Genomic DNA, 447,780 nt, shown 5'->3' with positions numbered 1-447,780 from the left:
GGCGACCTCGTGGACGGCATCCGGATCCGCCCCTCCCGCGGCACCCACCTCGTCCTGCGCTCCGAGCACCTCGGCCCGCTCCCGGCCGGACTGCACGTTCCGATCCCCGGCGAGACCAACCGCTTCGTCCTCGTCCTGCCCCAGGGTGACGGCCGCGTCTACGTCGGTCTGACCGACGAGCCGGTGGACGGGGACGTCCCGGACGTGCCGGAGGTGCCCGAGACCGACGTCGGCTTCCTGCTCGACGTGCTCGGCTCGGTGCTGGACGTGCCGGTCCACCGCGAGGACGTGGTGGGCGCCTTCGCGGGCCTGCGCCCCCTGCTCGACACCAGCCCGTCGGGCCGGTCCGGCGCCGGGCCCCGCACGGCGGACGTCTCGCGCCGGCACGCCGTACTCACGTCGTCCGAGGGCGTGATCACCGTGGTCGGCGGCAAGCTCACCACGTACCGGCGCATGGCCGAGGACGCCGTGGACGCCGCAGTCGCCGCCCGTGGTCTGGCCGCGGGCCCGTCGCCGACCGCCGCGCTGCCCCTGGTCGGCGCCGCGGCCCCGGGCACGCTGGCCGAGGTCAGGGCGCCGCGCCGTCTGGTGGGGCTCTACGGCACCGAGGCCCCGGTGGTCCGGGCCCTCGCGGCCCGGGATCCCCGCCTAGCCGAGCGTGTCCTGCCGGACCACCCCGTCACCGGGGCCGAACTGGTGTGGGCCCTGCGCCACGAGGGCGCCCTGGACGAGGCCGACCTGCTCGACCGGCGCACCCGCATCGGTCTGGTCCCCGGGGACCGGTCGGCGGCCCTGGCGGCCGTACGCGACCTCGTCGGCGAGGTCGCGGCGGCCCGGGGCTGAGGGGCGACCGCCCGCGGTCGGGGCCGGGGCGGGCACGCCGTCCCGGCCCCGGTGAAGTCGGTCCGGTCAGGTGCTCCGGTCGTCCTCCTGGACGGCCTTGCGGAGCTTCGCCTCGATCTTGTGCCGGGACTGGCCTCCCTCCTTGACGTACTCCGACATCGCGGTCCGCGCGTCCCGGTCCAGGTCGCGCCAGGCCCGTACGGCCGTCTCGTAGGTGTCCGACTGCCGAGGGGTCCACTGATGCTGCGTAGGTGGCCCGTACGAGTCGCGCAGTTCCTCGACCCGGTGCTGTGCCAGGTCCGCCGCGCGACGCTTGTGCACGAGCTCCTCGAATGTGTGTGCCACCACACCTCGACCGTAGTCAGAGGAACGGCGTCGCGCGCGTCGAGCCCGGACCGGCCCGCCCCGCCGATTGCCTCCGGTCCGTTCAAGTGGGCCACGCCGACCGCCGGGGGCCTTAACATCGAGCCACCGACGACGGCCGGGTACCTGCGGCCCACCCGAGAAGTGAGGGCAGCGTGGCGCACATCGAGGGAGCGGCGGTACCGGAGCGGCTGCTGATCACCCGCACCACCACCGGCGGCGGTGTCGGCGTCGTGGTCCTCGCCGGGGAGGTCGATCTCGACGGCAGCGGACGGCTCCGCGACGCCCTGTTGTCCTCGGTGGAGTCGGCGCCGGGCACGGTGGTCGACTTCGGCGAGGTGGGTTTCCTGGACTCCAGCGGCATCAACGTGCTCATCTCGGCCCACCGGGCGGCCGAGTCCCTCGGCGTCTGGTTCCGGATCGCCGCACCGCGTGACGCCGTCGACCGCGTGCTGCGGCTGGTGGGCGTCGACGCGCTCATCCCCTGCTACCCGAGCGTGGAGGAGGCTCTGGCCGCCTGAGGCGAGGGCTCAGAGCAGCGGCAGGCGCGCGGACACCGTCTTCCCGCTCGCGTGCGGTCTGGTGACGACCTCGCCGCACAGCCGCGTCACGATCTCCAGACCGTGCCGGCCGATCCGCAGCGGGTCGCGGGGCAGGAAGGTCGGGAAGCCGTCCCCGGTGTCCCGCACCGCGATCTCCACATGACCGTCCGCCAGTGTCAGTACCAGCCGGCAGGGTCCGGGCGCGTGCCGCAGCGCGTTCGTCACCAGCTCGCTCACGACCAGGCGGGCGGCGTCCGCGAAGGTGTCCGCCGGCTCCACGCCCCGCTCGGCCAGTCGCGCGACGAAGCCGTGCACGACGTCCCGGGAGGCGGGGATCATCGCCGTTCCGCCCCGGAACTCCACCACCGCGGACACACCGGAGGCGTCCGCGGTGCCGGATCCGTGCGCCGGGGTCATAGCGAGCCTCACCGTCGGGTCCGGGGCCGGGTGGAGGGGAGGTGAAGGTCCCCGCCCCTCACGATACGCACCGGGGCGCCGCACACGGCCCCTTCGCCCCGACTTCCGCCGGACACGCCGTTTTCGCACCGGACCGGCTCCGAGTGCGACCGAAACGGCGCCGTCCCTGTCGGTGCGGGACGGCGCCGGACGGGTCAGGAGGCGGTGCAGGTGTTGACCGAGGGCGCGGCGTCGCCGCCGTTCCCGGTCGCGGTGAACCCGAAACCGGTCGACGCGCCGGCCGCCAGGGCGCCGTTCCCACTCGCCCGCACCGTCATGACGTTGCCGCTCCAGGTGGGCGTGCCGTTCCACAGGGCCGAGACGGACTGCTGGGCGGGCAGGGTGACCGTCGTGGTCCAGGAGCTGATCGGTTCGCTGCCCGCGGTGCTGGTGACCCGGCCGTTGCAGCCGCTGCCCCAGTCCGCGGTCCCGGTGCAGGTGGCCGTGCGGCTCGCGGTGCCGTCGCCGGGGCCGCCGGGCTCACCGGGGTCGGGCGGGCCCGCGCGGCGCGTGCGGGGCACCCGCCGCCGCTGGTGCGCCACCCGGACGGACGCACCCGGTCACTCGACCTGCCCGGCGGGGTGGCGCTCGGGGTCGGCCCCCGCGTCCCCTGCCCGCCTACCGGGTTCCGGATCGAGCCCGGTGCCGTCCTCGCCCGCTGCGCGGACCGTCCCGTGGAGCGGCCCGGCACCGACGACGGCATCGCCTCCCCGCGCCTCGCGCCCGCCAGGGCCGGTGCGCCCGCCGCCGGGCCGGGGAGCCGCTCACCGGCGGGCGTCGGGGACCGTGGCGTGGCGACCGCCCGCCACGCCACGGACCGTCCCGACGGCATCGCCCTGCCGCTCGCCGCCCGTCGTGCCCGCCCCGCACGCCCCACGCGCCCCCGGTGGGACACCCGCGGCCCCGGTCCGGCGGGCCGCTCCGGCACAGGGGGTGCCCCTCGCCTCCTGGGGCCCGGCAGTGTAGACATGGTCACATGGTCCGACTGATGGGTCGATCGGGAGCACGGTCACCCCGTCGTCCCGGCGGTCCGCACGTCCGACACCGGCAGGACGCGGACCGGTCACGGCGGGGACCGGACGCGGGGCACGCCTCGGCGCTGCGCTCGGCGCTGTCCGGACGCAGCGTGGCCGGCCAGGTCTTCGTGATGAACGTGGTCATCGTGCTGCTGCTCGTGGTGGCCGCGGCGGTCGCGCTGGTGCTCCAGGTACGGCACGACAGCACGGTCGAGGCCCGCAACCGGTCCCTCTCCGTGGCCGCCTCGTTCGCCCACTCGCCCGGCATCCGCGAGGCGCTGCGCGCCCCCGATCCCACGGCGGTCCTCCAGCCCCGGGCCGAGGCGGTGCGCAAGGCCACGGACGTGGACTTCGTGGTCGTCACCAACACCGCCGGCATCCGCTACACCCACCCCAAGTCGAATCGCATCGGCAAGGAGTTCGTCGGCAACATCGGCCCCGCGCTGGCCGGGAAGACGGTCACGGAGGAGATCGACGGGACCCTCGGACGGCTGGTCCAGGCCATCGTGCCCGTCAAGGCACCCGACGGCACGGTCGTGGGCACCGTCTCGGCCGGCATCACCACGGAGAACGTGGGCGGAGTCGCCGACCGCCAGCTGCCGCTGGTGCTGGGAGCGGCGGCCGTCGGGCTGGCCCTGGCGACGGGCGGCACGGCCCTGGTGAGCCGTCGGCTGCTGCGGCAGACGCACGGCCTGGGACCGCACGAGATGACCCGGATGTACGAGCACCACGACGCCGTCCTGCACAGCGTCCGCGAGGGTGTGCTCATCGTCGGCGGGGAGGGCAGGCTGCTGCTCTCCAACGACGAGGCGCGGCGTCTGCTCGACCTGCCCGCCGACGCCGAGGGCCGGCCCGTCGGCGCGCTGGGGCTGCCGTCCGACCTGGCGGAGCTGCTGGCGTCCGGGCAGGCGGCCACCGACGAGGTGCACCTGGTCAAGGACCGGCTGCTGGCCATCAACCAGCGGCCCACGGACGTACGGGGCGGTCCGGCCGGCAGCGTCGCCACGTTCCGCGACTCCACGGAGCTGCGCGCACTGTCCGGCCGGGCGGAGACCGCCCGGGAGCGCCTGGACATCCTGTACGCCGCCGGTGTCGGCATCGGGACCAGCCTGGACGTCACCCGCACCGCCGAGGAGCTGGGCGAACTGGCCGTTCCGCGCTTCGCGGACTACGTCACCGTGGACCTGTTCGACACCGTGCTGGCCGGCGGTCAGCCGGACGGGCTCACACCGCTGCGCCGCGCCGCGCTCAGCGGCGTCCGCGAGGACGTCCCGCTCTACCCGGTGGGCCGGCGGATCCGCTACGTCGCCTCCTCCCCGCAGGGCCGCACCCTGCAGACGGCCCGGCCCGTCCTCGAGCCCCGCCTCGGCGAGGCCCCGGGCTGGCAGGCACAGGACTACGAGCGCTCCGCGCAGGTGGTGGAGTACGGCGTCCACTCGCTGATCACCGTCCCGCTGCGGGCGGGCACGCTGGTGCTCGGGGTGGTGAGCCTGTGGCGTTCGGTCAAGCCCGAGCCCTTCGACGAGGACGAACTGGCGCTCGCCGAGGAGCTGGTCGCACGGGCGGCCGTCTCCATCGACAACGCGCGCCGCTACACCCGCGAGCACAGCATGGCGGTGACCCTCCAGCGCAGTCTGCTGCCCCGCAGGCTGCCCGACCAGAACGCCCTGGACGTCGCCTACCGCTACCTGCCCGCGCAGGCGGGGGTCGGCGGGGACTGGTTCGACGTGCTGCCGCTGTCCGGGGCGCGGGTCGCGCTCGTGGTCGGCGACGTCGTCGGGCACGGCCTGCACGCGGCGGCCACCATGGGGCGGCTGCGGACCGCGGTGCACAACTTCACCGCCCTCGACCTGCCGCCCGACGAACTGCTCGGGCTGCTGGACGAGCTGGTCGGCCGCATCGACCAGGACGAGGCGGCCGACGACACCGCCGCTCCGGTGACCGGAGCGACCTGCCTCTACGCGATCTACGACCCGGTCGACGGCACCTGTGTGCTGGCCCGCGCGGGGCATCCGCCGCCCGCCCTGATCCGGCCCGACGGCACGGTGGAGTTCCCCGAGGTGCCCGCCGGTCCCCCGCTGGGCCTCGGCGGTCTCCCGTTCGAGACGACGGAACTGCGGCTGGATGAGGGCAGCCGCCTCGTGCTGTACACCGACGGGCTCGTCGAGGACCGCGAGCACGACATCGACGTCGGTCTGGAGCAGCTGCGCCGGGCGCTGGAGACGGCCGGCGAGACACCCGAGGAGACCTGCCGGACCGTCCTGGACGCCCGGCTCCCGGACCGGCCGGGCGACGACATCGCCCTGCTGGTCGCCCGTACCCGCACGCTCGGTCCGGACCAGGTCGCCGAGTGGGACGTCCCGAACGATCCGGCGGCGGTCGCCGAGGTGCGTTCGCGGGTCACCCGGCGGCTGACCGAGTGGGGGCTGGACGAGTCGGCCTTCACCACGGAGCTGATCCTGAGCGAGCTGGTCACCAACGCGATCCGCTACGGCGGCGAGACCGTCCACGTCCGGGTGCTGCGCGACCGCAGCCTGATCTGCGAGGTGTTCGACAGCAGCAGCACCTCGCCCCATCTGCGCTACGCGGCGATGACGGACGAGGGCGGGCGCGGGCTGTTCCTCGTCGCGCAGCTCGCCGAGCGCTGGGGCACCCGCTACACGCCGACCGGCAAGGTCATCTGGGCGGAGCAGCCGATTCCCTGACGGATACGGGGCGGCCGCCGCCCCCGGTCCGTAGCGATTTCGTGCGGGACGGGTGCCCAGTCCGCCCGTTTTCTGGTAGGAAACTTTCCTGTCAGTGCCCGGCACTCCCTGTCCCCCCACCCCACCTGGAGATTCCGTGAGGCACCCTTCCCCCGACCCGGCGCACCCCGCCGGCACCTCGCGCCGTACCGTGCTCGCCATGGCATCCGCGTTCCTGGCGACAGTCCCCCTGACCACCCCCGCTCGGGCCGCGGCACCCGCGCCCGCGGCGGGGCTCGACGACGCGGCGAAGAAGGAGATCGCCATGCAACTGGTGTCGAGCGCGGAGAACTCCTCGCTCGACTGGAAGGCGCAGTACCGGTACATCGAGGACATCGGTGACGGCCGCGGCTACACCGCGGGCATCATCGGCTTCTGCTCCGGCACCGGCGACATGCTCGACCTGGTGGAGTTGTACGCCGCCCGCAGCCCCGGCAACGTCCTCGCGCCCTATCTGCCGGCGCTGCGCCGGGTGGACGGCTCCGACTCGCACGAGGGCCTGGATCCCGGTTTCCCGGACGACTGGCGCCGGGCCGCCGGCGACCCGGAGTTCCGCCGGGCGCAGGACGACGAGCGCGACCGCGTCTACTTCGACCCGGCCGTGCGGCGCGGCAGGGAGGACGGGCTGCGGACGCTGGGGCAGTTCGCGTACTACGACGCGATCGTCATGCACGGCGACGGCGGCGACCGGCTGAGCTTCGGCAGTATCAGGGAGCGTGCCCTGGGCCGGGCCCGGCCTCCCGCGCAGGGCGGCGACGAGGTCGCCTACCTGCACGCCTTCCTCGATGAACGGGTGTGGGCCATGCGGCAGGAGGAGGCGCACAGCGACACCAGCCGGGTCGACACGGCGCAGCGCGTCTTCCTGGACGCGGGCAACCTCGGCCTCGAACCGCCGCTGGACTGGCACGTGTACGGGGACGCCTACCACATCGGCTGACCCCGGGCACGCCACGGGCCGCGGAGCCCGGCCGTGTGCCGGGTTCCGCGGCCCGTGTGCCGCCGGATCCGCGTCCCGGGTCAGTGCCGGAACGCGTCCTTGCCCTTCTCCTTGGCCTGTCGGGCGTCGCCCTTGGACTGTTCGGCGCGGCCCTCGGCCGTCATCCTCTCGTTGCCGACGGCCCGGCCGACCGCTTCCTTGGCCTTTCCCTTGGCCTGCTCCGTCTTGGCCCTGGACTTCTGATTGCCGGCCACAGTGGCTCACCTCTCGGCGTTCGCTTGCGATGTCCTGCCCCTGCGGGTCGCCCGGCGCGGCGGGTTCAAACAGGCGGACGTCCGGCAGGGGTGTCGCGGGGGCGGCGGGGGTACGAGCACGGGCAAGGCAGGTCAGTCGTCGACTCGGAGGAACGTCATGGCCGGAGTACTGGACCGGATCAAGCGGTTCGCGCGCAGCCCGCAGGGCCGCCGGGCGGCCGAGCAGGTGCGCCGGGCCGCGTCGGACCCGCGCCGCCGGGCGCAGGCCCAGCAGATGCTGCGCAGGTTCGGCAGGCGCCGCTGAGCGCGTCCGTGGCACCGGCCGTCGGGAGCCGGTCAGTTCTGCCCGGCGTGGGTGTGGCTGTGGGACGCCTCCGGCTGGCAGCGCCGGTCGCCGCCGGGCCGGTCGCGGTGCCAGTCGCGGACCGCGACGGCCAGTGCGCAGAGCATGGCGGCGACTCCGGTGCCCACGGACAGGGCCACGGCCTCGTGATAGTCGTCGTGGGTGCTGTTCAGCGTCAGGTAGAACAGTCCCGGCAGCGCGGCGGTGCCCACGGCGCCGCCCAGCCGCTGCCCGGTCTGCAGGGCGCCTCCGGCGGCGCCCGCCATGCGCACCGGGACGTCGCGGAGGGTCATCGTGATGTTCGGGGAGATCACGCAGCCGCTGCCGAGCCCGCCGAGCAGCAGGGCCGGGGCGGCGAGCCAGGGGGCGCGCTCGGAGGGCGCGAGCCAGAGCAGCAGCGCGGTCGTGCCGAGGCCGGTCATCACGGCGACCAGACCCCAGACCGTGAGCAGGCGGCCCAGCCGTTCGACCAGTCGGCCCGCGACGGCGGCGGCGACGGCCGACCCGGCGGCGAAGGGCGTCACCGCCAGCCCGGACATGAGGGGTGAGAAGCCCAGCCCGTTCTGGAAGAAGAGCGCGAAGACCAGCCACACTCCGCTGAAGCCGACGAAGTACAGGGCGCCGAGGCCCGCGCCGGTGGCGTAGCCGCGGGTCTCGGTGAGCAGCCCGGGTTCCAGGAGCGGCCGGCCACCCCGGCGGGCCACCCTGCGTTCCCACCGTGCGAAGGCGGCCAGGACGAGCGCTCCCGCCGGGAAGAGCCACCACATCGTGGTGAGGCCGCCGCCCTCGGCCAGGACCAGGGGCAGCATCAGGGCCAGGATCCCCGCGCCCAGCAGCGTCACCCCCACGGGGTCGAGGTGTCCTCGGCCGCCGGGCGCCACCCGGGGCAGCAGGCGGAAGCCGAGCAGGAGTGCGAGCACGCCGACCGGCACGTTCACGTAGAAGATCCACCGCCAGCCCTCGGGGCCGGCGAGGGCCAGGATCAGGCCGCCGACGACCGGTCCCACAGCGCTGGAGACCCCGACGGTGGCTCCGAAGAGCCCGAAGGCACGGCCGCGTTCGGCGCCCCGGAACAGCTGTTGGATCAGTGCGGAGTTCTGCGGTGCGATGCTGCCCGCGGCGGCGCCCTGGGCGAGCCGGGCGGCGATCAGCAGTTCGATGCCGGGTGCGGCTCCCGCGGCGGCGCTGAAGAGGACGAAGGCGGCCAGGGCGAGGAGGAAGACGCGGCGCCTGCCGAACGTGTCGCCGATCCGGCCCGCGGTCACCAGGCTCAGGGCGAACGCGAGCGCGTAGCCGGAGACGACCCACTGCACGGCCGCGGGCGAGGCGTGCAGCCCCTTCTGCATGGAGGGCAGGGCCACGGCGACGATCGTCACGTCCAGCAGGGTCATGAAACCGGCGACCAGGGTCACCCACAGGGCCCGCCACCGGTGGGGATCCTGTCCGTCGTCCTGATGCTGCACGCGGACTCCCCTCGTGAGGCGGCACGGGACGCACCACCGCGCCCCACGCCTGCGTCACCCGTGACCGGGGCTTCAAACCCCTGCCGGGGCCCACCCCGAGCCTGGCCCCAAACCCGAACCATGGGATGCCATAAGATGTGCTTATGACCTCATAGACCGGACCCGCGTACCGACTTAGGCTTGCCTTAGCTTAGGCTTCCCCGAGAGTCGATCTGTCACCGCTCGAAGGGAACCTGAACATGCCCCGCCCTCTGCGGGTAGCCATCGTCGGATCCGGCCCGGCCGGGATCTACGCCGCTGACGCCCTGCTCAAGTCCGAAGTGGCCGCCGACCCCGGTGTTTCCATCGACATCTTCGAGCGCATGCCCGCCCCGTTCGGACTCATCCGCTACGGTGTCGCGCCCGACCACCCTCGGATCAAGGGCATCATCACGGCCCTGCACCAGGTGCTCGACAAGCCGCAGATCCGTCTCTTCGGCAATGTGAACTACCCGAGCGACATCAGCCTGGACGACCTGCGCGCCTTCTACGACGGTGTGATCTTCGCCACCGGCGCCACGGCGGACCGTGCCATGTCGGTCCCCGGCATCGATCTCGACGGCTCGTACGGCGCCGCCGACTTCGTCGCCTGGTACGACGGGCACCCCGACTTCCCGCGCACCTGGCCGCTGGAGGCGGAGAAGGTCGCCGTCCTCGGTGTCGGCAACGTCGCCCTGGACATCGCCCGCGTCCTCGCCAAGACCGCGGACGAGCTGCTGCCCACCGAGATCCCGCCGAACGTGTACGAGGGCCTGAAGGCCAACAAGGCGCTGGAGGTCCACGTCTTCGGCCGTCGCGGCCCGGCGCAGGCGAAGTTCAGCCCGATGGAGCTGCGGGAGCTGGACCACTCCCCCAACATCGAGGTGATCGTCGACCCCGAGGACATCGACTACGACGAGGGTTCGATCGCCACCCGGCGCGGCAACAAGCAGGCCGACATGGTCGCCAAGACCCTGGAGAACTGGGCGATCCGCGACGTCGGCGACCGTCCGCACAAGCTGTTCCTGCACTTCTTCGAGTCGCCCTCGGAGATCCTCGGCGAGGACGGCAGGGTGGTCGGCCTGCGCACCGAGCGCACGGAGCTGGACGGCACGGGCAACGTCAAGGGCACCGGCACGTTCAAGGACTGGGACGTCCAGGCGGTCTACCGGGCCGTCGGCTACCTGTCCGACCAGCTGCCCAAGCTGCCCTGGGACATCGACTCGGGCACGGTCCCGGACGCGGGCGGCCGGGTCGTCCAGGAGTCCGGCGAGCACCTGCGGTCGACGTACGTGACGGGCTGGATCCGGCGCGGTCCGGTCGGCCTGATCGGCCACACCAAGGGCGACGCCAACGAGACGGTGTCCAACCTGCTGGACGACTACGCGAACGACCGTCTCCAGACGCCCGCCTCGCCCGCCCCGGAGGCGGTGGACGCCTTCCTCGCCGAGCGGAACGTCCGCTTCACCACCTGGGACGGCTGGTACAAGCTCGACGCCGCGGAGAAGGCGCAGGGCGAGCCGCACGGGCGTGAGCGCGTGAAGTACGTCGAGCGCGAGGACATGCTCCGGGAGAGCGGCGCCTGAGCCGCGGCGACCGGCACCGGCGGCCTCGTCGAGGGCGCCGGTGCCGGTCGGCCCCGTCGCTGGCGGGGCTCAGCCGAGTTCGTACTCGAACCAGATCCGGTGCGTGCCGTCGGAGTCGACCGCGAGGCCGCCGGAGCCGGTGATGCCGGCCAGGGCGCCGGTGCCGCTGGCCGGTACCAGGGTGAAGAACTCGGCCGTGCGGTCGGCGCCGGTCGTCGTCGCCGAGTGCACGAAGTTGAACGCGCCTTCGCGGCCGTCCAGGGCCCCTTCGAAGGACTCCATGGCCAGGTAGGTGCCGACGCCGGTCTCCTGGTCGTAGGCGGCGGTGAACACGGTCGCCGAGCGGCCCGCGACCGCCCCCTCGAACCGCTTCTCCATCGTCGCCACGCCCACCGGGAGTCCGGTGGTCACGACGGTGCCCGGCGCCACGTCCGCCGGGGTGAAGTCCTTCACTGTGAACGTTCCAGTCGCATGCATACGGCGACCGTACCGCCCGCCACCGACAGTCGCGTCGGGCGGCGACCGGGGCCCGGCGGGAGGACGTCCCACCGGGCCCGCGACGGGTGGGCGCGGCCGGGGTCAGACCTCCAGTTCGTTCTCGACCCGGCGCAACTGGTGGCGGGCCATCGCCAGGTTGGCGCGGTTGGCGTCGAGCACCAGGTAGAGGAAGAGCCCGTTGCCGCCGCGGCCCTTGAGCAGACGGATCATGTGGTACTGGGTGCTCAGGGTGATCAGGATGTCCTCGATCTCGTCCTTCAGACCGAGGTGCTCCATCGTGCGCAGTTTGGACCGCACGACGTCGGTGTTGCCTGCCGCGGCGATCTCCAGGTTGAAGTCCTTGCCGCCGCCCAGGGTGCCGAGCGACATCCCGCTGGTGTAGTCGACCAGCGCGACGGCGGTCGCTCCGTCGATGGAGCTGAGGCATTCCTTGAGCGAGGTCTCCAGGTTGGCCATGGTGGGTTCCTTTCCGGACGTGATCAGTACGCGATCGGTTGTCAGATCGGCCGTTTGTCAGATCGGCCGGTGGTGGCCGCCGGCCTGGGGGGCGGGTTGGTGTGCGGGCCGCTGCGGAGTGCGCACCGGCAGGGTTCCGATGGCGCGGGCCGTGTCCGCGGGGTGCGTCGCGGGCTGGTCGGCGGCCGGGACGGGCCCGCGTTCCGGCCCCAGTTGGGCCGCGACCAGTTCGCCGATCCGCGCGCCGCTGCGCCGGCCCTCCAGGTGCAGCCGGCCCACGTTGACCCGCCCGTCGGCGAGCAGGGTGAGCACGGCGGCCGGGCCGGCGGCGTACGTGGCGACGTAGCCGTCGGTCCCGCGCAGCAGCAGTTCGCGGAATCCGCCGCGCGCGGTGGCCTCCGCCATGCGGTGCGCGACGCCGAGGGCGGCCGCGGTGAGCGCGGCGAGGCCCTCGGGTTCGGTGCCCGGCGCGTCGTGGGCCAGCACGAGCCCGTCCACGGTGGCCGCGAGCGACCCGGTCAGCTGGGGCACGCGGTTGCGCATGCGGTGCAGTTCGTCCAGGACGTCGCTCTCGACGGCCATCAGCAGTCTCCTTTCGTCACGCCGGCGGCGCGCGCGGATCACAGGGCCTCCAAGGCGTCTCGAAGCCGTCGCAGCAGGGCCGTGTCGGGGTCGTCCCACACGACCGCGCGCGCGTCCGGGCCCGATGGGAGGGACGGGGCGGCGGGCGGCGCGGCACGGACGAGGCCGTGGGCGGCGAGGCGGCGCAGTTCCACGAGGGTGTGGTAGGTGCGGCAGGCGAGAGCCGAGGCGATCTCCGCGGCGGTGCGGACTCCGTCGACCTGCGTCAGGGTGCGGCCGCGCCGCGCGGGCAGGTCGGCGGTGTCGGTGCCCGGCACCCGGGCCAGGGGGGCGGTGTCGATGGCGGGGTCGGGCCAGATGCGGTCCAGCAGGGCGCGTCGGCGTCCGGACTCGCGTACGACGGTGTCCACCGGCACGGACCGGACCGCGCCGAGCCAGTGCACCGCGCCGGGCCGGAAGCGCTGCGCGCGCGTGTCGTGGGCGAGGACGAAGTAGGCGGCGTCGAACAGGGCGCCCAGGTGGCAGACCTCCAGCGCGCCGGCGGCGAGCCGTCCGCTGTCCACGAGCCGGTGGCCGACCCGGTGCTGTGTCCCTGCCCGGTCGACCGCGTCCCACCAGCCGTCCGGGGGGACGGCACCGCTGCGGGTGAGCAGCGCGCCGAGGTCGGGGGTGAAGGCCGACTCCACGTGCACGACACGGCCCGCCGACAGGTAGACGATGCCCCGCTCACCCGAGAGTGCGCCGGTCGCTCCTTCGGCGGCGAGCGCGCCGAGGGCGTCGGACGTCGTCTCGTGCGTGGTCCAGGTGGTCGTCACCCGGGTCATCCGAGCACCAGGCGATCGGCCATCTCGGCCAGCCGGATCCGGGCCAGGGCGAGGTTCCCCTCGTTGCGGTCCAGCCACAGGTGCAGGAAGACGGTGCTGTCGAAGGGGGTGCTGACGAACCTGAGCAGGTGGTAGGCGTCGCCGGTGGTGGCGATCAGGTCCTCCACCGGGGGTTCCTTCCCGGGTTCGGCGGTGGGGCCCGCGGTGCCCTCCGCGGCGAGGGAGCCGCTCTCCGCGACGTGCCGGCCGAGCTCCGCCGTCTCGGCGGCCGTCGCCTCCCAGTCGCCGCCCGGCGCCTCGCCGACGGCGCCCAGTGCGAGCCCGCTGATCCAGTCGACCAGCGAAGCGCCCCGAGCACCGGGCAGTCGCATGGCTTCCAGCAGACTCTCGTCGATTCCGGGCACGCCGGATCCCCTCCCCTGCACGGCTGTACCGCGAACGTGACGACGACACTACGGAAGGTGCACGCGTCCGGTGAGCGCTTTGGCATTTTCCAGAGGAACGTGCCCCCGCTGCGGCATACTGCGGCGTTTCACCGTCGGCGACCGTCGGCGCGGGATTCGGCGGGCGTGCCTACGCCGGGACGGGCAACCCGCAGGGGCATGGCCCGACCCCACCTTCCCCGTCGCGGGAAGCACACGAAGGACGAACCGGCCGACGAGAGGGCGAAGGAGGCTGCGGACGCGGACTACGGCCCGGACGCCGCCACCGAGGACGCCGCGCCCGGCTCCCCCACCGAGTTGCCGAAGCGCTCGTGGTCCGCGCTGCTGCGGCGGGTGGTCGCCGAGTTCAAGGACGACGAGCTGACCGACCGCGCCGCCGCCCTGACCTACTACGGCATCCTGTCGCTGTTCCCGGCCATGCTGGTGCTGGTCTCGCTGCTCGGCATCGCCGGGGACTCCGCCACGCAGGAGGTCCTGGACAACGTGCGCAAGCTCGCGCCGGGATCCGCGCGCGACGTCCTCACCAACGCGGTGGAGCAACTGCGGGCCAAGGCGGGTCTGGGCTCCGTGCTGGCGGTGGCCGGTCTGGTGGGCGCCGTCTGGTCGGCGTCCGGGTACGTGGCCGCGTTCATCCGCGCCGCCAACGCGGTCTACGACGTGCCCGAGGGCCGCCCGGTGTGGAAGGTGCTGCCGCTGCGCGTGGCGCTGACCGTGGTGCTGCTCGTGCTCGCGGTGGTCAGCGCGCTCATCGTGGTGTTCACCGGGAGCCTGGCCCGGCAGGCGGGCACCGCGCTCGGCATGGGGGACACCGCGCTCACGGTGTGGTCGATCGCCAAGTGGCCGGTCCTGGTCCTGCTGGTCGTCCTCATGATCGCGATCCTGTACTGGGCCACCCCGAACGCCCGGGTCAAGGGCTTCAAGTGGGTCTCGCCCGGCAGCGTGGTCGCGCTGCTGATCTGGCTGGCCGCCTCCGCCGGTTTCGCCTTCTACGTGGCCAACTTCGGCTCGTACAACAAGACGTACGGCACCCTGGCGGGCGTCATCGTCTTCCTGGTGTGGCTGTGGGTCACGAACCTGGCGATCCTGCTCGGTCTGGAGTTCGACGCCGAGCTGGCCCGGCAGCGGGTCATCGACGGCGGCCACCCGCCCGACGACGAGCCGTACGTGGAGCCGCGCGACACCCGGGCCTGGAACGAGACGGACCGGCGGCGCGCGGAGGAGGACGGGTGAGACCCGGCGGGCCGCGGGACCCGAGGGCGCTCCACGGACGCTCGACGGGCGGTCTACGGCAGGATCGAGTCCACGTAGCCGCCGTCCACGCGCACCGCCGCTCCGGTGGTGGCGGACGCGAGGGGGGAGCCGAGGTACACCACCAGGTTGGCGATCTCCTCCGGTTCGATCAGCCGCTGGAGCAGGGACTGCGGGCGGTGCTCGCGCATGAAGACACGCTGCGCCTCGTCCCAGGGCAGGTCGCGGTCGACCAGCTGGTACACGAAGTCCTCGACGCCCTCGGTGCGGGTGGGGCCCGCGATGACGCAGTTCACCGTGACCCCGCTGCCCGCCGCCTCCTTCGCGAAGCCGCGGCCGACTCCGAGCAGCGCCGTCTTGGACACCCCGTAGTGGATCATCTCGGCGGGGATGACGACGGCCGAGTCACTCGCGATGTACAGCACCCGGCCCCAGCCGCGTTCCCTCATCCGGGGGAGATAGGCGCGCGTCAGCCTGACGCCCGCCAGGACGTTGATCTCGAAGTAGCGGCGCCACTCGTCGTCGCTGATCTCCAGCGCGGGCGCGGCGCCGAAGACGCCCAGGTTGTTCACGAGGATGTCGACGTCGGGCAGCGCGTCCACGGCGGCCCGGGCGCCCTCCTCGGTGCCGAGGTCCGCCGCGACCGGCACGAACACGCCGTCCGGCACCTCGGCCCGCAGTTTCGCGACGCTCTGCGCGAGGCGGCCGGCGTCGCGTCCGTTGACGCCGACGGTGGCACCGGCCCGGGCCAGTCCGGCGGCGATCGCCGCGCCGATCCCCTGCGAGGAGCCCGTCACCAGTGCGGTACGTCCACCGAGGTCGAGGTTCATCAGGTCGCTCCTTGTCGTGCCGTACGGTCGGTCCGGGCGCTCCTTCCCACCCTCGCCCACGACTCGTCCGCGGCCCGGCCTGCCGCACCGTCGCCCCGCCGCGGCACGCCCGGTCGGCGGACCCCGGGTGCTCTCGACTGACCTGCGGCGACGATACTTGCCTACGTCCGTGCCCCTGCTGCCCGATGGACCCATGCCGACCTCTCCCACCGCTCGCCCCACGCATCCGCCCACGCTGTGGGCCGCCCGCGGCCGCCATGTCGGCTCTGCGGCCGAGGACACCGTCCGGCACACGCTGGAGCGGCTCAAGGACGGCCACGTCCTGGACGACTTCCTGGAGCCGCCCGAGGAGCCGGCGGCCGAGTCCGCGTCCGCCGGGGGCCCCGGCCCGCGGGTCTTCGAGGCACGCTGGAAGGCTCCCGGGGCCGTGACGGTGCGCGCCAGGCTGATCCTGGAGCCGGCGTCGGCGGGCGGGCAGGAGTGGACGCTGCTCGCGGAGGCCGAGGAGGCCTGGGACCCTGCCTGGCCCTCCCCCGCCACCATGTTCTGGCCCGACGACCCGGACGTCACCTGGGACCGGGACGCCGCCACCGGACTGCGGCTGCGGGGCATCAACACCCTGCCGGACGACGACAAGGCCGTGCGCCGGCTGCTCAAGGAGGCCGGGCGCAGTCCGTGGAACATCCACGTGGTGGTGCACGAGGCGATGACCCCGGACCACCGCGGCCGGGAGCCGCTGGCGCGGCGGTTGCCGCCCGGTCTGCGGCACCGGGTCGTCGAGCACCGCGCCGCGCCGCAGCAGTTGCGGGTGGTGAACTGGGCCCTGGAGGACTTCGGGGTCCAGGTGCCGCGCGGCGGCGCCGTGGTGCTGCCGGGCACACCGGCCCCGGCCGACTACGCCGACGGGGACTTCTCCGTCCGCACCGTCTTCCTGGACGGCTCCGAGCCCACCGCTCTGATCGGCGCGGTGACGTCCTTCGACGCACTGCCCAGGCCGCTGCCGGACGACGCGGTGGAGGCCCTGCGCTCGCTGCGGGAGGACTGGCGGCTGCTGACGCTGCGGGAGGAGTTGGAGCGCGAGCGCAAGCTGGTGGCGATGTACGCCGAGGCGCTCGAGGCCATGACCCAGTCCCGGGACCTGTACCGGGAGGCGGCGGAACGCGCGGCCGAGGCCCTCTCCGTCTACCGGGAGTCCGCCGGGGCGGACCAGCCCCGCCCCACGTCGTCCGAGGCGCCGACGACGTCCCCCCTGCGGGGCCTGACCCGCACCCTGGAGCGCTTCCGGGGCTCCGCCCGCGCACCCCGTCCGGACCCCACCGACCGCGGCACCGCCGGGCCCCCGACCCAGCCGGGCGACTGACCCCGGCCGCGCCACCGGACCACCGCCGGACTTCGGCACCCCCCACCGGACCTCATCGATACGGGGAGGGGGCACAACGCGTCCGGCCGCCCCGCGCCCCTCCCCGGCCGCAGCCCGGCACAGCGGAACGGCGGTCGAGCCCCCACCACCGCGTCCCGGCACCCCTGCGGACAGCCGACAGTGGTCGGCGGGGGCGTCGGGCGGCGCGCGGGACGGTCGTGGGTGCCGGGGGACGCCGCCCGCTGAGGGCAGCCTCACGTGTCATCCGGCCGGAGGTGGATACGCGGACGGGCACAGGAGCACGGCCCGTCCCGGAAGGTCAGCGACGCCATGGACAGCCAGTACGAGAGCGCCCCCGCTTCCCGCCCACCGGAGTCCTCCCGTTCGGAGACCACGCTCCGTGTCAACGGCAAACCGCACACCCTCACCGTCGACCACCGCCGTGTCCTGCTGGACCTCCTGCGGGAGGACCTCGGGCTCGCGGGTGCCAAGAAGGGCTGCGACCACGGGCAGTGCGGCGCCTGCACGGTCCTGGTGGACGGCAGGCGCGTGAACAGCTGCCTGCTGTTCGCGGTCGCCCTGGACGGCTGCGAGATCACCACCGTCGAGGGGCTCGCCGGGGACGGCGAGGAGCTGCACCCGATGCAGCGGGCCTTCCTGGACCGCGACGCCTTCCAGTGCGGGTACTGCACCCCGGGCCAGATCTGCTCCGCGGTCGGCGCGATCGCCGAGGCCGCGGCCGGACACCCGTCCCACGTCACCGACCCGGCGGCACCGTCCGGCGAGCCGGTCGCGCTGGACCGGGAGGAGATCCGGGAGCGGCTGAGCGGCAACCTGTGCCGGTGCGGGGCGTATCCGCACATCGCCGACGCGGTCGAGGACGTGATCCCGTGAAGCCCTTCGCCTACGTGCGCGCCGACAGCGTCGAGGAGGCCACCGACGCCTTCGCGGCCCACCCCGGCGCCCGCTACCTCGGCGGCGGCACCAACCTCGTCGACCTGATGAAGCTCGGCGTGGAGACCCCGGCCACCCTCGTCGACGTGACCCGGCTGCCGCTGGACGGGGTGGAGGAGCTGCCCGACGGCTCGCTGCGGGTCGGCGCGACGGTCCGCAACAGCGACCTCGCGGCCCACCGCGCCGTCCGCGACCGCTACCCGGCCCTGTCCCAGGCACTGCTGGCCGGAGCTTCCGGGCAGTTGCGCAACGCCGCCACCACCGGCGGCAACCTGTTGCAGCGCACCCGCTGCCCGTACTTCCAGGACGTGTCGAAGCCCTGCAACAAGCGTGAGCCCGGCACCGGCTGCGGCGCGCTGGAGGGCGTGCACCGGGACCACGCGGTGCTCGGCCACTCCGACCAGTGCATCGCCACCCACCCCTCGGACATGGCGGTGGCGCTGGCCGCCCTCGACGCGCGCGTCGAGCTGCACGGCCCCGAGGGCACCCGGAGCGTGCCCGCCGCCGACTTCCACCGGCTGCCGGGGCTGCACCCCGAGCGGGACACGGAGATCCACCCCGGCGAGCTGATCACCGGCGTGGTCCTGCCCGCGGCCACGGCCGGGCTCCCCTCGGCGTACCGCAAGGCCCGCGACCGGGCGTCTTACGCCTTCGCGCTGGCCTCCGTCGCCGTCGTGCTGCACCTGGCAGACGGTGTGGTGGAGCGGGCGGGGATCGCGTTCGGGGCGCTGGCGCACCGGCCCTGGCGGGCGCGGCGGGCCGAGGACGCGCTGCGGGGCGCGGCGCCCACGACGGCGGCCTTCGAGCACGCGATCGACCTGGAGCTGGCCGCGGCCGAACCGCTGCGGGACAACGCCTACAAGGTGCCGCTGGCCCGCCGGCTGGCCCTGGACGTACTGGGTCGGCTCGCCCCGCCCGCCACCACCTGAACCACGGCGTCCACGAGGAGGACTCCATGACCGCCACCGATGCCGTCCTGGGCGCTCCGGCAGAGCGCAGGGAAGGGCGGGAGAAGGTGACCGGGACCGCCCGGTACGCCGCCGAGTTCGACGCGCCGGGCCGCGCCCAGGCCTGGCCGGTGCCGGCGACGGTCGCGCGCGGCCGGGTGACCGGCGTCGACCCCGCGCCCGCGCTCGCGCTGCCCGGCGTGCTCGCGGTGCTCACGCACGAGAACGCGCCCCGCCTCGGCGAACCCGACGACCCGACCCTGGCCGTGCTGCAGGGGCCGCACGTCCCGCACCGGGGCTGGTTCGTGGGCCTGGTGGTGGCCGAGACCCTGGAGGCGGCCCGCGCCGGCGCCGCCGCCGTCCGGATCACCTACGAGGCCGAACCCCACGACGTGGCGCTCACCGCCTCGCACTCCGGGGCGTACGTCCCGGAATCGGCCAACGGAGGCTTCCCGGCCGTCACCGAGCACGGCGACCCGGACGGTGCCTTCGCCGCCTCGGCGGCCCGGGTCGACGTCGAGTACACGGTGCCGCCGCTGCACAACCACCCCATGGAGCCGCACTCCAGTACGGCGCACTGGGACGGCGAGCGGCTGACCGTGCACTCCTCCAGCCAGGGGACGACGGCGGTGCGCAAGGAGCTGGCCCGCCTGTTCGCCCTGCCCGAGGACCGGATCACGGTGCGCGCGGAGCACGTGGGCGGCGGCTTCGGTTCGAAGGGCACGCCGCGGCCGGAGGTGGTGCTGGCCGCGATGGCCGCGCGGGAGACCGGGCGGCAGGTGACCGTGGCCCTGCCGCGGCGCTACCTGCCCGCCGTCGTCGGGCACCGCGCGCCGACCCTGCACCGGCTGCGCCTGGGCGCGGACACCGACGGCCGCCTCGGCTCCCTGGTGCACGAGGTGACGACGCACACCTCCCGGGTGAAGGAGTTCGTGGAGCAGGCCGCGGTCCCCGCCCGCGTCATGTACGGCACGCCCGCCCTGCGCACGGTCCACCGCGTGGCGGCGCTGGACGTGCCCACACCGTCCTGGATGCGCGCCCCCGGTGAATGCCCGGGTATGTACGCCCTCGAGTCCGCCATGGACGAGCTGGCCGCCGAACTCGGCGTCGACCCGGTGGAGCTGAGGGTCCGCAACGAACCGGAGGCGGAGCCCGACAGCGGCAAGCCCTTCAGCAGCAGGCATCTGGTGGAGTGTCTGCGCGAGGGCGCCCGGCGCTTCGGGTGGGAGGACCGCGACCCCCGTCCGCGGACCCGTGAGGCGGGGCCCCTGCTGATCGGCAGCGGGGTGGCCGCCGCCACCTACCCCGTCCTGGTCTCCCCGTGCGTCGCCTCGGCGCGGGCCCTGCCCGACGGCGGCTTCCTGGTGCGGGTCAACGCCACCGACATCGGTACGGGGGCGCGGACCGTGCTCGCGCAGGTCGCGGCCGACGCCCTCGGCGCCCCGCTGGACCGGGTCCGGATCGAGGTCGGCGACAGCGACATCGGGTTCGCCCCCATGGCGGGCGGCTCCTCCGGTACCGCGTCCTGGGGCTGGGCCGTGCACGCGGCGTGCGACCGGCTGGCGGGGCGGCTCGCCGAGCACGCCGGGCCGCTGCCCGACGAGGGTGTCACGGCCGACGCCGACACCTCCGGCACGGCCGACGCCGAGAGCCCCTACGCGCGGCACGCGTTCGGCGCGCACTTCGCCGAGGTCACCGTCGACACGGTCTCCGGCGAGGTGCGGGCGACCAGGCTGCTGGGCGTCTTCGCGGCGGGGCGCATCCTCAACGCCCGTACGGCGCGCTCCCAGTTCATCGGGGGCATGACGATGGGCCTCGGCATGGCGCTCACCGAGGACAGCACGATGGACCCGGTGTTCGGCGACTTCGTCGAGCGCGATCTGGCCTCGTACCACGTGCCCGCGCACGCGGACGTCGCGCGGGTCGAGGCGCACTGGGTGGACGAGGAGGACGACCGTCTCAATCCCATGGGCAGCAAGGGGATCGGCGAGATCGGGATCGTGGGTTCGGCGGCGGCCGTCGGCAACGCCGTCCACCACGCCACCGGCATCCGCTTCCGCGAACTGCCGCTCACCCCGGACCGGGTGCTCACCGCTCTGCTGGAGCACGGGCACCCGGCGGGCATGCTCGGCACGTGAGAACGGACGTGTGGTCCGCGGCGGGTGTTCTCCCGGCGCGGACCACACGGTGTGCGTGCTGGGCGGGTCGGGCGGTGCTCAGTCCGCGGCGGTGCGGCCCGCGACCGCCACCCGGCGGGCGGGCCGGCGCCGGGCGGAGTCGTGCGAGGCCACCCGCACGCACAGGGCCGTCAGCGCGACGAGCGAGGCGGCCACGGCCACGGCGACCGCGATCGAGGTGGGGGCGAGGGTGAGGTCGGTGACGGGAGACACCCGCGCCGTCGGGGTGGCGCCGCCGTAGAGCTTGGCGGCGGCCAGGGCCGCCGGTCCCACGACCGCCGCGGCGAGCAGCGGCACGGCGGGCCGTACGGTCAACAGCAGTGCCAGCACCAGGCAGAGCGCCGACAGGCCGAGCGCCACTCCGTACGCCGGTGCGGAGGCGTCGGCGCGGTGCAGCGGGAAGTAGGCCACGCCGCATCCCGCCAGGACGGCGACGGTGAGCCAGGCCGGCCAGGCCGGGCCCCGGTCGGCCCTGCGTGCCGCACGGTCGCGGTCGCGTGTCGCACGGTTCCTGGCGCGGTCGCGGTCGGCACGGGCCCCGTCGGTCTCCCGCGCAGCGCGGTCCTTGCCGCGGTCGCGCTCCCGGCGGGACGGGCGGCGGCGTTCGCGGCCGCGGCGGGCGCCCCCGGTGAACGCGCCGGCGAACCCCGGCGACCGGGCGGGGGGTTCGTGTCCGTCGTCCTCACCGGTCGCCTCCTGGGCCGCCCGCAGGTGCCGGGCGTCGGGCCGGTCGGGGCGGACGTGTCCGTCCTCGGCGAGCCGGCCGATCAGCTGGACCAGCTCCTCGACGGGCCGGCCGGTGGCGGCGGCGCGTACGGCCTCCTGCCCGCAGTGCGGCTCCAGTGGCGTGCGGTGCAGCAGCGACATCAGCCGGGTCACGTCCTCCACGGAGCGGCACTCCGCCGCGGCCCGGATCGCCTCGTCCGCGCTGTCCGAGTGGCGCGGCGGGCGGGTCAGCAGGGCGACGAGCCGGGTCACGTCCTCCACGGACCGGTTCACGCCGACCGCGCGCAGCGCGTCGATCGTGGCCTGCGCGTACTGCGGTGACTGCTCGAGCGTCGTGATCAGGTCGACGACCTCTTCCAGCGGCCGGTCGGCCACGGCGGAGCGCACCAGGTCGCCGACGGGGTCGCCGTACGTCTGCGCCGCTCCGTCCTCGAAGGCGGCCTCGTGGGGGCCGGGCTCACCGGGGGCGGGCTCGGACAGGCCCGGTCCGGGCAGGCCGCCGGGTTCGGGACGGGCGGGTTCCCGGAGGTCCGGGTCGGCGAGGTCGGGGTCGTCCAGGTCGACTTCCCAGACGTCCGTCTCCCGGTCGTCGGCCTCCCGGTCGTCGGCCTCCCGGTCGTAGAGGGGATGCTGCGGGGCGGACCGGCCCCGGTCGGGGGCGGGCGGCCGGTTCGCGGAGGTTCGGGCGTCGGGATCCGCGCCGGGCGGTCGCGCCGTTCCGGTGGTGGTGGTCGTCTCCCCGGTGGGCAGGTCCAGGGCGGATATGGCGTACTCGGGCGAGCGGGGTGAGGAAGAGCCGGTGGTCATGATCTCTCCGTGTGGTGGGGGTTGCGGCCGCCCTGCGTCCCCGACATGCGACACGCCTGTGTGCTGCCCATTACTAGGCACGTCCACCGCGCCGTGCCACTCGAGTGGGCCGCAGGGATGAGAGACCCCGCCCGCCGGTCTTGCCACCGCCGTGAACGGGCATCCGGACAGGGAGGCGCGTGCCGCGCGCCGCAAGGGAGGGGACCGTGGATACGACCACAGTGATCGTCGTGGCGGTGCTGCTCGCGGCAGTCGTCCTCGCGGCGGCGGTCGCCGTCCTGGTGCGGCTGGTCCGCACCCGACGGGACCTCAGGCGGGCCGGGCTCCCCACGGGCCCGCGCTGGGTCTTCTGGGGCGCCGTCCTCTACCTGGTGCTCCCGGCGGACCTGTTGCCCGACCCTGTCTACCTGGACGACATCGGTGTGCTGCTCCTCGCGCTGCGCTCCACGCGCGGCTCGCTCGGCGGCCGGCGCTCGGCCGCGGACGGGCGGCGGTCCGGCGGCCCGCCCGGCGATTACGCTGCGTGAGGAAACCATTCACCCGTTCGATTCGTATAAGTCTCTGGAAGCCGAAGGAAGTCGGCGGACCAGGTGGCGGCGCAAAGGGGGCCGTCACCTGATCGGCGCAGCACCGACTAGGGAGAGACGATGCAACCGTTCGCGCTCAACTACGCACGGCCCGCAGTGGAGTTGGAAGCCATCACTCCGTACGTCTACGACTCCGGGCTGCAGTTGAACGTGCTCCTCGACGGGCGGGTGGCCGCAGGTGACCACGCGCTTCTGAGAGAACTGGGGACGACGACCTCCACCGCGGGGTCGAAGACTCACTTCGACGACTGAACACGGGTCGTCGACAATGACCGTGTTGATCCTGACCAGTGAAGAGGACGTCACCGCGGACATGGTGGTGGTGCACCTGAACGCGTCGGGGGTACCGGTGGTGCGCCTGGATCCGGCCGATCTCACCGACTCCGTCGCGCTCTCCGGCGAGTTCGCGCACGGATCGTTCCGGGGTCATCTGTCGTCGGGGGGACGTCTGGTGAGCATCGGCGGGCTGCGGTCCGTCTGGGTGCGCAGGCCGGGCGGCGCGGCCGCGCGGGCCGCCGAACCGTCCGCGTGGCTCACCGAGGAGTCCGGGCAGGCCCTCTACGGCATGCTCCGCGGCTCGGGGGCGCGTTGGATGAACCAGCCCGACGCCGCGCACCGGGCCCGGTACAAGCCCTGGCAGTTGCGTCTCGCCCAGCAGTGCGGGCTGCCCGTGCCGGCGACGCTGATCACGACGTTTCCACGGGCGGCACGCGAGTTCGCCGAGCGCTACCCGGATCTGGTGGTCAAGCCCGTCTCGGGCGCGCACCCGCAGGATCCTCCCCTGGCGGTGCCGACCAGCCGGGTGCCGCCCGAGGCCGACTTCTCCGCCGTCGCGCACGGCCCGACGCTGCTGCAACGCCGGGTCGCCAAGCGGGCAGACATCCGACTGACCGTCGTCGGCGACGCGTTGCTGGCCGCCCGGAAGACGGCGTCGGCGGGCCCGGACCCCGACGAGGTGGACGTCCGGTTCACGGCGCCCGGTGATCCGTGGCGGCCGGCCGAGGTGCCGCCGCGCGTCGCCTCGGGGGTCCTTGCCTACCTGCGGGCGGCCGGGCTGGCCTACGGCGCCCTCGACTTCGCGGAGGACGCCGACGGCACCTGGTGGTTCCTCGAGTGCAACCAGTCGGGCCAGTTCGGCTTCGTCGAGGTGGACACGGGCCAGCCGATCGCCCGCACCATCGCCGAGTGGCTGGCCCGGCCCGGCCCGGCGGATCCGCTGGACGCGGAGGGCCTGGGCGGCGCGGCCGTCGGGTGAGCCGCGGGCAGCCCTTCCCGGAACCGCCCGCCGCCGTGGCGTCCGTCAGTGCGGCCGCGGGCCGGGCAGCAGGGCGGTGCGCTGCCAGCCGGAGCCCGGGGACGGCTGGCGTTCGGGGCCCGGCAGGTGCCCGGGGGCACGCAGCGGGCGCATGACAACCTCAAGCTCCCTGCTCACCCGCTCGGCATCCCGCCGCACCTGCTCGGGGACGTCACCGCGTTCGGCGACGAGTCGGTCGTAGATGGGGGAATCCTGGAACACCCGTCAACGTGCCTTTCGTGTCGTCCGCCCCCGCTCGGAGGCGCGACTGAGCAGTCTAGGCGTCCGTTCACCCGGTGGTGCTCATTCCGCCAGGATGTGAACGGCCGCTCAGGCGCCGGTCGTGGATCCGGGGCGGACGATCATGAGGATCGTCACCGTGGCCCACAGCAGGTTGAACAGGCCCGTGAACATGGCGAGGCGGGCCGTCGCGGCACGCTCGACGGGCTGCCGGCCGGTCAGTTGCTCGAGGAGTTCCTCCTGGCGGGGCAGGACGAAGGCGGCCAGGAGCCCGGCGGCGACGGCGGTCAGGGTGATCGAGGCGATGAGCCACGCGTCCCCGAGGACGCCCATCGCGGCCGCGGTGGCGAACCCGAGGACCGGCACCGCGATGCCGAGACCGGCGTAGACGCGGCAGATGCGGTGCAGCACCCGCACGGTGCTCACACCCGCGTCCCCGGTCCCCGCCTGCGCACCGGCCACCGCCGGGGCGCCGACGGGCAGGGCCACCGTCACCTTCCGCGCGGCCGCCGGAAACATGCTGGCCGCGACGGTGACGGGTCCCACGGCGAGGATGGCCGCCAGGACGTGGAGGGACAGCAGGATCTTGGTCATCGGTCGGGCTCCGGAGGGCGGGATCGGGCGAAACGGTGATCGAGATCCACGGTAGGGAGGCGCCGAGTGATCGCACAGGGGCCGGAACGACACCTTCCGACGGGATCCCGCCAGGCTCTCCAGTGACGGTCTGTCCGACCGGTGGTGCGTGCGCGGGCCCCGCGCCGTGGATCGGCTCGACGTGACCGGTCCGGTTCGGTCCCGTTGGATCCGCGACGCGGGGCCCGGGGTGCGGCGATGTCACACGGCCAGGGACAGGCCGTTCTCCCCGTCGGCGTCCACCGGGCGGGTCTCCCGCGTCGTGCGGCCCTTGGCGAGCAGCAGGCTGTCCGCCTTGGCCACCGCGTCGTGGACGCTGGTCGTCGCCGTCATCACGCACAGTGTGTAGCTGACGTCCGCCAGTTCCCGCGCCGTCGCGGGCAGCTCCCTCTCCGCCTGAGCGATCCGCAGTTCCGCGTAGCGTGTCAGCAACTCCCTGACGACCTTCGGGTCCGGTTCGAGCACGAAGCGCCCCTCTCTCGATTTTCGCTGCGTATGCCCGAACCCGGCGGAACCAATCGCACCATGCCCGTTCCTGCAAGCTTTTGACCGGAATCCTTCGCTTCCGACGGGGCTCCACGGGAGATGCCATCGACTTGGCCGAAATCGGGCGGCTCGATCCGGCGCGACCGACCGCGTCCCCTCCCGCCGGTCAGGCGACCTGGCCGCTGTGCAGTGCCGTGTACGCCCCTTTCCTGGCCAGGAGTTCGTCATGGGTGCCGGTCTCCAGGACGCGGCCCTCCCCCATCACCACGATCCGGTCCGCGCCGCGCACGGTGGACAGCCGGTGGGCCACGACGAACGTGGTGCGCCCGCGCAGCAGCCGGGCCAGCGCCTGCTGGACGAGCGCCTCGGAGCGGGTGTCCAGCGCCGAGGTGGCCTCGTCGAGGATCAGCACCCGGGGGTCCCGGATCAGGGCGCGGGCGATGGCCAGGCGCTGGCGCTGCCCGCCGGACAGCCGGGCGCCGTGCTCCCCGACGAGGGTGTCCAGGCCCCGCGGCAGCCGGTCGACGAACTCCAGCGCGTTGGCGTCGCGCAGGGCGCGGCGCACGGTCTCCTCGTCGGCGTCGTCCATGCCGTAGGCGACGTTCTCCCGTATGGTGCCGTCGAACAGGATGGACTCCTGCGGCACCACCGACACGAAGCGCCGGTAGGTGCGCAGGTCGAGGCTGTTCATGTCGGTGCCGTCGAGCAGCAGCCGGCCCGACGTCGGACGCAGGAAGCCGATCACCAGGTTGAGCACGGTGGACTTGCCGGCGCCGGACGCGCCCACCAGGGCGATGGTCTCACCGGGTTCGACGGAGAGGGTGAAGTCGCTGACCGCGGGCCGCCCGTCGGTGTCGTAGAGGTGGCCGACGCCCTCGAAATCGACGGCTCCGCGCAGCGAGGCCAGCTCCTGCTTGCCCTCGTTGTCCTCCAGTTCGGGCGCCTGGAGCACCTCGCCGACCGAACGGACGGACTCCAGGCCCTTGGTGATGACCGGGGCGAGGCCCGCCAGGGTCGTCGTGGAGTTGGTGAGGGTGGTCAGGAAGGCGCTGAGCATCACCACGTCGCCCGCGGTCACTCCCCAGACGTCGTAGTACGAGACCAGTGCGGCGCCCGCGAGTACCAGGACGCCGACCACGTTGAGCACGACCCAGGACAGGGAGCCGAAGCGGCCGTTGACCAGGTCCAGGCGCATCCCGGAGGTGAGCAGCCGGTCCAGGGTGCCGTCCATGCGGCGCAGCGCCTTGCCCTCCAGGCCGTGGGCGCGGGTGACCGGGATGAGCCGGGTCATCTCCGTGACCCGTGAGGACAGGGTCTCCACCTCGTGGCGGAAGTGCTCGTTGTGGGTGCGCAGCCGCGCGCGGAGCCGGGCCACGAGGAGGGAGGCGGCGGGGACGACGACGAGGAAGACGGGCAGGAACTCCGGGGTGCGCACGGCGATGATGACGAGCCCGCCGGTGAGCACGGTGAACGCGCCGAGCCCGGTCTCGGCCGTCTGCTGCACCATCTGCTCCACCGTCTCCACGTCCCGGACGACCTTGGCCTGTAGGACGCCGGCGCTGACGCGGGAGTGGTAGCCGATGGAGAGTTGCTGCATGCGCGTGCACAGCGCGGAGCGCAGGGCGGTGCCCATGCGGCGCACGCTGCCGTACAGGAGGCGGACGTACAGCAGGTGCAGCGGGTAGTTGACGACCAGGATGAACATGATGATCCCGGTGCTGGTCCACAGGTCGTCGACCGGTCCGTGCTGGACGACGGTGTCGATGATGGAGGCGGTGATCAGCGGCAGCAGCCATACGGGGCTGTGCTTGACGGTGAAGACGGCGACCGCGCCGGCCAGTCGGCGGCGATCGGCGCGGAACAGGTAGACGAGCGTGCGTATCGGGTGTTCGCCCCGGTAGCGGTGATCGAGCGGTTTTTCCATCGACGACGCCATCGGCGTGGTCCTCCTGGTGACCGAGTGGGGCAAGCGCTTACTTCCCGCGCTTTCCTACCCCGTCGGCCGGGAGTACGCCACATCGTTCCGCGCCTCGGAAGGGGACCCGCGCCTTCTCCCCCGTGGAGGGCGCGGGTCCCGGTCTCCGGGCGTGCGGATCCCTCGGCGCCCCGAAGGCGCGGGTCTCATTCCCCGAGGGTGCGGGCGAGTTCGGTGGTGGCGCGCGTGATCTCGCTGTCGTCCTCGGCCAGCAGCCGCTCGAGCCCGTCACGGCGGGCGCGGACGGCCTGCCGTGCCGCGCGCTCCCAGGCCACCGGGTTCTCACGGTGGTTGAGCAGCTTGGGGTAGACGGTGGCGGTGGTCTCCCACTGCCGGGCGTCGGCGATGTTCTTCAGCAGCTGGATGATCTGCGCCCGGCAGCTCACCTGAGGGCGCTGCGCCAGTTCCCAGAGGAAGGGGACGGTGGCGGCGGTCGCCTGTTCGACGACGAAGCCGTACTGGCAGATGCGCTTGCGCAGGTCGTCGAGGGCGGCACGGGCGGTCTCGGCGTCGCCCCGGGCGACCTTGCGCAGCAGCCGGGGAATGGCCGCGGCCGAGCCGCTGGAGTCCTGGATGTCGCTCCAGGGCACGCCGTCGAGGCCCGCGAGGAGGACGGGGCCGCGGGGCGGGCCGGGCGGCTGCGTCTGACGGTCGGTGCGCTGGATGCTCGGCTCGGGTGTCGGAGCGCTGCGCATGGTGTGGGGCCCTTCCGCGGCAGTCGGGTCAGGTGAGGGGGCGGGTCGGCAAGGTGGCCCAGACCGTCTTGCCCGCCGGGAAGCGGGGCGTCCAGCCCCACTCCTCGGCGAGGGCGTCGACGATGCGCAGGCCGCGTCCGTGCTCCTGGAGTGCGGAGCCGTCGGACGGGTCGAACACGGGCTCGTTGTCCCCGGGGTCGGAGACGGTCAGCGTCAGGTGGGCGGAGTGCAGGACGAGTCCCAGCCTGACCTCCGGAGCACCGGCCGCCGCCGACGGCACCGCGTGCTTGACGGCGTTGGAGACGAGTTCGGTGATCACGAGGACCGCGTCGTCCCCGCGGTCGGCGAGGGACCACCCGCGCAGGGTGTCCCGCGCGAAGACCCGGGCCCGGGCGAATCCCTCCCGGCTGCACGCCACGCTCAGTACGACGGAGGCCGGCCGGTCGCCCGGCACGGGGCCTGTCGCGTACGGGCCGGGGAACGGACGGCCGGTGATCTCTCGCACGGTGCGCGGGAGCCCTCCGGACCGGCTCGCCGCGCCTGTCTCCGACACGGGTTCGCCGGGCGACCGGAGCGATGAATGTGCAGGTGACGACACAGCATCTCCCTGATGCGACGTCAGATACAGGCATCGACCCGGGGGTTGACGCCACGGCTATTATCCACGCTGAGAGCGCTCGCGTGCAATTGCACGAGAAATTGCGCGAAAAAAATCGGATGGGGGCGCTCGGGGACCGGCACGGACCGGTCCGCTCCCCCCGAACGGCAAGGAGACCGCGGTGCCACCAGTGCGCAACGGAGTGCAGGCCAGCCTGTTGGACGCCTGCTGGAAGAAGAGCCGGCACAGCAATGCCGAGGGCAACTGCGTCGAGGTCGCCCTCGTGGACGGAGGCATAGCGATGCGCAACTCCCGTGACCCGGACGGCCCCGCGCTCGTCTACACCTCCGCCGAGGTGGCCGCGTTCCTGGCCGGCGCCAAGGAGGGCGAGTTCGACCACCTGGTGTAGGAGCGGGGCCGCGCGACGGCCGCCGGACACACGCGACGACGCGACGGGGCGATGGCTCCCAAGCGGAGCCCAACTACCCGATTTCTACAGGCGGATGCGGCAGGCGACGGTGGGATGAGATAGTCTTCGCCTCAAGTCTGCCGGTCTGCTGGGAGCCAGGATGTCCGCCGCGTCGCATCGCATCTCCCGTCTCGAACCCTATCTGGACCGGTCCGAGCCGGCCCCGACCCTGCTGAAGATGCTCGTCGGCGTACAGCTGGCGGGATTTCGCGAGGACGCCGGCCTCTCCCAGGAACAGGCCGCCCGCGAGATCGGCTTCAGCCCGGCGAAGCTCTCGCGCATCGAGTCGGGCAAGGGCCGCAGGCCTCCGACGGAGAAGGACGTCCGGGCACTCCTCACGCGGTACGGGACGGACCCGTACGAGGCATCGGTGCTGCTCAAGCTGTTGCGGCGGGCCGGTGAACCGGGCTGGTGGCAGCGGTACGACAAGCGCCTGATGCCGGAGTGGTTCGACCGCCTGGTCGGCCTGCAGGAGGCCGCGGCGACCATCCGCACCTTCGAGATCCAGTATGTTCCGGGACTGCTCCAGACCGCCGCCTACACCCGGGCCGTGGTCGAGCGCGGCCTGCCGAACGTTCCGGAGGCCGAGGTGTTCCGCCGCGTCGAACTGCGCAAGCGCCGGACGGAGTTGCTGCACCGCGGCGACCCTCCCCAGCTGTGGGCGATCATCGACGAGTCCGTGCTGTGGCGTGTGCTCGGCAGCCGTGACGTCATGCGCGAGCAGCTCGCGCACCTGGTCACGATGGCCCAGCGGTCCCATGTGACGCTGCAGATCGTGCCGCTGGACGTGACGAACGCGTCGGCGCCCGCCATCCCGGTCACCTATCTCCGCTTCGGCGGCGTCGATCTGCCCGACGTGGTCTATCTGGAGCACATCAGGAGCGCCAACTTCCTCGAGGACCAGGACGAGACCGAGGAGTACCGGGTCGCACTGGACCGGCTGGCCGACGAGGCCCTGACCCCGCGCGAGTCGCTGGACCGGCTGCGCACGACGATGGCGACGCGCTACACCGACGACGAGTAGCGGGAACGGCGCGAGGGGCCACGCGCGGCGCGCGGGACCCCTCATGTACGTACGGGTGGTCCGTCGGTTGTCCCTGCGGCCGGTCCGTCGGTCAGCGCAGGCGGCCCAGGCCGCCGAACTCGATCCACTCGTCGGTGAGCTGGCGGGGCGCGACCTCGGTGTCCGGTCGCCAGGTGGAGACCTCCACCAGACCCGGATCGAGGATGTCCATGTCGCCGAAGAGCGCCTCGACGTCCTTCGGCTCACGGACCCGGCCCCAGTGCCCCTGGGTCGCCTGGTCCATGAAGTCCGTGACGAACTTCCGCACCTCGGCGTCCTCGCTCACCAACTGGCACATCACCGCGTAGCTCCCGGGCGCGAGGCGCTCGGTGACACGGCGGACGACCGCCTGCGGACCGTCGGTGTCGCTGTCCGGGATGCAGTGGAAGACCGAGTTGAACAGGACGGCGACCGGCTGCGTGAGGTCGAGCAGTCGCCGGGTGTCCGGGTGGGAGAAGATCTCCTCCGTGGCGCGCATGTCGGCGTGTATGACCGCGGTCCGGTCGTTCTGGTCGAGCAGCGCCCGGCCGTGGACGAGCACCATGGGGTCGTTGTCGACGTAGACGACGCGGGACTCGGGGTCGATGCGCTGGGCGACCTGGTGCACGTTGTCCTGGGTGGGCAGGCCGGAGCCGTGGTCGAGGAACTGGCGGATGCCGTAGTCCTCGGAGAGCGTGCGCACGACCCGCTGCAGGAAGCGCCGGTTGTTCAGCGCCAGCCGGCGCGTGCTGGGGACGACCTTGTCGAGTTCTCCGACCGCCGCGCGGTCGGCCGCGTAGTTGTCCTTGCCGCCGAGGTAGTAGTCGTACATCCGCGCGGCCGTGGGCACGTTGGCGTCGATCTCCGTGGACACCTGCTTGTCGACCTGCATCGTTCCCCCAGCTCCGTACCGCGCCAACTGCACTGGCATGACCGAGAGTACATCCTAGGGACCATGGCTTCGGGGAAACCACCCCCTGGACGACGCGGCCGCCAAGTCCGCTGCCGAGCAGGTGAATTGGCGGCCGCCGAGCCGGTTCAGCCGCGCGCTGCCAGGTAGGCGTCCACTCCGGGCGCCTTACGGGCCTCCTCCACGCCCACCAGCCCGCCGACCGCCTTGGCGTCGGGCTTCAGCACGTACGTGGACCGGCTCGCCGGCGCGGTCACGTAGGTGAAGTTCTGCGGGGTGCCGAGGCCGGTGTCGGCGTTCTTCTGCGAGCGGTGCGCCTTGACCACGTCCTGGCGGGTGAGGCTGCCGCCCTCGCACGCCTTCTTCAGGTCGGCGCCGATCAGTTGGGCGGCGTTGTACCCGGACAGCACACCCGAGTCGACGGGCTCGCCGGGGTACTCCTTGTTGTAGGAGGCGACCATCTTCTTGACGCCCGGGAGGTCGGAGCTGACCGCCGGTGCCGCGCTGACCACGTGCACCATGGCCTCCAGCGCCGGCGCCGCGGGCGTCTTCAGCAACTGCGGGGAGTAGCCGGGGGCGCTGCTGACGATCGGCACCTCGAGCCCGCGGGCGGCGGCCACCCCGGCGAGGGAGGCGGTCTGGGCGGGGCCCGCGCTGATCAGGATCGCCTTGACCCCGGCCTTGTCCAACGCGGACACCTGTGCGGTCAGGTCGGTGTCCGTGGCCTTGATCTTCTGCCCGGCCACCTCGATCCCCACCTGCTCGGCGGCCCACTTCGAGCCCTCCAGCGCGTTGGCGCCGTAGTCGCCCTCGAAGTAGACGTGACCGATCGTGTCGCCCTTGGCCACCTTCTTGGTGCGGGTCAGGAAGTCGACGGCGGCGATCATGTCGATGTCGTAGGTGGTGCCGAGGACCTGGACGGAGTCCCGGCCGAGCAGTGAGGCCGCCCAGGCCTGCGGGAAGGTCAGCATGTGGTCCCGCTCGATGTCGTCCAGCAGGGCGGCGACCACCGGGGAGCCGATGACCTGGGGCAGGGCGACGACGTCCGGTGCGATGTCGGCGTAGGCGGTGACCGCCTTCTGCACGTCGTAGCCGTGGTCCTTGACGACGATCTCGACCTGGCGTCCGCAGATGCCGCCTGCGGCGTTGGTCTCGTCGGCCCACATCTGCTGGGCCTGCACGATGCTCTTGCCGAGGGTGGCGTAGGGGCCGGTGAGGTCGGTCAGCGCGCCGAGTCTGATGGTCTTCTCGCTGATTCCGGGTCCGGTCTTGACGCCGTCGGCGGCGTCGTCGGTGCTGCCGCCGTCCGCCTTGGAGCTGCAGGCGGTGCCCGCGAGGAGCACGGCGGCCAGTGCCGCGGCCGTGGTGGCGGTCCGGACCGCGGTGCGGGCGGTGCGGGGCCTGGGGTGCGTGACGTTCACGGGGTGTGCTCCTTGGCTCGTGCGATGGTGGCGTCTGGGGCGGCGGCGGCCGGGGTGGTCCCGGTGCCGGGAGGACCGGTGACGGACGGCCGGCGGCGCAGGCGGGCCCGGGCGCGGCGGGCCAGGCCGTGCAGGCCGTCGGGGGCGTAGAGGAGGATCACGACGATCGCCGCGCCGTAGAGGTAGCGGGACGCCTCGGTCGGGCCGATCGAGCCGCCCCCGGAACCCGGCGCCGCCACCAGCGGCAACTGGTCGGCGTAGCGGGTCATCAGCAGGGGCAGCGCGGTGACGAAGACGGCGCCGGCGGTGGCTCCGGCCACCGAGCCGAGGCCGCCGATGACGATCATGGCGAGGTAGTCGACGGAGAGGGCGAGGGAGAAGTAGTCGGGCACCACGCGGCGGAAGGAGAGGGCGAGCAGGACGCCGGCGAGGCCCGCGTACATCGAGGAGACGACGAACGCGGCCGAGCGGTACCGGGCCACGTGCACGCCCATCACGGACGCCGCGGTCTCGCTGTCGCGCAGGGCCACCAGGGCGCGTCCGGGGCGTCCGCGCAGCAGTCCGCGCGCGGTGAACCAGGTGACGGCGAACAGGGCGAGGCCCAGGTACCACAGCCGTTCCTCGGCGCCGAACGGCACGCCCAGGACGGTGAGGCCGGGACCGGACTCGGCGAAGGCGAAGCCGCCCAGCTCCAGGGGTGGCACCGAGCGCCCGTTGAAGCCGCCGGTGACGGAGTCCGCGGTGAGCAGGACGTGGTGGCCGAGGAAGACCAGGGCGAGGGTGGCCACGCCGAGGTAGATGCCCTTCACCCGCCCGGCGACGGGACTGAACAGGCCTCCCGCCGCACCGGCCAGGAGCACGGCGAGGACGAGGGCGAGGGCAGGGGGCAGCCCGGGGCCCGGCTCGCCCGCGAGCCAGACGTAGCCGTAGGCGCCGACGGCGAGGAAGAAGGCGTGCCCGAGGGAGAGTTGCCCGGCGGTGCCGCTGAGCAGCCCGAGTCCGACGGCGCCGATGGCGGCGGCCATGGAGAACAGGCCGATGCGCAGCCAGAAGGCGTCCAGGTAGAAGGGCAGGGCGCACAGGAGCAGGGCGGTCAGCAGGAGCGGGCCCCGCTTGAGGGCGAGGGATCGCGGGTCAGACACGGGCCGCCCCCTTCGCCGCGAAGAGTCCGGCGGGGCGCACCAGCAGGACGAGCACCATCACCGCGTAGGGGGCGACGTCCCCGAAGCCCTCGCCGAGGACGTGCAGGTCGGACTGGTAGCCGGCGACGAACGCCTCGGTGAGGCCGATCAGCATGCTGCCGACCAGGGCGCCGACCGGGGAGGTCATGCCGCCGAGGATGGCGGCCGGGAACGCCTTCAGGGCGATCTGCCCGGTGGTGCGCTCCAGGCCGGGCGCCGGGAAGGCGACCAGGAAGACCGCGGCGAGCGCGGCGAGGCCGCCGGCCAGGCACCAGGCGAGGGTGCGTACGCGGGTGAGCCGTACGCCCATGAGGGCGGCGGCCTCGCGGTCCTCCGCCGCCGCGCGCAGCGACAGGCCCCAGGGGGTGAACCGGAAGAGGGCGAAGGCGCCGCCGATGGCGACGGCGGACACCAGGATCGCGGCGATGCGGCTGTCCGCCATCGTCACCGGGCCGAGGTCGGTCACGGCGGAGCCCCAGGGGTCGCCGAGCGGCAGCAGGTCGCCGCCGATGCGCCGGGCGAGGTCGGTGACCAGGACGATGTCGATGCCGATGGTGACGATGGTCTGGACGTGGGCGGCGCCGGGGTCGCTCCCCCCGACGCGTTGCAGCACCACCCGGTCCAGCACCCCGGCCGCGGCCGCCGTCACGAGGACCGCGACGGCGAGCGCCCCGGCGAAGCCGAGGTCGTCGTGGAGGACGGCGACGAGGTACCCGCCGAGCAGCAGCAGCGAGCCGTGGGTGAAGCTGAGGACGCCGGAGGCCTTGAAGATGGTGACGAAGCCGAGGGCGATCAGCGCGTAGACGGAGCCGAGGGCGAGGCCGCCCACGAGGCTGTCGAGGAAGCCCGTCATGCCGCGTCCTCCCCCGTGCCGCCGGTGCCGAGGTAGGCGCGGAGCACCTCGGGGTCGCGCCGGACCTCGTCGGGGGTGCCGTGGGCGATGGCCCGGCCGAAGTCGAGGACGGTGACGTCGTCGGCGAGGCGCATGACCAGGCCCATGTCGTGCTCGACCAGGACGACGGACAGGCCGAGTTCGGCGCGGATCTCCTTGACCACCCCGGTCATGCGGGCGCGTTCGGCGGCGTTCATGCCGGCCACGGGTTCGTCGAGCAGCAGGACACGGGGCTCCAGACACAGGGCGCGGGCGAGTTCGACGCGTTTGCGGTCGCCGTAGGACAGCAGCGCGACGGGTGAGTCGAAGTGGGCGCCGAGGCCGGTGAGTTCGGCGATCTCTCGGGCCTTGGCGAGGTGTTCGCGCTGTTCGCGCAGGGCGCGCGGCAGGCGCAGGGCGCTGGCGGCGAAACCGGCGCGGGACAGGGCGTGGCGGCCGAGCATCAGGTTGTCGGCGACGGTGCCCTGGGTGGTGACGATGTTCTGGAAGGTGCGGGCGACACCGAGGGCGGCGATCCGGTGCGGGGCGAGCCGGGTCAGTTCGGCGGCGCCGAGCCGTACGGTGCCGGCGGTGGGGCGGTACAGGCCGGACAGGACGTTGAAGCAGGTGGACTTGCCGGCGCCGTTGGGTCCGATGACGGCGTGCACGGTGGCGGGGGCGACGGTGAAGGAGACGTCGTCGAGGGCGAGGAGTCCGGCGAAGCGCACGCTCACTGCGCGTACGCGGAGCGCGGGCGGGGCCGTGGCGGGGGTGGTCACGCGGCCCCCTTGCCGTCGGCGCCGTCGGTGGTCTCGCCCAGGTAGAGGCGGCGTACGGCGTCCGTGCGGGCGAGTTCGGCGGCGTCGCCGGACAGCCCGATCTCGCCGACCTCCAGGACGTACGCGTGCTCGGCTAGCGACAGGGCCATGCCGGCGTTCTGTTCGACGAGGAGGACGGCGGTGCCCTGGGCGTTGATCTCGCGGACGACCTCGGCGATGCGGTCGACCATCATCGGGGCGAGTCCGAGCGAGGGTTCGTCGAGGAGGAGCAGGCGGGGGGCGGCCATCAGGGCGCGGCCGATCGCGAGCATCTGCTGCTCGCCGCCGGACAGCAGGCCGGCGGCCTGGCGGGTGCGTTCGGCGAGCCTGGGGAAGAGGGTGAGGACCCGCTCCCGGGCCTCGCGGACCTGTGCCGGGGCACGCCGGTTGAGGCCGAGTCCGCCGGCCCGCAGGTTCTCGTCGACGGTGAGTCCGGCGAACACCCGCCTGCCCTCGGGCACCTGGACGACTCCGGCGCGTACGGCGGCGACGGGGTCCCGGCCGTCGAGGACCGTGTCGCCGTAGCGGACGCGACCGGCCGTGATCGCGCCGCGGTGCAGGCGCAGGGTGCCCGAGACGGCCCGCAGCAGCGTCGTCTTGCCGGCGCCGTTGGCACCGAGGAGCGCGACGACGGCGCCGCGCGGGACGGTCAGGGACACGGAGCGGAGGGCGGACAGCGCGCGCCCGTACGTCACGTCGAGGCTCTCGACGTGCAGCGCGGGCGTGCCGTCCGGTGGTGCTGCGGGCATCGCGGCTCCTTGGGACCGCGCCGGGAGGGCACGGTGACGGGTGAAGGGGGAGCTCACGACAACACGGGCACGGGTGTCCGTACAGGGGGCTCGGGCAGGGTCGCTGCGGCGTCCCAGTCCGGGGGCGGTGAGTCTGTGCGGATGCCCAGGAGGGCGGTGGCCCGGCGGCGTCCGTCGTGCGCGCCGACGGTGCGGGACGGGGCGTCCGGGAGGCCCTCGGCCGGTGGCGGGCGGGCGCGCAAGGGCGGGGGTGCGGCTGGAGGGTGAGGGGACGCGGCCGTTCCGGGCGGCACACCGGCTGCGCGGCGTACCGCCCGGGGCGGACGGCTTCGGCGGGGCGCGGGCGTCGCCCCGCCGCGTGCGTCAGTCGGGCAGGAGGCGCCGGGCCGTCAGGGCGAGGCTGAACTCGACGACGTCGGCCGGGCGGGCCAGGGAGCGGCCGGTCAGCTGTTCGCAGCGGCGCAGGCGGTTGAGGACGGTGTTGCGGTGGCAGTAGAGGCGTTCCCCGGCGCGCTGGGCCGAGCCGTCGCAGTCGAGCCACGTGGTGAGGGTGTCCAGGAGCACCTCGCGGTCGGCGGGCTCCAGGCGGAGCAGCGGGCCGAGCACCTTCTCGGCCAGCGCCCGGCCCAGTTCGGGGCTGGAGACGACCAGGGCTGCGGGGAGGTGGTCGGCCAGTCGCACCGTGCCGCCGGCCGCGGGGCAGATGTCCAGGGCCGTGTCCGCGAGCCTGCGGGCGTCGCCGACGGCGGCGAGTCCGTCGACCGGGCTGCCGACGCCGGTGCGGAGACCGGGGACGACGGCCGGGGCGTGCGGCCCGGTCCCCGGCTCGTGCGGGTGCGGCAGGTCCTCGCGGGGACCGACGAGGACGATGCCGTAGTCGACCTCCGGCCCGGCGTGCCAGTGGACGCGGGCCCCGGGCGGTACGGCGGCGGCGCGGGCCGCGTCGGAGCGGGCCGGGGGCCCGCCGGTGACGGCGACGACGACGTACCGGCCCTGTTCCGGCAGGTCCAGGGCGCGGGCGGCCTCGGGCAGGTCGGCGATGCGGCCGGTGCCGTCGAGCAGCCCGGCCGCCAGCAGCCGGGCCCGGTTCTCGCGGCGCCGGCCGATCTGCCACTCGGTCTGCCGGTAGGCGTCCGCGACCAGGGTGCAGTGCTCGTCGACGAAGTTCCACACGTCGGCGGCCACGTGCACCAGGAGCCGCACGTCCTCGGGGGCGGCCCTGGACGTCTCCTCGACCAGCCGCTGCCACACCAGCGAGCCGCCCAGGCGGAAGGCGTGGAGCAGGGCGTCCAGCGGGAGTCCCTGTTCGGCGCGGGCGGCGCCGATCCGCCAGGAGCAGCGGCGGGCCGCGTCCCGGGCGCCGCGCGGGTCGAGGAGCGAGGCCACGCTGTGCCGCAGGGAGCGGTGGGCCTCCTGCCAGGTGGCGGTGGGGTCGTGGGCGAGGGCCGCCCGGTACGCGGGCTCCTGCTCCCCCAGCAGGGCCGTCAGCCGGTCGGTCAGGTCGGGCAGGTCGTCGAGCAGGGCGCGGGCGGCCCGGTGCAGGACACGCAGGGCGTCGGCGTCGATCAACGACGTGACGCCGGGTGTCCGCGGGCGTGGAACGGGCGTCAGCCCGGTGCGGATCGCTGCTCGTGACCGTACGGCGTGCTGCATCGCGGTCCTCCCCGGGGCAGGGCTTGCGGAGGCGCCGCTCCGCGACGGGCCGTCCCGCCGCGCCGGGCCTGCCCCCTGACTCGTCCTGCCCCGAAGGATGGCATACCGTCCGGTCGGTCCCTAGGGTTGTGCACCGGTCATTTCCTGCGGTCCGGGCTCCCGGGCCCATCGCGCCGACCGGCCCCGGGGGTCTGTTCCGCCTGCCCGACCACGCGGGCCAGCTCCAGGCGGGACCGTACGCCGAGCGCGGCGAAGACGTTGCGGAGGTGGTAGTCGACGGTGCGGGTGCTCACCGCGAGGGTCAGCGCGACCTCGCGGTTGGTGGCGCCCTCGGCGACGTGCCGGGCGATGCGCAGTTGCTGCGGGGTCAGGCGGGTGAGGCGGGTCGGCGTGCCGTCCCGGGTGTGGTGCGGGGTCGCGCCGAGGGCGCGCAGTTCGTCGCGTGCCTGCGCGGCCCAGACGCCGGCGCCGCACCGCTCGAAGCCGGCCAGGGCGGTGCCGAGGCGGCCGCGGGCCTCGCGCGGTCTGCGGCGCCGGCGCAGCCACTTGCCGTACAGCAGTGCCGTGCGGGCCCGTTCGAAGTCGCCGCCCGCCTCGTCGTGCCGGGCGAGCGCGCGCCGGTAGAGGTCGTCGGCGGCGTCCGGCGGGGCGAGGAGGGCGTGGCAGCGGGCCAGTTGGGCGGCGGCCTGCGGGTCGGCGCCGAACGCCGCCCAGCCGGCGAAGTCCGTGAGGACCCCGGAGGCGTCGTCGTGGCGTCCGGCAAGGACCGCGGCCTCCACGAAGCAGGGCACGGCCAGCCGCCACACCGCGAAGTGGCCCCGCCCGGGGCCGGGGAGGACGAGCAGCCCGAGCCGGTCGGCGGCGTCGTACGGGCGCCCCCTGCCGAGGTCGGCGCGGGCCGCCGCCCACTGGGCGAGAGTGGCCGCCTGGGCCAGCCCGTGCCGTCGGGCCGTGTCCAGCGCCGCCGTGACGTGCCGGGCGACGACCTCCGGTTCCTCCTCGACCGACGCCGCGAGTGCCAGCACCGCCCGGTGGTGGGCCGCCGTGTTGCGCTGCCCGGCCCGCAGTGCGGTGTTCAGCCCCTCCTCCGCGTGGGTGCGGGCCTGCGGGTGCCGGCCGGCGCGCAGTTCGGCGTAGGCGAGGTACTCCAGGGCCCGCGGCACCAGCGTGTCCGCGCCGAGCTGCCGGGCGGCCGCCAGCGCCCGGGCCCCGGCGCCGCGGGCGGCGTCCACGTCGCCGAGCAGCAGCGCGGCCGCCGCGGACCGCAGCAGCTCCTCGGGCCGGTCTCCGGTCCTGCCCCGTGCCACCACCTGCCCGAGCGGTGCGCCGGCCCGGTCGAGCCGCCCCTGGAGCAGTGCCCGCATGCCGACGCGGTGGTCCCGTACGGCGGAGGCCGCGGGTGGCTCGGAGCACCGGTGGGCCGCGCGCCCGTGGGCCGCGGGGTCGGCCCGGCGCGGTGGTTCGGGGGCGAGCGTGGCCAGGCAGGCCGGCAGGTCGCCCGCCGCCCAGGCCGCGTCGGCGGCGGCCAGCGCGGCGGTCGCGGCGTCGGCGGGGGCGTCCTTCGCGAGCAGGGACGCGGCCAGCAGCAGGGACTGGTGGGCGTCGCCGACCGGGCCGTCCCCGAGTTCGGTCAGGCCGCGCACCAGTTCGGCCCGGCCCCGTACGGCGGCGGGGGCGGCGTGGCCGCGCGCCGCCACGAGCAGCGGGCGGGCCCGTTCGGGGCGCCCGGCCAGCAGTTCCTGCTCGGCGGCGGCGGTGTACCGCTCCGCGCGTGTCGCTCCGTCGGCCGTCAGCTCGGCGGCGCGGGCGTACGCCGTCGCGCGCAGCCGGTGGGAGGCGGGTGCGGTGCCGTCGGCCGCCACCGCGGCGAGCCGGTCCGCGGGTGACGGCGCGGGTGCCGGGCCGCCCAGGGCCCAGGAGCGGTGCAGCAGCTCCGGGAGCCGTCGGCCGCCGCTCTCCAGTGCGTCGGCCAGCGCGCGGTGCGCGGCGCGGCGGCGGTCCGGCGCGGCGGTGGCGTGCACCGTGCGGCACACCAGCGGGCTGTGGAAGCGGAGCCGGTCGCCTGCCAGGAGGAGCTGCGCGGGCAGCGGTTCCGGGCCGGGACCCGGCGCCGGTCCCAGGCGCCGTACCGCTTCCCGGGCCAGTCCTGCGTCGACGTCCGGCCCGTCCGAGGCCTGTACGGCCGCCGCCACCGTCAGCAGCAGGTCCCGCGCGTGGGGCGAGCCCCCGTCGGGGTGCCGCCCGCGGCCTCGGCCAGGGTCGCGGCGTCGGCCAGGGGGCGGGCAGGGGCCGGTGGCCGCGCAGCTCGGCGGGTGACAGGCGGCGCACGAGGGCGACGAGGAGGGCCGGGTTGCCGTCCGCCTCGGCCAGGAGCTGCTCGCGGACGGCCGGGGTGGCGGCGCCGTCGGTCGCGTCGTCGAGCAGGGCGGCGGCGCGCGGCGGTGACAGTGGATCGAGGCGGACCACGGGCAGCCGGTCGAACTCGGGGGCGACGGCACGGTCCGTGGCGACGGAGAGGAGGAGGCCGACCCGGCCCGCGGGGTGCAGGCGCTCCGCCGCGCGGCCGAGCGCGGTGCGTGACGGCGCGTCCCACAGATGGGCGTCGTCCACGCACACGAGTGCGGGTGCCTCGTCGGCCGCCGCCCGCAGGGTGGCGAGCAGGTGCCGGGCGTCGACGGGTGCGCCGGGGTCCGGACCGGCGCCGGGGCCGAGGCGCAGTACGGGACCGGCGCGGAAGGAGCGGGCGGCCCACCGGAGCAGCGTGGTCCGGCCGAGTCCGGGTTCGCCGGTCAGGAGGAGCCGGCCGCCGTGGGTGGGCAGTCCGTCCAACAACTCGCGCAGCGCCTTGCGTTGCGTGCTCCGGCCGTGGATCCGCACGGCCGTGCGTACGGTCGTCTCTGCGGTCATTCCCGGGAGGTTACGCGCGCGTAACCCGAGGCGGAAGGCATCGGTCCGCCCGCGTCGGCCGGGGCTTCGCCGCTGCCACCTGCGGTGCTGTGTCCCGCGGGCGGCCCGGTCGCTGTGCCGGCGCCCAACCGGCCTCGGGCGGGGGCGTGCGCCGGCACAGCGCGACGGCGGCGGCCGCGACGTACCCGCGACCGCCGCCGGGCGGGGTGCCCCTGCGAGCGGGGCGTCAGGAACCGTGCGGGCAGTTGCCCCGGTACTCCTCGATGGTCAGGCTCGGCCGGGGCAGCGGGCACAGGAACTGCTCGTAGCGGGTGTCGTTGTCGACGAACCGCTTGAGCCAGGAGATGCTGTACTTCGCGATCGTCGTGTTCGACGTGTTGGGCGAGAAGTGCGTCGCGTTGTTCAGCTCCAGGTAGGCCCGGTCGGTCGCGGACGGCAGGCCGCCGTAGAACGGCTCGGCGTGGGAGGCCACCGGGGCGATCGTGTCGCCGTCGGCCCCCACGATCAGCGTCGGGGTGCTGACCTCCGGCCAGGTCTTGTCCAGGTTCCAGGGGGTGAGGGGGATGGCCGCCTGGAGCGACGGCCGGGACTTGGCGGCCTCCAGGGTGCCGCCGCCGCCCATGGAGTGGCCCATGACGCCGAGCCGGCTGCTGTCGATCCGGCCGCGGACGGAGCTGCGCCCGGTGAGGTAGTCGAGGGCTGCCAGCAGTTGGCGGCCCCGCGAGTCGGGCTGGTCCAGCGTGGTGTTGGTGTCGATGGTGAACACGACGAAGCCCTGGGAGGCCAGACGCGGGCCGAGCCAGGCGATGGAGGACTGGTACGCGGTGAACCCGGGCGCGATCACGACGGCGCCGAACGTGCCGTCGCTGGTGCTGGTCGGGTAGTAGATGGTGCCGCCGCCGAACCCGGTGACGGTGAGCGAGGAGACATTGGTGTCCGCGACGGAGTAGGGGCCGCGCAGCGCCTCGATGCTGGACTCGGTGGGAGCCGGGCCGCGCTCGTACGGGTTGTCGGCGGCCTGGGCGCCCGGGCCGGTGAGGGTGCTCAGCGCGACGACCGCGGCCACGGCCGCCGTCAGCCCGGCGAACCGGCGCCGTACGGTGCGGTGTGCCGGACGCGCGGCGTGGGTGTGGGGGTTGTGCTGCACGAGGGGGGTCCTCTCTGTCGTGGCGGGCGGCCCGGCCGGTGGTCGCACACGGCCCGGAACACGTGGGGTCGCGTTCCGGGGCCTTCTCCGGGCGGGCCTCGCCGATGAGTCGGCGATGCCACTGTCGAGGGGCGGGGCGGCCGGGGGGACCGGCAGAATCACCGGTCTCGTACGGCGCCGGGGTACGGCCCTGCCGGGCGGGGGCACCGCGCCTTCGCCGCCCTGCCCCCGCGCTCCGGCCTCGCGCTCCGGCCCCGCCCTCGCTCCCGCCCCCGACCGCTGCCTCCACCGTCGGCCGCTGCCTCCACCGTCGGCCGCTGCCCCCGCCGTCGGCCCTGTCCGGACCCCCGGCCGGTGTGGCAGGCTCGGTGCGGACCGGGGCGTGTCGTGCGCCGGTCGTCGTGGAGGAACGTCGGTCGGGCCAGGCCCGGACCCGGCACCGTGGAGAGGCGACGGGATGCGCATCGGACTGCTCGGCACCGGACCCTGGGCGGACCTGGCGCACGCCCCCGCCCTCGCCGGGCACGACGCCCTGGACTTCGTGGGGGTGTGGGGCCGCCGCCCCGACGCCGCCGAGGAGTTGGCGGCGCGGCACGGCACCCGGGCCTACGACGACGTCGACGCCCTGCTGGCCGACACGGAGGCGGTCGCCGTGGCGCTGCCCCCGGCCGTACAGGCCGACCTGGCGGTGCGCGCGGCACGGGCCGGGTGCCATCTGCTGCTCGACAAGCCGCTCGCGGCGACGGTGACGCAGGGGCGCGCGGTGGTGGAGGCGACGCGCTCGGCGGGCGTCGCCTCGGTGGTCTTCTTCACCGCCCGGTTTCAGCCCGAGACCGAGGCGTGGATCACCGAACAGGCCGCCGTGGACGGTTGGTTCACCGCACGGGCGCAGTGGCTGGGTGCCGTGTTCGGCGGGGACGACAGCCCGTTCGCCGACTCCCCGTGGCGGCGGGAGAAGGGCGCCCTGTGGGACGTGGGGCCGCACGCCCTGTCCGTGCTGCTGCCGGTCCTCGGTGACGTGGGGCGCGTGGCGGCGGCCGCTCCCGGCCCCGGGGACACGGTCCACCTGGTACTCGACCACACCGGCGGGGCGTCCAGCACGCTCACGCTCAGCCTGACGGCGCCGCCCGCCGCGGCGGGGGCCGCGGTGGAACTGCGCGGCCGGGCCGGGGTCGCGCTGCTTCCGCAGGCCGCGGAGGGGCCGGTGCCCGCCCTGCGGCGGGCCGCGGACGCGCTGCTCGCCGCCGCGGGCGGCGCCCGCCCGCATGCGTGCGACGCCGCGTTCGGACTGCGGGTCACCGAGGTCCTCGCCGCGGCCGAGGGCATGCTGACCGGGCGCGGGTGAGCGCCCTCAGCCCTCGGGGCGCGCGGGCCCGGAGGATTCGTCGCTCCACCGGAACCACGCCCGGTCGCCCCTGATGTGCAGCAGGAACGCGGCGACCGGGCCGTCGGGGGACACCAGCCGCACCCGCCGTTCGATCTCCGCGTAGGCCGCCTCCCACCACTTCCCGCGCTCGGCGTCGTCCCCCTCCGCGAGGGCGAGTTCGCGGGCGAACAGGTCGTGGAGGGCTCCGTAGGCGGGGCCGGCGCGGAACCGGCCCGACAGCCAGGGGAAGTCGGCGTCGTCGATCAGGATCTCCCCGATCTCCTCCGGTTGTGCGCCGCTCTCCCCCGTGTCCCGCGCCCGGCGCACGTGCCAGACCTCGCCCTCGAACGCCATGCCGCCTCCACCGCACCCCGCGCCGCCGATCGCCGTGGGTGGTGCCAGCCTGCCATCCGGCACCGGCATCCGGCTGTCACCGCTCCGCACCCCGGGCCGCGGATTAAGCACGCCTCAAAGACCGGTCAAGCGTTCCGGGTGCGTCGCCACGCACCCCAAGTACCAGCAGGGACGACGGTTTTGGGCCGGGCCGGGACGGTTGGCCGGGACGGGCCGGGCCGTCGCCGCTGCGCTTTCGCCTTCGACGACGTGGCCGACTTCGCCTCCTGCATCCAGGCCACGGCGCCGGCCGGCTTGCGGCTGACGCTCGGCGCCTTCTGGAGCGCCCGTCCGGCCGCGCCGCTCCGCCCGCCCGGCTCTCCGCGTGCGGGCGGGGCGGAGCCGTAGGAGCGTGGTGGTGTGCGAAAGGTGTCCGTCCGGCCACCGCGCCGGGGCGAGGAACGGCGGAGCTGGCTGAGCGGGGCACCGCCGCCCCGCTGGGTGCGGGTGCTGCCGCTGGGGCTCGGACTCGCCGACGCGGGGGCCATCGAGGCGCGCACGGTGTCGCTGCGCCCCGGCGACCGGCTCTTCCTCGCCTCCGACGGCGTGGTCGAGGCGAGGGACTCCGACGGCGCCTTCTATCCGCTGGCGGAGCGGCTGAGCGCCCTCGCGGACGAGAATTCCGCCGCGCTCCCGGGCCTGGTCTGGGCGGACCTCGTGCGCTTCTGCCCGGACGCGCAGGACGACGTCACGATGCTCGTCCTCACTCCCGCGCCGCCGGCCCTCGGGATGCGCGGGACGATTCCGCATTGAATGGTGTTATCGGGATATTCGGGACCGACAACAGCACGGCACCGAAGCAGCTATCCGGATGCGAGGAGCACTGATCATGTCGACGTCACAGCCCGACGCCTCCCGGCCCTCCGAAGCCCGCGCGGGGGACGACCGCGCCACTCCGGACGACCTGCTCCGCGCCCGCACCGGCACGGAGGTGTCCCCGGAGGACCTCGTCCTGGCCGCCGGCCGGGACGTCAACGAGCGGAATCTGGAGTGGGCCAGGCGGAAGCTGGCCGAGGAGGGGCCCGCGGCCCTCGACAAGCTGCTGCCCTGACCGCCGGGAGCCCCTGCCGAACGAAGCTCGTCCGGCCGGGGCTCCCGGCGCCGTCCCGGCGACTCCCGCGGCCGCGCCTCAGGGCTCCGGCAGTTCCGTCTCGTCCTCCACCACGTGCACCGCGGCCTCCTCGGCGCCCGCGGCTCCGCCGTCGATGCCGACGTCCTCGGCCACCGTCTCCTTGGTCGTGTCGGTGCGGACGCCCTCGTCGGGGGCGACCAGGCGCCCCGAACGTTCGGTGCCCGCCTCGGGATCCACGGGTTCGCCCTCGCCGCCGGGCTCGTCGCCCACGCCGTCCCCGTCGGGGGCCTCGACGTCGGGCACCTCCTCGGCCAGCCGCTCGTCGAGGGTCTCGCCCTCGTGCTGCTCGGCGGCCGTGGTGCCGTGCTTGGTCACACCGAGGGGCTTCTCCGGCGGGGAGTAGCCCTCGTCGAGGGTGTCGTCGTAGGTCCGTTCGTCGACGGCGTCCTGGAGGTCGAGGGGCGCGGCGTCCTCCTGCTCCTCGTTGGTACCGGTGGGCTGGTAGGCGTCGTCGGCCATCGGGTCCGTACCCATCGCTGCCTCCCTCTCGCGCTCGCGTCGGCTCGGTCGTCTCGCTGTCCGGTTCGCGTTTCCCGATACGCGATCTCTAACCCGGTGGCGCGACGCGGATCTCCAGGTCGGTGACGCGGTGCGGGGCCCAGTCGCGGGCGTAGTCGGGCGGGGTGCCGCCGGGACCGGTGAGGACCGCGACCGGGATCCGCCGGGCGGTGTCCAGGATCTCGGCGGCGGTGGTGTTCTCGTTGTTGCCGCCGGTGTTGCCGGAGGAGCAGCCGGTGTAGTAGCCGATCGGGATGGACTCGTGCTCGGCGACCAGGCAGGGCGGGCGGACCCCGAGCCGGTGCAGTTCGGCCGCGACGCGGGTCCAGTCCTCGCGGCTGTCGACGTTGCGGTTCACGGTGCCCACGAGGACCGAGACCTGGACCGCCAGATGTCCGACCAGGGCGAGCGCGACGAGTGTCGCGGCCACCGGACGCCACCGGTCGCGCCCTGTCCTGGCCAGGTGCCAGAGCGCGTCGGCGACCGGGAGGGCGAGCAGGGCGTAGGCGGGCTGCAGGAAGCGCGGCGCCGCATAGCCGATCATGAACAGGTAGGGCGCCGCGGCCGTCACGGCGCAGACGAGCGGGACCAGCGTCGCGGCGGCTCGCCGGGCCCGGACCGCGACGACGGCGCCGCAGACGGCGACGACGGGGAGCAGCAGCCACCACAGGGTGACGACGGGGTGCGGCATCGCTCCGGTGCACGGGCGGCACAGACCTCGTCCGCCCAGGCTGCGCATCTGGTCGTCGACCGCGATGTTCCAGCCGAGGCCGCCCTGGATCTCGGAGGCCCGGGCCAGCCGCTCCCCGAGGCCGCCGTACCAGGCGTACGCCTCGATCGCCCACTCCCCTCCCCCGGCCGCCAGGCCACCGGCCAGGGCGAGCAGCAGCGGCCAGTGGCGGCGCGCGAGGACGAGGACCAGCAGGGGGACGGACACCCAGACCGCGTCGGTGGGCCGCATCAGCGCCATCAGCGCGGCGCCGGCCGCCACGCCCCACAGCACGCCCCGGCCGGGGTGCCCGCGCAGGGCCCGCAGGAAGCAGCCGACCGTGATCAGGGCGCCGACGGCGACCCAGTAGTTGGGCATGGCCTGGGGGCCGTAGAAGAGGGTCACCCACAGGGTGGCGAAGAAGGCGCCGGCCGTGGCGAGGACCCGGACGGGGAACAGGTCCTTCCAGGCGCGCAGGGCAAGGTACAGGCCCAGACCCGAGACGGCGGCGAGGTAGACGCGCAGCAGTTCGGTGGAGGACGACCAGGAGGCGACGGGCGCCACCAGCAGGGAGACGCCCCGGGAGCGGGGCGCGCTGAAGAACGCGGCGGGGTGGTGGGCGGTGACCTGGCTGATGTAGACGATCTCGTCCCAGCCGAGCCCCAACGTGGGGTGCACGAGGACCAGTTGGAGCAGGACGAAGACGGCGGCCACCGCGGCGATCGGCGCGTCACCACGCAGTCCGCGGGGGGCGCCGGACGCGCGCGTCGCCTCGCCGCCCCGTCGGCCGCCGACGAGGATGGTGTTCGCGCCGTCGGCCATCGTGCACCCCTCACCCCCGCCCGTCGCGGAGCCGCTCGTTCCTCACCTCCTGCCGCCCGTGGCGGGAGCCCGGAAACCCGGAAACCAAGGTCAAACTAACGCGGTTGCCACCGGTACGCAGGACGGATCTCGGCCAGTCGGGTCGTCTCATCCGCCGTCCGTACCGCCGCCCGCCCGGTCCGCGGCGCCCGGACGGCGGTGCGGCGGCTGTTCGGGGGTGGGCCGCCGCTTGGGCGGGGAGATGGCGAGGGTGACGGGCCCGTCGCCGTTCACGTGCGCCTCGGTCCCGTGGTGGTGGATGGTCAGGGGGTCGCCGGCCAGCAGCGAGTACGTCGCCTTGTCGGGGCCGATCTCCACCCGCAGGCACCGGCCCCGGAACTGCAGCCGGAAGGCGAGGCGGCTGAACTTCTCGGGCAGGCGGGGCGTGAAGCGCAGGCTGTCGCCGTCCCGCCGGGTGCCGCCGAAGCCGGCGACCAGCGCCATCCACGTACCGGCGAGCGAGGCGATGTGCAGCCCGTCGCGGGTGTTGTGCTCCAGGTCCGCGAGGTCCATCAGGGCGGCCTCGGTGGCGTAGTCGTATGCGAGGCGCAGGTGGCCGGTCTGCGCGGCGACGACCGCCTGGCAGCAGGCGGACAGGGAGGAGTCCCGCACGGTGAGCGGCTCGTAGTAGGCGAAGTTCGCGGCCATCTGGTCGTCGTCGCAGTGGGCGTCGAACCAGCTGCCGCAGGTGTACATGGCCAGCACGAGGTCGGACTGCTTGACGACCTGCTTGCGGTAGATGTCGAAGTAGGGGAAGTGCAGCATCAGCGGGTACTGGTCGGCGCCCGTGTTCGCGAAGTCCCAGCGCTGGTGGCGGGTGAAGCCGGCGTGCTGCTCGTGGACGCCGATCTCCTCGTTGTACGGGATGTGCACGGCCTCGGCCGCGTCCCGCCAGGCGGCGCTCTCCTCCTCGTCCACGCCGAGCCCGGCGGCCTCCTCCGGGTGGCGTTCGCACGCGTCGGCGGCGGCGAGGAGGTTGGAGCGGGCCATGAGGTTGGTGTACGTGTTGTCGTCGACGACGGCGCTGTACTCGTCGGGTCCGGTGATGCCGTCGATGTGGAAGACGCCGTGGTGGTCGTGGTGGCCCAGCGAGCGCCACAGCCGGGCCGTCTCCACCAGGAGTTCCAGGGCGGTCTCGCGTTCGAAGGCGGTGTCGCCGGTCGCCGCCGTGTAGCGCACCGCGGCGTGCGCGATGTCGGCGGCCACGTGGAAGGCGGCGGTGCCTGCGGGCCAGTACGCGGAGCCCTCCGAGCCGTCGATGGTCCGCCAGGGGAACGCGGCGCCGCGCAGCCCGAGTTGGGCGGCGCGGTCCCGGGCGGCGGGCAGGGTGGCCTGCCGCCAGCGCAGTGCCTCGGCGACGGCCGCCGGAGCGGTGTAGGTCAGCAGGGGCAGCACGAACATCTCGGTGTCCCAGAAGGCGTGTCCGTCATATCCGGAACCGGTCAGTCCCTTGGCCGGAATGGCGCGCTGCTCGGCGCGGGCGCCGGCCTGCAGCACATGGAAGAGGGCGAAGCGGACGGCCTGCTGGATCTCCTCGTCGCCGTGCACCTCGACGTCCGCGCGGGCCCAGAAGTCGTCGAGGTAGGCCCGCTGTTCGGCCACCATTCCGTCCCAGCCGCCGTGTGCGGCGGCGGCCAGCGCGGCCTCGACCTGGTCGCTCATCGCGGGCCGGGAGCGGGCGCCCGACCAGCCGTGGGCGACGGTCTTCTGCACCCGCAGCCGCTGGCCCGGGTCGAGGACGGAGGTGATGGTCAGGCGGGAGACGTCCGTGTTGCTCTCGCTGCTGGTGGTGATCTCCCCGGGGGCCTCGACGACGTGGTCGGCGGCCACGGCGACCCGCAGGCCGCTGCGCCGGGTGCGGTGGACCAGGCGCAGCCGCGACCCCATGGCCAGGTCCTCCTCCGGCTCCAGGGGGGACTGCAGCGCCTTGGCGGTCCTCGGGTCGCCGTCGGCGGAGGGCAGGCTCTCGTTGGCGACCAGCTCCGACTGGATGACCACCCGGGTGCGGCTGTCGACGGGCTCGACCTCGTACTCCACGGCGGCGATGGCGCGCTGGGTGAGGGAGACGAGGCGGGTGGAGCGCACCCGTACGGTCGTGCCGGCCGGGGAGGTCCACTCGCAGCTGCGCTCCAGCACGCCGCGCCGGAAGTCCAGGGTGCGTTCGTGCTTGCGCAGGCGCCCGTAGCGCAGGTCGAAGGGCTCGTCGTCGACCAGCAGCCGCAGCAGCTTGCCGTTGGTGACGTTGATGACGGTCTGGCCCGACTCGGGGTAGCCGTAGCCCGCTTCGGCGTAGGGCAGCGGGTGGAGTTCGTAGACGCCGTTGAGGTAGCTGCCGGGCAGGCCGTGCGGTTCGCCCTCGTCGAGGTTGCCGCGCCAGCCGACGTGCCCGTTGGACAGGGCGAAGACGGACTCGCTCTGCGCCAGGAGGTCGAGGTTGAGTGCCGTCTCGCGCACCCGCCAGGGCTCCACGGTGTACGTCCTGTTGGTGATCACGCGTGGCCTCCCAGCTCGGCGAGGTCCTTGACGACGCGGTCGGCGCCGTGGGCGTAGAGGGCGTCGGTCTGGCCGACGCGGTCGACGCCGACGACGTAGCCGAAGTGTCCGGAGCGGCCCGCGTCCATGCCGGCCAGGGCGTCCTCGAAGACGGCGGCGCGGGACGGCTCGACACCGAGGTCGCGGGCGGCGGCGAGGAAGGTGTCGGGATGTGGTTTGCCCGGCAGTTTCCGTTCCCTGGCCACCACGCCGTCGATCCGTACGTCGAACAGCCGCTCGGCGTCGATGGAGTGCAGTACGTCGCGGGTGTTGGCGCTGGAGGAGACGATCGCGGTGGCGAGTCCGGCGCCGCGGACCGCGTCGATGTAGCGCAGCGTGCCCTCGTAGGGTTCCACGCCGTCGGTGCGGATCTTCTCCAGGAGGAGTTCGTTCTTGCGGTTGCCGACGCCGTTGACGCTTCGCGTGTCCGGCGGGTCGTCGGGGGTGCCCTCGGGCAGTTCGATGCCGCGGGAGGCGAGGAAGGAGCGGACGCCGTCGGCGCGGGGGCGGCCGTCGACGTACTGGTCGTAGTCGGAGTCGGTGAAGGGACGGAAGTCCGCGCCGTCCCGCTCGCGCAGGAAGGCGTCGAAGGTCGCCTTCCAGGCGGCGGCGTGCACCACCGCCGTCCTGGTGACGACCCCGTCGAGGTCGAAGAGGCAGGCCTGGATGTCGTCGGGAAGTCCGAGCTGCGTCGTCATACCCCCACAGTTCCCCGCCGGGGCGGGTCCGATCAGGTGACACACTGTGGGGTGTGCCGCTGACGTTCGAGGACCTGCTCGCCCGTGCCCGCCGCCTGCCCCAGAGCGGGAGGCGCGCGATCCTGGGCATCGCGGGCGGTCCGGGGGCCGGGAAGTCGACGCTCGCCGAGGAGCTGGTGCGGGGGCTGAACGGCACGGGCGAGCCGTGGGTGGCGCACGTGCCGATGGACGGCTTCCACCTCGCCGACGCCGAACTGGACCGGCTCGGCCGCCGGGACCGCAAGGGGGCGCCGGACACCTTCGACGCGGCCGGGTACGCGGCGCTGCTGGACCGGCTGCGCGCGGAGCCGGACGGCGAGACCGTGTACGCGCCGGGCTTCGAGCGGGTGCTGGAGCAGCCGGTCGCCGGGGCCGTACCGGTGCCGCCCACCGCACGGCTGGTGGTGACGGAGGGCAACTACCTGCTGCTGGAGACCGGGGCCTGGGCGCGGGTGCGATCACGGCTCGACGAGGTGTGGTTCTGCGGGCCGCCGGAACCGGAGCGGATCCGGCGCCTGGTGGCGCGGCACGAGTGCTTCGGCAAGTCCCCCGCGGACGCGGCCGCCTGGGCGCTGGGCCCCGACCAGCTCAACGCCGACCTGGTCGCCGCGACCCGGCACCGGGCCGACCTGGTGGTGCCGGAGGGGGCGGTGCGCGCCCGGCCCCCGGCGTCGCGGGGTCCCGCGCCCTCGGCTCCTTCGTGACGCGGTCGCTCCCCGCCGGTCACTCCTCGTCGTAGTCGTCGGGGCGGACGTGCGCCTCCTCGAGGGCCTCGCGCAGGGTCCGGCCGGTGCCGCCGGGCGGGCGGGGCGGGTTCTCCTCGCCTCGGCTCCGGCGCTGGTCGAGCACGTCGTCGGTGGTGTCGGTCTTCGGCCGGTTCTCTTCCGGGACGGTCATGACGGCTGCTCCTGCTCCGTGTCGGCGGGCTCTTCCGTGCCCGTGGGTTCTTCCGTGGCGGCGGGTTCCCGCCCGGCGCGGTGCTATCCCCGCCCGACGCGTGCTGTCCCCGCCCGACGCGGCGCGATCTCCCCTCCGGCAGGGTGCGATCTCCCTCCGGCACAGCGTGGTCGCCGTCCGGCGCGGTGCCGTCCCGGCGCGGCACGGTCCCGGCGCGGCGCATGCCGTCCCCGCCCGGCACGATGCGATCTCCCTCCGGCACGACGTGGTCGCCGTCCGGCGCGGTCCCGGCGCGGCGCGGTCCCCTTTCCGTGCGTCCGTGACCCGCCCTGTGGGCCCCTGGGGGTGAGCTATGTTGACCTCCGTGGGAGACAGAGGAGGCGCACCCGTGCCATCGCCGCAGCAGGCACGTGCACAGGCGTCGGCGATCACCTCGGGGCGGGCGGCCCCGGAGTCGGAGGTCTCCCCCACGTCGCGGCTCAGGACGCTGTTCGACCGGCCCCGCCTCTCACCGGGGCAGCGCCGCATCGCGCAGTACCTCATCGAGCACCTCACCGAGGCGGCGTTCCTGTCGATCACCGACCTCGCCGAGCGGGTGGGCGTGAGCCAGCCCTCGGTGACGCGGTTCGCCTCGGCGGTCGGCTTCAGCGGTTACCCGGCGTTGCGGGAGCGGCTCCAGGCGATCGCGCTGGGCGGCCGGGGCGGGGCGGGGGCCGAGGAGTACCGGGGCAACGAACTCCAGGCGGCCGTGGACGCCGAGATCGAGAACCTGGAGAACCTGCGGCGCGACTTCGCGGACGCGGACCGGGTCATCCACGTCGGCCGCGAGCTGGCCGCCTCGGCGCCGCTGACGGTCCTCGGGCTGCGCATCTCCGTCTCGCTCGCCGAGTACTTCGCCTACGCGGCACGCCGGGTCCATCCCGACGTACGCCTGGTGACCCGGGGCGGCACCGTCGCCTACGACGCGCTGCTCCAGTCCCGGGAGGCGGGCGGCACCTGGGTGCTGGCCTTCTCGATGCCCCGGCACGCCCACGAGACCCTGGGCGCCGTGCGGGTGGCTCGCGGTGCCGGACTGAAGGTCGCGCTGATCACCGACCTGGCGCTCGGCCCCGTCGTGGACGAGGCCGACGTCACGTTCGCCACCGGGACGGGATCGCGGCTGGTGTTCGACTCCTACGCGGCGCCGGGCGTGATGTGCGCGGCGCTGCTCCAGGCCATGACCGACGCCGACCCGGAACGCACGCAGGCACGGCTGGAGGAGTACGAGCAGGTCGCGGACCGGCACCAGTTCTTCCTGCGCGACTGACCCGGCCCGTTGAAGCAGACATGAATGTTTTCATACGTCTTGCCAAGCGGATGGCATATATAAATACTGCTCACGTGTCGCGACCCGGCCGCCGCGGAGGGCGCCCCACCTGCCGCGAACGCCCCTGGACCGGGGCCGCCCCACCCGTCGCCCGCCCCGTCGACGCCGCACACCCGGAAGCGATGATCATGCCCCTGACGACCACGCGACTCAGCGCGGACTGGCCCTGCCAGGTCAAGACGCCCGGCAGCTACGACTGGGAGCGCTCGGCCACGAGGTGGCTGCGGGAACTGGTCCCGGCCCGCTACGCCGGCTACCCGGCCCTGATCCGCCACCCGGTGCTCCTCGCCCGCCATGCGCAGCTCCAGGTCCAGCAGGAGATCCGGGTGGCCCGCACCGCGCTGCAGACGGCCCGGGCGGACCTGCCGCGGCTCGGACTGCACGAGACGGTCATCGAGCACACCATCAAGCTGTACGCGGCGGAGGTCCTCCAGTTGCAGCACATCGCGCGCAGCGTACGGGCGGTCACCGAGGCGTTGGCCGAGCGGGGCGCCGCCGGGCGCTGACCTCGGGGCAGGCGCTCAGTCCACCGGATGACCCGGGCGGATGGCGCGGGCCCCGTCGAGCCGCAGCAGCGGTCCGGCGGCCTTCTCCCGCCCGCCCCACTCCACCGGTTCGAGGACGAAGCCGACGTGGTCTCCCCCCGCGATCCGCTCCACGACCCGTCCGACGAACCACGCCTCGGCGTCCTCCAGTACGACGGCCCCGCCGTACGCCTCCCGCACGCGGATCCGCCGGAACTTGTCGACGTCGTCACCGCTGTGCCCGCCGAAGAGTTCGGCGGTCTCGCGCTGGTCGCGGGCGAGCAGGTGGACCGCCAGCACGTCGGCGGAGCGCGCGACGCGGAAGGTGCGGTTGACGTCGGAGATCCAGACGGCGTACCGCACGGGCCGGATGGAGCACTGCGAGGAGAAGCCGACCAGGCAGCCGGCCCGCTCCCCGTCCGCGGCGGCCGTGACGACGCACATGTCCGGGTCGAGCCGGTCCAGGAACACGTCCATGCGGCCATGCTAGAGGGTCGGCTCAGGTGGCGAGCAGGCGTCGCAGGGCCGTGCGCAGGGCGGTGACGAAGGCGTCGCGGGCCGGCTCGTCGAGGGCGTCCAGGGACAGGTAGGGGTTGAGGTCCTCCAGCTCCACCAGCAGCAGTTCACCGTCGGGGGCGCGGCAGGCGTCGACGCGCTGGATGCCGTGGTCGACGCCGTTCCACTCGATGAACCGCCGTGCGAAGTCGAGGTCGGCCACGGTGGCTTCGTACGGCTCCAGCCGCCAGCGGCGGTCGGGACGCGGCGCGTGCAGGGCGTACTGGTAGTCGTGGTCGACGAAGTAGAAGGACACCTCGTAGGCGAAGTCGACACGTGGCTGGACGAGCAGGTCCCGGGCCCCGCCCACGGCCTGCGGCACGCGGTCCGCGGGGACGGTCCGCAGGCCCGCCGAGTCCGCGCCGAGCCTGGGCTTGACGACGTAACGGTCCGCGACGGGCAGCAGGTGCAGGTCCTCGGCGCGGTCGACGGTGGGGATGACCGGGAATCCCGCTGCGGTCAGGTCGAGCAGGTACTGCTTGCCGAGCATGTCCGCCCTGCCGGTGAGCTGGTTGTAGACACGCGTTCCGCGTTCCGCCGCACGCTCGCGGAAGGCGTCGTACGCGGCCTTGTACCCCTGCACGGGGCCGCTGTTGCGCACGACGACGGCGTCGAAGGCGTCGAGCAGCGCGGCGGCGTCCCGGGGGTGGCACAGGGCCAGGTCGAACTCCTCGCGCAGCCGGGAGGCGAGGAAGATGTCCTCGTCGCAGTAGCGCCGCCCGCGCGCTTCGTAGGCCAGGTCGGTGACGTACAGGATGCGGGGGCGGGCGAACGGCATACGGGACTCCTCCGGGGCTGACCGGAAACGATCGTATGTGACCGGAGCGGCGAGGGGGCCGGTGCACTCGGTTCCCTCCATCTGCTGCACTGAGTGCCATGGATACCCGGGGCTGCTACGTTCCCCTCCATGAGCACCAGCAGTGCGGCGCCCCGCCGCGGCGACGGGACGGACGCGGCCCCGGTCCGGCCGCCGATGCGGGAGGCACTGGTCGAGGCGGCGTTCCGGCTGTTCCTGGAGCGCGGGTACGAACAGACCACCGTGGACGACATCGTCGCCCTCGCCGGTGTCGGGCGGCGGTCCTTCTTCCGGTACTTCCCGTCCAAGGAGGACGTGGTCTTCCCCGACCACGAACGCTGCCTGACCGACATGAAGGCGTTCCTTGCCCACTCGCCCGAGGACGCCGACCCGGTGGGACGGGTCTGCGACGCGGCCCGGCTCGTCCTGCGCATGTACGCGGAGAACCCGGCGTTCTCGGTGCAGCGCTACCACCTCACCAGGAAGGTCCCCGGGCTGCGCGCCTACGAGTTGTCGGTGGTGTGGCGCTACGAGCGTGCCCTCGCCGCGTACCTGCGCGGACGCCTGGGCGGCCGGCCGGACGGGACCCTGCGCGCCGACGTCGTCGCGGCCGCCGTGGTCGCGGCGCACAACAACGCCCTGCGGTCCTGGCTGCGTTCCGACGGGCGCGACGACGCGGGGGCCGCCGTGGACCACGCGCTGGGGTACGCGCAGTCCGCGTTCGGCGACGTGCCCGTGCCGCCCCGCGGCGAGTCGCCCGACGACGTGGTGGTCGTGGCAGCACGTCGCGGGACGCCTCTGTGGCAGGTGCTGCGGGAGATCGAGACCGCGTTCGCACGCGACTGACCGGCGGGTCCCAGCCCTCACCCGCACCGGAATCCAGGGTACCGAGTGCCTTTACGAGTGACACTGAGTGCCATACCCTGTGGGGCGTGCACGGAGGCACGGCGAGCCGCGCACACGCGTGCCGGGCGACCGCGCATGCGGCATTCCGGCCCGAGCGCAGGGAGTTGACCAGCGTGTACCACTCAGGAAACGTCGCTCGGCAGGCGGTCGGCCCCTCGACGGGAGTGCTCGACCCGAAGACCGAGGACCGGCGCCCGGACACCGAGGCCGTGTTCTACCAGTGCTGCACCTGGTGCGGCACCGCGATGTACCACCGGGTGCTGTGCCCGGTCTGCCGCGGCAGCGAGCTGCGGACGGAACGCAGCGAGGGCACGGGGACGGTACGCCACGCCACGGTGGTGCACCGCAACACCCCGGCCGCGCGCAACGTCTCCCTCATAGAGATGGCCGAGGGCTTCGTGCTGCGCGGCCGGGTCATGGGTCCGCTGATCGGCATCCACAGCGGCGACCGGGTGCGGCTGTCCACGGCCAAGGACCCGGTGCGGGGCGAGCCGGTCTTCCAGCTGGTCGACGAGCCGTACCGGGCCTGGACCTGAGGGCGGGTCAGCTGCCGGCCGGCGGTCCGGGCGTGAGCGTGACGCGGATCCCCACGGTCCCGTCGAGCTTCCGGCGCAGCCGGCTGCCGAGGAGGGTGAGCCGGCCGACGACGCCGTACTTGCGGGCGAGCAGCCGCCGGTAGCGGGCCGTGGTGGCCGGGTCGCAGATCTCCGCCGTGCCCGGCACCTGGTCGCCGGTCGGCCTGCCGCGGACGTCGCAGGGGCCGACCAGGACGTCGGCGCGGTTGCGGACGCGCTTGACCTTCCAGGAGTCGGCGACCGTCCAGACGCCGAGCGCGTCACCGTCCCGGACGACCCACACCGGGGTGGCGACCGGGGTGCCGTTCTTCCGGTACGTGGTGACCAGCAGGTACTTGCCGGCGCCGAGCCGGTCGAGTGACGCGTCGTCGTCCATGCTCCGGAAGTCTAGGCGCCCCGCGTCCGTGCACGGCGCCGCCCCCGCCTCAGTCCAGGGCCGCCGCCATCCTCCGTACCGCCTCCGTGAGGATCTCGGGCGGGGTCGCGAGGTTGAGCCGGACGTGTCCCCTCCCGCCGCGGCCGAAGGGGACGCCGGAGCTGAGGGCCACCCGGCCCCGGGTGAGGAAGACGTCCGCCGGGTCGTCGCCGAGGCCGAGGGCGCGGCAGTCGAGCCAGGCGAGGCAGGTCGCCTCCCCGGGGCGGTGGACGACCCCGGGGAGCCGCTCGGCGAGCAGGGGTGAGCGCCCGCAAGGGGTTCGGCTCACCGGGCTGGTCCCGCGGGATGCCGGTCATGGGCTCAGGACAGGGCGCCGCGGCGGAGCGGGGAACGAGGCGGCGACGCGGTGAACACCGCGGTGGCGGCCACCGTATGTGAGGAGGGCTCTCGACGTCCGGGCCCCCGCGGCGGCGACGTCGCGCGGTCGGGTTCGGGAGCGCAGGCATGAGGCACGCACGACGACGCATCGTCCGGCGAGCGGCACGGCTGGCGGCCGTCGGCGGACTCGTGCTCGGGGGGACGATGGTCACCCGGGCGGTGGCGAGCGAACCCCCCGGCCCGCCCGCCGCGCCGCACACGCTCGCGCGGACCGCGTCCGGCACCGGCGCCGGCCTCGTGGCCCGGCTGGGTGCCGACCGCACGGCGGGCCACTGGACCGGCTCCGACGGGCGGCCGGTCGTGGCGGTCGTCGACGACGGCGCGGCGCGGGAGGTCCGGAGGGCGGGTGCCGAGGCGAAGGCCGTGCGGCACAGCATGTCCGAGTTGAGGTCGGCGGCCTCGGCACTGCGTTCGGCGCCCCGTGTGGCCGGTACGGCGTGGGCGCTCGACTACCGGTCGAACGAGGTGGTGGTGCGCGGTGACCGCACGGTCTCCGGTGCCGACTGGTCGCGGCTGACGGGCGTCGCGGAGGGCATCGGCGGCTTCGTCCGCATGGAACGCACCGAGGGCGCGTTCACCACCCGGCTGAACGGGGCGGAGCCCATCCTGTCCACGGCGGGGCGCTGCTCGGCGGGGTTCAACGTGACGGACGGCACCCGCGACTTCATCCTGACCGCCGGTCACTGCGGGCCGACCGGCTCCGTCTGGTTCGGTGCGGACCGGGGAGACCGGCAGGTCGGCAGGACGGTCGCCGGGAGCTTCCCGGGCGACGACTTCTCCCTGGTGGAGTACGCCGACGGTGAGGCGGGCGACGGCGCCGACGTGGTGGCGGTCGGTGGCGGCAAGGGGGTCCGGATCACGGGGTCGGGTGAACCGGTGGTAGGGCAGCGGGTGTTCCGCAGCGGGAGCACCAGCGGGCTGCGTGACGGCCGGGTGACGGCGCTGGACGCGACGGTCAACTATCCGGAGGGCACGGTCACCGGCCTGATCGAGACCGACGTGTGCGCCGAACCGGGGGACAGCGGCGGGCCGATGTTCTCGGAGGGCGTCGCGCTCGGTGTGACGTCGGGCGGCAGCGGTGACTGCGACAAGGACGGTACGACGTTCTTCCAGCCACTGCCGGAGGCCATGGAGTCGCTCGGGGTCCGGCTCATCGCCTCCGGGCGGCAGGGCGCCGGGCAGCAGGGCGCTGCCGGGACCGCCGCACCGGGCGCCGCCGCACCGGGGGCGTCGGCGCCCGCGACGGGGTCCGGGGGTGCGACCCTGCTCGCCCGGCTCACGGACCGCCGGAACGTCGGCCCGGGGCTGCTGGTCGTGGCGGGAAGCCTGGTGGCGCTGGTCGCCACGCGGTGGATGAGGGCCGAGCAGGACCGCGAGGCGTACCGGCGGCACTACTCGACGACGTGGGGCTGAGCCGGGGCCGGGACGAGGGCCGGTCCGTGGACGCCGGCGGGCCTGGGCACCGAGGAGACTCGGGCGCCGGTCAGGCGGCCTTCACGGACTCCGGGGCCGCGTTGGCCCACTCCATGACGAGCCGCTGGTACTCCGCACGCTGCTCGACGCTCAGTGTCCCGCCCGACCGGAGCCACAGGGCCCGGATCTCCTCGTTGACCTCGTCAGCCGATCGCTCGGAGGAGGGTTCAACAGTGGTGGACATGCTGTGAAGCATACGGCGGCCGGCGTGAAGACGATGTGAGTAATCGCGAGCCAAAGGGACATATCGGACCGTGTTGCTGATCACGTCGATCTTCCCATCTGTCAAGGCCTGCGGGCGAGTTCGTTCCCACCCGATGTGTCCTGCCCCACACGGCACGCCTCTTCACACCTGAGCGGCTCCCGGCCCGGCGCCGGGGTCCGTCAGGTGCCCGGCTTGCGGCCGTACACGTAGACGTCGTCGCCCTTCCTCAGCAGCGACCAGTACTTCTTGGCGTCGGTCTTCGTCATGTTCACGCAGCCATGCGAGCCCGGCGGGTTCCACATGCTGACGCCGACGGAGTGGAAGGCCTGGCCGCCGTCGAAGAACTGGCTGTAGGGCATCGGCACGTGGTAGATCGTCGAGACGTGGTCGATGTTGCGCCAGTAGACCTTCTTCAGGCCGGTGCGGGTCTCGTAGCCGTTGCGCCCGGTACGTACGGGCACCGGCCCGTACACCAGCTTCCTGCCGTCCTGGATCCAGCTCAGCTGGAGGGTGAGGTCGACGCAGGCGATGCGGCCCTTGTTGGTCGGGCACTTGCCGGACTTGTTCGGGCTCTTCCCGACGGCCTTCTGCTTCGTCATGAGATCCATCACGCCCCAGGTGACGGGCCCCGCGTAGCCGGCGTCGGGTGTGATGCCGTGCTTGGTCTGGAAGGCACGGATCGCCTTGCAGTCGGCGGTGGACTGCTTGCCGTCGGCCTTGCGGCCGAGGAACTTCTCCACCTTCTTCTGGTACGGGCCCGCCTTCGCGGTGCAGCTCGCGGCCTGGGCCGGTGCGGCCGTGAGCGCGAGTGTGAGCGGTGCCACCAGTACGGTGATTCCGAGTGCGACGGCTCCCCGTCGGCGTGTGTCCCCCATGGCCGGTCATGCCTTTCGCGTCGAGGCGGTGCGCTGGGCGGAAGGTCGCCTTTGGTGCGATCCCCGCCTGCTAGACCGCCGCCCGACGGCTTTGGTTGCGCGCCGCCCGCCGCCGCGACGAAACAGTGACAAACGCCACCGGGCGGGCCGTACCCGTCAGTCCGTGCGGTCCGCCTCCCGCACGGCCCGCCGGAAGCCGGTGTTGACCGCGGTCAGGCCGCCGTCGACCGCGAGGGTGGTGCCGGTGATCCAGGAGGCGTCGCGCGAGGCCAGGAAGGCGACGGCCGCCGCGATGTCCTCGGGCTCGCCGACCCGTCCCAGCGGGTACAGCCCCTGTACCGCCGCCAGGTCCTCGTCCCGGCCCTCCCAGGCGGTGGTGCGCACCGTGCCCGGCGTCACGAGGTTGACCCGGACGCCGCGCGGGGCCGCGTGTCCGGCGAGGGTGCGGGTCAGGGAGGCGAGCCCCGCCTTGGCCGCGCTGTAGGCGTGGTTGCCGAAGTCCTGGACGCCGTTGACCGAGCCGATACCGACGATCGCGCCGCGCCCGGAGGCGGCGAGGTGGGGCAGCGCGGCCCGGCAGCAGCGGTAGGCGCCGGTCAGGGTGATGTCGAGGTCGCGGGCCCACACCTCGTCCGGCTCGTCCTCGAAGAGCGGGGCGTCGGGCGCGCAGGCGTAGGCGTTGTTGACCAGTACGTCCAGGGCGCCGAAGGTGTCCACGGCGTGGGCGACGGCCGCCTCGACGGACGCCCGGTCGCCCACGTCGCAGGTGAACGCCTCGGCCGTGAGCCCCTGTTCCGCCAGTCGCGCCGCGGTGTCCCGCGCCGCGTCGAGGTCCACGTCGGTCAGCAGCACCCGGGCCCCCTCCGCGGCCAGCCGTCGTGCGGTGGCGGCGCCGATGCCCCGGGCGGCGCCCGTCACGAGTGCCGCGTGGTCCGTGAATCGCCTGGTGTCCGTCATGGGCCCGACGGTACTGCCGCGACGATCGCACCGGCAGACGCCGTGCGTCCGGTCAGCGGTAGCCGGTGACGTCGGCGGGCTTGTCCGGGTCCTGGACCTCGACCAGATAGCGCCAGGCGTCCGGGCGGCTGCCGTCGAGGTCGGTGAAGCCGTACTCCTGGGCGAGGCCGCCGCTGGAGAGCGACTGCCCGTTGAAGCGGGCCGCGTTCGGGTCGGCGGCAAGGGCGGTGACCGCGCGGCCGACGTAGCGGGGCGTCTCGGAGATGGCGAAGTGCGGGACGCGGTCGAGGGCGTCGCGCCAGTTCTCCTCCCGTACGCCGAAGTGGTCGAGCATGATCTCCGAGCGCAGCCAGCCGGGGGTCAGGGCGAGCGCCGTGGCACCGCGCGGGCCCACCTCGTGACCGAGGGAGAAGGCCATGCGCAGGACGGACGCCTTGGCGAGGTCGTAGAAGAAGGAGTTGCGGTAGTGGGCGCGGTTGTACGCGTCGGTGCCGTCGGTGACCTCGACGACCAGTCCGCCGGGGCGGCGCAGCAGCAGCGGCAGGGCGTGGTGGCTGGTGACGACGTGGGTCTCGACGGCGAGCCGCAGCAGCCGGAGGCCGTTGTCCAGGTCGTGCTCCCAGACGGGGCGGTCCCACTCGAAGAGGTTCTCGCCGCCCCAGATGTCGTTGACCAGGATGTCCAGGCGGGCGTGTTCGCTGGCGATGCGGTCGACGAGGGTGGCCACCTGCGCCGGGTCGAGGTGGTCGGTGGGTACGGCGACGCCGTGACCCCCGGCCTCGGTGACCAGGTCGGCGGTGTCCTCGATAGTCTCGGGTCTGTCGTACTCCGAGCGCCGGGCGCGGGTGCTGCGGCCGGTGACGTAGACGGTGGCGCCGGCCGCGCCCAGTTCGACGGCGATGCCCCGTCCGGCGCCGCGGGTGGCCCCGGCGACCAGTGCGACCCTGCCTGCCAGCGGTCCTTTGGGTGACCCTGTCATGTCCGGCTCCCGTTCCTCTCCCTCACGTGTCTCACGTCCCGCACGGTTCGTGTGCCGTACGGGAGATGTCGTGTTCGAGGGTGCACGGGAAGCCGGACATCTTCTGTCACCTTTGGCGCGTGTCCGGGGCGGTCTTGAACGCGACCGCTCCGGTCAGTGCCCGCGTTTGACCCACTCCTCCAGGTGCGGGGCCTCGGCGCCGATGGTCGTGGGGTCGCCGTGGCCGGTGCGGACCTCCGTCTCGGGCGGGAGGACGAGCAGCTTGTCGCGGATCGAGTCGATGATGGTCGGGAAGTGGGAGTAGGAGCGGCCGGTCGCGCCGGGGCCGCCCTGGAAGAGGGTGTCGCCGGTGAAGACGGTGCCGAGGCCCGGGTCGTAGAGGCAGACCGCGCCGGGGGCGTGGCCGGGGGTGTGCAGGACGGTCAGGTCGGCGCCGGCGGCCTCGATGACAAGGTCGTCGGTCAGCCAGGCGTCGGGGTCGCGGTCGGGGTGGGTCTGCCGCCACAGGGGCAGGTCGTCGCGGTGCAGCCAGATGGTGGCACCGGTGCGGTCGGCGAGGGCGGGCGTGGCGTTGACGTGGTCGTTGTGACCGTGGGTGCACACGATGGCGGTCAGCCGGCGGTCGCCGACGGCCTCGGCGATCGCGTCGACGTCGTGGGCGGCGTCGATGACGACGACCTCGTGGTCGTCGCCGACGAGCCACACGTTGTTGTCGACGTCCCAGGTGCCGCCGTCGAGGCTGAACTGCCCGGAGGTGACGAGGCGTTCGATGCGGGGGGCCATCAGAGCACCACCACCGAGCGCAGCACGTCACCGGCGTGCATCCGGTCGAAGGCCTGCTCGACCTCGTCGAGGCGGATGGTCTCGGTGACGAACTTGCCGAGGTCCAGGCGGCCCTGGAGGTGGAGGTCGATGAGCATCGGGAAGTCCCGGGAGGGCAGGCAGTCGCCGTACCAGGACGACTTGAGGGAGCCGCCGCGGCCGAACACGTCGAGGAGGGGCAGCTCCAGCCTCATCTCGGGCGTGGGGACTCCGACGAGGACGACGGTGCCGGCCAGGTCCCTGGCGTAGAAGGCCTGCCGGTAGGTCTCGGGGCGGCCGACGGCCTCGATGACGACGTCGGCGCCGAAGCCGCCGGTCAGTTCGCGGATCGCCTCGACGGGGTCGGTCTCGCGGGAGTTGACGGTGTGGGTGGCGCCCATGGAGCGGGCGGTCTCCAGCTTGCGGTCGTCGATGTCCACGGCGATGACCTTCGACGCGCCCGCCAGGAAGGACCCCGCGATCGCCGCGTCGCCGACTCCGCCGCAGCCGATGACGGCGACGGAGTCGCCGCGGCCGACGTTGCCGGTGTTGATGGCGGCGCCGATGCCGGCCATCACCCCGCAGCCCAGCAGGCCGGCCACCTCGGCGGAGACGCCCGGGTCGACCTTGGTGCACTGTCCGGCGGCGACCAGGGTCTTCTCGGCGAAGGCGCCGATGCCGAGGGCCGGGGACAGCTCCTGACCGGTCGATGCGAGGGTCATCTTCTGCTCGGCGTTGTGGGTGTCGAAGCAGTACCAGGGCCGTCCGCGCAGACAGGCCCGGCACTTGCCGCACACGGCACGCCAGTTGAGGATGACGAAGTCGCCGGGGGCGACGTCGGTGACGCCGGCGCCGACCGACTCCACGACACCCGCGGCCTCGTGTCCGAGCAGGAAGGGGAAGTCGTCACTGATGCCGCCCTGCTTGTAGTGCAGGTCGGTGTGGCACACCCCGCATGCCTGGATCTTGACCACGGCCTCGCCCGGGCCGGGGTCCGGCACGACGATCGTCTCGATCCGCACCGGTTCGTCCTTGCCCGGTGCGATCACGCCGCGTACTTCCTGCGCCATGGTCCTGACCCCTTCCTCGGCCGTTCAGCGTTCCCCCAGACCCTACGCGCAAGTGATCGGGAAGGAGCAGGTGACAGGGCGGTTCGCGGGGTGCGGGTGGTCGCGGGCGCACCGCCGGGCGGTGCCGCCGGACGCCGTCGTAGCCTGAGTGCCCCGTCCGCGTGCCGAAGGAGCGACGTGAGTACCGCACAGCCGGAGACCGACCCGCCCGCCTGGCGGCTGCTCCTGTCGTACGTACGGCCGCACCGCACGGCGCTGTTCGCGGGTGCCCTGCTGTCCCTGGTGACGGGTGCCACGGGACTGCTGCTGCCGCTGGTGGCGCGGGAGCTGATCGACGACCTGGCGCACGACCGGACCATCACGGGGGCGCTGCTGGCCATGTCGGGGCTGGTGGTCGCCAACACGGCGCTCGGCGCGCTGGGTTCGTACGTGCTGCGGCGCACCGCGGAGTCGGTGGTGCTGGGGGCGCGGCGGACCCTGTCGTCGTATCTGCTGCGGCTGCGGATCGCGGCGGTGGACCGCACCGAGCCCGGTGACCTGATGGCCCGGATCACCTCCGACACGACCCTGCTGCGCGAGGTGACCACCGACTCCCTCATCGGCCTCGGCACCGGCGGGCTGACGCTGGTGGCGACGCTGGTGATGATGGGCGTGGTCGACGCGGTGCTCCTCGGGGTGACGCTCGCGGTGGTGGTGGGCGCGGGCACGGTGCTGGGGCTGATCGTGCCGCGCATCAACCGGGCGAGCCGGCGGGCGCAGGACGCGGTGGGCGTGATGGGCGCCGCGCTGGAGCGGATCCTGGGTGCGCTGCGCACGGTGAAGGCGTCGGGCGCCGAGCCCCGGGAGGAGCGGGCGCTGCACGAGGCGGCGGAGGAGTCCTGGCGGCAGAGCGTGCGCGCGGCCAAGTGGTCGGCCGCCGCGGGCAACACGGCCGGCCTCGCGATGCAGATCGCGTTCATCACGGTGCTCGCGGTGGGCGGTGCGCGGGTGGCGACGGGGGCGATCGACGTGGGGACGCTGGTCGCGTTCCTGCTGTTCGTGTTCTATCTGATGTCCCCGATACAGCAGGTCGTCGGCGCGATCACGCAGTACCAGACGGGCCGGGCGGCGCTGGGCCGGATCCAGGACGCGCTGCGCCTGCCCGCGGAGCCGCGGTCCCGGCCGGTCCCGCTGCCGTCGCCCGGCGCGCGGCCGGCGTCCGTCGCCTTCCACGACGTCCGCTTCCGCTACGCCGACGACGCGCCGTACATCCACCACGGGGTGAGCTTCGAGGTGCCGGCGCGGGGGATGACGGCCTTCGTCGGCCCGTCCGGCGCGGGCAAGACCACCGTCTTCTCGCTGATCGAGCGCTTCTACGACCCGGGCTCCGGGGAAATCACACTGGACGGCCGGAGCCTCGCGGAGTGGGACCTGGCCTCGCTGCGGGCCGCGATCGGCTATGTGGAGCAGGATGCCCCGGTGCTGTCGGGTTCGCTGCGGGACAACCTGCTGCTGGGCCATCCGGAGGCGGACGAGGGCTCCCTCGTCGCCGCGCTGAAGACGACCCGTCTCGACGGTCTGGTCGATCGGCTGCCGAAGGGCCTGGACACGCTGGTCGGGCATCGCGGCACCAAGCTGTCGGGCGGTGAGCGTCAGCGGGTGGCGATCGCCCGCGCGCTGCTGCGCCGGCCACGTCTGCTGCTGCTCGACGAGGCCACCTCGCAGCTGGACGCGGTGAACGAGGCGGCGCTGCGCGACACCGTGGCGGACGTGGCCCGGACGACGACGGTGCTGGTCGTCGCGCACCGGCTGTCCACGGTGACGACGGCCGACCGGATCGTGGTGATGGACGCGGGGCGCGTGCGCGCGGTCGGCACGCACCGGGAGCTGGTGACCGCCGATCCGCTGTACGCGGAGCTGGCGGCCACCCAGTTCCTGGCGACCGGCGGCTGACGCGGAGGTCAGCCCAGGGCGGGGACCACGCCGAAGACGGGCGAGACCAGGCCGGTGACCTGCTGGAGCTGCTGGAGGTCGTGCAGCCGGTTCAGCTGCTGGGACGGGAGCGGCATCCGCGCCCGGTCCTCGGCGGGCATGTCGTCGACCGCGAGCGAGTCGAGGGTGTTGGTCACGCTGAGCTTCTCGGAGCCCAGGGCGCCCCCGCCGGCCGCGCTCGCCATCGGGGCCGCGAGGCCGGTGACACCGGCGGCGAGCCCGACGACGGCGGCGATACGTCGTGTTGAGATCATGTGCTGAGCAACGCGGGCGGGCCGGGGCGGACACGGGCGGGCGGCGCCGCTCACCCGTGAGGACCAGTGCCGGGGCGGGCGTTGCCGCGGGCGCCGGGACGGAGGAAGCTCGAAGGAGAGGGCCGGGCGGCCCGTTCCCGCTCCGGGCCGCGGCCCTCGACGTGCGAAGGAGGTCGTCATGAGCACCACGGCAGACCCCGGCTTCGACACCGAAGCACTGCGCCGGGGCATCGAGGGGAAGACGGCGGCACCCCTGCTGTCGCTGTACGCGCGGGACGCGCGGGTCCGCGTCGTCGACCGGTACGACCAGCCGAGCCGTCCGAAGGTGCTGCACGGCCGGGACGAGATCGCCGAGATGCTCGACGACGTCTACAGCCGCGACATGACCCACCGGATGGAACGCTGCGTGGTCCAGGGCGACCAGGTCGCGTTCACCGAGGAGTGCACCTGTCCGGACGGGGTGCGGGTCCTCGCCGAGTCGATGCTGTCGCTGCGGGACGGCGAGATCGTCGAGCAGACCATGATCCAGGCCTGGGACGAGTAGTCCGGGTGTTCGGTCGGGTCCGGGGCGGCCGGACTGCTCCGCACCGCTGCGCGTTCACCCCGTCGGCAGCCGGTGCAGTTCGACGGCCCCGAGCCGGCCGTCGGTGACCGTGGCCGTCATGTAGGTGCGGTACGGCTGACGGCGGCGGTCCGTGGGCGATCCCGGGTTGAGCAGCCGCAGGCCGGTGGCGGCCGTGGTGTCCCAGGGGATGTGGCTGTGCCCGAAGACGAGGACGTCGAGGCCGGGGAACCGGGCGGCGCACCGTGCCTCTCGCCCCTGTGCGGCGCCGGTCTCGTGGACCACGCCGAAACGCAGGCCGCCGAGATCCGCGTACGCCACCTCGGGCAGTCTGGCGCGCAGCGCGGGTCCGTCGTTGTTGCCGTGGACGCCGACGAGTCTGCGGCTGCGGCTCTCCAGCAGGTCGAGGGTGGCCGTGTCGACCCAGTCCCCCGCGTGCAGGACGACGTCCGCGCGCGGGATCTCCGCCACCAGCGGCGCCGGCAGTTCCTTCGCCCGCTTGGGCAGGTGGGTGTCGGACATGATCAGCAGACGCACGGGGCCAGCCTAGCGCCGGAGGGCCGGCGGCGCCCCCGTAATCAGCAGGTAAAACTGTTCAGTTTAGCTGGACAGTCTTGGCTGTGGAATTTACGGTGAGGTCATGAGCGTCACCACCCTCGACCCCCGCACCGCCCTCGTCGTCATCGACCTCCAGGCCGGTATCGTCGCCGCGCCCACCGAGCCGTACACCGGCCCCGAGGTCGTCGCCCGGAGTGCCGAACTGGCCGAAGCCTTCCGGGCCCGGGACCTGCCCGTGGTACTGGTCCGGGTCTCCTTCGCCGCCGACGGGGCGGACGCCGTGCCCGGCCGTACGGAGGCGGGAGGGGCCGGTGGTCCGCGGCCCGAGGGCTGGGACGTCGTGGTCGGTGAACTGGCCGGGCACCCCGGCGACATCACCGTCACCAAGCGCAACTGGGGCGCCTTCCACGGCACCGGTCTCGACGTGCAGCTGCGTCGCCGCGGCGTCACCCAGATCGTGCTCTGCGGCATCGCCACCAGCATCGGCGTGGAGTCCACCGCCCGAGCCGCCCACGAGCACGGCTACCACGTCACGCTCGCCACCGACGCCATGAGCGACATGAGCGCACAGGCGCACCGGGGCAGCGTCGAGCGGATCTTCCCGCGCCTGGGCGAGACGGGCACGACGCGGGAGGTCCTGGAGCTGCTGGCCAAGACGCACTGCTGACCGGGCGGGACGCCTCTCACGCCACGTCGGTGCGCCGCTTGAGCGGCTCCCACCAGGCGCGGTTGTCCCGGTACCAGGCGACGGTCTCGGCCAGTCCGGCCGGGAAGTCGTGCCGGGGGCGGTAGCCCAGCTCCTCGCGGGCCTTGCTCCAGTCCACCGAGTAGCGCAGGTCGTGGCCCTTGCGGTCCGCGACGTGCACGATCCGGTCCGGGCCCGCGTCGCAGGCGTCGAGGAGCAGGCCGGTGAGGTCGAGGTTGCTCAACTCCGTGCCGCCTCCGATGTTGTAGACCTCGCCGGCCCGGCCCCGGGTCCGCACGAGGTCGACGCCCCGGCAGTGGTCGTCGACGTGCAGCCAGTCGCGGACGTTGCGTCCGTCGCCGTAGAGGGGGACCCTGCGGCCGTCCAGGAGGTGGGTGACGAACAGCGGCACGAGCTTCTCGGGGAACTGGTGCGGGCCGTAGTTGTTGGAGCACCGGGTCACCCGGACGTCGAGGCCGTGGGTGCGGTGGTACGAGAGGGCCAGCAGGTCGCCCGACGCCTTCGAGGCGGAGTACGGCGAGCTGGGCCGCAGCGGGTGTTCCTCGGTCGCCGAGCCCGTCTCGACGGAGCCGTAGACCTCGTCGGTGGAGACGTGCACGAAGGTGCCCACGCCGTGGCGCAGGGCGGCGTCCAGCAGGTTCTGGGTGCCGACGACGTTGGTGAGGACGAAGTCGGCCGCGGCGTGGATCGAGCGGTCCACGTGGGACTCCGCGGCGAAGTGCACCACCTGGTCGGCCTCGGCCGCCAGCTTGTCGACGAGCGCCGTGTCGCGGATGTCGCCGTGCACGAACTCCAGCCGTGGGTGGTCGAGTTGGAGGTTGGCGGTGGTCCCGGCGTAGGTGAGGGCGTCGAGCACCGTGATCCGCGGCTCGTCGGGCGCGTCGCGCGCGAGGAGCGTGCGGACGTACCGGGATCCGATGAATCCGGCGGCGCCGGTGACCAGGATGTTCATGAACGGTTCAGTGCCTTGCTGCGGTCGGGGCGGGCGGTGCGGGACGCCCGTGACGCTACCGGCGTGTCCTTCGCCGTCCGGGACCGGCCTCGTGACCTGCCCGGAACGCGCACCGCGCCGGCGACGGGGCCGGCGCGCCGGGCGGTGTCCGCCCTCGGGGCTGCTTCAGTCCTCGCCCCGGACGATGTTCGACTCCTGGCCCAGGTGCGGTGCGCGGGCGGTTCCGCGGTCCTCGACGGCGGGTACGCAGGTACGCATCACTCCCCTGCTCCGCAGGCGACGGGCCTTCGACCAGCCTGTCTCCAGCCTGCGGACAGCGGGTTTCCGGGTGGTGTCCGTGGTCACGAGCATCATCTTCCTTCTGGTTGCGCCGGTCGCGCGTTGCCGCGCTCGGCCCTCCGGGTCCCCCGGCGGGGCCGCCCTGAAACGCCGGGCGCGCGGCCTACGGGTCGGACCGGCCACGCTGCGTGCCACCGCGCGGGGCACTGCGGTGCGGGGCGTCACCTCCCGCCCGCCAGCCCGTCGGCCCGTCGGCCCGTCGGCCCGGAGCCGTCCTCGTGACCTGCGCCCGTGCCGTCCGCCACGCCCGTGTCACCGGCGCCTGTGTCGCCGTCGCCGAGGGTGGCGCCCACGGCGTCCAGCGCGGTGGTGACCGGCTGGAAGAAGGTCTCGCCGCCGACCGTGCAGTCACCGCTGCCGCCCGAGGTCAGACCGATCGCGAGGCCGTCCCCGGTGAACAGGGAGCCCCCGCTGTCGCCCGGCTCGGCGCAGACGTCGGTCTGTACGAGGCCGGTGACCGTGCCCTCGGGGTAGTTGACGGTGGCGTCGAGGCCGAGGACCTGGCCGTCGGCCAGTCCGGTGGTGCTGCCCATGCGGAAGACCTCCTGCCCGACCGTCGCCTCCGCGGCCCGGCTGATCGGGAGGGCCCGGTCGCCGAGGTTCACCTCGCTGGGGGCGTCGGTCGCCGGGTCGTCGTACGTGACGAGTGCGAAGTCGCCCGCCCCGGGGAAGACGGCCCGGTCGACGGTGGCTGTCGGCTGCCCGCCCTGCGCGTCGGACCACCGGTCGGCCGCGACCCCGCAGTGACCGGCCGTCAGGAAGGCGGGCGAGCCGTCGCCGGCGGTGACGTTGAAGCCGAGCGAGCAGCGCGCTCCGCCGCCGAAGACGGCGTCGCCGCCGGACGCGAACGTTCTGAAGGTACCGGCCGACTTCCTGACGGTCGCCATGCCGGAGCCGAGGCGCTCGACGGTGGACTCCAGCCGGTCCCACCGGTCGCCGGTGACGGTGCTGTCGGCGGTCACCAGGATCCTGTTGGTGCGCGGGTCGATCGCCCACGAGGTGCCGGGGATGCTCGCCTCGGACTTCAGGGTCCGGGCGCCGCCGCGCAGTTCGCCCATGCTGTGGTCGACCTCGCGGACGTCCGCGCCCGCCTTCTCGGCGTCCGCGACGACGGGGTTGTCGTCCCCGCCGGCGACGTTGACGACGAGCCGTTGCGCGCCGGAGTCGTAGTAGGAGCCCGCGAAGGTGTCGCCGAGCAGTCCGGCGAGGCGCGAGGCGAGCTGCGACGCGTCCGCCGCCTTGAGGGTCCGGGGCGCCGACGCGGCGTCGTCCGGGGAGCCGCCGCCCTGCGAGGCGTTGGCGGTGGGCAGCAGGATCGCGGCCGCGCCGAGCGCCACCACACCGCCTGCCGCCATCGCGGCCCTGCGCTTCGGAATTCGCTGGTGACTCAACCTGCTCGACCTCCTGGGACCGGGGCCCGTGCCCGCCGGTCCGGCAGCTGTGGGGACGCCTGGACGGCTGTTGGTACGCACGGACCGGGCGGGGTGTTCAGACGGGTCGTCATGTCCCGTCGACCGCCCACGCTCCGCACTCGTTCGCTGACGCACTGTTGAGACCGCGGAACGGATCGTGTGCTTCAGCGAATCTGCACATCGATTGCCCAACCCGGTCACCCTCGCTGGAGGATCTGCACAACCCGGCGGGGCCCGGTACGCGTTTGGGGCGGGAGTGCCCCAATCACTTCCGCGTGGGCAAGGGGTCGCACGGGCCGATGTCGCGCACCGTGTGAAGAAGTCGACCCGACGGCGTGCGCGGTCCTGCACCGTTGGGCGCCCGGTCGTCGCAAGTGCGCTGGTGGGAGGGGTGATTGATTGGAAGCACGGACCGGCCGCGTGCTTTGATCCATCGCACCGCGGGGGCCGCGGAGGGCTCTGGAAACGGGCGCCCGGCGCCCGCGGTCGCGGCCGTCATCTGTCCCCAGAGGGGGCCGCTCCCCCCTTGTGAAATGGCTATACGAAGGGAAGTTCCATCATGAACTCCACCCCCCGGGTCGAGACCGTCGAGATCTCCGACGCCGACCTCGACAACGTCTCCGGCGGCCTGAACGTGAACGCCGCCGGCACCGTCACCGGTCTGGTGGACGGCATCGCCCCGGTCTCCGGCCTGCTCAACACGGCCGTCGGCACCGTCGAGGGTGTCACCGGCCTGAACACGGCCCCGGTCACGGGCCTGGTCGCCGGTCTCTGATCGCGCCCTTGCGTCGCTGAGTCCCGGAGCCGGCCAGGCTCCGGGACTTTTCGGCCGTTGTCCTTCTTCGGCCGTTCTCATCGAGCCCGGGGTACGTCAGTCGTGCAGTTCCGCCAACAGGCCCTCACCAAACTCCAGTCACCGGAGGGGCTCGACCTCCCGGTGCGTTTCGCCCGCCCGCAGGGCTGGCTGGCGCTGTCCGTGACCGTGGTCGCGATGGCCGCCGCGTCCGTGTGGGCGGTGGGCGGCTCGGTGACCTCCACGGTCGCCGCCCCCGCCGTCCTCACCCACGGGCAGGGCAGTTACCTGCTGCAGAGTCCCGTCGCGGGGCAGGTCACCGCGGTCCTCGCGCGCCCCGGTCAGCGGCTGGCCGCCGACGCCCCGGTGCTGAAGGTCCGCACCTCCGAGGGCGAGACCGTGGTCCGCTCGGTCGACGCCGGCCGGGTCAGCGGCCTCGCCGCCACCGTCGGGCAGATCATCGCCACCGGCGCGAACGTCGCCTCGGTGGAGAAGGTCGCCCACGCCGACGATCCGCTCCGCGCCACCGTCTACGTGCCCGCCGAGAGCGCGGCCGCCATCCCCGCGCACGCCTCCGTCGACCTGACCGTGCAGTCGGTGCCGACGCAGCGGTACGGCGTCCTGCACGGCGAGGTGAAGTCCGTGGACCGCTCGGCCCAGTCGGCTCAGACGATCGGTGCGTTCCTCGGGGACGGCGCGCTCGGCGAGCAGTTCACCAAGGACGGCAGGCCGGTCGCCGTGACGGTGGAACTGGCGGAATCGACGTCCACCAGGAGCGGCTACGAGTGGTCCTCGGCCGACGGGCCGCCGTTCGAGCTGACCTCCATGACCCTGGCCGCGGGCTCCATCCGGCTGGCCGACCGGCGTCCCGTCGATTGGCTGCTGCCGTGAGCACCGCACAGGAGACCCGGGGCAGACGCCGCGCCGCCCCGCCCGGGCGCGGCGTGCCCAAGGGCCGCGCGAAGACCGTCCGTACGCCGACCGTGTTGCAGATGGAGGCCGTGGAGTGCGGCGCCGCCTCCCTGGCGATGGTGCTGGGGCACTACGGCCGGCATGTCCCGCTGGAGGAGCTGCGCATCGCCTGCGGTGTCTCCCGTGACGGGTCGCGCGCCAGCAACCTGCTGAAGGCCGCGCGGAGGTACGGGCTCACGGCCAAGGGCATGCAGATGGACCTGGCCGCGCTCGCCGAGGTGACGGCACCGGCCATCCTCTTCTGGGAGTTCAACCACTACGTCGTCTACGACGGCATGGGCCGCCGGTTCGGGCGGCGCGGGGTGTTCGTCAACGACCCGGGCAAGGGCCGCCGTTTCGTGTCCCTGGAGGAGTTCGACGGCAGCTTCACCGGGGTCGTGCTGACCATGGTGCCCGGCGACGGCTTCACCCGCGGCGGCCGCAGGCCCGGTGTGCTCGGCGCGATGCCCGCCCGGCTGCGCGGCACCGCGGGCACGCTGCCCGCGGCCGTGCTGGCGAGCCTGCTCCTGGTGGCGGTCGGCGCGGCGGTCCCCGCGCTCAGCCGTACCTACATCGACCTGTTCCTGATCGGCGGGCAGACCTCGCTGCTCGGCGTGCTCTTCGCGTCGATGGGCGCCTGTGTGCTGCTCACGGTGGTGCTGACCTGGCTGCAACAGGCCAACCTCCTGCACGGCCGCATCATCTCCTCGACCCTGTCCAGCGCCCGCTTCCTGCGGCACCTGCTGCGGCTTCCGGTCACCTTCTTCTCCCAGCGCAGCCCCGCCGACCTGGTGCAGCGCCTCCAGTCCAACGACGCGGTCGCCGAGACGCTGGCCCGCGACCTCGCCGCGGCGGGCGTGGACGCGATCGTGGTCGTCCTGTACGCCGTGCTGCTGTACACGTACGACCCGCAGCTCACCTTCGTCGGCATCGGTGTGGCGCTGCTCAACATCCTCGCGATGCGGGTGGTGATCCGGCTGCGCGCGACCCGTACGGCGAAGCTGCGGGCGGACACGGCGCGGCTGACCAACACCGCGTACACCGGCCTCCAGCTGATCGAGACGATGAAGGCGACCGGCGGCGAGGACGGCTACTTCCGCAAGTGGGCCGGGCAGCACGCCACCACGCTGGAGGAGCAGCAGCGGCTCGGGGTGCCGAGCGCCTGGCTGGGCGTGGTCGCGCCGACGCTCGCGACGCTGAACAGCGGGCTGATCCTGTGGATCGGCGGCATGCGCGCGGTGGAGGGCCACATCTCGGTCGGTCTGCTGGTCGCCTTCCAGGCCCTGGTGGTCCGCTTCACGGCCCCGCTGACCCGGCTCAACGGCGTCGCGGGCCGCATCCAGGACTTCGCGGCCGACGTGGCCCGGCTGAAGGACGTGGAGAACTTCCGGGCGGACCCGCTCTACGACCGCCCGGGCGGCGCCGACTCGACCCGCCGGCTGCGCGGCCACGTCGAGTTGCAGAACGTGTCCTTCGGCTACAACCCGCTCGACGAGCCGCTGCTGACCGGTTTCGACCTGACCGTCGGGCCGGGGCAGCAGGTGGCGCTGGTGGGCGGTTCGGGCAGCGGCAAGTCGACGGTGTCGCGGCTGATCTCGGGCCTGTACGCGCCCTGGGACGGGGTGATCCGCGTGGACGGGCAGCGGCTCGACGACATCCCGCGCGGGGCGCTGGCGTCCTCCGTCTCCTTCGTCGACCAGGACGTGTTCCTGTTCGAGGGCTCGGTGCGCGACAACGTGGCGCTGTGGGACCCGTCGATCCCCGACGACGCCGTGGTGGAGGCGCTGAGGGACGCCGCGCTGTACGACGTGGTGACGCGCAGGCCGGGCGGCGTCCACAGCCGGGTCGAGCAGGACGGCCGGAACTTCTCCGGCGGGCAGCGCCAGCGCCTGGAGATCGCGCGGGCGCTGGTGCGCCGGCCCAGCGTCCTCGTGCTGGACGAGGTGACCAGTGCGCTGGACGCGGAGACCGAGCTGGTGGTCATGGACAACCTGCGCCGGCGCGGCTGCGCCTGCGTGGTGATCGCGCACCGGCTCAGCACCGTACGGGACAGCGACGAGATCGTCGTCCTGGAGCACGGCACGGTGGTGGAGCGCGGGCGGCACGAGGAGCTGGTGGCGCGCGGTGGCGCGTACGCGGCGCTGGTCGGGGAGCGGTGAGATGACGACCGTACGGGAGGAACAGGGCGACCTCGTCCTCGGGGCGCTCGGCGCGCTGGGCACGCGCGTCGACTGCGCCGGGTCCAACCGGCTGGACCTGGAGGGGCCGCAGGTGCTGTGGCTGGTGGTGTCCGGCGCGGTGGACCTGTTCGCGGTCGACGCCGGGGAGCAGGGCCACTGGCACCACCTGGGGCGCCTGGAGGCGGGCTCGGTGCTGCTCGGGCCGGTCGCCGGTCCGCAGCACACGCTGGTGGCGCGTCCGCTGCGGGACTGCGTGGTGCACCGCATCGGACTGCGCGAGCTGTACCAGCCGGCGCACACGCAGACGTGGTCGTACGACGCGTACGGCAACCCGCGGTACGTGCCGCCGACGACCAGTCCGCTGGAGTACGCCCTCGCGCTCGGCGTGGGCCGCGGTCTGACCGTGCTGTTCCAGGCGCCGATGGCTTCCGACCGGGCCGCGGCGCCCACGGACGACGACGTGTTCTGGATGCAGGTCCCGCCGGGCAGCGTGCGGTACGGCGCGGTCTACGGCGAGGAGGCGGCCTCCGACCTGCTGATGGACCCGGCGCTGTGGCAGAGCCTGGTCGACCAGCAGTACCGGCTGCTGACCACCCTGGACCGGTGGATCGAGCAGGTGGAGCGCACCCACGAGACCCGGACGGCGGCCGGTATCAAGGCCGGTGAGGCGGTGCGCGCGCAGGCCGACCGGACGCTGCTGGCCTCCCTCGGCAAGCGTTCGGCGGGGCGCACCACGGCAGCCGACGCCGACGCCACGTACGCGGCCTGCAGGCTGGTCGCCGGCGCCGCCGGGATTCCGCTGGCCGAGCCGGGCACGGGCAACGCGGAGAGCGACCGGCTCGACCCGGTGGAGCGCATCGCGCTCGCCTCGCGCGTGCGGACCAGGCCGGTGCGGCTGGAGGACCGCTGGTGGCGCGACGACGTGGGGCCGCTGGTCGGGCACCGCACCCTGTCGGGGGCGCCGGTGGCGCTGCTGTGGCGGCGCGGCGGTTATGCGGCCGTGCATCCGGCGACCGGTCGGGAGACGCCGGTGGAGAAGGCGAACGCCGGGGAGTTCGAGCCGCGCGCGGTGATGTTCTACCGGCCGTTGCCGGATCGCCGGCTCGGTCCGCTGCGGCTGCTGCGGTTCTGCCTGGCGGGCACGCGCCGGGACCTGACGTCCCTGCTGCTCGCCGGTCTGGTGACGGTGGCGCTCGGAGCGCTGGTGCCGATCGCCACGGGCCGGGTGCTCGGCGAGTTCGTGCCGACGGCGCAGACCGGGCTGATCGCGCAGGTGTGCCTCGCGGTGATGCTGAGCAGCGTCGTCGCGGCGGCCTTCATGCTGGTGCAGAACCTCACCATCCTGCGCCTGGAGGGCCGGATCGAGGCGACGCTCCAGCCTGCCGTGTGGGACCGGCTGCTGCGGCTGCCGACGGGGTTCTTCACCGAGCGTTCCACCGGCGAGCTGGCGAGCGCGGCCATGGGCGTCAGCGCGATCCGCAGACTCCTCGCGGGGGTCGGCCCGACGGTCGTCCAGTCGGTGACGGTCGGGGTGATGAACCTGGGGCTGCTGCTCTGGTACAGCGTGCCGATGGCGCTCGCGGCGATCGGCGTGCTGGTGGTCGTCGCCGGGGTGTTCCTGGGGCTCGGACTGTGGCAGGTGCGCTGGCAGCGGCGGCTGGTCAAGCTCACCAACAAGCTGAACAACCAGGCGTTCCAGACACTGAGCGGGCTGCCCAAGCTGCGGGTGGCGGCCGCCGAGAACTACGCCTACGCGGCGTGGGCGGAGCGGTTCGCGCACAGCCGTGAACTGCAGCGGCGCGCGGGCCGGATCAAGAACCTGAACGCGGTCCTCGGCGCGGTCTACCTGCCGCTGTGCACGCTGCTGATGTTCATGCTGCTCGCCGGTCCGGCGCGGGGCTCGATGTCGGCGGCGGAGTTCCTCACCTTCAACGCCTCGGTGACGATGCTGCTGACCTCGGTCACCCAGCTGACCGGCGCGTTCGTGTCGGGGGTGGCGGCGCTGCCGCTGTTCGAGGAGATCCGGCCGGTCCTGGACGCCGCGCCCGAGGTGCGGACGGCGAGCACCCGTCCGGGACCGCTGTCGGGGGCGGTCGAGGCGCGCAGGCTGTCCTTCCGGTACACCGACGACGGTCCGCCGGTCCTGGACGACGTGTCGTTCGAGGTGCGTCCCGGCGAGTTCGTGGCGGTCGTCGGCCCCAGCGGCTGCGGCAAGTCGACCCTGCTGCGGCTGCTGATCGGCTTCGACCGGCCGCTGTCGGGCAGCGTCCTGTACGACGGACAGGACCTGGCCGCGCTGGACCGGTCGGCGGTGCGCCGGCAGTGCGGGGTGGTGCTCCAGCACGCGCAGCCGTTCACCGGCTCGATCCTGGACGTCATCTGCGGCACCGAGCCGTACACGCCCGAGGAGGCGATGGCGGCGGCCGAGATGGCGGGGCTCGCGGACGACATCAGGCGGATGCCGATGGGCCTGCACACCATCGTGTCGGGCAGCGGGGCGGTCTCCGGGGGCCAGCGGCAGCGGCTGATGATCGCGCAGGCGCTGATCCGCCGACCGCGTGTCCTCTTCTTCGACGAGGCGACCAGCGCCCTGGACAACGAGACCCAGCGCACGGTGATCGAGTCCACCAAGGCGCTCCGCGCCACCCGCGTCGTGATCGCGCACCGTCTGTCCACGGTGCTGGACGCCGACCGCGTGATCGTCATGGAGGACGGCAGGGTCGCCCAGCAGGGCCCGCCGGCCGAGCTGCTCGCCGACACCGGGGGCCGGCTGCACGAGCTGGTGCGGCGGCAACTGGCCTGACCGGCCCGCGAATGGGTACCTGTTGCCCTCATGCGGATCAGCGTGGTGGATGTGGGGTCGAACACGGTTCGGCTCATGGTGGCGGACGCCGAGGGCGGGGTCCCGCTGCCGGTGCACACCGCGAAGTGGCGGCTGCGGCTGTCGGAGCAGGTGAGGCCGGGCGGTCCGGTCCCCGAGGAGGCCGTGGAGCGGCTCGTGTCGGCGGTCGCCGACGCGGGCAGGACCGCGGACCGGTGGGGGGCCTCCGGCCCCCTGGCCTTCGCGACCGCCGTGGTGCGCGCCGCACCGAACCGCCAGGAGGTGCTGCGCACGGTCCGGGCCCGTACCGGCGTGCCGCTGTGCACCCTGCCGGGCGAGGTCGAGGCGGAGCTGACGTTCCTCGGGGCGCGGCGCTGGATGGGCTGGCGGGCGGGGCCGCTCGCCCTGCTCGACATCGGCGGCGGCTCGCTGGAGATCGCGTTCGGGCGTGGCCGGCTGCCCGGCTTCGTGGCCTCGCTGCCGCTGGGGGCGGCCCGGCTGACCCACGAGTTCCTCGCGGGCGGCCAGGACCCCGCCTCGCCCGACCAGCTCCGGGCGCTGCGCCGCAAGGTCCGCCACCAGTTGCGGGACGCGGCGGCACGGATCCGCTGGGAGGGGCCGCGCACCGCCGTGGCCACCTCGCGGACCTTCCAGCAGCTGGGGCGGCTGTGCGGAGCGCCGCCCGGCCGGCACGGGCCCTTCATGGTGCGGCGCATGCTCTGCTCCGACCTGGGGGACGCCGTCGGCCGGCTGGCCGCCCTGTCCGCCGCCGAGCGGGCCCGGCTGCCCGGCATCTCCGCGCCCCGCTCGGCGCAGAGTCTGGCGGGCGCCGTCGTCGGGCACACGGCGATGAAGCTGACGGGTCTCGACTCGGTGACGCTCTGCCCCTGGGCGATCCGCGAAGGTGTCCTGCTGCGCCACATCGAGGACGGCCCGTCCTGGTGGGCCGAGGTCGTCCGCCGCAGCGACGAGGCCGCTCCCCCGGCACCGGCGCCGCTGCGCCTGGCGTCCACGTCGAACTGACCGTCCACGTCGAGACGACCGTGGACCGCACGAGATCCACGAGCCGCGCGAACGGCGCAGACCGTACGAGGCGGACTCGAGAACCCGAGAGCGAACCCGCGAGGAGAGGAGAACCCGTTGTCCCGGAACGGCGAGCACGACCACAAGCAGCCCGAGACCGCCGTCGAGGAGGTCCTGCGCGAGATCGAGGAGGACAGGCCCCGCGACGCGGAGTCCGACGAGGGAGAGCACCGGGGCGAGGCGGGGGACGCCACCTCGCCGAACCCCGGGGTCCAGGAGGACGCCGAGGGAGACTGACGCGCCGCCGCGCACGGGCGCGGGTGCCACGGCGCTCGCCGGGTACTCGCGCCGCATGGAGTACGACCGTGAAGGACCACAGCCGCCGACGGCCCGGGGCCCGGTCTCCGGGGCCGTCGGCGCCTATCTGCTCGGCACGGGTGCGCTGCCGGCCCCTGGGGCCGTCGCCGCCGCGCCCGTGTACGGCGACGATCTCCAGCTCGCCCTGTACCAGTGCTACGAGCTGCACTACCGGGGTTTCGCGGGCGTCTGCCCCGACCTCGAGTGGGACCCCGGCCTGCTGCGCGTCCGAGCCGCTCTGGAGCGGCGCTTCCTGTCCGCCCTGCGAACCGACACCCCGGTGCACGGGAGCGTGGCGGACGCGGTCGGGGCGCTGCTCGTCGAACCCGTCCGCGGTGAGGGCGTCAGCCACTTCCTGCGGGACGAGGGCGAGTTGTGGCAGCTGCGCGAGTACGCCGCCCAGCGCTCCCTGTACCACCTGAAGGAGGCCGACCCGCACGCCTGGGTGCTGCCGCGGCTGTGGGGGCGCGCGAAGGCGGCGATGGCCGCGGTCGAGTTCGACGAGTACGGGGGCGGCCGCGCCGACCGGGTGCACGCCCGGCTGTTCGCCGACCTCATGACCGACCTGGGCCTGGACACCACGTACGGGTGCCATCTCGACGCGGCCTCGGCCGAGTGTCTGGCCACGGTGAACATGATGTCGCTGTTCGGCCTGCACCGGTCCCTGCGGGGCGCGCTGGTCGGGCACTTCGCGGCGGTGGAGATCACCTCGTCGCCCGGTTCGAGGCGGCTCGCCGAGGCGATGCGCCGCACCGGGGCCGGGCCTGCCGCCGAGCACTTCTACGACGAGCACGTCGAGGCCGACGCGGTGCACGAGCAGATCGTGCGGCACGAGGTGATCGACGGCCTGCTGGAGCAGGAACCGGGGCTCGCGGCGGACGTCGTGTTCGGCATCGACGCCACCGGGTACCTCGACGACCGCTTCGGCGCCCGGCTGCTCGCCGACTGGCGGGCGGGACACTCGTCGCTGCGCACACCGCGGCCCGCGACGCACCGTGCTCGTGGGGAAATTTCCCATATTTCGTGACGGCCGGGGTACGTGGGTTCCGTGAATTTCATGGTGCTACCGGGCGTCTACGCCCCTCAGGAGGACACCGCCCTGCTGGCCGGGGCGCTGTCCGACGAGTCGCTCCCGGCGGGCGCGGCCGTGCTCGACGTGGGCACCGGTACCGGCGCCCTCGCCCTGGCCGCGGCGTTGCGGGGCGGCCGGGTGACGGCGGTGGACGTGTCGTGGCGGGCGGTGTGCGCCGCACGGCTCAACGCCGCACGGGCCGGACTGCGGGTCCGTGTCCGGCACGGCAACCTCTTCACGCCCGTACGCGGTGAGTCGTTCGACCTGGTGCTGGCCAACCCGCCGTACGTGCCCGCGCCGGCCGGTGGCCGCCGGCCGCGTGGTGCGGCCCGGGCCTGGGACGCGGGTCACGACGGCCGCATGGTCCTGGACCGGATCTGCCGGGAGGCGCCCGGCCTGCTGCGCCCCGGTGGTGTGCTGCTGCTCGTGCAGTCGGCGCTCAGCGACCCCGCGAGGACCGAGGGGCTGCTGCGCGAGGCGGGCCTGAAGGCCGCGGTGACCCGGCGGCGGCGGATCGCGTTCGGTCCCGTGGTGCGGGGCCGGGAGCGCTGGCTGCGGCAGCGCGGGCTGCTGTCCCTGGCCGAGTACGAGGAGGAGTTGGTGGTCGTCCGTGCCGAACTCCCCGTCTGACCCGTCTCGCCCGTCCGAGACCGCTCGCCCTTCCGACGCCCCCCGCTCTTCCGACGCCCCCCGCCCGTCCGAGGCCCCCGCCCGTCCGAGGCCCCCCGCCCGTCCGAGGCCCCCCGCCCGTCCGGGGCTCCTCGCCGGATCAAGGTCCAGCGGCGGGGGCCGCTGCTGGTGGAGGGGCCGGTGGAGGTGGAGTTGGAGGACGGGACGACGGTGTCGTCCGACCGCTTCCGGGTGGCGCTGTGCACCTGCCGGCGCAGTCGCCGCTATCCCTGGTGCGACACCAGCCACCGGGCCAGGTCGTCCGGGTCCGGTGACGGGCCCGCCGGGAAGGAGTGACCGGCGGCGCCCCCGGGCCGGGAGGAGGGCGGCGGACGGCCCCACTCCGTCCGCCGCCCCCGGTGCGGGACCGCGGGACCCGTGCGGCGGCGCTCGCACTCCCCAGTAGCGAGCAGCCGGTCACGCCGCGGGGTCCTGGCGGTCCCGGCCTCAGAACGTGAAGACGCTCGCGCTGCCCGCGTTCTTCACGCACTCGTTGGCGAAGGTGCGCTCGTAGGAGAGGCGTCGGCCCTGCCAGACCCCGTCGACGGTGACGACCACGGGGGCGTACTCCCGGGTGCACATCACCTCGTCCTCGGCCGCGAGGGCGTCGAGGTCGCCGCCCGCCCCGCGCAGTTCGGCGCAGGCCGCCCCGGCGGCGGGGTGGGTCCCGGAGGCCGTCGGGGCGCAGGTCAGGGTGACCGCGCGCAGGGGTGCGGCGGCGGCAGCGCTCTCTCCGTGCCCCACGGTCAGCACCAGGGCCGAGGGGGCGTAGAGCGAGGCGGGGGCGGTGGCCGGGGAGGCGAGGGAGGCCCCGGCGAGGGGCCCGCAGACGGCGGTGGCCGTCAGGCCCAGAGTCGCTGCCCAGCGCGCGGTGTTCCGCATGGTGTGCATCCTTCCGCTCGTTTCGAGGGTGGTGCCGGTCCGGCCCGGTCGGTGCCGGAACGGCGAGCGCGAGTCTGCCGAGTCCGGCACCGAAACTCATCTCGACCCCACGGGTTTCGGTAACCTTGCGTATTGAATCAGTGGCGCGAAGTCACGAAATTAGAACGTTCCAAGTCCGGAACACGGCGGTTCTTGATCGATTTCTCAGTCCGGAACCGGCCGAATGGCGTGATCCACGCCTTCGCCGATAGGCCTGAAACACCCCTGAAACAGCCCCGTCCGCCCTGGCGGCCGACCCCGGCATACCCGCGGGTATGGTGCTGGCGGCGCGAGCCCGACGACGAGAGGCGGACGTGGGATGCCGAAGCACTGGGCGGACTTCCAGTACGAGATCTACCTGAGCGGCATGACGGGCGCGGTGCCGCGGCTGCCCACCGATCTGACCCGGCTGGAGGAGCTGACGGAGCGGCGCCTGGGACCCGGTCCCTTCGGGTACGTCGCGGGCAGCGCGGGGGACGGCAGCACCGCCCGCGCCAACCGGGCGGCGCTGGCCAGGCGCCGGATCGTCCCGCGGATGCTGCGGGACGTGCACGAGCGCGACCTGCGCGTCGAGGTCCTGGGCCGTCCACTGCCCGCTCCATTGGCGCTGGCGCCGGTCGGGGTCCTGTCGATCATGCATCCGGACGCGGAGCCCGCCGCCGCCCGGGCCGCGGCCGCGCAGGGCGTGCCCTACATCCTGTCCTCCGCCTCCAGCACCCCGATGGAGCAGGTCGCCGAGGCGATGGGCGACGCCGAGCGCTGGTTCCAGCTGTACTGGCCAAAGGACCGGGAGGTGGCGCGCAGCTTCCTGGACCGCGCCCGGACGGCCGGGTACACGGCGCTGTTCGTCACGCTGGACACGCCGCTGCTGTCCTGGCGCCCGCGCGACCTCGACCAGGCGTACCTGCCGTTCCTGCACGGGGTGGGCACCGCCAACTACTTCTCGGACCCCGCCTTCCAGGCCGGTCTGGCCAAGCCGGTGCACGAGGACCCGAACGCGGCGGTGATGCATTTCGTCGGCATGTTCTCCGACCCCGGCAAGTCCTGGCCGGACCTGGCGTTCCTGCGGGAGAACTGGGACGGTCCGATCGTCCTCAAGGGCGTCCTGCACCCGGACGACGCCCGGCTCGCCGCCGACGCCGGGATGGACGGGGTGGTCGTCTCCAACCACGGCGGCCGCCAGGTGGCCGGTTCCGTCGCGGCGGCCGACGCCCTGCCGCGCGTGGTGGAGGCGGTCGGCGACCGGCTGACCGTGCTGTTCGACAGCGGCGTCCGCACCGGCGACGACGTCTTCAAGGCCCTCGCGCTCGGCGCGCGGGCGGTGCTCCTGGGCCGCCCCTACGCCTACGGGCTCGGCCTCGACGGAGAGGCCGGCGTCGAGCACGTGATCCGCTGCCTGCTCGCCGAACTCGACCTCACCCTGGCCCTGTCCGGGCACGCGTCACCGCTCACACCGGGGCCCTCGGACCTCGTCGAGGCCCCGGTGTGAGGGGGGCCGGTGGCACCGTCTTCCGCACCGCTGACGACGTCGCGCGGGAGGCTTGCTCAGCCGCCGGACATCTCCACCGCCCGCGCGTCCGGGGCGTCGGTGCGGGCGATCGACAGGGAGCCCTCCGCCGTCGGGACCGGGTCGGTGCGCCAACGCTGCGCCACGGAGCCGTCGTGGACCTTGACGACGATGTCGGCGTCCGGGGCGGGCCTGGTGGCGGCGAGCGCCAGCAGTCTCTGGCCGCGCGGGACCAGCTCCCCCCGGCCGGTGAGGTCGTAGCGCACGTCGTCGCCCCGCTCGGTGCCCTCGTCGGCGCAGGTACCGAGGATGACGACGCCGGCGTCCGCCCGCGAGTCCAGACACAGCCCGGGATCGGCGACGCTGCGCAGCAGTCCGCCGTCCTCGCGGGTCCACTGCTGGGTCCACGCCTCGGAGCACTTCGCCAGCCGGGCGCCCGCCCCGGCCTTCGGCTCGCCCCGCACGTCGAGGCACAGGTCCGCGCCGACGTTGCGCAGCCGCGTGCGGTCGGGCGCCGTGGGCAGCCCCGCCGCGTCGGGCGGTTCGGGGCGGCTCGTCGCGGAGGTCTCGCCCTCGCCGTCGACGGCGCTGGTGGAGGCGGCCGGATCGGCGCCGCCGCCGTCGTACGACCACACGCTCACCACGAGTACGACGGCCAGCACTCCGGCCGAGGCGGCGCCGAACTGCCTGAGCACGGACCGGCCCGAGCGCGGACGGCCGGGCATCCTGCGCACGGGCACGGGAATGCGGGCCAGCAGCCCGGGGCGCCCTCCTCGGTGCCGGGCGGCGCCCTTGGCCTGCGCGCCCCGTGTCGCGCGCGGCGGACGTGAGTCGAGATAGCGCCGGGCGCCCCAGCCGAGCACGGCTTCGGCGATCAGTGTCCCCAGCTCACGTTCGAAGTGTCCGAGCTGGTCGGCCGCGTGTCGGCAGTGCCGGCAGTCCGCCAGATGCCTGCGGACGTCCGGGAGCAGGGCCCCGCCCCGGCGGATCGGGACGTCGAGCAGTCGGCTGTGGAAGCGGCAGTCCTGACTCGGCGCCAACTGCCTGTGGGCGTGCAGACAACCCTCGCGGAATTTCTCCCGCGCCTGCTCGAGAGTGGCCGACGCGGTGTCGGTATCCATGCCGAGCAGACCGGCCGGGACGCTTATGGGCTCGCCTTCGACCTCCGTGTGCCACAGCAAACAACGGGCCGGTCCGGGAAGAGACGCGAATGCCCGCGCGGCGAGGGTGCGGTTTTCCGGAGTCAGGGACTTCGCCGCCCGCATGCCCCGTCCGCCGGCGGGTTTGAGCAACTGCGGCAGAACGCCGGATATCGCGTCCTCCGCGGACCATTGACGGACGGTGTCGCGCACGGCCACCAGCAGCCGCGGACGCAGCGCGGTGGCCGGTTCGCCCTGCGCCAGGCGGGCCAGCACCCGGTGCCAGGCGGCGGCGGTGACCATGGCGGTGACCTGGTCCGAGGTGGCGAGGCAGACGGTCGCGTAGTCGTGCGCGGGCTGCCAGTGGCGGGCCATCAGCAGCGCGGCGATCCGGGCGGCGTCGCTCTCCGGGCCGTCCCGCAGGCGCGCGGCCAGCAGCTCGTCGGACTCCCCGGGGTCTCCGCCGGAGGGCGGGTGGACGGGCCGAGGAGGGTGGGGGGTGGGCACTGAGGTGTTTCCTTCCCACGCGCAGGTGACTCAGAAGTTCCGAGCGCCGAAAAGGATCCACGAATTGGTGTGTACCTCTGGGGCGCGGCACGAGGGGCGTGAATTCGCCATGGCGAAATCGGACCCGGTCCGTCAAAGCGCGTGCGAGACCCGGCCTTTACCCCCCGCACGGGTGCTTCACTCTCGCACAAACCACTCATGGTCAACAAGGCGACCGGGCAACCTCGGCCGCCTTTGAAAGAAGGTCAGAATCCACGGCACGCCACAAGGGCCGCACCGGCTTTCCGCGTTTCCCGCGGAAGCGGCGGCGCGGCCCTCGGGCGCGGGGCGCGGGCGTCAGCCGGTCATGCCTGGTCCGCCACGAAGGAGGCCATCCGGGCCAGCGCGGCGTTCCAGTTGATCGTGTGCTCGTTGGTCGACCAGGACTGGATGTCGTCGATGAAGCAGAACTGGCCTGTGCAGCCCTGGAGTTTGCTCTGCGCGTAGGGGTCCTGGATGCTCGAGTTCGGGCCGCCGGACAGGGTGCCGTCGGGCGGCGCGGGCAGGGTGGGGTCGAGCTGGTGGGCGTACCAGCGGCTGTGCTGGTGGTGCGCGTTGGCCTCGCCGTAGCCGGTGACGTACGACATGTTCAGGGCGTTGCGGCCGAGGATGTAGTCCATGCTCTGGACGGCACCGTCACGGTACGTGGAGCCGCCGGTGATGTCGTAGGCGGTGGCGAGGACGACCGCGTTGTTGAGGACCTGGTGGCTGGAGCCCCAGTCGTACACGTTGCCGTCGGGGGCGTAGGGCATCCCGTAGGGGTGGGCCTTCAGCGTGGCGAGGTAGCCGTCGGCGCCCCGGACGACGGAGCGGCGGACCTGGTCACGGCCGGGGAGCCGGCTGGGGACGGTCGCCAGGTCGAGGCGGGCGGCGGCCGCGGTGCGCGCCCAGTCGAAGCCGGTCGGGCCGAAGATGTCGGCGGTGTGGACCGGGGAGTTCAGCACGTACTCCTTGAAGTCCCGCTCCCCCGTCGTCAGGTACAGCTCGGCCGCGGCCCAGTAGAACTCGTCGGCCACCTCGTGGTCGGGGTAGGCGCCGCCGCCGATGCCGTCGTTCTCGTCGGCGAGCAGGTCCGGGTGGGCGAGTGCGGCGGTCCAGGCGGTGCGGGCCGCGTCGAGGGCCTTCGCGGCGAACTCCCGGTCGTAGGGTCGGTACAGGCGGGCGGCCTGCGCGGCCGTCGCCGCCAGGTTGAGGGTCGCCGCGGTGGTCGGCGGGTGCAGCTCGCGCTTTTGCGGGTCGGCGCTCGGCAGCAGCGGCAGCCCGGTCCACTGCTCGTCGTGGATCTTGTGGTGCGCCGTCCCGGCCAGCGGCTGCCCCTTTGGCACCTGCATCTTCAGCAGGAAGTCCAGCTCCCAGCGGGCCTCGTCGAGGATGTCCGGCACCCTGTTGCCGCTCTCGGGGATGTCGAGCGAGCCGTCGCCGAGCTTGCGGGGCTCCCCGGTGCGGGCGTGCAGCGAGCGCTCGTAGGTGCTGAGCAGCTCCCAGGTGGAGATGCCGCCGTTGACGACGTACTTGCCGTGGTCGCCGGCGTCGTACCAGCCGCCGGAGACGTCCAGGGTGTAGTCGCACACGCCGGGTTGGCAGGGCACCTCGGTGTCGCCCTGGTTGGGTGCCGTGCCCACGTGTCCGGCGGGGCGGCCGTAGCCGGGGCGGAGTTCGTCGCTGATGGCGATGCCGCTGCGCTGCGTGTAGTAGTACTTCGCCGAGTCCAGGCGCAGCCGCTCGTAGGCGGCCGTGCCGATGTCGAACGGGCGGCTGGTCTCCCCGTCGGCGACGAGCGTGTAGCCCTCGCCGCGCTTCTTGTAGCGGCCGAAGTCGATCGAGTGCACGTTCTGACCGGAGGAGGCGTCGACGCCGCGCGGCTTGCTCCAGCCGTGGGCGACGACCCGTCCGGCGTCGCTCTTGAGCTGCCACGGCAGGCGGGTGGTCGCGTCGGTGACGAGCGTGGCGTTCTTCGGTCCCGACGGCAGGTAGGCGACCTGGTTGACCCGCACCCGCGGCCCCGTGTCCGGCACGTACGGCTCGGGCGCCACCCCGCCCAGCAGGGACACGTCGTCCACGCAGAACCGCCAGGCGTCGGGCGTGCCGCCGAGCTGGAAGCCGACCTGGCCCTGGGCGGTGTCGACGGGCGAGGTGAAGGTGTACGAGTAGGTGTTGCCCGAGACGCTCAGCTGCGGGCTGACCTCGAAGTAGGTGTCGTACGGGGACACCGACAGGCCGACGATCGCCCGGACCACGTGGTCGGCGGGCGTACCGGTGGCGGTGAAGGAGAACCTGTACGACTCCCCCGCGACCAGGGCGACGTCGTTCTGGCCGAGGGCGGCGTCCCAGCGGTTGGTGGTGCCGCCGGGGGCGTCGGCGCACAGCCGGCCGTCGGTCACGGCCGCGGTGACATCGGCACTCGCCCACCAGGAGTCGGTGCCGTTGTCGAAGGTGCCGTTCCTGACCTGCTCGGTCTCCTCGGCACCGGCCGGGGCGGCGGGCAGCGCGGTGACGGCCGCCGCCAGCAGGGCCGTCAGGGAGACGAGCGCGGTTCTGCGTCTGTTCACGTCCGGGCTCCTCGGGGGGAGATGGCGCTCCCTCTGGGATGGGAGCGCTCCCAAATGCGGTCGCAGGCCATGCTTGTGGCAGACATGACATGCCGTCAACGGTCCGGACGGGACCGGTTCCCCGACCGGTCTCCGGTCGGGGAACCGTCGAGGTCCCGTCGAGGTCCCGTCGAGGTCCCGTCCGGACCTGTCGTACGGCGGCTCAGGCGGCGGGCGCCTCCAGGCGGCTGACGCGGATCGCGCCCCGTACCTCGCCGGGGTGCCGGCTGGTCAGCGTGAGGCGGACCCGGGAGCCCCGCAACCGGTCGAAGGTGACGACCGTGGGCGTGTCGGAGGCGGTGGCCCAGTCGGTCCGCGTCTCCTTCGCCGCACGCCAGGAACGGCCGTCCCAGACGGCGACCTCGACGGCCGCGGGCAGGCTGTGCCCGTCGTCCACGGTGAAGGAGACCTCCAGCCGGTCGTAGGTGCGTGTGCGTCCGTGGTCGACCGAGATCCAGTCCTCGGCCCGGGCGCCGTCGAAGGCGGGCAGCAGGGCGGTGGCGTCCTTGCGGAAGCCGTTGGACCAGCCCGTGGCCGGGTCGCCGTCGAGCACGGCGGCGGGCAGGGTGTCGGGCCGGCCGGAGTAACTCGCGTCCGCGTGCGGGTGGGCCGCGGGCGCCGGGTGCTCGGGGCGGAACTCCGGGGCCGGTGTGGTCGCCCGGTCCCCGGCCCGGCGGGCGCGCACCGTCGCCGTGTCCGTGCGCAGCCCCTCCGCGCGGGCCGTCACCCGCACCGTGCCCGGCCGGGTGCCGGACCGGACGATGGCGAGCGCCTTGCCGTGGAAGGCGGTGCGGGTACGGGACTGGTAGCGCTCGGCGCTCTCCTGGCGGCCGTTGTCGAGTCCGGCGAGGGAGCCGCCCGCCACCTCGAAGGAGATCAGGTGCTCGGCGCCGGGCACCACCACTGCGTGCCGGTCGACCACCTCGGCGGTCACGAAGACCAGGGAGCGCCCGTCCGCGTCGACGGCCTCCCGGTCCGGGGTGAGGCGCAGGGCGTACGGCGCCCGGGCGGTGCGCACGGCGTCGGTGGCGACCACCCTGCCGCCGCGCCGGGCGACGGCCTTCAGCTCGCCCGCCTCGAAGGGCACCTTCCAGGTCAGGTGGAGCTTGCCCGCGCTGCCGTTCGGGCTGGTGTAACTGCCGGGGTAGGGGCCGTCGGTGAAGGTCTTGTCGTCGCCGGTGGCCTCGGTGGTCTCCAGGTAGGCCCGGCCGTCGACGGTCTTCTTCCGGTCGAAGCGGCGGGTGCCGAGCGACTTCCCGTTCAGGTACAGCTCCACCGTGTCGACGTTGGTGTAGGCCCAGACCTCGACGGTGTCGCCCTCGCGGTGGTTCCACGTCGTCGGCAGCAGGTGGACCATCGGCTCGTCCGTCCACTGGCTGCGGAAGAGGTGGTACATGTCCTTCGGGAACCCGGCCGTGTCGACCGCGCCGAAGAAGGACGCCTTGACCGGGAAGACGTCGTACGGCGTGGGCTCTCCGATGTAGTCGATGCCGGACCACAGGAACTGCCCGGCGAACCACTTGCGGTCCCGGTCCTTCTTGTGGCCGTACTCGCCGCTCATCGTCCAGGAGGCGAGGTTGTTGTCGTAGGAGGAGGTGGCCCGCCCGCCCGGGGTGTGGTTCTCGCCGGTGTTGAGGTGCTCCGGTTCCTGGTAGGTGCCGCGCGTGGAGGTCTCGGAGGACGACTCGGACTCGAAGAGGAACAGGTGGGGGTAGGCCGCGTGCAGGTCGTCCACCGACTTGGCGGTGTTGTAGTTGAGGCCCAGTCCGTCCAGCTTGGCCAGCATCAGGTCGGCCGCGGAGCCCTTGGCGGGCATCCGGCGGTACTTGTCGGAGCCGATGATCAGCGGGCGGGTGTCGTCGGCGGCGCGGATGGCGTCGATGATCCGGTCGGCCATGGCCAGTCCGGCGGTGGCGGTGGAGTCGGGGACCTCGTTGCCGATGGACCACATGACGACGGCGGGCGAGTTGCGGGCGGCGAGCACCATCTCGGTGGCGTCGCGCTCGCACCACTCGTCGAAGAACCGGCCGTAGTCGTAGCGGTTCTTGCCGGTGCGCCAGCAGTCGAAGGCCTCCACCAGCATGATGATGCCCATCTCCTCGCAGACCTCGATCATCTCGGGCGAGGGCGGGTTGTGCGAGGTGCGGAAGGCGTTGACGCCCATCGACTTCATGAGGGACATCTGGCGGCGGATCGCGTCGACGCTCACCGCCGCGCCGAGCGCGCCGAGGTCGTGGTGCAGGTCGACGCCCTTGATCTTGGCGTGCCCGCCGTTGAGGTGGAAGCCCTCTTCGGGGTCGACGTGGAAGGTGCGGACGCCGAACGGGGTGCGGTACGTGTCGACACCGCGGCCGCCGACGCGCAGTTCGGTGTGCAGGGTGTAGCGGTGCGGGCTCGCGAAGTCCCACAGCCGCGGGCGCGTGACGGTCAGTTCGTGGGTCTCGGTCGCCGCGTCGGTGACGTCCACCGTGGAGGAGGTACGGGCCACGGTGCGTCCGTCTGCGTCCTTCACCGTCGACCGGATCTCGACCTCGCGCTCGTCGCCCGAGGCGTTCACCACCGACGTCCGGACCCGGACGACGGCGCTCTCCTCGCTCACCCGGGGTGTGGTGACGTACGTGCCCCAGCGCCGTACGTGCACCGGTTCGGTGACGACGAGGCGGGCCTCGCGGTAGATGCCGCTGCCCGAGTACCAGCGGCTGCTGGGCAGCCGGTTGCGCACCCGGACCGCGAGGACGTTCTCGGTGCGGCCGTCGGTGTGCACCAGGTCGGTGAGGTCGAGGGCGAAGCCGGTGTAGCCGTAGGGGTGGTGGCCGGCCTCCCGGCCGTTGCAGTGGACGCGGGAGTCCATGTAGACGCCGTCGAACTCGACCGAGATCCGCTTCCCGGCCAGCGCGGGCGGCAGTGTGAAGGCGAGGCGGTACCAGCCGAGGCCGCCGGGCAGGAACCCGGTGCCGCTGGTGGTGCCGTGCTCGGTGGTGGGCGTCTGCTCGATGCTCCAGTCGTGCGGGACGGCGACCTCGCGCCACGCCGAGTCGTCGTGGGCGGGGTCGGCGGCGTCCGCGGTGTCCTCGGCCGCTCCGTCGGGATCGACCAGCCGGAAGCGCCAGCCGTCGCGCAGGGCGACGGTGCTGCGGCCCGCGGCGTCGCCGGTCGCGTCCGCGGCCCACGCCGACGGGGCACCGAGCAGCGCCCCGGCCGCGGGCGTGGCGGCGGAGGCGATCAGAACCGATCTGCGCGTGACCGTCATGACGGATCTCCCTCTGTGCAACTCGTCTGGGAACTCATCGGAACCACCCGAACCATTTCGGAACGCTTCAGAACTCTTCGATACTCAGAAGCACTCACAAGCAATCGCGAACAAACAGATTCTGACGTCGAGCCACACGCGCCCGTCAAGGGCGCGGAAAGCTCTTTCTGTCTTGCGCGGTCCGGAACCGTCCGCTGACCCACCCCCCGGGCGGGGCCGCCCGCGCCCGGCGGGTTCGGGTCCGCACCGGGCCCGGACCCACTAGGCTGGGAAGCAGGTGACGCGCTGATCACTGTGGGTGTGCGCAATGGAGTGGCGACGATGAGTCCGGTCAACCCGTTCGACGATGCCGCCACGGCCCGCGTCGTCGTCGACGACTCCGGCACCTTGCGGGAGTGGAACGAGGGCGCCCGCCTGCTGCTCGGCCACCCGGCCGACGAGGTCGTGGGGCACCCCGCCGCCGACCTGCTCGCCGGCGACCGCGACGGCACGCCCCCCGGGCGCGACGACAGGCACTGGAGCGGCACCCTGGCGCTGCGGCACCGCGACGGGCACACCGTGTCGGTGTGGGTGCTCGCGCACCGCCGACCGGCCTCGGACGGCGCCCCGGACACCTGGCTCGCCGTCACCCCGCTGGAGTCCGGCCCCGAGCCGCAGGACGACCCGCTGTTCGAAGCGGCCCTCACCCAGTCCCCCTGCGCCATGATGATCTTCGACGACCGCCTCCTGCTGCGCGGGGTCAACGACGCCATGGCGCGGCTGATGGGGCTCCCCGCCGACCTCGTCCGCGGTCTGCGGGCCACCGACATCAGCGGCCGGCCGCAGAACGTGGAACTGGAACGGCAGATGCGGCGCGTCCTGTCCTCCGGCCGGCGGCACGACATGCAGACCCGTCTCAAGGCGGTGGGCGAGAGCCGCGCCCACGCGTGGAACGCCCGTATCGCCCCGCTCACGGACGCCGACGGCCGGGTGTGCGGCGTGTGCGTGAGCGCCCACGACTTCACGGAGCAGCACCGCGCCCGGGAACGGCTGCAACTCGTCAACGAGGCCAGCGTGCGCATCGGCACCACCCTCGACGTCACCCGTACGGCGCAGGAGCTGGCGGACGTGTGCGTTCCGGTGCTCGCCGACTTCGTCAGCGTCGATCTGCTGGAGCCGCGGGAGCACGGCGGTGAGCCCGCCACCGTGGTCGAACCCCCGGTCGACCTGCGCCGGACCGCCCACCGGTCGGTCACCGCGCAGTGCCCGCAGTCGGTGGCCGCGACCGGGCAGCTCGACTCCTACCCGGCCGGCTCCCCCCAGGCCGAGTGCCTGCTCTCGGGGCAGGTGATCGTGGCCTCGGTGGCCTACGGCGACCTCGAACGCTGGCTCCGCTGGGACCCCGTCCGGCTCCGGCGGGTCGAGGAGTACGGCATCCACTCCACGATGTCGGTGCCGCTCCAGGCCCGCGGCACCACCCTCGGCGTCGCCGTCTTCACCCGGTTCCGGCGTCCCGACCCGTTCACGCACGACGACGTGCTGCTGGCCGAGGAGGTCAGCGCCCGCGCCGCCGTCTGCATCGACAACGCCCGCCGCTACTCCCGCGAGCGCGAGGCCACGCTGACCCTGCAGCGCAGCCTGCTGCCCCGGTGGCTGCCGCCCACCGCCGCGGTGGAGGCTGCGTCCCGCTACCTTCCGGCGGCCCGCTCGGGCGTCGGCGGCGACTGGTTCGACGTCATCCCGCTGTCCGGGATGCGCGTGGCCATGGTCGTCGGGGACGTCGTCGGCCACGGCATCCAGGCTTCGGCCACGATGGGCCGGCTGCGCACCGCCGTGCGCACCCTCGCCGACATCGACCTGACCCCGGAGGAACTGCTCACCCACCTCGACGACCTGGTCGTCCGGCTGTCCGAGGAGTCCGGCGACGACGTGGCGGGCGAACTCGGCGCGACCTGCCTGTACGTGGTGTACGACCCGGTGTCGCGGCGCTGCTCCCTGGCCCGGGCCGGGCATCCGGCGCCCGTCCTGATCCCGCCGGACGGCCCGCCCCGGCAGGTCGAGCTGCCCTCCGGGCCACCGCTGGGGGTGGGCGGACTGCCGTTCGAGTCGGCCGAGCTGGAGCTGCCCGAGGGCAGCGTGCTGGCGCTCTACACCGACGGGCTGATCGAGAGCCGGGACCAGGACGCCGACGCCGGCCAGGAGCTGCTGCGCGACGCCCTGGCCGCCCCCGCCGACTCCCTGGACGCCGCCTGCGACCGCGTACTGCGCACCCTGCTCCCGTCCGGCAGCGCCGCCGACGACGTGGCCCTGCTGCTGGCCCGTACCCGCGGGCTGCCCGCCGGACAGGTCGCCACCTGGGACATCCCCGCCGACCCGTCGCTGGTCGCCCCCGTACGCAAGCAGGTCCTCGAACAGCTCGCCGACTGGGGCCTGCTGGAGGCGACCTTCACCGCGGAACTGGTCGTCAGCGAGCTGGTCACCAACGCCATCCGGTACGGCTCCCCGCCCATCCGGCTCCGGCTGATCCACGACACGGCCACGCTGATCTGCGAGGTCTCCGACACCAGCCACACCGCGCCGCACCTGCGCCGGGCCAGGACCTGGGACGAGGGCGGGCGCGGTCTGCTGCTGGTCGCCCAGCTCACCCAGCGCTGGGGCAGCCGGCACACGACCGAGGGCAAGACGATCTGGGCGGAGCTGGGACTGCTCGACGACGAGGTGTGAGTTCCCCGTTCGCACGGGAGTGCGCCCGCGCCCCGGTGGTGAACGCGCGCGCCCCGTCGGCTCCGGCCGGAGGGGGAATGCGCCCCTCGTTTCCCCGGCCGTACGGCGGGACACTCGAGACACAGGGCGCACGGCCGGTCGGTCCAGGGCCGTGCGCGACAACCTGACGGGAGTGTGGAGAGACGATGCCGAACACGTCCCAGCCGGTGCGCCGGACGGCGCTGCTCGCGAGCGCGGTCGCGCTGCTCGGTCTGCTGACCGCCTGCGGCGACGAGAACGCCACCTCGAGCGGCACCCCGCAGCCCGGGGAGACCACCCGCACCACCAGCGCGGAACCGGGCACGGACACCGCGACCGGCACGGCCACCACCGCGCCGGCGGTCGGCGCCACGCCCAGCGACACCGCGGGCTCGGCCTCGTCCTCCGCCCGCACCGACGGCCGCTGCCACACCTCTGAGCTGCGGGCCTCCGTCGGCCGAGTGGACCCGGGGGCCGGTCAGCGCAACTTCCCCGTCGTGCTGACCAACACCTCCGACCGCACCTGCACGGTGTACGGCTATCCGGGCGCCGCCTTCGTGGACGCGTCCGGCAGGCAGGTGGGCCCGGACCCGGAGCGCGGGCCCGGCTCCCCGGAGACGGTCACGCTGGCGCCGGGCAGGAGCGCGTGGGCCGGGCTGTCGTTCTCCAGCCCGGAGATCAGCGGCGCCCGTACGGCCACTCCGGCGGCGCTGCTCGTCACCCCGCCGGACGAACGGGAGCCCCTGAAGGTGGAGTGGACGGCCGGCGCGGTCCCGGTGGGCGGCAACGCGTCGTCGGTGTCCGTCACCGCCCTGGACGCGGGCACCGGCCCCTGAGGCCTCGGCGGTCCTCGCAGGTGCCGTCCCGGTCGCGCCGGTCCGCCGGTCAGTGGCCGGCGATCGGGTGCGGTGCGTAGGGCCGCTCCAGTTCCTCGGTCTCCTTCTCCGTCAGGGTGAGTTCGACCGCCGCCACGGCGTCCTCGAGGTGTCCCGCCCTGGAGGCGCCGACGATCGGCGCGGTCACCGTGTCCCGGTGCAGCAGCCACGCCAGGGCCACCTGGGCGCGCGGGACGCCTCGCTCGCCGGCGATGCGGGTGACGGCCTCGACCACGGCGCGGTCGCCCTCCTGGTAGAGGGTGCTGCCGAAGGTGTCGGTGGCGCTGCGCCCGGTGGCGGTGTCCCAGTCCCGGGTGAGGCGGCCGCGGGCGAGCGGGCTCCAGGGCAGCACGCCGACGCCCTGGTCCGCGCAGAGGGGCAGCATCTCGCGCTCCTCCTCGCGGTAGACGAGGTTGTAGTGGTTCTGCATGGACACGAACCTGGTCCAGCCGTGCCGCTCGGCGGCGTACTGCATCTTGGAGAACTGCCAGGCGTACATCGAACTGGCCCCGATGTAGCGGACCTTGCCCGCCTTCACCAGGTCGTGCAGGGCCTCCATCGTCTCCTCGACCGGCGTGCCCGGGTCGAAGCGGTGGATCTGGTAGAGGTCGACGTAGTCGGTGCCCAGGCGCCGCAGGCTGTGCTCGATCTCCGTCATGATCGCCTTGCGGGACAGTCCCCCGCCGTTCGGTCCGGGTCGCATCCGGCCGTGCACCTTCGTCGCGAGCACGATGTCGTCCCTGCGGGCGAAGTCGGCGAGCGCCTTGCCGACGATCTCCTCGCTGGTGCCGTCGGAGTAGACGTTGGCCGTGTCGAAGAAGGTGATCCCGGCCTCCAGCGCCTGCCGGATCAGCGGACGCGAGGCCTCCTCGCCGAGGGTCCACTCGTGCGTGCCGCGGGCGGGGTCGCCGTAGGTCATGCAGCCCAGGCAGATCCGCGACACGTCCAGGCCGGTCGAGCCGAGCTTCACGTACTGCATCGTTGCTGCTCCTGTCTTCGCCGATCATCGGGGTACCAGGGCCGAGCGTACGTCTTCGTGCGGGCTCGAACTTCCCGCGGGTCAGCGCCGTTCGAGCAGGTCCAGGGCCCGTTCCCAGCCGAACTCCGGGCGGCCGCCGTCCTCCCCCGCGTCCCCGGTGTACGGATCGCCGAAGCGCACGCCCATCCCGCGCAGCCGCTCCAGGCTCTCCCGGTAGGCGGGGTGGGAGGCCAGCGCGTCGGCCACGCAGGGCAGGACGGCGACGGGGACGCCGAGACCGCACGCCTCGCACAGGGTGGCCACGGCGAGGGTGTCGGCCAGCCCGGCCGCCCACTTGTTGACGGTGTTGAAGGTGGCGGGCGCGACCACGACGGCGTCGGGCGCCGGGAAGGGCCGCGGATCGCCGGGGGTGCGCCAGGCCGAGCGGATCGGCCGGCCGGTGCGTGCCTCGACGGCGGCCGCGTCGAAGAAGCCGCCCATGGCGACCGGTGTCGCCACGACCCCGACCTCCCAGCCGCGCCGTTGTGCCGCGTCGATCAGGGCGCCGACGCCTTCGGCCACGCCCGCGGCGCAGACGACGACGTGGAGGAAGGGTCGTCCGGTGGTACCGCCGGCAGCCTGTTCGCTCACCCGGGCACCCTACTGGGCGGGCCTCGGCCCGAGGATGCGCCGGTCCGCCTCCTCGATGGGTACGTCGTTGATGCTCGCCTCGCGCCGGGTCATCAGGCCGTGCTCGTCGAACTCCCACAGCTCGTTGCCGTAGGAGCGCCACCACTGGCCGTCGGCGTCGCGGGACTCGTAACGGAAGCGGACGGCGATGCGGTTGCCGTCGAAGGCCCACAGGTCCTTGCGCAGCGCGTACTCCCGCTCGCGCTCCCACTTGGCGGTCAGGAACTCGACGATGGCGGCGCGGCCGGTGAGGAAGGAGTCCCGGTTGCGCCAGACCGAGTCCTCGGAGTAGGCGAGGGCGACCTTGTGCGGGTCACGGGTGTTCCAGGCGTCCTCTGCGGCCCGCACCTTGCGTGCCGCGCTCTCGCGGGTGAACGGGGGCAGGGGCGGTCGGTCGGTCGTCGTCATGGCTGAACCTCCGTAAACAGCAGAGGAGAACGAGCGTTCTCCAGCTGACTGCTACCGTAGGAGAACGAACGTTCTCCGGTCAAGGAAGAGGACCCATGGACACCGAGACGGCCCGGGAGCGGGCGCTGGACGCGGCGGAGCGGCTCTTCTACGCGCGGGGGGTGCGGGCCGTCGGCATGGACGAGGTCCGCGGCGCCTCCGGGGTCTCGCTCAAGCGCCTGTACCAGCTGTTCCCCGCCAAGGAGCAGCTCGTGGTGGCCTGTCTGGACCGGCGGGACGTGCGCTGGCGGGGGCGGCTCGCGGAGCACGTCGGCCGGTTCGAGGAGCCCGGTGCGCGCGTGCTGGCCGTGTTCGACTGGCTCGGGCAGTGGTTCGCGGAGCCCGGGTTCCGCGGCTGCGCCTGGATCAACGCGTACGGCGAACTGGGGCCCGCCTCGCCGCCGGTGGCGGAGCGGGTGCGGGCGCACAAGGCGGCGTTCCGCGCGTTCCTCGACGCCCTGGTGGCCGACACGGGGCTGCCCGCCGCGACGGGCGGGCAGCTGTTCCTGCTGGCGGAGGGCGCCATGGTGACGGCGGGCGTGACGGGCGGTACGGAACCCGCCGGTCAGGCCCGGGCGGCGGCACGGGTGCTGCTGGGCGCCGCCGGGGTGGGGAGCAGTGCCGGTGCGGGTGCCGGTGCGGGTACGAGTGCGGGGGTCAGCCCACCCGCTCCGACACGGTGATCGCGCCCACGGGGCACGCCCGGGCCGCCTCCCGTACCAGGGGGCTGCCGCCGCCGTCCTCCCGGCCGGGCACGAGCGTGCTGTAGCCGTCGTCGTCCTGGGTGAACACGTCGGGGGCGGTCAGGGCGCACTGCCCCGCGCCGATGCAGGTGTCCTTGTCGATGCCGATGCGCATGTGCGGAGCCTCCTACCAGGCCACGGGGAGTTCCAGCATCCCCTGGATCGTGTCACCGGGTTTGAAGGGGATCTCGTCCGCCGGGGCGGCCAGGCGCAGCGCGGGCAGCCGGTCGAAGAGGGTGTGCAGGGCGATCTCCAGTTCGGCGCGGGCCAGGTTCTGGCCCAGGCACTGGTGGATGCCGAACCCGAAGGCGACGTGGTGACGGGCCGGGCGGTGCCAGTCGAGGGCGTCCGGGTCGGGGTAGACGCTCTCGTCGCGGTTGATGACGGAGGTCGAGAAGACCACCCCGTCTCCGGCCCGGATGGTCTGTCCGTCCACGTCGATGTCCTCGGTGGCCATCCGCAGCAGCCCCTCCGCGATCGACAGGACGCGCATCAGCTCCTCCACGGCGCCGGGCAGCAGCGCGGGATCCTCCCGCAGTTCGGCCAGCCGCCCCGGGTTGGTCAGGAGGGTGTAGGTGCCCAGCGAGATCATGTTGGCGGTCGTCTCGTGTCCCGCGACCAGCAGGATCACCGCGAACGCGATCAGTTGCCCGCGGTCGATCGCGCCCTCGGCCAGCTGCTGCCGGACCAGGTCGTCCAGCAGGCCGTCGCCGGGTGCCTGTCGCTTGCGGTCGATCAACTCCCCCAGGTACGCCTCCAGTCGGTCGCGGGCGTCGCGGGTGTCGGCCGGCAGCGGGCCGCGCAGCAGCCGACGGGACTGCTCCTCGAAGAAGTCGTGGTCGGCGTAGGGGACGCCGAGCAGCGCGCAGATCACCATCGAGGGCACGGGCAGCGCGAAGGCCGTCACCAGGTCGGCGGGCGGGCCCTGCGCGATCATCGCGTCCAGCCGCTCGTCGACGATCCGCTGGATGCTCGGGCGCAGCGCGGCGGCGCGTTTGAAGGTGAACTCCGGAAGCACCATCTTGCGCTGGGCGCGGTGTTCGGGGTCGTCGACGCCGAGCAGGGCCGGGCTGCGTCCGCGTACGGCGGCCAGCCGCGCCGAGGTGGCGGGGAAGTCGTCGCGGGTGCGGTCGGTGGACAGGCGTTGGTCGGCCAGCAGCCGGCGGGCTGCGGTGTGCCCGGTCACCAGCCAGGCGGGGCGGCCGTCGAAGAGGGTGATCCGGGCCAGCGGCCGGGTGGCGCGCAGCGGGTCGTAGCCGGGGGGCGGCTGGTACGGGCAGGTCCGGTCCTGGGGGAAGGCGACGGGCTGCGCCGGGCCCGCGTCGGTCGTCGTGCCGGTGCCGGTCGTCGTGTTCGTGTCCGTCATGGAAGACCTCGCAGACGAAGAGTGCGGCGTGCCGATCTTCATTAGATGCCTCGGGCATCTATGGGACGACGTCAAGTTCGGCCACAACGGTGGCGGGAGCAGACTGGCCGGGGAACACCGGGTCGGAGGCGACACGTCCCCTCCCCCGCGGTCCGTCGCGTCGCGCGGGTGGCCCGATCACGTCCCCCGGCGGCGCCGGGCGCCCGTCGGAACTGGCCGAGCGGCACGGTGCGGCGGCAGTCGACCGGACCTCTCCCGTCCGGATGTCCGCGCGGCCACCGGGGGTCGGCGGGCAGGATGGGGTAAGGATGGTTACGCGCCGGACGGTGGGCTCACCGGTCCGGCCGGCCTTGTGACACGACGATGGGACGGATGCGCGGATGCCTCTTGACGGCGAGTACGAACCCAGCCCGACGCAGTGGGTGCGCGAACAGGTCGAGCTGTACGAGAGCTCGGGCGGCACCGAGGGGACGACCCTGCGGGACACCGGTCTGCCCGTGATCGTGCTGACCACCCGGGGCGCGCGCAGCGGCAAGCTGCGCAAGACGCCGCTGATGCGGGTCGAGCACGAGGGCCGCTACGCCGTGGTGGCCTCCCTGGGCGGGGCTCCCCAGCACCCGGTCTGGTACTACAACGTGGGCGCCGACCCCCGGGTGGAACTCCAGGACGGCCCCCACAAGCGGGACATGACGGCCCGTGAGGTCACCGGCGCCGAGAAGGCCGAGTGGTGGGAGCGCGCGGTCGCGGCGTTCCCGCAGTACGCCGAGTACCAGGAGAAGACGGACCGGGACATCCCCGTCTTCGTCCTGGAGCCGGCCGACGGGAGCTGACCGGACGGGCTCGGGATCAGCCCGGCCCGGCGTGCATGGACCGGCTCGCGCCGGGAACACGTCGTTCAGGCCCCGCCGCGTTCCCCCGTCGCGGCGGGGCCTTCCGCTGTCGCGGCCCGGCTCTCCGGTGTCGCGGCGGGGCTCTGGGCCGCCTCCCGCGCGAGCCGGTCGGTGACGTCCAGGAAGACCTGGCTCGCCTCCGGGACGGTGTGGGTGATCGACCTCTTGATGCGCACGGCGACCTCCTCCACCCGCTCGCTGTCCAGGCCCGGCACCAGGTCGACGCGGGCGGCCACCAGCGCGGAGTCGAGGCCGGTCTTCATGGTGAACAGCGCCTCGACGCTGTCGATCTCCGGCTGGGCCCGCAGCAGCGCCCGGATCCGGCCGCTGGCCTCGGGGTCGGCGGCCTCGCCGATGAGCTGGTCGCGGGCCTCGCGGCCGAGCCGGTAGGCCACGTAGACCAGCAGCGCGCCGATGGCGAGCGAGGCACTGGCCTCCCACACCACCTGCCCGGTGACCATGTGCAGCGCCATGCCGGTCATGGCGAGGGTCACGCCGAGCACCGCCGTGCCGTCCTCGGCGACGACCGTGCGCAGCGCCGGGTCGCGCAGCCCGACGGCGATCCCGCCCTGCCCCCGCACCTGGTGCAGGGCCCGCAGCAGGGAGCCGCCCTCGGCCAGCAGGGCGACGCCGAGCACGATCAGGCCGGCCACGTAGCCGCCGAGTTCCTCGTCCGCGCCGTTGCGCAGGGCCTCGACGCCCTGGAAGAAGGAGAAGCAGCCGCCCATGACGAAGATGCCGACGGCCGCCAGGAGCGACCAGAAGAACCGTTCCTTGCCGTAGCCGAAGGGGTGCCTCCGGTCGGCGGGCCGGCGGCTGCGGCGCAGGGCGGCGAGCAGGAAGATCTCGTTCATGCTGTCCGCCACCGAGTGCGCGGCCTCCGACAGCAGGGCGGGCGAGCCCGCGAGGAATCCGCCGACCGCCTTGGCGACGGCGATCACCAGATTGGCCGCGAGGGCCACCAGCACGGTGACGCGTGTCCTGCGGTCGGCCTTCGGGCCCGATTTCTCTTCCACGGCTGTCCCACTCACGAAGGCCCGACTGCCCGGGTCCCCGCCGCTCACACCCCGACCGACATGTCCGACGGGTGTCCACCAGTGCCGACGGCCGAAAACGGGGAACGCCTCTACAAGGGCACCTGCGCACAGGAACACCAGTACGAGAGCGCACGGCGCACGGAGACGAACGGCGGGAAGGCAGGGTCATGAGCGGTGACGGCGGGACGCCCGGGAACAGCGGCTACGGAAGGAAGGCGTTCAAACGGTCCCGCAGCCACTTCGCGGACCGGATCACGGCGGACGGCCGGGACGGCTGGCCGGTGGAGGCCGGCCGCTACCGGCTGGTGGTGAGCCGCGCCTGCCCGTGGGCGAGCCGGGCCCTGGTCTCGCGGCGGCTGCTCGGTCTGGAGGACGCCCTGTCCCTGGCGGTCGCCGACCCGGTCCAGGACGACCGCAGCTGGCGGTTCACGCTGGACCCGGACGGCCGGGACCCCGTCCTCGGCATCCGCTACCTGAGCGAGGCGTACGACCGGCGGGAGAGGGGCTATCCGGGCGGGGTGAGCGTGCCCGCGGTCGTCGACGTGCCCAGCGGACGGCTCGTCACCAACGACTACCAGCAGATCACGCTCGATCTCGCGACCGAGTGGGCCTCCCTGCACCGTCCGGATGCGCCCGACCTGTATCCGCACGCCCGGCGCGACGAGATCGACGAGGTGATGGCGGGGGTGTACGAGGACGTCAACAACGGCGTGTACCGGGCGGGCTTCGCGACCGGCCAGGAGGAGTACGAGGCCGCCTGCGCGGGCGTGTTCGGGCGCCTGGAGCAGCTCGTGCCCCGGCTGGAACGGCAGCGCTACCTGGTCGGCGACACGATCACCGAGGCGGACATCCGGCTGTTCACGACGCTGGTCCGCTTCGACGCGGTGTACCACGGCCACTTCAAGTGCAACCGCTGGAAGCTGACGGAGAACCCGGTGCTGTGGGGGTACGTCCGCGACCTGTTCCAGACGCCCGGATTCGGGGACACGGTCGACTTCGACCACATCAAGCGCCACTACTACCAGGTGCACACCGGCATCAACCCGACCGCCATCGTGCCCATGGGCCCGGACCTGTCCGGCTGGCTCACCCCGCACCACCGCGAGGAGCTGGGCGGCCGTCCGTTCGGCGACGGCACCCCGCCGGGGCCGGTACGGGCCGACGAGGAGGTACCGGTGCGGGGCAGGCCCTGACCCGCACCGGTACGCGTACGACCATGCAGCGCACACGAGGCAAGGAGATCCCCATGGCGAAGACCAAGAAGAAGAAGCTCCCCCTCGCCTACAAGCCCGTCGGGTTCGCGCTCGGCTGGCTGGGCGGCACGCTGGCCGGGATGACCTTCCAGAAGACCTGGAAGATGATCCGGCACGAGGACGACGCGCCCGACGCCCTGGACCCGGACCGCGGCTGGGGCGAGATCCTGCTGGCCGCCGCGATCCAGGGCGCCATCTTCGCCGCGGTGCGCAGCGCGGTGGACCGTACGGGTGCCAAGGCCATCGAGCGCTCGACCGGAGCCTGGCCGGTCGGCGGGAAGGGCGGCCGGGACTGAACGCCCCGGCGCCCCTCCCCTCCCCTCCCCTCCGCGGCGCCCGGGCAGGGCCCTTTCCTAGCCCTGCTTGGGCGCCGTCGGTGCGAGGGCCAGGCGCAGGGTGAAGGAGTGGCCGGCCGGGTCGGAGAAGCCGCGCTCCTCGTACGGGCCGGCCGGGTCCTTCGCCTCCACCGGACGGCCGCCGAGCCCCACGATCGCCCGCTCGGCCTCGTCCAGGTCGGCGACCACGAAGTCCAGGTGGACCTGGAGGGAGTTCTCCGGGCGCGGCCAGCTCGGCGGCGTGGCGTTCACGTCCCGCCGGAAGGCCATGCGGAAACCGCGGGGGCCCTCGATCTCGATCCGGTTGGCGCTCACGTCGCTCTCCTCCGCGCCCAGCAGCCCCTTGTAGAACTCGGCGAGCCGCTCGGGTTCGGCGCAGTCGAGCACCACGACGCCCGCGTTGACCAGTGCCATGTCTCCTCCGAAGGATTCGGGGCGCGGGGCGTCGTACCCCGTGCCCTGTACCTTGCTGATATCCCGGCCCGGCCGAATCAGTCGGTGGGCGGCCGCCCCGGGTGGGTGCCGCACCCGGCGGGCCGCACGGGTGAACGCTCGCGGCCGTGTCGCCGCCGGGCAGTTGCGAAGATCACCGACGGACTCCGCGTAGATCATTTAGGGTCGGGGCAGCCTCTTACTGCTTCTCGGTTCAACTTTCGCGTCCGGGAAGCCAGTTCGAGTGTGCGCGGGCGGTCGGACGGCCGTCCGTCGGCAGGGCCGGGGGGACTCTGCGCTCCGTCTCCCGAAAGGAAACACATGTCTCAGGACGTCCGCTTCGACCTCCCCTTCGAAACCCCCGTGAGCCCGCATCTCGACCGGGCCCGTGAACAGCATCTGCGGTGGGTGCGGGAACGGGGGCTGGTGCGCAGCCGGGCCGGGTTCGACGAGTACCGGTCCTGGGACCTCGCCGGGGCCGCGGCCCGCACCTACCCCCACGCGTCGGCGGACGACATGGTCGTCCTGATGAACTGGTTCTCCCTCGCCTTCCTCTTCGACGACCAGTTCGACGCGGCCCGGCCCGACCGCGCGGAGCGCATAGCGGAGGTGGCGCGCGAACTGATCGCCACGCCGCTCCGGCCGGCGGGCACCGCGCCGCGGGTGGAGTGCCCCATCACGCTGGCCTGGGCGGAGGTCTGGGACCACCTTTCGGATGGCATGTCCCTGACTTGGACGTCGCGGTTCGCCGCCTCCTGGGGCCGGTTCCTGGTGGCGCACTGCGAGGAGGTCGACCTGGCGGCCCGCGGCCGTGCCGCCACGCTCGGGCTGGAGGAGTACGCCGTCTTCCGGCGCCGCACGGTCGGCATCCACCACAGCATCGACGCGGGCGAGCGCAGCCGCGGCTTCGAGGTGCCGGCCGCGGCGATGGCGCACCCGCTGATGGAGCGGATGCGGGACCTGGCGGCGGACACCATCGGGTTCATGAACGACATCCACTCCTTCGAGCGCGAGCGCCGCCGGGGCGACGGCCACAACCTCATCGCCGTCCTGCACCGGGAACGCGGCTGCTCGTGGCAGGAGGCCGCCGACGAGGCGTACCGCATGACGACCGCCTGCCTCGACGCGTACGTCGCCTGCGAGGCGCGGGTGCCGGAGATGTGCGCCGAGCTGGGGCTGGACGCCGACGGGCGGGCACGGGTGCGGATGGGGGTGGAGGCCATCCAGCACTGGATCAACGGCAACTACGAGTGGGCGCTGACCAGCGGCCGGTACGCGGCGGCCAAGGAGGGTCCGGTGGCCACGGCGGAACTGGCCGGGCGGGGATCGGTGGACGACCTGCTGAGCGTGTGAGACGGGAGCGCCGCCCGGCCCGGACCCCTCCGGCCGGGCGGCGCCCTCCCGTCCTCCCGCGCGGCTACGCGGCGAACTCCACCGGCAGGCTGTCCAGACGCGACTCCCAGGTGGAGGCCGTGGAGGTGAGGTCGGCCGACGGCACGGCCAGGCGCAGCCCCGGCAGCCGGTGCAGCAGGACGTCGACGGCCGTCTCGATGATGGCCTGGCCGATGCTCTGCCCCGGGCACTCGTGGGGGCCCGCGCTGAAGGCGAGGTGCGAGGCGTTGCCCTGGACGGAGACGGCGGTGTCGGGGCGGATCTCCGGGTCGTGGTTGCCGGCCGCGAGGCCCAGCACGAGCAGGTCGCCCTCCTTGACCGGGCAGCCGCCCAGTTCCAGATCGGCGGTGGCGAACCGGCCCGGCAGCACGGCGAGCGGCGGGGAGTTCCACATCACCTCCTCCACCACCGCGGACATGTTCAGCTGACCGCTCACCAGGCCGGAGAGCCGGGTGGTGTCGGTGAGGACCAGTTGGAGCGCGCGGGCCAGCAGGTTGCTGGTGGTGGTGTGCGCGGTGATCAGCACCAGGCGCAGATGGTTGACGATCTCGTCCTCGTCGAGGCCGGAGTGGTGCCCGATGAGCCCCGAGGCGAAGTCGGAGCCGGGCTCCTCCCGCTTGCGCGCGGCGAGTTCGCCGAGGATGCCCATGATGCGCCCGTTGTGCGTGAGGGCGTCCGCGCCGCCCTTGATCACCTGGTTGCTGGACTCGGCGAGGGTGCGCCCCTCCCGTTCGGCGAGCCCGAAGACACGGGTGAGGACCAGCATGGGCAGGTACTCGGCGAAGTCCCCCACCAGGTCGGCGCGGCCCGCGTCGGCGAACGCGTCGATCTGCTTGTTGGCGAAGTGGGTGACGTGGCGGCGGATGCCCCGGCCGGCGACGGCGTACAGGTTGTCGGTGACGGCTCCGCGCAGCCGGCGGTGCGGTTCGCCGTCCTGGGAGACGCAGTCGGGGCGCCAGCCCACCATCTGCATCAGCGGCGACGTCTGCTCCACCCGGCCGTCGCGGAAGTCCCGCCAGCTCCGCGAGTCGCGGCTGAACTGGAGGGGGTTGTCGAGCACCCGCCGGTTCTCGCGGTAGCCGAGCACCAGCCAGGCGGGGACGTCGCCCTCCAGCAGTACCGGTGCCACACTGCCGTGTTCCTTGCGCAGCCGCGTGTAGATGTCGTGCGGGTCGGCCGCCTCGGGTCCGTAGAGCCGGGTGACGCCCTCGCCGTGGGCGACGGGGCAGCCGCCGCCCGTGGCGGCGGGCGGGGTCTGGTCGTCGTTCATCGGGGCTCCAGGGCGGCGGCCGAGCGGTCCTTCAGATGCCGGATCAGGGTGACCAGCACATCGCGGCTGGCGGTGCGGTCGCGGGCGTCGAAGGAGACGACCGGCGTGTGCGGGGGGATGTCGAGGGCGTCGCGGATCTCCTCGGCCGGGTAGTCGCGGGAGTCGGGGAAGACGTTGAGCGCGATGACGAAGGGGACCTGCTGCCGCTCCATCTCCTCGATGGCCCGGAAGCTGGAGGCGAGCCGCCGGGTGTCCACCAGGACGACCGCGCCGAGCGCGCCCTTGAACAGGCCGTTCCACAGGAACCAGAAGCGCTCCTGGCCCGGGGTTCCGAAGAGGTACAGCATCAGCGTGTCGTTGAGGCCGATCTTGCCGAAGTCCAGGCTGACCGTGGTCTGCGTCTTGTCGGCCACGCCGATGAGGTGGTCGACGTCCACGCTGGCCTGGGTGAGGGTCTCCTCGGTGGTCAGCGGTTTGATGTCGCTGACGGAGCGGACCATGGTGGTCTTGCCGGTGCCGAAGCCCCCGGCGATCATGACCTTCACCGAGCGGGTGTCCCCGGCCGTCGGTGACCCCGGTCGGTCAAAGCCTTTGAAGTCCACTGAGTACCTCCTCAAGGAGCGCGAGGTCGGGCCCGCGACCGGCGTCGAGTGCCGGGATCGGATCACGGGCTTCGACGCGGCCCGCCTGGAGCAGGTCGGACAGCAGCACCGCGAGGATGTTGAAGGGCAGGTGAAGGTGGGCGCCGAGTTCGGCCACCGACAGCGGTTCGCGGCAGCGCCGGAGTATCTCCTCGTGCTCGTGCTGCATGCCCGGTAAGGGCACGGCACGGGAGACGACGAGGGTCGCCACGTCGAGGGTCGACGCCGAACCGCCCGGCCCGCTGCGTCCTCCGGTGAGGACGTAGTAGCGCTCGAGACCGGACGGATCGGTCGGTCGGCGGGGAGCACTCATCCAGAGTGCTCCTCCTGGCGCGGGGTGGTGCCGAGGAGTTCACCCATCCGGCGTGCCAGGTCGCGCATCTGATGGCCGAGCAGGCCCTGGTCGAGGCCCTCGCGGGCGAGGACGCCGAGATACGTCTCCAGGCCCGCGCGGACGACGAACAGGTGCCCGCCGTCCACCTCGATCATGGCGAGGCGCAACTGCCCCGCGTGCTGCGGGAACTGCTCGGCGACCGGCTGGGCCAGCGCCTGCAGTCCGGCCACCACGGCGGCGAAGCGGTCCACGTCGTCGGGGTCTTCGGCGCCGTAGGAGGTGATGGCCTTGCCGTCGCTGGAGGCCACGAGGGCGAAGCGGATCTCCTGGATGGACTCCACAAGGTCGCGGAGCGCCCAGCTCACGTCGGTTCCCTGGTGCGTCATGGGGACTAGTCGCTCTCTTCAGTGCGGTGCCCGGTGGACGGGCCACCGGTGGTCGTGTCGGGGAGGCCCGGGTCGCGGCCCGCGGTGGCGAAGGCGGCGAGACCGGCGAAGGACGCGTCCGGCGGAACGGCGGAGACCGGAGTCCGCCCGGCGGGCCCGGAGCCGGCCGGGAGCGCGGCGGGCCCGGAAGCGGCGGCCGGGGCGGAAGGCGGCCCGGCGGCCGGTTCGGCACGCCTGCTCCGGCGGCGGGGCAGGCCGCCCGGGGTGGTCTCGCCCCCGGTCCCGCCCGTGGGGTCCGGGAATGCCTCGGGACCCGGGGCCGCGCTCGCGGCGGGCACGGCCGGGGGCGCGGTGGCGGTCGCGGGGGCTCCGCGACGGCGGCGGTCGAGGAAGCGGCGGCCGCGGGTAGCGGGCTGAAGTACTTGTGGGGTACGACGACCACGACGGACGTGCCCAGCCACGGCGAGTCGGCGAAGGTGACGCGGATGCCGTAGCGGCGGGCGAGGGCGCCGACCACGCGCAGGCCGATGTTGGCGTCCTCCGAGATGCCGCCGAGTCCCGCGCCGGGTGAGGTGCCCGCCAGCGCGTGCTCGGCCTCGCGCTTCTTCTCCTCGCTCAGTCCCTTGCCGGAGTCCTGGATCTCGATGCCGACGCCGTTGGGCACCTCCTTGCCGGAGACGACCACCGGCTCGGTGGGCGGCGAGTAGCGGGCGGCGTTGTCCAGCAGGTGCGCGAAGATCAGCGTGAGGTGGTCCACCAGGCCGCCGTCGACGCCGAGTTCGGGAAGGTGGCGCAGCTGGACGCGGTGGAAGTCCTTGATCCGGCCGATCCCGCCGCGCATCACGCTCAGCAGCCGCTGCGGTTCCTGCCACTGCCGGCCGGGGCGGTCGGAGCCGCCGAGCACACCGATGCTGGCGGCGAGGCAGTCGGCCGGGCCGATGGCCTGGTCGAGTTCCATCAGGCCCCGGGCGACGGCGGGCAGCCGGCCGTGCTCGCCCTGCATCTCGTGCAGGCGGCCCCGGAGCTTGCTGGTCAGGACGTGGATGCGGTTGCCGACGCTGATGACGGCCTGCTCGGCGGAGGTCGAGCGGTCGAACTCCGCCTCGACGCCGATCAGCGCGGTTCTGAGGACCTTGCGCAGCTCGGCCTGGAGGTCGGCGCCCACCTTGGCGCACTGCTCCATGGTCGGCAGGATGTCGTCGATGGCGTCACCGGCCCGCAGTCGGCGCATCGCGTCGGGCAGCTGCTCGTCGGCGAGCCGGGAGACGGCGGCCAGCTGGTGGCCCAGCTGCTCCTGCCATGCCTCGGTCCGCTCGGCGAGCCGGCTCTCGTGGACCGCGGCCTGCTCGGCCAGCCGGTCCTCGTGGACCCGGGACTGTTCCGTCAGCTGTGCCTCGTACGTCTGTACCTGCTCGGTGAGCTGGGCGTCCAGGGCGGCGCGCTCGGCGGAGAACCGCTGCTCCAGAGCGCTCACGTGCTGCTGCCACTGCTGGGAGTGTTCGGCCCGGGCGGCGCGGTGGGCGTCCTCGGCCCGGCTCAGCTGTGCGCGGGTGCGCAGCAGGAGGCGCACGCACACGGTGCCGGCCGCGGTGGCCGCCGCGCCGGCGACGGCCACGGATATTCGCTCGGAGCTCATGAACGTGGCGGCCACCGTCCCGCCTCCCAGGCCCAGTGGCATCAGCCACCAGCTGTACCAGGCGACGGGGGCCCGCGCCGCCGGTGGCGGAGTGGCGAGTTCCATCTGCATCCTTCGAAGCAAAACGATCGAACAGGGGGGAGTGTTCGAGCGGGGGTGTCCAGGCATGGGGAGAGGAAGGGGGGACCCCACTCGTGAGGGCGCACACTGAGCCGACCCGTCGCGATCGCGTCAACTCGCAGCGCCGCTGGGGAGCTTATCGGTTGTGAAGCCTAAAAGATCAATTTCACCGTCCTGCGGAAGTGAGGATTCCGTCACGACCGGGAGGTCGTTCCGGGTTGGCGAATGTCCTTGCCCGCCAGGCAAGTTGGCGCCGACCCCCCGGGTGCCCCGCCCCGGGTGCCGGACGGCGCCGGGAATGGCACGATCTCCCCGGAGGTTGCAGACCGTGCTGCCCGCCCCTGCCCCAGTTGCGAGGTCTCGATGAACACCATGCGCGCCATCGGCCAGGACGTCCTCGGCGGTCCCGAGGTCCTGAAGGAGGTACGGCTCGAACGCCCGGAGCCACGCCCCAACGAGGTGCTGGTGCGGGTGCGCGCCGCGGGAGTGAACCCGACCGACTGGAAGCACCGGGCGAACGGCGGCTTCCTCGGCGAGCCGCCCTTCGTGCTGGGCTGGGACGTGTCGGGCGTGGTGGAGTCGGTGGGGATCGGCGTCGCCGCGTTCCGGCCCGGTGACGAGGTCTTCGGCATGCTCTCCTACCCGTTCGGCCACGGTTCCCACGCGGAGTACGTCACGGCGCCCGCGCGCACCTTCGCCCACAAGCCGGCCGGCCTCGACCACGTACAGGCGGGTGCCCTCCCCCTGGTCTCGCTGACGGCCTGGCAGGCCCTGGTGGAGCGGGCGGACGTCCGGCCCGGGCAGCGGGTGCTGATCCACGCGGCGGCGGGTGGTGTGGGCCATGCGGCGGTGCAGATCGCCAAGGCGCGGGGTGCCCGTGTGATCGGGACCGCCAGCGCGGGCAAGCACGAGTTCCTGCGCTCCCTGGGGGCGGACGAGACCGTGGACTACCGGGAGACGGACTTCGCCGAGGCGGTGAAGGACGTGGACGTCGTTCTGGACACGATCGGCGGCGACACGTCGCTGCGGTCGCTGCGCGTGCTGCGTCCGGGCGGTGTGGTGGTGTCGATCCTGCCGGTCGGGTCGGACGAGTTCTACGAGGAGGCCGATCGGCTCGGCGTACGGGCGGTGCGGATGCTGGTCGACGCCGACCGGGCCGGGATGGAGGAGATCGCCGCCCTGGTCGGGTCGGGCGAGCTGCGGGCCACGATCGCGCGGACCTTCCCGCTGGCCCAGGCCGCGCAGGCGCACGCGCTGGGCGAGACCGGTCGCACCACGGGCAAGATCGTCCTCGTGGTCGACTGATCTGCCCATCCGGCCATCCGGCCATCCATGGAACGCGGCCGTGAGATTTCGATGACATATGTCAATCGAACATGCTCAAACTCGCTCGATCGGGGTAACTTCTTGAGCGGATTGGGTAGTTGAGCCCCCAGAAGCAGGCCGGAACAGGCTGGAGGCAAGGTTCGTGCGGCAGGAATCCGCGTCGCCCACCCGGCATCTGCGGGTGCGCCGTCACCAAGGTCACACGGTGCTGGAGTTCCGGGGCGAGATCGACATCGCCTCGGCCGCGGAGATCGCCCCGCACCTGGACCGGGAGACGGGGCGTCCCGGCGCCCGGATCGTCCTGGACCTCGGCGGGATCGAGTTCTTCGACTGCTCGGGGCTGCGGCTGCTGTACCGGGCGCGCAGTCAGGCGCTGGACCGGGGCGGACAGGTGCACCTGGTGTGCACCCACCCGCTGACACTGCGCATGCTGCGGATCACCGGCCTGGCCCGGCTGCTGCCGCCCCGGCCGACCCTGGAGGAGGCCCTCGGCGTCAGCCGGCCGGCCGGGCGTCGAACAGGGCGCTGACCGACTCGCCGTTGTGGATGCGGCGCACCGCCTCGGCGAGCGCCGGGGCGATGGACAGGATCCGCAGCTTGTCCGTGTGGTCGTCCACCGGCACCGGCACGGTGTTGGTGCACACGATCTCCAGCACGTCCGGCTGCTCGCTGAGCCGCCCCAGCGCACCGGCCGCGAACAGCCCGTGCGTGCAGGCGACGCGGATGGAGCGCGGACCCGCCTCCCGCAGCCGGTCGAGCAGCTCCAGCACGGTGCTGCCCTTGGCGATCTCGTCGTCGAGCACGATGACGTCCCGTCCGGCGACGTCCCCGATCACGGAGCTGATGCTGACCCGGTCGTCCGCGTACCGCTGCTTCGCCCCGGCCGCCACCTGGGCGCCGAGCATCCGGGCGAACGCGGCGGCCTCCTTGGCGTTGCCCAGGTCCGGGGAGACGACCGTGACGCGGGAGAGGTCGTACTGCCCGAAGTGCGCGGCCAGTTCACGCAGCGCGTGCAGGTGGTCGACCGGGACCGAGAAGAAGCCGTGCACCTGGGGCGAGTGCAGGGTCATGGCGAGGACCCGGCTCGCGCCCGCCGCCACCAGCAGGTCGGCGACCAGGCGCCCGCCCAGCGAGATGCGCGGGGCGTCCTTCTTGTCGGAGCGGGCGTACGAGTAGTGCGGCATGACCACGGTGATGCGGCCGGCCGACGCCCCGCGGGCCGCGTCGCACATCAGCAGCAGCTCGACGAGGTGCTCCTGGACCGGCTTGACCAGCGGCTGGACGAGGAACACGTCCCGCTCGCGGCAGTTGGCCAGCAGCTGCACCTCCAGGCAGTCGTTGGCGAACCGACTGACCCGGGTGGGGCTGAGCGGCACGCCCAGCTGGGCGCAGACCTCCTCGGCCAGCTCGGGGTGGGCACTACCGCTGAACACGGCGATGTCTCGCACGGACCGCTCCTCGCGTGATCCTGTCCGGCCGGGGCCCTCAGCTTACGGAAATCCTGTTGCGCCGCGCCCGGGGCCCCACGCCATGATGGCGCGGTCCGTCCTCGGCGAGGACGGTCGTGTCCCCCACCCCTCCTCACGTCAGGATCCCCCGCATGCGCCGACTCCTCGGAATCCCCCAGTGCCCCTTCCGGCCCACGGCTTTCGAGGACTCCTCCACGCATGCGCACCCTGAACATCGGCATTCTGGCCCACGTCGACGCCGGTAAGACCAGCCTCACCGAACGGCTCCTGTTCGACCACGGCGCCGTCGACCGGCTCGGCAGCGTCGACGCCGGCGACACCCGCACCGACGACGGCGGCATCGAGCGCCGCCGCGGCATCACCATCCGCTCCGCCGTCGCCGCCTTCACCGTCGGCGACACGCGCGTCAACCTCATCGACACCCCGGGGCACTCCGACTTCGTCGCGGAGGTCGAACGGGCACTGGAGGTGCTCGACGGCGCGGTGCTGCTGCTGTCGGCCGTGGAGGGCGTACAGGCGCGGACCCGCGTCCTGATGCGCACGCTGCGGCGACTGCGGCTGCCCACCCTCGTGTTCGTCAACAAGATCGACCGGGCCGGGGCACGCCCCGACGGCCTGCTCGACGACGTCCGGCGCCTGCTGACCCCGCACGTCGTGCCGCTGACCGAGGTGACGGGCGCCGGGACCGCGCACGCGCGGGTCACCCGCCGTCCGCCGGACGGGCTCGCCGCACAGGCGCTCGCCGAGGTCGACCCGGACGTCCTGGCCGCGCTGGTCGACGGCCCCGAGCCGACCGCGGCGCATCTGGCCGCCGCCCTCGCCGCCCGTACCGCCGACGGCTCGTTCCACCCGCTGTACCACGGCTGCGCGCTCGGGGGTCAGGGCGTCGCGGAGCTGGTCGAGGGACTGGTCGGGCTGGTCCCGGCCGCCGATCCCGGCGCGGCGGGCACCGCGGAACCCCGGGGCACGGTCTTCGCCGTACGTCCCGGAGCCACCGGCGAGCGCACCGCGTACCTCAGGCTGTACGACGGCGAGGTGCGTCCGCGCGGGCGGCTGACGTTCCTGCGGCGCGAGGCCGACGGGCGGACCACCGAGGTCCGCGGCCGGGTGACCCGCCTCGACGTGGTCGGCGGGGACGCCACGCTCACCGCCGGAAACATCGCCGCGCTCACCGTTCCCGGGGGCCTGCGCGTGGGCGACCGGCTCGGCGAGCCCGCCGACCGCGCGCCGCAATTCGCGCCGCCGACCCTGCGGACGCTGGTCCGGGCCCGGCACCCGGAGCAGGCGGCCCCGCTGCGCTCCGCCCTGCTGGCACTGGCCGACCAGGACCCGCTGCTGCACGCCCGGCCGGCGGCGTCCGGCGCCACCGCGCTGCTCCTGTACGGCGAGGTCCAGATGGAGGTGCTCGCCGCGACGCTGGCCGAGGAGTTCGGGATCGAGGCGGAGTTCACGCCGGGCCGCGTCCGGTTCCTGGAGCGGCCGGCCGGCCCGGGCGAGGCGGAGGAGGAGATGCCGTGGCTCGACCACACCCGGTACTGGGCGACGATCGGGCTGCGTGTCGAGCCGGGCCCGCGCGGCTCGGGCGGGCACTTCGGGTACGAGACGGAACTCGGCGCGCTGCCCCGCGCCTTCCACCAGGCCGTGGAGGAAACGGTCCACGCCACGCTGCTGACCGGGCTGACCGGGGCCGCGGTCACCGACTACCGGGTGACGATGGTCCGCTCCGGATTCAGCTCGCCGCTCAGCACGGCCGCCGACTTCCGCGGGCTGACGGCGATCGTGCTGCGCCGCGCCCTCGCCCGGGCGGGCACCGTGCTCCACGAGCCGTACCAGTCCTTCGAGGCGGAGGTCCCGCCGGACGCGCTGGCGGCCGTGACGGCCCTGCTGGCCTCGCTGCGCGCGGACTTCACCGGTACGACCGGCGGCGACCCGGCCTGGATCGTCACCGGGGAGCTGGCGGCCCGGCGGGTGCGGGAGGCCGAGCTGCGGCTGCCGGGGCTCACGCGCGGCGAGGCGGTGTGGTCGTCGCGCCCGTCCGCGGACCGCCCGCTGAAGCCGGGGCGCTGAGCCGGCGTCGTACGACCCGGGTGCCCGCTCCGTCCCGCCGCGCCAACTGCTCGGTCTGGCACGGGAGATGGGGGGCATCCGGGTCAGTAGGAAGGAGGGCCGTCGCCATGACGACTCCCGTCAAGAAGCCCAAGAGTCCCGCCGAGAGGCCCGCCAGGCGCATGCCCGGCTGGGCGAAGGCGCTGACCGCGGTGGTGCTGGTGCTGGTCGTGCTGTTCGCGGGGCTCCGGCTGAGTGTCCTGCCGGGGTTGAAGGACCTGTTCGGCTCCGAGACCCGGGACCGCTCCGGTCCCGCGCTGCTGGAGTCCATCCGGGACATCAGCCGCTTCGACGCCGCCTCCGGCAACTTCCAGGTCGTCGTGGACCTGGAGAAGGACGCCAAGTTCCTGCCCGACGCGATCCGCGGCACCCGCACCCTGTACGTCGGGGCGGGCACCGTCGACGCCTTCGTCGACCTCGGGAAGGTGGGCGAGGACGACGTGACGGTCGACGGCGGCCGCACCTCTGCCACGCTGCGGCTGCCGCACGCCGGGCTCGGCGAGCCCGCCCTCGACCCCGACCGCTCCTACGCGGTGTCCAAGCAGCGCGGGCTGTTCGACCGCCTCGGCGACCTGTTCTCGGACAATCCCAACAGCGAGCAGGCCGTGCGGAAGCTGGCGGCCCGGCACATCGGTGAGGCGGCCGAGGAGAGCGAGTTGAAGGCGCGAGCCGAGGCCAACACCACGGCGATGCTCCGGGGGCTGCTGAACTCCCTGGGCTTCGAGGAGGTGCGGGTGACGTACGGGACCTGAGGGGGACGTCCGGGACCCGAGGATCCGCCCGTGGGTGTCGCCCGCTCACCCGGGCAGGACCGCCGGGAGGGCCAGCACCCCCATCACCGTGGCGCCCACCAGCAGCCACGCCACGTAGTCGCCGACGTGCCCGGACTGCAGCCGTCGCAGCACCGTCGCCCAGCCCGGCGCGACGAGCCGCCCCGGGCGGGCGACGGCGACGGCGGCCAGGACCGCGGCCAGGACGGTCGACAGCAGTCCCAAACCGACGCCCACCGGTGTCCAGTGCACGGAGGTGTGGACCAGCCCGGCGGTGGTGGCCTCGCCCATGGCGCGGGCCACCGCGTCGCCGAAGCCGGGGACGGCGCCGGCGGCGAGGGCCCCGGCGAGCAGGAGGGCGGGGACCACCGTCATGGTGTCGGGCACCCGGCCGAGCCGCCGCGTCGTCTCGGGCTGCTCCCCGGAGCCCGTCGTCTCGTCCGGGTCGGCGGCGCCCTGACCGCCGGCGTCCCGCGGGGTGGGGCCGAGGCCGAGGAACACCCGTGCCGCGACCCGCAGTACGGCCGCCGCGGTCACCGCGCTCGCCAGGACGTAGAGCACGGTGAGCGGGCCGCCCACCGCCTCCTCGGCCGCGGACTTGCCGAGCGCCGTGCCGAACGGGGGCAGTCCCGCGAGGCCCAGCGCGCCGACGACGAACATCACGGCGACGCTCCGCAGCGGGCGCGCGCGTCCGTGCAGGACGTGTTCGTCGACGCTGCCGTACCGGTCCAGGAGGATGCCCGCGCAGGCGAACAGCGCGGCCTTCACCCCGGCGTGTCCGACGACGTACAGCGCGATCCCGTCGTCGCCCCCGGGCGCGAGGGTGCCGATGCCGAGCAGGAACAGGCCGGTGTGCGCGATCGTCGAGTACGCCAGCAGCCGCTTGATGTGCCGCTGGTGCCAGCACATCACCGCCCCGATCACCGCCGTCAGCGCGCCCAGCACGCTCAGGACCCGCTCCGCGTCGGCGGCGGGCAGTCCACCGGGACCGGAGAACACGGTGTCGTAGACGCGCCAGACGCCGAAGACGCCCAGTTCGACCATGACGCCGGACAGCAGCATGCAGACCGGGGTGGGGGCGACCGCGTGCGCGTCCGGCAGCCAGAACTGGAAGGGGACGGCCGCCGCCTTGACCAGCAGACCGGTCAGGACGAGGACGAACGCGGCCAGCACCGTCGCGTCGGGCGGACCGTGGGCGTCGAGGGCGTGGCCGATCTCCGCCAGGCCGAGTTCGCCGGTGCGGGCGTAGAGCAGGGCGATGCCCATGAGCAGGGCGTAGGCGCCCAGCGAGTTGACCACGGCGAAGGTCAGCGCGCCCTGGACGGCCCTGGCCTCCTCGACCCGGTGCCCGGTCAGGGCGTACGCGGCGACGCTCATCAGCTCGAACCAGACGAAGGCGTTGAAGAGGTCCCCGGCGATCGAGAAGCCGCACATGCCGGCCTGGAAGACCAGCACGAGCGCGGGGAACGCCCCGGCGTGTCCGGGCGGCGGTTCGTCGAAGGAGCGCCAGGAGTAGGCGAGGGCGGCGAGGGTCAGTACGGACACCAGCGCGGCCATGCCGAGCCCCGGGCCGTCGCCGGTCAGGGCGATGCCGACGCTGTGGCCGTCCACCGGCTCCCAGCCGCCCGCCCACTCGGTCGGCGGCGGGGAGGAGTGCGCCAGCAGAACGACCGCGAGCGCCGCGGTGCCGGCCGCGACGGCGCAGGCGGTGCTCTCCGCGACGACGCGGGGCATGTGCCGGCCGCCGGCGGCGAGCAGGGCGGCGCCGAGGAGGGGGACGGCGACGAGAAGGGGCAGCAGGTGGGGCATCAGCCGCGCAGCTCGCTCAGTTCGTCGGGGTCGACCGTGCCGTGCCGCTTGGCGACCTGCACGACCAGGGCCAGCAGGAGGGCGGTGACGGTCGCGCCGACGACGACGTCGGTGAGGGCGAGGGCCTGGACCACGGGGTCGACCACCGGCCGGGATCCGGGCTCGAGGTCGGAGAACACCGGTGCGGTGGCATCGTCGCGGTAGCCGACGGCCAGCAGCAGGACGTAGGTGGCGGCCTGGCACACGGACAGGCAGCCGACCGCGTGGATCAGGTCGCGGCTGGTGGCCAGGCCGTAGCAGCCGGCCAGGAAGATCCAGGCGGCGACCAGGTAGGGCAGTACGTGCGTGAGGGTGGTCATGGCGCTCTCACTTCCCGCGCGCGTCGGGGTCGTCGGGGCTCCCGCCGTTCCCGCCGCTCTCGCCCTCGTCCACGATCTCGACGGCCTGGTCGAGGAAGCCGGCGAGCAGGACGACGACCGCGCAGGCGACCTCCATGCCGATCGCGGCGTTCAGCAGGGGGACGGTGCCGGCGGAGGCCAGCGTGTTGAAGGTGCCGTACGGGAGCAGGGTGTTGGCGAGGAAGGCCGAACCGCCGAGCAGCGCGGCGAGGCCGGTGACCAGGTAGGCGGAGGCGGCGAGCGCGTCGCCCGCCTCGTAGGGGGCGATGGGCCTGAGGCGTTCGAGGGCGCGGTAGTCGGCGCCGAGGTACAGCAGGTGCAGTGCGGTGGCGGCGACCACCCCGCCCTGGAAGCCGCCGCCGGGGCTGACCTGGCCGTGGGCGACGACGTAGAGGCCGGTCAGCAGGGCGACGGGCAGGACGAGCAGGGCGTAGCGGCGTACGGGCCGGGCGACGGCGGCGGGTTCGGGGCGGGCCCGGTGCTCGTCGCGGGTCTGCCGCAGCAGGATCACGCAGCCGAGCACCGCCGCGAACAGGATGCTCATCTCGCCGAGCGTGTCGAAGGCCCGCTGGTCGAAGGTGACGGACGCGACGGTGTTGGCGGTGCGCCGGCTCAGGGACGCCTCGACGGCCCGGTCGCCGTAGGGGTGCCGGTCGCCGCCGAAGCGGGGCAGCCCGAGGCAGGCGGCCACGAGGAGGGCGGCGAGTCCGGCGCCGCCCGCGGCCACCAGCCACAGCCGCACGCGCCGGCTCATGTTCCGTTCTCCTTGCCCCGGTCCTCGCTCTGTCCGCGCCGCTTCACCTTGCGGACCGTCAGCATCAGCAGCAGCGGGGTCAGGGCGGAGCCCACCGCCAGTTGCGACAGGCCGACGTCGGGCGCCTGGAGGACGGTGAACAGCACGGCGAGGACGACTCCGAGGACCGCCAGGACCAGGGACTGGCGCACGGGGTCGCGGACCGCCACCGCCGCCGTGGCGGACGCGGCGACCAGCAGCAGCGCGACGACGATCACGGCCTCAGTCATCGCATGCCGCCCGCGAGCGCCCGGGAGGCGACCAGGTTGCCGCCGACCAGCAGCGCCCCGACGACCAGGAGCTTGACCAGGGCGCGGCCCGGCCCGGTGGCCACGCCCACCGCCACCACGACCGCGGCGCCGAGGGCGGCGGCCGTCCAGGTGGGGCCCCGGGCGTGCGGCGGGTCGTCGGCCAGTTCGTCGGCGAGCAGCCGGGCGAAGACGAGTGTGCCGGCGGGCCCGAGGAGGGCGAGGACCAGGGCGAGGTCGACGTACGCGGGGCGGTCGAAGCCCTGGGCGAGCAGGAGGAGGACCGGGCAGGCCAGTGCGGTGGAGAGGTTCTGGGCGGCGGCGCGGCGGCGCAGCGGTCCGCTCGCCACGCCCCACACGGTGGCTCCGACGCCGGTGGCCAGGACGACGGCCGCGGCGAGGATCCAGCCGTTCACCGTCCGGTCACCGCCCGCCGCGCGCCCCGGGCCGCGAGCGCCGCCACGGCCGACGCAGCGGCGCCCACGGCGAGTTCGAGGGGGTCGACGGTGCTGATGAGGACCAGCCAGAGCGCGGCGAGCGGGACCCACCAGGCGGCCACCTCGGCCACGGCGAGGAGTGTCCTACGGCCCTTCACACGCCACCTCCACGGCCCTCCACGGCTGAGCCGGACGCCTGGCGCCCCGGATGCCCCTTGTGCCGCTCTTGTTGGTTTTCCTTCCGGTTCGCCGCCATCCAAGCACCGTGCGGGCGGCGGTGGACGGCGGCGCGCGGTGGCGCCCCCGGCCGGAGTGCCCCGGCCGGGGGCGGGGAAACCGCGGGTCGGAAGGCGGGCGGGGTGAGCGCGCCCGGCCCGCCCGGGTCGCCGGGCATCCTCGGCGGATCGGCGGGTAACCGCCCTAGCACGCGGGGAAGTTGACGACTGGAGGACCGACATGGTTCGCATGGCTCGTGCCGCTTCGGGACTGCGTTCGCGCTCGCGTCCCCGCGCCGCGAAGGCACCGGACACCGAGGCCCGCGAACGGCACGTGCTCGCCCTGCCGTTGCGGCTGCTGGCGACGGCGTGCGCGTTCGTCTTCATGGTGGCGTTCGCGGTGGTGCTGGCGCGGCTGACCCTGCACCCCTCCCCCGCGTCGGAGGCGCTGACGCACACCAACATGCACCCCGGCCGCTCGCTGCGGGCGTATCTCGACCAGCCCGCGCTGCGGGACGCGGTCAAGCAGGTCGGCGGGAACATCCTGCTGGGCGTGCCGTTCGGCGTGCTCGTCCCGGTCGTCGCCCCGCGCACCCGCGGGCCGCTGCGGGTGCTGCTGCTGACGGCGGTGGTGATGCTGCTGGTGGAGTTCGCGCAGGGCGCCCTGGTCACCGGGCGGGCCTTCGACATCGACGACGTCATCCTCAACACCGGTGGCGCGCTGATCGGTTACCTGCTGCTCGGCCGGCGGATGAGCCGTACGGTGCACGCACGCCGGGCGCGTACCTGACGGCGGGACATCCGGTCCGTACCAAGGTATTGACCGGCCCTTATCTCACTACTTGAATAAAGAGGCGACACACCCCCGACCCCCCACCTCGGTCGGCGCTCCCCCGCGGGGCGCCGTACGGAAGGGAGAGCCGTGGCCCGCCCACGCCTGCTCCGCAGATGCCTCCTCGCCGCCGCCCTGTCCGCCGGGCTCGCCGCGTCGCTCGTGACCGGCCCCGCCCAGGCGGAACCGGGAGCCGCCCCGACCGCCGGGGCCCCCGGCGCCGCGCCCTCGGCGGCCGCCGCCGTGACCTTCTCCGACACCTTCGACGGCCCGGCCGGTGCGGCCGTCGACTCCTCGAAGTGGCAGATCGAGACCGGTGACAACGTCAACAACCACGAACGGCAGTACTACACCTCCGGCAACAAGAACGCCGCCCTGGACGGCCAGGGCCACCTGGTCATCACGGCCCGCAAGGAGAACCCGGCCAACTACCAGTGCTGGTACGGCACCTGCCAGTACACCTCCGCCCGGCTCAACACCTCGGGGAAGTTCACGGCGCAGTACGGACACGTCGAGGCGCGGATGAAGGTGCCGCGCGGGCAGGGTATGTGGCCCGCGTTCTGGATGCTGGGCACGCCGGTGAACTGGCCGGACTCGGGCGAGATCGACATCATGGAGAACGTCGGCTTCGAGCCCTCCACCGTGCACGGCACCCTGCACGGCCCCGGCTACTCCGGCTCCGGCGGCATCGGGGCGGGCTACAGCCTGCCGGGCGGCCAGGCCCTCGCGGACGCCTTCCACACCTTCGCCGTCGACTGGGCGCCCGACTCGGTCACCTGGTCGGTGGACGGCACCGTCTACCAGCGGCGCACCCCGGCCGACCTGGGCGGCAGGCAGTGGGTGTTCAACAGGCCGTACTTCCTGATCCTCAACCTGGCGGTCGGCGGCTACTGGCCGGGCGACCCGGACGGCTCCACGGTCTTCCCGCAGGCCCTGGTCGTCGACCACGTCTCCGTGACCACGGGCGACTCACCGGCCGGCGGCGCCATCCGGGGCCTGGCCGGCAAGTGCGTGGACGTGGCCGCGGCGAACACCGCCAACGGCACGCCCGTACAGCTCTACGACTGCAACGGCACCGCGGCCCAGCGGTGGTCGGTGGGCTCCGACGGCACGATCCGGGCGCTCGGCAAGTGCCTTGACGTGAACGCCGCCGGCACGGCGGACGGCACGGTCGTCCAGCTCTGGGACTGCAACGGCACCGCCGCCCAGCAGTGGGTCGTCACCGCCGCGCGCGACATCGTCAACCCGCAGGCCGACAAGTGCCTCGACGTCAGCGGCAACGACTCGGCCAACGGCACCCGCCTGCAGATCTGGACCTGCACGGGCGGCGCCAACCAGAAGTGGACGGTCGGCTGAGTCGCCGGGCGGGGACAGGGCGCGTCCTAGTGCAGGGTCCAGGTGAACTTGTCCCCGCCCACCCAGCGGACCACGTCGGGGTCGTCCAGGTCGTGGACCGTGATGCCGAAGGCCGCGGCCGCCTCCAGTACGTCGGTGACCTCCCTGGCCTCGCCGACCACCTGGCCGTCGATCTCCACGATCCGGAACGGGGGCGTGCCCGGCTGCACCCGGAGCACGATGATCCGCGGACTGCCGATGTGCGGGCTGTCGATTTCGGTCATGCCTAGAGCGTAGGCCGCAACCGCCGCGGGCAAGGACCGGGGCGTCGCGCTTCCCGAGCACGGCGGGGGCAAACCGCCGGGCTCGTGGTGCGGCTCCCGGTGTACCGGGGAACCCTGGACGGGCCGGAGGAGGCCGGCCGGGGACCGGACGAGGAGGTGGCGGTGGATCCCGTCGAGGCACTGGAACGGATCGCGTTCCTCCTGGAGCGTGCCCAGGCGCCCACGTACCGCGTGCGCGCCTTCCGCACCGCGGCCCGAGTGCTCGGTGGGCTGCCGGCCGCCGAGCTGCGCGAGCGGGCCGGCTCGCTGGAGTCGCTCAAGGGCGTCGGACCCAAGACGGCGCAGGTGGCGCGCGAGGCGCTGGCCGGAGAGGTGCCCGGCTACCTCGGGAAGCTGGAGGAGGAGGCCAAGGCTCCACCGGCGCGCGGCGGCGAGGGGCTGCGGGAGCGGTTGCGCGGCGACTGCCACCTGCACTCGGACTGGTCCGACGGTGGCAGCCCGATCCAGGAGATGGGCCGCACGGCGGCGTCCCTCGGGCACGCGTGGGCGGCGCTGACCGACCACTCGCCGCGGCTGACCGTGGCCCGCGGCCCCTCCCCCGAGCGGCTGCGCGAGCAGCTGGACGTGGTGGCGGAACTCAACACGACCTGGGCGCCGTTCCGGCTGCTGACCGGTATCGAGTGCGACATCCTCGACGACGGCTCGCTCGACCAGGAGCCGGAGCTGCTGGAGCGGCTCGACGTCGTGGTCGTGTCCGTGCACTCCAAGCTGCGGATGGACGCCCGCTCGATGACCCGCCGGATGGTGGCCGCCGTCCGCGACCCGCACGCGGACGTGCTCGGGCACTGCACCGGCCGGCTGCTGACCGGGCGGGGGCGGCCGGAATCGGAGTTCGACGCCGACGAGGTCTTCGCCGCCTGTGCGGAGTCGGGCACGGCCGTGGAGATCAACAGCCGCCCGGAGCGGCTCGACCCGCCGCGGCGGCTGCTGCGCCGGGCGGTGGCGGCGGGCGTGCTGTTCTCGATCGACACCGACGCGCACGCGCCCGGCCAGCTGGACTGGCAGATCCACGGATGCGCGCGGGCCGAGGAGTGCGGGGTGCCCGCGGAGCGCGTGGTCACCACGTGGTCCCTGGAGGAGTTGCTGGCCTGGACGCACGAGGGCCGTACACCGTCCGGAGTGGCGCGGCGCTGACGTGGTACCCGTTCTTCGATCCACACTCCGCGGACCGGGAAGGGACAGTGCATGGAACGGGCGGCCGTGTTCGACGTCGACGGAACCCTCGTCGACACCAATCACCTGCATGTGACCACGTGGTGGGAGGCGTTCCGGCAGGCGGGGCACCGGGTGCCGATGCACGCCGTCCACCGCGCCGTGGGCCTCCCCTCCGGCGACCTCGTCGCACGGCTGCTGGGCGAGGACCGGGACAAGGACCGGGACGCGGAGCTGAGCGCCGCCCACAAGGCGCTGTACGGGCAGTACTTCGACCGGCTGCCGGCGCTGCCGGGCGCCGGGGACCTGCTGCGGCGGCTGGCCGGTGACGGCTGGCAGGTGGTCCTCGCCACCTCGGCGGGCGGCCCCGAGCTGGGCGCGCTGCGCCGGGCGATCGACGCGGACGAGGCGATCACCGCCACCGCGAGCGCCGACGACGTCGACGCGGGCAAACCGGCACCCGAACCCGTCCAGCACGCGCTGGAACTGGCCGGAGTACCGGCCGAGCGGGCCGTCTTCGTCGGCGACACCGTCTGGGACATGCGGGCGGGCAGCCGGGCCGGGGTGCGGTGCGTGGGCGTGCTCTGCGGCGGCCTGCCCCGCGCCGACCTGGAGGAGGCGGGCGCGGACACGGTCTACGCCGATCCGGCCGACCTGCTGGCCTCCCTGGACCGGGGCCCGTTCGCATGAGGCGCCGGTCCCCGCCCCGCTCGAACCGCCGGTCCGCGCCCCGCGCCGAGACGGGTCCGCCGACCCCGCGGACGCCCGGCACCGCATGACCGCTGGGGCACACACCCTCCGGGAAGCGCTCCGGGGACGGCGGCCCGCGGCCGCGGTGTGGTGGGAGGCGCGTGCCGTCGGGCGGGCCGTCCGGGCCGCCTGGCGCGGACCGGGACGGGAGCGCGACCTCGTCGTCCAGTCCCTGAAGGCCGCCGGCGCGGCCCTGATCGCCTGGGCCGTGGCGGGCGTCTGGCTGGACGATCCGATGGCGCTGATGGCGCCCTGGGTGGCGCTCGTCCTCGTACAGGCCACCGTCTACAGCTCGGTGCGTCAGGCCGGGCAGCAGTTCGCGGCGATCTGCGCCGGGGCAGTGGTGGCCTCGGCGGCGCAGGCGGTCGCCGAGGACAACACGGGGGCGCTGGCGCTGTCCCTGCCGGTGCTGATGCTGATGGCGAACTGGTCCCGCTTCGGGCGGCAGGGCATCTACACCGCCACCACGGCGGTGTTCGTCCTGGCCTCCGGCACGACGGTGTCGGCCGCCGCGGTCGGCCACCGGGTGGGACAGGCGGCGCTCGGCGCGGTCATCGGCGTGGCGGTCAACGCCCTGGTGCTGCCGCCGATCCATCTGCGGGACGTGCGGGAGAACCTCGCGGCGCTGGCCCGGGAGTCGGGCGACCTCCTGCACTCCGTGGCCGCCGACCTGCGGGAGACCGAGTGGGACGCGCAGAGCGCCGCCGCCTGGTCGAGCGACGCCGCGCGCCTCCAGCGCAGGCTGGAGGCCCTGGAGTCGGCCCGCTCCTGGAGCCGGGAGAGTCTGCGCCTGACCTCGCGCACGCTGCGCAGGCTGCACCGCCCGCCCACCGCCCTGCCGCCGGAGGACGAGGACCAGCGGTGGAGCCGGGTCACCGGGAACATCACCGCGCTGACCCGGACCCTGGCGGTGGCCGCCGACGAGAACCGGACCCCTGCCCCGCCCGAAGGGCCCGTGCTGGACCTGTACGCGCGCCTGCTGCGGCTGCTCGGCGACGCCTGCCACGCCGAGGCGAGCAGGCTGGTGGGCGTCAGGCCCGAGACGGATCCGCAGGCGGCCACCGAGGTGACGATGGAGGAGTTGCACCGCAGGTTGCAGGAGGGGCTGCGGGAGCATGCCGGGCAGGGGGCCGCGCGCACGGCGGTCCTCGGCACGCTGCTGCTGCAGGCGGAGAACCTGTGGGCGGAGATCGTGCCCGAGCCCGCCGCGTCCGCAGAGCCCGACGGGCAGTGACACACATCACCCCAAACCGCGACGAACGGTGGAACACCGGCGGGGGTTCCTCCGTTGAACACACCGTGGGTACGGATGGGACAGTGTCCCCGGGCCTCACCATTTGCCCACAGGGACGATCGTTCGGCTGAAGCCCTGTGGAGCGTTTCGCCGAGAGGCGACCGCCATCCGTATCCACCCCGAGCCGCCCCGGCCGTGATTCCCCCGTCGCGGTCGGGGCTTCCCCGTGTCCGCGCCCCTGCCCGGCGCGCGCTTCTCGCGCGTGTCCCTCCCGGGCGGCGGGTACCCGGTGCTCTCCGCACGCGCAGCGCCGCCGGAAGGAGCACAGGGTGAGCAGCACAACGGGCAGCAGGATCGTGGTCACGGGCGCCACGGGCAACGTCGGCACCAGCGTGGTGCGGCTTCTCTCCGAGGATCCGGAGGTGGGGACCGTACTGGGGCTGGCCCGGCGCATCCCCGGGTGGTCGCCCGCCAAGACCGAGTGGGCCGCGGTCGACCTGGCCTCCGAGCAGAGCGACCTGGCCGGCCACTTCGCCGGCGCCGACGCCGTGATCCATCTGGCCTGGGCGTTCCAGCCGACGCACGACCCGGCGACGACCTGGCGCACCAACGTACTCGGCTCCATCCGGGTCTTCGACGCTGTGGCCGAGGCCGGGGTGCCCGCGCTGGTGCACGCCTCGTCCGTCGGCGCCTACTCGCCGGGGCCGAAGAACCACGCCGTGGACGAGTCGTGGCCGACGCACGGCTGGCCGGACGCCGCGTACTGCCGGGAGAAGGCCTATCTGGAACGGACCCTGGACACCTTCGAACGCGACCACCCCGGCGTCCGGGTGGTGCGGATGCGTCCGGCCTTCCTCTTCAAGCGGGAGTCGGCCAGCGAGCAGCGCCGGATCTTCGGCGGCCGGTTCCTGCCGGGTCCGGCGGCGCGTCCGGAGCTGCTCCCCTTCCTGCCGGACATCCCCGGTCTGCGGGTGCAGGCCCTGCACACGGACGACGCGGCCCACGCGTACCGGCTGGCGGCGCGTTCGAAGGACGCCCGGGGCGCGTTCAACCTCGCGGCCGAGCCGCCGGTGGACGCCGCGTTGCTGGGCGAGCTGATCGGGGTGCGTCCGCGGCGGCTGCCCCGGACCGCGGCCCGCTCGGCGATCGCCGCCGCGTGGGGGCTGCGGCTGCTGCCGGCCTCCCCGCACCTGTTCGACGCGGTGCTGCGGCTGCCGCTCATGGACTGCACGCGGGCGCGCGCGGAGCTGGGCTGGCGGGCGACGCGTACGGCCACGGAGGTGCTGGAGGAGTTCCTGCGGGGCCTCCAGGAGGGCGCCGGGACCGACACGGTGCCCATGCGGGGGCGCAAGGTGGGCTGAGCGCCGTACGGCACGACGCGAGGGGCGGCGGACCCGTGCGGGCCCGCCGCCCCTCGCGCGTGTGCGCCGTTCAGCCCGGCGACTCGTCGGGCACCGGGTGCTCGGGGTGCACGGCCGCCGAGTGCGGTGCGCCCTGCCGGCCCGTGCCCGCCTCGTCGGTGTCCGGTACGTCGTCCGCGGACCCGGCGTCCGCTGCTTCGTCGTCGGTGTCGCCGCCGTCGGGTCGTTCGTTCTCCAGGCCCTGGCGGTGCTCCCGCTGCTCGCGGGTGGGCGCGGCGGCCTCCCAGGGGTCGTCGTGGTCCCCGGCCTGCTGGTCCGGCATGTCGCGCGGCACGGGGGCGGCGTTCTCACCCGCTTCGTCGTGGCGGTGGTCGGACACGGCACGCTCCTTCCCGTGGTCGTCCGGTGGTCCGAGCGTCGGCGGGTACCTCCCCGGTGACCGGCGAAACCTCAGTGCGGCGCACGCTCCTCGAGCGCCGTGCGCCAGGCGGGCACCGGGTCCTCGGGGGCCGGTTCGGGGCGGCGTCCGCCCCGTGCGAAGAAGTCGGCCAGCGGCAGGATCGCGGCGCCGACGGTGACCGCGTCGGGGCCGAGCCGCCCGAGGTCGACGGTGACCTTCCTGGCGGGGTGGCGCAGCGCGTACGACACGGCGTGGCGGCGTACGGCGGGCAGGAAGCGGGTGCCGAGCTGGAGGCCGGCCCAGCCGCCGATGAGGATGCGCTCGGGCTGGAAGAGGTTGATGAGGTCGGACAGGCCCGCGCCCAGGTACTCGGCGGTCTCCTCCAGGACGGCGAGCGCGACCGGGTCGGCCGCCTCGCCCCCCGCCGGGTGGGCGGCGGCCAGCATCGCGGTGAGGGCACCCTCCTCGTCGGTGCCCTCCGGCACCCGTCCGCCCTCCTCCCGCCAGCGGGCCAGCAGTGACTCGGCGCCCGCGTACGCCTCCAGGCAGCCGAGCGCGCCGCACCGGCAGCGGCGTCCGCGGACCCGGACCGTCAGGTGCCCCCACTCGACCGCCCGGCCCTGTTCCACGTCGGGGGTGACGAGGCTGGCGCCGACGCCGGAGCCGAAGAGGACCACGACCGCGTTGCGGGCGCCGCGCCCGGCGCCGAACCACATCTCGGCCTGGCCGAGCGTCTTGGCGCCGTTGTCGATGAGGTACGGCACGCTGTCGGGCAGCGGCGAGCCGGCGCGGAGCAGTGCCTCCAGCGGGACCGCGTCCCAGCCGATGGTCTGGCCGTGCACCACGGCGCCGCGGTCGGCGGTGTGCTCGACGATGCCGGGGACGCCGATCCCGGCGCCGAGCAGCCGCTCGGGCGGGAGACCGGTCGCGGCCAGCACCTCGGCGACGCCGTCGCGGATGTGACCGACGATGACGTCGACGTCGTAGCGCTGCTGGGCCAGGGGGCGTTCGGCGCGGGCGAGTTCGGTGAGCGTCAGGTCGAACAGTTCGACCCGCACCCGGGTCTCTCCGACGTCCACGCCGATCATGTGGCCGCTGGCGGGGGACACGCGCAGCAGGGTGCGGGGGCGGCCGCCGTCGGAGTCGACGCTGCCCGCCTCCTCCACCAGCCCGTCGGCGACCAGGTCGGCGACCACGTTGCTGACGGAGCCGGAGCTGAGGCCGGTCGCCGGGCCCAGTTCGAAGCGGCTGAGCGGTCCGTCGAAGTAGAGCCGTTGCAGCACCGCCGTGCGGTTGGCCCTCCTGAGGTCGCGCACCGTGCGCCCGCTCCGCCCCGCCATGTGGTTCCTCCCGTACGTGCCCGGTCTGCAACATACCTCTGCCGGACTGCCGCACGCGACTTCCCTTTGCCCTTAATTCATGCTATGAACTCGCGCTCCGCGGAAATCCACTGGCGGCCTCCACCGTGAGCTACTTACGCTAGGCGGAAACCTAGAGCCCCTAGGTTCACGGTCGCGTCACCGCGCGACTCCGCCATGTCGACACGCAAGGGGAGGCTCCCGTGAGAGCACTCGGCGAGCAGGACATCCGCACTTCCTTCATCAACTGCTCGAAGGGCGAGGCCAAGCGCCTGGCCCTTCCCCGCGATCTCGACGAGCGCCCCTGGGACGATCTCGACTTCCTCGGCTGGCGGGATCAGGGGGCGCCGGACCGCAGCTACCTGGTCACCGAGCACGGCGGGCGGCTCACCGGTGTGGCCCTGCGGTTCCAGCAGGCCCGCAGCGGCTACTTCCAGCGGAGCATGTGCGCGCTGTGCCTGACCACCCATCCGCGGGGCGGGGTGTCGCTGATGACCGCGCGCAGGGCGGGCGCGGCCGGCCGTGAGGGCAACTCGGTCGGCCTGTACATGTGCACCGACCTCGCCTGCTCCCTGTACCTGCGGGGCAAGAAGGTCTCGCAGAGCGGCGCCCGGTTCGAGGAGAGCCTCACCCTGGAGGAACAGGTCGCCCGGACCCTGGGCAACCTGTCCGCCTTCGTCGCCAAGGTGACCGCCTGACCCGTCCGGCGGCGCACGGCGCGTGAGAAGGGGTTGGGCGGCCCGCGTGCGGATACCGTCCTGATCGGACACGTATCGAGGCGCCTGCGGAAGGGAACAGCCCGAGGATGCGGGATGTGCGTGCGGCCGCGGCGTCGGCCCTGCGGCGGGTGAAGTGGCTTCGGGACCCCGTGGTCGTGCAGGCCCTGCGCTCCGCCGCCGCGGCCTCGATCGCCTTCGTCATCGCGGTGCGGCTGACCCCCGACAAGTCGGCGGCACCGCTCACCGCGCCGCTGACCGCCCTGCTGGTCGTCCAGGTGACCCTGTACGCGACGCTGAAGATGAGCTTCCGCCGGGTGAACGCCGTGGTGGCCGGTGTCCTGGTCGCCATCGCCTTCAGTCAGCTGGTCGGGCTGAGCTGGTGGAGCCTGGCCCTGATCATCGTGGCGGCGCTGGGGGTGGGACACCTGGTGCGCGCCGAGGAGTTCACCGCCGAGGTGGCGATCAGCGCGATGCTGGTGCTCGGCGTGACCTCGCACGGGAGCCTGGCGTGGGCCCGGGTGGTGGAGACCCTGATCGGGGCGATCGTCGGACTGGCGTTCAACCTGGTCCTCGCGCCTCCGGTGTGGGTGGAGCAGGCCGGCGAGTCCGTCGTGGGGCTGGCCCGCCAGGTGCGCCAACTGCTGCTGCGCATGGGTGAGGAGGCCGCCGGGAGCACGCCGTTCCACGAGGCGGCGGCCCGGTTGCACGAGGCACGCCGGCTCGACCACGACATCGGCGAGGTGGACGAGGACCTGCGCCAGGCCGAGGACAGCCTGCGGCTCAACCCCCGGGTGCGCGAGGGACTGCTGCACCGGGTGGTGCTGCGCACCGGCCTGGACACCCTGGAGATCTGCACCGTGGTCATGCGGGTCCTCGCGCGCAGCTTCACCGACCTGGCCAAGGAGCGGGAGCCAGAACCCCTGTTCGCGCCGGAGACGGGGGCCGCCGTCCAGCAGCTGCTGTCCGAGATCGCCGACGCCGTGGTGAGCTTCTCGGTGCTGGTCACCAGCAACGCGAGCGAGAACGCCGAGTCCGCGGAGGAGCGGCTGACCGCCGAGTTGCGCCAGGCCGCGGCCACCCGGGACAGGCTGGCCGACCTGCTGCTCGAGGAGGTCAGGCGGGACGCCGGGCAGTGGCAGCTGCGGGGCGCGGTACTGGCCGAGGTGAACCGGATCATCGACGAGATGGACACCGAGCACCGCTCCCGCCGGCTCCTGGAGGAGCTGGACCGTCACACGCGCGAGCAGCGCGAGCGCATGCCGCGCCTGACCCGGCTGCGGGACCGGGTGCGGGCCGGACTCCGCCGGCTCCGCGGACTCGGCCGGCGGAACCGCGGGACCACCGCGCGGCGTTCCTCCTGAGAGACGAGGAACAGTCGACGGGCCCACGCGTCGGTGGGCGGCGATGGAGGGGGCGTTCGGATGACCGACACCGGTGTGCGGATCGACGGGAACCGGCTGGTGCTGCCGGGCGGTGCGGCGGTGCGTTTCGTCCGCACCCTGCGGCTGCCCGAGACGGGCACGCATCCGCTGCCTCCCGGACTCGGCGAGTTCCCGGTCCGCCGGGTCGCCGACTACGCGGACACCGTGCCCGAGGCGTGGCGGGCGCGCGGTGGCGTGATGCTGCCGGTGTACCTGCGGGAGGCCATGTGGCTGAGTTTCGCCGGTACGAAGGAGCCCGCCGCGCTCCAGGTCGGGGCGGGCAAGGTGTGCGCGGTCTCGGGCAGGCCCTGGAGCGACCGGCTGTCCGGGGATCCGCAGAACTACCTGGTCCTGCCCCGCCAGCCCTGGCTGGACGGCATCAACTCCGGGACGGGCACGGTCCGCCAGTTCGTGGCGGTGCCGCTGGGCATGGGGGCGACCGTCGAGGGTCAGGTCACCGGCGAGGAGGTGTGGGGCGGCGTCCAGCTGCAGGCGTTCACCCTCAACGACACGGAGCTGGCCCGCTGGCGCGAGGAGGAGCGGCGCCGCGCCGAAGTGCGGCGCAGGGCGGCCCGTTCGGGCGGGGCCTTCGGCGCTCTCGGGGCCCCTGCGCCGGCGGCGGCCCCGGCCGCCCCGGGCGCGGCACCGGGTTACGCGGGCGCGGCCCGGCCCCGGTCCGCGCCCGCCATGGGCCTGGGCGTCGGGGGGACCATGCGCCAGGAGGTGTACCGCGACGCGCGGCCGTTGACGGACTGGGCCGAGCGGCCGTCCGGCCGGGTCTTCGTGCACCTGGTGACGCCGCCCGAGTGGCGCCGCATCACCGGCGAGGCGCCGCCGCCGTCCCCGGTGGACCGGGCCGCCTACACCCGCGCCGGTCTGCCCTGGTACGACTACTACGACCAGGACGCCCACGATCTCGCGCCCGCCGAACCGCTCCGGGACGTCAAGCCGGTCGGGGACTGGATCGGGGACGACCACGAACCGTGGCAGGCACCCGCGCCCCCGCAGATCAACCCCCTCGGGGACACCCCTGGCAAGCCCGTGCGGGACGGGGACTGGTAGGGGCGGGGACCGGGAGGGGCGGGGACCGGGAGGGGCGGGGCTCAGCCGTCGCCGTCCGTGCGCTGCCGCTGCAGGGACCGCGGGCAGGAGGCGGCGCTCGCCTGGGTGAGGAGCACGTGGACCCGCTCCGTGAGTTGCGCGACGTCGTCGGCGGGCGCGTGGAAGGGCAGGCGTACGTCGCCGTGGCCGCGGGTGCGCTCGACGCGCAGGGTCAGCCCGTGCCGGTCGACCGCGAGCGGCCGCACCCGCACCGCGCCGTGCAGGCTGTCCGGGTCGACGAGCCGCGTCAGCCGCTGTACGGCGTCGCCGTGGCAGTCGGCGAGGTGGGTCAGCAGCCGGGCCTCGGCCAGGGCCAGCGGGTCGGGCTCGGCGGCGGTGAACTCGTCGACGTCGACCACCACGGCACCGGACGGCCGCCGCAGCACCACGCGGGTGGGCCGGAAGGCCAGGTGCCCGTCCGCCACGGCGAACCAGCCCGCGATCCAGAGCCGGGCCCTGATCCGGCCCCGCACCGGGACGGGTGCCACGTCGGCGAACTCCAGCACGGCGGTCGGCTCCCCGCGGGGCGCGCAGACGGCCGCCGTGAGCAGGGCGCTGTCCTCGGGCACGTGCAGGAGCACCCGGCCGTCGTCGGCCACGGTGTGCGCGCCGACGAACTCCTCGCGACCGCCCTCCGCGGTCACCGCGCAGGACCAGGCGGCGGCGAGTACGGAGCGGGCCTGCTCCGCCGCGGCGGGTGCGGCCGTCCAGGCGTGGCTGTCTCCCATCCCGACCTCCGTTCACAGTTCATCCCATGGGGCAAAGGGTCATTAGGTAAGGCTCACCTAACCTATCGGAGATCGGGGGTCCCGCCAACCACGACGCGGGGTCCGGCGGCGCGTTCTCAGCGCGCGATGGCGCCCAGCAGCGCCCGCGCGCACAGATCGCGCACCTGCTCCCGGGCCGGTTCCGGATCACGCAGCCACTCCAGGCAGACCGCGGTGGTGAACGCCAGCCAGCCGCGCACCGCGAGCCGCACGTCCCCGCGCTCCCCGAAGGCCGGGCCGAACTCCGGGTCGGCGGCCAGGGCCGCGAGGATCTGCCGTTCCTGCGCGGCGAGCGCCCGACGGTAGATCCGCCGCACGGCCCGGTCGCCGGTCGCGTCGGCGCGCTGGAAGGCGCGGTAGCCGTGCGCGTGGGCGCGGACGTGCTCCAGATAGGCGTCGAGGCCCGTGGTGAGCTGCTCGCGGACCGGGACGCCGGGCACGGCCGCCGTCAGCCGCAGCATGCGCTCGCTCTCGCGCTCGACGACCGCGGCGAAGAAGTCCCGTTTGTTCGGGAAGTAGTGGTACAGGAGCCCGCGGGAGACCCCGGCGATCTCGGCGACCCGCTCGATGCGGACCTCGTCGTAGGGGCTCTCCGAGAACAGTCGCGCGCCCACCGACAGCAACTGCTCCCGGCGCTCCCCCGTACTGAGCCGGCGGCGGGTCCGCTCGCCCTGGTTCGCGACCATGCCCGCACCTTACTTGACGCCGGTTCAACAACGGGACGAGACTGGGCGCGCTATTGAATCCATGTACAACACGCTTGCCCCGACCCGTGCAACACACCGCTGCGCCAAGGGAGATCGCGTCATGGCCCCGACCGCGAGGGAAACGACCCGGGACGGACTGCGGAAGGGCTTTCGCAGTGCCGAGCTGGACTGGCCCGAACTGCACCGCATACCGCACCCGCCGCACCGGCTCCCGCTGGTCGGCGATGTGGTGGGGGCGAGCACACGCACCCCGATGCAGGACTCGCTGCGGTACGCGCGGCAACTGGGCCCGATCTTCCGGCGCCGGGCCTTCGGCAAGGAGTTCGTCTTCGTGTGGGGCGCCTCCCTCGCCGCCGAACTGGCGGACGAGACGCGGTTCGCCAAGCACGTGGGCCTGGGAGTGGCCAATCTGCGGCCGGTCGCCAGGGACGGGCTGTTCACCGCGTACAACCACGAGCCCAACTGGCAGCTCGCGCACGACGTGCTCGCGCCCGGTTTCAGCCGCGAGGCCATGGCCGGGTACCACGTGATGATGCTGGACGTGGCCGCCCGGCTCACCGACCACTGGGACCGGGCCGAGGCGTCGGGCCGACCGGTGGACGTGCCCGGCGACATGACCAAGCTGACGCTGGAGACCATCGCGCGCACCGGGTTCGGGCACGACTTCGGCTCCTTCGAACGCTCCCGCCCCCACCCCTTCGTCACCGCGATGGTGGGCACACTCGGCTACGCCCAGCGCCTGAACACGGTGCCCGCGCCCCTCGCCCCCTGGCTGCTGCGCGGGGCGACCCGGCGCAACGCCGCCGACATCGCGTACCTCAACCGCACCGTCGACGAACTCGTCCGCGAACGCCGGGCGGACGGCCGGACCGGCGGCGCGGGCGGCGACGGCGACCTGCTGGACCGGATGCTGGAGACGGCGCACCCGCTGACCGGTGAGCGGCTGTCCCCGGAGAACGTCCGCCGCCAGGTCATCACCTTCCTGATAGCCGGTCACGAGACCACCTCGGGCGCGCTCTCCTTCGCGCTGCACTACCTGGCCCGGCACCCCGAGATCGCCGCCCGTGCCCGTGCCGAGGTGGACGCCGTCTGGGGCGACGCCGAGGCACCCGGTTACGACCAGGTGGCCAAGCTGCGCTACGTGCGCCGGGTACTGGACGAGTCGCTGCGGCTGTGGCCGACGGCGCCCGGCTTCTCGCGGGAGGCACGCGAGGACACGGTGCTCGGCGGCAGGCATCCGATGCGGCGCGGCGCCTGGGCGCTGGTGCTCGCGGGCATGCTGCACCGCGATCCCGAGGTGTGGGGGCCGGACGCGGAGCGCTTCGACCCGGACCGCTTCGAGGCGAAGGCCGTACGGTCGCGTGCCCCGCACACCTTCAAGCCGTTCGGGACGGGCGCACGGGCGTGCATCGGGCGGCAGTTCGCGCTGCACGAGGCGACGCTGGTCCTCGGGCTGCTGCTGCGCCGCTACGAACTGCGCTCCGACCCGGCCTACCGGCTGCGGGTGACCGAGCGGCTGACGCTGATGCCGGACGGGCTGCGGCTGCGCCTGGACCGGCGGACCGTGTCCACGCCGGACCGCGCGCCCGGGCCGGAGGCGGCCGGGGAGCCCGCGTCAGAGCCCCGCTGCCCAGTGCACCGGGCGGGTGACTGAGTCCGGCAGCCCGGTGCCCTCGCCGCCCCGGGCCGCGTTGACCTGCGGCTGGGTCAGGAAGAGGGCGCCCGTCAGGTCCGCGTCCGTCAGGTCGGCGTCGCGCAGGTCCGCGCCGATCAGGTCGGCGCCCCGCAGGTCCGCGCCGGTGAGGTCGGCGGCGATGAGGAGGGCCCCGCGCAGATCGGCGCCGGCCAGGTCGGCGCCCCGCAGCCGGGCGCCCATCAGGTCGGCGTTGCGGCGGTTCTTCCTGCGGCCGCGGGCGCCGGCGCGGACCAGTTCGCTGGTGCGCAGCAGAAGCACGTTGGCCCGCTGCCGGTGGGCGGGCACGTCGAGGGCGGCCAGTTCCTCGGGCGTCCCTGCGGCGAGGCGCTCGGTGTCGGCGAGGGCGCGGCGCAGGTCGGCGTGGAGCGGACGGGCGGCGGGCAGGGTCACGGCCTCGGTCAGGTACCGGAGGAGTTCGTGGAGTTGGCGGACGACCGGGAACACGTCGAACATCCGGCGGGCCTGCTCCGGCGGGCCGGTGCGCCAGTCCTGGCCGCCGAAGGTGACCTGCGAGACCCGCTGCCCGGCGCCGAAGCAGTCGTAGACGGTGCAGCCGGTGAAGCCCCGGTCCCGGAGCGTCGCGTGGATGCCGCAGCGGTGGTCGGTGCGCAGGTTCGGGCAGGGGGTGCCGGCGTCCTTGTCGATCGCGAAGTCCGCCGAGCGGGCGAACGGCAGGGCCGCGCAGCACAGCCCGAAGCAGCTCCCGCAGTCGCCGCGCAGTTCCGCCCGGGCCGGGGGCTCCGTCCGGTCCGCCGTGTGTTCTCGCATGTCGTCGAGGATACGGGCCGCCGGAACGCGTCGGCGCAGACGTCCACGGGCGGCTCCGCGCCCCCGGTCAGGCGTCCAGCGCGGACAGGTCCAGCCGGGCCAGCCGCTCCGGGTCGGAGAGGATGTACAGGCCCGTGACGAGCCCGTCGGCGACGGTGACGCAGGTGACCGACCGCGGGCGTCCCTCGGACACGGCGACGGTGCCGACCGCCCCGTTGACCAGGACGACGCGGGCGAGCCCGGCGAGGTGGCGGAAGTGGAACGCCCCGGTGGCGACCTTCCGCGCCCCGCGTACCACCTTCGACGCGGCGATGCCCTCGGCCAGTGCACCGGCGTCGGCCCTCAGGACCACGTCCGGGTGGAGGACGGACACCAGGGCCTCGAAGTCGCCGGCGCGGCTCGCGGCCAGGAACGCCTCGACCACCCGGCGCTGCCGGCCGAGGTCCGGTTCGGTGGCGGGGGTGGCGTCGCGCACCCGGCGCCGCGCCCGGGCGGCGAGTTGCCGGGTGGCGGCCGGGCTGCGCTCGACGACCGGTGCGATGGCGTCGAAGGGCACGGCGAACATGTCGTGCAGGACGAACGCCAGCCGCTCGGCGGGCTCCAGGGTTTCGAGGACGACCAGCAGGGCGATGCCCACCGAGTCGGTGTGCAGGGCCTCCTGCTCCGGGTCGGTCGGCGGCAGCGCGCGCAGTACGGGGTCGGGCACGAAGGAGTCGAAGCCCTCGGTCATCGGCTGCTCGCGGCGTGCGGTGCGTGAGCGCAGGTGGTCCAGGCAGATCCGGCCGGTCACGGTGGTCAGCCAGGCGCCGAGGTTGTCGACGCCGTCCGCGCCGGAGCGGTCGAGCCGCAGCCAGGCCTCCTGCACGGCGTCCTCCGCCTCGGCCAGTGAGCCGAGCATGCGGTAGGCCACCGCCTGGAGCTGTCCCCGGTGCTCCTCGAACCGCTCCGCCAGCCGCTCCCGGCCCGGCACGTCCCGCTCCGCGGACGTGTGCCGCTCCCCCCGCATGCCGCTCTCCCCCCGCACGCCCCGCTCCCCCGTCACGGCGCTACCGTCCGAAGACTTCGAAGGTCACCGCGGGCTTCCCGCCGAACCGCTCCCCCGCCGCCCGGGCGAAGCCGGTGAGGAATCCGCGCACGTACGTCTCCGGGTCCTCGTCGGTCAGCACCTCGATGTACGTGCGGTGTTCGAGCAGCGAGCGCACGGCGCGCTCGAGCCCCGGGGCGGCGTCCACGGCATGGGTGGGCGAGGAGGAACCGGCGACCGCGACCCAGCGCACGCCGTCCCAGGGTTCCAGGCCCCGCTCGGTCAGCTCCGGGAAGATCCACCGGTTGCCCGCGTCGGCCGCCGCGTCGAGCGTGGCGCGGCCGACGGCGACGTGGTCCGGGGTGTTCCAGGCGACGCCGCCCCAGGTGTCCCGGTGGTTCATGGTGATGACCAGTTCGGGCCGGTGGCGGCGGATCGCGGCGGCGATGTCGCGGCGCAGCGCGGTGCCGTACTCGACGACACCGTCCCGGTGGTCGAGGAACTCCACCTCGCTCACCCCGACGACGGCGGCGCTCGCCCGCTGCTCGCGCTCGCGCAGCGGGGCGCACTCGGCGGGCGGCAGCGTGTCGATGCCGGCCTCGCCCCTGGTCGCGAGCACGTAGGCGACCTCGCGCCCCTCGTCGGTCCAGGCCGCGATCGCCGCCGAGCAGCCGTACTCCAGGTCGTCCGGGTGGGCGACGACGGCGAGGGCGCGGCGCCAGTCGCCGGGCATGGGCTCCAGTTGTGCGGGCGTCGGCTCCGTCATGCCCGCACACTAACCCGTGCCGCCCGCCGCCCACCCGGAATTCGGGCGCGGCCCGTCGGCCTTCGCCCCTACGCCTCGTCGCGGGCGAGGGCGAGCAGCCGGTCCAGGACGCGGGGGCCGCCGGCCCGTACGCCGTCGTGCTCGAACTCGTCGGTCACCCAGGTGCGCAGGCCCCGGACCGTGCGGGCGGTGGCGAGGGCGTGGGCGGTGTCGACGTACATGTCGTCGTGGTAGACGGCCGCGGCGGCGGGCACCTCGTTGGCGGCGAGGCGGGCGGGGTCGTACAGCGGCGTCCAGTCGGTGCGGGCGGCGAGCGCTTCGGCCGTTTCGCGCAGCGGGCGCAGCGCCGGGTCGGAGTCGAACATCCAGGGGTGGACGGACTCGCCGGTGAAGAGCAGCGGCTCGTCGCCCGCGAGGGCCTTGGCGGCGTCGAAGCGGGGGAACTCGGCGCGGACCCGCTCGGCGGACCAGGCGGTGGGGCGCGCGTCCTGGCCGTAGATGGCCTCGTGGACGAGGGCGTAGAGGGGGTGGCCGGCGTACGACAGCTGGCCCTGGACCTGCTCCTGGAAGGAGTCGGACAGCTCGGGTCCGCCGGGGGCGGGGACGAAGGCGTCCTCCAGGAGGAAGTGCAGGCGGTGGCTGCCCTCGCTGCCGCCCAGGAGGATGCCGAGGGACTGGAAGGCCTCCACGGTGAGCCGGTAGCCGTTCGGCAGGACCACGTCGTGGGTGAGGAGGTGGTCGGCGATGCGGCGGGCACGCTCGACGTCCTGCGGGTAGCGGGCGTAGTGCGCGGCCACCTTGCGCTCGATGCGGGGGAAGGCGGCCCGGTAGACGTCGTCTGCGTGGGCGTCGAGGGAGGGCAGGCCGCCGGTGATCAGGGCGGTGCTCAGGCCCTCGGGGGCCAGCGACAGGTAGGCGACGGTGCAGAAGCCGCCGAAGCTCTGGCCGAGGACGGCCCAGGGGGCGCCGCCGGTGACCTGGGGGCGGATGGCCTCGCAGTCGCGGACGATGGCGTCGGCACGGAAGTGGGTGAGGTAGTCGGCCTGCTCGGCGGGGCCGCCGCGCAGCGGGAGCGTCTGGCGGTTGGCCGGGGTGGAGGCGCCGGTGCCGCGCTGGTCCAGGAGCAGGACGCGGTACTCCTTCAGGGCGCGGCCGAGCCAGGCGGGACGGCCGATGAAACGGTTCGCCCCGAAGCCGGGGCCGCCCTGGAGGTAGACCAGCCACGGAAGGTCCTGGCCCGCCTTGTCGCTCGCGACGACCTCGCGGGCGAACAGCTCGATCGTCTCCCCGGCGGGGTCGGCGTGGTCGAGGGGCACGGTGAAACGGCGGTCGGTGAGGACGACGCCTGGCTGGCGGTAGCTGACGCTCAACGGGGCTCCCGGGGGCGGACGGACCTGACGGTGCGAAGGTGGCGGCGCAGATCTGGCGGACGGAGGGGACACGGCCGACGCTTTCGGCCGTGTCCCAGTTCAGCACACCGTCCCGAGGCCGCCGACCCCCGGGATCGGGCAAGCGTGCCGGATGCTCTGCTGAGTGGTCGGTCAGCGTGCGGCGAGGCTGGAGCGCCGCACCACCAGTTCCGGCTGGAGCACGACCCGACGGTGCGGGTGGGTGCGGTCGGTGCCCTCGAGTTCGGTCTCCTCCAGGAGCAGCTCGGCGGCCATGGCGCCCATGGTGACGGCGGGCTGGCGCACGGAGGTGAGCGGGACGGCCGCGGCGGCGGCGAACTCGATGTCGTCGTAGCCGACGATCGCGAGGTCGTCGGGGACGCCGACCCCGGCGGCGTACATGGCCTGGAGGACGCCGAGGGCGAGCAGGTCGTTGGCGCAGAAGACGGCGGTCGGCCGGTCGGCGAGGCCGAGGAGGCGGGCGCCGGCGTCCCGGCCGGCGGCGACGTCGAGCCGTTCGGTGGGCAGTTCACGCAGCGCTTCGGGGCCGAGTCCGGCCTCGGCGAGCGCGGCGAGGGCACCGGTGCGCCGGTCGCGGACCTGGTTGAGGCCGGGCGGTCCGCTGACGTAGGCGAGGGAGCGGTGCCCGGCGTCCACGAGGTGGCGCACGGCCAGCGCGCCGCCCGCGACGTCGTCGACGGAGACCGAGCACTCGGTGGTCCCCTCGGCGACCCGGTCGACCAGCACGAAGGGGATGTGGTGGCGCCGGAAGCCCTCGATGTTGCGGCCGGTGGCGTCGGCGGGGGTGAGCAGGACGCCGCGCACCCGCTGCTCGGCGAAGAGCGACAGGTACTCGGCCTCCTCGCCCGGGTTCTGGGCGCTGTTGCAGACCATCACGCCGAGTCCGGCCTGGCGTGCGGCGCGCTCGGCGCCGCGCGCGAGGTCGACGAAGAAGGGGTTGCCCATGTCGAGGACGAGCAGCCCCATGATCCGGCTGCGGCCCGCGCGCAGCTGGCGCGCGGACTCGCTGCGGACGTAGCCCAGCCGCTCGATCGCGGACAGCACGCGCGCGCGTGTCTCGGTGGCGACGGTGTCGGGGCGGTTGATGACGTTGGAGACCGTGCCCACGGAAACTCCGGCGGCGCGGGCGACATCCTTGATACCCACGGAATGGGCCATCGGGCAGGGACCTCCGAGGTCGGGTGGATGTGGGGGGGGGCGGCCGCAGGACCTTCACACAGTACCGGGCCGCCCCGACCGGCACCCGGTCAGGCGAGGTGGAACACCTCGGTGAGGGGCTTCATCGCCTCGTCGGGGCGGGCCCCGTCGAGGGACTCGAACAGGGGGCCCATCTCCGCCTGCCAGCGGCCGTTGACCTCGGTGGCCTCCATGCCGGCCTGGGCGGCGGCGAAGTCCTCGGTCTCCAGGTAGCCGACGAGCAGGCCGTCGTCGCGCAGGAAGAGCGAGTAGTTGTGCCAGCCGGTGGCGGAGAGCGCCTCGCACATCTCCGGCCACACGGCGGCATGGCGTTCGCGGTACTCCGCGATGCGGTCCTGGCGGACCTTGAGCAGGAAACAGACGCGCTGCATGAAGTACCGCTCCCGTACGAGAGTCCCGAGACGGGGACTAGAAGTCGAACTGGTCGATGTTGCCGGCGTTGAAGACGGTCGGCTTGCCGAGGTTGATCACGCCGTCCTTGCCGATGGTGTACTCGCCCAGCGCGCCGGCCTTGAAGGTCTCGCCCTCCTTGCCGGTGATCTGGCCGGAGGACAGGGCGACGGCGGTGCGGGCGGCCAGTTCGCCGAGCTTGGCCGGGTCCCACAGCTCGAACGCCTCGACGGTGCCGTTCTTGACGTAGTTGCGCATGTCGTTGGGCGTGCCGAGGCCGGTCAGCTTGACCTTGCCCTTGTACTTGGAGCCGGACAGGTACTGGGCGGCGGCCTTGATGCCGACGGTGGTCGGGGAGATGATCCCCTTCAGGTTCGGGTGTTCCTGGAGGAGGCCCTGGGTCTGCTGGAAGGACTTCTGGGCGTCGTCGTCGCCGTAGGCGACCTTGACCAGCTTGATGTCCTTGTACTTCGGATCCTTCAGCTCGTCCTTCATGATCTCGATCCAGGCGTTCTGGTTCGTCGCGGTCTGCGCGGCGGACAGGATCGCGATCTCGCCCTTGTTGCCGATCTGCTCGGCCATCTGCTGCACCTGGGTGCGGCCGATGTCGTCGGCGGACGCCTGGGAGATGAAGGCGTTGCGGCAGTCGGGGTTGGCGTCCGAGTCGTAGGTGACGACCTTGATGTCGTTCTTCATGGCCTGCTTGAGCGCGGTGCACAGCGCGCCCGGGTCCTGCGCGGAGACGGCGATGGCGTCGACCTGCTGCTGGGTGAGTGTGTTGACGTAGGAGACCTGGCCGGCGGTGTCGGTGCCGCTGGAGGTGCCGACCTCCTTGTAGCTGGAACCCAGCTCCTTGAGGGCCTTCTCGCCGCCCTTGTCGGCGACGGTGAAGTAGGGGTTGTTGACCTGCTTGGGCAGGAAGCCGACGGTCAGCCCCTTCTTCGTCTCGGCGTTCGGGTCGGCCTTGCCCGCCGTGGCGGCCTTGCCGCCCTCGTCCTTGACGTCCTCCTTCGTGGTGCCGCCGCAGGCGGTGGCGGCCAGGGCGAGGGAGGTGACGGCGGCGAGCGCCGCGCAGGTGCGGCGGATGGACGACTTGCGCATGGTGGGTTCCTTCTGAGGGTGGACGGAGCCGGTGACAGGGTTACGGGGTCGGCGCGGGGGCCTTGGACGGGGGCGCCGATACCGCCCTGCGTCCGGCTCTCGCGAGGGAGATCTGCCGTGCGACCCGGGGGCCGAGCACGGACAGGACGAGCAGGACGCCGGTGACGACGATCTGCGACTGCGCGGAGACGTCCTTCAGGCTCATGACGTTCTGCAGCGCGCCGAGCAGGAACACACCGGCGATCGCGCCGCCGAGGGTGCCCTTGCCGCCGTCGAAGTCGATGCCGCCCAGGAGTACGGCGGCGACGACGGAGAGTTCGAGGCCGGTGGCGTTGTCGTAGCGGGCGCTGGCGTAGTGCAGGGCCCAGAAGACGCCGGTGAGGGACGACATCAGCCCGGTCAGCGTGAACAGGACCAGCTTCTGCCGCTTGACCCGGATGCCGGCGAAGCGGGCGGCCTCCTCGCTGGCCCCGATGGCGAACAGCGACCGACCCATCGGCGTGGCGTGCAGGGCGACGACGGCGATGGCCAGCAGCACCAGGAACGGCAGGAACGCGTACGGGAGGAAGGTGTCGCCGATGCGTCCGGCCGCGAAGTCCAGGTACTGCGCGGGGAAGTCGGTCACCGCGTCGGAGCCGAGCACGATCTGCGCGATGCCCCGGTAGGCGGCCATGGTGCCGATGGTGACGGCGAGGGAGGGCAGTCCGAGCCGGGTGACCAGGAGGCCGTTGACCAGACCGCAGACCACGCCGAGCAGCAGGCAGATCGGGATGATCGCCTCGATGGTCATGCCCTGGTTCCACAGGGCGCCCATCACCGCGCCGGACAGGCCCGCGGTGGAGGCGACCGACAGGTCGATCTCGCCGGAGACGACCAGCAGCGTCATCGGCAGGGCGATGAGCGCGATCGGCAGGGTGTTGCCGATGAGGAAGGACAGGTTGAGGGCGTTGCCGAACCCGTCGACGAAGCCGAAGGAGAGCAGCAGCACGACCACGAGGAGAGCGCCGACGACCGTGTCCCAGCGGACGGCGCGCGCGAGGGAGCTGTCAGCCATGGCGGGCGTTCCTCTTCTTCAGGGCGTTGGCCACGCGCAGCGCGACGATCCGGTCGACGGCGATGGCGAGGATGAGCAGGATGCCGTTGATGGCCAGCACCCACACCGAGCTGACGCCGAGGGCGGGCAGCACGCTGTTGATGGAGGTCAGCAGCAGCGCGCCGAGCGCCGCGCCGTACACGCTGCCGGAGCCGCCGGTGAAGACGACGCCGCCGACCACCACGGCGCTGACGACGGTCAGTTCGTAGCCGTTGCCGGTGCCGGAGTCGACGTTGCCGAACCGGGCGAGGTAGAGGGCGCCGGCGAGTCCGGCGAGGGCACCGCAGAACGTGTAGGCGGCCAGGATCCGCTTGCGGACCGGGATGCCGGCCAGCCGGGCGGCCTCCGGGTTGGAGCCGAGGGCGTACAGCTCGCGTCCGCTGCCGAACTGCTTGAGGTAGTACGCCGTGGCGACGAGCACCGCGAGGGCGATCATGGCCAGCCACGGCACGGCGGAGATGCCGCCGGAGCCGAAGTCGACGAAGCCGCCGGGCAGGTCGGCCGCGGTGATCTGCCGGGAGCCGACCCAGATGGAGTCGATGCCGCGGATGATGTAGAGGGTGCCGAGGGTGACGACCAGGGCGGGCACCTGGCCGAGGCTGACCAGCGCACCGTTGAGCAGGCCGAATCCGACGCCCGTCAGCACGGCGAGCAGCACGGCCACGACCGGGTTGCCGCCGCCCTGGAGGTAGGTGCCGGCGGCGAAGGCGCTGATGCCGAGGGTGGAGCCGACGGACAGGTCGACGTTGCGGGTGATGACGACCAGGGACTGCCCGGTGGCGACCAGGACGAGGATGGTGGCGTTCAGCAGCAGGTCCTTGATGCCCTGCTCGGACAGGAACTCGCTGTTGCCGGCCTGGGTGACGGCGATCATCACCAGGAAGACGAGCAGGATGGCGAGTTCGCGCATCTTGAAGATGCGGTCCACCAGGCGGGTGGCACCGGCCTTGGGCACGTCGGCCACGGGGGCCTGGTCGGGTGCGGTGACCGTCATGCGGCGGCCCTCCCCGTGGCTGCGGCCATCACGGTCTCCTCGGTGGCGTCGGTGCGGGATATCTCGGCGGTCAGCCGGCCCTCGTGCATCACCAGGACGCGGTCGGCCATGCCGAGGACCTCGGGCAGGTCGGAGGAGATCATCAGGACGGCCACGCCGTCGGCGGCCAGCTGCGAGAGAAGCCGGTGCACCTCGGCCTTGGTGCCGACGTCGATGCCGCGGGTGGGCTCGTCGACGATCAGCACCTTGGGGCCGGTGGCCAGCCACTTGGCGAGGACGACCTTCTGCTGGTTGCCGCCGGAGAGGGTGGCGACGGTGTCGGCGATGCGGGCGTACTTGACCTGGAGCTTGACCGCCCAGTCGAGGGAGCGGCTGCGTTCGGCGCCCCGGTCCACGAGGCCGGCCCGCACGGTCGTGCGCAGGCCGGTGAGGCCGATGTTGCGCTCGATGGACATGTCCATCACCAGGCCCTGGGCGCGGCGGTCCTCCGGGACGAGGGCGAGGCCGGCGGCCATCGCGGTGGAGGGGGCGCCGTTGACGAGCGGCTTCCCGTCGACCTCGACCTCCCCGGCATCCCAGCGGTCGACGCCGAAGACGGCGCGGGCGACCTCGGTGCGTCCGGCGCCGACGAGTCCGGCGAGGGCTACGATCTCGCCGCGCCGCACCTCGAAGGAGACGTCGGTGAAGACGCCCTCGCGGGTCAGCCTGCGCACGCTGAGGGCCTTCTCGCCCGGGGTGACCTCCTGCTTGGGGTACAGCTCGTCGAGGTCGCGGCCGACCATGCGGCGCACCAGGTCGTCCTCGGCCATGCCCTCCAGAGGCTCGCTGGCGATCCAGGCACCGTCGCGCAGGGTGGTGACCCGCTCGCAGATCCGGAAGATCTCCTCCAGGCGGTGGGAGATGAACAGCACCGCGGCGCCCTGTTCGCGCAGGGTGCGCACCACGCCGAAGAGCCGGGCCACCTCGCTGCCGGTGAGGGCGGCGGTCGGCTCGTCCATGATGAGGACGCGGGCGTCGAAGGAGAGCGCCTTGGCGATCTCCACGATCTGCTGGTCCGCGATGGACAGGCCGCGCGCGGGCCGGTCGGGGTCGAGTTCGACCCCGAGGCGCAGCATCAGTTCGGCGGTGGCGGCGCGGGTCGCCCTGTGGTCGATGCGGCCGAGGGCGCGGCGCGGCTGGCGGCCCATGAAGATGTTCTCGGCGATCGAGAGGTCGGGAAAGAGGGTGGGCTCCTGGTAGATCACGGCGATGCCGGCGTCGCGGGCGTCGCCGGGGCCGTGGAACACGACCGGCGTGCCGTCGAGCAGCACCTGGCCGGCGTCCGGCCGGTGCACTCCGGCCAGCGTCTTGATGAGGGTCGACTTTCCGGCGCCGTTCTCTCCGGCGAGGGCGTGCACCTCGCCGGGGAACAGCTCCAGGGAGACGTCCCGCAGCGCACGGACCGCGCCGAAGGACTTGGAGACGTCCCTGAGCGCCAGAACCGGGGCCGTACCCGTGTCGGACGGGTGGGTCATTGGGGGCTCCTCGACGACGCCGGGCGGGACGGCCCTCACGGCGTCGTGAAAGGTTTCAACTCGGTTGCCGGGACGTTAGCGCAGTCAGGGCATGTCACGTCAATGGGTTTGGGTCGAAAACCTTTCGATATCCGAAGGTCACAGCCGAGTCACGAACACGTGGAACGGCCGGAAGGGTTGACACCCCATCGGGCGGCTCATAACTTCGCGTTCTGAATCGTTTCACACATGGTCGTGCCTCACCGCTGGTCACGACCCGATGCCACAGGAGCGCCGAAGTGACCGAGCTCGCCGCGGTGAAGGCCGCGCTCAAGACCCAGGCCGTCGAGACGCCGTCGTGGGCGTACGGCAACTCGGGCACCCGCTTCAAGGTGTTCGCCCAGGCCGGCGTGCCACGCGACCCGTTCGAGAAGCTGGACGACGCGGCGAAGGTGCACGAGTTCACCGGCGCGGCCCCGACCGTCGCCCTGCACATCCCGTGGGACAGGGTCGAGGACTACGCCGCGCTGGCCGCGCACGCCGAGAAGCGGGGCGTGCGCATCGGCGCGATCAACTCCAACACCTTCCAGGACGACGACTACAAGCTCGGCAGCATCTGCCACCCCGACGCGGCGGTGCGCAGGAAGGCCGTCGACCACCTGCTGGAGTGCGTCGACATCATGGACGCGACCGGGTCGCGCGACCTGAAACTGTGGTTCGCCGACGGCACCAACTACCCCGGGCAGGACGACATCCGCTCCCGGCAGGACCGGCTGGCCGAGGGCCTGGCCGAGGTGTACGGGCGGCTCGGCGAGAACCAGCGGATGCTCCTGGAGTACAAGCTCTTCGAGCCGGCGTTCTACACGACGGACGTGCCGGACTGGGGCACGGCGTACGCGCACTGCCTGAAGCTGGGCGAGAAGGCGCAGGTCGTGGTCGACACGGGGCACCACGCGCCGGGCACGAACATCGAGTTCATCGTGGCGACGCTGCTGCGGGAGGGGAAGCTCGGCGGGTTCGACTTCAACTCGCGGTTCTACGCGGACGACGACCTGATGGTCGGCGCGGCCGACCCCTTCCAGCTGTTCCGGATCATGTACGAGGTGGTGCGCGGCGGCGGGTTCACGTCCGACGTGGCGTTCATGCTCGACCAGTGCCACAACATCGAGGCGAAGATCCCGGCCATCATCCGGTCGGTGATGAACGTGCAGGAGGCCACGGCGAAGGCGCTGCTGGTCGACGGTCCGGCGCTGGCCGCCGCGCAGGACTCGGGGGATGTGCTGGAGGCCAACGCGGTGTTGATGGACGCGTACAACACGGACGTGCGTCCGCTTCTTCGGGAGGTGCGGGAGGAGTCGGGGTTGGACCCCGAGCCCATGAAGGCGTATCGCTCCTGCGGGTGGGCGGAGAAGGTCGTTGCCGAACGGGTGGGTGGCGAGCAGGCCGGGTGGGGGGCGTAGGCGTCTGCCGGGTTTCCGTCGTTGGCGGGCTGCGGTTGATCGTGGTTGATCGCGCAGTTCCCCGCGCCCCTGAAGGGGCGCACCTCCTCCCCTCCGTCGAAAAGGCACCGTCATGACATCTCACCCTGAAGCCGCCGCCCTCCTCGCCCGTTCCCATCGGCTCGGGGCCGATCCGCGCAACACCAACTACGCCGGCGGCAACGCGTCCGCCAAGGGCGCCGGAACCGACCCCGTCACCGGGGGTGATGTGGAACTGATGTGGGTCAAGGGGTCCGGCGGGGATCTCGGGACGCTCACCGAGGGCGGGCTCGCCGTGCTGCGGCTGGACCGCATGCGGGCGCTCAAGGACGTCTACCCGGGCGTCGGGCGCGAGGACGAGATGGTCGCCGCCTTCGACTACTGCCTGCACGGCAAGGGCGGCGCCGCGCCCTCGATCGACACGGCGATGCACGGACTCGTCGAGGCCGCCCACGTCGACCACCTCCACCCGGACTCCGGGATCGCGCTGGCCTGCGCGGCGGACGGCGAGAAGCTGACCGCCGAGTGCTTCGGCGACACCGTCGTGTGGGTGCCGTGGCGGCGGCCCGGGTTCCAGCTCGGGCTGGACATCGCGGCCGTCAAGGAGGCCAACCCGCAGGCCATCGGGTGCGTGCTCGGCGGGCACGGCATCACCGCCTGGGGCGACACCTCCGAGGAGTGCGAGCGCAACTCCCTGCACATCATCCGCACCGCCGAGGCCTTCCTCGCCGAGCGCGGGAAGGCCGAGCCGTTCGGTCCGGTGATCGAGGGGTACGCGGCGCTTCCCGAGGCCGGGCGGCGGGAGCGGGCGGCGGCGCTGGCGCCGTACGTCCGCGGTCTGGCCTCCCAGGACCGGCCGCAGGTCGGGCACTTCACCGACGCGGACGTGGTCCTCGACTTCCTCGCGCGCGCCGAGCACCCCCGGCTCGCGGCGCTCGGCACCTCCTGCCCCGACCACTTCCTGCGCACCAAGGTGCGGCCGCTGGTCCTGGACGTGGCGCCGACCGCGCCGCTGGACGAGGCGGTGGCCCGGCTCAGGGAGCTGCACGCGGCCTACCGCGAGGAGTACGCCGCCTACTACCGGCGGCACGCCGAGCCGGACTCCCCCGCCATGCGGGGCGCGGACCCGGCGATCGTGCTGGTACCGGGCGTGGGCATGTTCAGCTTCGGCAAGGACAAGCAGACCGCGCGGGTGGCCGGCGAGTTCTACGTCAACGCGATCAACGTGATGCGCGGGGCGGAGGCGGTGTCGTCGTACGCGCCGATCGAGGAGTCGGAGAAGTTCCGCATCGAGTACTGGGCGCTGGAGGAGGCCAAGCTCCGGCGGATGCCGAAGCCGAAGCCGCTGGCCACCCGCGTCGCCCTCGTCACAGGCGCGGGCAGCGGGATCGGGAGGGCGATCGCGCGGCGGCTGGTCGACGAGGGCGCGTGCGTGGTCGTCGCGGACCTGAACGCCGGGAACGCGGCCAAGGTCGCCGAGGAGCTGGGCGGGGCGGACAGGGCGGTCGCCGTGACCGTCGACGTCACCTCCGAGGAGCAGATCGCGGACGCCTTCGAGGCGGCGGTGCTGGCCTTCGGCGGGGTCGACCTGGTGGTCAACAACGCGGGGATCTCCATCTCCAAGCCGCTCCTGGAGACCACGGCGAAGGACTGGGACCTCCAGCACGACATCATGGCCCGCGGCTCCTTCCTCGTCTCGCGCGAGGCGGCCCGGGTGATGACCGCGCAGCAGCTGGGCGGCGACATCGTGTACATCGCGTCGAAGAACGCCGTGTTCGCGGGCCCGAACAACATCGCCTACTCCGCCACCAAGGCCGACCAGGCCCACCAGGTGCGTCTCCTCGCCGCCGAACTGGGCGAGCACGGCATCCGCGTCAACGGCGTCAACCCCGACGGCGTGGTGCGCGGCTCCGGGATCTTCGCGGGCGGCTGGGGCGCCAAGCGCGCCGCCGTGTACGGGGTGCCGGAGGAGAAGCTGGGCGAGTTCTACGCGCAGCGCACGCTGCTCAAGCGCGAGGTGCTGCCCGAGCACGTCGCGAACGCCGTGTTCGCGCTGACCGGCGGCGACCTCACCCACACCACCGGCCTGCACGTCCCGGTCGACGCCGGCGTCGCCGCCGCGTTCCTGCGATGAGCGACTCCGGGGACGTCGGGTCGTACGCCGCGGTCGACCTCGGCGCGTCCAGCGGGCGCGTCATGGTCGGCCGCGTCGGCCCCGACCGGCTGGAGCTGACCGAGGCGCACCGCTTCCCCAACCGTCCGGTCCGTACGCCCGACGGGCTGCGCTGGGACGTCCTCGCGCTGTACGCCGGTGTGCTGGACGGGCTGCGGTCGGCCGGGCCGGTGGACTCGGTGGGCGTGGACAGCTGGGCCGTCGACCACGGGCTGCTGGACGCGGACGGGGCGCTGCTGGGCAACCCCGTGCACTACCGGGACGCCCGCACCGAGGGCGTCGCGGAGCGGGTGTGGGCCACGCTGCCGGCCGAGGAGCTGTACGCGGCGACCGGGTTGCAGTACGCGCCGTTCAACACCCTGTACCAGCTCGCCGCCGCCCGGGGCACGGCCCAGTTCGCGGCGGCGCGACGGCTGCTGCTGATCCCCGATCTGCTGACCTACTGGCTGACCGGCGAGCAGGGCACGGAGCTGACCAACGCCTCCACCACCCAGCTGATCGACCCCCGCACGGGCGACTGGTCGCACGAGGTGGCCGGCCGGCTCGGCATCGACCTGGGCCTGTTCGCCCCGTTGCGCCGGCCCGGCGACCCGGCCGGGGTGCTGCGGCCCGAGGTGCTGGAGGAGACGGGGCTCACGGGGCCCGTGCCGGTGACGACGGTCGGTTCGCACGACACCGCCTCCGCGGTGGCCGCCGTACCGGCCGCGGACGAGCGGTTCGCGTACATCTGCACCGGCACCTGGTCACTGGCCGGGCTGGAGCTGACCGCTCCGGTGCTGACCGAGGAGAGCCGCGCCGCCAACTTCACCAACGAACTCGGTCTGGACGGCACCGTCCGGTATCTGCGCAACATCATGGGGCTGTGGCTGCTCCAGGAGTGCGTACGGGCCTGGGGCGACCCGGACCTCGGCGCGCTGCTGGCCGAGGCGGCCCGGGTGCCGGCGCTGCGGTCGGTGGTGGACGCGGGCGACCCGGCGTTCCTGGCGCCGGGCCGGATGCCGGAGCGGATCGCCGAGGCGTGCCGTGCCTCGGGGCAGCCGGTGCCCGGGACGCCCGCCGAGGTGACCCGGTGCATCCTCGACTCGCTGGCGCTGGCCCACCGCGGGGCCGTGGCGGACGCCCAGCGGCTGGCCGGGCACCCGGTCGACGTGGTCCACGTGGTCGGCGGCGGCACCCGCAACGCGCTGCTGTGCCAACTGACCGCCGACGCTTGCGGGTTGCCGGTGGTGGCCGGGCCGACCGAGGCCGCCGCGCTCGGCAACGTCCTCGTGCAGGCCCGCGCCCACGGACGGGTCGGCGACCTCGGCGGGATGCGCCGGCTGCTGGCCCGCACCCAGTCGCCGACCCGCTACGAGCCGCGCGGCGACACGGCCCGCTGGCGGGCCGCCGAGACCCGACTCGCCGACCGGTGAACCGGGTCTCCCCCGCCCTCGGTCCCGACGACTACCCTGCTCTGGGCATGCGCCCGACCATCGAACACGAGGAGCCGCGATGCGTGTCGCCCTGTTCCTGACCTGCGTCAACGACACGCTCTATCCGCAGACCGGCCGGGCCGTGGTGGAGCTGCTCACCCGACTGGGCGTCGACGTCGACTTCCCCATGGCCCAGACCTGTTGCGGGCAGGCGCACTACAACACGGGTTACCGGCACGAGGCCGAGCCGCTGGCCCGGCACTTCGCCGACGTGTTCACGGACCACGACGCGATCGTGACGCCCTCGGGATCGTGCGGCGCGATGGTGCGGGAGTTGTATCCGCGCATGGGCGAGCGGGCGCGGGCGGAGGGGCGCGGGGACGCGCTCGCGGCCACGCTGGCGCCGGTGGTGCCGAAGACGTACGAGCTGACGGAGTTCCTCGTGGACGTGCTGGGGGTGACCGACGTGGGGGCGTACTACCCGCACGCGGTGACGTACCACCCGACCTGCCACGGTCTGCGCAGCCTGGGCCTGGGCGACCGGCCCCGGCGCCTGCTGGAGGCGGTGGAGGGGCTGGAGCTGGTGGAGCTGCCGGGCGCCGAGGAGTGCTGCGGGTTCGGCGGCACCTTCGCCGTGAAGAACTCCGACGTGTCGGCGGCGATGGGCACGGACAAGGTGCGCAACGCCGAGTCCACCGGCGCGGACGTGCTGTGCGCTGCCGACAACTCCTGTCTGATGCACATCGGCGGGACGATGACGCGGCTGCGCACGGGCATGCGTCCGGTGCACATCGCGGAGATCCTGGCGAGCACGCGGGAGGCGGCCGTATGAGCGGGACGTTCGTGGGAATGCCGGCCTTTCCGGTCGCGGCCCGGGAGGCCGTGGGCAACGAGACCCTGCGCGGCAACCTGCGCCACGCCACCCACACCATCCGGGACAAGCGGGCCCGCGCGGTCGCGGAGCTGGACGACTGGGCGGCGCTGCGCGAGGCCGGGAAGCAGATCAAGGACCACACGCTGCGCCACCTCGACCGCTACCTGGTGCAGGTGGAGGAGGCGGTGACGGCGGCCGGCGGCACGGTCCACTGGGCCGCCGACGCGGACGAGGCCAACGAGATCGTCGCCCGCCTCGTCGAGGAGACCGGCGAGTCGGAGGTCGTCAAGGTCAAGTCGATGGCGACGCAGGAGATCGCCCTCAACGAGGCCCTGGAGGCGCGGGGGATCCACGCCTACGAGACCGATCTCGCCGAGTTGATCGTACAGTTGGGCAAGGACCGGCCCTCGCACATCCTGGTGCCCGCCATCCACCGCAACCGCGGCGAGATCCGGGACATCTTCCGCTCCGAGATGAGCGAGTGGGGCCGTCCCGCGCCCGAGAACCTGACGGACACGCCCGCCGAACTCGCGGAGGCGGCCCGGCTGCACCTGCGGGAGAAGTTCCTGCGGGCCAGGGTCGGCATCTCCGGCGCCAACTTCGTGGTGGCCGAGACCGGCACGCTGGTGGTCGTGGAGTCCGAGGGCAACGGGCGGATGTGCCTGACCCTGCCCGAGACGCTGATCTCGGTCGTCGGCATCGAGAAGATCGTGCCGAGGTGGCAGGACCTGGAGGTGTTCCTGCAGACCCTCCCCCGTTCCTCGACGGCCGAACGCATGAACCCGTACACGTCCATGTGGACCGGCACGACCGACGAGGACGGTCCGCGCGCCTTCCACCTGGTGCTGCTGGACAACGGGCGCACCGACACCCTCGCCGACGAGGTGGGCCGCCAGGCGCTGCGCTGCATCCGCTGCTCGGCCTGCCTGAACGTCTGCCCGGTGTACGAGCGGGCCGGCGGCCACGCCTACGGCTCGGTGTACCCGGGCCCGATCGGCGCCATCCTCAGCCCCCAACTGCGGGGCACTGGCAGCGAGATCGACGCCTCGCTGCCGTACGCGTCCTCCTTGTGCGGCGCCTGCTACGAGGTGTGCCCGGTCGCCATCGACATCCCGGAGGTGCTGGTGCACCTGCGGGAGCGGGTGGTGCAGGGCGGTCCGGCCGTCCGGAACGGCAACCGGGTGGTGCTGAGGCCCGCCAAGGGGCACGCCGCCGAGCGTGCGGCGATGCGGGCGGCGCAGTGGGCGTTCACGCACCCGGGCGCGCTGCGGACGGGGCAGCGGCTGGCCTCGCGCACCCGCCGCCTGCATCCGCGTACGCTGCCCGGTCCCGGCCGGGCGTGGAGCGGCAGCCGGGACCTCCCGGCAGTGCCCGCGGAGCCGTTCCGGGACTGGTGGCAGCGCACGCACGGCGGGAAGGGCGGAGCGAAGTGAGCAGCAGGGAACGCATCCTGGGCCGGGTCCGGCGCGCGCTGGCGGACGTGCCGGGCGACGAGGCGCCCGTCGCCCGGGACTATCTGCGCGAGCACGGGCAGCGGTCCGCCGCAAGGACGGTGGACCTGCTCGCCGAGAACCTGGCGGACTACCGGGCGCTCGTGCACCGCTGCGCGCAGGGGGAACTGCCCGAGTTGATCGCCGGTCTCCTGTCCGCGCACGGGTCCACGAGCGTGGTGGTCCCCCACGGGTTGCCGAAGGAGTGGTCGCGGGCTGTCGACGCGGACCTGGTCCAGGACCGGGCGGCGAGCACCGCGCGGGAACTCGACCGGGTCGACAGCGTGGTCACCGGCTGCGCCGTGGCCGTCGCCGAGACCGGCACCATCGTCCTGGACGGCTCCCCCGACCAGGGCCGCCGCCGCATCACCCTGGTCCCGGACCACCACATCTGCGTCGTCCGGGTGCCGGACCAGGTGGTCGCGTCGGTGCCGCTCGCGCTCGAACGCCTCGACCCGGCCCGCCCGTTGACGTGGATCTCCGGTCCGTCCGCGACCAGTGACATCGAGCTGGACCGGGTCGAGGGGGTGCACGGTCCGCGCACCCTGGAGGTGGTGCTGGTGGAGGGCTGAGGCTACTGACCGGGCCGGGTGGTCACCCGGTCCTCAGGACGACGGCGGGCAGCGTGCCGCTGACGATCGCCTCCCGGGGCAGTGACAGCTCGAAGAGGGCCTCCAGGACCTCCAGCGAGGTCCGGTGCGCCGTACGCGGGTCGAGGTCGTCGTCGGGCAGCCCGGCGGCCGCCAGGACGGCCTCCACACGAGGGGCGATCTCCGGGTCGCCGACGACGCCCCCGGGGCCCCACGAACCGTTCAGATGCAGGTTGAAGGCGCACATGTCGCGCCCGTCGTGGCGGTACGCGAACCGCGGCGGCACCGACTTGACGTTCTGCTCGTCGTACTCCAGCTGGAAGACGTGGGCGCCGCCGCGGGAGAGCGGGGGCTCCTCGCCGAACTCCGCGGGCCAGTCCCCGCACTTGACGGCGAACGACCATTCGCCGCGCTCTCCGTGCCGCAGGGCGAGACCGTCGTGGGGCCTCTCCCCGTAGAACCCCTCCAGCACGTCGTAGACCTGGGTGTGGGTGAGTTCGCCGATGGCGTGTGCCGTGCGCTTCGCTCCGCGTGCGGTCCTGGTGAGACGCGACACCAGTTCGTCGGAGGCCAGTTCGCGGGACATCACCACGCTGTAGCCGTCGCGGGAGAGGCACTGGGGTTCGGCGAGCCACCGTATTCCGTCGGTCATGGCGGTCATGGTGGCGCATGCGGGGGCGGGGTGTCACTGAGTACACCCCCGCATACGGGTTCTGTGCCCAGTGCGGCCCGGATCCGCTCTCCGTAGCGTCTTCCACGAGGCACCGCACAGGGCGTGCCGCACGGAAGGTGATGACGATGTTCCGCTCCGGCGCACGAGGCAACCACGACCCGGGCCCCGCCCCCGAGGCCCTCCGGCTCGTCAAGGTGACCCGGACCTACGGCTCGGCGGAGAACGCCGTGACCGCCCTGGACGGTGTCACGCTGAGCCTGGGGCGCGGCACGTTCACGGCGGTGATGGGGCCGTCGGGTTCGGGCAAGTCCACGCTGCTGCAGTGCGCGGCCGGTCTCGACCGGCCGGACGCCGGCATCGTGTGCGTGGACGGCAAGGAGCTGACCGGTGGCGGCGAGGCGGAGCTGACGAGGTTCCGGCGCGGCCGGGTCGGGTTCGTGTTCCAGCAGTACAACCTGCTGGAGACGCTGACCGTCGCGCAGAACACGGTGCTGCCCCTGAAGCTGGCCGGACGGCGCGTCGACCGGAGGCGGGCACGGGAGATCCTGACGTCGGTCGGTCTCGGGGACCGGCTCGGCCACCGTCCCGACCAGCTCTCCGGTGGTCAGCGGCAGCGGGTGGCGATCGCCCGGGCGCTGGTCACCGAACCCCGGGTGATCTTCGCGGACGAGCCGACGGGCGCGCTGGACACGCGCAGCGCGCGACAGGTGCTGCTGCTGCTCCAGGAGGCGGTGCGGGTGCACGGGCGGACCGTGGTGATGGTGACGCACGACCCGGTCGCCGCGTCGTACGCCGACTCGGTGGTCTTCCTCGCCGACGGCCGGCTGGCCGGGCGGATGGAGGACCCGACGCCGGACGCGGTCGCGGAGCGCCTCGCCCACCTGGGCGACGACGTGCCGGCGGGGGTGTGAGCGATGTTCGCACTGGCTCTGAGGTCGATCCGGCGCCGCCCCGGACGGTTCCTCGCGACGCTGCTGTCCGCCTTCCTGGGGGCGGCGGTCGTCATGACGTTCAACTCGATGCACGACACGGCAGCGCAGGACGGCGTCGACCCGGTCAGCTCGGAGACGCTGGGCACGGCGGCGGGGGTCGTCGGCGGGTACGGGGCCCTGCTGGTGTTCTTCGCGGTGGCCTCGACGCTGACGGTCAACGTGCGTCAGCGCACCGCCGAACTGGACCTGCTGCGCTGCTCGGGGGCGACTCCGGCGCAGATCAAGCGGATGGTCGTGGGTGAGGGGGTGGCCGTGGCGCTGGTGGGCGTGGCACTGGCGATCGGCCCGGCGTCGCTCGGTGGGCGGGCGCTGCTGGACATGTTCCAGGACAGCGGTCAGGTGGCGCGGTCCGTGGACTACTCCTTCGGGCCCGTCGCACTGCTGAGCGGCATGGGCATCACCCTGCTCGCGTCGGCGGGCGCGGCGTTCCTGGCGGTGCGGCGTCTGACGCGGGGCGGCCGGGAGCGGGCGGGGGCGAAGCGCTTCCTGGCCTGTGCGGCGCTCGGCACCGGGGCCGTGGGCGCCGGCTCCACGTTCCTGTTCTCCGCGACGGACGAGGCGCTGATGGCGCCGCCGGCCTACGGGGCGATCCTCCTCTCGGTCGGTTTCGCGCTGCTGTCGCCGCGGCTGCTGAAGGGCGTGCTGGAGCGGCTGCCGCTGAGCGGTGCGAGTGGCTGGCTGGCCGTGCGCAACCTGCGGGAACGGGCGAGTCAGCCGGCCGGGATTCTCGTGTCGTTGATCCTGTTCACAGCGGTGTCGACGGCGACGCTCACGATGCAGGCGGTGGAGAGCGACGCGGTGCGGGCCTCGGGTCTGGTGAAGTCGGTCGACGCCAAGAACCTGGAGACGCTCAACCTCACGGTGGTCGGCGTCATCGCGGTGTTCGTCTGCGTGATGCTGGTCAACTCGCTGTACGCGGCGACGACGTACCGCTCGCGTGAATTCGGTCAACAGCGGCTGGCGGGGGCGACGCCCGGGCAGGTGCTGGGCGTGGTGGCCGTCGAGGGCGTCGTCCTCACGGTGACGGGGGTGTTCTTCGGCACGGTGGCCGCGTTGGCCGGTGTGGTGCCGTTCACGGTGGTCCGTACCGACGCGGTGCTGCCGGACCAGTTCCTCGGGGTGTGGCTCGCCATGGTGTCGGTGTCCGCGGCGGTGACGCTGGGGACGAGTGTGGGCACGGCCCGGCGGGTGCTGCGGACGCCGGCGGTGGGGGCGGTGGGACTGGCCGCGTGAGGCCGAAGCGGAAGGCGGGGGAAGACGGGAAGGAAGGGGCGACCGCCGTGGCGGTCGCCCCTTCCTTCCCGCCGCCGGGCGTCCGGCTAGTCGGCCTTGGCGTACTCCTTCGCCATGCTGCCGGCGAAGTCGTACACCACGCACTGTCCGTCGCCCACGACCCAGGCGTCGTGGCCCGGTGAGCAGACGAAGACGTCGCCGGGGCCCACCTCGCTCTCGGCGCCGTCGTCCATGCGGACGTGCATGCGTCCCTCCACCACGTAGCAGTTGTGGTGGATCATGCAGCTGCCGGTGCCCGCGATCGGCGCCACGGACTCCGACCAGCGCCAGCCCGGTTCGAAGGTCGCGACGGCGAAGTCCAGCCCTTCCATGTGGACGGCCTCGATGTGTCCGCGGGGGAAATCGCGCCGCTCGTCCGGCTTGTCGAGCGTCTTTGCCTCCAGCATGACGCTCCTCCTTCCCTGGCTCCACCACTCCATCGTCCGCCTGTCAACTCGACGGCGCCATCCGGGGGAGGCGGGTGGTCAGCGCGGGGCGGCGCAGAGTGCGGCGAAGCGGGCGGCGTCCACGTTGCCGCCGGAGAGGATCACTCCGACGCGGCCCGGCAGGGCGTCGATCCTCCCGCTCAGGAGGGCCGCGAGCGGGGTGGCACCGCTCGGTTCGAGGACGGTCTTGAGCCGTTCGAAGGCGAATCGCATCGCGTCCCGGATCTCGTCGTCGCAGACCACCACGATCCCGTCGAGGAGCCGCCGGTTGAGGGAGAACGTCAGCTCGCCCGGGGTGGGCAGGGCCTGGCCGTCGGCGATGGTGCGGGGGACGGGCACCGTCACACGCCGGCCCGCCTCCAGGGAGCGCCGGGTGTCGTCACCGGCCTCCGGTTCGACGCCGACGACCCGGGTGCCGGGGTGCAGGCCCTTGACCGCGGTGGCGCTCCCGGCGATCAGTCCGCCGCCGCCGACGGGTGCGACCAGCACGTCCAGCGGTCCGGTCTCCTCGACCAGTTCGAGGGCGGCGGTGCCCTGGCCCGCGATGACGTGCGGGTGCTCGTAGGGCGGGATCAGGGTCAGGCCCCGGTCGGCGGCGAGGGCCTCGGCGAGGGCCACGCGGTCGCCGGTGTAGCGGTCGTAGGTGACGATCTCGGCGCCGTAGCCGACGGTGGCGTCCCGTTTGGAGGGCGGCGCGTCCTCGGGCATGACGATCACCGCGGTGGTGCCCAGCTCGCGTGCGGCCAGGGCGACCGCCTGGGCGTGGTTGCCCGAGGAGTAGGCGGCGATGCCCCGGGCCAGCTGCTCCGGCGCGAGGCGGGAGGCCGCGTTGTAGGCGCCGCGGAACTTGAAGGCGCCGACCCGCTGGAGGTTCTCGCACTTGAGGTGGACCTCGGCGCCGACCAGGGCGTCCAGGGTGCGCGAGCGCAGCACCGGCGTGCGGTGCGCGACGCCCTCGAGGCGGGCCGCGGCGGAGCGGACGTCGTCGAGGGTGACCGGCGTGGTGGTCGTCACGGGTGTCCTCCGGCGGAGTCGGCGGCCGGGCCGGTGACGGCGCGGGCCTGGGAGAGGTAGTGGTAGGCGGAGGCGCGGGAGATGCCGAGCCGGGCGGCGACGTGCTCGACCGAGCGGCGTACGGCGAACACGCCGCGCCCGTCGAGGTCGCGGAACAGCTCCAGTCGCCGGTCCCGGTCCAGCGCCGCCCAGCTGGTGTCCCGGCGCAGCGGGTGGTCGTCGACGATGGCGTCGACCACGGCGTCGATGTCGTCGCCGAACGTGGTCGCGGGCACTTCGGCGGGGGCGCGCGCGGTCCCGGCGAGGGCGCCGAGGAGTGCGTGGGCGCGGTCGACGGCGGTGACGTCCAGGTTGACGCACAGAGCTCCGAACACGGCGTCCGTGGAGTCGCGCAGCACGATGGTGGAGGACTTGAGGAGCGTGCCGTCGGCGGTGCGCGTGACGTAGTTCAGCTCGTCGCGCGCCTCGTCGCCGCGGGCCAGCACGCGCATGCCGATCTCGCTCATCGCCCCGCCCACCGTCCGCCCGGTCACCGATCCGGCGACGGCCACGACCGACTGCTCGGGGTGCCGGTAGTCGTGCAGTACGGCCTCGCAGACGGGCCCGAACGTCGCGGCGATGCCCTCGACGACGGGGCGCAGCGCGGCGAGGACGGCGTCGCGTTCGGAGTCCAGCGCGGATTCGTTCATCAACTCAGACTACACGTCCAGCCTCTGGACAAGGAGTCCATGACGGACGCCGTTTGACATCGGATCATGATCCGATCATGCTTCTACTAATGAATTAATGAAAGCATGGAAGGTGACGTGGTCGAGTACCGGATCGATCGGCGGAGCGGCATCCCCGCCTACGTGCAGATCGTGCGGCAGACCGAACAGGCACTCCGGATGGGTGTGCTGCGGGTCGGGGACAAGCTCCCGACGGCCAAGGAGGTCGTCGCCGCCACTGCGATCAACCCCAACACCGTGTTCCGGGCGTACCGCGACATGGAGCAGGCGGGCCTGGTCCGCTCGCGGCGCGGGCTCGGCACCTTCGTGACGCGGTCGCTGGCGCGGCCCGGCGCGGAGGACGACTCGCCCCTGCGGGCGGACCTCGCCGCGTGGGTCGCACGGGCCCTGGCGGCCGGACTGGGGCGGGACGACGTACTCGCCCTGGTCACGGCGGCCCTCGAAGAGCACGACGAGCAACAACAGGAGGACGCATGACCGGGCCTGACGAGCCCGCCGCGCTGCACGCCACGGACCTCGGGTTCCGCTACCGGGCTCGCGGCGAGTGGGCGTTGCGGGACTGCGGGTTCACACTGCCCCGCGGCCGCATCACCGCCCTGGTCGGCCGCAACGGCGCCGGCAAGAGCACCCTGCTGCACCTGGCCGGCGGACTGCTGCGCCCCGCGCACGGGGAGATACGGGTGCTGGACATCCCGCCGGACACGGCCGCGGCCCGCACCCGGGTCGCCCTGCTGACCCAGGACAAGCCGCTCTACCCCCGCTTCACCGTGGCCGACACCCTGCTCATGGGCCGCAAGCTGAACGCCTCGTGGGACGGGTCGGTCGCCGAGCGGGTGGTGCGCGAGGGCGGCATCGCCCTGACGGCCCGGGTGGGCGAGCTGTCGCCGGGCCGGCGCACTCGCGTGGCGCTCGCCCTCGCGCTCGGCAAGCGGCCGGACCTGCTCCTGCTGGACGAGCCGCTGGCCGACCTCGACCCGGTGGTGCGCGGCGAGATCATGGCGACGCTGATGGCCGAGGCGGCGGAGCGCGAGGTGAGCATCGTGCTGTCCTCGCACGTCCTGCCCGACCTGGAGCAGACCTGCGACTGGGTGATGCTGCTGCGGGCCGGACGGGTGGAGCTGAGCGAGGACACCGACACGCTGCGCGAGGGCCACGCCCTGCTCACCGGGCACGTCGACGAGGAGCCGTCGCTGCGGGGGCACACCGTGGTGCACCGCCGTACGCACGGACGGCAGCTGACCGCCCTGGTGCGGCCGCGCGGTCCGGTCGGCGGTGACTGGCACGTCGAGCGGCCGGGCCTGGAGGAGATCCTGCTCGGCCACCTCCGGGACGGCCCCGGTGCCGCGAAGGAGGCGGTGGCGTGAAGGGCACGCTGTGGCTGGCCTGGCGCCGGCAACGGACGCTGGTCGTGTGCGGCGCGGCGGTCCTGCTGACAGCCGCCGCGCTCGCCGCGTACTTCCGCGCCGGCATGCTCGACGACCTGCGCAGCGGACTGTTCGACCACTGCGACCCCGGTCCGCTGTACTGCTCCCGGCCCCAGGACGGGCTGCCGCAGTTCCTGGACGTCGAGCCGCTCAAGCTGCTCGGCGCGCTCAACCTGGCGCTGCCCGTCCTGGTCGGCATGTTCTGGGGCGCTCCGCTGCTGGGCCGGGACCGGGAGCTGGGCACCCACCGGATGATCCTGTCCCAGGGCGTCGGCCGCGCCCAGTGGTTCGCCTCCCGGTTCGCCCTCGCCGCGCTGGGCACCACGGTGCTCTCCGGGGCGCTGGCCCTGCTGTTCCGGTGGTGGTGGGAGCCCGCCGTCAACCGCAGCTACGGCGTGTTCTGGTACGAGGCCACCGCGCTCACCGGCTCCGGCCCCTCCCTGGTCGCCGCCGCGCTGTTCGGGCTGGCCGTGGGCACCCTCGCCGGTCTGCTGACGCGGCGGGTGCTCTCCGCCATGGCCTGGACGCTGCTGGTCACGGGCGCGGCGGCGGTGCTGGTGCAGTGGACGCACCGGGCCCGCCTGCTGGTGCCGCCGCACCGGTACGTCAGCGACGGCTGGCAGCCCAAGGCGCCGATGGGCGACAAGTGGTCCACCGGGCACTACGGGCTGATCACGGGTTCCGGCCGCCGGGACTCCGTGCTGGAGTGCGCCTTCCCCTCCGGTTCGGAACTGCGGGAGTGCATGACCCGGCACGGGTATGTCTCCCGCTACTACGAGGCCAACCCGGCCGGCGACTACTGGTCCTTCCAGTGGACCGACACGGCGCTGCTCGGCGGCCTCGCCCTCGTCCTCGTCCTCGTCACGGCCCTTCTCCTGCGCCGCCGGGTCTGACAGCCCCGTCCGGCCCCCTCTCACTGCCCGAACCCCTCGTACGGAGGTCGTTCCGCCATGTCCAAGGACGCCAAGTCCCCGAAGAAACTGCGCAGCAACCGCGCCGCGCTCACCCACAAGGTCGGGTACGCGCTGCGCCATCCCGAGCGTGTCGGCCCCTACGTCCGCCGGGCCGGCCGGGACGCGTGGCTGCGGGTCAGGCACCCCGACCACGTCGGCTACTACCGGGCGGTGATGGCCTCCGACACCCGGCGCGATCCCGAGGCCGCGGTGGGCAGCCGGACGCACGACCGGTGGCTGGCGCTCGGGCAGATGCAGTTCGACTACCTCGTCGAGCACGGACTGCGCCCCGACCACCGGATGCTCGACATCGGCTGCGGCAACCTGCGCGGCGGCTGGCGGTTCATCGACCACCTCGACACCGGTCACTACTACGGCGTCGACATCTCGCCGGACATCCTGATCGCCGCGAAGCGGACCCTGACCGAGCGCGGCCTCCAGGCGAAACTGCCCCACCTGACCATCACCGGGGACCTCCGGCTGGAGTTCCTGCCCGACGACCACTTCGACGTCATCCACGCGCACAGCGTCTTCTCGCACTCGCCGCTGAGCGTCATCGACGAGTGCCTCGCACACGTCGGCCGGGTCCTGACCCGCACCGGGTTCTTCGACTTCACCTTCGACCGGACGGAGGGCACCGAGCACCAGGTGCTGCGCGAGGACTTCTACTACCGCACGGACACCCTGCTCACCCTCGCCGCCCAGCACCACCTGCACGCGCGGTTCATGGAGGACTGGGAGAAGCGGCCGCACGGCCAGTCCAAGATCCGGGTGAGCCGCTCGCCGCTGCCCGTGTAGGAGGCCGATCGCGTCACTGCCGGGGCCGGACCGTGCGTCCGGCCCCTACGGGCGCGGGTCGACACGCCGCCAGATGGGCCGGGAGTCCGCGCCCCGGCGCCCGGCCGCGGCGGCGCAGCGGGGGCAGACCCGGCGGACGGCGTCGGCCGCGCCGCCGGACTCGGGCAGGACGTCGGTCCAGACGATCCCAGGGAACCGCGTGAGCCGGGAACGGTGCAGCGACAGTCCGCACACCGTCTCGTTCCTGCCCTGCTCCCACGCGTGCACCTCGCCGGCCGGCAGGCGGCGGTTGTCGTCCTCGTCCCACCAGCCGCCGGACGCCGCAACGTCGTAGCGCCGTGTCCTGGCCATGGCTCCCGGGTGCCCCGGAGGGAGCGCGCCCACACGCGCGTACCTCCTCCTGTGTGATCACTCCGCAAGCCCTGCCCGTTTAGGACGTTTTGTCTGCTTAGCATGCGGGGTCCGCGCATCGCCCCGTTGTACGAGAGGACACCAGATGGCGCCCACGGGCCGTCCCAGCGCACTGGCCGAGCACGCCTTCTCCCCGCACGACGCCGTGCTGGGCGCCGCCGCCCGGCACCTCGGCCGCCGGCGCTTCCTCACCGTGACCGCGGCCGCCGCGGCCCTCGCGTTCTCCACCAACGTGCCGGCCCGCGGCGCGGTCGCCGCTCCCGAACGCGCCGCCCGGATCAGCAAGGACCCCTTCACCCTCGGCGTCGCCTCCGGCGACCCGCTGCCGGACTCGGTGCTGCTGTGGACCAGGCTGGCGCCCGAGCCGTTCCTGGAGGACGGCGGGATGGGCACCGAGCGGGTCGCGGTCGAGTGGGAGGTGGCCCTGGACGAGTACTTCGCGGGCGTCCTGTTCCGGGGCACCGCCGACGCCCACGCCGAGTACAACCACAGCGTCCACGTCGACGTGAAGGGCCTGACGCCCGGGACGGTCTACTACTACCGCTTCCGCGCCGGTGCCTGGCTCAGCCCGGCGGGCCGCACCCGCACCGCCCCGGCGGCGGGCAGCGCCACCTCGTCGCTGAAGCTCGCGGCGGTCGCCTGCCAGGCCTACATGGACGGCTACTACACCGTGCTCCGCCATGTCGCCCAGGACGACGTCGACGTGGTGTTCCACCTCGGCGACTACCTGTACGAGTACGCGGTCGACTCGGCGGGCGGGCAGCGCCGCTACACCGACGTCACGCTGCCCGACGTGTTCAATCGCGAGACGATGACCCTCGCGGACTACCGGCTGCGCTACTCGCTGTACAAGAGCGACGAGGATCTGCGGGCCGCGCACGCCGCGCACCCGTTCGTCGTCGCCTGGGACGACCACGAGACCGAGAACAACTACGCGGGCAGCACTCCGGAGAACGACATCCCGCCCTCCGAGTTCCTGCTGCGCCGGGCCGCCGCGTACCGCGCGTACTGGGAGAACCAGCCGCTGCGCGCCGCCCAGCTGCCGCAGGGTCCCGACGCCCGCCTGTACCGGCGGCTGCACTGGGGCACGCTCGCCCAGTTCGACATCCTCGACACCCGCCAGTACCGCTCCGACCAGGCCTACGACGACCGGCCGCACGCCCCCGGCGCCGAGTCCGACGATCCGGCACGCACCATCACCGGCGCCGAGCAGGAGCAGTGGCTGCTGGACGGCTGGAAGGGCTCGACCGCGCTGTGGAACGTGATGCCCCAGCAGGTGTGCTTCTCCCAGCGCAAGTTCGACGTGACCGCGGACGCCGCGCTCTCCATGGACGCCTGGGACGGCTACCGTGCCTCGCGCGACCGGGTGGTCGCCGGGGCGAAGGCCGCGGGGGTCGACAACTGGCTGATCCTCACCGGCGACGTCCACGTGGGCTACGCCCTCGACGTCAAGGACGACTTCGACGACCCGGCGTCCGCCACCGTCGCCACCGAGGTCACCTGCACCTCGGTGGCCAGCGGCCGGGACGGCGTGGAGCAGCCCGCCAACTGGGACCTGTACATGCGGGCCAACCCGCACATGAAGTTCTACAACGGCAGACGCGGCTACGTCCGGGCCGAACTCGGCCGTCAGGCCACGCACCTCGACTTCAAGACGGTCGCCGCCATCAGCACGCCCGGCGCTCCCGTCACCACCGCCGCGTCCTTCGTCACCGAGGCGGGCGAGCCGGGCCTGAAGCCCGCCTGACCCCGCCCGCCCCGCCGAAGGGGCGGGCGCGTACTGCACATGGCACCCACGACGTCCCCCATAGCGCGAAACGGCCCCGGGTCGGGCATCGCCGCGGATCTTTGCGGCAAGGCCTGTGACTTCGTCGCGGGCACCGTGACCCACGGTCGCCCACCGGACACCGCTGTCTCGCACAGCACTCGAAGGAGGCACATCGCATGGTCGGCAGACATGCCGCGCGCAGCCGCCGCGCGGCCCTCACCGCGCTCGGCGCCCTGGTCCTGACCGCGCTCCCTCGGCCGCGTCGGCCGCACCGCCGCCCGCCCCGGGACCGCGGCCCGCCGTGGCCCGCACCCCGGCACGGGCACCGCGCCGGCGCGGATGCTGAGCGCCATGGAACGCGACCTGAAGCTGGCGCCCGGTCAGGCGGCGGCCCGGCTGGTCAACGAGGCGGAGGCGGGCACCCGCGCGGGCATGCTGCGCAACACGCTGGGCGACCGGTTCGCCGGGGCCTGGGTGAGCGGCGCTACCTCGGCCGAGCTGACCGTCGCCACCACCGACACCGCGGACACCGCGGCCATCGAGGCGCAGGGCGCCAAGGCGGCCGTCGTCGGCAGGAACCTGGCCGAACTGCGCGCGGTCAAGGAGAAGCTGGACGCGGCCGCGGTGCGTACCGCGACCCGGCAGACACCGGTCTGGTACGTCGACCTGCGGACCAACCGGGTCACGGTCCAGGCGACCAGCCGGTCCGCCGCGACCGCCTTCGTCGAGGCCGCCGGAGTGCCGGACCAGGGCGTGGGCGTCCGCGTCTCCCCCGACCAGCCGCGGGTGCTGACCGACCTGGTCGGCGGCGACGCCTACTACATCGACGGCCAGGCCCGCTGCTCCATCGGCTTCTCCGTCACCAAGGACGACCAGCAGGGCTTCGCCACGGCCGGGCACTGCGGCGACCCGGGCGCCACCACCACCGGGTACGACGAGACCGCTCAGGGCACCTTCCAGGCCTCGACGTTCCCCGGCAAGGACATGGCCTGGGTGGGCGTCAACTCCGCCTGGACCGCCACGCCGGACGTGAAGGGCGAGGGCGGCGAGAAGATCCAGGTCGCCGGGTCGGTGGAGGCGCTCGTGGGTGCCTCGGTGTGCCGTTCCGGCTCGACCACGGGGTGGCACTGCGGAACCGTCCAGCAGCACGACACGAGCGTCACCTACCCCGAGGGCACCGTCGACGGGCTGACCGAGACGACGGTGTGCGCCGAACCCGGCGACTCCGGCGGCCCGTTCGTGTCGGGCACCCAGGCGCAGGGCACCACGTCCGGCGGCTCGGGCGACTGCACGAACGGCGGGACGACCTTCTACCAGCCGGTCAATCCGCTGCTCAGCGACTTCGGGCTGACCCTGAAGACCACCTCCGCCGCGACCGGGACTCCCGCGCCGCAGGACAACGCGGCGGGGGACGCCTGGGCCGCCGGCCGGGTCTACGAGGTCGGCACCACGGTGTCCTACGACGGCGCGCGCTACCGGTGCCTGCAGAGCCACCAGGCCCAGGGCGTCGGCTCGCCGGCGAGCACGCCGGCCCTGTGGCAGCGGGTCTGACGGGCGGACTCCGACGGACGGAAGAGGCGCGGGGCCGCTCGACGGGGCCCCGCGCCTTCGCGCGTCCGGCCGCTATCCCTCCGCGAGCAGGGCGTAGGCGGTGGCGATGAACGGGTCCCGGGCGCGGAACCGCCGGGAGCACACCGCGGCCAGGGCCGTGTCCGTGTCCGGCCGGAAGCCCAGGAACGCCTGCTGGCCCAGGGTGGCGCCGCTGTGGAAGTACATCGGCCCGCCGTCGGTGGGGTGCCGGAACCACCCCACCGTGTGCACGTGCCGGTGCCCCAGCCCCCGCCTGAGCACCGGAACCCGCGCCGCCCGCAGCGCCCCGGCGGCCGGTGAGCGGGCCGGGTCCAGATGGGCTTCGAGGAAGGTGAGCAGGTCGTGCGGGGTGGACCGGACGGCACCGGCCGCCTGGAAGCCGCCCGCGTCGAAGGCGGGGACAGGGGTACGGCCGTCCTTGCGGTGGCCCACCGCGTCGGTCAGCGGGCCCTCCGCGCGCAGGGCGGTACCGCTGAGGCCGAGCGCGCGCAGCACCTGCCCGGTCATCAGGTCCTCCCAGGCGGTCCCGATGGTCGCGGACATCGCGTGGCCGAGCACGGAGACGCCGTAGTTGGAGTAGTGCCAGCGGGTGCCGGGGCGGTGGCGGGGACGGTGGCCGAGGAAGGCGCCGGTCAGCCGCTCGGCCGGGTAGCGGGCGTAGGGGTTGGTGCGCCAGGCGGGCAGGCCCCGGCGTACGAAGTCGGCCGGCAGGGCGGGCAGTCCCGCGGTGTGGGTGATCAGGTGCGCGAGCGTCACGGGGTGCGGGCCCGCCGGGCGCCCGGGTTCCAGGCAGGTGACGGCCGCCTCGCCGCCGGTGAGCACACCGCGCCTGATCAGCCGGGTCAGCAGCAGTGCGGTGAAGGTCTTGGAGGCCGACCCGATCTCGTAGCGCAGGTCCTCGCGGGGGACGTCGGGCGGCGGGGCGGTGCCGCCGCTGTGCAGGGTGCGCCGGCCGCGCCGGGAGACGGCGAGGACGACGTCGGGTGCGTCGGCGGCGTCGACGGCCTCGGCCAGCCGTTCGCGCAGCCTCTCCTCGTCAGCCGGTACGGGGGGCTCAGGCGGGGTGTGCTCGTCGGGGGCCGGTTCGCCCGGCCAGGGCGTGCGACGGCCCGTCATGACGCGGAGTGCGCCAGCTCGGCGAGGGCGCGGGAGGTGGCCAGCAGGGAGGCGAAGGCGGCGACCAGCGTCGGGTGGTACACCAGGTCGAACACGGCGTCGGGCTCCCCCTCGGGCATCGTGCGCACGGCGGGCATGGCGCCGTCGGGCTGCTGCGCGGCGGCGAAGCCCTGCCAGGCGGCCTCGTCGAGGGTGGGCCGGGGCAGGCAGGCGTCGACGACGAGGAGTTCGCCGAGCAGGTCCCAGCGTTCGAGGTCCAGCCAGTCGTCGATCCAGACCGGGAGCCAGGTGGCGAGGTAGTCGGCGACGGAGGGCGGCAGGCCGCCGGGGTTCTCGCCCCAGTCGGTGAGGTGGAAGACGGTGTGCGTGATGTCGTACGCGGTGTGGCCCTCGACCGTCCACGGTTCGGGGGTGCCGGCCAGCCAGGTGGCGGCGGCCAGGTCCGCCTCGGGCGGCCGCGCGGTCAGGCCGAAGCGGCGCTGGAAGGCGGACAGGCCCAGGCGCCTGGTCGGGGTCACCGGGAACCGCGCCCAGCTGTCCAGCCGGTGGTTGAGGACCGTGGCGCGCTCCACCTCGGGCTGGCTGTAGCCCAGTTCCTTGAACGGCAGGTACACCTCGAAGGGGACGGGCGAGAAGGGCTCGACGCGCTGGCCGCGCACCAGCATGCGTCCGCCGTCGAGGGTCTCGCGCCAGGTGTGGTCGAGCAGTTGGCGCGCGAGCTGCGCCTGCCGCGACCCGGCCACGCCCTCGCGGAAGAGCACCTTGCAGATGAGGGCGAGTTCACCGATCGGCTTGAAGCGCTCCAGGAACCCGGTCTCGGGGTCCACGTCCGGCTCCAGCCGGAACCCGTCGCGGTGGGCCCACAGCCACTCCAGGGCACCGGCTCCGACGCGGTGGATCAGGCGGGTGTCCGTCATCCCTGCGCTCCTTGTCCGGCGGGCCGCCCGGCGGGCCGCGGGCCCTCGCGCACGTCCCGCGGCCGGGCCGTGGTGAGGGACGCCGCGAACGCGGCCATCAGGGTGGAGTGGTAGCAGTCGGTGAAGGCGTAGGGGTCGGGGCCCGGGTCGGCCCCGGCGGCGTCCTGGGCCGCGCCCTCCTCGGGGACCGCGCCGGAGGTGTCCTGGGCGGCGGCGACACGCTGCCAGGCGTCGTCCAGGACGGCCGGTTCCAGGGGGCGCGGCAGGCTGGCCGCCACCGCGAGCAGTTCGCAGCTCAGGTCCCACATCCGGGCGTCCAGGCAGGTGTCGAGCCAGGGCGGTAGCCAGTGCAGCAGGTAGTCCGCCAGGTCCGCCGGCACGCCCCGGGCGGCGCGTCCCCAGTCGGTGAGGTGGAAGACGACGTGCGTGAGCGCGTAACCGGCCGCGCGTTCGAAGGTCCACGGTTCCGGCAGACCGCCCAGCCAGGTGCGGTCCAGTGCCTGCGGGACGCGCCCGTGCGGGGGGAGGCCGCTGCGCCGCTCGGCCTCGAGCACGCCGAGCCGGCGGGTGGGGTACTGCTCGGTCAGCCGCCATCCGCGGGTGCGGGCCACCACGGCGGCGGACGCCTCGTAGCCGGGGTGCCGCAGTCCGGCCGATGCGAAGGCCGCGTACACCTCCAGCGGGTAGGTCGCGAAGGGCTCCAGCGACTGCATGAGCGGGAAGAGTTCGCCCCGGTGGGTCTGCTGCCAGGCGAAGTCCAGCAGTTCGGACACGCGGGTGTGCAGGGGGTCGCCGGGCGGGGTGCTCCGGGACACGGAGGCGCACACCTGGGTCAGTTCGCCCAGGGGTTTCCAGGTCCGGTTGACCTGGCCGTCGGCCGCCAGCGCGTCGTCGCCGAGCGCGAAGCGGTCGCGGTGGGCCCACACCCAGTCGAGAGCGGCCTCCTCGACGCCCCGAACGCTCGCGCGGCGGACCCGCACGGCGCGGGCCCGCACATCGCGGACGCTCACAGGAGGACCCCGGCCGGCATCAGCCGCGCCGCCTCCAGTTGCAGCGCCACCCGGGGGTCGGAGCCGCCCATGAGGCGTACGAAGTCGAGCCCGGAGTCGAGGCCGAGGGTGTCGGGCACCCCGTCCAGGAGGGTGAGCCAGCGCCCTGCTCCGGCCGCCTGCTGCCAGTCGCGGCGGCGTACTGCCCGTACGAAGCCGCGGGCGACGTCCACGGGACGGCGGCGCGCGGCGCGGGTCACCGCGCACTCCTCGCCGGGCAGCGCGAGCGGGGCGAGCACGGCGAGTTGGTGGGTCAGGAACTGCCAGCTCGCGTCGTCGAGCCAGCGGGCGTCGGGTGCGGCCTCCGGCTCGTCGGCGAGCGGGCCGGCGAGGGGCTGCTCGGTCCGGCGCAGGGCGCGGGCCATGGCCCAGTGGCTCCACACGACGGTGGGTGGTGCGTCCTCGCGCGGCGGATGGGCCGCCACGGCGTCCTTGAACACGGCGAGTTGTCCGGGGTCGGGCGCGATGCGCAGCAGGACGCTGGGCAGCAGGGTGTCGGCGCCCAGGACGCGCACCGCCGCACGCGCGACGCCCTCGCCCGCGCCGCCTGTCGTCAGGGTGCTCCCCGCTCGCACGTGGTCTCCGCTCCGAAGAGCGGAGACCACGTCGGAAGCGAGGTCCAGCACCGTGCCCTGCAGGAGGGCCGACGTGCTCGACTGCTCCATGTCACTCTCCCGTCGGTCCGTCAGCCCTTCTTCGGGCGCGGGGTCGGCGGCGAGAGCAGGAGGCTGGTGCCTCCGGACTGCAGGGCGAGCGCGGCGCACTCGCGGCTGTCGCGGAAGACTCCGTCGGGCTCGGCGGGGTCGAGTGCCGCGTCGATGTCGATGTTCTCGGTGCGGGTGACTTCCTCGAGCACCTTGTCCTTGGAAGGCATTTCACCATCTCCCTCTGGTAGCCAAATGGCCTTCACGTCCAAGGGTGTCCGGGAAGTCTCAAAACATGCCCCTCTTCTCAAAATTCTCAGAAGATAACTTCTTCAACAAATGGGGCATATGTCGCGCGTTGTCGCGGAGGCGCCGGGAGGGCCTCACGCCCGGCGCAGGCGCCACACGTTGTCCTCGCGGAAGCCTTCGGTGCCCTCGGGCGAGACGCTGGGCCGGCGGACGGTCCGCCGGGTCTCGACGGTCCACTCGCCGTCCGGCAGGGCGAGTTCGGCGAGGACGCCGTCCAGGGTGGGGAAGACGGCGTCGAAGGGCGGCTCGGTCTGCCAGGAGGGCCAGCCCGCGTGCATGACGACCAGCAGGGTGCCGCCGGCCGCCACGGCCCGTGCTGCGGCGCCCAGCACCGCCCGCTGGTCGAGTGCGACCGGGGACTGCAGGTAGTGGGCGCTCACCAGGTCGAAGGAGCCCTCGGGGAACGAGGGCCCCAGTTCGTGGCGTTCCCAGGCGACGCGGTCGCCGACCCCGGCCTCGGCGGCGTGTCCGGCGGCGCGTTCGAGCGCGGTGGCGGAGATGTCCACGCCGGTGACCCGCCAGCCGCGGGAGGCCAGCCACACGGCGTCCGCCCCTTCGCCGCAGCCGAGGTCGAGCGCGGTGCCGGGGGCGAGGCCGTCCGCCTCGCGGACCAGCAGTTCGTTGGGGCGCCCGCTCCAGACGTGGCCGGTGTCGCGGTAGCGGGCTTCCCAGAACTCCGCGGCGGGGGCCGGCGCGGGGGTGTCGGTCATGGTGCCTCCTGGGGCGGGCGCGGTCGTCTGCTCGGCAGGGCGCGCGACGGCCGCGCGCCCCGTGTGCAGGCTGCCCCTCACACGACGAGAGACGCAAAGATCGTTGCCGGTTCGGCAAACCGGCATCGCGCGCGCGTCATGCGTCAGCGCGTCACGTCTCGCCCTCGGCGGCTCCGCCGTGCACCCATACCGGCCGCCGCGGGAAGGGGATCTCGACGCCCGCCTCGTCCAGCGCCTCCTTGACCCGGCGGCGCAGCTCGCGGGTGACGCCCCACTGCTGGAGCGGCACCGTCTTGACGGCGAGGCGCACCAGCACCCCGTCGACGTCGAGGGACTGCACGCCCCACACCGCGGGCTCCTCCAGCAGTACGTCGGCGAAGTCCGGCTCCTCGCGCAGCGTGCGGCCGGTCTCCTCCAGCACCCGGTAGACGGTGTCGAGGTCCGCGTCGTGGGACACGGCGACGTCCAGGACGGCGCGGGCCCATTCCTGGCTGTCGTTGCGGACGCGCAGGATCTCGCCGTTGCGGATGTGCCACAGGCCGCCGTTGAGGTCGCGCACATGGGTCAGGCGCAGGCCGACGTGCTCGACCTCGCCGACGGCCTCACCGAGATCGACCGAGTCGCCGACGCCGTACTGGTCCTCGACCATGATGAGCAGCCCGGACAGGTAGTCCGCGACCAGGCTCTGGGCGCCGAAACCGATGGCCAGGCCGACCACTCCGGCGCTGGCCAGCAGCGGGCCGAGGGCGATGCCGACCTGGTCGAGCACCATGGCCACGCCGACCATGAACAGCACGATGGTCACGGCGCTGCTGAGTACCGAACCGATGGTGCGGGCCCGCTGTTCGCGGCGTTGGCGGGCCCGGGACCGGTCGCGGTGCAGGACGGCGGCGCCGCGCGTCGGCCTGCGGGGGCGGCTGCGGTCGTGCTCGCCCGCCGACGGTTCCAGGACCCGCTGGACGACCCGGGTGATGGCCCGCTTGGCCACCGCGCGCAGCACGAGCAGGATCACGACGATGAGCGCGATGCGCAGCGGTATCCCGATCAGTGCCGTGGTGTGGTCGCCGATCCAGTCCGACCAGGAGGCCGCCAGGGCGGGAGGCGGGGACTGGGCGGCGGGCGGGAAGGTGTGCGACATCGGCTCGGGTGCTCCGTTCCTGGGGGACATGTCTGCCGTCGGAGCCGCCTACCCGCGCGCGACACGAACATGACCCGGCACACTCGTCCCCCTTACCGGCACTTGCCCCTTATGTCGGACAGTCGCGTCATCTTCACTCCCCGCGGGCCCATCACCGGCGCCGCCCTGGGCACCCGCAGGGAGTCGTCCACTGCGGAGGGGGACCTGCGGCGTGGTTACCGTTGCCGTCCTGCTACTGCCCGGGATGGGGCTGTTGCTGTTCACCATGACGTACCTGGAGGACCGGCTGTTCGGTGATCCGGGGCCGCCCCGGCACGCGCGCCGGCGGCATCTGCGTCTGCTCCCGGGCGGCCGGGACCGTCGCTCGCCGGGCCCGCGCACGGAACCGGCCGGGGCCCGCGCGTCCGGACGGGACGCCGCCTGACCCCGGTCCCCCGCCGCCACCCGGACCCCACCGGGCGGACGTCCGGTCCGCCGGGCGATCCTTGTCCCGGACGGGGGCACGCGACGCGGACGAGGAGTGCGGATGGACACCGGGGAACGGCACGACGCGGACGAGGAGTTCGTCCGGTTCTGGCAGGAGCGCCGGGTGTGCTTCCTGTCGACGCCGCGGGCCGACGGGACACCCCACCTGGTCCCGGTCGGGGTGACGTACGACCACGCCACCCGTACGGCACGGGTCATCACGGGCCGGGACACCGCGAAGGCGCGCAACGTGCGGCGGGCCGCGGGGGTCGTCGTCGCCGTGGGCCAGGTGGAGGGCAGGCGCTGGTCCACGCTGGAGGGCGTCGCGTCCGTGCGGGACGACGCCGGGGCGGTCCGCGACGCGGAGGCCCGGTACGCCGCCCGCTACCGGCAGCCCCGGGCCAATCCGGAGCGGGTCGTCATCGAGATCGCCGTACGGCGCTTCCTCGGCTCGGTGCGCCCGGGGGCGGGGCGTCCGGACGCCTGACGCCCGGGCCCCGGCGCCCGGACGCCCGGCGCCCCGCTGCGGGGCGGGTCACTCCTCCCGTTCCGGGGTGCGCCGGCCCAGCCGCCCCGGCCACCAGGCGACGGCGCCGATGTCGCGGGCCAGCGCCGGGACCAGCAGCGAGCGCACCACCAGCGTGTCCAGCAGGACGCCGAAGGCCACGATGAACGCGATCTGCACCAGGAAGGCCAGCGGGATCACGCCGAGCGCGGCGAAGGTGGCGGCGAGGACGACGCCGGCCGAGGTGATCACGCCGCCGGTGGCCGTGAGACCGCGCAGGATGCCCTCCCGCACCCCGTGGTGCAGGGACTCCTGCCGGACCCGGGACATGAGGAAGATGTTGTAGTCCACGCCGAGGGCGACCAGGAAGACGAACCCGTAGAGCGGGACGGAGGCGTCCGTGCCGCTGAAGCCGAAGACGTGGGTGAAGACGAGCGCGGAGATGCCGAGGGTGGCCAGGAAGTTCAGCGCCACCGTCGCCACCAGCAGCACGGGCATCAGCAGGGAGCGCAGCAGCGCGATCAGGATGACCAGGATGATGGCGAGGACCACCGGCACGATGAGCGTGCGGTCGTGCTCGGCGGTGTGCTGGGTGTCGTACTGCTGGGCGGTGTAGCCGCCGACGAGGGCGTCCGCGCCGGGCACGTCGTGGACGGCCGACCTGAGGCGGGCCACCGCGCTCTTGGCGGCGTCGCTGTCGGCCGGCGCCTCGAGTGTCGCGTCGATCCTGACCCGCCCGTCGACCACCTTGGGCTCGCCGCCGCCGGGGCGGCCGGAGGCGGTCACCGGGTCGGCGGAGGCGACGCCGCGGGTGTCCCGGGCGGCCGCGAGGACGGGGTCGAGACGGTCGGCCTCGGCGATGACGACGGCCGGGTTGCCGGAACCGCCGGGGAAGTGCCGGGCCAGGGTCTGCTGCGCGGCGACCGACGGCGTGTCGTTCACGAAGATCTCGTCCAGGGGGACGCCCTTGGAGGTCAGGGTCGGCGCGAAGGCGGCGCAGGCGACCAGTGCGGCCAGGGAGATCGCCCAGATGCGGCGCGGGGCCCGGTCCACCAGTGCGGCGACCCGGTGCCACAGACGGTGTCCGCCTGCCGCTTCCGGGTCGCCGGTCGGTGCGGGCCGCGCGGGCCAGTAGGCGGCCCGGCCGAGCAGGACCAGGACGGCGGGCAGGAAGGTGAGCGTGCTCAGGACGGCGCAGACGATGCCGATGGCGCCGACGGGTCCGAGCGCGCGGTTGTTGGTCAGGTCGCTGAGCAGCAGCGCCAGCAGGGCGAGGGCGACGGTCGCCGCGCTGGCCACGACGGCACTCCAGGACGCCCGCAGGGCGGCGCGCACGGCGGTGAAGCGGTCCGGGCGCCGGGCCAGTTCCTCGCGGAAGCGGGCGGTGAGCAGCAGGGCGTAGTCGGTGGCGGCGCCGATGACCAGGATGGAGAGGATGCCCTGGACCTGGCCGTCGACGCGGACGACGTCGCGGTCGGCGAGGGCGTAGACGATCGCGCAGGCCAGGCCGAGGGCGAACACGGCGCCGAGGATGATGACCAGGGGCAGCAGGACGCTGCGGTAGACGAGCAGCAGGATCACCAGCACGGTGATCAGCGCGACGCCGAGCAGCAGTCCGTCGATGCCCGAGAAGGCGTCGGAGAGGTCCGCCTGGGAGGCCGCGGGTCCGGCCAGCTGGGCCTGTGTGCCGGGGACCTGTCCGGCGGCGTCGCCGATCCGCTCGAGGACGTCGGGCAGGGCGTCGCCGAGGCCGGGCTCGATCTGGACGACGGCCTGGAGCGCCTCCTTGTCCTCGGAGGGCAGCGCGGGCGACGCGGGTCCGACGATGCCGGGTTCGCCTTCGAGGGCGGCGAGGGACCGGGTGGCCTGCTCCCGGTGCCCGGTGGCCGGGCCGCCGCCGTCGGCGGTCCACACGACGATCACCGGGAGGGTCTCGTTCTGCTGGAAGGCCTTCTGGGCGTCGATGACCCGGGTGGACTCCGCACTGCGGGGCAGGAAGGCGGCCTGGTCGTTGGTGGCGACCTCGCCGAGTTTCCCGGCGTAGGGGCCCAGCGCTCCGCCGATGCCGAGCCAGACCAGGAGCAGCAGGACGGGGACGAGCCAGCGGGCCCGTCGGGAGGGGATGGACATCGGTGTCGGGTCTCCAGGTCCTAGCGGCGCGGAAAGTAGCTCGATCATAAACAATCTCAATGATCGAATTACTTCGGGTCCTCGTGACACACCGCCTTGTGCCCCGGGCACTCCCCCGGATGCGGTAACCGCCGGGTGGAATCAGCGGTCGTCCGACCGCACGAGGTGCAGTTCCTCGTTGAGGGCCGTCAGGAAGCGGACCACGACCGCCAGCTCGCCGTCGTCGAAGCGCGAGCGGGTGGTGGCGGCGGCCTCGGCCAGCGGCAGGAAGTACGTCCGGGCCGCCTCCCGGGCCTCGGGCACGTAGCGCAGGTGCACGACCCGGCGGTCGGTGCTCTCCCGGACCCGGCGCACGTGCCCGGCGCGCTCCAGCCGGTCCACACACGCCGTCACCGCTCCGGAGGTGAGCCCCAGGTGCTCGCGCAGCCGCCCCGGCGTCATGGGCTCGCGCGCGTCCAGGATCGCGGCGAGCGCCTGGACGTCGGTGGCGTGCAGGGCGTGGGTGCCGGCGAAACCGTGCACGAGCCGGTTGATCTCGCCGTTCATCCGCCGCAACTGTGCGGCGAGGACGTGCAGGTCACTCGCCTCGGGACCGGAGCCGGCCCCCCGCTCGTGCGCGTGCTGCCCGCGCTGGTTCGCTGTCGCCACGCGATCAGCGTATAGAAGGGTCAACCTGCGCCGGAACGCATCCACCGCGGCCCGGCCGGGGGAAGGGGTCAGGGTGACCACTGTCCCGCGAGCGACGGAGCCCCATGAGCCAGGGAAGCGAAGGAACCGGCCGGACGAGCGGCGAGGGCGGCGGAGCGGGTCCGCGGTGCCTGGTCACCGGCGCGACGGGGTACATCGGGGGCCGTCTGGTGCCCGAGTTGCTCGACGCCGGGCACCGGGTGCGGTGCCTGGCCCGCTCCCCGCACAAGCTGCGCGACCACCCGTGGGCGGGGAGGGCCGAGGTGGTGCGGGGCGACGTGACCGACGCCGACTCGGTGGCGCGGGCCATGGTGGGCGTCGACGTGGCCTACTACCTGGTGCACGCGCTCGGCAGCGGCGACGACTTCGAGGAGACGGACCGGCGGGCGGCGCGGGTCTTCGCCGAGCGGGCCGAGGCGGCCGGGGTGCGGCGCATCGTCTACCTGGGCGGTCTGACCCCGGCCGGCGTGCCGGAACGGGACCTGTCGCCGCACCTGCGCTCCCGTGCCGAGGTCGGCCGCATCCTGCTGGCCTCCTCGGTGCCCGCGACCGTGCTGCGCGCGGCGATCGTCATCGGCTCCGGCTCGGCCTCCTTCGAGATGCTGCGCTACCTCACCGAGCGGCTGCCGGTGATGGTCACGCCCAGCTGGGTCCACACCCGCGCCCAGCCGGTCGCCGTCCGGGACGTGCTGCGCGCGCTGGTCGGCAGCGCGGCCATGCCGTCCGAGGTGTCCCGGGCCTTCGACATCGGCGGCCCGGACATCCTCACCTACCGGGACATGATGGTCCGCTACGCCGAGGTCGCCGAACTGCCCAGGCGGCTGATCCTGCCGGTGCCGATGCTCTCCCCCGGCCTGTCCAGCCACTGGGTCGGACTGGTCACGCCGGTCCCGGCGGCCATCGCGCGCCCGCTGACCGAGTCCCTGCGGCACGAGGTGGTGTGCCGCGAGAACGACATCGTCCGGTACGTGCCGCCCCCGCCGGGGTATCCGCTCGGCTTCGACGAGGCGCTGCGCCTGGCCCTGCGACGGGTGCGGGACGCCCAGGTCACCACCCGCTGGTCGTCCGCGTCCGTGCCGGGGGCGCCCAGCGACCCGCTGCCCACCGACCCCGACTGGGCCGGCGGCAGCCTCTACACCGACCACCGCGCGCTGACCGTCGACGCGCCGCCCGACGCGCTGTGGCGGGTCATCGAGGGCATCGGCGGCGACAACGGCTGGTACTCCTTCCCGCTGGCCTGGGCGGTACGGGGCTGGCTCGACCGGCTGGTGGGCGGGGTGGGCCTGCGCCGGGGGCGCCGGGACGCCGCGCGGCTGCGGGTCGGCGACTCCCTGGACTTCTGGCGGGTGGAGGAGATCGTCCCCGGCCGGCTGCTGCGGCTGCGCGCCGAGATGCGGCTGCCGGGACTCGCCTGGCTGGAGATGCACGCCGAGACCGACGACGCGGGTCGGACGCGGTACCGCCAGCGGGCGCTGTTCCACCCCCACGGGCTGGCGGGCCAGGCGTACTGGTGGAGCGTGTCGCCCTTCCACGCCGTGGTCTTCGGCGGTATGGCCCGCAACATCGCCCGCGCCGCGTCCCGGGCCCCGCGGCCGACCGTCCCGGTACCGGACGCGTCCGCGCCCTGACCCCGCGCACCGGCCCCCGCTGCGGGGCCCCGGGCCGGCCCCCGCTGCGGCGGACCGGCCCGGGGCCGCCGTCCGGCACGCGCCTCACCGAGGGGGCCTCACGCCCGTTCCGTCCCCTTTCGCACCCCCGCGCGTCCTCGATCGGGGCGTCCGCCGGTCCGGTACCGTCGCCCGACACCCTCTGCGAGGAGCGCCATGACCACGTCGGTCGTCCTGTTCACCCGCGATCTGCGGCTGCACGACCATCCGCCGCTGCGCGCGGCGCTGGACGGCTCCGACACCGTCGTACCGGTGTTCGTCCGCGACCGGGCCGTGGACGCGGCCGGTTTCGCCGCGCCCAACCGCCTCGCCCTGCTCGCCGACTGCCTGCGGGACCTGGACGCGGGGCTCCGGGAGCGGGGCGGGCGGCTGATCGTCCGCTCCGGCGACCTGGTGGAGGAGGTGTGCGCGGCGGCCGGGGAGGCCGACGCCCACGACGTGCACATGGCGGCCGACGTGAGCGGGCACGCCCACCGTCGCGAGGAACGCCTGCGGTCCGCGCTCGAGGCACGGGGCCGCCGGCTCCACGTCCACGACGCCGTGACCACCGTGCTGGCGCCGGGGTCCGTCACCCCGGCCGCCTCCGACCACTTCGCCGTCTTCACGCCGTACTTCCGGCGCTGGGGCGAGCACTCCGTGCGCGAGCCGCTGGCCGCGCCGCGCAGGGTGCGGGTCCCGGGCGGGGTCGGCTCGGAGCCGGTGCCCGACCGCGGGGACCCGGCCGCGCTGTCCCCGGGGCTGCCGGCCGGCGGGGAGCGGGAGGCCAGGAAGCGGATGGCGGCCTGGCTGCGCACCGGTGTCTTCGGCTACGCGGACCGCCACGACGACCTGTCCGGCGACGCCACCTCCCGGCTCTCCCCCGACCTGCACTTCGGCGCGCTGTCCCCGGTCGAGCTGGTCCACCGGGCGCGGCGCGCGGGCGGCGAGGGCGCCGAGGCGTTCGTGCGGCAGCTGGCCTGGCGGGACTTCCACCACCAGGTCCTCGCCGCCCGCCCGCACGCCTCGGCCGCCGACTACCGCACCCGGCACGACCGCTGGCGCACCGGTGCCGCCGCCGAGGCGGACACGGCCGCGTGGAAGGACGGGCGCACGGGCTACCCGATCGTGGACGCGGCGATGCGCCAGCTGCGGCACGAGGGCTGGATGCACAACCGGGGCCGCCTGCTGGTGGCGAGCTTCCTCACCAAGACGCTGTACGTGGACTGGCGGGTCGGCGCCCGGCACTTCCTGGAGCTGCTCGTCGACGGCGACGTGGCGAACAACCAGCTCAACTGGCAGTGGGCCGCGGGCACCGGCACCGACACCCGCCCGCACCGGGTCCTGAACCCCACGACGCAGGCACGCCGGTTCGACCCCGAGGGGACGTACGTCCGGCGGTGGGTGCCCGAGCTGGCGGGGCTGGAGGGGCGGGCCGTGCACGAGCCGTGGCGGCTGCCGAAGGCGGAGCGGTCCGCGTACGCGGCCTACCCGGACCCGATCGTCGACCTCGCCGAGGGCCTGGACCGCTTCAAGCGGGCCCGCGGACGGGACTGACCCCCGGGCAGGGCGCGGCCCTTCAGGTGAGGGGACTGTCCGGTGCGCGGCTGCCGGGGGTGTCGGGGCGGGGCGTGTGGTCCGGGTGGTCCCGGGTCCGGCGGGCCTCCTTCAGTTCGGCCTCGTAGAGGTGGTGCCGGCCGTCGGCGAGGCGGGACACCGCTTCCCGCTCCAGGTCCCCGAACGGCTGGTAGTACGTGCGGTCGTACGCCTCGACGATCTGGAACGTCCAGTGGCCCGGGATGACGTTGCGGCCCAGGATCTCGGTCCGCACCCGCTCCGCCCAGTCCGCGTGTCCGGCGGCCCGCAGCAGTTCGACCGCGCGGTCCAGCTCGAAGTCCGCCGCTCCGGTGTGCTGGTGGAAGGCGAACAGGTGGCCGCGGGCGCACTCGGTCGTCTCCAGTGCCTTGGACAGGGCCCCGAGCGCCTCGACCGTCTCGTCGCTGACGCCCTCGGGGCGCCGGTGCGGGTCGTCAGCCATGGTGCTCCAGGGGGTCGTGGCCCCAGTTCATCAGCGAGTACCGCCAGCGGGTGTCCTCGACGTCGCCCGACGGGCGCTGGGCGAGGTGCCGGCGGACGTAGCCGACGACCTTGCGCATGTGCTCGTAGTCCTCGTCCGAGAGGTCGCCCTTGTTCTTCCGCAGGATCTCCACGATGCGGCGGCCGGACGCGTGCCCGACGGACTCGCCCCCGTCCTTGTGGTGCCCGGCGTCCCGCGACTCGTCGCTGTCGAGCCACTTGTCCAGTGCGGCCGGTGTCATGTTCACCAGCTCGCGGAACTCGTCCCGGGTCTCCTTCTGCTCGTCGCCGTCCACGGCACCTCACTTCTTCTTCTTGAGCGCGGACGGCTTGTGCACGGCCGACCGGCCGGACCTGTCGCTGCGGACCTGGTACTGCGGGTCGTCGGACGAGGCGTCCACGGTGCGGCCGGCCGCCTCCGTGCGCTCGGTGATCTTCTTCTCCACCGTGCCCTCGGTGCGGGAGCCGTGGCTGCTCCAGCCGACCTTGTCGCCCTTCTTCAGGTTCTCGCCGTCCTCGTGCCTCTTCGCCATGGCCGTGCTCCTTCGCCTGCCGTTCCCCCTCCGGCTTCCTGGAACGTCTGGGTTCCCCGCCGGGGGCGCCCCACTCGGGCCGGGGGCGATCCGGCGCCGACCTATCCTGGTCGCGGCCCCGGCGCCGGCGTCCGGGGGCCGTGTCGTCGTCACCGCCGTCGTTCCAGGAGCAGCCCGTTGAACACCAGCACAGCGACCCCGGACAGCTACTACGAGCGGATCGACGAGCACCGCTACAAGCCCACCCCGCACGCGGGCGGGGCGTGGAGCTCCGACGAGCAGCACTTCAGCCCGCTCGGGGGTCTCATCGTCCACGCCGTCGAACGGCAGCTGGCGGACCGCGTCGGCGCGGCCATGTCGCCGAGCCGGATCAGCTTCGACATCCTGGGCCGCCCGGCGCTGGACGAGTGCGAGATTCGGGTGGAGACCGTCCGGCCGGGGCGCACCATCGAACTGGTCGAGGCGACCGTGCTCATAGCGGGCCGGTCGGTGGCACGCGCGAGGGTCTGGCTGCTGGCGGACGTGGACACGAGCGCCGTCGCCGGGGGCGGTGCCGACCGGCTCACCGCGCCGGACACGCTGGCACCGTGGCCGATGGACACCGAGTGGCCCGGCGGCTACATCGCCTCCCTGGACGTACGGCCGCTCGCGCCGCCCTCCCCCGGCCGCACCACCGCCTGGGTCTCCACCGGCCTCGACCTGGTCGCCGGGGAGAGCGCGAGCCCGCTGGCCTCCTACGTCGCGCTGGTGGACACGGCCAACGGCATCGCGGTGCGGCAGTCGCCGCGGGAGTGGATGTTCCCGAACGTCGATCTGACCCTGCACCTGCACCGGGCGCCGCGCGGCCGCTGGACCGGCCTGGACACCACCGTCGTCTTCGGGCCCACCGGCCAGGGCATCACCAGCACCGTGCTGCACGACGTGGACGGCCCCGTGGGCCACGCCCAGCAGATGCTGACGGTCCGTCCGCAGCCCTGAGCGGGGCCGCCCCGACGCGTCAGCCCGGGTCCCGGCCCGGGCCCGCGGGCGGATCGGCGAGGATGCCTTGCAGCAGCCCGGTGGCCTGGCCGACCTCGATGAGGTAGCCGTCCGGGTCGCGCAGGTAGCACCGCAGTTCGGCCTTGCGGTCGATCGGCGGGGTGAGGAACTCGGCGCCGAGCGCGCTCCACTCGCGGTGGCAGCGCTCGATGTCGGCCACCCGGATGTTGAGGAAGCTCGTCGCCGTCCCGGGGTCCTCCGGCGGACGCAGGGTGACGTCGGGTTTGTCGGGCGTCGGTCCGCCGCCCGGGTTCATGATGAGCCAGCTGTTCGCGAGCTTGACGATGCACGGGTTCTCCGCGAGCACGACCTCGCCGCCGAGCACCTCGGAGTAGAAGGCACGCGAGCGCGGCACGTCGGCCACGGTGAGGAAGTGGGTGAGCAGCAGTCCGGACTCCGGTGCCGGCAGGTCTTCACGGCGCATGTCTGGGCCCCCACACGCTGGTGACGGGATTGTCGGAACACGTCCATCATGGACCGCCGCCGCCCGGTCGGAAAGACGATCAAGAGGGCGTGAGGACCAGACGCCCCCGCACCTTCCCGGCCTCCAGTCTGCGGTGGGCCTCGGCCGTCCTCGACAGGGGCAGCCGGTCGGCGATGCGAGGACGCCAGGGAGTGCCGGTGAGGACGCCCGCGACGCCCCGCGCCGCCTCGGCGAGGTCGGTGGTCGTGGCGTTGCTGATGGCGAACCCCACGATGCTCGCGTCCCGGGTGTAGAGCCGGCTCACCGGCAGTGCGGCGGGCCCGGTGCCCAGGCCCACCATCGCGACCAGCCGCCCGCCCCGCGCCAGTGAGTCCACCGCGTCGGCGAGCACCCCGTGGCCGGACGTGTCCAGGTGCACGTCGTAGCCGTCGGGCGCGGCCCGGCGTACGCGCTCGCCGAGGTCGGGCGCGTGGTGGTCGAGGACCTCGGCGGCGCCCAGCTCCCGCACCGCCCGGGCGTCCTCGGCGCGCGCCGTGGCGACCACCCGGGCCCCGGCGCGGGAGGCCAGGGCCACGGCGGCGCCGCCCACGTTCCCGGCGCCGCCCCCGACGTACACGGTCTCCCCCGCTCCGAGCCGCCCGTGCCGCAACAGTGCGAGCCAGGCGGAGGCGGCCGGGTGGGCGGCTGCCACGAGGTGCTCCTCGTCGACGCCGGGCGGCACCGGGTAGAGGCGTTCGGCCGGGACGGTCGCGTACTGGGCGAAGGAGCCCTGCCGGCCGGCGTGCCCGAGGCTGTTGCACCACACCCGCTGCCCGACGGTGAAGCCGGCGGCGCCGGGCCCGGCCGCGGCGATCTCGCCCACCAGGTCACGGCCGACGACGAAGGGCAGCGGCAGCGGTGTGGCGTACGCACCGGAACGTACGAAGGTGTCCACGGGGTCGGCGGCGACGGCCGCCACCCGCACGAGGACGTCCGTGGGTCCCACGGGCGGCACCGGCAGTTCCCCGTACCGGACGGCCTCGGCCGGTCCGACGGCGTCGATGTACGCCGCCCGCATCGTGTCGGGGACTGTGCCGTTCATGGCCTCATGCTACGAGGAGGCCGCCGGCTCGGCGACGCAGGTGGCCGCGCGGAACGGCGTGACGGGAGCGGCCCGCGCTGCGAGGCACGCCGGGGCGGCCTACGCTGAGCCGCGAGACCCAGGAAGCACCGCCGGGAGTCCCCATGCGTCTGCGTCATCGTCTGCCCGTCGAACTCCGGCACGTCGCCCCGCGGCTGGCCACCGGAGCCTTCATCCTCAACTCCGGTCTGGCCAAGCGCGGGGCCGACGAACAGGCCGCCGCCATGATGCACGGGATGGCGAAGAACACCTACCCGTTCCTCGGCAGGCTGCGGCCGTCGACGTTCGTCCGGCTGCTCTCGGCCGGTGAGATCACGCTGGGTGCCGCCCTGCTCCTGCCGGTGGTGCCCACGGCCGTGGCGGGCATCGGCCTGACGGCGTTCTCGGCCGGGCTGGTCGGTCTGTACCTCCGTACGCCCGGGATGCGCGAGGAGGGCAGCCTGCGCCCGACGCAGGAGGGCACGGCCCTGGCGAAGGACACCTGGATGCTGGGCATCGGGATCGGGTTCGTCGTCGACGGAGCGACGCGCGGCACCCGCTGATCCCACCCCGGGCACCAGCGGGCGCCGGGGGCGTCGCGCGTCAGGTGCCGACGGGCGTACTCCAGTCCTGGTCGGCGCGGGCCAGCAGGGCGGCGATCGTGTCCTCGTCCGGCAGCGGGCCGTGGTCCCCGACGACCTTCAGCGCGGAGGCGGCCGTGATGTGGCCGAGGCGCAGGGCGCGGGTGAGGTCCGTGCCCCTCGACAGTCCGGCGAGGAATCCGGCGGCGAACGCGTCCCCCGCGCCGACCGGCTCCACCACCTCCGTGCGCAGGGCGGGCACCGTGCACGCGCCGCGCGCGGTGAACGCGGTGGCGCCCCGCCCGCCGTCCTTCACGACGAGGATCCGCGGGCCGCTCAGCAGGCGGCGGACGTCCGTGCCGGTCAGGTCCGCCCCCCACAGGTCCTGTGCCTCGTCCAGGCCGACGAAGGCGATGTCGGCGAGGTCGGCCAGGTCCCGGAGCACCGGGGCGGCCGTGCCCGGCGGCCACAGCGCGGGCCGGTGGTTGACGTCGAAGCTGACGGCGTGGGTCCGCCGCTCCCGCGGGGTGCGCAGGACCGCTTCCACCAGGGCCCGGCAGGACGGGGACAGGGCGGGCGTCACCCCGGTCAGATGGACGAGGGCGGCGTCGCCGAGCCGTTCGTCGTCCAGGAGGCCGGGGCCGAGGGCCGAGGCCGCCGAGCCCGTCCGGTAGTAGTGCACGCGGGTCCCCGCGGCGCCCGGGTCCTTCAGGAGCAGGCCGGTCGGCCGTGCAGGGTCGGTCCGCACACCCGAGACGTCCACGCCCGCCCGCGCGACGGTCGCCCGCACCCGTCGGCCGAGGGCGTCGTCACCGACCGCCGACAGCCAGGAGACGGACAGGCCCAGGTCGGCGAGGTACATGGCCACGTTCGACTCGGCGCCCGCGACCGACAGGCCGAGGGACTCGGTGCCGTCCAGCGAGTGGGGCGGGGCCGGGGCCACGGCCGCCATGGTCTCGCCGAGGCACACCACGGGTCCCCGCGGCGGCCGCCAGGGGCTCGCGCCGCTCGCTTCTTCTCCCACCGCGCGGATGCCGGTGCCCGAGGCGCGGGACGGCCCGGTGCCGGTGCCCGAGGCGCGGGACGGTGCGGTGCCGGTCGCCCGGGTCACGGCCGGGCCTCCCGCACCGCGGCGCGGAAGGCGCGGGCGCGGACGCGGAGGTCGTCGAGGCTGCCTCCGTCCGCGGCGTCGCCGATCAGTGGGGAACCGACCCCGACCGCCGTGGCACCCGCCGCCAGATGGGCGCGGGCCGCCGCCTCGTCGACGCCTCCGACGGGCACGAGGGGGTCGTGCGGGAAGGGGCCGCGCAGGGCCTTGACGTAGGCCGGTCCGCCCGCCTGGGCCGCCGGGAAGATCTTCAACGCGGTGGCGCCGAGGGCGCGGGCCGCGATGATGTCGGTGGGTGTCATGACCCCGGCCAGTACGGGCATGCCGCACGCGCGGGCCGTCGTGACGCCCTCCCCCAGGCCGGGGGTGACGGCGAAGTCGGCGCCCGCGCGGTGGGCGGCGAGGGCGTCGTCGGCGGTGAGGACCGTTCCGGCGCCCAGGGGCCGTCCGGGGCCGAGGGCCGCCCTGGCCCGTTCGATGACCCGAAGGGCGTCCTTGCCGGTCAGCGACACCTCTATGAGCTCCAGGCCCTCCTCGACCAGGGTCAGTACGGTGCGCAGCGCGGCGTCGGCGTCGTCTCCGCGCACGATGGCGACAAGGCGGTGGGCGGCGAGGGCCGCTCGCAGATCCACGGGTTGGTCTCCTTCTCCGGGGGGTGTGAGGTGCTGGCCGCCAGCGTAGGTCGCCACCGCACCTCACCCGCGTCCCGCCCTCCCGTACCCGGCGCGGACCGGACTTTCGCCCGCCCGCACCACCAAGCCCGATTCATGCGTTTTGCCTGATTCCTCATGGTGACCCGGATGGACGACATCCACGTGCGACGAGGTGAGAAACATGCTGGTGCTGGGTCTCCTGCTCATGGCGGGCGCCGCCGCCTTCGCAGGCCTGTTGATCGCGTACAACCTGTCCGGCGGTCCGGACTACACCGTGACCCTGCTGGGGAGCGAGCCATTCACGATCAGCACGCTCGGGGCGTTCCTCGGCGGTATCGCCCTGACACTGATCTTCGGCCTGGGCATGTGGATGCTCCTGGCCGGGACCGTGCTGGCTCGCCACCGCGGCAAGAAGCGGCGCAGGGAACGGGCAACCGCCGAGCGGGCCTCCGCCGAGCGTGACGCGCTGAACGACCGCCTCGAGGGCCGTCCCGGCAGCAGCGCGGACGAGCCGGCCGGACCCCGTCGCCCGACCGGACACCGACCGCAGTGGCTGCGGCCGCACGGCCACCACTGAGCCGTCGCGGCCCCACCGGGCCGCTCGGCCGTCGGTGAGCCGCTCGGCCGCCGCTGACCGGACTCGGCCGCCCGGACCGGCGCACCCGCGCCGGACCGGGCGGCCGACCGGTCGTTTCCGCCGCCGGGGGCGGCCGGGGCGACCCGATACCCTCTCGGGGTGACGCAGCGACCCGTGCCCGGCACCGACACCCGGCGGCCCGCGAGCGGTGGCCCGAGGGCCGCCGCCCGCAACCGGGCCGCACTGGTCGCCGCCGCCCGGGAGGTCTACGCGGAGCAGGGGCTGGACGCGCCGCTGTCGGCGATCGCACGCCGGGCCGGTGTCGGCCAGGGGGTGCTGTACCGGCACTTCCCCGACCGGGCCGCCGTGGCGAGCGCGGTGCTCGAGGAGAACGTCGGGCAGATCGAGCGGACGGCCGGTCAGGACACCGACCTGGCACGCGTCCTCGGCGTCCTGACCTGGCACCTGAAGGAGTCGGCGGCCTTCATCAGCATGCTGCACATCGACGGGGCGGGCAGCCGTGCCGCCGTCCCCGCGTACGCCCTGGAGCTGTCCCGGCGCGTGGAGACGGCCCTGCGCAGGCATCTGCCGCCAAGCCATCCGCTCGCCGCCGAACCCGACGACCTGATGATCGCCGTCGGCATGGTCTCCGGGGCCGTGACCGGCGCGGCCCGCGAGCAGCGGGAGCACCGGGCGCGCGCGGCCTGGCGGCTGCTCGGCGTCGAGGTGGGCCCGGTGCGGCCCGCCGGGGAGTGAGGACGGGCGCGGGCGTCAGCCGCCGTTGGACTGCCGTACCCCCCGCGCCAGCGCGTCGAAGGTGTAGAGGTAACCGCCGTCCGGTCCGCTGACGGTCATGTAGGCCCGGGTCCCGCCGGGCGTGATGGCCACGTTGGTCGCGGATTCCAGCCCGTCGGCGGCGCGGGCCGGGACCTCGACGGTCGCCAGGCGCTCACCGTTCTCGCTGTACACCGCCATCGCGGGGCGGCCGTGCAGTCCCTGGTAGAGGTTGCCGTCCGCGTCCACGGCGATGGAGTCGGTCTGCGCGACGCCGCCGTCGACCCGGACGGCGGTGTGGCGCGAGGAGACGGCGCCGTCGGCGTCCAGGCGGAGGTAGGAGATGCGGTTCTGCGTCAGTTCGCTGAACCACAGCCCCCGGTAGTCCGCGTCGAAGGAGATGCCGTTCGGCGCGGCGAGGCCGTCGGCCAGGACGGTGGCGTCCTTCCCCGTACGGTCGATGCGCACCACGCGGCCGTGGGCCGCGCCGTCGGCCATGCCGCGTGAGTCGCTCACGTACAGGTTGCCCTCCCGGTCGAAGGCGAGGTCGTCCGGGTTCATCGGCGCCCCGTCGACCTCGCCGGAGAAGAAGGTGCGCGGATCACCGCCGTCCGGTGCCAGGCTGACGATGTCCCCGTGCGAGAAGTCGGTCAGGTAGATCCGCCCGTCGTACGGGCTGAACTGGGCCGAGGTGTAGGTGCCGCGGTCGTCGGTGTGGAGCTGCTCCGACGTCTTCTTCCGGACATTCACCCGCAGCACCTTCGGCTCGCCGGCCGGGGCGGTGACGTCCACGACGAGGAGCCGGCCGTGCTCGTCGAGGACGGGCCCCTCCAGGAGGGTCATGCCGGTCTGCTCGTGCACCTGCGTCAGGCGCATGACCTGCTGCGCGCGGATGGTCCGGTCCGCTCCGGGGACGCCGCCCGGGTCCGCCGGGGCGCCTGCCGGCTGCGTACCGCATCCGGCGAGGGCCAGCACCCCGATCGCGGCGAGCACGGCCAGCGGGCGGGTGGGGAGTCGTCGCATGCGAATCACTCTTCCTGTCCGAAAGTATGCGGAAGCAACCGCCACACGAACCGGACAACGCTGTCCGGTTGTTGTTACCGTAGTGCATGGCTGCTCAAGTCCTGTGACGGCGCGCTCTGTTCATGGACGGGACGGCCTCCTGGCAGCGAACCGGAAGGAAGCAGGGCCCCCACATGACACGTTCACAGGAGCTGACACCGGAGGCGCTCGCCGGACTCAGGGAGCGTTACCGGGCCGAGCGGGAGCGACGCGTGCGCCCCGACGGGGTCCGGCAGTACCTCGGCGCCGACGCCCGGTTCGGCTACTACGCCGCCGACCCGTACACGGCCGGGCCCACCGAGCGCGAGCCGGTGCGGGACCGGGTGGACGTCGCGGTCGTCGGCGGCGGGTTCGGGGGCATCCTCGCGGCGGCACGGCTGCGCGGGCAGGGCGTCGCGCGTGTCCGCGTCGTCGAGAAGGGCGGTGACTTCGGCGGCACCTGGTACTGGAACCGGTATCCGGGGATCCACTGCGACATCGAGTCGCACGTGTACCTGCCGATGCTCGACGAGACCGGTTACGTGCCGGAGTGGAAGTACGCGCCCGGGGAGGAGATCCGCCGGCACGCGGTGCGCATCGCCGAGAAGTGCGACCTGTACGCGGACGCCCTGTTCTCCACCGCGGTCACGTCACTGACCTGGGACGACGCCTGCGAGGCATGGACCGTCACGACGGACCGGGGCGACGAGTTCCGGGCCACCTACGCCGTCACGGCCACCGGGACCCTCTCGGATCTGAAGCTGCCTGGCATCCCGGGCATCGAGGACTTCGAGGGCCACACCTTCCACACCTCGCGCTGGGACTACGCCTACACGGGAGGCACCCCGGACGGCGGTCTGAGCGGCCTCGCGGGCAAGCGCGTGGGCGTCGTCGGCACCGGGGCCACCGGCGTCCAGGTCGTGCCGAAGCTGGCCGAGGACGCCGGGCACCTGTACGTCTTCCAGCGCACTCCGTCCAGCGTCGACGTCCGCGCCAACCGCCGCACCACCGCCCGGGACGTCGGCGCCGACCACCACGGCTGGGCGAGCGCGCGGCGCGACAACTTCCTGCGCATCGTCTCGGGCGAGGACGCCGGGGAGGACCTCGTCGCGGACGGGTGGACCGCGTCGGCCGCACTCCTGGAGAAGCTCCTGCCGAGCTTCCGCCGGCCGCCGGGCGACCGGGCCGCGTTCGAAGCGGCCTACGAGATCGCGGACGCCGGCAGGATGAACGGGATCCGGGCGCGTGTCGAGGAGATCGTCACCGACCCGGCCACGGCGGACCGGCTCAAGCCCTGGTACCGGTACGCGTGCAAGCGCCCCACCTTCTCGGACCTGTACCTCGACGCGTTCAACCGGGACAACGTCACCCTGGTCGACACGGCCGACACCCACGGCATCGAGCGGATGACCGCGCACGGCGTCGTGGTCGGCGGCACCGAGTACGCCCTGGACTGCCTGGTCTTCGCCACCGGGTTCTCCGTCGGGGTCTCCGGCGTCCACTCGGGGCGGCTGCCCGTGACCGGCCGGGGCGGCACACTGCTGCGCGACGCGTGGGCCGCGCGGGGCCCGCGCACGCTGCACGGCTTCACGGGCAACGGCTTCCCGAACCTGATCCAGCTCGGCGGGACGCAGAGCGCCAGCAGCGTCAACTACACGCACGTACTGGACGAACACGCCGTGCACGCCGCGGCACTCGTCGCGGCCGCCGAGGCCGGGGACTGCCTCGTCGAACCGTCCCCCGAGGCCGAGGACGCCTGGATCGCCTCGCTCGCCGAGAACGCGCCGGACCACGAGTGGTTCCACGCCGAGTGCACCCCCGGCTACTACAACGCCGAGGGGCGCGGCCGGCCGAACGGCCCCACCGCCTACCCCCACGGCGCCGTCGCCTTCCACGCGCTCCTGAAGCGGTGGCGCGAGCAGTCCATGGACGAGATCCTCCGGCCCAGGACCGCCGCCCGGAGCTGAGGGGCCTGGACGGACGGGCGGACCGGGCGGACCGGGCGGACGCCAACTTGTGGAATTTTCAACCGTACGGCGTGGTTGCAGTGCACCGATGGAGGTCACCAGTGGACACGACGTACTACGACCACGGAACACCGGCGGAGCGCTGGGAGCGCGCGCGGATGTTCTTCGACGCCAAGGACTACGCCGCCGCGGCACGCGTCCTGGACGCGCTGGTCGGGGAGGTGCCCGAGCAGACCGGACCGCGGCTGCTGCTGGCGCGCTCCTACTACCACTCGGCCCAACTGCGTCGGGCCGAGGCCGAGTTGCGGGTCGTCGTCGAGCGCGATCCCGTCGAGCAGTACGCCCGGCTGATGCTGGGCCGCACCCTCGAACGGCAGGGGCGGCAGGAGGAGGCCGACACCCAGCTGCGGATCGCCTCCGCCCTCGCGGGCGACTTCGCCGGCCTCTGAGCGGCGCATGAGTGACGCCTGAACGACGCGTGAACGGCGCGGCGGTGCACGTCACCGCCGCGCCCTCGCGTGTCACCGCCGCTTCGGCGGCGCCGGTGGGTCCGGTACGCCGTGGCATCCTGGCGCGATGGGAACTCCGAGTGATCGTGCCCCGCTCGCCGAGCGGGTCGAGGAACTGCTCGCCGTCGACGGCCCGCTGCCCGTCGTCGCCGCGGGCGACCCGGTACTGCGGCGGGCGGCCGAGCCGTTCGACGGACAGTTGGAGCCCGCGCTGCTCGCGCGGTTCGTCGGGGCGCTGCGCCTGACCATGCACGCGGCTCCAGGCGTCGGCCTGGCGGCGCCGCAGGTCGGGGTGGGGCTCAGGATCGCGGTGATCGAGGATCCGGCGCCGGTGCCGGACGAGGTGCGGGTGGCGCGGGGACGGGTGCCGCAGCCCTTCCGGGTGCTGGTCAATCCGTCGTACGAGCCCCTCGGCGGCGGGCGGGCGGCGTTCTACGAGGGCTGTCTGAGCGTGCCGGGCTGGCAGGCGGTCGTCGCGCGCCACGCCCGGGTGCGGCTGTCGGCGCGGGACGAGCACGGGCGGGCGGTGGACGAGGTGTTCACGGGCTGGCCCGCCCGGATCGTGCAGCACGAGACGGACCATCTCGACGGCACGCTGTACCTGGACCGGGCAGAGTCGCGTTCGCTGGCGTCCAACGCCGCGGTGGCGCACCTGTGGTCCCAGCCGACGCCGGAGCGGGCGGCGTCGGCGCTGGGGTTCGAGCTGCCCGGCCCGGCGGTCTGAGCGGCCGCCGGGCCCGCACCGGCGCGAAGGGCCCGGTCAGTTGTCCCGGTAGGTCTCCAGGAGCCGCAGCCACACCTCGCTGATCGTCGGGTAGGAGGGGACCGCGTGCCACAGGCGGCTCACCGGCACCCGGCCGGCGACCACGACGGTCGCGGAGTGGATCAGCTCGCCGACGCCGGGGCCGACGAAGGTGACGCCGCGGACGATCTCGTCCTCCAGGTCGACGACCATGCGGGCGCGGCCCTTGTAGTCGTCGCCGTACAGGCTGGAGCCCGCCACCGCGATGGGGACGTCGACGGCGCGGACGCGGTGTCCGGCGCGTTCGGCCTCGGCCAGGGTCAGGCCGACGGAGGCGGCCTCGGGGTCGGTGAACACGACCTGGGGCACGGCGTCGTGGTCGGCGGTCGCGGCGTGCGCGCCCCACGGGTCGGACTCCAGGATCGGCACGCCGGAGGCGCGGGCGGCGATGGCGGCGCCCGCGATGCGCGCCTGGTACTTGCCCTGGTGGGTGAGGAGGGCGCGGTGGTTGACGTCGCCGACGGCGTAGAGCCAGTCGTGGCCCGGCACCCGAAGGCTGTCGTCGGCCTCCAGCCAGGAGCCCGGTTCGAGTCCGACGGTGTCCAGGCCGATGTCGCCGGTGCGGGGCGTCCGGCCGGTGGCGAAGAGGATCTCGTCGGCCTCCAGGCGGTCGCCGGTGTCGGTGACGGCGACGACGGTGCCGTTCTCGCGGGTGACGGACTCGACGGAGACGCCGGTGCGGATGTCCACGCCGGCCTCGGTGAGCGCCTCGGCGACGAGTTCCCCGGCGAACGGCTCCATGCGGGCGAGCAGGCCGTCGTCGCCGCGGACCAGCATCGTGACCCGGGAGCCGAGGGCCTGCCAGGCGGTGGCCATCTCGACGGCGACGACTCCGCCGCCGATCACGATGAGGCGGCCGGGCGCGCTCTTCGCGCTGGTGGCCTCGCGGCTGGTCCAGGGGCGCACCTCGGCGAGTCCGGGCAGCGGGGGCAGTGCGGCGCCGCTGCCGGTGCACACGGCGACCGCGTGCCGGGCGGTCAGGGTCCGGCGGGTGCCGTCGGGGGCGGCCACCTCCACGGCGCGCGGTCCGGCGAGGCGTCCCTGGCCGCGGTACAGGTCGGCGCCGATGCCCTCGACCCACTGGACCTGGCCGTCGTCCTTCCAGTGCGAGGTGAACTCGTCGCGGCGGGCGAGGACGGCCGCCGCGTCGAGCGGCTCCTGGAGCGACTGGGCGAGGCCGGGCAGGCGGCGGGCGTCCGCGCGGGCGATGACCGGGCGCAGCAGGGCCTTGCTGGGCATGCAGGCCCAGTAGGAGCATTCGCCGCCGACCAGTTCGCTCTCCACGATCGCGGTGGACAGCCCGGCCGCGCGGGTGCGGTCGGCGACGTTCTCGCCGACGGGGCCCGCGCCGATCACGACGACGTCGTACGTGAGGGAATCCGATTGCGTCATGGGGCCAGTCTGGTGGGTGGTGTGCGACGTGGCCACATGGGTACGTGCGCGGAATACCCACCAGGTCGGCAGTGTTGTGCCGACGGCTACTCCCCCGATACCAGGAAGAGGGATTACCTCATGACCAGCACCGTGGAACTCACCAAGGAGAACTTCGACCAGACGGTCACGGACAACGAGTTCGTGCTGATCGACTTCTGGGCGGAGTGGTGCGGTCCGTGCAAGCAGTTCGGGCCGGTCTACGAGAAGGCGGCCAAGGCCAATCCGGACCTGGTGTTCGGCAAGGTGGACACCGAGGCGCAGCCCGAGCTGGCGCAGGCCTTCGGCATCAGTTCGATCCCGACGCTGATGATCGTGCGGGACCAGGTGGCCGTGTTCGCGCAGCCGGGCGCGCTGCCGGAGGCGGCCCTCACCGACGTGATCGGCCAGGCCCGGAACCTGGACATGGACGAGGTCCGCAAGGCCGTCGCCGAGCAGCAGGCCCAGGCGGGCCAGGAGGGCGGCCAGTAGCGGGCGGTCCGGCCGCCGCTCAGCTCGACTCCCGGTGCACCACCGTCGCGCCCAGCACCTTGTGGCGCTCGGGCGGGGCGCCGGGGTCGTGCACGGCCCGGTCGACGAGGGCGGCCAGGTCCCGGCCGGCGGGCAGCTCCAGGTGGACGGTGCTCAGGCGGGGCCGCAGCAGCCGGCCCAGCATCAGGTCGTCGGCGCCGATGACGGCCGCGTCGCCGGGGATGTCGAGTCCCTCGTCCTGAAGGGCCCGCATCAGCAGCATCGCGTACTCGTCGTTGTAGGCGAAGACCGCGTCGAGCCCCAGAGAGCCCCAGCGGGCGGCGAGACGTGCGGCGTCCTGCTCCTCGTAGGCGAGGGGCAGGACGGTGACGGTGGCGTCGGTGCCCTCGACCGCGTGGCGGGCGCCGGCCAGGCGCGGGGCGGAGAAGACGTCCAGTCCGCTCTCCGCGGGCACGACGACGCCGATGCTGCGGCGTCCTCGGTCGTAGAGGTGTCGGGTCGCGCCGCGGCCGACGCCTTCCTGGTCCGTGAGCAGGGCGTGCGCTCCGTCGACGGGCTCGGGTCCGAGGGTGAGGACCGCCCGGGCCCCGGACCGTTTGAGGACGTCCACGCCGCGCGGGCCGAGGTCGGAGGCGGGTGCGAGGACGGCGACCGGGCGCAGTTCGGCCCAGGCGCGGGCGGCGTCCTCCTCGTGCGGGGCGGCGGTGCCGTACTGCACGACGGTGTAGTCGAGGCGGCCGAGCGCCCACTGCAGCTCGCCGAGGAAGCGGGTGTAGAGCGGGCCCGCGGGGAAGGACGGCGTCGGCATCAGGACCATGCGGCTGTGTCCGGCGCGCAGTGAGCGGGCCGCCGCGTGCGGGACGTACCCCAGTTCCCGGGCGGCCTCGTGGACGCGGCGGCGCGTGGGTTCGCTGATCCGGACGGCGCCGGTGTTGTTGAGGACGTAGGAGACGGTCGCGCGCGAGACGCCGGCCAGGCGGGCCACGTCGGCGCTCGTGGGGACGGAACGCGGGGCCGGGGAGTCGGGGGACGGCGGATTCGGTATCTGCACCATGACGTACCGCATCCTGGCAGAAGCCGGGCGCGGGGCCGCGGGCGGGTCAACGCCGTGTGCCGCGCGCGGAGTTCAGGACGGGGTGGCGGTGCGGGTCACCCTGGCGACGAGGTCGAGCCAGCCCGCCCGGACGCGTTCGGCGGGCAGCCCGCACTGCTCGGTGAGGTGGTGGATGAGGGCGGCGTCGAGGTAGGCCATCAGGGTGTGCGAGAGGAGTTCGCTGTCGGCGTCCGGCACGGCCTCCCGCAGCAGCAGCGCCACGTGCTGGCGCAGGAAGCGGCGCGGGGGGAAGGTGTGGCGGCGTTCGGGGCCGGGCTCCCCGGCCAGGAGCAGGTCGAGCTGGTCGACGGAGCGGCTCAGCAGCGCGCAGCCGAAGGCCCGCAGTCGCTCGACCGGCGGTGCGCCGGGTCCCAGGGGCGGCGGACCGCTCAGGAGCGCGGCCTGGAACTTGCGCTCGGAGTGGTCGAGCATCGCCGCGAGCAGCCCGGTGCGGTCGCCGAAGCGGCGGAAGACCGTGCCCTTGCCCACCGAGGCCGCGGTGGCCACCGCCTCCATGGTGAGGGCGGCCGCGCCGTGCTCGGCGACCAGCCGCTCGGCGGCCTCCAGGAGCCGGGCGCGGTTGCGCGCGGCGTCGGCGCGCAGGCAGGGCTCGCCCTCCTCGGTCCCGGCGCCGAGTTGCAGCAACTCGGTCGGACCGACGTTCTCCTGAGGCTGCGGGAAGGGCGGCAGGGTGGCGGGCATGTCGCCAGCGTAAAGCATCGGGAAGAAAACTGGACCGCGGTCCGTTTGGGATGTTAGAAATTAAACGGACCCCGGTCCGGATTGTTGCGGCGGTGTTTCGGCACCGCCCTGCGTCCGCCGTTTCCGCTGTTCCCGCTCCGCCACCCGTTCCTGCATTGGGAGTACTCATGTCTGTCCGCATTCTCGCGCTCGTCGGCAGCCTTCGCGCCGGTTCGCACAACCGCCAGCTCGCCGAGGCGGCCGTCAGGTTCGCACCGGAGGGCGCCGAGGTGCAGGTGTTCGAGGGGCTCGCCGACATCCCCTTCTACAACGAGGACATCGACGTCGAGGGCAGCGTCCCGGCCGCCGCCGTGAAGCTGCGCGAGGCCGCCCAGGGCGCGCAGGCCTTCCTGCTCTTCTCGCCCGAGTACAACGGCACCATCCCGGCCGTCCTCAAGAACGCCATCGACTGGCTGTCGCGGCCCTTCGGCGTCGGCGCCTTCACCGGCAAGCCGGTCGCCGTGGTCGGCACCGCCTTCGGCCAGTACGGCGGCGTGTGGGCGCAGGACGAGGCCCGCAAGGCCGTGGGCATCGCCGGCGGCAAGGTGATCGAGGACATCAAGCTGTCGATCCCCGGTTCGATGACCCGCTTCGCCGAGACCCACCCGGCGGACGACGCCGAGGTCGCCGCACAGCTCACCGAGGTCGTCGCCCGGCTGCACGGTCACGCCGACGAGGCCGTCGCCGCCTGACCGGCGTCCGCACCACGCACGACGGGACCGGAGCTCGGGCGAGCTCCGGTCCCGTCGTGCGTCCGGGCGGACGCGGTACGTCCCGCGTCCCGCGTCGGGGGCGCGCGTCAGGCCATCGCGGACGCGGCCAGCGTGCGCAGTTCCGCCAGCGCCGCCGCGACCGCCGGGCGCCGGTGACCGCCGCCGCGCGTGCAGGTGAGCAGCTTGCGGTGCGGCCGGTGCGCGCAGGGCACCCGGACGATCGGCAGCTCGGGGGCGAGCCGGGCGAGCCGGGGCACCAGCGCGACGCCGAGCCCGTGGGCGACCAGGTGGGCGGTGACGTTCCAGTCCACCGCGTGATGGACCACGTCGGGGGTGAACCCGGCGGCACCGCAGGCCGACATGACGTGCGTCCGGCAGGGGCTCTGCGGCATCGGCGCGATCCAGGCCTCGTGCGCCGCGTCGGCGAGGTCGGCGCCGTCCCGTCCGGCCAGCGGATGGTCCGCGGGGACGACCAGGTCGAACGGGTCGTCCAGCAGCGGCCGCTGGTCGAAGCGCGCGTCGGCCGACGGCGGACTGGCCGGGGTCGCCTCCACCACCGCCAGATCGCTCTCCCCCTCGAAGAGCAGGTCGAAGCTCTCCGCGACCTCGACCTCCCGGATCCGCACCGACAGCCGCGGGTGGCACTCCCGCAGCCGTGCCGCCAACGGGGCCAGCAGGACGGAGACGGCCACGGAGGAACCCGTCACCCGCAGCGGTCCCGCGAGGGCCCCCTCCCCCGCCCGCAGCTCCAGCTCCGCCTCGTCCCAGCGGGCCTCGATCGCGTCGGCGTGTCCCAGCAGGCTCTCCGCGGCCGCGGTGAGCCGCACCCCGCGCCCCTGCGGCTCCAGCAGGTCGACGCCGAGGTCCCGCGCCAGCTGCCGGATCTGCTGGGAGGCGGCCGAGGGGGTGAAGTGCAGGGCGCGGGCCGCCGCGGTGACGGTGCCGTAGTGGGAGACGGCCCGCAGCACGTGCAGCCTGCGCAGATCAATCATGAAGCGCACGCTTCACGGTGGAGTCCGTAAAGTCAACCTGGACGTGAACGGATCCGTGGCCGCACCCTGTCAGTGGCGCCCCGGTGGGCCCACGATCCGCACCAGCCTTCCGACGTACCACTCACGCACGAGGAGTCGCCATGTCCAGCACGACCGGTGTCGTCTGCCCGCACTGCGGGTGGCCCGACGGTGCCGAGCCCTTCCAGGTGGTGTCCGCGCACCCGACCGCGGCGGGCGGCACGCTGTGGACCCGGTGCGCCTGCGGTTCCCTCCAGGCCCGCGTCGTCGACGGCCACGGCACCCGCGTGGTCTCGCGCGGCAGGCCCACGCCCGCGGGCCGCTGAGGCGTCACCAGGGCAGCGGGCCCGACGCGTCGACGTATCCCCCGGTGGGCCCGTCCGGTCCCAGTCGGGCCATCCGGACGATGACCTCGGCGCCCTCGGCCACGGTCTGCGTGCCGGTGCGGCCGTTCAGGTCGGTCGCGGTGAAGCCCGGCTCGACGGCGTTGACCCGCATCGTCGGGAACGCCTTCGCGTACTGCACGGTCAGCGCGTTGACCGCGGTCTTGGACGCCGGGTAGGCGAGGCCCGGGTAGCCGTACCCGGGGCCGTCCGGCGAGGCGAGTCCGGTCAGCGAGGCCAGGCCGCTGCTCACGTTGACCACGACGGGCGCGGCGGAGCGGCCCAGCAGCGGGAGGAAGGCGTGGGTCACCCGCACCAGGCCGAAGACGTTGGTCTCGAAGACGGTGCGCAGCAGGTCGGCGGTGGTGTCCTGCGCGCCGGTCACGGAGTTGTGCGCGCCGCGCTGCTCGATGCCGGCGTTGTTGACCAGCACGTCGAGTCCGCCGTCGGCGGCCACCGTCCGCACGGCGGCGGCGACGGAGGCGTCGTCGGTGACGTCCAGGACGAGCGGCCGCGCGCCCAGTTCCCCGGCGGCGCGGCGTCCACGCTCGGGGTCGCGGGCGGCGGCGTAGACGGTGTGGCCGGCGGCGACGAGCCGGCGGGCGGTCTCGAAGCCGAGGCCCTTGTTGGCTCCGGTGATCAGTGTGGTGGTCATGGGGCCCAGCCTGCGGCGCGGTGGTGGCGGCAGCCAGGCGTCCCGTCTTCCTGGGACCAGGGGTACCAGGAAGACGGGTCGTCCGCGGTGTTCACTGGGGGCATGACGGCTACGGAGTTCGGGCGGGCGTTGCGGCTGCGCAGGGACCGGGTCTCCCCCGAGGCGGCCGGGCTGCCCGCGGGCGGGCACCGGCGGGCGGCGGGCCTGCGGCGCGAGGAGCTGGCCCTGCTGGCCGGTGTCTCCGTCGACTACGTCACCCGTCTCGAACAGGGGCGGGCGGCCAACCCGTCGGCACAGGTCGTCGAGGCCCTCGTACGGGCGCTGCGGCTGCCGGCCGAGGAGCGCGCGCACCTGTTCCGGCTGGCCGGGCTGGTGGAGCCTGGTTCCGGGGCCGTCCCCGCGTACATTCCGCCGAGCGTCCACCGGCTCCTCGACCGGCTGGCCGGCACCCCGGTGGCCGTGTACGACGCGATGTGGACGCTGCTGCTGGCCAACCCGCCCTACGCCGCGCTGATGGGCGACCCGTCCCGGTGGCACGGGCCGGAGCGCAACGGCGTGTGGCGCAACTTCGTCGGGCCGGGCAGCCGGGCCCGGTACACGCCGCGGGAGCGCCGCGCCTTCGAGGCCGCGCTCGTCTCGGACCTGCGCGCGACCGCGACCCGCTATCCCGCCGACCGGCGGCTCGCCCGGCTGGTCGCCGCACTGAGGGCCCGCAGCGAGCGGTTCGACGAGCTGTGGCGGGCGGACGCCGTCGGCCGGCACGAGGCGGCACGCAAGACCGTCGACCATCCGCGGGTGGGCCCCGTCACGCTCGACTGCGACGTCCTCGGGGTGGCCGGAAGCGATCTGCGGATCATGGTCTACACGGCGGAACCGGACACCCCCGACGCGGAGCGGCTCGCCCTGCTCACGGTCCTGGGCACCCAGGAGCTGGTGGAGTAGCCGCCGCACCGGGGGCGGACGTCACGCCCGTTCCCGTCGCCGGGTGGCCCACAGGCTCGACGCCGTGGTGACCGCGAGGACCAGCACGATGAAGCCGAGCGAGAACGGGATGCCGATCTCGGGGACGTGGACGCCGGACTCGTGCAGCGCGTGCAGCACCAGCTTGACGCCGATGAAGCCCAGGATGACCGACAGACCGTAGGAGAGGTGGACCAGCTTCCTCAGCAGGCCGCCGATGAGGAAGTACAGCTGTCTGAGGCCCATCAGGGCGAACGCGTTGGCCGTGAACACGATGTACGGGTCCTGGGTCAGCCCGTAGATGGCGGGGATGGAGTCCAGGGCGAAGAGGATGTCGGTGAACCCGATGGCGAGCATCACGACCAGCATCGGGGTCATCACCCGCCTGCCGTTCTCCTCCACCCACAGCTTGGTGCCGTGGTACCGGTCGGCGACGCCGAAGCGGCGCTCGACTGACTTCAGCAGCTTGTTCTCCTCGTACTCCTCGTGCCCGTCGGCGCTCCCGCCCCCGCGGGCGTCCTGGATCAGCTTCCAGGCGGTCCAGATCAGGAAGGCGCCGAAGAGGTAGAAGACCCAGGAGAAGGCGGAGATGATCGCCGCGCCCGCCGCGATGAAGACGGCGCGCAGCACCAGGGCGACCAGGACGCCGACCATCAGCACCCGCTGCTGGTACTGCGAGGGCACCGCGAACTTCGCCATGATCAGCACGAAGACGAACAGGTTGTCGACGCTGAGCGACTTCTCCGTGATGTATCCGGCGAAGAACTCGCCGGATGGCCCGCCGCCGCCCACCACGAGCAGTCCCACCCCGAACAGACAGGCCAGGACCACCCATACGGCCGTCCAGATCCCGGCCTCCCGGAGGGACACGTCGTGCGGCTTGCGGCCGATGAAGAAGTCGGCGGCGACGAGGACGCACAGGCCCGCGACGGTCAGCAGCCATGTGCTGAGGGAGACGTTCACCGGTGCTCCTCGTACGAACGGGGGGGGAGGTCGTTGGGGGCGGTGTGCGGGACGGGATCGCGTACGGGTTCTTGGCCAGGGTGTTTCCGGGACGCGGCGCAGGCAACCCGGCACGGTGCGCCGTCCGCGCGCCGTGACCGGCGCGCGCCGTCCGACTCCGACGTGAGGGGAGCCCCGGATGACCACCGCGCCCTCGCGTCCCCCTCCCGCCCGGCCCGGGCCGCGCATCGGTGTGCTGGGTTCCTACGGCGGCTTCAACACCGGCGACGAGGCGATCCTGACCTGCGTCCTGGCCTGTCTGCGCACCCGGCGGCCGGACGCGTGCCTCGTCGTGCTGAGTCGCGACGCGGAGCACACCCGCGCCCACCACGCGGAGGCCGACGAGGTGGTGCCCTGGGAGGGGGTCAGCCGCAACCACGTCCTGGACGTGCTGCCCGGACTGGACCTGCTGGTGCTGGGCGGCGGCGGGATCCTCTACGACGGCGAGGCACGCCGCTACCTGCGGCTGGTGCGCGCGGCCCAGACCCGCCACGTGCCCACCTTCGCCTACGCGGTCGGCGCCGGGCCGCTGAGGGACGCCGAGGACCGGGAAGCGGTGCGCGCGGTGCTGGCGGAGATGGACGACGTCGTGGTGCGGGACGAGGAGTCCCGGCTGGTCCTCGAGGAGGTCGGTCTGGAACGGGAGGTCACCGTCACCGCCGACCCGGCGCTGCTGCTGGCCCCGGAGCCGTTCACCGAGGCGATGATGCGCGACGAGGGGATACCGTCCGGCACCCGGCTGGTGGGGATGTCGGTGCGCGAGCCGGGGCGGGCCGCCGAGAAGCTCGACGAGGGCGACTACCACGCGCTGCTCGCCGACGTCGCGGACTTCCTGGTCCGGCGCCTGGACGCGCGGGTGGTGTTCCTGCCGATGGAGCGGCACGACGTGCGGCACGCGCACGCCGTGCTGTCCCACATGAGCGCCCCGGACCAGGGCCGCATCCTGCACGGCGACTACAGCCCGGGGCAGGTCCTCGGTTTCATGCGCCACCTCGACGTGGCCGTGGGCATGCGGCTGCACTTCGTGATCTTCGCCGCGCTCACCGGCGTACCGGTGCTGCCGCTGCCGTACTCGGGCAAGGTCTTCGACTTCGCGCGCCGGCTGGGTGCCCCGGCGCTGGTGGGTGTGGCGCGCGAGCAGGCCGGGCTGCTGCTGGCGGAGGTGGACCGGCTGTGGGACGAGTATCCGCGGCGCGGGGACGACCTGCGGTCCCGGATGCGGGAGCTGTCCGCCTCGGCCCGGGAGACGTGCGAGCGCTGCGGGTCCCTGCTGGAGGGGATCGCCCCCGTGGACCGGTCGGGCACAGCCGCCGCGGGCGGCGGACCGGCGCGTGAGGGGGCGGCGGGTGACGGGGCGACAGGTGGGGGCGGCCGCCTCGCACCGAGCCCCGGCCGCTGAACGCCTGACCCCGGAGGTGAGCGATGCCGCTCCTCGAAGAGCCCCGCGAGTCCCGCACCGTCGCCCTGCCGCCCCGGCCCGCCCGGCACGGGGGCCGCTGCGACGTCCTGGTGGTGGGCGGCGGTCCCGCCGGGTCCGCCGCCGCGGTCGGCGCGGCCGGGATGTGCGCGGCGCTCACCGTCCGGCACGGTCGCCGACCGCGCGGGCTGCCCTACCGGCCGGTCCAGCGCGAACGGCTGCGGCAGGGGGCGCGGTCGCGGGCGGTGCGGCCCGACTGACGCCTCACCCGGGTTCCTCGTTCCTCGTTCATCGGGTCGGGGCGCCGCGTTCGCCGCGCAGCCGGCGGATCACCACCAGCAGGTCGGCCGCCGCCAGCAGGGCCAGTGCCCCGCACACCACGGTGATGACCACGAGCATGCCGCGGCCCGGGTTGTCGCCGGATCCGGTGTCGGCGGCCCACACGCCGAAGAACACGGCGCCCGCGACGAACAGCGGCAGGAAGACGCCGGAGAGCAGCAGCCTCAGCCGCAGCGGGCTCTGCGCGCGGAGCGGTTCGGTGCCGGTGCGCGGGTGGTGCCGGCCGAACGCGCCAGAGCGTGAACGCGGGACGGGTTCCGTGGCCCGGTGCGGGCCGCGTCGGTCGCTCATGCGGTTCCTCCCCGGCGGTGGGACGGTGCGGACGGCCGGGTGTCAGTGGCCGGGTGCGGCCCGGCTGATGTCCGCGAGCGCGGAGTGCGGGTCGTCGGTTTCGGCGAGGTCGCCGAGGCTGACCACGCCGACCGGGACGCCGCCGTGTTCGACGACGGGGAGCCGGCGCACGGCGTGGCGGCGCATCAGCTCCGCGGCCCGGTCGGTGGTGTCGTCGGGTGCGAGGGTGACGACGGGCGGGGGTGTGCACACCGCGCCGACCGTGGTGGTGTCCGGGTCCCGGCCGTCGGCGACGCCGCGGAGCACGATGTCGCGGTCGGTGAGCACGCCGAACAGGTCGCAGTCGTAGGTCACCAGGACGTCCCCGACGTCCTCCTCGCGCATCAGCCGGGCCGCCCGCGTCACGGTCGTCATGGGTTCGACGGCCACCGCGGCCGGTGACATCACGTCTCGTACGCGCTGTGTCATCGCGTGCCTCCCGGGGTGTCGGTGCGGGATCGCCCGCCCCCCCCACCCGCGTAGCCCGCGCCCGGGGCGGTAAACCGCCGCGCGCCGGCCGGTTCAGCCCAGGTCGATCAGGGCGAGGCCGATGTCGGGACGGTGGGTCCTGGCCAGCTCGGCGGGGCTGTCCCGGACGACGACCTCCAGCGTCGGCCAGACCCGGCCGGACAGCAGGTGGCCGCCGCGGGTGGAGCCGTCGGACAGGCCGAGTACGGCGTGCAGGTGCGGGGTGGGTCCGTCGTCGGCGACGGCGATGTCCCCGACGAGGGACAGCACCTCGCACTGCTCCCGGACCGGGATGCGCCGGTAGTCCTTGGCCTGCCGGTCGAACCAGCCGACGACCGCCTCGGAGAAGGCGCCGACGGCGGTCACCTGGGAGGCGCCCAGCGACCGGTCACGGGCGAAGGCGGTCAGTTCGGCGACCGCGTCCTCGTCCGGGTCGAGCACCACCACGTACACCGCGGACGGACCGTCCTGCACCTGCTGCCACTTCATGGCCCGGCGGGTACCCGGCGGGGGCCGGAGCAACCCCGGTCGGTGTCCCGCCGCGTGGTAGCCGCGGGCGGGATTCCGCTGTCCCGGATCCACATGTCCTCCCTGCGGACGGGAGCGGGACGCGTACCACTACGGCTTCACCGACTGGATGTACGGCCCCACCGCGCCGGCCCCCGACGAGGAGCCCGCGATGTCCACACCGATCCCGCCGCCTTCACGCCCCGAGTGCCCGACGGATCGCGTCGAGCCATCCCGCGACCGGCCCGAAGGTGAGCAGCCCGCTGCCCGCGCCCGCGATCTCACCGGACGCGGGCAGCAGCCTGTCGTACGCCCGCCGCAGGGCCGGGCGGTCGCCGAGGGCGAGGGCGAGCGCGGCCTCGGCGCAGCACAGTGCCTCGTAGAGGAGGTCGGGCGGCGGTTCGGCCAGGGCCCGCAGGGCGTCGCGGGCGGCGGTGTGGCGGCCCTCGGCCAGTAGGGCGAACGGCTCGGCCCAGGGCCGGTACGGCCCCCAGTCCGCGTGCGGGTCCACGTCCGCGGGGCGGCCGCGGGCCAGGCGCAGTCCGAGCAGGGCGAGGGGCAGGAGTCCGCGTTCCAGGCCCGGCATCCCGGCCCCCTCGAGCCCGGCGGCGGCCGACCGGTAGGCGGCCTCGACGCTGTCGTACGGGCTGCCCAAGACGGCCGCGCGCAGGGCCAGGTACCACTGGGTGAAGACGGATACGAGCGGCCGCTCGTGCCGTTCGGCGAGGCGCTGGACGGCCGTCATGTGCGTGTCGGCGGCGGTGAGGTCGGCGAGGGCCGAGCGTGCCTGGAGCCGGACGAGGTGGCCGAGCACCGTGTGGTTGACCAGGTCGTGCCGGGTGCCGAGGGCGACGAGTTCGGCGCCGGTCGCGTCGCGGCGCGGAGCCAGTCCGGCGCGGGTGCACGACTGCATGAAGACGCCGTTGAGGGCGAACGCGAGGAGCGCGGGGTCGTCCAGGCGTCGGGCGAGCCGCTCGGCCTCGGCCGCCGCCCCCGGCCCGCGCGGGGACCGTACGCCCCGCGACTCCAGGGCGACGGTGGCCAGCAGGCGGCAGCGGGCCGCGTCGGCGGTGCGGTCCTCCGGCAGGGCGGCGAGGGTGCGCTCGGCCGCCGCGACGATCCGCCGGGCCAGTTCGGGGTCGTCGCTGCGGGTCCAGTTGGCGGGGACGTCCCAGGCGCCGATCACCCGGGCCGTCAGTTCCGCGTCGCCCGTCTCCTCCGCCGCGGTGACCGCCGTCATCCGGTGCTCGCGGGCCGCCTCCAGGCCGCCGCCACCGGTGACGGCGAGGTTCCGCAGCAGGCCGACGGTGGATTCCAGACGGGCGCGGGCACCGGCGGCGACGGTGCGGTCGTACGCCTCCGTGGCCCGGGCCCACAGCCGGGCCGCCGCTTCCGCCGGTTCGCCGGGCGGGTCCAGGTCCGGGTCCTGGGCGAGGATGCCGGCCTCCAGGCGGCGCAGCCGGGGTCCCGGGTCGATGCCCAGGTCCCGGGCCAGCAGGGCGCGGGCCCGGCGCAGCACGGCGAGGGCGTCGGCCTGCCGTCCGGTCCGGTACAGGGCGAGGGCGAGCAGGCGCCAGGACTCCTCCCGCCAGGGGTGCTCGGTGAGGTGGGCGTCGAGGTCGGGGACCGCCTCGGCGGCGCGGCCGAGGTCCACGAGCAGTTCGGCCCGGCGTTCGACGGCGCGCAGCCGCAGTTCGGTGAGCCGGGAGCGCTCGCCGCGGGCCCACTCCCGGCCGCCGAACTCGGCGTAGGCGGGGCCGCGCCACTCCCCAGCGCCGCCCGCAGCCGTTCGGGGGCCCGGGCGGCCGGCAAGCGGTCGGCCTCCGCGACCGCGGCCTCGAAGCGCCACGCGTCCACGGCGTCCGGCGCCGCGCGCAGGGCGTAACCGGGGCCCTCGGTGACCAGCAGCCGTGCCGGGGCGCGCGGCGGCCGGTCGGGTTCCAGGGCGCGGCGCAGGTCTCCGACGAAGGTGCGGACCGCTCCCACGGCCCGCGGCGGCGGCGCGTCGTCCCACAGGTCCTCGACCAGACGGGCCACCGGGACGACCCGCCGCCGGGCCAGGACCAGCCGGGCCAGCACGGCACGGTGCCGGGGGCCCTTGAGGGCGAGGACATGGCCGCCGTGTCCGGCGGTGACCGCGCCGAGCACACCGAACGTGACCGCTTCCATGTTCCGTCCGCTCCGATCCGCCACCGCGCGTGCGACCACCACGGTACGCGTGCGGGCCTCCTCCCGACGGGGCCGCGGGCCGGTTGCTGATCGGTTGCTGATCCACGCGCGGCAGGGTCGCGGTCGTCGCCCCGGCGACGCGAGCACAGACCGCGGACCGGTCGCGGAACAGAGCGCGGACCGGACCGCGGAAGGACACGGAGAGGCACAGACGAACCATGGAATCGACCATCCCCGGCATCCCCGGCATCCCCGGCTTCACCCACGACCGCGTGACGGTCACGGACGGCATCGACCTGCATGTGGCGGTCGGCGGCACCGGCACGCCGGTCGTGCTGCTGCACGGCTTCCCCCAGACCCACCTGATGTGGCGGCACGTCGCCGCCGACCTGGCCGCCGACCACACGGTCATCTGCCCCGACCTGCGCGGCTACGGCGCCAGCGACAAGCCCGCCGACCCGGACGGCACCGCGTACGCCAAGCGGGCCATGGCCGCCGACGTGGTCGCCCTGGCCCGGGAGCTGGGGCACGAGCGGTTCGCGCTCGCCGGTCACGACCGGGGTGCGCTCGTCGCGGTGCGCGCCGGGCTCGACCACCCCGACGCGGTGACGCACCTGGCCGCGCTGGACGTGCTGCCGACCCTGGACATGTGGGACGTCCTGCGCGGGACGACGGCGGCGGTGGGCTTCCACCTGTATCTGATGGCCCAGCCGCCGGGGCTGCCCGAGCAGTTGATCGGCGCCGCGCCGGACGCGTTCTTCGGTCACTTCCTCGACATCTGGACCCGGGACCCGAACGCCCTGCCCGCCGACGTCCGCGCCGCCTATCTGAAGGCGTCCCGTGAGGCGGTGCCCTCCATCGTGGCCGACTACCGAGCCTCGGCCGGCATCGACGTCGACCACGACCGGGCGGACCTGGCGAACGGCAACCGGCTGCGGATGCCGGTGACCGTCCTCCAGCAGGACTGGGGCGCCGCGCTGGGCTACGACGCCGCCGCCCTGTGGCGCGCGTGGGCGCCTGACCTGCGGCACGAGACCGTCGGCTGCGGGCACTTCATGGCGGAGGAGGCACCGGGCGAGGTCGCGGGGGCGCTGCGGAAGCTGCTGACGCGGTAGGCGTGCGGGCGGGAGGGGCCGCGGGGCGGAACGGGACCCGTACGTCACCGCTGTGGACAACGGATGGTTGTACCCGCGGGCGGGCGGTTGTTTGATCCGCGCGGCCCCGGCTCGCTTGGATGTCCGGCGTGGCGAAGACGGGTGAAGTCGGGTCGGACGTGGTGGCCGGCGGTTCGTTGGGGCGGCGGTTCGGATGGCTGTGGGGCGCGTACGCCGTCAGCACCTTCGGCACGCGGCTCGCGTTCGACGCCTTTCCGTTGATCGCGGTCATGGTGCTGGACGCCGGGCCGGGGCGGGTGGCGGCGCTCGCGGCTGCGGGGCTCGCGGTGGGCGCGGTGGTGGCGGTGCCGCTGGGGCCGTGGGTGGAGTTCCGGCGCAAGCGCCCGGTGATGATCGGCACGGACCTGCTGCGGTGCGCGGTGCTGCTGAGCGTGCCGCTGGCGTACGCCTTCGGGCGGCTCGGCTTCGCCCAGTTGCTCGTGGTGTCGGTCGTCGTCGCCGCGGCCGACATCACGTTCCGGGCCGCCGCCGGTTCCTGTCTCAAGGCTCTGGTACGTCCGCCCGACCTGCTGACCGCGAACGGCCGGCTCGAGGCGACGACGTGGACCGCGACCATGCTCGGGCCTCCCGTCGGCGGGGCCGCGATCGGGCTCTTCGGTCCGGTGGTGACGGTGGCGGTCGACGCGGTCAGCCACCTCCTCTCGGCGCTGGGGATCCGGGCGATCGGGGGCGGGGAGCCGCGCCCGCGGCGCGCGGACGTCCCCCGGTTGCGTGCCGGTGACCTGCTGGACGGCTGGCGGTACGTGCTCGACTCGCCGGTTCTGCGTCCGCTGTTCCTCAACACGGTCCTGGTCAACGCGCTGATCATGGCCACCACGCCGCTGCTCGCCGTGCTGATGCTGGGCGATCTGGGCTTCGCGCCCTGGCAGTACGGCCTCGCCTTCGCGGTGCCCTGCGTCGGCGGACTGGTCGGCTCGCGGCTGGCCCGTCCACTGGTGGCGCGCTTCGGGGAGCACCGGGTGCTGGTCACCAGTGGGGTGCTGCGCGTGTGCTGGCCCGTCGGCCTGGCCTTCGTCGGGCCGGGGACGGCGGGGCTCGTCCTGGTGATGGTGGTCGAGTTCGGGCTGATCACCTCGGTGGGCGTGTACAACCCGGTGTTCGCGACCCGCCGGCTGGAGCTGACGCCGGCGGACAGGGTGGCGCGCACCCTGTCCGCCTGGACGATCAGCGGGAAGTTGACGACCGCGGCCCTGACCGCGGTGTGGGGTCTGCTGGCGGGCTTCGTCGGAACGCGTACGGCGGTCGCGCTCGCGGGTGTCCTGATGCTGGCGACACCGCTGCTGCTGCCGCGGCGGGAACCCGCGTCCGGTCCGTCCCCGGTGGAGCCCGCCGGGGACGGGTGGGACCCCGTCAGCGAGCCCCGGGAACGTCCTGAGTGACACCGTTCAGCGGCGAGGACGGGTCACTGCCGTAGGGGCGGGTGAAGGCCTCCATGCCGTGCCCGGACGGGTCGGTGAAGTACACGCCCCGGCCGCCGTCGTTGCGGTTGATCCGGCGCGGGTGCCGGCCGGGCGGGTCGGCCTGGATGGGGACCCCGCCCTCGACGAGCCGGGCGAGGACGCCGTCGAACTCGTCCTCGGAGACGAGGAACGCGTAGTGCTGCACGACGATGTCGATGTCGACGGTGGCGAAATCGAGGGTGACGCCGTTGGCGGTCTTCACGGGCAGGAACACTCCGGCCGGATCGCCGACCTCGAGGTCCAGGATCTCGGCCAGGAAACGGGCGGACTTCTCCCGGTCGCGGGAGAGAACGATGGTGTGGTTGAACTCGACTGACACGGGTCAATGCCTCCACGGGCATCTCCGCGGCGCCTCCATGCCTCACCCGGACGGTGACCGACACGCGATGCCGCCCGAAGATCATACGCCCGGGTCCGCTCCCGCGTCCCGTCTCAGCCGGACTGGTCGCTGTCCTTCATCGCCCCCCAGCCGTGCCAGCGCTCCACCTCGATCCAGGCGCTGACCCGGGGCCGCTTCCGGTCCGGGTAGGGGTTGCCCGTGTAGTGCCGGGAGAGGCGGTCGATGCCGGAGAGGTCCTCGTCGTCGCGCATCTCGGCGACGCGGCCGATGAGGGTGACGTGGGTGTACCAGTCGTCACCGGCGAGGACGGTGAGGGTGACGCGCGGGTCGCGGCGCAGGTGGCCCAGACGGACCCGGCCCGCGTCGAGGTTGACCAGCACGCGGCCGTCGTCGTCCCACGCGTACCAGGTGGGTGTGGAGACGGGGGCGCCGTCCGAGCGGAGGGTGGCCATGACGCACGGGTTGGGGCGGCGCAGCATTTCCACGGCCTCGGGCGGCAGCGGCGGCTTGGACATGCGGACTCCTTCGGTTGTGTGCGGTTGTGGTGCGGGCCGGGTCCGGGGGCCGGGTCCGGTCTCCGGCGTTCCGTTCGTCTCGTGCACCCGGTACCCCGGGTGGGCTCAGTCGGTCGTCTTCTCCTCGAAACTGGCGAAGTAGGCCGCCGCCATGTCGTCGTCGCCGTGTCCCTGGGCGGCGGCCCGGGCGAAGCGTTCCGCGCCGGCCGCGGCGAGGTCCAGCCGGACGCCGTTGGCCTCGCCCGCCTCCACGATCAGACGGGCGTCCTTCTCGGCGGTGGTGACGGCGAACTGGGCGGGTGTCAGCGCTCCGTCGCGGATCAGAGCGGCCTTGGCCCGCAGGTAGCCCATGTCGAGCGGGCCGCCGGCGATGGCGTCGAAGAAGCCGTCGGGCTCCACGCCCAGCGCCTTGGCGAGTGCCAGGACCTCGCCGACCGCGTTGGTGGCGGCGAGGACCCAGCTGTTGGCCACCAGTTTCAGCCGGGTCGCGCTGCCGGCCGCGCCGTCCTCGCCGGTCCACACGGTGCGGGAGCCGACGGCGTCGAAGACGGGCGCCACCGTGTCCCGCGCCGCCCGGGGGCCCGCGGCCAGCACCAGCAACTGACCGGCCTCCGCGGGCTGACGGGTGCCGAGGACGGGGGCGTCGAGGAAGACGAGGCCGTGCTCGTGGGCGAAGGCGGCCAGGTCGGCGACCGCGTCGACGCCCGCGGTGGTGGACTGCGCCCACACGGTGCCGGGGCTCAGGCCGGGCGCGGCCCGCCGCATGACGTCGAGGGCGGCCGGGCCGTCGTACAGCATGGTGAGGACGACGTCGGCGCCGCGTACGGCCTCGTCCGGGCCGTCGGCGACGTGCGCGCCGTCGGCGGCCAGCGGCTCGGCCTTGTCCCGGCTGCGGTTCCAGACGCGGACGGTGTGCCCGGCGCGGACCAGGTTGCGGGCCATCGCGGCACCCATGATGCCGGTGCCCAGGACGCTCACGGTGAGCTGGTCGGTCATGACGTCGCCTTCTGCCTCGGACTGACTCGTGCGGATGCGTGCGGTCGGTGGCCCGGCCCCGACAGCACGGGGCCCGGGGGCCAGCCTGCCACCGGACGCGGGTCCCCGCGCGTCCGCGCGCGCACGTCCCGTACGGTACGGCCGTGAGCGCCTTTACCGACGACATCGACAGCAACGGCGGGACCGTCCCGGGCCGTTACGGGCCCTTCGCCACCACCGAGGCCGATCCCCGGGAAGTGGGCCGGGTACGGACCGAGTACGCCCCCGCGCACGACGGCGACCCCGATCCCGGCGAGATCGTCTGGACGTGGGTGCCCTATGAGGAGGCCGACGGCCGGGGCAAGGACCGGCCCGTGCTCGTCGTGGCCCGGGAGGCGGCGGGCACGGTGCTGGCGGTGCAGCTCTCCAGCAAGCGGCACGACGGGGACCGGGAGTGGGTGCCGATCGGCAGCGGGCCCTGGGACCGCTCGGGACGGGACTCCTGGGTCGACGTGGACCGGGTGCTGCGCCTGCACGACGCGGGGATGCGCCGCGAGGCGTGCGCCCTGGACCGGATGCGCTTCGACCTCGTACGGCAGCGGCTGCGGGAGCGCTACGGCTGGAACTGAGCGGCGGAACGGCCCGCGCCCTTGGGGAAGGCGTGCTCGAACGCCGCCCGGACGGTGCCGCCCGGGGTGCGGTCCAGGATGCCGAACGCCACTCGTTCGAAGGTCCCGTCGAACCGTCCGCCGGGCCCGAGCAGCGCCCGGAACGCGCCCGCCACCTGGGCGGGGTCGTTGCGGAACACCCCGCAGCCCCAGGCGCCCAGCACGAGGCGCCGGTACCCGTGGGCCGCGGCGGTCTCCAGCACCCGCTCGGCGCGCACCGCGAGCGCGGCGGGGAGTTCCGCGGCGCGTTCCGGGGCCGTGCGCAGCACCACGCCGGCGTTGGGCGCGGCGGAGGTGAGGAATCCGGCCTGGTACGGCTCGTCCAGCAGGCGGCCGCGGTCGTCGCGGAAGACGGGCACGGCGGGCGAGTGGATGACGCGGTCCGTGTAGAACGGGTCGCGGTGGGCGCGGTGGTGGTCGTAGAACTCGCGCGCCCGCAGCAGGCAGGTGTACAGCGCGGAGGCCCGGCACAGCGCTTCCTCCTGGGCCTGGGCGCCGTTGAGGTAGCCGCCGCCGGGATTGCGGGCGGAGGCGAAGTTCAGCACGGCGACCGTGCCGCCGAGCCGCCGGGCGGCTTCCAGGCTGCTCTCGCCGGTGACCTCGATGACCGTCCGCACGGGGGTTGAGGGGGCCGGCTCGACGGGCCCCGGTCCGTGCGTCCGCGTGCCGTCCCGGGCCGCCTCGACGGCGGCCGCGACGGACACCTCGCGGTCGTCGGACGTGCGGTAGGACCCGGCCGCGACGATCTGCTCGGTCCGCTGTGCGATGCCCCGCAGGCGCGCGCTCCCCCCGTCGTGCTCATGCGGGAATCCTGGGTGATGCTGGTGGTGCGCGCAACGGAGTTTCCCGAACGGCGAACGGCGGGGAAGGCCCCCGTGAACAGTCGGATCGCGGAGATTACCGAGCGAGAACGTCCCGATATGCACCCTTGTGCGGAGCGGCATGAAGGTCTTGGGTGGGACGAGTGTGCCGGCCCGGCCCACCACAGAGGGGCCGGCGACATGGTGGAATCTCAGGAGGATCCCGACATGTCCGATTCGGTTGGTGGCTGTATCCGGCCACGCACCGCCGTCAGTGAGGCCGAGGTCGAGGCGCTGGTCCACGGCATCTGCTTCAAGACCGGTCCGCCCGAACGCCTCGGCGTCGAGGTGGAATGGCTCGTCCACGAGCCGCGCGCGCCGCGGCTCCCCGTGTCACCCGAACGGCTGCGCGCGATGTACACCGCGCTGCGGGCCGTTCCCCTGAGGTCGGCGCTGACCGTCGAGCCCGGCGGCCAGCTGGAGCTGAGCTCCCTTCCCGCCGCCTCGCTGACGGAGTGCGTCCGCTCCGTCTCCGCCGATCTCGACGCCGTCCGTGCCGTACTGCGCGAGGACGGTCTCGCCCTGGTCGGCCTCGGCCACGATCCCTGGCACCCGCCGCGCCGCTATCTGCGCCAGCCGCGCTACGACGCCATGGAGGCCTGTCTGGACCGCGCCGGTCCCGGCGGCCGCTTCATGATGTGCGCCTCCGCCTCGGTGCAGGTGTGTGTGGACGCGGGGCACGAGGAGCCCGGGCCGCTGGGGCACGTACGCCGCTGGTGGCTGGCCCATCATCTGGGCGCGGTCCTGCTGGCCGCGTTCGCCAACTCCCCGCTGTCCGGCGGCCGGCCCACCGGCTGGCGGTCCACCCGGCAGCTGCGCTGGGCGCAGATCGGTACCGGCCGGGCGGGCGGCCCCCGGCTGAACACCGACCCGCGCGGCACCTGGGCGCGGCACGTGCTGGACGCCCCGGTGATGTGCGTCCGCCGGGACGGCGGGCCCTGGGACGTGCCGGAGGGCCTGACCCTGCGGGAGTGGACCCGCGAGCTGGTGCCCAGGCCGCCGACCCGGGAGGACCTCGACTACCACCTCACCACCCTCTTCCCGCCGGTGCGGCCGCGCGGCCACCTGGAGCTGCGCATGATCGACGCGCAGCCCGGGGACGACGGCTGGATCGTGCCGCTCGCGGTGACCGCCGCGCTCTTCGACGACCCGGAGGCCACCGAGACCGCCTACCGGGCCGTCAAACCCCTGGCCGAGCGCACGCTGGGCCTGCCCGCGCCGCACAATCCGCTGTACGAGGCCGCGGCCCGGGACGCGCTGACCGATCCCGAGCTGCGCGAGGCGGCCGCCGCCTGTTTCACCGCGGCGCTCGCCGCACTGCCCCGGCTCGGCGCGACGGCCGAGGTGACCGATGCCGTCGCCGGGTACCTGGAGCGCTACGTCCTCAGGGGCCGCTGCCCCGCCGACGATCTGCTGGACGTGCCGGGCGGCGCCGGCCGTGGCCCGCACGGGAGGGAGACCCGCTCATGACCGACCCCACCAACGAGACCGCCACCGCGACCGCCGGCGAGGGGTCCGTGGACGCCGAGGGGCTGCGGGAGCGGGCCCTGGCCACGCTCGTCACCGCCCGGGAGCGCACCACGCTGCTGACCAGTTGCGTGGAGGGCCCCGACCTGACCGCGCAGGTGTCGCCGCTCATGTCGCCCCTGGTGTGGGACCTGGCGCACATCGGCAACCAGGAGGAGCAGTGGCTGCTGCGCGCCGTCGCCGGCCAGGAGGCGATACGCCCGGAGATCGACAGCCTGTACGACGCCTTCGAGCACCCCCGCTCCGAGCGGCCGAGCCTGCCGCTGCTGTCACCCGTCGAGGCCCGCCGGTACGCGGCCGACGTGCGCGGACGGGCCCTGGACGTGCTGGAGAGCACCGCGTTCGACGGGACCCGGCTGACGGAGGCGGGCTTCGCCTTCGGGATGATCGCCCAGCACGAGCAGCAGCACGACGAGACCATGCTGATCACGCACCAGCTGCGCAGCGGCCCGCAGGCCCTGACCGCCCCGGACCCGGACCCCGTGCCGCTGTTCACCGGCCCGGCCGAGGTCCTGGTGCCGGGCGGCCCCTTCACCATGGGCACGTCGACCGAGCCGTGGGCGCTGGACAACGAACGCCCCGCGCACCGGCGCGAGGTGGCGCCGTTCCACATCGACACCACGCCCGTGACCAACGGCGCCTACCAGGCGTTCATCGCCGACGGCGGCTACGACGACCCGCGCTGGTGGACCCCCGAGGGCTGGGACCACGTCCGCCGGCACACCCTCACCGCCCCGCTGTTCTGGCGCCGGGACGGCGGGCAGTGGCTGCGGCGCCGCTTCGGCGTCACCGAGGCGGTACCGGCCGACGAACCGGTGCTGCACGTGTCCTGGTACGAGGCCGACGCGTACGCCCGCTGGGCCGGGCGCCGGCTGCCCACCGAGGCGGAGTGGGAGAAGGCCGCCCGTCACGACCCGGCCGGCGACCGCACGGCCCGCTATCCGTGGGGCGACGCGGAACCGGGCCCGGAGCACGCCAACCTCGGCCAGCGGCACCTGCGCCCGGCACCCGCGGGCAGCTACCCGGCCGGCGCGTCGCCGCTCGGCGTACGGCAGTTGATCGGCGACGTCTGGGAGTGGACGTCGAGCGACTTCGCGCCGTACCCGGGTTTCCGGGCGTTCCCGTACCGGGAGTACTCGGAGGTGTTCTTCGGCCCGGAGTACAAGGTGCTGCGCGGCGGTTCCTTCGCCGTGGACGCGGTGGCCTGCCGCGGCACGTTCCGCAACTGGGACTATCCGATCCGGCGGCAGATCTTCGCCGGGTTCCGCACCGCCCGGTCGGCGGCGGTCTCCTGATGTGCCGTCACCTCGCCTACGTGGGCCCGGCGGAGCCGCTCGGCACCCTCACCGTGGCGCCGCCGCACGGCCTGTACCGCCAGTCCTGGGCGCCCCGCCACCAGCGGTACGGCACCGTCAACGCCGACGGCTTCGGGGTCGGCTGGTACGCCGAGGGCGACCCGGTGCCCGCCCGGTACCGCCGGGCCGGGCCGATCTGGGCGGACCAGTCCTTCGCCGACCTGGCCCGGGTCGTACGGACCGGTGCCCTGCTGGCCGCCGTGCGGGACGCGACGCTCTCGGGCGCCGACGCCGAGGCGGCGGCCGCTCCCTTCGCCGCCGGGACCTGGCTGTTCAGCCACAACGGTGCCGTGTCCGGCTGGCCGGACTCGCTGGCGCAGGTGGCCGCGACGCTGCCGCCCGGGGAGTTGCTGGCGCTGGAGGCCCGCAACGACTCGGCACTCGTGTGGGCGCTGGTCCTGGCCCGGCTGCGCGCCGGCGACGACGAGGGCCGGGCGCTCGCCGAGACGGTGCTGGAGGTCGCCGCGGCGGCCCCCGCCTCCCGGCTCAACCTGCTGCTCGCCAGCGGCACCACCATCACCGCGACCACCTGGGGCGACACCCTGTGGTACCTGTCCCGTCCGGGCGGCGGCACGGTCGTCGCCTCGGAGCCCTACGACGACGACCCGCGCTGGCAGGCGGTCCCCGACCGCACCCTGCTCGCGGCGAGCCGCACGGAGGTGCGGCTCACTCCGCTCAAGGAACCGGGCCGGGCCGTCCCCGCCGCCGGGCCGACAGACGCTTTCGCCTCTCCGAAGGAGCCCCGCCCGTGAGCCAGTTCCGTCTGACCCGGACGCTGCCCGAGGACGCCACGGACGCCGCCCTGCGCGCCGACGTCCTGGCGGGCCTGACGAGCACGCCCAAGCAGCTGCCGCCGAAGTGGTTCTACGACGCGCGGGGCAGCGAGCTGTTCGAGGAGATCACCGCGCTGCCCGAGTACTACCCGACGCGGGCCGAGCGGGAGATCCTCGTGGACCGGGCCGGCGAGATCGCCGCGGCGACCGGCGCCCGGACCCTGGTGGAACTGGGCTCCGGCTCCTCGGAGAAGACGCGCGTGCTGCTCGACGCGCTGACGGAGCGGACCGGGCTGCGCGGCTACGTGCCGGTCGACGTCAGCGAGAGCGCCCTCACCCAGGCCGGGCAGGCGCTCGTCGCCGAGCGTCCCGGCCTCCGGGTGCACGCGCTGATCGCCGACTTCACCTCGGGCCTCACCCTGCCCGACACACCGGGCCCCCGGCTGGTGGCGCTCCTCGGCGGCACCATCGGCAACCTGCTGCCCGAGGAGCGCGCCGCGTTCCTGTCCGCCGTGCGCGCCCGGCTCTCCCCGGGCGACGCCCTGCTGCTGGGCACGGACCTGGTCAAGGACGAGGAGGTCCTGGTCCGGGCGTACGACGACGCGGCCGGGGTGACGGCCGAGTTCAACAAGAACGTGCTGTCCGTGATGAACCGGGAACTGGAGGCCGACTTCGCGCCCGCGGCCTTCGAGCACGTGGCGCTGTGGAACGCCGAGCGCGAGTGGATCGAGATGCGGCTGCGCTCGCGCACCGCGCAGTCGGTGAAGGTCCAGGCACTCGACCTGGCCGTGGACTTCGCGGCCGGGGAGGAGCTGCGCACCGAGGTGTCGGCGAAGTTCCGGCGGGAGGGTGTGCGGGCGGAACTGGAGGCGGCCGGACTGGAGCCGGCGCACTGGTGGACGGACCGCGAGGACCGGTTCGCGCTGTCGCTGAGCGTGGCGCCGCGTTGAGCGGGACGCGATGACCGGGGCGCGCTGAGGCCGGGCCCGCGGCGGGGCGCGTTCCGGCGCCCCGCCGCGGGCCGGTCGGTTCAGCGCGTGTTGACGTCCAGCAGTTCGGTGATCCGGTCGGAGGCCTTGCGAGCCTCCGACTTCGCGTTCGCCCCCTTGAGCACCTTCGTCATGTACTCCTTGATCGGGTTGTCCGCCTCGACCGCGCCCCAGCGGGGCGTACCGGGGGTCGCCCGGCCCTGGGCGGCACCGGCCGCCATGGCCTCGATCCCCTCCTCGCCGGAGACGTCCTTGGCCAGCGACTTCTTGTTGGGGACGTAGTTCATGGCGCGGGCCAGGTCGGTGTTCCACTTGGTGCCCACGAGGGCGTCGACCACGGCGAGGGCGCCGTCCTGCTGGTCGGTGTTCTTCGGGACGACGAGGTCCGAGCCGCCGGTGAAGACGGCGCCGGGCTTGTCGGCCTTCTTGCCGGGCACCGAGAAGAAGCCGATCTTGCCCTTGAGTGCGGGGTTCTCGCGCAGGATGGTCTGCACCTGGCCCGGCACCGCGATGATCTGCGCGACCTGTCCCTTGGCGAAGACCCCGGTCTGCGGCGGGTGTTCCTCGTCGGCGTCGGCCGGCCCGTCGCCCAGGGCCTGGAGTTCACGGTAGAAGTCCATGCCGCGCAGGGCCTCCTCGGAGTCCAGGGCGCCCGACCAGACACCGCCCTCGCCGTCCTGGACGGCCAACTCGCCGCCCTCGTCCCAGATGAAGCCGGAGAGCGTGTACCAGTCCTGGCCGGCCAGGTAGATGCCCTGGTCGCTGCCCTTGTCCAGTTTCTCGGTGGCGCTGAGCCACTCCTCGCGGGTGCGGGGCGGCTCGTTGACGCCGGCCTGCTCGAAGAGGTCCTTGCGGTAGATGACGACGCGGTTGGCGGCGTACCAGGGGATGCCGAACTGCTGGGACATCCACTGCCCGGGTTCGGAGAGGCCCGGGAGCCAGTCGCGGTTGCCCCAGTCGCGCATCGACTCGAGGGTCAGGTCCTGGAGCCGGCCGCCCTCCGCGTACTGCGGGACCTGGGTGTTGCCGACCTCGATGACGTCGGGCCCGTCCGTGCCGTCGGCCTTCAGGGCGCTCTGCACCTTGTCGCCGATCCCGGTCCACTCCTGGATGCGGATGTCCAGGTCGATGTCGGGGTGTTCGTGCTCGAAGTCCTCGGTGAAGCGCTTCAGGAAGTCCTGCGAGGCGCTGTCCTTCATCAGCCACACGGTGACGGTGCGCCGCTCGCTCCCGCCGTCCCCCGAGATCAGGCCGCAGCCGCTGAGCACGGAGGCGGACACACAGACAAGGGCGAGGAGGCGACGTCTCACGAGGGGTCCTTCTGACTGACGAACAGAGAGGGCGGGGGCAGGGGTGTCCTGCGCACGCGAAGGGAGACCCGACGTGGGGGACGAGCCCGAGGCTCGAACGGGTGTCTGGGATTTTGGTATGGACCATTACAAAGGTCAAGGGGCGGGTAGCGGAAGGTAGCGAGGGTTTACGCCCGGAAGCCCGATGCCTCGCGCTCCGTCCCGACTTGGGGCACGGTGGAGTGACGCACGGCACACCGCTGTCGCGGAAGGAGCACCCGCATGTCGAACCACACGTACCGGGTCAGCGAGGTCGTCGGCACCTCGCCCGACGGCGTCGACCAGGCCGTCCGCAACGCCGTCACCCGCGCCTCGCAGACCTTGCGCAACCTGGACTGGTTCGAGGTGACGCAGGTGCGCGGCCAGATCGAGGACGGCCGGGTCGCACACTGGCAGGTCGGTCTGAAGCTCGGATTCCGCCTGGAGGAGTCGGACTGACGCCCCGGGACCGCCCCGCGCCCCGCCCCCTCCCGGCCGGGTCCGTCAGGTACGGCCCTCGCGCTCCTGCGCCGCGCGCAGTTCGGCCGACCGGGCCGCCCAGCGTGCCCGCAGGACGGTGAAACCGGCCCGTTCGGCGTCGTCGCAGACCAGTTCGTCGTCGTCCACCAGGACCCGGACCTCGCGGGTCCGCGCGAGGCGGCGCAGGATCTCCAGCTTGGTGCGCCGGGCGGGCCTGCGGTCGGCGTTGCCGCGCATGTGCACGGTCCCCTCCGGCAGGCCGTGCGCGGCCAGCCAGTCCAGCGTGTCGCGCCGGCAGCGCTCGGGCCGTCCGGTCAGGTAGACGATCTCGCACTCCTCGGCGCTCTCCCGCACCAGAGCCGTCCCCTGCGCCAACGGCGCATCGTGCGGTGCGGCGGCGAAGAAGGCGTCCCAGTCGCGGGGCCTGCGCTCCAGGTACCGCTGCCGGTGCGCGGTGTCGGCGAGGGTGTTGTCCAGGTCGAACACGGCCACCGGGGGCCTGCTGCTGTCGCTCACCCGCCCACCCTAGAACGCACCGCCGGACGGGAGGGCGCCCCGCCGGACGGGGCGCCGGGAATCTGTGCCGGGCGCGGACGTTGAACATCGTGTGACCTCAGCACTCGCCACCGCCCGCTTCTCCGTCCTCGACCGCTCCCGCATCCGGGCCGGCCGCACCGCCGGGGAGGCGCTGCGCGACACCGTGGAACTGGCCCGGGAGGCGGAACGGCTCGGTTACCACCGGTTCTGGGTGGCGGAGCACCACGGTGTGCCGGGGGTGGCCGGGTCGGCTCCGACCGTCCTCGCGGCCGCCGTGGCCGGTGCCACGAGCCGTATCCGCGTCGGTACCGGCGGCGTGATGCTGCCCAATCACCGGCCGCTGGTCGTCGCCGAGCAGTTCGGCGTGCTGGAGTCGCTCTTCCCGGGCCGGATCGACATGGGGCTCGGCCGCTCGGTGGGCTTCACCGACGGCGTGCGCAGGGCGCTCGGCCGGGAGAAGGACGACGCGGAGGACTTCGACGCGCAACTGGACGAGCTGCTCGGCTGGTTCCGGGGCACCTCCCCCACGGGCGTGCACGCGCGCCCCGCGGAGGGGCTGACCGTACCGCCGTTCGTGCTGGCCATGGGCGAGGGCGCGGCCGTCGCCGCCCGGGCCGGCCTGCCGATGGTCATCGGGGACCTGCGCGACCGGGACCGGATGCGCCGCGGCGTCGACCGCTACCGCGCCGGGTTCCGCCCCTCCCGGTGGAGCGCGGAGCCGTACGTCGTCGTCTCCGGCTCCGTCGCGGTGGCCGCGACACCCGGGGCTGCCCGGCGGCTCCTGGTCCCGGAGGCGTGGTCCATGGCCCACGCCCGCACCCGCGGCTCCTTCCCGCCGCTGCCCCCGGCCGAGCAGGTCGAGGCCCGCGCGATGACCGCCAGGGAACGCGACCTGTACGAGGCCGGTCTCGCCGGTCATGTCGCGGGCACCGAGGAGCAGGTCGCCGACGAGCTGGAGACGCTTCTGGAGGAGACCGGCGCCCAGGAGGTCCTGGTCACCACCAGCACGTACGACCGCGCGGCGCTGCTCGACTCCTACCGGCGGCTCGCCCGTGTCACCGGCACGGCACCGGCCGACGTCCCGGCGTAGAATCGCGGAGTTTGTCCCCCCACCGTACGGAGTTCCGCGATGCACAGCCCCCACGACCCGTACGTCCGGGTGCGTGACGCCCGCGAGCACAACCTCAGGGGCGTGGACGTGGACGTCCCCCGGGACGTGGTGGCGGTGTTCACCGGCGTCTCCGGTTCGGGGAAGTCGTCGCTGGCCTTCGGGACGGTCTACGCGGAGGCGCAGCGCCGGTACTTCGAGTCGGTCGCGCCGTACGCCCGCCGGCTGATCCACCAGGTCGGTGCCCCGAAGGTGGGTGAGATCACCGGGCTGCCGCCCGCCGTGTCGTTGCAGCAGCGGCGGGCGACCCCGACGTCCCGCTCCTCGGTGGGGACGGTCACCAACCTCTCCAACTCGCTGCGGATGCTCTTCTCCCGCGCGGGCGACTACCCGCCGGGCGCCGAGCGGCTCGACTCCGACGCCTTCTCGCCGAACACCGCGGCCGGGGCCTGCCCGGAGTGCCACGGGCTCGGCCGGGTGCACCGCACCACCGAGGAACTGCTGGTCCCCGATCCGTCGCTGTCGATCCGGGACGGCGCGATCGCCGCGTGGCCGGGCGCCTGGCAGGGCAAGAACCTGCGCGACGTCCTGGACGCGCTCGGGTACGACGTGGACCGGCCCTGGCGCGCGCTGCCCGCCGAGCAGCGGGAGTGGATCCTGTTCACCGACGAGCAGCCGGTGGTCACGGTGCACCCGGTGCGGGACGCGGGTCGCATCCAGCGGCCGTACCAGGGCACGTACATGAGCGCCCGGCGGTACGTGATGAAGACGTTCGCGGACTCGAAGAGCGCCGCGCTGCGGGCGCGGGCCGAGGGGTTCCTCACCAGTGCCCCCTGCCCGGTGTGCGGCGGCGGCAGACTGCGGCGCGAGTCCCTCGCGGTGACCGTCGGGGGCCGCAGTGTCGCCGAGCTGGCCGCGCTGCCGCTCACCGAACTGGCCGGGCTGCTGCCGACGGAGGGCGAGACGGCCCGGGTGCTGACCGGGGACCTCGTCTCCCGGATCGCGCCCGTGGTCGAGCTGGGGCTCGGCTATCTGAGCCTGGACCGCCCCACCCCCACCCTGTCGGCGGGCGAGCTGCAGCGGCTACGGCTGGCGACGCAGCTGCGCTCCGGGCTGTTCGGTGTGGTGTACGTCCTCGACGAGCCGTCGGCCGGTCTCCACCCGGCGGACACCGAGGCGCTCCTGACGGTGCTGGCGCGGCTGAAGGCGGCCGGCAACTCGGTCTTCGTGGTGGAGCACCACCTGGGCGTGATGCGCGGCGCCGACTGGATCGTGGACGTCGGCCCGGGGGCGGGCGAGCACGGCGGGCGGGTGCTGTACAGCGGCCCGGTCGACGGGCTGGCCCGGGTCGGGGAGTCCGCCACCGCCCGGCACCTGTTCGACCGCTCCCCCGCGCCCGCCCGCGAGGTGCGCTCCGCGCGGGGCGCCGTGACGGTCGGCCCGGTGACCCGGCACAACCTGCGCGGCGTGACCGCGCGGTTCCCGCTCGGGGTGCTCACCGCGGTGACGGGCGTGTCCGGGTCCGGGAAGTCGACCCTGGTCGGCGAGATCACGCAGGACCTGCCGGGAGTGGACCGGCTGGTCTCCGTCGACCAGCGGCCGATCGGCCGCACCCCGCGCTCCAACCTGGCCACGTACACGGGCCTGTTCGACGTCGTACGCAAGATCTTCGCCGCCACCGACCAGGCTCGGGAGCGGGGTTACGGCGTGGGCCGGTTCTCCTTCAACGTGCCGGGGGGACGCTGCGAGACCTGCCAGGGCGAGGGTTTCGTCAGCGTCGAGCTGCTGTTCCTGCCGAGCACGTACGCGCCCTGCCCCGACTGCGGCGGGGCCCGCTACAACCCCGCGACGCTCGAAGTGGCGTACCGGGGGCGGAACATCGCCGAGGTGCTGGACCTGACGGTGGAGGGCGCGGCGGAGTTCTTCGCGGACGCCCCCGCGGCGGCGCGCGCCCTGGCCGCGCTGCTGGACGTCGGCCTCGGCTACCTGCGGCTCGGGCAGCCGGCGACGGAGCTGTCCGGCGGTGAGGCGCAGCGCATCAAGCTGGCGAGCGAGCTGCAGCGGGGCCGCCGCGGCCACACCCTGTACCTGCTGGACGAGCCGACGACCGGTCTGCACCCGGCCGACGTCGAGGTGCTGATGCGCCAGTTGCACGGTCTGGTGGACGCGGGGCACACGGTGGTCGTCGTCGAGCACGACATGTCCGTGGTGGCGGGCGCCGACCATGTCGTCGACCTGGGGCCGGGCGGCGGCGACGCCGGCGGCCGGGTCGTCGCCGAGGGGCCGCCCGCCGAGGTGGCGCGGGCCGGGGAGCGCCACGGCGCCCTACCTGGCGCGGGCCCTGGACGGCGGGAAGCGCCGGTGAAGGGGGTTCACCGGCGCTCGGTCCCGCGTGACGACGGGGGAACGGTCACGTGCCGCCCCGCCGCTTGTCGCCGCGACCGGTCTCGCCCTCGGTGAAGGACTCGGTCTCGGCCTCGATGCGCTCCTTGCGGACCTGGCCGCGCACTGTCTCGTTCTCCGTGTGCTCCTCGGTGGTCATCCGGACCCGTTCCACCGGCACCGTCTCGGTCTCGACGACGGGGCGTTCCGCGTGCAGCGTGACCTCGTGCTCGGCCTCGCTGATCTCCGGTCCGGCCAGTGCCTCGTCGCGGTTGGCCTCCGTGATGGGCTCGCGCACCACCCGCACTTCCTCGTGGGTCACCGGCACGGTCTGCTGCACTTCCTCCGTGACCACGTACTTGTGCAGCCTGGCCCGGCCCGACTCCTGGCGTTCGACGGCGACGTGCATCTGCTCCTCGGAGCGGGTCATGGCCTCGTCGCCGCGCATGGCCTCGCGGTCCATGGCGTCCTGACGGCCGGTCCTGCCGCCCGCCGTGGGGGCCGTGCCCCCGACGCCGGCCTCACCGGTCGTGCCGGCCGTCCCGGCCGCGCCCGCCGCTCCGGCTGCCCCGGCGGCTCCGGCGGCGCCCGCCGTGCCGGGTCCGGCGGCCCAGCGGCCGTCGTCGGTGCGCTCGGCCTCGGAGAGCACACTGTCCCAGTTGATGCCGTAGTAGTCGTAGAGCCGGTGCTCCTCGGTCTCCGACAGATGGCCGCCCGCGTCGACGTCGACATTGGGCGCGCCCTTGACCTGGTCCTTGGCGTAGGGAACCTCGAGATGGTCCTGTACCAGCGCGGCGTCGCGGATGGGCACGAAGGACTCGTTCGCACCGAACATGCCCGTCTTGACACTCACCCACTCGGGGCGCCCGGTCATGTCGTCGAAGAAGACGTGCTTGGCGTCGCCGATCTTGTTGCCGTCCCCGTCGTAGACCGGTTGGTCCAGGACGTTGGCGATCTCTTCACGGGTGATCATCTGCCATCACCCTCCTTTCGGGTGCCTGCCTTCCGGTTGTCCGCATCCAGCGGTATGGAAACTGCACAAAGCTCACAAAGCGCACATACTTTTCGAAGGTGCTTTCCCCTGGTGGCCGTGGGCCGTGTGCGGGCGGCCGTGGGCCGCGCGTTCGGCGGCCCCGGCGAGGGCCCGCCGGTCCCGGTGCGGGCCGGCCCGTACGACCGGGCGCACCTCCACCTCGGCGGTCAGGCCGCGCGCCGACGCCACCCGCCACAGGGAGGCGGGCAGGGTGTCCGCGCCGACGAACGCGGGGGCCGTGCTCACCGCCCGTTGCCCGGCGCGGTAGCGGATGCGGACCGGCTGGACCGGTGCCCCGGCGTCCAGGGCGGCCTGGAACACGGCACGGCGGAAGGGGCCTGCGGCGCGTCCGCACCAGGTGCTGCCCTCGGGGAAGGCGGTGACCGCGGCGCCCGCGCGCAGGATCCGGGCGATCGCGGCGACCGTGTCCGGCAGGGCCCGCAGCCGGTCCCGTTCGATGAACAGCGCACCGCCTCGGGCGGCGAGCGCCCCCGCGACCGGCCAGCGCCGGATCTCGCTCTTGGCCAGCGTCCTGGCGGGACGTACGGCGGCGAGCAGCGGGACGTCCAGCCAGGAGACGTGGTTGGCGACGAGGAGCAGCCCGCCCTCGGGCACCGCGGCGCCGGTGACCCGGACCCGGACGCCCGCGGCCCGGACGATCCAGCGGCACCAGCGACGCACCAGGGCGTCGGGGACCCTCCGGCGGCCGAGCGGCGCCAGCACGACCGCGATCCCGGCCAGGAGGAGCACGGCTACCGCCGTCAGCCGCAGCACGGCGCGCGCTGCGGCCACCGCGTCCCCGACCGGCTCCACACACCGTGCGGGGGTGCAGGGCGCGGCGGGCAGCCAGCCGCTCACCGGGCCGGGGCCAGGGAGAGGAAGTGCCGCAGGTAGCGCGGGTCGATCCGGTTCATCGGCAGCAGCACGTACAGGTCCGCGACGCCGAAGTCCACGTCGTGCGCGGGCTCCCCGCAGACCCAGGCGCCGAGCCTGAGGTAGCCGCGCAGCAGCGCGGGCAGCCCGCTGCGGGCGACGGGCGGCGCGGCGGCCGGCGCGGTGCGCGGGATCCACGGCAGCAGGGGCCGTACCCGGTACTCCTCGGGCGCCAGGTGCCGGTTTCGCACCCGGTCCCAGGTGGCGGCCGCGAGGGCCCCGCCGTCGGCGAGCGGGAGAGAGCAGCAGCCCGCCAGCCAGGCGTGGCCGCGGTCGGTCATGTAGCGGGCGATGCCGGCCCAGACGAGCCCGATGACGGCGCCGTCGCGGTGGTCGGGGTGCACGCAGGAGCGGCCGACCTCGACCAGGCCGGGCCGGATCGGGTCGAGTGCCGCGAGGTCGAACTCGCTCTCCGCGTACAGCCGCCCGGCGACCGCCGCGCGCTCGGGCGGCAGCAGCCGGTAGGTCCCGACGACCTGCCCGGTGTTCTCCTCGCGCACGAGCAGGTGGTCGCAGTACGCGTCGAAGGGGTCGATGTCGTACCCGGGTTGCGGGCTCGCCAGCAGCGCGCCCATCTCCCCGGCGAAGACCTGGTGGCGCAGCCGCTGCGCGTCCCGTACGTCGTCCTCGTCGCGGGCGAGGGTGACGGTGTAGCGGCGGGGCGCGGCGGGCTTTCGGGGGCGGTCTGCGGTCAGTACGCCGGTCATGGGTGCTCTCCTGCTCGTGAGAACGGTGGTCGCGGGTACGGCTCCCGCCACAGTTCTCCCGACGCCGGCTGTACTGCGCGTGACGAGTGCCGGGAGCGCGGATGTGCGCTTCCTGAATGCCGGGCTCCCGGCCGCCGGGGACGCCCAAGCGAAACGGGGCCGGGAGGAGCACCTCTCCCGGCCCCGTCCGTCCGCACCTTTCGGCGAACGTCCGTGGGGGCTACTTCCTCGCCACCTTGCGCGTGGCCCGCAGCCACTCCTTGTTCATGCTGGTGATGGACACCAGCGGGATGCCCTTGGGGCAGGCCGTCGCGCACTCGCCGGTGAGCGTGCAGCCGCCGAAGCCCTCGTCGTCCATCTGCGCCACCATGTCGAGGACCCGCGTCTCGCGCTCGGGCGCCCCCTGCGGCAGGACGTTCAGGTGGTTCACCTTCGCGGACGTGAACAGCATCGCCGCCCCGTTGGGGCAGGCCGCCACGCACGCGCCGCAGCCGATGCACTCCGCGTGCTCGAAGGCGAGGTCCGCGTCGGGCTTGGGCACCGCGGTGGCGTGCGCCTCGGGCGCCGCGCCGGTGGGAGCGGTGACGTAGCCGCCGGCCTGGATGATCCGGTCGAAGGCCGAGCGGTCGACGACGAGGTCCTTGACGACCGGGAAGGCGGATGCCCGCCACGGCTCGATGTCGATGGTGTCGCCGTCCCGGAAGGACCGCATGTGCAGCTGGCAGGTGGTGGTGCGCTCGGGGCCGTGGGCGTCGCCGTTGATGACCAGCGAGCAGGCGCCGCAGATGCCCTCGCGGCAGTCGTGGTCGAAGGCGACGGGGTCCTCGCCCTTGAGGATGAGCTCCTCGTTGAGGGTGTCGAGCATCTCCAGGAAGGACATGTCGCTGGAGATTCCGTCCACCTCGTACGTGGACATGGCGCCGTCGGCGCCGGCGTTCTTCTGCCGCCAGACGCGCAGGGTGAGCTTCATGCGTAGCTCCGCTGGGTGGGGTGGACGTACTCGAAGACCAGGTCTTCCTTGTGCAGGGTGGGGGCGTCGCCGGTGCCGGTGAACTCCCAGGCGGCGGCGTAGCCGAACTCGTCGTCCCGGCGGGCCGCCTCGCCGTCGGGGGTCTGGGACTCCTCGCGGAAGTGGCCGCCGCAGGACTCGGCGCGGTGCAGTGCGTCGAGGCACATCAGCTCGGCGAGTTCCAGGTAGTCGACGATGCGGTTGGCCTTCTCCAGCGACTGGTTGAACTCCTCGCCGGTGCCGGGGACCTTGATGCGCCGCCAGAACTCGTCGCGGATCTGCGGGATGCGCTCCAACGCCTTGCGCAGTCCGGAGCCGGTGCGGGCCATGCCGCAGAACTCCCACATCAGCTCGCCGAGTTCGCGGTGGAAGGAGTCGGGGGTGCGGTCGCCGTCCACGGACAGCAGCAGGTTGAGCCGGTCCTCGGTCTCGGCCAGCACCTCCTGCACCACCGGGTGGTCGTCGTCCACGTCGTCCTTGTGGGGGTTGCGGGCGAGGTAGTCGTTGATGGTGGCCGGGAGGACGAAGTAGCCGTCGGCCAGGCCCTGCATCAGCGCGGAGGCGCCGAGCCGGTTGGCGCCGTGGTCGGAGAAGTTGGCCTCTCCGACGGCGAACAGGCCGGGGACGGTGGTCTGGAGGTCGTAGTCGACCCACAGTCCGCCCATCGTGTAGTGCACGGCGGGGTAGATCCGCATCGGCACCCGGTAGGGGTCCTCGTCGGTGATCCGCTGGTACATGTCGAAGAGGTTGCCGTACTTGGCCTCGACGGCCGCCCGGCCCATCCGCTCGATGGCGTCGGCGAAGTCCAGGTAGACGCCCTGGCCGCCGGGGCCCACCCCCCTGCCCTCGTCGCAGACGTTCTTCGCGGCGCGGGAGGCGATGTCGCGGGGGACGAGGTTGCCGAAGGACGGGTAGACGCGCTCCAGGTAGTAGTCGCGCTCGTCCTCGGGGATCTCGTTCGCGGGCCGGTCGTCGCCCTTGGCCCTGGGCACCCAGATCCGGCCGTCGTTGCGCAGCGACTCGCTCATCAGGGTCAGCTTCGACTGGTGGTCGCCGGTGCGCGGGATGCAGGTCGGGTGGATCTGCGTGAAGCAGGGGTTGGCGAACCAGGCGCCGCGGCGGTGGGCCCGCCAGATCGCGGTCGCGTTGGAGTTCATGGCGTTGGTGGAGAGGTAGAAGACGTTGCCGTAGCCGCCGGAGGCGAGCACCACGGCGTCCGCGTAGTAGGTGTCGATCCGGCCCGTGATCAGGTCCCGGGCGACGATGCCGCGGGCCCGGCCGTCGACGACGATCAGGTCGAGCATCTCGGTGCGCGGGTGCATCTCGACGTTGCCGGCCGCGATCTGCCTGCTGAGCGCCTGGTAGGCGCCGAGGAGCAGCTGCTGGCCCGTCTGGCCGCGGGCGTAGAAGGTGCGGGAGACCTGGACGCCGCCGAAGGAGCGGGTGTCGAGCAGGCCGCCGTACTCGCGGGCGAAGGGCACGCCCTGGGCCACGCACTGGTCGATGATCTCGACGGAGACCTGCGCGAGCCGGTGCACGTTGGACTCGCGGGAGCGGAAGTCGCCGCCCTTGACGGTGTCGTAGAACAGGCGGTGGATCGAGTCGCCGTCGTTGCGGTAGTTCTTCGCCGCGTTGATGCCGCCCTGCGCGGCGATGGAGTGGGCACGGCGCGGGGAGTCCTGGTAGCAGAACTGGACGACGTGGTAGCCCTGTTCGGCGAGGGTGGCGCCGGCGGAGCCGCCCGCGAGTCCGGTGCCGACGACGATGACGGTCTTCCCGCGCCGGTTGGCGGGGTTGACCAGCTTCGCCTCGAAACGGCGCGTGTCCCAGCGCTCGTTGACCGGTCCGGCGGGGGCCTTGGTGTCGGCGACCGGCTCACCGGTCGTGTAGTCGGCGTAGGTTGTCATGTCAGCTCACCACTCCGGTCATGACGCCCACGGGTACGGCGACGAAGCCGGCCGTGAGCAGCAGCGCGAGGACGTTCGCGACGGTCTTCAGGGCGCGGTCGCGGGTACGGCTGCCGGCGCCGAGGGTCTGGGCGGCGCTCCAGAAGCCGTGCCGGATGTGCAGGCCGAGGGCGAGCATCGCGACGATGTAGATGGTGTTGCCGTACCAGGTGGAGAAGGTGTCCACGACGTTCTGGTAGGGCTTGCCGGTCTCGAAGCCGCCGGAGTGCACCGTGCCGGTGGTCAGGTCGAGGATGTGCCAGACGATGAACAGGCCGAGGATGGTCCCGCCCCAGCGCATGGTGCGCGTGGCGTAACTGGCCCGCTTCCTCGTGTGCACGTACTTGCTGGGCCGCGCCCTGATGTCGCGGCGGCTGAGCTGGTACGCGCAGACGGCGTGGGCGACGACGGCGACGACGAGCACGACGCGGATCAGCCAGAGCGTCCACTCGTAGTGCATGAACGGTTCGCCGACCGTGCGCAGCCAGTGGGCGTAGTGGTTGAACTCCTCGGTCCCGAAGAAGATCTTCAGGTTCCCGATCATGTGGGCGACCAGGTAGAGGAGCATGACGAGACCGCTGATCGCCATCACCGTCTTCTTGCCGACGGTCGAGTCCCACACGGTGCGCGCCATGGACGGCCGTCGGTCCGTCCGCGTTGCCAGAGCCATGTCACAGGACGTTACGGGGCCGGAGTCCGATCGGTCCAAGACATGGAACACCTGGTTTCCATAGGGATTGCCTATCGACCGCGTATGCTCGCGGTATGCAGCTGCAACAGCTCCAGTACTTCGTGGCCGTCGCCGAGACCCGGCACTTCACCCGGGCCGCCGAGGTGGTGCACGTGGCGCAGCCGTCGCTGTCGCAGCAGATCAAGGCGCTGGAGCGGGAGCTGGGCGCCGACCTGTTCCAGCGGGCGCGCGGGAACATCACCCTCACCGACGCCGGGGAGGCGCTGCTGCCGCTGGCCCGGCGCATCCTGGCGGACGCGGACACCGCGCGGCACGAGGTGCTGGAGCTGGCGCAGCTGCGGCGCGGCCGGGTCCGGCTGGGCGCCACCCCGAGCCTGTGCACCGGCCTGCTCCCCGACGTGCTGCGCGCCTTCCACGACCGCTATCCCGGCATCCGGCTGCTGATCGAGGAGGGCGGTTCGCACGACCTGGTGCGGGAGCTGGCGCGCGGCGCGCTCGACCTCGCCCTGGTCGTGCTGCCGCTGCCCACCGCGTCACCGGCGCTGACCACGGTGGAGCTGCTGCGGGAGGACCTGGTGGTGGTGTCGTCCCCGGAGTCGCCCCGGCCGGGCGGCGGGCGCCGTGCCGTGCGCATCGCGGACCTGGAGGGCGAGCGCCTGGTGATGTTCCGGCACGGCTACGACCTGCGGGAGCTGACCGTGGCGGCGTGCCGATCGGCCGGGTTCGAGCCGGACTTCGCGGTCGAGGGCGGGGAGATGGACGCGGTGCTGGGCTTCGTCCGGGCGGGTCTGGGCATGGCGGTCGTCCCCCGGATGGTGGCGGCCCGCTCCGGACGCGGACTGCGGGTGACCCCGCTGGCCCGTCCCGGCCTGCACCGCACCATCGCCCTGGCCCACCGCAGCGACGTGGCCCCGCCGCGGGCGGCACGGGAGTTGCAGCGGATGCTGCTGGAGCGGTGACGGGAGCGGCGGATCCGACGCACGCGGACCGCCCGTGCTGCCCCCGTGTCTGCCCCCTCAGCCCTTCCGCCCCTCGCGCGGGGGCGCCCATGCTGGGGGATTACCTCTGTTCGACCCCGAGGGAGACATCGATGCGAGCACACGGGACGCGAGAGGACGAGGCCGTCATGACACCAGGCACCTCGACGCCCAGACGCCGTGAGGCGCTCCCCTTCCTCGGTGGCCGGCCCCTGGCGACACCCGCGACCCTCAGCGCCGTGCAGCGCACCGCGGGCAACTCGGCGGCGCAGCAGGTGGTGGCCCGTTCGGCACACTCCGGCAGCGCACCGCCCGTGCAGCGCGCAGGGGATGAGTCCGCCACCGGGCCGGCTTCGAAGCCGAACACCAACGCCACCGCTGCCTTCCGCAAGGAATTCACCGAGTTCATTTACGGCAAGGACAGCTTGAGCTTCGACGAGGCTTATTGGGCGTTCGTTGACAACCAGGTCATCTACACAAGCGACGTGACCGGCAACGCGACTTTCCAGGAAAAGGTGAAGACCCTTGTCTGGCAGAAGGCCCAGGACAAGGTCAACGATTACAGGAAGGAGGCTCAGCCCATGAACATTCCTGACGGAGAACCGGTACGGCTCTACCGCAAGATGTCCGCAAGGGAGGCCGAGATCTTCCTCAAGGCCAAGAGCCCGAAGGCCGGCATCACCAAATCCATGGAATACGGGGACAAGCAGTACCGGAAGTATTTGACGACCTCCCTCGTCCACACCGCCAGTTTCAATAACGAGGACTCGGCGGACAGGGACAACGAGGCGGTCCTCGAATTCAGGATTCCCGCGAAGGATTACTGGGCCTTCTTCGCGAAGTACGCCAAGCCCAACCAACTGACCGGCGTCTTCAATCAGGCGGATTCCGCGGTGGTGAACCAGGAGGGCCACCGTGTCGGAGACCAGGTCAACTTCCGTAAGCAGGAACAGGTCGACGAGGTCCTCCTGAAGAAGACGCACCACAACGTCGGCATCGGCGGAGGCAACGTCGCCGAATTCGCACGTATGACCACCGCCATCGAGGAAATCGATAAGAGCCGGCTGGACCAGGCGGTCGCCGACTCCAAGGCCGCGATGACGGCGAGTCTCATCTCCGGCCTGAATAGTTCATGAGCCCGTAGGTTCGCCGACGGGCTCATGAACGATCGAGGGCCGTCAAGGGCCCGGGGGCGGGCCCTTACAGGCCCGCCGCGTCCACCAGCGCCAACTCGTGCAGCCGCTCCGGCGGGCCCGGACGGGCGTAGTACCAGCCCTGAGCGGTGTCGCAGCCCAGTATCCGCAGCTGCTCGGCCTGGGCGCCGGTCTCGACGCCCTCCACGGTGACCGCGAGGTCCAGGCTGTGGGCCAGGGCGACGATCCCCTCGACGATCTTCAGGTCGACGGGGTCCGCCGGGAACCGCTGCATGCTCTGGGTGAAGGAGCGGTCCAGCTTGAGGACGCTCACCGGCAGCCGGCGCAGGTTGGCGAGGTTGGAGTAGCCGGTGCCGAAGTCGTCCAGGGCGATGTCCACGCCCATCTCGGCCAGCCGGCGCAGCGGCTTCAGCAGGTCGTCGTCGGCGCCGATCAGCGCCGACTCCGTCACCTCCAGGCACAGCGCGTCGGGCGCGACTCCGGTCCGCTCCAGGATGTCGACGGTGTCCTGGACCAGGCGGGGATGGGTGAGCTGGCAGGGCGAGAGGTTGACGTTGATGCGCAGCGGGCCCGCGGCACCCGCCTCGCCGTACCGCTCGCGCCACAGGCGGGCCTGCCGCACGGACTGCTCCAGGACCCAGCGGCCCAGCGGCACGATCAGTCCCGTGTGTTCGGCGAGCGGGATGAACCGGTCCGGGCCAAGCACCCCGTGCTGCGGGTGCAGCCAGCGCACCAGCGCCTCGGCGCCGCGCACACTGCCGTCGCCGAGGTGGACCAGCGGCTGGTACTCGATGAAGAACTCGCCGCGTTCCAGGGCCGCGGGCAGCGCCGTGGTCAGTCCGTGCCGGGTGATGACGCGGGCGTCGGCCTCCGGGTCGGCCAGCTCGAAGCGGTTGCCGCCCGCCGACTTGGCCCGGTACATGGTGATGTCGGCGCTGCGCAGCACCTCGGCCGGGCTGCGTTCGCCCGCCGGGCCCTCGACGACGCCGATGCTGCCGCGCACCGTCAGTTCGCGGCCGTCGACGCTGACCGGGGCGAGCAGCGCGTTCATGATGCGCCCGGCCAGCTCGTCGACCTCGTGTCCGGTGTCGGGGCCGGTGGTCAGCGCCACGAACTCGTCGCCGCCGAGCCGGGCGACCATCTCGCCGGGCGCGGTGGCGCAGGCCTGGAGCCGGTCGGCGACCTCCACGAGGAGCCGGTCCCCGGCCGCGTGGCCGAGGCTGTCGTTGACGGTTTTGAAACCGTCCAGGTCGAGGTAGCACAGGCCGAAGCGCTGTCCCGGCCCCGCGTTCAGCGCCTTCTCCAGGCGTTCGAAGAAGAAGCTGCGGTTGGGCAGGCCGGTGAGCGCGTCGTGCGTCGCCTCGTAGCGCAGCCGCAGGTTGAGCAGCCGCCGCTCGGTGGTGTCCTCCATCAGCGCGAGCTGGTACTGCGGGGTGCCGTCGGCGTCGCGCAGCAGGGAGACGGTGAGGTTGGTCCACAGGACCGTGCCGTCGGGCCGGTAGAAGGCCTTCTCCACGTGGTAGTGCTCGCGCTCGCCGCGCACCAGCTCGTCGTAGAGCCGCCAGATCTGCGGCGCGTCGTCGGGATGCGTCCACTCCGTCGCCCGGCGCCCGCCGAGCGTGGGCCCGGCGATGCCGAACATGCGCATCAACGCCGCGTTGACCTGGAGGATGTTGCCGTCCAGGTCGGCGATGCCGATGCCTATGGCGGCGCCCTCGAAGACCGCGCGGAAACGGGCCTCGCTGGCGTGCAGGGCCTCGGCGACCACTCCCTGCGCCTTCAGGGCGGCCTGCGCGATGGCCTCCTGCTCGGCGAGGGTCCGGGCGCGCAGCGCCCCGGCGAACCCGGCCGCCATCGCGTGCTGGAGTCGCGCGGAGCGGGCCCGCAGGGCCTCCGGGTCGCCGTCCTCGCCGCAGTACAGCACCAGGTAGGCGTCGACGCAGTCCAGCGTCCGGGAGAGCGCCTCGGGGTCGGTGCAGTGGGCGTCGACGAGCGCGGCGCCGACCGCCCTGGCCTCCGGCGCGTCGAAGCCGCGCGCACGCAGCACCTCGCTCAGCCTTCGGGCCAGCGGCAGCAGTTGGTTCTCGAACTCGGGCCGGGTGGAGGACGTCGAGGTCACCGGGAACACCGCCCGGCTCCAGATCGTCGCGAACCGGCGCAGTCTGTCCTCCGGCCCGTCCGGCTCCGCGCTCACGCCGTACGCCCCACGCCGGCGAACCCGGAGAACGCGTACGGGTCCTCCTCCTCCGGCACGTCCTGCGGACGCCAGCGCGGCATCGGAACCAGTCCGGGTTCCACCATGTCGTACCCCTCGAAGAACCGCGCGATTTCCTCGCGCGAACGCATGATCAGCGGATTGCGAATGTCTTTGTACACGTCCACAGCTCCCCCGGCCCGTTCGGCGGGCAGCGGAATGTTCTCGTACGAGGCGTGCGTGAGGACGAGCAGGCTGCCGGGCGCGAGCGCGTCCCTCAGCTCGGCCACCGCGGCGTACGGGTCGTCCTCGTCTTCCACGAAGTGCAGTATGGCAACCAGCAGCAGGGCGACCGGTCGATTCAGGTCGATCATCCGCTCGACCTGGGGGGCGGCGAGGATCTCGTGGGGCTTGAGGAGGTCTCCCGCCACGACGTCAGCGTCGTCGTCGCCCGCCAGGACGGCCTCGCTGTGCGCGACCGCCACCGGGTCGTGGTCGACGTACACCACGCGGGAGCCGGGGCGGCTGCGTCCGGCCACCTCGTGGACGTTGCCGAAGGTCGGGATGCCGGAGCCGATGTCCAGGAACTGGTCGATGCCCTCGTCGGCCGCGAAGCGCACGGCCCGGCGCATGAACGCCCGGTTCGCCTGCATGATCTTGGGGAGCCCCGGCATGAACTCCATGGCCCGGCGGGCCGCTTCCCGGTCGACCTCGAAGTTGTGCGAACCGCCCAGGTAGAAGTCGTAGATCCGGGACACGCTGGGCACCGAGATGTCGATGCTGCGAGGGGCCCAGGCGGGACGCTCCATCTAGCTCTCCAAGGCATAGGCGATCCGGTGTTCGAGCTGAGGCTACTGATCGCCTGCCAAACGGGCGAGTCCAAACGGAAATTGACCGTCCGTTCCCGGTCACTGCCCGGGGCACGTGCCGTGGGCGAAGGCATGCCAAAACACGCGAACGGGGCCGTCCCCTCCGCCCGTTCGCGGAGGGGACGGCCCGCTGGCCGCGCGCTACTTCTTCGGTGCCCCGACCGGCTTCCCGTCGGGCTTGACGGCGTACCAGGTGCCGCCGACGCCCTGGCCGTTGGTGTCGCCGGCCTTCTTGTCGCCGGCGAAGGTGTAAACGGGCCAGCAGTCGATCGTCTGCTGGACCGTGCCGTCGGGCCGGGTGAAGCTCATCAGGCCCTTCTTCTCCACGCCCTTGGTGTCGTTCGCCTCGACGGGCGCCACGACCGGCCACTTCTCCAGGCAGGCGCCGGTGCACGCCGACACCGGTTTCGGCCAGGCCTCGTCCTTCATGAAGCGGTAGACGGTCATGCCGTTCTTGTCGACGACGATCTCGCCGAGCTTCGGGTCCTCGCGGGTGGACAGACCGGCGGCCGGCTCGGCCTGGGCCTTCTTGCCGTCGGCGGCCAGCGCGAACCACTTCTTGCCGACGCCCTGGCCCTTCGCGTCGCCCGCGGCGGTGTCCTTGGCGTAGCGGTACGCGGGCCAGCCGCCGATGGTGAGCTGCTTGCTGCCGTCGGGGCGGGTGACCTCACCGAGCAGGGCCTTGTCGATGCCCTCTCCGGCCAGGGCGTCGTCCGCGGCCACCGGCGGCCAGGTGGTGGCGCAGTCGTTCTCGCAGGTCGTCTTGGGCGGCTGGGCCGTGTCGGCGTCGAAGCGGTAGAGGGTGCGGCCGGCTCCGTCGGTCACGAGCGCGCCGATCTCGGCGTTCGGGGAGACGGACAGCTTGCCCGCGGGCTCCGGCGCGCTCGCCGACCCCTGCCCTGCGCCCGCGCCCGCGCCGGTACCGAGGCCGTCTCCGGCGCCCGTGCCGAGGTCGCCGACGTCGCCGGGCGCGGCCGTCGCGCCCACGTTCTGGCTGCCGGTGGCGCCGCCGTCCTGGCCGCACGCCGTCGTCAGCGCCAGCAGCGCCGCGGCGCCCGCCACGAGTGAGGCACTCCGCCAGGAGGTCTTCATCGTCCATCCCCGATCGCGTGTAGGTGTTGGGGCGCCCTGGTGGGCCGCCGCACGACACTGGGTACGCGCGGCGGAGCCCGTTGTGTTCAACGGGGGCGCGGGTTTCCTTCCCGTCCGCCCCCGGCACGTGACCCTCCGCACGCGTGTCCGAACCTTCTCGGGTGGGGGTCCTTCCCGGTCAAACCGCTGGTGGGTGCATGTCCCTCCTTCGGGGCAATCGGCGGTCACTCGGCCGTGGGCCGGTGCGCCAGGCCCCATGATCTGCGTCGTGCATGGACCCGAACCGACCCGATCCGCCGCTGCCGGACGGGTGTTGGCCCTGGTGACGCTGACGTTCACGCTCGTCGGCATACCGGTCGGCACGGCGCAGGCCGACGCCTGTGCCTACGCGTCGACCGGGCCGGGCGGTACCGACGCGGTGGCCGTCGCCGGGAGCGCGGCCTCCTGGCCCACCTTCCCGCCCTGTCCCAGGCCGACGCCGACCCCGACACCGACGCCCACCCCGACGCCCCCGCCCACGCCCACGCCCACGCCTCCGAAGCCCACTCCCCCGCCGCCTCCCGCGCCGAAGCCTCCGCCGCCGCCGGCCCCGAAGCCCGAGCCGCCGCCCGCACCGCCTGCGCCGCGCCCGGTACCGCCCCGGCCCACGCCCACGCCGCCGCCGCCCAGCCCCGTGCCGCCGCCCGCCCGGCCCGCGGCGCCCGCGCCCGCTCCCTCGGCCGCACCGACACCGCGCCCGTCGCTCACTCCGGTGCACTACCCGCGCCATCGCACCGCCCGGACGCCTCAGCGGTCCTCGCGCGGGGCGACGTCGCCCCTCGTCTTCGTCCTGCTCATCACGGTGCCCGCGGTGGTCGCCGTCGCCGCGCTCCGTGCGCGCTGATTCCTGGAGGCCTCTCTTGCCGGAATGGCTTGTTCTCACCCTCGCGATGCTGGCCGCCTGTGCCGTGGTGGTCGTCGTCACCCTCCTACGGCACCGCACCGCGTCCGACGACGAGGACATCACCGAGACCCCGGACGTCATCGAGTACATGACGATGTGGATCGGTGTGGTGTACGCCATCGTCCTGGGCCTGGCCATCGCCGGTGTCTGGGAGGCGCGCAGCGCCGCCGAGGACAACGTGCAGACCGAGGCGGTGGCGCTGCACGAGATCTCGGAACGCGTCCGGGTCTATCCGCCGGACGTCCGTGACCGCATCCGGGCGGATGTCAACGCCTATGTCGGACACGTCGTCACCACCGAGTGGAAGTCCATGGCCGACCACGGCGAGGTGACCGACCGCGGCACGGAGCTGCTCGACCGGGTGCGCGCGGACGTCACCGACTACGAGCCGAGGTCGGACTTCGAGGCCCAGGCCTACCAGCCCCTCCTCGACCAGGTGGCCCTCGCTGACCAGGCCCGCAACGCCCGGGCCCAGTCCACCGGGGCGACCATGCCGGGGGTGGTGTGGTTCGGGCTCATCGCCGGGGCCGTCATCACGATCGGGATGGTCTTCGCCCTGCAGATCCGCCGCACACCCCGCGAACTGATCCTCGCCGGGCTGTTCTCCGCGCTGATCGCCTTCCTGCTCTTCCTGATCTGGGACTTCGACGCGCCCTTCAGCCGCGGCGTCTCGGCGTCGACGGACGCCTTCACGAGCCTCTTCCCGGGGGCCGGGGACTGAGACGGCGCCAGGGGGCGGCCGACACGCCGTCACCGTCCCCTGACCGGCCCACGCTCTTGCCCCATTCGCGCGACTGCGATCGCGCCGACGCGCACGGCTTCCTAGCGTTTCGGACATCGAGGTGCGTTCTGGGCGCGAGCGGAACAGGTCCGCCGCCGCTCCTCGGGGACCCGGAGGATTCACCATGCGCGCGATACCCGTCGCCTCGGTCGCACTGCTGGGCGTCGCCACCCTCTCCGCCTGCGTGCCGGCCGGGGCCGTGGGCTCGGACACGTTCGGCTTCACCGTCACCCCCGCCACCGTGGCGCCGGGCGGTGAGGTCACCGTGGGGGTGGGCCGTACCGCCGCGGGCTGCCGGGGCCGGGTCACGGTCACCTCTCCGGTCTTCGACACGGTCACCATCCCCCGGCACGAGTCGTCGGCGACGGCGCGCGTCGACCGGGACGCGCGGCGCGGGGCGGTCTACCAGGTGACGTTCGCCTGCAAGGACAAGACCGGCACGGCGCACCTGACCATCGCGGGCGGCTCGCACCATCCGACGCCCGAGCCCCGCCACCCCAAGGGTGTGCACGCCGGCGAGGGCGGCAGCATCGCCGGATTCGACGTGAAGCAGATCGGGCTCGGCCTGGCGCTCGTCGTGGGCTCGGTGGGCGCGGCGTACCACCTCTCGCGCCGCCGCTCCGGCGAGGACGGCGCCTGATCCCGGGACACCCGGCCGCCCCCGGCACCCCGCGCGCAGGGCTTCGCCCCCGATCCGGCAAGGGTCCGGGGCGAAGCCCTGTCGGCGTGCGGGTGCGCTCCGGCCGTGCGGTGCCGGAGCGCGGTTCCAGGGGTCCGAAGGGGTCCGGACGGGCCCGCCCCCGGAAGGCGGGACCCGTACCGCGGGGGCGGGGACGGGTCAGATCCGCCGCTCGGCGCGGCGGCGCAGCCAGAACAGACCGCCGCCCGCGACCGCCGCGGCGACGAGCCCGCCGCCGATCGCGATGTCGGTCGAGGTCGCCCCGCTGGAGCTGCTGCCGCCGAGGCCGCCGCGGACACCGCCGATGACGGTGAAGGCCGCCGGGCGGGTCAGCCGCCGCCCCGAGCAGTTGACGGAGATGTCGTACGAGCCGGGCCGGGCGTCCTCCTTGATGGTGGCGGTGCCCCGGGAGGTCTCGTTGGCCCCCCTGACCGGGGTCAGGTGGGTGGTCCGGAAGGCGTCCGAGGTCATCGTGCCGCCCTGGGGGCAGCCGTCGACCGTGACGGTCATCTGACCGCCGCGGGCGATGACGCTGGGCAGCGCGACGATGTTGCTCGGCTGGTTGTGGTCGCCTCCGGCGGTGGCCGCGGGGGCGGCCAGTCCGAGGACAGCGACCGCGGCTCCGGCTGCCGCGAGGGCACGAGTGTTGCGCATGTGATCCTCCGCGGAAGACGCCCCGGGACCCGTCCCCGGTCGATCGGCGAGAAAGCGCCTCCCAGCAAGACCCTCAGTTGCCGTGCGCGGAGCCGCATTTCGGGAATGGTCCGTCCTGGTGAGGGCCGTGCCGGGCCGAAACCGCGCGACTGGATATCGCCGCAGGTCACGCACCGTCAGAAAATCTCCACCGGCCGCCTCCCGGATGGCTCACCGGGGGATTCCCGCACCACCCGTTCGCCGCCGCCCCGTCGCCGGTCCCCCGCACGGCGCTTAGCGTGCTCGTATGCGCGGATGAGCGGACGATCCGGCGGCGGCCGGACCGAGAGGGGATGGCGAATGTACGACTCCGAGTTGGCCGAGGAGGAGGAGCGGCGGCGCAAGCGCGCTCCCTGGGGCGTGATAGCGCTTGTCCTGCTGACCGGTCTCGCGCTCATCCGCAACGGCTCGGGAGAGTTCGACGTGGGCCCGCCGCAGCCGGCCTCGGCCGCCGCCTCGGACACCCGGGTGACGGCCGGGGACGACGCCGCCACCGGCGTCGCGCCGCTGCCGTACTCGGTGCCCGACCGGGTCTCCATCCCCGCGATCCAGGTCGACGCCCCGGTCATGGGGGTGGGGCTGGACGTGGACGGCTGGGTGGACGCGCCGCCCCCGGAGGACCCGAATCTGGCCGGCTGGTTCACCGGCGCCGTCTCCCCCGGGGAAAAGGGCACGGCGGTCGTGGTCGGTCATGTGGACAACCAGCAGGGGCCCGCCGTCTTCTACGGGCTCGGCGCGCTGAAGAAGGGGAACAAGGTGGAAGTGCGCCGCCAGGACGGGAAGACGGCGGTTTTCGAGATCTACGGCATCGAGGTGTTCGAGAAGGACGATTTCCCCGGCGACCGGGTCTACGCCTCGAAGGGCGGCCCGGAACTGCGGGTCATCACCTGCGGCGGGGGTTTCTCCAAGCAGAACGGCTACGACGGGAACGTCGTCGCCTTCGCCCGCCTGGTCGAGGCCCGCTGAGCGTGCCCCGGCCGGGCGGGCCCGGCGGCGGTCAGATCAGGCGCCGCCGGGGCACGGTGAGGTGGTAGCCGGAGTCGAGCAGTTCGGGCAGGTAGCGCCGCAGGGCGCGGACACTCTGCGAACGGTCGCCCCCGGCGTCGTGCGAGAGCACCACGACGCCGGGTGCGGCGCCGTCCTCGACCCGGCCGACGATGGTGCCGGTGCCGGGTGTCGTCCAGTCCAGGGTGTCCACGGTCCAGGCGAGCGGCTCCATGCCGAGCTCCGCGCCGAGCTGGAAGGTGGCGCGGTTCCAGGCTCCGTAGGGGGCCCGGAACCAGCGGGGCGCGTCTCCGTAGGCCTCCTCGACGACCTCGCTCGTGCGCTCCATCTCGGAGCGGATGCGGCGCCGGGTCAGTTTGGTCAGCAGCGGGTGCGACCAGGTGTGGTTGCCGACCACGTGCCCCTCGTCGGCCATCCGGGAGAGCAGGTCCCGGTTGTAGTCGGCCATCTCCCCGCACACGAAGAACGTGGCCCGCACGTCGTACTTCGCGAGGGTGTCCAGGATCTGCGGGGTGTACGTCGGGTGGGGGCCGTCGTCGAAGGTGAGCAGCATGGTCTGCCCGCGGCCCGTCATGCGCAGGATCGGTTCGCTGCGCACCGGGGGCTGCCGGGGCTCGGCCCGTGGCGCGGCGTATCCGGTCAGGGGCTGGAGGCGGTAGGCGGAGGGCTTGAACGGGCTGTGCGGCGGGGGTCCGGGGGCGGGGGCGGGCGGCCCGGCCGGTCCGTTTCCCAGCCCCGCGGCGAGGGCGCCGCCGGCACCGGCGGCCCCCAGGGCGGCGACGCCGGTGAGCAGGGTGCGGCGCGTGAGCAGTTGTTCCTTCCTCATGACTCATCAGTCGCCCGGTCACGGTGCGCCGCACCAGAGCAACACCGGGGCGGCGGCACGAAACCACCCGCCCGGCTCAAGATCACGGGAGTCTCCGATAGCCTCGCCGCGTGACGGAACAGCACTCCCATCAGTTCGAACGCGGCACGGACGGTCCCAAGGTGATCGTCGCCGGTGTGGACGGCTCCGACTCCTCGCTGCGGGCCGCGGCCTACGCCGGCGGTCTGGCCAGGCGGCAGGGCGCCCTGCTGGCGGTGGTCTACGTGCAGCCGGTGCTGGCGGGGGGTGCGACGCTGGGGGCGTCGGTGGCGGAGACGACCGACGAGATCGCCGCGGAGCTGGTGGCCCAGATCCGGGAGGCGACCGAGCGGGTCAAGGGGATATTCGACGTTCGCTGGGAGTTCCACACGTTCCGCGGCGACCCGTACAGCGGGCTGGTGCAGACGGCCGACCAGCTGAAGGCCGACGCGGTGGTGGTGGGCGCCTCCGAGCAGGCCGGCCACCGGTTCGTCGGCTCCGTCGCGGTGCGGCTGGTGAAGGCGGGACGCTGGCCGGTGACCGTGGTGCCGTAGCGCCCTGTGGCCGGTGTGTGGGTCTCGGGCCCGTTGTGCGTCGTGGCTTCCGTCGCGGACGTGTGTGCGTCATCATGATCCACCGTCAGCCGTTTGCCGTTCACGAAGAGGTGAGGCGCATGGCCCGGTTCCGTGCGGGTGAGGGTGTTCTCCGCCGCAAACCCATCGAGCACATCGAGGAGACGGAGGGCGGCGGGGGCCTGGTGCGCTCCCTGGGACTGTGGCAGCTGACCGCGATCGGTGTGGGCGGCATCATCGGGGCCGGCATCTTCACGCTGGCCGGGACGGTCGCCAACGGCACGGCGGGCCCCGCGGTCCTGATCTCCTTCCTCATCGCCGGTGTCGCGAGTGCCGCGGCCGCCCTGTCGTACGCCGAGTTCGCCGGGCTGATCCCGAAGGCCGGTTCCGCCTACACCTACGGCTACGCGGTCCTGGGCGAGCTGGTGGGCTGGTTCATCGGGTGGGACCTGCTCCTGGAGTACACGGCGATCGTGGCGGTGGTCGCGATCGGCATCTCGGGCTACTTCAGCTTCCTGGTCGGTGAGATGGGCGCCGACCTGCCGAACTGGATGCTGGGGGCGCCCGGCACCGGGGACGGTCACCGGGTCGACCTGTTCGCGGCCGTGCTGTGCCTGCTGATCGCGTACCTGCTGACGCTGGGCATCCGCAACGCGGCCCGCTTCGAGATGGTCGTGGTCGTGCTGAAGGTGCTGGTGGTGCTGCTGGTGATCGGGGTGGGCGTCTTCCACATCAACACCTCGAACTACCACCCGTTCTTCCCGTTCGGGGTGGGCGGCGCGTTCACGGGTGCGGCGACGGTGTTCTTCGCGGTCTTCGGCTACGACGCCATGTCGACGGCGGCCGAGGAGTCGAAGGACGCCCAGCGGCACATGCCGAAGGCGATCATCTACTCGCTGATCATCTCGATGGTGCTGTACGTCGCGGCGTGCCTGGTGCTGACCGGCATGCAGAACTACAAGAGCATCGACCCGGAGAGCGGCTTCTCGACGGCCTTCAAGTCGGTGGGGCTCGGCTCGCTGGCCGACGTCATCGCGGTGGGCGCCATCATCGGCATCCTGACCGTGATGTTCACGTTCATGCTGGGGGTGACCCGCGTGTGGTTCTCCATGTCGCGCGACGGGCTGCTGCCCAAGTGGTTCGCCAAGACGCACCCGACGCGGCACGTCCCGACCCGGGTCACCTGGATCGTCGGGTTCGCGTCGGCCGCGATCGCCGGGTTCCTGCCGATCGGCGAGGCGGCCGAGCTGACCAACATCGGCATTCTGCTGGCCTTCGTGGTGGTGTGCGCGGCGGTGATCGTGCTGCGCTACCGGCAGCCGGACCTGCCGCGCACCTTCCGTACGCCGTGGATGCCGTTCGTGCCCGCGCTGGGCATCGTGTTCTCGCTCTGGCTGATCACGTTCCTGCAGTGGCAGACCTGGGTGCGGTTCGCCGTGTGGTTCGTGGTCGGCCTGGTGATCTACTTCGCGTACTCGTACCGGAAGTCGGAGCTGGCGGGCCGTTAGAGGCCGCGCAGGAAGCCGGTGACGATCTCCCGGAAGACCTCGGGCCGCTCCATGTTCGGGTAGTGCCCGACGCCGTCGACGGTGGCGGAGCGGCCGTCCGGGACCGTACGGGCGAGCCGTTCCGCCTCGGCGACCAGGTCGGGCGCGTCCAGCGCGCCGTTGACGGTGAGGACCGGCACGTCGATCTTCGGGACGCGGGACCAGGTGTCGGTGAGCGGCACGTGGTGGTTCTCCTCGTCCGGGGTGTGCTTGGAGAGGGTGCCCAGCGCCATCTCGCGCACCCTGCGCAGCACGTCCGGGTCGACGTCGTCGAGGGTGCGGTGCGGCCCCGGCACGAAGCGCAGGAACGCCGTGAGCCAGCCCTCGACGTCGCCCGCGCCCAGGGCGCGTTCCTGGTCGGCCAGCACCTGGCGCACCCACGGGTCGGTGTACTCGAACTCGCTGGTGGAGGCTCCGCAGGCGACCACCGCGCGGACCAGTTCCGGGTACTCGACGACCGTGTCGGTGGCGATGGCGCCGCCCATCGACACACCGACGAGCACCGCCGGTCCGGCGTCGAGGTGGCGCAGCAGCGCGGCGAGGTCGTCCGCCCAGCGGAACGGCCGGGTCGCGTTGGCGGAGGCGCCGTGACCGCGGACGTCGGGGGCGATCACGCGGTACTCGCGGGCCAGGGCCGGGATCTGGTCGTCGAACACGCGGTGGTCGGTGAACCCCGAGTGCAGCAGGACGACCGGGTCTCCCGCGCCGGTGTCGCGGTAGGCGAGGTCACCGTCGGCGGAGGCGAAGAAGCGGAGGTCCGAAGCGGTAGTCATGACAACCAAGGTGTCATGCGAGGGCGGCTTTGGCAACTCAGGTGTCATGATGGCGGGGTGAAGGACATCGACGCACCCCTCCCCCCGGACGCGCTCGCACAGCGGCTCACCGAGGTGTACGACCTCGTCGGCCCCCTCTACCGGCGCGCGCAGCGCGGCGTCGAGCAGGGCCTGGCCGCCGACGGTCTGTCCGTGGGCGTCCGCGCCGTGCTGACGATGCTGCGGCGCGGCGGGCCGATGACCGTGCCGCAGATGGGCCGGGCCCAGGCGATCAGCCGTCAGTTCGTGCAGCGGATGGTCAACGACGCGGCGGCCCGGGAACTGGTGGAGAGCATCCCGAACCCGGCGCACCGCCGGTCCTCGCTGATCCGGCTCACCGCCCGGGGCCGGGAGACGATCGACGAGGTCCTCGACCGCGAGCACCGGCTGCTGCGCGAGGTCGGCCGGGACCTCACGGACGCCGACGTCACCACCTGCCTGCGGGTGCTCGGGGCCATGCTGACGGCCCTCGACCCCGTGGACGACGCATGACGCCCCATGGCGGGCGCGGGGAGGGGCACCCGGCCTACTTCCCCATCACCAGGCCGTCCTCGGCGGCGCCCCGGCTGAGCACCACGTCGCGGACGCGGTCGCGCACGGCGCGCACCTCGGCACCCTCGGCCAGCGCCTGGTTGAGGTTCACCACCCGGCCGGCGTCGACGTCGAAGAGCTGCGGGACGAACTCGGCCTTCGTCACCTTCCAGCGTTCGCCGGCCCGGTCGGGCGGGGCGAAGGTGAAGCGGCCGATGGTCGACTGGTTGCCGCGCGGATCGCGGGCGCCCGTGTCGTTGACCATCTCGCCCGCGATCTGGTCCCCCATGCCGTAGACCACCCAGGTGCCGTTGACCTTCTCGTAGGCCTGCGGGACGTGGGCGTGGGTGCCGAGGATCAGGTCGATGTCGGGGCGGTCGCCGGTACGCGCGGCGGTCAGGCTCCGGGCGAGGTCCAACTGGTCCCGGTCGGGCGCGTCCTGCCACTCGGTGCCCCAGTGCAGCGACACGACGACGACGTCCGCGCCGGCCTTCCGGGCGGCCCGCGCGTCCGCCACGATGCGTGCCTCGTCGATCAGGCCGACCGCCCAGGGCTGGTCCGCGGGCAGCGGGTGGCCGTTGGTGTGGAGGGTGTAGGCGAGGTGGGCGACCTGGGCCCGGCCCGCGCGCAGCACCGTCGCGGTGTCCGACTCGGCCTCGGTGCGGGCCGTGCCGGCGTGCCGTACGCCCGCCCGGTCGAGGGCGTCCAGGGTGCGGCGGACGCCGTCCGCGCCGTCGTCGACGCTGTGGTTGGAGGCGGTGGAGCAGCCGTCGTAGCCGGTCGCGGCCAGCGCCTCGGCCACCTCGGGCGGGGACTTGAAGAGGGGGTAGCCGCTGTAGTCGCCGTTCGCGCCGTAGATGGTCTCCATGTGGCACAGGGCGAGGTCGGCGCGCGAGACGACGGGCCGGGCGCCGGCGAGCATGGGGCGGAAGTCGTAGCCGGTGCCGCCGGCGTCGAAGCGGGCCCGCTCGATGATCGAGTCGTGCGGGAGCACGTCCCCGGAGGCGACCAGGGTGAAGGCGCCTTCGGCCGCGGCGGGCGGGGCCGGCGCCGGGGGTTTCGGCGGCTCGTGGTCGCGGGCCTGGCAGGCCGCACCCGCGGTGAGGAGGGCGGTCAGGACCAGGGCCACCTGCCGACTGCGTGTGATCATCCGTTCACTCCGCTGGGTCGCACACACCGATGAAAAGTCACATTTACCTACAAACAGGTAATGAGTCGTTACTCGTCACACGTGGCTCCGACACGCCCATTAGCCCGTCCGGCGTGCGCGAACACGGTCCGCGGAGCGCGCGCCGACCGTTCGTCGAACCGTTCGTCGACGCGATCGACCGTCCGCCGCACACCCGTGCGTGCGCCCTGTCCCCGCGAGGCCCCCTGCGGTGCCATACGGCCATGACGGCCGGAATCACCCTGACGGACACAGCGAACGGGACGACCGCCGAGCACGAGCTCGCCGCACTGCAACGCGAGCACGGCCGGCCGCTCTTCGCGCTGCTCCTGCGGCTCAGCGACGGCGACCGGCAACGCGCCGAGGACCTGGTGCAGGAGACCCTGGTCCGCGCCTGGCAGCACCCCGAGGCCCTGCGCGCCGACGACTTCGACTCCGTACGGCCCTGGCTCCTCACCGTGGCCCGGCGCCTCGCGATCGACGCCCGCCGCGCCCGCCAGGCGCGTCCCCGGGAGGTCGGCGACGCCGTGCTGGAGAACGCGCGCGTGTGCGCGGATCACGCCGAGCGGGCCGCCGCGGCCCTCGATGTGCGCGAGGCTGTGAAGACACTCACTCCCGAGCACCGTGAAGTCCTGGTACTGGTGTACTTCCAGGGGGCGAGTGTGGCGGAAGCCGCGACGGCCCTCGGCATCCCACCCGGTACCGTGAAGTCCCGCGCGTACTACGCGCTGCGCGCCATGCGCAGGGTGCTACCGGGATACGCCGCCGACCTGCGGTGAAACCGACCTCTTGGTCAAGCCTCCGTAAAGCGCCTTGCCCAGGACCCCTGTTGGGTAATCGGCTGTCCTCATCCGTGTTCCGGACGGGGGTCCCTGACCCGGGTCGGGCGACGCGCACGCACCGGAGGAAGGCAGGAAGGGATGCTGCACAGAGGTCAAGAGAGCACGGACGGCGCCGGTGGGGGCGAACTGAGCGTTCCCATGGCGTGGTTGTACGCCGAGTACATCGCCGACGAGCTGCTGCGGACCGGCGACCTGATGCCGCCGACGTCCTTCGAGTTCCGCGCCGGACGCGACGCGCTGGCGCTCACCGTCTTCCTGTCCGACACGGAGAACGAGCTGAGCGGCATCCGGGTCGTCACCCACCTGGAGACCTGGCTGTCCCTGACGGCCTACGACCAGCCCTGGCACGAGTGGGTGCACGGGCGGCTGGCCGAGGCCACGGCCGACGCGGTCGCCGCGGGACGCCACTCGCCGGACCTGGAGCTGGCCCGGGCGGCCTGGCGCTGGCTCCGGGACACCGAACTGCTCGCCCCGGACCTGAACGCGGTCCCCGGCGGCGCCCCGGTGACCGGGGAGGAGGAGGGACCGAAGGTCTGGACGCCGGCGTGGCAGCTGGGGCTGCCGCTCGGGCACCTCGCCATCCACCTGTTCTAGCTTCCCCGGCCGCCCGGGTCGCGATTGCGCGGCGGCTTGAGTGATTCCGCTGTCCGGTGCGTACGGGTGGGAGCAAGGAGTAACCCCACCCGCACCCAACGGTACGAGGATTCGGCATGAGGTCCCTGGAAGGGCATGGCGACGTCGGCGCCTACGCGCTCGGCGTGCTGGACGAGGCGGACGCGTTCCGCTTCGAGGACCACCTCGTGGAGTGCCCCCGGTGCGCGGCCCAGGTGACCGAGTTCGGCCCCGCCACCCGCCAGTTGATGCTCTACCGGCAGGCGACACCCCGCATCGTGCACCCCCTGACCAGGCCGGGACCGCGCCTGCTCGACCGGCTGCTGTCCGAGGTAGCCGCACGTCACCAAACCGGCCGCAGACGGATGCTGTACGCCGTCGCCGCGGCCGTCGTGTGCGCCGTGGCCGGACCCGGCGCCGTGCTGTACGCGCACCAGGGCGGCCCGGCGGCGGCGCTCTCGGCGACCGACGCCCGTTCCGGGGTGTGGGCGCGGGTCACGGCCGAGGACGAGACCTGGGGCACGGACGTGCGCGTCGAGGTCAGGGACGGGGCCGGCCCGCGCTCGTGCCGGCTCGTGGCCGTGGGCCGCGACGGTTCGGAGCAGACGATCACCAGCTGGAAGGTCCCCGGGAACGGGGCGCGGCCGCACACCGTGCGCGGGGGCGCCGCCCTGCATCCGGACCAGATCGCCCGCTACGAGGTGCGGACCGCGGCCGGAGAGCACCTGGTGACGCTGCCGACCGGATGACCCCCGCCCCCGGTCCGGGGGCACCGGGCCGGCGGCGCCGTCACTTCAGCAGCCGGGACATCCTGCGATCGGCCAGCGGTCTGCCGCCGGTCTGGCAGGTCGGGCAGTACTGGAGCGAGGAGTCGCTGAAGGACACCTCGCGGACGGTGTCGCCGCACACCGGGCAGGGCTCTCCGGTGCGGCCGTGGACCCGCAGCCCGCTCTTCTTCTCGGCCTTCAGCCGTCCGGCGGCGACACCCCGGGAGCGTTCCACGGCCTCGGTGAGCGTGACGCGCAGGGCCGCGTACAGCCGTGCGGTCTCCTCGTCGGTCAGGGAGGCGGCCAGCTTGAAGGGGGACATCCTGGCGGCGTGCAGGACCTCGTCGCTGTACGCGTTCCCCACGCCCGCGATCAGGCTCTGGTCACGCAGGGCGCCCTTGAGCTGCCGCCGTTCACCGTCCAGGAGGGCGGCGAAGCGCGCCTCGTCGAAGTCGTCGGCGAGCGGGTCGGGCCCGAGCCGGGCCACCCCCGGCACCTGCTCCGGATCGCTCACGACGTACACCGCGAGCCGCTTCTGCGTGCCCGCCTCCGTCAGGTCGAAGCCCGCGCCGGTCTCCAGGGCGACGCGCAGCGCGAGCGGCCCCTTGCCGGGCCTCGGCAGGCCGCTGGGCAGGCTGTCCTTCCAGTGCAGCCAGCCGGCCCGGGCCAGATGGGTCACCAGGTGCGGGCCGCCGGCGGTCTCGACGTCGAGGAACTTGCCGTAGCGGTGCACGCCGGCCACCCGGTGGCCCTCCAGCGCCGTGAGCGGCGGGTCGTACGTCTTCAGGACGCTGATCGCCACGGGCAGGACCCGGACGATCTCACGGCCGGTGAGGTGTTCGGTCAGGAAGTCGCGGAGCGCCTCGACCTCGGGCAGTTCTGGCATATGTCCAGAGTGCCACCGGTCGCCGGTGGTGCCAGTGGGCTCAGCCGGTGCCGTGGGCCACCACGAACTCGGACCACACGCACTTGCCGCCGCCGCGCGCCTCCACGCCCCACTCGTCGGCGAGCGTCTCGACCAGGAGCAGCCCCCGCCCGGAGACCCCGTCGTCCCCGGCCTCGCGGCGGCGCGGCAGGGCGCTGGAGGAGTCCTCGACCTCGACCCGCAGCCGCCGGTCGGTCCCGGTGAGCAGCCGCAGGGTCACGATCGCGGAGCCCTCGGTGTGCATGAGGGCGTTCGTCATCAGCTCGTCGGCGACCAGTTCGATCTCGTCGCTCTGGCCGCCGGCCCCCCAGGAACGGACCGCCGCGCGGATCATGTGCCGCGCCTCGGTGAGACCCTCCGGGTCGCCCGGGGACACGTGCTGCTGGACCCGCCCGAAGGTCCGGGGGGCGCCCAGGCCGTGGCGGCGCAGCAGGAGCAGCGCGACGTCGTCGTCGCCGCGGCGCTCCTCGGCCACGTCGATGAGCCGGTCGGCCAGGTCCCGGACGTCCTGCGGCCCGGCGCCGATCAGCGCCGTGAGGACGTCCATGCCCTCGTCGAGGTCGGCGCCGGGCTGCTCGACCAGGCCGTCGGTGCACAGCAGCAGGGTGCTGCCCGGGTCCAGTTCGAGGGTGGCGACCGGGTAGGCGAGGCGCCCGAACTCGGCGGACAGGCCGAGCGGCAGCCCGCCCTCGACACGGACGAGGCGGCAGGTGCCGTCGCCGAGCCGCACCAGGGGGTCGATGTGTCCGGCGCGCACCACCTGGACCACGCCGGTGCCCAGGTCGACCTCCGCGTACAGGCAGGTGGCGAAGCGGTCCGTGTCGAGTTCGTGCAGGAAGACGGAGGCCCGGGCCATCACCGTGGCCGGCGGGTGGCCCTCGGCGGCGTAGGCGCGCAGCACGATGCGCAGCTGGCCCATGACGGCGGCGGCGTGCGTGTCGTGTCCCTGGACGTCGCCGATCACCGCGCCGACGCGGCCGCCGGGCAGCGGGATCACGTCGTACCAGTCGCCGCCGATGTCCCGGCCGACGGAGCCCCCGATGGAGGCCGCCCGGTAGCGGACGGCGACGTCGCAGCCGGGCACGCTGGGGATGGTGCGCGGCAGCATGGCCTGCTGGAGGCCCTCGGCGAGGTCCATCTCCTGCTCGTAGAGCATGGCCCGCTGGAGGCTCTGCGCGATGCCGGAGCCGAGCGCGACGAGGACGTTGCGGTCCTCGGGGGAGAAGCCGCGCCGGTCGCTGTAGAGCAGGCCGATGGCGCCGATCGGCCGGGCCTGGGCGATCAGCGGCAGGTAGGCGGCCGAGGTGATGTCGAGGTGGGTGATGTCCTTCCACAGCCGGGGATAGCGCTCCGCGAAGTCCTCCGGCGACTCGATGAAGCGGGGGCTGAGGGTCCGTACGGCCTCGCTCATCGGGTACGGCTCGTCGATCCGGGTGATCCGGGTGCCGGGGACGAAGCTGTTGTCGGGGCCGTCGGCGACCAGCCGGATGCGCCCGGCCTCGACCAGACCCATCACCAGGCTGGTGGCGCCGAGCCGGGTGAGGCCGTGGGTGTCCCGCAGGACCTCGATGACGTCGTCGACCGTGCGGGCGTGCGCGAGGGCGGCGGTGGCGAGCTGGACGACGTTGGTGAGCCGGCGGCGGGCCTCGTCGAGTGCGGCCTGGTCGCGGTTGGCCGCGATCTCGTCGATCTCCTGCGTGGCGTCGCGGACGATGCCGATGATCCGGCGGGGGCGGCCGGTCTCGTCGCGGCGGATGTAGCCCTGGGTGTGGGTCCAGCGCAGGGTGCCGTCGCGGCGGCGCAGCCGGAAGTAGGTGCCGTAGTTCTCGCTGCCGTCCTTCATGGCCCGGGCGACGATGGTGTCCATGCGGCGGCTCTCCGCCGTGGGCACGCGCAGCGACAGCGACTCGGGGCGCCCGTCGTACTCCTCCGGGCGCAGGTCGAACACCTCGTGGGCCTGGGCGTCCATGTGGAACAGTCCGGCGTCCAGGTCCCAGTCGAAGCTGCCCATGCGGTTGAGCGCCAGGATCGGGTCCGGGTGGGCGGGCCAGTCGTCCGGGAGTGACGGGGCGCTCGCTCCCCGATCAGACATGAGGTCCACCTTGCCAGGATCCGCCGGATTCTTCGACTCCTGCTCCGCCGCCCGGGGCCATTGCGCGGGACGTCCCGCCGCCCGGGGTACACAGAGCGTGACCGGAGGGAACCCCGACAGGAGGAGCACGGCCGTGGAGTGGTTCACCGCCCCCGACTACTGGCTGGGCCGGCTGGTCTTCCAGCGGGCGCTGGCCGTGATGTACCTGGTCGCGTTCCTGACGGCGGCCCTGCAGTTCCGGGCGCTGCTCGGCGAGCGCGGTCTGACGCCCGTGCCCCGCTTCGTCGAGCGGGTGCCGTTCCGGCGGGCGCCGAGCCTGTTCCAGTGGCGCTACTCGGACCGCCTGTTCGCGGGCTGCGCCTGGGCGGGCTGCGCGGTGTCGGCGGCGCTGGCGGCGGGGGTGGACGCGCTGCTTCCGCTGTGGGGCGCGATGCTGCTGTGGCTGGTGCCGTGGGCGCTGTACCTCTCGATCGTCAACGTCGGACAGACCTGGTACGCGTTCGGCTGGGAGTCGCTGCTGCTGGAGACCGGTTTCGTCGCGGTCTTCCTCGGCAACGACGAGGTGGCGCCGCCGGTCGTGGTCCTGTTCCTGCTGCGCTGGCTGCTGTTCCGGGTGGAGTTCGGGGCGGGGCTGATCAAGATGCGGGGCGACGAGTGCTGGCGGAAGCTGACCTGCCTGGATTACCACCACGAGACCCAGCCGATGCCGGGCCCGCTGAGCTGGTTCTTCCACCACCTCCCCCGGCCCCTGCACCGCGTGGAGGTGGCCGCGAACCACGTCACCCAGTTGGTGGTGCCGTTCCTGCTGTTCGCCCCGCACCCGGTCGCGACGGCCGCCGCGGCGCTGATGATCGCGACCCAGCTGTGGCTGGTACTCTCGGGCAACTTCGCCTGGCTGAACTGGATCACCATCGTGCTGGCCCTGTCGGTGGTCCGCTTCCCTGCCGACCCGCCGTCCGTGCCGGCCGCGCCGCTCTGGTACGTGGTCGTGGTCCTGGCGGTGGCGGCGCTGCTGCTGTTCCTGAGCCACCGGCCGGTCCGCAACATGATCTCCCGCCGCCAGGTGATGAACCGCTCCTTCGACTCGCTCCACCTGGTCAACACCTACGGCGCCTTCGGCTCGGTGAGCCGGGTCCGGTACGAGGTGGTGATCGAGGGGACGTCCGACGAGGTGGCCCGGAAGGACGGCGACTGGCGGGAGTACGAGTTCAAGGGCAAGCCCGGTGATCCGCGCCGCCGGCCGCGCCAGTTCGCGCCGTACCATCTGCGCCTGGACTGGCTGATGTGGTTCGCCGCGCTGTCGCCCTCGTACGCCGGGCCGTGGTTCGCCACCTTCGTGGAACGGCTGCTGGAGAACGACCGGGCCACGCTGAGGCTGCTGCGCCGCTCCCCGTTTCCGCCCGACGCCCCGCCGCGCTTCATCCGCGCCCGGCTGTTCCGGTACCGGTACACGACCTGGCGGGAGCTGCGGGAGACGGGCGCGTGCTGGGAGCGGACGTATGTGCGGGAGTACCTGCCGCCGACCCGGCTCACCACGTCGGGGTGAGCCGGGTGCGCCGCGGCGCTACGCGCGCTTCAGCCGCAGGGTCATCAGCTGGAACGGGCGCAGGTGTACGGAGATCCGGTCGCCGTCCGCGCGGGGGGCCTCCGCGTCCGCGAGCGGGCGTTCCAGCAGGTCGGTCACCTGCACGTCGGTGGCCGTGAACCCGGTGGTGAGCGTGGCGCGCACCCGGCCGCCGTGGGCCTCGTGGAAGCGGACCACGACGTCGCCGCTGCCGTCGTCGGCGAGCTTGACGGCGGTGACGACGACCGCGTCCCGGTCGACCGTGACGAGCGGCGCGACCTTCCCGGTGCCGCCGGTGACGTGCCGCTCGGGCAGGTTGATCCGCCAGCCCTCGCGTACGGCGTCGCCGATCCCCGCGCCGGGCACCAGTGCGTGCCGGAACCGGTGGACGCCCTGGTCGGTCTCGGGGTCGGGGAAGCGCGGGGCGCGCAGCAGGGAGACCCGGACGGTGGTGGTCGTACCGGAGTCGCCGTCGGTGCGGACGGTGCGGGTGACGTCGTGGCCGTACGTCGAGTCGTTAACGAGTGCGACGCCCCAGCCCGGCTCCTCCACGTGCACGAACCGGTGGTTGCAGGCCTCGAACTTGGCGGCCTCCCAGCTGGTGTTGGTGTGGGTGGGCCGGTGGAAGTGCCCGAACTGGGTCTCCGACGCGTACCGTTCGGCGTGCACGTCGAGGGGGAAGGCGAGCTTGAGGAACTTCTCCGTCTCGTGCCAGTCGACCTCGGTGTCCACCTCCAGCCTCCGCTCCCCCGGCATCAGGGTCAGCACCTGGGTGACGCGCGAGGAGCCGAAGGAGCGGACGATCCGCACCGAGGCGCCGTCGTCGCCGGGGGCGACCTCGTCGGCGTCGGTGAGGTCGGTGACCGTGTTGCGGTAGAACGCGTCGACGTCCCAGGCGTCCCACATGTTCGGGAAGTCGGGGTGGAGCTGGAGCAGGTTGCCCGCCCCGCCCGGCGCGATCGTCTCGCGGTCGGCGGCGAGGTCGTACGCCGAGACGACCAGGCCCCGCTCGTCGATCTCGACGCGCAGCAGGCCGTTGTCCAGGACGTGGCCGCCGTCCGGGCGGGGGCCGAGGCCGGTGCGGCCCTCGGCGGCACGGGACGCGGCGGCACCCGCGGGGACTCCGGCCCGGGGATGCGGGGCGGAGTTGAAGACCAGCGGGGTGTCGCCCTCGCCGGCCAGGGCGCGCTGGGCGGCGGCGATGACCCCGTTCAGTTCGGCGGCCACCCGGTCGTAGGTGGCGCGGGCCTCGCGGTGCACCCAGGCGATGGAGGAGCCGGGCAGGATGTCGTGGAACTGGTGCAGCAGCACCGTCTTCCAGATGCGGTCCAGGTCGTCGTACGGGTAGGGGAACCCGGCGCGTACGGCCGCCGTGGCCGCCCACAGCTCGGCCTCGCGGAGCAGGTGTTCGCTGCGGCGGTTGCCCTGCTTGGTCCTGGCCTGGCTGGTGAGGGTGGCGCGGTGCAGTTCGAGGTACAGCTCGCCGACCCAGACCGGCGGGGCGGGGTTCTCGGCCTCGGCCTTCTCGAAGAAGGCGTGCGGGGTCTCCCACTCGACGGTCGCCGAGCCTTCGAGGTCGCGCAGCCGGGCGGCCTTGGCGACCATCTCGCGGGTGGTGCCGCCGCCGCCGTCGCCCCAGCCGGTGGGGGCGAGGGAGTGCCGGGCGACGCCCTTGTCCTTGAAGTTCTTCGCCGCGTGGGCGATCTCGGCGCCCTTCATGGAGCAGTTGTAGGTGTCGACGGGCGGGAAGTGGGTGAAGATCCGGGTGCCGTCGATGCCCTCCCAGCGGAAGGTGTGGTGCGGGAACCTGTTCGTCTGGGACCAGGAGATCTTCTGGGTGAGCAGGTACTTGGCGCCCGCCGCCTTGATGATCTGCGGCAGCCCGGCGGCGAAGCCGAAGGTGTCCGGCAGCCACGCCTCGTCGTTCTCTACGCCGAACTCGTCGAGGAAGAACCGCTTGCCGTGCACGAACTGCCGGGCCATCGCCTCGGAGCCGGGCATGTTGGTGTCCGACTCCACCCACATGCCGCCGGCCGGCACGAACCGTCCGTCGGCCACGGCCTTCTTGACCCGCGCCCACACCTCGGGCCGGTGGTCGCGCACCCACGCCCACTGCTGGGCCTGGGACATGGCGAAGACGAAGTCCGGCTCGTCCTCCAGGAGGGCGGTCATGTTGGAGGTGGTGCGGGCGACCTTGCGCACGGTCTCGCGCAGCGGCCACAGCCAGGCCGAGTCGATGTGGGCGTGGCCGACGGCGCTGATGCGGTGCGCGGAGGGCACGGCGGGGGCGGACAGGACGTCGGTGAGACGGGAACGCGCCGCTTCCGCCGTGCTGTTGACGTCCTGGAGGTCGATGGCGTCCAGGGCCCTGTCGACGGCGCGCAGGATCTCCCAGCGCCGGGGCGACTCCACCGGCAGCTCGGCCATCAGCTCGCCGAGGACCTCCAGGTCGAGCACCAGGTTCCACACCGTCTCGTCGAGCACGGCGAGGTCCATGCGGGCCAGGGTGTACTGCGGTTCGCTGCCCGCGGTGTCCTTGTCACCGAGCTGGGTGGGCACGAAGGGGTGGTAGTCGAGGATGACGGGGTTGGAGGCCGCCTCGACGTGCAGGCGCACCTGCTCGCCGCCCTCGGCGGGGGCGCCGATCCGCACCCACTGGTTGCGCGGGTTGAGGCCCTTCACGGGGGTGCCGTCGGGGCGGTAGACCAGCCCCTCGCACTGGAACCCGGGCATGTTCTCGTCGAAGCCGAGGTCGAGGATCGCCTCCACGGTCTTCCCGGCCCATGCCTCGGGCACGGTGCCGGTGACGCGGAACCAGCTGGTGCCCCAGGGGGCGCCCCAGCGGGCGCCGACCTCGATGGGCTCGGGTTCGGCCGCGAGTCCCTCCTCGACGGGGACGGGCTCGCCGGGCGCGTTCCAGACCGCCACGTCCAGTGGGACGGACTCGGGGTAGAGGGCGGGGCGGACGCGCTCGTCGAGGACGCGCTTGAGGCGGGCTTCGACCAGGTTGCGGTCGTCATGCATGCGGGTGCTCCGGGGTCGGGTGCGGGTGGTTGCCGGGGGTGGGTGACGAGGACGGGGGCGACGTCAGGTACAGCTCCCCCGCCGGGCGCGGTCCGAACCGTGCGGGCGGGGGTCGGCGCGTACGTCGTCGGGGGTGACGACCTCGGTGATGCCGCGGGCCGCGAGGTGTCCGGGGTCGGCGGCGCGTGTGTCGAGGACGGTGGTGGGGCGGGCGCCGTCGGCGACCAGCCGGAAGAACGCGTCGAAGACGGCACCGCCGGGGGCGCAGGCCGAGCGCACGGCCGGGTCGGCGGGGACGGCCAGCGCGGTGGTGCGCGGGGCGGGGGCGGTGCGGGCGCCCTCGCGGACCGAGCGGGCCGCGCGGGTCAGGGCGTGGGCCGTGTCCTTGGGGCGGCGGTCGTTGGTGAGCAGCCCGAGCCCGTACTCCAGCTCCGGGAAGTCGGCCAGCGTCCGGGACACGTCGTGGGAGCACCACCAGGTGACGCCCCACAGCCCGGGGCAGTCCAGGGCGTTCTCGACGGTCGCCTCGGTGAAGGCGGCGGCGTGCTCGGCGGGGACGAGCGGGGCGGGGGCGCCGACCTCCTGGAGCCAGACGGGGCGGTGCGGGTCGTCGGCCCAGGCCTTGCTCAGCTCGATCAGGTAGGCGGCGTGGTGCTCGCTGGGCACCGAGGTGCGGCCGTGGCGCTGGGCGGTGCCGTTGAAGACCCAGGAGTGCACGGCCGTGACGGCACCGCGCCGGGCGGCCTGGGCCGGGGTGAAGGGCTGGTCGTCCTGGTACCAGGTGGCGTCGTACTCGGCGTGCAGGTGCATGCGGCCCGGGGCGCCCTCCTCGCAGGCGGCCAGCATCCGCTCCAGCCAGGCGTCGATCTGGTCGCCGGTGGCGCGGTCCGGGTCGGGGTGGGGTCCGGCGGAGAACTGGTTGACCTCGTTGCCGAGGGTCATGCCGAGGAAGTTGGACCGGCCGGCCAGGGCTGCGGCGAGGGTGCGCAGGTAGGTGGCCTGGCCGTCGATGACGTCGGGGTCGGTGAACAGGTTGCGGCGGTGCCAGGTGCGGGTCCAGGCCGGCACGAAGTCGAAGCTGCTCAGGTGGCCCTGGAGGCCGTCCACGTTGACGTCGAGGCCGCGTTCGCCCGCCGCGTCGACCAGCGCCGCCAGGTCCTCTACGGCGCGCTCGCGGATCAGGGAGCGGTTGGGCTGGAAGTAGGGCCACAGCGGGAAGACCCGGATGTGGTCCACCTCGAGGGCGGCGACGGAGTCGAGGTCGGCGCGTACGGAGTCGAGGTCGAAGTCGAGCCAGTGGTGGAACCACCCGACGCTCGGGGTGTAGTTGACGCCGAAGCGCACGGCAGAAGGCATGCGGTGTCCTTGTGACGGGGGGGGGAGTGCGGGCGTGGGGCCGGGTCAGCCCTTGACGGCGCCCTCGCCGACTCCGCGGAAGAAGTACCGCTGGAGGCAGGCGAAGAGGGCGATGAGCGGCGCCACGGCGATGATGGTGCCCGCGGCGACGAGGCGTTCGTCGTTGGCGAAGGTGCCGTGCAGGTAGTTCAGGCCGATGGTCAGGGTGAACCTGGAGGGGTCGCTCAGCACGATCAGGGGCCACAGGAAGTCGTCCCAGGCGCCCATGAAGGCGAAGATCGCGACGACGGCGAGGGTGCCCTTCACCGCGGGCAGCGCGATCCGGCAGAACCGCTGCCAGACGTTGGCGCCGTCGACGAAGGCCGCCTCCTCGATCTCGTAGGGGAGGTTGAGGAAGGCGTTGCGCATGAGGAGCACGTTGAGGGCGCTGACGCAGCCGGGCAGCAGTACGCCGACGAGGGTGTTGTTGAGGCCCAGCTCCCGCATGGTGGTGAACTGGGCGATGATGATGCCCTCCACGGGCACGAGCATGGCCAGGATGAACACCAGGGTGGCGACGCGCCGGCCGCGGTAGCGCAGGCGGGCCAGGGCGTAGCCGGCGAGGGCGGCGCCGACGCAGTTGGTGACGACGTTGGCGGCGGCGACCTTCAGCGAGTTCAGGGCGTAGTCCCACACGGGGATGGTGTCGGCGACCCGCTCGTAGTTGTGCAGGGTGGGGTCGGAGGGCAGGAACTTCGGCGGGGAGCTGAAGATGTCCTCGGTCGGGCCTTTGAGCGAGGTCGACAGCTGCCACAGGAACGGGCCGATGGTCAGGGCGAGGACGCCGAGCAGGAGCAGGTAGCGCAGGGCCAGTTCCCACCCCCGGATGCGGCGGCCGTGTTCGTCGGTGATCCGGGGTTCGCGTGCCCCCTCCCGCTTCCGGCCGGCGGCCCGGGGGTTCTCTGCGGGGCGGGCCTTCTCGGCGAGGCTCACGACTCCTCCTTCCGGTCGGCCCGCAGGACGAGCAGCATCAGGACGACGGTGACGACGAAGACGACGACGGAGATCGCGGAGGCGTAGCCGACGCGGCCGGTGAGACCGGTGCCGGTGCGCTGGACCAGCATCACGAGGGTGGTGTCCTCGCCGGCCGGGCCGCCGTTGGGGCCCGCCATCAGGTACACCTCGGAGAACACCTTGAAGGCGGCGACCGAGGAGAGCGCGGCGACCAGGACCATGGTGGAGCGGACGGCGGGCACCGTGACGGTGAGGAAGCGGCGGACCGCGCCCGCGCCGTCCACTGCGGCCGCCTCGTGCAGCTCGCGCGGCACGTTGGCCAGCGCCGCCAGGTAAATGATCATGTAGTAGCCGAGGCCCTTCCAGACCGTGACGCCCATCGCGCTGAGCAGGATCAGCCACTGGTCGCTGAGGAAGCCGACGGGACTCGCGCCGAGCGTCTCCAGCAGGGAGTTGACCAGGCCGCGCTCGTCGAGGAGCCAGACCCAGATCAGCCCGACGACGACGATCGAGGCGACGACCGGGGTGTAGAAGGCCGAGCGGAAGAAGGTGATGCCGGGGATGTTCTTCTGCACCAGCAGGGCGAGCAGCAGCGGCAGCAGGACCAGTGCGGGAACGACCCCGAGGACGTACAGGGAACTGTTGCGCAGGCCGATCCAGAACATGTCGTCGTGGAGCAGCTCGCGGAAGTTGTCGAGGCCCACGAACTCGCCCGGGATCAGCGTGCGGCGGTCGGTGAAGGAGTTGACCAGCGTGGAGACGAAGGGGTACAGGATGAACGCGCCGGTGATCAGCAGGCCGGGCGCGGCGAACAGCCAGGGGCTGGCGGGCAGTTGGCGGCGTACGCGGCGGGCGCCGGGGCCCTTGCGGGTGCCCGGGGTGCCGGGGGTGAGGGTGGTGGGACTCGCCATGACGCCTCAGCCCTGCTGCTGGAGGAGCCGGTCGCACGCCTTGACAGCATTGTCGAGGGCTTCCTTCGGGCTCTGCTTGCCCTGGAGCGCCTTGGCGACCTCGTTGCGCAGCTCGGTCTTCATCTGCTCGCTGAACAGCACGGGCGTGTAGTTGACGGCCGTCTTCAGCGACTTGGCGGCGGCGACCCGGACGCGGGTCTCGTCGGTGCCGTCCTCCTTGGTGAAGTACGGGTCGTCCAGCGAACCGGCGGTGCTCGGGAAGATGGCGACCTGCTTGGCGAACGACATCTGGTGGGCCGCGTCGGTGACGTAGTGCGCGAAGGCGACCGCGGCGGGCTTGCGCTCGCTCCGCGCGTTCACCATCAGGCCCATGACGTACATGTTGACGTGGCCGGTGCTGGTGATCTGGTCGGTGATGCCGATGTTCTCGTACAGGTTCGGCGCCTGCTTCTTGAAGTTGGCGAGGTCGAGGGCGCTGCCCGGGTTCATGGCGACGGCGCCTGTGAGGAACTTCTTCCCCGAGGACTCGGGGGTGGCGGTCAGCGCCTGCGGGTCGAGGGCCTTGGCGTCGTACAGCTCCTTGTAGTGGGTGAGGAGTTCGACGCCCTTGGCGTCGTTGAACGCGAAGGCGGTGCCCTCCTCGTCCATGAGCGGGACGCCGTAGCGGCCGAAGTCCTCGATGGTGGGCACGTTGGCGAGCGTGGCGACCTCGCCGCCGGTCTTGTCGGCGATCCTCAGCGCGGCGTCGAAGACCTCGTCGTAGGTCTTCGGCGGCTGCTCGGGGTCGAGGCCGGCCTTCTCGAAGAGGGACTTGTTGTAGAAGAGCGGGCCGGTGTTGAGGTACCAGGGGAAGGCGTACGTGCCGTCCGTGCCCGGTATCCGGTGGCTGGCCCAGGCCCCCTCCAGGTACTCCTTCTCGTACTGGCCGGCCGCCTTCTCCAGGTCGAGGGCGAGGCCCGCCCCGGCGAGCGGGGCGACGAGGTCCGGGGAGACGTTGACGACGTCGGGCAGGGTGCCGCCGGCGGCGTCGGCGCTGATCTTGTCAGCGTAGCCCTCGCCGGGCTGGTCGACCCACTTGACGTGGGTGCCGGGGTACTTCTTCTCGAAGTCGGCGATCAGGCCCTCGAAGTAGTCCTTGAAGTTGGCCCGCAGGTTCCAGGTCTGGAAGGTGATGTCGCCCTCGACCTTGCCCGAGGCGTCGGTCGAGCCGCCGCCGTCGTCCCCGGAGCCGCAGGCGCTGAGCGGCAGGACGAGGGCGGCGACGGCGGCGGCGAATGTTCTGCGCGAGATGGGCACGGTGACACGTCTCCCTGGAGGACGTCGGCGGTGGGATGCCAGCGACCATGCACGGCGATTGTTCGGAAAGTCAATGGATTGCCGTCAACTAAAGTCCCACCAACAGCATTAGTGCACGTCAGAGCCGTATGGACAGCCACTTGCCACGTATCACTAATGCGCTTTAGGATCTTTCCACTCAAGCGCTTTAGCGCATGCATCGAAGTGAGGAGTGCGCATGCCGGCCAAGCGGCCCGCCGCGCGCCGGCCGACGATGAAGGACATCGCGCGCCGGGCCGGGGTCTCCGAGAGCGCGGTGTCGTTCGCGCTGAACGACCGGCCGGGGGTCTCCGAGATCACCCGGGACCGGGTGCGCCGGGTGGCCGAGCAGCTCGGCTGGCGGCCCAGCACGGCGGCGCGGGCGCTGTCCGGGGAGGGCGCGGCGACGGTCGGCTTCGTCCTGGCGCGGCCCGCGCACACGCTCGGCGTGGACTCGTTCTTCCTGCAACTGGTCTCCGGCATCCAGGAGGTGCTGGCACGGCGTCATCTGGGGCTGCTGTTCCAGGTGGCGCGGGACGTGGACGACGAGTGCGCGGTCTACCGGCGCTGGTGGGCGGAGCACCGGGTGGACGGCGTGCTGGTGGTCGATCCGCGCACCGACGATCCGCGCCCGGACCTGCTGGACGAACTCGGTCTGCCCGCCGTGGTGATCGGCGGTGCGCCGGACGAACGCCACCCGGGGCTGTCGACGGTGTGGGCGGACGACGCGGGCGCGATGGCCGCGCTGGTGGACGGGCTGCACGCGCTCGGCCACCGGCGGATCGTGCACGTCGCCGGACTGCCGGACCTCGCCCACACCGAGCGCCGCATCCGCGCCCTGCGTGCCGAGGCGGGTCGGCGCGGACTCGGCGAGGTCAAGTCGGTGACCACCGACTACTCCGACGCCCAGGGCGCGGCGGTCACCCGCCGTCTGCTGGAGGCGCCCGCGCCCCCGACCGCCCTGATCTACGACAACGACGTGATGGCCGTCGCCGGGGTCGCCGCCGCGGCCGGACTCGGGTTCGGGGTGCCGGCGGACGTGTCCGTGGTCGCCTGGGAGGACTCGGCGCTGTGCCGCATCGTCAGGCCGTGGCTGTCCGCGCTGTCACGGGACAGTGTGGAGTTCGGCCGCACGGCGGCGACGGAGCTGACCGCGCTGCTCGACGGCGGCCCGGCACGCACGGTGCGGGTGCCGGTGCCGAGACTGATCGAGCGGGACAGCACGGGGCCGGCCCGGTCCGCCTGACCCGGGGGCGGGAGGCGGGGCGGGCCGCGCTCTCGACGTGGACGCCGGGGAGGGGCAGAGTGCTGTCCTGCGTACTCGTGAGTAATCCCGATTTCCGTCCCCTCCACCCCCTGGGAGCCTTCCGTGACCGACTGGGCCGGCCGGACCGCCGTCGAGATCGCCGCCGCCGTCCGCGAGAAGCGGGTCGCTCCCCGCGAGGTGGTGGCGGAGCACCTGGCCGGGATCGGGCGTCTCGACGACCGTGTCGGCGCCTTCCGCGCGGTACGGGCCGAGGCGGCGCTCGCCGAGGCGGAGGAGGTGGGAGCCCGCGGCGATCTGGGCGAACTGCCGCTGGCCGGGGTGCCGGTGGCGGTCAAGGACAATCTCGCGGTGCGCGGGGAGTCCACCCGGGTCGGTTCGGCCGCCACGCCGCACAAGCCCGCGGGCGCCGACCATGTCACCGTGGCCCGGCTGCGGGCGGCCGGCGCGGTGGTGGTGGGGCTGACGAACGTGCCGGAGCTGTGTGTGTTCGGCACCACCGAGGGGGTGCTCGGCACGGCCCGCAACCCGTGGGACCCGGCGCGCACGGCGGGCGGTTCGTCGGGCGGCAGCGCGGCCGCGGTCGCCGCCGGGATGGTCCCGGTCGCACTCGGCAACGACGGCATGGGCTCGCTGCGCATCCCCGCGGCCAACTGCGGTCTGGTGACCCTCAAGCCGGGCCACGGCGTCGTGCCGGCCGGTATCGGCGAGGGCGACTGGTTCGGCATGTCCGAGAACGGGCCGCTGGCCACGACGGTCGCCGACGCCCGCCTGCTGCTCACCGTCCTCGCCGGCCAGGCACCGCCGGAGCACGACGATGCGGGCGCCCTGCGCGTGGCCGTCTCGCTGCGCAGCCCGCTGGCCGGGGTCACCGTCTCCCGCCCGTACGCGCACGCCGTGCGCGAGGCGGCCGGGGTGCTGATGAGGGCGGGGCACCAGGTGCGGCGGGCGGACCCGCCCTACCCGGCGTCGCTGGGCGTGACCGCCCTCACCCACTGGACGGCCGGTACGTCGGTGGACGCGCGGGGCCTGGACCGGCGGCTGCTGACCCGGCGTACCCGGGTGCACGCGGCCCTCGGGCGGCGCTTCGTCGGCAGGGTGGCGGGCGGCGAGGACCGGGAGCGGCTGCGCGGCCGCCTGGAGCCGTTCTTCGCCGAGTACGACGTCCTGCTCACCCCGGCGCTGGCCCGCCGCTCCCCCAAGGCGGGCCCCTGGCACGAACGGGGCTGGCTGCGCAACGTGGTGGCGAACTCGGTGTACTCGCCGTTCACGCCGCCGTGGAACCTGACCGGCTGGCCCGCGATGTCGGTGCCGTCCGGCACGCTGGACTCGGGCGCCCCCTGCGCCGTGCAGCTGGTGGGCCGGCCGGGTTCGGAGGCGGCGCTGCTGGAGCTGGCGGAGCGGATCGAGGCGCTGCGGCCCTGGCGGCGGACGGCTCCCTCGCGGTGAGCGGGCCTGCTGGAGCGAGCGGACCTACAGGGCGCGGTGCATGATGTGCAGCCCGACCCGGCCGTGTCGCGGGTGGTCGAAGGCGTCCGGCACCGTGCCGAGGATCGTGAAGCCGAGGGAGGTCCACAGCCGCACGGCCGGGTTGGTCTCGACGACGGCGTTGAAGACCATGCCCCGGTACCCGTCGGCCTTCGCGGCGGCCAGGACGTGTTCGGCCAGGGCCCGTCCGGTGCCGCGGCCGGCCCGGTCGGGGTCGACCATGAAGCCGGCGTTGGCGATGCCCGCGGCGGGCCCCCCGTAGTTGGGGGTGACGTAGGCGGAGCCGACGACGGCACCGGTCTCGTCCTCGGCGACGTAGACACGCTTGGCGGGGTTCGTCCACAGGGCCCGGGCGTCCTCCTCGGAGGTGTCCGGGTCCCAGGCGTAGGTCTCGCCGGCCGCGACGACGCGGTGCCAGAAGGGCCAGATGTGCGGCCAGTCCCCGGCCGTGGCTTCCCTGATCAGCATGGGCGTGAGTGTCGCACGCCCATGCCCCGGACGGTGGCGCCGTTCAGTCCACGCTGGGCAGGATGTGGGGTTCGGCGAGGTCCTCCTCGTAGCCCGCGAGGCGGATCGGGGCGGACCGCGCCCACACGTCGAGGCTGCCGATCTCCCCGGGCCTGCGTCGCGCACGCCCGGTGCGTTCTTCGGGGGGCTGTTCCGTGTTCGTCGTCTCCGGTGTCACCGCGCACTCCTTATGTGTCGGGTCACCCTCGGGGCCTGTGAGCCAGTCTCCTGTACGGCACAAGACGCCCGCTCGAGTGTGAGTAGCCGCTCGGACGCGGTGGCGTCGGTCACGCGTGCGGGAGCAGGCCGTGGTGAACCGGCTTGCCCCATGACGGGCGTTGGGTGTGGGTGGTGCCCGGTGCTGCCGCCCGTCCGCTCCAGGTTAACCAAATGAGCGGGGGTGCGCTCTATGGGGCTCAAAAGATGGGAGAACCATTGCCCTTCGCCCCGCGCGCAGTTGACCCCAGTGTGCCCCGGTTCCTTCGCTTCCGCACCGTGCACAACTCACCCGTTCGGCCTATATCGGCGACCGCACTTGCGAATCCCGGCGGTGGCGGAGGCGCAGTTCAGTTCCCGTTGGCCGCCGCGCAAGCTCGCCATGGTCTGCTGCCCGTCGGCAACGGCTGTCTCGTGGGAGGACCGAGGCATGGAACTGCGCAGCGTCGAGGAGCTGATGGACCTGCTGTACGCCTGCCGGGGCGAGCGGGCCGCGGAGACGGGCGGTGGCCCCCGGGACCCGCACGGGCACGCGCTGCGGACGGCCGCGCTGCTGCGCCGGCGCCGGCCCGCCGACAAGGAGCTCCAGGTCGCCGGCCTGGTCTCCCCGTGGGCCGGCTGCTGTGGCCGGACGGCCCGGCCGCCCGGACCGCCGACGCGGTGCGACCCCTGCTCGGCGCGCGGGTCGCCCGCCTGTTGCGCCGGCAGGACCGCCCCGAGGCCTGGGCCCACGACGACGACCTGACCAGCCTGCGGCAGGCCGACGAGGAGGCCCGCACCGCCGTCTTCGACGCCGGGGTCCTGGAGGACTGGCGCACGGTGCTGGAACTGACGGCGGCGCGGAACTCCCGGCTGGGCCTCGTGGACTGAGCGCGACTACCGGCCGGGCTCCCCGGACTGAGGTCCCGTCACCACTTGCCGGGCGCGTAGTCCTTCAGGAAGACGCCGTACAGGTCCTCGCCCGCCTCGCCGCGCACGATGGGGTCGTAGACGCGGGCGGCTCCGTCGATCAGGTCGAGCGGGGCGTGGAAGCCGGCGTCGGCCAGCCGCAGCTTGTCGTAGTGGGGGCGCTCGTCGGTGATCCAGCCGGTGTCGACGGAGGTCATCAGGATCCGGTCGGTGTCGAACATCTCCTGTCCGCTGGTCCGGGTCACCATGTTCATGGCCGCCTTGGCCGCGTTGGTGTTCGGGTGGCCCGCGCCCTTGTAGCCGCGGGCGAACACGCCCTCCATCGCCGAGACGTTGACGACGTAGGCGCGGCCCGCGGGCGCCTGGCGCGCGGCCTCGGCCATCGACGGGCGCAGCGCGCTGATGAGGATGAACGGCGACGTGTAGTTGCACAGCTGGGTCTCGAGCAGTTCCACCGGGGTGATCTGCTCGATGGTCTGCACCCACGTGTTGGAGTCGACCACGTCGGGGACCAGGCCGCCCGCGTCGATGGCGGTGCCCTCCCGGTGCCGCACCACGCTGGCGTTGCCGGCGACCAGGGCGAGGTCGGCCACCTTCTGCGCGTCGAGCCCCGAGGCGCCCAGCGGCAGCGCGGCCAGGCCGTCGACCGCGCCGGAGTTGAAGGCGCCGATGACGTGGTGGGCGGGCAGTTCCCCGGCGGGCAGCGGGGCGCTCTCGCCCTCGACCAGCGCGGCGTACGCGGAGGGCAGGCGGCGCACGGTCTGGGTGGCGTTGTTGATCAGGATGTCGAGCGGCCCCTGCTCGGTGACCTGCTCGGCGAGGGCCACGGCCTGGGCGGGGTCGCGCAGGTCGATGCCGACGACCTCCAGGCGGTGCATCCAGTCCGCGGAGTCGTCCATGGCCTTGAAGCGGCGGATGGCGTCCTTGGGGAAGCGGGTGGTGATCGTGGTGTGCGCGCCGTCGCGCAGCAGCCTCAGCGCGATGTACATGCCGATCTTGGCCCGGCCGCCGGTGAGCAGCGCGCGCTTGCCGGTGAGGTCGGCGCGGGCGTCGCGGCGGGCCCGGTTCTCGGCGGCGCAGTCCTGGCAGAGCTGGTGGTAGAAGTAGTCGACCTCGGTGTAGCGCTGCTTGCAGATGTAGCAGGAGCGGGGGCGCTGGAGTATCCCCGCGATCGTGCCCTGCTCGGTGCGGGAGGAGGGCAGCAGGCCCTCGGTCTCGTCGTCGATGCGCTCGGCGGAGCCGGTGGCGGTGGCCTCGGTGACCGCCTTGTCGTGGGCGGTCTTGGCGGCCCGGCGCTCCTGGCGGCGGCGCTGCTTGACCATGCGGTAGATGTGCGAGGTGGCGCGGCGGACCCGGATCGCGTCGGGGTGGTCGACGTCGATTCCGTCGAGTTCCTCCAGCACGTCCAGGCAGACGGCGAGCCGCTCCGGGTCGATGCCGGGCCCGTGGGCGGAGGCGGTCAGCCCGTTCGCGGGCGCCTCGTCCGTGGTCGCCGAGCCGTCCTGTGTCACCGTCATCGCCGCTGCCGTTCCCTGGTCACCGTCGCGGCGCTCCGGGAGGCGACCGCTGTCGAACAGCGGATTTTATTCAGCGCGGCGCCCGGATCCAAACCGGACGGGGTCAGGGACGGCAGGCCGTGAGCAACGTCTCCACCTCCTCGGCCAGCGCCCGGGCCAACCGGTCGAGGTCGGGCACCGCCTTCGCGTCGGCCACCAGGCCGTAGTGGACCTGTCCGCGGTACGTCGAGACGGCCACCGCCAGCGAGTGGCCGCGGGCCAGCGGCGCCAGCGGGTAGACCTCGTTGAGCGGGTGTCCGCCGAGCCGCAGGCCGAGGCTCGGCAGGGGCACGCTGGTGACGAGGACGTCGAACCAGAGCCGGGCGGCCCCGGAGACCAGCGGCCCGCCGAGCCGGTGGCCGAGCGCCGGCACGTGGTCGGCGAGCAGGGCGACCGCTCCGGCGCCGCGCCCCGGTCCGGCGTCCTTGTTGCGGTCCATGGCGCCGCGGACCGTGCCGAGCCGGGAGAGGGGGTCCGGGTCGCCGACCGGCAGCCGCAGCAGGTACCCGGAGAGCCGGTTGCCCTGCGGGTGGGCGGTGCGCCCACGGCGTTTGGCAACGGGGATCAGCGCGCGGGGTGCGACGCCCTCGCTGCCGTCGCCGCGCTCGTCCAGCCAGCGGCGCAGGCCGCCGGCGACGACCGCGATCAGTACGTCGTTGACGGTGCCGCCGGTGGTCTTGCGGACGTGGTGCACGTCGTCGAGGTCGACGGCCACGCCCGCGATCCGGCGGGTGCCGGAGGGCTCGGCGGTGAGCGCGGCGCAGGAGCGCACGTCCAGCGTGGACAGGGCCGCCGCCGCGCCGATGTCCAGGGCGCGGCCCACGTCCGACAGGGCGTCGCGGAGCCTGCCGGGCAGCGTGCGCACGTCGGGCAGGAGCCCGCGCGCGGGCTGTGCGGGGCGGGGCCGGGGCGCGGGGAGGTCCATCGGGTCGAGGATCCCGGCGGCGAGGGTCAGGGCGCGCAGTCCGTCGGCCAGGGCGTGGTGGAACTTGAACAGCACGGCGAAGGAGCCGCCGTCCGCTCCCGGCAGCACGTGCGCCTCCCACGGCGGCCGGTCGCGGTCCAGGGGCTGTTCCATGAGACGGCCGGCCCGGGCGTGGAAGTCCGTGGTCGGGGCGTGCAGCCGGACGTGGTCGAGCGGGTCGAAGCGAGGGTCGGGTTCGCGGGTCGCGCCGCCGAACGAGAGGGGCGCCCGCAGGGCCGGCGGGGGCTGCCAGACGTCCCGGATCCGCATCCGCAGTCCGGGCACCGCGGGCGCGCGGGCCGCGAGCAGGTCCGCCGCGAGGGCGCCGGCGGTGGGCGAGGCGGCCTCGAAGACGCCGAGGGCGCCGAGGTGCATGGGGTGCTCGGGGGACTCAATGTTCCAGAACGCCAGGTCGAGGGGAGCGAGCGGATCGGGAGGAGTCAAGGTGCTGCCTCGCATGGACGACGGATGGACAAGCAGTCAATCGCTCTCCGCCGATTACGGTCAAGTACGGTCACGTTACGCTCGGTCAACACGAGGTCGAAGACCCGCCCCGTCCCGCCCCCGTCGGGCGGGGACGGGACGGGGCGACTCATGGGGCGCCTGCGCTTCCACCGGCTCAGGTCAGCGGCGGCGGCACCGCCTCCGCCGAGGTTCCCCACCCGGACGGCTGCGGGCCGACCGTGAACGCGAGCGACCGCGCGGAGCGCAGGGCGTCCGTCGTCAGCCAGGTCCGGGCGTAGGCCGATCCGTCGGTGCGGGCCGACTGGATGTACCGGTCGGAGTCCGAGGTGCCGGGCGCGGTGATCGTCAGGGCGCCGCGCGGGTAGTAGCGCCGGTCGAGGGTGAGGTCGACACGGTCGAAGACCGGGGTGGACAGGCCCCAGGTGTCGTATCCGGGCTGGATCGGGAAGATCCCGATCGAGGACAGCACGTTCCAGGCGGACATGGTCCCGAGGTCGTCGTTGCCGGTCATACCGGTCGGCGTGTCCGTGAACAGGGTGAGCGCCGCGTGCACCACGTCGGTCGTCTTCCACGGCTGCCCGGTCGACAGGTAGGTGTACGGGGCGATGAGGTCGGGTTCGTTCTGCGGGTTGTACTTGTCGGCGTTGTAGTAGTCGTACGGCCCGTTCACCCACACCTCGCGGGCGGTCCTCGCCGGGTCCGCGAGCAGCTGGTCGTAGGCGAAGAAGGAGTCGAGCCGGTCGGTCGCGGCCCCGGTGCCGCCGATGAGGTCGATCATGCCGGGCAGGTCCTGCGGCACCAGCCACTGGTACTGCCAGGAGGTGCCCTCGTGGAAGCCCTCGCTCTGCGCCGGGTCGGCCGGGCCGGTGAAGGCGCCCTCTGCGTCACGGGCGCGGAAGAAGCCGGTGGAGGGGTCGAAGACGTTGCGGTAGCTCTGGGCGCGCTCCGCGTACCGCTTCGCGTCCGCGTCGTGGCCGAGGTCGCGGGCCATGCGGGAGAGCACGGCGTCGGACAGGGCGTACTCCAGGGTGGCGGAGGCGCCGTGGTCGTAGTCGGAGTCGCCGGGCTTGGCGTGCGGGCGGCCCTTGACGTAGGGCGCGAAGCCGTCGGCGAGGTACTCGCGGTTGGCCTCCCGGCCGACGGCGGGCGAGTCGGCGGGCGGGACGCCGTCGGCGTTCTTCTTCAGCGCCCGGTAGGCCCGCTCCTCCCAGCCGTGCAGCAGGCCCTGCTGGTAGGCGTTGGTGAGGAAGGGGGTCACCGGGTCGCCCGTCATGATGTTGGTCTCGACGGTGCCGTAGCCCCACTTGGGCAGCCAGCCGCTCTCCTCGTCGATCTTGATGACGGAGATCGCCATGTCCCGGGCCTCGCGGGGCGCGAGCAGGGACAGGAGCTGGGACTGGGTGCGGTAGGTGTCCCACAGCGACCAGTTCTGGTAGTACGTGAAGCCCTTGGCGCGGTGGATCTCCTGGTCCCAGCCGGTGTAGCGGCCGTCGACGTCGCTGCCGACGTTGGGGGCGAGGAAGGACCGGTACAGGGACGAGTAGAAGGTGCGGCGCAGGGTGTCGTCGCCGCCCCGGACCCGGACGTCGTCCAGCCGCTTCTCCCAGGTGCGCTGTGCGCCCCGGCGTACGGAGTCGAAGGCGTGCCCGCCCTCGGCGCGCAGGTTGAGCGCGGCGCCGCGCGCGTCCACGTAGGACAGGGCGGTGGTGGCCTCGACGGTGCGGTCCTTCGTGGTGTCGAACCGGACGTAGGCGCCGCCGGCGCCGGTCTTCGCGCCCGCGGTCACGGTGCCGTCGTCCCAGGTGCCGTAGGAGGCGAAGGGCCGGTCGAAGCGCGTGATCGTGTAGACGGTGTAGGGCTTCGTGTCCTGGCAGAAGCCGCTGCCGGTGATCGCGGTGCGCACGGTGCGGCTGTCGAGGACCTCGACCTTGGTGGAGATGTTCCTGTGCAGCGACTGGCCGGCGTTGAGCAGGACGTTGGCCTTGTCGGTGGCCGGGAAGGTGTAGCGCTGCACGCCGGTGCGCTCGGTGGCGGTCAGTTCCGCGTCGACGCCGGAGTCGAGACCGACGCGGTAGTAGCCGGGGCTCGCCTCCTCGTCGTCGTGGCTGAAGGAGGCGGCGTACTTCGCGTAGTCCGTCTCGGTGACGTCCCCGGTGGTCGGCAGGACCGGCAGGTCGCCGCCGAGGCCGCAGCCGACGCCGGAGAGGTGGACCAGGGAGAAGCCGCGGATGCGGGTGTCGGAGTGGTCGTAGCCGGTGTTGTGGCCGGTGTCCGGCGAGAACTGCACCATGCCGAAGGGCACGGCGGCGCCGGGGTAGGTGTTGCCCTCGTTCTCCGTCCCGATGAACGGGTTCACGAGGTCGGTCAGGTGCGGGGCGGTCGTCGGGGCGGCCTGCGCCGCCGGGGCGGTGAGCAGCGCGGACGCTGCCACCACCCCGGCCACGCACAGCCGCAGACGCCGGGTGCCTCTCATGTGCGGTGACCTCCGGAAGGCCTGCGGTGTCGTGCGGTCGTTCGTTGAGTGAGGGTGATCAGGCGGTGCAGCCCGCCGGGGTGGGCCGGGACGCGTCGTGGATGAGGGCCTCCTGGGCGGCCTTGACCCGTTCGACGTCCGGCTTGAGCACCTTGCGGTCGTACGTCGTCAGGCCGTTCAGCTCGCCTTCGACGTCCGAGATCTGGGTGTAGACGGCGCCGTTGCTGCCCCGGCAGACCAGGGCGCGCACCTCGTCGAGCTTGGTGAGGTAGTCGTCGGTGTACGTCTGCGGGTCGACGTCGACGTACGACTGCTGCACGGACCAGGCGTGGCCGGGCACCGCCAGGCCGAGGCCGCCGTACTCACCCGTGACCAGGGCCCGTTCGCCGTCCGGGGAGGGCGGCAGCGCGGGGCTCGGGTAGCCGTGCTCGTCCATGATGTCGCCGGCGCCGCCGTCGGCCCCGAGGTTCAGGCCGGACTGGTTGTTGACGAGCCGGGTCGGGTCCCAGGCCTTGGCCTGCGCGGCGACGCGGCCGATGTCGTACTGGCCCCAGCCCTCGTTGAAGGTGACCCACATGATGATCGACGGATGGCTGACGTGTTCGTCGATCATCTCCTTCATCTCGCGCTCGTACTCGGCGCGGGCGGCGGTGGACGGGTTCTTCCCGGCGGTCATCGCGGGCATGTCCTGCCACACCATCAGGCCCAGCCTGTCGGCCCAGTAGAACCAGCGGTCGGGCTCGACCTTGATGTGCTTGCGCACCGAGTTGAAGCCGAGCTGCTTGTGCAGCTTCAGGTCGTACGCGAGGGCTTCGTCGGTGGGCGCGGTGTGCAGTCCGTCGGGCCAGAAGCCCTGGTCGAGGGTGGCCATCAGGAAGGTCGGCTTCCCGTTGAGCATGGTGCGCGGGACGCCGTTCACCTTCTCGACGGCGATGGAGCGCATCCCGAAGTAGCTCTCGACCCGGTCGTGTCCGACGGTGACCTTCAGGTCGTACAGGAACGGGTCGTCGGGCGACCACAGGCGCGGGTCCCGGATCTTCAGGGTCAGCGGCTCGCCGGTGCGTCCGCTGACGGTGGCGACCTTGCGGTGCCCGGCGTACGCCGTGGCCTTGACGCGTACGCCGTCGCGCACGCCCTTCGGCTCGACGGTCAGGGTGCTCGCCGCGCCGTCGACGTGCGGGGTGAGCTTCAGCGAGTCCACGTGGTCCCGGGCGACCGGCTCCATCCAGACGGTCTGCCAGATGCCGGAACTGGGCGTGTACCAGATGCCGCTCGGGTCCAGGCGCTGCTTGCCGAGCGGCGGGTTCTCGCCGTTGGCCGCGTCGGTCGGGTCGTAGACGCCGACGATCAGCTCCTGGGTGCGGCCCGGCTTGAGGGCGTCGGTGACGTCGGCGCTGAACTTGTCGTAACCGCCCTTGTGGTCGGCGACCTTGACGCCGTTGACGTACACCTCGGACTGCCAGTCGACGGCGCCGAAGTTCAGCTTCAGCCGCTGGGCGGACCCGATGTGCCAGTCGCGGGGCACGGTGAAGGTGCGGCGGTACCACATGCGGTCCTCGTGCCGCTGGATGCCGGAGAGCTGGGACTCCACCGGGTACGGGACGAGGATGCGCTCCTTCAGGTTCTTGCCGACCGGCGGCTGCTCGCCGTCCTCGGCGGCGGCGAACTGCCAGCGGCCGTTGAGGTTCCGCCAGTCGTCGCGCGTCAACTGCGGGCGCGGGTACTCGGGCAGGGCGTTGTCCGGCCCGACCTCGTCGGCCCAGTCGGTGCGCAGCTCGTATGTGGACTGGTTGCCGCCGCTGCTCCAGAAGGCGTTGACAACGTTGCCCTGGGCGTCGGTGAGGCCGCCCTCGCCGTCGTAGCGGACGTCGGCGGTGCCGGGGGCGTCACCGTCCTTGTTGCCGACGACGGGCTGGTCGAGGGCGACGAGCAGGGCGCTGGGGTCGGCGGGGTCGACCCTGGTCTCGCCGAGCGGCCAGGTGGCTCCGCCGATCACCGCTTCGAGGTGGTCGGTGAGACCGGCCGGGGCCGCGGCCAGGGGGCTCGCGAAGTCCAGCTTGAGGGTGCGGCCGGTGGACTGGACGGTGGTCGCCGTCGCGCCGTTGTAGTCGAAGCCGTCGGGCAGGCGGAACGCCGACTGCGGGATCGCCTCCTTGCCGCCGCCGGGCTCGGTCCAGCGCAGGTGGAGGTTGGAGCCGCCGTAGTGCTCGAAGTACTCCAGCTTGATGTCGTAGGACTGGCCGGCCGTCAGCTCGACGGGCTGGGAGGTCTGTTCGCGGTCCCAGTCGTCGACCCAGTGGTCGATGGCGAGCTGTCCGCCGACCCAGAGGCGGAAGCCGTTGTCGCCGGTGATCGAGAAGGTGTGGGCGCCGCTCTTCTCCGGGACGAGCTTGCCGGTCCAGCGGACGTTCACGTCGTCCGACTGGCCGGTGGCGAAGGCGAGTCTCGGCTCCAGGGTGTTGAAGTCGAGCTGCGGGTCGAAGCCGGTGGCCTTGAGTTCGTGGAAGTCGAAGGCGCCGGGGGCGGACTGGGTGTAGTACTCGCCCTTCAGGCCGTGGATCTCCGCGGTGTCGTTGTCGTCGGCCGCGTTCGCCGCCGGGACGGCGGCGAGGCCCGCGACGCCGAGTGCGGCGGCTAGCAGCAGCGCGAGTCTGTCTCTGAGTCGTTTGGTGCGCACTGACCCTCTCCTCGAGAACGGGTGGTGGCTGATGGCTCAGGACATCGATGTCATACATCGATGTAACGGCGGATGTGCAGAGGCATGACAACACGGATTCCGCTTGACGTCCAGGGACATGACAACGGCCCCGGGTTGCACCCGCGCCACGCGCCGCCCCGGGGCCGTCGTCCGTCCGTCACGGCACCCGCTGCTCCTTGCCCAGCGCGATCACGCCGCCCTTGGAGACGGTGTACAACTCGCCGTCCCGCTGCGGGTTGACGCCGATCGTCGCGCCCGGCGGCACCTGAACGTTCTTGTCCAGCACCGCCCCGCGCACCACCGCGCCCCGGCCGATGTGCACGTTGTCGTGCAGCACCGAGCCCTGCACGACCGCGCCCGGGTCGACCACCACGCCCGGCGAGAGCACCGACCGGGTGACCTGCCCCCGGATCAGGCAGCCCGCGCTGACGATCGACTCGCCCGCGATGCCACCCCCGTTGAAGCGGGCGGGCGAGAGCTGGGTGGAGTGGGTGTAGACCGGCCAGTCCCGGTTGGAGAGGTTGAACGCCGGCCGCTCGGCGATCAGGTCCATGTGCGCGTCGTAGTAGGCGTCCAGCGTGCCCACGTCCCGCCAGTAGCCCTGGTCCCGGGAGGTCTCCCCCGGCACGTGGTTGGCGCTGAAGTCGTACAGCGCGGCCTCGCCCCGCTCGGTGAGCTGGGGCAGGATCGAACCGCCCATGTCGTGCACGGAGTTCTCGTCCTCGGCGTCCCGGTGCAGCGCCTCGACGAGGGCCTTGGTGGTGAAGACGTAGTTGCCCATCGAGGCGAAGACGCACCCGGGGTCGTCGGCGAGGCCGGGAGGGTCGGCGGGCTTCTCCAGGAAGCCGGTGACGGTCTGCCCGTCGGAGCCGGGGGTGATGACGCCGAAGGACGGCGACTCGGCGCGCGGGACGCGTATCCCCGCGACGGTGACGCCCGCGCCGGACTCGATGTGCTGGGCGAGCATCTGGCGCGGGTCCATCCGGTACACGTGGTCGGCGCCGAAGACGGCGACGTACTCGGGCTGTTCGTCGTACACCAGGTTCAGTGACTGCAGGATCGCGTCGGCGCTGCCGAGGAACCAGCGCGGGCCGAGGCGCTGTTGGGCGGGGACGGGGGTGACGTAGTTGCCGAGCAGGCTGGACATCCGCCAGGTGGTGGTGATGTGCCGGTCCAGGGAGTGCGACTTGTACTGGGTGAGGACGCAGATGCGCAGGATGTCGCCGTTGACCAGGTTGGACAGCACGAAGTCGACCAGCCGGTAGGTGCCGCCGAAGGTGACCGCGGGTTTGGCGCGGTCCGCGGTCAGGGGCATCAGGCGCTTGCCCTCTCCGCCCGCCAGCACGATGCCGAGCACCGAAGGACCTCCACGACGCATGGCCGCTCCCCTCACCCTCGTCCTCGGCCACCCCGGGGCGGGGCGGCTCAAGCCTGCTTGAGGATCTCCTCGTAGAGCCGGACGGTGCGGCGCGCGACCGCGTCCCAGCCGAACTCCTCCACCGCGCGCGCCCGGCCCGCCTCGCCCATCCGCCGGGCGCCCTCCGGGTCGCCGAGGACGGAGTCCAGCGCGTGCGCGAGACCGGCCTCGAAGTCCTCGTCCCCGCCGCTCCCGACGCTGTCCCTGGTCACGAGTACCCCCGTTTCGCCGTCGGCCACGACCTCGGGGATGCCGCCGACCCGGGAGGCCACGACGGGGGTGCCGCAGGCCATCGCCTCCAGGTTGACGATGCCGAGGGGTTCGTACACGGAGGGGCAGACGAAGACGGCGGCGTGGGTCAGGAGTTGGATCACCTCCGGGCGCGGCAGCATGCGCGGGATCCAGTGCACTCCCTCGCGGGCGCGGCTCAGCCCGGCGAAGAGGTCGCGGAACTCCCGGTCGATCTCGGGGGTGTCAGGGGCGCCCGCGCACAGGACGACCTGTGCGGCCGGGTCGATCTCCCGTACCGCGCGCAGCAGATGGGGCACACCCTTCTGACGGGTGATGCGGCCGACGAACAGGACGTACGGGCGGGAGCGGTCCAGGCCGATCCGGTCCAGCGCGTCCGTGCCGGGGTCGGGCCGGTAGAGGCCGGTGTCGATGCCGTTGTGCACGACGTGGACCCTGGAGGCGTCGAGGGCCGGGTAGCAGCCGAGGACGTCCTCGCGCATGGCGCCCGAGACGGCGATCACCGCGTCGGCCGCCTCGGCCGCGGTGCGCTCGGCCCAGCCGGACAGGGTGTAACCGCCGCCGAGCTGCTCGGCCTTCCAGGGGCGCAGGGGCTCCAGGGAGTGCGCGGTCATCACGTGCGGGACGCCGTACAGGAGTTTGGCGAGGTGGCCGCCGAGGTTGGCGTACCAGGTGTGGGAGTGCACCAGTTCGCGGCCTTCGAGGGCGGCGGTCATGGCGAGGTCCACGGAGAAGGTGCGCAGCGCGTCGTTGGCGCCGTCGAGCGCGGACCACGGGCGGTGGCGCAGCACACCGTCGCCGCGGCCCTCGCCCCAGCTGTGCACGTCCAGGTCGACGAGGCGGGCGAGTTCCCGGGCGAGGAACTCGACGTGGACACCGGCACCCCCGTACACGTCCGGCGGGAACTCACGCGTCAGCAGTCCCACGCGCACCCGGAACCTCCCGTCTCGGCGGCTGGTTCCCTCATGGTCACCCAGACCGGGCCCCCGGGGAAGAGCGCGGGGGCCCCGGCGGCCGCGAGAAGCAGCAGTCGCCGCAGACCCCGGCCCCGGGCACCCGGTAGTACAGGCAGCAGCTGCGGCGCCGGAAGGAGATCCCGGCGGGGGTGGCGGTGAGGTCGCCGGTCGCGGCGAGCAGGGGGTGCGCGAGCAGGCCGGCGGTCAGCGACCGGGCGTGGGCGGCGGTGTCCGTGCGGCCGTCGCGGCGGGCCCGGCGGTCCAGTTCCCGGCCGGCGCCGGCCAGGGCCGAGGCCGCGTTGCCCCACAGCAGACCGGTCGCCACGCCGTACCGGGTGTGCACGGCGGCCGTCAGGGGCGCCAGGTGGGCGGTGAGCACGACGTCCGCGACGGTGGCCGTGTCGCCCGGCAGGGGGCGCACCTCGGCGAGCCACAGGTCGTCGGGGGCGCCGGCGTCGGGGTCCCAGCGCAGCAGCTCCGGGGCGAGGTCGGGCACCCGGCCGTACAGGGCGGCGCACGCCAGCGTCACCGACCAGAGGCGTGCCGCCAGCCCCTGCTGGGCCACGGAGGCCGCGACCCGGGCCTCGGGGGCGCCGAGCGCCGCGGCGACCTTCCGTACGCGGAAGCCCAGCGGGTCCCGCTCGACCGGAACGTGAACGTCCGGCACCCCTTCCACGGATGCAGGTGTGTACACGTGTGCGAGAGGCGTGAAGGCGGCCCCTCGCCGGGGCGGCGACGGCAGCCGCGAGGTGTGCAGGACGGAGAAGCCGCCGAGCGGGCGGAGTGCGGCGAGGGCGGGGTCGAGGTCCACGGAGAGCAGTAGTATCAAGGCGGTTGAGGGGCTGAGTCGGGGGTCCCGGGTCGCGAGTCGCCCACCCTGGGGAGGACGGCGGCGCTCTCGTACTCCATCGGTAGTAGGACCCGAAGAATGCTCAGGGACGACGACGGGAAGACCCTGAGACGGCATCGTGTTGTTCATGGATGACGACCGTTCGCCGCGCCGGGCCCCGTGCCCCCGCCCCACGCAGAGGACCAGCCGATGAGCGCCCTCGCGTTGTCCGTGCTGCTGTCGCTCGTGTCCGCCGTGGCGTACGCGGGCGGAGCGATCGTGCAGGAGCAGGTCGCGGCGTCGTCACCGGGTGCCCAGTACGCTCCGCTGCGCCGGCCGGGCTGGTGGGCGGCGGTCGCGCTCAACGGCCTCGGCGGTCTGCTGCACGTGGTCGCGCTCGCCCTCGGCCCGCTGAGCCTGGTGCAGCCGCTCGGAGCGCTCACCATCGTGTTCGCGCTGCCCATGGCGGCGTTCTTCGTCGGCCGCAGGGCCGGGGCGACGGCGTGGCGGGGCGCGCTGATGGCGACGGTCGGTCTCGCCGGTCTGCTGTCCCTGGTGGGCGCGTCCGACGCGCAGTCCCTGGGCACGGCGCAGCGCGTCGGGGCGGCCCTGGTCACCGGTGGGGTGGTCCTGGCGCTGATGATCGCCGGGCGGGCCGCGCACCGGCACCCGGCGGTCCGCAGCATCCTGCTGGCCACCGCGTCCGGCATAGCTTTCGGCATGTCCTCGGTCTTCACCAAGACGGTCGCCGTCGACTGGACCGGCGGGGTCTCCGCCGCCGACCTGCCGTCGCTGGCCGTGATCGGCGTGCTCGCCACGGCCGGCATGCTGCTGTCCCAGGCCTCCTACCGGGGCGCGGGTCTCGCCGCCCCGCTGGCCACGCTGACCGTCGTCAATCCGGTGGTCGCCGCCGTCGTCGGCATCACGATGTTCGGCGAGACGTTCCGGTACGGCACGACCGGTACCGTGCTCGCCCTGGGCTGCGCCGTGGTGGCGGCGGGAGGACTGATCCTGCTGACGACGGAGCGGATCGCGCGGGAGGCCACCGAGGACTCCGTCGGGGCGGCCGAGGCCGCGATCCCGGCGGCGGTCGCGACGGCGGCCGGGGCGGAGGCTACGGCGACGGTCGGTCCGGCGTTCGCGGACGTACCGGTCGAGGAGAATCGGTTCCCGGACGGGAGCGGGAGTGAGAACGGGAGCGGGAGTGGGACCGCGGGCGAGGACCAGGGGCGACGCGGGGCCCCGGTGGTCCGGCTGTCCGACAAGGTCTTCGTGCCCTCGCCGGTGGCACCGCCTGGTTCGGACACCGCTGCCGCCGAGGTGGCGTACGACGCCCCGGAGCGGGCGGAGAGCGACGATCTGCCGCTCTCCTACGGCCCCTTCTACGGCGGACCGTTCGTCCCACCGCCCGTGTTCGGCCGCCGGCGGGTCCGGATCAGATCCTGACGCCACCGGCCCGCAGGTACGCCAGTGGGTCCACGTCCGAACCGAAGCCGGGCCCCGTCCGCACCTCGAAGTGCAGATGCGGGCCCGTCACGTTGCCCGTGGAACCGGAGCGCCCGAGACGCTGGCCGACACCCACCGACTGTCCGTCCTTGACGGAGATCGCGGAGAGGTGGGCGTACTGGGAGAAGCGGCCGTCGCCGTGCCGGACCACCACCTGGTAGCCGTACGAGCCGCCCCACCCCGCGCTGACGACCCGGCCGGCCGCGATCGACTTGACGGAGGTACCGGTGGGGACGGGGAAGTCGACGCCGGTGTGGTAGCCCTTCGACCAGGACGAGCCCGCCTTGTGGTACGGCGTGCCGGTGGCGGCGTCGACGGGGGCCACGACGGCTTGGTGGGTGGTGGCTTTGCCGGCCTTCGCCTCCTCCTTGGCCTTGGCCCCGTCCTTGGCCTTGCCGCCGTCGGCGGGGGCCGACTTCTTCGGCGCCTTCGGCTGCTTCTGCTGCGGGGCCTGTTTCCGCTGCTGGGGCTGCTCGGCCGGCTTCTGCCGCTTGGGCGCTTCCGTACGGGGCGCCGTGGTGGCGCCCTCGCCGCGCAGGGACAGGTCCTGGCCGGGCAGGATCAGATCGGGGTCCGATCCGACCGCTTGGCGGTTGGCCTCGTACAGGCGCTGCCAGCCGCCCGGGACCTGGTGGGCGTCGGCGATGCCGGAGAGGGTGTCGCCGGTGACCACGGTGTACATCCGGGCCGTGCCCGCCCGGGACTGCGGTGTCGTCTGGGGGCGGACGTCCTTGACCGGGTCGGACTTCTTCACCGGCTTCTTCGCGGACTTCTCGCGGGTCTGCCCGGTGCCCTTCGCCTGCCCCGTCCCCCCGGCCGGCCGGATGTCGGGCGTGTCGCCGCCCCGGGTCAGTCCGGCCCGCTGCGAGCACACCGGCCAGGCGCCGGGGCCCTGTCCGTCGAGTACCTTCTCGGCGACGGCGATCTGCTGGTCCTTGGTGGCCAGGTCGGCGCGCGGAGCGTACCGGGTGCCGCCGAAGGCCTCCCAGGTGGTCTGGGTGAACTGCAGCCCACCGTAGTAGCCGTTGCCGGTGTTGATGTCCCAGTCGTCGGTGGACTCGCAGGCGGCGACCTTGTCCCAGGTCTCCACGTCGGCGGCGTGGGCCGTGCCGGTGCCGATGAGTGGGAGGGCCAGGCCCGCGCTGCCCGCGGTGACGGTCAGTGAGGCGCGGTTGATCCTGTTCGGCTGATACCGGCGGTGCCGGCCGCGTACGGCCATGGAGGTCCCCCTCGACATTGCGTCAGGAGGGGCAAAAGTAAGCGCCGCGAACTGGCCATGACAAGACGGCAACCGGCCGGTTGGACACGCCGACTGGCCGGTAAGGAGCGGCCGTTGGCCGGATGGGGCGTGCGCCCGCTGAGGCACCGGGCCCCTCCCGCCCGTACTGGAGCCCCGGGAGCACAAAGTGCGACCGGCGTACCGGCACGTCAGCATGGTCGAGCGGCGAAACCGGCGATACTGGCCAGCACCGGCCACACGGACAAAGGACACCCCGGCCACCCCGGCCACCATCCCCACCACGGCCACGGCACCACGGCACCACGAATACTGGCACCACGGACGACACAGGCACCACGGACACCAAGGTCACTAGGAGCCAACCCAATGAGCACTACAGCGCAGATCGGCGTCACGGGTCTCGCGGTCATGGGCCGCAACCTCGCCCGCAACTTCGCCCGCAACGGCTACACGGTCGCGGTGCACAACAGGACCGCGTCGCGTACGCACGCACTGGTGGAGGAGTTCGGCGGCGAGGGCGACTTCGTCGCGACCGAGACCGCCAAGGAGTTCGTGGCGGCACTGGAACGGCCCCGACGCCTGGTGATCATGGTGAAGGCCGGCGACCCGACCGACGCGGTGATCCGGGAGTTCGCCCCGCTCCTGGAGCCCGGCGACATGATCATCGACGGTGGCAACGCGCACTTCGCGGACACCCGGCGCCGGGAGCGCGAACTGCGCGAGCAGGGCATCCACTTCGTGGGCACCGGCATCTCGGGCGGCGAGGAGGGCGCGCTGAACGGCCCGAGCATCATGCCCGGCGGCTCGAAGGAGTCGTACGAGTCGCTCGGCCCGATGCTGGAGAAGATCTCGGCGAAGGCGGCGGACGAGGCGCCCTGTGTGACGCACGTCGGTCCGGACGGCGCCGGACACTTCGTGAAGATGGTGCACAACGGCATCGAGTACGCCGACATGCAGCTGATCGGCGAGGCGTACCAGCTGCTGCGCGACGTCGCCGGGTACTCCCCCGCGCAGATCGCCGAGATCTTCCGCACCTGGAACACCGGCCGCCTGGACTCGTACCTGATCGAGATCACGGCCGAGGTCCTGTCGCACGTGGACGCGGCGACGGGCGAGCCGTTCGTGGACGTGGTGGTCGACCAGGCGGAGCAGAAGGGCACCGGCCGCTGGACGGTGCAGATCGCCCTGGACCTGGGCGTGCCGGTGTCGGGCATCGCGGAGGCCGTCTTCGCGCGCTCCCTGTCCGGTCACGCGGCGCTGCGTGACGCCTCGCGCGGCCTGGCGGGCCCGAAGGCGTCCCCGCTCGGCGAGTCGGAGGCGGCCGCCTTCGCCGACCGCGTCGAGCAGGCGCTGTACGCGTCGAAGATCGTGTCGTACACGCAGGGCTTCCACGAGATCGCGGCGGGCAGCGAGGAGTACGACTGGGACATCGACCTCGGCGCGGTCTCCGCGATCTGGCGCGGGGGCTGCATCATCCGCGCCGCCTTCCTGGACCGCATCCGCGCCGCGTACGACGCCCGGCCGGACCTGCCGAGCCTGCTGTCGGACGAGACCTTCGCCCAGGAGATCGCCGCCGCGCAGGACGACTGGCGCGAGGTCCTGGTCGCCGCGACCCGGCAGGGCGTACCGACGCCGGGCTTCGCCGCCGCCCTCGCCTACTACGACGCCCTGCGCGCCGAGCGGCTCCCGGCCGCACTGACGCAGGGGCAGCGGGACTTCTTCGGCGCGCACACGTACCGCAGGACGGACCGGGACGGCGCGTTCCACACGCTGTGGGGCGGGGACCGGTCGGAGGTCACGGCGTAGTACGGCGTAGTCCGGAGGCGGTGGGGCCGACGGGAGCGGTACGACCGCGAGATCGGCGGGACCGTGGGATCGGCGGCGGCGGTGGGCCGCCCGTCACTGGAGGCGCCCGCCGCACCCGTGTGCCCTACTGCTGCTGATCCGCGTCGACCGCCCCGCCCTGCGCCTCCCTTCGCACGTCCCACGCACCCCGCCGCACGTCGCCGCACCTCGCACGTCGCTCAGGTGAGGGGTGGCCCCGGCTCCGGGCTGGGCACCGGCTCGGGCCCCGGCGGGATCGGTGACGGTGCGGGTCCGGGCGGCCCCGGAGGGTCGGGCGGCGGTTGAGGACCGGGCCCCGGGGGCGGTGGGGTGGGCTGCGGACCTGGGCCGGGAGGCTGGGGGGTCGGCTGCGGCGCGGGCCCCGGGCCGGGTCCGGGAGGCGGAGGGGTGGGTTCCGGGCCGGGGACCGGCGGTGTCACCGGGTCCGGCTGCGGCTGCGGGGGTTCCGGGTCCGGCCCCGGAGCGGGTCCTGGGGTGGGCCCGGGTGGCACGGGATCCGGTTGCGGGTTCGTCATGGCGCTGTCCTCCGGCCAGTCGGTCGACGTCGGCTCTGGACTTGTCCCCCACCTACCCGACGGCCGCGTCCCCACTCACTCCCCCGCACGATCCCCGGAACCCGGGCGGGCGAGGGAACCCGAACGGCCGAGCGGGCCCGGAGGACCAAGCAGGCCCGGATGGCCGAGCAGGCCCTGATGGCCCGCGCGCGCCGCGACCGCCCCGGCGGCCAGCCCGGGCGCCGGGCTGGCCAGCACAGGGACCCGGACCTTCGTCGACTCCCGGGCCGGCGCCATGGATGCCTGCGCCAGAACGATGACGTCGGCGCCGGTCACCGCGTCGGCCGCGTCGGCCACCCGTCTCAGGTACCCCTCGACGTCACCGGCCTCGAACCGCCGCCAGGCGCCGTCCACCAGGTGTGACCGCACCTCCACGGGACGGCCCGCGCGCCGGGCCTCCTCCTCGATCAGTGCGGCCGTCGGGGCGAGGGTGCTCTCCAGCGCGGCGAGGACCACGACGCGCGGCCCGGCGGCGACCGCCCGGGCGGCCATCGGCCGGTCGACACGCAGGACCGGCACTCCGACCTCGGCGGTGGCCGCCTCGGCGACGCCGCCGATGGTCGAGCAGGTGCACAGGACGGCTCGCGCCCCCTCCGCCACCGCCCGCCGCAGCACGGCCACGACGGCGCCGGTCACCGCCGCGGGCCCGTCGCGCCGGGCCTTCTCCAGCAACTCCGCGTCGACGTGGTGCCGCAGTTCCAGCCCCGGATGCGCCTCGTCACGCAGCGCGTCGAAGACCGGAACGTGAACGGGCGAGGTGTGCAGCAGCGCCAGCACGCGCGTCGTCCCCCTGCCGCTCTCTTCGTGTCCGGCGGTCAGAACAGCCCGGGGTGCGCCACGAGCCACTCCTTCGCCGCGCGCAGCAGCTCCGGATCGGCCGCGGGCGCCTCGTCCGGGTGGCGTTCGGCCCACTTCACCACGTACGGGCACAGCGGGGCGACCGTGCGGCCCTCCCGCCGCGCGAGGCCGTACAGCTCACGGGCCAGCGATCCGGCGATGCCCCGGCCCTCGTGGGCCGGCTCGACGATCGTGTGGACGGGGACGAGGGCGGGCCCGGGCGCCTCGAGGACGAAGTACTCGACGCGCCCGACGATCTCACCGGCCGCGACCGCCTCCAGCCGTCCGGCCTCCCGGTCGTCGCGGATCTCGATGTCACTCACGGCCACACTCCTCGTCCCCGCACTGATCGGTACGTACGTCAGGCCGACACGGCCTGCGGGCTGCGCTCCTGGTCCGAACCCGGTACCGGCTCGGAGGGGTCGGCGCCCAGGGCGACGATACGGTTGTCGCCGTCCACGTGCACGACCCGCGGCCGCAGCGACCGCGCCTCGGCATCCTCGACCTGGGCGTAACTGATGAGGATCACCAGGTCACCGGGGTGGACGAGGTGAGCCGCGGCCCCGTTGATCCCGATCACCCCGGACCCCCGCTCGCCCTCGATGACGTACGTCTCCAGCCGGGCCCCGTTGGTGATGTCCACGATGTGCACCAGCTCACCGGGCAACAGATCGGCGGCGTCCAGCAGATCGGCGTCGATGGTCACCGAGCCGACGTAGTGCAGGTCGGCCTGGGTGACGGTGGCGCGGTGGATCTTGGACTTGACCATGGTGCGCAGCATGCTGGACTCCTGAAAGACGGCTCCCTGCCCGCTTTGTGCAGGTCAAGGGCGGTCTTCACTGTACACGCGCACGTTCGTGGATGTCCTTGCCGAGCGGACGGAGATCTGCCCGGATTCCGGGAGCGTCGGCGGCGTCCGCGGAGGAAGCGGCGACCAGCACTGACCGTGAACGAGCGTTGGAGGCCATAGGGGCCGCCGCGACGAGGGCGAGAAGCTCGTCGTGCCTGCCGCCGACCGGCTCGGGGCCTGTCCGAGCTGGCACGGATGGGAGACCGCGCCGTGCAGGCCCTGCGGGGCCGGACGCCTGCGGCCGGTCTCCGCCGTGAACAGATGTCCCCAGCGCCGGCACTCGTCACGCCGTTCATCCGGCCCGCGCGTACGGCGCCCTCGTGGACGGCGTCGACCTGTCCGCCACCCGGCACCGTCGCGCAACGAACGATCAAGGATCGGAGCCCGCAGTCCACTTCCGGTGCGCGGACATCACCGACCACCTGCGACATGTGGAACCGTACGACGCCTTCTCGGCCCGGCACACCGACGGCGACGCGCAAGGCCCCTCCGGCGAGGCGGAGTCGCGGCATGGAGCCGTCCGGCTGCGCGGCGAGGAGACGTGCCCCGCCCCCGCGCCCCTCGTCTCGCCCGCTCAGGGCGTGCCGGTCACTGGATCAGTTCGATGTGGGGGTGGGACGGGTCGGCGGGGCAGGCGTGGAGCTGGAGGTTGTGGTCGCCGACGATGTCGATCAAGGTGAAGTTGCCGTCCCGCGCGCCCGGCACGGGCTGGGCCGGGGTCGGGCGTTCCTCCGCGGCGATCCAGGTCACCCCGGCGCCGTCCCATTCCGAGGAGACGATGGTGAGGAGCGGGATCTCCTCGGTGCCGCACTCGGGGCAGGGGCGGTCGACGGGGTCGGTCGGGTCCCAGCGGGTCCAGCCGCCGGTCTTCCAGCCGGGGGCGTGGCAGAGGTTGGTGAGGTAGAGCTCCTGCGGGTCGTCCGCGTAGGAGCTGTACAGCGCGGGGTCGACCGTCTCCCACCGGCTCTCGTCGTCCAGCTGGTCGCTCAGTTCCTCGTCCAGCTCCAGGGGGTTGGGGAAGTCGGTCACCTGCTCCGGCGAGAACAGGCAGGGTTCCGGGAGGTAGTGCTCGGACTGGATGACCGGCGGTTCGGGCGGAGCGTCGAGGACGTCGGTCACGGTGGCGGAGGAGCCCCAGAAGAGCGCGGCTTTGGGGCTGGCGTGCTCCGCGTGGTCGAAGGGGCACCACAGGACCTGGAGGAGGTCCGCGTCGGGCGGGCACGGGAAGGGGATGTCGCGGGCGTAGAGCTGGGCGACGGGGAGGAGGGGGACCGGGCCGTCGGACCACGGGCGGCCCGCCTTGATCCGCTCCAGGACGTCCAGTTCCTCCGGGGTCCACTGGGCTGCCCCGGGGTCGAGGTGCAGGCGCTCGGCCGATGCGGCGCGGACCCGGCGCACGAGCCGGACGTCGTCCGGTGAGTGGACCACCGGCGAGGCCCTGCTGTCGTGGGGCTCGTCGCAGTACGGCCAGGGCTCGTCGGCGGGCCACCGCAGCGGCCCGCCGACGGAGCTGTCGTGCACCGTCGGCGACCCCGGTCGCGGGTGCAGCCGGGTCGCCGTACGCGCCAACGGGGCCAGTTGAGGGAAGAGCGCGGTGATGTCGAGCGGCCGCGGTGGGGTGGTGAAACGCATGCTGACTCCCGATGCGCCGGTCACGGGACCAGCTCGATGTGGAGGTGGGACGGGTCGGCCGACAGGCGTGGAGCGGGAGGGGTGCGTCTCGGTGCCGCGGTTCGGGGCGGGCCGTGGCGCGCGAGCCACCCGGCCGTCTGGGCCGGCATCGCTGGGTGGTCGAGCGCACGATGTCCTGGCTGAACGGCTGCCGCCGACTCATCCGATGAGGCCCACCTTCCCCGCGGCCCACCGCCGGGGGCGATCTACCAGTGATGCCAGACCTCTGCAGGAGTGATGTCCCATGAGCTGCCCGCGATCTCTCCCGTGTTGTAGAACGATGCCCAGCTCAGGACCGTGTCGCCAGCGCGCTGCCCACCCCGGTCGAACGCGAAGTCAGGCCAGCACAGGTCGCCCGTGAGGCAGTACGAGATGCCCAGACCACGTTCAACAGCGCACGCCTCCATCTCCGCGTCCAGCTCCGACGGCACGCGGCCGATCAGGCGGATCCCCTCGCTGGTGACCTGGGGACCACGCAGCCCGTCGACGAGCACGCAGGTCAAGCCCACGTCTTCGACGAAGTAGCACTTCACAGCAGAGCGATGCCCGTCCGACTCGGCCCTGCGGAACTCCACGCACCACTGGGCCAGTCGCGGATTCCACCGCTCGATCTCACGCTCCTCGGCAGCGAAGCCATGCCCCGCCATGATCGCCACCGCCTCATGTCGATCGTCTCCGAAGCTCAGCGGCCCAACCGTCTGGCAGGGAACGTAATCCCACTGCTCCCGCTCCGAGTCCGCGAGCACCGCCCAGTAGCCCATGTCCATCGAGGCATGATCGTCCACACGGCACCGCCGAAACAAACTGACCGAGGCCCCAGAGGAAGCGCCCAGGCCCACGACCCCGCTCGACCCCTGTCGCAGCCGATCAGGACGAGGTCTCAGTCGATGCTGGTCGTCAGCCGCGGCACGCACATCGCGGATCGGCCGCTCACCTCACGTGCTGCGCTCCCGCGCCCGGGTGAGCTGCTTGAGTTCGACGATCGTGGCGACGGCGCGCAGCCAGGTGGCCGCGGTGTCGTCGGCGGTGATTCCGCCCACGAGTTCGGTGCCGGCCAGCAGCCACTCCCGCATCAGGTCGGCGGTCCCAGGGCGGGGCAGGGGCTCGGTCAGTTCCGCGGCGTGGGCGAGTCCGCCGGCGCGCACGGTGTCGGCGAGGAAGGCGATGGAGCGGGGTTCGGTGCCGAGCCGGTCGAGGACGACGGCCGCGGCGGCGGCGCCGTCGCCGAACAGGGCGGTGCGCCGGGGGCCGGGCTCGGCGGTCAGGCCGTAACGCAGCAGGACGGTGATGTCGAGTCGGGCCAGCTCGTCGTCCGAGCGGTCCGGCAGGTGCGGACGGTCCGGGCGGTCCGGCTGGTGCGGACGGTCCGGGCGGTCCGGCTGGTGCGGGGTGTCGGCGTTCATGGTGGGACCTCGGGTGGCTCTTCTCGGGTGGCTTCTCTGGCCGGCCGGTTCGTCCGGCCGGTTCGTCGGGCCCGTTCGCTGCCGGTCAGGCGACGGTGACCGTGTAGGTGATGCGCTCGGGGGCCTGGGAGGGGGTGGTCGCACCCGGGGTGGGGCCGGCCGAGGGGCCGGTCGTCCCGGGGGGCCGTGTGGCGGTGTTGCCCTGGCAGGTGGTGAAGGTGCAGTGGAGCAGCGTGAACCGGGTGGTTCCCCTGTCCTGGGCCTCGAAGGTGAAGGTGAGCCGGCCGCCGGCCCCGGCCGCCGACTCGTCGCCGTGGTCCGAGGCGTAGTCCCGGCCGCGGCTCACCAGGACCGAGCTGTCGGGTTCGGGGGCGACCAGGTACCAGTACTCGCGGGTGGAGGCGTTCTGGTCGACGGTGAGCGTGAAGCGCTCCCCCGGTGCGGCGGTGATGCTGGTGTCGTCCACCGGCCGGCTCGCGGTGCTCGCGGTGCTCGCGGTGCTCTTGGAGCCGTCGGCGGGTTCGTCGGTGTCCGAGCCGCAGCCGGTGGTGAGGGCGAGGAGCGCGGCGGCCGCGATCGCGGCGGCGCTCCTGCTAGCGCGGAAGGTAGACGCTGTACGCGTTGGGGAGATCACTGTCGGAAGCCTTGCCCATGTGGCCGTTGATGAAGTCGTCCTCGCTGACCCAGGTGGTGGAGCCCCAGGGGTTGTACACCTGAAGCATGTCACCCTCCTGGGCGATGATGGTCATCGCGTGGGCGCCCTCCTCCCCGTTGACGTCGACCGGCACCGGATGTCCCTGCGCCACCGACTTCTCGACCTCGGTGAGGACGGCCCTGCGGTCGGCGGCGTTGTCGAGGTCCTGGCGCTGGTAGTCACTGCCGGTGGCGCTGCCGACGGCGGTGTCGTTGATCCGTTCCTGTCCTTCGGAGCCCATGCCGCCCCAGTTCTCGCCGCCGTCGCCTTCGGTGTGCAGCCGGTGCTGTTCGGCCACCAGGCGCTGCTTGAAGGCCTCGGGGTCTTCCTGCTGCCCGTCGGGGCCGCCGGTGAGGTCGAGCGCGTACAGGGGGTCGACCATGGCGCGGGACGTGACGGTGGACGAGGCCACGCAGGTGCCCTCGGAGCCGTCGCCGCCCTGGACCCACCGCTGGCCGTTGAAGGTGACGAAGTCCTTGTTGTTGTTCGAGCCGTTCGGCGCCAGGCCCTCGTCGTCCATGCTGTCCGTGGCGGTGACCACCGGAGTGAGGTGCCGGCGCAGCCAGTCGGGGTCCTTGCCGTGGATCTTGCCCTGGAACACGCTGATCTCGGCGACGCTGTGGCCGGCGGCCAGGGCCTTCATCAGGTAGGCCCGTTCCTGCGGGGTGTCCGACCTGGCGAGCATCCGCTCCATGGCCGTCTCGTCGTCCAGGCTCAGCAGGTCCATGCGCGTCGAGGCGCGCTCCAGGTCGGCGGCCGTGAGGATCTCGTTCAGCTCGGTGTCGGCGCCCGCGACGCCGGTGTCGGCGAGCATCAGCTTGTCGACGGCGGTGAGTTCGCTGGTCTCCATCTTCCCGGCCCGCGCCTCGGCGGCCCACTTGTTCAGGTCCCGGGCCGCGACGCGGCAGGCCTCCTGGGCCTCGGAGACGGCGTCGTGCATCAGGTCGACCGCGTAGGAGCCGAAGTGGGCGGCGTTCGCGCGGTCCCACTCCTCCTCGTCGTTCTCGTGCAGGTCGTCGAAGAAGCCGTCCTTGCCACCGAGCGTCTTCTTCTGCTCGAGGAGCTGTCCGCGGCCGCGCTCGTCCTTGCGCTGTGCGGCGCCGATCGCGTCGGCCAGCGTCAGCAGCGCCGTCGCGCCGCCCTGGAACGCCTCGCTCATCTGGGTCACGGCGCGTCCGGCGGCGTTCACCACGTCGGAGGCGAGGACGCCCGTGTCGCCGACCCACACTTCCGGAAGGCCCTTGCGGCCCACCCGGTCGACCTGGTCGAAGACGCCGCCCACGGGGTCGACCTGGCCGCGGTAGAGGCTTGCCAGGCCTTCCAGGACGCCCGGGTCCCCACCGGGTGCGGGTACCGAGAGGGCGTCGTCGATCAGGTCGAGGAGCTCGTTCTTGCTCCCGGCACCGAGGATCTTCTTGGACAGCCCGGCGAGCCACGCGAGGCGCAGGGACGGGGAGTCGAAGGGCGAGGAGAAGAGCGACACGGGCCCGTTCCTCAGTAGCTCGACAGGACGGAGGAGTGTCCGCCCCGCGTCGACGTGTCGGTCAGGGCGCTCGTGCCGCCGACGGTGACACCCTCCACGCGGGTCTTCACCAGGCCGTCGGTGCCGTGGTAGGTCTTCTTGGCCAACTGGACCTTGCCCCCGAGGTCGTGCAGCGCCGACGCCAGTGTCTTGGCCTCGGCCTCCCATGCCTTGACGAACGCGTTGAGCGCCGACGCGGCGTCGTGGCCGCCGGCGTCGTCGTACGAGTAGCTCGTGCGTGACTTGACGGCGGAGCCGACGCCGTCCATGTCGGTGCCGGCGTCGTCGAGTTGCCCGGCCTGGCCGGTCATTCCCGCCTTGATCCGGTAGCCGTCGAAGCCCACCGTGCCTCCCCCGTACGCACTCGATCATGTTCGATCATGGCCGCGGGCAGGCTAGCACGCGCGGTGTGTGCGGGAGTTGGCACATCGACCGCCACTCACACCTCCTCCACATCACCCACCCGTGACCCGGACGGGTGTGGACGGGTAGGGGGCGGGGAAGCATCACTGCCCCGCACATCACTGCCCGTTACTGAGAGAAGTCAGGTGATTTCCGACACGTCACGTGGCGTTGTGGCCGCGACACTGCCCGTCGTCGGTGAGCACATCGAGGAGATCGCCCGGCGGTTCTACCGGCGCCTGTTCTCCGAGCACCCCGACCTCATGGACGGTGTCTTCAACCGCGGCAACCAGGTGCACGGCCACCAGCAGCAGGCCCTGGCCGGGTCGGTCGCCGTCTTCGCGACGGCCCTCCTGGAGACGCCGGAACGCGTACCGGAACAGTTGCTGCAGCGCATCGCGCACAAGCACGCCTCGCTCGGCGTCCGCGCCGACCAGTACCAGGTCGTTCACGACCACCTGATGTGGGCGATCGGCGACGTCCTGGACGACGCGGTCACCGACGAGGTCGCCGCGGCCTGGGACGAGGTCTACTGGCTGATGGCCAACGCGCTGATCAACCAGGAGCGCGGCCTGTACAGCGCCCGGGGCGTACGGCCGGAGACGGTGTGGCGGGACTGGCGGGTGGTCCGCCGGATCAAGGAGAGCGACGAGGTGGTGACCCTCGTGGTCCGCCGTGTCGACGACCGCCTCGTGAAGGCCTCGCTGCCCGGCCAGTACGTGACGGTCAGGATGCGCATGCCGGACGGCACGCTGCAGCCCCGTCAGTACAGCCTGACGCGTGCCGACGACGGAGAGCACCGCCAGTTCTCGGTCAAGCGCGTACGCGGTGCGGGTGGCGACCCCGACGGCGAGATGTCGACGCTCCTGCACGACTCCGTGAAGGTGGGCGACGTGCTGACGCTGTCGGTGCCCTACGGCGACGTAGTGCTCGACGACTCACGCCCGGTGGTGTTCGCCTGCGCCGGCATCGGCATCGCGCCGATGGCGGGGATGCTCTCCCACCTGGTGGCGGCCGAGTCCGCGCTGTCCGTCACCGTGCTGCACGCCGATCACGACGAGGCGTCCTTCCCGCTGCGCAGGCAGGTGGTCAACGACGTGCTCGCGCTGAGGAACGCGCGGATGTACCTCTGGTACGAGAACGGCTCCCGGAGCCTGGAACCGGTCGACGGGGTCTTCGAGGGACTGATGGACCCCGGGGCCGTGGAGCCGGCGCAGGACGCCGTGTACTACCTGTGCGGCCCCTTGCCGTTCATGCAGTCCGTGCGCGGCCGGCTGCTGGACGCCGGGGTGGCCGCCCGTGACATCCGGTACGAGGTCTTCGGCCCCGACCTGTGGCAGGCCGACCTGGACTGACTACGCGAGCCCGGGGGCCGGCGCTCACTCGCCCTGCCGGCCCCCGGTCAGCATGGGCACGAGGAACCGCCGGGCGACCTCCCGCAGTTGTGCGTCGTCGTCGAGGTCGATCACATGGCTCGGGGTGACCAGGAAGGACAGGGAGACGCGGACCATCATCTCGGCGACCAGGTCCACCCGCACGTCGTCGGCGATGTTGCCCGCGCGCTGCTCCTGCCGCAGCCGTGAGGCGACGAACTGCCGCACCACGGCCAGGGTGCGGCCTCCGTCACTGGTCATGGACGGCACCACGGCGTCCGGTTCCACGGCCATGAGCCCACCGATGAGGCGGTTGCGGCGAAGGGCCCCGAGTGAGCTGACGAACCCCAGCACCACACGGTCGGCGACGGTCTCGGCCTGCTGGATGTCCACGATGAAGCGGCCGAAGTAGCGCCGGAACTCGCGCCGCACGACCTGCTCGACCAGCTGGTCCTTGGTGGCGAAGCGCCGGTAGACCGTGATCCGTGAGACGCCGGCCAGCCGCGCGACGTCCGTCATGGTGGAGCGCTTGACGCCCATCCGGCAGAACTGCTCGTACGCGGCGTCGAGCAGCCGGGCCGACACCTCGTCCTCCTGGTCCGCGCCCTCCACCGCCTCGGCGAACGTGCTCTCCAGCACCGACGGAGCACCCGTGGGCTGCATGAGTGACGACAGGACGGGTTCCACGATGTGCCTCCCCGATTCTGTGCGGCCCCTGGCGTTCACGACGCTCATGTGCTCCCCTGATGAAACAGCGAAGCAACGTGTGTTTCATCGTATCAATCCCCATGAAGGTGCCGGAGAAATCAAGGACCCGCGGAGGAGTTCGCAGCGATGGACGATCTGAGCAGACGCAGGATGCTGATCACGGGAGGGGCGCTCGGAGCGCTCGGAGCACTGGGAGCCGCCTCGCCGGCCCGGGCGAAGTCCCTGTGGACGTGGGCGCCGAGCGGTTCGGTGGCCGGCAAGGGCGCGGGCGTCGATCCGGACTGGGTCTGGGACGAGGAGGCCGACCCCGTCCTCGCCGCCGTGATCGAGCGCGGCGAAGTGGCCAAGGTCAACGAGGCGCTGCGCAAGTGGACCCGCAACGACCAGGCGTTACCGGCCGGCCTTCCGGCGGATCTGCGCGACTTCATGGAGAGGGCCCGCCGACTGCCGTCCTGGGCGGACCAGGACAAGCTCACGGCCGCGGCCAGGTTCACCACGAAGAAGGGCATCTACACCGGAGCCCTCTACGGCTTGGGCAGCGGCCTCATGAGCTGCGCCATCCCGAGGGAGGCGCGCGCCGTCTACTACTCCAAGGGCGGCGCGGACATGAAGGACCGCATCGCCAAGACCGCCCAACTCGGCTACGACGTCGGCGACCTGGACGCCTACCAGCCGTCGGGCGGGATGATCGTGACCGCCGTCAAGACCCGGCTGGTGCACGCGGCCGTACGGCACCTGCTGCCGCAGTCCCCGGGCTGGTCCGGCACCAGTGGCGGGCAGACGATCCCCATCAGCCAGGCCGACATCATGGTCACCTGGCACAGCCTGGCCACGTTTGTCATGAGCAAGCCAATCGATTGGGGGGTGCGGATCTCCCCCTCCGAGTCGGCCGGCTACCTGCACGTGTGGCAGGTCACCGCCCACATGCTCGGTGTCCTGGACGAGTACATCCCCGCCTCCTGGGACGAGGCCAACGCCCAGTCCCGGCAGGTCCTCGACCCGATCCTGGCGTCCACGCCCGAGGGCAGGGAGCTGACGGACGTCCTCCTGGACCTCGTCGCGGACCTCGACGCCGGGCTCACCCGGCCCCTGATCAACGGGTTCACCCGCTACACGCTCGGCAACCGGACCGGCGACCTGATCGGGCTGGACAAGGAACCGTTCTGGCAGCCGTTGATCAGCGCCGCCTGGCCGCTGCTGGTGGCCTTCCGCGAGGGGCTCATTCCGCTGCCCCTGATTCCGGCGGGCGCCTGGACGGTGGAGGAGGCCCTGAGGAAGTTCGTCCTGTTCTACCTGTCCGAGGGGAAGGGCCCCAGCATCGAGATCCCGGACGCCAACCGGCCGTCCTGAGCCCTGCCCGACGCCACCGGAGCGCGGGGTCCCGTCGTCACGCACCGGACCCCGCGCCACCGGCCGGGCCCCCGCCCTCCCCGACTCCCCGGCCACCGCCCGCGCCCACGTCCGGCCGCGGGTGACGGCACGCCCCCTTCCACCACGAGACCGAGACGGGACGATGACGACACCGCGCGACGAGGGAACGACACAACCGCCTCCGGCGGGGTCCGGCACGCGGCCGTGGGGCAGGCGCCGGTTCCTCGGATACGTACTGGCCGCCCCGACGCTGATCACGGCCGCCCAACTCGTCCCGCCCACCCCGGCGCGGGCGGACAGCCCCTCGCCGGGCATCCCCTCGCCGGAGATCACGGACCTGATCGATCTCAACGACGTGATGACGGCGGCGGCCCTGCCGACGTCCGGTCTGATCACGGTCCGGGTGAACCCGGACGGCACCGTGTCCTTCGCGCTGCCGCGGACCGAGGTGGGCCAGGGCATCACCACGTCCACGGCCATGCTGATCGCCGAGGAACTCGGCATCCCGCTCGAGCGGGTGCACATCACCCTGGCCGACGCGCGACCGGAACTGCTGTTCAACCAGCTCACCGGCGGCTCGAACACGACCTTCTCGACCTACACCCCCATCCGCACCGCCGCCGCCGTCGCCCGAGACCGGCTGCTGCGGACGGCGGCCGCCGAATGGGGCCTCACGACCACCGAACTGACCTGGACGGCAGGAGTCGTCACGGGACCGGGCGGGCACAGCGCCGGCATCGGGGCACTGTCCCGCAAGGCGGCGGGCGTACGGACCGAGCAGGTCTCCGTCGCCCTCAAGCCCCGCGACACGTTCACCGTCGTCGGCACCCCGCGCGGCCGCGTCGACGCCCGTGCGGCGGTCACCGGCGGCAAGCGGTTCACCATGGACCTGAACGTCCCGGACGCCCTGCCGACGATGGTGTGCCGGCCGCCGACCATCAACGGCAAGGTCGGTGCGGTGTCCAATCTCCCCGAGGTCCGTGCCATGCCCGGCGTCACCGACGTCGTCGTGATCTCCACCGGGGTGGCGGTGCGGGCGGCCACCTTCGGCCGGTGCATCGACGCGGTCCGCGCGCTGCGGGTGTCGTGGCGGGCCGGGAGCGCCGAGGGGAAGTCCGACGCGTCCGTGCTCAAGGAGTTGCGGGCCGCCGAACTGCCGCTCGGCCTGCCGCCGCTGACACCGCACGTGGAGGAGCGGTTCACCTTCCACTTCCGCGGCAACAGCGCCCTGGAGCCCAACTGCGCCATCGCCGACGTGCGCCGCGACCGCGCCGAGATCTGGTCGAGTCTGAAGGCGCCCATCGTCGCGAAGGAGGCGATCGCCGCCCGACTGGGCCTGCCGCTGAGCGCGGTGACCGTGCACGTCACCGAGGGGGGCGGCTCCTTCGGCCGCAAGCTCTTCTTCGACGCCGCGCTGGAGGCGGCCGAGGTCTCCCGGCAGATCGGCAAGCCGGTGAAGCTCATGTGGCACCGGGCGGACGACACCCGCCAGGGGCGCACCCACCCCATGGCCATCTCCCGGGTGCGCATCGACTACCTGGGCAACACCGTCCTCGGCTACCGGCAGCGGCACACCAGTGTGTCCACCGACCTCGGTCACGGCCTCGGTGAGATCTTCACCGCCCTGGCCGCGAGACTGCCGGTCGGCGACATCGGCTTCTCGGAGACCTTCTTCCAGCTCTCCCAGTCGATGCCCTACGACTTCGGCGTGAACAGCCGCCTGCTGAGCGAGACCGACAAGGGCTTCAACACCGGCAGCATGCGCAACGTCTACTCCCCCGACGTCACCTGCGCCCGGGAACTCCTCGTCGACCGGCTCGCCGCCAGGATGGACAAGGACCCCCACCGGTTCCGGCACGACTTCCTGCGGGACGACCGCGCGCGAGCCGTACTGGACCGGGCCGCGGAGGCCGGGAACTGGGGCCGGGACATGCCCGCGGGTACGGCCCAGGGCATCGCCTTCCACAACGAGTACCACTCCGCCGTCGCTGTGCTGACGGAGCTGGACTGCCGTCCCGAGACGGTCGGCCGGACCGTCCGCGACGGTGTCGCGGGGCCCCGCGTCACCAAGGCGGTCGTCGCCGTGGACGTCGGTCTGGCCGTCAACCCCCGTGGTGTGGAGGCGCAGATGATGGGCTGCCTCATGGACGGCATCGCCCTGGCGCTCACCTCCAGCCTGCACCTGCGCGACGGACACTTCCTCGAGGCCAGCTGGGACAACTACTTCTACACCCGGCAGTGGAACACGCCGCCCGAGCTGGAGATCGTCGTCATGCCGGACAGCACCGGGAGGCCGGGCGGCGCCGGGGAGCTGGGCGTCGCCGCCTCGATGGCCGCGGTGGCCTGCGCGTACGCCCGTGCCACCGGCACCCTGCCCACGGTCTTCCCCATCAACCACGGCACGCTCTCCTTCGCGCCCAAGCCCACCGTCCCGCCCGTCCCCGCATCACCCACCGACGGCCTGGACCACGTCCGTTGAAGTCCCCCGACCTCATCACCACCCACTCACGTCCGCCGGACGAACAGGGAGTTCCCGTGCCCGAGCACACGTTCCGCCTCAACGGCGAGCAGGTCACCGTCGACGTCGCGGACGACGAGCGGCTCCTGTGGGTCCTGCGCGACGTCCTCGGCGTCACCGGACCGAAGTACGGCTGCGGCATCAACGTCTGCAAGGCCTGCACGAGCCACCTCAACGGGAGGGCCGCCAACCCCTGTTCCATCCCGGTGAGGGACCTGGCGCCGTCCGACGAGGTCACCACCATCGAGGGGCTCGCGGCCACCGTGGGCAGGGAGCTGCACCCGATGCAGGAGGCCTGGATCGACCTGGACGTCGCCCAGTGCGGCTACTGCCAGCCCGGCCAGATCATGGCCGCCGTGGCCCTGGTCCGCCGCGTCGCGGAGGAGGGCCGCACCGTCACCGAGGCCGACCTGGACGGCATCCGCAACATCTGCCGGTGCGGCACCTATCCCCGCATCCGCGAGGCGATCAGGGCCGGCGCCGAGAACATGTGACCAGAACACTGAGGGGGAGGACCTCATGTCCGCTCGTCGTTCGTCCGTCGTACTCGTCACCCTGGCCGCGGTGTTGCTCGCCGCGGCGGCGGTCGTACGCTTCGTCGTCGCCCCGGGCGCGACGAAGCTGCCCGAGGACGCCGACCAGACCGTGCACTACGCGGGCAAGGCGTCGATGCTGGACAGCGCGGCCCTGCGGTCCGGAGACACCGCCGACGCACTCAAGTCCGGCATACCCGTCACCGTCGACCGGCGGGTCCGGGTCACGTCCACTCACGGCGACACGGCCGTGCTCCAGGACGTGATGACGGTCCGTGTCGGCGGGCAGACCCTGCCCAGCTCGAAGACGTACGCCGTCGACAGAGAGAGCAGGGAGGGCACGTCACCGCCGGCCTCGACGGCCGTGGAACCCTCGCGGGGCGCGCTGAGTTCGGCCTTCCCGCCCGACGCCGCGCGGGACGACTCGTACACGTACTACGACTCGACGACCCGCTCGATCGTGCCGGTCCGCTACACCGGGACCGCCGAACGGGAGGGCCGCTCGGTGAACGTCTACGAGATCAGGATCGCGGCTCCGGTCAAGGACCCGGAGGTGCTCGAACCGCTCCCGGCCGCCCTGCCGAAGCAGCTCCTCACGGCCCTGGTGCCCACCCTCGGCGCCGACGCGAAGGCCCGGCTCACCCCCGACGCGCTGTCCGCCCTGCCCGACCCGGTGCCGCTCGCCTACACGGGCCGCTCCACGCTCGTCGCCCAGGTCGACCGGCAGACCGGTATCGCCATCGACCAGTCGGTGGACAGGGAGATCGTGGCGACCACCACCGTCGCCGGCGAGCCGACCGCGCTGCTGCCGGTGTCGGCCCTCACCTTCGCGGTCACCCCCGACAGCGTGCGGGACCTCGGCGACACGGCGGCCTCGGCCGGTCTGCTCCTGACCCTCGTCACCGACGTGGCCCCGCTCGTCCTGGTCGCCGTCGCCGTCGTGCTCCTCCTGATCCGGTTCGGGCCGAGGCGGAACCGGAGGCCCGGCGCCTCGGCACCGACGGATCCGGCCGCCGCCGCCTCGGCGTGAGAGGACTCCCCCGGCGCCCCCGTCAGTCGGACGGTCCGGCGGACCGGCCCGGCCGCCGGGTGAAGCGGCGCAGACCGCGCCGGGTGGGCTTGAGCGGCTTGTCCTCGGGGGCCACCGGCTCCGGGCCGGCGGTCAGGGCGCGGCGGCCTGGGCCGGTGGCGGCACCGGCCGGTCGCCCCGGGCGAGCCGGTTGCGCACGGCCTCGGCCATCGCGTGGTGGGAGGGCTCCCGCAGCAGGTCAGCCTCGGACAACCGCTCCCACATGTGCAGCAGTTCCTGCCCCCGGGTGGCCACCTGGCCCTCGTCCCACAGCCGCTGCCACGCCGCGGTGGCGCGGGCCACGTCGGGGGCCGCCCGGTCCAGATCGGTGCGGCAGCGGATACGGGCGACGGTCAGCGCGAGGACGGTGGAGAGCATGTAGTCGCCCCGCAGGTACGCGAGGTACGCCTCGATCGCCCGCGCCTCCAGCGAGAGTTCGTCCTCCGCGCCCCGGCGCAGCGTGAGGTGTTCGCGCAACGCGCTGGCGAGGACGAACGCGGCGTGCAGTTCCTCGCGCTGGGCGTGCTGGATGATCCGCTCGACGCGGGCCAGCGGGGGGAACGCCTCCTCCTCCACGGCGGTGCGCTCGCGCCCGGGCGGCAGGTCCTCCTCGTCGGCGATGGTCCGGGCCGAGCCGTCGGGGTGGACCCGCAGCCGCGCCACCTGCTGCGCGGTGCGGTCGATGACGGTGGCGGCGACGGGGGCGCGCAGCGTGCGGGCGAACATGGCGACGGCGTCCAGGATCGCCTCGTTGGGCGGTCGCATGCCGCCCATCTCCAGCAGGTGGCCGTTGACCACCGTCGACCCGTCCTCGGCCACGTAGGCGTCGAGGCGGATCAGCGGCGTGGCGCCGAGCGCGGGCAGGTTCCCCTCGTCACGGGGGGTCAGCGAGTAGGTCATCCGCTCAGGCTCCGGGTCGTACGACGCCGAGGACGGGCATGGAGGCGGCCGGCGCGGTCGTGACGGAGCGCCCTGGCCGGGGGGCGTGGACCATCTGCCCGCCTCCGATGTACATGCCCACGTGGGTGGCGTCGTTGTAGTAGATGATCAGGTCTCCGGGGCGGGCGGAGGACAGGCTCACGCGGGTCAGGCCCGCCCACTGCGCCTGCGACGTACGGGGAATGGGGTGCCCGGCCGCCGCCCATGCCGCGGAGGTGAGTCCCGAGCAGTCGTACGACGAGGGGCCCACCGCCCCCCACACGTACGGTTTGCCGATCTGGGCCATCGCGAAGCCGACGGCCTCGGCGGCGGCTCCGGTCGCCCGTGTTCCGCCGGAGACCTTGCCCCTGCCCTTCCCGGTCCCCGTCGAACCGCCGCCGCCGCCGCTGCCGGAGTCGGAGCCCGTCCACCTGGCCTGGGCCTCCTGTGCCCGCTGCTTCTCCAGGTCGGCGAGTTCGCGGGCCTGTTCCTCCTCGAGTCCCGCCTCGATCCGCTCGGCCGAGGCGATCTTCTTCTCGATCTTCTCCTTCGCCGCGGCCTTGTCCGCGCGGCTGCTCTCCAGGTCCCGCAGTTGTTTCGTGGCGGCGTCGGTCTGCTCGCTCAGTTCCGCGCGGGCGGTCTTCTGGCTCTCGGCGACGTTGACCAGGCCACGCAGGGCCTGGCGGGCCTGGGACGCCTCGTCGAGGGCCTGCTCGGGGTGGTCGCCGAGCAGCAGTTGGATGCCCGTGGCGGCGAGGTCGCCCCCGCGGTACTGGGTGCGGGCGGCCGCGCCCGCGAGGTCGCGCAGGTTGCTCACCCGCCGCTCGGCACGGGTCAGGTTCTCGCGCAGGGACGTCAGCCGCTTCTCCTGCTCGTCCGCCTTCTCGTTGGCGGCGTTGTACGCCTCGGTGGCCACCTCGGCCTCGCGGTAGAGGCCGTCGAGTTCGACGCGGATGTCCTCGATCGACTTCTCGCCGCGCGGGTCGGGTTCGCCCGGCGCCGCGTAACCGGGGCCGGGCGACAGGAGGATCGCGCAGACGAGGGCCGCCGTGGCGCCCCGACTCCGTAACCGTCTGCCGCCGGTCGACACGTTCATGAGCTCCACTTTCAGAGGTCGCGTGCGGGCGGCTCAGACGGACGGCTGTGACCGCGGTCGCCACCGCGGTTCACACGGGGGGCCGTTCGAGCCTTGAACACAGTACCTTCCCCCGAACGGCCGGCCCCGGTCTCCCCATCCGTGTCAGCTTGCTCACACGCGACTGTTCATCCAGCGGTACTCAGTTGCGCCAGGTGTCGTTGAGAGTGATCTTCGTGGTGTTCACCGTGGCGGTGCGGTTGGCGCCGCTCTCCCAGGTCACGTTCCCTGCGGCGTCCTTGCGGAGGTACTTGTACTCGAAGGACGTGCCCGCGGCGAGGTCCACGTCCAGCTTCCACACCGGGTAGGCGGCCGGGTCGAGTTTCAGGGCGCTGCCCGGGTTCCAGTTGCCAAACTCCGGCCGGTTGCCGGTGACGTAGATGTTCTGGCCCCAGCTGGTATCGGCGTTGACGGCGAAGGACACGCCGGAGGTCACCGGGTCGGGGCCGGGGTCTCCCCCGCCCTCGCAGGTGCGGGCGCCCACGTGCAGCGCGACGGCCGTGTTGGCGCCCAGGGTCGCGGTGAACCGGCCGGACCCGTCGACCGTGACGCCGTTGCCGGACTGGACGTCGCAGTAGTCGCCCGCGGGCAGCGACGTCTGGAACGTACGGGTCAGCGAGGAGCCCTCGTGGTTGATGGCGACGTACGCCTTGGAGCCGCGGCCGAAGGCGATCCGGTCGCCGCCGTCGTCCCACCAGTCGGTCACCAACTGGCCGCGGGCGGCGTTGCGGAAGCCGACCATGGAGGAGATCTCGCGCCAGGCGTGCTGGCACTTCCAGCCGTCGCTGTAGCAGGCGTTCACCTGGCCGCCGCCGGGCGGACCGGCGTCGTGGTCGGAGAACTCGTAGCCGGAGTGGACGTCGGGGCTGCCGTACGGCCAGGCCAGCATGAACACGTGCGCCAGCGTGTAGTTGGCGCCGTCCTTGTAGGTGAGGGTCTCGCCGTTGCGTTCGGTGTCGTGGTTGGTGACGAAGACGGCGGACCTGTCCGAGGCCATGTAGCCCCAGGATGCGCCGAAGTTCTTCAGGTACGCGAGGTTCTCGCTGTTGAAGATCCGCTTGAGGTCGCGTGCGTAGCGGAACTCCTGGACGTCGCCGCTGCCGAGGTACTCGGTCGGGGAGACCGCCTCGCCCTCGCCGTAGATCGCCTCGTGCTTCCAGTACACGTCGGGGTTGCTGAGCCGTGACTTGATGTTCGCCAGGTCACCGGCGGCCATGTGCTTGGCCGCGTCGATCCGGAAGCCGTCGACGCCGAGGGACAGCAGGTCGTTGAGGTAGCCGGCGATCCTGCCCCGCACGTAGTCCTCGCCCGTGTCCAGGTCCGCGAGGCCGACCAGCTCGCACTCCTGGACGTTGAAGCGGTCGCGGTAGTCGTTGATCTCCGAGGTGCAGTTGTTGAGGTCGTTCGACGAGTAGAGGCCGGGGTAGTCGTACTTGGTGTACGAGGAGCCGCCGGTGCCCGTGCCGCTGCCGGACGACATGTGGTTGATCACCGAGTCGGCGACGACCTTCACGCCCGCCGCGTGGCAGGTGTCGACCATGCTCTTGAACTGTGCGCGGTCACCGAGGCGGCCCGCGATCTTGTAGCTCACCGGCTGGTACGAGGTCCACCACTGTCCGCCCTGGATGTGCTCCTGGGGCGGTGAGACCTGGACGAAGCCGTAACCGGCCGGTCCGAGGGTGTCGGTGCAGGCCTGGGCGACGGAGGTGAACTTCCACTCGAACATCACCGCGGTGACGTCCTTGTCGCCGGGTGGCGAGGCCTGGGCCGGCGCGGTGGTGGCGAGGAGGCCGCCGGCGACGCCGGCGGTGAGCGCGAGCGCGGTGGCGGTGACTCTCCGCGCTGTGCTGGTGCTCCCGTGCATGGAGTCTCCCATGTGAGGATGCGGGTGTCCCGGGGGTGGTGGGGGTGCCGACGGAGGTCTGGGGAGCCGGCACCCGCTTGCAATGGATTGCAGCAAGAATTCTGCAAGACGTTGCGGTCGTGACCGTAAGGGCGGCGTTCATCCACGGTCAACCCTTCGTGCACACCCGGAAGTTGAAGCGCGACCCCTTTACGGCGCCGCCTCGCACGGGTAACTTCCCACTGCCGTAAGAGGTTTCTGCAACTTTCCGTTCTCGCTTTCAAGGTCTGGGCGGTCGACCGCCCGTGGCCGCGCCGCCGCGCCCTGGTCAGGCACGCACGGAGGGCATCGCCGGCGACATGGCCTTCAAACGCCGCTGCACCGACGGCGGCACGGACAGCTTCGCCCTCGTCACCGTCTCGGGCGGCGCCACCTACGGCCGCCTCACCGTCGCCGCACCCGGCAAGGGGAACCTGCGGGTGTACGTCCTGGACGGGGCCGGGAGGATCGGGACGGAGGGGCCGTACTTGAAGTAGGCCGGCGGTGGCGGTCGGAACTCGAACGCCCGCCCCCTCGTCCTGACTGGTGAACCTGCCGGTGAGGACGAGGGAACGGAGTGCGATGACCGACTGGGCGGTCTGGACGCGCGGGCGTGGACGGGTGCTCGCCGGGGCGGCGGTGGTCACCGCGCTCCTGCTGTCGTTCCACCGGTTCGTACCGAACACCGTGGGCGGCCTAGGCAGTCTGCTGGAGTCCTTCCTGCCGTGGCTCGGTGTGGTCGTCGTGGTGCTGCTCGTGCTGGCGCTGGTGCGCCGCTCGGCGCTCGCGCTGGTGGCGCTGCTGCTGCCGGTGGCTGCTTGGACGTACCTCTTCGGCGGGCTGCTCCTGCCCGCGCCGGATCCCGGCGCCGACGACCTGGTCGTGGTGCAGCACAACGTCAGCGACGAGAACACCGACCCCGAGGGCACGGCGCGTGCCCTGGTCCGTGCCGGGCCCGACCTCGTCGCGCTGGAGGAGCTGGTGCCGCCGGCGCTGGAGGTTTATGCGAAGACCCTCGCCCCCGACTATCCGTACCGGACGGTCCGGGGCACCGTCGGGCTCTGGTCTAGGTATCCGCTCTCCGGTTCGCGTCCCCTGGACATCAAGCCGCGGGGCATCGAGGAGGAGTGGGAGCGCGGGCTGCGGACCGTGGCGCACACGCCGCGCGGTGAAGTCGCCCTCTACGTCGCGCACCTGCCGTCGGTCCGGGTGGGGGCGGGCGGTCTCGCGTCGTCCTGGCGGGACGAGAGCGCCGGCCTGCTGGGGGACGCCCTGGCCGCGGAGGAGCTGCGCAGGGTGGTGCTGCTGGGCGACCTCAACGGCACGGTCGACGACCGGGCGCTGGATCCTTTGACGACCCGGCTGAACACGGCCGAGCGGGGCCTCGCCTTCAGCTTCCCCGCCGGGGTTCCGCTGGCCCGGATCGATCAGGTGATGGCCCGTGCCGGGGCCGTGGGCGCCCTCCGCACCCTGCCCGCCACCGGCAGCGATCACCTTCCGGTCGTCGCACGGGTCACCTGGGACTGAAGCAAACCGCTTGCGGTGTTTGCGTTAGCCTTTCGCCTGTGACGCGACGACTTGCTCAGGTGGCGAAGAAGGTTGGGGTCAGCGAGGCCACGGTCAGCCGGGTGCTCAACGGCAAGCCGGGGGTTTCCGAGGCGACCCGGCAGTCCGTGCTGAGCGCGTTGGACGTCCTGGGCTACGAGCGGCCCACCCAGTTGCGGGGCGAGCGCGCGCGGCTGGTGGGTCTGGTCCTGCCGGAGCTGCAGAACCCCATCTTCCCGGCGTTCGCCGAGGTCATCGGCGGCGCACTGGCCCAGCAGGGGCTGACCCCGGTGCTGTGCACCCAGACCAAGGGCGGCGTCTCGGAGGCGGACTACGTCGAGCTGCTGTTGCAGCAGCAGGTCTCCGGTGTGGTGTTCGCGGGCGGTCTGTTCGCGCAGGCGGACGCCCCGCACGACCACTACCGGCTGCTCGCCGAGCGGAACATCCCCGTGGTGCTCATCAACGCGTCGATCGAGAATCTGGACTTCCCGTGCATCGCGTGTGACGACGCGGTCGCCGTCGAGCAGTCCTGGCGGCACCTGGCCTCCCTCGGCCACGAACGCATCGGCCTCGTCCTCGGCCCCTCCGACCACATCCCCTCCCGCCGCAAACTCGACGCCGCCCACCACACCGCCCACGCCGCCGGCATGGAACTGCCCGACACCCACGTCGAACGCGCCATGTTCTCCCTCGAAGGCGGCCAGGCCGCCGCCACCCGCCTCCTCGACCGCGGCATCACCGGCATCATCTGCGCCAGCGACCCCCTCGCCCTCGGCGCCATCCGCGCCGCCCGCCGCCGCGGACACCACGTACCCCACCACGTCTCCGTCATCGGCTACGACGACAGCGCCTTCATGACCTGCACCGAACCACCCCTCACCACCGTCCGCCAACCCATCGAAGCCATGGGACGCGCCGCCGTCGACCTCCTCTGCGCACAAATCCAAGGCACCGAAGTCCCCCACGGCGAGCTGCTCTTCGAACCGGAACTCGTGGTCCGGGGCTCCACGGCGCAGCCGGCCGCCCGCTGACGGCTTCCCGTTCTCCTTCTTGACCGCAAGTTCCTTGCGGGAAATGGCAGTGGCTTGCGGCCACCCGACGTAGCTCGTGAAAGCCGCTGATCCGGGCATGCCCCGACGCCTCTCCGGCGCTCACCGATACCAACGGGCCCTGCCGCACGGCCACTTCACGCTGCCCATCCTGTAGACGACTCAACATATCTCTGCAACTCTGCGAGCGCTCCGCGTAAATGTCAGAGAACATTGAGTGTCTACCTGATGTGGGGACAGATGAGGAACCGGAACTGGAGATCACGTGTTCTGTGCACCGTGGTCGCGACCAGTCTCCTGGCGTTGGGAGGACCGCTGCTGTCGGCCACGGCAGCCGGTGGTCCCAACATCGCCGTGGGGGACGCCACGGCGGCGAGCAGCTCGCACGGCGAGTACGGCGCCGCCAACATCACCGACGGGGACCAGGATTCGTACTGGCAGAGCGGCGGCGGCAGCCTGCCCCAGTGGGTGCAGACCGACCTCGGCTCCACCGAGCGGATCGACGAGGTCGTCCTGAGACTGCCGGCCGGCTGGGAGAGCCGCGAGCAGACGCTCTCCGTCCAGGGCAGCGCCGACGGCACGAGCTTCGGCACGCTCAAGACCTCCGCCGCCTACGCCTTCGACCCGGGTTCGGGCAACACGGTCACCGTGTCCTTCCCGGCCACGCGAACACGGTTCGTGCGGGTGGACATCACGGCGAACACCGGCTGGCAGGCGGCCCAGCTCGCCGAACTGGAGGTGCACGCGGCCGGGGAGTCGTCCGTGAACCTCGCCGCGGGCCGACGTCTGACGGCGAGCGGTTCCACGGGTGCGTACCCGCCCGGCAACGGCAACGACGGCAACAGGGCCACCTACTGGGAGAGCGCCAACAACGCCCTGCCGCAGTGGCTCCAGGCCGACCTCGGCTCCACCCGCCGGATCGACCGCGTCGTGCTGCGGCTGCCGGACGGCTGGCCGGCCCGGAGCCAGACCCTCAAGATCCAGGCCAGTGACAACGGCTCGGACTTCACGGATCTGACCGCGTCCAAGGCGTACACCTTCGACGCGGCGGGCGGTCAGTCGGCCACGATCACCTTCGACGCGACCACCACGCGCCACGTGCGGGTCCTGGTGACGGCCAACACCGGTCAGCCCGCCGCCCAGGTCTCCGAGCTGGAGGTCTACGGACCGGCGACGGGTGACACCCAGGCTCCCACGGCCCCGGCGAACCTGGCGTTCACCGAGCCGACCACCGGGCAGATCAGGCTGACCTGGAACGCGTCCTTGGACGACACGGCCGTCACGGGGTACGACGTCTACGCCGACGGCGAGCTGCTGACCTCGGTCGCGGGCGACGTCACCACGTACACGGACACCCGGCCCACCGGCGCGACGGTCACCTACCACGTGCGGGCCAAGGACGCGGCCGGCAACCAGTCGGGCGACAGCAACTCGGTCACCCGCCGCGCCGGCACCGGCGACACGCAGGCGCCCACGGCGCCCTCGAACCTCGCCCTCACCGAACCGGCCGCCGGGCAGGTCAAGCTGACCTGGACCGCGTCCACCGACGACAAGGGAGTCGCCGGGTACGACGTCTACGCCGACAACAGGCTCCGCAAGAGCGTCGCCGGTGACGTCACCACGTACACCGACACCCAGCCGGTGTCGGCGAACGTGACCTACTTCGTACGGGCGAAGGACGCGGCCGGCAACGAGTCGGGCGACAGCAACTCCGTGACCCGCACCGGCAGCGGCGGCGACGGATCGAACCTGGCCGTCGGCAAGCCGATCAGCGCCTCGTCCTTCATCCACACCTACGCCGCCGAGAACGCCAACGACAACAGCACCTCGACCTACTGGGAGGGTGCGGCGGGCAGCTACCCGAACACGCTGACCCTGAAGCTGGGCGCGAACGCGGACGTCGACCGCGTCGTCCTCAAGCTCAACCCCGACAGCAACTGGTCGAAGCGCACCCAGAACATCCAGGTGCTCGGCCGCGCCCAGGACGCCTCCGGCTTCACCTCGCTGGTGGCGGCGAAGGACTACGTCTTCGATCCGGCGGGTGGCGGCAACAGCGTGAGGATACCCGTCGGCGAGCGGGCCGCGGACGTCCAGCTGAGGTTCACCTCCAACACCGGGGCGACGGCCGGGCAGGTCGCCGAGTTCCAGGTCGTCGGCACCCCGGCACCCAACCCCGACCTCGAGGTGACGAAGCTGACCGCCTCCCCCGACTCCCCCGTCGAGTCGGACGAGATCACGGTGTCCGCGACGGTCCGCAACAGCGGTGCGGCCGACGCACCGGCCGGCAAGGCCGCGATCCGGCTGGGCGGCACCAAGGTCGCCACCGCCGAGGTTCCCGCCCTGAAGGCGGGTGCGCAGAGCACGGTCAGCGCGTCCGTCGGGGCCCGCGAGGCCGGGTCGTACGAGCTGAGCGCGGTCGCCGACGAGGCGAACGAGATCATCGAGCAGAACGAGACCAACAACACCTACACGCGTCCCGACCCGCTGGTCGTCAGGCCCGTGCAGAGCTCCGACCTGGTCGCCGCCGCCGTCACCACCTCGCCGTCCGGTCCGGCCGCCGGTGACGACGTGACCTTCAAGGTCGCGCTGAAGAACCAGGGCACCCAGGACTCCGCGAGCGGCAGCCACCCGGTGACACTCACCCTGGTCGACTCCAAGGGCGGCACCGTCAAGACCCTCTCCGGCGCGCACTCCGGTGTCATCGCCGCGGGCACGACGGCCCCGGCCGTGAGCCTCGGCACCTGGAAGGCGGTCAACGGCTCCTACTCCCTGAAGGTCACCGTCGGCGACGACGCCAACGAACTGCCGGTCAAGCGGGAGAACAACGCCTCCACGCAGCCGCTGTTCGTCGGGCGCGGCGCCAACATGCCGTACGACATGTACGAGGCGGAGGACGGGACGGTCGGCGGCGGTGCCACGGTGGTCGGCCCCAACCGGACCATCGGCGACATCGCGGGCGAGGCGTCCGGGCGCAAGGCCGTCCACCTCGACAGGACCGGTGAGTACGTCGAGTTCACCACGAAGGCGGACATCAACACCCTGGTGACCCGCTTCTCCATCCCGGACGCGCCGGGCGGCGGCGGCATCGACGCCACGCTGAACGTGTACGTCGACGGCGTCATGAAGAAGGCGCTGCCGCTGACGTCGAAGTACGCCTGGCTGTACGGCGCCGAGGCGTCGCCTGGCAACTCCCCCGGTGCGGGCGCCCCGCGGCACATCTACGACGAGGCGCACCTCATGCTGGGCGAGACCGTCCCGGCGGGCAGCACGATCCGGCTGCAGAAGGACGCGGGGAACACCTCCGACTACGCGATCGACTTCGTCAACCTGGAGCAGGTCTCCGCGGTGGCGAACCCCGACCCGGCGGCGTACGCGGTACCGGCCGGGTTCACGCACCAGGACGTGCAGAACGCGCTCGACCAGGTCCGCATGGACACCTCCGGCACGCTGGTCGGCGTGTACCTGCCGCCCGGCGACTACCAGACGTCGAGCAAGTTCCAGGTGTACGGCAAGGCGGTCAAGGTGATCGGGGCCGGTCCCTGGTTCACGAGGTTCCACGCGCCCACCACGCAGGACAACACCGACATCGGCTTCCGCGCCGAGGCGAGCGCGAAGGGCTCGACGTTCGCGAACTTCGCCTACTTCGGCAACTACACGACCCGCATCGACGGGCCGGGCAAGGTGTTCGACTTCTCCAACACCTCGGACATCGTGATCGACAACATCTGGAACGAGCACATGGTGTGCCTGTACTGGGGCGCCAACACCGACCGGATGACGATCAGGAACTCCCGGATCCGGAACATGTTCGCCGACGGCATCAACATGACCAACGGCTCGACCGACAACCTGGTGTCCAACAACGACGCCCGGGCGACCGGTGACGACAGCTTCGCGCTCTTCTCGGCGATCGACGCGGGCGGCGCGGACATGAAGAACAACCTGTACGAGAACCTGACGACGACGCTGACCTGGCGTGCCGCGGGTCTCGCCGTCTACGGCGGCTACAACAACACGTTCCGGAACATCCACATCGCGGACACCCTGGTCTACTCGGGCATCACCATCAGCTCGCTGGACTTCGGCTACCCGATGAACGGGTTCGGGACCGAGCCGACGACCTTCGAGAACGTCTCGATCGTCCGGGCCGGCGGGCACTTCTGGGGCGGGCAGACCTTCCCCGGCATCTGGGTGTTCTCGGCGTCCAAGGTGTTCCAGGGGATCAGGGTCGACAACGTCGACATCGTCGATCCGACCTACAGCGGCATCATGTTCCAGACGAACTACGTGGGAGGTCAGCCGCAGTTCCCGATCAAGGACACCGTCTTCACCGACGTCTCGGTCACGGGCGCGCACAAGAGCGGTGACGCGTTCGACGCCAAGTCCGGCTTCGGCCTGTGGGCCAACGAGATGCCCGAGGCGGGGCAGGGTCCGGCGGTCGGTGAGGTCACCTTCAACGGGCTGAAGCTCAGCGACAACGCCGTGGACGTCCGCAACACGACGTCCACCTTCAAGATCGTTCGCAATCCGTAGTCCCGTAAGGCGCTGACTGGCGCAAGTCTCTTGCGGAGACTTGCGCTAGTCTTGCGTCTGTGACGCGACGACTTGCTCAGGTGGCGAAGAAGGTTGGGGTCAGCGAGGCCACGGTCAGCCGGGTGCTCAACGGCAAACCGGGAGTGTCGGAGACGACCCGGCAGTCCGTGCTGAGCGCGCTGGACGTCCTGGGCTACGAGCGGCCCACCCAGCTGCGGGGCGAGCGCGCCCGCCTGGTGGGCCTGGTCCTGCCGGAGCTGCAGAACCCCATCTTCCCGGCGTTCGCCGAGGTCATCGGCGGCGCACTGGCCCAGCAGGGGCTGACCCCGGTGCTGTGCACCCAGACCAAGGGCGGCGTCTCCGAGGCCGACTACGTCGAGCTGCTCCTCCAGCAGCAGGTCTCGGGGGTCGTCTTCGCCGGCGGCGGACTGTTCGCCCAGGCGGACGCCCCGCACGACCACTACCGGCTGCTCGCCGAGCGCAACATCCCCGTGGTGCTCGTCAACGCCTCGATACCCGATCTCGGCTTCCCCTGCGTCGCCTGCGACGACGCCGTGGCAGTAGGACAGTCCTGGCGGCACCTGACGTCACTGGGGCACGAGCGGATCGGTCTCGTCCTCGGCCCCTCCGACCACATCCCGTCCCGGCGGAAGCTGACGGCCGCCCGCGAGGCCGCACAGGCAGCGAACGGCACCCTGCCCGACACCCACGTCGAACGCGCCATGTTCTCCCTCGAAGGCGGCCAGGCCGCCGCCACCCGCCTCCTCGACCGCGGCATCACCGGCATCATCTGCGCCAGCGACCCCCTCGCCCTCGGCGCCATCCGCGCCGCCCGCCGCCGCGGACACCACGTACCCCACCACGTCTCCGTCATCGGCTACGACGACAGCGCCTTCATGACCTGCACCGAACCACCCCTCACCACCGTCCGCCAACCCATCGAAGCCATGGGACGCGCCGCCGTCGACCTCCTCTGCGCACAGATCCAAGGCACCGAAGTCCCCCACAGGGAACTGCTCTTCGAACCGGAACTGGTCGTCCGCGGCTCCACCGCACAGGCAGCCGTCCGGTAGCTCGGCACGCGACTTCTTCGGCTGACTGTCAAGCAATTACGAAATCGGCGCGAGATATTGCGTTCACTTGTTCGCGGTGGTTGAGTGAGCGGCGCCCCACAACGCATCGGCGGTGGGGCGCCTTCCACGTTCATGCCCGAAGGGGACCACCCATGAGAAGTGCTCGGTTCCGCCGTACCCGCCGTGCCGGCGCCATCACGCTCGTCTCCGCTCTCACCCTGACCGCTCTGGCCGCCTGCGGCACGAGCAGCAGTGACGACGGCGGTTCCGAAGGCGGCAGCGGGTCCTCCGACCCGGCTGCCCCGCTGGATCCGAAGACCAAGGTGACGATCACCATCGACTGCATGCCGCCCACGGCGAAGGCGGCCGAGCTGAAGGAGTGGAAGGAGGACGTCGAGGAGTTCAACAAGACCTACCCCAACGTCACCATCGAGGGCCGCTCCACCCCGGGCCAGTGTCTGGAGCCGCCGCGCTTCACCGCGATGCTGAAGGCGAAGTCGCAGCCCGACGTCTTCTACACCTACTTCACCGATCTGCCGCAGGTGCTGGACAACGACGGCGCCGAGGACATCACCGCGTACGTCAACGACAAGACCGTCCCGCTGCTGAAGGACATCGACCCCGGCGTCCTCGGCTCGCTCAAGCACGAGGACAAGCTCTACGGCCTGCCCACCAGCAATTACACGATGGGCCTGCTGATCAACCGCAAGCTCTTCGAGAAGGCCGGACTCGACCCGGACACCCCGCCGCGCACCTGGGAGGAGGTCCGCACCGCCGCCAAGAAGATCGCCGGCCTGGGGGACGGGATCGCCGGGTTCGGCGAGTACAGCGCGGGCAACACCGGCGGCTGGCATTTCACCGCCCAGATGTTCAGCATCGGCGGCGAGATGGTGGACGAGAGCGGCAAGAAGGCGGCGTTCAACGACGCGTTGGGCAAGCAGGTCGCCGAGAACCTCCACGCCATGCGCTGGGAGGACGAGAGCATGGGCAAGACCCAGCTGCTCCAGTGGGGGGACCTGCAGAAGCAGATCGCCACCGACAAGCTCGGCATGTTCCTCGCCGCACCCGACGACATCACCTACATGGTCCAGCAACTCGGCGCGGACTACGAGAACTTCGGCATGGGGCCGATACCGGGTGCGAAGAACACGCTCGCCGGCGGCAACAGCTACATGATCAAGAAGGGGATCTCCGCCGACAAGGTCAAGGCGGCCGTGGCGTGGCTGAACTTCGAGAACCTGACCGTGGGCAAGGGGCAGTTCGACTGGGCCCGCAAGAAGTCCGACAAGCTGCCGGTCGGTCTTCCGCAGCCCAACTTCTGGCTGAACGAGTCGAAGAAGACGGACGACGCGGCCCGGGTCGAGCACGCCACCATGCCGGTCGAGAACTTCAAGGCGTTCATGGACAACCCGGTCCCGGGCATGGCCGAGCCGCCGAAGGCCCAGGAGGTCTACAAGGTCCTGGACAACGTGATGTCCGGCCTCCTCACCAACGAGGACGCCGACGTCGACAAGCTGCTCTCCACCGCCGAGCAGCAGGTCAACCAGGTTCTGGCCACGCAGTGACCGGCTCCCTCGGGGGGCGGGCCGCACCGCTCCCCGGGGCCCATGAGACCAGCCCCAAGGAGCGACGATGTCGGCCCCCAGCCTGACCCCGAGCAAGGCGGCGAGAGTCCGCCACGCCCAGCCGCCGGTGGGCGGCCCGCCCCGGCGCGGCGGGTCGTTCGGCAGGAGCCTGAAGCGCAACCTCACCGCGCACGGCTTCCTGATCGGAGCGGTTCTCTGCTTCGCCTTCTTCTCCTGGTACCCGATGGTCCGGGAGTTCTTCCTCGCCTTCCAGAAGACGGACCAGGGCGAGGTCTCCTGGGTCGGCCTGGAGAACCTGCAGACGGTCTACAACGACCCGGCCTTCTGGCAGGCCTGGCGCAACACGGCGCTGTTCACCGTGCTGGCCCTGGTGTTCGGCTTCGCCGTGCCGTTCGTCGTCGCGATCGTCATCAACGAACTGCGGCACGGCAAGGGGTACCTGCGGCTGCTCGTCTACCTGCCGGTGATGCTGCCGCCCGTCGCCTCCGTGCTGCTCTTCAAGTACCTGTACGACCCCGGCTACGGCCTGCTCAACGAGGTGTTCGGCTTCTTCGGACTGCCCGAGCAGCAGTGGCTGCAGGATCCCGACCTCTCCATGCTCTCCGTGGTCATCGCGTCGACGTGGATGAACATGGGCGGCGCGGCGCTCATCTACCTGGCCGCCCTCCAGGGCATCCCCGGCGAGCTGTACGAGGCGGCGGAGCTGGACGGCGCGGGGCTGCTGCGCAAGATCTGGCACGTGACGATCCCGCAGACCCGGCTCATCCTCTCGCTGATGCTGCTGATGCAGGTCATCGCCACCATGCAGGTCTTCGTGGAGCCCTTCCTGCTCACCGGCGGCGCCGGCCCCGAGGGCTCGACGACCACGGTCGTCTACCTCATCTACCAGTACGCCTTCAACTTCAACGACTACGGCGCCGCGGCGGCCCTCGGCCTGCTGCTCCTCGTACTGCTGGCCGGTGTCTCGGCGGCGTACGTGAAGCTCAGCCGCGCCGAGGACGAGTAGAGCCGGGGGAAACCACAGATGTCCACACGCACGCTCATCTCACCGGCCCAGCTCGCCCGGCCCCGCGGAAAGCGGCTGTACTGGATGGTCTTCGGCCTCGTCGTCGCCCTGTTCACCGTGGTCTTCCTCGGCCCGATGTACTGGATGGTCTCCAGCGGCTTCAAGAACACCCAGGAAGCCGTGCAAACCCCGCCGACGCTGGTCCCCGAATCCTTCCAGCCCGACAACTACACGCAGGCGTGGACCGTCATGGACCTGGCCGGCCTGCTGGGGAACACACTGTTCTACGCGTTCGGGGCGCTCGCCTTCCAGTTGGTGTTCGACGTGGCGGCGGCCTACTCCCTGTCCAAGCTCCGGCCGATCTTCGGCAAGGCCGTCCTCGGCCTGATGCTGGCGACCCTGATGATCCCGGCGACCGTGCTGGTCGTGCCGCAGTACCTGACGGTGCTCGACGTGCCGATCTTCGAACGCAACCTGCTGAACACGCCGTGGGCCATCTGGCTGCCCTCGGTGACCAACGCCTTCAACATCTTCCTGCTGAAGCGGTTCTTCGACTCGATTCCCCGGGAACTGCTCGACGCCGCCTCCATGGACGGCGCCTCCCCGATGCGTACCCTCTGGTCGATCGTCCTGCCGATCTCGCGGCCGATCCTCGGCGTGGTGTCCATCTTCGCCATCGTGGGCGTCTGGAAGGACTTCCTCTGGCCCATGCTGACCCTGCCCGACCCGGCCAAGCAGACCCTGAACGTCGGGATCTACTCCCTGTCCAACGGGGTGCCCGTGAACGTGCTGATCGCGGCGCTCACCATGGCCTCGCTGCCGACCGTCATCATCTTCCTGATCTTCCAGCGCAACATCATGAGCGGACTCACCGCCGGAGGGCTCAAGGGCTGAGGGCCCCAGGGCCGAGGCGCTCGCCGCCCGCCCGCCTCCCGGCTCGTCCCGTCAGCCTTCGCCGCCGGCCCGTCCGACGCCCCGCTCCGTCCGGGCCGGCGGCGAAGATCCACCCTGCCCGAAAGGACCGTCACGTGGCAGCCCCCAACTCGCACCGCTCCGAAGACTGGTGGCGCGACGCCGTCATCTACCAGGTGTACCCCCGCAGTTTCGCCGACGGCGACGGCGACGGCACCGGTGACCTCGCGGGCGTGAGGGCGAGACTGCCCCATCTCGCCGAACTCGGCGTGGACGCCGTCTGGTTCACCCCCTGGTACGTGTCGCCGCTCGTCGACGGCGGTTACGACGTCGCCGACTACCGCACGATCGACCCCGCCTTCGGCAGCCTGGGCGAGGCCGAGAAGCTGATCGCCGAGGCGCGGGAGCTGGGCATCCGCACCATCGTCGACATCGTCCCCAACCACGTCTCCGACCAGCACGCCTGGTTCCGGGCCGCGCTGGAGGCCGGGCCGGGCAGCGCGGAGCGGGAGCGCTTCCACTTCCGCCCGGGTCGCGGCGCACACGGTGAACTGCCGCCCAACAACTGGCCGTCCCAGTTCTCCGGCCGCACCTGGACCCGGGTCCCGGACGGCGAGTGGTATCTCCACCTGTTCACCCCGGAGCAGCCCGACCTCAACTGGGCGCACCCCGAGGTGCGCCGGGAGCACGAGGAGGTGCTGCGCTTCTGGTTCGAGCGCGGGGTGGCCGGCGTACGCATCGACTCGGCCGCCCTGCTCGCGAAGGACCCCGCGCTCGCGGACTTCGAGGAGGGCGTCGACCCGCATCCGTACATCGACCAGGACGAGCTGCACGACATCTACCGCTCCTGGCGCGAGGTCGCCGACGCCTACGGGGGCGTGTTCGTCGGTGAGGTGTGGCTGCCCGACGCCGAGCGCTTCGCCCGTTATCTGCGCCCCGACGAACTGCACACCGCCTTCAACTTCAACTTCCTGTCCTGCCCGTGGGAGGCGGGCCGGCTGCGCCGCACCATCGACGACACCCTGGCCGAGCACGCCCCCGTCGGCGCCCCGGCCACCTGGGTGCTCTGCAACCACGACGTGACCCGCACGGTGACCCGGTACGGCCGCGAGGACACCGGGTTCGACTTCGCGAAGAAGACCTTCGGCACGCCGACCGACCTGGCCCTGGGCACCCGGCGCGCGAGGGCCGCCGCGCTCCTGACGCTGGCGCTGCCCGGGTCCGTCTACCTGTACCAGGGGGAGGAACTCGGCCTGCCCGAGGCCGACATCCCGCGCGACCGCATCCAGGACCCCATGCACTTCCGCTCCGGGGGCGTCGATCCGGGCCGGGACGGCTGCCGCGTACCGCTGCCCTGGACCGCCGACGCGCCGTACTGCGGGTTCGGCTCCGAGACCGCGCCCTGGCTGCCGCAGCCGGAGGGCTGGTCGGCGTACGCGGCGGACCTCCAGAGCGCGGACCCGGCGTCGATGCTGTCCCTGTATCGCGAGGCGCTGGCCTTGCGGCGCTCCACCGCGGGGTTCGGCGACGGCCCGCTGGACTGGCTGCCCGCACCGGACGGTGTGCTCGCGTTCCGGCGCGGGGAGGGCCCGATGTGTGTCGTCAATCTGTCCGGCGCCCCCGTCGAGCTGCCCGCGCACCGCGCCGTCCTCCTCGTCAGCGGGCCGCTGGACGGCGACGGCAGGCTGCCGGGCGACACGGCGGTGTGGCTGCGCGCCTGACGCGGTGGGGGCCCGCCGTCGCCGGTCGTCCCGAGGCGAGGCAGAATCGGGGCAGGAAGCCGTGGGAGGAGGCGACGCGTGCGGGAACGACCGTGGCTGGGCGGGCTGCGCCGCCCCTCGAATCCCCTCGTGAGCGGGCACCGGGCGGCGCGGGGCGCCCTGCGGTCGATGACGGAGGCGCTGGGCGCGCGACGCCGCCTGGCGTGGTTGAACGCGGCGGACCTGAGCATCGGCACGACGCTCGACGTGCGGCGCACGGCGGAGGAGCTGGCCGACTTCACCGTGCCGGAACTGGCGGACGGCACCGCGGTGGACCTCCTGGACTCGGTGCTGCGGTTCCAGGAGGGCGACCGGGTCACCGGCGGGGACGCGCCGCGGCTGCGGGCGATGGCGGTGTCGGAGGTCGAGGGCCTGAATCTCGCGCCCGATCCCGTGGGCGAGCTGTCGGTGCACACCGCCGACCGGTTGGGGCAACGGTGCCTCACCACGCGCCGACCGGTGCTGGTGACCCGGATGACGCGGGCGGACTTCGCCGTGATCGCGCCCTCGCGCGAGTCGTCGGACATCATGCGCCGGGCGGGTGTCCACTCTTACCTGGCGGTGCAGCTGATCGCCCGCGGGGTGCTGCTGGGGCTCGCCGACTTCGTCCGGGCCGGCCACCGGGCGCCGTTCAGCCGTACCGACGTGGCGCTGGCCATGGAGCTGGCGTCCAAGGCCGCCGTGTGCATCGACAACGCCCGGCTCTACGGGCGCGAGCGCGAGCACGTGGTCACCCTGCAGCGGGCGCTGCTGCCCCGGTCCAGCCCGAGCACTCCGGGCCTGGACGTGTCCTCGTGCTACGACCCGGCAGCCGATCCGGCCGCCGTGGGCGGCGACTGGTTCGACGTGGTCGCGCTGCCCAGCGGCCGTACCGCGCTGATGGTGGGCGACGTGATGGGGCGCGGCCTGGCCGCCGCCGCGACCATGGGGCGGCTGCGCACGGTGGCCCGGACCCTGATGGCGCTGGACATCGCGCCCGAGCGCCTGCTGGCCCGCCTCGACCTGGCCGCGCGCGACCTGGAGGAGGACCAGGCCGCCACCTGTCTGTGCGCGGTCTACGACCCCTGCGGCGGCACCTTCCGGATCGCCAGCGCCGGTCATCCGCCGCCGCTGCTGACCGGTCCCGACGGTGCCGTCTCCTTCGTCGAGGTGCCCGTGGGGGCGCCGCTGGGGGCGGGGGTGATCCCGTACGACCCGGTCGAGCTGGTGGTGGCCGAGCGCAGCCGGCTGACGCTGTACACGGACGGGCTGGTCAGGTCGCGGACGTCCGACCTGGGCACCCAGCTGGAGCGGCTGCGCGAGGCGGTGGGCGACGGCCTGCCGGACGACGGCACCGAGTGCCGGGCGCTCGCCGGGCGGGTCGGCGGCGACCGGTCGGACGACGCGATCGTCCTGGCCGCGTTCGCCCGGCCGCTCGGCCCCCAGTGCGACGTGTACGTGCGGGCGCTGCCGCCGGACGGCAAGGCGGCCGGGCAGGCCCGTACGGCGGTGCGCGAGCAGCTGGTGCGGTGGGGCCTTCAGGAGCTGGTCGACACGACGGAGCTGGTGGTCAGCGAGCTGGTCGGCAACGCGCTGCGGTACGGCAACGCCCCCGGGGAGCTGCGGCTGCTGCGGCACGAGCGGCTGTCCGTGGAGGTCTCGGACTCCGGTCCCGACCTGCCGCAGATCCAGCACGCGGACGTGAGTGACGAGAGCGGCCGCGGCCTTCAGCTGATCAACATCATGTGCCGGCGCTGGGGCTCGTGCCGCACTCCCGGGGGGAAGGTCGTCTGGGCCGAGCAGGACCTCCCGGTGCGGGCCGGGGTGCCCCGCCCGCAGTAGCCCGCCGTCCGGCTACGCGGCCTTGTCCAGGGTCGGCCGGCCGAACTGGGTGCGGTGCAGTTGGGCGTAGCGGCCGTCGGCGGCGAGGAGTTCGTCGTGGGTGCCGCGTTCCACGATGCGGCCGGCCTCGACGACCAGGATCTGGTCGGCCGCCCGGACCGTGGAGAGCCGGTGCGCGATCACCACGGCGGTCCTGCCCTCCAGGGCCTCGGCGAGGGCCTCCTGGACGGCCGCCTCGGAGGTGTTGTCGAGGTGGGCGGTGGCCTCGTCGAGGATGACGACGCGCTGGCGGGCGAGGAGCAGCCTGGCGATGGTCATCCGCTGGCGTTCGCCGCCGGAGAGCCGGTAGCCGCGCTCGCCGACCACGGTGTCGAGCCCGTCCGGCAGGGACCGTACGAGGTCGGCCAGGCGGGCGCGGTGCAGCGCCTCCCACAGGTCTTCCTCGGTGGCGTCCGGCCGGGCGAGGAGCAGGTTGGCGCGGACCGTGTCGTGGAAGAGGTGGCCGTCCTGGGTGACCATGCCGACGGTGTCGCGCAGCGACCGCGCGCTCAGTTCGCGCACGTCGACGCCGCCGACGCGGACGGTGCCGCCGTCGGTGTCGTACAGGCGCGGCAGGAGTTGGGCGATGGTGGACTTGCCGGCGCCCGAGGTGCCGACGAGGGCGACGGTCTGGCCCGGTTCGGCGCGGAAGGAGAGTCCGTGCAGGACCTCTTCGCCACCGCGGGTGTCGAGGGAGGCGACCTCTTCGAGGGAGGCCAGGGAGACCTTGTCGGCGGACGGGTAGCCGAAGCGGACGTCGTCGAACTCGACGGCGACCGGACCGTCGGGGACGGGGCGGGCGCCGGGCTTCTCGTCGATGAGCGGGGTGAGGTCCAGCACCTCGAAGACCCGCTCGAAGCTGACGAGGGCGCTCATGACCTCCACGCGGGCTCCGGCGAGCGCGGTGAGCGGGGCGTAGAGGCGGGTGAGGAGCAGGGCGAGGGCGACGACGGCGCCCGGGTCCAGGGTGCCGCGCAGGGCGAACCATCCGCCGAGGCCGTAGACGAGGGCCAGCGCGAGTGCGGAGACCGCGGTGAGCGCGGTGATGAAGGCCGCCTGGGCGGTGGCGGTGCGCACGCCGATGTCGGCGACGCGGCGGGCGCGTGCGGCGAACTCGGCGGACTCCTCGTCCGGGCGGCCGAACAGCTTGATCAGGGTGGCGCCGGGGGCGGAGAACCGCTCGGTCATGCGGGTGCCCATGGCGGCGTTGAGGGTGGCGGCCTCGCGCTGCATGCCGGCCATGCGGCGGCCCATGCGGCGGGCGGGGAGCACGAACACGGGGAGCAGCACCATGGCGAGCAGGGTGATCTGCCACGACAGGGTGAGCATGACGGCGAGGGTGAGCAGCAGGGTGACCACGTTGCTGACCACGCCGGACAGGGTGTTGCTGAAGGCGCGTTGGGCGCCGATGACGTCGTTGTTGAGTCGGGAGACGAGCGCTCCCGTACGGGTACGTGTGAAGAACGCGACCGGCATGCGCTGCACATGATCGAACACGGCCGTCCGCAGATCGAGGATGAGTCCCTCCCCGAGCGCCGCCGAGAGTCTGCGGGAGAGGATGCCGAGCACCGCCTCGACGAGGGCGATGAGCGCGATGAGCAGGGCGAGGCGTACGACGGTGGCCTCGTCGCCGTCCGACACGATCGCGTCGACGACCCGTCCGGCGAGGACCGGGGTGGCGACGGCGAGCAGTGCGGTCACCATGCCGAGCAGCACGAAGCGGGCGATGCGGCGGCGGTGCGGCCGGGCGAAGGCGCCGACGCGGCGCAGCGTCGCGCGGGCGAGGGGGCGGCGCTCCCTCTCGGCGTTCATGACGCTGTGCAGCTGGGTCCAGGCTGTGGTCTCCATACTCATGCCGGTGACGGTAGGACCTCGACCGGCCTTGAGGTCAAGGCGGCGCCGCCCGCGGTCCGTAAGCCGGTGTCCGCGCGTCGGTCATCTGTAGGTGGCGCGTCTGGGGGAATGTCTTGTGGTGTGACGACAGCGGTTCGACTCCCCGAGAAGCCACTCCGGCGCCGTGTCCCGGTCCGCCGGGTCCTGTGTGTGCTTCCGCTGCTGCTGGTGACCGTGGTCGCGGTGCGGCACCGGTCCGTGCTGGCCGAGGGCTTCGGCCATCTCGCCACGGCCCGCTGGCCCTGGCTGCTGGCCGCGGCCGGCGCGACCTGTCTGACGTGGGTGGCCGCCGCGTGCACCCGGCAGGGCGCGGTGGTGGAGCGGCTGCCCCGGCGGCGGCTGCTGGCCGCGCAGTTCGCGGCGGGCGCGGCCAACCACCTGCTGCCGACCGGGCTGGGCGCGAGCGCGGTGAACCTGCGGTTCATGACGGTGTGCGGGCTGCCGCTGGCCCGTTCCTCGGCGGCGCTGGCCCTGTACCTGTTGGCGGAGAGCGTCGGCCGCCTGGCTCTGCTGGGCGCCCTGCTGCTCGCGTTCCCCGACGCGCTGCGGCTCGGCGCGCTGCTGCCCGAGGGGGCCGTGGGGCCGCTGCTGGTCGTCGCGGGCGCGGTCCCGGTGGTGGTGGCGGTCGTGCTGGTGTGGCTGCCGCGGCTGCGTGGGGCGGTGGTCTCCTTCCTGCGGACGGCGCTGGGCGAGGCCCGGTCGGTGCACGCCCGTCCGGCGCGTGCGCTGGCGCTGTGGGGCGGCGCGCTGGCGTTCCCCGCGTTGCAGGCCTCGGCGCTGGTCCTGGTGGGGCGGTCGCTGGGGCTCGCGGTGCCGGCCGGGCACCTGGCGGTGGCGTATCTCGCGGCGACGGTGGCGGTGGCGCTGGTGCCCACGCCGGGCGGCGTCGGGTCGGTGGAGGCGGCGCTGGTGGTGGCGCTGGTGGCGGCGGGCGGGCCGGCGGCCGTGGCCACGGCGGTGGTGCTGGCGTTCCGGCTCCTGACGGTGTGGCTGCCGCTGCTGCCGGGGGCGCTGACGTTGGCGGTGCTGGTGCGGATGCGGGTGATCTGAGGGACCGCCGTCCGAAAACGACTCGGCAGGGTACGGACCACGGTCCGGGATACGGCAGGATGAGCCCTCGCGCCGGTCGAACTCGCTTGCGGGCGGGCCGGGTCGCGCATCCCCGACATCCCGCAGGTATCGAGCAGGTGACGACGTGACGAGCATTCGGATCCAGCCGTCGGCGAAGGGCTTCGCCGCGGCGGGGCTTGCTGGCGGTGGCCGGTGACCGACGCACTGACCATGGACCACCTGGTGCCCGCGGGCATCGCGCTGGGGGCGGGTCTGCTGGGGGCGTTCCTGCTGCGGATGCTGCTGCGGTGGCTGGCGGGCCATGCCGGGCGCACCCGCTGGAGCGGCGACGACGTGATCGTGGCCGCGCTGCGCACGGTGGCGCCGTGGGCGGCGGTCGCGGGCGGGGTCGCCGGTGCGGCGGCGGCGCTGCCCCTGACGCGGGCGGTGCAGCACAGCGTCAACCAGGTGCTGACGGTGCTGCTGATCTTCGTGGCGACGGTGACGGCGGCCCGGGTGATCGCGGGTCTGGTGCGGACGGTGACGACGTCCCGCTCCGGGGTCGCCGGGTCGGCCACGATCTTCGTCAACATCACCCGGATCCTGGTGCTGGCCATCGGCTTCCTGGTGATGCTGCAGACGCTGGGCGTCTCCATCGCGCCGATGCTCACCGCCCTGGGCGTCGGCGGTCTGGCGGTGGCGCTGGCCCTCCAGGACACGCTGGCCAACCTCTTCGCGGGCATCCACATCCTGGCCTCGAAGACGGTGCAGCCGGGTGACTACATCCAGCTCAGCAGCGGCGAGGAGGGTTACGTCGAGGACATCAACTGGCGCCAGACCACCGTCCGCGAGCTGTCCAACAACCTGGTCGTGATCCCGAACGGGCAGCTCGCGAAGTCGAACATGACCAACTTCATGCGGCCGGAGCAGCGGCTCACGGTCCTGGTCCAGGTGGGCGTCTCCTACGACAGTGACCTGGAGCACGTGGAGCGGGTGACGTCCGAGGTGGTGGCCGAGGTGATGACGGAGGTGGGCGGCGCGGTGCCGGAGCACGAGCCGGCGATCCGCTTCCACACCTTCGGCGACTCGCGGATCGGCTTCACGGTGATCCTGGGCGTGGGCGAGTTCAGCGACCAGTACCGGATCAAGCACGAGTTCATCAAACGGCTGCACAAGCGCTACCGGGCCGAGGGCATCCGGATCCCGTCGCCCGCCCGGACGGTCGCGCTCCAGCAGGGGGCCGTGGTCCTCCCGCAGCAGCGGGCGGGCGAGGACGCCGCGCCGCTCGTCTGACCCGGGGGTGGGCCCGGGGGTGGCCGGAATCTCCCGGCCACCCCTGTCGAGTCGCGGTCGATCACGAGATATCTTGATGTCGAGCAATGTTGCAGACGTGGAGCGGAGCACCCGGTGACTGACTCGACCATCATCTATACACACACTGACGAGGCCCCGGCCCTGGCGACGTATTCGTTCCTGCCGGTGGTCCGGGCGTACGCCTCGCAGGCGGGTGTCGCGGTCGAGACCCGCGACATCTCGCTGGCCGGCCGCATCATCGCCCTGTTCCCGGAGTACCTGACCGAGGACCAGCGCATCCCGGACGCCCTCGCGGAGCTCGGCGAGCTGGCCAAGACGCCCGCCGCCAACATCATCAAGCTGCCGAACATCTCGGCGTCCATCCCGCAGCTCAAGGCCGCCGTCGCCGAGCTGCAGGGCCAGGGCTACGCGCTCCCGGCCTACCCGGACGACCCGAAGACCGACGAGGAGCGCGACGTCCGCGCCCGCTACGACAAGGTCAAGGGCTCCGCGGTCAACCCGGTCCTGCGCGAGGGCAACTCCGACCGCCGTGCCCCGGCGTCGGTGAAGAACTACGCCAAGACCCACCCGCACCGCATGGGTGCCTGGACCGGCGAGTCCAGGACCAATGTGGCGACCATGGGCGAGAACGACTTCCGGTCCACCGAGAAGTCCGCGGTGATCGCCGAGGACGGCGCCCTGCGGATCGAGCTGGTCGGCGACGACGGCACCACCACGGTGCTGCGCGAGTCGGTGCCGGTGAAGAAGGACGAGGTCGTCGACGCCTCCGTGCTGCGCGTCGCCGCGCTGCGCGAGTTCCTCACCGCGCAGGTCGCCCGCGCCAAGGCCGAGGGCATCCTGTACTCGGTGCACCTGAAGGCCACGATGATGAAGGTCTCCGACCCGATCATCTTCGGCCACGTGGTCCGTGCCTTCTTCCCGAAGACCTTCGCCCAGTACGGCGACGTGCTCGCCAAGGCCGGCCTCACCCCGAACGACGGTCTCGGCGGCATCTACAAGGGCCTGGAGTCCCTGCCCGAGGGTGCCGAGATCAAGGCGTCCTTCGACGCCGAGCTGGCCGAGGGCCCGGAGCTGGCCATGGTCGACTCCGACAAGGGCATCACCAACCTGCACGTGCCCTCGGACGTCATCATCGACGCGTCCATGCCGGCCATGATCCGCACCTCCGGTCACATGTGGGGCGCGGACGGCGGCGAGCACGACGCCCTCGCCGTGATCCCGGACTCCTCCTACGCCGGTGTGTACCAGGCCGTCATCGAGGACTGCCGCGCCCACGGCGCCTACGACCCGTCCACGATGGGCTCGGTGCCGAACGTCGGTCTCATGGCGCAGAAGGCCGAGGAGTACGGCAGCCACGACAAGACCTTCGAGATCCCCACCACGGGCACGGTCCGGCTGGTCGACGCCGCGGGCAACGCGGTGCTGGAGCAGACGGTCTCCGCCGGCGACATCTTCCGCGCCTGCCAGACCAAGGACGCCCCGATCCGCGACTGGGTCAAGCTGGCCGTCACCCGCGCCCGCGCCACCGGCGACCCGGCCGTGTTCTGGCTGGACGAGGGCCGCGCCCACGACGCCAACCTGATCGCCAAGGTGAAGACCTACCTGTCGGAGCACGACACCGAGGGCCTGGACATCCGGATCCTCGACCCGGTCGAGGCGACCAAGCTGTCGGTGGAGCGCATCCGCCGCGGCGAGAACACCATCTCGGTGACCGGCAACGTCCTGCGCGACTACCTGACCGACCTGTTCCCGATCCTGGAGTTGGGCACCAGCGCCAAGATGCTGTCGGTCGTCCCGCTGATGGCGGGCGGCGGCCTGTTCGAGACCGGCGCCGGCGGCTCCGCGCCCAAGCACGTGCAGCAGCTGGTCAAGGAGGACTACCTGCGCTGGGACTCCCTCGGTGAGTTCTTCGCCCTGGTGCCGTCCCTGGAGCAGTACGCCGAGGCCACCGGCAACACCCGCGCCAAGGTCCTCGCCGACACGCTCGACCGCGCCACGGCGACCTTCCTCAACGAGGACAAGTCCCCGACCCGCCGGGTCGGCGGCATCGACAACCGCGGCAGCCACTTCTTCCTGTCCCTGTACTGGGCGCAGGAGCTGGCCAAGCAGACCGACGACGCGGACCTGGCCAAGGCCTTCGCCCCGCTCGCCGAGAAGCTGACCGCCGACGAGCAGAAGATCGTCGGCGAGCTGAACGCCGTCCAGGGCAAGCCGGCCGAGATCGGCGGCTACTACCAGCCCGACCCGGCCAAGGCCGCCAAGATCATGCGCCCGTCGGCCACCTGGAACGAGGCGCTGGCGACCTTCGCCTGATCCTCGCCGGCCCTCGCGCGTCCCACGGGCACCCCGTCTCCGCTCGGCGGAGACGGGGTGCCCGTCTGTCCTCCCCCATACCTCCGGAGCACCTCTGATGACCGACGCCCCCGCTTCCTTCGCACTCCTCCCGGGCGCCGCCGCGTCCCCGGTGATCCTGCACGTGCCGCACTCCTCCCGCGAGATCCCCGCCGACGTCCGCCCGGGCATCGTGCTCTCGGACGCGGAGCTGGAGCGGGAGCTGGACCACATGACCGACTCGCACACGGCCGAGATCGCCGAGCGGGCCTGCGAACTGGCCGGTCTCACGCCCTGGCGGTTCGTGAACGGGGCGTCGCGGCTGGTCGTCGACCCGGAGCGGTTCCCCGACGAGCGGGAGGAGATGACGGCCGTCGGGATGGGCGCCGTGTACACGCGCACCTCGCACCGCGAGGTGCTGCGCGCGGACGGCACGGACCCCGAGCCGCTGATCGAGCGGTACTTCCGGCCGTACGCGCGGGCGATGGCGGAGGCGGTCGCCGACCGGCTCGCGGCCACCGGCCGGGCCGTGATCGTCGACGTGCACTCCTACCCGACCGAGCCGCTCCCCTACGAGCTGCACGGCGAGGGCCCGCGTCCACCCGTCTGCCTGGGCACCGACGGCTTCCACACGCCGCCCGCCCTGCTCGCCGCGGCCCGGGAGGCGTTCGCCCCGTGCGGGGAGACCGGGTTGGACAGCCCGTTCGGCGGGACGTACGTGCCGCTGGACTTCTACGGGACGCGGGCCGAGGTCGGCGCGCTGATGGTGGAGATCCGCCGGGACACCTACATGTCGGAGCCGGGCGGTCCGGCCGGGCCCGGGCTGTCGCGCCTGGCGGCCTCGCTGGCGACGCTCGTCGACGCCGTGTCGGGCTGAGGGCCGTCGGCCGGTCCGGCCACCACCGGCTGGAGCACTCCCGCGCGACAGCCCGGCGGGTGCGCGGCGAGGGTGGGGGGATGACGCAGGAGACCACCACGCTCACCGGCCAGTCACCGCCCCCCGTGCGGGACTGGCCCGCCCTGGACCTGGACGGCCCGGAGTTCGACCCGGTCCTCGCCGACCTGATGCGCGAGGGGCCGTTGACCCGCGTCCGGCTGCCGCACGGCGAGGGCTGGGCCTGGCTGGCCACGCGGTACGACGACGTGAAGGCGATCACCAACGATCCGCGCTTCGGGCGTTCCGAGGTGACGCGGCGCCGGATCACGCGCCTGGCGCCGCACTTCAAGCCGCGCCCCGGCTCGCTCGCCTTCGCCGACCAGCCCGACCACAACCGGCTGCGGCGCGCGGTCGCGGGCGCGTTCACCGTGGGCACGGCGAAGGGGCTGCGGCCGCGGGCCCAGGAGATCCTCGACGGCCTGGTCGACGCGATCCTGCTGGAGAACCCGCCGGCGGACCTGGTCGAGCGGGTCCTGGAGCCCTTCCCGATCGCCGTCGTCAGCGAGGTGATGGGCGTACCGGCCGCCGACCGGGAGCGCGTGCACTCCTGGACCCGGCAGATCATCTCCACGTCCGGCGGCGCCGAGGCCGCCGAGCGGGCCAAGCAGGGCCTGTACGGGTGGATCACCGAGACCGTCCGCGCCCGGGCCGGCGGCGGTGGCGACGACGTGTACTCGATGCTCGGCGCGGCCGTCGCCCGCGGCGAGGTCGGCGAGACGGAGGCCGTCGGACTCGCGGGGCCGCTGCAGATCGGCGGCGAGGCCGTCACGCACAACGTCGGACAGATGCTGTTCCTGCTGCTCACCCGGCCCGAGCTGATGGCGCGGATGCGGGAGCGCCCCGAGGCCCGGGGCACGGCCCTGGACGAGTTGCTGCGCTGGATCTCGCACCGCACCTCGGTGGGCCTGGCCCGCATCGCCCTGGAGGACGTCGAGGTCCACGGGGTCCGCGTCGCCGCGGGCGACCCGGTGTACGTCTCCTACCTGGCCGCCAACCGCGATCCGGACGTCTTCCCCGACCCGGACCGCATCGACCTCGACCGGGCTCCCAACCCACACGTGGCCTTCGGCAACGGGCACCACTTCTGCACGGGTGCCGTGCTGGCCCGGATGCAGACCGAACTCCTCGTCGACACCCTGCTGGAACGGCTGCCGGGGCTGCGGCTCGCGGTCCCCGCGGACCAGGTGGCCTGGCGCCGCAAGACCATGATCCGGGGTCCCCGCACCCTGCCCTGCGCCTGGTAGACGGCGGGCTCAGGCCCGCAGCCACTCCGTGACGACCACTTCCCCGCCGGTCCGCAGCCTGAGCGCGAACGGCCCGGCGGGCGGGGCCTCGCCGCTGAACCGGCCCAGGTCGTCCGCCGTCAGCCGCGCGTGGGCCCGCGGGCCGCTCAGCACCTCGATGCCGGCCGGTCCCGGCGGCAGCAGCTGGCCGATCAGGCCGTCCGCGGTCACCTCGACGTCGACGGTCACCGCTTCGGTGCGGAAGGTCAGCATCCGCGGCGGGGCGCTCGCTCCTCTGACCGGGATGGCGTCGACCAGCGAGTCGAAGGCCAGCTCGGCGACGCGGGCCTCCAGGTCGTGCAGGGCGAAGGCGTCGACGGCGACCTGCCGCAGCCCGGCCGGGACCGGGTCCAGGATCGCCGCGGCCTGCCGCAGTTCCTCCTCCAGGAGGTCGGCGCCCGCCTCTCCGTCCGGGAACGCCCCGTCGTGCCGCCCGCCCTCGCGGGAGTCAGCCGAGTCGCCGCGGTCGCCGCGGTCGTCATCGTCGTCGTAGTCGTCGTAGTCGTCGTTCAGGTCGCTCATTTCGTCCCCCGTGCCTCGAGCCGGGCCCGCAGCCGGCGCAGACAGCGCTGGCGCATCGGCCCGATGCTGCCCACCGCGATACCCAGCGCGGCGGACACCTCCTGATAACTGGGCGGCGGCGAGGCGATCAGCACCCGCAGCAACTGGCGGCAGCGCTCGCCCAGTTCTTCGAACTCCTGCCACAGCAGCCGCACGCGCTCGGTCTGCGCCGCGGCCTCCTCGGAGTCGAGCACCGACTCCTCCGGCGTACGGTCCTCGCTCGGCCGGTCGAGCAGCTGCGGATCGTCGGTCGGCGTCCACCGCTTCGAGGCCTTGAGCAGCTTCAGGCACTCGTGCCGTGCCGTACTGGCCAGCCAGGAGCCGGTCTTCTCCGGTTCCCTGATGCGTCCCAGGTGCTGGGCGAACCGGAACCAGGCGGTCTGGTACACCTCGTGCGCGTCGGCGTCGGAGAGCCCGTGCGCCCGCACGACGGACCACACCAGCGGGCCGAGCCCGTCCACCAGTGACTTCCAGGCCGCCGCGTCCCCGTCGGCGGCCGACTGGACGAGCGCCCCGACATCTGCACGGTCCACGGTCCCACCCCTCGTGTACGACACGTCATCGTACGCCGTGGAGCGGGTGGTTCCGACCGGCAGCAGACCGTTCACGACCCGCCTGCCGACGGGTCGACGGCGACCGGGCGCCAGGTGGGTGGGAGCAGCGCGGGCACGTGCGCCCCGCGCACCTCCGCGTACTCGGTGGTGGCCGCGAGCAGTCGTCTGCCGGCCACGCGCGGGTCGGTCTCCTGGTGCGCCGTCATGCGCGAGGCGACCAGGCCGGCGACCACGGGGGTGGCGAAGGAGGTGCCGCTCCACTGGGCGTGCCCCTCGAACATCACCTGGTCCGGCTTGGCGGGCGCGTCGCCCGGCTCGCTCAGCACCCCGTTGTGCGGGGGGTACTGGCAGGTGCAGGGGTAGGTGAACCCGAACCGGCAGTCGTCGTACGTGGAGTGCTGGTAGACGTAGGGCACGGGTGTCCCGAAGCCGGTCAGCGCGCTGGTGAGCCGCTCGCCGGGGGCGTAGGCCCGGACCCAGGCGCCGTGGTTGCTGAAACAGGCGCCGTGCTCGCCGTCGCAGCGCAGCGCGCCGATCGACAGTACCGAGTCCTCCCAGCCGGGCAGGGTGGCGTAGGCGGCGGGCCAGAAGGGCGTGGCGCTGGCGTTGTTGCCCGCGGCGGCCACCAGGAGGGTGCGCCGGCCGCGGAGTTCCTCCATGAAGGCGTGGACGCCGAGCAGGCCGTCGGTGCGGCCGTTGGAGGTGCCCGCGGAGAGGCTGAGGACCTCGGGCCAGCCGTCGCGGTCGACGGCCTCGAAGAGCTTCTCGCCCAGCTCGGACTCGAGGATCGCGCCCGCGTCGTTGAGCGTGTTGCGGACCGTCACCTCGGTGTTGGGGGCGACGGCGGCGACGAGCCCGGCGATGAAGGTCCCGTGGCCGACGTACTGGCACAGGACGCCGTCGTCGTCGCACTCCTTGATCTGTGCGTCGCCGTCGGTGTGGGCGAGCAGGGGGTAGGACCGGTAGTCGTGCATGAGACCGGTGTCGATGACGAGGACGCCGACGGCCGTCCCGGCGTCGTACGGCGTCCCGTCGGCGGCCGGGTTCGGCGGCTCGCTCAGGGGGACGGGCACGGGCTCGTCGCCGGGGCAGGCGTTGACGGCGATGGAGACGACGTGGTTGCGGCTGATCAGCCGGCGGCCGGCGCGGCCCTCCATCGTTCTCAGGGAGCGCAGGGCGTGGGCGACGGTGGGGTCGCCGCCGCCGTCGCCCTCGCCGGGGTCGGCGACCTGGATGCGGGTGATGCCGGTGCGGTTGGTCTCGGGGCTCGTCCGGCGCACGTGGTCCGGTGTCAGGCCGGCCATGGTGGTGAAGTGGTCGCGCACGGTGTCCTCGACGAGGCGGGCCTCCTCGCCGTCGCGGGCGAGGACGACGCCCTTCTCGTAGAAGAACTCGGCGGAGTCGTCCGGGCCCATCACCAGCGGGACGTCCGGCATCGAGCGCTGGATCTGGTCGAACTGCTCGCGGAATCGCTGTGGTGCCATGGCTTGTCCTCCACTGAGGCGGCGGCGGTGACGACGGTCGCGGCTTCGGTCGTGGGCCGCGGTCGGGACCGCGGCCCTGACCACGGCCGGGACCGCGGTCGTCAATCAGAGTCCGGGGGCGGCTGATTGATACAGACTCGCACCTGTGTGACGTGGTTCCGGAGCACTACCATCCGTGGGGTGACGGCGCGAAACGACTCGGTTCTCGAACTGCTGCCGATGGTGTTCGCCGCCCCGGGCGAAGCGCTGACGCGGGCGGAGGAGTTGCTGGGCGCCGATCCCCCGCCGCTGCACGCCTCGGTCGCCCATCAGGTGATCGGTATCTGGCAGCGGGACTTCGGCGACACCCGCCGGGCCCTGGCCCATCTGCGCCGCGCCCGTGACCTCGCCGCCCGTGCCGACTCCGCCGAACGGGAGGCGGACGTCCTGGCCACGCTCGGGGTGGCGCTGGTGCACGCGGGGCGTACGCGGGCGGGGCTGGCCGCGTTCGAGCGCGGCGTGGCGCGCGGGAGCGGGCACACGCGGGCGCGGGTGCTGTACCGGCGTGCGTACGTGTGGTGGGTGCTGGGCCGGCACGGCGAGGCGCTGGAGGACGTGCGGCGGGCGATCCCGGTGCTGCGGCAGGCCGAGGACGTGATCTGGACGGCGCGGGCGCTGACCCTGCGGGCGACCGTGCATCTGGCGCTCGGCTCGGTGGAGCGGGCGGACGCCGACTTCACCGCCGCGGAGGCGCTGTGGGACACCACGGGCCAGGAGCACGACAAGGCCGACGCGGTGGAGAGCCGGGGGCTGGCGGCGTTCCGTGCCGGTGACGTGCCGGCGGCGCTGCGGCTCCTCGACGAGGCGGAGGAGCGGTACGCGAAGCTGGGCACGCCGACGTTCATGCTCACCATCCGGCGCTGCGAGGTGCTGATGGCGGCGGGTCTCGCCACGGAGGCGCTGACCGAGGCGGACGCGGCGGTCGCCGCGCTGGACGGGATCGGCGGGCAGTCCACCCGCAAGGCGGAGCTGCTGCTGGTGGCGGCGCGGGCGGCCCGGCTGGCGGGCGAGCCGCAGACCGCGCTCGCGCGCGCGGCCGTCGCGGTACGGCTGTTCGCCGGGCAGCGGCGCACCTGGTACGAGACGCACGCCCGGCTGGTGCTGATCGAGGCGCGGGTCGCCACGGGCCGCGGGTCGGGCCGGCTGGTCGCGGACGCGGCCGCGGTGGCGGAGCGGCTGGTGGCCTTCGGGGCGCCGGCCGCGCCGGAGGCGTCGCTGCTGGCGGGCCGGATCGCGCTGGACCTCGGCTGGACGGCGGACGCGGAGCGGCACCTTGCGGTGGCCGCGCGCAGCCGGCACAGCGGGCCGCCGCTGGCCCGGATGACGGGCTGGGCGGCGCAGGCCCTGCGGGCGCGGGCGGCCGGGTCGGCGCGGGGCGTGCTGGAGGCCTGCCGGCGCGGCCTGGACGTCCTCGACGACCACCGGATGACGCTGGGCGCCTCGGAGTTGCGGGCCCGGGCCACCGCGCAGGGCGCGGAGCTGGCGGCGTTGGCGCAGCGCGCGTCGCTGGTGTCGGGCGGACCGCGGCGGTTGCTCGGGTGGAGCGAGCGCTGGCGGGCTACGGTGCTGTCGGCGCCGCCGACCCGGCCGCCCGCCGACCCGGTGCTGCTGAGCACCATGACGGCGTTCCGGGAGCTGGCCTCCCGCGCGGACGAGGCCCGCTCGGAGGGCGGCCGGCCCGCTCCCGCCCTGGAGCGCGAACAGCGGCGCCTGGAACGGGAGATCCGCTCCCGCACCCTGCACATGCGGGGCGAGGCGCCCGGCGACGGCGACCGGTTCGACGTGGCGCGGCTGCTGCGGCGGCTGGGCGACGACGTACGGCTGGTGGAGCTGGCGGTGCTCGACGGGCGGGTGCACGTACTGCTGTGCGGGCAGGGGCGGGTACGACGGTTCGAGGCCGGGCTGCTGGCCGAGGCGGAGGGCGAGGCCGAGCACGTACAGGCCGGTCTGCGGCGGCTGGCCCATCCGGGGGCGGAGGCACGCCTGCCGTTGGTGGAGGCGGCGGGCGCGCGTCTTCAGGAGTTGCTGCTCGGACCCGCCGCGGCGCACCTCGGTTCCGGCCCGGTCGTCGTGGTCCCGCCGGGCCGGCTGCACCGGGTGCCGTGGGCCCTGCTGCCCGCGCTGCGCGAACGGGTCCTTAGCGTGTCGCCGTCGGCGAGCAGTTGGCTGCGGGCGAGGGACACGGCTCCCCCGCCCGGCGGCCGCCAGCTCCTGGTCCGCGGCCCGGGACTGGCGAGCGGCGGTGCCGAGGTGCCGGAACTCTCCGCCCGGTACGCCGGGACGCGGCCGCGGGGAGGGAGCGCGGCGGAGCCGCGACCGCCGGGAGCCCCGGCAGGAACGCGGGAGCCGCTGCCGCGGGGGGACCGCCGGAGCCACGGGGAGCACCTGGACCAGAGGGAGCAAGGGGAGCAAGGGATCCGTGGGGAGCGGTCCCGGACACATGCGGTGCCGCCGGACGGCGGCACGCCGCGGGACCCCCGGCCCGTCGACGGCGGCGCGGGGGACGCTCGGTCCGCTCGGTCCGCTCTCCGGGAAGACGGTGGTTCGGAACGTGGGCGTCCCGGCGGTGGCGGGCGCGGGCTGCCGGACGTACCCGGGGACGGCGCCGCCCCCCGAGGCGGGACCGTCGTGCTGGAGGGCGACGACGCGCGGGTGCCCCGGGTGCTGCGGGAGCTGGACGGGGCCGCGTTGGCACACATCGCGGCGCACGGCACGTTCCGTGCGGACAGTCCCCTGTTCTCCTCGCTGCGGATGGCGGACGGGCCGCTCATCGTGCACGACTTCGAACGGCTGGACCGCAGCCCGTACCGGATCATCCTGCCGTGCTGCGACACCGCACGCTTCGCGTCCGTCGGCGCCGACGAGCTGCTCGGCCTGGTCACCGCGCTGCTGCCGCTGGGCACGGCCGGGGTGGTGGCGTGCACGGCGCCGGTCAACGACGCCGCGGTGGTGCCGCTGATGCTCGCGCTGCACAAGGGGCTGGACGCCGGCCTGTCCCTGGCGGAGGCGCTGCGCGACGCCCGGGCCGCGCTGCCGGGCGACGCGGTGCACCAGGCGACGGGCTGGGCCTTCTCGGCCTTCGGGGCGGCCTGAGAACCGGTCCGCGTGGCCACTCGGTCGCCGGTGCGCGTGGCCGCTCGGTCATCGGTGCGCGTGGCCGCTCGGGAGCCGGTGCGCCAGTCGGCTTGCGAGCCGGTCCGGAAGCCGACGGCTGGGTCAGGCCGCCGGGTCAGCCACCGAGCCAGGTCACCGGGCCAGGTCACCGGGCCAGGCCGCAGGGTCGGACCGCAGGGACAGCCCACTCGACCGAGCGGCAGAATCAAGCCGCCGGATCAGATCATCCGAGCGGGCCGTAGGGGTCAAGCCCCCGGAACGGGCCGCAGGGACAGGCCCACCGGACCAGACCACTGGACCGGGCCGCCGAATCACGCCGCCGGACCGGCCACCCGACCGCGCCGCAGGGGCAGGTCGCCGGGCCGGGCCGCGGGCTCAAGCCGCCGGGACAGGCCACCCACCAAGCCACCCGACCGCGCCCCCGGATCACGTCACCGGGCCGGGCCGCCCGATCAGGCCGGTTGGGGCTCGGGGAGTTCCATCAGCCAGGGCAGGGCACCGCGGTCGCCGGCGCCCAGGCGGGTGTAGGCGCCGTAGAGGTGGTTGCCGACGGTGCGGACGGACAGGGTGAGTCTCTCCGCGATCTGCCGGTTGCTCAGGCCCGCGGCGGCGAGCGTGACGATCTGGCGCTGCCGTGCGGTGAGTTCGCCGAGCACCAGGCCGGACAGGGCGGGGGTGCGGGCGTCCTGGCAGCGCCGGGCGAGGGCGACGGCGCGGGTCCGGGCGGTGCGGGCGGCCCGCGGGTCGCGGTGGGCGCGTACCGCCTGGGCGTGGGCCTCGGCCGCGAACAGCAGGAAGCCGCGCCGCTCCAGTTCCTCGGCCGCCCGGTCGAGCGCCGGTCCGTCCTCGCGGGCGAGGGCGTCGGCGTGGGCGGCGAAGACGCCGGTCAGCAGGCCGGCCGCCCGCTCGGGCGCCCCGAGCCGGACGGCGTCGTACGGGTCGCCCCCGGCGGCGGCCGTCCGGACCGCCTCGTCGAGGTCGCCGCGCGCGGCGGCGGTCCAGGCGGTGCCAAGGCCGCGGGTGCCGGCCGCGCCGTCGCTCACCGTCGGGGCGTCGCCCGACTGTGCTGCGGCCAGGGCGAGCTCGTCCAGGCAGGACGGATCGTCCGGGCTGGTCCGCAGTCCTTCGCGGGCCCAGGCGGCCGCGTCGCGCAGCCGCCCGCGCAACCGTGCGAACCGGGCCCGCAGCGCCGCGTACGGGGCGGGCAGCGGCGCCCCTCGGCGACCAGCCACTCCCCCACGGGCGTCCGTGTCGCCCGTACGTCGGCCCGCTCGATGCCCAGGGCGAGCGCGGCCCGCTCCGCCTCCAGGGCGGGGCCGCACCGGCCCGGGGCGTGGGCCAGGCGCCGGGCCCGCAGCCGCCCGCGGCGGCGCGCAGCACCGGGCCGTGCAGGGGGTGCGCGAGGCGGGTGGCGCCGTGGTCGTCGACGGTGACCAGACCCTCGGCCTCCAGGCGTTCCAGCGTTCCCAGGTCGAGGGCGTCCAGGTCCAGGGGCAGGGGTTCGGCGAAGGCGAGGCGTTCGAGCGTCTCCCGCTCCTCGGTGCGGGGGCGGTCGAGGACGTGGGCGGTGCGCTCGCGCACCGTCGCGGTGATCGGCACCGGTCCCCGCCACGCGCGCCGTCCCGTGTCCGGCACCGGCACGAGCAGCCCTTCCTCGCGCACCGCGGTCGACAGCTCGCGCAGCAGCCGCAGGTCTCCCCGGCACAGGCGGTGCAGCCGGTCCACGGTGAGCGGCTCCAGGTCAGTCTGAGCCCCCGCCGTGAGGAGTTCGGCGGTCTCCTCGCGGGGCAGGGGCTCCAGGGCGAGGCGCGGCAGCAGCTCCCCGGACCACAGCCGGGACACCGCGCCCGGCACGGGGGCGCCGTCGGTGACGACGACCAGGAGGCGGGTGCGGCCGTGCACGGCGAGCTGGTGCACGAGGGCGGCGGAGGCGCCGTCGAGCAGGTGGGCGTCGTCGACCAGTAGCAGCCGTACGCCGGACAGGAGTTGTACCGCCCGGTGCAGGGTGACGGTCTCCGGCAGCAGGTGTGCGAACGCGGCGAAGGGGATGTCCCGGGTCTCGGGCGTCCCGGCGGCTCGGGCGCAGTCCGTGCCGCGCACGGCCTCCGTCACGAGCCGTGTCTTGCCGGAGCCCGCCGCTCCGGTCACCACGAGGCCGCTCCGTCCGGCCGCCACGGACCGGCGCACCAGCTCCAGTTCGTCCGTCCGCCCGGTGAACGGCCAGGGCGTCCGGAGGGTCTTCGCGTTCCGCAGAGAAATCGTCACGGGAACATGAGTCGGCATACTCATCCCTGATACAGGGTGACTTGAGTAGCCCCCGACTCAGGCGCCGGGCGGGCGCGGGCGGCACGCTGGTGGCCATGACCGCACGCTACTGCTCGCTCGCGCAGCAGCCTGCCCCCGTGCCCGCACCGGGGTTGGCCGCAGAGCGCGCCGCCGCGCTCGTCGGCGGGCAGCGCATGTGGGTCAACGGCACCGTGCTGCACTACTGCTTCCTCGGTGGCGACACGGACACGTCGGTGGTTCCGATGCCGGGCACCGGACGGCCGCGGCGGGGTTCGTGGGTGGGGACCGACGAGCAGCGGGACGTGGTGCGCGACTGCTTCCGGGAGTGGCGGGACCTCGGCATCGGGCTCGATCTCGAAGAGGTCCGCGACCGGTCGGAGGCGGAGCTGCGCATCGGCTTCCAGCCCGGCGACGGTTCCTGGTCGGCGGTGGGCAAGGACGCGCTCCGGGTGGGCCTGAACGACCGTACGATGAACTTCGGCTGGGACCTGACCGCGCCGGGTGAGCGCGCGACGGCCCTGCACCAGATCGGGCACGCGCTCGGGATGCTGCACGAGCACCAGAGTCCGTTCGCCGGCATCCTGTGGGACGACGAGGCGGTCTACGCCGAACTGGCGGGTCCGCCGAACCACTGGAGCCGGGAGCGGACGTTCCACAACATCCTGCGCAAGCTCGACGGCGACGAGGCCAACGGCCCGGTCTGGGACCCGCAGTCGATCATGGAGTACCCCTTCCCTTCGGGGCTGATACTGGAGCCCGAGCACTACCGCTCGGGCCTGCACCCGCCCGGCACCCTCTCCGCCGCCGACAAGGAGTTCGCCCTGCGCTGGTACCCGCCCACCGGCCGGCCGGGTCCGCTGGTGCCGTTCCGCTCGGTGCCGCTGGGTCTCGGACCCGGCGAGCAGGCCGACTTCCGGGTGGAGCCGCCGGAGACCCGCGAGTACACGGTGGGCACCTTCGGCGACAGCGACGCCGTCGTCGTCATCTTCGAGGAGCGGGACGGCGTGCCGCGCTACCTCGTCGGACAGGACGACGGGGGAACCTCCCGCAACGCCACGATCAGGGCCCGTTTCGTCAAGGGCCGCCGCTATGTCGTCCGGGTGCGCCTGTACTCCAGTTGGGGCGCGGGCGAGACCGCGGTCATGTGCTGGTGACCGTGCGGCTCACAGTCACCCGGGTGCCGTGGCCACAGTCCGGCGCCGGGGGCCGGCCGCGGAACGTCTCCTTCGGGGGAGGGCGGACGTTCCGCGGCCCATGCCGTGTCCGCCGCTGGGGGGCGGCGGACACGGCCTTTCGTCCGTGGTGATCAGGCGGGACCGGCCGTGAGGTGGCGGCCGAAGGCCGGATGGGCGGTCAGTCGGCGTACGTGGGCCCACAGGGCGGGGTGGGCGGTCGCGCGCCGCGGGGTGTCGCGGTGGACGAGGGCCGCCCACACCTCGACGTCGGCCGCGGTGAGCCGGTCGCCCAGGACGTGGGAGTGCGCGGTCAGGCGCCGCTCCAGGTGGTCCAGTACGCCGGGCAGGGCCGCGGGGTCGGCGGTCCGCGCGCACAGTTCCTCGACAGCTTCCATCTCCGCCTCGGTGCCGCGCGGGTAGAGCGCCGGGCCGGCGGCGGAGGTGAAGCTCCGGGCGAGGTCGCGCATGATGTCGCGGGCGTGCGTGCTCACGATCCGGCCCGACCAGCCGTCGCTGAGCACCGGCGCGACGGCCGGTCCCCGGTAGTGGTGCGCGCTCGCCTCGTACAGGGGGCGCAGTGCGGAGTGTCCGCCGTCGGGGCGGTCGGGCAGCGGGTCCAGAAGGGTCACGGGACAGATCTCGTCCAGGCCGAGGAGGCCGTGCACGACGGCGATGCCCAGACAGTCGTCGTGGCCGGGTGACAGGTGGAGGCGGTAGCGGCGCGGTACGGCGTAGTGGCCGCTGCGCGGGTCGCGGCCGATCCGTCCCCGGAAGGCGGGGGCAGGGGTGAGCGGTGTGACGGTCATGGTTCTCCCCGGGTGCGGGCGCGGAGGCGCCCCACGATTCCCTACCAATTCACTAGGATTACTGGGGAAGTGTCGAACGGCGCCAGGAGGGCGTCAAGAGGGTGTCCACCCACCAAGAGGAACCGCGGGAAGCCATACGAAAAGGGCCCCCGCGAGCTTCCGCCCGCGAAGACCCTTCGCAACCGTCGGGACGACAGGATTTGAACCTGCGACCCCTTGACCCCCAGTCAAGTGCGCTACCAAGCTGCGCCACGTCCCGGTGCGTGATCCGCTTCCGCCGTGATCGCGCTGGTCAAGCCTACCCCATCGGCGGGGCGGGTCGGGGTCGCCGGTACTCCGTCCGCGCCGCGTTCCACGGGGTGGATCACATCGCGAGACGGCCTTGCGTCACGCCGCCCACCAGGCGTTGTCTCGCACGGTGCGTACCGAAAGAACCGAAGGAACAGAACGACCCGGTCGACCCGACCGGGCAGATCGACCCGCGGACCTCGGCGGCGACGGCTCGGGCGACCGCTCCGCGCGGCGTGCCGTGACCGTCTTCCCGGTCCTCGTCCTCCTGGCCGGCGCCCTCGGCCTGCTGCTCCCCGGCAGTTTCACCGGGTGGGGCGAGTCGGTGCCCTACCTGCTGGGCGTCGTGATGTTCTGCATGGGCATCACCATGACCCCGGAGGACTTCCGCGGTGTCGCGAAGCGCCCCTGGGCGGTGGCGCTCGGACTGGTCGCGCACTACGTCATCATGCCGGGGCTCGGCTGGGCCGTCGCCCACCTGCTCGACCTTCCGCCGCAGCTCGCGGCGGGCGTGATCCTGGTGGGCTGCGCGCCCAGCGGTACGGCGTCCAACGTGGTGACCTACCTGGCGCGCGGCGACGTCGCCCTGTCGGTCTCCGTCGCCACCGTCTCCACGCTGGTCGCGCCGCTGGTCACCCCGCCGCTGACGCTGCTGCTGGCCGGCGAGTACCTTCCGGTGGACGCGGGGTCCATGGTCACGGACATCCTCAAGACGGTGCTGCTGCCGGTCCTCGCGGGCGTCGTCGTACGGCTGCTCGCCGGACGGTACGTGCAGCGGGCGCTGCCGGCGCTGCCCTGGCTGTCCGCGCTGACGATCGCCGTGATCGTGGCGGTGGTCGTGGCGGGCAGCGCGGACGCCATCAAGTCGGCCGCGGGGCTGGTGTTCGTCGCCGTCGTGCTGCACAACGGGCTCGGTCTCGCGCTCGGTTACGGTGCGGGGCGCCTCGGCCGACTGGGCGAGCCCGGCAGCCGTGCCATGGCCTTCGAGGTCGGCATGCAGAACTCCGGCCTCGCCGCGTCGCTGGCCACGGCGCACTTCAGCCCGCTGGCGGCGTTGCCGGCCGCGGTGTTCTCCGTCTGGCACAACGTGTCCGGTGCGGTGGTCGCCGCGTGGTTGTCCCGCCGGGGGCGGTGACCTGCGGCCGGCCGAACGGAGTGCGCCGTCTCGCCGGGGACCGCGGTTCGGCCGCGGGTGCGTGGCGACTGGTCGCGCTCACGCGGCGGAGGCGTACGACGTCACTGCCCCGCGCCCTTTCGGGGCGCGGCGGTGGCGTGCGCGGGGCCGCTGAGGAAGGCGGCGCCCGCGTCCGGGTCGGGCGGGAACAGCTCGGCGTGGCCGACACGGGCGCTGTCACCGAGGCGCGGAGCCGTGGCGGCCTCCAGGGCGTTGTGCGGGCCGCGGTGCCGTCGCGGCCGGCCGGGGGAAGACGGCGCCGTCGAAGAGCTTGCGCGCGGTGCGTACGACGGCGGTACGCCGGACCACGAGCGGGCCGGGGTCGAGGTCGACGGCGACCTCCAGGAAGCCGGTGGGGTGTTCCACGCGGACCGGGTCGCCGGACTCGGGGAGCAGGGCGATGCCCTCTCCCGCGCCGCCGGGGACGCGCAGCCCTGCCGCCACGCTCGCGGCGCCCAGGACGCCGATGGAGGTGTGGCAGCGCACGGGGATGAAGGTGCGGGTGGTGACCGCGCCCCCGTCCCGGGGCGGGGCGAGGAGGGTCAGCTTGGGCACGGTGGCGCCCTCGACGTCGCCGAGGCCCATCGCGTGCCCGGCGGCCAGCCGGATCTCGCGGAGCCGGTCGGCGAGGGCGGTGTCCCGCTCCAGTTCCGCGGGCGTCTCGTACCCGGTGACCTCCAGCGCGGCGGCGGGGATCAGGACGACCGGCATGCCGTTGTCGACGCAGGTCACCTCGGTGCCGGCGACGGTGTCGCGGACGTTGCCCGTGGGCAGCAGCGGGCCGGCGCCCCGCGGGAACTCGATGACGACCGCGGCGGCGGTGCCGGGCACGCCGGATATCGCGGTGTCCCCCGTGTAGTCGACGCGGCCGCCCGGGGTCGGGAAGGTCACGACGGCCAGTTCGCCGGTGTTGCGCATGCGGATGCGTACGGACGTCTCGGCGTCCCCGGCCGGCACGAGCCCGCGCTCCACGGCGAACGGGCCCACCCCGGCGAGGAGGTTGCCGCAGTTCTGCCGGTCGGTGACCTCGGGCGCGTCCACGGCGACCTGGAGGAACAGGTAGTCGACGTCCGCGTCCGGGTCGGCCGATCCGGAGACCACGGCGACCTTGCTGGTCAGCGGGTGCGCGCCGCCCAGGCCGTCGATCTGGCGCGGGTCGGGGCTGCCCATGGTCCGCAGGAGCAGGTCGTCCCGGGCGCCGGGGTCGGCGGGCAGGTCGGCGGCGAGGAAGTAGGCGCCCTTGGAGGTGCCGCCGCGCATCAGTGTGCAGCGCACCTCCTCGATTCCCGTGTCGGTGTCGGTGCCGGTCACGACCGCTCCCCGGCGGTGTACTCGTCGTACGACTGGTAGGTGACGCCGAGTTGCCGCAGCTTGTCGCGCAGTCCGTAGCGGTCGAGGCCGAGTTGGCCGTCGACGAAGGCGGCGCGGGTGGCGGCCTCCTTCCTCTCGCGGGCCTCGGACGCCTCGGCGACCTGCCGGGCGCGCTCCCGGGGGACGACCACCACGCCGTCGTCGTCGGCGACGATCACGTCTCCGGGGCGGATCACCCGGCCGTCCACGGCGACCGGCACGTTGACCGAGCCGCCGGTGGCCTTGACGGTTCCCTGCGCGGACACGGCGCGGGACCAGGCGGCGAAGCCCATCTCCCGCAGCTCCTGGGTGTCACGCAGGCCCGCGCCCGTGACCAGGCCCCGCACCCCGCGCCGTTGGAGGGCGGTGGCGAACAGCTCGCCGAACATGCCGTCGGTGGACGGGGAGGTGGTGGTGACGACCAGGATGTCGCCCTCGCCGCACTGCTCCACGGCGGCATGGATCATCAGGTTGTCGCCGGGCCAGCTGAGCACGGTGACGGCGGTGCCCGCGACCCGCACGTCCTGCTGGACGGGGCGGATCTCCGGTCCGAGCAGGCCGGTGCGGCCCATGGCCTCGCTCACGGTGGCCACGCCGTACCCGGCGAGCGCCTCGACGTCCTCGGCGGCGGCCTTGGGCGGGTTGGTGACGACGACGCCGCTCATGCCGACTCCTTCGCGATCTGCGGGTACGGGCGCGGGTACGCCTCGGCCATGGCCCGGTGCGCGAGCCCCTGGTCGGGGCCCGCGTCGTGCTTGGTCTCCGCCGGCTTCCTCCCCTCGCGCCGGGCCCTGGCGGACTCGCCGCGCTCGGCGTAGGTCGGGCAGGCGACGGTGCCCCTCTCCCCGCGCGAGGCGGCCGGCGCGATGGCGGCGGGCGCGTTGCCGTACGTCATGGATGGAATCTCCTCGGTGGACAGGTGGCGCCCGCCCCGGTGTGTGCCTCGGTCGCGCGTGTCAGTCGCGCAGCGCCTCGATCACACTGGTGAGGTGGGCCCGGACGGCCGCCTCGGCGGCCTGTGGGTCCCTGGCCCCGATCGCCTCGATCATGGCCAGGTGCTCCTTCAGGGACTGCTGCGGGCGCCCCGGACGCAACGCCAACTGGAAGCGGTGCCGAACCAGTTGGGCGTTGAGCCGCTCCAGCAGCTCAACGGCCGTCAGCTGGCCGGAGAACTCCCGGATACGGGCGTGGAGTTCGTGGTTGAGATCCGAGTAGGCGAGCGGTTCGCCGCCGGCCACGGCCCTGCGCATCGCCGAGCCGAGGTCCTTCAGCCGGGCGATCTGCCCGTCGTCGACGGCGGCGGCGGCCTTGGCCGCGCAGAGCCCTTCGAGGACCAGCCGGCACTCGGTGATGGCGACCGCCTCCTCCACCGTCACCACCCGCACCCGCGACCCGCGGTTGCGGATGCGTTCGACGAGCCCCTGGGACTCCAGGTCGATCAGCGCGGCCCGGATGCTGGCCCGGGTCACGCCGAACTGCTCGGCGAGTTCGTTCTCCACCAGCCGCTGCGCGGGTGCCATGTCGCCGCGCAGGATCGCCTGCCGCAGCTGCCCGAGCGCAAGCTGCTTGGCCTGTTCCCCGGTGCCCGGACGGGCTTGGTTCGGCATGGCCGCCCTCCCTGAGTGAGTGCCTGTCGAACGTAAATCCAGCCAGACAGGATTGTCAACAATTTCGTTCGCATTGCGCAGGGGCTCGGCTCATCTTTGTCCTGTCAAACGGTTGACATGATGCCTGCGCCCGCACAGGGTGGCCTGAACAGATCACGGACAGGTCCGAAGAGGGGCGCTCTCATGGTCGAGGCACTCGGTGTCGCCGTCGTCGGTTTCGGCTGGATGGGCCGGGTGCACACCCAGGCGTACGCCCGCGTCCGGCACCACTACCCGCACCTCGCGCTGCGCCCGGAGCTCGTGACGGTCGCCGAGGAGGTGCCGGGACGGGCCGAGGAGGCCGCCGCGCAGTTCGGGTTCGCCTCGACGACCCGCGACTGGCGGGAGGTGGCCGCGGACCCGCGGATCCGGGCGGTCAGCATCACGGCCCCCAACTTCCTGCACCGCGAGATCGCCGTCGCGATGGCCGAGGCGGGCAAGCACGTCTGGATCGAGAAGCCGGTCGGACTGACCGCCGGGGACGCCCGCGCGGTGGCGGACGCGGTGGCCAAGGCCGGTGTGCAGGGGACGGTCGGCTTCAACTACCGCAACGCGCCCGCCGTGGAGGCGGCCCGCGACCTGATCGCCGCCGGGGAGATCGGCTCCGTCACCCACGCCCGTATCCGGCTCTTCAGTGACTACGCGGCGCATCCCGAGGGCGCGCTGACGTGGCGGTTCGAGCGCGAGCGCGGCGGCAGCGGTGTGCTGGGGGACCTGGCCTCGCACGGCGCGGACCTGGCCCGTTTCCTGCTCGGCGAGATCACGTCGCTGACCGCCGACACCGCGGTCTTCCTGCCCGAGCGCGCACGCCCCACCGCCGCCACGGCGGGCCACTCACGGGCCGCGGGCGGCGAGCCGGGACCGGTCGAGAACGAGGACTACGTCAGCTGCCTGCTGCGCTTCGCCTCCGGCGCCCGCGGCGTCCTGGAGGCCTGCCGGGTGTCGGTGGGCGAGCAGAACAACTACGGCTTCGAGGTGCACGGCACCCGGGGCGCCGTGTTCTGGGACTTCCGCCGCATGAACGAACTGGGCGTCAGCCGCGGCACGGAGTACCAGGACCAGTCCGTCAGCACCGTGTACGTCGGCCCCGGGCACGGCGAGTTCGCCGCCTTCCAGCCGGGCGCCGCCAACGCCATGGGCTACGACGACCTGAAGGTGGTGGAGGCCCACCGCTTCCTGCGGTCGATCGCGGAGGGCACCCCGTACGGCGCCACCCTGCCGGACGCCGTCCACAGCGCGACCGTGCTGGAGGCCATGACGCGGTCGGCGAGGGACGGCAGTTGGGCCCGGGTCCGACAGGACGGGTGACGGCCGCCCGCTGGTCGACCACTGGTCGCCCGCTGGTTGTTCACCGTGTTTGTCAGGACAAGAATGACCGCACCGTGTGGCCCTGTCACCGAAAGGACGACGATGTCCTCCACCCCGGCTCCCTCCCACCGCGCCCGGCTGTCCGAACGGGACTGCGACCTCGACACGTTCCGCGCGCTCGTGGAGCGGCCCACCGACCCCGCCGCGTACCCGGGGGCCTCGGCCGTGGAGCGGAACGTCCCGGTCTACGAGGCCGGCCGGCTGCGCGACGACGGGGAGACGGCGGCCGAACTCGTCCACGCCCTCGCCGACGGCCCCGGCATCGTGGTGCTCAGGGGCGCGTTCCCGGATCCGGCGGTCGTCGACCGGACGACGGCCGTCTTCGACGCCCTGATCGAGCGCCAGCGCGCCTCCGGCATCACCTCCGGCGACCACTTCGCCGCGCCGGGCGCCAACGACCGGGTGTGGAACGCGTTGGAGAAGGCGGCCCTGCACGACCCCGAGGCGTTCGCCGACTACTACGCCAACGACGCGCTCGCGCTGGTCGCCCGCGCCTGGCTCGGCCCCGGCTACCAGGTCACCTCCCAGATCAACGTGGTCAACCCGGGCGGCGCCGCCCAGACCGTGCACCGCGACTACCACCTGGGCTTCCTCTCCGGCGAGGCCGCCGCCGCGTACCCGGCGCACGTGCACCGCCTCTCCCCCGTGCTCACCCTCCAGGGCGCGGTCGCGCACCGTGACATGCCCGTGGAGTCCGGGCCCACGATGTACCTGCCGCACTCCCAGAAGTACGAGCCGGGCTATCTGGCCTGGCGGCTGCCCGAGTTCCGGGCCTACTTCGAGGCGCACCACGTCCAGTTGCCGCTGGCCAAGGGCGACGCGGTGTTCTTCAGCCCCGCGCTGTTCCACGCGGCCGGCACCAACCGTTCCGCGGACGTCCGCCGCATGGCCAACCTGCTGCAGATCTCCTCGGCGTTCGGCCGCGCCATGGAGGCCGTGGACCGGGAGGCGGTGGTGAACGCCGTCTACCCGGTGCTGCTGAAGCGCCGGTCCGAGGGCGTGGCCGACCGGTGGCACGAGCAGGTGATCGCCGCGAGCGCGGAGGGGTACCCCTTCCCCACCAACCTGGACAGGGACCCGCCGGTCGACGGACTGGCCCCGCCCTCCCAGGCGGACCTCGTACGGCGGGCGCTGCGCGAGGAGTGGACACCGTCGGCCCTGCGCGAGGAACTGCGGGCCGGCCACCGACGACGGGAGAGCCGGTGAGCACGAGGGCGACGGGACTGCTGGACGGCAGGGTCGTCCTGGTCAACGGCGGCACCCAGGGCGTCGGCGCCGCCGTCGCGCGGGCCGCCGTCCGCGAGGGGGCGCACGTGGCCGTCACCGGGCGGCGCCCCGAGCCGGGCGAGGCCCTCGTCGCCGAGTTGACGGCGGCGGGCGGCAGGGCGCTGTTCGTACCGGCCGACCTCGCGGACGCCGGGCAGGCGAAGGCGTCGGTGGCGCGGGTCGTGGAGGCGTACGGCCGGGTCGACTGCCTGGTGAACGCGGCGGGGCTGACCGACCGGGGCACGCTCCTCGACACGACCCCCGAACTGTTCGACCGGCACATCGCGGTCAACCTCAGGGCACCCTTCTTCGCGATGCAGGCGGCGGTCGCGGACATGGTGGGCCGGGGCGCGTCCGGCACCGTGGTCAACGTCATCACGTCGTCGGCACACGGCGGGCAGCCGTTCCTGGCGCCGTACGTCGCCGCGAAGGCGGGCCTCGTCGGCCTCACCCGGAACGCCGCCCACGCGCACCGCTTCGACCGGGTGCGGATCAACGGCCTGAACATCGGCTGGACGGCCACCGAGGGCGAGGACGCCACCCAGCGCGCCTTCCACGGCGCCGGGGACGACTGGCGCGAGCAGGCCGCCGCGCGGCTGCCGATGGGCAGGCTCGGTCAGCCGGACGAGATCGCCGACTTCGTGGTCCTGCTCCTGTCGGACCGGTCCGGGGTGGTCACCGGCTCGGTGATCGACTGGGACCAGAACGTCCTCGGCGGCCTGGACTGACCCGCGCCCCGGACCCATCCCCGAGCCACCTGTACAGCACACGGCACCGCACCGCACCGCACCGTCAGCAAGGAGCAAGACCCTCATGCGTATCGGAATCCTCGGCATCGGCCGTATCGGCGCCTTCCACGCCGAGACCCTCTCCGGACTCGACGCCGTCGACTCGCTGGTCGTCGCCGACCCGTTCGCGGACGCCGCGCGGGCCGCCGCCGAGCGGTTCGGCGCCGAGGTCGCCGACTCGCCCGAGGCGGTGCTGGCCGCCGGGGTGGACGGCGTGGTGGTCGCCGCGGCCACCGACGCCCACCCGGAGCTGATCCTCGCCGCCGTCGAGGCCGGCGTACCGGTCTTCTGCGAGAAGCCCGTCGCGCGCACCATGGCCGAGGGCGTCGAGGTGCTCAAGGCGGTCGCGGGCCGTGACGTGCCGGTGCAGATCGGCTACAACCGCCGCTTCGACGCCGGGTTCGTCGCCGCGCGGGCGGCCGTGAGCGGTGGGGAGCTGGGCAGGCTGCACACCGTGCGGTCGACCACGCTGGACCCGGCGCCGCCGCCCGCCGCCTACATCGCCGCCTCGGGAGGCATCTTCCGGGACTGCTCGGTGCACGACTTCGACATCATCCGCTGGGTGACCGGCCGGGAGGTGAGCGAGGTGTACGCGGTCGGCGGCAACCGCGGCGCCGACTTCATCCGGGAGGCGGGCGACGCGGACACCACGGGTGCGATCCTCACCCTGGACGACGGCACCATCGCCGTGGTCTCCAACAGCCGCCACAACGCCCGTGGTTACGACGTCCGCATGGAGATCCACGGCTTCGACGACTCGATCGCCGTCGGTCTGGAGGACAAGTTGCCGCTGCGCTCGGTGGAGCCCGGCACGACCTTCCCCGCGGGCACCCCGCACGACTTCTTCATGGACCGCTTCACGGCCGCCTACCGCGCCGAACTGACCGCGTTCACCGAGGTGGTCGCCGGTTCCCGCACCTCGCCCTGCACGATCGAGGACGCGCTGGAGGCGGGCTGGATCGCCGAGGCGTGCACCCTGTCGCTGCACGAGCACCGTCCCGTGACGGTCGCGGAGGTGCGGCGGGGCTGAGCGGGACGCGCGACCGGCGGGGCACCCGGTCGTCCCGCCGGACTGCGCGCCGGCGGGACGCCCCGCCCGCCGGCGCGGACTGCCTCAGGCGCCGCAGGAGCGCAGGAACCTGCGGGTGCGCACCGCGATGGGCAGCGGCCTGTCCGGCTCGCAGGGGTACATGTCCTGCTCGACGATGGCGAAGAGGTCCACGCCCAGTTCCTGCGCCGCCGTCAGCACCGGGCCCAACTCGGGCACGCCGCCCGGCGGTTCGCACATCACGCCGCGCTGCACGGCCGGCCCGAACGGCACGCCGCCCTCCCGCACCCCGGCGAGGATCCCCGGGTCGACCTGCTTGAGGTGCAGGTAGCCGATGCGCTCGCCGTAGGTCTCGATCAGCTTGACGCTGTCGCCCCCGCAGTAGGCGTAGTGGCCGGTGTCCAGGCAGAGGTTCACGAGGTCGGAGTCGGTGGCGTCGAGGAAGCGCTCGACGTGCTCCTCGGTGTCGATGTGGGTGTCGGCGTGCGGGTGGACGACGATGTCCAGGCCGTAGGTCTCCCGCACCTCGCGGCCCAGGCGTTCCATGCCCCGGGTGAGGTGGCCCCACTGCTCGCCGGTCAGCTCCGGCGGTTCCAGGATCTCGGCGGTCTTGTCGTCGCGCCAGAAGGACGGGATGACGACGAGGTGCTTCGCGTCCATGGCCCGGGTCAGGGCGGCGACGCGGCCGACCTGTTCCCAGGTGGCGTCCCACTCGGAGGGGCCGCGGTGCAGCCCGCAGAAGATGGTGCCCGCGGAGACCCTGAGGCCGCGCCGGGTCACCTCGTCGGTGAGCCGGGCCGGGTCGGTGGGGAGGTAGCCGTAGGGGCCCAGCTCGATCCAGTCGTACCCGGCCTCGGTGACCTCGTCCAGGAACCGTTCCCAGGGCACCTGCCGGGGGTCGTCGGGGAACCAGACGCCCCAGGAGTCGGGGGCCGAGCCGACGCGGATGCGGTCGAGGGCGGAGGACATGCTCAGGCCTTCCCTTCGGCGGTACCGGATGGCGTGCTGTCGTTCTTCTCGGCGGTGCCGGGCGCGTCGACCTCCGTGGCGCCGCCCGCGTCGTCCGGGAGCGCGTCCACGTCGACGCCGCCGACCTGCGCGAGTTCGTGCTTGAGGGCGGCGAGTTCGGCGCCGCCCGCCATGTGGTTGGTGAGTTCCTCGAGGGTGATGTCGGCACGGGCGGCGCTCAGTTCGAGGGTGCCGAGGCGCAGCACGCTGAAGTGGTCGCCGACCATGTAGGCGTGGTGGGGGTTGTGGGTGATGAAGACGACGCCGAGTCCGCGTTCGCGGGCGGCGGCGATGTACTTGAGGACCACGCCGGACTGCTTGACGCCGAGGGCGGCGGTGGGCTCGTCCAGGATGAGGACGCGGGCGCCGAAGTAGACGGCGCGGGCGATGGCGACGGACTGGCGCTGGCCGCCGGAGAGGGTGCCGATGGGCTGTTCGAGGTCGTCCAGGACGATGCCCATGTTGCGCAGTTCCTCGTCGGCGGTGCGCTTCATGCGGGCGATGTCGAGGCGGCGCACGGGCCAGGGGCCCTTGGTCATCTCGGAGCCGAGGAAGAAGTTCCGCCACACCGGCATCAGCGGGATGGTGGCGAGGTCCTGGTAGACGGTGGCGATGCCGCGGGCGAGGGCGTCGCGCGGGGTGGTGAAGCGCACGGCCTCCCCGTCGACGAGGAACTCGCCCTCGGTGTGCTGGTGCAGCCCGGAGATGATCTTGATGAGGGTGGACTTGCCCGCGCCGTTGTCGCCGAGGACGCAGGTCACCCGGCCGGGATGGACGGCGAGGTCGACGCCGTGCAGGGCACGGATGTTGCCGTAGGCCTTGCCGGCGCCGCGCAGTTCGACGAGCGGCCGGTCCCGCTCGGGCGCGGGGTCGGGGAGCACGGCGCCGTGGGTGCCGGTGGTCTTCGCGGTTCCGGGGGTCTTGCTGGTCATTCCGATCATCTCCGGGTCGCGGCGCGGCGGACGTACAGGTTGATGAGGACGGCGCCGAGAAGCATCACACCGAGGAAGGCCTTGAACCAGTCGGGGTTCCAGCCGGCGAAGACGATGCCCTGGTTCACCATGCCGAACATGAAGGCGCCGAAGACCGGGCCGATCGCCGAGCCGTAGCCGCCGGTGAGCAGGCAGCCGCCGATCACCGCCGCGGCGATGTAGATCAGCTCCTGGCCGACGCCTTCACCCGACTGCACGGTGTTGAAGGAGAACAGCTGGTGCATGCCGACGAACCAGGCGCCGAAGCCGACCAGCATGAACAGCGTGATCTTGGTGAACGTGACGGGTACGCCGACCGCGCGGGCCGACTCCTGGCTGCCGCCGACGGCGAAGATCCAGTTGCCGTACTTGGTGCGCAGCAGCACCCAGGTGGCCAGGGCCGCGAAGACCAGCCACCACACCACGGTGATCTTCACCTCGACGCCGCCGACGTCGAAGGACGAGGCGAACAGGGCCTTGGCCTGGTCGAAGCCGTCCATGTCGCTGATGTCGTCGGTGGCGACGTTGCCGGTGACGAGCTTGGTGACGGCGAGGTTGACGCCCTGGAGGATCAGGAAGGTGGCCAGTGTCACCAGGAAGCTCGGCAGGCCGGTCTTCACCAGCACCCAGCCGTTGAAGGCGCCGACGGCGAGCGAGGCGACGAGGGCGACGACCACGCCCATCCAGACGTTCATGGTCAGCTGGTAGCTGAGCATGCCGGCGGTGAGCGCCGAGGTGACGACGGCGACGCCGGCGGACAGGTCGAACTCGCCGCCGATCATCAGCAGGGCGACGGGCAGCGCCATGATGCCGATGGTGGACGACTGGTACAGCACCGTCGCCATGGAGCCGCCGTCGCGGAGCGTGGGGGCGGCGATCAGGAAGAAGACGAACACGGCGACGGCGCCGAGGAAGACCCCGACCTCGGGCCGGGCGAGCAGCCGCAGCGCGACGGGGCGCTCGCGGGTCCGCCCGTCGGTCTGTCCGGGGCCGGGGGCCGGCGGTGCGGTCACCGCCGGCCCGGCCTGCCTGGCGGTGCTCATCACCGGGTGCCCTTCGAGGCGAACTCGGCGACGGCCTTGACGTTGGACTTGTCGACGAAGGCCGGGCCGGTCAGCACCGGCTGCTCGCCGCCACCGCTGTAGTTGCCGTTGTTCTTGTACAGCCACAGTCCGTCGACGGCGAGGTAGCCCTGGAGGTAGGGCTGCTGGTCGACGGCGAACTCGATGTCGCCCTTCTCGATGGCGCCGGTCAGCTCCTTGTTCAGGTCGAAGGTGGCGACCTGGGCCTTGCTGCCCGACTCGTCCACCGACTGCACGGCCGTCATGGCGAACGGGGCGCCCAGCGTGACCACGCGGTCGATGGCGCTGTCCTGCTGCAGTTTGGCCGTGACCGTCGCCTTCACCGAGGGCTTGTCGGCGCCGTTGACGTAGAGGTTCTCCACCGAGCCCTCGAACGTCTTCTTCAGTCCGTCGCAGCGCTGGGTCAGACCGACGTTGCCCTGTTCGTGGATCACGCAGAGGGCCTTCTTGGAACCCACCTCGTTCAGCTTCTTGCCGAACGCCTCGCCCGCCACGCTCTCGTCCTGGCCGAAGAACTCCATCAGGCCGAGCTTCTGCCAGTCGGCGAGGCCGGAGTTGAGCCCGACCACGGGTATGCCGGCCTTCTCGGCCTTGCCCAGCACGCTCCTGAGGGCGTCCGGCTTGGCGAGGGTGACGGCGATGCCGTCGACCTTCTGGTCGACCGCGTTCTGCACCAGGTTGGCCTGGTTGCCCGCGTTCGGGTCGGCGGAGTAGACGAGCTTGATGTTGTCCTTGGCCGCGGCGGCCTCCGCGCCCTTGCGGACGATGTCCCAGAAGGTGTCTCCGGGTGCCTGATGGGTCACCAGGGCGACCGTCATGCGGGGGGTGTTCGCCTTGCCCGCGGAGGCGCCCGAGTCGCCGTCCTCGTCGGCCTTCTTCCCGCCCGAGCTGCTGGAGCAGCCGGCGAGAGTCAGGGCCGCGGCGGCGGCGAGGGCCACGGCGGGGGCGAATCTGCGGGAGCGGCCGTGCGAAGAGCGGTCCATCTTTTCCTGCACCTCACTGTGGGACTGTGCGACTGTGCGACGGGAGAGCCGTGTGCCAGACCAGAGAAGAATGGCTGTTGCTGCGCTGGGACCGGATACAAGTCCTTGAGGCGCCCACTGTCAATACTTTGTCAAGACATCATTTCACTCGCAGGTCCGAATGTAAGTACAAAGTATTGACAGTGTCGTCCAGGAGTCATACACCTGGGAGGCGGCAGGCCCCCGCCCAGCCAAAGGAGCGTCGCACATGGCCGAGTCAGTCCCGCGTTTCGATCTGATCACGATGGGTCGCATCGGGGTCGATCTCTATCCTTTGCAGACGGGCGTGCCCCTGGCGGAGGTTGAGACCTTCGGCAAGTTTCTCGGCGGTTCGGCGTCCAACGTGGCGGTCGCCGCCGCCCGGTTCGGCCGCGCCGCGGCCGTCATCACCCGCACGGGCGACGACCCGTTCGGCGCCTACCTGCACCGGGCGCTGAAGGAGTTCGGCGTCGACGACCGCTGGGTCACCCCCGTCGCCGCCCACCCCACCCCCGTGACGTTCTGCGAGATCTTCCCGCCGGACGACTTCCCGCTGTACTTCTACCGCCGCCCCAAGGCCCCGGACCTGGAGATCCACCCGAAGGAGCTGGACCTCGACGCGATCCGGGCGGCCTCGATCTTCTGGATGACCGGCACCGGACTGAGCGAGGAGCCGAGCCGTACGGCGACGCTGGCCGCCCTCGCCCACCGCGCGAAGTCCGGCACCACCGTCTTCGACCTGGACTGGCGCCCCATGTTCTGGACCGACCCGGACCAGGCCCGCCCCTACTACGCCCAGGCGCTGCGGCACGCGACCGTCGCGGTCGGCAACCTGGACGAGTGCGAGATCGCCACCGGCGTGCGCGAACCCCGCGCCTGTGCCGAGGCGCTGCTGGCGGCCGGTGTGGAACTGGCCGTCGTCAAGCAGGGCCCGAAGGGCGTGCTCGCCGTCCACCGCGACGGCCGGTCCGCCGAGGTGCCGCCCGTGCCGGTCGAGGTGGTCAACGGCCTCGGCGCGGGCGACGCGTTCGGCGGCGCCCTGTGCCACGGTCTGCTCTCCGGCTGGGAGCTGGAGCGGATCATGCGGTACGCCAACGCGGCCGGTGCCCTCGTCGCCTCCCGCCTCGCCTGTTCCTCCGCGATGCCCACCGAGGCGGAGGTCGACGACCTCCTCGCGCGAGCCACTCCCTGAACGGAGCAACGCCTTGTCCCTGAGCATCCCCGACCTCACCGCGGTCAGAGCCCGGCACCCGGAGGCGATCGCCGAGGCCGCGGCCCGCCGGGAGCGCCGCCCGCTGATCGGCGACTCCGGCCGCCTGATGATCGTGGCCGCCGACCATCCGGCACGCGGCTCGCTCGGCGTCGGCGACCGCCGGCTCGCCATGGCCAACCGGGCCGACCTGCTGGAGCGCCTGTGCACCGCGCTGTCCCGGCCCGGCGTCGACGGGGTGCTCGCCACCGCCGACATCCTGGAGGACCTGCTGCTGCTCGGGGTGCTGGAGAACAAGGTCGTCATGGGGTCGATGAACCGCGGCGGCCTCGCGGGCGCCGCCTTCGAGATGGACGACCGCTTCACCGGCCACCGCGCCGAGGACATCGCCCGGCTGCGCTTCGACGCGGGCAAGCTGCTGCTGCGCATCGACTACGACGACGCCGGCTCGCTGGCCACCATGGAGGCCGGCGCCCGCGCGGTGGACGCCATGGCAGCGCGCCGGCTCCCCCTGTTCGTCGAGCCGTTCGTCTCCCGCCGGGTCGAGGGCCGGGTCCGCAACGACCTGTCGGCCGAGGCCGTCACCCGCTCCATCGCCATCGCGTCCGGCCTCGGCGGCACCTCCGCCTACACCTGGCTGAAACTGCCCGTCACCCACGACCCGGACGACATGGCCGAGGTCCTGGAGACCTCGACCCTCCCCGCCGTCCTGCTCGGCGGGGACATAGGGGGCTCGCCCGCGGACCAGAGCGCGGCCTACGAACGCTGGCGCAAGGCGCTGCGGCTGCCCGGCGTGCAGGGCATGGTCGTCGGCCGTTCGCTGCTCTACCCGGCCGAGGGCAGCGTGGAACAGGCGGTGGACACGGCCGTCGGACTGCTGTGACCGGGAAGAGGCGCGAGAAGAGGCGCGAGAAGAGGCGGAGGAACGGACGATGACGTATCACCTTCCCGCGGGCGGGGCCGCGGCGGACGGCCCGTACGCCGTGGACGTGACGCCCGAGAGCGCCGGCTGGGGCTACAGCAGCCTGCGCGTGGTGAACCTGCCCCCCGGCGGCGGCCACACCTTCGACAGCGGCGAGAGCGAGTGGATCGTCCTGCCGCTGAGCGGCGGCTGCACGGTCGCGACCGCCGACGACTTCGGCCGGGAGACCTTCGAACTCACCGGCCGGGACAGCGTGTTCGGCGGGGTCACGGACTTCGCCTACGTCCCGCGCGAGGCGCGTACGACGCTGACGTCCACCGGGGGCGGCCGGTTCGCCCTGACCGGCGCCCGCTGCACCCGCCGCCTGCCCGCCCGCTACGGCCCCGCGTCGTCGGTGCCGGTGGAGCTGCGCGGCACCGGGAACTGCTCGCGCCAGGTCAACAACTTCGGCGCGGCGGACGTACTGGAGTGCGACAAGCTGATCGCGGTCGAGGTGCTCACCCCCGGCGGCAACTGGTCCTCCTTCCCGCCGCACAAGCACGACGAGCACCGCCCCGGCCGGGAGTCGGTGCTGGAGGAGATCTACTACTTCGAGTTCGCGGACCACGACGGCGTCCCGGGCCTCGGCTACCAGCGGGTCTCGCCGTCCGGGCACGGGCGGGGCACGGACGTGCTCGCCGAGGTGCGCGACGGGGACGTCGTGCTGATCCCCGACGGCTGGCACGGGCCGTCCATGGCGGTCCCCGGCCACCACATGTACTACCTCAACGTCATGGCCGGCCCGCAGGACGAGCGCGCCTGGCTGATCTGCGACCACCCCGACCACGCCTGGGTCCGCGACACCTGGCCGGGCCGGCCGGTCGACCCCCGACTCCCCCTGTACACCGCCCCGAAGAGGTCCGCATGAGCGCCGCCACCCGCCGACTGACCACCGCACAGGCCCTGGTGCGCTTCCTGGCCGCGCAGTACACGGAACGCGACGGTGTCCGCCACCGCCTGATCACCGGCACCTGGGGCATCTTCGGCCACGGCAACGTCGCCGGACTCGGCCAGGCCCTCGTCGAGTACGGGGACGTGATGCCGTACCACCAGGGCCGCAGCGAACAGGCCATGGTGCACGCCGCCGTCGGCCACGCCCGCCAGCTGAACCGTCTGTCGGCGCAGGCGGTGACGACGTCCATCGGCCCCGGCGCCACCAACCTGGTCACCGGCGCCGCCCTGGCCACGGTCAGCCGCCTGCCCGTCCTGCTCCTGCCCGGCGACTACTTCGCCTCGCACGCCGCCGACCCGCTGCTCCAGCAGCTGGAGCACCCCGTCGAGGCCGACGTGTCGGTCAACGACGCCCTGCGGCCCGTCTCCCGGTACTTCGACCGCGTCACCCGCCCGGAGGCGCTCCTCGCCTCCGCGCTGAAGGCCGTGCGCGTCCTGGCCGACCCGGCCGAGACCGGCGCGGTCACCCTCGCGCTCCCGCAGGACGTGCAGGCTCAGGCGTACGACTGGCCGGAGGAGTTCTTCGCCGACCGCGTGTGGCGCGTCCGGCGCCCGGCGCCCGACCCGGTGGAGCTGACCGAGGCCGTCCGGGCGGTCCGCTCCGCCGAACGCCCGCTGATCGTCGCGGGCGGCGGCGTCCACCACAGCGAGGCCGAACAGGCGCTGCGGGCCCTCGTGGACGCCACCGGCATCCCGGTCGCCTCCACCCAGGCCGGCAAGGGCGCGCTGCGCCACGACCACCCGGCCGACCTCGGCGGCATCGGCCACACCGGCACCGCGGTCGGCGACGCGCTCGCCCGCACGGCCGACCTGGTGATCGGCGTCGGCACCCGCTACACGGACTTCACCACGGCCTCCGGCACCCTCTTCCAGCACCCGGACGTCCGCTTCCTGAACCTGAACATCACCGCCTTCGACGCCCACAAGCTCGCCGCGCGCACCCTGGTGTGCGACGCGCGGTCGGGGCTCGCCGCACTGACCGGCGCGCTGTCCGGGCACCGGGTGGACGCGGCGTACGAGACGGAGTACCGCACCGGGAAGGCCCGTTGGGACGAGGCGGTCGAGGGCGCGTTCCACGCCGGCGACGACAGCGCCGTGCCGACCCAGACGCAGGTGCTGGGCGCCCTGGACGCGGTCGTCGGCGACGAGGACGTCGTCATCAACGCGGCCGGTTCGCTCCCGGGCGACCTGCACAAGTTGTGGCGGGCCCGCTCCCCGCGCCAGTACCACCTGGAGTACGGGTACTCCTGCATGGGCTACGAGATCCCGGCCGCGCTCGGCGTCCAGCAGGCCGCGCCCGGCACGCCGGTGTGGGCCCTGGTGGGCGACGGCACCTACCTGATGAACCCGACGGAGATCGTCACCGCCGTGCAGGAGAACCTGCCGGTCAAGCTGGTGCTGGTGCAGAACCACGGGTACGCCTCGATCGGCGGCCTGTCCGAGACGGTGGGTGCCGAGCGCTTCGGCACCGACTACCGCCACCGCGTGGCCGACGGCTCCTTCACCGGCACCCCACTCCCCGTCGACCTCGCCGCGAACGCGGCCAGCCTCGGCATGGACGTGCTGCGCGCCAAGACCGTGCGGGAGCTGCGCGAGGCGCTCACGACGGCCCGCGCGGCGACCCGCCCGACGTGCGTGTACGTCGAGACCGCGCCCGCGCCGACCGACCCCCCGGCACAGGCCTGGTGGGACGTGCCGGTGGCGGAGGTGTCGGCCCGAAAGGCCGCCACGCGGGCACGGACGGAGTACGAACGCTCGCTCGCCGAGCGCCGCCACCACCTCTGACACCCGCTCCCCCCGACAGCCAGTCACCTACGCAAGGGAGGTACGTCCATGGCGAAGACCGGCGACCCCGCACGTGCCGTGACCGCCCCCGCGACCGGCACCCTGGACTTCGCCCTCGACCGCGGCAGTCCGGTGCCGCTGTACTACCAACTGGCCCAGCAGTTGGAGGCCGCGATCGAGCGCGGCGTCCTCGCCCCGGGGAACCTGCTCGGCAACGAGGTCGACCTCTCCGTCCGCCTCGGTCTGTCCCGGCCGACCGTCCGGCAGGCCATCCAGTCGCTCGTCGACAAGGGGCTGCTGGTCCGGCGGCGCGGCGTGGGCACCCAGGTGGTGCACAGCCAGGTCAGGCGCCCGCTGGAGCTGAGCAGTCTCTACGACGACCTGGAGGCGGCCGGGCAGGGCCCCGGCACCCGCGTGGTGCGCAACGAGGGCGTGCCGGCCACGGCCGAGGTGGCGGCGGCCCTCGGTGTCGCGGAGGGCAGCGAGGTCACCGTCCTGGAACGGCTGCGCCTCACCCACGGCCAGCCGGTCGCGCTGCTGTGCAACCACCTTCCGGCGGGCCTGCTGGAACTCGACGACGCCCGGCTGGAGTCGACGGGCCTGTACCGGATGATGCGCGCGTCCGGCATCACCCTGCACAGCGCCCGCCAGACCGTCGGCGCCCGCGTCGCCTTGCGCGAGGAGGCCGAACGCCTCGCCGAGAAGGAGGGCGCCGCGCTGCTCACCATGCGGCGCACGGCGTACGACGACACCGGGCGGGCGGTGGAGTACGGGACGCACGTCTACCGCGCGTCCCGGTACTCGTTCGACTTCCAACTGCTGGTCAGGAACTGACCGTGCTCAGTGGACCGTGTCCAGGCGGGTCCGCTGGTCCTCCGTCAGTTCCAGGTCGACGGCCGCCAGGTTCTCCTCCAGTTGCGCCACCGACGACACGCCGGTCAGCGGCACGATCGGCAGCGCGGCGCCGATCTGCCAGGCGAGCACGACCTGGTTGACCGTGGCCCCGGTCTCCCGGGCGATGTCCCGCAGCACCGCGAGCCGGGCCGGGGTGCCCGGGTGGTCGTAGTCCGCGGGCAGCGGCTTGTCCTCGCGGACGTACGCGCCGCCCAGCAGGGGCATGTACGCGACCAGGGTCAGGGCGGGGTCGGCCCGCAGGTAGCCGAGGAGTTCGGCACCGGCGTGGCCGAGGCTGCCGTACGGGGAGAACTCGCCGGGTATGTCGAAGCGGGGCCGCAGGTGGCTGTGCTGGTACTGGAGCACCTCGTATCCGGGGAGTCCGGCCGCCGCGGCCAGGGCGCGGGCCCGCTCGACGCGCCACATCGCCTGGTTGCTGACGCCGAGCAGCCCGACGGTGCCCTCCGCGACCAGTGCCCCGAACCCCTCGACGGTCTCGCGCTGCTCCACGGTGTAGTCGTCTATGTGCGCGTAGAGCAGGTCGAGCTTCTCCACGCCGAGGCGTTCCCGGCTGCGGTCGGCCGCCTCGCGGATCACCTTGGCCGACAGGCCCTCGGGGTTGTCGGTGTAGTGGGTGCCGGGGGCCAGCGGACGCGCGCCCAGCTTGGTGGCGATCACGACCTCGTCGCCGACCCCGCGGCCGCGCCGCCAGCGCCCGAGGAGTTCCTCGCTCTGGCCGCCCTGGCCGCCGTCGGTCCAGAAGGCGTAGTTGTCGGACGTGTCGATGAAGTTCCCGCCGGCCTCCACATAGCGGTCGAGGACGGCGAACGAGGTCTTCTCGTCGGTCAGCGAGCCGAACAGCATCGCGCCGAGCGCCAGCACACTCACCTCGCGGCGGTGCGCCGGGTCGGTGCCTATGGTGCGGTACTTCATGGTGTTCCTCCCCATACGTACCCGGTCGTCCGGGTACAGAGGGGAGTCTTCTCTTTGAAGTGCGCTTCAAGTCAAGCGCTCACTAGGGTCGGCTCCTGTGAACAGGCGACAGCACAAGAAACAGTCCCGGCGGCTGGTCGACGCCGCGCTGGTCGGCGACATCGCCCGGGTGAGGGCCGCCCTCCGCGCCGGAGCACCGGCCGAGACGGCCGACACCGCGGGCAGCACACCGCTGTACCTGGCGTCCGTGAACGGGGACGCCGCCGTCGTCCGCGTGCTGCTCGCGGCCGGTGCCCGGCCCGACACGGAGAGCGGGACCGGCTCGGAGGGCACGCCGCTGTGCGGGGCGGCCTGCTGGGGGCACGCGGAGGCCGTCCGCGCGCTCCTCGCCCACGGGGCCGACCCGAACCTGCGCGAGGACCGCGGCACGGAGTGGACGCCGCTGGAGTGGGCGTCGAAGGGTGCGCACGCGGAGACGGTCGACCTGCTCCTCGCGGCGGGGGCACGGTCGCGGGACTGATCTCGGACGGGAGGGGCGGCACGAAGAAGGACCTTCGCGGACTCGCGTCCGTGAAGGCCCTCCACACCGTCGGGACGACAGGATTTGAACCTGCGACCCCTTGACCCCCAGTCAAGTGCGCTACCAAGCTGCGCCACGTCCCGGTGTGCTCACGCGCGGTGCACCGCGCGATCACGCGGACAGCACTTTACCCCACGCACCGGGCCACACCTAAGCGGGTACGGGCGAGGGACAATCACTCCCATGGACACCCCTGCCGACAGCCCCATCGACGGCCCCACCGACAGCTCCGCCGACGAGCCCCTGGACCGCACCGCCACGGACCGCGCGGCGGCCGGGCGGGACCGTGACGAGGAGGGCCGGGCGCGCAACGCCCGGCCGCGGGACGGGCTGGGGCGCCCGTTGCCGTACGGGGCGGACGGCGTGCCCCGGCAGCCGGAGGGCGTCGTACGGGCCCCGGACGAGACGGTCGCCGAGGCGCAGCGGCTGCTGGACGCGGGGCGGCCGTTCCACGCGCACGAGGTGTTCGAGGACGCCTGGAAGTCGGGCCCCGACGAGGAGCGGGAGCTGTGGCGGGGACTGGCCCAGCTGGCCGTGGGGCTCACGCACGCGGCCCGCGGCAACGTCACCGGCGGGGCCAGGCTGCTGCGGCGCGGGGCCGGGGCCGTCGGCGCGTGGGCGGCGTCGGGGGCCGGGCGGCAGCGGCCGTACGGGATGGCCCTCGGCCCGGTCGCCGGGTGGGCCCGGGAGCTGGCGGACGACGTGGAGGACGGCGTGGCCGTGGACGCGGCGGCGCGGGCGCCCCGGCTGCGCGGCTGAAGCCGGGAGCGCCGCCCGGGGCGGCCCGCGGGACGGCCCGGCCGGGGCGGTGTCGGTGGCGTACGGCAGACTCGTGGCGTGCGGACCATTCATGTGATCGGAATCGGCGCGGGCGACCCCGAGCAGCTCACCCTCCAGGCGGTCGGGGCGCTGCGGAGCACGGACGTGTTCTTCGTCCTGGACAAGGGCGAGGCGAAGGCCGACCTGGTGCGGCTGCGCCGGGAGATGCTGGAGACGCACGTACCGGAGGGGACGTACCGGATCGTCGAGGCGCGCGACCCGGAGCGGGACCGGGGTGCGGGCGGCGCGGCGTACTCCCCCGCCGTCGGGGACTGGCGCACGGCCCGCGCCGGCATCTACGAGCGGCTGATCGCCGAGGAGCTGGGCGAGGACGAGAGCGGCGCGTTCCTGGTGTGGGGCGACCCCGCGTTGTACGACAGCACGCTGGGCATCCTGGAGGAGATCCTGGAGCGCGGCGCGGTGGCGTTCGAGTACGACGTGGTGCCCGGGATCAGCAGCGTCTCCTCGCTGGTCGCCCGGCACCGGACCGGGCTGAACCGGGTGGCGCGGCCGGTGCAGATCACCACCGGGCGGCGGCTCGCCGAGGGGTTCCCCGAGGACGCGGACGACGTCGTGGTGATGCTCGACGCGCACCAGGCCTTCCGGCGGTACGCGGACCAGGACATCGACATCTACTGGGGCGCCTACCTGGGTACCCCGGACGAGATCCTCGCCGCCGGCCCGATCGCCGAGGCCGCGCCGCGCATCGAGCGGCTGCGCGCCGAGGCGCGGGAGCGCAAGGGCTGGATCATGGACACGTATCTGCTGCGCCGCAACCCCGGGGACCGCTGACCGGCCCCTCGGGCGCACCCGGGCGGACCGTCCCCGCATGCGTGGCCGGTGCACCGGTGTGATCGTGGCCGCGTGACAGTCGCCGAGGAAGCGCCACGGACCGCCGCCGCCCAGCCGCCCGTGCTGGACCGGCGGCGCCGCAACGTCGTCTTCGTCACGATCGTGCTCGGGATGCTGCTGGCGGCCCTGGACCAGACGATCGTGGGCACCGCGCTGCCCACGATCGTGTCGGACCTGGGCGGCGCCGAGCACATGTCGTGGGTGGTGACGTCCTACCTGCTCGCGGAGACCGTGGCGACGGTGCTGGTCGGCAAGTTCGGCGACCTGTTCGGCCGCAAGGTGGTCTTCCAGGTGTCGGCGGTCGTGTTCATCACCGGCTCGTTCCTGTGCGGGCTGGCGACGAACATGCCGCTGCTGATCGTCTGGCGGGCGGTGCAGGGCGTCGGCGCGGGCGGCCTGATGGTGACGGCGATGGCGCTGATCGCGGACGTCATCCCGCTGCGGGAGCGGGGCAAGTACCAGGGCGCGATCGGCGCGGTGTTCGGTGTCGCGACGGTCATCGGGCCGCTGCTCGGCGGCCTGTTCACCGACCACCTGTCGTGGCGGTGGGCGTTCTACGTCAACGTGCCCATCGCGATCGTCGTCGTGATCGCCGCCGCCCGCACCATCCCGGTGGTGAAGTCGGCGGCCCGTCCCGTCATCGACTACCTGGGCATCGCGCTGGTCGCGGTCGGCGCGAGCGCGCTGATCCTGGCGACGAGCTGGGGCGGCAACGAGTACGCGTGGGGCTCGGCCGTCATCATCGGCCTGTTCGCGGGCGGTCTGGTCGCGCTCGGTCTGTTCTGCCGGGTGGAGACCCGGGCGGCCGAACCGATGCTGCCGATGCGGCTGTTCTCCAACCCGGTGTTCACGGTCTGCTCGATCCTCAGCTTCATCGTCGGCTTCGCGATGCTCGGCGCGCTGACCTATCTGCCGACGTATCTGCAGTACGTGGACGGCGACTCGGCCACCGTCTCCGGGGTGCGGACGCTGCCGATGGTGGCGGGGCTGCTGATCGCCTCGGTGTTCAGCGGCAGCGTGGTCAGCAAGACGGGGCGCTACCGGCTGTTCCCGATCGCGGGCACGCTGGTGATGGGCGTCGGCCTGTACCTGATGTCGCTGATGGGCCCGTCGACGGGGGCGGGGCTGGAGTCGCTGTACATGTTCGTGCTGGGCACCGGCATCGGCCTGTCCATGCAGGTGCTGACCATCGCCGTGCAGAACACCGTCGACTACGCAGACCTGGGCACGGCCACCTCGGGCGTCACCTTCTTCCGCACGCTGGGCAGTTCCTTCGGTACCGCCGTGTTCGGCACGATCTACGCCAACTCGCTCGGCCCGAACCTGCGGGACGGCGTCTCGGCGGCGGCCCGCACCGGCGCCGCCGATCCGTCGGTGATCGCCACCGCGTCGAGCAGTCCGGAGGGCGTGCACCGGCTGCCGCCCCAGGCGTCGGCGCCGATCGTGGGGGCGTACGCGGACACCATCCAGACCGTGTTCCTGTGGACGGTGCCGGTCGCCGTCGTCGGGTTCGTCGTCGCCCTGTTCCTGAAGCAGGTCCAGCTGCGCGACAGTGCCCGCGCGGGCTCCACGGACATGGGCGAGGGGTTCGCCTCACCGCACGACGCCAGCAGCAGGCGGACCCTGGAGGCGTCCGTCGGGAAGATCGTCGGCAGTACGGAGCTGGACACCGCGCGCCGCCTGATCGCGGACAGCGACACCCGGCTCGACGTCGCCGGTGCCTGGGCGGTCATGCAGGTCGAGCTGTTCACGCGGCTGGTCGGGCACGCGGGCCTCGGTCTGATCGCCGCCCGCCGCCGGGTGCCGCCGGAGGTGCTGCTGCCGGTCTTCGACCGGATGGTCGAGGAGGGGTTCCTGACCCGGGACGGCTCCCTGCTCTCCCACACACCGGCGGGCGCCCGCGAGGCCCGGATCATCGGCCGGGCCTGGGCGGACTGGCTGGAGGACCGGGTGGAGCAGGACATCGGCCGCCCCTCGGACGCGGAGCTGCGCGCCGCCCTCGACTCCATCGCCAAGCGGCTGCTGGTGGAGGACCTGAGCAACGGTCTGCCCGAGCGCGTCAGGCCAGCAGAAGCTGCAGACCGCCCACCACGGTCGCCGCGATCACCAGACGCTCGAACAGGCGTTGGTTGATCCGGTTCACAGCCCATTTGCCGAGGAACGCGCCGGGCACCACGAAGACGACGAGCGCGGCGTCGAGGAACAGCGAGCGGCCGTCGATCAGCCCGAGGCCGGCGCTGAAGGGCAGCTTGGAGACGTTGACGATCAGGAAGAAGAACGCCGAGGTGCCCAGGAAGCCGAGCTTCCTGAATCCCGCGGACAGCAGGTACATCGACATGACCGGGCCGCCCGCGTTGGCGACCATCGTGGTGAACCCGCCGAGCACCCCGTAGGAGCGGGCCTTCACCCGGCCGGCGCGCGAGGCGGTCTCCTCGTCCGGCTGCTCGGGGGCGTCGGCCCGCCTCCGGCGCCACACCGTCACCCCGGCCATGAACAGCAGGATCACGCCGATCGACGTGCGGACGATCCCGTCGTCGGCCCACACCAGGAACAGGGTGCCCACGACCACGCCCACCCCGACCGCCGGGAACAGCCGCCACAGGGTGGGCCAGTGCGCGTGCCGCCGGTAGGTGAGGACGGCGAGGATGTCACCGGCGATCAGGACCGGCAGCAGGATGCCGGTGGAGGCGCGGGCGGGCAGGACCGCCGCGAAGACCGCCAGGCTCACCGTGTTGGCCCCGCTGACCGCGGTCTTGGAGAAGCCGACGAGCAGGGCCGCGAAGGCGAGGGCGGCGAATTCCCAGCCGGTGATGTGCCAGAGCGTCATGGTGTCCATTGCGGGCACCGATGCTATGCGCACACCACCGGCACCGTAAGCACCGTCTCGTCCATCGATCCTCAGCGTCCGGTGTACGTCACCCGCAGCTCCCGCTTGAGCACCTTCATGCTCGGCCCGAGCGGCAGCTCGTCCGCGAACTCCACCCGGCGCGGGTACTTGTGCCGCCCGAGGTGCTGCTTGGACCACTCGGTGACACCGTCCGCGTCCGGCGTCGCGCCGGGGGCACGTACGACCACCGCGCAGACCTCCTCGCCGTGCAGCTCGTCCGGGAGGCCGATGACGGCGACCTGGGCGATGCCGGGGTGGCGCATCAGCACCTCCTCGACCTCGCGCGGATAGACGTTGTAGCCGCCGCGGATGATGACGTCCTTCTTCCGGTCGACGATCCGGAGGAACCCGTCGTCGTCCTTGGTGCCGAGGTCCCCGGTGCGGAACCAGCCGTCGACGAGTGCCTGGGCGGTCGCCTCGGGGCGGCCGAGGTAGCCGGAGAACACGTTGTGGCCGCGTACGACGACCTCGCCCAGCTCACCGGGCGGAAGCAGTTCCACGCGGTCCTCGACCTCCGCGCGGGCGATCTCCACGTCCACGCCCCACAGGGGGTGGCCGATGGTGCCGGGCCGGGCGCCGAACACCGGCTGGTTCACGGTCGCGGCCGGGGAGGTCTCGGAGAGCCCGTACCCCTCGTAGATCTTCGCGCCGAACGCCTCCTCGAACCGTTCGAGGACGGCCACCGGCAACGAGGCGCCGCCGGAGACGCACACCCGCAGGTCCGGCAGGGCCTCGGCGCCGGCCGCCGCGGCGGCGAGGGCCACGAACATGGTGGGCACCCCGTGGAAGGTGTTGACGTTCTCCTTCACCATCAGCTCGATCGCGCGGGCCGCGTCGAAGCGCGGCAGCAGGACGAGGGTGGCACCGGCCCGCCAGGTGGAGTTCAGGGAGACGGTCTGGCCGAAGGCGTGGAAGAGCGGCAGCGCGCCGAGCGCCACGTCGTCGGGCCGGATGTCGTTGGCGTCGAAGGCGTTGACGGTCGCGTTCATCACCAGGTTGAAGTGGCTGAGCACGGCGCCCTTGGGGACGCCGGTGGTGCCGCTGGTGTAGAAGACGACGGCCGGGTCGTCGGCGTCGCGGGTGACGTACGAGGGCAGCGGCTCGGCGTCCGCGGCGAGCCTGCCGAACTCGGCCTCGTCGCCGAGCGTGAGCATCCGGACGCACGTCTCCCGCGCGGCGGCGGCTCCGGTCTCCGCCTGCGCCGGGTGGCACAGCAGCAGGGTGGCGCCGCTGTCGCGCAGGACGTGCTCGACCTCGGTGGCCGACAGCAGCAGGTGCACGGGCACGACGACGGCACCGGACGCGGCGACGGCGTAGTACGCCTGGGGAAAGTCGGCGGTGTTCGGTGCCATCAGCGCGACCCGGTCCCCCGGCCGGACACCGAGGGCGGTGAGGGCGCCGGCCTGGGCGCGGGCCCGCTGCCACACCTCGGCGAAGGTCAGCCGCAGGTCGCCCTCGACCAGCGCCTCCTTGTCGGGACGGCGCCGGGCGTTCTCGGCGAGGACGGCGGCGACGGAAAGGGTTGCCATGAGGGTGTTGCTCCGTTTCCTTGCTGCGACTTTGCAGAGGGTGGTGGCTCTACGGCTGGGCGGGCCTAGTGGCGTTCGACGAGGACCGCGCTTCCCTGGCCCACGCCCACGCACATGGTGGCCAGCCCGCGGGCGGCTCCCGTGCGGCGCATGCGGTGGAGCAGGGTGGTGAGGATGCGGGCGCCGGAGCAGCCGAGCGGGTGGCCCAGCGCGATGGCGCCGCCGGTGGGGTTGACCAGGGCGGGGTCGATGCCGAGCCGGTCGACGCAGGCGAGGGCCTGGGCGGCGAACGCCTCGTTGAACTCGGCCTCCGCGAGGTCGCCGACGCTCCAGCCGGCCCGGGCGAGGACCTTGCGGGTGGCGGGGACCGGGCCGATGCCCATGACGTCCGGGTGGACACCCGCCGAGCCGCCCGCGACGTAGCGGCCGAGGGATTCGAGACCGAGGTCGTTCAGGGCCTCCTCGCTGACCAGGAGGAGGCCAGCGGCGCCGTCGTTCATCGGGGAGGCGTTGCCCGCGGTGACCGTGCCGCCGGGGCGGAAGACGGGCTTCAGGCGGCCCAGCTTCTCCAGGGACGTGTCCTCGCGGACGCACTCGTCGGTGTCGACGACCACGCCGTCGGGGCGCTCGACGGGGAGGATCTCGTCGGCGAAGTGACCGTTCCTGCGTGCCTCGGCGGCCAGGCGGTGGCTGCGCAGGGCGAACGCGTCCTGGCGCTCGCGCGGGACGCCGTACCGCTCGGCGACCTCCTCGGCGGTCTCCCCCATGGCCAGCAGGCCGTGCAGGTCCTTCATCGCCGGGTTGACCAGGCGCCAGCCGAGCCGGGTGTCGGCCGTCTCGATGCGGTGCGGCAGTGCCTCGTCGGGGCGGGGCAGCACGAAGGGGGCACGACTCATGGACTCGGAGCCGCCCGCGAGCACCACGTCGGCCTCTCCGGCGGCGATGGTGCGGGCGGCGGTGGTGACGGCCTCGAGGCCGGAGGCGCACAGCCGGTTCACGGTGGCGCCGGGCACGGTCTCGGGCAGGCCGGCGAGCAGGGCGGCCATCCGGGCGACGTTGCGGTTGTCCTCGCCTGCCTGGTTGGCGGCGCCCCAGTACACGTCGTCGATCCGGGCGGGGTCGAGCGCGGGGACCTCGGCGACCAGGCCCCGGATCACCGCGGCGGCGAGGTCGTCGGGCCGTACGGTCGACAGGGAGCCGCGCAGCTTGCCGATCGGGGTGCGGCGGGCGGCCGCGAAGTGGACGGGACGCACGAGGGAACTCCTGACCGTCGTCGCGCGGCCACCGGACGGCGCACCGCCGCCGCGCCGACCACACCTTGATGAGCACTACGACCTGATGAGCGCTACCACTTAATTAGCACTGCTAGTTTTCGACTATAGACCGCCGACCGGCGTCCTGGGAAGATCCTCCGGACGACCGTCACCGACGCAGCCGGAGGAGACATGGCCGAGTCCCGCGAGCACACCCTGACCGGAACGCGCGGACGGATCACCGTCCGCGAGTGGCCGGCCGGGCGTCCCCGCTACGTCGCGCTGCTGGTCCACGGATACGGCGAGCACGCCGGCCGCTACGAAGAGGTGGCCGGCGTCCTCACCGGCCACGGCGCGGCCGTCTACGCGCCGGACCACACCGGGCACGGGCGCTCGGACGGCGAACGGGTGGTGATCGAGGACTTCGAGGACGTGGTCACCGACCTGCACGCCGTGGCGGAGCTGGCCCGGGCCGCCCACCCCGGCCTGCCGGTCGTCATGGTCGGACACTCGATGGGCGGTCTCATCGCCTCCCGCTACGCCCAGCGCCACCCCGGCGAGCTGACGGCCCTGGTGCTGTCGGGCCCCGTCATCGGCGACTGGGAGCTGCCGCGCCGGCTGCTCGCCCTCGATGAGATCCCCGACACCCCGATCAGCCCGGCCTCGCTCTCCCGCGACCCGGCGGTCGGAGCGGCGTACGCGGCGGACCCGCTGGTCTGGCACGGGCCGATGAAGCGGCCGACGCTGGAGGCGTTCGTACGGACGCTGGAGACCGTGGCCGGGAGCGGTGACGTCGGTCCGCTTCCGCTGCTGTGGGTGCACGGGGACGACGACCGGCTGGTGCCGCTGCCCGGCAGCCGCGTCGGCGTCGAGCCGCTGAGCGGCGGGGACCTGACCGAGCGGATCTACCCGGGCGCCCGGCACGAACTCTTCAACGAGACGAACCGGGCGGAGGTCTTCGCGGACGTCACGCGCTTCCTGGACGACGTGCTCGCCCGCTGATCCCGCGTGACGCCCGGCCGGATTCCGCCGGGCGTTTGCCCCTGTGCCCCAGGGGCACCCGCGCCCCCATGGAGTGGTTGCGCCGCGCCGCCTGCGTGGATGAGGACCCCGATCTGTTCTTCCCGGTGGGCACCGCCGGGCCCGCCCTGCGGGACACGGCCGCCGCCAAGCGCGTCTGCGCCGGATGCGGGGTGACGCCCGAGTGCCTGGCGTTCGCCCTGGAGTCGGGGCAGACGTCGGGGGTGTGGGGCGGCACCGACGAGGCGGAGCGCGCCGCCCTGCTCCGGCCGACCACGCCGCACGCACGTACGCACGACGAAATGAGGGACACCTCATGGCCGACGCCCTCGAACTCGACGCGCTGTGGGAGGACTTCCACCGCGCGGTGAACATGACCTCCGCGGAACTCGCGGACTGGCTCCGGGTGCGCGACTCCGGTGAGCTGACCGAACCACTGCCGGACGACGCCGGGCCGCCCCTCGGCCGGCACGTCCTCGCGATCCTGCAGAAGCGGCGCACGGACCTGACGGAGGACGACCTGCGCGCCATGCGCGAGGTCGTGGACACCGTGGCCTCGCGGACCGACCCGGAGAACGAGCCGAGGGCCGACGACACGGCGCTCAGGCACCGGCTCATGACGGTCGGTCACGACCCGCTGAAACCGTAGCCGTGGGCCGCGACCAACGCCGGGTCGTGCGCGCTCTCGTCGACGCCCACGGGCAGACGTACGCCGAGGAGGCGGGCATCCGGCTCAAGGACACCCCGCAGCCGCTGTACCGGCTGCTGGTCCTCGCGCACCTGCTGAGCGCCCGCATCAGCGCGTCCATCGCGGTCGCCGCCGCCCGTGCCCTCGGCGAGGCGGGGCTGCGCGACCCGCGCCGCATGGCCGGCGCCGACTGGCAGGAGCGGGTGGACGCGCTGGGCCGCGGCGGCTACCGGCGCTACGACGAGCGCACCGCCACCCAACTCGGCGACGGCGCCGGGCTGCTGACCGAGCGGTGGGGCGGCGACCTGCGCCGGCTGCGCGAGGAGGCGGACGGCGAGGTGCCCGAAGTACGCCGGCTGCTCCAGGAGTTCCCCGGGGTGGGTCCGACCGGCGCGGACATCTTCCTGCGCGAGGCCCAGCTCGTCTGGCCCGAGGCGGCTCCCTACCTGGACCGCAAGGCCCTCCGGGGCGCGGAACGCCTCGGCCTGCCCGCGGCACCCGACCGGCTCGTCGCCCTGGCCGGGAGAGCGGAGCCCGCCGTCCTCGCGGCCGCGCTGGTGCGCGCGGCGGTCGACAAGGACGTGGCCGAGGACACCCTCGACCGCGCGGACCGACCCGGCGACCGATCCGACGGCTGACCGGCACCTGGGGAACGACTGGTCCCCATGGCCGCACCCCCTCACCCGATCAGCTCCCTGCGCTGGTGCGCCCCCGGCCCCGGTGATGCGCTGAGGACACCGTTTCCCGTCCCTGGAGGCATCCCGCGATGAGCCGTCGTCCGTCCCACCCCGCCCGTCTCCTGGCCTCCGCCCTGGCGGCGGGCGCGCTGCTGACCACAGCGGCCTGCTCGGACGGCGGCGGGTCGCAGGGCGCCTCGGACACCGCCGCCGAACAGGCCGGGATCGCCGAGCGGAACGCGGCGGAGCAGACTCCGAGCGGCTCGCCCAGCGCCTCCCCCGGCACCCTCACGGAGTCCGGCGCCAAGGCCGCGCTGCTCACCGAGGCCGACCTGGAGGACGGCTGGAACCGGGTCCAGGACGCGGACAAGTGGCGCGACCGACTGCTCGTCGGCGAGGTCGACGTGGCCGACTTCCTCACCGCGAAGTCCAAGGCGACGGACTGCCAGGCGCTGCTGGACGCCCTCTACGGAGACGACCTGCTGGGCGAGCCCTCCGGGCCGTCGGCCCTCGCCGGGTTCGAGCAGGGCGACGCCCGTCTGCTGGAGCAGGTCGCCGGTTACGACCGCGCCGGCCTGGACGCCCGCCTGAAGTGGATGGACACCCTGCCGCAGACGTGCGACGAGTTCACCGCGACCGGCTCCGGGGGCGAGAAGCGCACGGTCCAGGTGACCGAGGCCTCGGTGCCCGACGTGGGCGACGCCCGCGAGGGCCTGCACGTGACGGTGCAGGGCACCGCCGACGCCACCCCGGTCACGCTCACCCTGGACATCGCCGCCGTACGCGTCGGCACCTCCGCCCTCACCCTCACGGGCGGCGGCACGGACGGCGGTCAGACCTCCTCCGTCGAACAGGGCGTACGCCAGGGCACCGAGCGCCTGAAGACCGTCCTGGACGGCAAGACCCCCTCGCCGCAGCCCGGCGACCTGGACTGACCCCGGGCGGCCGCCACCGCGTCGTGCGCACATCCGGCGAAACCCGGACAGCGTGATCACCGAACGGCACAATGGTGCGCGACGGACGGCGCAGGCGCGAAGGAGCCGAGACGTGAGCGAGTGCGATCCCGTGCCCGGCGGGCGCCCCGGCGAGGTCGAGCGGGCCACCGCGCTGAGCGGCGAGCTGGCCGGGCGGGACGTGCACGGCGTCGTACTGGCCTACGTCGACACGGCGGGGATCGCCCGGGTGAAGACCGTGCCCACCGCGAAGCTCGCCGCGGCCGCCGCCTGGGGCGTCGGCATGTCGCCGGTGTTCGACACCTTCCTGGCCGACGACTCGATCGTCACCACCGACGTCCTCGGCTCCCCCGACGGCGACCTGCGCCTCTACCCCGACCTCGACCGGCTGACCGTACTGGCGGCGCAGCCCGGCTGGGCGTGGGCGCCGGTCGACCGGATCACCCAGGAGGGCGTACCGCACACGGCGTGCGGGCGCACCGTCCTGCGCCGGACCGTCGCCGAGGCCGCCGAGCGGCACGGCATCACGTTCAGGGCCGCCGTCGAGATCGAGTGGGTGGTGAGCCGGGGCAACGCGGACGGCGACGCCTTCGTCCCGGCGGTGTCCGGACCGGCGTACGGGGCCGCCCGGCAGATCGGGCTGAGCGACTGCGCCGCCGACCTGCTGGCGGCGCTCGCCGCGCAGGGCGTGGACGTGGAGCAGCTGCATCCCGAGTACGCGGCGGGGCAGTTCGAGATCTCGGTGGGCGCGCTCGACCCGGTGGCGGCGGCCGACCGGAGCGTGCTGGTGCGGCAGACGATCCGGGCCGTGGCACGGCGCCACGGGCTGCGCGTCTCCTTCGCCCCGGCGGTCCTCGGGCAGGGCGTCGGCAACGGCGGGCACCTCCACCTCTCCGCCTGGCGCGACGGGACGAACCTGCACGCGGGCGGGGCCGGCCGGTACGGCATGACCACCGAGGCCGAGTCCTTCGTGGCCGGGGTGCTCGGCCACCTCCCGGCGCTCACGGCGCTGACCGCGCCGAGCCCGGCCAGCGGACTGCGGCTGCGGCCCTCGCAGTGGGCCGGGGTGTTCACCGCCTGGGGCCGCGAGACCCGCGAGGCCGCCCTGCGGATCGTCACCGGCACCGCCGGGATCCACGACCGGGCGGCGAATCTGGAGGTGAAGCCGGTCGACCTGGCCGCCAACCCGTACCTCGCCCTCGCCTCGGTGATCGCCGCCGGCCTGGACGGGCTCGTCTCGTCGACGCCGCTGCCCGAGGAGATCACCGGCGACCCGGCCCGGCTCGACCCCGCCGACGCGGCGGCCCGGGGTGTGCGGCGGCTGCCGGTCTCGCTCGCGGAGTCGGTGGCGGCGTTCCGCGCGGACGGCGTGCTCCGGACCGCGCTGGGACCGGTGCTGGCCGACGCGGTGATCGCGGTACGGCTGGGCGAGGCCGGGGTGGCCGAGGGGCTGGACGACGACGGCGTGGCGGCGGCCTACCGCTGGAAGTACTGAGGTGGCCGCGGGGCCCGTGCACGAGCGGCTCGCCGCGCTGGAGCTGGTGGACCACCACTGCCACGGCGCGGTCACCGACGACCTGGACCGTGCGGGCTTCGAGGCCCTGCTCACCGAGGGCGAGGCCTGGCCGGGCGTGTCCCCCTTCGACAGTCCCGTCGGTCTCGCCGTGCGCCGCCACTGCGCGCCCCTGCTGGACCTGCCGCGCCACGCGCCGCCGGACGTGTACGTGGCCCGACGAGCGGAGCTGGGCGCCGCCGAGGTCAACCGGCGGTTCCTGCGGGCCGCGGGCACCGGCGTGTTCTGCGTGGACACGGGGTACGCCCCGCACCCGGTGACGGGTCCGGCCGAGCTGGCGGAGGCGGCCGGCGCGGCGGCGTACGAGGTGGTGCGGCTGGAGGGGGTCGCGGAGACGGTGGCGGCGGGCGGTGTCGAGCCGGACGCGTACGCGGAGGCGTTCCGCACCGCCGCCTGGGAGGCGGTGCGGCGGCCGGGCGTGGTGGGCGTCAAGTCGGTCGCGGCCTACCGCACCGGCTTCGACCTGGACCCGGCCCGGCCCTCGCCCCCCGAGGTCACGGAGGCCGCCGGGCGCTGGCTCGCGCGCGGCGGGGGACGGCTCGACGACCCGGTGCTCGCGCGGCACCTGCTGTGGACGGCCGTGGACCTCGGGCGGCCCCTGCAACTGCACACCGGGTTCGGTGACGGCGACATCCGCCTGCACCGGGTGGACCCCGCTCTGCTGACCGACTGGCTGCACCTGACCGCCGGCACGATCCCGGTCCTGCTGCTGCACTGCTGGCCCTACCAGCGCCAGGCGGCCTACCTGTCCGCGGTCTTCGAGCGCGTGTACCTGGACGTGGGGCTCACCCTGCACCACGTCGGCCCGGCCCGGGCGGGCGCGATCCTCGCGGAGGCGCTGGAGATCACTCCGTTCCGCAAGCTGCTGCACAGTTCCGACGCCTACGGGGTGGCCGAGTTCCACCACCTGGGGGCGCTGGCCTTCCGCGAGGGGCTGGCCGGGCTGTTGCAGGAGCGGCTGGACGCCGACGAACTGTCCCTGCCGGACGCGCTGCGCCTCGCGGACCGGGCGGGGCGTGACAACGCCCGCCGGGTCTACCGGCTGCCCGGCGGCCCGATGGACGACGGCTGAGCGGCGTGGGACGGGTCACAGTCCCGGAGCGCCGCCCGGGACCACGAACGGCTGAAAGTATGATCAAGCGATGTCTGACATGACCGAAACCACGCCGGGCTGGCTGACGACGGACGACCTGGAGATGGCACGCGCCCGCATGCCGATCCTGTACGTCGAGGCGGTGCCCGTGCGCGTCGACGACAGCGGCGAAGTCACCAGCGTCGGCCTGCTCCTGCGCATCGGGCCCGACGGGACGGTCAGCCGGACGCTGGTCTCCGGCCGGGTGCTGCACCACGAGCGGGTGCGCGACGCCCTGCTGCGTCATCTGGAGAAGGACCTCGGGCCGGTGGCGCTGCCCCGGGTGCCGTCCTCGCTCCAGCCGTTCACGGTGGCCGAGTACTTCCCCACGTACGGGGTCACGCCGTACCACGACCCCCGGCAGCACGCGGTGTCCCTCGCCTACGTGGTGCCGGTGACCGGTGACTGCCGGCCCCGGCAGGACGCGCTCGACCTGGTCTGGTTCGATCCGCGCGAAGCCCTGTCCGAGGCGGTGCGGAGCGAGATGCCGGGCGGGCACGGGGTGCTGCTCAGGCAGGCGCTCGCGCACGTGGGCTGCGTGGGCTGACCCCCGCCCGGTGACGGCCCGTTCGGAGCTACGGCTGCTCCCCGGCGCCGCCCTCGTCGCTCAGCTGCGGGTCCAGGTCGTCGCGGAGCAGGCCCCGGGACCCCGTCTGCCCGGTGCGGTAGGCGGAGCGGGCCACCAGGTGGGAGGCGACCGGGCTGGTGAGGAACTGGAAGAAGGCGATCAGCGCGAGGGTGCCCACGTCGGTGCCGTGGCGCAGCCTCAGCCCCACCCCGACCAGGACGAGGAGCATCCCGAGGGTCTGCGGTTTGGTGGCGGCGTGGCTGCGGGAGAGCACGTCGGGGAAGCGCAGCATGCCGATCACCCCGAGCAGGCACTGGAGGCAGCCGAGGAGCATCAGGACCGCCCCGGCCAGGTCGGCGGCGTCCGCCCAGGCGTTCACCGGTGGTCCTGCTTGCCGTCCGCCCGCACGGAGGGCCGGTCGCGTACGGCGATGAAGCGGGCGATGCCCACCGAGCCGGTGAACCCGAGGAAGGCGAGCACCAGCATCACGGGGAAGTAGAAGGAGTCGCGGTCGTGGGCGGCCTTGACGCCGATGCCGGCGATGATGAGCGCCGCGGTCACGTCCAGGGAGACGGCGCGGTCCAGCATCGAGGGGCCGTACCAGATCCGGTACAACAGCAGTGCGCCGGCGGCGAGGATCATCACGAGCGAGGCGATCAGCATGGCGTCTTCGACGGCGTGCGGGGTCACGGCGAGGGGTCACCTTCCGGTACGGGGCGGGCGGCGTCCGCGATGTCCTCGGCGGTGCCGAAGGCGCGGGCGACGAGTTCCTCCATGCGCCACACCCGCTGCTGGGCGCCCTCGATCTCGCCGGGGTTGGCGGCGTCGAGGACGTGCAGGAACAGGGTGGCCGTCGCCCGGCGCAGCTCGATCACGGAGCCGCCGGGGACGTTGGAGACGGCGACTGCGGTGGCCGTGAGCATGAGGTCGCTGCGCACCCGCAGCGGGACGGCCACGACCGCCGCGTGGTAGGGGCCCTTGGCGAAGATCTGCCGGGTGACCTCGACGCTGGAGGAGAACATGTCGTACAGCAGGTAGGTGCCCAGGCGCAGCATGCCCAGGGGGCGCAGCCGCAGGCCGAGGTCCACGGCGGGCAGCGGGAAGGCCAGGCACAGGCAGACGGCGACGAGGACGCCGTTGACGAGGTTGGCCCAGGAGGGGGTGCCCCACAGCAGGATCCAGATGACGGTCAGCCAGCCCACGAGCGGCAGGTCGAGGACGCGCCGGCCGCGGCCCACGCGGAAGGACCAGCTGTAGGGGGAACGGTCGCGGAAGAGGTTGCTCACCGGCCGAGCACCGCCTCGATGTAGGGGGTGCGGGCGAGGAGTTCGGTGGCGGCGGCCTGGGTGAAGGTGGTGAGGGGGCCGCCGAGCACGGTGTAGGACAGGCCGAGGGCGACGGCGACGCCGGTGGCGGCCAGCATGGGCCAGGGCAGCCGTTTGGTGGTGGTGATGGACTGCCCCAGGAAGCCCGCGGCGACGACGGCTCCCGCGGGTACCGGCAGCCCGCCCCCGGTCCCGGCTCCGGTGTCCCTTCGCGGGCCGGTGCCGCTGCCCCGGCCCGTGCCGCTGTTCCCCGGGCCGGTCGGCCTCCCCTCCTCGCCGTCCTCCTCGTCGTCGCCGGGTTCGTCGTCCTCTGCGGACTCCAGTACGACGCCCTCCTCCTCGGCGCCGGGCGGTGCGTCGCGCCAGAACGCGAGGTTCCAGACCTTCGCCATGACGTAGAGGGTGAGCAGGCTGGTGGCCGCCGACCCGGCGACGAGCGCCCAGGCCCAGCCGCCGCCGGCCTCGATACCGGCCCGCATCAGGCCGAGCTTGCCGATGAACCCGGACAGCGGCGGGATGCCGGCGAGGTTCATGGCGGGGACGAAGAACAGCACGGCGAGCAGCGGCGCGGCCCTGGCCAGGCCGCCGAGGCGGGTGAGTTCCGTGGTGCCGTCGCGCCGCTCGATGAGCCCGGCGACGAGGAACAGGGTGGTCTGCACGGTGATGTGGTGGGCCACGTACACGATCGCGCCGCTGAGGGAGCCGCGCCCGGCGAGCGCGATGCCGAAGACCATGTAGCCGATGTGGCTGATGAGGGTGAAGGACAGGACCCGTTTCAGGTCGGTCTGGGCGACGGCGCCGAGGATGCCGACGACCATGGAGGCGAGGGCGGCGAGCATCAGCAGGTCGCCGAGGCGGTGGCCGGGGAAGAGCAGGGTCTGGGTGCGCAGCATCGAGTAGATGCCGACCTTGGTCAGCAGTCCGGCGAAGACCGCGGTGACCGGGGCGGGCGCGGTCGGGTAGGAGTCGGGCAGCCAGGCCGCGAGCGGGAACACCGCCGCCTTGATCGCGAAGACCGTCAGCAGCATGGCCTCCAGCAGGGTGCGCACCCCGAGCGGTACCTCCTGCAGCCGCAGGGCGAGCTGGGCGAAGTTGACGGTGCCCGCGACCGCGTAGGTCATGGCGATGGCGACCAGGAAGAGCACGGAGGAGAACAGCGAGATGATCACGTACGTCGATCCGGCGCGGATCCGGGTCGCGGTGCCGCCGATGGTGAGCAGGACGAAGCTCGCGACGAGCATGATCTCGAAGCCGACGTAGAGGTTGACGAGGTCTCCGGCGAGGAAGGTGCAGGAGACGCCGGCCACGAGGATGAGGTAGGCGGGGTGGAAGACGCCGACCGGCGCCTGGTCGTCGCGGTCGGCCATGCCCTGGCCCAGCGAGTACACGAGGACGAGCAGGGTGACGGCGCTGGACACGGTGAGCATCAGGCCCGCCAGCCGGTCGGCGACGAGGGTGATGCCGACCGGCGGTGCGAAGTCGCCGAGGTGCACGCTGAGCGGGCCGTGCCGGTCGGCGGCCACCATGAGCAGCACGGAGAGCACCAGGACCGCGCCGAGCACGGCGAGGCTGATGAAGCGCTGGAGCCGGTGGAGGCGGGGCCCGATGGCCAGCTTGAGGCCGGTGACGCACAGGGGCAGCAGGACGGGGAGCGGGACGAGCGCGTTCACCTGGTTCCTTCCGTGCCGGCGCCCTCGGGGTCGTCGGGCTGGTCGGGCGGCGGGTGGCCGGAGTCCTCGCCGGGGCGGGAGTCGGGCTCGCGGCCGGTCTCCTCGGGGTCGTTGGAGGGTCCGGCGATCCGGGCCGGGGCCGGTCCCGGGCGGCCCGCGGCGTCGGTGGAGCCCAGTTCCCGGCCCTCCCGGTAGTCCTCGGGGTCGGCGCCGAGGATGTCGTTCCAGAGGTTCCCGGAGACGTCGTTGGCGCGGGCCTGGTAGGCGCGTTCCTGGCGGACCCGCCGGCGCAGCCGTTTGCGGGCGGCGCGGTAGCGGGCGCGCTGCTCGGCGTCGGCGCCGCCGTCCCCGGCGCGGGCCTCGCGGTAGCGGTCGCGGAGTTCGCCGCGCCGGTCGAGGAACTCGGCGCGCAGGGCGACCATCCGGTCCTCGGTGTCGTCGCTGATCTCGTCGGAGCCGGTGACCTGGTGGCTGCGGTAGGCCATGGCGAGCAGGAACGCGGTGGTGGCGAGGGTGATGACGATCGCGGTCAGCGCGATGGCCTGGGGCAGCGGGTCGGTGACGCGGTTGCGGATGATGTGCGCGTAGAGCAGCGGCGCGTCGCCCGCGCTGCCGGTGGAGGCCAGGACCAGGAGGTTGACGCCGTTGCCGAGGACGACGGCGCCGAGCAGGATCCGGGTCAGGGACCGGGTCAGCAGCAGGGTGGCGCCGACGGCGTTGAGGACGGCGGCGGCCACCAGCAGGGAGAGGCTCACGGTCATGCGCGGCCCGCCTCCGGTCGGGGGGCGGCCCGTTCGATCTGGCGGTCGATGCGGGCGCCGAGGGCCCGCACGATGTCCAGGACCACGCCGAGGACGAGGAGGTAGACCCCGCAGTCGAAGAAGACGGCGGTGGACAGGTGGACGTCGCCCCACACGGGCAGGTGGCCGTGCCAGGTCCAGCCGTGCAGCACGGTGCCCTCGCCGAGGCCGCCCAGCGCGACCCCGGTGGACAGGAACAGGCCGAGGCCGGTGAACAGGCCCGGTTTGAAGCGCACGGCGTCGGCGAGTTCGTGCCGCCCGCCGGCCAGGTAGCGGGCGATGAAGGCGACGCCGGCGGTCAGGCCCGCGACGAAGCCGCCGCCCGGCAGGTTCTCCGCGCACAGCAGCAGGTAGACGGAGAGGACGAGGACGGGGTGGAAGATGAGGCGCGCGACCACCTCGAGGACGAGGGAGCGGCGCTCCGGGGCGAGCGTGGCGCTGGCGGCGAGCCAGGTCCGCTCCGGCGCGCTCTCGTCGCCGCTGGGCAGGCCCGCCGACTCGTAGGGCGTCGCAGGCCAGGCGGTGCGCAGGCCGGCGTGCGGGTGGTCGCCGGGCAGCGGCAGTACGGGCTGTTCGGCGCCGTCGGTGCGGCGGTGCAGGTAGATGAGGCTGGTGACGCCGATCGCGGCGGCGGCGAGTACCGCCGACTCCCCCATCGTGTCCCAGGCCCGCAGGTCGACGAGGATCGTCGCGACGACGTCCTTCAGCCCGTGGTGCGCGGTCTCCTCCACCATCGCCGCTCCCGCGCTGTCGGCCCGGCGGTGCCCCGCCATGATCCACAGGACGACGGCGACGGCGGCGCCGCCCGCGAGCGCCACCGGCATCCGCAGCAGGCGACGCCACCGGCTGTAGTTCTCCTCGAAGTGCACCGGCATCCGGCGCAGCACCAGCACGAAGACGATCATGGAGACGGTCTCCACGCAGAACTGGGTCAGCGCGAGGTCGGGAGCGCCCTGCGCGACGAAGAGCAGCGCGGTGCCGTATCCGGTGAGGCCGGCGAAGACGACGGCCTTCATCCGGCGCCGCACGCCCAGGCAGAGCAGGGCCACGGCGCAGGTCAGCAGGGCGACACCGGCCTGGGCGGGGTGGTCCCACAGCCGTGGGGCGGGGACGCCGGTCCAGGGTTCGTCCGCGACGAGCACGGCGATCTGCCCGGCGAGGACCACGCTCATGGTCGTCACCAGGTACACCGACAGCGAGCCGCGCTGTACGAGTCCGGTGCACTGCAGGGCGGTGCGCTCCAGGGCGAGCAGCAGCCGTCCGAAGACCCGGTCCGCGGAGCGCCAGGCGATCACCTGGCCGACCCGCTGGACGGGGCCCGCGGCGAGGAAGAGCAGTACCCCGCCGGCCCAGGCCGCGCCGGACAGGCCGAGCGCGGGACCGGCGCCGTGCCAGAGCGCCAGGTGGTACGGGTGGGCGGGCGCGGGGAACTGTTCGGCGTAGGTGCCGAGGAGGCCCTGGAGCCAGGGCACGCCGGGGCCGAGGACGAGGCAGGCCAGGGCGAGCACGGCGGGCGGTGCGAGGAAGGCCGCCGGGACGGGGTGCGCGCCGGTGTCGGGGAGGCCGGGCTTGCGGGCGAAGGCGCCCCACAGGTAGCGCAGGGTGTAGGCGGTGGTCAGGGCCGAGCCGACGACGGTCGCGGCGAGCGCCCAGCGGTCGCCGGTGCCGCCGTCCAGGAGGGCTTGGAAGGCGGCCTCCTTGGCGGCGAAGCCGAGCAGGGGCGGTACGGCCGCCATGGACGCCCCGGCGATCACGGCGACCGCGCACACGGCGGGCAGCCGGCGTCCGAGACCGGAGAGTTTACGCAGGTCACGGGTGCCGGTGGCGTGGTCGACGATGCCGGTGACGAGGAAGAGCGGCGCCTTGAACAGGGCGTGCCCGAGGATCATGGCGGTGGCGGCGAGGCCGGTGTCGTGGCCGCCCGCTCCGGCGAGGACGGCGAGGAAGCCGAGCTGGCTGACGGTGCCGTAGGCGAGGACGAGTTTGAGGTCGTTCATCCTGAGCGCCCGCCAGCCGCCGAGCAGCATCGTCGCGGAGCCGAGGACGAGCAGCAGCGGGCGCCAGGGCGTGACCTCGGCGAAGGCGGGGGCGAGCCGGGCGATCAGGTAGACGCCGGCCTTGACCATCGCGGCGGCGTGCAGGTAGGCGCTGACGGGGGTGGGAGCGGCCATGGCGTTGGGCAGCCAGAGGCTGAAGGGCCAGATCGCGGACTTGGACAGCGCGCCGACGAGGATCAGCACGATCGCCGTGGACAGCGCCGCCGACGGGGGCGGCGGGTCGGCGAGGATCGCCGAGACGCGGTAGGTGCCCGCCTCGTGGCCCAGGAGGAGGAGGCCGACGAGCATGGTCAGTCCGCCGAGCGCGGTGACCGTGAGGGCTTGCAGGGCGCTGCGCCGGTTCCGCTTGTGGTCGCTGGTCTGGCCGATCAGCAGGTAGGAGAAGACCGTCGTCAGTTCCCAGAAGATGTAGAGCAGGACGAGGTCGTCGGCCAGGACGAGCCCGAGCATCGCCCCGGCGAAGGCGAGGAGGTTCCCGGCGAAGCGGCCGAGCTGCCGCGAACGGTCGTCGAAGTAGGAGGCGCAGTAGACCAGGACGAGGGTGCCCACGCCCGCCGCGAGCAGCACCATGAGTTCGGCCAGGGCGTCCAGTCTCAGGGCCCAGTCCACGTGGTAGGCGGGCAGCCAGCGCCAGACGGTGGTGTCGGCGCCGCCCGCGGCCGTCGTGCTCCACCGGGTGGCCGCCCAGACGGTCGCCGCGGCGGGCGGCAGGGCCAGCACGAGGAAGGCGCGGGTGCCCAGCCCTCGCACCAGCGGCGCGGCGCAGGCCGCGAGCGCGAAGTGGCAGAGGATGAGCACGGACACCCGACAGTGATATATCGGGCATCTCGCCTCGGCGCCCAGGCACGCCGCAGGGAGAACAATCGAGGGGCGGTTTCGGATCTCTCCGAAACCGCCCCTCGATCAACGACTGTCTCCAGTCGGGACGACAGGATTTGAACCTGCGACCCCTTGACCCCCAGTCAAGTGCGCTACCAAGCTGCGCCACGTCCCGATGCCCGTCTGACCTGGGGTTTCCCCTGGTCGAACGCGCAGGAAAACCATACCGCACTCGGGCCGGTGGTCGCGCACCGCTTTTCCGGGGCACGGTCCGGCGGCGTCAGCACTTCTGCGTGCGGGACGGCTCGGCCGCGGCGGCCGCGGTCCCGCTCGAGCCCGCCGCGGCCGCGTCCACCCGCACCAGTCCGCGCACCGCGGGGATCAGGAGCAGGGCGGCGCACACGGCGAAGCTGGTCGCGCCGGCGACGAGCAGGACGTGGTCGGCGCCGAGGGCCGCCGCGGCGGGGCCCGCGAGTGCCTGGCCGACGGGCATCATCGCGAGCGAGCCCGCCACGTCGTAGGCGTGGATCCGGTTGAGGACGTCGGGCGGGACCTGGGTCTGCACGCTGGTCGCCCACATCACGCCCCAGAAGGACATCCCGGCCCCGGCGACGGCGGCCCCGGCCGCCATGGCGGGTACGTCGAGCCCGGCACCGACGCTCGCGGGGAAGGCGGCGAAACCGACGAGGGCGATCGCTCCGGCCCGGAGCATGCGGCGGGGCCGCAGCCGCAGCGCGAGGAGGCCGCCGACGACGGTGCCGGCGCCCAGGGCCGAGTTGACCAGTCCGTACGCGCGCGGGCCGTGCTCCTGAACCACCTCGGTGGCCACCAGCGGAACGGTCGGGCCCCAGACGGCGATCATGTAGACGCACCAGACGGCGATGACGCTCCACAGCCACCGCCGCGCGCGGAACTCCCGCCACCCCTCGACCAGGTCGGCGCGGAACGCCTTGCTCCCGCGACCGGCCTCCGCTCGGCTCCCCGGCACGGGCGCCGGCGCGGGCGGGGGCAGGCGGAGCAGCAGCAGGCACAGGGCGCTGAGCGCGTAGGTGGTGGCGTGGGCGGCGAAGACGCCACCGGGTGAGGCGAAGCCGACCAGGAGCCCGGCCACGGCGGGGCCGGCGAGCTGGGCGGCGGACTCGGCGACGCGTATCGCGCCGTTGGCGCCCTGGATGTCGGAGGCGAGCCGGGGCACGGTGCTGGCGACGCCGGGCTGGAAGACGGCGCCCGCGACGCCGTTGACGAAGCCGATGGCGCAGATCTGCCACAGCACGACGTGCCCGGAGAAGAAGAGCGTGGCGGCCAGGGCCTGGGTGCCGAGCCGCACCAGGTCGGCGCCGATCATCAGCTTGCGGGTGCTGAACCGGTCGGCGAGGACTCCGCCGAAGACGACCAGACCGGCGAAGGCGGCGGCGGTCGCGGCCATGGCCAGGCCGACCGCGCCCGCCCCGTACCCGTGCTGGAGCAGACCGGCGGCGAGCGCGACGGGGAGCATGGTGTCGCCCAGCCGGGCCACGGCGCGGGCGGCGAAGAACAGCGCGAAGTCCCGCGACCACACGGCTCGCACCGCGGCCGGCTCCCCGCCGGCCGGCGCCCCCTCGTGAGTGGACTGCGACGACGTCCCGGCCATCCCGCTCCCGCCTCCCCGGCCGGCCCCGCCGGCGTCCCGTCCCGCGCACCCACCGATCCCGCTCGCGGCGTACGTCCGACGGCCGGAACCCCCCTCCGGTCCCGGCTGTCACGCACGTGTTCGGATCATGCCACGGGGCACGGACAACGCCCGAGGGGTTTTCAGCCCCCGGCCGGCAGCCCCAGCCGGGGGTGGGCCTCCAGCAGCCGGGTCGGGGCCGCCTGGCGCCAGGAGTCGGCGAGGATGTCGCGCAGTTCGTCCTCGCCCTCCAGCGCGGCGAGCCTGGCCCGCACCCAGGCGAACTGGGCCTCGTGCCCCGCGATCCAGAACTTCTCCGGCTCGGCCAGCACCAGTTCGTCGCGCTCCTCCTTGGGGCAGCGCACCGCGAGTGAGGTCTCCTCCTCGGGCAGTGTCGCGAACATCTTGCCCGCGACCCGGAACGTGGGCATGCTCCAGGCGGTCTTCTCCGTCGTGTCCGGAAGGGACAGGGCGATACGGCGTACGTCTTCTGCGTCCGGCATGTCGGGGACGTTATCCGCCCGCACTGACAACGGCCGTGCCCGCGCGGCCCCTCAGGCCCGGGCCGCCTCGCCGAGTGCGTCCAGGACCGGGCGGATCAGCGGGTGCTCCTCGGCTCCGCGGCGTACGGCCGCGAAGACGCGGCGGGTGGGCGCGACCCCGTCGACCGGGCGGACGACCACGCCGGTGAGGTCGGTGCCGAGCAGCGCCGAGCGCGGGACGAGCGCCACCCCGGCGTCGGCGGCGGCGAGGGACACCACGGCGCGGAAGTCGTCCGAGGAGTGTTCGAGGCGGGGCTGGAACCCGGCGCTCTCGCAGGCCAGCACGACCACGTCGTGGCACGGGTTGCCCGGGTAGGGGCCGATCCAGGGGTCCTTGGCCAGCTCGGCGAGCGGCACCTCGTCGGCGTCGGCGAGGCGGTGGGCGACCGGGACGACCGCGTCGAAGGGCTCGGCGTACAGGAAGACGTGGGTCAGGCGCGGGTCGTCGGCGGGCGGTGCCCCGCGGTACTCGACGGCTACGGCCACGTCGACCTGCCGGTCGAGGACCATCGGCAGGCTGGCGTCGCCCTCGGCGTCCTGGACGCGGAGGCGGATGCCGGGCGCCGATGCGGCGAGGCGGGCCAGGGCGGGCGCGACGACGAGGGCGATGCCGGTGGCGAAGGAGGCGACCGTGACCGTGCCGGCCTCGCCGGAGCCGTAGGCGGCCAGCTCGGCCTCGGCCCGCTCCAGCTGGGCGAGGACGGCGTTGGTGTGGCTGAGCAGGATCTCCCCGGCCGGGGTCAGCCGTACGCCCTTGGCGCCGCGCTCGACCAGGCGGTGCCCGGTCTCCTGCTCCAGGGCGGCCAGCTGCTGGGAGACCGCCGACGGGGTGAGGTACAGCGCGGCGGCCGCCGCCGTCACGGTGCGGTGGTCCGCCACCGCTCGGAGGATGTGCAGCCGCCGCGCCTCGATCATGGGATCGATTCTCTCAGGTCACCGGGGGTCTCAGGCGGCGAGCTGCTCCCGGGCGGCGACGAAGGCGTCCACCGCGCGGTGCACGTCGTCCGTGGAGTGGGCGGCGGACAGCTGCACGCGGATGCGGGCCTTGTCCTGCGGGACGACCGGGTAGGAGAAGCCGATCACGTACACGCCGCGCTCCAGCAGCAGCTCGGCCATGCGGCCCGCCTTCGACGCGTCGCCGATCATGACGGGCGCGATGGCGTGGTCGCCGGGGAGGATGTCGAAGCCCTCCTCGGTCATCCGGCGGCGGAACAGGGCGGTGTTCTCGGCGAGCCGGACGCGCAGGTCGTCGGCGGACTCCAGCAGGTCGAGCACCTTGAGGGAGGCGGCGGCGATCACCGGGGCGAGGGTGTTGGAGAAGAGGTACGGGCGGGAGCGCTGGCGCAGCAGGGCGACGATCTCGGCGCGGGCGGCGACGTAGCCGCCGGAGGCGCCGCCGAGCGCCTTGCCGAGGGTGCCGGTGATGATGTCGACGCGGTCCATGACGCCGTGCAGCTCGGGGGTGCCGCGGCCGCCGGGGCCGACGAAGCCGACGGCGTGCGAGTCGTCGACCATGACCATGGCGTCGTAGCGGTCGGCAAGATCACAGATCTCGTCGAGCGGGGCCACGTATCCGTCCATGGAGAAGACGCCGTCGGTGACGATCAGCTTGCGGCGGGCGTCGCCCGCGGCCTTGAGCTGTGCCTCCAGGTCGGCCATGTCGCGGTTGGCGTAGCGCAGGCGCTTGGCCTTGGACAGGCGGATGCCGTCGATGATCGAGGCGTGGTTGAGGGCGTCGGAGATCACCGCGTCCTCGGGACCGAGGAGGGTCTCGAAGACGCCGCCGTTGGCGTCGAAGCAGGAGGAGTAGAGGATCGTGTCCTCCTGGCCGAGGAACGCGGAGAGCCGCGCCTCCAGTTCCTTGTGCACCTCCTGGGTGCCGCAGATGAAGCGCACGGAGGCCATGCCGTAGCCCCAGCGGTCCAGCGCCTCGTGGGCGGCGGCGACGACCTCGGGGTGGTCGGCGAGGCCGAGGTAGTTGTTGGCGCAGAAGTTGAGGACCTCGCCGGGGCGGCCGCCCGCGGTGACCTCGACGGTCGCGGACTGCGGGGTGCCGATGACGCGCTCGGGCTTGTGCAGCCCGGCGGCGCGGATCTCGTCGAGGGTGGTGCGCAGGTCGTCGCGCACGGAGTCGAACATCTCAGAAGCTCCTAGGAAGGGAGATGACTTACGCGGTCCAGTCGAGGATGACCTTGCCGCCGCGGCCGCTCGCGGCGTCGGCGAAGGCGGCCTCGAAGTCGCGGTGGGAGTAGCGGCCGGTGATCACCGGGGCGAGGTCGAGGCCGCCTTCGAGCAGCACGGACATGGCGTACCAGGTCTCGAACATCTCGCGGCCGTAGATGCCCTTGACGGTGATCATGGAGGTCACGACGCGGGCCCAGTCGACCGGGAACTCCTCGGCGGGCAGGCCGAGCATGGCGATCCGGCCGCCGTGCGTCATGTTGGCGATCATGTCGCGCATGGCCTCGGGGCGGCCGGACATCTCCAGGCCGATGTCGAAGCCCTCGCGCAGGCCCAGCTCCCGCTGTCCGTCGGCGATGGTCGCGGCCGACACGTTCAGGGCGAGGCTGACGCCGACCTTGCGGGCGAGTTCCAGCCGCTCCTCGCTCACGTCGGTGATGACGACGTTGCGGGCGCCCGCGTGCCGGGCCACGGCGGCGGCCATCAGACCGATGGGTCCGGCGCCGGTGATGAGGACGTCCTCGCCGACCAGCGGGAAGGACAGCGCGGTGTGCACGGCGTTGCCGAACGGGTCGAAGATCGCGGCGACGTCGAGGTCGACGGGGACCCGGTGCACCCAGACGTTGGAGGCGGGCAGGGCGACGTACTCGGCGAACGCGCCGTCCCGGCCGACGCCGAGACCGACGGTGGCGCGGCACAGGTGGCGCCGTCCGGCCTGGCAGTTGCGGCACTTGCCGCAGACCAGGTGGCCCTCGCCGCTGACGCGGTCGCCGGTCTTGATGTCGGTGACGTCGCGCCCGGTGTCGACGACCTCGCCGACGAACTCGTGGCCGACGACGAGCGGGGTGCGGATGGCCTGCCGCGCCCAGCCGTCCCAGGCCCGGATGTGCAGGTCGGTGCCGCAGATGCCGGTGCGCAGCACCTTGATGAGGACGTCACCGGGGCCGATGACGGGCTCCGGGACGTCCGCGAGCCACAGCCCGGGCTCCGCCTTCTCCTTGACCAGCGCCTTCAACGCTACGGCTCCTGACGGGGGTGAGGTCCCGGCCATGGGCATGCCGAAGCGGCCCGCGTCCGGGAAGGGGAGGGGAATCGCACAGCAATCTGCCGTACGACACCGCCCCGGGTCCATCGAGCCTTTCTTAACCCCGGTCGCAGCTTTGCTTCACGCCTCGCACGCGCCCGCCGCTCACAGGGGGAACCCGTCCTCCGCGCTGCGCTCGATGCGCCGTACGAGGTCGGCGGCCGTCGACTTGATCGTCGCCAGGCCCTCGGTCCCCCAGGTCCGGGGCCGGACGTCGGCGGCGGACACGGTGCCGAGGACCGTCCCCGTGCTGTCGATGAGCGGGGCGCCGAGGTAGGAGCGGATGCCGAACGTGTCGACGACGGGGTTGCCCGCGAAGCGCGGATAGTCGCGTACGTCCTCCAGGACCAGCGCCTTGCGCCGGACCACCACGTGGGGGCAGAAGCCGTGGTCGCGGGGCTGGACCCGGCCGAACTCGGGGCTGGTCCCGTCCCCGCGTGTCACCGGAGGGATCTCGGGCACGCGCAGGCCCGCGAAGAACTGCCCGCCCTCCACGAGGAAGTTGACCATCGCGTACGGCGCCTCGGTGAGGCCGGCGAGGTGGGCGGCGAAGGCGTCGAGGGCGGGGTCGGGGCGTTCCGCGAGACCGAGCCGGCGCAGCCGCCGTACCCGCTCGGGGGCCTCCCGGTCCTCGGGGGTGAGCAGCAGGCGTCCGGCCGGGCGTGGCGGGTCGTAGCTCATGGGCGGGCTCCGGCGCCGAATCCGGTCGTGGGGGCCGGTGTGTGGGCGATGAGGTGGCGTACGAGGGTGAGCAGCGTCTGCACGCCGGAGCTGGAGATCCGGGCGTCGCAGCGCACGATGGGGATCTCGGGGTGGAGGTCCATGGCCGCGCGCACCTCCTCGGGGTCGTAGCGGTGGCCGCCGTCGAACTCGTTGATCGCGACGACGAAGCCGAGGCCGCGTTCCTCGAAGAAGTCGACGGCGGCGAAGGACTCCTCCAGGCGGCGGGTGTCGGCGATGATCACCGCCCCGAGCGCGCCCTCGCACAGTTCGTCCCACATGAACCAGAAGCGTTCCTGGCCGGGGGTGCCGAACAGGTACAGCACGTGTTCGGGGTCGAGGGTGAGGCGGCCGAAGTCCATGGCCACGGTCGTTTCGAGCTTGTTCTCGATTCCGTCGAGGTTGTCGGTCGCGGCGCTGACGGTGGTGAGCAGTTCTTCCGTGCTCAGCGGCGCGATCTCGCTGACCGCGCCGACGAAGGTCGTCTTGCCGACACCGAATCCACCGGCCACGAGGATCTTCAGGGCGGTGGGGAACGGGTCGGCGCCTTCGCCGGGCGCGTAGTCAGAGCTGTCGTCGTAGTCCATCGAGCACTGCCTCCAGAAGGGCCCGGTCCGTGGGGTGGTGGTGGAACGCGGCGGGGGGTTTGGTGGTCAGCGCGCCGCAGTCGACGAGGTCCGAGAGCAGCACCTTGGTGACCGCCACCGGGAGCCGCAGATGCGCGGCGAGCTCGGCGACCGGGAGGGGCGCCCGGCACAGGTCGAGTACCTGCGCGTGTTCGGGTCCGAGGTAGCCGAGGGGGGTCGCCCCGGTGGCCATGACCTGGGACATCAGGTCGAGCGAGACGGTGGGCCGGGTACGGCCGTTGCTGACGGTGAAGGGGCGCACCAGCCGTCCGGCGGCGTCGTCGAGCCAGGGCCCGTCGCCGGCCGCGGCCACGGTCAAGGCCTCATCGCCGGGGGTTCGACGGCGTGCTGCCGGGGCGCGGTGACCAGGTAGGGGCGGACGCTCTTGACCAGCATCGCCATCTCGTAGCCGAGCACGGCCGCGTCGGCCTCGCGGCCGGCCAGCACGGCGAGGCAGGTGCCGGAGCCGGCGGTGGTGACGAAGAGCAGCGTCGAGTCGAGTTCGACGACGACCTGCCGCACGTCTCCGCCGTCGCCGAAGCGGACACCTGCGCTGCGGCCGAGGGAGTAGAGGCCGGAGGCCAGGGCCGCCATGTGGTCGGCGCTGTCGGCGTCGAGGCCGTGGACGGACTTCACCAGTCCGTCGGCGGACAGCAGGACCGCGCTGCTCGTGTGCGGCACGCGCTGGACGAGGCCGCTCATCAGCCAGTCGAGGTCGGACACGTGGCCGGTCGGCGCATCGCTCGCCATGGTGGATCGACTCCTTGGGGTACGCAGGTCTGTGGGAGCGCTGGTCGTGGAGGTGGTGGGGGTGGTCGTGGGGGTGGTCATCCGGCCGGGTTCCCGCGGGTCGGCGTCAACGGGGCGGGGTCCGTGTGCTGCTGCGCCTCGGCGAGGCCGATTCCGCGTTGGAAGGCCGCCATCAGGCCGGGGTCGTGGCCGACGTACTGCTCGGGGTCCTGGCGCGGGGCGGGCCCACCGCGCAGTTGGGGTGCGATGTGCTCCTGGGCGCGGCGGCGCGGCAGTTGGGGCTTGCCCATGGTGCCGCGCACCGTGCTGTGGCGCGGGACGGGCGGGGTGGCCGCGTGTTCGGCGAGGACGCCCCGGTCGTCGGGCCGCACTCCGGGCACGGCGGCGGCCGGGGTGGGCCGGTTGCGGTGCGTGCCCCGCACGGGCAGCGGCCGGGGTTCACCGTCCGCCCCGCGGACCTGGTCCGGGCCGGACGCCACCGCGGGAACGGGCGCCCCGGGAGCCGGAGCCGCCGGTGCGGCGGAAGCCGGAGCCACGGACGCCGGAGCCACGGACGCCGGTGCCAGGTACGCCGGTGCGACCGGGGCGGGTGCGACCGGGTCCGGTGCGACCGGAGTTGGCGGTGCCACGGGCGTCGCGGACCGGGGCTGCGGCACCGGCACCGGCACCGGCACCGGCTCGGCCGCGGTGATCTCGGCCGGCCGGTCCGTACCGCCCGGGAGGGCACCCGGCTCCGTGCCCAGCAGGGCCTGGGGGACGACCAGTACGGCCTGGACACCGCCGTAGATGTTGGTCTGCAGCCGCACGGTGATCCCGTGCCGCTTGGCGAGCTGGGAGACGACGAACAGTCCGATGCGCCCGTCCGCGAGCAGGCGGGCGACGTTGACCTGGTCGGGGTCGGCGAGCAGGGCGTTCATCCGGTCCTGTTCGCCGACGGGCATGCCGAGTCCGCGGTCCTCGACCTCGACGGCGAGGCCCGAGGTGACGAGGTTGGCGCGCATCAGCACCTGGGTCTGCGGGGCGGAGAACAGCGTGGCGTTCTCGACGAGTTCGGCCAGCAGGTGGATGACGTCGGCGACGGCGTGGCCGCGCAGGGTGCCGTCGATCGGCGGGACCAGCCGGACCCGGGAGTACTGCTCGACCTCGGCGATGGCCGAGCGCAGCACCTCGGTCATGTCCACCGGGTGGCTCCACTGGCGGCGGGAGACGGCGCCGCCGAGCACGGCGAGGTTCTCGGAGTGGCGGCGGATGCGGGTGGCGAGGTGGTCGACGTGGAAGAGGCCCTTGAGGAGGTCGGGGTCCTCGATCTCGTTCTCCAGCTCGTCCAGGATGGAGATCTCGCGGTGCACCAGCGACTGGAGGCGCCGGGCGAGGTTGAGGAAGACCTCCAGCTTCTGTTCGCTGCCCGCCTGGCTGGAGAGCTGGGCGGCCCGGACGACGGCGGTGACGGCGCCGTCGTGGGCCCGGGAGAGGTCGGCGGCGAGCAGTTCGAAGTCGTCGGCGTCGGCGGGCGGCCCGCCGCGCGGTTTGCGGGGGGACGGCGTCTCACCGCGGCGCAACGCGTCGACGACGGCCCGCAGCTCGCCCTCCTGGCGTGCGGTGCTGCGGCGCAGGGCGCCGACGCGGTCGTGCACGGAGCGCGCGGCGCGGTCGGCGGCGACGGCCGCGATGGCGACGGCCGCGACGGTCACCGACACCGCGCCGGCGAGTACGCACCACAGGACGGGGCCGGGCCGGGTACCGGTGGACCGGACGGTGAAGAGAACGACCGCGCAGGCGCTGAGGGCGACCGCCACCGGCGGCAGCACGGCGAGCCGGAGGAGTTGGGGTCGTATGTGGGTCTCGGGCAGGGCGGTGGTGGTACGTGGGGCCGGCCGGCCGTGCCGCCCGCCCTCGCGGCGGTCTGCTCGCGCGGCCGGTGCGCGGAGGTGAGACATCGGTGTCCTCGTACTGGTCCGTGTGCTTGTCCGTCGTGCTGGTGTGTCGCGCTGGTGCGTCGGCCCTACGTCGCCCGACGGACACTGACAGTAGTCGCCTGCCCCTCATGTGCGGTGGGCAGTTGACAAAGTCCCGCGGCCAACGTCCCGCTCTGGTATGAGGCCTCGTACGACAGACCGATAAGCCGGTGAAGCACCCGTTCGTGAAGCGTCGAGGATCGATCGAAGCCGATCAGATTCAGTCACGGTGAGTGACAGCGGAGCGGCTCCGGACGCCCGACGGCACCGCTCCCGCCCCCATCGGAGTATTGACGCGCCCACGCGCACATGAAACAAGTAGATAGGTTTTGTATCTTCGATTCGCTGGGGGCCCGATGACCGACACCGCCCCGGACGCCGCACCCCGTGCCGCGACGTCCGCGACGTTCACCACCCGCTCCCCGGCGACGGGCGAACCGCTCGCCGAGCACCCGGTCGACGGTCCCGAGGAGGTCGCCCGTGCCGTGATCCGGGCACGGGAGGCACAGGTGGCGTGGGCCGCGCTGCCCGCGGCTCGGCGGCGTGAGCATCTGCTGCGCTGGAAACGCGTCCTCGCCGCCGAGCTGGACACGGTCGCCCGGACCATCGCCGAGGAGACCGGCAAGCCGGCCGGTGACGCCGAGCTGGAGGTCGTCCTCACGCTGGAGCACCTGGGCTGGGCCGCCCGCAACGCCGACCGCGTGCTGCGCGGGCGGCGGGTGCGCACCGGTCTGTTCACCGTCCACCAGCGGGCCTCACTGGTGCACCGGCCGCTGGGCGTGGTCGGCGTGATCGGCCCCTGGAACTACCCCTGCTACACGCCGATGGGTTCCGTCGGGTATGCCCTGGCCGCCGGGAACGCCGTGGTTCTCAAGCCGTCCGAGCTGACCCCGGCCACCGGCACCCTGCTCGCCGAGTTGTTCGGCAGGGCCGTGCCCGCGCACGCCGGGCTGCTCGCCACCGTCACCGGCGCCGCGGCCACCGGGGAGGCCCTGGCCCGCTCCGAGGTCGACAAGCTGGCGTTCACCGGGTCGCCCGGGACGGCGCGCAGGGTGATGGCGGTGTGCGCCGAGACGCTGACGCCGTTCCTCGCCGAGTGCGGCGGGAAGGACGCGGTGATCGTGACCGCGGACGCGGACCTGGACGCCGCCGCCGACGCGATCGTGTGGGGTGCGCTGAGCAACGCCGGGCAGACCTGTGCGGGCGTGGAGCGCGTCTACGCCGTGCGCGGGATCCACGCGGCGCTGTGCGAGCGGGTGGTGGAGCGGGCCGGTGCGCTGCGGCCGGGCGCCGACGGCGACGCGGACTACGGTCCGATGACCCTGCCGGGTCAGCTCGCGACCGTGGAACGGCACGTGACGGCGGCGGTGTCGGCGGGCGCGCGGGCCCTGCTGGGCGGGCCCGAGTCGGTCCGGGCGCCGTACGTCGCGCCCGTCGTCCTGACCGGGGTGCCGGAGGACGCGGCGGCCATGACGGAGGAGACCTTCGGACCGGTCGTCGCCGTCAACGCGGTGGCCGACGTGGACGAGGCGGTCGCGCGGGCCAACGACTCGCGGTACGCCCTGGGGGCCGCGGTGTTCTGCGGCAACCGGCGCACCGGGGCCGCGATCGCGGCGCGGCTGCGGGCGGGGGCGGTGTCGGTGAACTCGGTGCTGGGCTTCGCGGCCGTACCGGCACTGCCGTTCGGCGGCTCGCGGGACTCCGGCTTCGGGCGGATCCACGGCGCGGAGGGGCTGCGGGCGTTCACGGCGGTGCAGTCGACGACCGTGCAGCGGTTCACGCCGCCGATCGCGCTGACCTCCTTCGAGGTACCGGCGGCCGCCCGGCAGCGCGCCGTGCGGCTGGCCCGGACGCTGCACCTGCGGCGCTGAACCCGGCCGCGTACGGCCGGGGGTGGTGCTCAGGCCTTCAGCAGGGGGGCCAGGTAGCGGCGGGCGAAGGCACGGGCCTGGTCCTCGTCCTCCATCTCGATGCAGCTGACCGGGTTGAGGAGGAAGGAGACGGCCACCCGCACCATGAGTTCGGCGACGGGCCGCGGGTCCTCGTCGGGGCGTCCCTCGGCCTGCTGCGCGCGGCGCAGATGAGCCGTGAGGTAGTCGACGGTGGCGGTGAGCGAGGAGCCGCCGTGCACGGTCATGTACGGCAGTACGACCTCGGGTTCCAGGCGCAGCAGGCCGCCGAAGAGCGGATGTGCGCGGGTGTGGCGCAGGGCGACGACGAATCCCTCGACGACCCGTTCCTCCATGGTCGGCAGTGCCGCGACCGCCGCGTCGAGCCGCTGGAAGAACCGGCTGTTCTCACGCAGCAGGGTCTGCTCGACCAGCGTGTCCTTGTTCTGGAAGCGCCGGTAGACGGTGACCCGGGAGACACCGGCCCGTTTGGCGACGTCGTCCACGGAGGAACGGCGCAGACCGAAGACGGTGAACTGCTCCAGCGCGGCGTCGAGGATGCGCCGTGCCGTCGGGTCCTCCGTCTCGGCCATCGGGACCGTACTCACGAAACCGCCACCTCCGTCCCGAGAACCGAGAACCGAGAAATCAGGGAACAACTGCCACACCCGTCAACACGCACCTGCCAACACTTTGTCACACGACTTCTGGAGGACCTGATGGGCAGCCGTCTCACCGAGGAGCAGTCCGCTTTCGTCGCGGCCGTTAGAGATTTCGCCAAGCGCGAGTGCGGTACCCGTCAGCAGCGCGACGCGCTGACCGGCGGGGGGCGCGAGGCCCATCATCCCGGCCTGTACGGCAGGCTCGCCGAACTGGGCTGGCTCGGGGTGTGCCTGCCCGAGGAGTACGGGGGGTCGGGCGGCGGGCTGGCCGACGCCTGTGTCTTCCTGGAGGAGACCTCCTACGGCATGGTCCCGGCCGGCGGTTTCGTCACCACCGTCATCGCCGCGAAGGCGTACGAACGGTTCGGCACCGATCGGCAGCGGCGGGAGGTGCTGCCCGGCGTCGTGCGCGGCGACGTGCTGTCGATCGCCATGTCGGAGCCGGAGGCCGGTTCGGACGTGGGGGCGCTGCGTTGCCGGGCCCGGCAGACGGCGGACGGCGCCTGGGTCGTCGAGGGGCAGAAGACCTGGATCTCCAACGCGCACTGCGCGAAGGGCATTCTGCTGGTGGCCCGTACCGGTGAGGACAAGCACGGCGGGCTCACCATGTTCCACCTGCCCGCCCGGACGCCGGGTGTGGAGGTGCGGGGCATCGAGACGATGGGCGGCCGGGAGGTCAACGACGTGTTCCTCACCGACGTCCGGTTGCCCGCCGACGCGGTGGTGGGACAGGTGAACGACGGCTGGCGGCAGTTGATGGCCGGTCTCAACTACGAGCGCCTCTTCCTGGCCTCGAACATGCTGGGCCTGGCCCGCCGCGTCTTCGACGACGCGCTCGGCTACGTCCGTGAGCGCGAGCAGTTCGGCCGGCCCGTCGGTTCCTTCCAGGCGCTGCGGCACCGGGTGGCCGACCTCGCCACCGAGATCGAGTGCACCCGGCTGCTGGTGCGGGAGGTGGCCCTGGACTGCGACGCCGAGCCGGACAGGCTGTTCCCGCGGGAGGCGTCGATGGCCAAACTGAAGGCCACCGAGGTCGCCAAGCGGGCCGCTCTGGAGGGCATGCAGATGATGGGCGGCTACGGCTACACCACCGAGTTCGACATGGAACGCCATCTGCGGGCGGCGGTGGTCTCCACGGTCTACGGCGGAACGAGTGAGATCCAGCGGGACGTGATCGGCAAGACGTACGGCCTCTGAGCCCTCCCGCGTGAAGCGGCGGCCGTCCGCCCCCGGTGCCGGGGTGGACGGCCGCCGCTTCGGGCCGGTGGCGCGGGCCCGGTTCAGTCCCCGTAGAGCCCGGACAGCGCGGTGGCGTACTTGTCCCGGATGACCCGGCGCCGCATCTTCAGCGAGGGCGTCAGCTCGCCGGTCGCCGGTCCCCACTCCTCGGCCAGCAGCTCGTACCGCTTCACCTGCTCGGTGCTGCTGAGCCGGGAGTTGGCGGCGGCGACCGCCCGGTCCACCTCGGCCCTGACGGCCGGATGCCCCACCAGATCGGCGACCGTGGCGTCCACCTCGACGCCGTGGGTCGCGGCCCAGGCGGGGGCGGCCTCCGCGTCGAGCACCAGCAGGGCGACGAGGTAGGAGCGCCGGTCGCCGTGCACCAGGGCCTGACCGATCAGGGGGTGCTCCTTGAGCGCGTTCTCCACCAGGGCCGGCGAGACGTTCTTGCCGGTCGAGGTGATGATCATCTCCTTCTTCCGGTCGGTGAGCCAGAGGTACCCGTCCTCGTCGGTGCGGCCGATGTCGCCGGTGGCCAGCCAGCCGTCGGCGTCGAGGGCGGACCGCACCGATCCGTCCGGGCGCAGGTAGCCGGAGAACACGGACTCGCCCCGCACCTCGATCTCGCCGTCGGCGGCGAGGCGGACCTCCACGGACTCCACGGGGCGTCCCACCGAGCCGATCCGGAAGCCGGTCCGGGGGCTGTTGGTGGTGGCCACCCCGGTGGTCTCGGTCAGCCCCCAGGCGTCCATGATCACGACGCCGAATCCGGCCCAGAAGTCGACCACGTCGACCGGCATGGGCGCCGACGCGCTGGCCGCCCAGGTCACCCGGTCGAGGCCGCCCGCGGCCAGCAGGGGCAGCAGGACCTCCTCGCGGGCACGGGCGTACCGCTCCTCCAGCTCGGCGGGCGGCGTCTCGCCCCGCTCGCGGCACCGGACGTGCTCGCGGGCCACCGCGGACGCCGCGTCGATGACCTCGCGCTGTTCGTCCGGCATCAGGGAGAGGACGGCCCGCACCGCGGCGCACAGTTTCTCCCAGATCCGCGGCACGCCGAAGAACTGCGCGGGGCGCACCTTGCGCACGACGGTGCCCACGGCCGTGGGGTCGGCGCAGAGGTAGACGTGCGAGGCGCGGTGGCAGGGCAGGTAGATGCCCAGCATCCGCTCGGCGATGTGGGCGAACGGCAGGTAGCAGATGTGCTCGACGTGCGGCGGCAGTTCCACCACGGCGTCCAGCGCGAGGGCGTTGGCCATCACCTGGCGGTGGGTCAGGACCACGCCCTTGGGCTCCCCGGTGGTACCGGAGGTGTAGACGACGGTCAGCGGGTCGTCGGGGGACGCCGCGTCCAGTTCCTTGGCGAACTGTTCCGGCACCGGCACCGGCACCGGGTCCGGAAGCAGCCCGGCGTACGGGGTGTGCCCGCCCTCGGCGCCCGTCTCGGCCACGACCAGGCGCTCCAGCAGGGTGTCGGCGTCGGCCAGGAGCGGCTCCCACACCTCCACCTGCGTCGCCCCCTCCACCACGGCGACCCGGGCCCGGCAGTTGCGGGCGATGTGGGTGATCTGCTCGGGGGCCGCGGTGCCGTAGACACTGACCGGGACGGCCCCGAGGCGGACGAGTGCCAGGTCGGACAGCCAGTGTTCGGGGCGGTTGGCCATCATCAGCAGCACGTGGTCGCCGCGGCCGACGCCCAGTGCCGCGTAGCCGGCGGCCAGCCGCTCGGTGTGCTGGTGGATCTCCGCCCAGGTGAGCGTCGTCCAGTCGCCGTCCCCGTCCGTCGGCTGCCAGGAGAGACCGGGGAGCCCGGGGTAGTCACGGGCGTTGCGGGCCAGCAGCTGCGGCAGGGTCCGTCGGGCCGTCGGGGCGGCGGGTGGTTCGCCGGCGGTACGGGGCTCGGAAGTCATCGGGGTCTCCTTGCGGGTCGGAGGGAAACGGCCGGAGTCAGAAGTCCGTGCGAAGGTCCGTGCGGGGTGCGGTTCGGGATGCCGTTCGAGGTTCCGTTCAGGAGTCCGTGAAGGTCTCGCCGCGTTCCGCCTTCTCCACCAGCAGCGCGGGCGGTGTGAAACGCTCGCCGTAGCGGTCGGCCAGCTCACGCGCGCGGGCCACGAAGCCCGGCAGACCGCCCTCGTACCCGTTGACGTACTGCAGGACGCCACCCGTCCAGCCCGGGAAACCGATACCGAAGACCGACCCGACATTGGCGTCGGCGACCGAGGTCAGCACGCCCTCCTCCAGGAGCCTGACGGCGTCCAACGCCTCCGAGAAGAGCATCCGCTCCCGCATGTCGGCGAACGGAATCCCATACCCCGGCCTCGTGAAATGCTCACGCAGCCCCGCCCAGAGCCCGGCCCGCCTCCCGTCCTCCCCGTACTCGTAGAACCCCGCCCCACCCGAACGCCCCGGCCGCCCGAACTCGTCCACCATCCGGTCGACGACCGCATCAGCGGGATGCGCGCTCCACACACCACCCGCCTCCACCACCGCACGCTTCGTCTCCTCGCGGATCCTGCGCGGAAGAGTGAGAGTCAGCTCGTCCATCAGCGACAGCACCCTCGCCGGATAACCCGCCTGAGCCGCCGCCTGCTCCACCGACGCCGGCTCGATCCCCTCCCCCACCATCGCCACACCCTCGTTGATGAAGTGACCGATGACCCGCGACGTGAAGAACCCCCGCGCGTCATTCACCACGATCGGCGTCTTCCCGATCCGCCGCACCAGGTCGAAGGCCCGCGCCAGCGCCTCCTCCCCCGTCCGCTCCCCCCTGATGATCTCCACCAGCGGCATCCTGTCCACGGGCGAGAAGAAGTGCAGCCCGATGAAGTCACCCTGCCGCTCGACGCCCTCCGCCAGCACCGTGATCGGCAGCGTCGACGTGTTCGAGCACAGCAACGCGTCCGGGGCGACCACCTGCTCGATCTCCTGGAACACCTTGTGCTTGAGCGCGGTGTCCTCGAACACCGCCTCGATCACCACGTCGCAGCCGGCGAGGTCTCCCGCCTCGGCGGTCGGCGTGATCCGCGCCAGCAGCGCGTCCGCCTGCTCCCGGCTCGTGCGCCCCTTCGCCAGCGCCTTCGCGCACAGCTTCTCCGAGTACGCCCGGCCCTTGAGCGCCGACTCCAGCGACACGTCCTTCAGCACCACGTCGATGCCCGCACGCGCACACGCGTACGCGATCCCCGCACCCATCATCCCCGCCCCCAGCACCGCCACCCTGGTGACCTCGCGGGACTCGACGCCCTTCGGACGGTTGGCGCCCGAGTTCACCGCCTGCAGGTCGAAGAAGAACGCCTGGATCATGTTCTTGGTGATCTGTCCGGTGACGAGTTCCGTCAGGTACCGGGCTTCCACCACGAAGGCCGTGTCCACGTCGACCTGGGCGCTCTCCACGGCCGCCGCGAGGATGTTGCGCGGCGCCGGGGCGGGGGCGCCGCCCGTCCTCTTCCTGAGCAGTGCGGGCAGGGCGGAGAGTTGGCCGGCGAGCTTCGGTTGCGCGGGTGTACCGCCGGGGATGCGGTGGCCGGGCGCGTCCCATCGCTGGGCGGACTCGGGGTGGGCGTCCACGAACGCCCTTGCCTTCGCGAGGAGTTCGTCCGGGTCGGCGGCGATCTCGTCGACCAGGCCGGCTTCCAGGGCCCGGTCCGGCGGGTACTGGGTGCCTTCCAGCAGGACCTTGCGCAGGGCGTCCACGACACCGAACATCCGGACGGTGCGGGTCACTCCTCCGCCGCCGGGCAGCAGGCCGAGGGTGACCTCGGGCAGCCCGACCCTGGCGGCCGGGGTGTCGAGGACCACGCGGTGGTGGCAGGCCAGGGCGATCTCGTAACCGCCGCCCAGGGCCGCGCCGTTGATCGCGGCGACCACCGGCTTGCCCAGGGTCTCCAGGACGCGCAGCGAGCGCTTGACGCGCATGCCCGCGTCGAAGGACCGCTGCGCGGTCTCCGGGGTGACGGAGATCAGGTCGCGCAGGTCCCCGCCGGCGAAGAAGCTCTTCTTGGCGGAGGCGACGATGACGCCCCTGATGTCGTCCCGGCGTTCCGCGAGCCGTGCCGCGACGGCGTCCAGCGAGTCGATGAAGGCGGCGTTCATGGTGTTGGCGGACTGGTTCGGATCGTCCAGGACAAGGGTGACGACGTGGTCCTCGGACTCTTCCCAGCGGATGGTCGAGGGCCGTTCGGTGGTGTCCATGGGTCAGGTCTCCAGTGAGGTCGTGAGGGGCCGTGGCCGCGCGGGGTTCAGACGCGCTCGACGACGGTGGCGATGCCCATGCCGCCGCCCACGCACAGGGTCGCCAGCCCGTACCGCAGGTCGCGGCGCTCCAGTTCGTCGACGAGGGTGCCGAGGATCATGGCGCCGGTGGCGCCGAGGGGGTGGCCGAGCGCGATGGCGCCGCCGTTGACGTTGACCTTGTCCAGTGACAGGCCCATGTCCTTCACGAAGCGCAGGACGACGGCCGCGAAGGCCTCGTTGATCTCGACGAGGTCGATGTCGTCGATGGTCAGCCCGGCCTTGGCGAGGGCCTTGCGGGTGGCCGGTGCGGGGCCGGTGAGCATGATGGTGGGCTCGGAGCCGGAGACGGCCGCGGAGACGATCCGGGCGCGCGGGACCATGCCGTTCCGCTCGCCGGCCTCCCGGGAGCCGACCGCGACCAGGGACGCGCCGTCGACGATGCCGGAGGAGTTGCCCGCGTGGTGGACGTGGTCGATCTTCTCCACCCAGTGGTACTTCTGCAGCGCGACCGCGTCGAAGCCGCCCAACTCGCCGATGTCGGCGAAGGAGGGCTTGAGCCCGCCGAGGGAGTCGGCGGTGGTACCGGGGCGCGGGTGCTCGTCGTGGTCCAGGACGGTGAGCCCCGCGCGGTCCCTCACCGGGACGACGGACCGCTCGAAGCGGCCCTCCTTCCAGGCGGTGGCCGCCCGTTCCTGGGAGAGCGCCGCGTACTCGTCGACGTCGCGGCGCGAGAACCCCTCGATGGTGGCGATCAGGTCGGCGCCGATGCCCTGCGGAGCGAAGCCGGTGTCGTGGTTGGTGCGCGGGTCCAGCGCCCAGGCCCCGCCGTCGCTGCCCATCGGGACGCGGGACATGGACTCCACGCCCCCGGCCAGTACCAGGTCCTCCCAGCCGGAGCGGACCTTGGCGGCTGCCATGTTGACGGCCTCCAGGCCCGACGCGCAGAAGCGGTTCTCCTGCACTCCCGCCACCGTGTCGGGCAGTCCGGCGGCGACGGCGGCGATGCGCGCGATGTCGGAGCCCTGATCGCCGACCGGGCCGACCACACCGAGGACGATGTCGTCGACGGCCGCCGGGTCCAGACCGGGGAAGCGGGCCCGGATCTCGTGGATGAGGCCGACGACCAGATCGATCGGCTTGGTGCCGTGCAGGGCGCCGCTCGCCTTGCCGCGTCCGCGCGGGGTGCGGATCGCGTCGTACACATACGCTTCGGTGCTCACCTCGGGTGTCCTCCAAGTAGGTGTGTGACAGGCCGCGGCCGCGGCACGGGCGTCGGTAGGGGCGCTCGGCGGCTCAACCGAGGAGGGAGCGGCCGATGATCTCCTTCATGATCTCGGTGGTGCCGCCGTAGATGGTCTGGATGCGCCCGTCGAGGAACGCCCGTGCCACCCGGTACTCGCTCATGTAGCCGTAGCCGCCGTGGAGTTGCAGGCAGCGGTCGACGACCCGCTTCTGCAGTTCGGTGGCCCACCACTTGGCCATCGAGGCGTGTACGGCGTCCAGCCGGCCCTGGTTGTGCTCGGCGACGCAGCGGTCGAGGAAGGTGCGGGTGACCGCCGCCTCGGTGGCCATCTCGGCGATCTCGAAGCGGACGTGCTGGAGTCCGGCCAGCGGTCGGCCGAACGCCTCGCGCTCCTTCACGTACCGGGTGGTGACGTCGAGGATCTCCTCGGCCGCCGCGGCGGCGCCGACCGCGATGGCCAGCCGTTCCTGGGCGAGGTTGCCCATCAGGTAGGTGAAGGCCCGGTTCTCCTCCCCCAGCAGGTTCTCCTTGGGCACGCGGACGTCGTTGAAGAACAACTCGGCGGTGTCCTGGGCCTTCTGGCCGATCTTGGCGAGGTTGCGGCCGCGTTCGAAGCCGTCCGTGCCGCGTTCGACGACGAGCAGGCTCTGCCCGGCGCTGCCGCCCTCGGGTGTGGTGCGGGCGACCACGACGACGAGGTCGGCGAGGATGCCGTTGGAGATGAAGGTCTTCGAGCCGTTGAGCAGGTAGTGGTCGCCCCGGTCGGTGGCGGTGGTGCGGATGCCCTGCAGGTCGGAGCCGGCGCCGGGTTCCGTCATGGCGACGGCGGTGACGATGTCGCCGGAGACGAAGCCGGGCAGCCAGCGCCGCTTCTGCTCCTCGGTGGCGAGCCGGGTCAGGTAGGGGCCGACGATGTCGTTGTGCAGGCTGAGGGCCAGCCCGGAGGCCCCGGCGCGGGCGAACTCCTCGATGAGGACGGCACTGTAGCGGAAGTCGTCGGTGCCTCCGCCGCCGTACTCCTCGTCGACGGCGAGGCCCAGCAGGCCCTGGCGGCCCGCCGAGCACCACACCTCGCGGTCGACGACGCCGTCGCGCTCCCAGCGTTCGTGGTGCGGGGCCACCTCCTTGGCGAGGAAGGCCCGCACGGTCTCGCGGAAGGCCTCGTGGTCGGGGCCGTACAGGTCTCGCGGCATGGTCACAGCCAGCTCCTCACTCGCTCGATCAGCCGGGCGGGTTCCGCCCCGACGGGCGTGACGTTGAGCATCGTCACGCCCGCCTCGCGGAAGGCTTCGACGCGTTCGCGGACGTGGCCCTCGGGACCGGCCAGGCAGATCCGTTCCAGCAGTTCGGCGGGTACGGCGGCCTCGGCGTCCTTCTTGCGGCCCGCCAGGTAGTGCTCCTGTACGGTGGCCGCGGCGGCCTCGTAGCCGTAGGAGCAGATCAGGTCGTGGTAGAAGTTGCGGCCCGGGGCGCCCATGCCGCCGACGTACAGGGCGACGGTGGGGCGCATCAGGTCCCGGGCCTCCTCGGCGTCGTCGCCGATGGCGAGCAGTCCGCCCGCGACGACGGAGAGCGGTCCGAGCGCGGGGTCGCGTGTGGCGGCGCCCTCGGCCAGGGCCGGTCCCCACACCTCGGCGGCGTGTTCCGGGGCGTAGAGGAAGGGCAGCCAGCCGTCGGCCAGTTCGGCGGTCATCCTCACGTTGGCCGGGCCGAGCGCGGCGACGTACACGGGGATGGTGTCGCGCACCGGGTGGGTGAGCAGCTTCAGGGGCTTGCCGAGGGTGCCGCCCTTCTCCGGCGGCAGGGGCAGGTCGGTGATGCCGTGGTGCTCGATCACCTCGCGCCGCCAGATCCGCCGCGACAGCTCGATCACCTCACGGGTGCGGCCCAGCGGGCGGTCGTAGCGGCGGCCGTGCCAGCCCTCCACGACCTGGGGTCCGGAGGCGCCGATGCCGAGGAGGGCCCGGCCGCCGGTGAGGGCGTCGAGTCCGGCGGCGGTCTGGGCGATCAGGGCGGGGGTGCGTGAGTAGACGTTGAGGACGGCCGAGCCGATGCGCATGCGGTCGGTCTTCGCGGCCAGGTATCCCAGGATCGTCGGGGAGTCGAAGCCGTAGGCCTCCGCCACCCAGACGGCGTCGAGTCCGGCGGTCTCCAGGGCGGCGGCCCGGTCCGCGGCCTCGCGCGGGTCGCCCGCGTACGTCAGTGGTGAGGACAGTTCCATCAGCTGCCGTCCTTCGGCTGTTCGGCCAGGTGGGGCAGGTTCCAGTCGCGGGCCACCTCGGCCTTGTGCGCGCCGGGGACGGCGGGTGGCAGGCGGAGGGTGCCGGGCGTGGCGGAGAAGCGGGGCGCCGGGGCGGGCTGGGTGACGCCGTGCGCCTCGGTGTAGGTGCCGCGGCCGCGCAGGTGCGGGTGGTCCGCCGCCTCGCGCAGGGAGAGTACGGGCGCGACGCAGGCGTCGGTGCCCTCGAAGACGGCCGTCCACTGCGCGCGGGACGCGGTCTTGAACCGGGCGGCGAACAGGGCTTGCAGTTCGGGCCAGTTGCGCGGGTCCGCGCGGTCCGGCAGGTCGTCGCCGTCCAGGCCGAGCAGGGCGACGAACGCGGTGTAGAACTGCGGTTCCAGGGCGCCGACCGCCATCCAGCCGCCGTCGCCGGTCTCGTACACGCGGTAGTACGGGCAGCCGCCGTCGAGCAGGTTGCTTCCGCGGGCGTCCCGCCAGGTCCCCTCGGCGAGCATGCCCCACAGGAGTGCGGTGAGGTGGGCCGTGCCGTCGACGATCGCGGCGTCCACCACCTGGCCCCGGCCGGTGGCGCGGGCGCTGAGCAGCGCGGCCAGGACTCCGGTGGTCAGGTAGAGCGAGCCGCCCGCGTAGTCGCCGAGCAGGTTGGCGGGGACGGCGGGCGGACCGTCCGCCGAGCCGATCGCGGAGAGGACGCCGGCCGTGGCGATGTAGCCGATGTCGTGACCGGCGCGAGGTGCGAGCGGTCCCTGCTGGCCCCAGCCGGTCATCCGGCCGTACACCAGGGCGGGGTTGGCGGCCATGCACTCCTCGGGGCCGACTCCGAGCCGCTCGGCGACACCCGGCCGGTATCCCTCCACCAGGATGTGCGCGCGCGCCGCCAGGGCCCGTACGGTCCTGGGTCCCTCGGGGGACTTCAGGTCGACCAGGACCGAGCGTTTGTTGCGGTTGGTCACGTCGTGGGCGGGGTCGCCGGCGAGCGGACGGGGCCCGGGGCGGTCGACGCGCACCACGTCGGCGCCCAGGTCGCCGAGCAGCATCGTGGCGAACGGGCCGGGGCCGATGCCCGCCAGTTCGAGCACGCGCACGCCGTCCAGCGGGCCGGCACCGGTGCGGTCCCGGGTGTCAGGGGGGTGGTGGCTCATGGGTTCCTCTCTCGGGGCGCGGGCGACTCGCCGTCGCGCGACCGGGACCTTACTGAGCGTTCGCTAAGAACGTAGAAGTGTCCCGCCGATCGGTCAACGCCCTGAACGAGAGGAGGTTCTGCGGTACTTGACGGGACAGGGAGGCGGGGTCGCACACTGGACCCGGGCAGATCTTCCGCGGATCTCCCTCGAATCCCCGCGGTCGCTTATCGATCGCTAAGCTCCCCGGAGGCACGGATCCGGACGCACGGCCGTACGATGTCGCCCGTCGACGCATGTCCCGAGGAGAGTCGTTGAGCACCGAGCCGAGCCAGGACACCAAGGCCCCAGCGCAGCACTGGCGCTCCTATCGGCCGCTCGACCTGCATCCGATCCTGGTTCACGCCATGGAAGCCTTCAACGAGCAGGGCTACCACGGCACTTCGGTCCGCAACATCGCGGGCCGGGTCGGCGTGACGGTACCCGCGCTGTACTACCACTACGAGAACAAGCAGGCCCTGCTGGCGACCCTGCTGGAGACGTCCATCAAGGACGTCCTGGACCGCTGCCGGGCGGCGGCCGCCGAGGCGGGGCCCGCTCCGCTGGCGCGGTTCTGCGCGATGGTCGAGTCGATCGTGCTCTACATGGCCCACCGCAGGTCGCTGGCGTTCCTGGACACCGAGATACGCAGTCTGGAGCCGGCCAACCGGGCCCGCTACGTGGCCCTGCGGGACTACCTCCAGCACATGCTGCTCGACACGGTCGAAGCCGGCCGCGCCGAGGGCGTGTTCACCACCGAGATCCCGGCCGACGCCGTCCGTGCGGTCCTCATCATGTGCCAGGGCGTCGCCAACTGGTTCCGCCCCGACGGCCCGCTCACCGCGGAAGAGGTCGCCGAACGGCACGTCCTGCTGAGCCTGGGCACCGTGGGGCACCCTGTGCGTTCCCCCGCCCGCCGGGACCCGGCGCCGTACAGCTCCTGACGACACCGAAGAGAGGACACCGCATGGACCCGCTCCAGGCCCGTACCCGCTTCCAGGCGCTCCGCGAGACGAAGGGCCGGGTCGAGGCGGCCGCACTGGACGAGGTGTGGACCGAACTGGACACCGTCCGGCCCGAGGAGATCCTCGGCGAGTGGAAGGGCGGCGAGTTCGACACCGGTCATCCCCTCAACGGCGAACTGGCGAAGGCGAGTTGGTACGGCAAGACGTTCGACTCCGTGCACGACGCCAAGCCCCTGATGTGCCGCGACGCGGCGGGCGAGCTGTACTCCAACCTCGAACTGGGCAAGGGCGAGGCCAGCCTGTGGACCGTCGAGTTCCGCGGCGAGCCGACGGCCACGATGGTCTACGACGGCCGGCCGGTCCTCGACCACTTCAAGCGGGTCGACGACACCACCCTCATGGGCATCATGAACGCCAAGGGCGTCCCCGCCGACGGCCCCTACTACTACTTCTTCCTGGAGCGCCCGTGAGGCGTGCCCGTGCCGCGGTCGTCCGCGTGCCGGGTGCGCCGTTCAGCCTCCGGGAGGTGGAGCTGGAGGACCCGCGGCCGCGCGAGGTGCTGGTCGGGATGACGGCGGTGGGGGTGTGCCACACGGATCTGGGGATCCAGGCCGGCTGGCCCCGACGGCTCACCCCCATGGTCTTCGGTCACGAGGGCGCCGGCCGGGTCGAGGCGGTGGGCGCGGAGGTGACCGGCCTCGCGCCGGGGGACGCCGTCTGCCTCACGTTCGCCAGCTGCGGCGCCTGTGCGCGGTGTACGGCGGGGCAGCCGGCGTACTGCGACGCGGCGCGGTCCCTCAATCTCTCCGGCGGGCGCGGCGACGGCACCACCCCGCTCCGTCTCGACGGTGCCCCGCTGCACGGCGGCTTCTTCGGGCAGTCCAGCTTCGCCACGCACGCCGTGGTGCACGAACGCGGGGTGGTCAAGGTCCCCTCCGACCTGCCGGCCGTGCTCGCCGCGCCGCTGGGCTGCGGGGGTCAGACGGGTGCGGGGACCGTGCTCAACCGGCTGCGTCCCGAGCCGGGGACGTCGCTCGTGGTCCTCGGGGCCGGCGGGGTCGGGCTGAGCGCGCTGATGGCCGCGGTGGCCGTGGGCTGCGACCCGGTGGTGGCCGTCGACCCGGTCGCCTCCCGGCGGGACCTGGCCGTCGAGCTGGGTGCCCGCTCGGCGCTGCCCCCGGGCGACGGTCTGGTCGCGGCGGTCCGCGAGTTGACCGGCGGCGGGGCGCACCACGTCGTGGACACCACGGGCCGGCCCGAGATGCTCGACCGTGCCGTCGCCGCGCTGCGCCCGTGCGGCGAACTCGCCCTCCTCGGTCTCGGCGGCGAGGTGACGTTCGACATGATGCGCCTGATGACCAAGGGCGTCCGCCTGCACGGGGTGATGGAGGGCGACTCCGACCCCGCCCGCTTCGTCCCCGAACTGATCGACCTCCACCGGCGCGGGCACTTCCCGCTGGAGCGGCTGGTCACCGCGTTCCCCTTCGAGGAGATCGGCGCCGCCGTGGCCGCCATGCGCGACGGCAGCGTGGTCAAGCCGGTCCTCACCTTCGGCTGAACCGGCCCGGGCGGGGTGTGGTTGACTGAACGGCATGGTCCCGCCTCCGCACCCGCCCGTCCGCCGGTGACCGCCGATCCGACCACCGCTGCCCGACCCCGCAACCGCAAGCGGCTCATCGTCGAGGCGGCGGGCCGGGTCTTCAGCGAGCGCGGCTACCACCGGGCGTCCATGGAGGAGATCGCCACCGGCGTGGGCATCACGGCGGCGGCCCTGTACCGGCACTTCCCGAACAAGTACGCGCTCTTCGCCGAGTGCGCCGACGGCATGGTCGACGGGCTGGTCGCCGCGCTCGACGAGGTGCCGCCGGGCGCTCCCCTGACGGACGTGCTCGCCGCCGCCACCCGGGTCACCGTCGCCCATCGGGCCTCGGGCGGCGTGTACCGGTGGGAGGCGCGGTACCTCAACCGTGAGGACCGCCGGCGTCTGCGGACGAAGTTCGGGCGGGTGGTCGAGCGGGTCGACGAGGCGGTGCGGCGCGAGTACCCGCCGGCCGACGAGCGCCTGCGGGCCGTGGCCGCCCTCGGTGCGATCGGCTCCATCACGATGCACCACACCTCGATCGCCGGGCGCCGGGCCGAGAGCCTGCTGTCGGCGTCCGCGCTGCGGGTGGCCGCCACCGATACCGCCGCGTTCCACGGGGGCCCGGGCCCGGCAAAGCCGCCCGGACGGCCGGTGCCGCGCACCCGGCGCGCGGAGATCCTGGCGGCCGCCATCCCGCTGTTCGCGCGGGACGGGTTCGCGAACGTCACGAACGGCCAGATCGCGCGCGAGGTGGGCCTGGCCCCGTCCGCGCTCTACCGTCACTACCCCGGCAAGGTCGACATCCTGGCGGCGGCGTGCCTCCAGGCGGCGGGGCTGCTGGCCCAGTGGGTCGAGCGGAGCCTGCACGAGGTGGCCGGCCCGCGCGAGGCCGTGGTCGCGCTGGCGGCGACGTACGTGGCCTACTGCTTCGAGTACACCGCGCTGAACAGCGTCGCCGAAGCCGAGTTGGCGGGTCTGCCGGCGGATCTGCGGCGGCCCCTGGTCCTCGCCCAGCGGGAACACATCGCCGTCTGGGAGCAGCAGTTGCGCCTCGCCCGCCCGGAGTTGGACCCGCGTCAGGCGCGGGTGCTGGTGCATGCGGGGTTCGGTGTGGTGGTCGAGGCCGGGCGCAGCCTGCGGTGGCAGGACGGCCCCGACCACCGTGACGCCGTGACCGCCCTGGTCGTCGGGGCCCTGGGGCTGTGAGGGCTGTGAGCGGGCGTCGTCGCCGGGCGGACCGGCGGCTCAGCCGGGCCTGTTCCCGGTGGGGATGGTGATCGGCGTGGTGGTCCCGGAGGAGCCCTTGTTGAGGAACAGCATGGCCAGGGCCCGGATGAACTGGTCCACCATGTAGAAGGTGCCGGGCATGATCGGCGACAGCCCCTCGCGGAACCTGATGTACGCCGGCCACGCCGTGCGGACCAGGGCCGCGGCCACGTAGTCGCGGCGCAGTCCCAGCCAGTCGCCGACCTCGTCGCTGAGGACGTGGCGCACGAACTCGTTCAGGAACCCGCGGGTGACTCCGAGGTCGATCTGCGCGGTCAGGCCGAGCAGGTCCTCGGCCAGTGCGACGCCCTCGGTCGTCGGGGTGAGGATCGGGGTGAGCACCTGCGCCGACTGCGCGTGCGCGGCGGCCCACGTCTTGGGGATGTACTCGTCGGGCACGCCGAGCAGGTGGAGGGCGACCTGCCAGGAGTGCAGGAACGCCTCCTGGTCCTCGGCCGAGAACGGGATCTTCCACTCGGTCAGCTTGCTGTGGACGTAGGTGCCCAGGCTGTGGAAGGTGACGAGGATGTCTGCGGCGCTGATCGGGATGTCCTGGTCGGCGCCGGAGGTCCAGTGCGGCGACTGGGGCAGCAGGTGCCGCACGGCCGCGTGCACCAGTCGGGTCTTGTTGGCGGTGACGACGAACTGGCCCGTCGGCTCGAAGGCCTTCAGCTGGGAGAGGTCGTAGCCGAACGTGAAGGTCTTGGCCGCGCGGTCCTGCATGTCGGCGCCGCCCGCCGACCAGTAGACGCTCCTGGCCTCGCGCGGGATCACGGTACTCATGATGCCGCTGCCGAGGCCGTACAGCATGAACAGGTAGGTGTCCCTGCGCCGGTTGAAGTCGGCCGCGCGGGTCAGCTTGGCCTGGTCGGCCCAGGAGGGCAGCCTGTTGACCTGGCGCAGATGTGCGGTGAGGGCGGACGGCAGACCGCCGGGCAGCGGGTCGCCGTTGTTCACCCACCCCTTCATCGCGGTGTTGATCACCGGGACGCTGCCGTTCTTGATCAGCGTGGCCATCAGGGGGTCGGTCGCGTCGTCCCAGACGTACTCCGGATCGGCCCCCGTGCCGGAGCCCGCCACCGAGCCGGCCGACGGCCACGCCCACGCCTTCGCGCTGTCCGCCACGCCCACGAGCCCGAGCGCGACACCGAGCGACAGAACTCCTCGCCTGCTGAGATTCTCCATTGACCAAACCCGCTTCCCTGAGGGTCAGACGGTGCTATGAGTCGTTTCCGCACGTCAGTTGAGTACCCACCACGCGTCGGGCCCTGCCGAGTGATGTGATTCTTCATTAACATAGCGAGGCGAGTCACCGTGAGCAATGGGGGCGACCAAGGGATGTCAGGTGAACGGCGAAGGGGCCGGCAGGAGCCAGCCGGCCGCCGCCGCGCCGGCCACCAGGGCCGCCACCCGAGCGTGAGCGAACGGTGCGTTCGGTAACGGGCGGCGATGCAGATCGCGTCCGACGCCCGCGGAGCCCGCGGTTCTCGAAGCCGAGAAGTGCGGCGCACCGGCCGGCGGTGTTCGGCGATCCGGGCGACCCGGCCGCAGACACTCGGCTACGGCCTCGGCGACTCCCGACGGGGCGGGCCGCCTGCAACCCGCCCGTCGAGGCGGGGTGGTTCCATCAGTCCACCTTCAGCGGAGTCCGCGCGCCATCCTCGGCGAGGGCGATCACGTGCTCCCCCTGCACGCCCGCGATCCACCGCCGGAAGCGAGCCTCCAGCCGCCGAGGGCAGGGTAGATCTTGCTCCACGTGGCCAACCCACGGCTCCGCAGCCCGCGTCAGGCCGGCGCGCGGCACCGGGCGGAACACGCGACCGGTCCGACTCGGGGGATCACAGCGCGCGGTGGTACTGGACGGGCCAGGCGACCCGGTCCGACGCGCGCCGGCGCAGGGCGAGGTAGGGGTCGCGCAGCAGCGCGCGGCCCAGCATCACCGCATCCGCCCGTCCGTCCGCCACGAGCGCGTAGGCCGAGGACAGTTCGCCGATCTGACCGACCGGGGCGATGGGCAGTCCCGAGGCCTCCCGCAGCGTGTTCGCCAGGTCGACGTGGACCGCCTCGCGCACGGGCGGGCGGGCCTCCTCGTCCCGTACGGCCAGGCCGGAGGAGACGTCGAGGAGGTCGACGCCCGCGGCCGCCAGCTCCTTGGCGAACAGGGCCGACTCCTCGATGGTGATGCCGCCCTCGATCCAGTCGGTGGCGGTGATGCGGAAGAGGACGGGCTTGCCGTCCGGGAACGCCTCCCGCACCGCGCGGGCCACCCGCAGGGGCAGGCGCGTCCGGTTCTCCAGGCTGCCGCCGTACTCGTCCGCGCGGTGGTTGGTCAGCGGCGAGAGGAACTCGTGCAGGAGGTATCCGTGCGCCCCCTGGATCTCGACGGCGCCGTACCCCGCCAGGTCGGCCATCCGGGCGGCGTGGGCGAAGGCGCCGACCACCTCGTCGAGCTCGGCGTGCGACGCCGGGCGGGGAGCGCGCAGGTCACCGAAGGGGGCCGCCGTCGTCCCGATGGTCTCCCAGCCGCCGTCGGACGGGCCCACCGAGCCGTTCTGCCCCGCCCCCACCCACGGAAGCTGATGGGATCCCTTGCGCCCCGCGGCCTGGAGTTCGACGGCGGGGACGGTGCCGCGGCCGGACAGGAACGAGGTCAGACGCCGGTGCGCGGCGGCCTGCTCCTCGTTCCACAGGCCGAGGTCGGCCGAGGTGGCGCGGTGGCCCGGTCCCACGGCGGTGGCCTCGACCACGAGCAGGCCCACGCCGCCGACCGCACGGGACCCGTAGTGCACCAGGTGCCAGTCTCCGGGCTTGCCGTCCGCTCCCGCCGCGTACTGGGCCATCGGCGACATCCATACACGGTTGGCGACGGTCACGTCCCGCAGCCGCAGGGGGCGCATCGCAGGCACGGGGGATTCTGGGCTGGACACAGGTGAACTCACTTCCCGAGAAGCAACTCGCAATGATTACTGCTTTTGAGGGTTCAAAGTAACACAAACGCAGTTATCAGTGCACTTAAAAAGCAGCGATCAATGCGACAATGGCGTCATGACGTCGTCGCCCCCGTCCTCGCCCAACGCCGGTTCCCGTCCCGGCGGCCGCTCCGCCAAGGTCCGCGCGGCCGTCCACCGGGCCGTCCAGGAACTCGTGCGGGAGGACAACGCCGATGTGCTGACGATCCCCGCGGTGGCCGCCCGCGCCGGGGTGCACGCCACCACGGTCTACCGCCGGTGGGGCTCCATGGGCGACCTGCTGGCGGACGTCGCCACCAGTCGCTTCAGCGGCGACATCGTGGTACCGGACACCAAGAGCCTGCGCGAGGACCTGGAGCGCTACGCCTACGACCTGGCCCGGGACCTCGGCGACCCGGACACCCTCGCGCTGGTCCGCGCCACCATCGGCACCGGTGGTGAACAGGGGGCGGCGGCCTGTCGCGGCGAGCGGCAGGCGGGGCTCGAAGCCATGCTCGAACGCGAGAAGGCCCGCGGCGGACAACCGCCGACACTGGAACGCACCACCGACGCCGTGCTCGCCCCCCTCTACTACCGGGCGGTCTTCACCAACGAGCCCCTCTCCCCCCGATGGGCACGCGACCTCGTCTCCCACCTGCTGCCGGAGTGACGAACCTGCCCCGCGGCGGCTCTGGGCCCCTGGAGGGGCACCCGTTTCCCCTGGTCGGCATGGTGGAGGACCCGGCAGCGGCCTCCGGGCCCGGCGCGAGCCGGGCCCGTGGGAACGGCCGCACCGAGCACTCGGGACGGGGGTACGTGACCGTTACCGGGCCATCACCTCGGCGAGGAACCTGGCGGTCGCTTCGGGGGCCTCGACGGGGAAGTGGTGGCTGCCGAGGTCCGTCAGGACGATGTCGAAGCGGTCCCGGTAGCGCTCGAGCGCGTCCCGGCCGGTGAGCGCGCGTATCGCGAAGACGGTGATGGGCTGCCGGGTCTCGCGCAGGACGGCGTCCATGTCCCAGTCGATCAGACCCTCGATCGCCCGTCGTCCGGCGGGCTGTCGCACGGCTGACATCTTGCCGAAGTAGACCTCACCGAGGGCGGGATCGATGCCGGCCGGTGTGCCGCCCTCGACCAGACCCCGTACCGCGCCGTCGAAGTCCTCCCGGAAGGCACGTCGTGCCTCCTCCGCTTCCTTGTCCCCCTGTGCCGGGAACAGGCCCAGGTAGTGCAGGGCGTCCAGGGCGACGATGTGCGAGACGGTGTCGGGCAGCAGCCGGCCGAGTTCGACGGCGACGGCGCCGCCCATGGAGTGTCCGGCGACCACGGCCGAGCCGACCGACTCGGCCTCCAGCACGGCCGCCACGTCGTGGGCGAACTCCTCGATCGTCCAGATGTCCCGCGTGGAGCGGGACTCACCGTGCTCGGCCAGGTCGACCGCGAGCACCCGGTGGCCCTTCGGCAGATGGCGGGTCACCTCGTCGTAGTCGTCGCGGCTGAGGGCCCAGCCGTGGATCAGGACCAGTGTGGGGCCGTCGGCCGGGCCGCTCGCCGTGTACCGGATCGTGGTGTGGTCGCCGCGCTGGACCCGGCGGTGCTGCCCCGTGGTGGTTTCCGTCGTCATGGTGTGTGTCTCCTTGGTGATGGGCGGGGTGTGACGCCCCCGTCGCGGAACGGTTCGTGGTGGGCGGCGCGGCGGGGCGGGCCGGGGGCTCACTCGACCGGCGCCTCGGTGGTGCGGCGCCGGGCGCGCGGTTGATTGAGGCGCAGGGTGAGGGCGGTGAGGGTGATGGCCGCGATGGCGGTCGCGTAGATCTCGGTGGCGGTCCGCAGGCCGAGGAGGGTGACGGCGATGCCGCCGAGGACGGCGGGCACGCTGTTGCCCAGGTAGTTGATGATGTTGGCCAGAGTGAAGACCGCGCTGCGCTCGTACGGGCGGGCGATGCGGGTGAAGGTGCCGAAGGATGCCAGTACCGAGGCGCCCACGCCGAATCCGGCGACGACGGTTCCGGCGGCCGAGAGCAGGGCCTGGTTCTGGGTCACACCGGCCAGCGAGACCAGGGTGCCGAGGCCGAGCAGGACGGACGCGGGGGCGAGCAGCGCGGATGCCGGGCGGGAGCGGAGCAGGAAGATCGCGAGCGCTCCGGTGCCGGCCAGCAGTGTGACGACGACGCCGCCGATCAGGTGGCTGCGCACGCCGAAGAGCTGGGCCGCGACGGACGGCCCGAGGGAGAGGTACATCCCGGTCAGCGCCCAGCTGGCGATCATGACCGGGATCACCGGGACGATGTCCGCCCGCAGATGGGAGGGCATGGCGACCTTCGGGCGGAGCGAGGCCAGGGCGCCGGGCCGGCGCTGCGCGGTCTCCGGCATCCGGGTCACGAGCAGCGCGGCGAGGACCATGCCGGCGATCAGCATCCCGTAGACGAGGCGGGTCGGGGCGGGGCCGTACTCCACCAGGACGCCGGAGCCGAGGGCACCGAAGGCGAGGCCGGTCAAGGGGGCCACCGAGTTGATGACACCGGCCCGGCCGCGGGCACGGGCCGGTTCCAGGTCGACGAGGGTGGCGCTCAGGGTCGTGGTCGCGGCGCCGGTCGCGATGCCCTGCAGCACCCGGGCGACGGACAGTACGACCACGTTCCCGGCGGTGAGGAACAGAACGAGGGCGATCATCTCCAGGCCGATTGCCCCGGCCAGGACAGGCCGCCGGCCTAGGTGGTCGGAGAGCCCGCCGACGGTGAGCAGCGCGCCGAGCAGGCCGACCACGTAGAGGGCGAAGACAACGGTCAGCACCCAGGCGGAGAAGCCCCACTGCTGCTGGTAGATCACGTACAGCGGGGACGGTGCGCTGGAGGCGGCCAGGAAGAGAACGAGTACGGCGGCGACCGCGGCGAAGGCGCCTGTCCCACCGCGGCGGTGCTTGTCCTCCGGCGGCGGGCGGTGCGGGCGGTGCGGGCGGTGGGGCCCACCACCGGGTCGGTCGACCACAGTGCGGGTGACGGCGGTGAGGGCGGCGTACAAAGACATGCGAACCTCGCAGTGATCATTGCCTTTAGATGGAGAGCCTAACCCAAAACGCAGCGACAGCTGCAATATAAACGCAGTGTTGACTGCGTCACGTAGTCGGCCCGAGAAACCCTCCGGGCGGGCGGACTCTCGTGCGTCACACGCGTCGTCACGCCGCCGACCTGGAACGACGCCGTTCTCCTGGAAGGTCCGTGAACGCTTCGCTGCCGCTACCGGTGACCGTCGGGCAGCAGTATCTGTGCATGCGTCTGGAGACCCTGCGCGAGTGGGCCCGCACGGAGCGGACCCACTTCGAGGCTGCGGAGGGCGGGGGCGGCAGCGCGGGTCCGCAGCTGTCCGGCGCGTGCTCCACGCCAGCTGCGCTGTGGCCCGACCAGACGCTGATACCCGGCATCTCGCGGTTGACCCGGCGCTGATGGCCGGCCATGCCGCCGCGCGCCGGGGCTGTCAGATGGCTCCCCCAGCAGTCAGCGCTCGTGCCGCACAGAGGTCGTATCGATGTCCGCGGACCTGCCGTGCACGTCGACAGGACGGAGCTCCGGGAGCGGGACACCGCTCTCATCAACGAGAACTGAATGCGTTTCGGCCGGTGCGAAGGCGTGCCGTTCACCCCACTGACGCGCGGCCACGATGACGGCGAAGAGGTCTCGGCCCGCGGCTGTGAGGACGTAGTTCTGTCGCCGTCCGGTCGGGGCGGTCTGCCGCTCGAGGATTCCTCGTTCGACCAAGCGTCGCAGGCGGTCGGTGAGGATGTTTCGCGCGATTCCCGTGCGGTGCTGGAAGTCGGTGAACGCTCGCGCGCCGTCCATCGCGTCGCGAATGATCAGCAGGCTCCACCGGTCTCCGACCAGGTCGAGCGTGCGTGCGACGGGGCAGGCGGGGTCGGTCCAGGACATCTCCTTCGCACGGGACACAGTGCGAGCCATGATGACTCCTCCTGAAGAGTTGCGGATCGAAACCATTCTGCCGTACCTTCATTTTGGTTTCAATTTGCTACTCATCGGGGGGTGTGTCAGTGAGTCTCACGTCTGGCCGGAGGATGCTGTTCGCCGTGATCTGCGCGGTCACAGTCGCGACGATCTACGTGGCGCAGCCCGTACTGGCCCAGATCGGCGGTGACCTGGGCCTGCCGGAAGCCGACTTGGGATGGATCGTCACCACCGGGCAGCTCGGCTACCTGATCGGCTTGGCTCTTCTTGTCCCTCTGGGCGACATGTTCGACCGGCGCAAGCTCATCGCCGGGCACCTTCTCCTCGCCGCGGTCGGCACGGCCCTGGCCGCGGTCGCTGCCCAGCTGTGGCTCCTGCTTGCCGGGCTGGCCCTCGCCGGCCTCTTCGCGGTCGTTGTTCAGACCACGGTCGCCTTCGCCGCCGACCTGTCCACCGCAGCGGAACGCGGCCGCACACTCGGAGCCGTGACCTCCGGTGTCATCATCGGCATTCTCGGAGCGCGCGTGGTCGCCGGCAGTCTCGCTGCGCTCTGGGGCTGGCGAAGCATCTACGTGGCGATCACCGTGCTCCTCCTCGCGCTCGCCTGCTTCGTGTTGAAGCTCCTGCCATCCGACCCGCGCGACCGCCAGGCCTCGTATGGCGCGGTCATGGTCTCGCTGGGGCGCCTGTTCCGTGAGCGCCTGTTCGTCTCACGTGGACTGATCGCGTTCTTCCTGTTCGCTTCCTTCGGCACGCTGTGGAGCGGCCTGGCGCTGCCGCTCGCAGCCGAACCATGGCATCTGAGCACGGCCCAGATCGGTCTCTTCGGGATCGCCGGGCTCGCCGGGGCGCTGGGCGCCTCCCGAGCCGGGCAGGGGGCCGACGCCGGCCGCGCCCACACCATCACCGGCGGTGCGCTTGCCCTGCTGGCTGCTTCATGGCTGGCGACGGGACAAGCGTCCTGGTCGCTCTGGCCGGTGATCGTCGGCGTGATCGTTCTCGACTTCGCGGTGCAGGCAGTACACGTCAGCAATCAACACCTGCTGACGGCCGCGTACTCACACCAGACGAGCAGCGTCATCGGCGGCTACATGCTCTTCTACTCCTTGGGCTCTGCCCTCGGAGCAACCGGCACCACCGCGGTGTACTCGGCCGCGGGGTGGGCTGGATCCAGCCTTCTCGGCGCCGCCTTCGCCCTGTGCGCACTCCTTGTCTGGGCCGTCAACCGGCACCCAGCGGCCGATGCGCGACGAGACGCGCTCGTGTAACTGCCCCATCCTGTCCCGCGCAGCCCAGACCCGTGGGGAAGGCGAATCAGTACATGACCCATGCGAACGCACCGCTGTCCACCGGGGGTACCGGTAGTTCTTCGACCGCTCGGCGTCGGTGTGGTCGCGGGTGGGTACCAGGGTGCCGTCCCCGATGAGCACGGTGTCCTTGGCGAACCGCTTGCGGGGCTGGAGTGCGAGCAGGGGTCCGAGGTGGTTGTTGACCCGACCGGCCGTGGACTTCGAGACGCCGAACAGCGGAGCGAACTGCCGCAACGTCAGATTGGTGCGCCAGTAGGCCGTGACCAGCAACATCCGGTCCTCCAGCGGCAAACTCCATGGCCGTCCTCGATGGACCGCATCTGCTCCATCGCGCCGCAGCGTGGTCAGCAACTTGCCGAAGCAGCGCGGGTTCAGCCCCGTGAACGGGGTTGTCCAGGAAGGCTCCGATGCCGTGATCACACTCGCCACATCATGATGATCACTCAGGCCGGCTCAATGCCGAGACAACCCCACGACTACGCTGATCGGGGCAGTCCACAGTGCGCAAGACCGGGGGAAACCGTGAACCGACCGCTGCTGTTCCTCGACGTGGACGGGCCGCTCAACCCCTATGCAGCCAAGCCGGAGAGGCGTCCCGACGGCTACACCACACTCAGAGTCCCCCGAAACGACGTCGATGAGGACGACAGTGGCTTCTCGTCCCGACGGCGCCCCCTGCGTGTCTGGCTCAACCCGGAACACGGACGATTCCTGCTCCAGCTCGGTTTCGAGTTGTGCTGGGCCACCACATGGATGGACGACGCCAACCGGTGTATCGCCCCGGTCCTCGGCCTTCCGGAACTTCCCTTCGTGGACTTCGGCGACGTCCTGCTCCAAGAACGCCCTGATGGAGTGCACTGGAAGACCGGGCCGCTGGTGGACTACGCGTACGACCGTCCCTTCGCCTGGGTGGACGACGAGCAAAGCGAGCTGGATCAGACCTACGTGACCGTCCACCACCAAGGGTCCGGGCTTCTCCACCACGTCGACCCGCGGATCGGCCTCCGGGAGAACGACTTCCACACACTCGCCGGCTTCGCCCGCTCCCTGGACACCTCACGAACCACCGGCTGAACACCTCGCCAGCTCTCCAGACTGCTCCGTACTCGGAGCCAAGATCTTTGCGGGACAGCCCCTGGCTCCGCGTCGGCGACGGTCGTGCCGGTCAGGCGGCTGGACATCATAGGTGTGTCCGCTCCAGAAGGACGCCTTGATCTCATCAAACTTCATCGGCTCCTGCGCTCGGGCCGGCGTGGCGAATCAGCTGGTCAAGCTCTTCGGCGGAGTCGGCGGCGAGGCGGTGGATGCCCTGAAGGCTCGTTGCACGGATCAGGCGCCCGTCCTCGACGTGCTTGAGCAGTCGCTCGCCCCGGCGGGATGTGTACGTCAGCCGCTCCAGCAGGTCCCCTGGGACCGGGACGACCGTGTCGAACCTGAGCGGGAAACCTGGCGGCCCGATGAGCACTTCGGTGGCACGTCCGAGCCGGCGTTCTCGTAGGGGACGATGCGAGCTACGTGACGGGCCCCTCTCAGTGATACCTCCCCGGTATCCGCCGTCATTGGGGACCGGGGACCCTTCTAGAGGTTGCGCAGATAGGTGCTGTGGGGGCCTCGGCGGCCCTGCACGGCTGGGCGTGGACACCGTCCGCTTCGGCCGGATCGACACCCCACTCTTGCACTCGCGGCCGGGGCTGGACTCCGACGACGCGATCATCGCCGCCGGGCCAATCACTCCTTCCGGCCGCTTCGGCACCGCCGAGAAGCCGCCGCCTCGGCCCTTTACAGCGAAGCGGCCGTCTGCTGGCGTGCCGGGGGCGAGAAGGCGGCGAACGCAGCGTCCAGCAGGTCGCCAAGGTCTTCTTGGCCGCCGCTCGCACTCCACTGCCCGAGGACGATCCACAGGCATTCGAGTGCTGCTGCCGCGCGCACGTTGGCGATGACCGGTGATCCGTCGGCCGAGGAGGCCGTCTCCCGCAGCCGGGCGACGATCTCCGGCCGCCATTCAGTCTGCTTCTCGCGGAGCCGTGCGCACAGGGCCGGGGTCTGGTCGACGAGGCCGAGGACCGTCACCAGTTCCTGGACATCGCGCACGAGGAATGTCACGGCTGATTCCAGGGCGTTGCGCAGCCTGTCCCAGTCGTCCTCGTTACCCCGGTCGGCGTCGAGCGCGTCGGTGATGACGTCACCGACGGGGTCGAAGACGAACAGGACTACGTCCTCCTTGGTTCCGAAGTAGCGCAGGAAAGTGCTCCGCGACACTCCGGCGGCCTCGGCGAGGTCGGCGAAGGTGACCTGGTTGAAGCCGGTGAGGCAAAACCGGTTGAACGCCACGCGGGCCAGCTCTGCTCGTACCGCGTGGCGGCCGATCTCACGGGTACCGACGGGTGCTGCACTCATGGAGCCAAGTGTACTGCGCCACACTCGTTTGCCTTTATGCGCCTCGATTCCTACTCTGATACTCAGTGTCAGTCGCGACACTGAAAGTCGCGACGCTTGCCTGGTCGGCGGCACGGTCATGCGCCGGCCCTCATGTGAAGTGGAGCGCCCCATGAGCTACGACGACCTCTCCGCCCTGACGATCGACGTCTCGGACGGGGTCGCGACGGTGACAATCGACCACCCGCCGCTCAATCTGATGGACGCGGTCCTGCTGCCGTCCCTGCGGGCGTTCATCGCGCGGGTGCGGGACGACGCCGACGTCCGCGTCATCGTCTTCGAGAGCGCCGACTCGGAGTTCTTCATCGCGCACGGTGACATGGCCTACCTCACCGACCCGGACGCGCTGCCCGAAGCCACCCGCGCCGCGATCGCGGCCGCACCGGACGCGACCATTCCCGAGGGGCTGAACATCCTCCAGGCGCTGAGCGAGGAGGTCCGCTCGCTGCCGCAAGTCACCATCGGCAAGCTCGCGGGTTTCGCGCGTGGCGCGGGCAACGAGTTCTTCATGTACTTGGACATGCGCTTCGCGGCGATCGGCAAGTCAGGGCAGGGACAGCCGGAGTCCTTGATGGGGATTCTCCCCGGAGGCGGTGGCACGGTGAACATGACGCGCCTCGCGGGCCGCGCCCGCGCGCTGGAACTCATCCTCGGCGCCGAACTCGTGGGCGCGGAACTCGCGGAACGCTACGGCCTGATCAACCGTGCGCTGCCCGCCGGGGAACTCGACGCATTCGTCGGCACCCTGGCCCGACGGATCGCCGGCCTGCGACCGGAGGTCATCTCCATCACCAAGGCCGCGGTCGACGCGATCGCTCCTCCGATTCCTCACACGGCGTACGCCGTGGAGAACGAGGGCCTGTACGCGGCGTTCGGCGACGACGTCACCGAACTCGCCCACAAGCTGCTCGCTGCCGGTATCCAGACCCGCGAGGGTGAACGGGACCACGAGCGCATCGCCAACAGCATCTGAATGCCCAAGCTCTCGCCATCCGTGGACAGAGGCTGCGCGGGAAGAGTTCCTCAGCCATCGCCGGCACGCGCGTTGACGAGTGGTCAGGTCGACGACCTCCATTCGCCGGGCCTGTCGGTAACACGACCCGCTGAAGCGCCGGAAGCAGCGACCAGAGGGGTGGATGGCACAAGCAGCCGTAGGTTTGACAACGCCGTTCGGCCCGCGCATAGGCGCGGTTGGGAAGGCAGGTAGCCGAGCGGGCACAGGCCCCGTTGATCATGGAGGTGTTGACGCTCTGTGATCACCGAGGAGACCTGTGCCCGCGCTTCCATCATGGCTGACCGAGCCGCTCTGGGACCAATTCGCGATCCTGCTGCCCGAGCGGCCGGAATACCACCCGGACCATCCACTTGGCTGCCACCGGCGACGCATCAGCGACCGGATCATCCTCGACAAGCTGCTGCGACTGCTGCGCTTCGGCTGTTCTTACGAGGCGATCGCTGACGCAACCTGCTCGGCCACCACGATCCGCAGCCGCCGCGACGAATGGATACGACTGGGCGTCTTCGCCCGACTCAAGCAGATCGCGCTCGACGCCTACGACCGGATCGTCGGTCTCGTCCTCGACCAGATCGCCGTAGACGCTCGGGCATGACGGACGGACACGGCATTCCACTGGGGCGTGTTCTGGCCGGTGCCAACCGCCATGACTCCCCACTGCTCGCCCCGACCCTGGACCACCTCGACGACCCGGGTCCGTTGCCCGCCGAGGTCACCGTCCACCTGGACGCCGGCTACGACTCGAACAAGACCCGCACGATGCTCGACGAACGCGACCTGCACGGCCGCATCGCGCACAAAGGCGAGAAGGCGCCCGTCCAGGCCAGTCAACGCTGGCACGTCGAACGCACCCACGCATGGCAGAACGCCTTCCACCGCCTCGCCCGCTGCTACGAGCGGCGAGCCACCGTCATCGACGCCTTCTTCGACCTCACCGACACAATCATCACCGTCCGCAGCCCAATCCGGCGAGCATGGGTGACTCACCGCTGGGACGAACGCCCGAACCGCCGACCATGACCGCACCCCTTTCCGCGTCATCTCTTAGCCGCTGCGGTCGGTCAACAAACCGGTCACGACCCTGATGCCTCGGTCGCGGCCCGGGTCTGGGCACGGCGTCCGACGCGGTACGCACCAGTTCGAGTACGAGCCTCAGCGCTCCACGATGCGTGTTCGGACGACAATCCGAGCCGACGCTTCCAGCGACGGCAAGGGCCTGACCCGCTGAGCAGCGACTTCACACTCCATGCGGGAGGCTCCGTCCAAGGCACGCAGCAAACGCTCCTCCTCGTCGGCAGGGAGACGGTGCAGCATCTGGACCATCTCCCCCAGCTCCTGCCCGACCGGCCTCACCGCTCCCCCGCGAGGCCGAGTTCCCCCTTGCTCGTGCCGGTCAGGCCCTCGGTGATCCGCGGACGACGCCACGGGTGCGCGATCGGCTGCGACACCGCCCGCCACCACGCCTCCCCCGGCAGCTCCCCCGCCGGCTCGAACGGCTCCCCCGGCCGCGGGAACGCCACCGCCTGCCCGGACTCGTCGGCCGCGTCCTTCGCCCACTCACCCGGCTCCGCCCACGCGTGCGGCGCCAGGTTGAACGTCCCCCAGTGGATCGGCAGCAGCGCCCCGCGGGGCGTGCCTCCCTGGAGGTCGAGGTGGGCGCGGACGCCCTCCTCGGGGGTCATGTGGATGTCCGGCCAGAACTCGGCGTACGCGCCCAGCTGGATCATCGTGGCGTCGAACGGGCCGTGGGCGGCGCCGATCTCCCGGAAGCCGTCGAAGTAGCCGGTGTCCCCGCTGTGGTAGACGCGGTGTTCCTCCCCGGCGACGACCCAGGACGCCCAGAGGGTGTGCTGCGTGTTGCGCAGCCCGCGTCCGCAGAAGTGCCGGGCCGGGGTCGCCGTGAGGGTGAGGCCGTCGACGCGCGTCGACTCGTGCCAGTCCAGCTCGCGCAGCCGGTCGGGGGAGACACCCCAGTGTTCGAGGTGGGCGCCGACGCCCAGCGGCACGGCGAACACGGTGTCCGTGCCGGCCAGCGCCTTGATGGTCGGCATGTCCAGGTGGTCGTAGTGGTCGTGGGAGACGACGACGACGTCGACCGGGCCGAGGGCGGCCAGTGGCAGCGGCACCGGATGCAGGCGCTTGGGGCCGGCGAAGGGGACCGGGGAACAGCGCTCGCCCCACACGGGGTCGAAGAGCACGCGCCGCCCGTCGATCTCGGCGAGCACGCTGGAGTGGCCCATCCAGGTCAGCCGGAGTCCGGTGGCGGGCGGCCGGGCGAGATCGGCCACGGTGGTGGCGTGCACCGGCACGGTCCCTTGCGGCGCCCGGCGCAGCCGCGCCGTCCTGTCGAAGTAGATCTTCGCGAATTCGGCGGCCGATCCGGAGGGCCGGGTCCGGGCGGGCGGCCCGGGGTTCTGGAAGACACCGTCACGGAAGTTCGGCGATCTGCGGATGCGCGCCATGCGCTCGCCGCTCGGGTCCGCGCCGAAGGTCGCGGGTCGCAGTGAGCGGATCCCGGGACTCGGGGAACGGAAACCGGCCACGGTACCTCCAGGTGCAGTTGTTCAGGTTCTCATTATGGTCGTCACGTCCTACGTCACCTCGAACGACGGAGGTCACATCCGTGTTCCCCCCGGCCGGGGGCCCGCCGGCCCTGTATAGGGTGACGTGCGTGGGGAGAGTCCGGTTGAGCGTGGCGGAGCGGCGCGAGGAACTGCTGTGCGCCGCCATCGAGCAGATATCGGCGCGGGGTGTGGCGGCGTTGCGCATCGCCGACGTGGCCGCGGCACTCGGTGTCAGCAACGCCCTGGTGCTCTACCACTTCTCCACGAAGGAGAGGCTGGTCGCCGAGGCGTTCACCCATGCCGCCGAGGACGATCTGGCCCGTCTGCGCAAGCTGCTCGGCCGTCGCACGTCGGCGCTGCGCCGGCTGCGGGCGGCCGTGCGGTGGTACGCCCCCACCGGGCAGGCCAAGGGCTGGCGGCTGTGGATCGAGGGCTGGGCGGTGGCACTGCGCGAGCCCGCGCTGCGGGAGGTCAGCCGGGAGCTGGACCGGCAGTGGAAGGCGGCGATCGCCGAGGTCATCGCCGAGGGGGTGGCCGCCGGCGAGTTCCCGTGCCCCGAGCCGGACGCGGCCGCCCTGCGTCTGACGGCCCTGCTCGACGGGCTGGCGGTCCAGCTCACGTCGCACGCGGGCACGGTGTCGCGGGCCCGGGCGCAGGAATGGGTGGACGAGGCGCTGGCCCGCGAACTGGGCCTGGAGCCGAGGGCGTTGGCACCCGTGCGACGCCAGGGACCGTCGCACGGGCACCGGCCGCCCGCCGCCGGGCTCAGGCCACCGAGGCGATCCGCGTCTTGATGTCGTCCGGCGACAGCGTCCCCTTGGCCGTGACGTGGTCGCCCGACGACTCGCCGCGCAGCCGGCGCCCGATCCACGGGACCAGGTACTCGCGCGCCCAGTGCACGTCGTCGCGCCGCACGTCCAGCGTGCCGCGGGGCGGCAGGGGCGGCCAGGGCTGGTCGGGGTCGGCCGGGACGCGCAGGCCGAGCGCCTTCCCCGCGCGCAGCGCCACCCGGGTGTGGCCCTCCGGCGACAGGTGCAGCCGGTCGGCGTCCCATGCCCTGCGGTCCTGGACGCTGCGCAGCGACCACAGGTCGAGCACCGGGCAGCCGTAGCGGTCGGCGATGGCCCGCACATGTCCGTTGTACGTGGCGATCTTGCCGCGCAGGTGCTTGAGGACGGGGACGCCCCTGGTGTCGAACCCGGTGGTCACCAGCACGGTCCCGGCGGCCGAGGTCAGTGCGGCCACCGCCAGTTCGAACCGTTCGGCGACCTCGTCGGGGTCGGTGCCCGGCCGGATGATGTCGTTGCCGCCCGCCGCGAACGAGACCAGGTCCGGCGCGAGGGCGACGACCCGCGGGACCTGTTCCGCCACGATCTGGTCGAGCAGCCTGCCGCGCACGGCGAGGTTGGTGTACGTGAAGTCGCCCTCGGGGCGCCGGTCCGCGAGCAGTACGGCGAAACGGTCGGCCCAGCCGACGAACGACCCGTCGGGGCCACAGTCGCCGACGCCCTCGGTGAAGCTGTCCCCCACCGCCACGTACGACCCGATCACTGCTCTGCTGTCACTCTTCGAATCGTCTGCCACGTCGGCCCATGATTCACCGCGCGTTGTGACCTACGCGACCGTAGGAAGGGGTTGACGGGCGGTGAGAAAGGCCACGCCTAAAGTATTCGTCAATTCCGGAATACACCGAAGGCCGGACCCGGGGATCGGGGTCCGGCCTTCGGTGGCGCGAGGGCAGCCTTCGGGCCGCCGTCAGATCGGTGTACCGGGGGTCAGACGGAGACGCCGTGCGAGCGCAGGAACGCGACCGGGTCGATGTCCGAGCCGTAGTCCGGCGTGGTGCGGATCTCGAAGTGCAGGTGCGGGCCGGTCACGTTGCCGGTGGCGCCCGAGAGACCGACCTGCTGGCCCGCCGTCACCGACTGGCCGGCGGAGACGGAGAGCGAGGAGAGGTGGGCGTACTGGGCGTAGTGGCCGTCGGCGAGCTTGATGACGACCTGGTTGCCGTACGCGCCGCCCCAGCCCGCGGAGACCACGGTGCCCGTGCCGACGGCCTTCAGCGAGGTGCCGGTCGGGACGACGAAGTCCGTGCCGGTGTGGTAGCCGCTGGACCACATGCTGCCGGACTGGTGGTACGGCGTGCCGACGGTGCCGCCCGCGACGGGGGAGGTGTAGCCGCTGGTGGTACCGGCGGACTGGGTGCCGGTGTCCGAGGACGCCGAGGAGTCGGAGGAGTCCGAGGAGGAGGTCTTCTCGGTGTCCGCGGACTTCTGGGCCGGCTTCTCGGCGGCCGGCTTCTCGGCGGGCTTCTGCGTCTTCGCGGAGGACGGCGCCGACGCCTTGGCGGCCGGTCCGTCGATCGAGAGCTCGAGGCCGGGGTGGATCAGCGACGGGTCGGAACCGACGGCCTCGCGGTTGTCCGAGTAGAGCTTCTTCCAGCCGCCGTCCACGTCCTGCTCGTCGGCGATCTTCGAAAGGTAGTCACCGCTCTTCACGGTGTACGTCCGGGAATCCGAGTTCTTCTCGGCGCCGTTCGCGGCGGCCTTCTTGGCGGACGTCGGAATGGACTGCGCGGCCTGCTCGGAAACGGAGTGCGCGGGCGCCGCGTTGGCGCCGGCGGCGCCTATCAGCGGGAGCACGAGCGCGGCGCCACCGGTTCCGGCGACGGCGATGGTGCGGGTCAGGCGCATGGCCCTGGTACTGCGGTGCTTACCCTTCGCGGGCATGGCGAATTCCTCTCCGGCGCCTGCGAGGTGAGCTGTCGGGTGCGGGCTGGAGATGCCCGGCCGCGCCGAAACGCGGCTTTACCCCAAGCCGTTCCGGGAACCGGAACAGGCAGTTCTACCTGTGGGTCCCCCGCTCCTGCCGTGTACGGGTGGTGGATGAGTGCGGGCTCCGGTCGGCGGCAGGATTAGGCGTCCGTCCGGATCGGTGGTGAACGTAAGGGACCGGGACGCGCAGGGACAAGCGCGGGGTTCCCCTGGCGGGTGTTTTGATTGATCCTTTGCGGGAACAGCCGGTAACACTGCGTCGATTTCGAGGGCGGCCAATTCCGCGAATTTCCTTGAATGCCAACCGAATTACGTGAACATGACGGGCAACGCACCGTTACGGATATGACGCTGCTCACGCGTCACCCATCCACCTCTCGCCATTTCAGGCGCAGTTGTCATCAAGGCACCAATTCGGACAGACGGCTCTTATCGTCACGCAATACCCCTTGCGGAGCGGCTGCCGCGTCGAGGCGATGCCGTATCGTCGGGTGGTGCGCCCGCCTGCGAGCAGCGTCGGCGGGGCGGAGTGGGAGGAGTCCCCGTGACGCAGCAGGTCCCGTCGACCGAACCCGAGCTGACCGGTGTGCGCAACTTCCGGGACGTGGGCGGACTGCCGACCGTGGACGGGCGGCGGGTGCGGCAGGGGGTGCTCTTCCGCAGCGGTCACCTGGCGCACGCCACCGGCGAGGACGCCGCCTTCCTGGCGTCGCTGGGTCTGCACACGATCTTCGACTTCCGCAACGCGGCCGACCAGAAGCTCGAGGGGCCGGACGTCGAGCTGCCGGGCGTGCGCAACGTGAACCTGCCGCTGAGCGATCCGGCCGACGGCGCCGAGTTCTGGAAGATGGTCCGCGACGGGGACCTGGACCAGCTGCGGGAGATCCTCGCCGACGGCAAGGCCGCCCACCGGATGATCGACTCCTACCGCGTGATGGTCACGGAGCGCACGGCGGAGCACTCCCGGATCCTGCACGCGCTCGCTGAGGACAGCGTCCCCGCGCTGATGCACTGCGCGGCCGGCAAGGACCGCGCGGGCCTGTCGATCGCGGTCGCCCTGCTCGCCCTGGGCGTCGAGCGCGAGGCCGTCGTCGAGGACTACCTGAAGTCGAACGCCGCGCACCGCCGCTACAAGGTGCGCCGCAGCGGTTCCGCCGCCTCCGCGTACTCCCCCGAGGTCATGGAGCTGCTCAGCCCCCTGTTCGACGCGCGCGCCGAGTACCTGGCGGCGGCCTTCCAGACCGTCGACGAGACGTGGGGCGGGGTCGACGCCTACCTGGAGAAGGGGCTGCGGCTCGCTCCCGAGACCCGGGAGCGGCTGCGCGAGCGGATGCTGGACTGAGCCGGACGCCCGCGGCCCGCTACTTGGCGCCCACCTCGAACAGCAGGTAGAGGAAGCCGCCGAAGACGTGCCCCAGGGCGATGTAGACGAGCAGGCGCACCCACAGGGCGCGCGGGAACTTCTCCTGCATGGCACTCATGGCATCTCTCCGGGGGTCGGGCCGAGGCACAGCGCGGCCGTCGGGCTCTGCAACAGGGTGTGGACGAAGAGCAGCTCGACCCCGTCGGGGTCCTGGGCGGCGATCCGGTGCGGGGTCATCGAGTCGAAGTGGGCACTGTCCCCCGCGGCGAGCCGGTGCTCGCTGTCCCCGAGGCGCAGCCGCAGGCGGCCCTTGAGGACATGGAGCCACTCCTCACCGGGGTGTACGCGCACGACGTCGCCCTGGGAGCCGTACGGCACCTGGACGCGCAGCGCCTGCATGCCGCGGCCCGGCGCTCCGGCCTGGTAGTACGTCCAGCCGCCCGCGCTCGTGGGTTCCATGTCGGCACCGCGCACGACGGCGTCCCGGTCGGCGGCCGTCTCGCCCAGCAGCTCGGCGACGGTCGTACCGTAGACACGGGCGAGGGAGAGCAGCATCGGCAGCGAGGGCTGGCGGTGCCCGGTCTCCAGCCGGGAGAGGTGGGCCGGGGACAGCCCGGCGGCGCGGGCCGCGGTCTCGAGGGTGAGGGCGGCCCGCCGCCTCAGCTCACGCAGCTGCGGCGCGACGGCGGCGACCGCCCCCTCGGCGGGGCCGGTCTCGGAGGAGCTCATGCCTCCATTCAGCCCGAATCTTGCCTGTTGGGCAAATTTCTTGCCTCACAGGCAAAGAGTCGGGCTCAGCGGTTGGCCACCGCCTGCTTGACCAGGGTCTTGCCGAAGTCCCACATCAGCCCCCCGCCGTTGTGCGCGTCCTCCATCACCTCGGTGAAGGCGTCGACGAACCGGTCGGCGTCGTCGGTGTCGATGATCAGCGGCGGGATCAGTTTGATCACCTCCAGGTGGTCGCCGGAGACCTGCGTCAGGATCCGGTGCCGTTGCAGCAGCGGCACCACCACCATCTGCGCGAACAGCCCCTTCCGCGCGGCCTGCAGCATCGTCCAGCGGCTGCGCAGCCCGAGGGAGCTGGGCCGGCCGAACTCGATGCCGATCATCAGCCCCCGCCCCCGTACGTCGGCGAGCAGTTCGTAGCGGTCCACCAGCGCCGCCAGCCGGGACTTCAGCCGCTCCCCCACCGCGGCGGCGTTCGCCACGATCTCCTCGTTCTCCATCACCGACAGCACGGCGAGCCCCGCCGCCATGGCCTGCGCGTTGGACCCGAAGCTCGCCGAGTGGACCTGGACGCGGTCCATCGAGGAGTACACCTTCTGGAAGATCCACTCCTTGCCGAGGGTGGCCCCCACCGGCACGTATCCGCCGGACAGCGCCTTGGCCACGCAGACCAGGTCGGGTTCGACGCCGTCCTCGTGCTGGTAGGCGTAGAACCTGCCGGTCCGGCCGAGGCCCGTCTGCACCTCGTCGGCGATCAGCAGCGCCTTGTGCCGGTGCAGCAGTTCCTGGGCGGCGAGCAGATAGCCGGGCGGCGCCTCGTGCACGCCCTTGCCCTGGACCGGCTCCACGATCAGCGCGGCGACGTCGCCCTTCTTCAGCTCCCGCGCCAGGGCCTCCAGGTCGCCGAGCGGCACCGCGGTGTCGGGCAGCAGGGGCGCGAAGCCCTTGCGGAACCCGTCCTCCCCGTTGACGGAGAGCGAACCGGCGGTGAGTCCGTGGAAGGCGTGCGCGCAGTACAGGATCCGCCGTCTGCCGGTCGCGTACCGGGCGAACTTCAGGGCGGTCTCGACGGCTTCGGTGCCGCTGTTGCCGAAGAAGACACGGTCCAGGTGAGGGCTGTAGGAGAGCAGCTTCTCGGCCAGCAGGCCGGGCAGCGGCGGGCAGTCGAAGCGGGTCAGGTCGGCGAGGGAGGCGTCGAGGACGTCGTGCAGCGCCTGGCGGACGACGGGGTGGTGGCGTCCCAGGCCCATGACGGCGAACCCGGCGAGCATGTCCAGGTAGTCGTTGCCGTCCGCGTCCCAGAAGTGCGCGCCCTCGGCCCGCTCGTAGACCTTGTCGAAGCCGATGGTGCGCAGCATGCGCGGCTGCTGGTGGTTGAGGTGCTTGGCGTGCAGCTCGTACCGCTCGGCTCCGCGCTCGGCCAAGAGCGCGGCGAGGTCGAACTCCTTGGTCATTCAGTTCTCTCCTTGCGCTGGCATGACGATCCGTCCGTCCCCGGACTCTTCCACCGCCTGCCGCCGGACGGCCAGACTCGCGCCGATCCGGCCGGCGATGTCGACGGGGGTGAGTCCGATGTCCGCGAGCAGTTCGGCGCGCTTGGCGTGCGCGAGGAACTGCTCGGGGATGCCGAAGCGGCGCACGGGGACGTCGACCTCGGCGTCGCCCAGCGCCAGCGCCACCGCCGAACCGACTCCGGCGGCGCGGCTGTTGTCCTCGACGACGGCCACAGGGCGTGCCCGGCGGCCAGCGGCGCGAGCGCCGGGTCGACGGGTTTGACCCAGCGCGGGTCGACGACGGTGCAGCCGATGCCGCGCGCCTCGAGCAGCTCGGCGGCCCCCAGGCACACGGGCGCCATCACGCCGACGGCCACGAGCAGCACCTCGGGCCGGTCCGCGGCGCGCAGGACGTCCATGCCGCCGACCCGGTCGACGGCGGGTACGGCGGGTCCGACGGACTCCTTCGGGAAGCGCAGCAGTGTCGGCGCGTCGTCGACGGCGACCGCTTCGCGCAGTTGGGCGCGCAGTTGGCCGGCGTCGCGCGGCGCGGCGATGCGCAGGCCCGGGACGGCCTGGAGGACGGACATGTCCCACATGCCGTTGTGCGAGGGCCCGTCGACGCCGGTGACGCCGGCCCGGTCGAGGACGAAGGTGACGCCGCAGCCGTGCAGCGCCACGTCCATCAGGAGCTGGTCGAAGGCCCGGTTGAGGAAGGTGGCGTAGACGGCGACGACGGGGTGCAGTCCGCCGGTGGCGAGGCCCGCGGCGGACACGGCGGCGTGCTGCTCGGCGATGCCGACGTCCCAGACCCGGTCGGGGAACCGCTCGGCGAAGGGGGCGAGGCCCACGGGGTGCAGCATGGCCGCGGTGATCGCCACGACGTCGTCGCGCTCCTCACCGATCCGGACGATCTCCTCGCCGAACACCGAGGTCCAGGACGGTCCGCCGGCCGGGCTCAGCGGCTCGCAGGTGAGGGGGTCCATCACGCCGACCGTGTGGAAGTGGTCCTCCTCGTCGCGCAGGGCGGGTTCGTAGCCGCGGCCCTTCTCGGTGAGGCAGTGCACCAGCACCGGCCCGTGGAAGCGCTTCGCGCGCCTGAGCGCCGACTCGACGGCACCGATGTCGTGCCCGTCGATGGGGCCGAGGTACTTCAGCCCGAGGTCCTCGAAGAGCCCCTGCGGGGCGAAGGCGTCCTTGAAGCCCTTCTTGGCGCCGTGCAGGGCCTCGTAGACGGTGTGGCCGACCACGGGTGTGCGCCGGAGCACGTCCTTGCCCCACGCCAGCACGCGCTCGTAGCCGTCGGTGGTGCGCAGGGTCGCCAGGTGGTTGGCGAGGCCGCCGATGGTCGGCGCGTACGAACGTTCGTTGTCGTTGACGACGATGATCAGCGGCCGGTCCCTGGCCGCCGCGATGTTGTTCAGCGCCTCCCAGGCCATGCCGCCGGTGAGGGCGCCGTCGCCGATGACGGCGACGACGTGGTCGTCGCGCTCCCTGACCTGGTTGGCCTTGGCGAGGCCGTCGGCCCAGCCCAGGACGGTGGAGGCGTGGCTGTTCTCGATGACGTCGTGCTCGGACTCCTCTCGCGAGGGGTAACCGGACAGGCCGCCCTTGCTCCGGAGTTTGGAGAAGTCCTGACGGCCGGTCAGGAGTTTGTGCACATAGCTCTGGTGGCCGGTGTCCCACAGGATACGGTCGTCCGGCGACTCGAAGACCCGGTGCAGGGCTACGGTGAGTTCTACCACGCCGAGGTTGGGTCCGAGGTGACCTCCGGTGCGGGCGACCGCGTGCACCAGGAAGTCACGTATCTCGTCGGACAGTTCACCGAGTTCCGCCTCGGACAGCGCCTTCAGGTCGCGTGGTCCCCGGATGGTCTCCAGAATCGTCACGCTCGGGCCCCCTTCGGTCCGCGTTTCAGCTCACGGTGACGGCCGGCTCCCCCGAGGCGCCGTCCTTCTCCATCTGCTCCGCGATCCTCATCGCCTCCTCGATGAGGGTCTCCACGATCTTCGACTCGGGTACGGTCCTGACGACCTCGCCCTTGACGAAGATCTGCCCCTTGCCGTTGCCGGAGGCGACACCGAGGTCGGCCTCGCGGGCCTCGCCGGGACCGTTGACGACGCAGCCCATGACGGCCACGCGCAGCGGGACCTCCATGCCCTCCAGACCGGCGGTGACCTCCTCGGCCAGCTTGTACACGTCGACCTGGGCACGGCCGCACGACGGGCACGACACGATCTCCAGCCGGCGCTCCCGCAGCCCCAGCGACTGCAGGATCTGGATGCCGACCTTGACCTCCTCGACCGGCGGGGCCGAGAGGGAGACGCGGATGGTGTCGCCGATGCCCCGGGAGAGCAGCGCGCCGAAGGCGACCGCCGACTTGATCGTGCCCTGGAACGCGGGCCCGGCCTCCGTCACCCCCAGGTGCAGCGGGTAGTCGCACCGGGCGGCGAGCTGCCGGTACGCCTCGACCATCACGACCGGGTCGTTGTGCTTGACCGAGATCTTGATGTCCTGGAAGCCGTGCTCCTCGAAGAGCGACGCCTCCCACAGGGCGGACTCCGCCAGCGCTTCCGGCGTGGCCCTGCCGTACTTCTCCAGCAGCCGCTTGTCCAGTGAACCCGCGTTCACGCCGATGCGGATGGGCGTGCCGTGGTCCTTCGCCGCCTTGGCGATCTCCTTGACCTTGTCGTCGAACTGCTTGATGTTGCCCGGGTTCACCCGGACCGCCGCGCAGCCGGCCTCGATCGCGGCGAACACGTACTTGGGCTGGAAGTGGATGTCGGCGATCACCGGGATCTGCGACTTCTCGGCGATCACGGCCAGGGCGTCGGCGTCGTCCTGGGTGGGGCAGGCCACGCGCACGATGTCGCAGCCGGACGCCGTCAGCTCGGCGATCTGCTGGAGCGTCGCCCCGATGTCGGAGGTGCGGGTCGTCGTCATGGACTGCACCGACACCGGGGCCCCGCCGCCGACCGCCACCGGCCCGACCTGGATCCGCCGCGACACGCGTCGCTCGGCGATCGGCCGGACCGGTACCTCGGGGAGGCCCAAGGAGATGGCGGTCACCTGGTCACTCCCGGTTCGAGGAGACGGTCTCGCGCATGGCGCGCAGGGACTCCTTGAGCGAGCCCATGGTGGCCAGGACGGCCGTGGGCTCGTACCCGCAGTGCGCCATGCAGTTGTCGCAGCGCGGGTCCTTGCCCCGGCCGTACTTGTCCCAGTCGGTCTTCTCGATCAGTTCCCGGTACGTCGGCACGTAGCCGTCGCTCATCAGGTAGCAGGGGCGCTGCCAGCCGAAGAGGGAGTAGTTCGGGATCGCCCACGCGGTGCACGGGAAGTCGACCTTGCCCTCGAGGAAGTCGAGGAACAGCGGGGAGTGGTTGAGCCGCCAGCGGGCCCGGTTGCCGCCCGAGAACGCCTTCTTGAACAGCTCGCGGGTCTGCTCCACGCCCAGGAAGTGCTCCTGGTCGGGTGCCTTCTCGTAGGCGTAGGCGGGCGAGATCATCATCTCGTCGACCTTGAGGTCGTCGTTGAGGAAGTTGAGCACCTCGACGATGGTCTGCGGGGTGTCGGTGTTGAAGAAGGTCGAGTTGGTGGTCACCCGGAAGCCGCGCCGCTTGGCCTCCTTGATGGCCTCCACGGCCTCGTCGAACACGCCCTCCTTCGCCACCGACTCGTCGTGCCGCTCGCGCAGCCCGTCGATGTGCACCGCGAAGGCGAAGTACGGCGAGGGCTTGAACTTGTCCATCTTCTTGCGCATGAGCATGGCGTTGGTGCAGAGGAAGACGTACTTCCGCTTGGCCACCAACTGCCGGACGATCTCGTCGATCTGCGGGTGCATCAGGGGTTCGCCGCCGGCGATGGAGACCATCGGCGCTCCCGATTCCAGCACCGCGCCCACGGCCTGGGCGACCGGCATGCGCTGTTTGAGCACTCCGGCCGGGTGCTGGATCTTGCCGCACCCCTCACAGGCCAGGTTGCAGGCGAAGAGCGGCTCCAGCTCCACGATGAGCGGGAACTTGTCCCGTCGGCGAATCTTCTGTTCGGCCAGGTATGTAGCGACCTTGATGGACTGGCGCAGCGGCATGGCCATCTGGGCTCACCTCCGGGGAAGCAACAAAGAACGGTGCCATTCGAAAAATGCGGGGAGAACGGATCGAAGGACGCGGAAGGCAGATATTCCACCGCGCACCGTGCCGATCCGGACGAGTTCGTGTTCTGGAGCGTCCACGACCACTCGGACGGCCGCAACCGGGCGCGGGCCCGTACGGACGGCGCCCAGGAGCGTGGCCGCGGACTCCATGTCCACGGCGATCGCGCCGGTCGCGAGCAGGTCGGCGCGTTCGGGGCCGCGGACGACGTGGTCCGAGCCGGTCAGCGGCCCGGTGTGGACGGTGCGCCCCGGTGCGGCTCGCGCGAGTTCCTTGACGAGCCGGTCGGTGCCGACGCACGCGACGGTGGAGCGCGGGTCCCGGGTCTCCTCGGCGACGACCAGGTCGCCGGGGTGCATCCCGGGGGCGAGTCCCGCGCAGAAGCCCGTGGCGAGCACGGCGGCGTCCTCGAGCGCCGGGTCGGCCAGGACCCGGGCGACCGAGCGTTCGGCCGCCTTCGGACCCATGCCGGTGCGCAGGACGGTGACCGGCCCGCCGGCGCCACCGGGGTCGCCGGTGCGCAGGGCGAGGTGCTCGATGCCGAGCGCGCAGGCGATCAGCAGCGGGGTCGGGCCGGTCCGCGGGTTCATCAGCTGCCCTTCACCTCGGTCACGGAGGCTTCGCCCACGGCGGGCCCTGGCGCCTTCTTGGCGAAGGGCTCGCCGTGGACGTACCGGCCGAGTGCGGTGAGCGGGAAGACCTGGCGGTAGAGGTTGTAGTTGATGGAGAAGTCCCACGGGAAGCCGGTGCCGGTGAAGTAGGGCTCGTCCCAGGAGCCGTCCTCCCGCTGGGTGGCCGCGAGCCATTCGACGCCGCGCTCGACGGTCTTGGAGTCCCGCTCCCCCGCCGCCAGCAGGGCCATCAGCGCCCAGCCGGTCTGCGAGGCGGTCGAGGCGCCCCGGCCGCTCCACTCCCGGACGTAGCGGTAGGAGCGCAGGTCCTCGCCCCAGCCGCCGTCCTCGTTCTGCACGGACTCCAGCCAGCGCACCGCGCGGCGGATGGCCGGGTGCGAGGTGGGCAGTCCGGCGGCGGTCAGGGCGGGGATCACGGATCCGGTGCCGTAGACGTAGTTGACGCCCCAGCGGCCGAACCACGAGCCGTCCGCCTCCTGGGCGTCGAGCAGCCACTGGATGCCGCGGCGGGTGCGCGGGTCGTGGGCGAGGCCCTCGACGGCGAGCATCTCGACGACGTGCGCGGTGACGTCCGCCGAGGGCGGGTCGATGACCTCGCCGAAGTCGCAGAACGGCAGCCGGTTGGGGAAGGCGCTGGTGTTGTCGACGTCGAAGGCGCCCCAGGCGCCGTTCTTCGACTGCATGCCGAGGTTCCAGCGCACCCCCCGGCCGATGGCCTTCTCCACCCGCTCCGGGTCGTGGTGCTTGACGCGGCGCAGGGCGAGGACCACTTCGGCGGTGTCGTCGATGTCGGGGTAGTTGTCGTTGTGGAACTCGAACGCCCAGCCGCCGGGCGGGAGTCCGGGGCGCTTCACCGACCAGTCGCCGGGGCGCACGATCTGCTCGCCGAGCATCCAGTCCGAGGCCTTGACCAACTGCGGGTGGTCCTCGGGCACTCCGGCGTCGGCCAGGGCGATGGTGGCCAGGCAGGTGTCCCACACCGGGGACTGGCAGGCCTCGATCATCCGGGCGCCGTCCTCGCGCCACACGGCGAAGCGGTCCAGCGACTCCAGGCCCGCGCGCATCACGGGGTGTTCGAGGTCGTAGCCCAGCAGGTAGAGGGCGATGACCGAGTACACGGCGGGAGGCTGGATGCCGCCCCAGCAGCCGTCGTTCTCCTGCCGCTCGATGATCCAGCGGCCGGCGCTGTTCATCGCGGCCTTCCGCAACCGGCGCGGGGCGACCTTGCGGTAGGCGTGCAGGGCCTTGTCGATGCGCTGGAAGGCGCCGTCCCAACTGGCCGCGGGTGCCAGGGGGCGCGGCGGGTTGGGGCGGGCCGGGTCGGTGTGCAGTTCGTCCAGCGCGAAGGGCGCGGGACGCACCGGACGCTTGGCGGAGACGACGGTGAGCGGCACGATGGTCTGCCGGGCCCAGCAGCCGAAGTCGTAGATGTTGAGCGGGACCCAGGTGGGGAAGTAGATGAGCTCCGGCGGGAGTTCGGGCAGGTCGTCCCACTTCCACCAGCCGAACAGGGCCAGCCAGATCCGGGTGAAGACGCGTGCGGAGGCGATGCCGCCGCGGGACCTGATCCACTCCGAGGCCCGCGCCATGTGGGGCGCGTCTGGCGAGTCGCCGGCCAGGCGGAGGGCGACGTAGGCCTCGATGGTCGTGGACAGTTCGCCGGGGCCGCCGTAGAAGGTGGCCCAGGTGCCGTCCTCGCGCTGCTCGCCGCGGATGAACAGCGCGGCGGCGCGGGTGGTCTCCTCGTCCTGGGTGCCGAGGAACTGACGCAGGAGCAGGTCTTCGGCGTCCATCGTGACGTTGGTCTCGAGGTCGCCCTTCCACCAGCCCTGGGCGTCCTGCTGGGAGAGCAGGAAGTCGGTGGCACGCCGGGTGGCGCGTGCGGCGGCTTCGGGTACCCCGGCCGCCGCGGCGGGGATCGTGATGTCGGTGTCGCTGGCCGAGGCTGCCAGGGGCCGCAGGGAGGCCCCGGTGCTTCCGTCGGTCGTCGCTGTCATGGCTTCCCCTTCGTGCAGTGTGCATACGGTGGTGCGTCTGCTGCGGGTCCGCCGTCGGCCGGTGATCGTGTGTCCACGACACCGGCCGGCGACTACGCGAGGGCTATTCGACCGATAATGATCATCTCTTTCGTACGACGACGAAGTCCGCGAGGGCCGTGAACCGGTCCCGAACCCGGTCGGGCATGTCGACGGCGTCGAGGGCTTCGATGGCGATGGTGTGCTGGCGGCGTGCCTCGTCGGCGGTCCACTCCCGCCCGCCCGCTTCCTCGATGAGGGCGGCGCGGGCCGCGAACTCCTCCTCGGAGAAGTTCGCGAAGTCACTGGCCTTGGCGTCGGCGGCGAGGATCTCGCCGAGCCGCTCGGAGGCGGGCCCGCCGGCCGCGAGGGCGGCGACGACCGGCAGCGACTTCTTGCGCTGGCGCAGGTCGCTCCAGGTCTGCTTGCCGGTGGCGTCCGGGTCGCCCCAGATGCCGAGCAGGTCGTCGACGGCCTGGAAGGCGAGACCCAGGTGGTAGCCGTACTTCTCGAGGATGTCGGCGGTGCGCTCGTCGGCGCCGCCGAGCACCGCGCCGATGGAGCTGGCGCAGGCGATCAGGGCGCCGGTCTTGTTGCCCTCCATCTCCAGGCACTCCTCGACGCTGACGCGGTCGCGGTGCTCGTAGGAGATGTCCTGGGCCTGACCGTCGATCAGGGACCGGCTGGCCGTGGTCAGCCGGCGGGTGGCGCGGCCGGCCTCGGCCGTGCCCAGTTCGAGCAGCACCTCGTTGGCGAGGGCGAACAGGGCGTCGCCGACCAGGATGGCCTGGGCGGGGCCGTGCACCTTCCAGACGGTGTCGCGGTGGCGGCGCTGCTCGTCGCCGTCCATCAGGTCGTCGTGCAGGAGGGAGAAGTTGTGGACCAGTTCCACGGCCACCGCTCCGGGCACGCCGGCCTCGGGCGAGGCGCCGGTGACCTCCGCGGACAGCACGGCGAGCGCGGGGCGCACGGCCTTGCCGCCGTCGCCGTCCGCGGGGTTGCCCTGGGCGTCGATCCAGCCGAAGTGGTAGGCGGCGACGGTGTCCATGGGAGGGGCCAGGCGGTCGACCGCCGCCCGCAGAACCGGCGTGGCCAGGGTCCGGCCGCGCTCCAGAAGCGCGGTCACGTCCACCGTGGTCCGTCGATCGGCCGTCGGGGCCGGGGGCACAGTGGGCACAGTCTTTCCTCCAGTTGCGGTACCGGGAGTGCGGGAGTCGGTCCCGCGCGGATCGGCTCTCACGCCGCCTCCTCGAAGAAATCGGGAAGGAGGCCGCGGGACCGGCCCAGGGTGCCGAGCGCGGCGGCCGCCGCCCCGACACCGCTGCGAACCGCACTCTCCATGGTCGCGGGCCACCCGGTGGCGGTCCACGCTCCGGCCAGATAGAGGCCGGGTGCCTTGGTACGGGCGCCGGGCCGGAGGCGGCCGACGCCGGGGGCGGGGGCGAACGTCGCGGTGCGCTCCCTGGTCACGAAGAAGTCCTTGACCTCGGCACCCCTGGTGCGCGGCAGCAGCCGCTCCAGTTCGGGCAGGTACCGCTCGCGCAGCGCGGCGACGGGCGCGTCGATCTCGTCCTGCGCGGTCGACTGCGACAGCGCCAGGTACTGCCCCTCCTTCAGTCCGGAGGCCTCGGTGCGGTCGAACACCCACTGCACCGGGGTGCCGAGGGCCGTGAGGAACGGTGTGGCGAGCACCTTGCGGTCGTAGACCACGTGGACGTTGAGGATCGGCGCGGTGCCGATCTCCAGAAGATTCTCCGGGGCGTCGAGCGCGCCGTCCGGCAGCAGGTCGTGCGCCTCGCGCTGGGGTACGGCGAGGACGACGGCGTCCGCTTCGAGCGTCTCGTCGGGAACCTGAACGCTCCAGCCGCCGTTCTCGTTTACGGAGACGGAGGTGACGCGTGTACGGACCTCGGTACGGACGCCCGCGGAGTCGAGCGCCTTGCGGGCCAGCCGGTCGTGCAGTTCGCCCAGCGGGACGTGGGCCCAGCCGATGTCGGCCGCTCCCGGGTCGGACAGCAGACCGGTCTTGAACACCATCGCGGCGAGCCCGAGCGAGGCGTCGCCCGCGACCGCGTTGAGGGTGGCGACCCCGACCAGGTCCCACAGGGCCTCGACGGCACGCGCCGACTGACCGTGCGCGGTCAGCCAGCTGCCGAAGTCCTGGGTGTCCAGGGTCGGATCGGCGAGGTCGAGTCCCTTCAGCGCGAGCGCGGCGCGGCCGACCGCGGCCCGTTCGGCGAGGGAGAGGTGCGGGTAGGTCGCCAGGCTGCGCCCCAGATGCAGGGGCACGGGCAGCGCGTCGCGCCGCAGTCTGCCGAGCCGGCGCCCTTCGGGCCGGTCCAGGTCGACCACGGGCACGTCGAGGCGGTCCTGCACCGGCGCGAGCGCCGCGCCGCCGATCCGGTCGAGGAACCAGCGGTAGGCGGTGCAGCAGCGCATGTACACGTGCTGGCCGTTGTCGACGGTGAGGTCGCCGCGCTGGAAGGAGAAGGCGAGCCCGCCGAGGCGGGGGCGCCCTTCGAGCAGGGTGACGCGCACACCGGCGTCGGCGAGCGCGAGCGCGCTGGTGACTCCGGCGAGTCCGCCGCCGACGACCACGGCATGCCTGCCGGGGCGGAGGGCGGAAACGTCCGCGAGCTGCCCGCCGTTGCCCTGCGTCATGGTGCGCCCTTCCCTGTCCGGTCGGCGTGGTGTGTGAACGGCGTACGGCTGACCGTCTCAGTCAGGGACGCCGACCGCCACCGGAGGGTTGCCCGCCGCTGCCCGACGGTGGTTGCGCGAGGGCCCTGGGTGTCGAGTGTGCCCGGTGTGTCCGTCACGCGCGCCTCCTGACGGCTCGCCGGGTGACATGCCGGGTGTCGAGCCCGGACAGGCCGCGCACGGCGACGTACGCCTTCTCGCGTCCGGGGAGCGAGACCCGGCCGCGCAGCACGGCCTCCGGGTCGCGCTCGATGCGGTCCAGCAGGCGGCGGTAGATGCCCGCCATGGCGGCCACGCAGGCCCCGCTGCGCCGGTCGAGCATGGGCAGCAGCCGGTATCCCTCGGCGAAGAGGGCGCGGGCCCGGCGCACCTCGAAGTGCACGAGCCCCGCGAAGTCGGAGCCCGCGGGAGGTGTCGGCCCGTTGAACCCGGCCGAGCAGCCGAACTTGGCGAGGTCGTCGGCGGGCAGGTAGGTGCGCCCGCCCTCGGCGTCCTCCCGGACGTCGCGCAGGATGTTGGTGAGCTGCAGCGCGAGCCCGAGCGTGTCGGCGTACTCCGGCGCGCGTTCGGCGCCGCGCGCCCCCGGTTCGGTGCCGAACACGCCGAGCGAGAGGCGGCCGATGGCGCCGGCCACGCAGCGGCAGTAGACCTTCAGGTCGTCCCAGGTCTCGTAGGTCTCGCCGCGCAGGTCCATCTGGACGCCGTCGATCAGCTCGTCGAGACCGCCGAGCGGGATCGGGAACTGGCGGGCCGCGTGGGCGAGGGCCACGGCGACCGGGTCCGTGTCGTCCTCGTCGACCGCGCCGTCGTGGATCCGGGCGAGGACGGTCCGCGTCTCGTCCAGCCGGGCGACCTTGACGTCGGCCGGCAGGACCCCGTCGCCGATGTCGTCGACGCGGCGTGAGAACGCGTACAGCGCCGACATCGCCCGCCGCTTGGGCGTGGGCAGCAGCCGGATGCCGTAGGCGAAGTTGCGTGCCTGCCGGCCGGTGACGGCCTCGCAGTAGCTGTAGGCGGCGAGCACCGGCGCCGGCATGTTCGCTGACGACTCCACGGGCTGGATCACCCCTCTCCTCGCAGGACCAGGCCCGCTTCGCGCAGCAACCGGACCTTGCCGGGCTTGGGCGGGCCGGGAAGTACGTCGTATCCCGCCGCGGCGATCGCGTGGAGCGCCGCCCTTCCTCCCGCCACGAACCCCGCCAGCAGCACCCGCAGCCTGCCGTGGACGCTACCCACCAGGGGGGCTCCTTCATTCAGCAGGTCGCGTGCGCGCCCGGCCTCGTAGGCGATCAGCGCGCGCACGGACGCGTTGGCGGTGGGGGCGGCGAGGTCCGCCTCCCGCACGTGGAAACGTTTCATGTCCTCGGCGGGCAGGTAGATCCGGTCCCGTCCGAGGTCCTCGGCGACGTCCTGGAGGTGCTCGACGATCTGCAGGGCCGTGCAGACGGCGTCGGAGCGGCGGATCCGTTCGGGGGTCGCGGTTCCGGTGACGGCGAGGACGAGGTGGCCGACCGGGTTGGCGGACAGCTCGCAGTAGGCGAGGAGGTCGTCGTAGGTCTCGTACCGTGCGACCAGCTGGTCCTGGCGGTTGGCGGCGATCAGGCCGAGGAAGGGCGCGGGGGTCAGCGAGCGGCGGCGCACGGTGGGCGCCAGGCGGCGCAGCAACGGGTGACGGGGCGGGCCGTCGGCGCCGTCGAAGACCCTGCGCAGGTCCTCCTCGAAGGCGTCCAGCATCAGCACCCGGTCGTCGGCGCGGTCCCCGGGGACGCCGAGGAGGCGGGCGTCCGCCCCGCCGGGCGCGAGGTCTCCGTCGCCGATGTCGTCGACGAGGCGGGCGAAGCCGTACACGGCCATGAGGTCGGTGCGCCAGTCGCGGGGCAGGAAGAAGGGGGCGACGGGGAAGTTCTCGTCGGCGGCCTTGGCGAGGGTGGCGCGCTCCGGGTCGGCGGCGTGCGCCGTGTCGGTGACCGTCATCGCGGGCTGCCCTGGACGGGGACGGCGCACGTTTCGCGGAGCTGGGGAGTTTCCGTCGCCATTGCCGTCACATCTCCCGTTCTACACTGCCGACCCAATACACACTATTTCGGACACGCCGCCCCGCCACCCGCGCGGCAGGCCCGCTCGAGGGTGTCGGGCATTATCGCCCCATGTGCCGCGTTTCAGGACCGGTACAGCTTACGTTGTACAACTCACGGGCGTCCGTCGGGGTGCACAGCGCATCACAACAACACACCGATTGACTTCAAGATTCCTGAGAACGCCAGGAGTTGACGTTTCCTTTGCAGACGCCGGGCCCCGCCGGAACAGTTGCGGCGAGGCCCCGGCGTGTCGGACTACTTGCCCGTGAACTTCTCGTACTCCTTGAGCACCTCGTCGGTCGGACCGTCCAGCCGCAGCTCGCCGCGCTCCAGCCACAGGACCCGGTTGCAGGTGTCGCGGATGGACTTGTTGTTGTGACTGACCAGGAAGATGGTGCCGGCCTTCTTCTTCAGTTCCCGGATGCGTTCCTCGGAGCGGGTCTGGAACTTGCGGTCGCCGGTGGCCAGCGCCTCGTCGATCATCAGGACGTCGTGGTCCTTGGCGGCGGCGATGGAGAACCGCAGCCGGGCGGCCATGCCGGAGGAGTACGTGCGCATCGGCAGGGTGATGAAGTCGCCCTTCTCGTTGATCCCCGAGAAGTCGACGATCTCCTGGTAGCGCTCCTTGATCTGCTCGCGGCTCATGCCCATGGCGAGGCCGCCGAGGATGACGTTGCGCTCGCCGGTCAGGTCGTTCATCAGGGCCGCGTTCACGCCGAGCAGCGAGGGCTGGCCGTCGGTGTAGACCTTGCCGCGCTCGGCGGGCAGCAGGCCGGCGATGGCCCGCAGCAGGGTGGACTTGCCGGACCCGTTGGAGCCGATCAGGCCGATGGCCTCGCCCCGGTAGGCGGTGAAGGAGACGCCGCGCACGGCGTGCACCTTGCGCACGCCCCGCTCCTCGCCCCTCTTGAGTATGCGGCTCAGCGCGGCGGTCGCGCTGCCCTTGCCGGACTTGGCGCCGTTGACGCGGTAGACGATGTGCACCTCGTCCGCGATGACCGTCGGCACCCGCTCGTCCTGCTGCTGTTCAGCCACGGCCGTACCTCTCCTCTGCCTTCCAGAAGTACACGAAGCCGCCGACGGCGAGGACCACGGCCCAGCCGAGCGCGACCGCCCACACGTGCGGCGGCAGGTTCCCGGAGCCGTACCCGTCGATCAGGGCGAAGCGCATCAGGTCCATGTAGACGGCGGTCGGGTTCCACTGGAGCATGTCGGCGATCCAGGACGGCTTGCCCTGCAGCATGATCGGGATGGAGAACATGACGCCCGACGCGTACATCCAGGTCCGCATGATGAACGGCATCAGCTGGGCCAGGTCCGGTGTCTTGGCCCCCATCCGGGCCACGACCAGGGCGATGCCCACGTTGAAGAGGAACTGCAGGACGAGCACCGGGACGGCCAGCAGCCAGGACAGCGACGGGTAGCTGCCGAAGCCGATGACCACGGCGAACAGCACGATCATCGAGGCCAGCAGTTGCTGGAGCTGCTGGAGCGCGAACGAGACCGGCAACGAGGCGCGCGGGAAGTGCAGGGCCCGCACCAGTCCCAGGTTGCCGGAGATCGCGCGCACGCCCGCCATCGCCGAGGACTGGGTGAAGGTGAAGACGAAGACACCCGTGACCAGGAACGGGATGTAGACGTCCTTCGACATGCCGCGGCCCGCGTCGAGGATCAGGCCGAAGATCAGGAAGTAGACGGCCGCGTTCAGCAGCGGAGTGGCCACCTGCCACAGCTGGCCGAGCTTCGCCTGGCTGTACTGAGCGGTCAGTTTCGCCTGGGAGAAGGCGATGATGAAGTGCCGCCGCCCCCAGAGCTGACGGACGTACTCCACGAGGGAGGGTCGGGCACCGCTCACCGACAGCCCGTGCTTGGCTGCGAGCCGGGCCGGTGTGAGGCCCTCGTCGGGCGACACGGGCTTGGCCATGGCGACCGTGCCGTCGTGCGTTGTCTCACTCACTGGTGGAAACTTTCGTCTTCGAAAATGCTCGGCCGCGCGGGCCTGGCATGGACCTGTTGGCCCCGGGCGGGGCCGGAACGCTCGGTACGAGCTTGTCAGATCACCGGGGGACGGCCCAGCCGGGTCAGGCGCCACACCGTACGCCACCGCATGGGGCGGCGAGGACCGCAGGGCTTGGCCCAGCCCTCGCGGAAGCCGCCGAACCATGCCTTCAGGGCCGGCCGGGAGGGGCGGCGCAGCAGGGTGAGCAGCATCCAGACGCCGAGGTAGACCGGGACCAGGAGGGCGGGCAGGTTGCGGCGGGCAAGCCAGACGCGGTTGCGGGCGACCATGCGGTGGTAGACCGCGTGCCGCGAGGGCGCCGTGGTCGGGTGGTTGAGCACCATGTCGGACCGGTAGTCGATCATCCAGCCCGCGTCGAGGGCCCGCCAGGCCAGGTCGGTCTCCTCGTGTGCGTAGAAGAACGCGTCCGGCAGCCCGCCGACCTGCGCGAGGACGCGGGTGCGGACGGCGTTGGCGCCGCCGAGGAAGGTGGTGACCCGGGAGGAGCGCATCGGGTCGGAGGCGCGCAGCCGCGGGACGTGCCGGCGCTGGGTCTCACCGGTGTCCGGGTCGGCGATGCGGAAGCTGATGATGCCCAGCTCGTCGTCGGCCGCGAAGGCCTCACGGCACAGCTCCGCGGTGTCGGCGCGGGCGAGCAGGCCGTCGTCGTCGAGGAAGAGCAGGACGTCGACGTCCTGGCCGCCCGGTCCGAATGCCTCGATGCCGACGTTGCGGCCGCCGGGGATGCCCAGGTTCTCGGGCAGCTCGACGGTGCGCACGCCGTCCGGCACCTCGGGGACGGGCGAGCCGTTGCCGACCACGACGACCTGGACCGGGTCGCCGTCCTGTCCCGCCACCGAGTCGAGCAGGGCGCGCAGTTCCTCGGGGCGGTTGCCCATCGTGATGACGACGGCGCCGACCTTCATGGGCGTACTCACTTCAGCCTGCTGGAGGCGAGGACGGACACCAGGTGCAGCAGGGTCTGCAGGAGCGCGATGCCGGCGAGGACGGCGGTGCCGAGGCGGGTGAAGAACAGGTCGCCGCGCACCTGGTCGACGATCGCCAGGAGCAGGATCAGCAGGGACGCCTCGATGCCGAGGATCAGCCGGTGGAACTTGAGCGCCCCGGCGGCCCGGCGGGCCAGCGCCATGCCGGAGGAGCGGATCTCGGAGGCGGCCTCCTTGACCGGGGGCATCCCGTTCTGGTGCCGGGCGACGCCCACCAGGTCGGTCTCGGCCTTGATCAGGATGGCGCCGAGCGCGGCGAGGGTGCCGAGGAAGGCCCACAGCCAGTCGATGCGGCCGGTGCCCCAGATGTCGGCGGCGCGCATGCCGAGGCCGACCAGGACCGCGGCGTCGGTCAGGTAGGCACCGACCCGGTCCAGGTAGACGCCGCCGAGGGAGTACTGCTTGCGCCAGCGCGCGATCTCGCCGTCGACGCAGTCCAGCAGCAGGTACAGCTGGACGGCGACCACGCCGAGCACGGCGCCCGGAATGCCCGGCACCAGCAGGGCCGGGGCCGCGAGCACGCCGCAGACGGTCATCAGGTACGTGAGCTGGTTGGGCGTGATCCTGGTGTTCACCAGGTAGCGGTCGATCCGCAGCGAGACCTCGCGCATGTAGAGGCGTCCCGCCCAGTGCTCGCCGCTGCGCCGGTCCTTGACCCCCGCGGGATGGACGACCGGGCGTAGTTCAGCTACCGATGGCCTTGACATAGTCGGCGTACAGGTCCTTGATCTGGTCGGTTTCGAGGTCGAGGTGTTCGAGGATCGTGTAACGGCCGGGGCGCGTCCGGGGGGCGAACTCCACGGCCCGGAAGAACTCCTGGGGCGTGAACCCCATCTCCTCGGGCAGCACCGGCAGGCCGTGCCGGCGCAGCACCTCGGCCATGTGGGAGGACTCCTCGTGGGCTCCGCGCAGGAACATCGCGAAGGCCGCGCCCATGCCGCACTGCTCGCCGTGGGCGGCAGCACGCTCGGGGAAGAGCAGGTCGAAGGCGTGGTTGATCTCGTGGCAGGCGCCCGAGGAGGGCCGTGAGTCGCCGGAGACCGACATGGCGATGCCGCTGAGCACCAGTGCCTCGGCCAGCACCTGGAGGAAGTCGTGGTCGCCGATGCCGCCCGGGTGCCGGAGCACGGCCTCGCCGGCCTGGCGGGCCATCGCGGCGGCCAGGCCGTCGATGCGCTCGCCCTTGACGCGGTTGGCCAGCTCCCAGTCCGCGATCGCGGAGACGTTGGAGACGGCGTCGCCGATGCCGGCGCGCACGAAGCGGGCCGGGGCGGCGCGGATGACGTCCAGGTCGATGACGACGGCGATCGGGTTCGGCACGCCGTACGAGCCGCGGCCCGCGTCGTTGTCGAGGGTGGCGACCGGCGAGCACAGACCGTCGTGCGCGAGGTTGGTGGGCACGGCGACCAGCGGGAGGCCGATGCGCGCCGCCGCGAACTTGGCGCAGTCGATGATCTTGCCGCCGCCGAGGCCGACGACCGCGTCGTAGTGGCCGCCCTTCATGGCGCCGGCCAGCTTGATCGCGTCGTCCAGGGTGCCGCCGCCGACCTCGAACCAGTCGGCGCCGGGCAGGGACGGGGCGACGCGCTCGCGCAGCCGGGCGCCGGAGCCGCCGCTGACGGCGACGGCGAGCTTGCCCGAGTGGGAGATGCGCTCGTCGGCGAGGACGCATCCCAGGTCGTCGAGGGCACCCGCGCGGATGTCCACGACGACCGGCGACGGGATGAGCCTCGTCAGTACTGGCACGCGATCTCCCTGCCCTTGGCGAGGTCGTCGTGGTTGTCGATCTCGACCCACTTGACGTCGCCGATCGGGGCCACGTCGATCGTGAAGCCGCGGTTGACGAGCTCCTGGTAGCCGTCCTCGTAGTACAGCTGCGGGTCGCGCTCGAAGGTGGTCTTCAGCGCGTCGGCCAGCTCCGCGGCGGCCTCGCCCTCGATGAGGGTGACGCCGATGTACTCGCCGGTCGCGTCGGCCGGGTCCATCAGCTTGGTGATGCGCTGCACGCCCTTGTCGGGGTCGACGACGACCTTCATCTCCTCCTCGGCGAGGTTCTTCACCGTGTCGAGGGCGAGGATGATCTTCTTGCCGTCGCCGCGGGCGGCGAGCAGGGTCTTCTCGACGGAGACCGGGTGCACGGTGTCGCCGTTGGCGAGGATCACGCCGTCCTTGAGGGCGTCACGGCCGCACCACAGGGAGTAGGCGTTGTTCCACTCCTCGGCCTTGTCGTTGTCGATGAGGGTGAGCTTGACGCCGTACTTCTGCTCCAGCTCCTCCTTGCGGTCGTACACGGCCTCCTTGCGGTAGCCGACGATGATCCCGACCTCGGTCAGGCCGACCTCGGCGAAGTTCGCCAGCGTCAGGTCGAGGACCGTGATGCTGTCCTGAGCGTCCTCGGGGCCGACCGGGACCAGTGCCTTGGGCAGGGTGTCGGTGTAGGGGCGCAGACGGCGTCCGGCGCCGGCCGCCAGCACGAGGCCGATCATGCGGGTTCTCCTTCGTCGTGTACGGCGGGTGCGCCGACCTTGTGGGCGGCGACCCAGAAGCGGATGCTCTCGACGAGCACCACGAGTGCCACGGCCACGGCGAGGACCGTGAGCGCGACCTTGAACTGTGTGGCGGTGAGCAGCAGGGCCAGCACGGTGATCACCAGCGTGCGGCCCTCGTGTCCCCCGACCGTCCGCACCAGCCACCGCGGCGGCGCGCCCGCGTCACCGCGGATGCGGTAGACCGTGTCGTAGTGATGGTAGGCGACCGCGGCCACCAGCCCGAAAGCCGCCGGAAGGGCCCCGTTCACGTCGGCCTTCGCCGCCAGCACCAGGACCGTGAGGTACTCGGCGGCCCGGAAGAACGGCGGGACCAGCCAGTCGAGGGCGCCCTTGAGGGGGCGGGCGACGGCGAGGGCGGAGGTCAGTACGTAGACGACGGCGGCGACGAGCAGCCAGGGGGTGCCGAAGTCGGTGAGCGCGGCGGTGGCGACGACGGCGGCGCCGCCGAGGAGGGCGACGGCGGGGGCGGTGAAGCCGGGCAGGCGGCGCGCGGTGCGGCGCAGGCCGTTGGCGGCGGCCTCGGCGAGCGGTCCCGAGTCGGCGAGGTCGGCCAGTGCCGCGGCGGCCCGGTCCGTCCGGGTGGCCTTGCGGGTCAGCGAGCGCAGGACGCGGCCGGCGGTGGTGTACGTGGCGGCGAACGCGCAGCCGACGAGCAGTGCGTAGAAGGTGACGCGCGGCGTGGTGAGCGCGGTCAGGACGGCGATCATGGCCCAGCGTTCGCCGATCGGCAGGACGATCATGCGGCGCACCCAGACCGTCCAGCCGACGCTGTCCAGCTTGTCGGAGAGGGCGGCGGTGGGGCTGGTGTTGGCCGAGGCGTCGTGATTGGCCTCGTTGAAGGAGAAGTCGACGACGTGCCGGCAGGTCTGCAGGACCATGGCGCCGAGCGCGAGGGCCCATACGTCGTCGCCGCCGCGCGCCGCGCCGAGGGCGAGGCCCGCGTAGTAGGCGTACTCCTTGGCGCGGTCGAAGGTGGCGTCCAGCCAGGCACCGAGTGTGGAGTACTGCAGGGAGTAGCGGGCGAGCTGTCCGTCGGTGCAGTCGAGGACGAAGGAGGCGATGAGCAGGACCCCGGCGGCGACGAACCCGCCGCGGGTACCGGTGGCGGCGCAGCCGGCCGCTATGAGCGCGGTGATCAGCGAGGCGGTGGTGACCTGGTTGGGCGTCAGGCCCCGGCGCGCGCACCAGCGGGCGATGTAGCGGGAGTAGGGGCTGATGAAGTGGGTGGTGACGAAGCCGTCGCGGGCCTTGACCGCCGACTTCAGGCGTACGGCCTCGTCGTCCACGGCGGCGACGGCCTGCCGTGACTCGTTGCGGGCCTGCGGGTCGGCGGGGACGGCGGCGACGAGGCTGCCGAGTTCGGGGCGGTGCACGTCGGCGCCGTCGGCGTCGAGGGCGGCGGTGATCCGGTCGGCGAGGCTGTCGACGTCCAGCGCGGTGCCGCCGCCCGAGGAGTTCTCGCGGGCCATCGCACGGGTCAGCGCCTGGCGGGCGTCCGGCTGCGCGGTCACGGCGCCCGGTACGGCGGCGAGCGGGAAGCGGGGGTCGGTGAGGCCGAGGCGCAGCGCGTGCACGTGGCCCACGAAGCGGGCGTCGACCACGGCGACGCGTTCCCCGCCGGGCACCCGGGCCAGCAGGGTCTCGGTGTCGGCGGCACCGGTGGCGAGGTGCACGTCGAAGCCCAGGGACCGCAGCTCGTGCTCGATGGACGAACCGGGGACCGGCTGACCGGTGAGGATGGCGGTCGACAACCGAACTCACTCCCTGGTGCCGGCGCCTCGGCGCCGGTCCTGTGCATGGTGGAGCGCCCGTGCCTGCGGCACCCGGGCGGCATGTCGGCAGAGGTTATCGGATGCCGGGAACGCCGCGTTCACCGCCCGTTTCACGGTCGGTCGACGCCACGTGCGCCCGCCTTTGCCGCGATCATCATCGGGGATCCGGGGCTCGCCCCACAAACCGCGCCCCCAGACCGGGCATCCCGGGCATCGCACAGTGTCGACGGGTGTGCGCACACGGTCAGGGCGGCTCCCGGCGGCTCGTCGCCCCGATGGCGGAGGCCGCACCTGCGGCTGCCGTCCGACGCTCCGGCCCGACGCTCTGACCTGCGGAACGTTTTCGCAGGTCAGGGCACATGACAACGGTGTTCAGTGCCGCGTTGCCGTATACCCCCTACCCGTAGTTGACTGTCATCCGGGCGCCGGATGACGGACGCCCGTCCACACAGGGAGGCAGGCTTTCTCATGGGGGCTGGGCACGATCACGGGCACGCGCACGGGGCGCGGGCCGGCGGGACGGCGACCTCCGCGTACCGGGGCAGACTGCGGGTGGCGCTGGCGATCACCCTCACCGTCATGGTCGTCGAGATCGTCGGCGGCCTGCTCGCCGACTCGCTCGCCCTGGTCGCCGACGCGGCGCACATGGCCACGGACGCGCTGGGCCTCGGCATGGCGCTGCTGGCCATCCACTTCGCGAGCCGGCCGCCGAGTGACCGGCGGACCTTCGGTTACGCCCGCGCGGAGATCCTGGCGGCCCTGGCCAACTGCCTGCTGCTGCTCGGGGTCGGGGGCTACGTCCTGTACGAGGCGATCGAGCGGTTCGTCACGCCCGCCGGCACCGACGGCGCACTGACCGTCGTCTTCGGTGCGATCGGGCTGGTCGCCAACGTGGTGTCGCTGTCCCTGCTGATGCGCGGCCAGAAGGAGAGCCTCAACGTGCGCGGCGCCTTCCTGGAGGTGGCGGCCGACGCGCTGGGTTCGCTGGCCGTGATCGTCGCCGCACTGGTCATCCTGGCCACCGGCTGGCAGCCCGCCGACCCGATCGCGTCGCTGCTCATCGGTCTGATGATCGTGCCCCGCACCTGGCGGCTGCTGCGCGAGACCCTCGACGTGCTGCTGGAGGCGGCTCCCAAGGGCGTCGACATCGCCGAGGTACGCGCCCACATACTGGCGTTGGACGGGGTCGAGGACGTGCACGACCTGCACGCCTGGACGATCACCTCCGGCATGCCCGTGCTGTCGGCGCACGTGGTGGTGAACGGCGAGGCGCTGAACGCGATCGGCCACGAGAAGATGCTCCACGAACTGCAGGGCTGCCTGGGCGACCACTTCGACGTGGAGCACTGCACCTTCCAGCTGGAGCCGGGCGGTCACGCGGAGCACGAGGCGCGCTTGTGCCACTGAGGCACCGGGCCGCGGGGGCGCCTGTCACGCCGCTGCGGGGGGCGCGTTCGCGCTCGGACGCGCCGTCGAGCGCCCTCGTCCGCCGTGCGTGCGCGTCCGGTCGCCGCGGCCCCCTCCCGGTCGTGGCACACCGGAAGGTTCCCCGAGGGCGGGGCCGGGCACGCTCACCCATCGGACCCCTCCTCGGTGTCCGACCGGTCACACCCGGTGCCCGCGGGGGCACACAGGACATGCGGGTGCGCCGGGAAGTGCCGAGAGTGCCGGATTCGTACGGCACACTTGGGGCGCGAGGACCGATGTGAAGGATGGGTATGCCGATCACTCCTGCCACCGCGACGCCCAGCTCGTCGAACGGCACCGCAGACGAGATCTTGCTGGAACTGGTCGACGAGAACGGCGTGACGATCGGCACCGCGGAGAAGCTCTCCGCGCACCAGCCGCCGGGGCGGCTGCACCGCGCCTTCTCGGTCTTCCTCTTCGACGAGCGGGGGCGGCTGCTGATCCAGCAGCGGGCGCTGGGCAAGTACCACTCCCCCGGCGTGTGGTCCAACACCTGCTGCGGTCACCCCTACCCCGGTGAGGCCCCGTTCGCGGCGGCGGCCAGGCGGACGTACGAGGAGCTGGGGGTCTCGCCCTCGCTGCTCGCCGAGGCGGGCACGGTGCGCTACAACCACCCCGACCCGGACTCCGGGCTGGTCGAGCAGGAGTACAACCACCTCTTCGTCGGTCTGGTGCAGGCCGAACCGCGTCCGGACCCGGAGGAAGTGGCCCGGACGGCCTTCGTGCCCCCGGCCGAACTGGCCGAGCGGCACGGCAGGGACACCTTCTCGGCGTGGTTCATGACGGTGCTGGACGCGGCCCGGCCGGCCGTCCGCGAGCTGACGGGCACGTCCGCGGGCTGGTGAGCGGGCGTCCCACCGCGGGGCGTCCCGGTCAGGGGCGTCCCACCGCGGGCCGTCCTACCGCTGGGTGTCCTACCGCGGGACGTGTTTGAGGGGCAGGGCGGCCCAGATCACCTTGCCGCCGCTCGCGGTGTGGGCGACGTCGCAGGCGCCGCCCGCCTCGCGGGTGATCTCGCGGACCAGGAGCAGACCGCGCCCCCCGGTGCGACCGTGGTCGGTCTCCAGGGCGGTCGGTCGGTAGGGGTGGTCGTCCTCCACGGCCACCCGCACCCACTCGGGGCCGACGGCGACCTCCACGGCGAGCACCGGCGAGAGCACGGCCGCGTGCCGGACCGCGTTCGTGACCAGTTCCGAGACGATCAGCAGCAGGGCCTGCGTGACGTCGTCGGAGACCGGCACGCCCTGGCGCGTCAGCAGGTCGCGCACGGCGTGCCGGGCCTGCGGGACGGACGCGTCCACGGCCGGGGCGGTGAACCGCCAGACGCCTTCGTACGGCAGCGGCCCGGCGGGCCCGGTCTCGTCCATCGTCCGGTCGCCACCCCTGGGCTCGATTGTCACCACACCCCGAGTGTTGGTAACCCGCCCCTCCACTCCGCCGCACTGAACGCAAGTCAGCATGTATCGAGCGGTTTTTGATCGCCGGTGCCCGACACGGTCGATGGTGAGACCGTTCCTGTCCTGCTCGCCCCGTCCGCTCGGGGCGATGGGGCCGGTGGGTAGCATCCGCCCCATGGAGCCGCAGCTGCTGCACCGGGTCGCCGACTCGGTCGCCACCGTCGTCGTCCACCACCCGGCCAAGCGCAACGCCATGACGGCCGCGATGTGGCGGGCGCTGCCCGAGCTGCTCGGTGCCCTGGCCCGGGACACCGGGGTGCGGGCGTTGGTACTCACCGGCGAGGGCGCGACCTTCTGCGCCGGGGCGGACATCTCGACGCTGCGGGAGTCGTCCGGCGAGGCCCAGGAGCTGGCGGTACGGGCCGAGGAGGCCCTCGCCGCGTTCCCGAGGCCGACGCTGGCGGCCGTCCGCGGTCACTGCGTGGGCGGCGGGGCGCAGTTGGCGGCGGCGTGCGACCTGCGGTTCGCCGAGGAGACGGCGTCGTTCGGGGTGACCCCGGCCAAGCTGGGGGTCGTGTACCCGGCGTCCGCGACCCGGCGGCTGGTGGCGCTGACGGGGCCCGCCACCGCGAAGTACCTGCTGTTCAGCGGCGAGCTGATCGACGCCGCGCGGGCGCTGCGCACCGGCCTGGTGGACGAGGTGCTGCCGGACGGCGAACTGGACGAACGGGTGGCGGAGTTCACCCGGGTGCTGGTCTCCCGCTCACAGCTGACGCAGGCCGCGGCGAAGGAGTTCGCGAACGGACGCACGGACCGGGACGCGTACTGGGCCGCGCAGGCGCAGGCGAGCGGCGACACCGCGGAGGGAGTCGCCGCCTTCCTGGAACGCAGGCAGCCGCGTTTCGGCTGGAGCGCGCCTACGACGGGATGAACCGGTTCCTGGTGTGGAACTCCTCGACGAGATGCGCGGGCGCCTTCTGCGGGGACCCCGCGTCGTAGGGCGGCTGCGGGTCGTACTCGGTCAGCAGCTGGACCGCCTGGGCGTGCTCGTCGCCGGCGATGCGGCCGACCAGGGTGAGCCCCATGTCGATGCCGGAGGAGACGCCGGCCGCGGTGACGTACTTGCCGTCGGTGACGACCCGTTCGCCGGTCGGCTCGGCGCCGTACGCCTTCAGGAGGTCCAGGGCCAGCCAGTGCGAGGTGGCCCGGCGGCCGCTCAGCAGTCCGGCGGCGGCGAGCAGCAGGGAGCCCGAGCAGACGGAGGTCGTCCAGGTACTGGTGGCGTCGGCGGCGCGCAGCCAGTCGAGCAGGGTCTCGTTGCCCATCTGCGCCTCCTGGCCGGGGCCGCCCGGCACGACGACGACATCCGCGCCGGGCACGTCCGCCAGCGTCCGGTCGGCGGTCAGCGCCAGGCTCCCCGTGTCGTTGCGGACGGGACCGGTCCGCTCGGCGACGAACACGGTGTCGGCGCCCGGGATACGGCTCATGGTCTCGTAGGGGCCCACGGCGTCCAGGGCGGTGAAGCGGTCGAAGAGGACGATGGCGATCTGCACGGGGTTCCTTTCGGAGCGGGCGGTGAGCCCGGGTCGGAGGTGAAGCCGGGTCGGAGGCGAAGCCGGGTCGGAGAACAAGCCCAAGTCGGGCGTTGAGCCCAGCTCGGACGGTGAGCCGGGGACGGGCGGTGAGCCCGGAGTCGGGCTGCGGGCGGGCGGGCGATGAGCCCGGGGCGGCGATGAGCCAGGACCGGCCGTGAGCCGGGCAGGAGTGGTGAGCCCGGAGTCGGGCAGCGGTTCGCGGACACGGTGAGCCGGGACGGGGGTGAGGCCGGGGCCGTGGTGAGCCCGGGCTCGGGGCGGTGGTGAGGCCGGGACGGACGGTGAGCCGGGGCGGTGGTCAGGCCGGGACGGGGCCGTGATGACGCCGGGGACGGGCGGTGAGTGTTGGCGGGTGTCCGGGGGTTTCAGTGGGGTTGGGCGGCGGGCCGGAAGCGGCGGCGGTACTCCGCCGGTGGGGTGCCGAGGGTCTTGACGAAGGCGCGGCGCATGGCCTCGGGCGTGCCGTAGCCGCTGGCGCGGGAGACCTCCTCGACCCCGTCGCCGCTGTCCTCCAGCAGTCGGCGGGCGTGTTCCAGGCGGACCCGGTCGACGTACCGGCCGGGCGTCGTGCCGGTCTCCGCCTGGAAGGCGCGGGCGAAGTGGCGCGGCGAGAGACGGGCGCGGGCGGCGAGGGACTCGACGCTCAGATCGGCGCCGGGCTGTTCGGTGATCCACTGCTGGATCTCCCGAAGCGGCTCGCGGCGCGCGGTCTGGGCGGCGAGCTGCGCGCTGAACTGGGCCTGGTTCCCGGGCCGGCGCAGGAACACCACGAGGTGGCGGGCGACGGTCAGGGCGGCGTCCCGGCCCAGGTCCTCCTCCACCAGCGCCAGGGCGAGGTCGATGCCGGAGGTGACGCCGGCGGACGTGGCCACGTTGCCGTCGCGGATGTAGATCGGGTCGGGGTCGACGTCCACGGCCGGATGGTCGCGGGCGAGGCGGGCGCTGTAGGCCCAGTGGGTGGTGACGCGGCGTCCGTCGAGCAGGCCCGCACGGGCGAGCAGGATCGCCCCGGTGCAGACGGAGACCAGGCGCCGGACGCCCGGTCCGTTCCCGCGCAGCCAGTCGGTCAGGCGCGGGGCGGGACTCCGGGTGCCCTGGCCGCCGGGGACCACCAGGGTGTCCGGCCGGGGCGCGTCGGCGAGCGCGTGGTCCGGTACGACGGTCAGTCCGCTGGACGTGCGCACGGGAGCACCGTCCAGCGAGGCGGTGCGGATGCGGTACGTGCCCGGCGCGTGCTGCTCGGCGCCCGCGAAGACCTCCACGGGACCGGTGACGTCGAGGCTCTGGACGTCGTCGAAGAGGAGGACCAGGACGGTTCGCACGGTTCGCTGCGCCATGCCGTCGATTCTCGGCCCGCAGCCGGACGGCCGCAATGACGAGCATCCCACCTTTCCTGCCATGCGTCCGCAGGCCTGGAGGGACGTACTGAGCGGTTGGTAACGTGCGCGGCATGACAACTGCCGCCATCGACGCCCGCGCGGGCCGCCGCTGCCACAACGCGCTCAACTCGCTGCACTCGACGCACTACTTCTCGCCCGACCTGGGCCGGGAACTGGGCGCCCTCGGTGTCACCGACGCCCCGGCCGTCAACTTCGCGGTGCGCGCCGCCGCGCTGGGACCGGTCGGAGCCGGTGCCGTGACGGCGGCGTTCTACAACTACAAGCACGACCTCGTCGCCCGGTACGTGCCCGCCGTGTGGGAGACGGTCACGCCCGAGCAGGCCCTGGCCGCACGCGCGCGTGCCGTCGACGCGACGCTGCGCCGGCTGCTGGGCGAGGAGACCGTGGCCTCGGCCGAGATGGCGGAGGCGGCCGCACTGGCGCTGCGCGCCGCCGAGGGCTGTACGCGCGGCGCCCGCCCGCTCTACTCGGCCCACGCGGACCTGCCCGTGCCGGACGCGCCGCACCTGGCGTTCTGGCACGCGGCGACGCTGTTGCGCGAGCACCGGGGCGACGGCCACCTCGCCGCGCTGGTGGCGGCGGACCTGGACGGTCTGGAGGCGCTGGTCACGCATACCGCGACCGGCAAGGGCCTGGCGCCTAAGTGGGTCTTCACCACGCGCGGCTGGACCCGGGAGGAGTGGGACGCGGCCGTCGGCCGGCTGCGCGAGCGCGGGCTGATCGACACGGCGGGCGAACTGACTGAGGAGGGCACGGCCCTGCGCGAGGGGATCGAGCGGGAGACGGACCGGCTCGACGCGGCCCCTTACGCGCACCTGGGGGCGGAGGGTGTGGCACGCCTGACGGAGCTCGGGACGGCCTTCGCGCGTGCGGCGCTCGGCGCGGGCGCCTTCCCGGCGGACCTGCTCGCCAGGCGCTGAGGACACCCCCGGGGCGCGCGCCCCGGCGCACCGACGGGCACGCGCAGGGGCCCCCGAAGGGGCATGCCGGGCCGATACGGAGGTACCCGTAGGTCTTCCGGCCGGAGGGGCCGGAAGACGAAAGGGGCTTCCCGTGTTCCGTGCCATCGCCGACGTACTGCGCCAGATCGGTGGCGCTGTCGCCACCGTGGTGACGCTTCCCTTCCGGGCCCTGGCCCGGCTCTTCGGCGGGGCCTCGTCCGCCACCCGGGGGCGCAGGGCCTGATCGCGCCCCCGCTCGCCGGCGGCCGCGACCGGCCCGGACGGCGCCCTGATCCCGGATTGTCGGCGCCACCTGCCACAATTGCCGCGCAACCTCAGTGAGAAGGCGGTACGGGATCGTGACGACACCCGGGTCCAGCGCGTCCAGCGTGAGGTCCATCGAAAGCAGGATCGCCGACGAGCTCGGCGTGCGGGAGCGGCAGGTGAAGGCCGCGGTGGAGCTGCTCGACGGCGGCTCGACGGTGCCCTTCATCGCCCGCTACCGCAAGGAAGCGACCGAGATGCTCGACGATGCGCAGCTGCGCACGCTCGAGGAGCGGCTGCGCTATCTGCGCGAGCTGGAGGAGCGGCGCACCGCGATCCTCGACTCGGTGCGCGAGCAGGGCAAGCTCACCGAGGAGCTCGAGGGGCGCATCCGCGCGGCGGAGACCAAGGCGCGCTTGGAGGACATCTACCTGCCGTTCAAGCCGAAGCGGCGCACGAAGGCGCAGATCGCGCGCGAGGCGGGCCTGGAGCCGTTGGCCGACGGCCTGCTCGCCGACGCGTCGGTCGACCCGCTCGCCGCCGCGGCCGCGTTCGTCGACGCCGGCAAGGGGGTGGCCGATCCGCAGGCCGCCCTGGACGGGGCGCGGTCGATCCTCACGGAGAAGTTCTCGGAGGACGCCGACCTGATCGGCGAGCTGCGCGAGCGGATGTGGGGCCGCGGACGGCTCACCGCCAGGGTCAAGGACGGCAAGGAGGAGGCCGGCGCCAAGTTCGCCGACTACTTCGACTTCGCCGAGCCGTTCCCCCAGCTGCCCTCGCACCGGGTCCTCGCGATGCTGCGCGGCGAGAAGGAGGACGTGCTCGACCTCGTTCTGGAGCCCGAGGAGGCCACCGAGGGCCCGTCGTCGTACGAGGGGATCGTCGCGAGCCGGTTCGGGATCGCCGATCGCGGCCGCCCCGCCGACAAGTGGCTGCGCGACACGGTCCGCTGGGCCTGGCGCACCCGCATCCTCGTGCACCTCGGCATCGACCTCAGGCTGCGGCTGCGCACGGCCGCCGAGGACGAGGCGGTCGACGTGTTCGCCGCCAACCTGCGCGACCTGCTGCTGGCCGCCCCGGCGGGCACCCGCGCGACGCTCGGCCTCGACCCCGGTTTCCGTACCGGTGTGAAGGTCGCCGTGGTCGACGCGACGGGCAAGGTCGTGGCGACGGACGTGATCCATCCCCACGTCCCCGCCAACCGGTGGGACGAGGCGATCGCCAAGCTGGCGCGGCTGGCGAAGGAGCACGCGGTCGACCTGATCGCCATCGGCAACGGCACGGCCTCGCGCGAGACCGACAAGCTCGCCGGGGAACTCATCTCCAAGCACCCCGAGTTGAAGCTCACCAAGGTGATGGTGTCCGAGGCGGGCGCCTCCGTGTACTCGGCCTCCGCCTTCGCCTCCCAGGAGCTGCCGGACATGGACGTCTCGCTGCGCGGCGCGGTCTCGATCGCCCGGCGGCTGCAGGACCCGCTGGCCGAGCTGGTGAAGATCGACCCGAAGTCGATCGGCGTCGGCCAGTACCAGCACGACCTGTCCGAGGTGAAGCTGTCGCGCTCGCTGGACGCGGTGGTCGAGGACTGTGTGAACGGCGTGGGGGTGGACGTCAACACGGCCTCCGCGCCGCTGCTCGCCCGGGTCTCCGGCATCACCTCCGGGCTCGCCGAGAACATCGTGGCGCACCGTGACGCGAACGGGCCGTTCGCGTCGCGGACCGCGCTGAAGAAGGTGTCGCGGCTCGGCCCCAAGGCGTACGAGCAGTGCGCGGGCTTCCTGCGGATCCGGGGCGGCGACGACCCGCTGGACGCGTCCAGCGTGCACCCCGAGGCGTATCCGGTGGTGCGCCGGATGGGGAAGACCGCGGGGCAGGAGGTGGCGGGGCTGGTCGGCAACACGTCGGTGCTCCGGTCGCTGAGGCCGGACCAGTTCGTGGACGAGACGTTCGGTCTGCCCACGGTCACGGACATCCTGCGGGAGCTGGAGAAGCCGGGGCGCGATCCGCGGCCCGCCTTCAAGACGGCCACCTTCAAGGAGGGCGTGGAGAAGATCTCCGACCTGTCGTCCGGGATGGTGCTGGAGGGCGTCGTCACGAACGTCGCCGCGTTCGGGGCGTTCGTGGACGTCGGTGTGCACCAGGACGGGCTCGTGCACGTGTCCGCGATGTCGAGGACGTTCGTGAAGGACCCGCGGGACGTGGTCAAGCCCGGGGACATCGTGAGGGTGAAGGTGATGGACGTCGACATTCCGCGGAAGCGGATCTCCTTGACGTTGCGCTTGGACGACGAGGCCGCTCCGCAGGGGCCGCAAGGAGCGCAGGGGGAGCAGCCGAAGCGGGACCGGGGCGGGAAGCCGCCCCGGCAGCGGAAGGCCGCCGGCGGCGGCAAGGGGCGGCCGGCCCCGGCGCCCGCGCCCTCCAACGGAGCGATGGCCGACGCGTTGCGGCGGGCCGGGCTGGCGTAGACCTCCGGCGGTCGCGGCAGGGTGGGTGGGCAGCCGTGTCGGCTACGTGCGTTCCACCACCTTGCCGTCCGTCACCTCCAGGCGGCGGGTCACCCGTACCGCGTTCAGCATGCGGCGGTCGTGGGTGACCAGCAGGAGCGTGCCCTGGTACGCGTCCAGGGCCGACTCCAGTTGCTCGATCGCCGGAAGGTCGAGGTGGTTGGTCGGCTCGTCCAGGACCAGGAGGTTGACGCCGCTGCCCTGGAGGAGGGCGAGGGCGGCCCTGGTGCGTTCGCCCGGGGAGAGGGTGGATGCCGGGCGCGTGACGTGGTCCGCCTTGAGGCCGAACTTGGCCAGGAGCGTGCGGATCTCCGCCGGTTCCGTGTCGGGCATCGCGGCGCGGAAGGCGTCGAGCAGGATCTCGGGGCCGTGGAACAGCTCGCGGGCCTGGTCGACCTCGCCGAGCAGGACTCCGGAGCCGAGCGCCGCGTGTCCGGCGTCGAGCGGGACCCGGCCCAGGAGGGCGCCGAGGAGGGTGGACTTGCCCGCGCCGTTCGCTCCGGTCACGGCCACCCGGTCCGCCCAGTCGATCTGGAGGGAGACCGGGCCGAGCACGAAGTCGCCGCGCCGGACCTCGGCGTCGCGCAGGGTGGCGACGACCGCGCCCGAGCGCGGTGCCGACGCGATCTCCATGCGCAGGTCCCACTCCTTGCGGGGTTCCTCGACGACCTCCAGGCGTTCGATCATGCGCTGGGTCTGGCGGGCCTTGGCGGCCTGCTTCTCGCTGGCCTCGCTGCGGAACTTCCGGCCGATCTTGTCGTTGTCGTTGCCCGCCTTGCGCCGGGCGTTCTTGACGCCCTTGTCCATCCAGGCGCGTTGGGTCTGGGCCCGGTCCTGGAGGGACGCCCGCTTGTCGGCGTACTCCTCGAACTCGTCGCGGGCGTGCCGGCGGGACACCTCGCGTTCCTCCAGGTACGCCTCGTAGCCACCGCCGTAGAGGTTGACCTGCCGCTGGGCGAGGTCGAGTTCGAGGACCTTGGTGACGGTGCGGGTGAGGAACTCCCGGTCGTGGCTGACGACGACGGTGCCGGCGCGCAGGCCGGTCACGAAGCGTTCGAGGCGCTCCAGGCCGTCCAGGTCGAGGTCGTTGGTCGGCTCGTCGAGCAGGAAGACGTCGTAGCGGGAGAGGAGGAGGGAGGCGAGTCCGGCGCGGGCCGCCTGGCCGCCGGACAGCGAGGTCATCGGCTGGTCGAGGTCGACGGTCAGGCCGAGCGCGTCGGCGGTCTCCACCGCCCGGTCGTCGAGGTCGGCGCCGCCCAGGGCCAGCCAGCGCTCCAGACTGGTCGCGTACGCGTCGTCGGCGCCGGGCGCTCCGTCGACCAGGGCCTGGGTGGCCTCGTCCATGGCGCGCTGGGCGTCGGTGACGCCGGTACGGCGGGCCAGGAACTCCCGGACGCTCTCGCCGGGGCGGCGCTCCGGCTCCTGCGGGAGGTGTCCGACGGTGGCGGTGGACGGGGACAGGCGCAGTTCGCCCTGTTCCGGCGCGCTCAGCCCGGCGAGCATCCGCAGCAGGGTGGACTTGCCCGCGCCGTTGGCGCCGACGAGGCCGATGACGTCGCCGGGTGCGACGACGAGGTCGAGCCCGGTGAACAGGGAGCGGTCGCCGTGGCCGGCGGCGAGGTTCTTGGCGACGAGGGTGGCAGTCATCAGACCGTAGATTTTAGCCGCGGCCCGGCGCCCGCTCAGCCGGGTCCCGCCGGCGCCCGCTCAGCCGGGCCCCGCCGGTCTCCGCTCACCCCGGTGTCCCCCGCGTCACCGCCGTCACCAGCACGCTTCCCGGTGTCCGCGCCACCAGGAAGGTGTCCCCGCGCACCGCGCCCGCGTCCAGGGCGATGCGGTGGCCGCCCGGTGCGAGGAGGCCGTCGAAGACCTCGCGGACGTGGGTGCGGTGGAGGCGGTCGAGGCGGTACGCGGTGAGGCGTACCCGGCAGGGCGAGGTGACCTCGACGTCCGCGGCGGCGCGGGTCGCCGTGAGGCGGGTCAGGCGGCGGCGTTCGGCCGGAAGGCGGTCCAGGGCGTGTTCGATCTGGGCGACGAGCACCGCGACGATCGGGGCGAGGCCGTCGACGTGGGGCACCTCCACGCCGGCGTCCGCGAAGGCCCGGCGTACGGTCGTGCGCTGTTCGTCGGTGACCGCGCGGCCGAAGGCGACGGCGCCGTAGGTCCGCAGTTCGTCGGCCGGCACGTCGCGGGCGTCGTGGGTGATGTCGGCGCCGATGCCGATGGTGCGCAGGGCTGCGGCGAGCCTGGCGAGCAGGGCGACGCGGGCGCCGATGAGCAGGACCCGGCGGCGGGGGTGCCCGGGGGCGTCGAGCAGGGCGGCGAGCGCGGCGCGGTACTCGGCGCCGGGGAAGCGGTACGGGCCGATGCCGTGGTAGCCGTTGAACTCCAGGTCGGCGTGGTCGCCGGTCTGCCAGGCGAAGTCCCGCCAGACGAAGTCGTCGCCGTCCCGCAGGATCACGGCGGTCACCGCTCCGCAGGCGAGGTCCGCGCACTCGGGGCAGCCGTAGATGACGTACCGCCCGCCGGGCAGGGGCGCGTCGGTTTCCAGGAGCAGGCTGCGGACCTGCGCGGTGAAGATCGCGGGTGGTACGTCGGAGGCGAGCGGGGAGACCGCGTCCAGGTCGCAGAGGCGGAACAGGAGGGGGCGTCCGTCGACGACGAAGTCCATGAAGTCGCGGTGGATCCGGAAGTCGCCGTCGGCATGGACCCCGCCGGCGCGCGTCGCCGGGGCCAGACCGAAGGTCGCGTACTCGGCAGCCATGCGGTGAGTATTCCCGCGGCGGGGCCGCTTGGAGCACGGCGTCGGGCGTTCGGTTAACGTCCTGGTGTGGAAACCGAACTGGATGACGAGGTCGTCGTGGTCGGCGGCGGGGTGATCGGACTGACGACGGCGGTCGTCCTCGCCGAGCGGGGCAGGCGGGTGCGGTTGTGGACCCGGGACCCCGTGGAGCGGACCACCTCGGTGGTCGCGGGCGGGCTGTGGTGGCCGTACCGGATCGAGCCGGTCGCGCTGGCCCAGTCCTGGGCGCTGCACTCCCTCGACGTGTACGAGGAGTTGGCGGCGCGGCCCGAGGAGACCGGCGTACGCATGCTCGAAGGGGTGCTCGGCGAGACCGGCCTGGACGAGGTGGGTGCGTGGGCCTCGGCGCGGCTGCCGGGGCTGCGTGCGGCGACGGCCGCCGAGTACGCCGGGTCGGGATTGTGGGCACGGCTGCCGCTCATCGACATGTCGACTCATCTGCCGTGGCTGCGGGAGCGGCTGGTGGCCGCGGGCGGCACGGTGGAGAACCGTGCGGTGGCCGACCTGGCCGAGGCGGACGCGCCGGTCGTGGTCAACTGCACCGGCCTGGCCGCCCGGGACCTGGTGCCGGACGCGTCCGTGCGGCCGGTGCGCGGGCAACTGGTCGTCGTGGAGAACCCGGGCATCCGCGACTGGCTGGTCTCGGCCGATCCGGAGTCCGGGGAGACGACGTACTTCCTTCCGCAGCCCGGCCGGCTCCTGCTGGGCGGCACGGCGGAGGAGGACGCCTGGTCGGTCGAGCCGGACCCGGCGGTCGCGGAGGCCATCGTGCGGCGGTGCGCGGCCCTGCGGCCCGAGATCGCCGGGGCGCGGGTGCTGGCGCACCTGGTGGGGTTGCGGCCCGCCCGGGAGGCGGTCCGGCTGGAGCGCGGGACGCTGCCGGACGGGCGGCGACTGGTGCACAACTACGGTCACGGCGGCGCGGGCGTGACCGTGGCCTGGGGCTGCGCCCAGGAGGCGGCCCGGCTCGCCTCCTGAGGCAGGTGTTCCGGTCGGGCCGCCCGCGCGCGGTCAGTGCTCGTGGTGCTTGCCGATCGGGTCGCCCTCCACGTCCGTGCCGGGGCCGGGGCCGATGCGGATCTCGAAGTCGCCCTCGTACTGCTTGTGGCCCTCCACGACGGCCAGTTCGACGGCTTCGGAGGCCATCTCGCCGCGCACGATGAGCGGGTCGCGGCGCAGGTCGCGCATGAGGGCGACGCACATGAAGATCATCACGATGACGAAGGGCGCCGCCGCGAGGATCGTGAGGTTCTGCAACCCGGTGAGCGCGTCCCCCTCGCCGCTGCCGATCAGCAGCATGATGGCCGCGACGGCGCCGGTCACCACGCCCCAGACGACGA

Annotated in this window: 417 protein-coding genes, 3 tRNA genes, 14 pseudogenes and 1 riboswitch (2 of these 435 running past the window's edge); of the genes and pseudogenes, 185 read left to right on the top strand and 249 right to left on the bottom strand. The window is 73.1% G+C overall.

All coding sequences use genetic code 11. The features are described 5' to 3' along the window. Positions 1 to 843: the 3' portion of a glycerol-3-phosphate dehydrogenase/oxidase gene (locus BJ961_RS15460; protein WP_271413404.1), read on the top strand. Its footprint begins 741 nt before the window's first position; the window shows 843 of its 1,584 coding nt (coding positions 742–1,584); its start codon lies off the left edge, out of view; its stop codon occupies positions 841 to 843. Between the two features lie 66 nt (positions 844 to 909). On the opposite strand, the gene BJ961_RS15455 is transcribed toward BJ961_RS15460, so the two are convergent. Further along, entirely contained in the window at positions 910 to 1,188 is a 279-nt protein-coding gene (locus BJ961_RS15455) for a hypothetical protein (RefSeq protein WP_271417057.1), read from the bottom strand. 173 nt (positions 1,189 to 1,361) lie between these two features. Here BJ961_RS15455 and BJ961_RS15450 point away from each other — a divergent pair, with 173 nt between their 5' ends. Next, on the top strand, positions 1,362 to 1,727 hold the full coding sequence (locus BJ961_RS15450; RefSeq protein WP_271413403.1) for an STAS domain-containing protein: 366 nt from the start codon (positions 1,362 to 1,364) through the stop codon (positions 1,725 to 1,727). A gap of 9 nt (positions 1,728 to 1,736) precedes the next feature. On the opposite strand, the gene BJ961_RS15445 is transcribed toward BJ961_RS15450, so the two are convergent. Continuing rightward, a complete protein-coding gene (locus BJ961_RS15445; protein WP_271413402.1) occupies positions 1,737 to 2,165 on the bottom strand; it encodes an ATP-binding protein in 429 nt (142 codons plus the stop codon). A 194-nt stretch (positions 2,166 to 2,359) separates the two neighbouring features. Then, a complete protein-coding gene (locus BJ961_RS15440; RefSeq protein WP_328660822.1) occupies positions 2,360 to 2,725 on the bottom strand; it encodes a cellulose binding domain-containing protein in 366 nt (121 codons plus the stop codon). A gap of 12 nt (positions 2,726 to 2,737) precedes the next feature. Here BJ961_RS15440 and BJ961_RS15435 point away from each other — a divergent pair, with 12 nt between their 5' ends. From BJ961_RS15435 to BJ961_RS15425, 3 genes are all read left to right on the top strand, one after another. Beyond that, the gene (locus BJ961_RS15435; protein ID WP_381156217.1) at positions 2,738 to 3,193 is read left to right on the top strand and encodes a hypothetical protein; all 456 of its coding nucleotides are present in this window, start codon (positions 2,738 to 2,740) and stop codon (positions 3,191 to 3,193) included. Next, positions 3,181 to 5,925: a SpoIIE family protein phosphatase gene (locus BJ961_RS15430; protein ID WP_271413401.1), complete on the top strand. Its 2,745-nt coding sequence runs from the start codon at positions 3,181 to 3,183 to the stop codon at positions 5,923 to 5,925. Before BJ961_RS15435 ends, BJ961_RS15430 begins: the two co-directional genes overlap by 13 nt. A gap of 136 nt (positions 5,926 to 6,061) precedes the next feature. Then, positions 6,062 to 6,901, top strand: a complete 840-nt coding sequence (locus tag BJ961_RS15425) for a chitosanase (RefSeq protein WP_271413400.1) — start codon at positions 6,062 to 6,064, stop codon at positions 6,899 to 6,901. Positions 6,902 to 6,981: 80 nt separating this feature from the next. On the opposite strand, the gene BJ961_RS15420 is transcribed toward BJ961_RS15425, so the two are convergent. Further along, positions 6,982 to 7,155, bottom strand: a complete 174-nt coding sequence (locus BJ961_RS15420; protein ID WP_271413399.1) for a CsbD family protein — start codon at positions 7,153 to 7,155, stop codon at positions 6,982 to 6,984. A 157-nt stretch (positions 7,156 to 7,312) separates the two neighbouring features. Here BJ961_RS15420 and BJ961_RS15415 point away from each other — a divergent pair, with 157 nt between their 5' ends. Continuing rightward, positions 7,313 to 7,459, top strand: a complete 147-nt coding sequence (locus BJ961_RS15415) for a hypothetical protein (RefSeq protein ID WP_271413398.1) — start codon at positions 7,313 to 7,315, stop codon at positions 7,457 to 7,459. A 32-nt stretch (positions 7,460 to 7,491) separates the two neighbouring features. Here BJ961_RS15415 and BJ961_RS15410 read toward each other — a convergent pair whose 3' ends face one another. After that, entirely contained in the window at positions 7,492 to 8,961 is a 1,470-nt protein-coding gene (locus BJ961_RS15410) for an MFS transporter (protein ID WP_271413397.1), read from the bottom strand. Between the two features lie 239 nt (positions 8,962 to 9,200). On the opposite strand from BJ961_RS15410, the gene BJ961_RS15405 reads away from it, so the two are divergent. After that, positions 9,201 to 10,565, top strand: a complete 1,365-nt coding sequence (locus BJ961_RS15405) for an FAD-dependent oxidoreductase (protein WP_271413396.1) — start codon at positions 9,201 to 9,203, stop codon at positions 10,563 to 10,565. Between the two features lie 69 nt (positions 10,566 to 10,634). Here the strand turns inward: BJ961_RS15405 and BJ961_RS15400 are convergent, their stop codons facing one another. From BJ961_RS15400 to BJ961_RS15380, 5 genes are all read right to left on the bottom strand, one after another. Continuing rightward, positions 10,635 to 11,042 carry a DUF3224 domain-containing protein gene (locus BJ961_RS15400; RefSeq protein ID WP_271413395.1) on the bottom strand — a complete coding sequence of 136 codons (408 nt, stop codon included), beginning with the start codon at positions 11,040 to 11,042 and terminating at the stop codon, positions 10,635 to 10,637. A 102-nt stretch (positions 11,043 to 11,144) separates the two neighbouring features. Continuing rightward, entirely contained in the window at positions 11,145 to 11,519 is a 375-nt protein-coding gene (locus BJ961_RS15395; RefSeq protein ID WP_271413394.1) for a roadblock/LC7 domain-containing protein, read from the bottom strand. Between the two features lie 57 nt (positions 11,520 to 11,576). Beyond that, positions 11,577 to 12,101 (bottom strand): roadblock/LC7 domain-containing protein, encoded by a 525-nt coding sequence (locus BJ961_RS15390; protein ID WP_271413393.1) that lies wholly within the window; start codon positions 12,099 to 12,101, stop codon positions 11,577 to 11,579. Positions 12,102 to 12,139: 38 nt separating this feature from the next. Then, entirely contained in the window at positions 12,140 to 12,925 is a 786-nt protein-coding gene (locus BJ961_RS15385; RefSeq protein WP_271413392.1) for a hypothetical protein, read from the bottom strand. After that, positions 12,922 to 13,329: a hypothetical protein gene (locus tag BJ961_RS15380; protein WP_271413391.1), complete on the bottom strand. Its 408-nt coding sequence runs from the start codon at positions 13,327 to 13,329 to the stop codon at positions 12,922 to 12,924. Before BJ961_RS15380 ends, BJ961_RS15385 begins: the two co-directional genes overlap by 4 nt. 198 nt (positions 13,330 to 13,527) lie before the next feature. Here BJ961_RS15380 and BJ961_RS15375 point away from each other — a divergent pair, with 198 nt between their 5' ends. After that, on the top strand, positions 13,528 to 14,598 hold the full coding sequence (locus tag BJ961_RS15375) for a YihY/virulence factor BrkB family protein (protein ID WP_271413390.1): 1,071 nt from the start codon (positions 13,528 to 13,530) through the stop codon (positions 14,596 to 14,598). Between the two features lie 53 nt (positions 14,599 to 14,651). Here BJ961_RS15375 and BJ961_RS15370 read toward each other — a convergent pair whose 3' ends face one another. Then, on the bottom strand, positions 14,652 to 15,446 hold the full coding sequence (locus BJ961_RS15370) for an SDR family NAD(P)-dependent oxidoreductase (protein WP_271413389.1): 795 nt from the start codon (positions 15,444 to 15,446) through the stop codon (positions 14,652 to 14,654). 193 nt (positions 15,447 to 15,639) lie between these two features. On the opposite strand from BJ961_RS15370, the gene BJ961_RS15365 reads away from it, so the two are divergent. The 4 genes from BJ961_RS15365 to BJ961_RS15350 all read left to right on the top strand — a co-directional run bounded on the left by BJ961_RS15365 (position 15,640) and on the right by BJ961_RS15350 (position 20,845). Next, entirely contained in the window at positions 15,640 to 16,806 is a 1,167-nt protein-coding gene (locus tag BJ961_RS15365) for a hypothetical protein (protein WP_271413388.1), read from the top strand. A 330-nt stretch (positions 16,807 to 17,136) separates the two neighbouring features. Beyond that, positions 17,137 to 17,700: a (2Fe-2S)-binding protein gene (locus BJ961_RS15360; protein ID WP_271413387.1), complete on the top strand. Its 564-nt coding sequence runs from the start codon at positions 17,137 to 17,139 to the stop codon at positions 17,698 to 17,700. After that, positions 17,697 to 18,689 carry an FAD binding domain-containing protein gene (locus BJ961_RS15355; RefSeq protein ID WP_271413386.1) on the top strand — a complete coding sequence of 331 codons (993 nt, stop codon included), beginning with the start codon at positions 17,697 to 17,699 and terminating at the stop codon, positions 18,687 to 18,689. The genes BJ961_RS15360 and BJ961_RS15355 overlap by 4 nt, the downstream gene beginning before the upstream one ends. A gap of 26 nt (positions 18,690 to 18,715) precedes the next feature. Next, positions 18,716 to 20,845, top strand: coding sequence for a xanthine dehydrogenase family protein molybdopterin-binding subunit (locus BJ961_RS15350; RefSeq protein WP_271413385.1), 2,130 nt, complete (start codon positions 18,716 to 18,718; stop codon positions 20,843 to 20,845). A gap of 78 nt (positions 20,846 to 20,923) precedes the next feature. Here BJ961_RS15350 and BJ961_RS15345 read toward each other — a convergent pair whose 3' ends face one another. Further along, positions 20,924 to 22,417, bottom strand: a complete 1,494-nt coding sequence (locus BJ961_RS15345; protein WP_271413384.1) for a hypothetical protein — start codon at positions 22,415 to 22,417, stop codon at positions 20,924 to 20,926. 206 nt (positions 22,418 to 22,623) lie between these two features. On the opposite strand from BJ961_RS15345, the gene BJ961_RS15340 reads away from it, so the two are divergent. The 3 genes from BJ961_RS15340 (at position 22,624) to tgmB (ending at position 24,259) form a co-directional block, all read left to right on the top strand. Next, entirely contained in the window at positions 22,624 to 22,944 is a 321-nt protein-coding gene (locus BJ961_RS15340) for a YkvA family protein (protein ID WP_271413383.1), read from the top strand. 120 nt (positions 22,945 to 23,064) lie between these two features. Then, the gene (gene tgmA, locus BJ961_RS15335) at positions 23,065 to 23,256 is read left to right on the top strand and encodes a putative ATP-grasp-modified RiPP (RefSeq protein WP_271413382.1); all 192 of its coding nucleotides are present in this window, start codon (positions 23,065 to 23,067) and stop codon (positions 23,254 to 23,256) included. Positions 23,257 to 23,272: 16 nt separating this feature from the next. Further along, complete coding sequence (tgmB, locus tag BJ961_RS15330; RefSeq protein ID WP_271413381.1) at positions 23,273 to 24,259, top strand: ATP-grasp ribosomal peptide maturase; 987 nt, start codon at positions 23,273 to 23,275, stop codon at positions 24,257 to 24,259. 45 nt (positions 24,260 to 24,304) lie between these two features. Here the strand turns inward: tgmB and BJ961_RS15325 are convergent, their stop codons facing one another. The 6 genes from BJ961_RS15325 to BJ961_RS15300 all read right to left on the bottom strand — a co-directional run bounded on the left by BJ961_RS15325 (position 24,305) and on the right by BJ961_RS15300 (position 28,925). Then, positions 24,305 to 24,520 carry a hypothetical protein gene (locus tag BJ961_RS15325; RefSeq protein WP_271413380.1) on the bottom strand — a complete coding sequence of 72 codons (216 nt, stop codon included), beginning with the start codon at positions 24,518 to 24,520 and terminating at the stop codon, positions 24,305 to 24,307. Between the two features lie 108 nt (positions 24,521 to 24,628). Continuing rightward, positions 24,629 to 25,132, bottom strand: a complete 504-nt coding sequence (locus BJ961_RS15320; protein WP_271413379.1) for a hypothetical protein — start codon at positions 25,130 to 25,132, stop codon at positions 24,629 to 24,631. Positions 25,133 to 25,372: 240 nt separating this feature from the next. Continuing rightward, positions 25,373 to 25,636: a DUF5133 domain-containing protein gene (locus tag BJ961_RS15315; RefSeq protein ID WP_271413378.1), complete on the bottom strand. Its 264-nt coding sequence runs from the start codon at positions 25,634 to 25,636 to the stop codon at positions 25,373 to 25,375. Between the two features lie 187 nt (positions 25,637 to 25,823). Further along, positions 25,824 to 27,593 carry an ABC transporter ATP-binding protein gene (locus tag BJ961_RS15310; protein WP_271413377.1) on the bottom strand — a complete coding sequence of 590 codons (1,770 nt, stop codon included), beginning with the start codon at positions 27,591 to 27,593 and terminating at the stop codon, positions 25,824 to 25,826. Between the two features lie 185 nt (positions 27,594 to 27,778). Then, positions 27,779 to 28,327: a hypothetical protein gene (locus tag BJ961_RS15305; protein ID WP_271413376.1), complete on the bottom strand. Its 549-nt coding sequence runs from the start codon at positions 28,325 to 28,327 to the stop codon at positions 27,779 to 27,781. Between the two features lie 28 nt (positions 28,328 to 28,355). Beyond that, positions 28,356 to 28,925, bottom strand: coding sequence for an ATP-binding protein (locus BJ961_RS15300; protein WP_381156229.1), 570 nt, complete (start codon positions 28,923 to 28,925; stop codon positions 28,356 to 28,358). 181 nt (positions 28,926 to 29,106) lie between these two features. Between BJ961_RS15300 and BJ961_RS15295 the strand changes: the two genes are divergently transcribed. Both BJ961_RS15295 and BJ961_RS15290 read left to right on the top strand, forming a co-directional pair. Next, positions 29,107 to 29,334, top strand: a complete 228-nt coding sequence (locus tag BJ961_RS15295; protein WP_271413375.1) for a DUF397 domain-containing protein — start codon at positions 29,107 to 29,109, stop codon at positions 29,332 to 29,334. 160 nt (positions 29,335 to 29,494) lie between these two features. Further along, positions 29,495 to 30,418, top strand: coding sequence for a helix-turn-helix domain-containing protein (locus BJ961_RS15290; protein ID WP_271413374.1), 924 nt, complete (start codon positions 29,495 to 29,497; stop codon positions 30,416 to 30,418). Between the two features lie 91 nt (positions 30,419 to 30,509). Here BJ961_RS15290 and BJ961_RS15285 read toward each other — a convergent pair whose 3' ends face one another. From BJ961_RS15285 to bdeA, 9 genes and pseudogenes are all read right to left on the bottom strand, one after another. Further along, positions 30,510 to 31,328, bottom strand: coding sequence for an SAM-dependent methyltransferase (locus tag BJ961_RS15285; RefSeq protein WP_271413373.1), 819 nt, complete (start codon positions 31,326 to 31,328; stop codon positions 30,510 to 30,512). 146 nt (positions 31,329 to 31,474) lie between these two features. Continuing rightward, positions 31,475 to 32,767 carry an ABC transporter substrate-binding protein gene (locus BJ961_RS15280; RefSeq protein ID WP_271413372.1) on the bottom strand — a complete coding sequence of 431 codons (1,293 nt, stop codon included), beginning with the start codon at positions 32,765 to 32,767 and terminating at the stop codon, positions 31,475 to 31,477. Then, positions 32,764 to 33,909, bottom strand: a complete 1,146-nt coding sequence (locus tag BJ961_RS15275) for a branched-chain amino acid ABC transporter permease (protein WP_271413371.1) — start codon at positions 33,907 to 33,909, stop codon at positions 32,764 to 32,766. The genes BJ961_RS15280 and BJ961_RS15275 overlap by 4 nt, the downstream gene beginning before the upstream one ends. Continuing rightward, positions 33,902 to 34,801, bottom strand: coding sequence for a branched-chain amino acid ABC transporter permease (locus BJ961_RS15270; RefSeq protein ID WP_271413370.1), 900 nt, complete (start codon positions 34,799 to 34,801; stop codon positions 33,902 to 33,904). The genes BJ961_RS15275 and BJ961_RS15270 overlap by 8 nt, the downstream gene beginning before the upstream one ends. After that, complete coding sequence (locus tag BJ961_RS15265) at positions 34,798 to 35,598, bottom strand: ABC transporter ATP-binding protein (protein ID WP_271413369.1); 801 nt, start codon at positions 35,596 to 35,598, stop codon at positions 34,798 to 34,800. The genes BJ961_RS15270 and BJ961_RS15265 overlap by 4 nt, the downstream gene beginning before the upstream one ends. Then, on the bottom strand, positions 35,595 to 36,386 hold the full coding sequence (locus BJ961_RS15260) for an ABC transporter ATP-binding protein (RefSeq protein ID WP_271413368.1): 792 nt from the start codon (positions 36,384 to 36,386) through the stop codon (positions 35,595 to 35,597). Before BJ961_RS15260 ends, BJ961_RS15265 begins: the two co-directional genes overlap by 4 nt. A gap of 363 nt (positions 36,387 to 36,749) precedes the next feature. Then, positions 36,750 to 38,039 carry a PucR family transcriptional regulator gene (locus BJ961_RS15255; protein WP_271413367.1) on the bottom strand — a complete coding sequence of 430 codons (1,290 nt, stop codon included), beginning with the start codon at positions 38,037 to 38,039 and terminating at the stop codon, positions 36,750 to 36,752. A 137-nt stretch (positions 38,040 to 38,176) separates the two neighbouring features. Next, positions 38,177 to 40,946: pseudogene (locus BJ961_RS15250) on the bottom strand (LuxR C-terminal-related transcriptional regulator). Positions 40,947 to 41,172: 226 nt separating this feature from the next. Then, positions 41,173 to 42,093, bottom strand: coding sequence for a bis(hydroxyethyl) terephthalate hydrolase (gene bdeA / locus BJ961_RS15245; RefSeq protein ID WP_271413365.1), 921 nt, complete (start codon positions 42,091 to 42,093; stop codon positions 41,173 to 41,175). 457 nt (positions 42,094 to 42,550) lie between these two features. On the opposite strand from bdeA, the gene BJ961_RS15240 reads away from it, so the two are divergent. Continuing rightward, positions 42,551 to 43,438, top strand: a complete 888-nt coding sequence (locus BJ961_RS15240; protein ID WP_271413364.1) for a Gfo/Idh/MocA family protein — start codon at positions 42,551 to 42,553, stop codon at positions 43,436 to 43,438. A gap of 6 nt (positions 43,439 to 43,444) precedes the next feature. Here BJ961_RS15240 and BJ961_RS15235 read toward each other — a convergent pair whose 3' ends face one another. Further along, complete coding sequence (locus BJ961_RS15235; RefSeq protein WP_271413363.1) at positions 43,445 to 43,813, bottom strand: hypothetical protein; 369 nt, start codon at positions 43,811 to 43,813, stop codon at positions 43,445 to 43,447. 438 nt (positions 43,814 to 44,251) lie between these two features. Here BJ961_RS15235 and BJ961_RS15230 point away from each other — a divergent pair. Both BJ961_RS15230 and BJ961_RS15225 read left to right on the top strand, forming a co-directional pair. Continuing rightward, a pseudogene (locus BJ961_RS15230) lies at positions 44,252 to 44,605 on the top strand (SpoIIE family protein phosphatase); the annotation flags it as partial. Between the two features lie 76 nt (positions 44,606 to 44,681). Continuing rightward, positions 44,682 to 44,903, top strand: coding sequence for a hypothetical protein (locus BJ961_RS15225; protein ID WP_271413362.1), 222 nt, complete (start codon positions 44,682 to 44,684; stop codon positions 44,901 to 44,903). A 78-nt stretch (positions 44,904 to 44,981) separates the two neighbouring features. Here BJ961_RS15225 and BJ961_RS15220 read toward each other — a convergent pair whose 3' ends face one another. The 4 genes from BJ961_RS15220 to BJ961_RS15205 form a co-directional block, all read right to left on the bottom strand. Then, positions 44,982 to 45,458: a DUF5709 domain-containing protein gene (locus tag BJ961_RS15220; protein WP_271413361.1), complete on the bottom strand. Its 477-nt coding sequence runs from the start codon at positions 45,456 to 45,458 to the stop codon at positions 44,982 to 44,984. Positions 45,459 to 45,531: 73 nt separating this feature from the next. After that, positions 45,532 to 47,013 (bottom strand): hypothetical protein, encoded by a 1,482-nt coding sequence (locus BJ961_RS15215; protein WP_271413360.1) that lies wholly within the window; start codon positions 47,011 to 47,013, stop codon positions 45,532 to 45,534. 147 nt (positions 47,014 to 47,160) lie between these two features. Next, positions 47,161 to 49,545, bottom strand: a complete 2,385-nt coding sequence (locus tag BJ961_RS15210) for a glycoside hydrolase family 65 protein (RefSeq protein WP_271413359.1) — start codon at positions 49,543 to 49,545, stop codon at positions 47,161 to 47,163. After that, positions 49,542 to 50,282, bottom strand: a complete 741-nt coding sequence (locus BJ961_RS15205) for a beta-phosphoglucomutase family hydrolase (protein WP_271413358.1) — start codon at positions 50,280 to 50,282, stop codon at positions 49,542 to 49,544. The genes BJ961_RS15210 and BJ961_RS15205 overlap by 4 nt, the downstream gene beginning before the upstream one ends. Before the next feature lie 53 nt (positions 50,283 to 50,335). Here BJ961_RS15205 and BJ961_RS15200 point away from each other — a divergent pair, with 53 nt between their 5' ends. Continuing rightward, positions 50,336 to 51,025, top strand: coding sequence for a nucleoside/nucleotide kinase family protein (locus BJ961_RS15200; protein WP_271413357.1), 690 nt, complete (start codon positions 50,336 to 50,338; stop codon positions 51,023 to 51,025). A gap of 19 nt (positions 51,026 to 51,044) precedes the next feature. Here the strand turns inward: BJ961_RS15200 and BJ961_RS15195 are convergent, their stop codons facing one another. Beyond that, positions 51,045 to 51,218, bottom strand: coding sequence for a hypothetical protein (locus BJ961_RS15195; RefSeq protein WP_271413356.1), 174 nt, complete (start codon positions 51,216 to 51,218; stop codon positions 51,045 to 51,047). Positions 51,219 to 51,606: 388 nt separating this feature from the next. Here BJ961_RS15195 and BJ961_RS15190 point away from each other — a divergent pair, with 388 nt between their 5' ends. Then, positions 51,607 to 52,524: a MurR/RpiR family transcriptional regulator gene (locus tag BJ961_RS15190; RefSeq protein ID WP_271413355.1), complete on the top strand. Its 918-nt coding sequence runs from the start codon at positions 51,607 to 51,609 to the stop codon at positions 52,522 to 52,524. Positions 52,525 to 52,706: 182 nt separating this feature from the next. Continuing rightward, positions 52,707 to 53,090, top strand: a complete 384-nt coding sequence (locus tag BJ961_RS15185; RefSeq protein WP_271417055.1) for a hypothetical protein — start codon at positions 52,707 to 52,709, stop codon at positions 53,088 to 53,090. 15 nt (positions 53,091 to 53,105) lie between these two features. Here BJ961_RS15185 and BJ961_RS15180 read toward each other — a convergent pair whose 3' ends face one another. Both BJ961_RS15180 and BJ961_RS15175 read right to left on the bottom strand, forming a co-directional pair. After that, a complete protein-coding gene (locus tag BJ961_RS15180) occupies positions 53,106 to 53,585 on the bottom strand; it encodes a flavin reductase family protein (RefSeq protein WP_271413354.1) in 480 nt (159 codons plus the stop codon). 22 nt (positions 53,586 to 53,607) lie between these two features. After that, on the bottom strand, positions 53,608 to 54,441 hold the full coding sequence (locus BJ961_RS15175; protein ID WP_271413353.1) for an ATP-grasp domain-containing protein: 834 nt from the start codon (positions 54,439 to 54,441) through the stop codon (positions 53,608 to 53,610). A gap of 129 nt (positions 54,442 to 54,570) precedes the next feature. On the opposite strand from BJ961_RS15175, the gene BJ961_RS15170 reads away from it, so the two are divergent. Together BJ961_RS15170 and BJ961_RS15165 are read left to right on the top strand one after the other, a co-directional pair. Continuing rightward, on the top strand, positions 54,571 to 55,305 hold the full coding sequence (locus BJ961_RS15170) for a TetR family transcriptional regulator (RefSeq protein ID WP_271413352.1): 735 nt from the start codon (positions 54,571 to 54,573) through the stop codon (positions 55,303 to 55,305). A 173-nt stretch (positions 55,306 to 55,478) separates the two neighbouring features. Then, positions 55,479 to 55,901: a Zn-ribbon domain-containing OB-fold protein gene (locus BJ961_RS15165; protein ID WP_271413351.1), complete on the top strand. Its 423-nt coding sequence runs from the start codon at positions 55,479 to 55,481 to the stop codon at positions 55,899 to 55,901. Positions 55,902 to 55,908: 7 nt separating this feature from the next. Here BJ961_RS15165 and BJ961_RS15160 read toward each other — a convergent pair whose 3' ends face one another. Together BJ961_RS15160 and BJ961_RS15155 are read right to left on the bottom strand one after the other, a co-directional pair. After that, the gene (locus tag BJ961_RS15160; protein ID WP_271413350.1) at positions 55,909 to 56,316 is read right to left on the bottom strand and encodes a PPOX class F420-dependent oxidoreductase; all 408 of its coding nucleotides are present in this window, start codon (positions 56,314 to 56,316) and stop codon (positions 55,909 to 55,911) included. A 49-nt stretch (positions 56,317 to 56,365) separates the two neighbouring features. Next, a pseudogene (locus BJ961_RS15155) lies at positions 56,366 to 56,614 on the bottom strand (pyridoxal phosphate-dependent aminotransferase); the annotation flags it as partial. Between the two features lie 206 nt (positions 56,615 to 56,820). On the opposite strand from BJ961_RS15155, the gene BJ961_RS15150 reads away from it, so the two are divergent. Further along, a complete protein-coding gene (locus BJ961_RS15150) occupies positions 56,821 to 58,167 on the top strand; it encodes a S1 family peptidase (protein ID WP_271413349.1) in 1,347 nt (448 codons plus the stop codon). 70 nt (positions 58,168 to 58,237) lie between these two features. Here the strand turns inward: BJ961_RS15150 and BJ961_RS15145 are convergent, their stop codons facing one another. From BJ961_RS15145 to BJ961_RS15120, 6 genes are all read right to left on the bottom strand, one after another. Continuing rightward, positions 58,238 to 58,423 carry a hypothetical protein gene (locus BJ961_RS15145; RefSeq protein WP_271413348.1) on the bottom strand — a complete coding sequence of 62 codons (186 nt, stop codon included), beginning with the start codon at positions 58,421 to 58,423 and terminating at the stop codon, positions 58,238 to 58,240. Between the two features lie 188 nt (positions 58,424 to 58,611). Continuing rightward, entirely contained in the window at positions 58,612 to 59,307 is a 696-nt protein-coding gene (locus tag BJ961_RS15140) for a L,D-transpeptidase family protein (protein ID WP_271413347.1), read from the bottom strand. 156 nt (positions 59,308 to 59,463) lie between these two features. Next, entirely contained in the window at positions 59,464 to 60,264 is an 801-nt protein-coding gene (locus tag BJ961_RS15135; protein ID WP_271413346.1) for an SDR family NAD(P)-dependent oxidoreductase, read from the bottom strand. Positions 60,265 to 60,316: 52 nt separating this feature from the next. Next, a complete protein-coding gene (locus tag BJ961_RS15130) occupies positions 60,317 to 61,243 on the bottom strand; it encodes an SDR family oxidoreductase (protein WP_271413345.1) in 927 nt (308 codons plus the stop codon). A gap of 153 nt (positions 61,244 to 61,396) precedes the next feature. Next, a complete protein-coding gene (locus BJ961_RS15125; RefSeq protein WP_271413344.1) occupies positions 61,397 to 62,026 on the bottom strand; it encodes an MBL fold metallo-hydrolase in 630 nt (209 codons plus the stop codon). Then, on the bottom strand, positions 62,026 to 63,114 hold the full coding sequence (locus tag BJ961_RS15120) for an S-(hydroxymethyl)mycothiol dehydrogenase (protein ID WP_271413343.1): 1,089 nt from the start codon (positions 63,112 to 63,114) through the stop codon (positions 62,026 to 62,028). Before BJ961_RS15120 ends, BJ961_RS15125 begins: the two co-directional genes overlap by 1 nt. 177 nt (positions 63,115 to 63,291) lie before the next feature. On the opposite strand from BJ961_RS15120, the gene BJ961_RS15115 reads away from it, so the two are divergent. Continuing rightward, positions 63,292 to 65,046 (top strand): ABC transporter ATP-binding protein, encoded by a 1,755-nt coding sequence (locus BJ961_RS15115; RefSeq protein WP_271413342.1) that lies wholly within the window; start codon positions 63,292 to 63,294, stop codon positions 65,044 to 65,046. A gap of 8 nt (positions 65,047 to 65,054) precedes the next feature. On the opposite strand, the gene BJ961_RS15110 is transcribed toward BJ961_RS15115, so the two are convergent. After that, positions 65,055 to 65,339, bottom strand: coding sequence for a hypothetical protein (locus BJ961_RS15110; RefSeq protein ID WP_271413341.1), 285 nt, complete (start codon positions 65,337 to 65,339; stop codon positions 65,055 to 65,057). Between the two features lie 178 nt (positions 65,340 to 65,517). On the opposite strand from BJ961_RS15110, the gene BJ961_RS15105 reads away from it, so the two are divergent. Continuing rightward, the gene (locus BJ961_RS15105; RefSeq protein WP_271413340.1) at positions 65,518 to 65,883 is read left to right on the top strand and encodes a nuclear transport factor 2 family protein; all 366 of its coding nucleotides are present in this window, start codon (positions 65,518 to 65,520) and stop codon (positions 65,881 to 65,883) included. Positions 65,884 to 65,937: 54 nt separating this feature from the next. Here the strand turns inward: BJ961_RS15105 and BJ961_RS15100 are convergent, their stop codons facing one another. Then, the gene (locus BJ961_RS15100) at positions 65,938 to 66,438 is read right to left on the bottom strand and encodes a metallophosphoesterase family protein (RefSeq protein WP_271413339.1); all 501 of its coding nucleotides are present in this window, start codon (positions 66,436 to 66,438) and stop codon (positions 65,938 to 65,940) included. A gap of 103 nt (positions 66,439 to 66,541) precedes the next feature. On the opposite strand from BJ961_RS15100, the gene BJ961_RS15095 reads away from it, so the two are divergent. Beyond that, entirely contained in the window at positions 66,542 to 67,126 is a 585-nt protein-coding gene (locus BJ961_RS15095; protein ID WP_271413338.1) for a hydrolase, read from the top strand. Between the two features lie 16 nt (positions 67,127 to 67,142). Here the strand turns inward: BJ961_RS15095 and rfbB are convergent, their stop codons facing one another. From rfbB to BJ961_RS15080, 3 genes are all read right to left on the bottom strand, one after another. Beyond that, positions 67,143 to 68,117, bottom strand: coding sequence for a dTDP-glucose 4,6-dehydratase (gene rfbB / locus BJ961_RS15090; protein ID WP_271413337.1), 975 nt, complete (start codon positions 68,115 to 68,117; stop codon positions 67,143 to 67,145). Between the two features lie 165 nt (positions 68,118 to 68,282). After that, positions 68,283 to 68,462 carry a hypothetical protein gene (locus BJ961_RS15085; RefSeq protein WP_271413336.1) on the bottom strand — a complete coding sequence of 60 codons (180 nt, stop codon included), beginning with the start codon at positions 68,460 to 68,462 and terminating at the stop codon, positions 68,283 to 68,285. Between the two features lie 155 nt (positions 68,463 to 68,617). After that, positions 68,618 to 69,847: a S1 family peptidase gene (locus BJ961_RS15080; RefSeq protein ID WP_271413335.1), complete on the bottom strand. Its 1,230-nt coding sequence runs from the start codon at positions 69,845 to 69,847 to the stop codon at positions 68,618 to 68,620. 580 nt (positions 69,848 to 70,427) lie between these two features. Between BJ961_RS15080 and BJ961_RS15075 the strand changes: the two genes are divergently transcribed. From BJ961_RS15075 to BJ961_RS15035, 9 genes are all read left to right on the top strand, one after another. Next, positions 70,428 to 70,643, top strand: coding sequence for a type A2 lantipeptide (locus BJ961_RS15075; RefSeq protein WP_271413334.1), 216 nt, complete (start codon positions 70,428 to 70,430; stop codon positions 70,641 to 70,643). A gap of 102 nt (positions 70,644 to 70,745) precedes the next feature. After that, positions 70,746 to 71,552, top strand: coding sequence for an HlyD family efflux transporter periplasmic adaptor subunit (locus BJ961_RS15070; protein ID WP_271413333.1), 807 nt, complete (start codon positions 70,746 to 70,748; stop codon positions 71,550 to 71,552). Beyond that, a complete protein-coding gene (locus BJ961_RS15065) occupies positions 71,549 to 73,771 on the top strand; it encodes an NHLP family bacteriocin export ABC transporter peptidase/permease/ATPase subunit (RefSeq protein ID WP_271413332.1) in 2,223 nt (740 codons plus the stop codon). Before BJ961_RS15070 ends, BJ961_RS15065 begins: the two co-directional genes overlap by 4 nt. A 1-nt stretch (position 73,772) precedes the next feature. Further along, entirely contained in the window at positions 73,773 to 76,595 is a 2,823-nt protein-coding gene (locus tag BJ961_RS15060; RefSeq protein WP_271413331.1) for an NHLP bacteriocin export ABC transporter permease/ATPase subunit, read from the top strand. A gap of 30 nt (positions 76,596 to 76,625) precedes the next feature. Then, positions 76,626 to 77,636: a Ppx/GppA phosphatase family protein gene (locus BJ961_RS15055; protein ID WP_271413330.1), complete on the top strand. Its 1,011-nt coding sequence runs from the start codon at positions 76,626 to 76,628 to the stop codon at positions 77,634 to 77,636. 117 nt (positions 77,637 to 77,753) lie between these two features. Further along, the gene (locus tag BJ961_RS15050; protein ID WP_271413329.1) at positions 77,754 to 77,933 is read left to right on the top strand and encodes a hypothetical protein; all 180 of its coding nucleotides are present in this window, start codon (positions 77,754 to 77,756) and stop codon (positions 77,931 to 77,933) included. 55 nt (positions 77,934 to 77,988) lie between these two features. Further along, entirely contained in the window at positions 77,989 to 79,020 is a 1,032-nt protein-coding gene (locus BJ961_RS15045; protein WP_271413328.1) for an iron-containing redox enzyme family protein, read from the top strand. 30 nt (positions 79,021 to 79,050) lie between these two features. Beyond that, the gene (locus tag BJ961_RS15040; RefSeq protein WP_271413327.1) at positions 79,051 to 79,695 is read left to right on the top strand and encodes a HemK2/MTQ2 family protein methyltransferase; all 645 of its coding nucleotides are present in this window, start codon (positions 79,051 to 79,053) and stop codon (positions 79,693 to 79,695) included. Positions 79,696 to 79,833: 138 nt separating this feature from the next. Beyond that, a complete protein-coding gene (locus BJ961_RS15035; RefSeq protein WP_271417054.1) occupies positions 79,834 to 80,031 on the top strand; it encodes a CDGSH iron-sulfur domain-containing protein in 198 nt (65 codons plus the stop codon). Positions 80,032 to 80,181: 150 nt separating this feature from the next. Here the strand turns inward: BJ961_RS15035 and BJ961_RS15030 are convergent, their stop codons facing one another. Then, positions 80,182 to 80,616 carry a protease inhibitor gene (locus tag BJ961_RS15030; RefSeq protein ID WP_271413326.1) on the bottom strand — a complete coding sequence of 145 codons (435 nt, stop codon included), beginning with the start codon at positions 80,614 to 80,616 and terminating at the stop codon, positions 80,182 to 80,184. 358 nt (positions 80,617 to 80,974) lie between these two features. Here BJ961_RS15030 and BJ961_RS15025 point away from each other — a divergent pair, with 358 nt between their 5' ends. Beyond that, positions 80,975 to 82,144 carry a lactate 2-monooxygenase gene (locus BJ961_RS15025; protein ID WP_271413325.1) on the top strand — a complete coding sequence of 390 codons (1,170 nt, stop codon included), beginning with the start codon at positions 80,975 to 80,977 and terminating at the stop codon, positions 82,142 to 82,144. A 56-nt stretch (positions 82,145 to 82,200) separates the two neighbouring features. Here BJ961_RS15025 and BJ961_RS15020 read toward each other — a convergent pair whose 3' ends face one another. The 3 genes from BJ961_RS15020 to BJ961_RS15010 form a co-directional block, all read right to left on the bottom strand. Continuing rightward, positions 82,201 to 83,808: an RICIN domain-containing protein gene (locus BJ961_RS15020; protein WP_271413324.1), complete on the bottom strand. Its 1,608-nt coding sequence runs from the start codon at positions 83,806 to 83,808 to the stop codon at positions 82,201 to 82,203. Positions 83,809 to 84,152: 344 nt separating this feature from the next. Then, positions 84,153 to 86,396 (bottom strand): cellulase, encoded by a 2,244-nt coding sequence (locus BJ961_RS15015; protein WP_271413323.1) that lies wholly within the window; start codon positions 86,394 to 86,396, stop codon positions 84,153 to 84,155. Positions 86,397 to 86,598: 202 nt separating this feature from the next. After that, positions 86,599 to 89,685, bottom strand: a complete 3,087-nt coding sequence (locus tag BJ961_RS15010; RefSeq protein WP_271413322.1) for a glycoside hydrolase family 2 TIM barrel-domain containing protein — start codon at positions 89,683 to 89,685, stop codon at positions 86,599 to 86,601. Between the two features lie 321 nt (positions 89,686 to 90,006). Here BJ961_RS15010 and BJ961_RS15005 point away from each other — a divergent pair, with 321 nt between their 5' ends. Continuing rightward, positions 90,007 to 92,388, top strand: coding sequence for a SpoIIE family protein phosphatase (locus BJ961_RS15005; protein WP_271413321.1), 2,382 nt, complete (start codon positions 90,007 to 90,009; stop codon positions 92,386 to 92,388). Positions 92,389 to 92,573: 185 nt separating this feature from the next. After that, positions 92,574 to 93,242, top strand: coding sequence for a DUF4232 domain-containing protein (locus tag BJ961_RS15000; RefSeq protein ID WP_271413320.1), 669 nt, complete (start codon positions 92,574 to 92,576; stop codon positions 93,240 to 93,242). 49 nt (positions 93,243 to 93,291) lie between these two features. Here BJ961_RS15000 and BJ961_RS14995 read toward each other — a convergent pair whose 3' ends face one another. The 3 genes from BJ961_RS14995 to BJ961_RS14985 all read right to left on the bottom strand — a co-directional run bounded on the left by BJ961_RS14995 (position 93,292) and on the right by BJ961_RS14985 (position 95,337). Beyond that, positions 93,292 to 94,260, bottom strand: a complete 969-nt coding sequence (locus BJ961_RS14995) for an aldo/keto reductase (protein ID WP_271413319.1) — start codon at positions 94,258 to 94,260, stop codon at positions 93,292 to 93,294. An 81-nt stretch (positions 94,261 to 94,341) separates the two neighbouring features. Further along, positions 94,342 to 94,890, bottom strand: a complete 549-nt coding sequence (locus tag BJ961_RS14990) for a flavoprotein (RefSeq protein WP_271413318.1) — start codon at positions 94,888 to 94,890, stop codon at positions 94,342 to 94,344. 9 nt (positions 94,891 to 94,899) lie between these two features. Then, positions 94,900 to 95,337, bottom strand: a complete 438-nt coding sequence (locus tag BJ961_RS14985; protein WP_271413317.1) for a nuclear transport factor 2 family protein — start codon at positions 95,335 to 95,337, stop codon at positions 94,900 to 94,902. Between the two features lie 95 nt (positions 95,338 to 95,432). Here BJ961_RS14985 and BJ961_RS14980 point away from each other — a divergent pair, with 95 nt between their 5' ends. Next, complete coding sequence (locus BJ961_RS14980) at positions 95,433 to 96,059, top strand: TetR/AcrR family transcriptional regulator (protein ID WP_271413316.1); 627 nt, start codon at positions 95,433 to 95,435, stop codon at positions 96,057 to 96,059. On the opposite strand, the gene BJ961_RS14975 is transcribed toward BJ961_RS14980, so the two are convergent. Next, on the bottom strand, positions 96,034 to 96,234 hold the full coding sequence (locus BJ961_RS14975; protein WP_271413315.1) for a ferredoxin: 201 nt from the start codon (positions 96,232 to 96,234) through the stop codon (positions 96,034 to 96,036). The two genes, BJ961_RS14980 and BJ961_RS14975, sit on opposite strands and share 26 nt — an antisense overlap. 12 nt (positions 96,235 to 96,246) lie before the next feature. Next, the gene (locus BJ961_RS14970; RefSeq protein ID WP_271413314.1) at positions 96,247 to 97,485 is read right to left on the bottom strand and encodes a cytochrome P450; all 1,239 of its coding nucleotides are present in this window, start codon (positions 97,483 to 97,485) and stop codon (positions 96,247 to 96,249) included. A gap of 380 nt (positions 97,486 to 97,865) precedes the next feature. On the opposite strand from BJ961_RS14970, the gene BJ961_RS14965 reads away from it, so the two are divergent. Next, complete coding sequence (locus BJ961_RS14965) at positions 97,866 to 98,315, top strand: nitroreductase family deazaflavin-dependent oxidoreductase (RefSeq protein WP_271413313.1); 450 nt, start codon at positions 97,866 to 97,868, stop codon at positions 98,313 to 98,315. Positions 98,316 to 98,380: 65 nt separating this feature from the next. On the opposite strand, the gene BJ961_RS14960 is transcribed toward BJ961_RS14965, so the two are convergent. Further along, complete coding sequence (locus BJ961_RS14960; protein WP_271413312.1) at positions 98,381 to 99,406, bottom strand: cation diffusion facilitator family transporter; 1,026 nt, start codon at positions 99,404 to 99,406, stop codon at positions 98,381 to 98,383. Positions 99,407 to 99,579: 173 nt separating this feature from the next. Here BJ961_RS14960 and BJ961_RS14955 point away from each other — a divergent pair, with 173 nt between their 5' ends. Together BJ961_RS14955 and BJ961_RS14950 are read left to right on the top strand one after the other, a co-directional pair. Next, positions 99,580 to 100,605, top strand: coding sequence for a glutathione S-transferase family protein (locus BJ961_RS14955; protein ID WP_271413311.1), 1,026 nt, complete (start codon positions 99,580 to 99,582; stop codon positions 100,603 to 100,605). A 53-nt stretch (positions 100,606 to 100,658) separates the two neighbouring features. Then, positions 100,659 to 100,961: a DUF4235 domain-containing protein gene (locus BJ961_RS14950; RefSeq protein ID WP_271417053.1), complete on the top strand. Its 303-nt coding sequence runs from the start codon at positions 100,659 to 100,661 to the stop codon at positions 100,959 to 100,961. A gap of 57 nt (positions 100,962 to 101,018) precedes the next feature. Here the strand turns inward: BJ961_RS14950 and BJ961_RS14945 are convergent, their stop codons facing one another. Continuing rightward, entirely contained in the window at positions 101,019 to 101,414 is a 396-nt protein-coding gene (locus tag BJ961_RS14945; RefSeq protein ID WP_271413310.1) for a VOC family protein, read from the bottom strand. 339 nt (positions 101,415 to 101,753) lie between these two features. Here BJ961_RS14945 and BJ961_RS14940 point away from each other — a divergent pair, with 339 nt between their 5' ends. Beyond that, the gene (locus BJ961_RS14940) at positions 101,754 to 102,785 is read left to right on the top strand and encodes a 7-epi-alpha-eudesmol synthase (RefSeq protein WP_271413309.1); all 1,032 of its coding nucleotides are present in this window, start codon (positions 101,754 to 101,756) and stop codon (positions 102,783 to 102,785) included. Positions 102,786 to 102,849: 64 nt separating this feature from the next. Here the strand turns inward: BJ961_RS14940 and BJ961_RS14935 are convergent, their stop codons facing one another. The 6 genes and pseudogenes from BJ961_RS14935 to BJ961_RS14910 all read right to left on the bottom strand — a co-directional run. Continuing rightward, positions 102,850 to 104,094: a cytochrome P450 gene (locus BJ961_RS14935; RefSeq protein WP_271413308.1), complete on the bottom strand. Its 1,245-nt coding sequence runs from the start codon at positions 104,092 to 104,094 to the stop codon at positions 102,850 to 102,852. Continuing rightward, positions 104,091 to 104,696 (bottom strand): GTP-binding protein, encoded by a 606-nt coding sequence (locus BJ961_RS14930; protein WP_271413307.1) that lies wholly within the window; start codon positions 104,694 to 104,696, stop codon positions 104,091 to 104,093. Before BJ961_RS14930 ends, BJ961_RS14935 begins: the two co-directional genes overlap by 4 nt. Next, entirely contained in the window at positions 104,677 to 105,048 is a 372-nt protein-coding gene (locus tag BJ961_RS14925; protein WP_271413306.1) for a DUF742 domain-containing protein, read from the bottom strand. Before BJ961_RS14925 ends, BJ961_RS14930 begins: the two co-directional genes overlap by 20 nt. Beyond that, complete coding sequence (locus BJ961_RS14920) at positions 105,045 to 105,455, bottom strand: roadblock/LC7 domain-containing protein (RefSeq protein WP_019327713.1); 411 nt, start codon at positions 105,453 to 105,455, stop codon at positions 105,045 to 105,047. Before BJ961_RS14920 ends, BJ961_RS14925 begins: the two co-directional genes overlap by 4 nt. Before the next feature lie 5 nt (positions 105,456 to 105,460). After that, positions 105,461 to 105,793: a hypothetical protein gene (locus BJ961_RS14915; protein ID WP_271413305.1), complete on the bottom strand. Its 333-nt coding sequence runs from the start codon at positions 105,791 to 105,793 to the stop codon at positions 105,461 to 105,463. Positions 105,794 to 105,939: 146 nt separating this feature from the next. Further along, positions 105,940 to 106,296: pseudogene (locus tag BJ961_RS14910) on the bottom strand (ATP-binding protein); the annotation flags it as partial. A gap of 1,278 nt (positions 106,297 to 107,574) precedes the next feature. Here BJ961_RS14910 and BJ961_RS14905 point away from each other — a divergent pair. Together BJ961_RS14905 and BJ961_RS14900 are read left to right on the top strand one after the other, a co-directional pair. Beyond that, a complete protein-coding gene (locus BJ961_RS14905) occupies positions 107,575 to 108,516 on the top strand; it encodes an NADP-dependent oxidoreductase (RefSeq protein ID WP_271413304.1) in 942 nt (313 codons plus the stop codon). A gap of 163 nt (positions 108,517 to 108,679) precedes the next feature. Further along, positions 108,680 to 109,066 (top strand): anti-sigma factor antagonist, encoded by a 387-nt coding sequence (locus tag BJ961_RS14900; protein WP_271413303.1) that lies wholly within the window; start codon positions 108,680 to 108,682, stop codon positions 109,064 to 109,066. On the opposite strand, the gene BJ961_RS14895 is transcribed toward BJ961_RS14900, so the two are convergent. Then, positions 109,032 to 109,985, bottom strand: a complete 954-nt coding sequence (locus tag BJ961_RS14895; protein ID WP_271413302.1) for a ribose-phosphate diphosphokinase — start codon at positions 109,983 to 109,985, stop codon at positions 109,032 to 109,034. The genes BJ961_RS14900 and BJ961_RS14895 overlap by 35 nt on opposite strands. Positions 109,986 to 110,204: 219 nt before the next feature. Here BJ961_RS14895 and otr(A) point away from each other — a divergent pair, with 219 nt between their 5' ends. Together otr(A) and BJ961_RS14885 are read left to right on the top strand one after the other, a co-directional pair. Continuing rightward, entirely contained in the window at positions 110,205 to 112,073 is a 1,869-nt protein-coding gene (gene otr(A) / locus BJ961_RS14890; protein ID WP_271413301.1) for a tetracycline resistance ribosomal protection protein Otr(A), read from the top strand. Positions 112,074 to 112,180: 107 nt separating this feature from the next. After that, positions 112,181 to 112,864 (top strand): DUF4230 domain-containing protein, encoded by a 684-nt coding sequence (locus BJ961_RS14885; protein WP_271413300.1) that lies wholly within the window; start codon positions 112,181 to 112,183, stop codon positions 112,862 to 112,864. Positions 112,865 to 112,909: 45 nt separating this feature from the next. Here the strand turns inward: BJ961_RS14885 and BJ961_RS14880 are convergent, their stop codons facing one another. From BJ961_RS14880 to BJ961_RS14855, 6 genes are read right to left on the bottom strand one after another with little or no spacing between them, the layout of a single operon-like run. After that, on the bottom strand, positions 112,910 to 114,691 hold the full coding sequence (locus BJ961_RS14880) for a complex I subunit 5 family protein (RefSeq protein WP_271413299.1): 1,782 nt from the start codon (positions 114,689 to 114,691) through the stop codon (positions 112,910 to 112,912). Continuing rightward, the gene (locus BJ961_RS14875) at positions 114,691 to 115,050 is read right to left on the bottom strand and encodes a sodium:proton antiporter (protein WP_271413298.1); all 360 of its coding nucleotides are present in this window, start codon (positions 115,048 to 115,050) and stop codon (positions 114,691 to 114,693) included. The genes BJ961_RS14880 and BJ961_RS14875 overlap by 1 nt, the downstream gene beginning before the upstream one ends. 7 nt (positions 115,051 to 115,057) lie before the next feature. Continuing rightward, entirely contained in the window at positions 115,058 to 115,843 is a 786-nt protein-coding gene (locus BJ961_RS14870) for an MnhB domain-containing protein (RefSeq protein WP_271413297.1), read from the bottom strand. Beyond that, positions 115,840 to 116,112 carry a Na(+)/H(+) antiporter subunit B gene (locus BJ961_RS14865; protein WP_271413296.1) on the bottom strand — a complete coding sequence of 91 codons (273 nt, stop codon included), beginning with the start codon at positions 116,110 to 116,112 and terminating at the stop codon, positions 115,840 to 115,842. The genes BJ961_RS14870 and BJ961_RS14865 overlap by 4 nt, the downstream gene beginning before the upstream one ends. After that, on the bottom strand, positions 116,109 to 116,546 hold the full coding sequence (locus tag BJ961_RS14860; RefSeq protein WP_271413295.1) for a monovalent cation/H+ antiporter complex subunit F: 438 nt from the start codon (positions 116,544 to 116,546) through the stop codon (positions 116,109 to 116,111). The genes BJ961_RS14865 and BJ961_RS14860 overlap by 4 nt, the downstream gene beginning before the upstream one ends. Beyond that, the gene (locus BJ961_RS14855; protein ID WP_271413294.1) at positions 116,543 to 116,725 is read right to left on the bottom strand and encodes a hypothetical protein; all 183 of its coding nucleotides are present in this window, start codon (positions 116,723 to 116,725) and stop codon (positions 116,543 to 116,545) included. The genes BJ961_RS14860 and BJ961_RS14855 overlap by 4 nt, the downstream gene beginning before the upstream one ends. A 307-nt stretch (positions 116,726 to 117,032) precedes the next feature. On the opposite strand from BJ961_RS14855, the gene BJ961_RS14850 reads away from it, so the two are divergent. Together BJ961_RS14850 and BJ961_RS14845 are read left to right on the top strand one after the other, a co-directional pair. Further along, positions 117,033 to 117,572 (top strand): VanZ family protein, encoded by a 540-nt coding sequence (locus tag BJ961_RS14850; RefSeq protein WP_271413293.1) that lies wholly within the window; start codon positions 117,033 to 117,035, stop codon positions 117,570 to 117,572. Positions 117,573 to 117,704: 132 nt separating this feature from the next. Continuing rightward, complete coding sequence (locus BJ961_RS14845) at positions 117,705 to 118,970, top strand: ricin-type beta-trefoil lectin domain protein (RefSeq protein WP_271413292.1); 1,266 nt, start codon at positions 117,705 to 117,707, stop codon at positions 118,968 to 118,970. Between the two features lie 26 nt (positions 118,971 to 118,996). Here the strand turns inward: BJ961_RS14845 and BJ961_RS14840 are convergent, their stop codons facing one another. Further along, positions 118,997 to 119,233, bottom strand: a complete 237-nt coding sequence (locus BJ961_RS14840) for a hypothetical protein (protein ID WP_271413291.1) — start codon at positions 119,231 to 119,233, stop codon at positions 118,997 to 118,999. Between the two features lie 162 nt (positions 119,234 to 119,395). On the opposite strand from BJ961_RS14840, the gene BJ961_RS14835 reads away from it, so the two are divergent. From BJ961_RS14835 to BJ961_RS14820, 4 genes are all read left to right on the top strand, one after another. After that, the gene (locus tag BJ961_RS14835) at positions 119,396 to 120,427 is read left to right on the top strand and encodes a PHP domain-containing protein (protein ID WP_271417052.1); all 1,032 of its coding nucleotides are present in this window, start codon (positions 119,396 to 119,398) and stop codon (positions 120,425 to 120,427) included. Positions 120,428 to 120,478: 51 nt separating this feature from the next. Next, positions 120,479 to 121,135, top strand: a complete 657-nt coding sequence (locus BJ961_RS14830) for an HAD family hydrolase (RefSeq protein ID WP_271413290.1) — start codon at positions 120,479 to 120,481, stop codon at positions 121,133 to 121,135. An 85-nt stretch (positions 121,136 to 121,220) separates the two neighbouring features. After that, entirely contained in the window at positions 121,221 to 122,429 is a 1,209-nt protein-coding gene (locus BJ961_RS14825; RefSeq protein ID WP_271413289.1) for an FUSC family protein, read from the top strand. 329 nt (positions 122,430 to 122,758) lie between these two features. After that, a complete protein-coding gene (locus BJ961_RS14820) occupies positions 122,759 to 123,790 on the top strand; it encodes an SDR family oxidoreductase (protein WP_271413288.1) in 1,032 nt (343 codons plus the stop codon). Between the two features lie 70 nt (positions 123,791 to 123,860). Here the strand turns inward: BJ961_RS14820 and BJ961_RS14815 are convergent, their stop codons facing one another. Then, positions 123,861 to 124,169 (bottom strand): hypothetical protein, encoded by a 309-nt coding sequence (locus tag BJ961_RS14815; RefSeq protein ID WP_271413287.1) that lies wholly within the window; start codon positions 124,167 to 124,169, stop codon positions 123,861 to 123,863. A gap of 71 nt (positions 124,170 to 124,240) precedes the next feature. Next, a complete protein-coding gene (locus BJ961_RS14810) occupies positions 124,241 to 125,530 on the bottom strand; it encodes an ROK family transcriptional regulator (protein ID WP_271413286.1) in 1,290 nt (429 codons plus the stop codon). A 221-nt stretch (positions 125,531 to 125,751) separates the two neighbouring features. Here BJ961_RS14810 and BJ961_RS14805 point away from each other — a divergent pair, with 221 nt between their 5' ends. The 3 genes from BJ961_RS14805 to BJ961_RS14795 all read left to right on the top strand — a co-directional run bounded on the left by BJ961_RS14805 (position 125,752) and on the right by BJ961_RS14795 (position 128,750). After that, a complete protein-coding gene (locus BJ961_RS14805) occupies positions 125,752 to 126,246 on the top strand; it encodes an FBP domain-containing protein (RefSeq protein WP_271413285.1) in 495 nt (164 codons plus the stop codon). Positions 126,247 to 126,353: 107 nt separating this feature from the next. After that, positions 126,354 to 127,628, top strand: a complete 1,275-nt coding sequence (locus BJ961_RS14800; RefSeq protein WP_271413284.1) for an FUSC family protein — start codon at positions 126,354 to 126,356, stop codon at positions 127,626 to 127,628. A gap of 60 nt (positions 127,629 to 127,688) precedes the next feature. Beyond that, positions 127,689 to 128,750 carry a hypothetical protein gene (locus BJ961_RS14795; protein WP_271413283.1) on the top strand — a complete coding sequence of 354 codons (1,062 nt, stop codon included), beginning with the start codon at positions 127,689 to 127,691 and terminating at the stop codon, positions 128,748 to 128,750. Between the two features lie 41 nt (positions 128,751 to 128,791). Here BJ961_RS14795 and BJ961_RS14790 read toward each other — a convergent pair whose 3' ends face one another. Then, positions 128,792 to 129,517 (bottom strand): DUF2470 domain-containing protein, encoded by a 726-nt coding sequence (locus BJ961_RS14790; protein ID WP_271413282.1) that lies wholly within the window; start codon positions 129,515 to 129,517, stop codon positions 128,792 to 128,794. Between the two features lie 116 nt (positions 129,518 to 129,633). Continuing rightward, complete coding sequence (locus tag BJ961_RS14785) at positions 129,634 to 130,242, bottom strand: TetR/AcrR family transcriptional regulator (protein ID WP_271413281.1); 609 nt, start codon at positions 130,240 to 130,242, stop codon at positions 129,634 to 129,636. A 121-nt stretch (positions 130,243 to 130,363) separates the two neighbouring features. Here BJ961_RS14785 and BJ961_RS14780 point away from each other — a divergent pair, with 121 nt between their 5' ends. Continuing rightward, the gene (locus tag BJ961_RS14780; protein WP_271413280.1) at positions 130,364 to 131,917 is read left to right on the top strand and encodes a cytochrome P450; all 1,554 of its coding nucleotides are present in this window, start codon (positions 130,364 to 130,366) and stop codon (positions 131,915 to 131,917) included. Here BJ961_RS14780 and BJ961_RS14775 read toward each other — a convergent pair. From BJ961_RS14775 to BJ961_RS14730, 10 genes are all read right to left on the bottom strand, one after another. Next, positions 131,879 to 132,727: a pentapeptide repeat-containing protein gene (locus BJ961_RS14775; RefSeq protein WP_271413279.1), complete on the bottom strand. Its 849-nt coding sequence runs from the start codon at positions 132,725 to 132,727 to the stop codon at positions 131,879 to 131,881. The two genes, BJ961_RS14780 and BJ961_RS14775, sit on opposite strands and share 39 nt — an antisense overlap. A gap of 67 nt (positions 132,728 to 132,794) precedes the next feature. Then, positions 132,795 to 133,733, bottom strand: coding sequence for an RNA polymerase sigma factor SigJ (gene sigJ / locus BJ961_RS14770; protein WP_271417051.1), 939 nt, complete (start codon positions 133,731 to 133,733; stop codon positions 132,795 to 132,797). 40 nt (positions 133,734 to 133,773) lie between these two features. Beyond that, positions 133,774 to 134,517, bottom strand: a complete 744-nt coding sequence (locus BJ961_RS14765; RefSeq protein ID WP_271413278.1) for a PIG-L deacetylase family protein — start codon at positions 134,515 to 134,517, stop codon at positions 133,774 to 133,776. Between the two features lie 68 nt (positions 134,518 to 134,585). Continuing rightward, positions 134,586 to 135,887, bottom strand: coding sequence for an alpha/beta fold hydrolase (locus tag BJ961_RS14760; protein ID WP_271413277.1), 1,302 nt, complete (start codon positions 135,885 to 135,887; stop codon positions 134,586 to 134,588). 171 nt (positions 135,888 to 136,058) lie between these two features. Then, positions 136,059 to 137,084 (bottom strand): LacI family DNA-binding transcriptional regulator, encoded by a 1,026-nt coding sequence (locus BJ961_RS14755; protein WP_271413276.1) that lies wholly within the window; start codon positions 137,082 to 137,084, stop codon positions 136,059 to 136,061. Between the two features lie 89 nt (positions 137,085 to 137,173). Next, positions 137,174 to 137,494 carry an L-rhamnose mutarotase gene (locus tag BJ961_RS14750; protein ID WP_271413275.1) on the bottom strand — a complete coding sequence of 107 codons (321 nt, stop codon included), beginning with the start codon at positions 137,492 to 137,494 and terminating at the stop codon, positions 137,174 to 137,176. A gap of 37 nt (positions 137,495 to 137,531) precedes the next feature. Continuing rightward, a complete protein-coding gene (gene rhaS / locus BJ961_RS14745; RefSeq protein ID WP_271413274.1) occupies positions 137,532 to 138,614 on the bottom strand; it encodes a rhamnose ABC transporter substrate-binding protein in 1,083 nt (360 codons plus the stop codon). A gap of 40 nt (positions 138,615 to 138,654) precedes the next feature. Continuing rightward, the gene (locus tag BJ961_RS14740) at positions 138,655 to 139,668 is read right to left on the bottom strand and encodes an ABC transporter permease (RefSeq protein ID WP_271413273.1); all 1,014 of its coding nucleotides are present in this window, start codon (positions 139,666 to 139,668) and stop codon (positions 138,655 to 138,657) included. Continuing rightward, complete coding sequence (locus tag BJ961_RS14735; protein ID WP_271413272.1) at positions 139,661 to 140,701, bottom strand: ABC transporter permease; 1,041 nt, start codon at positions 140,699 to 140,701, stop codon at positions 139,661 to 139,663. Before BJ961_RS14735 ends, BJ961_RS14740 begins: the two co-directional genes overlap by 8 nt. Further along, on the bottom strand, positions 140,698 to 142,215 hold the full coding sequence (locus BJ961_RS14730; protein ID WP_271413271.1) for a sugar ABC transporter ATP-binding protein: 1,518 nt from the start codon (positions 142,213 to 142,215) through the stop codon (positions 140,698 to 140,700). Before BJ961_RS14730 ends, BJ961_RS14735 begins: the two co-directional genes overlap by 4 nt. Positions 142,216 to 142,493: 278 nt before the next feature. On the opposite strand from BJ961_RS14730, the gene rhaI reads away from it, so the two are divergent. The 6 genes from rhaI (at position 142,494) to BJ961_RS14700 (ending at position 150,193) form a co-directional block, all read left to right on the top strand. After that, complete coding sequence (gene rhaI / locus BJ961_RS14725) at positions 142,494 to 143,654, top strand: L-rhamnose isomerase (protein ID WP_271413270.1); 1,161 nt, start codon at positions 142,494 to 142,496, stop codon at positions 143,652 to 143,654. A 112-nt stretch (positions 143,655 to 143,766) separates the two neighbouring features. Beyond that, entirely contained in the window at positions 143,767 to 145,806 is a 2,040-nt protein-coding gene (locus tag BJ961_RS14720; RefSeq protein ID WP_271413269.1) for a bifunctional aldolase/short-chain dehydrogenase, read from the top strand. Further along, on the top strand, positions 145,803 to 147,257 hold the full coding sequence (locus BJ961_RS14715) for a rhamnulokinase (RefSeq protein ID WP_271413268.1): 1,455 nt from the start codon (positions 145,803 to 145,805) through the stop codon (positions 147,255 to 147,257). Before BJ961_RS14720 ends, BJ961_RS14715 begins: the two co-directional genes overlap by 4 nt. Positions 147,258 to 147,336: 79 nt before the next feature. Beyond that, positions 147,337 to 148,089, top strand: coding sequence for a (Fe-S)-binding protein (locus BJ961_RS14710; RefSeq protein ID WP_271413267.1), 753 nt, complete (start codon positions 147,337 to 147,339; stop codon positions 148,087 to 148,089). Then, on the top strand, positions 148,086 to 149,564 hold the full coding sequence (locus tag BJ961_RS14705; protein WP_271413266.1) for a LutB/LldF family L-lactate oxidation iron-sulfur protein: 1,479 nt from the start codon (positions 148,086 to 148,088) through the stop codon (positions 149,562 to 149,564). Before BJ961_RS14710 ends, BJ961_RS14705 begins: the two co-directional genes overlap by 4 nt. Next, positions 149,561 to 150,193: a LutC/YkgG family protein gene (locus tag BJ961_RS14700; protein ID WP_271413265.1), complete on the top strand. Its 633-nt coding sequence runs from the start codon at positions 149,561 to 149,563 to the stop codon at positions 150,191 to 150,193. The genes BJ961_RS14705 and BJ961_RS14700 overlap by 4 nt, the downstream gene beginning before the upstream one ends. Before the next feature lie 22 nt (positions 150,194 to 150,215). On the opposite strand, the gene BJ961_RS14695 is transcribed toward BJ961_RS14700, so the two are convergent. Then, the gene (locus BJ961_RS14695; protein ID WP_271413264.1) at positions 150,216 to 150,863 is read right to left on the bottom strand and encodes a hypothetical protein; all 648 of its coding nucleotides are present in this window, start codon (positions 150,861 to 150,863) and stop codon (positions 150,216 to 150,218) included. Positions 150,864 to 151,003: 140 nt separating this feature from the next. Here BJ961_RS14695 and BJ961_RS14690 point away from each other — a divergent pair, with 140 nt between their 5' ends. Further along, positions 151,004 to 151,795 carry an ABC transporter ATP-binding protein gene (locus tag BJ961_RS14690; protein ID WP_381156313.1) on the top strand — a complete coding sequence of 264 codons (792 nt, stop codon included), beginning with the start codon at positions 151,004 to 151,006 and terminating at the stop codon, positions 151,793 to 151,795. Positions 151,796 to 151,798: 3 nt separating this feature from the next. Further along, entirely contained in the window at positions 151,799 to 153,109 is a 1,311-nt protein-coding gene (locus BJ961_RS14685; RefSeq protein ID WP_271413262.1) for an ABC transporter permease, read from the top strand. Between the two features lie 86 nt (positions 153,110 to 153,195). On the opposite strand, the gene BJ961_RS14680 is transcribed toward BJ961_RS14685, so the two are convergent. The 3 genes from BJ961_RS14680 to BJ961_RS14670 form a co-directional block, all read right to left on the bottom strand. Continuing rightward, positions 153,196 to 153,555 carry a cupin domain-containing protein gene (locus tag BJ961_RS14680; RefSeq protein ID WP_271413261.1) on the bottom strand — a complete coding sequence of 120 codons (360 nt, stop codon included), beginning with the start codon at positions 153,553 to 153,555 and terminating at the stop codon, positions 153,196 to 153,198. A 78-nt stretch (positions 153,556 to 153,633) separates the two neighbouring features. Beyond that, positions 153,634 to 154,608: a pyridoxal-phosphate dependent enzyme gene (locus tag BJ961_RS14675; RefSeq protein WP_271413260.1), complete on the bottom strand. Its 975-nt coding sequence runs from the start codon at positions 154,606 to 154,608 to the stop codon at positions 153,634 to 153,636. Next, a complete protein-coding gene (locus BJ961_RS14670; protein WP_271413259.1) occupies positions 154,605 to 155,297 on the bottom strand; it encodes a helix-turn-helix transcriptional regulator in 693 nt (230 codons plus the stop codon). The genes BJ961_RS14675 and BJ961_RS14670 overlap by 4 nt, the downstream gene beginning before the upstream one ends. 105 nt (positions 155,298 to 155,402) lie before the next feature. On the opposite strand from BJ961_RS14670, the gene BJ961_RS14665 reads away from it, so the two are divergent. The 4 genes from BJ961_RS14665 to BJ961_RS14650 are packed head-to-tail and all read left to right on the top strand — an operon-like array spanning position 155,403 to position 158,511. Continuing rightward, positions 155,403 to 155,813 carry a GntR family transcriptional regulator gene (locus BJ961_RS14665; protein WP_271413258.1) on the top strand — a complete coding sequence of 137 codons (411 nt, stop codon included), beginning with the start codon at positions 155,403 to 155,405 and terminating at the stop codon, positions 155,811 to 155,813. Next, positions 155,810 to 156,700, top strand: a complete 891-nt coding sequence (locus tag BJ961_RS14660) for an ATP-binding cassette domain-containing protein (RefSeq protein ID WP_271413257.1) — start codon at positions 155,810 to 155,812, stop codon at positions 156,698 to 156,700. The genes BJ961_RS14665 and BJ961_RS14660 overlap by 4 nt, the downstream gene beginning before the upstream one ends. Beyond that, entirely contained in the window at positions 156,697 to 157,653 is a 957-nt protein-coding gene (locus tag BJ961_RS14655) for an ABC transporter permease (protein WP_271413256.1), read from the top strand. Before BJ961_RS14660 ends, BJ961_RS14655 begins: the two co-directional genes overlap by 4 nt. A 57-nt stretch (positions 157,654 to 157,710) precedes the next feature. Next, positions 157,711 to 158,511 carry a class I SAM-dependent DNA methyltransferase gene (locus BJ961_RS14650; RefSeq protein ID WP_271413255.1) on the top strand — a complete coding sequence of 267 codons (801 nt, stop codon included), beginning with the start codon at positions 157,711 to 157,713 and terminating at the stop codon, positions 158,509 to 158,511. Between the two features lie 45 nt (positions 158,512 to 158,556). Here the strand turns inward: BJ961_RS14650 and BJ961_RS14645 are convergent, their stop codons facing one another. After that, a complete protein-coding gene (locus tag BJ961_RS14645; RefSeq protein WP_271413254.1) occupies positions 158,557 to 158,862 on the bottom strand; it encodes a hypothetical protein in 306 nt (101 codons plus the stop codon). Positions 158,863 to 159,007: 145 nt separating this feature from the next. On the opposite strand from BJ961_RS14645, the gene BJ961_RS14640 reads away from it, so the two are divergent. Both BJ961_RS14640 and BJ961_RS14635 read left to right on the top strand, forming a co-directional pair. Then, complete coding sequence (locus BJ961_RS14640; RefSeq protein ID WP_271413253.1) at positions 159,008 to 160,669, top strand: alkaline phosphatase D family protein; 1,662 nt, start codon at positions 159,008 to 159,010, stop codon at positions 160,667 to 160,669. Positions 160,670 to 160,866: 197 nt separating this feature from the next. Beyond that, a pseudogene (locus BJ961_RS14635) lies at positions 160,867 to 162,241 on the top strand (alpha-lytic protease prodomain-containing protein). 72 nt (positions 162,242 to 162,313) lie between these two features. On the opposite strand, the gene BJ961_RS14630 reads toward BJ961_RS14635, so the two are convergent. The 7 genes from BJ961_RS14630 to BJ961_RS14600 all read right to left on the bottom strand — a co-directional run bounded on the left by BJ961_RS14630 (position 162,314) and on the right by BJ961_RS14600 (position 168,163). After that, complete coding sequence (locus BJ961_RS14630) at positions 162,314 to 163,396, bottom strand: serine hydrolase domain-containing protein (RefSeq protein ID WP_271413252.1); 1,083 nt, start codon at positions 163,394 to 163,396, stop codon at positions 162,314 to 162,316. Further along, positions 163,393 to 164,313, bottom strand: a complete 921-nt coding sequence (locus tag BJ961_RS14625) for a DUF6895 family protein (protein ID WP_271413251.1) — start codon at positions 164,311 to 164,313, stop codon at positions 163,393 to 163,395. The genes BJ961_RS14630 and BJ961_RS14625 overlap by 4 nt, the downstream gene beginning before the upstream one ends. Then, positions 164,310 to 165,323: a DUF6895 family protein gene (locus BJ961_RS14620; RefSeq protein WP_271413250.1), complete on the bottom strand. Its 1,014-nt coding sequence runs from the start codon at positions 165,321 to 165,323 to the stop codon at positions 164,310 to 164,312. Before BJ961_RS14620 ends, BJ961_RS14625 begins: the two co-directional genes overlap by 4 nt. Beyond that, a complete protein-coding gene (locus tag BJ961_RS14615) occupies positions 165,320 to 166,027 on the bottom strand; it encodes a hypothetical protein (protein WP_271413249.1) in 708 nt (235 codons plus the stop codon). Before BJ961_RS14615 ends, BJ961_RS14620 begins: the two co-directional genes overlap by 4 nt. Before the next feature lie 20 nt (positions 166,028 to 166,047). Continuing rightward, positions 166,048 to 166,236, bottom strand: coding sequence for a hypothetical protein (locus tag BJ961_RS14610; protein WP_003978025.1), 189 nt, complete (start codon positions 166,234 to 166,236; stop codon positions 166,048 to 166,050). A 153-nt stretch (positions 166,237 to 166,389) separates the two neighbouring features. Continuing rightward, positions 166,390 to 167,025: a class I SAM-dependent methyltransferase gene (locus BJ961_RS14605; protein ID WP_271413248.1), complete on the bottom strand. Its 636-nt coding sequence runs from the start codon at positions 167,023 to 167,025 to the stop codon at positions 166,390 to 166,392. A 151-nt stretch (positions 167,026 to 167,176) separates the two neighbouring features. Further along, positions 167,177 to 168,163 carry a mechanosensitive ion channel family protein gene (locus tag BJ961_RS14600; RefSeq protein ID WP_271413247.1) on the bottom strand — a complete coding sequence of 329 codons (987 nt, stop codon included), beginning with the start codon at positions 168,161 to 168,163 and terminating at the stop codon, positions 167,177 to 167,179. A 211-nt stretch (positions 168,164 to 168,374) separates the two neighbouring features. Here BJ961_RS14600 and BJ961_RS14595 point away from each other — a divergent pair, with 211 nt between their 5' ends. Further along, positions 168,375 to 168,587, top strand: a complete 213-nt coding sequence (locus tag BJ961_RS14595; protein WP_271413246.1) for a hypothetical protein — start codon at positions 168,375 to 168,377, stop codon at positions 168,585 to 168,587. A 102-nt stretch (positions 168,588 to 168,689) separates the two neighbouring features. Then, complete coding sequence (locus BJ961_RS14590; RefSeq protein WP_271413245.1) at positions 168,690 to 169,115, top strand: TIGR03618 family F420-dependent PPOX class oxidoreductase; 426 nt, start codon at positions 168,690 to 168,692, stop codon at positions 169,113 to 169,115. Between the two features lie 48 nt (positions 169,116 to 169,163). Here the strand turns inward: BJ961_RS14590 and BJ961_RS14585 are convergent, their stop codons facing one another. After that, a complete protein-coding gene (locus BJ961_RS14585) occupies positions 169,164 to 171,263 on the bottom strand; it encodes an MMPL family transporter (protein WP_271413244.1) in 2,100 nt (699 codons plus the stop codon). 141 nt (positions 171,264 to 171,404) lie between these two features. After that, positions 171,405 to 171,911, bottom strand: a complete 507-nt coding sequence (locus BJ961_RS14580) for a MarR family winged helix-turn-helix transcriptional regulator (protein ID WP_271413243.1) — start codon at positions 171,909 to 171,911, stop codon at positions 171,405 to 171,407. Between the two features lie 104 nt (positions 171,912 to 172,015). Between BJ961_RS14580 and BJ961_RS14575 the strand changes: the two genes are divergently transcribed. Further along, on the top strand, positions 172,016 to 173,578 hold the full coding sequence (locus BJ961_RS14575; protein ID WP_271413242.1) for an SDR family oxidoreductase: 1,563 nt from the start codon (positions 172,016 to 172,018) through the stop codon (positions 173,576 to 173,578). A gap of 195 nt (positions 173,579 to 173,773) precedes the next feature. Continuing rightward, positions 173,774 to 175,150: a cryptochrome/photolyase family protein gene (locus BJ961_RS14570; protein WP_271413241.1), complete on the top strand. Its 1,377-nt coding sequence runs from the start codon at positions 173,774 to 173,776 to the stop codon at positions 175,148 to 175,150. Positions 175,151 to 175,172: 22 nt separating this feature from the next. On the opposite strand, the gene BJ961_RS14565 is transcribed toward BJ961_RS14570, so the two are convergent. From BJ961_RS14565 to BJ961_RS14555, 3 genes are read right to left on the bottom strand one after another with little or no spacing between them, the layout of a single operon-like run. Next, entirely contained in the window at positions 175,173 to 175,631 is a 459-nt protein-coding gene (locus tag BJ961_RS14565; protein ID WP_271413240.1) for a hypothetical protein, read from the bottom strand. After that, positions 175,624 to 175,965: a DUF3140 domain-containing protein gene (locus BJ961_RS14560; protein ID WP_271413239.1), complete on the bottom strand. Its 342-nt coding sequence runs from the start codon at positions 175,963 to 175,965 to the stop codon at positions 175,624 to 175,626. Before BJ961_RS14560 ends, BJ961_RS14565 begins: the two co-directional genes overlap by 8 nt. A 6-nt stretch (positions 175,966 to 175,971) precedes the next feature. Next, complete coding sequence (locus tag BJ961_RS14555; RefSeq protein WP_271413238.1) at positions 175,972 to 176,202, bottom strand: hypervirulence associated TUDOR domain-containing protein; 231 nt, start codon at positions 176,200 to 176,202, stop codon at positions 175,972 to 175,974. 177 nt (positions 176,203 to 176,379) lie between these two features. Here BJ961_RS14555 and BJ961_RS14550 point away from each other — a divergent pair, with 177 nt between their 5' ends. Then, the gene (locus BJ961_RS14550) at positions 176,380 to 177,180 is read left to right on the top strand and encodes a thioesterase family protein (protein ID WP_271413237.1); all 801 of its coding nucleotides are present in this window, start codon (positions 176,380 to 176,382) and stop codon (positions 177,178 to 177,180) included. Between the two features lie 19 nt (positions 177,181 to 177,199). Here BJ961_RS14550 and BJ961_RS14545 read toward each other — a convergent pair whose 3' ends face one another. Together BJ961_RS14545 and BJ961_RS14540 are read right to left on the bottom strand one after the other, a co-directional pair. Then, the gene (locus BJ961_RS14545; protein ID WP_271413236.1) at positions 177,200 to 177,664 is read right to left on the bottom strand and encodes a VOC family protein; all 465 of its coding nucleotides are present in this window, start codon (positions 177,662 to 177,664) and stop codon (positions 177,200 to 177,202) included. Positions 177,665 to 177,743: 79 nt separating this feature from the next. Then, positions 177,744 to 178,745 carry an NADPH:quinone reductase gene (locus BJ961_RS14540; RefSeq protein WP_271413235.1) on the bottom strand — a complete coding sequence of 334 codons (1,002 nt, stop codon included), beginning with the start codon at positions 178,743 to 178,745 and terminating at the stop codon, positions 177,744 to 177,746. A 143-nt stretch (positions 178,746 to 178,888) separates the two neighbouring features. On the opposite strand from BJ961_RS14540, the gene BJ961_RS14535 reads away from it, so the two are divergent. After that, on the top strand, positions 178,889 to 179,326 hold the full coding sequence (locus BJ961_RS14535) for a hypothetical protein (RefSeq protein WP_271413234.1): 438 nt from the start codon (positions 178,889 to 178,891) through the stop codon (positions 179,324 to 179,326). A gap of 40 nt (positions 179,327 to 179,366) precedes the next feature. On the opposite strand, the gene BJ961_RS14530 is transcribed toward BJ961_RS14535, so the two are convergent. Together BJ961_RS14530 and BJ961_RS14525 are read right to left on the bottom strand one after the other, a co-directional pair. After that, positions 179,367 to 180,377: a sugar kinase gene (locus tag BJ961_RS14530; protein ID WP_271417050.1), complete on the bottom strand. Its 1,011-nt coding sequence runs from the start codon at positions 180,375 to 180,377 to the stop codon at positions 179,367 to 179,369. A 74-nt stretch (positions 180,378 to 180,451) separates the two neighbouring features. After that, positions 180,452 to 181,084, bottom strand: a complete 633-nt coding sequence (locus BJ961_RS14525) for a bifunctional 4-hydroxy-2-oxoglutarate aldolase/2-dehydro-3-deoxy-phosphogluconate aldolase (protein WP_271413233.1) — start codon at positions 181,082 to 181,084, stop codon at positions 180,452 to 180,454. A 202-nt stretch (positions 181,085 to 181,286) separates the two neighbouring features. Between BJ961_RS14525 and BJ961_RS14520 the strand changes: the two genes are divergently transcribed. Together BJ961_RS14520 and BJ961_RS14515 are read left to right on the top strand one after the other, a co-directional pair. After that, positions 181,287 to 181,682: a hypothetical protein gene (locus BJ961_RS14520; protein WP_271413232.1), complete on the top strand. Its 396-nt coding sequence runs from the start codon at positions 181,287 to 181,289 to the stop codon at positions 181,680 to 181,682. 159 nt (positions 181,683 to 181,841) lie between these two features. Next, positions 181,842 to 182,438: a TetR/AcrR family transcriptional regulator gene (locus BJ961_RS14515; protein ID WP_271413231.1), complete on the top strand. Its 597-nt coding sequence runs from the start codon at positions 181,842 to 181,844 to the stop codon at positions 182,436 to 182,438. Positions 182,439 to 182,453: 15 nt separating this feature from the next. Here the strand turns inward: BJ961_RS14515 and BJ961_RS14510 are convergent, their stop codons facing one another. Next, positions 182,454 to 183,479, bottom strand: a complete 1,026-nt coding sequence (locus BJ961_RS14510; RefSeq protein WP_271413230.1) for an SMP-30/gluconolactonase/LRE family protein — start codon at positions 183,477 to 183,479, stop codon at positions 182,454 to 182,456. A 173-nt stretch (positions 183,480 to 183,652) separates the two neighbouring features. Between BJ961_RS14510 and BJ961_RS14505 the strand changes: the two genes are divergently transcribed. From BJ961_RS14505 to BJ961_RS14495, 3 genes are all read left to right on the top strand, one after another. Next, a complete protein-coding gene (locus tag BJ961_RS14505; RefSeq protein WP_271413229.1) occupies positions 183,653 to 185,464 on the top strand; it encodes a flavin-containing monooxygenase in 1,812 nt (603 codons plus the stop codon). A gap of 101 nt (positions 185,465 to 185,565) precedes the next feature. Beyond that, positions 185,566 to 185,913: a tetratricopeptide repeat protein gene (locus BJ961_RS14500; protein ID WP_271413228.1), complete on the top strand. Its 348-nt coding sequence runs from the start codon at positions 185,566 to 185,568 to the stop codon at positions 185,911 to 185,913. Between the two features lie 127 nt (positions 185,914 to 186,040). After that, positions 186,041 to 186,697, top strand: a complete 657-nt coding sequence (locus BJ961_RS14495; RefSeq protein ID WP_271413227.1) for a peptide deformylase — start codon at positions 186,041 to 186,043, stop codon at positions 186,695 to 186,697. A gap of 36 nt (positions 186,698 to 186,733) precedes the next feature. Here the strand turns inward: BJ961_RS14495 and BJ961_RS14490 are convergent, their stop codons facing one another. Then, complete coding sequence (locus BJ961_RS14490; RefSeq protein WP_271413226.1) at positions 186,734 to 188,167, bottom strand: dihydrolipoyl dehydrogenase family protein; 1,434 nt, start codon at positions 188,165 to 188,167, stop codon at positions 186,734 to 186,736. A gap of 120 nt (positions 188,168 to 188,287) precedes the next feature. Between BJ961_RS14490 and trxA the strand changes: the two genes are divergently transcribed. Next, entirely contained in the window at positions 188,288 to 188,677 is a 390-nt protein-coding gene (gene trxA, locus BJ961_RS14485) for a thioredoxin (RefSeq protein WP_271413225.1), read from the top strand. Between the two features lie 19 nt (positions 188,678 to 188,696). On the opposite strand, the gene BJ961_RS14480 is transcribed toward trxA, so the two are convergent. Then, positions 188,697 to 189,731 (bottom strand): LacI family DNA-binding transcriptional regulator, encoded by a 1,035-nt coding sequence (locus BJ961_RS14480; RefSeq protein WP_271413224.1) that lies wholly within the window; start codon positions 189,729 to 189,731, stop codon positions 188,697 to 188,699. Positions 189,732 to 189,803: 72 nt separating this feature from the next. Beyond that, on the bottom strand, positions 189,804 to 190,472 hold the full coding sequence (locus tag BJ961_RS14475; RefSeq protein ID WP_271413223.1) for a TetR/AcrR family transcriptional regulator: 669 nt from the start codon (positions 190,470 to 190,472) through the stop codon (positions 189,804 to 189,806). A 167-nt stretch (positions 190,473 to 190,639) separates the two neighbouring features. On the opposite strand from BJ961_RS14475, the gene BJ961_RS14470 reads away from it, so the two are divergent. Further along, positions 190,640 to 191,203: an NADPH-dependent FMN reductase gene (locus BJ961_RS14470; protein WP_271413222.1), complete on the top strand. Its 564-nt coding sequence runs from the start codon at positions 190,640 to 190,642 to the stop codon at positions 191,201 to 191,203. A 107-nt stretch (positions 191,204 to 191,310) separates the two neighbouring features. Here the strand turns inward: BJ961_RS14470 and BJ961_RS14465 are convergent, their stop codons facing one another. Further along, complete coding sequence (locus tag BJ961_RS14465) at positions 191,311 to 192,216, bottom strand: LysR family transcriptional regulator (protein WP_271413221.1); 906 nt, start codon at positions 192,214 to 192,216, stop codon at positions 191,311 to 191,313. A 140-nt stretch (positions 192,217 to 192,356) separates the two neighbouring features. Between BJ961_RS14465 and BJ961_RS14460 the strand changes: the two genes are divergently transcribed. Further along, the gene (locus tag BJ961_RS14460) at positions 192,357 to 192,560 is read left to right on the top strand and encodes a hypothetical protein (RefSeq protein ID WP_271413220.1); all 204 of its coding nucleotides are present in this window, start codon (positions 192,357 to 192,359) and stop codon (positions 192,558 to 192,560) included. A 4-nt stretch (positions 192,561 to 192,564) separates the two neighbouring features. Here the strand turns inward: BJ961_RS14460 and BJ961_RS14455 are convergent, their stop codons facing one another. Further along, complete coding sequence (locus BJ961_RS14455; RefSeq protein ID WP_271413219.1) at positions 192,565 to 193,272, bottom strand: SDR family NAD(P)-dependent oxidoreductase; 708 nt, start codon at positions 193,270 to 193,272, stop codon at positions 192,565 to 192,567. A 102-nt stretch (positions 193,273 to 193,374) separates the two neighbouring features. Between BJ961_RS14455 and BJ961_RS14450 the strand changes: the two genes are divergently transcribed. Continuing rightward, on the top strand, positions 193,375 to 194,214 hold the full coding sequence (locus BJ961_RS14450) for a helix-turn-helix transcriptional regulator (protein ID WP_271413218.1): 840 nt from the start codon (positions 193,375 to 193,377) through the stop codon (positions 194,212 to 194,214). Between the two features lie 21 nt (positions 194,215 to 194,235). Here the strand turns inward: BJ961_RS14450 and BJ961_RS14445 are convergent, their stop codons facing one another. Continuing rightward, positions 194,236 to 195,195, bottom strand: a complete 960-nt coding sequence (locus BJ961_RS14445) for a TerC family protein (RefSeq protein ID WP_271413217.1) — start codon at positions 195,193 to 195,195, stop codon at positions 194,236 to 194,238. 178 nt (positions 195,196 to 195,373) lie between these two features. On the opposite strand from BJ961_RS14445, the gene BJ961_RS14440 reads away from it, so the two are divergent. Both BJ961_RS14440 and BJ961_RS14435 read left to right on the top strand, forming a co-directional pair. Beyond that, the gene (locus tag BJ961_RS14440) at positions 195,374 to 196,633 is read left to right on the top strand and encodes a polysaccharide pyruvyl transferase family protein (RefSeq protein WP_271413216.1); all 1,260 of its coding nucleotides are present in this window, start codon (positions 195,374 to 195,376) and stop codon (positions 196,631 to 196,633) included. Between the two features lie 23 nt (positions 196,634 to 196,656). Then, positions 196,657 to 196,911: a hypothetical protein gene (locus tag BJ961_RS14435; RefSeq protein ID WP_271413215.1), complete on the top strand. Its 255-nt coding sequence runs from the start codon at positions 196,657 to 196,659 to the stop codon at positions 196,909 to 196,911. 28 nt (positions 196,912 to 196,939) lie between these two features. On the opposite strand, the gene BJ961_RS14430 is transcribed toward BJ961_RS14435, so the two are convergent. From BJ961_RS14430 to BJ961_RS14415, 4 genes and pseudogenes are all read right to left on the bottom strand, one after another. Further along, positions 196,940 to 197,281 carry a DUF6343 family protein gene (locus BJ961_RS14430; RefSeq protein ID WP_271413214.1) on the bottom strand — a complete coding sequence of 114 codons (342 nt, stop codon included), beginning with the start codon at positions 197,279 to 197,281 and terminating at the stop codon, positions 196,940 to 196,942. 42 nt (positions 197,282 to 197,323) lie between these two features. Continuing rightward, positions 197,324 to 197,749, bottom strand: a complete 426-nt coding sequence (locus BJ961_RS14425; protein ID WP_271413213.1) for a CBS domain-containing protein — start codon at positions 197,747 to 197,749, stop codon at positions 197,324 to 197,326. A gap of 93 nt (positions 197,750 to 197,842) precedes the next feature. Next, positions 197,843 to 198,277, bottom strand: coding sequence for a PPC domain-containing DNA-binding protein (locus tag BJ961_RS14420; RefSeq protein ID WP_271413212.1), 435 nt, complete (start codon positions 198,275 to 198,277; stop codon positions 197,843 to 197,845). A gap of 214 nt (positions 198,278 to 198,491) precedes the next feature. After that, a pseudogene (locus BJ961_RS14415) lies at positions 198,492 to 200,464 on the bottom strand (AfsR/SARP family transcriptional regulator). 218 nt (positions 200,465 to 200,682) lie between these two features. Here BJ961_RS14415 and BJ961_RS14410 point away from each other — a divergent pair. Together BJ961_RS14410 and BJ961_RS14405 are read left to right on the top strand one after the other, a co-directional pair. Further along, positions 200,683 to 201,579 (top strand): alpha/beta fold hydrolase, encoded by an 897-nt coding sequence (locus BJ961_RS14410; RefSeq protein WP_271413211.1) that lies wholly within the window; start codon positions 200,683 to 200,685, stop codon positions 201,577 to 201,579. Between the two features lie 119 nt (positions 201,580 to 201,698). After that, positions 201,699 to 203,018: an MFS transporter gene (locus tag BJ961_RS14405; RefSeq protein WP_271413210.1), complete on the top strand. Its 1,320-nt coding sequence runs from the start codon at positions 201,699 to 201,701 to the stop codon at positions 203,016 to 203,018. Here BJ961_RS14405 and BJ961_RS14400 read toward each other — a convergent pair. The 3 genes from BJ961_RS14400 to BJ961_RS14390 all read right to left on the bottom strand — a co-directional run bounded on the left by BJ961_RS14400 (position 202,990) and on the right by BJ961_RS14390 (position 204,950). Further along, on the bottom strand, positions 202,990 to 203,418 hold the full coding sequence (locus tag BJ961_RS14400) for a VOC family protein (protein ID WP_271413209.1): 429 nt from the start codon (positions 203,416 to 203,418) through the stop codon (positions 202,990 to 202,992). The genes BJ961_RS14405 and BJ961_RS14400 overlap by 29 nt on opposite strands. A 113-nt stretch (positions 203,419 to 203,531) precedes the next feature. Beyond that, positions 203,532 to 203,954: a PPOX class F420-dependent oxidoreductase gene (locus BJ961_RS14395; protein ID WP_271413208.1), complete on the bottom strand. Its 423-nt coding sequence runs from the start codon at positions 203,952 to 203,954 to the stop codon at positions 203,532 to 203,534. Positions 203,955 to 204,059: 105 nt separating this feature from the next. Beyond that, positions 204,060 to 204,950, bottom strand: coding sequence for an NAD(P)-dependent oxidoreductase (locus tag BJ961_RS14390; protein ID WP_271413207.1), 891 nt, complete (start codon positions 204,948 to 204,950; stop codon positions 204,060 to 204,062). Positions 204,951 to 205,093: 143 nt separating this feature from the next. Between BJ961_RS14390 and BJ961_RS14385 the strand changes: the two genes are divergently transcribed. Next, positions 205,094 to 205,558, top strand: a complete 465-nt coding sequence (locus BJ961_RS14385) for a type II toxin-antitoxin system PemK/MazF family toxin (RefSeq protein ID WP_271413206.1) — start codon at positions 205,094 to 205,096, stop codon at positions 205,556 to 205,558. Here BJ961_RS14385 and BJ961_RS14380 read toward each other — a convergent pair. Continuing rightward, a complete protein-coding gene (locus BJ961_RS14380) occupies positions 205,543 to 206,541 on the bottom strand; it encodes a TIGR02452 family protein (RefSeq protein WP_408648679.1) in 999 nt (332 codons plus the stop codon). The two genes, BJ961_RS14385 and BJ961_RS14380, sit on opposite strands and share 16 nt — an antisense overlap. An 84-nt stretch (positions 206,542 to 206,625) precedes the next feature. Between BJ961_RS14380 and egtA the strand changes: the two genes are divergently transcribed. From egtA to egtD, 4 genes are read left to right on the top strand one after another with little or no spacing between them, the layout of a single operon-like run. Next, a complete protein-coding gene (gene egtA, locus BJ961_RS14375; protein WP_271413205.1) occupies positions 206,626 to 207,927 on the top strand; it encodes an ergothioneine biosynthesis glutamate--cysteine ligase EgtA in 1,302 nt (433 codons plus the stop codon). Continuing rightward, a complete protein-coding gene (gene egtB, locus BJ961_RS14370) occupies positions 207,924 to 209,279 on the top strand; it encodes an ergothioneine biosynthesis protein EgtB (RefSeq protein WP_271413204.1) in 1,356 nt (451 codons plus the stop codon). The genes egtA and egtB overlap by 4 nt, the downstream gene beginning before the upstream one ends. Beyond that, positions 209,279 to 210,091, top strand: a complete 813-nt coding sequence (gene egtC, locus BJ961_RS14365; RefSeq protein ID WP_271413203.1) for an ergothioneine biosynthesis protein EgtC — start codon at positions 209,279 to 209,281, stop codon at positions 210,089 to 210,091. The genes egtB and egtC overlap by 1 nt, the downstream gene beginning before the upstream one ends. Then, a complete protein-coding gene (egtD, locus tag BJ961_RS14360) occupies positions 210,088 to 211,062 on the top strand; it encodes an L-histidine N(alpha)-methyltransferase (RefSeq protein ID WP_271413202.1) in 975 nt (324 codons plus the stop codon). The genes egtC and egtD overlap by 4 nt, the downstream gene beginning before the upstream one ends. 80 nt (positions 211,063 to 211,142) lie before the next feature. On the opposite strand, the gene BJ961_RS14355 is transcribed toward egtD, so the two are convergent. After that, positions 211,143 to 212,411, bottom strand: a complete 1,269-nt coding sequence (locus BJ961_RS14355) for an extracellular solute-binding protein (protein ID WP_271413201.1) — start codon at positions 212,409 to 212,411, stop codon at positions 211,143 to 211,145. A gap of 261 nt (positions 212,412 to 212,672) precedes the next feature. On the opposite strand from BJ961_RS14355, the gene BJ961_RS14350 reads away from it, so the two are divergent. Beyond that, positions 212,673 to 212,888, top strand: coding sequence for a dodecin (locus BJ961_RS14350; protein WP_271413200.1), 216 nt, complete (start codon positions 212,673 to 212,675; stop codon positions 212,886 to 212,888). A 45-nt stretch (positions 212,889 to 212,933) separates the two neighbouring features. Here BJ961_RS14350 and BJ961_RS14345 read toward each other — a convergent pair whose 3' ends face one another. Continuing rightward, a complete protein-coding gene (locus BJ961_RS14345) occupies positions 212,934 to 213,425 on the bottom strand; it encodes a phosphatase domain-containing protein (protein ID WP_271413199.1) in 492 nt (163 codons plus the stop codon). A 91-nt stretch (positions 213,426 to 213,516) separates the two neighbouring features. On the opposite strand from BJ961_RS14345, the gene BJ961_RS14340 reads away from it, so the two are divergent. Next, positions 213,517 to 214,536 carry an LLM class flavin-dependent oxidoreductase gene (locus tag BJ961_RS14340; protein ID WP_271413198.1) on the top strand — a complete coding sequence of 340 codons (1,020 nt, stop codon included), beginning with the start codon at positions 213,517 to 213,519 and terminating at the stop codon, positions 214,534 to 214,536. A 39-nt stretch (positions 214,537 to 214,575) separates the two neighbouring features. Further along, a pseudogene (locus BJ961_RS14335) lies at positions 214,576 to 216,919 on the top strand (ATP-binding cassette domain-containing protein). Between the two features lie 45 nt (positions 216,920 to 216,964). Here BJ961_RS14335 and BJ961_RS14330 read toward each other — a convergent pair. The 6 genes from BJ961_RS14330 to BJ961_RS14305 all read right to left on the bottom strand — a co-directional run bounded on the left by BJ961_RS14330 (position 216,965) and on the right by BJ961_RS14305 (position 223,198). Then, complete coding sequence (locus BJ961_RS14330; protein ID WP_271413197.1) at positions 216,965 to 217,909, bottom strand: PRC and DUF2382 domain-containing protein; 945 nt, start codon at positions 217,907 to 217,909, stop codon at positions 216,965 to 216,967. A gap of 72 nt (positions 217,910 to 217,981) precedes the next feature. Then, on the bottom strand, positions 217,982 to 218,827 hold the full coding sequence (locus tag BJ961_RS14325; protein WP_271413196.1) for a lysophospholipid acyltransferase family protein: 846 nt from the start codon (positions 218,825 to 218,827) through the stop codon (positions 217,982 to 217,984). Continuing rightward, positions 218,824 to 219,609, bottom strand: coding sequence for a GNAT family N-acetyltransferase (locus BJ961_RS14320; RefSeq protein ID WP_271413195.1), 786 nt, complete (start codon positions 219,607 to 219,609; stop codon positions 218,824 to 218,826). The genes BJ961_RS14325 and BJ961_RS14320 overlap by 4 nt, the downstream gene beginning before the upstream one ends. Positions 219,610 to 219,829: 220 nt before the next feature. After that, positions 219,830 to 220,579: a succinate dehydrogenase/fumarate reductase iron-sulfur subunit gene (locus tag BJ961_RS14315; protein WP_271413194.1), complete on the bottom strand. Its 750-nt coding sequence runs from the start codon at positions 220,577 to 220,579 to the stop codon at positions 219,830 to 219,832. After that, positions 220,576 to 222,525 (bottom strand): fumarate reductase/succinate dehydrogenase flavoprotein subunit, encoded by a 1,950-nt coding sequence (locus tag BJ961_RS14310; RefSeq protein ID WP_271413193.1) that lies wholly within the window; start codon positions 222,523 to 222,525, stop codon positions 220,576 to 220,578. Before BJ961_RS14310 ends, BJ961_RS14315 begins: the two co-directional genes overlap by 4 nt. Position 222,526: 1 nt before the next feature. Next, entirely contained in the window at positions 222,527 to 223,198 is a 672-nt protein-coding gene (locus BJ961_RS14305) for a succinate dehydrogenase (RefSeq protein ID WP_271417048.1), read from the bottom strand. A 131-nt stretch (positions 223,199 to 223,329) separates the two neighbouring features. Here BJ961_RS14305 and BJ961_RS14300 point away from each other — a divergent pair, with 131 nt between their 5' ends. Then, positions 223,330 to 224,214: a LysR family transcriptional regulator gene (locus BJ961_RS14300; protein WP_271413192.1), complete on the top strand. Its 885-nt coding sequence runs from the start codon at positions 223,330 to 223,332 to the stop codon at positions 224,212 to 224,214. A gap of 257 nt (positions 224,215 to 224,471) precedes the next feature. Then, entirely contained in the window at positions 224,472 to 225,368 is an 897-nt protein-coding gene (locus BJ961_RS14295; RefSeq protein WP_271413191.1) for a hypothetical protein, read from the top strand. A gap of 64 nt (positions 225,369 to 225,432) precedes the next feature. On the opposite strand, the gene rmdA is transcribed toward BJ961_RS14295, so the two are convergent. The 4 genes from rmdA to BJ961_RS14275 form a co-directional block, all read right to left on the bottom strand. Beyond that, a complete protein-coding gene (rmdA, locus tag BJ961_RS14290) occupies positions 225,433 to 227,580 on the bottom strand; it encodes a cyclic Di-GMP phosphodiesterase RmdA (RefSeq protein WP_271413190.1) in 2,148 nt (715 codons plus the stop codon). Beyond that, positions 227,577 to 228,389, bottom strand: a complete 813-nt coding sequence (locus BJ961_RS14285; protein WP_271413189.1) for an SAM-dependent methyltransferase — start codon at positions 228,387 to 228,389, stop codon at positions 227,577 to 227,579. Before BJ961_RS14285 ends, rmdA begins: the two co-directional genes overlap by 4 nt. A gap of 201 nt (positions 228,390 to 228,590) precedes the next feature. Next, positions 228,591 to 229,541 carry an SCO0930 family lipoprotein gene (locus BJ961_RS14280; RefSeq protein WP_271413188.1) on the bottom strand — a complete coding sequence of 317 codons (951 nt, stop codon included), beginning with the start codon at positions 229,539 to 229,541 and terminating at the stop codon, positions 228,591 to 228,593. Between the two features lie 384 nt (positions 229,542 to 229,925). After that, a complete protein-coding gene (locus BJ961_RS14275; RefSeq protein WP_271413187.1) occupies positions 229,926 to 230,288 on the bottom strand; it encodes a hypothetical protein in 363 nt (120 codons plus the stop codon). A gap of 152 nt (positions 230,289 to 230,440) precedes the next feature. Here BJ961_RS14275 and BJ961_RS14270 point away from each other — a divergent pair, with 152 nt between their 5' ends. Together BJ961_RS14270 and BJ961_RS14265 are read left to right on the top strand one after the other, a co-directional pair. Beyond that, positions 230,441 to 231,205, top strand: a complete 765-nt coding sequence (locus tag BJ961_RS14270; protein ID WP_271413186.1) for a bestrophin-like domain — start codon at positions 230,441 to 230,443, stop codon at positions 231,203 to 231,205. 184 nt (positions 231,206 to 231,389) lie between these two features. Then, positions 231,390 to 231,905 carry a hypothetical protein gene (locus tag BJ961_RS14265; RefSeq protein ID WP_271413185.1) on the top strand — a complete coding sequence of 172 codons (516 nt, stop codon included), beginning with the start codon at positions 231,390 to 231,392 and terminating at the stop codon, positions 231,903 to 231,905. Between the two features lie 198 nt (positions 231,906 to 232,103). Here BJ961_RS14265 and BJ961_RS14260 read toward each other — a convergent pair whose 3' ends face one another. After that, complete coding sequence (locus tag BJ961_RS14260; RefSeq protein ID WP_271413184.1) at positions 232,104 to 232,598, bottom strand: hypothetical protein; 495 nt, start codon at positions 232,596 to 232,598, stop codon at positions 232,104 to 232,106. Between the two features lie 339 nt (positions 232,599 to 232,937). On the opposite strand from BJ961_RS14260, the gene BJ961_RS14255 reads away from it, so the two are divergent. Beyond that, entirely contained in the window at positions 232,938 to 233,603 is a 666-nt protein-coding gene (locus BJ961_RS14255; protein WP_271413183.1) for a class F sortase, read from the top strand. Positions 233,604 to 233,634: 31 nt separating this feature from the next. Here BJ961_RS14255 and BJ961_RS14250 read toward each other — a convergent pair whose 3' ends face one another. Beyond that, a complete protein-coding gene (locus BJ961_RS14250) occupies positions 233,635 to 234,468 on the bottom strand; it encodes a polysaccharide deacetylase family protein (protein ID WP_271413182.1) in 834 nt (277 codons plus the stop codon). Between the two features lie 110 nt (positions 234,469 to 234,578). Here BJ961_RS14250 and BJ961_RS14245 point away from each other — a divergent pair, with 110 nt between their 5' ends. After that, entirely contained in the window at positions 234,579 to 235,040 is a 462-nt protein-coding gene (locus tag BJ961_RS14245) for a universal stress protein (RefSeq protein ID WP_271413181.1), read from the top strand. Positions 235,041 to 235,159: 119 nt separating this feature from the next. Continuing rightward, positions 235,160 to 236,566, top strand: a complete 1,407-nt coding sequence (locus BJ961_RS14240; RefSeq protein ID WP_271413180.1) for an amino acid permease — start codon at positions 235,160 to 235,162, stop codon at positions 236,564 to 236,566. Here BJ961_RS14240 and BJ961_RS14235 read toward each other — a convergent pair. Next, a complete protein-coding gene (locus BJ961_RS14235; protein WP_271413179.1) occupies positions 236,563 to 237,378 on the bottom strand; it encodes an alpha/beta fold hydrolase in 816 nt (271 codons plus the stop codon). The genes BJ961_RS14240 and BJ961_RS14235 overlap by 4 nt on opposite strands. Before the next feature lie 57 nt (positions 237,379 to 237,435). Here BJ961_RS14235 and BJ961_RS14230 point away from each other — a divergent pair, with 57 nt between their 5' ends. Beyond that, positions 237,436 to 237,909 (top strand): MarR family winged helix-turn-helix transcriptional regulator, encoded by a 474-nt coding sequence (locus BJ961_RS14230; protein WP_271413178.1) that lies wholly within the window; start codon positions 237,436 to 237,438, stop codon positions 237,907 to 237,909. Positions 237,910 to 237,943: 34 nt separating this feature from the next. Here BJ961_RS14230 and BJ961_RS14225 read toward each other — a convergent pair whose 3' ends face one another. After that, complete coding sequence (locus tag BJ961_RS14225) at positions 237,944 to 239,098, bottom strand: CapA family protein (RefSeq protein WP_271413177.1); 1,155 nt, start codon at positions 239,096 to 239,098, stop codon at positions 237,944 to 237,946. 242 nt (positions 239,099 to 239,340) lie between these two features. On the opposite strand from BJ961_RS14225, the gene BJ961_RS14220 reads away from it, so the two are divergent. The 3 genes from BJ961_RS14220 (at position 239,341) to BJ961_RS14210 (ending at position 241,319) form a co-directional block, all read left to right on the top strand. Continuing rightward, positions 239,341 to 239,895, top strand: coding sequence for a sigma-70 family RNA polymerase sigma factor (locus tag BJ961_RS14220; protein WP_271413176.1), 555 nt, complete (start codon positions 239,341 to 239,343; stop codon positions 239,893 to 239,895). A 141-nt stretch (positions 239,896 to 240,036) separates the two neighbouring features. Next, a complete protein-coding gene (locus BJ961_RS14215; protein WP_271413175.1) occupies positions 240,037 to 240,552 on the top strand; it encodes a hypothetical protein in 516 nt (171 codons plus the stop codon). A 116-nt stretch (positions 240,553 to 240,668) separates the two neighbouring features. Beyond that, on the top strand, positions 240,669 to 241,319 hold the full coding sequence (locus BJ961_RS14210) for a zf-HC2 domain-containing protein (RefSeq protein ID WP_271413174.1): 651 nt from the start codon (positions 240,669 to 240,671) through the stop codon (positions 241,317 to 241,319). 40 nt (positions 241,320 to 241,359) lie between these two features. On the opposite strand, the gene BJ961_RS14205 is transcribed toward BJ961_RS14210, so the two are convergent. After that, positions 241,360 to 242,223: an Fpg/Nei family DNA glycosylase gene (locus BJ961_RS14205; RefSeq protein ID WP_271413173.1), complete on the bottom strand. Its 864-nt coding sequence runs from the start codon at positions 242,221 to 242,223 to the stop codon at positions 241,360 to 241,362. A gap of 40 nt (positions 242,224 to 242,263) precedes the next feature. Further along, complete coding sequence (locus BJ961_RS14200; protein WP_271413172.1) at positions 242,264 to 244,354, bottom strand: SpoIIE family protein phosphatase; 2,091 nt, start codon at positions 244,352 to 244,354, stop codon at positions 242,264 to 242,266. Between the two features lie 133 nt (positions 244,355 to 244,487). Here BJ961_RS14200 and BJ961_RS14195 point away from each other — a divergent pair, with 133 nt between their 5' ends. Next, on the top strand, positions 244,488 to 245,900 hold the full coding sequence (locus BJ961_RS14195) for a lipase maturation factor family protein (protein ID WP_271413171.1): 1,413 nt from the start codon (positions 244,488 to 244,490) through the stop codon (positions 245,898 to 245,900). An 18-nt stretch (positions 245,901 to 245,918) separates the two neighbouring features. On the opposite strand, the gene BJ961_RS14190 is transcribed toward BJ961_RS14195, so the two are convergent. From BJ961_RS14190 to BJ961_RS14170, 5 genes are all read right to left on the bottom strand, one after another. Then, on the bottom strand, positions 245,919 to 248,942 hold the full coding sequence (locus BJ961_RS14190) for an alpha-mannosidase (RefSeq protein ID WP_271413170.1): 3,024 nt from the start codon (positions 248,940 to 248,942) through the stop codon (positions 245,919 to 245,921). A 63-nt stretch (positions 248,943 to 249,005) separates the two neighbouring features. Then, the gene (locus BJ961_RS14185) at positions 249,006 to 250,298 is read right to left on the bottom strand and encodes a glycoside hydrolase 5 family protein (RefSeq protein ID WP_271413169.1); all 1,293 of its coding nucleotides are present in this window, start codon (positions 250,296 to 250,298) and stop codon (positions 249,006 to 249,008) included. A gap of 45 nt (positions 250,299 to 250,343) precedes the next feature. Further along, complete coding sequence (locus tag BJ961_RS14180; protein ID WP_271413168.1) at positions 250,344 to 251,270, bottom strand: carbohydrate ABC transporter permease; 927 nt, start codon at positions 251,268 to 251,270, stop codon at positions 250,344 to 250,346. After that, the gene (locus tag BJ961_RS14175) at positions 251,267 to 252,202 is read right to left on the bottom strand and encodes a carbohydrate ABC transporter permease (protein ID WP_271413167.1); all 936 of its coding nucleotides are present in this window, start codon (positions 252,200 to 252,202) and stop codon (positions 251,267 to 251,269) included. The genes BJ961_RS14180 and BJ961_RS14175 overlap by 4 nt, the downstream gene beginning before the upstream one ends. Positions 252,203 to 252,208: 6 nt before the next feature. Further along, positions 252,209 to 253,498 carry an ABC transporter substrate-binding protein gene (locus tag BJ961_RS14170; RefSeq protein ID WP_271413166.1) on the bottom strand — a complete coding sequence of 430 codons (1,290 nt, stop codon included), beginning with the start codon at positions 253,496 to 253,498 and terminating at the stop codon, positions 252,209 to 252,211. Positions 253,499 to 253,715: 217 nt separating this feature from the next. On the opposite strand from BJ961_RS14170, the gene BJ961_RS14165 reads away from it, so the two are divergent. Further along, positions 253,716 to 254,762, top strand: coding sequence for a LacI family DNA-binding transcriptional regulator (locus BJ961_RS14165; protein WP_271413165.1), 1,047 nt, complete (start codon positions 253,716 to 253,718; stop codon positions 254,760 to 254,762). 123 nt (positions 254,763 to 254,885) lie between these two features. Further along, a complete protein-coding gene (locus tag BJ961_RS14160; RefSeq protein ID WP_271413164.1) occupies positions 254,886 to 256,229 on the top strand; it encodes an amidase in 1,344 nt (447 codons plus the stop codon). A 24-nt stretch (positions 256,230 to 256,253) separates the two neighbouring features. On the opposite strand, the gene BJ961_RS14155 is transcribed toward BJ961_RS14160, so the two are convergent. Beyond that, positions 256,254 to 256,736, bottom strand: a complete 483-nt coding sequence (locus tag BJ961_RS14155; RefSeq protein WP_271413163.1) for a GNAT family N-acetyltransferase — start codon at positions 256,734 to 256,736, stop codon at positions 256,254 to 256,256. Between the two features lie 43 nt (positions 256,737 to 256,779). Next, positions 256,780 to 256,953 (bottom strand): hypothetical protein, encoded by a 174-nt coding sequence (locus tag BJ961_RS14150; RefSeq protein WP_271413162.1) that lies wholly within the window; start codon positions 256,951 to 256,953, stop codon positions 256,780 to 256,782. 468 nt (positions 256,954 to 257,421) lie between these two features. Here BJ961_RS14150 and BJ961_RS14145 point away from each other — a divergent pair. Continuing rightward, positions 257,422 to 257,861: pseudogene (locus BJ961_RS14145) on the top strand (hypothetical protein). Between the two features lie 38 nt (positions 257,862 to 257,899). Here BJ961_RS14145 and BJ961_RS14140 read toward each other — a convergent pair. The 7 genes from BJ961_RS14140 to BJ961_RS14110 form a co-directional block, all read right to left on the bottom strand. Beyond that, a complete protein-coding gene (locus BJ961_RS14140; protein WP_271413161.1) occupies positions 257,900 to 259,417 on the bottom strand; it encodes an SDR family NAD(P)-dependent oxidoreductase in 1,518 nt (505 codons plus the stop codon). Positions 259,418 to 259,520: 103 nt separating this feature from the next. After that, on the bottom strand, positions 259,521 to 260,879 hold the full coding sequence (locus BJ961_RS14135; protein ID WP_271413160.1) for a wax ester/triacylglycerol synthase family O-acyltransferase: 1,359 nt from the start codon (positions 260,877 to 260,879) through the stop codon (positions 259,521 to 259,523). A gap of 160 nt (positions 260,880 to 261,039) precedes the next feature. Continuing rightward, positions 261,040 to 263,358, bottom strand: a complete 2,319-nt coding sequence (locus BJ961_RS14130) for a GH92 family glycosyl hydrolase (RefSeq protein ID WP_271413159.1) — start codon at positions 263,356 to 263,358, stop codon at positions 261,040 to 261,042. A gap of 58 nt (positions 263,359 to 263,416) precedes the next feature. Further along, positions 263,417 to 266,035, bottom strand: a complete 2,619-nt coding sequence (locus tag BJ961_RS14125; RefSeq protein WP_271413158.1) for a PA14 domain-containing protein — start codon at positions 266,033 to 266,035, stop codon at positions 263,417 to 263,419. Positions 266,036 to 266,213: 178 nt separating this feature from the next. Then, positions 266,214 to 267,434, bottom strand: a complete 1,221-nt coding sequence (gene glgC, locus BJ961_RS14120) for a glucose-1-phosphate adenylyltransferase (RefSeq protein WP_271413157.1) — start codon at positions 267,432 to 267,434, stop codon at positions 266,214 to 266,216. A gap of 47 nt (positions 267,435 to 267,481) precedes the next feature. Beyond that, positions 267,482 to 268,654, bottom strand: coding sequence for a glycogen synthase (gene glgA, locus BJ961_RS14115; RefSeq protein ID WP_271413156.1), 1,173 nt, complete (start codon positions 268,652 to 268,654; stop codon positions 267,482 to 267,484). A gap of 37 nt (positions 268,655 to 268,691) precedes the next feature. After that, on the bottom strand, positions 268,692 to 269,489 hold the full coding sequence (locus BJ961_RS14110) for a (2Fe-2S)-binding protein (RefSeq protein WP_271413155.1): 798 nt from the start codon (positions 269,487 to 269,489) through the stop codon (positions 268,692 to 268,694). Between the two features lie 228 nt (positions 269,490 to 269,717). Here BJ961_RS14110 and BJ961_RS14105 point away from each other — a divergent pair, with 228 nt between their 5' ends. Continuing rightward, the gene (locus BJ961_RS14105; protein ID WP_271413154.1) at positions 269,718 to 270,953 is read left to right on the top strand and encodes a DMT family transporter; all 1,236 of its coding nucleotides are present in this window, start codon (positions 269,718 to 269,720) and stop codon (positions 270,951 to 270,953) included. Here the strand turns inward: BJ961_RS14105 and BJ961_RS14100 are convergent. Continuing rightward, the gene (locus BJ961_RS14100) at positions 270,943 to 272,232 is read right to left on the bottom strand and encodes a transglycosylase family protein (protein ID WP_271413153.1); all 1,290 of its coding nucleotides are present in this window, start codon (positions 272,230 to 272,232) and stop codon (positions 270,943 to 270,945) included. The two genes, BJ961_RS14105 and BJ961_RS14100, sit on opposite strands and share 11 nt — an antisense overlap. Before the next feature lie 387 nt (positions 272,233 to 272,619). On the opposite strand from BJ961_RS14100, the gene gndA reads away from it, so the two are divergent. Beyond that, positions 272,620 to 274,059, top strand: coding sequence for an NADP-dependent phosphogluconate dehydrogenase (gene gndA, locus BJ961_RS14095; RefSeq protein WP_271413152.1), 1,440 nt, complete (start codon positions 272,620 to 272,622; stop codon positions 274,057 to 274,059). A 629-nt stretch (positions 274,060 to 274,688) separates the two neighbouring features. On the opposite strand, the gene BJ961_RS14090 is transcribed toward gndA, so the two are convergent. From BJ961_RS14090 to BJ961_RS14075, 4 genes are all read right to left on the bottom strand, one after another. Beyond that, positions 274,689 to 275,429, bottom strand: a complete 741-nt coding sequence (locus tag BJ961_RS14090) for an aspartate/glutamate racemase family protein (protein WP_271413151.1) — start codon at positions 275,427 to 275,429, stop codon at positions 274,689 to 274,691. A gap of 38 nt (positions 275,430 to 275,467) precedes the next feature. Further along, positions 275,468 to 275,812: a GNAT family N-acetyltransferase gene (locus BJ961_RS14085; protein ID WP_271413150.1), complete on the bottom strand. Its 345-nt coding sequence runs from the start codon at positions 275,810 to 275,812 to the stop codon at positions 275,468 to 275,470. A 38-nt stretch (positions 275,813 to 275,850) separates the two neighbouring features. Further along, positions 275,851 to 276,270, bottom strand: coding sequence for an aspartate 1-decarboxylase (gene panD, locus BJ961_RS14080; protein WP_271413149.1), 420 nt, complete (start codon positions 276,268 to 276,270; stop codon positions 275,851 to 275,853). Positions 276,271 to 276,927: 657 nt separating this feature from the next. Further along, positions 276,928 to 277,971: a hypothetical protein gene (locus BJ961_RS14075; protein ID WP_271413148.1), complete on the bottom strand. Its 1,044-nt coding sequence runs from the start codon at positions 277,969 to 277,971 to the stop codon at positions 276,928 to 276,930. Between the two features lie 95 nt (positions 277,972 to 278,066). Between BJ961_RS14075 and BJ961_RS14070 the strand changes: the two are divergent. After that, positions 278,067 to 278,177 (top strand): annotated as a pseudogene (locus BJ961_RS14070) (IS5/IS1182 family transposase); the annotation flags it as partial. Between the two features lie 39 nt (positions 278,178 to 278,216). Here the strand turns inward: BJ961_RS14070 and BJ961_RS14065 are convergent. The 5 genes from BJ961_RS14065 to BJ961_RS14045 form a co-directional block, all read right to left on the bottom strand. After that, the gene (locus BJ961_RS14065) at positions 278,217 to 278,777 is read right to left on the bottom strand and encodes a hypothetical protein (protein ID WP_271413147.1); all 561 of its coding nucleotides are present in this window, start codon (positions 278,775 to 278,777) and stop codon (positions 278,217 to 278,219) included. Between the two features lie 168 nt (positions 278,778 to 278,945). Continuing rightward, on the bottom strand, positions 278,946 to 279,413 hold the full coding sequence (locus tag BJ961_RS14060) for a hypothetical protein (RefSeq protein ID WP_271413146.1): 468 nt from the start codon (positions 279,411 to 279,413) through the stop codon (positions 278,946 to 278,948). Positions 279,414 to 279,498: 85 nt separating this feature from the next. Further along, positions 279,499 to 280,047: a protease inhibitor I42 family protein gene (locus BJ961_RS14055; RefSeq protein WP_271413145.1), complete on the bottom strand. Its 549-nt coding sequence runs from the start codon at positions 280,045 to 280,047 to the stop codon at positions 279,499 to 279,501. Next, positions 280,007 to 281,590 (bottom strand): peptidoglycan-binding protein, encoded by a 1,584-nt coding sequence (locus tag BJ961_RS14050; RefSeq protein ID WP_271413144.1) that lies wholly within the window; start codon positions 281,588 to 281,590, stop codon positions 280,007 to 280,009. The genes BJ961_RS14055 and BJ961_RS14050 overlap by 41 nt, the downstream gene beginning before the upstream one ends. Before the next feature lie 11 nt (positions 281,591 to 281,601). Further along, a complete protein-coding gene (locus BJ961_RS14045; RefSeq protein WP_271321642.1) occupies positions 281,602 to 281,973 on the bottom strand; it encodes a hypothetical protein in 372 nt (123 codons plus the stop codon). 204 nt (positions 281,974 to 282,177) lie between these two features. On the opposite strand from BJ961_RS14045, the gene BJ961_RS14040 reads away from it, so the two are divergent. Next, positions 282,178 to 283,386: a globin domain-containing protein gene (locus BJ961_RS14040; protein ID WP_271321641.1), complete on the top strand. Its 1,209-nt coding sequence runs from the start codon at positions 282,178 to 282,180 to the stop codon at positions 283,384 to 283,386. Positions 283,387 to 283,410: 24 nt separating this feature from the next. Here the strand turns inward: BJ961_RS14040 and BJ961_RS14035 are convergent, their stop codons facing one another. Continuing rightward, positions 283,411 to 284,091 (bottom strand): TetR/AcrR family transcriptional regulator, encoded by a 681-nt coding sequence (locus BJ961_RS14035; protein WP_271321640.1) that lies wholly within the window; start codon positions 284,089 to 284,091, stop codon positions 283,411 to 283,413. A 147-nt stretch (positions 284,092 to 284,238) separates the two neighbouring features. On the opposite strand from BJ961_RS14035, the gene BJ961_RS14030 reads away from it, so the two are divergent. The 4 genes from BJ961_RS14030 to BJ961_RS14015 all read left to right on the top strand — a co-directional run bounded on the left by BJ961_RS14030 (position 284,239) and on the right by BJ961_RS14015 (position 289,564). Continuing rightward, positions 284,239 to 285,462, top strand: coding sequence for an oxygenase MpaB family protein (locus tag BJ961_RS14030; protein WP_271321639.1), 1,224 nt, complete (start codon positions 284,239 to 284,241; stop codon positions 285,460 to 285,462). Positions 285,463 to 285,625: 163 nt separating this feature from the next. After that, positions 285,626 to 287,962 (top strand): molybdopterin cofactor-binding domain-containing protein, encoded by a 2,337-nt coding sequence (locus tag BJ961_RS14025; protein ID WP_271321638.1) that lies wholly within the window; start codon positions 285,626 to 285,628, stop codon positions 287,960 to 287,962. Positions 287,963 to 288,018: 56 nt separating this feature from the next. Continuing rightward, the gene (locus BJ961_RS14020; protein ID WP_271321637.1) at positions 288,019 to 288,495 is read left to right on the top strand and encodes a (2Fe-2S)-binding protein; all 477 of its coding nucleotides are present in this window, start codon (positions 288,019 to 288,021) and stop codon (positions 288,493 to 288,495) included. Positions 288,496 to 288,520: 25 nt separating this feature from the next. Beyond that, the gene (locus BJ961_RS14015; RefSeq protein ID WP_271321636.1) at positions 288,521 to 289,564 is read left to right on the top strand and encodes a porin PorA family protein; all 1,044 of its coding nucleotides are present in this window, start codon (positions 288,521 to 288,523) and stop codon (positions 289,562 to 289,564) included. A gap of 132 nt (positions 289,565 to 289,696) precedes the next feature. On the opposite strand, the gene BJ961_RS14010 is transcribed toward BJ961_RS14015, so the two are convergent. The 3 genes from BJ961_RS14010 to BJ961_RS14000 form a co-directional block, all read right to left on the bottom strand. Beyond that, entirely contained in the window at positions 289,697 to 290,503 is an 807-nt protein-coding gene (locus BJ961_RS14010; protein WP_271321635.1) for a hypothetical protein, read from the bottom strand. 4 nt (positions 290,504 to 290,507) lie between these two features. After that, on the bottom strand, positions 290,508 to 291,617 hold the full coding sequence (locus BJ961_RS14005; RefSeq protein WP_271321634.1) for a C40 family peptidase: 1,110 nt from the start codon (positions 291,615 to 291,617) through the stop codon (positions 290,508 to 290,510). A gap of 181 nt (positions 291,618 to 291,798) precedes the next feature. Further along, entirely contained in the window at positions 291,799 to 293,520 is a 1,722-nt protein-coding gene (locus BJ961_RS14000; RefSeq protein ID WP_271321633.1) for a carbohydrate-binding module family 20 domain-containing protein, read from the bottom strand. Between the two features lie 305 nt (positions 293,521 to 293,825). On the opposite strand from BJ961_RS14000, the pseudogene BJ961_RS13995 reads away from it, so the two are divergent. The 10 genes and pseudogenes from BJ961_RS13995 to BJ961_RS13950 all read left to right on the top strand — a co-directional run. After that, positions 293,826 to 294,035: pseudogene (locus BJ961_RS13995) on the top strand (hypothetical protein); the annotation flags it as partial. An 85-nt stretch (positions 294,036 to 294,120) separates the two neighbouring features. Then, positions 294,121 to 295,065, top strand: coding sequence for an endonuclease/exonuclease/phosphatase family protein (locus BJ961_RS13990; RefSeq protein ID WP_271321632.1), 945 nt, complete (start codon positions 294,121 to 294,123; stop codon positions 295,063 to 295,065). A gap of 38 nt (positions 295,066 to 295,103) precedes the next feature. After that, positions 295,104 to 296,114: a LacI family DNA-binding transcriptional regulator gene (locus BJ961_RS13985; protein ID WP_271321631.1), complete on the top strand. Its 1,011-nt coding sequence runs from the start codon at positions 295,104 to 295,106 to the stop codon at positions 296,112 to 296,114. A 258-nt stretch (positions 296,115 to 296,372) separates the two neighbouring features. Next, on the top strand, positions 296,373 to 300,665 hold the full coding sequence (locus BJ961_RS13980) for a discoidin domain-containing protein (protein WP_271321630.1): 4,293 nt from the start codon (positions 296,373 to 296,375) through the stop codon (positions 300,663 to 300,665). 59 nt (positions 300,666 to 300,724) lie between these two features. Further along, on the top strand, positions 300,725 to 301,738 hold the full coding sequence (locus BJ961_RS13975) for a LacI family DNA-binding transcriptional regulator (RefSeq protein WP_271321629.1): 1,014 nt from the start codon (positions 300,725 to 300,727) through the stop codon (positions 301,736 to 301,738). A 152-nt stretch (positions 301,739 to 301,890) separates the two neighbouring features. Then, the gene (locus BJ961_RS13970; RefSeq protein ID WP_271321628.1) at positions 301,891 to 303,303 is read left to right on the top strand and encodes an extracellular solute-binding protein; all 1,413 of its coding nucleotides are present in this window, start codon (positions 301,891 to 301,893) and stop codon (positions 303,301 to 303,303) included. A 67-nt stretch (positions 303,304 to 303,370) separates the two neighbouring features. Continuing rightward, on the top strand, positions 303,371 to 304,330 hold the full coding sequence (locus BJ961_RS13965; protein ID WP_271321627.1) for a carbohydrate ABC transporter permease: 960 nt from the start codon (positions 303,371 to 303,373) through the stop codon (positions 304,328 to 304,330). Between the two features lie 18 nt (positions 304,331 to 304,348). Beyond that, positions 304,349 to 305,224 (top strand): carbohydrate ABC transporter permease, encoded by an 876-nt coding sequence (locus BJ961_RS13960; protein ID WP_271321626.1) that lies wholly within the window; start codon positions 304,349 to 304,351, stop codon positions 305,222 to 305,224. A gap of 134 nt (positions 305,225 to 305,358) precedes the next feature. Beyond that, a complete protein-coding gene (locus BJ961_RS13955; protein WP_271321625.1) occupies positions 305,359 to 306,963 on the top strand; it encodes a glycoside hydrolase family 13 protein in 1,605 nt (534 codons plus the stop codon). A gap of 78 nt (positions 306,964 to 307,041) precedes the next feature. Further along, positions 307,042 to 308,823, top strand: coding sequence for an ATP-binding SpoIIE family protein phosphatase (locus BJ961_RS13950; protein ID WP_271321624.1), 1,782 nt, complete (start codon positions 307,042 to 307,044; stop codon positions 308,821 to 308,823). 12 nt (positions 308,824 to 308,835) lie between these two features. Here the strand turns inward: BJ961_RS13950 and BJ961_RS13945 are convergent, their stop codons facing one another. Beyond that, positions 308,836 to 310,716 (bottom strand): ABC transporter ATP-binding protein, encoded by a 1,881-nt coding sequence (locus tag BJ961_RS13945; protein WP_271321623.1) that lies wholly within the window; start codon positions 310,714 to 310,716, stop codon positions 308,836 to 308,838. Between the two features lie 189 nt (positions 310,717 to 310,905). Between BJ961_RS13945 and BJ961_RS13940 the strand changes: the two genes are divergently transcribed. The 5 genes from BJ961_RS13940 to BJ961_RS13920 all read left to right on the top strand — a co-directional run bounded on the left by BJ961_RS13940 (position 310,906) and on the right by BJ961_RS13920 (position 317,631). Next, positions 310,906 to 311,805: a lysylphosphatidylglycerol synthase transmembrane domain-containing protein gene (locus BJ961_RS13940; RefSeq protein ID WP_271321622.1), complete on the top strand. Its 900-nt coding sequence runs from the start codon at positions 310,906 to 310,908 to the stop codon at positions 311,803 to 311,805. A 213-nt stretch (positions 311,806 to 312,018) separates the two neighbouring features. Then, positions 312,019 to 313,098, top strand: a complete 1,080-nt coding sequence (locus BJ961_RS13935) for a mechanosensitive ion channel family protein (RefSeq protein ID WP_271321621.1) — start codon at positions 312,019 to 312,021, stop codon at positions 313,096 to 313,098. A gap of 114 nt (positions 313,099 to 313,212) precedes the next feature. Then, complete coding sequence (locus BJ961_RS13930) at positions 313,213 to 315,432, top strand: NADP-dependent isocitrate dehydrogenase (RefSeq protein WP_271321620.1); 2,220 nt, start codon at positions 313,213 to 313,215, stop codon at positions 315,430 to 315,432. A 97-nt stretch (positions 315,433 to 315,529) separates the two neighbouring features. Next, positions 315,530 to 316,327 carry an N-formylglutamate amidohydrolase gene (locus BJ961_RS13925; protein ID WP_271321619.1) on the top strand — a complete coding sequence of 266 codons (798 nt, stop codon included), beginning with the start codon at positions 315,530 to 315,532 and terminating at the stop codon, positions 316,325 to 316,327. An 80-nt stretch (positions 316,328 to 316,407) separates the two neighbouring features. Further along, positions 316,408 to 317,631, top strand: a complete 1,224-nt coding sequence (locus BJ961_RS13920; protein WP_271321618.1) for a cytochrome P450 — start codon at positions 316,408 to 316,410, stop codon at positions 317,629 to 317,631. A gap of 9 nt (positions 317,632 to 317,640) precedes the next feature. On the opposite strand, the gene BJ961_RS13915 is transcribed toward BJ961_RS13920, so the two are convergent. From BJ961_RS13915 to BJ961_RS13905, 3 genes are all read right to left on the bottom strand, one after another. Continuing rightward, a complete protein-coding gene (locus BJ961_RS13915; protein ID WP_271321617.1) occupies positions 317,641 to 318,192 on the bottom strand; it encodes a hypothetical protein in 552 nt (183 codons plus the stop codon). Further along, positions 318,189 to 318,764, bottom strand: coding sequence for an RNA polymerase sigma factor (locus BJ961_RS13910; RefSeq protein ID WP_271321616.1), 576 nt, complete (start codon positions 318,762 to 318,764; stop codon positions 318,189 to 318,191). Before BJ961_RS13910 ends, BJ961_RS13915 begins: the two co-directional genes overlap by 4 nt. 71 nt (positions 318,765 to 318,835) lie before the next feature. Then, entirely contained in the window at positions 318,836 to 320,269 is a 1,434-nt protein-coding gene (locus tag BJ961_RS13905) for a S8/S53 family peptidase (protein WP_271321615.1), read from the bottom strand. A gap of 219 nt (positions 320,270 to 320,488) precedes the next feature. On the opposite strand from BJ961_RS13905, the gene BJ961_RS13900 reads away from it, so the two are divergent. Continuing rightward, positions 320,489 to 323,401: a CHAT domain-containing protein gene (locus BJ961_RS13900; RefSeq protein WP_271417047.1), complete on the top strand. Its 2,913-nt coding sequence runs from the start codon at positions 320,489 to 320,491 to the stop codon at positions 323,399 to 323,401. A gap of 473 nt (positions 323,402 to 323,874) precedes the next feature. On the opposite strand, the pseudogene BJ961_RS13895 reads toward BJ961_RS13900, so the two are convergent. Further along, a pseudogene (locus tag BJ961_RS13895) lies at positions 323,875 to 325,711 on the bottom strand (LuxR family transcriptional regulator AbsR2). 71 nt (positions 325,712 to 325,782) lie between these two features. On the opposite strand from BJ961_RS13895, the gene absR1 reads away from it, so the two are divergent. Further along, on the top strand, positions 325,783 to 326,862 hold the full coding sequence (gene absR1, locus BJ961_RS13890; RefSeq protein ID WP_271321614.1) for a beta-glucuronidase AbsR1: 1,080 nt from the start codon (positions 325,783 to 325,785) through the stop codon (positions 326,860 to 326,862). 152 nt (positions 326,863 to 327,014) lie between these two features. On the opposite strand, the gene BJ961_RS13885 is transcribed toward absR1, so the two are convergent. Next, on the bottom strand, positions 327,015 to 327,689 hold the full coding sequence (locus tag BJ961_RS13885) for a glutathione S-transferase C-terminal domain-containing protein (RefSeq protein WP_271321613.1): 675 nt from the start codon (positions 327,687 to 327,689) through the stop codon (positions 327,015 to 327,017). Between the two features lie 185 nt (positions 327,690 to 327,874). Beyond that, positions 327,875 to 327,948 (bottom strand) — tRNA-Pro (locus BJ961_RS13880). Positions 327,949 to 328,107: 159 nt separating this feature from the next. On the opposite strand from BJ961_RS13880, the gene BJ961_RS13875 reads away from it, so the two are divergent. Beyond that, positions 328,108 to 329,112 (top strand): bile acid:sodium symporter family protein, encoded by a 1,005-nt coding sequence (locus tag BJ961_RS13875; RefSeq protein ID WP_381156437.1) that lies wholly within the window; start codon positions 328,108 to 328,110, stop codon positions 329,110 to 329,112. A gap of 216 nt (positions 329,113 to 329,328) precedes the next feature. Here BJ961_RS13875 and BJ961_RS13870 read toward each other — a convergent pair whose 3' ends face one another. The 4 genes from BJ961_RS13870 to BJ961_RS13855 all read right to left on the bottom strand — a co-directional run bounded on the left by BJ961_RS13870 (position 329,329) and on the right by BJ961_RS13855 (position 332,108). Beyond that, a complete protein-coding gene (locus BJ961_RS13870; protein ID WP_271417046.1) occupies positions 329,329 to 330,435 on the bottom strand; it encodes a 4-oxalomesaconate tautomerase in 1,107 nt (368 codons plus the stop codon). 23 nt (positions 330,436 to 330,458) lie between these two features. Then, the gene (locus tag BJ961_RS13865; RefSeq protein ID WP_271321611.1) at positions 330,459 to 331,166 is read right to left on the bottom strand and encodes a 4-carboxy-4-hydroxy-2-oxoadipate aldolase/oxaloacetate decarboxylase; all 708 of its coding nucleotides are present in this window, start codon (positions 331,164 to 331,166) and stop codon (positions 330,459 to 330,461) included. Further along, positions 331,163 to 331,396: a hypothetical protein gene (locus BJ961_RS13860; RefSeq protein WP_271321610.1), complete on the bottom strand. Its 234-nt coding sequence runs from the start codon at positions 331,394 to 331,396 to the stop codon at positions 331,163 to 331,165. The genes BJ961_RS13865 and BJ961_RS13860 overlap by 4 nt, the downstream gene beginning before the upstream one ends. Positions 331,397 to 331,457: 61 nt before the next feature. Next, a complete protein-coding gene (locus BJ961_RS13855; RefSeq protein WP_271321609.1) occupies positions 331,458 to 332,108 on the bottom strand; it encodes a GntR family transcriptional regulator in 651 nt (216 codons plus the stop codon). Positions 332,109 to 332,291: 183 nt separating this feature from the next. Between BJ961_RS13855 and BJ961_RS13850 the strand changes: the two genes are divergently transcribed. From BJ961_RS13850 to BJ961_RS13835, 4 genes are all read left to right on the top strand, one after another. Further along, on the top strand, positions 332,292 to 333,455 hold the full coding sequence (locus BJ961_RS13850; protein WP_271321608.1) for a Gfo/Idh/MocA family protein: 1,164 nt from the start codon (positions 332,292 to 332,294) through the stop codon (positions 333,453 to 333,455). Between the two features lie 102 nt (positions 333,456 to 333,557). Beyond that, a complete protein-coding gene (locus tag BJ961_RS13845) occupies positions 333,558 to 334,721 on the top strand; it encodes a phytanoyl-CoA dioxygenase family protein (RefSeq protein WP_271321607.1) in 1,164 nt (387 codons plus the stop codon). Beyond that, a complete protein-coding gene (locus BJ961_RS13840; protein WP_271321606.1) occupies positions 334,718 to 335,509 on the top strand; it encodes an SDR family oxidoreductase in 792 nt (263 codons plus the stop codon). The genes BJ961_RS13845 and BJ961_RS13840 overlap by 4 nt, the downstream gene beginning before the upstream one ends. An 85-nt stretch (positions 335,510 to 335,594) precedes the next feature. Further along, positions 335,595 to 336,599 carry a Gfo/Idh/MocA family protein gene (locus BJ961_RS13835; RefSeq protein WP_271321605.1) on the top strand — a complete coding sequence of 335 codons (1,005 nt, stop codon included), beginning with the start codon at positions 335,595 to 335,597 and terminating at the stop codon, positions 336,597 to 336,599. A gap of 84 nt (positions 336,600 to 336,683) precedes the next feature. On the opposite strand, the gene BJ961_RS13830 is transcribed toward BJ961_RS13835, so the two are convergent. The 4 genes from BJ961_RS13830 to BJ961_RS13815 are packed head-to-tail and all read right to left on the bottom strand — an operon-like array spanning position 336,684 to position 340,661. Further along, positions 336,684 to 337,586 carry a sugar phosphate isomerase/epimerase family protein gene (locus tag BJ961_RS13830; RefSeq protein ID WP_271321604.1) on the bottom strand — a complete coding sequence of 301 codons (903 nt, stop codon included), beginning with the start codon at positions 337,584 to 337,586 and terminating at the stop codon, positions 336,684 to 336,686. 2 nt (positions 337,587 to 337,588) lie between these two features. Next, positions 337,589 to 338,557 (bottom strand): ATP-binding cassette domain-containing protein, encoded by a 969-nt coding sequence (locus tag BJ961_RS13825; protein WP_271321603.1) that lies wholly within the window; start codon positions 338,555 to 338,557, stop codon positions 337,589 to 337,591. A 5-nt stretch (positions 338,558 to 338,562) separates the two neighbouring features. Further along, complete coding sequence (locus BJ961_RS13820; RefSeq protein WP_271321602.1) at positions 338,563 to 339,639, bottom strand: ABC transporter permease; 1,077 nt, start codon at positions 339,637 to 339,639, stop codon at positions 338,563 to 338,565. Continuing rightward, on the bottom strand, positions 339,639 to 340,661 hold the full coding sequence (locus BJ961_RS13815; protein ID WP_271321601.1) for a sugar ABC transporter substrate-binding protein: 1,023 nt from the start codon (positions 340,659 to 340,661) through the stop codon (positions 339,639 to 339,641). The genes BJ961_RS13820 and BJ961_RS13815 overlap by 1 nt, the downstream gene beginning before the upstream one ends. Before the next feature lie 247 nt (positions 340,662 to 340,908). On the opposite strand from BJ961_RS13815, the gene iolC reads away from it, so the two are divergent. Genes iolC through BJ961_RS13790 form a run of 5 tightly spaced genes read left to right on the top strand, consistent with a single transcriptional unit; the run spans position 340,909 to position 346,420 of the window. Beyond that, positions 340,909 to 341,871: a 5-dehydro-2-deoxygluconokinase gene (gene iolC, locus BJ961_RS13810; RefSeq protein ID WP_271321600.1), complete on the top strand. Its 963-nt coding sequence runs from the start codon at positions 340,909 to 340,911 to the stop codon at positions 341,869 to 341,871. 13 nt (positions 341,872 to 341,884) lie between these two features. After that, a complete protein-coding gene (locus BJ961_RS13805) occupies positions 341,885 to 342,772 on the top strand; it encodes a Cgl0159 family (beta/alpha)8-fold protein (RefSeq protein ID WP_271321599.1) in 888 nt (295 codons plus the stop codon). Between the two features lie 49 nt (positions 342,773 to 342,821). Next, positions 342,822 to 343,718 carry a 5-deoxy-glucuronate isomerase gene (iolB, locus tag BJ961_RS13800; protein ID WP_271321598.1) on the top strand — a complete coding sequence of 299 codons (897 nt, stop codon included), beginning with the start codon at positions 342,822 to 342,824 and terminating at the stop codon, positions 343,716 to 343,718. Beyond that, positions 343,715 to 345,586 (top strand): 3D-(3,5/4)-trihydroxycyclohexane-1,2-dione acylhydrolase (decyclizing), encoded by a 1,872-nt coding sequence (gene iolD, locus BJ961_RS13795; protein ID WP_271321597.1) that lies wholly within the window; start codon positions 343,715 to 343,717, stop codon positions 345,584 to 345,586. The genes iolB and iolD overlap by 4 nt, the downstream gene beginning before the upstream one ends. Before the next feature lie 48 nt (positions 345,587 to 345,634). Beyond that, a complete protein-coding gene (locus BJ961_RS13790; RefSeq protein WP_271321596.1) occupies positions 345,635 to 346,420 on the top strand; it encodes a GntR family transcriptional regulator in 786 nt (261 codons plus the stop codon). Between the two features lie 6 nt (positions 346,421 to 346,426). On the opposite strand, the gene BJ961_RS13785 is transcribed toward BJ961_RS13790, so the two are convergent. Beyond that, positions 346,427 to 347,413 carry an aldo/keto reductase gene (locus BJ961_RS13785; protein ID WP_271321595.1) on the bottom strand — a complete coding sequence of 329 codons (987 nt, stop codon included), beginning with the start codon at positions 347,411 to 347,413 and terminating at the stop codon, positions 346,427 to 346,429. Between the two features lie 97 nt (positions 347,414 to 347,510). Here BJ961_RS13785 and BJ961_RS13780 point away from each other — a divergent pair, with 97 nt between their 5' ends. Continuing rightward, positions 347,511 to 347,933, top strand: a complete 423-nt coding sequence (locus BJ961_RS13780) for an ankyrin repeat domain-containing protein (protein WP_271321594.1) — start codon at positions 347,511 to 347,513, stop codon at positions 347,931 to 347,933. A gap of 69 nt (positions 347,934 to 348,002) precedes the next feature. On the opposite strand, the gene BJ961_RS13775 is transcribed toward BJ961_RS13780, so the two are convergent. Next, positions 348,003 to 348,076, bottom strand: a tRNA-Pro gene (locus tag BJ961_RS13775). A gap of 100 nt (positions 348,077 to 348,176) precedes the next feature. On the opposite strand from BJ961_RS13775, the gene BJ961_RS13770 reads away from it, so the two are divergent. The 3 genes from BJ961_RS13770 to BJ961_RS13760 all read left to right on the top strand — a co-directional run bounded on the left by BJ961_RS13770 (position 348,177) and on the right by BJ961_RS13760 (position 351,797). Beyond that, positions 348,177 to 348,752, top strand: coding sequence for a DUF309 domain-containing protein (locus BJ961_RS13770; RefSeq protein ID WP_271321593.1), 576 nt, complete (start codon positions 348,177 to 348,179; stop codon positions 348,750 to 348,752). 78 nt (positions 348,753 to 348,830) lie between these two features. Further along, positions 348,831 to 349,604: a precorrin-6A synthase (deacetylating) gene (gene cobF / locus BJ961_RS13765; RefSeq protein WP_271321592.1), complete on the top strand. Its 774-nt coding sequence runs from the start codon at positions 348,831 to 348,833 to the stop codon at positions 349,602 to 349,604. Positions 349,605 to 349,676: 72 nt separating this feature from the next. Continuing rightward, positions 349,677 to 351,797, top strand: a complete 2,121-nt coding sequence (locus BJ961_RS13760) for an MDR family MFS transporter (RefSeq protein ID WP_271321591.1) — start codon at positions 349,677 to 349,679, stop codon at positions 351,795 to 351,797. Here BJ961_RS13760 and BJ961_RS13755 read toward each other — a convergent pair. The 3 genes from BJ961_RS13755 to BJ961_RS13745 all read right to left on the bottom strand — a co-directional run bounded on the left by BJ961_RS13755 (position 351,724) and on the right by BJ961_RS13745 (position 355,333). Continuing rightward, on the bottom strand, positions 351,724 to 352,500 hold the full coding sequence (locus tag BJ961_RS13755) for a sulfite exporter TauE/SafE family protein (protein WP_271321590.1): 777 nt from the start codon (positions 352,498 to 352,500) through the stop codon (positions 351,724 to 351,726). The two genes, BJ961_RS13760 and BJ961_RS13755, sit on opposite strands and share 74 nt — an antisense overlap. Positions 352,501 to 352,562: 62 nt before the next feature. Next, positions 352,563 to 354,080 (bottom strand): long-chain-fatty-acid--CoA ligase, encoded by a 1,518-nt coding sequence (locus BJ961_RS13750; RefSeq protein WP_271321589.1) that lies wholly within the window; start codon positions 354,078 to 354,080, stop codon positions 352,563 to 352,565. Between the two features lie 65 nt (positions 354,081 to 354,145). Continuing rightward, positions 354,146 to 355,333 (bottom strand): thiolase family protein, encoded by a 1,188-nt coding sequence (locus BJ961_RS13745; RefSeq protein WP_271321588.1) that lies wholly within the window; start codon positions 355,331 to 355,333, stop codon positions 354,146 to 354,148. Positions 355,334 to 355,525: 192 nt separating this feature from the next. On the opposite strand from BJ961_RS13745, the gene BJ961_RS13740 reads away from it, so the two are divergent. The 8 genes from BJ961_RS13740 to BJ961_RS13705 all read left to right on the top strand — a co-directional run bounded on the left by BJ961_RS13740 (position 355,526) and on the right by BJ961_RS13705 (position 361,923). After that, on the top strand, positions 355,526 to 356,335 hold the full coding sequence (locus BJ961_RS13740; protein ID WP_271321587.1) for an alpha/beta hydrolase: 810 nt from the start codon (positions 355,526 to 355,528) through the stop codon (positions 356,333 to 356,335). Between the two features lie 68 nt (positions 356,336 to 356,403). Continuing rightward, complete coding sequence (locus tag BJ961_RS13735; protein ID WP_271321586.1) at positions 356,404 to 356,724, top strand: WhiB family transcriptional regulator; 321 nt, start codon at positions 356,404 to 356,406, stop codon at positions 356,722 to 356,724. Beyond that, on the top strand, positions 356,670 to 357,002 hold the full coding sequence (locus BJ961_RS13730; protein WP_271321585.1) for a DUF3140 domain-containing protein: 333 nt from the start codon (positions 356,670 to 356,672) through the stop codon (positions 357,000 to 357,002). The genes BJ961_RS13735 and BJ961_RS13730 overlap by 55 nt, the downstream gene beginning before the upstream one ends. Before the next feature lie 2 nt (positions 357,003 to 357,004). Then, entirely contained in the window at positions 357,005 to 357,679 is a 675-nt protein-coding gene (locus BJ961_RS13725; protein ID WP_271321584.1) for an HhH-GDP family DNA glycosylase, read from the top strand. Between the two features lie 128 nt (positions 357,680 to 357,807). After that, positions 357,808 to 358,653 (top strand): hypothetical protein, encoded by an 846-nt coding sequence (locus BJ961_RS13720; RefSeq protein ID WP_271321583.1) that lies wholly within the window; start codon positions 357,808 to 357,810, stop codon positions 358,651 to 358,653. 112 nt (positions 358,654 to 358,765) lie between these two features. Then, positions 358,766 to 360,166, top strand: coding sequence for a type I glutamate--ammonia ligase (locus BJ961_RS13715; RefSeq protein ID WP_271321582.1), 1,401 nt, complete (start codon positions 358,766 to 358,768; stop codon positions 360,164 to 360,166). Between the two features lies 1 nt (position 360,167). Then, positions 360,168 to 361,316 carry an amidohydrolase family protein gene (locus BJ961_RS13710; protein ID WP_271321581.1) on the top strand — a complete coding sequence of 383 codons (1,149 nt, stop codon included), beginning with the start codon at positions 360,168 to 360,170 and terminating at the stop codon, positions 361,314 to 361,316. A 79-nt stretch (positions 361,317 to 361,395) separates the two neighbouring features. Continuing rightward, the gene (locus tag BJ961_RS13705; RefSeq protein WP_271417045.1) at positions 361,396 to 361,923 is read left to right on the top strand and encodes an NUDIX hydrolase family protein; all 528 of its coding nucleotides are present in this window, start codon (positions 361,396 to 361,398) and stop codon (positions 361,921 to 361,923) included. Positions 361,924 to 361,951: 28 nt separating this feature from the next. Here BJ961_RS13705 and mnhG read toward each other — a convergent pair whose 3' ends face one another. From mnhG to BJ961_RS13620, 17 genes are all read right to left on the bottom strand, one after another. After that, positions 361,952 to 362,323 (bottom strand): monovalent cation/H(+) antiporter subunit G, encoded by a 372-nt coding sequence (gene mnhG, locus BJ961_RS13700; RefSeq protein WP_271321580.1) that lies wholly within the window; start codon positions 362,321 to 362,323, stop codon positions 361,952 to 361,954. After that, entirely contained in the window at positions 362,320 to 362,607 is a 288-nt protein-coding gene (locus BJ961_RS13695) for a monovalent cation/H+ antiporter complex subunit F (RefSeq protein WP_271417044.1), read from the bottom strand. Before BJ961_RS13695 ends, mnhG begins: the two co-directional genes overlap by 4 nt. 23 nt (positions 362,608 to 362,630) lie before the next feature. Continuing rightward, on the bottom strand, positions 362,631 to 363,230 hold the full coding sequence (locus BJ961_RS13690; protein WP_271321579.1) for a Na+/H+ antiporter subunit E: 600 nt from the start codon (positions 363,228 to 363,230) through the stop codon (positions 362,631 to 362,633). After that, positions 363,227 to 364,939 (bottom strand): Na+/H+ antiporter subunit D, encoded by a 1,713-nt coding sequence (locus tag BJ961_RS13685; protein WP_271321578.1) that lies wholly within the window; start codon positions 364,937 to 364,939, stop codon positions 363,227 to 363,229. The genes BJ961_RS13690 and BJ961_RS13685 overlap by 4 nt, the downstream gene beginning before the upstream one ends. Further along, complete coding sequence (locus tag BJ961_RS13680; RefSeq protein ID WP_271321577.1) at positions 364,936 to 365,700, bottom strand: Na(+)/H(+) antiporter subunit C; 765 nt, start codon at positions 365,698 to 365,700, stop codon at positions 364,936 to 364,938. Before BJ961_RS13680 ends, BJ961_RS13685 begins: the two co-directional genes overlap by 4 nt. Next, complete coding sequence (locus BJ961_RS13675; protein WP_271321576.1) at positions 365,697 to 368,600, bottom strand: Na+/H+ antiporter subunit A; 2,904 nt, start codon at positions 368,598 to 368,600, stop codon at positions 365,697 to 365,699. The genes BJ961_RS13680 and BJ961_RS13675 overlap by 4 nt, the downstream gene beginning before the upstream one ends. A gap of 116 nt (positions 368,601 to 368,716) precedes the next feature. Beyond that, positions 368,717 to 368,790 (bottom strand) — tRNA-Pro (locus BJ961_RS13670). A 105-nt stretch (positions 368,791 to 368,895) separates the two neighbouring features. Further along, entirely contained in the window at positions 368,896 to 370,245 is a 1,350-nt protein-coding gene (locus BJ961_RS13665; protein WP_271321575.1) for an MFS transporter, read from the bottom strand. Positions 370,246 to 370,406: 161 nt separating this feature from the next. Beyond that, the gene (locus tag BJ961_RS13660; RefSeq protein WP_271321574.1) at positions 370,407 to 370,766 is read right to left on the bottom strand and encodes an MmcQ/YjbR family DNA-binding protein; all 360 of its coding nucleotides are present in this window, start codon (positions 370,764 to 370,766) and stop codon (positions 370,407 to 370,409) included. Between the two features lie 51 nt (positions 370,767 to 370,817). After that, positions 370,818 to 371,720 carry a LysR family transcriptional regulator gene (locus tag BJ961_RS13655; RefSeq protein WP_271321573.1) on the bottom strand — a complete coding sequence of 301 codons (903 nt, stop codon included), beginning with the start codon at positions 371,718 to 371,720 and terminating at the stop codon, positions 370,818 to 370,820. A gap of 30 nt (positions 371,721 to 371,750) precedes the next feature. Continuing rightward, positions 371,751 to 372,944, bottom strand: coding sequence for a glycine C-acetyltransferase (locus tag BJ961_RS13650; RefSeq protein ID WP_271321572.1), 1,194 nt, complete (start codon positions 372,942 to 372,944; stop codon positions 371,751 to 371,753). A 28-nt stretch (positions 372,945 to 372,972) separates the two neighbouring features. After that, positions 372,973 to 374,001 (bottom strand): L-threonine 3-dehydrogenase, encoded by a 1,029-nt coding sequence (gene tdh / locus BJ961_RS13645; RefSeq protein ID WP_271321571.1) that lies wholly within the window; start codon positions 373,999 to 374,001, stop codon positions 372,973 to 372,975. Positions 374,002 to 374,175: 174 nt separating this feature from the next. Further along, positions 374,176 to 374,751 carry a GAF domain-containing protein gene (locus BJ961_RS13640; protein ID WP_271321570.1) on the bottom strand — a complete coding sequence of 192 codons (576 nt, stop codon included), beginning with the start codon at positions 374,749 to 374,751 and terminating at the stop codon, positions 374,176 to 374,178. Next, positions 374,748 to 375,377 carry a GTP-binding protein gene (locus BJ961_RS13635; protein ID WP_271321569.1) on the bottom strand — a complete coding sequence of 210 codons (630 nt, stop codon included), beginning with the start codon at positions 375,375 to 375,377 and terminating at the stop codon, positions 374,748 to 374,750. The genes BJ961_RS13640 and BJ961_RS13635 overlap by 4 nt, the downstream gene beginning before the upstream one ends. Further along, the gene (locus tag BJ961_RS13630) at positions 375,355 to 375,729 is read right to left on the bottom strand and encodes a DUF742 domain-containing protein (protein ID WP_271321568.1); all 375 of its coding nucleotides are present in this window, start codon (positions 375,727 to 375,729) and stop codon (positions 375,355 to 375,357) included. The genes BJ961_RS13635 and BJ961_RS13630 overlap by 23 nt, the downstream gene beginning before the upstream one ends. A gap of 2 nt (positions 375,730 to 375,731) precedes the next feature. Continuing rightward, a complete protein-coding gene (locus BJ961_RS13625; RefSeq protein WP_104633373.1) occupies positions 375,732 to 376,166 on the bottom strand; it encodes a roadblock/LC7 domain-containing protein in 435 nt (144 codons plus the stop codon). Between the two features lie 77 nt (positions 376,167 to 376,243). Then, positions 376,244 to 378,103 carry a sensor histidine kinase gene (locus tag BJ961_RS13620; protein WP_271321567.1) on the bottom strand — a complete coding sequence of 620 codons (1,860 nt, stop codon included), beginning with the start codon at positions 378,101 to 378,103 and terminating at the stop codon, positions 376,244 to 376,246. Between the two features lie 374 nt (positions 378,104 to 378,477). On the opposite strand from BJ961_RS13620, the gene BJ961_RS13615 reads away from it, so the two are divergent. Further along, positions 378,478 to 379,992, top strand: coding sequence for an aldehyde dehydrogenase family protein (locus BJ961_RS13615; protein ID WP_271321566.1), 1,515 nt, complete (start codon positions 378,478 to 378,480; stop codon positions 379,990 to 379,992). A gap of 29 nt (positions 379,993 to 380,021) precedes the next feature. Here the strand turns inward: BJ961_RS13615 and BJ961_RS13610 are convergent, their stop codons facing one another. Continuing rightward, complete coding sequence (locus tag BJ961_RS13610; RefSeq protein ID WP_271417043.1) at positions 380,022 to 380,603, bottom strand: TetR/AcrR family transcriptional regulator; 582 nt, start codon at positions 380,601 to 380,603, stop codon at positions 380,022 to 380,024. Between the two features lie 126 nt (positions 380,604 to 380,729). Here BJ961_RS13610 and BJ961_RS13605 point away from each other — a divergent pair, with 126 nt between their 5' ends. Then, complete coding sequence (locus tag BJ961_RS13605; RefSeq protein ID WP_271321565.1) at positions 380,730 to 381,869, top strand: acyl-CoA dehydrogenase family protein; 1,140 nt, start codon at positions 380,730 to 380,732, stop codon at positions 381,867 to 381,869. An 83-nt stretch (positions 381,870 to 381,952) separates the two neighbouring features. Here the strand turns inward: BJ961_RS13605 and BJ961_RS13600 are convergent, their stop codons facing one another. The 6 genes from BJ961_RS13600 to BJ961_RS13575 form a co-directional block, all read right to left on the bottom strand. Beyond that, the gene (locus tag BJ961_RS13600; RefSeq protein ID WP_271321564.1) at positions 381,953 to 383,800 is read right to left on the bottom strand and encodes an AMP-dependent synthetase/ligase; all 1,848 of its coding nucleotides are present in this window, start codon (positions 383,798 to 383,800) and stop codon (positions 381,953 to 381,955) included. 97 nt (positions 383,801 to 383,897) lie between these two features. Continuing rightward, positions 383,898 to 386,081, bottom strand: coding sequence for a 3-hydroxyacyl-CoA dehydrogenase NAD-binding domain-containing protein (locus BJ961_RS13595; protein ID WP_271321563.1), 2,184 nt, complete (start codon positions 386,079 to 386,081; stop codon positions 383,898 to 383,900). Between the two features lie 47 nt (positions 386,082 to 386,128). After that, positions 386,129 to 387,343, bottom strand: coding sequence for an acetyl-CoA C-acetyltransferase (locus tag BJ961_RS13590; RefSeq protein WP_271321562.1), 1,215 nt, complete (start codon positions 387,341 to 387,343; stop codon positions 386,129 to 386,131). A gap of 73 nt (positions 387,344 to 387,416) precedes the next feature. Beyond that, a complete protein-coding gene (locus BJ961_RS13585; RefSeq protein ID WP_271417042.1) occupies positions 387,417 to 388,559 on the bottom strand; it encodes a long-chain specific acyl-CoA dehydrogenase in 1,143 nt (380 codons plus the stop codon). Positions 388,560 to 388,561: 2 nt separating this feature from the next. Continuing rightward, positions 388,562 to 389,587, bottom strand: coding sequence for an LLM class F420-dependent oxidoreductase (locus tag BJ961_RS13580; protein WP_271321561.1), 1,026 nt, complete (start codon positions 389,585 to 389,587; stop codon positions 388,562 to 388,564). Beyond that, on the bottom strand, positions 389,587 to 390,750 hold the full coding sequence (locus tag BJ961_RS13575; RefSeq protein WP_271321560.1) for a CaiB/BaiF CoA transferase family protein: 1,164 nt from the start codon (positions 390,748 to 390,750) through the stop codon (positions 389,587 to 389,589). The genes BJ961_RS13580 and BJ961_RS13575 overlap by 1 nt, the downstream gene beginning before the upstream one ends. Positions 390,751 to 391,043: 293 nt before the next feature. Here BJ961_RS13575 and BJ961_RS13570 point away from each other — a divergent pair, with 293 nt between their 5' ends. The 4 genes from BJ961_RS13570 (at position 391,044) to BJ961_RS13555 (ending at position 394,521) form a co-directional block, all read left to right on the top strand. Further along, complete coding sequence (locus BJ961_RS13570) at positions 391,044 to 391,712, top strand: TetR/AcrR family transcriptional regulator (RefSeq protein ID WP_271321559.1); 669 nt, start codon at positions 391,044 to 391,046, stop codon at positions 391,710 to 391,712. 23 nt (positions 391,713 to 391,735) lie between these two features. Next, on the top strand, positions 391,736 to 392,203 hold the full coding sequence (locus BJ961_RS13565) for a DUF4334 domain-containing protein (RefSeq protein WP_271321558.1): 468 nt from the start codon (positions 391,736 to 391,738) through the stop codon (positions 392,201 to 392,203). Next, the gene (locus BJ961_RS13560) at positions 392,200 to 393,291 is read left to right on the top strand and encodes an NAD(P)-dependent alcohol dehydrogenase (protein WP_271321557.1); all 1,092 of its coding nucleotides are present in this window, start codon (positions 392,200 to 392,202) and stop codon (positions 393,289 to 393,291) included. The genes BJ961_RS13565 and BJ961_RS13560 overlap by 4 nt, the downstream gene beginning before the upstream one ends. Before the next feature lie 66 nt (positions 393,292 to 393,357). After that, positions 393,358 to 394,521, top strand: coding sequence for a TetR/AcrR family transcriptional regulator (locus tag BJ961_RS13555; protein ID WP_271321556.1), 1,164 nt, complete (start codon positions 393,358 to 393,360; stop codon positions 394,519 to 394,521). Between the two features lie 39 nt (positions 394,522 to 394,560). Here the strand turns inward: BJ961_RS13555 and BJ961_RS13550 are convergent, their stop codons facing one another. Together BJ961_RS13550 and BJ961_RS13545 are read right to left on the bottom strand one after the other, a co-directional pair. After that, positions 394,561 to 395,766 (bottom strand): oxygenase MpaB family protein, encoded by a 1,206-nt coding sequence (locus BJ961_RS13550; protein ID WP_271321555.1) that lies wholly within the window; start codon positions 395,764 to 395,766, stop codon positions 394,561 to 394,563. Between the two features lie 653 nt (positions 395,767 to 396,419). Next, positions 396,420 to 397,478 (bottom strand): oxidoreductase, encoded by a 1,059-nt coding sequence (locus BJ961_RS13545; protein ID WP_271417041.1) that lies wholly within the window; start codon positions 397,476 to 397,478, stop codon positions 396,420 to 396,422. 148 nt (positions 397,479 to 397,626) lie between these two features. On the opposite strand from BJ961_RS13545, the gene BJ961_RS13540 reads away from it, so the two are divergent. Then, a complete protein-coding gene (locus BJ961_RS13540) occupies positions 397,627 to 398,199 on the top strand; it encodes a TetR/AcrR family transcriptional regulator (protein ID WP_271321554.1) in 573 nt (190 codons plus the stop codon). A 153-nt stretch (positions 398,200 to 398,352) separates the two neighbouring features. Here BJ961_RS13540 and BJ961_RS13535 read toward each other — a convergent pair whose 3' ends face one another. Both BJ961_RS13535 and BJ961_RS13530 read right to left on the bottom strand, forming a co-directional pair. Further along, positions 398,353 to 399,153, bottom strand: coding sequence for an alpha/beta fold hydrolase (locus BJ961_RS13535; RefSeq protein WP_271321553.1), 801 nt, complete (start codon positions 399,151 to 399,153; stop codon positions 398,353 to 398,355). A gap of 89 nt (positions 399,154 to 399,242) precedes the next feature. Beyond that, entirely contained in the window at positions 399,243 to 400,556 is a 1,314-nt protein-coding gene (locus tag BJ961_RS13530) for an MFS transporter (RefSeq protein ID WP_271321552.1), read from the bottom strand. A 191-nt stretch (positions 400,557 to 400,747) separates the two neighbouring features. Between BJ961_RS13530 and BJ961_RS13525 the strand changes: the two genes are divergently transcribed. Continuing rightward, a complete protein-coding gene (locus BJ961_RS13525) occupies positions 400,748 to 400,972 on the top strand; it encodes a hypothetical protein (RefSeq protein ID WP_271321551.1) in 225 nt (74 codons plus the stop codon). 51 nt (positions 400,973 to 401,023) lie between these two features. Here BJ961_RS13525 and BJ961_RS13520 read toward each other — a convergent pair whose 3' ends face one another. Beyond that, a complete protein-coding gene (locus tag BJ961_RS13520; RefSeq protein ID WP_271417040.1) occupies positions 401,024 to 401,482 on the bottom strand; it encodes a winged helix-turn-helix transcriptional regulator in 459 nt (152 codons plus the stop codon). A gap of 113 nt (positions 401,483 to 401,595) precedes the next feature. Between BJ961_RS13520 and BJ961_RS13515 the strand changes: the two genes are divergently transcribed. After that, positions 401,596 to 402,753 carry an MFS transporter gene (locus BJ961_RS13515; protein ID WP_271321550.1) on the top strand — a complete coding sequence of 386 codons (1,158 nt, stop codon included), beginning with the start codon at positions 401,596 to 401,598 and terminating at the stop codon, positions 402,751 to 402,753. 87 nt (positions 402,754 to 402,840) lie between these two features. Here the strand turns inward: BJ961_RS13515 and BJ961_RS13510 are convergent. Further along, positions 402,841 to 403,224 (bottom strand): annotated as a pseudogene (locus tag BJ961_RS13510) (helix-turn-helix domain-containing protein); the annotation flags it as partial. A 93-nt stretch (positions 403,225 to 403,317) separates the two neighbouring features. Here BJ961_RS13510 and BJ961_RS13505 point away from each other — a divergent pair. Continuing rightward, complete coding sequence (locus tag BJ961_RS13505) at positions 403,318 to 403,869, top strand: hypothetical protein (RefSeq protein WP_271321549.1); 552 nt, start codon at positions 403,318 to 403,320, stop codon at positions 403,867 to 403,869. 178 nt (positions 403,870 to 404,047) lie between these two features. After that, on the top strand, positions 404,048 to 404,293 hold the full coding sequence (locus tag BJ961_RS13500; protein ID WP_271321548.1) for a hypothetical protein: 246 nt from the start codon (positions 404,048 to 404,050) through the stop codon (positions 404,291 to 404,293). Positions 404,294 to 404,574: 281 nt separating this feature from the next. Here the strand turns inward: BJ961_RS13500 and BJ961_RS13495 are convergent, their stop codons facing one another. Continuing rightward, positions 404,575 to 405,192 carry a TetR/AcrR family transcriptional regulator gene (locus tag BJ961_RS13495; RefSeq protein WP_271321547.1) on the bottom strand — a complete coding sequence of 206 codons (618 nt, stop codon included), beginning with the start codon at positions 405,190 to 405,192 and terminating at the stop codon, positions 404,575 to 404,577. Between the two features lie 151 nt (positions 405,193 to 405,343). Between BJ961_RS13495 and BJ961_RS13490 the strand changes: the two genes are divergently transcribed. Then, positions 405,344 to 406,204: an enoyl-CoA hydratase/isomerase family protein gene (locus BJ961_RS13490; RefSeq protein WP_271321546.1), complete on the top strand. Its 861-nt coding sequence runs from the start codon at positions 405,344 to 405,346 to the stop codon at positions 406,202 to 406,204. Between the two features lie 298 nt (positions 406,205 to 406,502). Then, a pseudogene (locus BJ961_RS13485) lies at positions 406,503 to 407,266 on the top strand (transposase). A 329-nt stretch (positions 407,267 to 407,595) separates the two neighbouring features. Here BJ961_RS13485 and BJ961_RS13480 read toward each other — a convergent pair. Then, complete coding sequence (locus BJ961_RS13480; protein WP_271321545.1) at positions 407,596 to 408,789, bottom strand: MBL fold metallo-hydrolase; 1,194 nt, start codon at positions 408,787 to 408,789, stop codon at positions 407,596 to 407,598. 128 nt (positions 408,790 to 408,917) lie between these two features. Here BJ961_RS13480 and BJ961_RS13475 point away from each other — a divergent pair, with 128 nt between their 5' ends. Beyond that, complete coding sequence (locus BJ961_RS13475; protein WP_271321544.1) at positions 408,918 to 409,604, top strand: TetR/AcrR family transcriptional regulator; 687 nt, start codon at positions 408,918 to 408,920, stop codon at positions 409,602 to 409,604. On the opposite strand, the gene BJ961_RS13470 is transcribed toward BJ961_RS13475, so the two are convergent. Continuing rightward, positions 409,576 to 410,361 (bottom strand): SGNH/GDSL hydrolase family protein, encoded by a 786-nt coding sequence (locus BJ961_RS13470; protein WP_271417039.1) that lies wholly within the window; start codon positions 410,359 to 410,361, stop codon positions 409,576 to 409,578. The genes BJ961_RS13475 and BJ961_RS13470 overlap by 29 nt on opposite strands. A gap of 224 nt (positions 410,362 to 410,585) precedes the next feature. Next, on the bottom strand, positions 410,586 to 411,539 hold the full coding sequence (locus BJ961_RS13465) for a M23 family metallopeptidase (protein WP_271321543.1): 954 nt from the start codon (positions 411,537 to 411,539) through the stop codon (positions 410,586 to 410,588). Between the two features lie 2 nt (positions 411,540 to 411,541). After that, positions 411,542 to 411,701: riboswitch (cyclic di-AMP (ydaO/yuaA leader) on the bottom strand. Positions 411,702 to 412,128: 427 nt separating this feature from the next. On the opposite strand from BJ961_RS13465, the gene BJ961_RS13460 reads away from it, so the two are divergent. Further along, a complete protein-coding gene (locus BJ961_RS13460) occupies positions 412,129 to 412,926 on the top strand; it encodes a tyrosine-protein phosphatase (protein ID WP_271321542.1) in 798 nt (265 codons plus the stop codon). Positions 412,927 to 412,945: 19 nt separating this feature from the next. On the opposite strand, the gene BJ961_RS13455 is transcribed toward BJ961_RS13460, so the two are convergent. The 20 genes and pseudogenes from BJ961_RS13455 to BJ961_RS13360 form a co-directional block, all read right to left on the bottom strand. Further along, the gene (locus BJ961_RS13455) at positions 412,946 to 413,065 is read right to left on the bottom strand and encodes a DUF6126 family protein (RefSeq protein ID WP_271321541.1); all 120 of its coding nucleotides are present in this window, start codon (positions 413,063 to 413,065) and stop codon (positions 412,946 to 412,948) included. Next, positions 413,062 to 413,676, bottom strand: coding sequence for a helix-turn-helix domain-containing protein (locus BJ961_RS13450; protein ID WP_271321540.1), 615 nt, complete (start codon positions 413,674 to 413,676; stop codon positions 413,062 to 413,064). Before BJ961_RS13450 ends, BJ961_RS13455 begins: the two co-directional genes overlap by 4 nt. A 65-nt stretch (positions 413,677 to 413,741) precedes the next feature. After that, entirely contained in the window at positions 413,742 to 415,127 is a 1,386-nt protein-coding gene (locus tag BJ961_RS13445; RefSeq protein WP_271321539.1) for an aspartate aminotransferase family protein, read from the bottom strand. Beyond that, positions 415,128 to 417,055, bottom strand: a pseudogene (dxs, locus tag BJ961_RS13440) (1-deoxy-D-xylulose-5-phosphate synthase). It lies immediately after the preceding gene. Positions 417,056 to 417,080: 25 nt separating this feature from the next. Beyond that, a complete protein-coding gene (gene ispG, locus BJ961_RS13435; RefSeq protein WP_271321538.1) occupies positions 417,081 to 418,235 on the bottom strand; it encodes a flavodoxin-dependent (E)-4-hydroxy-3-methylbut-2-enyl-diphosphate synthase in 1,155 nt (384 codons plus the stop codon). Between the two features lie 4 nt (positions 418,236 to 418,239). Further along, a complete protein-coding gene (gene hpnH / locus BJ961_RS13430; protein WP_037772613.1) occupies positions 418,240 to 419,262 on the bottom strand; it encodes an adenosyl-hopene transferase HpnH in 1,023 nt (340 codons plus the stop codon). A gap of 6 nt (positions 419,263 to 419,268) precedes the next feature. After that, on the bottom strand, positions 419,269 to 419,910 hold the full coding sequence (locus tag BJ961_RS13425) for a phosphorylase family protein (protein WP_271321537.1): 642 nt from the start codon (positions 419,908 to 419,910) through the stop codon (positions 419,269 to 419,271). Continuing rightward, positions 419,910 to 421,949: a squalene--hopene cyclase gene (gene shc, locus BJ961_RS13420; protein ID WP_271321536.1), complete on the bottom strand. Its 2,040-nt coding sequence runs from the start codon at positions 421,947 to 421,949 to the stop codon at positions 419,910 to 419,912. Before shc ends, BJ961_RS13425 begins: the two co-directional genes overlap by 1 nt. Before the next feature lie 121 nt (positions 421,950 to 422,070). Next, positions 422,071 to 423,135 carry a polyprenyl synthetase family protein gene (locus BJ961_RS13415; RefSeq protein ID WP_271417038.1) on the bottom strand — a complete coding sequence of 355 codons (1,065 nt, stop codon included), beginning with the start codon at positions 423,133 to 423,135 and terminating at the stop codon, positions 422,071 to 422,073. Positions 423,136 to 423,203: 68 nt separating this feature from the next. Further along, positions 423,204 to 424,628, bottom strand: coding sequence for a hydroxysqualene dehydroxylase HpnE (gene hpnE / locus BJ961_RS13410; RefSeq protein WP_271321535.1), 1,425 nt, complete (start codon positions 424,626 to 424,628; stop codon positions 423,204 to 423,206). Beyond that, entirely contained in the window at positions 424,625 to 424,786 is a 162-nt protein-coding gene (locus BJ961_RS13405) for a DUF6380 family protein (RefSeq protein WP_271321534.1), read from the bottom strand. Before BJ961_RS13405 ends, hpnE begins: the two co-directional genes overlap by 4 nt. After that, positions 424,783 to 425,733 (bottom strand): presqualene diphosphate synthase HpnD, encoded by a 951-nt coding sequence (hpnD, locus tag BJ961_RS13400; protein WP_381156496.1) that lies wholly within the window; start codon positions 425,731 to 425,733, stop codon positions 424,783 to 424,785. Before hpnD ends, BJ961_RS13405 begins: the two co-directional genes overlap by 4 nt. Beyond that, a complete protein-coding gene (hpnC, locus tag BJ961_RS13395; RefSeq protein WP_271321533.1) occupies positions 425,730 to 426,641 on the bottom strand; it encodes a squalene synthase HpnC in 912 nt (303 codons plus the stop codon). Before hpnC ends, hpnD begins: the two co-directional genes overlap by 4 nt. A 359-nt stretch (positions 426,642 to 427,000) precedes the next feature. Continuing rightward, positions 427,001 to 427,780, bottom strand: a complete 780-nt coding sequence (locus BJ961_RS13390) for an ABC transporter ATP-binding protein (protein WP_271321532.1) — start codon at positions 427,778 to 427,780, stop codon at positions 427,001 to 427,003. Next, complete coding sequence (locus BJ961_RS13385) at positions 427,773 to 428,702, bottom strand: ABC transporter permease (protein WP_271321531.1); 930 nt, start codon at positions 428,700 to 428,702, stop codon at positions 427,773 to 427,775. The genes BJ961_RS13390 and BJ961_RS13385 overlap by 8 nt, the downstream gene beginning before the upstream one ends. Positions 428,703 to 428,797: 95 nt before the next feature. Then, on the bottom strand, positions 428,798 to 429,670 hold the full coding sequence (locus BJ961_RS13380; RefSeq protein ID WP_271417036.1) for a glycosyltransferase family 2 protein: 873 nt from the start codon (positions 429,668 to 429,670) through the stop codon (positions 428,798 to 428,800). Positions 429,671 to 429,678: 8 nt separating this feature from the next. After that, positions 429,679 to 430,458, bottom strand: a complete 780-nt coding sequence (locus BJ961_RS13375; RefSeq protein ID WP_271321530.1) for a CDP-alcohol phosphatidyltransferase family protein — start codon at positions 430,456 to 430,458, stop codon at positions 429,679 to 429,681. Continuing rightward, positions 430,436 to 431,497, bottom strand: coding sequence for an iron-containing alcohol dehydrogenase family protein (locus BJ961_RS13370; RefSeq protein WP_271321529.1), 1,062 nt, complete (start codon positions 431,495 to 431,497; stop codon positions 430,436 to 430,438). The genes BJ961_RS13375 and BJ961_RS13370 overlap by 23 nt, the downstream gene beginning before the upstream one ends. After that, positions 431,485 to 432,237 (bottom strand): phosphocholine cytidylyltransferase family protein, encoded by a 753-nt coding sequence (locus BJ961_RS13365; RefSeq protein WP_271321528.1) that lies wholly within the window; start codon positions 432,235 to 432,237, stop codon positions 431,485 to 431,487. The genes BJ961_RS13370 and BJ961_RS13365 overlap by 13 nt, the downstream gene beginning before the upstream one ends. Continuing rightward, on the bottom strand, positions 432,234 to 434,051 hold the full coding sequence (locus BJ961_RS13360) for a DUF5941 domain-containing protein (RefSeq protein ID WP_271321527.1): 1,818 nt from the start codon (positions 434,049 to 434,051) through the stop codon (positions 432,234 to 432,236). Before BJ961_RS13360 ends, BJ961_RS13365 begins: the two co-directional genes overlap by 4 nt. A 489-nt stretch (positions 434,052 to 434,540) precedes the next feature. On the opposite strand from BJ961_RS13360, the gene BJ961_RS13355 reads away from it, so the two are divergent. After that, positions 434,541 to 435,479 (top strand): cation diffusion facilitator family transporter, encoded by a 939-nt coding sequence (locus BJ961_RS13355; protein WP_271321526.1) that lies wholly within the window; start codon positions 434,541 to 434,543, stop codon positions 435,477 to 435,479. A gap of 311 nt (positions 435,480 to 435,790) precedes the next feature. Further along, a complete protein-coding gene (idi, locus tag BJ961_RS13350) occupies positions 435,791 to 436,384 on the top strand; it encodes an isopentenyl-diphosphate Delta-isomerase (protein ID WP_271321525.1) in 594 nt (197 codons plus the stop codon). Positions 436,385 to 436,453: 69 nt separating this feature from the next. On the opposite strand, the gene BJ961_RS13345 is transcribed toward idi, so the two are convergent. Then, the gene (locus BJ961_RS13345; RefSeq protein ID WP_271417035.1) at positions 436,454 to 436,906 is read right to left on the bottom strand and encodes an ATP-binding protein; all 453 of its coding nucleotides are present in this window, start codon (positions 436,904 to 436,906) and stop codon (positions 436,454 to 436,456) included. Between the two features lie 205 nt (positions 436,907 to 437,111). Here BJ961_RS13345 and BJ961_RS13340 point away from each other — a divergent pair, with 205 nt between their 5' ends. Then, positions 437,112 to 437,867, top strand: a complete 756-nt coding sequence (locus BJ961_RS13340) for an enoyl-CoA hydratase/isomerase family protein (RefSeq protein ID WP_271321524.1) — start codon at positions 437,112 to 437,114, stop codon at positions 437,865 to 437,867. On the opposite strand, the gene BJ961_RS13335 is transcribed toward BJ961_RS13340, so the two are convergent. Together BJ961_RS13335 and BJ961_RS13330 are read right to left on the bottom strand one after the other, a co-directional pair. Next, positions 437,854 to 438,489 carry a DJ-1/PfpI family protein gene (locus BJ961_RS13335; protein ID WP_271321523.1) on the bottom strand — a complete coding sequence of 212 codons (636 nt, stop codon included), beginning with the start codon at positions 438,487 to 438,489 and terminating at the stop codon, positions 437,854 to 437,856. The genes BJ961_RS13340 and BJ961_RS13335 overlap by 14 nt on opposite strands. A 407-nt stretch (positions 438,490 to 438,896) precedes the next feature. Further along, complete coding sequence (locus tag BJ961_RS13330) at positions 438,897 to 439,868, bottom strand: GlxA family transcriptional regulator (RefSeq protein WP_271321522.1); 972 nt, start codon at positions 439,866 to 439,868, stop codon at positions 438,897 to 438,899. 113 nt (positions 439,869 to 439,981) lie between these two features. On the opposite strand from BJ961_RS13330, the gene BJ961_RS13325 reads away from it, so the two are divergent. The 3 genes from BJ961_RS13325 to BJ961_RS13315 all read left to right on the top strand — a co-directional run bounded on the left by BJ961_RS13325 (position 439,982) and on the right by BJ961_RS13315 (position 443,598). Then, positions 439,982 to 440,851 (top strand): SCO6745 family protein, encoded by an 870-nt coding sequence (locus BJ961_RS13325; protein ID WP_271321521.1) that lies wholly within the window; start codon positions 439,982 to 439,984, stop codon positions 440,849 to 440,851. A 133-nt stretch (positions 440,852 to 440,984) separates the two neighbouring features. Further along, complete coding sequence (locus BJ961_RS13320; RefSeq protein WP_271321520.1) at positions 440,985 to 441,116, top strand: LPFR motif small protein; 132 nt, start codon at positions 440,985 to 440,987, stop codon at positions 441,114 to 441,116. Between the two features lie 115 nt (positions 441,117 to 441,231). Then, positions 441,232 to 443,598, top strand: a complete 2,367-nt coding sequence (locus tag BJ961_RS13315) for a Tex family protein (protein ID WP_271321519.1) — start codon at positions 441,232 to 441,234, stop codon at positions 443,596 to 443,598. 42 nt (positions 443,599 to 443,640) lie between these two features. Here the strand turns inward: BJ961_RS13315 and BJ961_RS13310 are convergent, their stop codons facing one another. Together BJ961_RS13310 and BJ961_RS13305 are read right to left on the bottom strand one after the other, a co-directional pair. Next, positions 443,641 to 445,284, bottom strand: a complete 1,644-nt coding sequence (locus tag BJ961_RS13310; RefSeq protein ID WP_271321518.1) for an ABC-F family ATP-binding cassette domain-containing protein — start codon at positions 445,282 to 445,284, stop codon at positions 443,641 to 443,643. Positions 445,285 to 445,369: 85 nt separating this feature from the next. After that, positions 445,370 to 446,401 (bottom strand): oxidoreductase, encoded by a 1,032-nt coding sequence (locus BJ961_RS13305; protein ID WP_271321517.1) that lies wholly within the window; start codon positions 446,399 to 446,401, stop codon positions 445,370 to 445,372. 66 nt (positions 446,402 to 446,467) lie between these two features. Here BJ961_RS13305 and BJ961_RS13300 point away from each other — a divergent pair, with 66 nt between their 5' ends. Next, positions 446,468 to 447,418, top strand: coding sequence for an FAD-dependent oxidoreductase (locus BJ961_RS13300; protein WP_271321516.1), 951 nt, complete (start codon positions 446,468 to 446,470; stop codon positions 447,416 to 447,418). Between the two features lie 33 nt (positions 447,419 to 447,451). On the opposite strand, the gene BJ961_RS13295 is transcribed toward BJ961_RS13300, so the two are convergent. Further along, a protein-coding gene (locus BJ961_RS13295) for a BCCT family transporter (protein ID WP_271321515.1) crosses the window boundary here: on the bottom strand, positions 447,452 to 447,780 show its 3' portion. The gene runs 1,408 nt beyond the window's last position; the window shows 329 of its 1,737 coding nt (coding positions 1,409–1,737); its start codon lies off the right edge, out of view — the gene reads right to left on this strand; the stop codon is at positions 447,452 to 447,454.

This window comes from Streptomyces lienomycini, from assembly GCF_027947595.1.
Taxonomy (GTDB): domain Bacteria; phylum Actinomycetota; class Actinomycetes; order Streptomycetales; family Streptomycetaceae; genus Streptomyces; species Streptomyces lienomycini.
Note: the sequence above shows the minus strand (reverse complement) of the source record. Positions and strands in the feature narration are given on the sequence as shown.

Excerpts from the sequence above, each read along its gene's own strand:
- BJ961_RS13515 (WP_271321550.1), top strand. The coding sequence starts at position 401,596 with ATGCTGTTCGCCGTGATCTGCGCGGTCACAGTCGCGACGATCTACGTG.
- BJ961_RS14775 (WP_271413279.1), bottom strand. The coding sequence starts at position 132,727 with ATGCGAGAACACACGGCGGACCGGACGGAGCCCCCGGCCCGGGCGGAA.
- BJ961_RS14885 (WP_271413300.1), top strand. The coding sequence starts at position 112,181 with ATGACGACTCCCGTCAAGAAGCCCAAGAGTCCCGCCGAGAGGCCCGCC.
- BJ961_RS14025 (WP_271321638.1), top strand. The coding sequence starts at position 285,626 with ATGACGACACCGCGCGACGAGGGAACGACACAACCGCCTCCGGCGGGG.
- BJ961_RS13665 (WP_271321575.1), bottom strand. The coding sequence starts at position 370,245 with ATGGCCGGGACGTCGTCGCAGTCCACTCACGAGGGGGCGCCGGCCGGC.
- BJ961_RS14925 (WP_271413306.1), bottom strand. The coding sequence starts at position 105,048 with ATGAGTGCTCCCCGCCGACCGACCGATCCGTCCGGTCTCGAGCGCTAC.
- iolD (WP_271321597.1), top strand. The coding sequence starts at position 343,715 with ATGAGCGCCGCCACCCGCCGACTGACCACCGCACAGGCCCTGGTGCGC.
- BJ961_RS14940 (WP_271413309.1), top strand. The coding sequence starts at position 101,754 with ATGTCTCAGGACGTCCGCTTCGACCTCCCCTTCGAAACCCCCGTGAGC.
- BJ961_RS13920 (WP_271321618.1), top strand. The coding sequence starts at position 316,408 with ATGACGCAGGAGACCACCACGCTCACCGGCCAGTCACCGCCCCCCGTG.
- BJ961_RS13980 (WP_271321630.1), top strand. The coding sequence starts at position 296,373 with ATGAGGAACCGGAACTGGAGATCACGTGTTCTGTGCACCGTGGTCGCG.
- BJ961_RS13375 (WP_271321530.1), bottom strand. The coding sequence starts at position 430,458 with ATGTCAAGGCCATCGGTAGCTGAACTACGCCCGGTCGTCCATCCCGCG.
- BJ961_RS14875 (WP_271413298.1), bottom strand. The coding sequence starts at position 115,050 with ATGACCACCCTCACGCACGTACTGCCCTACCTGGTCGCCGCCTGGATC.
- BJ961_RS14905 (WP_271413304.1), top strand. The coding sequence starts at position 107,575 with ATGAACACCATGCGCGCCATCGGCCAGGACGTCCTCGGCGGTCCCGAG.
- BJ961_RS14255 (WP_271413183.1), top strand. The coding sequence starts at position 232,938 with ATGTACGACTCCGAGTTGGCCGAGGAGGAGGAGCGGCGGCGCAAGCGC.
- BJ961_RS15040 (WP_271413327.1), top strand. The coding sequence starts at position 79,051 with ATGGTGCTACCGGGCGTCTACGCCCCTCAGGAGGACACCGCCCTGCTG.
- BJ961_RS14220 (WP_271413176.1), top strand. The coding sequence starts at position 239,341 with ATGACGGCCGGAATCACCCTGACGGACACAGCGAACGGGACGACCGCC.
- BJ961_RS15390 (WP_271413393.1), bottom strand. The coding sequence starts at position 12,101 with ATGGCCGTCGAGAGCGACGTCCTGGACGAACTGCACCGCATGCGCAAC.
- BJ961_RS14320 (WP_271413195.1), bottom strand. The coding sequence starts at position 219,609 with ATGACCGGCGTACTGACCGCAGACCGCCCCCGAAAGCCCGCCGCGCCC.
- egtC (WP_271413203.1), top strand. The coding sequence starts at position 209,279 with ATGTGCCGTCACCTCGCCTACGTGGGCCCGGCGGAGCCGCTCGGCACC.
- BJ961_RS15310 (WP_271413377.1), bottom strand. The coding sequence starts at position 27,593 with ATGGCGTCGTCGATGGAAAAACCGCTCGATCACCGCTACCGGGGCGAA.
- BJ961_RS13865 (WP_271321611.1), bottom strand. The coding sequence starts at position 331,166 with ATGAGCGGCGTCGTCGTCACCAACCCGCCCAAGGCCGCCGCCGAGGAC.
- BJ961_RS14610 (WP_003978025.1), bottom strand. The coding sequence starts at position 166,236 with ATGCCTTCCAAGGACAAGGTGCTCGAGGAAGTCACCCGCACCGAGAAC.
- BJ961_RS14850 (WP_271413293.1), top strand. The coding sequence starts at position 117,033 with ATGGCTCGTGCCGCTTCGGGACTGCGTTCGCGCTCGCGTCCCCGCGCC.
- BJ961_RS14185 (WP_271413169.1), bottom strand. The coding sequence starts at position 250,298 with ATGCCTTCTGCCGTGCGCTTCGGCGTCAACTACACCCCGAGCGTCGGG.
- tgmA (WP_271413382.1), top strand. The coding sequence starts at position 23,065 with ATGCAACCGTTCGCGCTCAACTACGCACGGCCCGCAGTGGAGTTGGAA.
- BJ961_RS14000 (WP_271321633.1), bottom strand. The coding sequence starts at position 293,520 with ATGCACGGGAGCACCAGCACAGCGCGGAGAGTCACCGCCACCGCGCTC.
- BJ961_RS13455 (WP_271321541.1), bottom strand. The coding sequence starts at position 413,065 with ATGAGTGCCATGCAGGAGAAGTTCCCGCGCGCCCTGTGGGTGCGCCTG.
- BJ961_RS14715 (WP_271413268.1), top strand. The coding sequence starts at position 145,803 with ATGAGCGACTCCGGGGACGTCGGGTCGTACGCCGCGGTCGACCTCGGC.
- BJ961_RS14765 (WP_271413278.1), bottom strand. The coding sequence starts at position 134,517 with ATGACGGAGCCGACGCCCGCACAACTGGAGCCCATGCCCGGCGACTGG.
- BJ961_RS13785 (WP_271321595.1), bottom strand. The coding sequence starts at position 347,413 with ATGAAGTACCGCACCATAGGCACCGACCCGGCGCACCGCCGCGAGGTG.
- rfbB (WP_271413337.1), bottom strand. The coding sequence starts at position 68,117 with ATGAACATCCTGGTCACCGGCGCCGCCGGATTCATCGGATCCCGGTAC.
- BJ961_RS15170 (WP_271413352.1), top strand. The coding sequence starts at position 54,571 with ATGAGCACCAGCAGTGCGGCGCCCCGCCGCGGCGACGGGACGGACGCG.
- BJ961_RS13815 (WP_271321601.1), bottom strand. The coding sequence starts at position 340,661 with ATGGACCGCTCTTCGCACGGCCGCTCCCGCAGATTCGCCCCCGCCGTG.
- BJ961_RS13520 (WP_271417040.1), bottom strand. The coding sequence starts at position 401,482 with ATGGCTCGCACTGTGTCCCGTGCGAAGGAGATGTCCTGGACCGACCCC.
- BJ961_RS13425 (WP_271321537.1), bottom strand. The coding sequence starts at position 419,910 with ATGAACCCGCGGACCGGCCCGACCCCGCTGCTGATCGCCTGCGCGCTC.
- BJ961_RS14735 (WP_271413272.1), bottom strand. The coding sequence starts at position 140,701 with ATGACGGTCACCGCACCCGACCAGGCCCCCGTGGCCGACGTGCCCAAG.
- BJ961_RS14060 (WP_271413146.1), bottom strand. The coding sequence starts at position 279,413 with ATGAACGCCGACACCCCGCACCAGCCGGACCGCCCGGACCGTCCGCAC.
- BJ961_RS13965 (WP_271321627.1), top strand. The coding sequence starts at position 303,371 with ATGTCGGCCCCCAGCCTGACCCCGAGCAAGGCGGCGAGAGTCCGCCAC.
- BJ961_RS13845 (WP_271321607.1), top strand. The coding sequence starts at position 333,558 with ATGTCCTCCACCCCGGCTCCCTCCCACCGCGCCCGGCTGTCCGAACGG.
- BJ961_RS13680 (WP_271321577.1), bottom strand. The coding sequence starts at position 365,700 with ATGACCGTGAGCCTCTCCCTGCTGGTGGCCGCCGCCGTCCTCAACGCC.
- BJ961_RS14865 (WP_271413296.1), bottom strand. The coding sequence starts at position 116,112 with ATGACTGAGGCCGTGATCGTCGTCGCGCTGCTGCTGGTCGCCGCGTCC.
- BJ961_RS15350 (WP_271413385.1), top strand. The coding sequence starts at position 18,716 with ATGACCGCCACCGATGCCGTCCTGGGCGCTCCGGCAGAGCGCAGGGAA.
- BJ961_RS15060 (WP_271413331.1), top strand. The coding sequence starts at position 73,773 with ATGACGACCGTACGGGAGGAACAGGGCGACCTCGTCCTCGGGGCGCTC.
- BJ961_RS15345 (WP_271413384.1), bottom strand. The coding sequence starts at position 22,417 with ATGACCACCGGCTCTTCCTCACCCCGCTCGCCCGAGTACGCCATATCC.
- BJ961_RS14280 (WP_271413188.1), bottom strand. The coding sequence starts at position 229,541 with ATGAAGACCTCCTGGCGGAGTGCCTCACTCGTGGCGGGCGCCGCGGCG.
- BJ961_RS14630 (WP_271413252.1), bottom strand. The coding sequence starts at position 163,396 with ATGACGGGCCGTCGCACGCCCTGGCCGGGCGAACCGGCCCCCGACGAG.
- BJ961_RS15135 (WP_271413346.1), bottom strand. The coding sequence starts at position 60,264 with ATGACGGACACCAGGCGATTCACGGACCACGCGGCACTCGTGACGGGC.
- BJ961_RS14310 (WP_271413193.1), bottom strand. The coding sequence starts at position 222,525 with ATGACAACCTACGCCGACTACACGACCGGTGAGCCGGTCGCCGACACC.
- sigJ (WP_271417051.1), bottom strand. The coding sequence starts at position 133,733 with ATGCGGGGGGAGCGGCACACGTCCGCGGAGCGGGACGTGCCGGGCCGG.
- BJ961_RS13550 (WP_271321555.1), bottom strand. The coding sequence starts at position 395,766 with ATGGAGAATCTCAGCAGGCGAGGAGTTCTGTCGCTCGGTGTCGCGCTC.
- BJ961_RS14555 (WP_271413238.1), bottom strand. The coding sequence starts at position 176,202 with ATGGCGAAGAGGCACGAGGACGGCGAGAACCTGAAGAAGGGCGACAAG.
- BJ961_RS13595 (WP_271321563.1), bottom strand. The coding sequence starts at position 386,081 with ATGGACACCACCGAACGGCCCTCGACCATCCGCTGGGAAGAGTCCGAG.
- BJ961_RS14685 (WP_271413262.1), top strand. The coding sequence starts at position 151,799 with ATGTTCGCACTGGCTCTGAGGTCGATCCGGCGCCGCCCCGGACGGTTC.
- BJ961_RS13855 (WP_271321609.1), bottom strand. The coding sequence starts at position 332,108 with ATGCCGAACCAAGCCCGTCCGGGCACCGGGGAACAGGCCAAGCAGCTT.
- BJ961_RS15395 (WP_271413394.1), bottom strand. The coding sequence starts at position 11,519 with ATGGCCAACCTGGAGACCTCGCTCAAGGAATGCCTCAGCTCCATCGAC.
- BJ961_RS14795 (WP_271413283.1), top strand. The coding sequence starts at position 127,689 with ATGACCGACACCGGTGTGCGGATCGACGGGAACCGGCTGGTGCTGCCG.
- BJ961_RS14780 (WP_271413280.1), top strand. The coding sequence starts at position 130,364 with ATGGCCCCGACCGCGAGGGAAACGACCCGGGACGGACTGCGGAAGGGC.
- BJ961_RS15290 (WP_271413374.1), top strand. The coding sequence starts at position 29,495 with ATGTCCGCCGCGTCGCATCGCATCTCCCGTCTCGAACCCTATCTGGAC.
- BJ961_RS14265 (WP_271413185.1), top strand. The coding sequence starts at position 231,390 with ATGCGCGCGATACCCGTCGCCTCGGTCGCACTGCTGGGCGTCGCCACC.
- BJ961_RS14285 (WP_271413189.1), bottom strand. The coding sequence starts at position 228,389 with ATGGAGCGTCCCGCCTGGGCCCCTCGCAGCATCGACATCTCGGTGCCC.
- BJ961_RS14660 (WP_271413257.1), top strand. The coding sequence starts at position 155,810 with ATGACCGGGCCTGACGAGCCCGCCGCGCTGCACGCCACGGACCTCGGG.
- BJ961_RS14495 (WP_271413227.1), top strand. The coding sequence starts at position 186,041 with ATGGGAACTCCGAGTGATCGTGCCCCGCTCGCCGAGCGGGTCGAGGAA.
- BJ961_RS13620 (WP_271321567.1), bottom strand. The coding sequence starts at position 378,103 with ATGTCTCACCTCCGCGCACCGGCCGCGCGAGCAGACCGCCGCGAGGGC.
- BJ961_RS14705 (WP_271413266.1), top strand. The coding sequence starts at position 148,086 with ATGAGCGGGACGTTCGTGGGAATGCCGGCCTTTCCGGTCGCGGCCCGG.
- BJ961_RS14455 (WP_271413219.1), bottom strand. The coding sequence starts at position 193,272 with ATGACCACCACACTGATCACCGGAGCCAACAAGGGCCTCGGCTTCGAG.
- egtA (WP_271413205.1), top strand. The coding sequence starts at position 206,626 with ATGTCCGATTCGGTTGGTGGCTGTATCCGGCCACGCACCGCCGTCAGT.
- BJ961_RS14690 (WP_381156313.1), top strand. The coding sequence starts at position 151,004 with ATGACGATGTTCCGCTCCGGCGCACGAGGCAACCACGACCCGGGCCCC.
- hpnC (WP_271321533.1), bottom strand. The coding sequence starts at position 426,641 with ATGACGGTCACCGACACGGCGCACGCCGCCGACCCGGAGCGCGCCACC.
- BJ961_RS13600 (WP_271321564.1), bottom strand. The coding sequence starts at position 383,800 with ATGACTTCCGAGCCCCGTACCGCCGGCGAACCACCCGCCGCCCCGACG.
- BJ961_RS13450 (WP_271321540.1), bottom strand. The coding sequence starts at position 413,676 with ATGAGCTCCTCCGAGACCGGCCCCGCCGAGGGGGCGGTCGCCGCCGTC.
- BJ961_RS13445 (WP_271321539.1), bottom strand. The coding sequence starts at position 415,127 with ATGACCAAGGAGTTCGACCTCGCCGCGCTCTTGGCCGAGCGCGGAGCC.
- BJ961_RS14450 (WP_271413218.1), top strand. The coding sequence starts at position 193,375 with ATGACGGCTACGGAGTTCGGGCGGGCGTTGCGGCTGCGCAGGGACCGG.
- BJ961_RS14970 (WP_271413314.1), bottom strand. The coding sequence starts at position 97,485 with ATGACGGACACGAACACGACGACCGGCACCGGCACGACGACCGACGCG.
- BJ961_RS14605 (WP_271413248.1), bottom strand. The coding sequence starts at position 167,025 with ATGACCGACACCCCCGCGCCGGCCCCCGCCGCGGAGTTCTGGGAAGCC.
- BJ961_RS13905 (WP_271321615.1), bottom strand. The coding sequence starts at position 320,269 with ATGGCACCACAGCGATTCCGCGAGCAGTTCGACCAGATCCAGCGCTCG.
- BJ961_RS14670 (WP_271413259.1), bottom strand. The coding sequence starts at position 155,297 with ATGAACGAATCCGCGCTGGACTCCGAACGCGACGCCGTCCTCGCCGCG.
- BJ961_RS14955 (WP_271413311.1), top strand. The coding sequence starts at position 99,580 with ATGAGCGGTGACGGCGGGACGCCCGGGAACAGCGGCTACGGAAGGAAG.
- BJ961_RS15400 (WP_271413395.1), bottom strand. The coding sequence starts at position 11,042 with ATGCATGCGACTGGAACGTTCACAGTGAAGGACTTCACCCCGGCGGAC.
- BJ961_RS15360 (WP_271413387.1), top strand. The coding sequence starts at position 17,137 with ATGGACAGCCAGTACGAGAGCGCCCCCGCTTCCCGCCCACCGGAGTCC.
- BJ961_RS15005 (WP_271413321.1), top strand. The coding sequence starts at position 90,007 with ATGAGTCCGGTCAACCCGTTCGACGATGCCGCCACGGCCCGCGTCGTC.
- BJ961_RS14395 (WP_271413208.1), bottom strand. The coding sequence starts at position 203,954 with ATGTCCAAGCCGCCGCTGCCGCCCGAGGCCGTGGAAATGCTGCGCCGC.
- BJ961_RS15405 (WP_271413396.1), top strand. The coding sequence starts at position 9,201 with ATGCCCCGCCCTCTGCGGGTAGCCATCGTCGGATCCGGCCCGGCCGGG.
- BJ961_RS15225 (WP_271413362.1), top strand. The coding sequence starts at position 44,682 with ATGTCGACGTCACAGCCCGACGCCTCCCGGCCCTCCGAAGCCCGCGCG.
- BJ961_RS13720 (WP_271321583.1), top strand. The coding sequence starts at position 357,808 with ATGAGCCGTCGTCCGTCCCACCCCGCCCGTCTCCTGGCCTCCGCCCTG.
- BJ961_RS14680 (WP_271413261.1), bottom strand. The coding sequence starts at position 153,555 with ATGCTGGAGGCAAAGACGCTCGACAAGCCGGACGAGCGGCGCGATTTC.
- BJ961_RS13305 (WP_271321517.1), bottom strand. The coding sequence starts at position 446,401 with ATGGCTGCCGAGTACGCGACCTTCGGTCTGGCCCCGGCGACGCGCGCC.
- BJ961_RS13605 (WP_271321565.1), top strand. The coding sequence starts at position 380,730 with ATGGGCAGCCGTCTCACCGAGGAGCAGTCCGCTTTCGTCGCGGCCGTT.
- BJ961_RS14985 (WP_271413317.1), bottom strand. The coding sequence starts at position 95,337 with ATGACGACGACCGACCGACCGCCCCTGCCCCCGTTCACCCGCGAGAGC.
- BJ961_RS15195 (WP_271413356.1), bottom strand. The coding sequence starts at position 51,218 with ATGACCGTCCCGGAAGAGAACCGGCCGAAGACCGACACCACCGACGAC.
- BJ961_RS14880 (WP_271413299.1), bottom strand. The coding sequence starts at position 114,691 with ATGCCCCACCTGCTGCCCCTTCTCGTCGCCGTCCCCCTCCTCGGCGCC.
- BJ961_RS13820 (WP_271321602.1), bottom strand. The coding sequence starts at position 339,639 with ATGAGCACCGCCAGGCAGGCCGGGCCGGCGGTGACCGCACCGCCGGCC.
- BJ961_RS13345 (WP_271417035.1), bottom strand. The coding sequence starts at position 436,906 with ATGGACGAGACCGGGCCCGCCGGGCCGCTGCCGTACGAAGGCGTCTGG.
- BJ961_RS13755 (WP_271321590.1), bottom strand. The coding sequence starts at position 352,500 with ATGGACACCATGACGCTCTGGCACATCACCGGCTGGGAATTCGCCGCC.
- BJ961_RS14440 (WP_271413216.1), top strand. The coding sequence starts at position 195,374 with ATGACCACCGCGCCCTCGCGTCCCCCTCCCGCCCGGCCCGGGCCGCGC.
- BJ961_RS15385 (WP_271413392.1), bottom strand. The coding sequence starts at position 12,925 with ATGACCCGGGTGACGACCACCTGGACCACGCACGAGACGACGTCCGAC.
- BJ961_RS13660 (WP_271321574.1), bottom strand. The coding sequence starts at position 370,766 with ATGCCGGACGCAGAAGACGTACGCCGTATCGCCCTGTCCCTTCCGGAC.
- BJ961_RS14570 (WP_271413241.1), top strand. The coding sequence starts at position 173,774 with ATGACCACGTCGGTCGTCCTGTTCACCCGCGATCTGCGGCTGCACGAC.
- BJ961_RS14785 (WP_271413281.1), bottom strand. The coding sequence starts at position 130,242 with ATGGTCGCGAACCAGGGCGAGCGGACCCGCCGCCGGCTCAGTACGGGG.
- BJ961_RS13735 (WP_271321586.1), top strand. The coding sequence starts at position 356,404 with ATGGAGTGGTTGCGCCGCGCCGCCTGCGTGGATGAGGACCCCGATCTG.
- BJ961_RS13585 (WP_271417042.1), bottom strand. The coding sequence starts at position 388,559 with ATGCCGCGAGACCTGTACGGCCCCGACCACGAGGCCTTCCGCGAGACC.
- BJ961_RS13610 (WP_271417043.1), bottom strand. The coding sequence starts at position 380,603 with ATGGCCGAGACGGAGGACCCGACGGCACGGCGCATCCTCGACGCCGCG.
- BJ961_RS14235 (WP_271413179.1), bottom strand. The coding sequence starts at position 237,378 with ATGACTACCGCTTCGGACCTCCGCTTCTTCGCCTCCGCCGACGGTGAC.
- BJ961_RS14240 (WP_271413180.1), top strand. The coding sequence starts at position 235,160 with ATGGCCCGGTTCCGTGCGGGTGAGGGTGTTCTCCGCCGCAAACCCATC.
- BJ961_RS13990 (WP_271321632.1), top strand. The coding sequence starts at position 294,121 with ATGACCGACTGGGCGGTCTGGACGCGCGGGCGTGGACGGGTGCTCGCC.
- BJ961_RS15150 (WP_271413349.1), top strand. The coding sequence starts at position 56,821 with ATGAGGCACGCACGACGACGCATCGTCCGGCGAGCGGCACGGCTGGCG.
- BJ961_RS14315 (WP_271413194.1), bottom strand. The coding sequence starts at position 220,579 with ATGAAGCTCACCCTGCGCGTCTGGCGGCAGAAGAACGCCGGCGCCGAC.
- BJ961_RS15415 (WP_271413398.1), top strand. The coding sequence starts at position 7,313 with ATGGCCGGAGTACTGGACCGGATCAAGCGGTTCGCGCGCAGCCCGCAG.
- BJ961_RS13625 (WP_104633373.1), bottom strand. The coding sequence starts at position 376,166 with ATGGCGAGCGATGCGCCGACCGGCCACGTGTCCGACCTCGACTGGCTG.
- BJ961_RS13495 (WP_271321547.1), bottom strand. The coding sequence starts at position 405,192 with ATGAGTGCAGCACCCGTCGGTACCCGTGAGATCGGCCGCCACGCGGTA.
- tgmB (WP_271413381.1), top strand. The coding sequence starts at position 23,273 with ATGACCGTGTTGATCCTGACCAGTGAAGAGGACGTCACCGCGGACATG.
- BJ961_RS14005 (WP_271321634.1), bottom strand. The coding sequence starts at position 291,617 with ATGAACGTGTCGACCGGCGGCAGACGGTTACGGAGTCGGGGCGCCACG.
- BJ961_RS14100 (WP_271413153.1), bottom strand. The coding sequence starts at position 272,232 with ATGGCCGTACGCGGCCGGCACCGCCGGTATCAGCCGAACAGGATCAAC.
- BJ961_RS14300 (WP_271413192.1), top strand. The coding sequence starts at position 223,330 with ATGCAGCTGCAACAGCTCCAGTACTTCGTGGCCGTCGCCGAGACCCGG.
- BJ961_RS15180 (WP_271413354.1), bottom strand. The coding sequence starts at position 53,585 with ATGGACGTGTTCCTGGACCGGCTCGACCCGGACATGTGCGTCGTCACG.
- BJ961_RS14540 (WP_271413235.1), bottom strand. The coding sequence starts at position 178,745 with ATGAACGGCACAGTCCCCGACACGATGCGGGCGGCGTACATCGACGCC.
- rhaS (WP_271413274.1), bottom strand. The coding sequence starts at position 138,614 with ATGCGCAAGTCGTCCATCCGCCGCACCTGCGCGGCGCTCGCCGCCGTC.
- BJ961_RS15030 (WP_271413326.1), bottom strand. The coding sequence starts at position 80,616 with ATGCGGAACACCGCGCGCTGGGCAGCGACTCTGGGCCTGACGGCCACC.
- BJ961_RS14950 (WP_271417053.1), top strand. The coding sequence starts at position 100,659 with ATGGCGAAGACCAAGAAGAAGAAGCTCCCCCTCGCCTACAAGCCCGTC.
- gndA (WP_271413152.1), top strand. The coding sequence starts at position 272,620 with ATGAGCACTACAGCGCAGATCGGCGTCACGGGTCTCGCGGTCATGGGC.
- BJ961_RS14305 (WP_271417048.1), bottom strand. The coding sequence starts at position 223,198 with ATGGCGCGCACCGTGTGGGACTCGACCGTCGGCAAGAAGACGGTGATG.
- BJ961_RS14975 (WP_271413315.1), bottom strand. The coding sequence starts at position 96,234 with ATGCGCATCGGCATCGACAAGGACACCTGCATCGGCGCGGGGCAGTGC.
- BJ961_RS14730 (WP_271413271.1), bottom strand. The coding sequence starts at position 142,215 with ATGACCCACCCGTCCGACACGGGTACGGCCCCGGTTCTGGCGCTCAGG.
- BJ961_RS15105 (WP_271413340.1), top strand. The coding sequence starts at position 65,518 with ATGAGCACCACGGCAGACCCCGGCTTCGACACCGAAGCACTGCGCCGG.
- BJ961_RS14410 (WP_271413211.1), top strand. The coding sequence starts at position 200,683 with ATGGAATCGACCATCCCCGGCATCCCCGGCATCCCCGGCTTCACCCAC.
- BJ961_RS13615 (WP_271321566.1), top strand. The coding sequence starts at position 378,478 with ATGACCGACACCGCCCCGGACGCCGCACCCCGTGCCGCGACGTCCGCG.
- BJ961_RS13960 (WP_271321626.1), top strand. The coding sequence starts at position 304,349 with ATGTCCACACGCACGCTCATCTCACCGGCCCAGCTCGCCCGGCCCCGC.
- BJ961_RS14750 (WP_271413275.1), bottom strand. The coding sequence starts at position 137,494 with ATGCAGCGCGTCTGTTTCCTGCTCAAGGTCCGCCAGGACCGCATCGCG.
- BJ961_RS14330 (WP_271413197.1), bottom strand. The coding sequence starts at position 217,909 with ATGATCACCCGTGAAGAGATCGCCAACGTCCTGGACCAACCGGTCTAC.
- BJ961_RS14825 (WP_271413289.1), top strand. The coding sequence starts at position 121,221 with ATGACCGCTGGGGCACACACCCTCCGGGAAGCGCTCCGGGGACGGCGG.
- BJ961_RS14995 (WP_271413319.1), bottom strand. The coding sequence starts at position 94,260 with ATGCAGTACGTGAAGCTCGGCTCGACCGGCCTGGACGTGTCGCGGATC.
- BJ961_RS13860 (WP_271321610.1), bottom strand. The coding sequence starts at position 331,396 with ATGACGTACGGCAACGCGCCCGCCGCCATCGCGCCGGCCGCCTCGCGC.
- BJ961_RS14250 (WP_271413182.1), bottom strand. The coding sequence starts at position 234,468 with ATGAGGAAGGAACAACTGCTCACGCGCCGCACCCTGCTCACCGGCGTC.
- BJ961_RS15235 (WP_271413363.1), bottom strand. The coding sequence starts at position 43,813 with ATGGCGTTCGAGGGCGAGGTCTGGCACGTGCGCCGGGCGCGGGACACG.
- BJ961_RS14980 (WP_271413316.1), top strand. The coding sequence starts at position 95,433 with ATGGACACCGAGACGGCCCGGGAGCGGGCGCTGGACGCGGCGGAGCGG.
- BJ961_RS14740 (WP_271413273.1), bottom strand. The coding sequence starts at position 139,668 with ATGGCTGACAGCTCCCTCGCGCGCGCCGTCCGCTGGGACACGGTCGTC.
- BJ961_RS14565 (WP_271413240.1), bottom strand. The coding sequence starts at position 175,631 with ATGGCTGACGACCCGCACCGGCGCCCCGAGGGCGTCAGCGACGAGACG.
- BJ961_RS13825 (WP_271321603.1), bottom strand. The coding sequence starts at position 338,557 with ATGACCAGCAAGACCCCCGGAACCGCGAAGACCACCGGCACCCACGGC.
- BJ961_RS14105 (WP_271413154.1), top strand. The coding sequence starts at position 269,718 with ATGAGCGCCCTCGCGTTGTCCGTGCTGCTGTCGCTCGTGTCCGCCGTG.
- BJ961_RS14140 (WP_271413161.1), bottom strand. The coding sequence starts at position 259,417 with ATGACGGTGACACAGGACGGCTCGGCGACCACGGACGAGGCGCCCGCG.
- BJ961_RS15120 (WP_271413343.1), bottom strand. The coding sequence starts at position 63,114 with ATGGCGCAGGAAGTACGCGGCGTGATCGCACCGGGCAAGGACGAACCG.
- BJ961_RS13535 (WP_271321553.1), bottom strand. The coding sequence starts at position 399,153 with ATGACGACGGAAACCACCACGGGGCAGCACCGCCGGGTCCAGCGCGGC.
- BJ961_RS14380 (WP_408648679.1), bottom strand. The coding sequence starts at position 206,541 with ATGCCGCTCCGCACAAGGGTGCATATCGGGACGTTCTCGCTCGGTAAT.
- BJ961_RS13730 (WP_271321585.1), top strand. The coding sequence starts at position 356,670 with ATGGCCGACGCCCTCGAACTCGACGCGCTGTGGGAGGACTTCCACCGC.
- BJ961_RS15010 (WP_271413322.1), bottom strand. The coding sequence starts at position 89,685 with ATGACGGTCACGCGCAGATCGGTTCTGATCGCCTCCGCCGCCACGCCC.
- BJ961_RS14425 (WP_271413213.1), bottom strand. The coding sequence starts at position 197,749 with ATGACACAGCGCGTACGAGACGTGATGTCACCGGCCGCGGTGGCCGTC.
- BJ961_RS13650 (WP_271321572.1), bottom strand. The coding sequence starts at position 372,944 with ATGTTCGACTCCGTGCGCGACGACCTGCGCACCACCCTCGACGAGATC.
- BJ961_RS13640 (WP_271321570.1), bottom strand. The coding sequence starts at position 374,751 with ATGAGCTACGACCCGCCACGCCCGGCCGGACGCCTGCTGCTCACCCCC.
- BJ961_RS13325 (WP_271321521.1), top strand. The coding sequence starts at position 439,982 with ATGACAACTGCCGCCATCGACGCCCGCGCGGGCCGCCGCTGCCACAAC.
- BJ961_RS14535 (WP_271413234.1), top strand. The coding sequence starts at position 178,889 with ATGCGTCTGCGTCATCGTCTGCCCGTCGAACTCCGGCACGTCGCCCCG.
- BJ961_RS14870 (WP_271413297.1), bottom strand. The coding sequence starts at position 115,843 with ATGAGCCGGCGCGTGCGGCTGTGGCTGGTGGCCGCGGGCGGCGCCGGA.
- BJ961_RS13330 (WP_271321522.1), bottom strand. The coding sequence starts at position 439,868 with ATGGCGCAGCGAACCGTGCGAACCGTCCTGGTCCTCCTCTTCGACGAC.
- BJ961_RS14435 (WP_271413215.1), top strand. The coding sequence starts at position 196,657 with ATGCCGCTCCTCGAAGAGCCCCGCGAGTCCCGCACCGTCGCCCTGCCG.
- BJ961_RS13740 (WP_271321587.1), top strand. The coding sequence starts at position 355,526 with ATGGCCGAGTCCCGCGAGCACACCCTGACCGGAACGCGCGGACGGATC.
- BJ961_RS15075 (WP_271413334.1), top strand. The coding sequence starts at position 70,428 with ATGAACTCCACCCCCCGGGTCGAGACCGTCGAGATCTCCGACGCCGAC.
- hpnH (WP_037772613.1), bottom strand. The coding sequence starts at position 419,262 with ATGGCCATGCCGCTGCGCCAGTCCATCAAGGTCGCTACATACCTGGCC.
- BJ961_RS13355 (WP_271321526.1), top strand. The coding sequence starts at position 434,541 with ATGGGGGCTGGGCACGATCACGGGCACGCGCACGGGGCGCGGGCCGGC.
- panD (WP_271413149.1), bottom strand. The coding sequence starts at position 276,270 with ATGCTGCGCACCATGGTCAAGTCCAAGATCCACCGCGCCACCGTCACC.
- BJ961_RS15370 (WP_271413389.1), bottom strand. The coding sequence starts at position 15,446 with ATGAACCTCGACCTCGGTGGACGTACCGCACTGGTGACGGGCTCCTCG.
- iolB (WP_271321598.1), top strand. The coding sequence starts at position 342,822 with ATGACGTATCACCTTCCCGCGGGCGGGGCCGCGGCGGACGGCCCGTAC.
- BJ961_RS14165 (WP_271413165.1), top strand. The coding sequence starts at position 253,716 with ATGCCGGCCAAGCGGCCCGCCGCGCGCCGGCCGACGATGAAGGACATC.
- BJ961_RS15205 (WP_271413358.1), bottom strand. The coding sequence starts at position 50,282 with ATGACGACGCAGCTCGGACTTCCCGACGACATCCAGGCCTGCCTCTTC.
- BJ961_RS15270 (WP_271413370.1), bottom strand. The coding sequence starts at position 34,801 with ATGACGGGCTTCCTCGACAGCCTCGTGGGCGGCCTCGCCCTCGGCTCC.
- BJ961_RS14640 (WP_271413253.1), top strand. The coding sequence starts at position 159,008 with ATGGCGCCCACGGGCCGTCCCAGCGCACTGGCCGAGCACGCCTTCTCC.
- trxA (WP_271413225.1), top strand. The coding sequence starts at position 188,288 with ATGACCAGCACCGTGGAACTCACCAAGGAGAACTTCGACCAGACGGTC.
- BJ961_RS14755 (WP_271413276.1), bottom strand. The coding sequence starts at position 137,084 with ATGGCCCATTCCGTGGGTATCAAGGATGTCGCCCGCGCCGCCGGAGTT.
- BJ961_RS15260 (WP_271413368.1), bottom strand. The coding sequence starts at position 36,386 with ATGCCCGCAGCACCACCGGACGGCACGCCCGCGCTGCACGTCGAGAGC.
- BJ961_RS13915 (WP_271321617.1), bottom strand. The coding sequence starts at position 318,192 with ATGAGCGACCTGAACGACGACTACGACGACTACGACGACGATGACGAC.
- BJ961_RS14405 (WP_271413210.1), top strand. The coding sequence starts at position 201,699 with ATGTCCGGCGTGGCGAAGACGGGTGAAGTCGGGTCGGACGTGGTGGCC.
- BJ961_RS14200 (WP_271413172.1), bottom strand. The coding sequence starts at position 244,354 with ATGTCTGATCGGGGAGCGAGCGCCCCGTCACTCCCGGACGACTGGCCC.
- BJ961_RS14575 (WP_271413242.1), top strand. The coding sequence starts at position 172,016 with ATGAGCCAGGGAAGCGAAGGAACCGGCCGGACGAGCGGCGAGGGCGGC.
- BJ961_RS15025 (WP_271413325.1), top strand. The coding sequence starts at position 80,975 with ATGCCGAAGCACTGGGCGGACTTCCAGTACGAGATCTACCTGAGCGGC.
- BJ961_RS14470 (WP_271413222.1), top strand. The coding sequence starts at position 190,640 with ATGTCTGTCCGCATTCTCGCGCTCGTCGGCAGCCTTCGCGCCGGTTCG.
- BJ961_RS14505 (WP_271413229.1), top strand. The coding sequence starts at position 183,653 with ATGACACGTTCACAGGAGCTGACACCGGAGGCGCTCGCCGGACTCAGG.
- BJ961_RS14190 (WP_271413170.1), bottom strand. The coding sequence starts at position 248,942 with ATGCATGACGACCGCAACCTGGTCGAAGCCCGCCTCAAGCGCGTCCTC.
- glgC (WP_271413157.1), bottom strand. The coding sequence starts at position 267,434 with ATGCGTCGTGGAGGTCCTTCGGTGCTCGGCATCGTGCTGGCGGGCGGA.
- BJ961_RS14175 (WP_271413167.1), bottom strand. The coding sequence starts at position 252,202 with ATGGCGAGTCCCACCACCCTCACCCCCGGCACCCCGGGCACCCGCAAG.
- BJ961_RS15430 (WP_271413401.1), top strand. The coding sequence starts at position 3,181 with ATGGTCCGACTGATGGGTCGATCGGGAGCACGGTCACCCCGTCGTCCC.
- BJ961_RS15045 (WP_271413328.1), top strand. The coding sequence starts at position 77,989 with ATGGAGTACGACCGTGAAGGACCACAGCCGCCGACGGCCCGGGGCCCG.
- BJ961_RS14790 (WP_271413282.1), bottom strand. The coding sequence starts at position 129,517 with ATGGGAGACAGCCACGCCTGGACGGCCGCACCCGCCGCGGCGGAGCAG.
- BJ961_RS14800 (WP_271413284.1), top strand. The coding sequence starts at position 126,354 with ATGCGGGATGTGCGTGCGGCCGCGGCGTCGGCCCTGCGGCGGGTGAAG.
- BJ961_RS14510 (WP_271413230.1), bottom strand. The coding sequence starts at position 183,479 with ATGCGACGACTCCCCACCCGCCCGCTGGCCGTGCTCGCCGCGATCGGG.
- BJ961_RS15285 (WP_271413373.1), bottom strand. The coding sequence starts at position 31,328 with ATGCAGGTCGACAAGCAGGTGTCCACGGAGATCGACGCCAACGTGCCC.
- idi (WP_271321525.1), top strand. The coding sequence starts at position 435,791 with ATGCCGATCACTCCTGCCACCGCGACGCCCAGCTCGTCGAACGGCACC.
- BJ961_RS15160 (WP_271413350.1), bottom strand. The coding sequence starts at position 56,316 with ATGGACGACGACGCGTCACTCGACCGGCTCGGCGCCGGCAAGTACCTG.
- BJ961_RS13750 (WP_271321589.1), bottom strand. The coding sequence starts at position 354,080 with ATGGCAACCCTTTCCGTCGCCGCCGTCCTCGCCGAGAACGCCCGGCGC.
- absR1 (WP_271321614.1), top strand. The coding sequence starts at position 325,783 with ATGACCGCACGCTACTGCTCGCTCGCGCAGCAGCCTGCCCCCGTGCCC.
- BJ961_RS15000 (WP_271413320.1), top strand. The coding sequence starts at position 92,574 with ATGCCGAACACGTCCCAGCCGGTGCGCCGGACGGCGCTGCTCGCGAGC.
- BJ961_RS15110 (WP_271413341.1), bottom strand. The coding sequence starts at position 65,339 with ATGATCTCAACACGACGTATCGCCGCCGTCGTCGGGCTCGCCGCCGGT.
- BJ961_RS14015 (WP_271321636.1), top strand. The coding sequence starts at position 288,521 with ATGTCCGCTCGTCGTTCGTCCGTCGTACTCGTCACCCTGGCCGCGGTG.
- BJ961_RS14430 (WP_271413214.1), bottom strand. The coding sequence starts at position 197,281 with ATGAGCGACCGACGCGGCCCGCACCGGGCCACGGAACCCGTCCCGCGT.
- iolC (WP_271321600.1), top strand. The coding sequence starts at position 340,909 with ATGGCCGAGTCAGTCCCGCGTTTCGATCTGATCACGATGGGTCGCATC.
- BJ961_RS14645 (WP_271413254.1), bottom strand. The coding sequence starts at position 158,862 with ATGGCCAGGACACGGCGCTACGACGTTGCGGCGTCCGGCGGCTGGTGG.
- BJ961_RS14720 (WP_271413269.1), top strand. The coding sequence starts at position 143,767 with ATGACATCTCACCCTGAAGCCGCCGCCCTCCTCGCCCGTTCCCATCGG.
- BJ961_RS13380 (WP_271417036.1), bottom strand. The coding sequence starts at position 429,670 with ATGAAGGTCGGCGCCGTCGTCATCACGATGGGCAACCGCCCCGAGGAA.
- BJ961_RS13365 (WP_271321528.1), bottom strand. The coding sequence starts at position 432,237 with ATGATCGGCCTCGTGCTGGCGGCCGGCGCCGGACGCCGTCTGCGCCCC.
- BJ961_RS14545 (WP_271413236.1), bottom strand. The coding sequence starts at position 177,664 with ATGCGCCGTGAAGACCTGCCGGCACCGGAGTCCGGACTGCTGCTCACC.
- BJ961_RS14210 (WP_271413174.1), top strand. The coding sequence starts at position 240,669 with ATGAGGTCCCTGGAAGGGCATGGCGACGTCGGCGCCTACGCGCTCGGC.
- BJ961_RS14135 (WP_271413160.1), bottom strand. The coding sequence starts at position 260,879 with ATGCGAGGCAGCACCTTGACTCCTCCCGATCCGCTCGCTCCCCTCGAC.
- BJ961_RS14830 (WP_271413290.1), top strand. The coding sequence starts at position 120,479 with ATGGAACGGGCGGCCGTGTTCGACGTCGACGGAACCCTCGTCGACACC.
- BJ961_RS15445 (WP_271413402.1), bottom strand. The coding sequence starts at position 2,165 with ATGACCCCGGCGCACGGATCCGGCACCGCGGACGCCTCCGGTGTGTCC.
- BJ961_RS13565 (WP_271321558.1), top strand. The coding sequence starts at position 391,736 with ATGGACCCGCTCCAGGCCCGTACCCGCTTCCAGGCGCTCCGCGAGACG.
- BJ961_RS14965 (WP_271413313.1), top strand. The coding sequence starts at position 97,866 with ATGCCTCTTGACGGCGAGTACGAACCCAGCCCGACGCAGTGGGTGCGC.
- BJ961_RS14935 (WP_271413308.1), bottom strand. The coding sequence starts at position 104,094 with ATGAACGACGACCAGACCCCGCCCGCCGCCACGGGCGGCGGCTGCCCC.
- BJ961_RS14390 (WP_271413207.1), bottom strand. The coding sequence starts at position 204,950 with ATGACCGACCAGCTCACCGTGAGCGTCCTGGGCACCGGCATCATGGGT.
- BJ961_RS15140 (WP_271413347.1), bottom strand. The coding sequence starts at position 59,307 with ATGGGGGACACACGCCGACGGGGAGCCGTCGCACTCGGAATCACCGTA.
- BJ961_RS14205 (WP_271413173.1), bottom strand. The coding sequence starts at position 242,223 with ATGCCAGAACTGCCCGAGGTCGAGGCGCTCCGCGACTTCCTGACCGAA.
- BJ961_RS14590 (WP_271413245.1), top strand. The coding sequence starts at position 168,690 with ATGGACACCGGGGAACGGCACGACGCGGACGAGGAGTTCGTCCGGTTC.
- BJ961_RS13945 (WP_271321623.1), bottom strand. The coding sequence starts at position 310,716 with ATGAGTATGGAGACCACAGCCTGGACCCAGCTGCACAGCGTCATGAAC.
- BJ961_RS13970 (WP_271321628.1), top strand. The coding sequence starts at position 301,891 with ATGAGAAGTGCTCGGTTCCGCCGTACCCGCCGTGCCGGCGCCATCACG.
- egtB (WP_271413204.1), top strand. The coding sequence starts at position 207,924 with ATGACCGACCCCACCAACGAGACCGCCACCGCGACCGCCGGCGAGGGG.
- BJ961_RS14920 (WP_019327713.1), bottom strand. The coding sequence starts at position 105,455 with ATGACGCACCAGGGAACCGACGTGAGCTGGGCGCTCCGCGACCTTGTG.
- BJ961_RS14945 (WP_271413310.1), bottom strand. The coding sequence starts at position 101,414 with ATGGCACTGGTCAACGCGGGCGTCGTGGTGCTCGACTGCGCCGAACCC.
- BJ961_RS14490 (WP_271413226.1), bottom strand. The coding sequence starts at position 188,167 with ATGACGCAATCGGATTCCCTCACGTACGACGTCGTCGTGATCGGCGCG.
- hpnE (WP_271321535.1), bottom strand. The coding sequence starts at position 424,628 with ATGACGCAGGGCAACGGCGGGCAGCTCGCGGACGTTTCCGCCCTCCGC.
- BJ961_RS13340 (WP_271321524.1), top strand. The coding sequence starts at position 437,112 with ATGGAGCCGCAGCTGCTGCACCGGGTCGCCGACTCGGTCGCCACCGTC.
- BJ961_RS14480 (WP_271413224.1), bottom strand. The coding sequence starts at position 189,731 with ATGGTGCAGATACCGAATCCGCCGTCCCCCGACTCCCCGGCCCCGCGT.
- BJ961_RS15365 (WP_271413388.1), top strand. The coding sequence starts at position 15,640 with ATGCCGACCTCTCCCACCGCTCGCCCCACGCATCCGCCCACGCTGTGG.
- BJ961_RS13830 (WP_271321604.1), bottom strand. The coding sequence starts at position 337,586 with ATGTCCTCCGCCCTCGACCGCATCCGCGTCGGCTCGGCCCCCGACTCC.
- BJ961_RS14585 (WP_271413244.1), bottom strand. The coding sequence starts at position 171,263 with ATGTCCATCCCCTCCCGACGGGCCCGCTGGCTCGTCCCCGTCCTGCTG.
- BJ961_RS13885 (WP_271321613.1), bottom strand. The coding sequence starts at position 327,689 with ATGACCGTCACACCGCTCACCCCTGCCCCCGCCTTCCGGGGACGGATC.
- BJ961_RS13770 (WP_271321593.1), top strand. The coding sequence starts at position 348,177 with ATGGACACCCCTGCCGACAGCCCCATCGACGGCCCCACCGACAGCTCC.
- BJ961_RS14460 (WP_271413220.1), top strand. The coding sequence starts at position 192,357 with ATGTCCAGCACGACCGGTGTCGTCTGCCCGCACTGCGGGTGGCCCGAC.
- BJ961_RS14810 (WP_271413286.1), bottom strand. The coding sequence starts at position 125,530 with ATGGCGGGGCGGAGCGGGCGCACGGTGCGCGACCTCAGGAGGGCCAAC.
- BJ961_RS14665 (WP_271413258.1), top strand. The coding sequence starts at position 155,403 with ATGGAAGGTGACGTGGTCGAGTACCGGATCGATCGGCGGAGCGGCATC.
- BJ961_RS13705 (WP_271417045.1), top strand. The coding sequence starts at position 361,396 with ATGACCGAAACCACGCCGGGCTGGCTGACGACGGACGACCTGGAGATG.
- BJ961_RS14650 (WP_271413255.1), top strand. The coding sequence starts at position 157,711 with ATGTCCAAGGACGCCAAGTCCCCGAAGAAACTGCGCAGCAACCGCGCC.
- BJ961_RS13580 (WP_271321561.1), bottom strand. The coding sequence starts at position 389,587 with ATGGAACTGTCCTCACCACTGACGTACGCGGGCGACCCGCGCGAGGCC.
- BJ961_RS14840 (WP_271413291.1), bottom strand. The coding sequence starts at position 119,233 with ATGACCGAAATCGACAGCCCGCACATCGGCAGTCCGCGGATCATCGTG.
- BJ961_RS14625 (WP_271413251.1), bottom strand. The coding sequence starts at position 164,313 with ATGACGGACACCCGCCTGATCCACCGCGTCGGAGCCGGTGCCCTGGAG.
- BJ961_RS15220 (WP_271413361.1), bottom strand. The coding sequence starts at position 45,458 with ATGGGTACGGACCCGATGGCCGACGACGCCTACCAGCCCACCGGTACC.
- BJ961_RS14155 (WP_271413163.1), bottom strand. The coding sequence starts at position 256,736 with ATGCTGATCAGGGAAGCCACGGCCGGGGACTGGCCGCACATCTGGCCC.
- BJ961_RS14710 (WP_271413267.1), top strand. The coding sequence starts at position 147,337 with ATGCGTGTCGCCCTGTTCCTGACCTGCGTCAACGACACGCTCTATCCG.
- BJ961_RS14010 (WP_271321635.1), bottom strand. The coding sequence starts at position 290,503 with ATGACCTACTCGCTGACCCCCCGTGACGAGGGGAACCTGCCCGCGCTC.
- BJ961_RS13310 (WP_271321518.1), bottom strand. The coding sequence starts at position 445,284 with ATGACTGCCACCCTCGTCGCCAAGAACCTCGCCGCCGGCCACGGCGAC.
- BJ961_RS14260 (WP_271413184.1), bottom strand. The coding sequence starts at position 232,598 with ATGCGCAACACTCGTGCCCTCGCGGCAGCCGGAGCCGCGGTCGCTGTC.
- BJ961_RS14600 (WP_271413247.1), bottom strand. The coding sequence starts at position 168,163 with ATGTCGCACACCTTCCCGCCCGCCGCCCAGTCCCCGCCTCCCGCCCTG.
- BJ961_RS14350 (WP_271413200.1), top strand. The coding sequence starts at position 212,673 with ATGTCGAACCACACGTACCGGGTCAGCGAGGTCGTCGGCACCTCGCCC.
- BJ961_RS15255 (WP_271413367.1), bottom strand. The coding sequence starts at position 38,039 with ATGCAGCACGCCGTACGGTCACGAGCAGCGATCCGCACCGGGCTGACG.
- BJ961_RS14420 (WP_271413212.1), bottom strand. The coding sequence starts at position 198,277 with ATGAAGTGGCAGCAGGTGCAGGACGGTCCGTCCGCGGTGTACGTGGTG.
- BJ961_RS13835 (WP_271321605.1), top strand. The coding sequence starts at position 335,595 with ATGCGTATCGGAATCCTCGGCATCGGCCGTATCGGCGCCTTCCACGCC.
- BJ961_RS13655 (WP_271321573.1), bottom strand. The coding sequence starts at position 371,720 with ATGATCGAGGCGCGGCGGCTGCACATCCTCCGAGCGGTGGCGGACCAC.
- BJ961_RS14520 (WP_271413232.1), top strand. The coding sequence starts at position 181,287 with ATGCTGGTGCTGGGTCTCCTGCTCATGGCGGGCGCCGCCGCCTTCGCA.
- BJ961_RS14065 (WP_271413147.1), bottom strand. The coding sequence starts at position 278,777 with ATGGACATGGGCTACTGGGCGGTGCTCGCGGACTCGGAGCGGGAGCAG.
- BJ961_RS15240 (WP_271413364.1), top strand. The coding sequence starts at position 42,551 with ATGCGCATCGGACTGCTCGGCACCGGACCCTGGGCGGACCTGGCGCAC.
- BJ961_RS13530 (WP_271321552.1), bottom strand. The coding sequence starts at position 400,556 with ATGTCTTTGTACGCCGCCCTCACCGCCGTCACCCGCACTGTGGTCGAC.
- BJ961_RS15185 (WP_271417055.1), top strand. The coding sequence starts at position 52,707 with ATGATCATGCCCCTGACGACCACGCGACTCAGCGCGGACTGGCCCTGC.
- BJ961_RS13790 (WP_271321596.1), top strand. The coding sequence starts at position 345,635 with ATGGCGAAGACCGGCGACCCCGCACGTGCCGTGACCGCCCCCGCGACC.
- BJ961_RS15375 (WP_271413390.1), top strand. The coding sequence starts at position 13,528 with ATGGCCCGACCCCACCTTCCCCGTCGCGGGAAGCACACGAAGGACGAA.
- shc (WP_271321536.1), bottom strand. The coding sequence starts at position 421,949 with ATGACAGCGACGACCGACGGAAGCACCGGGGCCTCCCTGCGGCCCCTG.
- BJ961_RS15055 (WP_271413330.1), top strand. The coding sequence starts at position 76,626 with ATGCGGATCAGCGTGGTGGATGTGGGGTCGAACACGGTTCGGCTCATG.
- BJ961_RS13465 (WP_271321543.1), bottom strand. The coding sequence starts at position 411,539 with ATGCCCGCGAAGGGTAAGCACCGCAGTACCAGGGCCATGCGCCTGACC.
- BJ961_RS13490 (WP_271321546.1), top strand. The coding sequence starts at position 405,344 with ATGAGCTACGACGACCTCTCCGCCCTGACGATCGACGTCTCGGACGGG.
- BJ961_RS13575 (WP_271321560.1), bottom strand. The coding sequence starts at position 390,750 with ATGAGCCACCACCCCCCTGACACCCGGGACCGCACCGGTGCCGGCCCG.
- BJ961_RS13900 (WP_271417047.1), top strand. The coding sequence starts at position 320,489 with ATGGTGTTCGCCGCCCCGGGCGAAGCGCTGACGCGGGCGGAGGAGTTG.
- BJ961_RS15175 (WP_271413353.1), bottom strand. The coding sequence starts at position 54,441 with ATGCCGTTCGCCCGCCCCCGCATCCTGTACGTCACCGACCTGGCCTAC.
- BJ961_RS15125 (WP_271413344.1), bottom strand. The coding sequence starts at position 62,026 with ATGGCCCCCCGCATCGAACGCCTCGTCACCTCCGGGCAGTTCAGCCTC.
- BJ961_RS15130 (WP_271413345.1), bottom strand. The coding sequence starts at position 61,243 with ATGACAGGGTCACCCAAAGGACCGCTGGCAGGCAGGGTCGCACTGGTC.
- BJ961_RS14465 (WP_271413221.1), bottom strand. The coding sequence starts at position 192,216 with ATGATTGATCTGCGCAGGCTGCACGTGCTGCGGGCCGTCTCCCACTAC.
- BJ961_RS14475 (WP_271413223.1), bottom strand. The coding sequence starts at position 190,472 with ATGCCCGCCACCCTGCCGCCCTTCCCGCAGCCTCAGGAGAACGTCGGT.
- BJ961_RS15215 (WP_271413360.1), bottom strand. The coding sequence starts at position 47,013 with ATGGCCGACGGCGCGAACACCATCCTCGTCGGCGGCCGACGGGGCGGC.
- BJ961_RS14615 (WP_271413249.1), bottom strand. The coding sequence starts at position 166,027 with ATGGAGCAGTCGAGCACGTCGGCCCTCCTGCAGGGCACGGTGCTGGAC.
- BJ961_RS15305 (WP_271413376.1), bottom strand. The coding sequence starts at position 28,327 with ATGCGCAGCGCTCCGACACCCGAGCCGAGCATCCAGCGCACCGACCGT.
- BJ961_RS14215 (WP_271413175.1), top strand. The coding sequence starts at position 240,037 with ATGCTGCACAGAGGTCAAGAGAGCACGGACGGCGCCGGTGGGGGCGAA.
- BJ961_RS14030 (WP_271321639.1), top strand. The coding sequence starts at position 284,239 with ATGGACGATCTGAGCAGACGCAGGATGCTGATCACGGGAGGGGCGCTC.
- BJ961_RS15095 (WP_271413338.1), top strand. The coding sequence starts at position 66,542 with ATGAGCGTCACCACCCTCGACCCCCGCACCGCCCTCGTCGTCATCGAC.
- BJ961_RS15320 (WP_271413379.1), bottom strand. The coding sequence starts at position 25,132 with ATGACCAAGATCCTGCTGTCCCTCCACGTCCTGGCGGCCATCCTCGCC.
- BJ961_RS13540 (WP_271321554.1), top strand. The coding sequence starts at position 397,627 with ATGACGTCGTCGCCCCCGTCCTCGCCCAACGCCGGTTCCCGTCCCGGC.
- BJ961_RS13695 (WP_271417044.1), bottom strand. The coding sequence starts at position 362,607 with ATGCTGATCGCCTCGCTCGTGATGATCCTCGCCGCCGGCGCACTGCTG.
- BJ961_RS15145 (WP_271413348.1), bottom strand. The coding sequence starts at position 58,423 with ATGCTTCACAGCATGTCCACCACTGTTGAACCCTCCTCCGAGCGATCG.
- BJ961_RS13850 (WP_271321608.1), top strand. The coding sequence starts at position 332,292 with ATGGTCGAGGCACTCGGTGTCGCCGTCGTCGGTTTCGGCTGGATGGGC.
- BJ961_RS14130 (WP_271413159.1), bottom strand. The coding sequence starts at position 263,358 with ATGAGAGGCACCCGGCGTCTGCGGCTGTGCGTGGCCGGGGTGGTGGCA.
- BJ961_RS13545 (WP_271417041.1), bottom strand. The coding sequence starts at position 397,478 with ATGCGCCCCCTGCGGCTGCGGGACGTGACCGTCGCCAACCGTGTATGG.
- BJ961_RS14695 (WP_271413264.1), bottom strand. The coding sequence starts at position 150,863 with ATGACCGACGGAATACGGTGGCTCGCCGAACCCCAGTGCCTCTCCCGC.
- BJ961_RS13635 (WP_271321569.1), bottom strand. The coding sequence starts at position 375,377 with ATGGACTACGACGACAGCTCTGACTACGCGCCCGGCGAAGGCGCCGAC.
- BJ961_RS14225 (WP_271413177.1), bottom strand. The coding sequence starts at position 239,098 with ATGATCACACGCAGTCGGCAGGTGGCCCTGGTCCTGACCGCCCTCCTC.
- BJ961_RS13925 (WP_271321619.1), top strand. The coding sequence starts at position 315,530 with ATGACCGACGCCCCCGCTTCCTTCGCACTCCTCCCGGGCGCCGCCGCG.
- BJ961_RS14075 (WP_271413148.1), bottom strand. The coding sequence starts at position 277,971 with ATGCGTTTCACCACCCCACCGCGGCCGCTCGACATCACCGCGCTCTTC.